The sequence below is a fragment of the Brevundimonas sp. GW821-FHT12C05 genome, from assembly GCF_058807475.1.
Genome location: NZ_JBXAQS010000001.1, coordinates 1,222,441 through 1,663,470, shown reverse-complemented (window position 1 = coordinate 1,663,470; position 441,030 = coordinate 1,222,441). Strand labels below are relative to the sequence as shown.

Genomic DNA, 441,030 nt, shown 5'->3' with positions numbered 1-441,030 from the left:
TGCGGATGCTGTGCGGCCTGCTGACCCCGGACAGCGGCGAGGGGACGGTGCTGGGTTTCGACGTCATGCGGCAGTCGCGCGAGATCAAGACGCGGGTCGGCTACATGACCCAGAAATTCTCGCTCTACGAAGACCTGTCGATCGAGCAGAACCTGACCTTCACCGCCCGGATCCACGAGCTGAAGAACCGCCGGGCGACGGTGCAGGCGGCGCTGGAGCGGCTGGGCCTGGTCGAGCGGCGGGCGCAGCTGGCCGGGACGCTGTCGGGCGGGTGGAAGCAGCGGCTGGCGCTGGCGGCGGCGACCCTGCACCAGCCGGACCTGCTGCTGCTGGACGAGCCGACGGCCGGGGTCGATCCGGAGGCGCGGCGCACCTTCTGGGACGAGATCCACGCCCTGGCGGCGGACGGCATGACGGTGCTGGTCTCGACCCACTACATGGACGAGGCCGAGCGCTGTCACGAGATCGCCTATATCGCGGGCGGCCAGACCCTGGCGCGGGGAACGGCGGACGAGGTGATCGCCGGCTCGGGCCTGATCACCTTCCATGCCGAGGGGCCGGGCGCGGATCGTTTGGCGTCTGAGCTGCGCGGCAAGCCGGGAGTGGAGATGGTCGCGCCGTTCGGCACGGTGCTTCACGTCTCGGGCCGCGACCGGGCGGCGCTGGAGGCGGCGATCGCGCCGCTGCGGAAGGCCCCGCTGACGTGGACCGAGACGCGCCCGACGCTGGAGGACGTCTTCATCCAGATGATCCACGACATCGAGGCCGGTAAGGCGCGGGAGGCGGCTTGATGTTCTCCCTGACCCGCACCTGGGCCGTGATGGCCAAGGAGTTCATCCAGCTGACGCGCGACCGGCTGACCTACGCCATGATCCTGGCCCTGCCGATCATGCAGCTGCTGCTGTTCGGCTATGCGATCAATGACGATCCGCGGAACCTGCCGACGGCGGTGCTGGTGCAGGACAACGGCGGCTTCTCGCGCTCAATCCTGACCGCGCTGGATAACAGCGGCTATTTCGAGATTACCCTGCAGGCGCGAAGCCAGGGGGAGCTGGACCGGGCGCTGGCGCGGGGCGAGGTGCAGTTCGCGGTGGTGATCCCGGCCGACTTCACCCGGCGCGTGGTGCGCGGCGAGCGGGCGCAGATCCTGGTCGAGGCCGACGCCGCCGATCCGTCGGCGACCAGCGGGGCGGTGGCGGCGATCGCCAGCCTGCCGCAGCAGGCGCTGGCGCGCGAGCTGACCGGGCCGCTGGCCAATCGGGCGCCGGGCGCCCAGCCGTTCGAGGTGGTCGTGCACCGCCGCTACAATCCCGAGGCCGTCACCGCCTTCAACATCGTGCCCGGCCTGCTGGGCGTGATCCTGTCGATGACCCTGGTGATGATGACCTCGCTGGGCATGGCGCGGGAGCGCGAGCGCGGCACGATGGAGAGCCTGCTGGCCACGCCGGTCCGACCGCTGGAGGTCATGGTGGGCAAGCTCAGCCCCTATGTCCTGGTCGGGCTGATCCAGGCGGCGGTGATCCTGGTCATGGCGCGGGTGTTGTTCGCCGTGCCGATGAGCGGCGGGTGGATCGCCCTGATCCTGGGGCTGAACCTGTTCATCGTCGGCTCGCTGGCGCTGGGTTTCCTGATCTCGACCCTGGCCAAGACCCAGCTGCAGGCGATGCAGATGAGCTTCTTCTACATGCTGCCGTCGATCCTGCTGTCGGGCTTCATGTTCCCGTTCCGGGGCATGCCGGGCTGGGCGCAGGCGATCGGCGAGGCGATCCCCGTCACCCATTTCCTGCGGGTGGTGCGAGGATCGCTGCTGAAGGGCGTTGGGATCGAAAATGCAGGCCCCAGCCTGCTGGCCCTGACGCTGTTCGTGATGGTGGTCGGGACGCTGGCGATGCTGCGCTACCGGACCACTCTGGATTGAAGTACCGGTTGTATTTTGAAAGAACGTCGCTACGGTAAATTCTTCCTGGGGAGGGATTGAAGATGCGCAAGTCGATCGCGATGACCGTCGCCGTGGCCGTTTTCCTCAGTTCTTGCGCAAGCGGGAGTTCCGGCGGCGCGCAGCAGGGGACCGAGCCGCCGGCCCTGCCGTTCGCGGAAGCCGAGCAGGCCTGGCGCGCCTACAACTGCTTGGTCGGACCGGGCCAGTCCGTGAGCACCTATGCGGACAACAACGACTTCGAGTGCGCGATGCGCCGGGCGATGGCGGGCTCGAACGAGCGGGTCACGGTCAACTTCTCGGCCACGGACCCGGCCCTGGTCACGCAAACCGCCGACGGCCGGAACATCAGAGGCCTGTTGCCCGCGCGGATGCAGCGCTGGGCGCAAGCGGTCAATCAGAGCAACGGCAAGGTCGTGGTCTGCCCCCACCGTCAGCCGGAAGATTGGAGTTTGCTGCTCGGTCTCGCGACGTGGGTGGCGCGGGTAGTCATCCGGCAGTTGATGCCGCAGGGCGAAGCCTTCTACATGCCGGCCGCCACGCGCGATCTGACCCTGACCTACACCATCGTCAGCGCGGGGCAGGGCGCGCGTCTGACCAAGGCCGAGTTCGACCGACGCCCGGTCACGGTGACATCAGGCTGCAGCGTCGTCCCCGCCGCCTGACATGCGTTTACTCGCAATCCTTCTGTCGGTGTTGGTCTGGATGGCGACACCGCCGCCGGCGGCCGCGCAGACCGAGGCGGTCGATTATTGCGAGACGCCGTCCCCGCGGCGGTTCTGCCGACAGTTGTACGACCGGCTGGCTCCCACCGTGACGATGCAGTCCCAAGTCTTCTCTTCGGTCATCCAGAACGAGCCGTCCACATTGCTGCCGTTCTCGGAATTGGGAGACGGCTTGCAGAAGGCGGCGTTGCCGACGGGGCGGCTGGCGATTCATCGCCGCCGCGTCGGTTCGCCCGCGAACGACTATGTGATCTGGTGCACCGCCTCGGTCCTGTCGGACGACTACATCCTGACGGCGGGGCACTGCATACCCGGGGCGTCCGACGAGGAGTACGTCACGCGGGCCCAGCTGCGGATGGGCTATGTCGACGATCAGAACCCCAATGATCCCGAGGGCACGGCCGTCTATCCCGTGCTGGGCGATCCGGCCGGCTGCCGGCCGGGAGACCCCGCGGAGGCGGTGTGTCCGGTGGCGGGCAATCATGTCCTGGCGGAGCATGTGGACTTCGCCGTCGTCCGGATCGGACGCGGGCCCGACGGACGAAGCGCGGCGCAGGCCTTCGGCAAGATGAACCTGGCCCCGGTCAGGCTCGAGCCGCGAGCCATCGTGTTCGTGCCCCAGCATCCGTGGACCCTGACGCTTCGCGGGGACATGGCTCCGTTGGGAGACCGGGAGAACGCGACCCAGGTCCAGCATCGCGTCACGACCTACAACATGAGTTCGGGATCGCCGATCATCGCCTACGATCATGCCGCCCTCGTCGGCGTCCACTATGGCTCTGGCGGAACCTGCCAACGGGTGGAGGGGCTGACCGTGGACATCGGCTGCACCAACACCTTCACGACGATCGAGGCCATCGCGGAACGGAGCCCCATCGTCCGGGGGCTGAGGGAGCAGGCGGCGGTCGCGCCGGTCGCGACCGCGCCTGGAGCAGCGCCTGCCGCGGCGCAGCCCCGGCGGACCGTGGAGACCTATGCGGCGTTGGTTCAGCGGGCCCGGAACGGAGACGCTCGCGCGAACTGGATACTGGGCGTCAAGGCCGAGTACGCCGGCAATTCCGCCGAACTTCGCCTGCTGGGCGTAGAGACCTACGCGGGGGAGCCGCAGCGGTCCGTGGATCTCGCCGACGCCCTGGCTCACTACCGCCGCGCCGCCCTTGTGGGCTATCCGCCCGCCGTGGTGGATCTGGGGTCGTTCTACCTTACCGGCGCGGGCGGACTTCAGATGGATCAGGAGCGTGGCGTCGGTCTGTTCGAAGAGGCGGCGGGGCAGGGCGACGGCCGCGCGCTCAACTGGCTGGCGCACCTTTATCGCACGGGGTCGGGCGTTCCCCAGGACATGACGCGGTCCCTTGCCTACCTGAGGGAAGCGGCCGCGCGGGAAGATCCGCGCGGCCTCTACGAACTCGGCCTGCTCATGCTGTTCGGCGGAGAGGCGGTCGCCGTGGACCAGGCCGAGGCGGTGCGGCTGCTCCAGAAGTCCGCGGACCGCCACTACGCCAAGGCGCAGTTCCTGCTCGCCGATCAGTATTTCGCCGGCGAGGCGGGGCTTCGGAAGGATCTGTCCCGGGCGCGGGCGCTATATCTCGCCGCCTTCGCGGGCGGCGAGACCGCCGCGGGCGCGCGGCTGGAACAGATCGAGCAGATGCAGCGGAACTAGAGCTGGGCTCCCGGCGCGCCCTCAGCCCGCGCTGAGGGCGACGTCGACGTTGCCGCGGGTGGCGTTCGAGTACGGGCAGACCTGGTGGGCCTTCTGGATCAGGTCGTCGATGACGGCCTGGTCTAGACCGTGGTCGGTGACCTTGATGGCGATGTCCAGGTTGAAGCCTTCGCCGCGGGTGTTCGGACCGATGCCGACCGAGGTGCTGATCTTGGTGTCGGGACCCACCGGCGTGCCGGCCTTGCCGCTGACCAGACGCAGGGCGCCCATGTAGCAGGCGGCGTAGCCGGCCGCGAATAGCTGCTCCGGATTGGTCCCGGCGCCGCCCTTGCCGCCCATCTCGGCGGGGAGGGACAGCAGGACGTCGATCTTGCCGTCGTCGGTGGTCGAGCGGCCCTCGTCGCGGCCGCCTCCGGTCGAGGTGGCGTGGGCGGTGTAGAGGACTTGCATGTCAGGTCTCCATCGTTGGGGCCGTCGCGAGCGGCGCTTTGTTATCGCGATAACGACTAGGTAGGCACGGCGAAGCGGAGAGTCCAGCGAGAAAGATGCTGCGAAATCATTTTTCTCGATAACTAAATACCGACGCGTCATTCCGGGCGGCGGCGCCTCGTGCGGACCTAGGCCGCCAGCCCGGCCTTCTTCAGCGTCTTGTAGGCCTTGATGACGCGCTGGAGCTTGGCCTCCGCGCCGCGGTCGCCCTGGTTCAGGTCGGGGTGGAAGCGCTTGAGCAGCTCGTGATAGCGCGCCTTGACCGCCTTCTTGTCGGTGCGGACGTCGAGATCGAGGTCGGACAGGGCGGCGCGTTCCAGCTTGCCCAGGCGCAGGTCGTCCTGGCCCTCGGGCCCGGCCTGTTCCTTCATGCGGCGGCCGAACAGGCCGAAGCTGTCGCGCCAGGAGCCGGCGCCCTGATTGTTGGACGTGCCCATCTTGGCGGCGAAGGCGGCGGCCTCGCGGGTGAATTTGCCGGCCTGCATCTCCCAGGTCGGGCGGCCGCCGGTCATGGCCTCGTTCTCCTGGGCGGCGCGGACCTCGCCCTCGCTCATCCCGGCGTAGAAGTTCCAGCCCTTGTTGTACTCGCCCGCGTGGCGCTGACAGAAGTCGTAGAAATCGTTCAGCCGCTCGCGCGACTTCGGCGCCCGGGCCGTGGCGGCCTGGCGGCAGTCCGGCCAGTTGCAGGGCTTCTCGCCGGGCTTCAGATGCAGGACATCAGCCTCCGCAGCCTCCTCTTCGGGCTTGGGCGGCTTGATGCGCATGTCCTTGAAGCGCGGCGTGTATTGAAAGGCAGACGACATCGCCCGAAGTGTAGGGCTGAATTAGACCGCAACAAGGACTTGACGATGCCCGAAGGGCCGATCGCGACGATTATCCGCCAGAAACTGACCGCTGGGCTGGCTCCGGAGCATCTGGAGATCGAGGACGACAGCTGGCGACACGCCGGTCATCATCACGAAGGCGGCATGGACGCGCAGCCCGGCGGCGAGAGCCACTTCAATCTGACGGTGGTCTCGACGGCCTTCGAGGGGCAGGGACGGGTGCAGCGTCAGCGGGCGGTGAACGGCCTGTTGCGCGACGAGCTGGCCGGTCCAGTCCATGCGCTTTCGATCAAGGCCCTGACGCCGGCGGAGGCCGTACAGGGTTAAAATCAGCGAACAGAGTTTGTCATAGAAGCGTCAGCGTTCACTTCGTCTTAGGGGGTTCCCCGTAGCGTCCGCGCCGGGTTGTGCAATCGTATCGCGGGGCTGGAATGGTTGAATCGGACGGCATCGGGAAGCCCGTCGGCAGCGATCCGGACTCCGGGGAAGCCGCGCAGGCCCTGCGCGCCATCCTTCAAACCCAGTATCTGCGCTATCTGATCATCGCCAGCTGGGCGGTCGGCCTGCTGGCCACGGTCGGCTGGACCGCGGCCACCCTCTGGTTCGTCGGCACCCTGGCCGCGGGCGCTCTGCGCGGCGCGGTCGAAAAGCGCATCAGCCAACGCGTCGGCGCCGGTTGGGGGCTGGTTTTCCCGGCCGTCGCCACCGCCACGACCGCCGCCTGGGCCGCCGCGCCGCTGCTGGCGTGGTTCTCGGGCGCCACCTTCGGTCCTTCCCTGGGCATGACCCTGCTGGTCGCCGGCTATGTGCTGGTGTTCGCGCAGCTTCGCAGCTCGCCGCGTCAGGCCATCGTGATTTCCTCGCCCTACGGCGCCGCCGCGCTGATCATCGCCGGCAGCCTGTGGGGCACGCCCGAGTTCTGGCAATTCCTGGCCGTGATTCCGTTCACCGCCGCCGGCCTGTTCGTGCTGGTCACCATGACCATGCTGCGCGAGGAGCGGATCCGCGCCTTCCAGGAACATCAGGCCCACCTGATCGAGGAGCTGGAATCGGCCCGCGACAAGGCCAACGCCGCCAATGACGCCAAGTCCAACTTCCTGGGCGTGATCTCGCACGAGCTGCGCACCCCGATGAACGGCGTGCTGGGCGCGGCCCAGCTGCTGGCGGCGACGCGACTGGAACCGACGCAGCGGGAGTATCTGTCGATCATCCGCAACTCGGGCGACAACCTGCTGAGCCTGCTGAACGACATCCTCGACATGACCAAGATCGAGGCCGGCAAGATGACCTTCGAGGTCGTCGACGTGAACGTCGAGGATCTGGACAAGCGCGTCACCGGCCCGTTCCAGGCCCAGGCGGAAGCCAAGGGGCTGGACTTCGTCGCCCTGCGCGAGGGCGAGGTGCCGGCCGTGGTGCGCGGCGATCCGCTGCGCGTCTGCCAGGTGATCCACAATCTGCTGTCCAACGCCGTGAAGTTCACCGACGCCGGGAAGATCACCTATACGGTGCGCGGCGAACGGCTGAGCGATCAGGCCGTGCGCTTCGACTTCATGATCCGCGACTCCGGCTCGGGCATCGCGCCGGAAGACCTGGAGCGCCTGTTCCAACCCTTCACCCAGGTCGACGCCTCGTCCACGCGCCGCTTTGGCGGCACCGGACTGGGCCTGACCATCTCGCGGCGCATGGCCAACATCATGGGCGGCGACATCACCGTGGAATCGACCCCGGGGGAGGGCTCGACCTTCATCTTCAGCGTCGAGGCCGAAGTGGTCCGCTGGATCGAGGAAGAGGCGGCCGAGGCCATCGTCGCCGAGATCGAGGGCGGCCAGGCCCTGAACGTGCTGATCGTCGAGGACCATCCGGTGAACCGCATGATCCTGGAGGCCTGGATGTCGTCGGCGGGCCATACCTCGGCGACCGCCGAGAACGGCCAGATCGCCATCGAGGCGGCGGGCGAGCAGCGCTTCGACCTGGTCATCATGGACGTGAACATGCCGGTGATGGACGGTCTGACCGCCACCCGCGCCATCCGCGCCGGGAACGGCCCGAACTGCGACACGCCGGTGGTGGTGCTGTCGGCCTCGGCCCGCACCGAGGATCACCAGGCGGGTCTGGACGCGGGCGCCGACGCCTATCTGAACAAGCCGATCGACTTCGCCGCCCTGGCCCTGGTGATGAACCGCGTCAGCGCGGGGCGTGCGGGCGTGCGGGCGCTGTCGACCGTGCAAGAGGCCCAGGCCGCGTAAGGCGGCTGCGTAACAGCACTGAAACACTGGCGTTCAAAAGCCGCCCGCCCGCTGAACCTGGGGTGAGCACGGCTGTTCAGACCCGGCTCAAGGGCTGGGGTCCAGATTGCGGGCAAGTCGAAATCCTTCGGCCGCAACTGGAGACACGACCATGAAAAAGGTTCTCACCGCCGCTATCGCCGCCACCCTGGCTCTGGGCTCGGTCGGCATGGCCTCCGCCGCCGAAGCGCAATCGCGCGGCCAGGATCGCTACGAACAGCGCCAGGACCGCCGCGACGACCGTCGCGATGACCGGGCCGACCGCCGCGACAATCGCGCCGAGGCCCGTCAGGACCAGCGCGCCTACGGCCGCTGGCAGCAGTCGCAGCGCCGCTACAGCGCGGGCCGCTACACCCCGCCGCGCGGCTATCAGACCCGCGCCTGGGCCTATGGCCAGCGGATGCCCGCCAACTATCGCGGCAGCGCCTATGTGGTCCGCGACTACAACCGCTACGGCCTGCGCCAGCCGCCTTCGGGCTATCAGTACGTCCGTAGCGGCAATGACGTGGTCCTGACCGCCGTCGCGACGGGCCTGATCACCGCCGTCATCGCGGGCCTGTTCAACTAAGGTCCCGACGATCTGAGCTGACTGAAACGCCCCGGGAGGAGACCTCCGGGGCGTTTTCACGTCTGGACCTAGAGCAGTTGCACGTCCGGAACGTTGGCCGAGAGCCGGAGCAACAGCCCCCTAAGGACGGTGAGTTCCTCCGGCGTGAATCCCTCCCGGACGCGGGCGTCGTGGGTCATCGCCGCCTGACGCAGCCGGTTGAACAGATCGCGGCCGGAGGGGGTGAGCGACACCTGATGCACCCGGCGGTTCGCAGGCAGGCGGGTGCGTTCGATCAGGCCGTCCCGCTCCATGTTGTTCAGATGGTGGGTGAGGGTGGGGCCCTGGATCCCGACGGCCGCGGCGACTTCAGTCTGGGTCCTGTGCGGCCCCTGCACCAGCGCCAGGAGGATCAGCCAGACCGGGGTGGAGCCGCCGGCGGCGGCCAAGGCGTCCTCGAACGCGCGTCCGCAGCCCTTGGCGGCCTTGGCCAGAACGAGACCGATCGGAGAGTCTTCAGGCGACATGAAATTACTTGTAGACATCGAATGATTAGATATCTATCGATTAGATATCGAAGACAGAGAGCCACATCCGGCGGAGCCGGGCAAGCCTCAGACACGGAGACGGTCCCATGTTCGACTTTCAACCCCATCCCCACCTCGGCCTGATCCTGATGGGCGGCGTGTTCGCCTGGGCTGGAATCCAGCACTTCTTCCACTTCCGCCAGCTGACGGGATGGCTGGTCAGCCGGCGCTGGCCGTTCCCGGCGATCCTGCTGACGCTGGGGTCGCTGCTTCAGATCGCGGGGGGCGGCCTGCTGATCGCCGGGATGCTGATCCCGTTCGCGGCGACGGCGCTGATCGTGTTCACCGTCGTGGCCAACGTCACCCTGCTGGACTTCTGGCGTCAGCCCGCGGAGACGCGCCAGACCTCGCAGAACGCCTTCACCGGCAACATCGCGCTGATCGGCGGGCTGCTTCTGGCCGCCTGCGGCGGCTGAAAATCGCGGGGGAGGGTTCCAATCGCCGGGTCAGGCGTTAGACCCGGCCCATGACCAACCTCGTCGCTCCCCTGAACGAGGCGGTGGCCGCGGGCCAGAAGGCCGCCGCGGTCGACGCCGCCATGATCGCCAAGCTGACCGACATGGCCGGCGACTTCGCGATCAACCTGTCCATCGCCATCCTGATCTTCATCGTCACCATCTTCGCCTCGCGCTGGGCGTCGAGCATGACGCGCAGGGGATTGGGGCGGGTGCGCGGCTTCCGCCAGGACCCGACGGTGCTCAGCTTCGCCGTGCAGGTGGTGCGGGTCATCGTCTTCCTGATCGGCTTCATCGCCGTGCTGCAGCGGCTGGGCGTACAGACGACCTCGATCATCGCCGTGCTGGGCGCCGCCTCGCTGGCGGTCGGCCTGGCGCTGCAGGGGACGCTGTCCAATGTGGCGGCGGGCGTCATGCTGCTGATCCTGCGGCCCTATCGCGTCGGCGACCTGATCGACGTGGGCGGACGGGTCGGCACGGTGCAGCGGCTGGACCTGTTCCTGACCCAGATGTCGGACGCCAACAACGTCAAGATCGTGGTGCCCAACTCCAAGGTCTTCGGCGACACCATCCTGAACCTGTCCGGCCAGCGCACGCGGCGGATGGAGCTGAAGATCGGCGTCGGCTACGGCGACAACCTGAACACCGCCCGCGAGGCGCTGGTCGGGGCGGCGGCGTCGCATGAGCATGTGCTGGCCGATCCCGCGCCCTGGGCGGGGGTGACGGCCCTGCGGGACAGTTCGGTGGAGATGACGCTGCAGGCGTGGACCAAGTCGGGCGACTACTGGCAGGCCAAGGCCGACGTGCTGCAGGCCGCGAAAGAGGCGCTGGACGCCGCCGACATCGAGATTCCCTTCCCCCATCAGGTGGCTGTGCCGTATGGCGAGGAGGACGAACCCGAAGCGCCGCCCGCGCCGAGGGTCCGCAGGGGCAAGAGCAGCGATCCGGCGCCGGGCCAGCCGGCCACGGACCACGGCAGCGAGGGGTAGGGCGTGCGTTACGACTTCGGTTCGGACAACACCGCCGGCATGGCGCCCGCGGCCCTGCGGGGGCTGATCGCGGCCAATGAGGGCTATGCCCGCGCCTATGGAGCGGACGACGTCACCGCCCGCGCCGCGGACCAGATCCGGCAAAGGCTGGATGCGGACGCCGAGGTGCGTTTCGTCTTCTCGGGCACGGCGGCCAATTCCATCGCCCTGTCGATGCTGGCCTGGCCCCATGAGGCCGTGCTGGCCCACCATGCGGCCCACATCTGCACTGACGAGACCGGCGCGCCGGGCTTCTTCGGCCAGGGCGTGGGCCTGGTCGGCCTGCCGGGCTTTTCCGGCAAGATCGAGCTGGCGGCGCTGCAGGCGGCGCTGGACGAGCCCGAGGTCAGCCATCGTCAGCCCCCGGCGGCGCTGAGCCTGACCCAGTCGACCGAATACGGCACGGTCTACACCGAGGAAGAACTGCGCCACCTGATCGAGCCGGTGAAGGCCAAGGGCTATGGCGTGCATATGGACGGAGCGCGGCTGGCCAATGCGGCGGCGGCCGGTTTCGACCTCACCCAGATCGCCCGGCTGGGCGTGGACATCCTGGTGTTCGGCGGGGCCAAGGCGGGCGCCAACTGCACCGAGGCCATCGTCATGTTCGACAAATCGCTGGCGCGGCGGATCGACAACCGGCTGAAGCAGGCGGGACAGACCGCCTCCAAGGGCCGTTTCCTGGCCGGACCCTTCCTCGGCCTGCTGGAGAGCCAGGCCTGGGAGGACGGCGGCGCCCACGCCAATCTGATGGCCCAACGGCTGGCCGCCGGGATCACGAACGGCACCAGCTTCGTCCTGGCCCATCCGGTCGAGGCCAACGCGGTGTTCGTGCGCATGGCGCCGTGGGCCCATCAGCGGCTGAACGACCTGGGCTGGGCCTGCTACCGCTTCGACGACGGCTCGGTGCGCTTCGTCTGCTCCTGGGCGACGCGGGAAGAGGTGGTCGACGAGTTGCTCGAGGCCATGCGCGGGCTCTGACGCCAGACTGCTGACAGGAACGGTTCCGGCGGGCTGGCAGTTACGCTGGCGCCGCCCCATGTTCGGGGTTCACGGCGGGGGAGCCCAGTCCGCATGAACGTGCATTCGCCGATCCGGCCGAACCTTGACGACGATGTCGACCTGTTCCTGACGGTTCGGGCGGCGATGCCCGAATTGGCGCGGGGCTTGTCGGCGGAGGACCTGTCCGCCCAGTCGATGGCCGACTGCAGCCCCGGCAAATGGCACCTGGCGCACACCAGCTGGTTCTTCGAGGCGATGATCCTGTCGCAGGCGCCCGGCTACCGACCGGTCGACGACCGCTGGCAGATCCTGTTCAACAGCTACTATGAGGCGCTGGGCGAGCGCGTGGCGCGGCCCGAGCGCGGGCTGATGACCCGCCCGTCGCTGGACGAGGTGATGGCCTATCGGCGCGAGATCGACCGCCGGATGGTCGACTGGCTGGGGCGCAAGGAGGCCGACGCGCGGTCCCGCTATCTGTTCACCCTGGGCCTGCATCACGACCAGCAGCATCAGGAGCTGTTCCTGATGGATATCCTGAACCTGCTGTCCCACTCGCCCCTGGCGCCCGCGGCCTATGGCAAGGAGCCGCGCTCCGGTCCGGTCGAACCGGCGCGGGGCGGGGAGACGGTCTTCGCCGGCGGCCTGGTCGAGATTGGTCACGACGATGACGATGATTTCGCCTTCGACAACGAGGGGCCGCGGCACCGCGTCTGGCTGGAGCCCTATGCGCTGGCCAACGATCTTGTGACCAACGGCGACTGGATCCGCTTCATCGCGGACGGCGGCTATGCGCGGCCCGAACTGTGGCTGGCGGACGGCTGGGCCACGGTGAAGGCCGAGGGCTGGACGGCGCCGCTGTACTGGTCGCCGGGCGAGGACGGCTGGTCGGTCATGGGACTGACGGGCCGCAAGGCGGTCGACCCGGCCGCGCCTGTCCGCCATGTCAGCCTGTACGAGGCCGACGCTTTCGCCCGCTGGTCGGGCCGCCGCCTGCCGACCGAGGCGGAGTGGGAACATGCGGTGGAGACCCGACCGGACCTGCTGTCCAACGCCTTCGGCGAAGTGTGGCAGTGGACGGCGTCCGCCTATTCTCCCTATCCGGGCTTCACGCCCACGGAGGGGACGGCGTCCGAGTACAACGGCAAGTTCATGATCAACCAGGCGGTGCTGCGGGGCTCCAGCTTCGCCACGCCCGAGGGGCATGCCCGGGTCACCTACCGGAACTTCTTCTATCCGCATCAGCGCTGGGCCTTCGCGGGCCTGCGGCTGGCGTCGGATGCGCGCAACGATGGACCGCGGATGTCGGATGATGAGAGCGCGGCCTTCCGCGACGACCTGATCGCGGGCCTGTCGTCCTCGCCCAAGCGGACCTCGCCGAAATGGTTCTACGATGGGGCCGGATCGGACCTGTTCGAAGAGATCACCCGGCTGCCGGAATATTATCCGACGCGGCAGGAGGCGGGCCTGCTGCGCGCCGTCGCCCCGGATTGGGCGCCCCGGTTCGGCGAAGGCGCGGTGCTGGTCGAGTTCGGCTCGGGCGCCAGCGAGAAGACCCGCATCGTGCTGGACGCGGCGCCGGACCTGGCCGCCTATGTGCCCATCGATATCAGCCCGGACGCGCTGGACGCCGCCGCCGACCGCATCCGCGAGGCCTATCCGAAGCTGGAGGTCATTCCGGTGGTCGGCGACTTTCTGGCCCTGGGCGAGCTTCCGGCGGGGGTGGGGCGGGGACGCAAGGTCGGCTTTTTCCCCGGATCGACCATCGGTAATCTGACGCCGGATGAGGCCGTGGCCTTCCTGAAGGGTGCGCGGCGCCTGCTGGGGGACGACGCCCTGTTCGTGCTGGGCGTGGATCTGGTCAAGGATCCGGCGGCCTTGATCGCCGCCTATGACGACGCGCAGGGGGTGACCGCCGCCTTCAACCGCAACCTGCTGGTCCGCGCCAACCGCGAACTGGGGGCGGATTTCGACATCGACGCCTTCGCCCACCGCGCGGTCTGGAACGCCGAGGCTTCGCGCATGGAAATGCACCTGCAGGCGACCCGGCACATGGCCGTCCACATCGGCGGGCGGCGCATCGTCTTCGCCCGCGGCGAGACCATCCACACCGAGAACTCACGCAAATTCACGGAACGCTCGGTGCGTGACGTCGCCGCCGCCTCGGGCTGGCATGTGGCTGAATTCCGTGAAGGTCCCGCGCCGTCGGTGGCGCTGGCCCTGCTGGAAGCCTGAATCGGACGTCCGAACGACAAAGGGCGGCGCGTTCGGCGCCGCCCTTCTGAAAGACCTGTCGGGAAGAGGTCTATTCCGCGCCGGATTCCGGCTTGGAAGTGCGGGATCCGTGGGAGGCTTCGCCGCCCTTGCGGCCGGCCTGGGCGGCGAGGCTGCGGTCCTGAGAGAAGCTGCGTTTTTCGCTGGGCACGCTGGCGCCGCCTTTGCGGGCGATCTCGCGCTGGCGTTCCGGGTCCATCGAGGCGAAGCCCCGCTTGGACACGCCGGAGGCTCGGGTGGGCTGACCTTGAGCCATCTGGAGTTCCTTTCGTGGCGACGGTGGCGGTTGCGAAAAGAACCCCCTGACTCCCGTCCGGTTCCGGCGCTTCGGTCACGGAAATGCGAACGAATCACAGGGGCTTGGTGATCAGGCCTTCTCCCCCGTCAGGCGAATCGGCGCGTCTGGCGTCGCCGGGCTGCTGCTGGGGCGCTTCTTCGGGGAGGGCGCCGGGGTCGATATCCGGCTCCGGCGTGTCGGGCGGAAGAATCTCCGGTTCCCCGTCCGGCGAGCGGTCGGGGGTCTCGGGCGGGGTGGCGCCGGGATCGATGTCCGGGCCCTCGGGCTCCACATGGGTCATGGCGGTTCCTTTCGTCTGATCCAACGCCGCCGCGCGGGGGCTGTTTCATCACGATGCGCGCGCGGAACCGTCCTCGGGGGCGGCGGATTGAAAAGGCCTGATGTCCTCCCGGAAACCGGAGCCCGCCCATGACCGAGACCTATGCCGACGATATCGACGACCCGGAGACGCCGTCGTCGCGCCTCGACCGCGAAGCCGCCGAGATCCTGCAGCGGGACGAGATGCGCCGGCTGGGCGTTCGGCCGCTGCGGCAGGCCCTGAAGGAAGATGCGCGGCTGGTCAGCGACTGGGGCAGGGCCCGCGCCGGCCGCCTGCGTCACACGGTCGAGGACGAGCCGATCCGCTATTCGCTCTATGCGCTGGGTATCGGCCTGCTGATCGGCCTGCTGGCGGCGCGCTAGATCAGGACGGACCCGAGGCGGGCCGCGCGATGGGCGCGCGCCTCAGGGCCTCGTCCGAGACGAAGGGATTGCTCCGTCGCTCAGCCCCGAAGGTCGAGCTGGAGCCGTGCCCCGGGACGAAAGTCACATCGTCGCCCAGCGGCCAGAGCTTGGTCACGATGGCGTCCAGCAGGGCGCCGTGGTCGCTGCGCGGGAAGTCGGTGCGGCCGATGGAGCCCTGGAACAGCACATCGCCGACCTGGGCGAAGCGGGCCTCGCGGTTGAAGAAGATCACATGGCCGGGGGTGTGCCCGGGGCAGTGGTAGACCTCCCACGTCGTCTCCCCGAGGGTCAGGATGTCGCCGTCGTCCAGCCATCGGGTCGGGGTGAAGCTGCGCGCATCGGGAATGCCGTACATCAGCCCGTTGGCCGGGATCTGGTCGATCCAGAACTGGTCGGCCTCATGCGGGCCGATGATGTCCAGCCCGGTCTTCTCCTGCATCTCGGCCGCGCCGCCGGCGTGGTCGAGGTGGCCGTGGGTGATCCAGATAGCCTCCAGCGTCAGGCCGTTCTGCTTCACGGCGGCCAGCAGGCCGTCGACGGAGGCGCCCGGATCGATGATCGCGGCCTTCTTCGTCTTGCGGCACCAGACGATGGTGCAGTTCTGCTGCAGCGGGGTGACGGGAACGACGCCGACGCCGATCGGGGAGGGGGACTGGCTCATCCGGCACAGATAGCGGCGTCGGGCCTCGACCGAAACCGCCTCGGCTCACGTTGACCTTTGGGGCGGTCATCGACATAAGGGCGGGCTTCAAAGGCGCCGCCTCCAAAGGGCGGCCCTTCTGCTTTATCCCACACCGCGCGCGCCGGCCTCATTGGCGCCGCCACAGAGCGTCAGAACCCCGACCATGCAAGTCGTCGAAAAGTCCTCCGAAGGCCTGAGCCGCGTCATCGCGGTGACCATTCCCGTCGCCGAGCTGAACGAAAAGCTGGACGCGCGCCTGAAGGAAGTCGCGCCGCAGATGAAGCTGAAGGGCTTCCGTCCGGGCAAGGTGCCGATGTCGCACGTCAAGAAGACCTTCGGCCGCGACCTGATGGGCGAAATCATCAATGACCAGCTGAATAGCTCCAGCCAGAAGGCCCTGGACGACGCCAAGGTGCGTCCGGCCGCTCCGGCCGAGATGAAGCTGACCTCGGACATGGACAAGGTCATCGCCGGTCAGGAAGACCTAGCTTACGAAATGGCCCTGGAAGTCATGCCGGACTTCACCCCGGTCGACCCCAAGACCCTGAAACTGGCCCGCCCGACCTATGAGGCGTCGGACGCCGATCTGGACGAGGCCCTGACGGAGCTGGCCGGCCAGGCCAAGTCCTACGAGGACAAGAAGGGCAAGACGGTCAAGGCCGCCGACGGCGACCAGCTGACCATCGACTTCCTGGGCAAGCTGGACGGCGAGCCTTTCGAAGGCGGCGCCGCCGAGGACGCTGACCTGGTGATCGGTTCGAACCGTTTCATCCCGGGCTTCGAAGAGCAGCTGAAGGGCGCCAAGGTCGGCGAAGAAAAGACCATCGAGGTCACCTTCCCCGAGGATTACCAGGCCGCCCATCTGGCCGGTAAGCTGGCCACCTTCGACGTCACCGTGAAGGCCATCAAGGCCGAGGCCGAAGCCAAGGTGGACGAAGATTTCGCCAAGCGCATCGGCCTGGAGTCGCTGGACAAGCTCAAGGAGCTGCTGCGCAACAACCTGAACCAGCAGTACACGGCGGCCGCTCGCTTCAAGCTGAAGCGCGCCCTGCTGGACGAGCTGGACAAGGCCCACAGCTTCCCGCTGCCGCCGAAGATGGTGGAAGCCGAGTTCGAGGGCATCTGGCAGCAGGTCGAGGCCGACAAGGCCGCCGGCCGCCTGCCGGAAGAGGACGCCAAGAAGTCCGACAAGAAGCTGAAGGAAGAGTACCAGAAGATCGCCGAGCGCCGCGTGCGCCTGGGTCTGGTCCTCGCCGAGATCGGCCGCGCCAACAACGTCCAAGTCTCGGACCAGGAACTGAACAACGCCATCATGAACGAGGCCCGCAACTATCCGGGCCAGGAGCGTCAGGTGCTGGACTTCTACCGCCAGAACCCGAACGCCGCCGCCCAGATGCGCGCCCCGATCTACGAGGAGAAGGTCTGCGACCTGATCTTCGGAACCGCCGACGTGACCGACACCCCGATCACCAAGGAAGATCTGCTCAAGGAAGAAGACGAGATCTGATCTCTCGTCGGATTTCCGGCGATTTCGCCCTTCGCGCCCGGACGGTTCCGCCGTTCGGGCGTCGTCGTTTCAGGCCTTGACCCGACCCCGCGATTCTCGGGCAGGTTGGCTGGATATGTGTCTGGGTTGAAAAACGGCGGCCCCCTTGCCGCCATCTTGATCTCCTAGCGCTTGCAAAATCAGTCGGGAGGGGACGCCCCATGTCATTCGCAGCAATCGCACTGGCCGCTGGCCTTCTGGCGCAGGATCCTGTCGCCCAGGCGCAGTCGGCGCAGAATCCCACGACGTTGTCGGATGTGGTCGTCGAGCAGCGCCGCCTTCGCGCCGTCGTGCAGGATTTCGTCGGTGAGCTGGCTGCGCCGGCGGGCAATCGCGGCCCCGCGCGCTGGAACGGGCCGGTCTGCGTCGGCGTCGTCAACCTGCAGGGCGAGATCGCCCAATATCTGGCCGACCGCACGTCGGACGTCGCCCGGGAGCTTGGCATCGAAGCCGGAGAGCCGGGCTGCCGCCCCAACATCCTGATCATCGCCGCGTCCGATGGCCGCGCCGTTGCGAACGGGATCGTGGACGAGCGTCGCGCGGTCTTCCGGCCCGGCGGCTCGGGCATGACGCGCTCGATGCGGGCGCTGGACACCTTCCGCACCTCCGAGGCGCCGATCCGCTGGTGGCATGTCAGCGCCCCGGTCGATTCCGAAAGCGGGCAACTGGCCACGCGCCTGCCGGGTCGTGACGCGCCGACGACGAACATCTCGCGCGGGTCGCGTCTTCGCACCGATATCCGCGATGACCTGCTGCGCGCGATCATCGTCGTGGACATGAGCAAGGCCGCCGGCCTGACGTTGAGCCAGCTTGCCGACTACTGCGCCTTGGTGGCACTGTCCCAGGTGGATCCCGAGGCCGATGTGCTGGCCTTTGACACCGTCCTGAACGTGTTCACCGATTCCACGACGCCCGGCCTGACGTCCTGGGACATGGATTACCTGAACGCCCTGTACCGGGTCGAGCAGAACAGCCTGGGCGCCAACGCCCGCGGCGCCGAGATCGTCGACCTGATGATGAAGGGCGCGCGCGAGGGAGCGGAGGAGGACGCCGCGGCGGCTCAACGGGAGTAACGACCGGAGCCGCGCCTTGCATAGGAGGCCCGGCGACGCGATATGCTGGACCTAGCGTCGGCCTCCGGTGAGTCGCCACGCCCCAGCATCCCGAGAAGGCACGAATGCGCGATCCGATCGAACTGATGAACATGAACCTCGTCCCGATGGTGGTCGAGCAATCCAGCCGGGGCGAGCGGGCCTTCGACATCTTCTCGCGTCTGCTGCGCGAACGGATCATCTTCCTGACCGGTCCCTTCGAGGACGGCATGGCCTCGCTGATCTGCGCCCAGCTGCTGTTCCTGGAATCGGAGAACCCGAAGAAGGAAATCAGCATGTACATCAACAGCCCCGGCGGACAGGTGTCGTCGGCGCTCGCGATCTACGACACCATGCAGTACATCCGCTCGCCGGTTTCGACGGTGTGCATGGGCATGGCGGCCTCGGCCGGCTCGCTGATCCTGACCGCCGGCGCGGCCGGCCAGCGCGTGGCCCTGCCGAACGCGCGGGTCATGGTGCACCAGCCTTCGGGCGGCTTCCGTGGTCAGGCCTCGGACATCGAGCTGCACGCGGCCGACATCCGCTACACCAAGAAGCGCCTCAACGAGATCTACGTCGAGCACACCGGCCGGACCTATGAGGAGGTCGAGAAGACCCTGGACCGCGACCACTTCATGTCGGCCGAGGAAGCCAAGGCCTGGGGCATCGTGGACCACGTCTACGACCGCCGCGAACAGGCCGACGCCGACGGCGTGAAGACGCCCTGATCCGGCGCCATCGCCGCAAGAGCACCCCTTGAAGAGGCGCACTGGAAACGGTGCGCCTTTTTCTTTTGTGCTATCAGGCCGCCATGCAGACTCGTGACAACAGCGGGACCGTCCAGGTCGACGGCGACATCTATCACTGGGAGCTGCGGCGCCAGCCGCGGCCGCTGAACGGCGGCGTCTGGGAAGGCATCGCCGTGACCCTGCGGCTGCAGGACTTCAAGCGTGAAGCCATCGTGCAGTTTCCGCCGCCGCTGCGCCCGAACGGCCGTCCCGACACCGAAAAGCAGTTCGTGAACACCGACTACGTCCGCAACGCCGTGACGGCGGTGATCGAGGCGGGCTGGGAGCCCACCTCGCGCGGCAAGGCCATGGTCTTCGACGTGGACGGCGAGGGGCGCTGAAGCCCTAGGGGCGACCGGTGAAGACCCGGAAGCCCTTCTCCTCGGCGATGGCGATCATCTCCGTGTCGCCGGAGGTGTCGCCGTAGGCGGCGGTCAGGCGCAGGTCGTCGCCATAGGCCTCGCGCAGGCGGCGCACCTTTTCCTCGCCCCGGCAGTTGGGGGTGTCGAAGGCGCCGGTGATGCGATCCTGAGCATCGAAGGTCAGATGAGTGCCCAGGAGGGCGTCCGCGCCCAGCCGGCGGGCGAAGGGGGCGACCGTGGTCTCGGGGCTGGCGGTCACGATGACGCGATGCGCGCCGCGCGCGCCCCAGTCGTTCCAGGTCTTGAGCGCGTCGGGTCGCATGAAGCCCGTCCAGACCCGTTCGGCGAAGCGTTCGGCGTCGGCTTCCAGCGTGGCGCGGGGGACGCCCTTGAGGAACTCCCTGACCGAGGCGGCCTTGATCCGTCCCCGGTCACGATCGCGGGCGTAGGTCGCCACGGCGGGCGCCATCTTCACCAGACCCAGCGCCCACGCGCCCGGACCGGCGCGCCAGCGCAGGAAGGCGGTGAAGCTGTCACGGATCGTCAGGGTGCCGTCAAAATCGAACGCGACGACGGGCACGCCTTTTGCAACGGTGTGGCGAAATCCCTTAAGGGTTCCCATGTCAGACATTCGCCGTGATCCCCATCAACAGTGAACGTCCCAAAACCGGCAATGGCCACGCTTTCGCGGGGTTGTGGCGGGCGCGGGGATGGGTGATTGTCAATTTTTGAAGACCTTTGCGCCCAATGTTCGGGAATCAAACGCGGAGGAAGCGCGTTCCGCCTCATATCGGGGTGAACCGCGGGAGTGAGAAGGGTCTATGACCAAGGCAGCCGGCACCGACGCCAAAAGTACGCTCTACTGCTCGTTCTGCGGCAAGAGCCAGCACGAGGTGCGCAAGCTCATCGCCGGCCCGACCGTGTTCATCTGTGATGAATGCGTCGAGCTGTGCATGGACATCATCCGTGAAGAGCACAAAATCTCGTTCTCGAAGGCCAAGGACGGCGTCCCGAGCCCGAAGGAGATCCGTGAGGTCCTGGACGACTATGTGATCGGTCAGAGCCACGCCAAGAAGGTGCTCTCGGTCGCGGTCCACAACCACTACAAGCGCCTGAACCACGCGACGAAGAACAACGACGTCGAGCTGGCCAAGTCGAACATCATGCTGATCGGGCCGACCGGCTCGGGCAAGACGCTGCTGGCCCAGACGCTGGCGCGCATCATCGACGTGCCGTTCACCATGGCCGACGCCACCACCCTGACCGAAGCCGGTTATGTGGGTGAAGACGTCGAGAACATCATCCTGAAGCTGCTCCAGGCCTCCGACTACAACGTCGAGCGGGCCCAGCGCGGCATCGTCTACATCGACGAAATCGACAAGATCAGCCGCAAGTCGGACAACCCGTCGATCACCCGCGACGTGTCGGGCGAAGGCGTGCAGCAGGCCCTGCTGAAGATCATGGAAGGCACCGTCGCCTCCGTGCCTCCGCAAGGCGGCCGCAAGCATCCGCAGCAGGAATTCCTGCAGGTCGACACCGCCAACATCCTGTTCATCGTGGGCGGCGCCTTCGCCGGCCTGGAGAAGGTGATCGCGGCGCGCGGCGAAGGGGCCTCGATCGGCTTCGGCGCCAAGGTCAAGGAAATCGACGAGCGCCGCACCGGCGACATCCTCAAGGGCGTCGAGCCGGACGATCTGATGCGTTTCGGCCTGATCCCCGAGTTCATCGGCCGTCTGCCCGTTCTGGCGACGCTGGAGGACCTGGACGAACCGGCGCTGGTCACCATCCTGACCGAGCCGAAGAACGCCCTGGTCAAGCAGTACAAGCGCCTGTTCGAGATGGAGAACGTGGACCTGACGTTCACCGACGACGCCCTGAACGCCGTCGCCAAGAAGGCCATCACCCGCAAGACCGGCGCGCGCGGCCTGCGCTCGATCCTGGAAGGGATCCTGCTCGAGACCATGTTCGAGCTGCCGACCTTCGAGGGCGTCGAGGAAGTCGTCGTCAACGCCGAGGTCATCGAGGGCAAGGCCCAGCCGCTGCTGATCTACGCCGAGACCAAGGGCAAGAAGAGCGCCCAGCCCGACAGCGCCGCCTAACAAGGCGGCCTTCGGAGCCGAAGACCAGAGGGGCCGCTCGCCGGATTTCGGCGGGCGGCCCTTTTCGTCAGGGCCGGGCGGACGAAAACATTCGTGATCCATACGAAACGGTTGCGGACCGGCCACAGTCGCTCGCGGTCGATCTTGCGGCCCTCAGGCCCGTCGGCGCGGGCGGATTACCTGTTAGGCCTCGACATCGCACGATCCATGCAGCTTGGCCGGGAATGAACGGTCCCCAGTCGCCTGCAGTGGTCACGCTTGAATGGCGCGTCCGCAAAACCACATACTGTCCCGAAGGCCGCCGAATGGCGGGCCGAGTCGAAACGGCGGGGCACAGCGTCCCGACCGCCGGCGCGGCGGGCTCGAGATCAACAAGGGCCCCGGAGTAGCATCATGACCGAGACCAAGACCCTTCCCGTCCTGCCGCTGAGAGACATCGTCGTCTTCCCGCACATGGTCGTGCCCCTGTTCGTGGGACGCGAGAAATCCGTGCGTGCGCTGGATGAGATCATGAAGGGTGAAAAGCAAATCCTGCTGGCCACCCAGAAGAACAGTGTCGACGACGATCCGTCGGCCGACGCCATCTATCCGATCGGCGTGCTCGCCAACGTTCTGCAGCTGCTGAAGCTGCCCGACGGCACCGTGAAGGTGCTGGTCGAGGGCAAGGGCCGGGCGCGCCTGACGCGCTTCACCGACCGCACCGAATATTTCGAGGCCGAAGCCGTGGAGATCGCCGACGAAGCCGGCGAGCCCTCGCAGTCCGAGGCCCTGCTGCGCGCGGTGATCGAGCAGTTCGAAAACTATGTGAAGCTGAACAAGAAGGTCCCGCCCGAGGCCCTCAGCTCCATCCCCCAAATCACCGACCCGTCCAAGCTGGCGGACTCGGTGGCGGCCCACCTGTCGGTCAAGATCGGCGACAAGCAGGGCCTGCTGGAGACCGTCGCCGTGCCGCAACGGCTGGAGAAGGTCTACGGCCTGATGGAGGGCGAAATCTCCGTCCTGCAGGTCGAGAAGAAGATCCGCTCGCGCGTGAAGCGCCAGATGGAGAAGACCCAGCGCGAGTACTATCTGAACGAGCAGATGAAGGCGATCCAGCGCGAGCTGGGCGAGACCGACGACCAGCGCGACGAAATCCTCGAGCTGGAGAAGCGGATCCGCAAGACCCGCCTGTCCAAGGAAGCGCGGACCAAGGCCGAGGCCGAGGTCAAGAAGCTGCGCAACATGAGCCCGATGTCGGCGGAATCGACGGTGGTGCGGAACTACCTCGACTGGCTGCTGTCGATCCCGTGGGGCAAGGCCAAGCAGAAGCCGATCGACCTGCAGAAGGCCGAGGACATCCTGGAGGAGGATCACTACGGCCTGGAGAAGGTCAAGGAACGGATCATCGAGTATCTGGCCGTCCAGGCGCGCACCGGCTCGCTGCGCGGCCCGATCCTGTGCCTGGTCGGTCCTCCCGGCGTCGGCAAGACCTCGCTGGCCAAGTCGATCGCCAAGGCGACCGGCCGTGAGTACATCCGCATGTCGCTGGGCGGCGTGCGCGACGAGGCCGAGATCCGCGGTCACCGCCGGACTTACATCGGTTCGATGCCGGGCAAGATCATCCAGTCGATGAAGAAGGTGAAGACGACCAACGCCTTCATCCTGCTGGACGAGATCGACAAGCTGGGCGCTGACTGGCGCGGGGACCCGTCCTCGGCCCTGCTGGAAGTGCTGGATCCGGCGCAGAACAATGCGTTCGGCGACCACTATCTCGAGGTCGATTACGACCTGTCCAACGTCATGTTCGTGACCACCGCCAACAGCCTGAACATGCCGCAGCCGCTGATGGACCGGATGGAGATCATCCGGGTCAGCGGCTACACCGAGGACGAGAAGGTCGAGATCGCCAAGCGTCACGTCCTGCCCAAGGTTACGGAAGAGGCAGGCCTCAAGCCGGCCGAGTTCATCGTGCCCGACAGCACGATCCGCGACCTGATCCGCTATTACACGCGGGAAGCCGGGGTGCGTTCGCTGGAACGCGCGCTGGGCGGATTGGCCCGCAAGGCCGTGCGCGAGATGGCCAAGGCGAATTTGCTGACGATCACCGTGGATGACGCCAAGCTGGCCGAGTACGCGGGCGTTCGGAAGTTCCGCTACGGCGAGACGGACGAGGAGGATCAGGTCGGCATCGTCACCGGCCTGGCCTGGACCGAGTTCGGCGGCGACATCCTGACCATCGAGGCGATCAAGATGCCGGGCCGCGGCCGCATGACCGTGACCGGCAACCTCAAGGAGGTGATGAAGGAGTCCATCTCCGCCGCCGCCTCCTATGTCCGGGCGCGCTCGCTGGCCTTCGGCGTCAAGCCGCCGGTGTTCGAGAAGACCGACATCCACGTGCACGTGCCGGACGGCGCGACGCCCAAGGACGGTCCCTCGGCGGGCGTGGCGATGACTGTCGCCATGGTCTCGGTCCTGACCGGCATCCCGATCCGCAAGGACATCGCCATGACCGGCGAGATCACCCTGCGCGGCCGAGTCACCGCCATCGGCGGCCTGAAGGAGAAGCTGCTGGCGGCCCTCCGCTCGGGCATCAAGACGGTGCTGATCCCGGAAGAGAACGAGAAGGACCTCGCCGACGTACCCGACAATGTGAAGGGCGCGCTGGAGATCGTCCCGATCAAAACGGCGGACGAGGCGCTGAAGTGGGCCCTGACCGGCACGCTGACGCCGGTGGAGTGGGACGAAAACACCGAACCGCTCCCGCCCGCGCAGCCGCCGGCTGACGGGGCCGCGGTGGTGGCGCACTGACGCCGCCGACAAGACGACAGGGACGCCGCCCGGATTTTCCGGGCGGCGTTTCTTTTTCTGGCTGACGAGCGGGGGAATACGATGAGCGACTACGGACAGATCAGGATCGACCTCACCGGAGTGACCGCCAACAGCGACACGACCCTGAGTTTCCAGATCCACGGCAGTCAGTTCACGTTCAACGGTACGCAGACCCTCTCGTTCGCGGGTATTCTGGGCGTGACCGGTGCTGTCATTAGCCCGATGAACGTCCAGCTGAACCTGTCCTCGGGAACCACCCTGGGCGGGGTCATAACCCTGTATGGCGTGACAGGCGGAGTCAGCGTCGCGCTGACGACCAACGCGGCCGACTTCTCGACCGCTTCAGCCAAGGCGTTCGATGTCCAGTGGAGCACGAACAGCGGCGGAGTCCAGGAAGGCAGCCTGATCAGTGGAATGCTGACGCTGGGCGATTTCGGGCCGGAGTAGGCCGGCGCCCGAATGCCCAGACGGAGTCCGATTCAGCCGGGCCGCTTCTGACAGGGATGCGGGTCTCCAAGGGGCAGGCGGTGTGACGCCCCCCACCAATGGGGCAGGCGCCGTACCGTGACGGCGTCGCCGACTTCGCAGCCCCGAGCAATGGAGACACGTACGGTGACAAGTCGGTCGGAGGTCTGGACGGCCATGACGCGATAGGAGCCGCCGTCCCGTTCACGCATGCCGAAGCCGGTTACCGTGCCATGGACGGTTTCGCCCGGCCCGGTCGGGATCAGGAAGGTTGCGAGACAGGCTGTGATCAGCATCGCGATCATGCCTCCAACCGCTAGACCGAGCCATTCCCGCTGAAGAAACAGCCACAGTCGGGCGTGAGCCAGAACCGTCACCCCACCTGCGCCCGGTGCCTGAGCATCGCATCGGCCAGCACGCAGGCGGCCATGGCCTCGACGACCGGGACGCCGCGCAGGGCGACGCAGGGGTCGTGGCGGCCCTTGGTGCGCAGGTCGGTCTCGGTCCCGTCGCGGGTGACGGTCTGGCGCAGGGTCAGGATGGAGGAGGTAGGCTTGAAGGCGACGCGCGCCGTCAGCGGCTGGCCGGTGGAGATGCCGCCCAGGACACCCCCCGCGCGGTTGCTGAGGAAGATCGGCCGGCCGTCCTCGCCCAGACGCATCTGGTCGGCGTTCTCCTCGCCCGAGAGTTCGGCGGCCTCGAAGCCGGCGCCGATCTCGACGCCCTTGACGGCGTTGATCGACATCAGGGCGGCGGCCAGTTCGGCGTCCAGCTTGCCGTAGATCGGGGCGCCCCAGCCGGCGGGGACGCCGGTGACTTCCAGCGCGACCACGGCGCCGATGGACGAGCCCGCCTTGCGCACGCCGTCCAGATAGTCCTCCCACGCGGGCACGACGGCGGCGGAGGCGGCGAACAGGGCGTTGTCATAGACGGCGCTGAAATCGACGGCCTCGGGCGCGATCCGGTGCGGTCCCAGCTGGACCACGCCGGCACGGATCTGGATGTCATCCCCCAGCACCTTGCGAGCGACGGCCCCGGCGGCGACGCGCATGGCGGTCTCGCGGGCCGAGGACCGGCCGCCGCCGCGATGGTCGCGGACACCATATTTGGCCTGGTAGGCGTAGTCGGCGTGGCCCGGGCGGTAGGCGCGGGCGATCTCGCCGTAGTCCTTGGACCGCTGATCCTCGTTGTCGATCAGGATCGAGATGGGGGTGCCGGTCGTGACCGGACCGGCGCCGTCATCGAACACGCCGGACAGGATGCGGGCCGTGTCGCTTTCCTGCCTTTGGGTGACGAAGCGGCTGCCGCCGGGTTTGCGCCGGTCCAACCACGGCTGGAGATCGGCCTCGGTCAGCGGGATGTTGGGCGGGCAGCCGTCCACGACGCAGCCGATCGCCGGCCCGTGGCTCTCGCCCCAGGTGGTCATGCGAAACAGATGGCCGAAGGTGTTGTGCGACATGCTCTAGGGCTTAGGCCGCCATGCGGTCCGGCGTCCAGACGCGGGTGAAGCGGATCAGCAGGTCTTCGGCCGCCGAGGGGGCGTCTTCGGACGGCGTCAGGGTCACGAACAGATGACCCTGCGGCCGTGATCCGCGCGCCGGCAGACCCAGCCCTTTCAGGCGCAGGCGCAGCGGTTTCTGGCCCGCCACGATCCAGGCCGAGCGCGGCCCGGCGTGGGTGTCGATCTCCAACCGCCCGCCGTCCTCGACCAGACGCAGGGGGATGGGCCAGCTCATATAGAGGTCGTCGCCGATCACGCTCAGCCCATCCGCCGCGCGGATCAGCACCGGAAGATACAGGTCCGCGCCGTCGGCCGCGCCGCCCTTGAGCCGCAGATGCTCGCCCGAGCGCATCCCGGCGGGGGCCTGGACGCGCAGGATCCGATCGCCGGCGTGGACGGTGATGGGGCCGCCGCTCAGGGCGTCCCGCGGGGTGATGGCGATGATGGTCTGGGCGTGCGCCGGAGCCTTGGGTGCGGCGAGCGCGGGTTGGACGGCCTGGGCCTGGACCAGCCGCCAGGCGGCGATGATCCGGCGGAAGCGCGCTTCGTCGCCGCCGGCCTGATCCGGGCGGGCGGCCTTCACCGCCGCGCGGAAGGCGGCGGTCAGCGCCGGTCCCTCGGCCGGGCCGGTCAGGCCGAGCAGGGCCCAGGCTTCGCTGAGCGAGGAGACCTCGGAGGAGGGGCGAGCGCGCATGAAACCACCAAGCCATCAACGTGGTGAAGACCGGCTTAACCGTGACGGCTCTCCCGTTCGGACACGCGAGGGGCTATCTGGAGATCATGACCGCGCCCGTGATCCCACCCAGCCCGACCCGCGAAGAGTATGCGGATCAGTACGCCGCCGCGCTCGCCGCCAACGGGGACGAGACCATCTTCCAGCGGAGCGAGCCCGTCGGCTTGTTCGTCGAATGGTTGGAGGACGCCAAGCGGTATGAGCCGAACGACGCCAACGCCATGGCGCTGGCCACCGTCGACGCCTCGGGCGATCCCGACGCGCGGATGGTGCTGCTGAAGGACGTCGATGGACGGGGCTTCACCTTCTATTCCAACCGCGAGAGCGCCAAGGGCGAGGCGCTGGCGGCGCATCCGGCGGCGGGTCTGCTGTTCCACTGGAAGTCGCTGCGGCGCCAAGTGCGGGTGCGGGGGCGTATCGAGCCGGTCAGCGCAGCGGAAGCGGACGCCTATTTCGCCAGCCGGGCGCGCGAGAGCCGCATCGGGGCCTGGGCTTCGGACCAGTCGCGGCCGCTGGAGAGCCGCGATGCGCTGGAGCGGGCCGTGGCCCGCGAGACGGCGCGCTTCGAGGGGCAGGAGGTGCCCCGGCCCGAACGCTGGACCGGCTGGCGGGTGATCCCGAAGACGGTGGAGTTCTGGCGCGATCGACCATTCCGCCTGCACGACCGCCTGCTGTTCACGCGGGACGGGGAGGGCTGGCGGACGTCCCGCCTGCAACCCTGACGGTTAGGCGCCGTAGCGCGCCATGAAGGTGTTGATGACGTGGGCGACGACCTGGGCGTTGGTCCGGCACACCCGGACCTCGTCGCCGGTGACCAGCGGCACGAAGAAGACCGGGTGTTCGATCATCCCCATCAGCTCGCCCGCCGCCCACGACGGTTTCTCGATGTCCTTCAGCCCGCCGCGGGCCAGGTGATCCTTGAGGATGCCGATCAGGGTGGCGCCGAACTCGGTGCGGCCCTTTTCGAAGAAGCGGGTCGCCGTGGCCTGGAAGCGCGGACGTTCCGCCATGACCAATCGGAAGATGGAGCGCACGAAGCCGTCGCCCATGAAGCCGGCGTAGGCTTCGGCGAAACTGGTCAGCTGGGTGCGGGCGTCGCCGTCGCAGGCGCGGACGCTGGCCATCTGGTAGGCGAACTGGGCTGCGGCGTCGTCGATGACCGCCGAGAACAGCTCCGACTTGCCGGCGAACAGGGCGTAGAGGGTGGCGGTGGAGACCCCGGCCTCGCGGGCGATGGGTTCAATGCGGGTCCCGGCGTAGCCCACGGATATGAAGGCCGCGCGCGCATGGCGGATGATGGCCTGTCGCTTGGGATCTTGGAAATGCGTGTCGCCGGAAGGAGGTGGCATGTCGGAATTCATCGCTTGGTGAGCGACAAAGTGACGCGTCCGAGGGCGGACGGCAAGGGCCCTGTCAGGGACCGTCAGGTCCGGACGAGCGCCGCCAGAAGCGGGTGGGCCAGGACCGGGGCGGCCAGACGGACCACAACCTGTGGATCTTCAAGGCGAACCGCTGCGGTTGCGTCGGCCACGATGAAGTCGGCGTTGACCCGCGACGGCTCGGTCAGCCGTTCATGGCCGGGACGGACGGTGCCCAGATACTGGGTGATCACCGATTCCGCCGTCCGCCCACGTTCGGCCTGATCGCGCAGCAGGCGGCGGATGAAGCGGATGTCGGCCGGGGTGTCGACGAAGACGCGGATATCGAACAGGTCGACCAGGCCCGGCGTGCACAGCACATGGGTCCCCTCCACGATCACCACCTGGGCGGCGGGCACCGGCTCGCCGCCCGGCTCGCGGCCATGGTGGATGAAGGAATAGATCGGGGCCGTGATCGTGCGCCCGGCCTTCAGCTCGGACAGGTCGCGGATCATCAGCTCGTGGTCGCGGGCGGCGACGTCGTCGAAGTCGAAGGTGTTCGGGTCGAAGTCCGGCAGGCCGGCGGCGTCGCGATAGTAGGAGTCCTCGCGCAGCAGCACCGCCGCGCCGTCGGGCAGGGCGGCGACCACGGCTTCGGCGAGTGTGCTCTTGCCCGAGCCGGAACCGCCGGTGATCGCGATGAGGATGGCCATGGGCGGCCTTCTAGGGCGGGGAAACGGCGGCGGCTAGCCCGGGGCTTTTGGCGCCTGCCTTGACCCTGCGTCACGTTGCTTATCCCCGGACGCGCCGATAGCGTGGCTGCAAGCGTCCCGGATAGCGGATGCAGAGCGTGAGGGATCGTATGCTTGGTTTGATGCAGGACTGGCCGCTGACGGTCGACAAGATCATTGATCACGCCAACAATTGGCACGGTCATCGGGAGGTCGTGACCCGGTCGGTCGAGGGGCCAATCGTCCGCACCACCTATGCGGAGATCCACGCCCGTGCGCGCCGCGTGACCAGCGTGCTGCAGAACTGGGACGTCAAGGTCGGCGACCGCGTCGCCACCCTGGCCTGGAACACCGGCCGCCATATGGAGGTCTGGTACGGCATCATGGGCATGGGGGCGGTCTGCCACACCCTGAATCCGCGCCTGTTCCCCGAGCAGCTCGCCTACATCATCAATCACGCCGAGGATAAGATCATCTTCGTCGACCTGACCTTCATCCCCCTGCTGGAGGCCGTGCTACCGCACTGCCCGAGCGTGGAGCGGGTGGTGGTGCTGACCGACGAAATGACCATGCCGGCCACCAAGCTGCCGGGCGCGGAATGCTACGAGGCCTTGCTGTCGGGCGCGTCCGAGAATGTCGTCTGGGGGGACTTCCAGGAAAACACCGCCTGCGGCCTTTGCTACACCTCGGGCACGACTGGCAATCCGAAGGGGGTGCTGTACTCGCACCGCTCGAACTTCATCCACACGCTGCTGGGCATGCAGTCGACCGTGCTGGGGGCGTCGCCGAGCGAGGTCATCCTGCCGGTGGTGCCGATGTTCCACGCCAACGCCTGGGGCATCGCCTTCGCCGGTCCGGCGGGCGGCACCAAGCTGGTCATGCCGGGCGCGCGCATGGACGGGGCCGCCATCTATGAGCTGATCGAGAGCGAGGGCGTGACCTTCTCGGCGGCCGTGCCGACGGTCTGGCAGGGGCTGCTGACCCACCTGCGCGAGAACAATCTGAAGATCCCGACGGTCAAGAAGGTGCTGATCGGCGGCTCGGCCGTGCCGGAAAGCCTGATCCGCGCCTTCCACGACGAGTTCGACATCGAGGTGCTGCAGGGCTGGGGCATGACCGAGACCTCGCCCATCGGCACCCTGTCGAACATGACGCCGGAACTGGCCGCCCTGCCATACGACGAGCAGATGAAGTGGCGGGTCAAACAGGGGCAGCCGCCGCTGGGCGTCGAGCTGAAGCTGAAGAACTACGCCGGTCAGGAAATGCCCCACGACGGGCACACCTACGGTCGTCTGATGATCAAGGGCCCGACCATCGCGGGCGCCTACTTCAAGGGCGAGGGCGGCGAGATCCTCGACAACGAGGGCTATTTCGATACCGGCGACGTCTCGACCATCGACGAGCAGGGCTTCATGCAGATCACTGACCGCGCCAAGGACGTGATCAAGTCCGGCGGCGAATGGATCAGCTCGATCGAGATCGAAAACATCGCCATGGGCCATCCCAAGGTCGAGCTGGCCGCCGTCATCGGCGCGGCCCACCCCAAGTGGGACGAGCGCCCGGTGCTGGTGATCAAGCTGCGGCCCGGCGAATCCGAGAACAAGCAGGAACACCTCGACTTCCTGCAGGGCAAGATCGCCAAATGGTGGATGCCGGACGATGTGGTCTTTGTGGACGACATCCCGCTGGGCGCCACCGGCAAGATCGACAAGAAGGTCGTGCGTGAACGGCTGAAGGACTATCGTCTCCCGACCACGGGAAGCTGAGGCCATGGCGCGAACCGCGATCAAGGGCAGGGGCGCGGTTCACGCCTTGACGGGTCTGGCGGCGGCGACGCCGTTGCTGGTGCTGCTGGCCATCGTCGTCGTGCGCGTGGGCCTTTTGCCGGTCGAGACCGGTTATGACGTCCTGACCTTGACCGTGGCGTGGGGCTTGTCGTTCGTCAGCGCCGCCGCCGGCGTGCTGGCCGTCATCCTGGCCCTGCGAAGCTTCCGCGCCCTGGGTCTCGTCGCCCTGGCGGGGCTGATCATGGGCGTGGGCTCGCTGGGCGTCTTCATCTGGCAAAAGGGGCGGCTGGCCGCCGGGCCGGTCGAGAACGTCAGCACCAACCTGACCGACATCCCCGGCTTTGGGGACAGGCGCGCGGATCGGCCCGCCGGGCTGCAGCCGGCGGTGGGTGTCGAGGCCTGCCCCGGTGCGCTCCCGGTCATGACCCAGGTCGCGCCGCAGAACGCCGCCTGGGCGCTGCAGGAGGCCGGGTTCAATCTGGGCCGCGTCGGCGTCGCCCGCGCCGACGGGAGCCGCCGGACCGTCTGGTACGGCTTCGGCTATGACGCCGTGATCCGTATCCGCCCCGGCCGTACCGATATCCGGGTAGCCGCCCGGGAGGGCCGCCCGCACGGCGGCGAAGCCTGCCGGCTGGCGACCGAGCTCAGCGCCGCCCTGCGCAGCACCGGCTGACCGGTCCAGCCGGCAAGCCGTGGCGACGGCGCCACGTTCGAGGGGGCGGCAGCATTTCCCCCCGTTGCCACCGGCCCGGCCGCTCGCTACGCCGGAACAGGGATATGCCAGGGGGACTGACGTGACGGATGTTATCGCTGAAAGCGCGCCTGAAGAGGTGGGCGAGGCCCTGACCTTCTCGACGACGCTGGAGCCCGGAAGGTTCCTCGGGTTGAGCCTGAAGAACGGCCTGCTGAACGTCATCACGCTGACCCTCTACCGGTTCTGGGGCAAGACGGAGGTCCGCCACCGGGTCTGGAAGGGCGTCCGCCTGAACGGCGAGGCGTTCGAGTACACCGGCCGCGGGGTTGAGCTGTTCATCGGCTTCCTGCTGGCCGCGTTGGTGCTGGGCGTGCCCTTCCTGGCCGTCGTGTTCGCGGTGCAGTTCGGGCACTACTGGATGAGCCTGCTGCTGTTCCCGATGTACATCGCCCTGCCGTGGCTGTGGGGCTTCGGGGTGTTCACCGCCTTCCGCTACATGGCCAGCCGCACGACCTGGCGGGGCATCCGCTTCCGGCTGAAGGGCTCGGCGGTCAATTATGGCTGGCTGTTCCTGGGCATCGGCCTGCTTGACGTCATCACCCTGGGCTGGTTCCGCCCCACCGGCGAGCGGATGCTGGCCGAGCGCATCTGGGACGAGATCCGCTTCGGCGATCGCCGCATTCGGTTCCGCATGGGCCGCTCGCAGCGGGAAGGCATCTACGGTCCGTTCGCCATCGGCTGGATCGGCAGCGTCGTCGGCTACATCGTGGTGATGTTCTTCTTCGTGGCGATCGTCATGTCGACCGGCGCTTTCCAGCCCGGGGCCGACGGTCAGGTCTCCGACCCGGGCATCATGTTCACCCTGGGCATCTACGGCGCCATGCTGGCCGCGTCGCCGTTCGTCCTGCTGATCTGGGCCCCCTATCACGCCGCCCTGCTGCGCTCGATCGCCGCCGGGGTGAGCGTGGACAACGCCACCTTCCGCCTGGATGTCCATGCCCTGTCGCTGTGGTGGCTGACGGTCAGCAATCTGTTCCTGCTGCTGATCACCCTCGGCTTCCTGATGCCCTGGGCGCAGGCGCGCACGGCCCAGTATCTGATCAAGCGGCTGAAATCCGACGGTACGGCCCGACTGAATCTGGCCCAACAGACCGAGCGTGGTCCCGGCACGGGCGAGGGTCTGGCCGACGCCTTCGGCTTCTCGGCGATCTGAAGGTGGACGCCCGCTTCTACGACGGCCTGACGGCCCAGTCCCATGTGGCGCAAGTCGAACTGGACGGAGACCTGTTGCGCATCCGGGCCGACGGGCGGGAGTTCGTGTGGCGGCTGAAAGATGTGGAGGTCGTCGTCGAGGCCGATCAGGCCCGGGTCTCCACCCGGCGCGAGCGGGACGCCCGTCTGGTCCTGCCGGTCGGAGAGTGGACGCCGCTCGCCGGTGATCGCCTGACCGAAAAGGTCCGGGCGCGCCGCCAGCGGGAATGGTGGCTGATCGGCGGGTTGACCGCGACGGCGGCGGGCGTGGTCCTGTTCGTCACCGTGGGCGTGCCTGCGTTGTCCGGCCCCATCGCCCGCGCCACGCCCGTGTCGATGGAAGAGCGCATGGGCGACAACATCAACGGCCAACTGTCGCACGTCTTCCCGACGTGCAAGGATTCCGCCGGCCAGCGCGTGCTGGCGCAACTGGGTGATCGCATCGCCGCCGAGGCGGACACGCCGTTCGATATCCGGGTTCGCGCCGTGGACGCGCCCATGGTCAACGCCCTGGCCATGCCGGGCGGACGCATCCTGATCACCGATGACCTGATCCGTCAGGCGGAGACGCCGGACGAGCTTTCGGCCGTCATCGCCCACGAGGTCGCCCACGTGGAGAAGCGCCACGTGATGCAGGCCGTCTGGCGCAATTTCGGCATCGGCATGCTGCTGGATCTGGTGGTCGGCGGCGGCACGGGCGCGGGCCAGCAGGCCGTCATCCTGGCGGGGCAGGCTTCAGAGCTAAGCTACAGCCGTTCCGCCGAGGCCGAGGCCGACGCCCGCGGGCAGGCCTTGCTCCAGGCCGACGGCCTCTCGTCGGAGGGCATGGCGCCCTTCTTCGAGCGGCTGGCGGGCAAGGGCGAGTCCAGCGAGCTGGACCAGGCCGCCGAATTCATGGCCACCCATCCCGATTCCGTACGGCGCGCCCGCGCGGCGCGCGCCGCCGCCCGGCCGGGCCGGAGCGCCTTGAGCCCCGAGGAGTGGCGTCTGGTGAAGGCGGCCTGCGCGGCCGAGGAATCAGGCAATCCGGTAAATCGCCTGAAGCGTCGGCTCGGGCTCGGCGACGACGCGCCCGTCGCGGACCAGCGCGTTGAGGTGCGCCCACACTGACAGGGAGGCCGCCGGCCATAGCCGGCTGTCCACAGCGGCGTAGAGCACCGGCACCATCTCCGCGATGGTCCGGTCGCCCGCCCGCAGTCGCGCCAGGACCTGCGCCTCACGCTCCAGCCGATGGGCGCGATAGGCGGCCAGGAACGGGGCGGGCTCCGTCACCGGCGCGCCGTGGGTCGGCCACAGAGTGTCGAACTCCCGCGCGATCACCGCATCCAGGCTGGCCATGTAGTCGGTCATGTCCCCGTCGGGCGGGGCGACCACGGTGGTCGACCAGCCCATGACGTGATCACCGCTGAACAGGGCGTTCTCCTCGGCCAGGACGAACGCCATGTGATTGGAGGCGTGCCCGGGCGTGGCCATGGCTTCCAGCGTCCAGCCGTCGCCCGCGATCCTCTCGCCGCCGGTCAGGATCACATCCGGGGCGAAGGTCTCGTCGTCATCTTCATCCAGCGCGGATGAAGCGTGGATCGTGCGCAGCGGGGGGCGGGCGGCCAGCACCGGCGCCCCGCCGACAGCCTCGGCGAAGGGGCGGGCCAGGGGGGCATGATCCCGGTGGGTGTGGGTGACCAGTACGTGGCTGACCGTCTGGCCGTTCACCGCCGACAGCAGGGCCGTGAGGTGGGCGTCGTCCAGCGGGCCCGGATCGATCACCGCAACGCCGGCGCCGGGCGCATCACGGCCGACGATATAGGTGCCGGTGCCCGTGAAGGTGAACGGTCCGGGATTGGCGGCCACCACCCGCCGGATCAGCGGCGAGACCCGGTCGCTGCGACCGTACTCGAAGGAAAAGTCCCGAACGAAGGGGATCAAGCGGGCCTCCCGGCGTGGCCCGGGGTTTGCGTTAGGGTTCTGTAAACCTTCCGCGGAGTCCCCGATATGGCCGTTTCCATAGCTTTGGCTGTTTCAAATCGGCTTCTGCCCATCGCCGGAGCCTTCCTCTGTCTCATGGCGGCGCAGTTGGCGGTCGCCTCGTGCACGCCGGAGCCGGCGCCCTATGCGTCGCGCATTGCGGTCGTCCGCTAAAGCGGCAGGCGGCTGAGGTCGTAGCCGGCGGCCGCGGCGGCCTCGCGCAGGGCGTCGGGATCGGCGCCCTCCTGTCGCTGGGCGATGGCCCAGGCGACAGTGGAGCGCATGCCGGAGCGGCAGAACATCAGGGTGCGCACGCCGCGGTCTGAATCGGCCTTCAGACGATCCGCCACGGCCGCGACGGCTTGCTCATCGGGCATGCCGCGCACCGGCGCGTGGAGATAGCTCAGCCCCGCCGCGAGGGCCGCCGCTTCGATCTCGGCTGACGAAGGCTGACCGGCTTCCTCATCGTCGGGACGGTTGTTGATGATCGAGCCGAAGCCCTGCGCCGTGAGCGCGGAGAGGTCTTCCGGGAGCAGCTGCGACGCGGTGCTGACGTGAGGCGACAGAGGTTTGGGGGCAGTCATGGTCATTGCCTCCGGACGCGGACAGCGCCGCTGTGACCGACGACCAGCAGATAGCTGCCCATGGCCGCGCGCCGCACCCGAACAGTCTCGCCGGCGCGGTTGTTGATGCGGACGCGGTCCGTGTCGACCTGGGTCCAGGTGTTGCCGTCGGCCAGCACGAAGGTCCAGCGTCCGTCGCCCGCCTGGGTGGCGCGGGTCAGGGTCGTCTCGATCGCATCGATACGGTCCTGGGGCCTCGGGGGCAGCAGGACGTCGGCGGGGGCGTCGGTCGAACCGAAGGCTTGGCGTCGCGCCGCCGTCGCCTGGGTCCGGTCCACCAACAGGATCTCCCCGCTGCGCAGAGCGGTTTCCAGCTCCAGCGCGGTCCGGTCAAAGCAGCTGAGCCGCTCGCTCGCGACAGACATCGTCCGGCAGCTGGACAGGTTGGCGATCGCCGGCGACCCGACGGGCGCCGCCTCTTGAGCATTCGTCGGAGTCGCTATCGCGAAAGCGAGGACGACGAGCGGGGCGCTCAAGACTCTGACGACCATAGGATCCCTCCACTGTGAACAATGCGGCGTCGTTCTTGTCGCAGGCCGCGTCTGTTTGGGCCAGCCATAGTTGCTTTAACAGACCAGCCATCGTCGCTGTAACGGATCGTGTCTAGAATGCGACACCCCGCTGACGTCGGCATTACAGCAGTGTAATTTTCTAGCGCAGCAGGCGAGTCGGTGCCTAACTCGGCAGGATTGGGGCGGCATTCGTTTGCCGCAGGGTCAATATTTACGCAGCCAACGATGCCCTCACCAAGCTGGTGACTGGCATTAAGAGGGGAGATTCACTTGAAATTCCAACACAACCGCCGCCGCCTGCTGGCGACGACGATCATCGCAGGGGCCTCGGCGCTCGCTTTCGCTGCGCCGGCCATGGCGCAGGATGCCGAGCCGACCTCCATCGATGACGTCGTGGTCACCGGCTCGCGCATCGTTCGACAGGACTATGTAGCCAACAGCCCGATCTCGACCGTGACGGCCGAGCAGATCCAGGCCCGCGGCGACGTGAACGTCGAGCAGATCCTGAACCAACTGCCGCAGGTCGTGCCCGGCCTGTCCGCCAACTCCAACAACCCGTCCAACGGTTCGGCCACGGTCGACCTGCGCGGCATCGGGCCGAGCCGGACGCTGGTGCTGGTCAACGGCCACCGCTTCGTCCCCTACGACAAGAGCAACGCGGTCGACCTGAACAGCATTCCCGCCGCTCTGATCGAGCGCGTGGAAGTGGTCACCGGCGGCGCCTCGGCCACCTACGGCTCCGACGCCCTGGCCGGCGTGGTGAACTTCATCTTCAAGCGGAACTATGAAGGGTTCGGCTTCAACACCCAGTACGGCATCTCGGGCTACGGCGACGGCGAGCAGTTCGACGCCTCGATGACGTTCGGCGCCAACGTGGCCGACGGCCGCGGCAACGTCACCGGCTTCGTCGGCTATGCGGATCGCGATGGCTTCCTGCCGAACGAAGATCGACCCTGGTCGCAAGTCAGCAACGCCGGCGGTTCCGGCACCGGCATCTACGGTGGTCTGAACAACCTGGGCACCAACCCCTATACGGCCGCAGGCTGTCCGACGGCCAACCCGTGCCGTCGTTCGTTCCGCACCCCGGGCGTGCCCGGTCCGTTCAACAACACCCTCGGCGGAACCGGCGATCGCTATGACTTCGCCCCGGTCAACCTGCTGCAGTCGCCGTCGGAGCGCTTCAACCTCGCGCTGATGGGTCACTACAAGGTTCTCGACAACGTCGAGGCGTTCGCGGAAGTCTTCTACACCGACACCCGCAACAACTCGCAGCTGGCGCCGACCCCGGCGACCGGCATCGAGATTCCCGTCAGCAACTTCTTCGTTCAGAACTCTCCGGCGCTGCTGGCCTACGCCAACACCCGCCCCAACCCGGCCCTGCCGCTGAACTTCGACCGCCGGATGGCCGAGGTCGGCGCCCGCGTCCAGCTGAACAACACCGACGTCTATCAGATCAACACCGGGATCCGGGCCGACCTGAGCGACAACTGGCAGCTGGAAGCCATGTACAGCTATGGCCGCACCGAGCTGACCACCTCCATCCAGAACGACGTCTCGCGCTCGCGCCTGAACGCCGCCCTGGCCGGCGGCGGCACGGCGACCCAGTGCGCCCCGGCCGTCCGACTGCTGTTCCCGACCTGCGTGCCGATCAATCTGTTCGGCGCCGGTACGATCACGCCGCAAGCCGCCGCGTTCGTGCGCCTGAACTTCACGGACCGCAGCATCTTCGAGCGCAACAACGTTCAGCTCAACCTGACCGGAACGCTGCTTGAACTGCCGGCGGGCCCCCTCGGCTTCGCCGCGGGCGTCGAGTATCGCGAAGACAGCCTGGGCTTCACTCCGGATGACGCCAAGAACGCCGGCGACATCTACGGCTTCAACGCCGAACGCGCCGTCCAGGGCAGCTCGTCCTCGAAGGAAGCCTATTTCGAAGCCGCCATCCCGCTGCTTCGTGACGCGCCCTTCGCCAAGTCGCTGGAACTGGAAGTGGGCGCCCGCTATTCGGACTACAGCACCGTTGGCGGCGTCTGGTCGTACAAGTTCGGCGGTTCCTGGGAGCCGGTCGACAGCCTGCGCCTGCGCGCCCTCTATCAGCGCGCCAGCCGGGCCCCGAACGTGTTCGAACTGTTCCAGGCCAACGACCAGGGCTTCCCGGCCGTTCTGGACCCCTGCACCACCGTCAACCCGAGCACGGGCGCCGCGCGCACCCTCAGCACGGGCGTGCGGAACTTCTGTACCGCTCAGCTGGGCTTCGATCCGGTCGCCAGCGGCTTCGTCGCGCTGAACACCCAGACGGAGTCCTTCTTCTACGGCAACCCCGGTCTGTCGGAAGAGAAGTCGGATACGGTGACCCTGGGCGCCGTCTGGCAACCGACCTCCATTCAGGGTCTGTCGGTGTCGCTGGACTACTACCAGATCAAGGTCGAGGACTATATCGGCACGATCTTCGGCGGCGTTTCGGGCGTTGTCTCGCAGTGCTTCGCGGCGGGCGCGGCGGCTTCGGCCACCACTCCGACCGCGGTCTCGGCGGTCGCCGAGTGCAACAACGCGGGCATCGGCCTGCCGCTCATCTATCGTGACCCGGCCGGCAACCTGAAGGCGCGTGCGCCTCTGGGCAACGTGTCGGCGCTGGAAACCAGCGGCGTCGACTTCTCGACGCGTTACGGCTGGACCGTGCCGTGGGGCGGCGGGATGTGGGGCGACAAGCTCGACGTCGCGTTCAACCTGACCTGGCTGGACAAGTATGAGCTGGACGGCATCGACTACGCCGGGACGGCTGGCGCCTACAACATCAGCGCCACCCTGCCGGAATGGAAGGCCAACCTCTCGCTGGGCTACGATGTCGGTCCGGTGCGTCTGGCCTATTCGGGCACGTTCATCGATGCTCTGGACAACCAGGGCAACATCCCGGCGATCGGTGACCCGTCGGGTTACTCGACCGTTGACTCGTACTGGTACCACGACATCAGCGCGACCTGGCAGGCCACGGACAGCATCGAGATGTTCGGCGGTATCCGGAACCTGCTGGATGAAGATCCGCCCGTCTTCGACAACGCGAACGACGGCAACACCGATCCGAACACGTATGACGTGAACGGCCGGTACTTCTTCGTCGGCGCTCGCCTGAAGTACTAAGACCTGAAGAAACGTGCGTAAGATCGGGCGGCGGGGCTTCGGCTCCGCCGCCTTTTTCTTTGAGCCGCGCATGCCGTAGAAAAACCACCGGGGCGCTTCAGGCGTTGCCGTAACACTCCGGCCCACGCGGTCGCCATTCAGATGCCTGTCTCCATGATCGCCAGCGTTCTCGCCGCCCTGTTCCTGATCCAGACCCCGCCCGCGCCTCAGGACGGTCCTGTCGTCACGGCTCCGCGCCCCGTCGAGGCCAATGACGGTCCCATCGTCACCGCCGCGCCGGCGGGGGGCGAGACGATCGACTCCCTGCGGTTCCGGGAGGCCGTGGCCTATGGCAACGACCTGCCGCGCGGTGCGCCGCAGAGTGACTATCCGCTGGTCGCCTGGTGCGAGGCCCTGGTGAACGGACACGTGGCTCTGGGCGAAACGCTGACTGACCGCGATCCGCTGGATCTGGACATTATCCGCCTGGGCAGGTTGGAGGCCTCCGACTTCCATTCGGCGCTGCAGGTCGCCGAGCCGCGCCAGACGGCCGCCACCCGCGCCGCCGCGCGCGCCGCCGCCGCCGAGGCCGCCGCCAAATGGACGCCGCTCATGGAACAGAGCGAAGCCGCGCGCAGCCAGGCCTTCGGGCTGTTCTTCGGCCTGCCGGGGCGTTGCGAACACGCCGCCCGCCGCATCCGCGAGAACATCACCACGCCGCCGGCCACGCCGCGCGACGTCGGGCTGGAGTAGACTCTAGCGGGGGGACCGGTTCCCGCGATCCCGGGGCAGATGAAGGCGAACCTCGGTGACTCCGGGCACGCCTTCGCGGTCCGCCGCTTTCAGCAGGCCGTCGATCCCCTCGGCGCCGAGGTCGCACAAGACCGCACGCCGGTCGCCCACACGCAGGCCAAGACGCGTCCCGCGCGGCTCCAACCTGGTGATCTCGGCCCATGCAAATGCGCGGGGCGGGAGGAGCAGCCGAGCCTGTTCGATCCCCTTGCGGTCCCAGCGGACCCGCTCGCGAGCCCCGGCGGCGAAGAGATAGAGGCCTGTCGCGATGAGGGCGGCCACCAGGCCAAGCCAGGGCCAGAGCTGGCCGGGCCGCTCGTGGGCGCGGGACAGGAACCCCAGTCCGCCGAAGATCAGGCCTGCCGCGAGGGCGAACAGGCCGAAGCCCACCTGAATGCCGGTATTGCGGACCGTCTGCCGGGCGCGAGGCGGAACCAGTCGGTCCGCGAGCAGCATCGCACCGAGGACGAGCGCTGCCATCAGGCCGAGGACGGCGGCGATCACCAGCGGCGCCGCCAGCCAGCGCATCATGCCGCCGCCGTCCGCGCCACGGCGTTGGGATCGTAGTTGAGGATGGGCGAGAGCCAGCGCTCGGCGGTCGCCACGTCCCAGCCCTTGCGGCGGGCGTAGTCCTCGATCTGGTCGCGGTCGATCTTGCCGACGCCGAAATAGTGGCTTTCCGCATGACCGAAATAGAGGCCGGAGACCGAAGCGGGCGGCGTCATGGCAAAGCTCTCGGTCAGTTGCATTCCCGCATTGGATTCTGCCTGCAAGAGGCTGAACAACGTCGCCTTTTCGGTGTGGTCCGGTTGGGCCGGGTAACCGGGGGCGGGGCGGATGCCCTGATAGGTTTCGGCGATCAGGTCGTCGACACTGGTCTGTTCGTCGGGGACGTAACCCCACAGCTGGGTGCGGACCTCCTTGTGCAGCCGCTCGGCGAAGGCCTCGGCCAGGCGGTCGGCCAGGGCCGTGGCCATGATGGCCGAATAGTCGTCGCCCTTCGCCTTGAACTCGGCGGCCTTCTCCAGCTCGCCATGGCCGGCGGTGACCGCGAAGGCGCCCAGGAAGTCCTCGCCGTCCTTGGCCACGAAGTCGGACAGGCACAGGTTCGGCTTGCCGTTGGTCTTGGCGATCTGCTGGCGCAGGCCGTGGAAGCGGGCGGCCTCGACGGTGCGGCTGTCATCGGCCCAGACCACGATGTCGTCGCCGCGCGCGTTGGCGGGCCAGAAGCCGACCACGCCCTTGGCCGTGAACCACTTCTCCCGGACGATGCGCTTCAGCATCGCCTGGGCGTCCTTGAACAGGTCCTTGGCCGCCTCGCCGACGATCTCGTCCTCGAGGATCAGCGGGTAGCGGCCGATCAGCTCCCAGCTGGCGAAGAAGGGGGTCCAGTCGATGTGGTCGGCCAGGTCCTGCAGGTCCCAGCCGTCGAAGGCGCGCACGCCGAGGAAGGACGGACGCGAGGGCAGGGGCGTCGCCGCCTGCGGCTTGAAGCGGTTGGCGCGGGCGACGGGCAGGGCGGCGCGCGCCTTGACCTCCTGACCCCGGGCGAACTGCTCGCGGATACGAATGTATTCGTCGCGGGTGGCGGCCTCGTTCTTCGCCTTCTCGGTCGGCGACAGCAGGCCCGCGACCACGCCGACAGCGCGCGAGGCGTCGATAACGTAGGTGGTCGAGCCCCGGTGATAGGCGGGCTCGATCTTCACCGCCGTATGGGTCCGGCTGGTGGTGGCCCCGCCGATCAGCAGCGGGATCGACATGCCGCGCCGCTCCATCTCCGAGGCGACGAAGACCATCTCGTCCAGCGAGGGGGTGATCAGGCCCGACAGGCCGACGATATCGCAGTTGTTGGCCACCGCCTCGTCGAGGATGCGGTCGGCCGGAACCATGACGCCCAGGTCGATGACCTCGTAGTTGTTACACTGCAGGACCACGCCGACGATGTTCTTGCCGATGTCGTGGACGTCGCCCTTGACCGTCGCCATCAGGATGCGGCCCGCCTGCCGGCGGGGCTGGCCGGCCTTTTCGGCCTCCATGAAGGGTTCCAGCCAGGCCACCGCCTGCTTCATCACGCGGGCGGACTTCACCACCTGCGGCAGGAACATCTTGCCCGATCCGAACAGGTCGCCGACCACGTTCATCCCGTCCATCAGCGGACCTTCGATGACGTGCAGCGGGCGTTCGACGCCCAGGCGCGCCTCCTCGGTGTCGGCCTCGATGAACTCGGTGATGCCGTGGACCAGGGCGTGGGCGATACGCTGGCCGACGGGCTGTTCGCGCCATTTCAGATCGACGACGCGGGCCGCGCCCTTCTCACCCTTGTAGTTGGGCGCCATGTCCACCAGCCGCTCGGTGTTGGACACATTGGTCCGCTGCGGCCGGTTCAGGATCACGTCCTCGACGGCTTCGCGCAGGACCGGGTCGATGTCGTCATAGACCGGCAGGTCGCCCGCGTTGACGATGCCCATGTCCATGCCCGCCGCGATGGCGTGGTACAGGAAGACCGAGTGGATCGCCCGGCGCACCGGCTCGTTGCCGCGGAAGCTGAACGAGACGTTCGACACCCCGCCGGACACCCGCGCATAGGGCAGCGAAGCCTTGATGACCTTCGTCGCCTCGATGAAGTCGACGGCGTAGTTGTCGTGCTCCTCGATCCCCGTCGCCACGGCGAAAATGTTGGGGTCGAAGATGATGTCCTCGGGCGGGAAGCCGACCTCGTCCACCAGGATCCGGTAGGCGCGGGTGCAGATCTCGATCTTGCGCGCGGCGGTGTCGGCCTGACCCACCTCGTCGAAGGCCATGACCACGACGGCGGCGCCGTATCGCAGGCATTTGACGGCGTGCTCGCGGAAGGCCTGCTCGCCCTCCTTCATCGAGATGGAATTGACGATCGGCTTGCCCTGGACGCACTTCAGGCCCGCCTCGATCACCTCCCATTTGGAGCTGTCGATCATTACCGGAACGCGGGCGATGTCGGGCTCGGCCGCGATCAGGTTGAGGAAGGTGCGCATGGCGACGGCGCCGTCCAGCAGGCCCTCGTCCATGTTGATGTCGATGATGGCGGCGCCCGCCTCGACCTGCTGGCGCGCCACGTCCAGCGCCGCGCCATAGTCGCCCTCGACCACCAGCTTGCGGAATTTGGCCGAGCCGGTGACGTTGGTCCGCTCGCCGACGTTGATGAAGACGGGACGCATCAGGCTTTACCGGGAACGAGCGGAGGCAGGGTGTGGACGTCGACCCGCCGGATCTTGAGGCGTAGCCAGTGCCAGAGCGAGTACTGGCCGTCGCGTAGCCAGGTGCGCAGACCGCGCGAGTCCAGGCGATAGAGGTGGTAGATTACGCCGGTGCGCCGGTCGCGAGCCTCGCGCACCCGTCCGTCCCGAACTGCATCCAGCGTCGCCAGAAGCTGGTTCAGGTCGGCCACCGCCGGATCGATCTGGTCGGTCCAGATGTCGCCGAGCGAATATTCCAGCTCACCGCCTTCGAGCGACAAGGCCACGGCGCGATGCGCCTTGGTCAACGCCTTGATGCGAAGCTCGAAGGCGTCGCCATCGCGCTCGAACTCATGCGCCACCGTCTCGGGAAGAGAGCGCGCGAAGGCCTCGACCGCGTCCACGAAGGCGCTGATCTCATGCGGCGCATTGGCGTTCAGGCGCAGGGCGGTCATCAGGACGCCAGTTCGAACGGTTCCAGCCCGCTCAGCCGCATGGCCACCGGCCGTTCCGGGACGACCCGCGTCGGCACGCCCGCGACCTCCTTGGCCACATGCTGGATATGCTCCGGCGTCGTGCCGCAGCAGCCGCCGACGATGTTGACCAATCCGGACCGCGCCCATTCCTCGATGAAGTGGGCGGTCTCGTGCGGCTGCTCGTCGTACTGGCCCATGGCGTTGGGCAGGCCGGCGTTGGGGTAGGCGGCGACCAGGGTGTCGGCGACGCGGCTCAGCTCGGCGATGAAGGGCCGCATAAGCTCGCCGCCCAGGGCGCAGTTGAAGCCGATGGCGAAGGGCTTGGCGTGGCGCACGCTGTTCCAGAACCCCTCGGCCGTCTGGCCCGACAGGGTGCGGCCCGAACGGTCGGTGATGGTGCCCGAAATCCAGATCGGCAGCGGCTCCAGACCCTCGTCCTCCAGATCCTTGATCGCCTTGATGCAGGCCTTGCAGTTCAGCGTGTCGGTGATGGTCTCGATCAGATAGAGGTCGACCCCGCCCTCGTGCAGCGCCTTCACCTGATGGCGGTAGGCCTCATAGACCTGGTCGAAGGTCACCAGCCGGGCGCCGGGATCGTTCACGTCCGACGACATCGACAGCATCTTGTTCAGCGGCCCGATGGCGCCGGCGACGAAGCGTGGCTTGTGCGGCTCCTTCTGCGTCCAGCGGTCGGCCGAGGCGCGGGCCAGCTTGGCCCCCTCGAGGTTGATGTCCCACACCGCCTCGGCGTCCAGGTGGTAGTCCTCCTGCGCGATGACCGTGGCCGAGAAGGTGTTGGTCTCGCTGATATCGGCGCCGGCGGCGTAATACTGGTCGTGCAGGTCGGTGATGACGTCCGGGCGGGTGATGCACAGGATGTCGTTGTTGCCCTTCATCTGGCCCGGATGGCCGATGAAGCGGTCGCCGAGGAAGTCGGCCTCGTCCAGCCCGCGGCGCTGGATCATCACGCCCCAGCTGCCGTCCAGCACCAGGATGCGGTCCTTCGCGGCGGCGTGCAGGGCGGCGATGCGTTCGGCGCGAGTCATGCCTGGCGATTCCCGTAGGCGACGAGCGGGCGAGTGGCGGTCAGCGGCAGCAGGCGGCCCAGAGTCTCGGTGATCCAGCGGCAGCCGGTGCAGGACAGGGAAAACAGGTTGGTCACGCGTCGGCTTTCTGTTCGCGCACGCCCAGCACCCGACAGATGGCGTAGACCAGATCGGCGCGGTTCAGGGTGTAGAAGTGGAAGTCCTGGAAGCCCTCTTCCTGCAGTCGGGCGCAGGTTTCGGCGGCGACGGAGGTCGCGATCAGCTTGCGGGTCTCGGGGTCGTCGTCCAGCCCGTCGAAATGGGCCGCCAGCCAGTCCGGGATCGACGTCCCGCACGATCCGCACATGCGCTGAAGACCGGCGAAATTGGACACCGGCATGATGCCGGGGATCAGCGGGATGGTCACGCCCGCCGCCCGCACCCGGTCGCGGAAGCGCAGGAAGGCGTCCATGTCGAAGAAGAACTGGCTGACCGCGCGGGTGGCCCCGGCGTCGATCTTGGCCTTCAGCACCTCGATGTCGTGCTCGATGGAGGGGCTTTCCGGATGGCGCTCCGGATAGGCGCCGACGGTGATGTCGAAGCCGCCGATGCGGCTGATCGCGCGGGTCAGTTCGGTCGCGTTGGCGTAACCGTCGGCGCGCGGTTGATAGACACCGCCGATGCCTGAGCCGCCCGGCGGGTCGCCGCGCAGGGCCACGATATGCTTCACGCCCGCAGTCTTATAGACCTCGATCACCGCATCGACCTCATCGCGGCTGGCGTCGACGCAGGTCAGGTGGGCGGCGGGCCGCAGGTCGGTCTCAGTCAGAATCCGCTCGACGGTGCGGTGGGTTCGCTCACGGGTCGAACCGCCGGCGCCGTAGGTGACCGAGACGAAGGCCGGGTTCAGCGGGGCCAGCCGCTGGATCGCCTTCCAAAGATTGGCCTCGGCCTCGTCGCTCTTGGGCGGGAAGAACTCGAACGAAACGCTCGGGCGCGATGAATCCTGACCGGCGCGGGCGACGGGCCCCAGCGGCGACAGCAACAGGGCGCGGGCCTCGGCCAGGCTGACGGGACTGCTCATGCCGCGTTCGCCCGAGCCAGGGCCGGGCGTTCGCCGGTCCAGATGGAGACGGTCAGGCCGTCGGTGTCCGGGGGCAGGGCGACGGAGGCGCTGGTCCGCAGGCCCGCGCCGGCCAGCCAGCGGTGCATCTCCTCGTCCGCGAAGCCGAGGCGCCGGTGCTGGTGCTCGTCCCGCAGATGCTCCAGCCGGTGGGGGGCGAAGTCGACGATCAGCAGGCGGCCGCCCGGCGCGACCAGCCGCGCGGCCTCGGCCACGGCGGCGGCGGGATCGGCCAGGTAGTGCAGGACCTGGTGCACCAACACCAGATCGGCGCTTTGCTCGGGCAGGCGGGTGGCGAAGATGTCGCCATGGCGCAGCTCGACCTTGTCCAGCCCGGCCTTGGCGACGTTGGCGCGGGCGATGTTGAGCATGTTGTGGCTGAGGTCCAGGCCGACCGACATGCGGGCGTTCTTGCCCAGCAGGGTCAGCATGCGGCCCGAGCCGGTGCCCAGGTCCACGACCCGGTCGAACGGACCCTCGCCGGCGGCCTGCAGGATCGCCGCCTCGACGGCGCTTTCGCAGACATAGAGCGAGCGAATGCGGTCCCACTGCGGGGCGACGCGTTCGAAATAGGCGCTGGCGGCGGCTTCACGGTCGCGGCGGACGTCTTCCAGCCGGCTGTCGTCGTCGGCCCCGGCGGTTTCGTCCAGCAGGTCCAGCACGGTGTCGATCAGGCGACGCGCCAGCGGATCGGAAGACAGGCGGTAGAAGACCCGCGCCCCGTCCGGGAACCGCTCGATCAGGCCGGCGTCGGCCATCAGTTTCAGGTGGCGGGACACGCGCGGTTGGCTCTGCTCCAGGATGCGCGAGAGCTCCATGACCGAGAGCTCTTCTCCAGCCAGCAGGGACAGGACGCGCAGCCGGGTCGGCTCGCCCGCGGCGCGCAGGGTTTCAACGGTCTGATCGGCGCTCAACGACATGTCCTTATATAAGGATATCCTTATATGCTTTGGCAAGGAAAAACCGCTGGCCAGACGCGGCGCGTGGGCACACTCTGGCGTGGTCGATAACCCTCGTATCCGGAAGTTTTTTCGATGCGTCTTCGTCCGACCCTGATCGCGGCGCCCGCCGCCGCCCTGCTTCTTCTGGCGCCCGCCGCCTTCGCCCAGACCCCGCCGCCCGGCGCGCCTCAAGGGGCGCCTCAGGGCGCTCCCCAGGCCGGGCCGCAAGGCGGTCCTCCGGGAGGGGGCATGGGCCGCGGCGGCGGCATGGGCGCCCTGCCGCATTCCCGCGCTGAGGTTGAGCCGTGGGCCGACCGGGTGTTCGGGCGTCTGGACGCCAACGCCGACGGCGCGGTCACCGGCAATGAGTTGACGATCCTGACCCAGGAGCCGGTGGCCTCGATGGGCGGCGGTCGTCTGCGCGCCTTGGTTTCGCAATCGGACGCCAACCGCGACGCCCGCGTCACCCGCGAGGAGCTCGGGGCCGGGGCGCTGCGCGCGTTCGACCGGATGGATGCGAACGGCGACGGCCAACTGTCCGAGGAGGAGCGCCCGCAGGCGCCCGCGCCCCAGCGGCCGATGAGCATTCCAATGCCGGCGCCGGCCAACCCGATGCCCATGCCGATGCCCGACGGGTCGGGCGGCTGATCAGACCGGCTCGCCGGTCTCGGACTCCGGCAGGGCGCCCAAGCGGCGTTTGTTGACGTGCCCCTCCGGTCGGGTCTCGGCCGCATCCGGGAACTCGCCGCGGAAATAGTAGCGCTGCCACGCCTGCTTCATGGCCGCCGGGTCTCCGTCGGCCATGCGGGTGTTGAAGTCGGTGCGGACCTCCTTCCACATCTCGTACTGGCGTGACAGGTCGCCGTCGGTCGATAGCGGCGCCCCCACCGGCTCGAAGGCCTCCACGTGGTGATGCTGGATCGGCTGGATGAAGCAGAAGGGCTCGTCCTTCTCGAACCGCACCCGGCCGGGTGCGGTGAAGCGCCAGTTCATCGTGAACGGGTAGGGGAGCCAGTCGGTCTCGACCAGGCCCTCCAGCGGCGCCAGGCCGTGCTTGAACCGGTTCGGACTGCCGGACGCTCGCAGCGCCCAGCCCGGAGGCGTGCGGAACAGCCAACCCACATGGAATGTGATTACCCCGTGGGTGAAGTGGGACACCACCAGGTGATCCAGTTGCGTTCCCTCGACCAGCGGACGGAACCGGATCGAGTCCGCGTCCAGCCCGCCGTTCCATTCGGCCTCGAAGCCGAACGGACACAGCAACTCCCAGCCCGTCGTGTTGGCCATGGTCAGCGGCAGGCAGCGATAGGGATGGCGTGCGGCGAAGCTGTCCATCCAGTCGCGTTCGGGCCGCCCCGGCACGAGTTGGGGCGGGTTCGGCTTGGTCGGGAAGCACTCCAGACGCAGGGGCGCGATCGGGGCCGCGGGTTCAATCAGAGGCTGGCTCAAGCCGGGTCTCACATCGGATGGCGAAGCGATCATCTGATCGTAGAACGCGGCGGCCCGCCAGCCCTATCAACGCCTCACGCGGTCAGAACATCCAGTCGCGGTTGAACGGCATGTCCGACGGCCCATCAACGACCATTCCGTGCCCGTTCGGCTCGTGCGCCATCGGCGCATGATCCTCAAGCAGGACGTCCATCAACCCGGGACCCGCCCCTCCGTCGTCCGGCTGGATCAGGGGCGTATTGATGTTCGCCTTGTCGAAGGGCAGGGGCGGCAGAACCTCGGGATCGCCTCCCAGGATGAAGGCGTCGTCACCGGGCAGGGTGAGCGGCAGGTCCGTCGCGAACTTTCCGCCCGCGGACTCCACCGGCTGGACCAGCGGCTCTTCGCCGATCTTCCCATCGTCCACGAAGGCGCCCCAGCCGTTCGGACCATACTGGATCCGCAGGTCGATCGTCTTGCCGTCCGAGAAGCGGATCATCTCGACGTTCACCAGCCGGTCGCCGCCATCCACCCCCTTCAACAGGAACAGGCCGTCATCCAGGATGATCAGCCTTGCGCCTTCCCGCGTGCCGCTGACCACCACGGTGTCCAGCCCATCGCCGCCGTCGATCACATCGTGACCCGCCCCGCCGGTGATGGTGTCGTCCCCGTCGCCGGCCGAAATGGTGTCGTCGCCGTCTCCGGCGAGAATCCGGTCGATCCCTGAGGTGCCGCTCAGGGCGTCGGCGCCGGCCGTGCCATTGACCGTATTGGGGAGCCGATCACCGTTGATATCGTAGAGGCCGTCGGAAAACCGCAACTGTTCCACGCCCTGCAGGCGGTCGGCCTGGTTGGGGGGCGAATTGTCCGTCACGATGGTGACGCCGTCGGAGCCCGTCGTGATGGTGTAGTTGGACCGCGGTCCTTCGTACACGGCCTGATCAACCCCCTCGCCGCCGTCCAGCCGATCCTCGCCGAAGCCTCCGATGAGGATGTCGTCGCCGTCGCCGCCGACCAGAATGTCATTGCTGAAGTCACCGTCGAGGCGATCGTTGCCGCCGTAACCCATCAGCAGGTTGGAGTCTTGCCGAGTTCCGGTGAGCACATCATCGAACGCACTGCCGTAGATGCTCTCGATCCATTCGAGAGTGTCCATGCCCTGGCCGGTGTTCTGCGGTCCGACAATCCGGAGATCGATGGTGACGCCGCGGGTGGCGGAGCGATAGTCGGCGATGTCGCCGCCTGCGAGGTACTGGCCGTTGACATAGGTCGGATAACTCTCGCCGCCGTGGCCGCCGTCGAGGCGGTCGTCTCCCTCGCCCCCGGCCAGAATATCGAGGCCATATCCGCCTTGAAGGCTATCGTCGCCGGCGCCGCCGTTCAGGACGTCGTCGCCGTTCCAGGACTGTATGACATCGTCCCCGGCCGTGCCGTTGAACACGTCGTTCCCGCTCGTGCCGTTGAACATCTGTCCGGGCGTGGCCAGTGGATTGTAGCCGAAATTGGCGGCGGAGAAGTCGGTCCGGACGGTGCTGACGAAGGTGATCAGCGTGATCCAGCCGTGCGCGTTTCCGCTCGCGTCGCGGTCCACCTGCAGCAGGACGTCGCCGCCCGCCTGAACCAGACGGGCGAACCCGATCTGGAAGGGGTTGTAGCCGTTCCACTGGATGAGGGAGGCGGTCAGCAGCGGCTCCCAGCTCAGGATGTCGCCGCCCGCTCCGGCGGTGAAGTCGGTGAAGCGGATCGTCGGGCTCGGGTTCTCGAGCCGGCCCATGTAGACCGTGTCCACCCCAGCGCCGGTCGCGATGGTCAGGTCGCCGTAGAGGAAGCCCTGCAGGTAGATGCGATCATTGCCCGCGCCGCCGTCCAGCAGGGCAGAGAACCCCGGGTCGCCGAGGATGCTGAGTTCGTCCGCGCCGTCTCCGCCGAACAGTTGAACACGATCCGTGGAGCCGTTCCAACGCGTGACCGAGATGTTGTCGTCGCCATCCCCGCCCATCAGGATGTCGTTGCCGCCGCCCTCGCCAGGGTTGCCGAGATCGCTCAGCTGGTCGTTTCCCGCACCGCCATTGACGACGTCGTCCCCCATGCCGCCGTTCAGGATGTCGTTGCCCGCCCCGCCGTCCAGCCGGTCGTTGCTGTTGCGGCCCTGCATGAAATCATCACCGTCGAGGCCCGACATGATGTCTTCGCCGTTGGTCCCGATCAGTTGGTCGACGCTGGCGGTGCCCATGAAGGTCTGGCCGGGGACGCCGGCGCCGTTCGGGTCAAAGCCGCTGAAATTCCAGGCGGTGAGGCTGGAGGCCAGGGTGGAGCGGAAGGTGAGGAGGGTGTAGGCGGCCTGTGCGCCGGCCGCGCCGTCCAGATCGATCAACAGCACAGTGTCGGCGCCGACCTGCATCAGCTTGAAATAGCCCGTAGAGAAGGGGTTGCTGCCGTTCCAGCCGGTGAAGAAGTTGAAGATCTTAAAGGTCGGACTGTCCCAGATGATCCGATCGCCGCCGACGCCGCCGGTGAAATCGGTCACGACCATCTGACCGCGCCCGGTCGGGTTAAGGCCGGAGAAATCGAGGATGTCGGCCCCGGAGCCGGTGATGATCTCCAGGCTTCCGGCGAGGTCCGAGATTCGGAACACGTCGGATCCGGCGCCGCCATCCAGCACGCCGGTGCTGGCGTTGGCGACATAGTATTCGATCAGATCGTTCCCGTCGCCGCCCTCGGCCCTCAGGACGTTGACCGGCGAAGTCCGGGGCCGCCAGAAGTGAAGGGTGTCGTTTCCACCCATGCCGCGCAGGGTGTCGTTGCCGCCGGCATCATCGTTGATGATGTCCGGCTCGCTACCCCCGGTCAGCGTCTCTGAGCCGGCGGTCCCGGTGATCGTCGGCATCTGTTTCCCCCGGGGCCCTGCAGGCCCGAACCCGACCGGGGCCGCGACGCGCGCCAACAGTCCCCCAACTGGCGGTGGAGGTTAATTAGAGGCTAACAGACAAGCAAGCGCTTGATCCCGCCGCGCCGGGCACGCGCCGGTCAGGGCGGGTTTTACCGCCCGAACTTCTGGAACTTGATCCGGTGCGGGATCAGGCTTTCGACGCCCAGGCGACGCTTCTTGTCTTCCTCATAGGCCTCGAAATTCCCTTCGAACCATTCGACGTGGCTGTCGCCCTCGAAGGCCAGGATGTGGGTGGCCAGGCGGTCCAGGAACCAACGGTCGTGGGAAATGACCACGGCGCAGCCGGCGAAGCCTTCCAGGGCTTCCTCGAGGTTCTGCAGGGTCTCGATGTCCAGGTCGTTGGTCGGTTCGTCGAGCAGGATCAGGTTTCCGCCCGAAGCCAGGGTCTTGGCCAGGTGGACGCGGTTGCGCTCACCGCCCGACAGCTGGCCGACCTTCTTCTGCTGGTCGCCGCCCTTGAAGTTGAAGCTGCCGACGTAGGCGCGGGAGTTAATCTCGCGCTTGCCGACCATCATGATATCGGTGCCGCCCGAGATGGCCTGCCAGATGGTTTCGTCGGGCTTCAGGTCGTCGCGCGACTGGTCGACATAGGCCAGCTTGACCGTCTCGCCGACCTTGATCGTGCCGCCGTCGGGCTGTTCCTGGCCGGTGATCAGCTTGAACATGGTCGACTTGCCGGCGCCGTTGGGGCCGATGACGCCGACGATGCCGTTGGGCGGCAGCTTGAAGGTCAGGTTGTCGAACAGCACCTTGTCGCCATACGACTTCTGCAGGCCCTCGACCTCCAGAACGACGTTGCCGAGGCGCGGGCCGGGCGGGATCTGGATGACGGCGTGGGTCTGCGCGCCGCGCATGCTCTCCTGCTCGTCCACCATTCGCTCATAGGCGGCCAGACGGGCCTTGGACTTGGCCTGACGGGCCTTGGCGCCCGAGCGGACCCATTCCAGTTCGCGGGTGAGGGCGCGCTGGCGGGCTTCGGATTCCGACTGCTCCTGCACGACGCGCTTGGTCTTGGCTTCCAGCCACGAGGAGTAGTTGCCCTCGTGCGGGTGACCCTTGCCGCGGTCCAGCTCCAGCGTCCATTTGGTGACGAGGTCCAGGAAGTAGCGGTCGTGGGTCACCAGGATGACGCAGCCCGGGAAGTTCTCCAGGTGATGCTGCAGCCAGGCGACGCTTTCGGCGTCCAGGTGGTTGGTCGGTTCGTCGAGCAGCAGCATGTCGGGCTTGCTGAGCAGCAGGCGGGCCAGGGCCACGCGGCGCTTCTCACCGCCCGACAGGTTGGTGACCTCCCAGTCGTCCGGCGGACAGCGCAGGGCGTCCATGGCCATTTCGATGCGGCTGTCGATGTCCCAGACATCGCCGGCGTCGATCTTCTCCTGGAGGGCGGTCATCTCCTCCATGAGTTCGTCGGTGTATTCCTCGGCCATCTCCACGGCGATGGCGTTGAAGCGGTTGACCCACTGCTTTTCTTCGCACCAGGCCTCGACGTTCTCGCGGACGTTCAGGGTCGGATCGAGTTGCGGCTCCTGCTCCAGGTAGCCGCGCTTGATGCCGTCGGCGGCCTTGGCCTCGCCGGAGAATTCCTTGTCCAGCCCGGCCATGATCTTCAGCAGGGTGGACTTACCCGAGCCGTTGACCCCGACCACGCCGATCTTGGCGTCGTTGTAGAAGCTCAGCCAGATGTTCTCGAAGATCTTCTTGCCGCCGGGAAAGGCCTTGGTCAGGCCCTGCATCTGGAAAATATATTGCTGCGCCATGAGGTGCGGTGCGCCCTGTCGTCTGATCGGATGGGGAGGTTGGCGCGGGATGTAGCCGCCGCGCCGCTTCAGGGCAAATGACTAGCGGACGGGCAGGGCGGTTTGATGACCACGCCGTGCATCCATTTGACGGTCTGGCGGCCTCTTCTCGCTGCGCTCCGGTGTCGGGGCGAAGGGAGCATCCATGTCATCGCGCCTCGCCTGCACGGCCTTCGTCGCCGCGATCCTGCTTGTCCTGCCGGCCGCGGCCGGAGCCCAGGATCGCGCCGCCTTCCCCGCCGCCATGGACGCCTTCGCGCGCCGGGCGCTGGAGCGGACCGAGGCCGTGCCCGGCATGGCCGTGGCGGTCGTGGACCGGCAGGGCGCGATCTACACCGGGGGCTTCGGCGTCGCGGATGTCGCGACCGGCGCGCCGGTGGATGCGGAGACGCGATTCTACATCGCCTCGGCGACCAAATCCTTCACCGCCCTGGCCGTCGCGGCGATGGCGGAACGGGGCGAGGTCGATCTGGAGGCCCCGCTGGCCGCCTGGTCGCCGGACTCGGGCGTGCCCGCCGACATCGCCGGGCGGATCACCCTGACCGATCTGCTCAGCCATCGGTCGGGGGTCGAGAACGGCCCGATCGCCTTCCGCACGGCCTATTCAGGCGACTGGACGCCGGAGCTGCTGTGGCGGCTGACCGCCGAGACCCGGCCGCGCGAGGGCGGGGCCTACGGGACGTTTGCCTACACCAACTCCGGCTACAACCTGGCCACGGTCCTGATCGGGCGCCGCTGGGGCGGCGACTGGCGCACGCTTGTACAGGGCGAGGTCCTGACGCCGCTGGGCATGAGCGACACCACGGCCTTCATCGATGAGGCGCGGGCGGAGGGCCACACCGTCGCCGCGGGCCATTTCGGCCGCCTCGCCGGACAACCCGAGCGGTCGTATCTGCAGAAGACCGACCCCACGATGCAGTCGGCCGGCGGGCTGATCTCCACGGCGCACGACATGGCGATCTGGCTTGAGGCGCAGGTGACGGACGGAACGGTCGGCGGACGCCGCGTCCTGCCCGCGGGCCTCATCGCGTCCACCCATGCGTCCAGGGTCGCGCAGGAGACGACCTTCGGTCCCTATGTCCGCACCGGCTACGGCCTCGGCTGGCAGGTCGGGCGGTACGGCGATGACGTCGTGATCCACCACTTCGGCAATTTCTCGGGCTCGCGGGCCCACGTCTCCTTCATGCCGGAGCGTCATCTGGGCGTGGCCGTGATGGTCAATGAGGACGCCTTCGCCGGCGAACTGGCCGATCTGGTCGCCAACTACGCCTATGACTGGTTCGCGAACCTGCCGGACGTGGACGCGGTCTATGACGCGAAGCTGGCCGAGCTGGCCGTCCGCCGGGATCGGCGGCGCGAGGGGATCGCCGCCAACCTGGCCGCCCGCGCGCAGCGGCCTCGGACCCTCAGCCTTCCGAACGCCGCCTATGTCGGGGACTACGTCAGCCCGGCGTACGGGACCTTGAGCGTGAGCGAGGACGGCGACCGCCTGCGGCTGGCCATCGGCGTGCAGTCGGCGGTGGCCGAGAACTTCACCGATCCGGAAAGCCTGCGGGTCGAACTGACGCCCTATACCGGCCAGGGGGTCACCTTCCGGCTTGGCGCCGACGGACGCCCTGTGTCGCTGGATTACGACGGCGAGATCTACACGCGGCGCTGACCGGGGGCCTACGGCCTGACCGGCGACACGGCCGTCAGGGCGCGACACGACCGACGCCGCGACGGATGACGACCCCGCCGACAACCAGGGCCAAGCCGGCGCCCATCAAAAACATCGAGAAGGCGCCGCCGCCGATCTCGCTGTTGTTCGCCGCGCTGATGGATCTCGCTGCAGATGCAGCGTCCGTCGCAGTGGTCGCCGTGGCGAAGGCCACCTGTTTGCATTGAGCGATCAAATCCGCATCGGCCCCGCGTTCCGCCATTGAGGCCTCGCAGGCCTGTCTGAGGCCTGGATCGGCGGCCGGCGGACCACCCGTGAAGTGTATCCACCCGCCGACAGCGATCAGAACGACGCCAAGAGCGATGAGAATGAGCGGATTTTTCTTCAAGAGAACCCCCAGTTGCGGCGACTTTGAACGAAGGCCGCCACGGTCGGATCGGTTCCCTGAAAGACGCTACGTCCGTGCCGGCAAGAGGGCCATCAGGGCGCGGGTGAAGCCGACCGGGGCGACGGTCAGGTGATCCTCTTCCGCCAGAATCGTCGACTGGACCCGAAGGCCTGGATAGGCGCGGGACTTCAGGATCCGTTCCATGGTCCGCACGTCCCCGACCATGTCGGAGTCGGTCGTATGGCGCGGGCCGGGGCCGGGGGTCTCATAGGCGCCGATGTACATGAAGACCTCGGCCGGGAGGTCGCGGTGTGTGCGGGCGTATTGGGCCTCCATCGACATGATGTGCCGCTGGTCGAACCAGAAGGACGGGCTGCCCAGCACATAGCCTTGGAACAGCGCCGGGTCGGTGAACAGGATCTGGGCGCCGAGCAGGGCGCCGTAGGAATGGCCCAGCAGGATCCGGCGCGCGGGATCGGCGCGGAACCGGCTCTCGATGAAGGGCAGGGCCTGCGTCTTCAAATAGGTCTGGTAGGCCGGGCCGCCGCCATGGACGGCCGCACTGGCGCGCCGAGGTCCGTTCGGGGTCGGCGTATAGTCGCGGTTCCGGCTGACCGCGCCGTTGTCGCCGCGTGCATAGGACAGGCCGACCAGGATGAACTCCTCGATCACCGGACCGTCCAGGTTCACCCGCCGCGCGATCTGGCGAATGATGGGGAAGGCGTAGTCCGCGTCGGTGACGTACAGCACCGGATAGCGGCGCTGCGGGCTGGTCTCGTAGCTCGCGGGCAGGCTGACGAAGACCTCGTAGTCGCGGCCCGAGACGGGATCGGGCACGGTCCAGACCTGGGTGCCCTTCAGCACATAGGGCGCGCCTTCCGTCTGGGCGGGCTCCCTTGCAGACTGAGCGCCGGCCCTGTCCGAGCAGGCCATGACGGCGGTCGCCGCAAGTAGAATTATCGCCAGACCCAACGCCCTCATACCCGACTCCCTGACAGCTTTACTGCGAGGCAGCCTAGGGCGGAATGTGGCCGCGAGGGGGCGGCGGCCGCCCCCTCGCGCCGTCGGTCGATCAGGCGTTGGCGCCGCCGTCGACCAGGATGCCGGAACCGGTGACGTAGCTCGCGCCCGGACCGGCGAGGAAGGCGACGGCCGAGGCGACCTCGTCGGAACGGCCGTAGCGGGGGATGGCCAGACCGGGCAGGATGGCGTCCGCAAGGGGACCGTCGGCAGGGTTCATGTCGGTGTCGGTCGGGCCGGGCCGGACGAGGTTGACCGTGATCTGACGCGGGCCGAGTTCGCGGGCCAGGCCGCGGGTGAAGGATTCCAGCGCGGATTTGCTGGCCGAATAGACAGTCAGGCCGCCGAACGGCACCTGCAGGCCGACGTTACTGCCGATGGTGATGATCCGGCCGCCGTCGGGCAGGTGACGCAACGCCGCCTGGGTGGTCAGCAGCACGCCGCGGACATTGACGTTCAGGAGGGCGTCGATGTCTTCAAGCGGCTGGTCGGCGAAGGCGCCCATCCGGGCGATGCCGGCGTTGTTCACGAGGATGTCGAGGCCTCCGAGGCCCGAAACGGCGCCGTCGACGGCGGCCGCTGCGCCGGCGGTGGAACCGGCGTCGGCCTTAATGGCGACGGCCTTGCGGCCGGTGGCGCGAATCTCGGCGGCCAGCGCCTCGGCGAGGTCGGCGGACTTCTCATAGGTGATGGCGACATCGGCGCCGTCGGCGGCCAGCTGGCGGGCGATGGCGGCGCCGATGCCGCGGCTGGCGCCGGTGACGAGGGCGCGTTTTCCGGCGAGGGGGAGAGAGGCGGTCATGTTCTGATTTCCATTCTGTAACGACTACTACAGATCGCCAGATGGAAAGCTTGCCTGCCGTCGTCAAGGGATTATGTATCGCTCGTTAGAAAAAGAGGTCCGAAAGACGCCATGGCCGGCCGTCCCCGCAGTTTCGATCGTGATGAAGCCCTGTCCCGCGCCCTTCAGGTGTTCTGGGCCAAGGGCTATGCGGACGCGTCCATGACCGATCTGACCGAGGCCATGGGGATCAACGCCCCCAGCCTCTACGCCGCCTTCGGCAGCAAGGAGGAACTCTTCCGGGAGGCGGTGCGGCTCTACACCGCCACCCAAGGTGCGGCCCTGTGGGCGTCGATGACCGAGGCCGCGACGGCGCGAGAGGCCGTCGGGGGTCTGTTGCTGGCCACGGCGCTGGCCAACGGAGAGTGCGACCACCCGAAGGGCTGTCTGCTGGCGATCTCGAGCGCCAACCTCGACGCCCTGCCGAAGGGCGCCTGCGACGATGTCGCGGCGATCCGAAAGGATGCGTTCGCGGCGATGCAGGATCGGCTGCGCGCCGGTCAGGCGGCGGGTGAGATCGCGCCGGACGCCGATCTGACCGCCATGGCCGCCTTCTTCGCCACGGTCCAGCAGGGCATGACCTTCCGGGCCCGCGAGGGGGCGACGGCGGATGAACTGGCCGGAACCGCCCGCGCCGCCATGCTGGCCTGGGACGGGCTGGCGGGACTGTCGGCCTAGGCCGGGTCCGACAGGCGCATGCGCCCGTTGAGGTCCTTGAGCTTGGCGATCTGCTGCACCGTCACGGGGACCTGGTCCAGTGCGAACACGAAGCGCCAGACGTAGGAGAAGACGGCGTAGACGTCGCCCGCCCGAATGCCTCCGGCGTCACCCTGGCTCAGTCGCCACAGCGCCGCGCCGATCAGAACGATGACGCAGACTTCCATCAGGCCGAAAGCCCGGGCCTCGGAGTCCGACAAACGGACGCGCCACACGCCCAAGGCCTGGAAATGGCGCCGCACCGTGCTGGCGCGCCCGCGGCTCAGCAAGCCGACCTCCCGCTCCAGTCGGTCGTTCAGTCCCCGGTTCAGCGTGACGGCGCGTCGGCCCAGCGCGACGTTGATCAGGATCAGCGGCGCGATCAGCACCAGGCAGGCGCCGCCCACCACGGGATCGAGCGAGGCCAGCACCACCAGGGCGGTGGCCAGCCCGACCAGCGCGGTCAGTCCGCCCGGCACGTCCTTCTCGAGGAAGTCGACATATTCCCTGGTCAGGATGGCGCGGGCCGCCACCACGGACGGCTCGATCCCGCCGGCATGGGCGCGTTCGACGAAGCCGCCGGCGAGGTCGGCATAGACCCGGGTGAAGATCCGGGTGTCGTACATCTTGGCCGCGACCTCGAGGCCCATCATCAGCAGATGCCATACCCCCAACGCCAGCACGGGCCGCAGGTCCTGGGCCAGCACGCCGTTGATCGCGAAGGCGGTCACCAGCGGATAGAGCTGCCCCGCCAGGTGCGCCACGATCGTCAGGCCATAGGCTGAGGCCAGGCGCAGGCGATGGGTGCGGATGACGGCGCGCAGCATGATCCGTCCGACAGGCCTCCTAGGCGTAGTTGAAGCTGATCGAGATGCGCTCGGACTTGGCGGCGTTCGACGGCACTTCGTGACGCAGCCAGCTTTCCCACATCAACACCGTCCCGGCCTTCGGAGCCAGGTAGACGAAGGGTTGTTCGGCCTCCGACGCATCGGGACGCACGCCGGGGCGGGCCATCATCATCGGCAGGCGCGGATCTTCGAGTTTCAGCGCCGAGGCGCCGTCCGGAACCTCGACGTAAACGGTGCCCGACAGGAAGGCGTGGGGGTGGATATGGCCTGTATGCCCGCCGCCGGGCTTGAGGATGTTGACCCACAGATTGTCCAGGCGCGGCTTGCGCGCCAGGTCGAAATTCAAAGCCTTGGCATAGGCTTGTGCGTGTTTGTCGAGATGTCGCTTCAGCTCGCCGAACTCCGGTAGCCGCACCGGCAGGTCGGTCAGGGAGCCGTAGGAGGTGTAGCCGCGATAGCCGTGCTCCTTGCACCACTGACGCCCGGCCATGTCCTCGGCGGCCAGCATCCGGCAGGCGTCGGCCAGTTCGGCGTTGAACGCCGCGAAGCCGGCGGAGTCGGCCAATGAGGCCTCATAGACCTGGGTGACGAAGAGGGGGCGCAGGGACATGGGAGGTGGATAGCCCGTCTCCCCTCGCGGGAGAAGGAGGGCGGCTGGAAACCTGGCCCGCCCTGGACGTTCGATGGAGCCGAGGAGCTCTACATGCATCAGTTCAACGGCGGCTGCCTTTGTGGTCAGGTGCGGATCGTCGCGACGGGGCGACCGTATCGCGTCGGTCTGTGCCACTGTCTGGATTGCCGCAAGTCCTCTGGCTCGTTGTTCCAGGTGACGGCGATCTTTCCGGAAACGGCGGTGACGGTCGCGGGCGAGACAGGTTCGCATGCCGGACGGCATTTCTGCCCGCGTTGCGGCGCGTCGGTGTTCGCGCGCAGCGGGGACGAGATCGAGGTCAACCTCGGCGCGCTCGACGCGCCAGACCAGCTGGCGCCGACCTACGAGAACTGGACTGTGCGTCGCGAGGGCTGGCTGCCGCCGTTTCCGCTGGCGAAACACTATGTGAGGGATCGGGAAGGCGAGGGGCGGTTGGAGCCCTAGGCGCTCACCACTCCAGCCCCGCTTCCCCCCTCAGTATAGCCTCCGCCTCCGCCGTATGCTTGGCCCCGTCGCGGGGGTGCAGCACCAGCGCCGGCAGCAGGCGCAGCGGCGCCTTGCCCGTCTTGATGGCTTGCACCAGCACCCGCTTGGCCGGCTCGTCGGCGAAGGCGTGGATCGGGCGGATCGCGAACGATCCCGCCGTCTCGCCCAGACCCGCCAGCAGGTCGGCCAGCCGGTCGGCGCGGTGGATGACCACGATCTTGCCGCCCTCGCGCACCGACTTCAGCAGGAACCGCGCCCAAGCGCCCAGTCCGTCGTCGGCCATCCAGGCGCCCGACTTTCCCGGAGCCGGCGCGCGCAGGGCTCCCGGGTCGTCGAAGAAGGGCGGGTTGGACACCGCGCGATCGAAGACCGGCAGATCCAGGGCGCGGAACCCCCTGGCCACATCGCCCTCGAAGACCACGGCGTCCGCGCGGTTCAGCTCGGCGTTGCGTCGGGCCAGCGCCGCCATGGCCGGATCCCGCTCCAGCCCGGTCAGGGCCACGCCCGGACGCCGCGCCGCGATTTGCATCAGCACGGCGCCCGCGCCGCAGCCGGCCTCGACCACCCGCTCGCCCGGCGCGGCGTCGCAGGCGGCGGCCAGCAGGGCGGCGTCCATCCCGGCGCGATAGCCCTTGGCGGGCTGGAGGAACCGCACGCGACCGCCGAGAAGGGCGTTCTCGACGATTTCCGATGGCGATTCAGTGGCGGATGCGACGGTCACGCGGCTTGACCCCTGTTGACCCGATCACCATTGTGCGCCGCATCGCCGCCGGGCAAGGCGGCGGCTGGATTTTCAGGCGCGATCCTCCTCCCGCGCCGCTCCCGAAGAGTATTCCGTTGGACGCTGTCACCGTCGCCGAGTCCCGTCGCAAGGGAGAGGTCGAGCCCTTGATCCGGCTCGCCCGCGACGACATGGCGGTGGTCGACGCCCTGATCGTCGCGCGGATGCAGTCCGACGTTCCGGTCATCCCGATGCTGGCCGACCACATCGTGGCGGCGGGCGGCAAGCGCCTGCGTCCGCTGCTGACGGTGGCCGCCGCGCGCGCCGTCGGCGCCCCGAACGGCATGGAGGCCGCCGTCCGCCTGGCCGCCTCGGTCGAGTTCATCCATACCGCCACCCTGCTGCACGACGACATCGTCGACGCCTCGGACCTGCGCCGGGGCAAGGTGGCCGCCCACCTGATCTGGGGCGCCCCGTCCAGCGTGCTGGTCGGCGACTTCCTGTTCGCGCGAGCCTTCGAGCTGATGGTCGAGACCGGTCAGATGCGGGCCCTCGGCATCCTGGCGCGGGCGTCCAGCGTCATTTCCGAGGGCGAGGTGCTGCAGCTGACCCGCGCCCACGACCTGGGTCTGGACCAGGAGACCTATCTGCAGATCATCTCGGCCAAGACCGCCGAGCTATTCGCCGCAGCGGCGGAATCGGGCGCGGTCGGCGCCGGCGCCGACGAGACGGCGGTGGAGGCCCTGCGCGCCTATGGCCTGAACCTGGGCCTGGCTTTCCAGCTGGCCGACGATGCGCTCGACTACGGCGGTCAGGCCGCGGATCTGGGCAAGAACACCGGCGACGACTTCCGCGAGGGCAAGGTCACCCTGCCGCTGCTGCTGGCCGCCGCCCGCACCAAGGGTCACGACGACGGCTTCTGGGAGCGCACCATCAACAAGGGCGACCGCCGCGAGGACGACTTCAAGCGCGCCCGCGAACTGGTCGTCGGCGCCGGGGCGGTCGGGGCGACCCTGGACGTGGCCTGGGACTACGCCGACCTGGCCAAGGCCGCGCTGGCGCCGTTGGCCGACAGCGAGTGGAAGACCGCGCTGGAGCTGCTGGCTGATTTCGCCGTCAGCCGGGTCGCGTAAGGCTTGTTCCGCACGGCTACGGACTATTTCACCCCGCCACGGCTGTGCTAGAGCGCTGCAACCGGTCGGGGTGAGTCTTCGTTACAAGGCTTGCGCCGCCGTCGCCGTCGTCATACGGCAAGGATTGAGACAACAGCCGCCATGGCGGCATCAGAAGGCAGAGACACCATGTCCGACACCCTGGAACGCGTCCGTAAGATCGTTATCGACCACCTGGACGCCGATCCGGACAAGGTCACTGAAAAGGCCAGCTTCATCGACGACCTGGGCGCCGACTCGCTCGACAACGTCGAACTGGTCATGGCCTTCGAGGAAGAGTTCGACATCGAGATCCCGGATGACGCCGCCGAGCACATCCAGACCGTTGGCGACGCCGTGAAGTTCATCGACGAGAAGCTGGCGGGCTAAGGCTCACCAGCCGTTTCGTACGGCATCAAAAAGCCGCCGCGACGCTGAAGGGCGTCACGGCGGCTTTTCTGCGTCTGGGGCTGACCGGGACGGCCGACCCGACGGCGTTCGCGTGTCGCGGCGAACGCCGTCGGGCCCCCATTCGTCCTCAGGCGACCGGGAAGGTCGGCGGCGCCAGGGTCAGGTTGGTGTCGCTCACCGGCTGCTCGCTGAAGAACTTGACCAGCAGGGGCGTCACCTCCGGGTGGGCCTCGAAGACGTTGTGGCCGGCGTTCTCGACCACCACCCGCGTCTTGTTCTGGAACTGGGCGATGACCTCGGCCTGTTCCTCCAGCGGGGTGCGGCCGTCGAGGGTGCCCGCCACCAGGAGGGCCGGGGTCTCGATCCGGATGGCGCTGCGGAAGTCCTCGCCCAGATCGACGCCGGGGATCGCCCCCAGCAGATGCGGCATGGGGATGTTGAAGGCGTCCCCGAGCACGGCCGTCTTCGCCTCTTCGGTGATCAGAGCGAGGCGAGCGGGTGAAATACCCGACGCCAGGTCCATCGCCTCCGGCATGCCGGAGATGCTGAAGTAGCGATGGGGCGGCGGGAACAACGGCGCCAGGACGTCGGTCTTTCCGGCGTCGAGCGCCAGGTAGATTTTCGGCAGCATGATCAGCTGCGGCGGATTGGCGACCAGGGCGGAGGCCATGAGCTGGACTCCGAAGCCGCCCATCCGGACATCGACCGTGCCGTTTTCGGCGGGCATGGTCACCGTCGCCGGATCGGCCTCAAGCCGCTCATGCACGCGGCGCATCAGCGCCGGCATGTTCGGGATCGCCGCGCGGACGGCGGGATCCGTCCCCATCAGGCGATCGACGCGGTCCAGGAACATATCGATGTGCGCGGGCCGTTTGACGGTCTGGTCCTGACCTTCAAGGCTGGCCAGGGCGACGCGGCCGATCGAGTTCGGGTGCCGTTTCAGGACCGAAAGGGCCAGGTGGGTGCCGTAGCTGATGCCCCACAGATTGACCTTCTCCGCACCCAGGTGAATGCGCAGGTCCTCGATGTCGTCAGCGTTCTGTTCGGTGTTGTAGCCGGTCATGGCGATGCCGGCGCGGGTCCAGTCGATCCAGGCCTTCTGCATTTCCTCGCGGTACCAGGCGGTCATGCCGGCGCGGGTCAAGGCGGGGTAGGGCGTGGTGTTGGCCCGGTCGGGAATGCTGGACGACAGGCCGGTGCCGCGCTGGTCGAAGGCGATGACGTCGGCCACCGCTCTCAGGGCCATGAAGATCGGGAACCGCGGGCCCATCGCGGTGCGCACGCCCGATCCGCCGGGGCCGCCGGCCAGATAGACGATGGGCGCGCCCGGGTTCGGCGAGGTCGAGGGGAAGCGCACATAGCCCAGGCGGATGCGGCGCGAACCGGGAATGCGCCGATCCTCGGGGACCTCGAAGTAGCCGCGGACGGCGTCGGTCTCTTCGCCGTTCCCGGCCTTGTAGCGGAAGGGCCCGGCGGGCTCCTGCGCATGGGCTTTCCAGGGAAGCGCCAGGGCGGGCACGGCGAGGCCTGCGGCGGCGAGGACGGAGCGGCGGTTCAGGGATGTGTAGGTCATGGCGACGGTTGAAGCAGGGTTTTCGACCGGGTGGGGGCCGCTTCGGCGAATGGCGCATCTGCATCGGCGAACGGCAGCGCTCTCTGGCGAATGGCGATAGTGTCCGCGCCATGTGGCGGATTCTTCTTCTTTCGATTCTTCTGGCCTCGGTCTCGACGGCCCTTCGGGCCCAGGAACGGCCCCCCGAACTGACGTGGCAGGCGTGCCGAGGCGCGCCCGGCGCCGCCGCGCCGATCCTTGATGACTGTCGCCCGGTCGAGGGCGTGATCGACCCGCAGGGACGGGAGTTGTGGCTTCGCGCGACCGTGCAGCGTCCGACCGGTGACGATCCGGCGGCCCTGTATGTCGTCGGCGTCGCGTCGTCGGAGGTCTGGCTCAACGGTCAGAAACTGGGCGCCAACGGACAGCCCGGCGCGTCGCCCGCGTCGGAGGCGATCGGACGATATGAGGCGGCCTTCCCCATCCCGGAGCGGATGTGGACCCCGGCGGACAATGTCGTGGTGGTCCGCATGTCGTCGTTCCACGGGGTGGTGCGTCTGGATGGTCCCGTTGCGGCGATCCTGGTCGCCCCCTGGCCCTGGCCGTCGCGCACGATCCCGGTGGCCATCGCCTTCCTGGCGGCGGGGGCCCTGTTCGCCGCCGCCTTCGGCTTCGGCGTCATTTACAGCCAGCGCCGAACCGGTTCGAGCCTGGCGCTGGCGGCCATGGCCGGCGTCGCGGGCGTGCAGGCGATCCTGGAGAGCCTGCGGAGCCTGATTCCCTATGCCTATCCCATCCACGGCTTGCGGTTGGTCGGCATCTGGGGGCTGACCGCCGTCTTCGCGGTGCTGCTGGCAGCGTACGTGGTGTCGCGCTTTCAGCCGCGGGCGCGGCGTCCGGTGGTCGCCGTCGCGGTGGCGGCGGTGGCGGCGACATGGTTCGCCCCCGGCTTTGACGCCAAGACCTTGCTGGCGCTGACGATCGGGGTGGTGTTGTCCGCCGGGGTGACCGCGTTCGCCGTCTATCGCCGCACGCCGGGCGCGCGCCTGACGCTGGTCTATCTCGGCGTCTTCATGGCCATCGGCGCATTGTTCCCGGGCTGGGTCGTCGATCTGTCCTACTTCCTGTTCGCCGTCGGTCTGGTGCTGACCCTGCTGATGACCGAGGTCGTGCGGCTGGGCCGCGACGATCAGGAGCGCGAGGTCGCCCTGACCCGCGCCGCCGCCCGTCCGAACTGTCTGACGGTGGCGTCATCACGCGGTGTCGAACGGGTGCCGCTGGAGGACATCGTGGCCGTCGTGGGGGCGGACGACTATGTGGAATTGAGGCTGACGGGCGGGCGGCAATTGCTGCACGCCGCCCGTCTCGACCGGCTGGAAGAGGAATTGCCGGCCAGCTTCCTGCGGGTCCACCGTTCGGTGATCGCCAACCTGGCCCACGTCCGTGGCTTCGAGCGGGACGGCGGCCGGAGCCGGCTGCTGATGGACGAGAGCGCGCCCCTGCCCATCAGCCGCAACCGCCTTCCAACCGTCCGCGACGCTCTCGACGAACCGGCGCCCCTCTAGATCCGCCGGATCAACGTCGCTCCGGTCCTTGCCTGACGGGTCGTCACAAATCGAAGCCAAGCCTGATTTGAGCCTCGCGTCGAACCCGGCTTCATCGGAGCGATATTGCGGAGTTGAAGGCATGGCGTTGTTCTCGGGGCTTTCGGCCTTTCCCATCACACCGATGACTCCGGAAGGCCGCGTCGTCGTCCCCGATCTTCAGCGGCTCGTGCGCCGTATCGAGGCGGGTGGAGCCGATTCCGTCGGCCTGCTGGGCAGCACGGGGACCTATATGTTCCTCGGCCGTGATGAGCGGCGTCGGGCCGTGGCGGCGGCCGTCGCGGCGGCCGCGTCGATCCCCGTCATGGTCGGGGTGGGCGCGCTGCGGACGGACGACGCGGAAGCTCTTGCGCGGGACGCGGCCGCCGAAGGGGCGGCGGGCCTCCTGCTGGCGCCGGTCAGCTACAACCCGCTCACGGAAGGTGAGGTCTTCCAACACTTCGTCGCCGTGGCGTCGGTCAGCAATCTGCCGCTCTGCATCTACAGCAATCCGGGAACGACGAACTTCACCTTCAGTCCCGAGTTCGTCGCGAGACTGGCGGTGATTCCCGCGGTGGCCGCCATCAAACTCCCCCTTCCTTCGTCCCGCGACATGGCGTCGGACCTGGCGGCTTTCCGCCAGGCGGCGCCGGGCCTGTCCGTGGGCTACAGCGGCGACTGGGGCTGCAAGGAGGCGCTGCTGGCGGGGGCGGATTGTTGGTACAGCGTGGCCGCGGGTCTGTTTCCGGAGCCCATCGCGGCCCTGGCGGCGGCGGCGATGAAGGGAGATCGCGCGGCCGCGGATCGCCGTGACGCCGATTTCGCCGGCCTGTGGGATCTGTTCCGCGCGCACGGCGGCCTGCGGGTGATGTACGCCGCCGCGAACATGCTGGGGCTCACGGAGGCGCAGCCGCCGCGACCGCTCCTCCCGCTGGCGGAGGACGTGAAAAGACGACTGACCTTGGCCCTGCCGACCTGAGGGCCGCCCCGGCGCGATCCGGACCTGCCTGGCCGGAGTCGCCCATTTCCTGCTCCGCCTAGCCGTGTGCCCCTCCGCTCACTATTCTCTCCGCTCGATTCACTGTGAAGGAACGCAGGAATGCGTCGTGTCGTCGTTACCGGCCTTGGCCTCCTGACCCCGCTCGGCTGGGGTGTCGAGCACACCTGGAAGGGGATCGTGGAAGGCCGGTCCGGCATCGGACCGATCACCAGCTTCGACACCGAAGGCTGGGGCTGCACCATCGCGGGCGAGATTCCGTCGGTGGACGGGCGTGGCGGCGGCGTGGCGGGCGAGCCCGGCGTCTTCGACCATGAGAAGATCATGTCGCCCAAGGACCGCAAGCGGGTGGACGACTTCATCGTCTACGCCATCGCCGCGGCCGACGAGGCGCTGGCCGACGCGAACTGGAAGCCGGAAACCGACGAGCAGAAGGAGCGGACCGGGGTGATGGTCGGCTCGGGCATCGGCGGCCTGGGGCCCATCGCGGACACCGCCATCATCCTGAAGGAGCAGGGCCCGCGCCGGGTCAGCCCCTTCTTCATCCCCATGTCGCTGATCAATCTGACCTCGGGCCAGATCTCGATCCGGCACGGGCTCAAGGGGCCGAACCATTCGGTCGTGACCGCCTGCGCCACCGGCGCCCACGCCATCGGCGACGCGGCCCGGATGATCGCGCTGGACGACGCCGACGTCATGGTGGCGGGCGGGGCGGAAAGCTCCATCGTGCCGATCGGCATCGCCGGCTTCCTGGCCTGCAAGGCCCTGTGCACCGCCTTCAACGACACGCCCGAGAAGGCGAGCCGTCCCTATGACAAGGACCACGCCGGCTTCATCATGGGCGAGGGCGCCGGGATCATGGTGCTGGAGGAGTACGAGCACGCCAAGGCGCGTGGCGCGAAGATCTACGCCGAGGTCGTGGGCTACGGCATGAGCGGCGACGCCTATCACATCACCGCCCCCTCCGAGGACGGCGAGGGCGGCCTGCGGGCCATGAAGGCGGCGCTGAAGCGGGCGGGTCTGCAGCCGTCGGACCTGGACTATGTCAACGCCCACGGCACCTCGACCATGGCCGACTGGATCGAACTGCACGCCATCGAAAACCTGGTCGGCGACCATGCGAAGAACCTGGCGGTGTCCTCGACCAAGTCGATGACGGGCCACCTGCTGGGCGCCGCCGGCGCCATCGAGAGCATCTTCTCGGTGCTGGCGATCCGCGACCAGATCGCCCCGCCGACCATCAACCTGGACAATCCCGAAGAAGAGACGGCCATCGATCTGGTGCCGCACAAGGGCAAGCCGATGAAGATCGATGTGGCCATGTCCAACAGCTTCGGCTTCGGCGGCACCAACGCCTCGGTCATCTTCAAGAAGGTGTCCTGAGTGTTCCGTCGGGGGGTGGAGAAGGGATCACCGGGCCGCAAGACGGCCTTCCTGGCCGCCTCGGCGACCTTCAGCCTGTTCCTGATCGCGGCCCTCGTAGCGGCGTGGAGCGTCTTCTACGCCCCGGGGCCGACGGCGCGGGAAGGGGACGCCACCATTGTTTCCCTGCCCAGCGGGGCCGGGGTCAGCGCCATCGCCGCCAATCTGAAGGCGGCGGGGGTGATCCGCTCGACCGACATGTTCAAGGCCGCCGCCAGCCTGACCGGCGCCGACCGCCGCCTGCGCGCGGGCGAGTACGAGGTGCCGTCCAGGGCCTCGCTGCGCTCGGTTCTGACCCTGCTGGTCTCGGGCAAGGTGGTGCGCCACTACGTGACCCTGCCCGAGGGCTGGAGCTCGGCCCAGGCGGTCGACATCCTGGCGCGTCAGCCGATCCTCGACGGCGCCGTGGACGCCGTGCCCGAGGAGGGCAGCCTGTGGCCCGACACCTATGAGGTCTCGCGCGGCGAGACCCGGGCCTCGGTGATCGCGCGCATGCAGCGGGCGCACGACGACAACATGGCCCGGCTGTGGGCCACGCGCGGTCCCAACAGCGTAGTCCGCACGCCGGAAGAGGCGCTGATCCTGGCCTCCATCGTCGAAAAGGAGACCGGCGTCGCCGCCGAACGGCCCCGCGTCGCGGCGGTGTTCTCGAACCGCCTGCGCGCCGGGATGCGGCTGGAGAGCGACCCGACCATCGTCTACGGCATCACCAAGGGGCGTCCGCTGGGGCGCGGCCTGCGCCGGTCCGAGATCGACCAGCACACCGACTGGAACACCTACCAGATCGACGGCCTGCCTCCGACGCCGATCGCCAATCCGGGGCGCGAGGCCCTCGCGGCGGTGCTGAACCCGCCGCAGAGCAGCGACCTGTTCTTCGTCGCCGACGGGACCGGCGGCCACGCCTTCGCCCGGACCTATGACGAGCATCTGGCCAATGTCGCGCGCTGGCGCGCCGTCGAGCGCCGGCGCGCGGGCCTGCCGCCCGAACCGCCGGCCCCCGTGCTGCCGCAAGCCACGCCCAATGGCCTGCCTCCCGGCGTCGAGGTCCCGCCCGGCGCCCAGGTGATCCGCGTGCCGCAGCAGCCCGCTCCCAGCCAGGGCGGGGCGCGATGAGCAAGCTCTCGGGCATGACCGGCTTCGGCCGCGCCGACGGCGCGGACGGCGACTGGAACTGGTCGGTCGAGGCCCGCTCGGTCAACGGCCGCAACCTCGAGGTCCGCTTCCGCGGCCCGCCGGGCTTCGACAATCTCGAACGTCTGGCCAAGGCCTCGGGTCAGGCGCGCCTCAGCCGTGGTCAGGTCACCCTGGGCGTCCAGGCCAAGCGGGCCGAGGCCGGCGCCGCGGCGCTGAAGGTCAATGAAGACATCCTCGCCCGCTACCTCCAGCTGGCCAACCAACTGGCCGAGGACGGCGCCACGCCCCCTTCGGCCGACGGCCTGCTCAGTCTGCGCGGCGTTTTGGAAGCCCCTGAGGAGGCCGACGACGCCGAGGCCCGCGCGGCTGTCGAGGCGAAGATCGCCGCCTCGATCGACGCCGCCCTGGATGCGTTGAAGCTGTCGCGTGAGCGCGAGGGCGAACAGCTCGCTCCCATCATCACCGCCTTCATCGACCGCATCGAGACCCTCGTCGCCGAGGCCGAGACCGAAGCGGGCGCGCAAGTGGTGGCCATCCGCGAGCGCTTCACCCGCCGCATCACCGAACTGGCCCCCGACGCCCCCGGGTTGGAGGACCGCATCTTCCTGGAAGCCGCCGCCCTGGCGACCAAGGCGGACGTACGCGAGGAGCTGGACCGGCTGACCGCCCACGTCGCTTCGGCCCGCACCCTGTTGCAGCAACCCCCCGCCGGGCGGAAACTCGACTTCCTGATGCAGGAATTCATGAGGGAGGCGAACACCCTCTGCTCGAAATCGGCTACCACGCCGCTCACCGGAATCGGCCTCGAGCTGAAGGCGGTGATCGAACAGCTCCGCGAACAGGTCCAGAATGTCGAATGAACGCACGCCCCGCCGGGGCGTCCTCCTGATCGTCGCCAGCCCCTCGGGCGCCGGCAAGACGTCGCTCTGTCGCCGCCTGATGGCGGACCACAAGGGTCTGGAGCTGTCGGTCTCGATGACCACGCGCGGCATCCGTCCGGGCGAGGTCGCGGACCGCGACTATCACTTCGTCGACGACGCCGAGTTCCAGCGTCTGATCGACGCCGACGCTTTCCTGGAATGGGCCGACGTCCACGGCGCCCGCTACGGCAGCCCGCGCGCGCCCATCGACCGCGCCCTGGCTGAGGGCCGCGACGTGCTGTTCGATATCGACTGGCAGGGCGCCCGCGACATCGCCGAGAAATGCCCGGGCGACGCCGTCCGCGTCTTCATCCTGCCGCCCAGCCTGGAAGAGCTCCGCCGCCGTCTGGTGACCCGCTCGCAGGACGCCGAGGAGGTCATCGAGCGCCGCATCCAGAACGCCAAGGGCGAGATCGAGCACTGCAGCGACTTCGACTACGTCTTCGTCAATGATGACTTCGACCGCTCCTATGCGGAGCTGGCGCACATCTACCACGCCGAACGCAGCAAGCGCGGCCGCAACATCTGGGTCGAGGCCTACAAGGACGCCCTGCTGAACGAGGCGGTCTGAGCCTCAACCCATCCGCTCATTGAGCGCCGCCCAATAGGTGCGGCCGACGGGGAGGCGGGCGCCGCCCTGCAGTTCGACGCCTCGGCCCGCCTTGCCCGAGCGGTGGATGGCGACGATCCGCGCCGGGTTGATGGCGTGGCTGCGGTGGATGCGCAGCAGATGCTCCGGCGCCAGTCGGACCAGGGCGGACAGGTTGGCCGTGGACAGCAACTCCCGCCCATCGGCCAGGATGACGACGCCATAGTCGTCGTCGGCCCGGACATGCAGCAGGTCTTGAGCCTTGATCAGATGGCGCGAGGCGCCGTCGGGGATCGACAGGATTTCGTCTGACGTCGAGCGTGGTGTGGCCGCCGGCGTGCGAAGGTCGCGGACGGTCGTGAAGGCCAGTCCGCCGAACAGGGCCAGGCACAACAGATAGTAGCCCCTGTCCAGGAAGGTCGGGCTCCACGACAGGGCAAGGCCGAGGACGCAGGCGAGCTGCGCGGCGCGGGCGTGTTTCACCCCGGACAGGGCGCCGACGGTGGTGCTGACCAGGGCGACGGCGACGCCCGCCCGCAAGGCCCAGAGAGCCTTGGCGTCCCACCATGGCGGCCCGAACAAGGCGAGGAGCAGGGCGACGGCCAGGACCGCCGTCAGGGCCCGCCGCAGCCGCCGGTCCGGCGCGAAGACCAGGGAGAGACGCCCCAGGGCGAAGGCCGCCAGCGCCGCCAGTCCGGCCACGGCGGCGAGCCGCGCCAGTTGCCAGGGGTAGAGATAGGTCAGGGCCAGCTTGGAGGCCTCGACCCCGGCCTGGGCCACGACCGCGCCGCTCAGCAGGGTCAGCGTCGCCGCGCCCGGCGTTCGGCCCAGCAGCCACAGGGCCGCGGCGCCGAGGAAGGCCAGCCCCAGCAGGCCGGTCAGCAGCAGGGTGGGCAGGTAGTGCCGCAGCGTGCCGCGCAGGGGATCGCTGTACGGCCCGATCGTCAACGCATGGATCGGCCGCCGGACCGGAGCCCACAGATGGTGCGCCGACATCCGCACCTCGACCTGGTTCGGGCCGGGGCGGACGCGGTCCTGCGGCACGGGGATCAGGGCGCTGAAGCGACCTGGGACCTCATGGGCGCGGTCCGAACCGATGCGGCCATTGGAGCCGATCCTGGCGCCGTTCCACCAGACCTCGGCGCTGGCGACGGCGGCGATGTGGATCGCCAGCGGCGCCGCCAGGGCGCGCCGGTCGGCGACGAAGGTCGTCGTCAGGGTGGTCACGGGCGCGTCCAGCGACACGTTCGACAGGTCCGCCGGACGGCAGGCCCCCGGGGTGGCGCACACGCTCCAGGCCTGGGTCGGCGCGGGCCCGGGAGGAGCGGGCGAGAGCATGGCGCGGGCCTGCGGTCCCGCCAGGGCGATCAGCCCCGCGATGGCGACGGCCAGGACGATCCATCGGCCGGGGCTGCGTTCACCGACGCCCATGGTCGTTCACCGAAACGCCGTTGGCACGGCCGAGGCTGCGTTTGAAGTCCGCGATGTCAGGGCGCGAGGGGGCGAACGCATGACCGCTCCGTGCCGCCACGGACCGGCTTGGGCAAGTGAGGAGTTATTCATGATCGAGACAGGGTTTCCAGCGCCGAGTCGGCGGGCGCTTCTGGGCGGAGCCGTCGCCGTCGGCGCGGCGAGCCTGATTCCACGGCGGGCCCTCGCCCATGGCGACGACGCGGCCCTGTCGGCGGCGGTCGAGGGCATGGTGCGCGACCACGGCTATCAGGGCGTGGTGATGCTGGGGCGCGGCGGCCGGGTCCGCTTCGCCCGCGCCATGGGGATGGCGCGGATCGAGCCTGCGATCCCGATGCGGGTGGAGACGCCGCTGGGGATCGCGTCGATCTCCAAGCGGCTGACCGCGGTGGCGGTGATGCGGCTGGTGGAGCAGGGGGTGTTGTCGCTCGACGCGCCGATCACGACCTGGCTGACCGACTATCCGGCCGAACCGGGCGCGCGGATCACCCTGCGGCGGCTGCTGTCGAACAGCAGCGGCGTCCCGAACCCGTTCCGGACGGTGATACAGGCCGAACCGGCGCTTCTGGCCGAGCCCTGGATCAGCACGGCGGAGGCGGTCCGTCGCTTCGCAACCGGCGACCTGGCGTTCGAGCCGGGAGCGCGATTCGACTATGCGCTGTCCAACTGGATCCTGGTGCTGGGCGTCATCGAGGCGGTGACCGGAAAGCCGTATCCCGAGGCGATGCGGACGCTGGTGCTGGAGCCGCTGCGGATGACCCGGACCACCCTGGTCGCGCCGCCGGACCAGACCTCGTACCGGACGGTGTCGCCGCCGGTCGAATGGACCAATCCGAGGCCGCCCTTCCTGGCCGCCGCCGGAGGCTATTACAGCACCGCCAACGACCTGCTGCATTTCGCCCATCGCGTCTACGACACTGACTTTTTGAGCCGGACGTCGCGCGCGGCCCTGACGACGGTCGAAGTGGCGTCGGACAGCTATGCGCTCGGCGGGCGGATGCGGACGGTGGCGATCGGCGGAACAGACAGGATCGCGGCCTGGGAGACGGGCAACACCAACGGCTACCGCTCGGTGCTGGGGCATCGGCTCGACGGCGGGGGGACGGTGGTCCTGCTGAACAACACCGCGATCTCGCAGCGGACCATGGACGAACTGGCCGAGGCGGTGCTGCGGGCCTCTTGAACCGGAAAGACCGGTCCCCACATCGAAACTGCTGTTTCAACAATCGAAAGGAGGTGTCGAATGTCTCATTGTCTCACGCCGTGCTCGGCCCGGACGAACGCGACTTCCGCCCTCTCGGGGGCTCGCGCCTGATCCAGCCGACAGGCTGAACAATGGAAGGGCCGCTCCGCCAGGGGCGGCCCTTTTTTGCTGTTCGGTTGGCCCGCACCGCGGGCGCGATGGAAAGTTTCATTGTCCGAATGTAAAAGGTGCTTGACGCCGTCGCGGCTTGAGACGTAAAGTTTGCTTGTCACAAAGACATAGGAGCTTGTCATGACCGGACGCGCCGACCCTTCGGTCGAGACCTTCTTCGCCCTCTGATCCCGACCGGTCGCTGACCGGTCTTCGCCGGAGCCGCATTCGCGGTTTCGGATCCAGCCTTCCTCAAAAGGATATCGACCATGACCCTCCAGGCCGTTCTGGGGCGCGCCGCCTCGCGCCTTGAATCCACCGCCGCCGGCATCGCCCTGAGCCTGGCCGCCTGCGCCGTCCTGTTCGCCGGCCAGGCCCACGCCACCGAGGCGCAGGCCGCCGCTCCGGCTCCTGTCGCCCGCGCCGCCGGCGACGGTCCGCCCCTCTGGGTCATCCGTGACGCGGACTCGACCATCTATCTGTACGGCACGATCCACATGCTGAAGCCGGGCACGGCCTGGGGCTCGGACAAGGTCGACGCTGCTTTCAACAGCGCTTCGGACCTCTGGCTCGAGATCGTCGACCCCAATGACCAGAGCGAACTGGGGCCGTTGATCCGACAGTATGGCGTCCAGCCCGGCCAGCCGCTGTCCAACTGGCTGACGCCGGAGGAGAAGACGTCGCTTGACGCCGCCGCGCGCTCCGTCGGCATGGAGCCCGCGCAGATCGACCCGTTCCGCCCGTGGTTCGCCGCCCTGATGATCGCCACCGGTCCCCTGACCACGGCGGGCTTCGATCCCGCTCTCGGCGTCGAGCTGAATCTGCGCGCCCGGGCCGTGGCGGCGGGCAAGCCGGTCCACGGCTTTGAGACGGTGGGCCAGCAGATTCGCGGCCTCGCGCTGATGAGCGATGACGGTCAGAAGGTTTATCTGCGCCACTATCTGAAGACCTGGAACGCCGCCGCCGACGATCTGGATCGCGTCGTCGCCGGCTGGGTCGCAGGGGACGAGACCGCCCTGGAGGCGTTCGCGCGGGAGAACGGCCGCGCGATTTCGGAAGAGACGCACCAGATCTTCCTGGCCCGTCGCAACGCCGACTGGGCCGGTCAGATCGAGACCCTGCTTCAGGGTTCGGGCGTCAGCTTCGTGGCCGTGGGGGCGGCGCACCTGGCCGGTGACGACAGCGTGCAGGAGATGCTGGCCGCGCGCGGTGTGACCGTCACGCGCGAATAGGACCGGGCAAAGGCAGGGGCCGCTCCGCAAGGGGCGGCTCTTCGCTGTGCGGAGCCTACGAGCGCTTGCGCCGCATCAGCGTAGTCCCGCTGTCGTCCGGCGCGGCGGGCTGGGCCTGTCCCGAGGCGGCTCGGGCCAATCTGAGAAAGCCGTCCAGGTCGATGACCTCGGCGCGATCCTCGGGGCTGATGCCGGCGGCCTCGCACAGGTCGGCGCCGCCCAGCGGTTTCAGGCTGGAGCGCAGCATCTTGCGGCGCTGGCCGAAGGCGGCGGCGGTGACCCGTTCCAGCGCCTTGAGCAGGGCGGCGTCGGGGCGGTCGGCCTTGGGAACCAGATGCACCACGGCGCTGGCGACCTTGGGCGGCGGGGTGAAGGCGGCGGCGGGCAGATGCATCACCAGTTTCGCCTCGGCCACCGCCTGCGAGATCACCGCCAGCCGGCCATAGGCGTCATCGCCCGGCTTGGCCACCACCCGCTCGGCGACCTCCTTCTGGAACATCAGGGTCAGGGACAGCGGCGTCCACGGCCCGGTCAGCCATTTGATCAGCAGCGGCGTGCCGACGTTGTAGGGCAGGTTGGAGACCAGGTGGGCGGGGCCGTCGACGAGCTCGGCCTCCTTCACCTTCAGCGCATCGGCCTCGACGATCGTCAGGCGGCCGGCGCCGTCTTCCAGCTCGGACAGCAGGGGGATGAAGCGCGGGTCCTTCTCAACCAGGACCACTTGGCCGGCGTCGCTTTCCAGCAGCGCGCGGGTCAGGCCGCCGGGGCCGGGCCCGACCTCGATCACCGCGCGGCCCTCGAACGGTCCGGCCAGCCGCACGATCTTGCGCGTCACATTGAGGTCGAGCAGGAAATGCTGGCCGAAGCTCTTCTTCGCCGCGAGGCCGTGTGCGTCGAGGTGTTCGCGAAGGGAAAGGTCGGTGGTCACGGCCCCTGCTTAGCCCGTCGCGCGCGCCGCCGCCATCACCCCGGCGAGCCGGATGGCGGCGATCAGGCTGTCGGCGCGGGCGACGCCCTTGCCGGCGATCTCGAACCCGGTCCCGTGATCGGGAGAGGTGCGGACCACCGGCAGGCCCAGCGTCGCATTGACCCCGCCCCAGAAGTCCAGCGTCTTGACCGGGATCAGGGCCTGATCGTGATACATGCAGATGGCGGCGTCGTAGGTGGCGCGGGCCTCGTCATGGAACATGGTGTCGGCGGGCAGGGGGCCGGCCACGTCCATACCCTCGTCGCGCAGGATCCGGATCGCCGGGGCGATGACCTCGATCTCCTGCAGGCCCAGGGCGCCGCCCTCGCCGGCGTGCGGGTTCAGGGCGGCGACGGCTAGACGCGGACGGACGATGCCGAAGTCGCGCTTCATCGACTCATGGACCACCCGGGCGGTGCGCAGGATGCGTTCGGCGGTGACCAGTTCGGGCGCCTCGGCCAGGGGGACGTGGATCGTCACCAGGCAGACGCGCAGGTCGGCGGCCGTCAGCATCATGACCGGACCGCGCGTGCCGCTGTAGGGCGCGTCGGCGGTCAGTTCGGCGATGAACTCGGTGTGGCCCGGGAAGCGGAAGCCGGCGGCGTAGAGCGGCGCCTTGGCGATGGGGGCGGTGACCACGCCCGAGGCCTCGCCGGACAGGGCCATGTTCACGGCCTGCTCGATCCAGTCGGCGACCGGACCGGCGTTGGCGGGTTCGGGCCGGCCGGGGCTGACCGGGGCGGGCAGGGGTTGGTCCAGCACGGGGATGGCGCGCGCGAAGACGGCGGCGGCCTCGCTGATGTGCGGAATGGACTGGACCGGCTGTCCCTGCGCCCGCAGCAGGGCGGCGTCGCCGATGACGGCGAAGACCGGCCCCGTCTCGCGCAGGGCGGTCCAGGCGCGTGCGATGATCTCGGGCCCCACGCCCGCCGGTTCTCCCATCGAGAGAGCCAGCGGCGCGGGAACCGGGGTCACTGCTTATACTCGATCAGGGCGTCGCTGCGCAGGTCGCGCATGTAGCGGCGGCCCAGGGTGGCGATGTTTTGGCGGAAGATCTGGTTTTCGACAGCGCGGGCGTCGGGCGCCTCGCTGCCGCCTACGCGACGACCGCAGACGGCCAGCAGGTGAACGCCCAGCGGGGTGCGCACCGGCGAACTGATCGTGCCGATCTCGGCCGAACGGGCGACCTGCTGGAACTGCGGCGCCAGGTTCTGGACATCGGATTCGCCGAGGTCGGAGCCCAGCAGGCCCTGTTCCGAGCTCGCGCGGGCCTGGATGTTGTCGCAAGTCAGCTGGCCGCGGATGGCCTCGAGCCGTTGCGTCGCGGCGGCCACCTCGGCCTCCGAGGCCGTTTCGGGCAGCTCGATCATGATCTGCTTCATGGCGACCAGGCTGGCCGAGGCGCCGTCGCGCTTGTCACGCATGTAGATGATGTAGACGCCGCCTTCGACCGGGATGGGTCGCGACAGCTGTCCGGGGGCCAGCTGGTCGAGCGCCTGCTGCAGGGCGGGCTGGACGGTGCCCTCGACGACCCAGCCGGCGTCGCCGCCGCGGGTGGCTGACGGGGCGGCCGAAAACTGCTGGGCCACGTTCTGGAAGGGTGCGCCCTGAACCATCTGGGTCACCAGTTGGTTGGCGCCGTTGAGCGCGGCTTGCTGGCCGCCGACGCGGCTGGCCTCGATATAGATCTCGCCGATCAGATACTGCTTCTTGGAGGCGGCCTCGTTGACCTGCCGCAGGGCGGCGTCGACGGCGGCGCGGCTGGCGCGGGCGCGGCTCTGGAAACGACCGCCGACCAGCCGGGACCAGCCGATCTGGGTGCGAAGCTGCTCACGGAAGGTGGAGGGGTTGATGCCGCCCTGGGCCAGGTACTGAATGTAGTTGTCGGGCGTCGTGCCGACTTCCCGCGCCATGTCCGCGATCTCGGAATCCACGTCCGAGTCGGGGACCGTCAGATCCTTGTACTTGGCGAGCTCCTGGTTTTGCAGGCGTTCGTCGATCAGGACGCTTATGGCCTGCTGCCGGATCGCCGGAAGATTTTCGGCGGTCGGCTGGACCTGGGTCATGGCGATCAGCAGCAGCATGCGCTGGCGCAGGTCGAAGCCGGTGATGACGCTGTCATTGACCGTGGCCAGAATACCATCGGCGAGCTGGAACTGCGGCGCGGCGGCCGGAGCGGCCGTCGGAGCCTGCTCGGCGGCGGGATTCAGCGTGCCCGCGGCGGCGGGAACCTGTCCCGGAGCGGTCTGGGCCACGGCCGAACCGGCCAGCAGGGCGGCCATAGCCACGCCCGTCAAATAACGCTGCAAACGCATGTCAGTCCTGGTTCCTCAAGCGGCGCCGTCCGGTTCGACCGCGGGAATTGCACGCTTCGCGCAGCCCGAGTCGCGCGTCGGTCAGCGCCCGTCGCCCTGTCCATAACCTGTACCGCCGAAAGTGGCGAGGTTTAGGCGGATATAGATGCCCTCGGACGGCCCGCTGGGGCGAACACTCGTGTTGTCCCGGCGCCATCCGATCTCAAAACGGAAGCAATCGTCGTCGAACAGCAGGCCGACTTCGGAGCGGGTGATGATGTCGCGCTCAAGATCGGCCACGCCCGCGGCGGCTATGCCCCAGTTGCCGTAGATGAACTGCTGTCCCGCGACCTGAACGAATTCGTAGTTCCGGTTCTCGGGTCCGGCGAGCGGGTTGGAGCGGTCGACGACGTAGCTCAGCGTTCCCTGGTTGCGCAGTCCCCAGCGCCCGTCGACGGCCAGTTCGGCGCGGCGGATGTCGCCCGAGGAATCGACGGTGGCGTGGCCCCAGCCGCGAATGCGGTCCGAGGGCGAGAAGCTGCCCTGCACGACCCAGTCCGAGGTATCGGCCGACAGGCCGGTGGGATCATAGAGTCGGGTCGGGGCGTCCGGCACCGGAACCAGGAAGCCGGTCTGCTCGCCGTCCCGGAAGCTGCGTCCGACGAACAGGCTGGCCTGACGGCTGTCGCCCCAGCGCAAGGTGGCCTTGGCGCCCGTGGTCAGGCGCAGGCCGCCTTCCACCAGGTCGTAGCCGGGGAAGCGGTCGATCCGGAACAGCGAGCTTTCATCCAGCTCCACCGTCCCGCTGTCCTCGTTGGGGATGCGGACATCGAGGTCGGGATCGGTCGACATCGACAGCTGGGCCATCGGCTCGAGGATCAGGTCGGCGCCCGGACTGATGCGGCGGATCAGCGGATAGGAGACATCCAGCCCCACGGTGGCGCGGGTGCGGCTGATGGTGTCGCTCTCGATCCCCAGCGCCGGCGGCAGGTCGCTGACCGAATAGACATCGGCGCGCACATCGATGAAGGGCTCCCAACGCAGGCCCATCGGCGAAATCAGGGTCCGGCGCCATTCGGCCTGACCGGAGATCCGGCGACTGTCCACGCCGGGATACCCGGTGGTCGGGCCGGCCGGGATGACGCCGGGGCGCAGGACCGGGCTGCCGATATAGTCGTCACGCGACAGGGACACGGCCGAACCGCGCAGACGCAGACGCCCGCCCAGCACCGGCCCGTTGGGCTCCCACCGGGCCTCGATCAGCGGCGCCACATAGGGAAGGTCGCCGTCGCTCTCGAACACGTTGAGCGCCGGCGTGATCGGGCTGAATTCCTTCACCCGCAGGCTCTGGATCGAGAAGGCGGCGATCGACAGATAGGACCGCTCGGTCTGATGCTCGGCGTAGATCTGCGAGATCAGACGGCGCTCGTCGCCGTAGTAGAGACCATTGTCCTGATAGGGCGAGCGGACGTCGTAGCGGTCGAACAGGGTCTTGTCCGAGGTGCGCTCGGCCGTGAAGCCCCAACGCCAGGGGCCCGCCGGGTCGAATGCGCCGTAGCCCAAGAAATAGCTGCGGCTGGTCAGGTCGCCGAAGCGGACATCGTTCTCGACGATCCCGTCGCCGTCGAGGTCGAAGTTGCCGAAATTGCGCTCGTAGGTATAGCCGCCGCGCAGCACGAGCATGCCGTCCGCGAAGCGGCGGCGCCATTGCAGGTTCACGAACGGCGCGACGTCGGTGTTGAACTGGGGGCTGATCAGCCAGTCTTCGGACGGCGAGATGACCTGCAGATAGGGAACCTCGACGCTGACGCCCCGGCCTTCGTCATAGCTGGGAATCGGGACCAGGAAGCCAGAGGCGCGATCGACCGTGGGGTCGGGGTGCGAAAAGACGGGCAGGTAGAAGACCGGCACTCCGCCGATCCGGAACACGGCATTGCGATACAGGATGGCGCGCAGGCCTTCGTCCTGGACGACCTTTTCGGCCTGGATCGAAATGCTGGGCTGTTTGGTGTTCCCCTCGGCGTCGCAGATCGGGCAGGGGGTGAAGATGGCGTAGTTGAGCTCGTTGACGTTCTGGCTGCGCCGCACCGCCGTGGCCGCCATCAGGCTGGCTCCGTTGCGGAAGCGGCTGGCGAAATCGACGGCGACGCCGGCGCGCAGGTCCGAATCCATCTGCAGCTGGCTGGCGTAGACCACGTTGCCGGCGGGGTCGGTGAACTCGACGCGGTCGCGTGCGCCGGCGACGCCGAGCTTCAGATCGTAGCTGAGCTCGCCCGCCCGCACGGTGGTGTTACGGAACCGGGCCAGGACCCGCTGTTCGCCGCCGGTGGCGGTGATGACGTCGCCGGTCCGCGTGGTCGAATCGGCCTCGAGGTAGATGGCGTCAGGAACCAGGCCGTCGGGGCCGGGTTGCTGGACCGGCTGCGGGGCGGGGGCCTGCTGGGCGAAGGCCGCGCCGCCCGAGGCGGCCAGCGCTACCGCGCCCGCCCCGGCGAGGAGCCGGCGGCGCAGGACTGCGGTACGGGGCCAGCGGCGGTCACGCTGCATGCAAGCTCACTTCAGAAAAGGCCGGGCAGGGGGGCGACGGATCGCTTAGCCGTCCTCGGTATAGAACAGCAAGGTGAAGGCGGCGAGCGCCGTGAGCAAAGGCGGCAGCCAGGCGGCCAGCCACGGCGGGATGACCTCGGCCGAACCGAACGCCGAAGCGGCCTGGTTGATGAAGAAGAAGCCGAAGCCCAGCACGACGGCGGCGGCGCTCATCCGAGCCAGATCGCCCAGCCGCATCAGCCTCAGCGAGAAGGCGGCGGCGAGAATCGACATGGCCGCGAACATCAGCGGCGTCGCCAGAAGCTGTTGCAGGCGCAGGTCATAGGCGGTCGCCGAGAAGCCCGCGTTCTTGACCCGGGCGATCTGGGCGGGAAGGGACCAGAAGGGCGTCGACTGCGGGCGGGCGAAGCGCTCGAACGCCTCTTCGTCGGCCAGGCTGGAAGGCAGGTCGAGGGTGGCGTAGCGCACGGCGCGCTGGCCGATCTGCGCCCCGACCGCATCGATCAGGCGCCAGCGTCCGGCGCTGAGCGAGGCGGAGGCGGCGTCGATTCGTTCGGAGAAGCTGCGCAGGCCCTCGCCGTCGTTGGTGTAGATGAAGAAGGTCACGCCCAGCAGGCGGCCGCCCGCGCGGTCCTGCCGGTCGGCGCGGATGACCATCTGGCGGCTGTCGTCGCCTTCGCGAATCCAGACGGCTTCGGGCGCGCTCGATCCGGCGACGGATCCGGACAGGCGGCCGCGTTCGCGCTGGAACAGGCCGTCGGCGGCCGAGGCCGCGGGGCCGAGCGCCGTCACCGTCAGGACGCCGAACAGGAAGGCCGCGCCCGCCGCGGGCAGGACGAAGCGCCAGGCGGACACCCCGGCCGCCCGCATGGCGATCAGCTCGCTGCGCCGGTTCAGGCCGACGAAGGCCGCCAGGGTGCCGAACAGGAAGACGAAGGGCAGCAGCTGGATGATCACCTGCGGCGACTTCAGCAGCATCAGTCCGAGGATGCGCAGGCCTGACAGATCCACATCGGACCCGACGCCGCGCGAGATCTCGACGAAATCGATCAGCATGATCAGGGCCGCGATGACCCCCAGTGCGATGGCCAGGGCGCGGGCCTGCTGGACCAGGATGTAGCGTTCGATGCGGCCGAGGCGCAGCCAGGGCGCGCGCAGGGAGGTGCGACTGGTCATGCGAACCTCGCCTTCAGCCGGTCCAGCATCGGCCAGCGGCGCCGACGGCGCGGCTTGAGCGCGCGGAACAGGACGCGAAGGGCGATGGCGGTGGCGAGGATGGGCAGAAGATACTGCAGAATGTTGAGCCAGCCGTTCCAGGCGCTGGCGGCGACGATGCCGTAGCCGATGATGCGGACGATCAGGAAGGCCGCGGCGGCCTTGGCGATGCGCAGGCCGTAGCCGGTGCGGCTGAACGAACCGCCCATCAGCGCGGCCAACGCCATGGCCATGGCGGCCAGCGCATACAGCGGGGCGGACAGGCGGGAATGCCCTTCGGCGGCCAGCTGTCCCGCGGAGCCGACCCGTTCGAGATCACGTGGAGACGGATTGAAGAGTTGCGGCAGATAGAGGTCGGAGGCCTTGTACCGGACGGTCTCGTTCACATCGATGTATTGCGCCAGCGGCAGGTCCTGACGGCCGAACGACAGATATTCCAGCACCCCCCGCGACGAGAAGCGCTGCCACGACCCGTTCAGCAGGGTCAGGTAGGGCTGGCCGTCGATGCGGCTGAAGCGGGCCTCGGCCGCGTCCCAGGTCGTGGTCTTGTCGCCGTCCTGGACATAGACGAACAGGTTCTTGAGCAATCCGTTCTGCTCGATCTGCTGCACATAGACGGTCAGGCCCTTGGGCCCCTGGACGAAGCGGCCTTCCTCGACCAGCAGGGCGGCCAGGTCGGTGCGGACGGCGAAGGTCTCGTTGCGCGCCTGCCGTTGCGCCCAGGGCTGGGCCACCGTGGTGATGAACAAGGTCAGCAGGGCGGCGATGACCGCCAGCCGCACCGCCGGTCGGATCGCCTGCCAGCGCGTCACGCCCGACGCGAAGACGGCGGTCAGCTCCTGTTCGCGTTGCAGGCGGGTAAGGGCCGTCAGGGCGCCGACGAACAGGCCGATGGGAATGATGACGGCCAGCAGCTGGGGCAGCGCCAGCAAGGTCAGCTTGACCATCACCCAGACGCTCTGGCCGCGTTCGACGATGAACTCCAGCTGGTCGAGGCTCTGGCTAAGAATGCCGATTCCGGCCAGCGCGGCGCACGCAGCCAACACGGGGCGGCCGATCTGCCGGAAAAGGTAGCCTTGGATCAACGTCATAAGGGAACGGAAATCGCCCGTTGCAGCCGGCGGCGAGGGAGAGCATCTAATACACACCCGTTTGCGCCGGTGAAACCGCGCGAACAATCCCACTCGCACAAGACCGGGGCGTACATCCCGGCGGGAGCAGTAAATGAAGATCGAATTCGTCGCCTCGGCCGACTCCGCCGAGGTTTTGGCCGTTCTCGTCCATGACGGGCGCGCGTTCGCGGGCAATGGCCAAGCTGTGGATAACGCCACATCCGGCGCCCTGACGAAGGCCATGAAGGCCAGCCGCTTCACCGGCGGATCGAACAGCACCCTGATCGTCGCCGCCCCCGCGGGCGTGAGCGCCGGGACCATCGTCCTGACGGGCGCGGGCGATGCCGCCAAGTTCGATGACCTCGCGCTGGAAGCCGCCGCCGGCGCCGCCTACCACGCGGTGAAGCTGTCGGGCGCGGCCTCGATCACCATCGACGTCAGCCACCTGTCGGCCGATCAGGCCGCCCGCGCCGCCTTCGCCGCCCGTCTGGCCAGCTATCGGTTCCTGAAATACCGCACCACGCTGAAGCCCGAGAAGACGCCGTCGATCGAGACCATCAAGATCGTCACCGCCGACAAGAAGGCCGCAAAAGCCGCCTACGAGACCTATTCGGCCGTGGCCGACGCGGTCGAGTTCTCGCGCGATCTCGTCGCCGAGCCGGCCAACGTCCTGTACCCGGAAGAATACGCCAAGCGCGTCAAGGCGCTGGAGAAGCTGGGCCTCGAGGTCGAGATCCTCGGCGAGAAGGAACTCGAGAAGCTGGGCTTCCGCACCCTGCTGGCCGTGGGCCAGGGCAGCGTGCGTGACAGCCAGGTCGTCATCATGAAGTGGAACGGCGGCAAGAAGAGCGAACAGCCGATCGCCTTCGTCGGCAAGGGCGTCTGCTTCGACACCGGCGGCATTTCGCTCAAGCCGGCCGACGGCATGGAAGACATGAAGTGGGACATGGGCGGCTCGGCCGCCGTGGTCGGCCTCATGCACGCGCTGGCCGGCCGCAAGGCCAAGGTCAACGCCGTCGGCGTCATCGGCCTGGTCGAGAACATGCCTGACGGCAACGCCCAGCGTCCGGGCGACGTGGTCGTGTCGCTGTCGGGTCAGACGGTCGAGGTGCTGAACACCGACGCCGAGGGCCGCCTCGTTCTGGCGGACTGCCTCTGGTACACCCAGGAGCGCTTCAAGCCGAAATTCATGCTGGACCTGGCCACCCTGACGGGCGCGATGATCGTGGCCCTGGGCCTGGAGTACGCGGGCGTCTTCTCCAATTCGGATGAGCTGGCCGACAACTTCCTGGCGGCCGGTCCCAAGGTCGGCGAGAACGCCTGGCGGATGCCGATCCCGGCCTTCTACGAGCGTCACATCGACACTCCGATCGCCGATGTGAAGAACACCGGCAATGGCCGCGCCGGCGGCTCGATCACCGCCGCCCTGTTCCTGCAGCGCTTCACCAACGGCACGCCCTGGGCGCACATCGACATCGCCCCGACCGCCTGGGTCAAGGACAGCCGCAACCCGACCGTGCCGGACGGCGCCGTGGGCTGGGGCGTGCGCACGCTCGACCGGATGGTGAAGGACTCCTACGAGTCCTGATCCTCGCCGTGACCCTTCCCTGGCGACGGGGAGGGGGCGCTGGGCGCTGAATTCTCTTCAAACTCGATGACCCCGTCCGCTGTCACTGGATAAGCGGGCGGGGTTTCGTCATTCTGGCCGACATGACCACGGGTCCCGAAATCTGGTTCTACCACCTCGAGCGGTCGAGCCTGGGGCAGGTGCTGCCCGGGCTGCTGGAGAAGACGCGCGAGCGGGGCTGGAAGGCCGTCGTGCGCGCATCCAGCCCCGGCTTGCTGGACGACATGGACGATCACCTGTGGACCTATCGGGACGACAGCTTCCTGGCCCACGGCCGAGCGTCCGAGCCGAACGCGGACCGGCAGCCGGTGATCCTGACCGAATCGCTGGAGAACCCCAACGCCGCTCAGGCGCTGTTCATCCTGGACGGCGCAGAGCTTGGCGATACGAAGGGCCTGGAACGATGCTTCATCATCTTCGACGGACGCGACGAGGCGTCGCTGACCGGCGCGCGGGGGCGATGGAAGGCGTTGAAGGACGCCGGGGCCAACCTGGCCTATTGGAAACAGTCGCCAGAGGGGCGCTGGGAAAAGGCGGCCTGATCGCCTTCACCGTGCTGGCGGCCTGTGGCTCGACGCCCCCCGGCGACGTTCCGGCGGCGCGCGCGGTCGAGGCGGCGCAGCTGAACCAGCCGGTCGGCAGCCGCAATCCGCAGAACCCCACCGCCGACCTGTGCCGTGCCGGCGATCTGCAGTATCTTGTCGGCAAGCCGAAGACGGACATTCCCGTCCCGGTGGACGTGGTGAACCGGCGCGTGACCTGCACCACCTGTCCGGTGACCGAGGACTTCTCGCCTTACCGCCTGAACATCTTCTTCAACGAGCGGACCCAGATCGTCGAACAGGTCCGTTGCGGCTGAACCGAATTTCCAAGGGAGAGACGCCGATGAGAATCCTGATGCTGAGCCTGGCCGCCGCCGGACTGCTGTCCGCCTGCGCGCCGACCAGCGGGAGCGACCCCGCGACCCCGCCGATGGACGGTCCGCGCGCCTGCAAGGCCGACCAGTACCAGCGCCTGGTGGGCACCAACCGGTCGCAGCTGCCGGCGGCTCCGGCGGGCGAGACCTGGCGCGTGACCTGCACCACCTGTCCGATGACCATGGACTACAACCCGAGCCGCCTGAACATCACGTTCGATCAGGCCAGCGGCGTGATCCGCGAGGTCAAATGCGGCTGATCGCGGCGGCCGCAGCCGTCACCCTGCTGGCCGGAGCCTGCGCTCCGGTCACGCCGCCCACCGGACCCGGCGCCCCGCAGCGCTGCGACGCCGCCAATGCGCGCTCGCTGATCGGCAGCCACGTCGGCGCGGTGGACTTCGCGGCGGGCGCCAATGTGCGGATCGTCTGCACCACATGTCCGACCACGCGCGATCTCCGCCCCGACCGGCTGAACATCCGGTTCGATCAGGAGACGGGGATCATCAAGAGCGTCGACTGCGGCTAGCCGGCTCTCCCGCCCGGCTTGGCGAAGCCTGTTCGACCCGTCAGGATGCGTGGAACGGGGAGACGACCATGAAGCGCATTCTGCTGGCCGGCGCGACGCTGGGCGCGATGATGTTCGGCCCGGCGGCGGTGGCCGACGCGACCGCGGACAGGGCGGCGCGCGACGCCATCGAACGGCCGCAGGTCTGCGGACCGGCGACCTCGGCCCTGTCCGGCACGCCGGTGGCCGACATGGTCATGGTCGACGGCTTCGGGACCGGCGGTTTCACCATCGAGACGGCCAACCCCGAGGCCCAGGCCTGGTTCAATCATGGCGTCCGCCTGCGCTGGGCGTTCGAACACAAGGAATCGGCGCGGGCCTTCAGGAAGGCGCGGCTGCTGGATCCCGCCTGCGCCATGTGCGCCTGGGGCGAGGCCTGGGCGCTGGGCCCCAACCTGAACGGCGGCGGCAATGACGACGAGAGCCAGGCGGCGGCGCTGAAGGCCGCGCGCGACGCCCGCCGCATGGCCCGCCGCGCCACCCCCATGCAGCGCCAGATGATCGACGCCCTGGTGCAGCGTTACTCGGGCGCCAAGGCCACCCGCGAGCGCCGCTTCGCCCAGGCGATGGACCGCATCGCCCGGCGCAATCCGCAGGACGTCACCGTCGCGGCCATCACCGCCGACGCCTGGATGCTGAAGGCCGACCGCTGGTGGGACGACGACGGCAAGGCCGCCGATCCGGCCATCACCCGCGCCCTGGGCATCCTGGAGCAGACGCTGGCCTTCGCGCCCGACGATCCCGGCGCCATCCACCTCTATATCCATCTGACCGAGTGGTCGGACGATCCGCACAAGGCCATTCCTTACGGCGAGCGCTTGGCCGCCCTGGCGCCGGGCGCCAGCCATCTGGTGCACATGCCGTCGCACACCTTCTACCGGGTGGGTCGCTACCGCGACGCCATGATGTCGAACGTCAACGCCGTGGCGCTGGACCGGCGCTATGACGGGCTGGCGCGACCGCCGGGCGGCGTGCCGGGCATGCCGCTGCACGGGCACAACATCCACTTCGGCATGGGCGGCGCCCTGATGGCGGGCGGGGGCGAGCAGGGGCTGCTTCTGGCCGACTGGTTCCTGGCCACCTATCCGGACATCGAGGCGACCAATGTCTGGCGTCAGATCGTGGCCAACAACGCCTACGCCATCTACGGCCGCTTCGGGACGGCGGAGCAGGTGGCGGCGCTCAAGGAGCCGGGCGCCGACCACCCGATGCTGCGCGTCAGCTGGCGCTACGCCCGAGGCGAGGCGGCGGCGCGCGCCGGTGACGCCGCGGCCGTTCGCGCCGAGGCCGAGGCGATCAAGGCGATCCGCGAGGCCGAGGGCTTCCAGGCCGGCCCGATGGCCAAGCGGCGCAACGATTTCACCGAACTGTCCCAGCGGGTGCTGGAAGGCCGGGCCGCCATGCTTGAGGGCAATGCCGACGCCGCCGTGGCGGCCTTCACCCGCGCCGCCCAGATCCAGGGCCAGGACAATGAAGGCGGCGATCCGCCCGCCATCTGGTATCCGACCCGCCGCAGCCTGGCCGCCGCCCTGCTGGCCGACGGCGACGCCGCGGGAGCCAAGGCCAAGGTGCTGGAGCTGCTCGAGGACTGGCCGAACGACCCCTACAGCTATTTCGTGTTGTCGCGGGCCGAGGCCGCGCTGGGCGACACGGCGGCCGCCGCCGAGGCCCTCCGCCGCGCGCAGGTCGAATGGATCGGCGGCGCCATGGACCTGAAGCTGGCCTGAGGTCTAGCGGTTCTTGGCGTCCCGGATCGCCGCTTCCAGGGCGGCCGGCTGGATGCTGGACACCGCGCGCCCGTTGATGATGAAGGTCGGCGTGCCCTCAAGACCCAGGGCCGAGGCGGCCGTGTGGGTGTCGGTCAGGTGCCGGGTCATCTCGGGGCTGGCGATGGCGGCGTGGGCGGCCTCAAGGGTGACGCCGTTGGCGACCATGATGGCGTCCACCGCCTCGGAGGTCAGGTCGCCTTCGGACATCAGGGCGCGGAACACCGGCAGGTATTTGCCCTGGTCATGGGCGGCCTGGGCGGCGCGGGCGGCGTAGTGCGACGGGCCGGCCGGATCGCCGCGGTCCAGGATCGGCCAGTCCTTGAACACGAAGCGCACGTCCGGATGGGCCTGCATCATGCGCAGGACCTCCGGCGCGGTCTGTTTGCAGCCCGGGCAGCGGAAGTCGAAGAACTCGATCACCGTCACCTTGGCGTCGACCGGACCGAACGCGGGATCACGGGCGTCGACGGTCAGCAGGGACGGGCTGGCGGCGGCGCGGCGCGTGATGCTGTCGGCCAGCTGGGTGTCGGATTTGGTCTGCAGGGCGGCGCTCATCTCCTGCAGCATCTCGGGATGCTTCAGCAGATAGCCGCGGATGCGGGCGTCGGAGGCGCCGCCGCCGAAATAGGGGAAGGCCGTCAGCGCCAGGGCCACGACCGAGACCGCCAGGGCCGCTTTTCCGGCGGACAGGCCGCCCAGGAATGGGCGCGGCGCGGGGGTTTCGGCCAGGGGCTCGGGCGTATCGGTCATGCGGTCTTCCGTCAGAAAAGGATCAGCCGGCGGCGGGAACGACGACCGGGCGATTGCGGCTGTTGCGGCGGTCGACGTCATCGACGTCGTCCTGGGTGGCGCCCGAGGCGAAGACGATGTCCATCGCCCGGGTCCATTCGTTGCTGCCCGGCGTCAGCATGTCCCGCGCGCGCAGGGCGAACTGGGTCGCCTGCGTCTTGGCGCCGAGGGCGAAATACATCTCGGCCGAGGCCAGGCGGGCCTCGCCCTCCTTGCCCTGGCTGGCATAGGCCTGGGACAGCAGGCGCCAACCCATGGAGTTGTCGTTCTCCAGCGCGGTGGCGCGCTTCAGCTGGTCGACGGCGAGGTCGATCTGGGCCGGGTCCCGCGTCTCCAGCATGGCGTGAGCCAGGTTGATGCGGAGCAGGGGGGCGTCGGGCTTCAGATCGACGGAGCGCTGGTGGGCGCCGATGGCCTCGGCCGGGCGGCCTTCCTCGAACAGGATCTGGCCCTTCAGTTCCCAGAAATAGGGGTTCTGGGGCTGTTCGGTCAGCAGGACGTCGACCGCGGTCAAAGCTTTCTCGGTCTGGCCGTCGCGGTACCAGGCGATGGCGCGGGCGTAGCGGCCCGGCAGACTTTCGTCGGTTTCGGGATAGGCGCGCAGGGTCGTGTTGGGCGCATCCATGAAGGCGTGGATCTTGGCCAGGATCAGGGCGTGCTGGGCCACGCGCTCAGGACTGTCCTGATGCCCGTAGTGAGGCTGTTCGGCGACCAGTCGGCGCAGGTTCTCGATCCGGTCGGACGACAGGGGGTGGCTGCGGAAATAGGGATAGCGGCGGGCGTCGGAGAAGACTTCCTGCGACCGGAAATTCTCAAAGAAGGTCAGCAGGCCTCGACCCGACTCGCCGGCCCGTTCCAGCGCGCGGGCGCCGGTGTTGTCGGCCTCGCCTTCCTGGTGGGTCATGTAGCGCAGGGCGCTGAGGGTGCCGAAATACTGGCTGTTGCCCAGCAGGACCGCGCCTGCATCCGGCGCGCCGGCGGCGATGGCCAGGGCGCCGAGGGCCATGGTCATCAGCATGGGCTGCATGCCCGCGTTCTGGGCGCCGTCACGCAGGGTGTGGCGGTTCTTCACGTGCCCGGCTTCGTGCGCGATCACGCCCAGCAACTCATTGGCGTTGCGGGTGCGCAGGATCAGGCCGGTGTTGACGCCGATGATCCGTCCGCGCGTGGCGAAGGCGTTCAGGTCGTTCTCGTTGATCAGCAGGATCTCGACCTCGTCCGGCTCCAGCCCCATGGCCGTGAACACGGGGGCGGACCAGTCGTGGATGATCGCCTCGATCTCGGTGTCGCGGATGGCGCTCTGGGCCGCGGCGGGCGAGGCCGCCGTCAGCATGAAGCCGACGGCGGTCGCAGCGCCGATCAGGCGGGCGGCGTTTCGGGACAGCCAGGACATGGCGAACTCCTCAAGACCCGGACGCCCCCGTCCGTTGTGATGCTCACAATCTAATCGCGGCCTTTCAGCGGCGCCACCATCCACGCTTGGGCTTTTCGGGCGGCGCGGCGATCTGGGCGGGATCTTCCGCGATCAGAGCGGCCACATCGACCTCGGGCTTGGGCGGTTCGACGCGTTCGACGACCGGGGCCGGAACCGGCTCCGGCGCGGCGACCGGCTCGGGCGTGGCGACCGGCGCGTCCGGCTCGACGTCCAGAACGGCGGGCTCGCCTTCCGGCTCGGCCTCGTTCGGCTCGACGGTCGAGACCGGCGCGACGTCCGAATGCTCGGTGGCCGAGGCGGACACTTTGCGGCGCACGCGGCGGCGCTTGGGCTCTTCTGGGATGGCGACCGGCGCGGCCTCGGCCTCGATCTCGGCGTCCGGGATGATCACGGCCGACGGGGTGTCGGGCGAGCCGTCGGCGGGCATGCCTTCATTGGTGGCGCGGGTTTCGACCTTCACCTCGTGGGTCAGGCCGGCCTCGGAACCACGATCCCGGCCGCGACCGCGACCGCGGCGACGACGCGAACGTCCGCCGCGTTCGCCGCCGATTTCGCCCTCGGGACGCTCACCGACCACTTCGTCGACGTCGGAGGCCTCGGTTTCAGCGCCCGAATCCTCGCTGCGCGGCGCGCGTTCGGGGTTGATCGGGTCGAACCAGACATAGGGGTCGTCCAGCGACGGGGTGCGGCCGCGGACCCAGAAGAATGAGTCGCGCTCGGCGGCGGCGCCGCCTTCCTCGCGCATCCGGCGACCGCCGCGGCGGCCACGGCGGCGGCGGCGTCCGCCTTCGCCATCGTCCTCATCATCGGCCAGGGCGACCGGCGCGCCGTCTTCGGCGTCAGCGGCGGCGGGGGCGTCGGTCTCGTCACGGCGACCGCCGCGGCGACGGCGGCCACGGCCACGACCGCGCTCGCCGTCATGACGCTCGGCGCGCTCGCGCGGCTCGTCGTCGTCGCTGTCCTCGCGGTCCAGGTCCTCGGCGTCGTCATCGTCCTCGATGATCTCGTCGTCGTCCTCGTCCTCATCGGCATAGGCGCTGTCGTCGAAGTCGTCGTCCAGGTCGATGAACGGCTCGGCGCCTTCCGGCGGCGAGAAGTCCTCGTTGGTCTCGGTCCGCTCGATCGTGCTTTCGCCCTGGCCGAGGGTGTCGTCGATCAGGATGACCACGTTCAGGCCGCGCTGGATCAGCAGGCTCTGCAGATAGTCTCGCTTGTGATTCAGGATGTAGAGGGCGACCGCGGTGCAGACGCGCAGGTTCACCGCGCCCGCACCGTTCTTGCCGGCCTCGATGTCGACGGCGCGCAGGGTGACCAGCGCGGCGCTCTCGGCCGAGCGGATGCGGCCGGCGCCCTGGCAGTGCGGGCAGACTTCAGTGGCGCCTTCGATCACGCCCAGGCGGCGGCGCTGGCGACTGATCTCCATCAGGCCGAAGCCCGAGATGCGGCCCATCTGGATACGGGCGCGGTCCTTGGCCAGCGCGTCCTTCAGAACCTTCTCGACGGCGCGGTTGTTCTTGGACTCCTCCATATCGATGAAGTCGATGACGATCAGGCCGGCGAGGTCACGCAGGCGCAGCTGGCGGGCGGCCTCGGCGGCGGCCTCCATGTTCGTCTTGAAGGCGGTGGCCTCGACGTTGCGCTCCTTGGTGGCGCGACCTGAGTTGACGTCGATGGCGACCAGCGCCTCGGTCTGGTTGATCACCAGATAGCCGCCCGACTTCAGCGGCACGGTCGGCTGGTGGATCTGGGTCAGCATCTCCTCGATGCCGTTCGAGGCGAACAGCGGACGCGAGCCCTGGTACAGGTGCACCTTCTTGGCCTGCGAGGGCATCAGCACCCGCATGAAGTCACGGGCTTCCTTGAAGCCCTGCACGCCCTCGACCTGGATGCCGTCGAAGTCCTTGTCGAACATGTCGCGCACGGCGCGGCGGACGAGGTTTTCTTCCTCGTAGATCAGGGCCGGGGCGTTGGAGGCCAGCGTTGTCTCGCGGATCGTCTCCCAGAGGCGCAGTAGGTACTCATAATCGCGCTTGATCTCGGCCTTGGTGCGCTTGGCGCCGGCGGTGCGGATGATCAAGCCCATGCCCTGCGGCACGTGCAGGGCGGCCGCGGCGGCCTTCAGGCGCTTGCGGTCCGACGCCTGGGTGATCTTGCGGCTGATGCCGCCGCCCTTGCCGGTGTTGGGCATGAGCACGCAGTAGCGGCCGGCCAGCGACAGCCAGGTGGTCAGGGCCGCGCCCTTGCCGCCGCGCTCGTCCTTGACGACCTGCACCAGCAGGATCTGACGGCGCTTGATGACGTCCTGGATCTTGTAGCGGCGCATCAGGCGACGCTTCAGGCGCTCCTCGTCGGCCAGACCGCCCTCGTGGTCGCCGTCGTCGCTGTCGCGGCCCAGGTCGTCGTGGTCGTCATCGTCCGAGTGGGCCTCGGCCATGATGGCTTCACGGTCGGCGACCGGGATCTGGTAGTAGTCGGGGTGGATCTCGTTGAAGGCCAGGAAGCCGTGGCGGTTGCCGCCGTACTCGACGAACGCCGCCTGCAGGCTGGGCTCTACGCGGGTGACCTTGGCGAGATAGATATTGCCCCGAAGCTGACGCTTCGAGCGGGATTCAAAGTCGAATTCCTCGACTTGGCGGCCCTCGACGATCGCGACGCGCGTTTCTTCCGCGTGCGCCGCGTCGATCAACATGGTCTTTGACATCAGTAGTCTCTCTCTGGCGCGCTCGGGCCGGTCCGGTCAGCGCGTGGCTGAGGGACGCGGCGGCTCGCCGAATGGGTAGGGGGAGGGGGGCGCAGGCAGGCGCAGCCTCGTCGCCACGGCGAACGCCGCGGGCGAAGTCGGTCGATGCTGACCGGAGGTTGAGGCTGGCGTATGCGCCCATGGGTCGGTTCGGTCCTGGACCCTTCCGCGCCTGTTTATAAGGCGGCGATGCGGATCCGGTTCGTCGGGTCGTCGGCGCCTTGTGGCCGGGCGACCCTCGGATTCAGTGAAAGCAGCGCTGTGAGGAGGGCGCATCCCGGTTCCGTCAAACGGGGGGACGCGATCATTTCGCCAGCGCACAGAGCATAGTCACTGGAAATGTGAATTAAAAGCGGACTTCGCCTTAACCCGTTGGCGACGACGTTCGTGCATGATCACGGCAACCATAATGGTGGGTTGTTCGTCGCAATGGGCGCTTTCGCGCGTATCAGGCTGTCGCAGTGGGGCGTTCGCGAGTGGACGATGACGGCGCTCGCCTTCGTCGTCTTCTGCGCCGCCGTGCTGGTCGCCGGGCGCGGCCTGGCCTCGGGCGCGGTGGGTGAAGTGATGCGCGTCCGCTTCGGCGGCGACGCCGAACGCACCCGCGTCGTCGTGGATCTGGACCGCACCTCACGCGGCGAGGTGATCCGGCCGGGCGCCGACGGGCGGGTGATCGTGGCCCTGTCGGGCGTGGCGCCGCAGCGCGGCCTGTCCGGGACCGGCGTGGGTTTGGTGCGCGGCTATCGCGTGGCGGGCTCGGGCGCCTCCTCGCGCGTCGAGCTGGACCTGGCGGTCAGCGCCGAGATCGAACGCCGCTTCCTGCTGCCGCCGGGCGACGGGGTGCAGCACTATCGCTACGTCATCGACCTGAAGGCCACCGGTCGGGCCCCGACCGCGCCGCGCCGCTCCGCTCCCGCCGCGCCGCGTCCGGCCGAGCGCCCCCTGATCTTCATCGACGCCGGGCACGGCGGCCGCGATCCCGGCGCGCGCGGCGCGCATGCCGAGGAAGCTGACGTCACCCTGGCCGCCGCCCTGGCTCTGAAGCAGGAGCTGGAGCGCTCGGGCCGCTATCGGGTGCGCATGACCCGCGACACCGATGTCTATGTGGGCCTGACCCGCCGGGTGGCCATCGCCCGTCAGGCGGGGGCGGACCTCTTCATCTCCCTGCACGCCGACGCCCTGGCCGATCCGGCCACGCGCGGGGCCAGCGTCTACACCCTGTCGGAACAGGGCGCGGGCCGGGCCGTGCGCGAGATCACCCGCGACGAGAACTGGCACCGCAGCCTGAACCTGCCGGGCCGCGACGCCTCGGTGGACCGCATCCTGCTGGACATGACCCAGCGCGCCACCCAGAACCGCTCGGCCGTCCTGGCCCGCACCCTGCTGACCGAGATCGAGAACGCGGACCGTCCTCTGCTGCGCCGCAGCCACCGCGACGCCGGCCTGGCCGTGCTGCTGGCCCCCGACGTGCCCGCCGTCCTGCTGGAGATGGGCTACATCACCAATCCCGAGGATGAGCGGCTGCTGACCGACGTCCGGGCGCGCCGCCGCCTGATGCGCGCCGTGGCGGCGGGCATCGACGCCTATTTCGCCGCCCCGACCGGCGCGCTGCAGGTCGCCTCGACCAGCGAGTCAGGCCAGCCGTAACGCGCTTCCATGGGCGCTGACCCTAGCCGACCTCCCGTGCGATCACGTCGAGCAGACGCGTGGCGCGCGCCCGTCGGCTTTCCCCCTCCGTCGGCCTGACGGCGATGTCGGGCCGAACGCCGGCGGCTTCATCGCCGCCGTCCGCTCTCAGGCGAACGCAGGTGGGGAAGCTGAACGTCAGGTGGGTGGCGGGCAGCGTGATCTTTCCGTCAGGCCCCATCGCGCCGCATCCGGCGCCGACGGTTTCGACCCCGACCAGACGGGCGGCGCCGTTGTTCTGGAGGGTCGCGGCGAACATCTCGGCCGAAGAGCCCGTCTTGCCGTCCATAAGGACATAGAGAGGACCGGACCAGGCGCCCCAGCTGTCCTGCACCTCGATCGACCACGACAACCGTCGCGCGATGCGCGGTTGAGGAATGAGGGTCGGATCGAGACTGTCCACGGGACCGCCCGCGGTTCCGATCTGAACCAGATCGCTGCAGGCTCCGCGGGGAGCCCAATCGTGCTGCTCGCGCCAGACCCATGACAGGTCACAGCCTGTGGAAGGGGCCGTGTTCACACCCCCCAGCTGCGCGCGGACCTGCGACAGAAGCTGCGCCCCTGCGGCGTCGGGATTCAGGCTCAGGCCGTAATCGACCTGTTCCAGCTGCTCCGCCAGATAGCTTTCGGCCGCCGGCCCCTTCTTGATGAGCAGGGGCGACGACCGGATGACCCGGTCGGTGAACAGGCGCGTCGCCATGTCGCCGGAGTCGTCGCCGCCGCCGTTGCCGCCGATATCGACGAGAACGGCGTCCACGCGTCGATCCTTGAACCCCCGCAGCAGCACGGCGAGTTCACGGTACCAGGCCTCGGCCACGGCCCGTTCCAGGGCGTTCTGGTTGACGTCTCCGCCGTCGTCCACGCCTTCGGCCGTCCAGCTCTGGCGGCACAGGGACGGGAAGCTGGTCATCGAGAAGCTCGGAATCCGGACGACGCCGATCCGACGCGCGCCCACGGTCATGATCCCGGAACGGAACGGGCGGCTTTCTCCATCCGTCTCCGGCGTGAAGCCGGAAAGCGTCTCGATGGGCAGGGAGTACTGGGGCTGGGCGCCGCCGTACCCCAGGGCCAGGCAGGCGTCGCTGGCCTTGTCGCTCGCCTTCAGGTCCGGCCGCTCGGGCTCCGGGCTCTCTCCCGAGGCCGGTTCCAGGGCGCGCCCCACGAAATGGGCGTCCTGGAAGGCGGCCTGAAACGCCAGCAGCGCCGCGCGGGCTTGCGCGTCGGTTTCCGCCTGCTGCAGGGCCGCGATCGTCCGACGGTCCAGCGCGGGCAGGTCTCGGCCGCCCTGGGGCGAGGCGAACCACGAGAGGTTGGCGTAGTGCGCCTCCAGCTCGGTCTTGAGCGCCCGGTAGTCGGCCATCCACGGTTCCCGATCGACCGGCGCCGGGGCCGCTGCACCGAGCAGGAGGAGGGCTGCTGAACCGCAAAGCAGGGACAGACGGAAGGGCATGGGAGGCCTCTGGGATGAACAAACGTCCCCGATCTAGCGGGCCCGCCCCCAGGTCGTATTGAACGCCTAGGGACGAATTGAACGCAGGGACGGAAGCGCTTTCGTGCGCCTGAAAGCGCCGGGCGTCAGACCGTAGGCGGCCTTGAACATCCGCGTCAGGTGCGCCTGGTCGCAGAAGCCGCAGTCCAGGGCGATGGCGCTGATTCCGGCTTCGTCCGCCGCCAGCATCCGCGCGGCGTCCTCGAGCCGGCAGCGACGCGCCAGGTCGGCGAGCGACAGGCGGTAGTGGGTCCTGACCGCCGGCTCGATGTCCTCCGGTCTGCACCCGACGGCGCGAGCCACGTCGTCGACGGTGAAGGCCTGGCGCGAATGGGTTCGAACGTAGTCGTGCACAGCCGCCAGCCAGCGGGGCGCCCGATCCTGCGCGACGGTGGATCGCGCGAAAATCGTGACGGCCTCAAGGGCCAGGGCTTCGAGAGCCAGCGCGCTGAAGCGGTCGTCGCGGCGCAGTTCGGCCGCCATTCGCCGACCCAGGGTCGAGAAATGCTCGCCGGCCCGGAACGAGGCCGCGGAGAGGTCGAACGCCTCGCCCAGGAAGTCCAGGCAATCCGCGGTCGGCGTGATCTGGGCCTGACGGGCGCCTGCGTCGGCGAAGGCCTGGGCGTGTTCCTCGTGCGCGGGGCAGAAGAGCATGTGGCCCGCTTCGTGGTTGGAGCCGCGACCCTGAATGTGTTCATGATACCGGCCGCCGACGATCAGGCTGAGGCTGGCGTGTTTGTGGGCATGCCGTTCTATGCGGCTATGCGGCTGATAATCGACCAGCTTCACTACGCTGAACCAGGCCATGGGTCCCCGAAACGTGTTTGATCGATCCCGCGACAGTCCGCCTAACTCCGCCCGATCCGGGTAGGCGTCAAGCGGGCGCGATCAATGCGCTCCAACTCGCGCGCCGTTCGCCAATCCCCTATCTAGATCCCATGCGCTTGCGTGTCGTGGATCTGGAAACCTCCGGCGGAGACCGGACCGCCGAAATCATCGAGGTCGGCGTCGTCGACGTCGTGCCGGACGGGGACGGCTGGAAGGCCCTGCCGCCTGTGACCCGGCTGTTCCGGCCGCGCGGCGAGATCTCGGTGCACGCCATGGCGGTGCATCACATCACCCCCGACGACTTCGGCCCGGACGACCCGCACTGCGACGAGTACGCCCTGCGCGCGATGTTTGCCGAACCGGCGGACGTCATGGTGGCCCATGCGGCCAATTTCGAGCGCGGTTTCATCGCCGACACGGCCCACGGCGGCCTGCCGTGGATCTGCACCGTGCGCTCGGCCAAGGCGGTCTGGCCCCAGGCGCCGGGCCATTCTAACCAGGTGCTGCGCTATTGGCGGCAGCTGAAGCTGGATCCGGCGCTGGCCAATCCGGCCCACCGGGCGGGGCCGGACGCCTGGGTGACGGCGCATCTGCTGATCGATCTGCTGAAGGAGGCGACGGTCGAACAGATGATCCAGTGGACGCGAGAACCCCGTCGGCTGGACAAGATTCCGTTCGGCAAGCATCGCGGCAGCCGCTGGACCGACGCTCCCGCCGACTATCTGCGCTGGATGGCCGGGCAGTCCGATATGGACGCCGATGTCGTGGCCGCCGCGCGACAGGAACTGGAGCGTCGCACCACGGCGGCGACGGGTGCTCTGGCGAACGTGACCGACGCGGGCTAAAGCGGTTTCATGCCGCAGTCGCGCTTTCCGAACATCAAGGGCGTCAAGATCGCCGAACGCTGGTTCGTCCTGGCGGGGGTGGCCCTTCTGGGCGCCATCACCCTCGCGGGCCTGATCGTCACGGTCTACGCCGCCTGGCTGTTCCACGACCTGCCCGACGCGTCCGAACTGGCGGACTACCGTCCCGCCACGGCGACCCGGGTCTATGCGGGCGACGGCACCCTGATCGGCGAGTTCTCGGACGAGCGGCGCATCTATGTGCCTTATGAGCAGATCCCTCTGCCGGTGATCCAGGCCTTCCTGTCGGCCGAGGACAGCCGCTTCTTTGAGCACGGCGGCATCGATGTGTCGGGCTTGGGCCGGGCGATGTTCAAGAACGTCTTCAACGCGGCCACCGGGCGGCGTCTGGAGGGTGGTTCGACCATCACCCAGCAGGTCGCCAAGAACGTCCTGCTGACCAACGAATCCAGCCTGAACCGCAAGGTGAAGGAGGCGATCCTGGCCAACCGCCTCGAGGCGACCCTGTCCAAGCAGCAGATCCTCGAACTGTACCTGAACGAGATCTTCCTCGGCTATCGCTCGTACGGCGTGGCCGCGGCCGCCTACAACTATTTCGGCAAGTCGCTGGATCAGCTCACGCCGGACGAGGCGGCCTTCCTGGCCTCCCTGCCCAAGGGGCCGAACAACTACCATCCCAAGCGCCACCCCGGCGCGGCCAAGGGCCGCCGCGACTGGGTGCTGGGCGAGATGGGCGACAACGGCTTCCTGACGCCGGAGCAGGTGACGGCCGCCCGCGCCCGTCCGCTGGTCGCCCAGGACGCGCCGCGCCGGGCCCAGTACGCCGACGCCGACTTCTTCGTCGAGGAGGCGCGCCGTCAGGCCATCCGCCGCTTCGGCGCCGAGGAGGTCAACCGCGGCGGCTATTATCTGCGCACCACTCTGGATCCCAAGCTGCAGTCGGCGGCGCGCGACGCCCTGATGAAGGGGTTGGAGAACTACGACCGCCGCCACGGCTGGCGCGGCGCCTGGGGCACGACCGATTTCGCCGAAGGCTGGCAGCGCACGGCCCTGGCCGGCACCCGTCCGCCCGAGCGTCGGGAATGGGAAGCCGCCGCCGTCGAGAACGTGGCCGGCAACAGCGTGCGCATCCGCAGCGCCAAGGACGATCGCACCGGCTATCTGCTGACCGGCGACGCGGCCTGGGCCAACGCCAACCGCCCGCTGAAGCGCGGTGACCTGATCTTCGTCGAACGCCAAGGCGGGCAGTACGCCCTCAAGCAGGTCCCCCGCGTGAACGGAGCCCTGGTGGCCATCGAGCCGCAGTCGGGCCGCGTGCTGGCCATGGTCGGCGGCTATTCCTACGCCCTGTCCAGCTTCAACCGGGCGACCCAGGCCAAGCGCCAGCCGGGTTCGGCCTTCAAGCCCTTCGTCTATGCGACGGCGCTGGAGGGCGACTACACCCCGGTCTCGATCGTGCTGGACGCGCCGATCAGCTTCGCGGGCGGCCCCAACGGCACCCGCTGGAGCCCCGAGAACTATAGCCGGCAGTATTATGGCCCGCAGTCGCTGCGCCGGGGGCTGGAGCTGTCGCGCAACGTCATGACCGTGCGCCTGGCGCAGGACATCGGCATGACGAACGTCGTCGCGCTGGCCGAGAAGATGGGCGTGGCCGACGACCTTCAGCCCAACCTGTCGGTGTCGCTGGGGGCAGGGGAGACCACGCCCTACAACCTGACCGCCGCCTACGCCGCCTTCGTCAACGGCGGGCGTCGGGTCAATCCCTACCTGATCGAGCTGGTCCAGAACCGGGACGGCGAGACCATCTTCCGCGCCGACGACCGCCGCTGCCGTGAATGCGGACGGGCGTTCAGCGGGCAGGAATCGCCGCGGCTGGAGGCGCGGGGCGAACAGGTCATCGACCCGATCACGGCCTATCAGATGAGCTCCATGCTCGAAGGCGTGGTCCAGCGCGGCACCGCCGCCGGCGCCCGCGGCCTGGGCCGCTGGGTCGGCGGCAAGACCGGCACCACCAATGAGTACCGCTCGGCCTGGTTCGTCGGCTTCTCGTCGGACATCGTGGTCGGCGTCTTCATCGGCTTCGACGACAACCGGCCGCTGGGCTCGGGCGAGACAGGCGCGACCGGTCCGGTGCCGGTGTTCACCGACTTCATGCAGGTGGCCCTGCGCGAGCGTCCGGCCCGGCCCTTCGTACGGCCCAAGAACGCCATCTTCCGCACCGTCAACGGCATCGAGGAAGCCTTCCGTCCCGGCACGGAGCGCCGCCGCGAGGAGGAACAGGCTCCGGCTCAGGAAATCCCGCTCGGTCCGCAGAACTACAACGAGGTGCTGCGCCGCGAGCAGGAGGAGGCCGCCGGCCTGCCGGCGCCCACGACACCCCAGACCACCACCCCGCCGCCGCCCAAGAAGGAACCGGCGCAGGATCTGGATGGGCTGTACTGAGGCAGCAGGCGGCCTGCGCCGCCTAATCCCCACTGCCTCTCTTCCCCTTTCCCCCGGCGCGCTCTATGTCCGCGCCTCACTTTTGTATCGCAGGAGATTGCGATGAGACCGGATGTCGAGGCCATGAAGGCCGACATCGAGCAGAGCATCGCTCTGCTCAGGAGGCGTCTTTGACTGGGATGTCGCGCTTCGAAAGCTCGATGAGCTGAACGCCCGCGTCGAGGATCCGACGCTGTGGGACAATCCCGAACAGGCCCAGGCCGTCAGCCGTGATCGCTCGCGCCTGGAAGCCCAGATCAACACCGTCCGCGAGATGGAGCAGGGCCTCGAGGACGGGGTCATGCTGGCCGACATGGCCGACGAGGAAGGCGACGAGGCCGCCCTGGACGGCGCGCGCGCCGATCTGAAGGCGATCAAGGACCGCGCCGCCCGCGCCGAGCTGGAGGCCCTGCTGTCCGGCGAGGCCGACGGCAACGACGCCTATCTGGAAGTGAACTCCGGCGCCGGCGGCACCGAGTCCAACGACTGGGCCGGCATGCTGCTGCGCATGTACAGCCGCTGGGCCCGCGCCCACGGCTACGAAGTCGAGATCGAGGCCGAGGAATCGGGCGAACAGGCCGGCATCAAATCGGCCACCATCCTGATCACCGGGCCGAACGCCTACGGCTGGCTGAAGTCGGAATCGGGCGTGCACCGTCTGGTCCGCATCAGCCCCTATGACGCCGCCGCCAAGCGCCACACCAGCTTCGCCTCGATCGGGGTGTCGCCGGTGGTGGACGACGCCATCGAGATCGACATCAATCCGTCGGACGTGCGCACCGACACCTACCGCGCCTCGGGCGCGGGCGGTCAGCACATCAACAAGACCGACTCCGCCGTCCGCCTGACCCACATCCCGACCAATACGGTCGTCGCCTGTCAGGCCGGTCGCTCGCAGCACCAGAACCGTGAACAGGCCTGGAAGATGCTGCGCGCCCGCCTGTACGAGCTGGAGCTGCAGAAGCGCGAGGCCGCGGCCCAGGCGCTGGCCGACGCCAAGACCGACATCGGCTGGGGCCACCAGATCCGCTCGTACGTGCTGCAGCCGTACCAGATGGTGAAGGACCTGCGGACCAACGTCGAAACCTCGGACACGCAGGGGGTGCTGGACGGGGACCTCGACGACTTCATGGGGGCCGCGCTGGCGGCTCGCGTGGGCGAGACGCGGGGTTCGACGGTCGAATAACAAAAGGCCCCGGAGCGATCCGGGGCCTTTCTTCTTATCGAGCCTTCAGGCGTTTCAGGCGGCCGGCGGCTTCATGTCGATGATGTGCGGCGCCGGCTCGATCGGGCGCGGGGCCGGAGCCGGGGCGGTGGCCTGCGGGGCTTCGCGGCGGCCTTGCAGGACGCGGCCCTGGAAGTAGGCGCCGATGTCGATCGACAGCTGTTCGGCCGTGATGTCGCCGTCCACATAGGCGGTGGCGATCAGCTTGACCTGCTTGCCCGAGACGGCGCCGACGACGCGGCCGCGCACCTCGACATAGTCGGCGGCGACATTGCCTTCGACCGCGCCGGTCTCGCCGACGATCAGACGGCCGACCTTCACGTCGCCCTTCACCTGGCCGTCGATCTGCAGGTCGCCGGCCCCGCCGACATTGCCTTCGAACTGCAGGTCCGACGACAGGGTCGACAGGCCGCGCGACGCGACGGCCGGAGCGGCGGCGCGCGGCGCGGCGGTCGCGGCGGCCGAACCGCCCGGTGCGGGCAGATCGGGCAACGGCGGAATGGAGGAGCCGCTGTCAGAACGCGACTGGGGCTGCGGGGCGGGGGATTTAGTCTTGTTGAACAAGTTGGTCTCCGGCTCTCATGAAGCGGGCTGGGTTTTGCGGGCGGCCGTTCATCCACACCTCATAGTGCAGGTGAACGCCGGTGGAGCGTCCTGTCGTTCCCATGGCGCCGATGCGTTGGCCGAGCGGGATACGCTGGCCCGCTTGCACGGCCATGGAGTTCAGATGGGCGAAACGGGTCTTGAAACCGCGACCGTGGTCTATCTCAACGACGTTGCCATACCCTGAACGGATGCCGACAAAAGACACGATTCCGGGAGCGGTGGCGTAGACGGGGCTGTTCAGGGGGGCGGCGAAATCCTGACCCTGGTGCAGGGCAGGGCGGCCGTTGAACGGATCGAAGCGGACGCCGTAGCCCGAGGTGGTCCGCGCGCCGGTCGGACGGCGGAGCGGCAGGCCCTGGGCCGCGTCGGCCAGCTGGCGCATGTCGGACAGGTTGTCGGCGGCCTTGCGGATGCGGACGGCGAAGGCCTCGTCCACGTCCAGCACGGCGCCCAGCGCGCGGGGATCGCTTGCGTCGACCAGCGGTCCGCCCAAGGCGGCGTTGTGCGGGGCGTAGGCGGCGGGATTCAGGCCGGCGAGGCGGAAGGCCAGGCGCAGGCGCTCGGCGCGGGTGCTGGCCACGCTCTCGGCGCGGGCGATCAGCCGTTCCTGGTCCATGCGCACGGCGATCATGCGCTGGACGGGGGTGTTGCGGTCGGCGTTCAGGGCCGGGGCGGGTGCGAGGGCGGCCGGGGCCCCCTCGACGCCGCGGAACATGGTCATGACCCGGGTCAGGGCGGCATGACGGCGTTCGACCATCTCGGCCATTTCGTCGAGCGAGCCCGTGGTGGCGGTCATGCGCACCACGGCGCTGTCCAGACGGGCCTGCAGGTCGGCGTTCAGTCGCTGGGCCTCGGCGCGGCTGCGGGCCACGGTGCGGTCGGCGTTGCTCTGGCGGACCATGTCGAGGGCGAAGCCGCCCGAGGCGACCAGGAACCAGCCGCCGATCAGGACGGCGCCGGCAGCGGCCATGATCTGGCGGCCGGGCGTCAGCGCCCAGGCTTTCACGTCGTCGCCGTCGCGGAGATAGAGGTAGCGCGTCGGGAACCAGCGCCCGATGAGCGACCGTCTGACGTCCGTCTCGTGCTCGGCCATACTCAAACGCCCCCACGCCCGGCTGGGTATGAGCCACGACTGGGGGGCGACGGCAAGTCTCTTTACGTCTCGTTAACCACGCCGATGCGTCTTCAGGCGAAGAACGACGGTAATCGCGGCTGCTTTTCGCCTGTGAGGCGTATCCGCGACCTTGGAACGTCCGCCCGAATCTGGGTTTCAGGCCGTTTGATCCGTGGTCAGAGCGACTTTACGGCGGTGAGAACTTCGGCGGCGTGGCCCTTGACCGAAACCTTGCGCCAGACCCGGCGGACGACGCCCTCGCCGTCGATCAGGAAGGTGGCGCGCTCGATGCCCATGTATTCGCGGCCATAGAGCTTCTTCTGGGCCCAGACGCCCCAGCCGAGGGTGACGTCCTCGGGCTCGTCGGAGGCCAGGACGACCTTGAGATCGTACTTGGCCTGGAAACGGGCCAGCTTCTTCACCGGATCACGCGAGACGCCGACGACCACGGCGTTCGCGGCCTCGAAGTCACCGATCAGGGCCGAGAAGTCCTGGCCCTCGGTGGTGCAGCCGGGGGTGTCGGCCTTGGGGTAGAAGTACAGGACCACGGCCTTGCCCTTCAGCCCGGCCAGCGAGACCCGGCCCCCGTCGGCGGTCGCCATGTCAAAGGCCGGGGCCTTCATGCCTTCGGTGATGTCGGTCATCAGACGGGCCTCACCAGGACGATCTTCTTCTTGCCCGCCGCCAGCTTCAGCACGCCGTCGGCATTGATGTCCGAGGCCTCGATCAGGCGGGCGCCGTCGGCGATGGCTTCGTCGTTCAGGCGCAGGCCGCCGCCCTGGGCCAGGCGCCGGGCCTCGCCGTTGGAGGCGGTCAGGCCGGCCTTGGTGGTGACCGCGGCCAGCATGGCGCCGATGACCTCGTCCCGGGCGATCTCGACCGTCGGCAGATCAGCGGACAGCTGACCCTTCTCAAAGGCGCTCTCGGCGGCGGCGCGGGCCGTGGCGGCGGCTTCGGCGCCGTGGAGCATGGTGGTGGCGGCGTCGGCCAGGGCTTTCTTGGCGTCGTTGATCTGGGCGCCCTCGAGGGCTTCGAGCGCGGCGATCTCGTCCAGCGAAAGGTCGGTGAACAGGCGCAGGAACTTGCCCACGTCGGCGTCGTCGGCGTTGCGCCAGAACTGCCAGTAGTCATAGGGGCTCAGTTGGTCGGCGTTCAGCCAGATGGCGCCCTGGGCGGTCTTGCCCATCTTGCCTCCCGAGGCGGTGGTCAGCAGCGGCGTGGTCAGGCCGAAGGCGGCCTTCTGGTCCACGCGGCGGACCAGGTCGACGCCCGAGGTGATGTTCCCCCACTGGTCCGAGCCGCCCATCTGGAGCGTGACGTTGCGGGCGCGGTTCAGCTCCAGGAAGTCCACCGACTGCATCAGCATGTAGTTGAACTCGAGGAAGGTCATCGGCTGCTCGCGTTCGAGGCGCAGCTTGACCGAGTCGAACGCCAGCATCCGGTTCACGGTGAAGTGGGTCCCGAAGTCGCGCAGGAACTGGATGTAGCCGAACTGGGACAGCCATTCGTCATTGTTGACCATGACCGCGTCGGTCGGGCCGTCGCCGAAGGTCAGGAATTTGGCGAAGACCTGCTGGATGCCGTCGATGTTGGCCTGGATGTCGGCGTCGGTCAGTTGCGGGCGCGAGGCGTCCTTGCCGGTCGGATCGCCGACCTTGGTCGTGCCGCCGCCCATGAGAACGACGGGCTTGTGCCCGGCCTGCTGAAGCCGGCGCAGCATCATGATCTGGATCAGGCTGCCGACGTGCAGCGAGGGGGCGGTGGCGTCGAAGCCGATGTAGGCCGTCACCACGCCGCTCGACGCCGCCTCGTCCAGTTCGACGGGGTGGGTGATCTGGTGGATGTAGCCGCGCGCCTGAAGCGTGCGCAGGAAGTTGGACTTGAAGGACTGATCGCTCATGGAGGCTCCGTTAGCAGGGAAGCCGGCGAGCGTCTCGGGAGGATTGCGCGCCGGGGAGGGCGGCGCAGGGGTTCGCTGGCCGCTCGTCAGATCGAGGGGCGGTAATACAGGCCGGTGCGGGTGGCGCGGGCGAACATGGGGCCAGCTAAGGCGAAGGTGCTGCGCGGGTCAAGCGTTTGACCTCGGGACGGCGCGGGCTATCGAGGAGGGATGCACGTCGTCCTCCAGCCCCACCCGTCCAGCCCCACCACCGCCATCGACCGGGTCGAGGTCGAGGTCGAGCGCGGTTCGGACGAGCTGACGCTCCGATACCGCGTCTTCGGCGATCTGGATCGGGTCCTGCTGCCGAGGGCGGACGAACCGGGGTCCGTCCGCACAGACGAGCTCTGGCGGCACACCTGCTTCGAAGCCTTCCTGCAGGCTGTCGGCGAGGAGGCTTATCTGGAGTTCAACCTGGCGACCTCGCTGCGATGGGCGACCTACGCCTTCGACGGCTACCGCGAAGGCATGAGGGACGCCGCCGTCGAGCCGTACTCGCTCATGGTCTATCCCCCGTCTCAGAGCCTGGAGTTGACCGCGAGCTTCTTCATGGAACCAGGCCTGCCGGCGCCGGACTGGCGGCTGGGCCTGACCGCCGTGATCGAGGAGGTCGACGGGACGATCAGCTATTGGGCTCTGGCCCACCCATCGGATAAGCCGGACTTCCATCATCCCGACTCGTTCGCGCTGGTCCTGCCGGCGCCGGAGCTGCCATGAAGTTCGGTCTCGATCGCCTGCTGTCCGATCCCGCCCTCAGTTCAGCCCTGAAGGGGCGGCGGGTGGCGCTGGTGGCCCATCCGGCGTCGACGACGCAGGACCTGACCCATGCGGTGGACGCGCTGGCGGCGCATCCGGACATCCAGCTGACGGCCGCCTTCGGCCCGCAGCACGGGATGAAGGGCGACCTGCAGGACAATATGATGGAGAGCCCGGACTATACCGATCCGGTGCACGGCATCCCCGTCTTCAGTCTGTACGGCGAGGTCCGCCGCCCGCACGGCCAGTGGATGAGCACCTTCGACGTGGTGCTGATCGACCTGCAGGACGTGGGCTGCCGCATCTACACGTTCGTGACGACCCTGCTCTACATGCTGGAAGCCGCCGCCGAGCACGGCAAGGAGGTCTGGGTGCTGGACCGGCCCAACCCCGCCGGGCGGCCCGTGGAGGGCACGATCCTGCGCGAGGGCTGGGAGAGCTTCGTCGGCGCCGGGCCGATGCCGATGCGGCATGGCCTGACCCTGGGCGAGATGGGCCTGTGGTTCATCGATCACTTCAAGCTGGATGTGGCCTACCGCGTCATCGAGATGGAGGGCTGGGCGCCTGCTGAGGGCCCCGGTTACGGCTGGCCGCTGAGCGAGCGCAGCTGGATCAACCCGAGCCCGAACGCGCCCAACGTCTCCATGACCCGGGCCTACGCCGGGACGGTGATGCTGGAGGGGGCGACCCTGTCCGAGGGGCGGGGCACGACACGGCCGCTTGAGCTGTTCGGGGCGCCCGACATCGACGCCCGCGCGGTGATCGCCGAGATGAAGGCCTTCGCCCCGCAGTGGCTGAAGGGCTGCGTGCTGCGCGACATGTGGTTCGAGCCGACCTTCCACAAGCACGTGGGCAAGCTGTGCTCGGGCGTGCAGATCCACGTCGACGACCCGGCCTACGACCATGAGGCGTTTCAGCCGTGGCGGGTGCAGGCCCTGGGCTTCAAGGCGATCCGGCGGCTGTATCCGGACTACGACCTGTGGCGCGACTTCCCGTACGAATACGCCTTCGGCAAGCTGCCGATCGACGTGATCAACGGCGGGCCGGAGCTGCGCGAATGGGTCGATGACCCGGCCTCGACGCCGGACGATCTGGACGCCCTGACCCGGCTCGACGAACAGGCTTGGCTGGAAACGCGCCGGCCCTTCCTGCTGTACCGGTGACCGCGTCCCGGGACCGCCTGATCGGGGTCGCCTGCGGCCTCGGGGCCGGGGCCATGTGGGGCCTCGTCTTCCTGGCGCCCAAGGTCGCGCCGGACGCCTCGCCCATGCTGATGAGCGCGGGGCGGTATCTGGCCTATGGCCTTATCGCGGCCCTGCTGCTGACCCCGCGCTGGCGCAAGGTGACGGCCCTGCTGGACGCCAAGGCGTGGTGGGCGCTGGCCTGGCTGAGCCTGGCGGGCAACATCGTCTACTACCTGTTCCTGGTGGTCAGCGTGCATTTCGCCGGGGTCGCCGCCTCGGCCCTGATCGTGGGCATGGTGCCGGTGGTGGTGGCGGTCTGGGGGCTGCGCGATCCCGATGCGCCGCCGCTGCGCAAGGTCGGGCCGCCGATCCTGCTGGCGGCCGTGGCCGTGGCCCTGATCGGTTGGGAGAGCCTGTCGCGCGAGGGACAGGGACGGGACGCGACGTCGGTGCTGATCGGGCTGGGCTGCGGTTTGGCGGCCCTGCTGAGTTGGTCGGCCTATGCGGTCGGCAACAGCCGCTGGATGGCGCGCCTGCCGCAGGTCAGGGCGCATGACTGGTCGCTGCTGACCGGGGTGGTGACCGGCGCCTTCGCCCTGCTGTTGGCCGTGCCGGCCCTGCTGGGCGCGGGCGGGGCGACGGCGGAGCAGTGGACGCGGCTGGCGGCGGTCAGCGTCGGGGTGGCGGTGCTGGCCTCGATCGTCGGCAACGCCTTCTGGAACCAGGCCAGCCGCCTGCTGCCGCTGTCGATGCTGGGCCAGATGATCGTGTTCGAGACCCTGTTCGCCTTCCTGTACGGCTATCTGTGGGAAGGGCGCGGGCCGACCGCCATCGAACTGGTCGCCATGGCGCTGATGATCGTCAGCGTGGTCTGGTGCCTGCGCGCGCACCGGACGTCGGCCGTGACGGTCGCGGAAGGCGATCACTGAGATCGGAGTTTGCGCGCATTATTTTTTTGAGTGCACAAAAGTGCACTTTTTCTCGTCCTGCGGGGCGGCAGCGAGCGGGCTCAACCGCAAGCAAGCGCCGGGACGGGGATGTCAAAGACCAGACTCCAGTCTGGCATGGCGATGCGTCAAAAACGGACGTCGCCGGCCCCGACCAGGAGAAACCTAGAACCGCCGGGCGACGCCGATGCCGAACTCGATGTCCGGGCTGTCGTCGTTGAGGCCGAAGTTCAGGCCGAAATCCAGCTGGGCGTCGGCCAGGAAGGGCGGGGACCAGACGGCGGTCAGGTCGAGGGTGGACTGGGTCGTGGGGGACAGCGGATCCTCGTCGCGGCTGGCCCACAACTCCACGCCCAAGGCCCACGGGCCGACCGATCGTCCGACCCCGACCGCCATGGCGTAGGCGGCATGCCGACCGTCGCCGTCGCTGTTGGAGACCATGTCGATCTCGGGCGACAGGCTCAGGCTCCAGTCGTCGTTCAGGGGCAGGGAGACCGGCAGGATGACGCCGCCTTCAATCCCGTCGGCCCGGAACGCGCTCGATCCGGTGGGGGCGGTGAGGTAGGCGGCCACGGCGACCGAAACGCCCGAGCCGTCCGGATTGGCCAGCGAATGGGCGACGCCGAAGCTGATGTCGCTGACGCCCCGCTCGGTCTCGGAGACGCCGCTGGCCCGGTCGAGGACGGATTGGCTGTTGTAGGCCGTCACGCCGAACTGGATCTCGGTCGTGGGCGTGACGCCGCGCCGGATGAGGATGTCGCCGGCGGCCCAACCGGTGGTGCGGGAGCTGGTGTCGGTCTGGCGGCTGAAGTCGGCCAGGCCGAGCTCCAGTTGCCAGCGGCCTTCATCCAGGATGCAGGTCGGCGTGCCCTTGCCGGGGCGGGCCGCGCAGAAGTCGCGGGCGTCCTCGCGGGCCAGGGCGGGCGCCGCGGGGAGGGCCAGCGACAGGAGGGCGGGGACGAGGATCAGGCGGGCGAACATGTCGGCAGGATGCACGCAAAGGATTGCCAAGCCCTGACGGGCCGATGGAACAGGGCGAGGCGGGGACCGAGGCCGCAACTTCGCCTTTGTCTTCGTCTGCAGTCCGACCCACAGGGGAGGGATTCCATGCTCGCAATCATTCTGTCGGCCATGCTGGCGTTTCAGGAGCCGGCCGCGCTGAGCCCCGAGGCGCGGGCGCTGATCGCGCCGGTGGCGGAGGCGATCGCCGCCGAGGAGGCCCGGCAGGCGGCCTTGCCGCCGGCGGTCAACGACCGCGAACGCCTGGAGCGGATGGGCGTGCTGGATCAGGTCGGGCGCCGCGCCGTGACCCCCATCGACATCACCCTCCTGCCGGTGAGCGAGCGCGAGGCGGCCTTCTCAGCCATGTGGGCGCCGCTGATGGCCACGGACAAGAAGCTGCTGGCCGAGTTGTTGGCCATGGTTCCGGCCGAAGGCTGGTTCTTGAAGAGCGTCTATGGCGAACAAGCCTCGAGCGCGGCCTTCCTGATCATCCAACATTCCGACATCGAGAATTGGCGGCGGTTCGTGCCGGTCCTGGAGCCGCTGGTCGCGCGCGGCGAGGTCGACGGCCAGTCCTATGGGCTGATGTACGACCGTCTGGCGGACAATGAGGGGCGACCGCAGCGCTACGGCACCCAGGTGACCTGCAAGGGCGGCAAATGGGTTGTCGATCGGGACAATCTGGAAGACCCGGAAAACGCAGACGCCCGCCGCCGGGCGATGGGGTTCCGCTGGACGCTGGCCGAATACGAACAGATGTTCGCCAACCATCCTCCCTGCGGGGAGCAGCCCTAGGCCAGCAGCTTCTCGACGGCCTGTTCGGCGCGGCGAAGACGGGTTTCGGGCTTCACGGCCTCGGCGATCCAGCGGTCGTATTCGCGCTGGTGCGACGGCGGCAGGGCGTCATAGGCGGCGCGGGCCGCCGGAGCGCGGTCCAGCGCTTCCGACAGCTCCGCTGGGGTCGTCACGCCGGCTTCTCTTCCAGGCGCTTGTCCAGATAGGCACCGACGCGGCGTTCAACGGCGCCGATGTGGTCCTGCCAGAAGTGGGTCGCGCCCTCTTCCAGTTCGTAGTCGATGATGATGCCCTTCTGGGTGCGCAGCTTGTTGACCACGCGCTCGACCTCGACCGGCGGGACGATGGTGTCGGCGGTGCCGTGCAGGAACAGGCCCGAGGCCGGGCAGGGCGCCAGGAAGCTGAAGTCGTACATGTTCGACGGCGGCGAGACCGAGATGAAGCCGTCCGTTTCCGGGCGGCGCATCAGCAGCTGCATGCCGATGTAGGCGCCGAACTGATAGCCGGCGACCCAGGTCTGGGTGGCGGCGGGATTGTTGGCCTGCAGCCAGTCCAGGGCAGTGGCCGCGTCGGCCAGCTCGCCGATGCCCGAGTCGAACTCACCCTGCGACTTGCCGACGCCGCGGCTGTTGTAGCGCAGCGTCGCGAAGCCGCGCTTCACGAACAGCTGGTACAGGGTCACCGCCACCGGGTTGTTCATATGCCCGCCCGCCTTGGGGTGCGGGTGCAGGATCAGGGCGATGGGAGCGTTCGGACGCTTGCCCGGCGAATAGCGGCCTTCGATGCGGCCAGACGCGCCGGGCAGGATGACTTCAGGCATGGGCGGAGCGAATTCCCGTGTTCAAACATCATTTCGCAGCTGCGTAATACTTGACCACAGGGGTAGGACTTTCTAAGTCCGCTCTGCGTGCTGACGCTTTTGCGAAGGCGCGGGTTCTAGCACAGGACCCTCGTAAAGCGCGCAAATTTTGAAGGTGCGCGATGCGACTGTCGACCAAGGGACGTTACGCCGTGATGGCGATGGCCGATCTGGCCCGGAACGGACGCGCCGTGAGCGGTGAGACGCGGGCTGTTTCTCTGGCTGAGATCGCCACCCGTCAGGAGATCTCGCTCAGCTATCTGGAGCAGCTGTTCGCGCGCCTGCGCAAGAGCGGGCTGGTGCAGAGCGTGCGCGGTCCGGGCGGCGGCTACCGCTTGGCGCGGGGCCCCGAGGTGACCATGGTCGCCGAGATCGTGCTGGCCGTGGACGAGCCGATCCGCGCCACGCGCTGCTCGGGCCTGGGCACGCCGCGTGGCTGCATGATGGGCGGCGAACGCTGCATCACCCATAACCTCTGGGAAGACCTGGGCGCCGAGATCCACGCCTATCTGGCGGCGGTGTCGCTGGAGGACGTGGTCCTGAACCGCACCGGCGCGCGCCGCCGGTCGCTGGCGGCGGGCATGGAGGCGGCGGCGTGAGCGTCTACCTGGACTACAACGCCTCGGGCCTGGTGCGACCGGAAGTGCAGGAGGCCATGGCCAAGGCCCTGGCCGACAACGGCAATCCGTCGGCGGTGCACGCCGCCGGACGCCGGGCGCGGGCGCGGATCGAGACGGCCCGGGCCCAGGTGGCCGATCTGGTCGGGGCCGATCCGACGGCGGTGATCTTCTCGTCGGGCGGGACGGAATCCAATGCGCAGGCCATCGTCAGCGCCCTGGCGGGCGGCTGCGAGCGGCTGATCGTCGGCGCGACCGAACATCCCTGCGTGGCCGAGGCGGCCATGGTCAGCGGCGCGCCGGTCGAGGTGCTGCCGGTCGATGCGGACGGCGTGGTCGACCTGGCCTGGCTGGCGCAGGCGCTGGCGCGGCCGGGCAAGGCGGTGGTGGCCATCCATCATGCGAACAATGAAAGCGGCGTGATCCAGCCGATCGCCGAGGCGGCCAAGCTGGTGCGGGCCGCGGGCGGCTGGCTGCACGTCGACGCCATCCAGTCGGCGGGCAAGGTGCCGGTCGACATGCGCGCGCTGGACGCGGACACCCTGACCCTGTCGGCGCACAAGCTGGGCGGACCGCAGGGCGTCGGCGCCCTGGTGCTGAAGCCGGGCCGCGAGGGCGTGCGCATCCTGCACGGCGCCGGGCAGGAGCGCGGCCTGCGCGCGGGCACCGAGAACGTGCCGGGCCTGACCGGCTTCGGCGTCTCGGCCGACTGCGCCGCGCGCGATCTGGACAGCGCCATGGCCCACATTGGCTGGCGCGACGCCGCCGAGGCGCGGGCGAAAGCCGCCGGCGCGACTATCATCGGCGGCGCCGTCCCGCGCCTGCCCAACACCCTGTTCATGGCCGTCGAGGGCTGGGACAGCCCGCAGCAGCTGATCACCCTGGATCTGGCGGGCGTGATGATCTCGGCCGGCAGCGCCTGTTCGTCGGGCAAGACCAAGCCGTCCAAGGCTATCTCGGCCATGGGGCTGCACGACCTCGCCACCGGCGGGGTGCGCATCTCGGGCGGCTGGGGCACGACTGAACAAGACTGGATCCGTTTCGCCGACGCCTGGATCGCGGCGTACGAAAAACATGTCGCCCGCATCAGTGAGCGGGCGAGGGAAGTCGCGTAAATCATGGCCGCCGTTCAGGAAACCATCGACGCCGTCGCCGCTCTCGAGAAGTACGAGCACGGCTTCAGCTCGGACATCGAGCAGGAGTTCGCGCCCAAGGGGCTGAACGCCGACATCGTGCGCTTCATTTCCGAAAAGAAGGGCGAGCCGGAGTGGATGCTGGAATGGCGCCTGGCTGCCTTCGAGCGCTGGCAGGCGATGGAAGAGCCGACCTGGGCGTCGGTGAAGTACACGCCGGTCGACTATCAAGACCTGTATTATTACGCCGCGCCCAAGACCAAGGAGGGGCCCAAGAGCCTGGACGAGGTCGATCCGGAACTGCTGGCCGTCTACGCCAAGCTGGGCATCCCGCTGAAGGAGCAGGAGGTGCTGGCGGGGGTGCAGGGCGCGCCGCGGGTGGCGGTGGACGCCGTGTTCGACAGCGTCAGCGTGGTCACCACCTTCAAGGCCGAATTGGCCAAGGTCGGTGTGATTTTCATGCCGATTTCCGAAGCCTTGCGCGAACATCCTGAGCTGGTGCGTCAGTACCTGGGCTCGGTCGTGCCGGTGTCGGACAACTATTTCGCGGCGCTGAACAGCGCGGTCTTTTCGGACGGGTCCTTCGTCTACATCCCGCCGGGCGTGCGCTGCCCGATGGAGCTGTCGACCTATTTCCGCATCAACGCCAGCCAGACCGGCCAGTTCGAACGCACCCTGATCATCGCCGACAAGGGCAGCTATGTTTCGTATCTGGAAGGCTGCACGGCCCCGATGCGCGACGAGAACCAGCTGCACGCGGCGGTGGTCGAGATCGTGGCGCTGGACGACGCCGAGGTGAAGTACTCGACCGTCCAGAACTGGTACCCCGGCGACGCCGAGGGCAAGGGCGGCATCTACAACTTCGTCACCAAGCGCGCGGACTGCCGGGGCGATCGGTCGAAGGTGTCGTGGACGCAGGTGGAGACCGGTTCGGCCGTCACCTGGAAATACCCGTCCTGCATCCTGAAGGGCGAGGAGAGCTCGGGCGAGTTCTACTCCATCGCCATCACCAACGGACATCAGCAGGCCGACACCGGCACCAAGATGATCCATCTGGGCAAGAATTCGAAGTCGCGGATCATCGCCAAGGCGGTGTCGGCGGGCAAGTCGGACTCGACCTATCGCGGCCTGGTCTCGGTGCATCCGAAGGCGACGGGTGTGCGCAACTTCACCCAGTGCGACAGCCTGCTGATCGGCAAGGACTGCGGCTCGCACACCGTGCCCTATATCGAGGCCCGCAACGGCTCGGCCCAGCTGGAGCACGAGGCGACGACGACGCGCCTGAGCGACGACCAGTTGTTCTACGCCCAGCAGCGCGGGCTGTCGCAGGAGGAGGCGGTGGCCCTGCTGGTCAACGGCTTCGTGCGCGACGTGCTGCAGCAACTGCCGATGGAGTTCGCCGTCGAGGCGCAGAAGCTGGTGGCGATCAGTCTGGAAGGGAGCGTGGGGTGAGCATCGCCGACGCCTCCCTGTACGGCGAACCGGTCGCTCGCGCCGAGGCCGAGGCGCGGCTGGCGCTTGCCGCCGACTGGCGTCTGCCGACCGCGACCGAGCAGGCCGCCTTCGCGGCGCATCGGAAGCTTTCGGAAATCGCGGACTCCCTGATCGCTGCCGCCGATGTGGGCGAAGAGTCGTGGATCCTGATGGACCGCGTCTGGTTCGGCTTCCCGGACGATCCGCAGTTCGCCTTCTTCGCTTTCCGTCCTGACGGCTCGACCATCTGCGCCGCCAATCTCGACGACCCGTCTCCTTCATGGCGTCTGCCTGACGGCGTGCCGTTCGAGCCTTTCAAAGGGAGCGTGGGGTGAGGTTCCTGCCGATCCTCGCCTTGACCTGGCTGGCGGCTTGCACGCCCGCCGTGAAGGAAGAACCGCGCCCGGCCGATGCGTTCACCGGCGAACTCGTGATGCTGGGCGATGTGCCGACGCTCGGGTCGGAGATGCGGATTCGTCTGTACCGGGATCCCGGCAGCGAGGTCGCCAACCGTTACTTCATCTCGGCCGGTTGCCGGGATTCAGGTTTTCTGGACAAGGCTGATGGCCGGTACTGGAGCGGAACCGCTCCGGCCAAGAATGGCGAGATGGCGGAGTATCTCGCGGGAATACCACTGGACGCCCATTGCCCGCCGGAAGACCCGCAGCGCTATGTCCGCCTCATGGAGATCATGCGTGAGGGCGCCGCGCTGACCTTCGACGCCGATCAAACCACGGCGACCTTCACAGCTCCCACTAAGGGGTCAGCCGCATTCCAGCGCTCACCCGTACACATCGAATGACCATGCTCACCATCTCCAACCTCCACGTCTCCGTCGGCGACAAGCCGATCCTCAAGGGGCTGACGCTCGACGTTCCGGCGGGCGAGGTGCACGCCATCATGGGGCCGAACGGGGCGGGCAAGTCGACGCTGGGCTACGCCCTGTCGGGCCGGCCGGGCTATGAGGCGACCGAGGGCGCCGTGGCGTGGAACGGCGACGACCTGTTGACGCTGGACCCCGCCGAGCGGGCGGCCAAGGGCGTCTTCCTGTCGTTCCAGTATCCGCTGGAGATCCCCGGCGTGCCGGCGATGACCTTCATCCGCACGGCGCTGAACGCCCAGAAGCGCGCGCGCGGCGAGGACGAGGTCACGGCGCCCGCCTTCCTGAAGCTGGTCAAGGCGGCGTCGGCGGCGCTGAAGATGGATTTCGACATGCTCAAGCGGCCGCTGAACGTCGGCTTCTCGGGCGGCGAGAAGAAGCGGATGGAGATCCTGCAGATGGCCCTGCTGGAGCCGTCGCTGCTGATCCTGGACGAGACGGATTCGGGCCTGGACATCGACGCCCTGCGCATCGTCGCCGACGGGGTCAACGCCATGCGCTCGCCGGACCGGTCGATGCTGGTGATCACCCACTACCAGCGGCTGCTGGACTACATCAAACCCGACCGGGTGCATGTGCTGGTTGGCGGCCGCATCGTCGCCTCGGGCGGCCCGGAGCTGGCGCACGCGCTCGAGGCCGAAGGCTACGACCAGTACATGGTGCAGGCGGCGTGAACGCCCCCGTGCGCATCGACCTGAAGACTGTCGAGACGATCCCGTCGCGGCGCACCGAGGCGTGGAAATATTCCGATCTGCGCCGCTGGCTGCGCGACGAGCCGCCGCTGTCGCCCGCCTTGCCCGAAGGCGAGCCGAGCGACGGGCCGTTCAAGGGGCTGACCACCAATGAGGTCCTGATCGCCAACGGCCGCCTGAACTGGTGGTCGGAAGACGACATGGAGCCGGGCATCGAGGTCAGCCACCACGCCGGTCCCGACGCGCCACGCATGGCCGACGAGATGCCGATGGGCGCGCTGGCCGCGGCCAAGGCGCTGGAAGGCGTCTACATCATCTCGTTCAAGGCCGGCGCGCCTCGCACCCTGGCGCTGCGCGTGCTCAGCGATGCGGTCAGGACCGGTCATCACGCCCGCATCGGGGTGGTGGTCGAGGCCGGCGCCCACGCCACCCTGCTGGAATCCCACGAAGGCTGGGGCGAGGCCTATCTGTCCAACACCCTGCTGGAGATCACGGTCGAGGAGGGCGCGACGCTGGAGCGGGTCGTCCTGGTCGACGAGCCGCACGACGCGATCTCGGTGGCGTCGGTCGAGGTGCGGCTGTCGAAGCGGGCGGCCTATCACCAGACCATCGCCGCCTCGGGCGCGAAGCTGCAGCGTCTGGAGACCCGCATCGCCCACGCGGGCGAGGGCGCGACCGTGCGCATGGACGGCCTCTACGCCCTGTCCGGCGACCGCCATACGGACCTGACCAGCGTGGTCGATCATCAGGGCCCAGACGGGCTGACCAGCCAGCTGACCAAGGGGGTGGTGCGCGACACCGCGCGCGGGGTCTTCCAGGGCAAGATCATCGTCGAGCGCGGGGCCGACGGCACCGACGCCCGCATGGGCCACCACGCCCTGATCCTGGGCGAGCGTGGGGAGATCGACGCCAAGCCCGAACTGATCATCTACGCCGACGACGTGCAGTGCGCGCACGGCAACACGGTCGGCAACCTGGACGAGTCGGCCCTGTTCTACATGCAGCAGCGGGGCATCCCGGCCGAGGAGGCGCGGGCGCTGCTGACCCAGGCCTTCCTGATCGAGGTCGTGGACCGCATCGCGCACGAGGGCGCGAGAGAGGTGACGAGGACGTGGCTGGGAGAGCGACTGTGATCGCCAACCCCTCCACCGCTTCGCGGTCCCCCTCCCCCGATGGGGGAGGAACCAGGACCTTCGACGCCTACGCCGCGAGGGCGCAGTTCCCGATCCTGTCGCGGACGGTGAACGGCAAGCCGCTGGTCTATCTGGACTCGGCCGCCTCGGCGCAGAAGCCGCGGGCGGTGATCGACGCCCTGACGGCGGCGATGGAGGGCAGCTACGCCAACGTCCACCGCGGGCTGCACACCCTGGCCAATGAGACGACCGAGGCGTTCGAGGCCGCGCGCGAGAGCGTGGCGCGGTTCCTGAACGCCGAGAGCCCGGATAACATCGTCTGGACCAAGGGCGGCACCGAGGCGATCAACCTGGTGGCCAACGGGATCGGCCTGTCGATCCAGCCGGGCGACGAGATCATCGTCAGCCAGATGGAGCACCACTCCAACATCGTGCCGTGGCACCTGCTGCGCGAGCGGCGCGGGGCGGTGCTGAAGTGGATCCCGCTGCTGGACGACGGGTCGCTGGACATGGCGGCCTACGCCGACCTGCTGGGGCCGAAGACGAAGGTCGTCGCCGTCACCCACATGTCGAATGTGCTGGGCACCATCAATCCGGTGGCCGAGATCACCCGTATGGCCCACGCCGTGGGCGCCAAGGTGCTGATCGACGGCTGCCAGGGCGCGGTGCATGGCCTGCCGGACGTGCAGGCCATCGGCTGCGACTTCTACGCCTTCACCGGCCACAAGCTGTACGGCCCGACCGGCATCGGCGCCCTGTACGGGACCTCCGAGGCGCTGGAGGCCCTGCCGCCCTATCAGGGCGGGGGCGAGATGATCGAGACGGTCGAGATGGACCGGGTGACCTACGCCAAGCCGCCGCATCGGTTCGAGGCGGGGACGCCGCCGATCCTGGAAGCCATCGGCCTGGGCGCGGCGATCGAGTGGCTCGGCCAATACGACAAGGCGGCGATCGACGCCCACGAGCGGGCGCTCTACGCCCATGCGCGGGCGCGGCTGGACGGCGTGAACTGGCTGAAGGTGATCGGCGAGGCGGAAGGAAAGGGGGCCATCCTGACCTTCACCGTCGAGGGCGCCCACGCCCACGACATCGCCCAGGTGATGGACCGCTACGGCGTCGCCGTGCGCGCGGGCCTGCACTGCGCCGAGCCGCTGGCGAAAAGGTTCGGCCTGACGTCGAGCGCCCGGGCCAGCTTCGCCCTATATAATACGACCGAGGACGCCGACGCCTTCGCCGACGCCCTGATCAAGGCCCGTGAGTTCTTCGCATGACGTCCGACGCCGCACACAAGCCCGACGAGGCCGCGTTCGCCCAAGCCTGGGACGCGCCGCAGAAGGCCGCCCTGGAGCAGGGCGAGATCGACCGCCTGACCGACGACATCATCGAGGCGCTGAAGACGGTGTTCGACCCGGAAATCCCGGTCGACATCTATGAACTGGGCCTGATCTACAAGGTCGACCTGTCCGACGACCGCGACGTGGCGATCGAAATGACCCTGACCGCCCCGGGCTGCCCGGTGGCGGGCGAGATGCCGGGCTGGGTCGAAACCGCGGTGGCGAAGGTCGACGGCGTCCGCTCGGCCAAGGCCGAGCTGGTGTTCGACCCGCCGTGGGATTCCTCCAAGATGAGCGACGAGGCCAAACTCGCGCTCAACATGTTCTGAGGCCCGGATGAGCGAGCTTTCGACCACCACCCGCCCGCGCCGGCCCCGTCCCAAGGCGATCAGCCTGACGGACGCCGCCGCCGCGCGCGTGAAGGCCCTCGTCGCCTCGGCGGAAGGCGCGGCCGTGGGCCTGCGCGTCGGCATCAAGAACGGCGGCTGCGCGGGTCAGGAATACACCTTCGCCTTCGCCGACAGCATCCAGCCGCTGGACGAGGTGGTCGAGGACAAGGGCGCCACCGTGCTGATCGACGGCAAGGCGGTGCTGTATCTGATCGGGTCCGAGCTGGACTTCGAGACCTCGAAGCTGGCCTCCAAATTCGTGTTCCGGAATCCGAACCAGACGGATGCTTGTGGTTGCGGCGAGAGCGTCACCATCGTTCCGGTAAAGGCCGACTGAGATGATCCGCCTTGAAGGGGTGACCCGGCGCTATCGCAGCGCGGCGGGGGAGCGCGTGGCGCTGGACAGCGCGGACCTGCACGTCGCCAAGGGCGAGGTGTTCGGCGTGGTCGGCCGTTCGGGCGCCGGCAAGTCGACCCTGATCCGCACCATCAACCGGCTGGAGACGCCGGACGCCGGCAAGGTGTTCGTGGACGGGCAGGAGATCACCGCCCTGAACCCGGCCGAACTGCGCGCCGCGCGGCGCCGGATCGGCATGATCTTCCAGCATTTCAACCTGCTGAACGCCAAGACGATCGCCGAGAACGTGGCCTTCCCGCTGCGGCTGGAAGGCCGGCCCGAGGCCGAGGTGAAGGCGCGGACGGCGGAGTTGCTGGAGCGGCTGGGCCTGGCCGAGCACGCGAACAAGCATCCGGCCCAGCTGTCGGGCGGCCAGAAGCAGCGCGTCGGCATCGCCCGCGCCCTGGCCTGCGGTCCCGGCGTCCTGCTGTGCGACGAGGCGACCAGCGCCCTGGATCCCGAGACGACCGAGGAGATCCTGACCCTGCTGGACGGGCTGAACCGGGATCTTGGCCTGACCATCGTGCTGATCACCCACCAGATGGAGGTGGTGCGCCGGGTCTGCGACCGGGTGGCGGTGCTGAAGGACGGCAGGATCGTGGAGCAGGGCGCGACGGCCGACGTCTTCCTGCATCCCCAACATCCGGTGACCCGCGCCATGCTGGCCGAGGGCGAGGAGGCGTTCGACGCCTCGGTCGTGCCAGCGGGCGCGCGTCTGGCCAAGCTGACCTTCCGCGGCGCGTCGACCTATGAGCCTGAGCTGAGCCGGGTCGCGCGGTCGGTGGGCGTGGACTATTCGATCCTGTCGGGCCGCATCAGCCGCATCCGGGGCGAGCCCTACGGCCAGCTGGTCGTGGCCTTCACCGGTGGCGACGCCGAGGCGGCGGTGGCGCAACTGACGGCGCGCGGCGTTTCGGTGGAGGCCGCCTGATGTTCGACAACGTCGACTGGACCGAGATCGCCCGCGCCACCGTGGACACCCTGCTGATGCTGGGCGGGTCGCTGGTGCTGACGGTGATCCTGGGCGTGCCGCTGGGCGTGCTGCTGTACCTGTCGGGCAAGGGGCGGCTGGCGGCCAATCCGGTGCTGAACGCCGTGCTGTCCTTCGTGGTCAATGTGCTGCGCTCGGTGCCCTTCATCATCCTGCTGATCGTCATGCTGCCGGTGACGGTGCTGCTGGTCGGCACCTCCCTGGGCGTGGCCGGGGCCATTCCGCCGCTGGTCGTGGGCGCGGCGCCCTTCTATGCGCGGCTGGTCGAGACGGCGCTGCGCGAGGTCGACAAGGGCGTGGTCGAGGCGACCCAGGCGATGGGCGGTTCGACCTTCCAGATCGTCACCCGCGCCCTGCTGCCCGAAGCCCTGCCAGGCGTCATCGCCGGCGCCACCGTGACGGCCATCGCCCTGGTCAGCTACACCGCCATGGCGGGGGTGGTCGGAGCCGGCGGCCTGGGCGACCTGGCCGTGCGTTTCGGCTATCAGCGGTTCCAGACGGATGTCATGGTCGTGACCGTCGTCCTGCTGCTGGTGCTGGTGCAAATCCTTCAGATGATCGGCGACCGCGTGGTCGCCGCCGTCTCTCACCGCTGATCGCTCCCCCCGAAAGGCCAAGCCATGATCCGTCGTTCGCTCCTGCTTTCCGCCGCCGCCCTGCTGACGCTCGCTGCCTGCGGCGCGGGCGGGGAGAAGAAGGGCGCCGAGGGCGGCCCGCTGCTGGTCGGCGCGACCGCCGTGCCGCACGCCGAGATCCTGGAGGTCGTGAAGCCGATCCTGGCCGCCGAGGGCGTGCCGATCGAGATCAAGGTCTTCAACGACTACGTCCAGCCGAACGTGCAGCTGGCCGAGCGCCGGCTGGACGTGAACTACTTCCAGACCAAGCCCTATCTGGATGAGTTCAACGCCGCGCGCGGGACCAGCCTGATCACCGTCGCCGGCGTCCACGTCGAGCCGCTGGGCCTGTATTCGCGCAAGCACGCCGCGCTGGCCGCCCTGCCGAACGGGGCGCAGGTGATCCTGCCCAACGACGCCTCCAACACCGGACGCTCGCTGCTGCTGCTGCAGTCGGCGGGCCTGATCACCCTGCGCGACGGCCAGAACCCGCTGCAGACGGTGCGCGACATCACCGGCAATCCGAAGGGCCTGGTCTTCCGCGAGGTCGAGGCGGCGACCATCCCGCGCATCCTGCCGCAGGTCGACGCGGCGGTGATCAACACCAACTATGCGCTGGATGCGGGCCTGAAGCCGCGCGCCGACGCCCTGGTGCTGGAGGGGGCGAACAGCCCCTATGTGAACTATCTGGTGGCGCGCCCCGACAACCAGAACGACCCGCGCGTGCAGGCCCTGGCCCGCGCCCTGCGCAGCCAGGCGGTCAAGGACTTCATCGCGCAGAAGTACGAAGGCGCGGTGATCCCGGCGGCCTAAGAGTTCGAAGACTTGGGATTGGCAGTTTCAGTTCTGGTTGCGCCTTCAAAAGTCTCGAGCATATCGGATATGCAGGTGAATAGATTTTCGGTGCGACTGTTCAAGGCAGCAGAGAGAGGGCTCTGATCGGCATCGTATCGAGGTGCTAGATCCTCACCGCCACCAACGAGGCTGACGCCAAATGGAGTTAGGTTGAAGCAGCCAGCGCCCACGAATTCCTTGTGGGCAATGCGATCTCGTAGCGAGATATTTCCTTCAACACCCATCACAAAGCGGAAGGCGTCCTCGTAGCGTCGGCGCACCTCAAGAAGTGCCTGTGAGACGGCGACCTCGCGTACTCCTGCGAGACCTCGGTCCATGCGCCGGAAAGAATGAGAGCCGCGTCCGAAGTATGCCGAAAGCGCGTATGTCAGGTAATCCAGGCATCGTCGGTAGGCGATGACGTAGGATTGGTACTCGATATCTAGTTTTTGCGTTCCACCAAGTCCGATTGTTGAGTTTTTAAGTGCGGATCGGAAGTCAATCTGAGACAGTCCGGCGCGTATTTCGGCTTCGATTTGCCCAAGATTGTTGTGGTGGTAGGTGACCGCCCCAAGAGCTCCCCGAACATTTCCGAGAACACCATTCACGAGCTGGTGGTACCGCCACTCACTTTTCGGATCGGAGCGCCAGATTGTAATGAAAGTGGGTTCTGGGTTGGTGATGTACGCATGGAATGCCGTGAAGGGCTTTGTCAGGCCGTCACCGATATCGTGATGAGCAGCTCGCTTGATGACTTCAATGCTGCGCTGAACTTCTTCACTGAAGAATGCTCTCTCCATCTCAGCGAAGACGGTGGGATCAATCTCATCATCCATTGGCTAGTTAGGCGCGAAATCTACGCGGTACGCAAGAACAGCAGTTTCACGTCCCTCGCTCTGAAACCTGAGCCTTCTTCACCTCGTCCGGCGTCGGCACCTGAACGGCGGGGGTGACGGGATTGCCCGTGGCCTCGGCGATCAGTTCGGCCGTGCGGCCTTCGACGGCGGCTTCCAGCCGGGCCAGGAACTCGTCCTTGGGCAGGCCGGTGGGGATCGGATCGAGGAACTCCAGCGTGGCCGTGCCCGGGTTCTTCTGGAACGCCTCCTGCGGCCAGAACAGACCCAGGTTGGTGGCCACGGGCACGACCGGCATGTCGAAGTCGCGGTACATGTGCCAGACGCCCGAGCGGTAGCGGTACTTCTCGCCCACCTTGGCCAGGTTGCCCTCGGGATAGATCAGGATCTTGCGGCCCTCGGCGTGGGCGTCGGCGGCGCGGTGCTTGAGCGCGTCGCGGGCGGCGCGGCCGCCGCAGTTGTTGACCACGATGGCCCCCAGCTTGCGCAGCACCGTGCCGAGCAGCGGGAATTTCTCCAGGTGGTCGCCGGTGACGAAGGCCAGGTCCTGGAAGCGGTCGTAGGTGGCGAAGCCGTCGCCCCAGCTCTGGTGTTTGGAGGCGATGATGAAGGCGCCCTGCGGCAGTCGGTCCTCGCCGCGATACTGGATGCGGATGCCGGCCAGCACGCGCATGGCCTGCACCATCCGCTTCACATAGCGGCGGATGATCCAGCCGGTGGCCCCGCGGCCGGGCGCCAGGGCCGCGATACAGGCGGCCAGGGTATAGACGATGGACAGCGACCAGTAGGCGATCGCGAAGGCGAAGCTGCGCATGGGGGGGACTATGACCTGTTCTGGCGTCAGGCCAACCGTTCAGGCGGCGACGTCGAGGGCTTCGGCCGAGGTGACCCGGTTCCGGCCCGCCCGCTTGGAGGCGTAGAGGGCCGCGTCGGCGCGTTCCAGCAGGGTCGAACCCGTCTCGCCCGGACGCCGCACCGCGAAGCCGGCCGAGATGGTCACCGCGCCCAGTTCGTCGTTGGTGGAGCGGCGGCGCAGCGAGCGGGAGGCGATCTCCTTGCGGATGGCTTCCAGCGCGACCTCGACCTGTTTGGCGTTCTCGCGCGGGAAGATGATGGCGAACTCCTCGCCGCCGTAGCGGGCGGCGATGCGCGGCGGCTGGCCATAGCGGCCGATGACGCTGGCGACGTAGCGCAGGACTTGGTCGCCGGTCTGGTGACCCCAGGTGTCGTTGAAGCGCTTGAAGTGATCGACATCGAGGACGGCCAGAACCATCGGCTCGCCGTTGGCTTCGACCTGCTCGCAGGCGGCGGCCAGATGCTCGTCGAAGGCCTTGCGGTTTGCCAGGTTGGTCAGGGCGTCCGTCATCGCGTCGCGGCGGACCTGTTCCAGGTGTTCGCGCAGGCGGGCGACTTCCTTGGTGGAGGCGTCGAGCTTCTTCTCCAGCGTTTCGTTCTCGCGCTGGACCCGGCGGGTGGCGGTGCTCAGGCCGCCGACGATGGTTTTCAGGGCCTCGCCGTCGCCGGCGGCGTCGATGCTGCTGGCGGCCTTGTCCAGGGTCTGGCCGTAGGCGGCCTGGGACTTGTGGGCCCGGGAGATGGCGTCGGCGACGCTGGACAGTTCGCGGTCCAGCACCCGGCCGGCGTCGCGAATCTCTTCGGTCAGGCGCCCGCGCGGCAGGTATTCGGCCGCCAGCATGTCGGCGGTGGCCTCGGTGAAGGGCTCTTCAGCAGCCAGGATGCGCTGGATCTCGCGGCCCAGGGCGCCGTCGGGGTCGCCCAGATAGTGGAGCCAGAGCTCGAAATTGAGCGGGGTGGGCCAGACGCCCACGCTTTCCATCTCATCGATCACCCGACGCGACAGATTATAGGCTTCCGGTCCCCGGAGCGTGGTCTCGACCGACAAGGTCATGCGGAATTCTTCCCCATGCATCCGCCCCTGACGAACGAATACAGCGGAAGGACGCTAGAACGCTGATCGGTAACACCGGGTTAAGCGTAACCGTAAGAGTCCCAGAAAAACCGTCAGTTTTTGATCGTCACCGGGCGACGCAGGAAGGCCGGGATGTCGGCCTCGCCGAACGGGCGGCCGTTGCCGGCGCGCGCGTCGTCCGCGGGGGCGGCTTCGCGGCGGTCGGTGTTGCGGTCCCGGTCACGATCGCGGCCACGGCCCCGCTCGCGGCGCGGTTCGCGAGGTTCGCGCGGCTCGGGAGCGGGCGCGGCTTCGACCACGGGCGCGACGGCCTCGGGCGCGGCTTCGGCGACCGGAGCCGCCTCGACCGGAGCCTCCACGACGGGCTTGGCGCCCCGACGGCTGCGGCTGCGGCGGGCGGGGGCGGCCTCCTCGGCGGCGGGGGCTTCGACTTCGGCGACGGCGGGCTGTTCGACCGCGGCGTCGACCGGCGTGTCCTCGGAGCGGGCGCGGGCAGGGCGTTCGCCGCGGGTGCGGCCGCGCTTGTCGCCGCGGCCCCCGTCACGACCGCTGTCACGGCGCGGCTGGTCCTTGATGGCGGCGAAGTCGATGCCGTCCAGCGTCAGCTCCTGCGGGTCCATCTTGATCAGCTTGAGCACCTTATCCAGCGACTTGTCGTCGGCGGGGGTGACGATCATGAAGGCCTGGCCCAGCTTGCCGGCGCGGCCGGTGCGGCCGATGCGGTGCACATAGTCGTCGGCGTGGTGCGAGACGTCGTAGTTGAAGACGTGGCTGACGTCCGGGATGTCCAGGCCGCGCGCGGCGACGTCGGAGGCCACCAGGATCTTCAGCGCGCCCGAGCGGAAGTCCGCCAGGGTCTTCATGCGCAGGGACTGGTCCAGGTCGCCATGGATCGGCGCGGCGTCGAAGCCGTGCAGCTTGAGCGACTTGGCGACGATGTCGACTTCCGACTTGCGGTTACAGAAGACGATGCCGTTGCGGACGTCCTCGCGGCCGACCAGGGCGCGCAGGGCGGTGCGCTTGGCCTTGGGGTCCGAGGTCGGGATGCGGACGATGTACTGGGTGATGGTGTCGGCGGTCATGGCCGGACGCGAGGCCTCGATCCGGGTCGGATCCTTGAGGAATTGCGTCGTCAGCCGGGTGATTTCCGGCGGCATGGTGGCCGAGAAGAACAGGGTCTGGCGCTTGGGCGGCGTCAGTTTGAAGATCTTCTCGATGTCCGGGATGAAGCCCATGTCGAGCATGCGGTCGGCTTCGTCGACGACCATGATCTCGACGCCGGTCAGCAGCATCTTGCCGCGTTCGAACAGGTCGATCAGGCGGCCCGGGGTGGCGATCAGCACGTCCACGCCCTTGTTCAGGGCGGCGACCTGGTCGCCCATGGAGACGCCGCCGATCAGCAGCACCCAGTTCAGCTTGGTGCCCTTGGCGTATTTGGCGAAGCTTTCGGCGACCTGGTCGGCCAGTTCGCGGGTCGGGGCCAGCACCAGGGCGCGCGGCATGCGGGCGCGGGCGCGGCCGGATTGGAGCCGGTCGATCAGGGGCAGGGTGAAGGCGGCGGTCTTGCCGGTGCCGGTCTGGGCGATGCCCAGGACGTCGCGGCCGGCGAGGGCCACCGGAATGGCGGCGGCCTGAATGGGGGTGGCGGTCGTATAGCCGGTATCGGCGACCGCTTGCAGGGTCGTGGGCGAGAGGCCCAGTTGCGAGAATTCTGTCATGGGTCCTTGGGACTGTGGAAGGACGTCCCGCGCATCGGGCCGTCGTGCGATGTCTCGGAACCGCCCTGTGCCGTGGGCGAGCGGGCGGCGCGAATTCGCCAGTCCTGTCCCGTAACGTGGGCCGCATATAGAAGCCCCTGCGCGATAGTCAACTATTCGTGTGACGGCGTTCCGGGGTTGGCAGAACCTAACACGATGTTAATGTCCGCATCGGGAAGGGTCTATGTGAGGGTATTTGCATGCTGCGTGCGCTAGCCGTGGCGACCGTTGCGGTCGCCTGTCTCGCCGCCGGTCCGGGTCGGGCCGATATGAATTCCGCCTTCGGCAACACCGTCATGTCCCGGTATCCGGACGGCGGCTGGGTCAAACACTGGTTCAATCCGGACGGCAGCTACGCCGCCCAGTTCTCGGACGGGCGCCGACTGGCCGCGCGCTGGAGCGTGCAGGGCGAGCGGATCTGCCTGACTCATATGCGCCCCAACATGCTGATCCCGCGCTTCTGCACGGCGCTGATCGAGGCCGATGTCGGCGACACCTGGCAATCGCGCGACCCGCTGGGCCGCCGCGTGCAGAACGTGCTGATCGCCGGACGGCAATAGGCACGCCCGGGCCGCCGCCTGGGGGCAAAGACAAACGGCCGCTCCGAAGGGAGCGGCCGTTTTGCTTTATCTGGCGAGCGGCAGGCGAGGGTCAGACATCCCGGCGGACGCTGAACGGGTATGATCCCGTCGACCGACACCACTGGCGCTCCAATCGTAAACTCGCCCGCCTGTCATCGTCATGTTGCGATTGACTCGCAAGATCGGTGCGTGTGAACCTCTTTGCTTGCAATCGATGGGAGAGGCCACTGCGCTTCAATGACCTCTACGCTGCCTATGAATCGGAGCTGCGGACCGCGTTGCTCGAGTTGGAGAGCAACACGATAGAATCGGGCTTCTACAACGGCCTTGATGCTTCCGAAGCCGGTGCCCTGAACCACACGCCGGACAACCGTTATACGTGGTGGGACAGCCCAGATAGCGATTGTGTTTTCATAAATTCCCGAGGACTAGAGACCGCACCGGACGGCGCTGTCGCGTTCTCCGAAGACGATATCGTCGTGTACGGCGATGACGCGACAGGCTGGTCCTACAATGTGCCAATGCTGCTGCTGGACGATGTCATCTCCGTCGGCCAAAGGCGCCCCCCCGGCACGACGATCACTTTTCCAACGGGCGAACCGGGTGGCGGCGTTGTCGATCCCTGTTTGGCGCCGTCGCGGCGGCGCCACTGGAACACTGACGCGGCGGCGGCCGACGCTCTCGATAAGATGCTGGATAAGGCAGAAGAGGAGGACGGACACCGGGATCTCGCCGCGCGTGAGTACGGCATGGTCCTTTGCGAGTTTTCAACAGGCGTCATTTCTCCCGGCCCGGTCGTCTATCTCGGCGAAACTTTCCTGGATGAGAATGGGGTGCCCCGGACCCGTCTCGACGAGAATGGCGTCCCACAGACAATCCATCCCACCGTCGATGTCGATTTCGACGGCTGTCCAAATGGATCAACGATAATCGGCATGATCCATTCCCATCCCGGTGGGCAGGTGCCGTCCGGGGCGGATCGAACCTGGCTCCCCAGCATCGATTTCGCCCGGAATGCCGACGGGTTCGCACGGATCTATATTGCGACCCAAGCGCCGGGCGGCGGCGCGCGCATCAACGTCTACACTGAAGAGAATGCCGACGCGGGCGTCCAGTCGGGCACCGTCGGGCCCGAAGTTAATCCGAATGGTGTCCCATGCACGAACTGATCGCCGCCGTGTTTCTCACCGCGATGCTGGGAACGGCCGCTCCGGCATCGTCCCAAGCTTCGGCCGAAGCCGTTTCGGCGGCGCAGACGGCGGAATTCGCGGGGCGTAAACCTTCGGTGTACTGGATGGTCAGCCAGGGCGATGAGATCGAGACCGTCTCGGTCTATTTCGAGCCGTTCCGCCTGCCGTCTGCGTGGGACGGATCAACGGCGCCGCTATGGGTCGCCCGGCGGGCGGCCTGGCCGCAAGGGGCGGAGGGTGTCGTGAGCTGGACGGACAGTCGATCCTGTCCTGCGCTGGAAGGCGTCTTGTGGACCTTGAACAATCTGCCGCCGCCAGAGTTGGAAATTCGCGGTCTGGAGCGCCCCACACCGTCTGCAGGCGTGCCGCCGACGCTGATGTCATCCGGTCCTACCGAGGTGACGGTCGGCGGAGGGGCGCGGCAGTTCTCGCGCCACCCCGGCAGCATCCAATGGACGGCGGTCGCGGGTTCCGCCGGTGCTTGGGGGGAAGCGGCGAAAGCCGCTTTGCGTGAGTGCTGGCGGGACAACCCGCCCCGCCGCTGAGCGCACCTGATTGGGCGCATGCGGCAGCTAGCGTTCCGTGATGACCGTCGAGTTCCCCCGTGAGGGACAAACACAAACGGCCGCTCCGAAGGGAGCGGCCGTTTTGTTGTCATCGGTATCGATGGAGGGAAGGGCGGTGCGCCATCCCTTCAGAAGAAGGAATGGCGCGAGTGACGGGGCTCGAACCCGCGACCTCCGGCGTGACAGGCCGGCACTCTAACCAACTGAGCTACACCCGCGTTTCCCGGCCGAAGCGCTGGTGCGCCGCGGCGAGGGGCGTCGTTTAGGCGGGCTCGCCGGGCGCGTCAAGCGCGTCGGATAAGGAAAATCCGGATCAGCGGTTGGCGACCCCCGGACCCGCCACCGCGGCGGCTTCCGGCGGCGCCGCGGGGCCCGCCACGCCGCCGTCCGCGGGCAGCTGGGCGGCCACGGCGGGCGGCGGCGGTTCATAGTGGACGCCGACGCCGGGCCCCACCGGCAGGTCGAAGGCGACCCAGGCGGCGACCATGGCCAGGCCGGCGACCAGGAAGGCTCCGGCGTAGGGCAGCATGGTCGACATCAGCGATCCCAGGCCGAATTTCGGGTCCCAGCGCTGGGCGAAGGTCAGAATCAGCGGGAAGTAGCTCATCAGCGGCGTGGCGATGTTGGTGACGGAATCACCCATGCGGTAGGCGGCCGTGGTCATCTCCGGGCTGATGCCCAGCAGCATGAACATGGGCACCACGATGGGCGCCAGGGCGGACCATTTGGCCGAGGCCGAGCCGATGAACAGGTCGAAGAAGCAGGACACCAACACGACGCTGATGAGCAGCAGCGGGGCGGGCAGGTCGATCTGCTGCAGGCCGGCCGCGGCGTTGATGGCCAGAATCGGTCCCAGGCCCGACCAGTTGAACATGGCCACGAAGTGGGCGGCGAAGAAGGCCAGCACGAGGTAGGGCGCCAGCTGGGAGATGCCCTCGCGCATCATGCGCACCAGGTCGCGATGGCTGGTCACGGTGCGCGAGCCGACGCCGAAGGCCGCGCCGGTGACGAAGAAGGTGACGGCGAAGAAGGCGGCCAGCGACTTGTAGAGCGGGTTGAAGCGCTGGGCGGCCTCGGCGTCCGGATCGACGAAGGGCGAGCCGGGCAGGAGGGTGATCAGGGTCCACAGGCCGATCATGCCCAGCACCGTCAGGCCGGCGAAGCGCAGGCCGCGCTTTTCGTCGGCGGTCAGCGGCGTCTTCTCGTCCGCCGCGGGCGCGGCGACGCCGGCGGCGGGCTTCCACGCCCCCAGGCGCGGCTCGATAACCCGGTCGGTCAGGAACCAGACGATGGGGGTGAAGACGGCGACGACGCCGATGATGAAGAACCAGTTGCCCGCGATGTTCACCGAATAGGACGGATCGATCAGATGGGCGGCCGGTTCGGTGATGCCCAGGATCAGGGCGTCGCTGGCGCCGGGGAACAGATTGCCGGCATAGCCGCCCGACACGGCCGCGAAGCCGGCGGCGAGACCCGCCAGCGGGTGACGGCCCGCCGCGGCGAAGATGACGGCGGCCAGGGGGATGACCACGACATAGGAGGCGTCCGAGGCGTGGTGCGAGACCATGCCGGTGATCACCACGATGGGGGTCAGGATGGATTTGGGGGCGTTCAGCAGGGCGCTGCGGATGGCGGTGGAGAACAGTCCGCTGCGCTCAGCGACCGAGGCGCCGTAGATAATGGTGATGACGATGCCCAGCGGCGGGAATTCCGCCAGGGTGCGCGGCATGCCGATGATCAGCCGCTCCAGATTCTCGGGCGCGAGCAGGCTGACCGCCTTCAGGGTGTCGCCGGTGACCGGATTGACCGCCGCCCAGCCCAGGCCCGAGCCGACCAGGCTGAGCGCGACCAGCCCGCCGATGAGCCAGAGGAACAGGAAGACCGGGTCGGGCAGGCGATTGCCTACCCGTTCGACGGCGTTCAGGACCCGTGCGCCAATGGCCATCCGCGTATCTCCCCCGGATTGTTTCGCGAACCTTCCATAGGCGTGAAGCGGCGGTTCGGGACAAGACGCGGGCCCTGCGACATGTCGCCCGGAAAACTGCGAACCATTCGCAAGAAAAACCTTTCACCATATGGGTTTGAACCCCGGCAGTTCCGGGGCTAGAAAGCGCCGAATCCGCCCCTCCCTCTGTGGCGGACGAGGTCCCTCCGGATGAATGCATTCCTTCTCGAATATCTGCCGATCGTGATCTTTCTCGGGATCGCGGCGGTGCTTGGGCTCGGCTTCATGCTGGCCGCCTGGGTGCTGGCCCCCAAGAATCCCGACTCGGAAAAGCTGTCCGCCTATGAGTGCGGGTTCAACGCGTTCGACGACGCGCGCATGAAGTTCGACGTGCGCTTCTATCTGGTGTCGATCCTCTTCATCATCTTCGACCTGGAAGTGGCCTTCCTGTTCCCGTGGGCGGTGTCGATGTTCGATCTGTCGCACGCGGGCATGATCTTCGCCTTCTGGTCGATGATGGTCTTCCTCGGCGTGCTGACCGTCGGCTTCATCTACGAATGGAAGAAGGGCGCGCTCGAATGGGAGTGACGACCAACAACGTGCCGCTGATCGGCATGGGCAACTCCGGCGCGTCGCCGGTGGGGCCGGGCGCTTCGTCGCCCGTGGCCTTCGGCATGGGGGCGCGCTCGACCGTCGAGGGCTACGACCCGGCGATCCACGACAAATTCTTCGAGGCCGTGAACGCCGAGCTGGGCGAGCGGGGCTTCATCACGACCTCGCTGGACGACGTCATCAACTGGGCGCGCACCGGCTCGCTGATGTGGATGACCTTCGGCCTGGCCTGCTGCGCCGTGGAAATGATGCAGGCCTCGATGCCGCGCTTCGACATGGAGCGGTTCGGCATGGCCCCGCGCGCCAGCCCGCGCCAGTCTGACCTGATGATCGTGGCCGGCACCCTGACCAACAAGATGGCTCCGGCCCTGCGTAAGGTCTACGACCAGATGCCGGACCCGCGCTATGTGCTGTCGATGGGCAGCTGCGCCAACGGCGGCGGCTATTATCACTATAGCTACAGCGTCGTTCGCGGTTGTGACCGGGTGGTCCCGGTCGACGCCTATGTGCCCGGGTGCCCGCCGACGGCGGAGGCGCTGCTGTACGGGCTGCTGCAGCTGCAGAAGAAGATCCGCCGCACGGGGACCATCGACCGATGACCTCTCTGGTGAAGCAACAGGAACTCGAGACCGCCCTGACGCCGCTGGGCGCCGAGATGGTGGCCGAGCTGGGCGTGCAGGCGCAGGTGGCCTTCGGCGAACTGACGCTGATCGCGGACCGCGAGAAGATCGTCGACGTGCTGACGGTGCTGAGGGACCGCTTCGGCTTCCAGCAGCTGCTGGACCTGTGCGGCGTGGACTTCCCGGACCGGGAAGAGCGGTTCGAGGTGGTCTATCACCTGCTGTCGCTGACCCGGAACGCGCGCATTCGCGTGAAGGTGACGACGGACGAGGTCCAGCCGGTGCCGAGCGCCGTGTCGGTCTTCCCCTGCGCCGACTGGTTCGAGCGCGAGGCGTTCGACATGTACGGCATGCTGTTCGAGGGCCATCCGGACCTGCGCCGCCTGCTGACCGACTACGGCTTCCAGGGACATCCGCTGCGCAAGGACTTCCCGATGACCGGCTATGTCGAGGTCCGGTACGACGAGGAGCAGAAGCGGGTGGTCTACGAACCCGTCAAACTGACCCAGGAGTTCCGCAACTTCGATTTCCTGTCGCCGTGGGAAGGCGCTGAGTATCCCGCCCCGGTCCTGCCGGGCGACGAGAAGGTGAAGGGCTGATGGCTGATTCCAACACCATCCCGGCCCCCGTCGGAACCGACGTGTTCGACGACCTGCCGCACGACGGCCGGACCGACCACGCCAAGGCGATGGACGACCGCAAGTTCACCATCAACTTCGGCCCGCAGCACCCGGCCGCGCACGGCGTGCTGCGCCTGGTGCTGGAGCTGGACGGCGAGCTGGTCACCCGCGTCGATCCGCATATCGGCCTGCTGCACCGCGGCACCGAGAAGCTGATGGAAGCGCGGACCTATCTGCAGAACGTGCCGTACCTGGATCGCCTCGACTACGTCGCGCCGATGAACCAGGAGCACGCCTTCTGCCTGGCGATCGAGAAGCTGCTCGGCGTCGAGGTTCCGTACCGCGCCCAGCTGATCCGCGTTCTGTACTCGGAAATCGGCCGCATCCTGAGCCACCTGCTGAACGTGACGACCCAGGCCATGGACGTCGGCGCCCTGACGCCGCCGCTCTGGGGCTTCGAGGAACGCGAGAAGCTGATGGTGTTCTACGAGCGCGCCTGCGGCGCTCGCCTGCACGCCAACTATTTCCGTCCGGGCGGCGTCCACCAGGACCTGCCGATGGACCTGATCGACGACATCGGCCGCTGGTGCCAGACCTTCCCGGCGGCGCTGAAGGACATCGAAAGCCTCGTCACCGAGAACCGCATCTTCAAGCAGCGCAACGTCGACATCGGCGTGGTGTCCAAGCAGGAGGCCCTGGACTGGGGCTTCACCGGCGTGATGATCCGCGGCTCGGACATCCCGTGGGATCTGCGCAAGTCGCAGCCGTATGAATGCTACGCCGAGCTCGAGTTCGACATCGCCGTCGGCAAGAACGGCGACTGCTGGGACCGCTACCTGTGCCGCATCGAAGAGATGAAGCAGTCGGTGCGGATCATGGAGCAGTGCATCCACAAGCTGCGCAACTGCCCCGGCGAGCCGGTGATGATCGAGGACAACAAGATCGTCCCGCCGAAACGCGGTGAGATGAAGCGCTCGATGGAAGCGCTGATCCACCACTTCAAGCTCTACACCGAAGGCTTCCGGACGCCCGAGGGCGAGGTCTACGCCTCGGTCGAGGCGCCCAAGGGCGAGTTCGGCATCTATCTGGTGTCGGACGGCACCAACAAACCGTATCGCGTGAAGATCTCGGCGCCGGGCTTCCGCTCGCTGCAGGCGATGGACTGGATGAACCGCGGCCACATGCTGGCCGACGTGTCCGCCATCCTGGGCTCGCTCGACATCGTTTTCGGAGAAGTGGACCGATGAGCGTTCGTCGTCTCGCCAAGGAACAGCCGGCCTCGTTCGCCTTCTCGAAGGCGACCAAGACCAAGTGCGACTGGTGGATCGCCAAATATCCCGAGAACCGTCGCCAGTCGGCGGTGATCCCGATCCTGTGGCTGGTCCAGAAGCAGGAGGGTTGGGTCTCGGAGCCCGCCATCCGCGCCATCGCCGAACTGCTGGGCATGCCCTTCATCCGGGTGCTGGAGGTCGCGACCTTCTACACCATGTTCATGCTGGAGCCGGTCGGCTCGGCGGCCCTGATCCAGGTGTGCGGCACCACGCCCTGCATGCTGCGCGGCGCCGGCGACCTGATGGACGTCTGCAAGAAGAAGATCGGACCCAAGCAGACCCTGAGCGCCGACGGCCGCTTCACCTGGGAAGAGGTCGAATGCCTGGGCGCCTGCGCCAACGCCCCGATGGCGATGATCAACGACTATTATTTCGAGGATCTGACCGCCGAGAACATGGCGCAGATCATCGACGACTTCGCCGCCGGCAAAAAGCCCAAGCCGGGCAGCCGCGTCGGCCGCGCCAGCTCGGAGCCGGAAGGCGGGGCCCTGACCCTGACCGACGCCAAGCTGTATGACGGCTCGGCCGCCAAGCCGATCAAGAAGCTGCCCAACAGCGATCCGGTGACGGCATGAGCCAGAAGCCGACTCTCAGCCCCCAAGTCGCCTCGGGCCTGTTCATCGCCGCGGGTGCGATGTGGTGCCTGGCCGCCTGGATGGGAAAAGAGGCGGCGTTCTACGGCGTCGGCGCGATGTTCGTGCTTCTCGGGATCGCCAACCTGATGCGGGCGCGCAAGGGCAGGGCGTCATGAGCCTGCCCGATATCGAAACCGAAGAAGGCCGCGCCGCCTACCGCAAGGAACTGATGGCCGTGGGCCGTCCGTACCGGTTGGGCGGGCTGGCGCTGGTCGTGGTCGGCGCCGGCTATGTCCTGGGCACCCGGTACGGCGGCTTGCCCGCCGACCAGACGCTGACGGTGGTCGCGTTCGGCGCGGTGGCCGCCGGTTGGGTGCTGTTTCTGGCCGGCCGGTTCATGCGCACTCAGCATCACAAGCGCCGTCTCAGGGAGGGTCTGTGATGGCTGAGCAGGATCCCAAGAAGCTGGGGCAGATCTATTTCTGGGTCGGCGTCAGCGATGTCGTGATCGGGGCGGGGCTGGCTTTGGCGAGCCTGACCGGTCTGTTCGGCCCGGGAATGGACGTGCTGGCGATCGTCGGCGGAGTGATGGCGCTGGTCGGCGTCGGCTTCATCGTCTTCGGGCGAAACCAATTGAGCAACGCCGACAGCCGGCGTGGAGATCTGAACTGACCATGGTCGGAATCCTCGAAGACAAGGATCGCATCTTCACCAACCTCTATGGTCTCCAGGATTGGGGCCTCGAGGGCGCGAAGAAACGCGGCGCGTGGAACGCGACGAAGGACATGCTCGACCTGGGTCGGGACTGGATCATCACCAACGTCAAGAACTCGGGCCTGCGCGGACGCGGCGGCGCCGGCTTCTCGACCGGCCTGAAGTGGTCCTTCATGCCCAAGGAGGTGAAGGACCGTCCTCACTACCTGGTGGTCAACGCCGACGAATCCGAGCCCGGGACCGCCAAGGACCGGGAGATCATGCGCCACGATCCGCAGCTGCTGATCGAAGGCTGCCTGATCGCCAGCTTCGCGATGCAGGCGCACGCCTGCTACATCTACCTGCGCGGCGAATACGTGCTGGAGCGCGAGCGCATGGAGGCGGCGGTCAAGCAGGCCTATGAGGCCAAGCTGATCGGCAAGAACAACGTCCACGGCTGGGACTTCGACGTCTACATCCACCACGGCGCCGGCGCTTACATCTGCGGTGAAGAGACCGCCCTGCTGGAGAGCCTGGAAGGCAAGAAGGGCCAGCCGCGCCTGAAGCCGCCGTTCCCGGCCGGCGCGGGCCTGTACGGCTGTCCGACCACGGTGAACAACGTCGAGTCGATCGCCGTCGTCGGCACCATCCTGCGCCGCGGCGCCGAGTGGTTCGCGGGCTTCGGCCGGCCGAACAACACGGGCACCAAGCTGATGACCATCAGCGGCCACGTGAACCGGCCGTGCAATGTCGAAGAGGCGATGTCGATCCCGCTGAAGCAACTGCTCGAAGAGCATTGCGGCGGCGTGCGCGGCGGCTGGGACAACCTCAAGGCCGTGATCCCGGGCGGTTCGTCCGTGCCGCTGATCACCCGCGAGATGTCGGAAACCGCGCTGATGGACTTCGACAGCCTGCGCGACATGCGCTCGGGTCTGGGCACCGCGGCGGTCATCGTCATGGACAATTCGACCGACCTGGTGAAGGCGATCGCCCGCATCAGCTATTTCTACAAGCACGAGAGCTGTGGCCAGTGCACGCCGTGCCGTGAGGGCACCGGCTGGATGTGGCGCGTGCTGGAGCGGATGGCGATCGGCGAGGCCGACCCGTCCGAGATCGACCTGCTGCTGGACGTGGCCGGTCAGGTCGAAGGCCACACCATCTGCGCCCTGGGCGACGCCGCGGCGTGGCCGGTGCAGGGACTGATCCGGCATTTCCGGCACGAGATCGAAGACCGTATCGCCACCTACCGCAGCCGCCGCGCGAACTTCGCCGGTCATGCGATCGCAGCCGAGTAGAGGGAGCCGATCATGAGACTGATGATGCTGTCCGCCGCCGCCGCGGCCATGATGCTGACGGCCTGCAACCCGAGTCCGCAGACGCCCGCGGCTCCCGAAGCGGCGGCCGCGCCCGCCGCGCCCGCCGCTGCGGCCCCGGCGCCGGCCCAGAACGCTGCGGCGGCCCTGCCGAAGGCCGGCGACAGCTACTGGCCCGCGCGCAAGGCCCTGCTGGCCGCCGGATTCGCGCCGATCGACGCGACGGAGCCCGTGGACGGGTTGAACCAGGACTTCATGGTCTGCGCCGAGGCCATGGAGGCCCAGCGGGACATGGCCGAATGTCCCAGCCCGCGCATCGCGCTGGTCGAAGTCGAAAGCTGCGCCGGCACCGGCGAGGGCAACTGCCTGACCCGCTGGCGCGCGCCGGACGGCCGCACGCTGACCATCTACACGGTCGACAGCCCCCAGCCGGGCGTCGTCAGTGCGCTGGAATGGTCGGCCGCCGGCGGACCGGCGGGGCAGGGCTGATCCACCGAATGCGCACGTCCGTCCCCCTTTTCCTGGCCCTGTTCGCCCTCGCCGCCTGCGGCGAGCGGACGGATGCGCCCGCGCCGACGCCGGCGGAGAAGGTCTCGGCCGTGAACCCGGCGTCGGACGCCGAGGCCAGCGTGCCTGCCGTGCTGACCGCCGCTGACCTGCGCCGGGTGTGCCAGGCGGGTCTGGCGGCGATCCACGGACAGGATTTGTCGGCCATCGAGATCGACGGACTGGAAGGCCAGGTCGTCAACGCCTCGTGGCGCGCGCCGGTCGATGGCGGACGCCGTCGGGCGCAATGTCGGGTCGACGGCGACATCGTCACCTGGAAGCCGGTCGATGCGAACAATCCCGAACAGAACCGCTGGATGAACCAGTCCGGCGACCCGGCGGTGCGCTTCGTCCTTGACGGCGACGCCATCACCATCAACACGACGCTCCCGGATGGGAGCACCGCCACGGAACAGTATTCCGTCGCTGCTGAGCAAGAGGCCCGCTGATGCCCGTCGCCAAGGTCAACGGCGTAGAAACCGAGTTCGAGCCCGGGATGACCGTGCTCCAGGTCGCCGAAAAGGCCGGCCATGAGATTCCGCGTTTCTGCTACCACGAGCGCCTGTCCATCGCCGGCAACTGCCGCATGTGCCTGGTCGAGGTGAAGCCTGGACCGCCGAAGCCGCAGGCCTCGTGCGCGCTGCCGGCCGCCGAGGGCCAGGAGATCTTCACCGACACGCCGATGGTCAAGAAGGCCCGCGAAGGGGTGATGGAGTTCCTGCTCATCAACCACCCGCTGGACTGCCCGATCTGCGACCAGGGCGGCGAATGCGACCTGCAGGACCAGGCCGTCGGCTACGGCCGGGACGGCTCGCGCTACGCCGAGAACAAGCGCGCGGTCGAAGAAAAGAACATGGGTCCGACGGTGAAGACCTTCATGACGCGGTGCATCCAGTGCACCCGTTGTGTCCGCTTCATCACCGAGGTCGCCGGCGTGCCGGACATCGGCATGATCTCGCGCGGCGAAGACGCCGAGATCACCACCTATCTGGAAAAGAACATTGACAGCGAGCTGTCGGGCAACGTCAACGACCTGTGCCCGGTGGGCGCCCTGACGCACCGTCCGTGGCAGTACCACTACCGCCCGTGGGAGCTGAAGAAGACCGAGACCATCGACGTCATGGACGCGCTGGGCTCGAACATCCGCGCCGACTTCAAGGGCTCGGAAGTCATGCGGGTGCTGCCGCGCGTGAACGAAGGCATCAACGAGGAATGGCTGTCGGACGTCAGCCGCTATGCCGTCGACGGCCTGCAGCGCCAGCGCCTGGACCGCCCCTATGTGCGTGAGAACGGCAAGCTGCGCGCCGCCTCCTGGGAAGAGGCCCTGGGCGTCGTGGCCGCCAAGCTGAACGCCGCGTCGGCGGACCGCATCGGCGTGGTCGCCGGCGACCTGCAGGACGCGGAATCGATGAAGGCGGCGCTGGACCTGTTCCGCGCGCTGGGCTCGGCCAACACCGACTGCCGCCAGGACGGGGCCGCTCTTGGAGCGGGACCGCGCGAGGGCTGGCTGTTCAACACCGGCCTGCAAGGCATTGAAAACGCGGACGCCGTCCTGATCGTGGGGGCCAACCCGCGCACCGAGGCGCCGCTGCTGAACGCCCGCCTGCGCAAGGGCTGGCTGGCCGGCAAGACCGAGATCGGCCTGATCGGCGAACAGGCCGCTCTGACCTTCGACTACAGCTGGCTGGGAGCCGGCTCCAAGACCCTGGCCAAACTGCCCAAGGCGGCGGTGGACTTCCTGACCAAGGCCGAGCGTCCGGCGATCATCGTCGGCTTGGGCGCGCTGACCGGCGCCAACGGCCCGGCCGTGCTGAACGCCCTGGGCGCGCTGGCCAAGAAGGTCGGCGTCGTCACGGAAGGCTGGAACGGCTTCAACGTCCTGCACACCGCCGCCTCGCGCGTCGCCGGCCTGGACATGGGCTTCGTCCCGGGCGAGGGCGGCAAGACCGTCGCCGAGATGGTCAAGCCGGGCGCGCTGGACGTGCTGTTCCTGCTGGGCGCCGATGAGATCGAACTGGGCGGCTCGGACGCCTTCCGCGTCTATCTGGGGTCGCACGGCGACCGGGGAGCCCATGGCGCGGACGTGATCCTGCCGGGCGCCGCCTATACCGAGAAGTCGGGCCTGTACGTGAACACCGAAGGCCGGGTGCAGATGGCCGAGCGCGTCGTCTTCCCCAAGGGACAGGCCAAGGAAGACTGGGCCGTCCTGCGCGCCCTGTCGGCCCTGGTCGGCCAGACCCTGCCGTACGACACGCTGGACGCCCTGCGCGGCAAGCTGATGGCCGATCATCCGACCTTCGGCCGGATCGACTACCTGCCGACGCCGGCGTCGTTCGACGTGGCGGCCCTTGGCAAGAAGGGCGACCTGGGCGACGTGGCCTTCGCCTCGACGGTGCGCGACCCCTACCTGAACAACCCGATCACGCGCGCCAGCGTGACGATGGCCGAGCTGTCCGCCCAGCGGATCGCCCCGGTCGCGATGGCGGCGGAGTAACCGATGACCGACGTCGTTTCCCCCAAGTCCAAGCCGAACGTCCTGGCGGTGCTCTTCCTGACCGTCGTCGGTCTGGCCGTGGCCGCGGGCCTCGTCGCCCTGGCCATCTGGGCCTGGGGCCTGATCCCGCCGGCCTTCTGGGCCGGTCCGGTGGGCTGGACCCTGATCACCGCAGGCGGAATCCTGCTGGTCACCGTCGGGATCCTGATCTCGCTGGCCTTCCTGCTGCTGGCCGACCGCAAGATCTGGGCGGGCGTGCAGATGCGAAAAGGCCCGAACGTGGTGGGCCCGTTCGGCCTGCTGCAGTCGTTCGCCGACTTCTTCAAATTCGTGCTGAAGGAAATCGTCGTTCCGGCGGGCGCCGACAAGGTCGTCTTCCTGCTGGCGCCGCTGCTGACCTTCATCCTGGCCTTCATCGCCTGGGCGGCCATTCCGTTCGCGCCGGGCTGGGTCATCTCCGACCTGAACGTCGGCATCCTGTACATCTTCGCGATCAGCTCGCTGGGCGTGTACGGCATCATCATGGGCGGCTGGGCTTCGAACTCGAAGTATCCGTTCCTCGGCTCGCTGCGATCCGCGGCGCAGATGGTGTCCTATGAGGTCTCCATCGGCCTGGTGATCATCAACGTCATCCTGCTGGCCGGGACGATGAACCTGACCTCGATCGTCACCCAGCAGCAGGGCATGATCTGGAACTGGTTCGCCTTCGGCGGCGGGGCAGGGACCTGGCCGACGATCCTGGTGATGTTCCCGATGGCGATCATCTTCTTCGTGTCGGCCCTGGCCGAGACCAACCGTCCGCCGTTCGACCTGCCCGAGGCGGAGTCGGAGCTGGTGGCCGGCTATCAGGTCGAATACTCCTCGACCCCGTATCTGCTGTTCATGATCGGCGAGTACGCCAACATCGTCTTCATGTGCGCCATGATCAGCCTGCTGTTCTTCGGCGGCTGGAACCCGGGCGTGCCGCAGTACTGGCTGGACTCCCTGCCGGGCTGGCTGGAGCAGGCGATCTACCTGGTCACCTTCCTGGCCAAGATCGTCTTCTGGTTCTGCATGATCGCGCTGGTGAAGGCCTTCGTGCCCCGCTACCGCTACGACCAGCTGATGCGCCTGGGCTGGAAGATCTTCCTGCCGACCTCGCTGGTCTGCGTGGTCGCCGTCGCCGCCTGGCGCGTGTTCGCGGTGGGGTCATGATCCGCACGCTCGCCCTTTCCGGCCTGATGCTGGCGGCCCTGGCCGCCGGCGGCTGCACCTCGGTCTTCAAGCCGATCGAGCCTGAGCCCGTCGGCTCGACGATCGATCGGCTGGACCGCGCCGAGACCGCCCGGCAGAGCTCCAGACCGGTCCATTCGGAATGCGTGGTGGAAACCCAGGCCCGGAGCCCTGAGGCCCGGGACCGGATCCGCGAGATCTGCGGGACGAGGAGGGAGCCGTGATCCGTCCGTCGCTCATCCTTCTGGCCGCCGCCGCCCTGACCGCCTGCGCGGGCCAGCCCTACGAACCCCTGCCGGTGTCGCCCTATCAGTGGCAGCAGCGCCAGGAACGCATCCAGCGTGAGGAGGCCGAGCGCCTCCAGCGTTGCGAGGCGATGGATAAACAGAGCGAGCGTTACGCCCGCGAGTGCCCGCGTACCGGAGGCGCGCAATAATGCTGAACCGTCTCGTCCAGGCCGCGAAAGGCGCTCTGCTGCTCGACGCCGTCGGCGCCATCGGCCTTTCGCTGAAGTACATGGCCCGGCCCAAGGCCACCGTGAACTATCCGTTCGAGCGCAACCCGCAGTCGCCGCGCTTCCGCGGCGAGCACGCCCTGCGCCGCTATGCGAACGGCGAGGAACGCTGCATCGCCTGCAAGCTGTGCGAAGCCATCTGCCCGGCCCAGGCCATCACCATCGAGGCTGAACCGCGCGCCGACGGCAGCCGCCGCACGACCCGCTACGACATCGACATGGTCAAATGCATCTACTGCGGCCTGTGCCAGGAGGCCTGCCCGGTGGACGCCATCGTGGAGGGCCCCAACTCGGAGTTCACCACCGAGACCCGCGAAGAACTGCTCTATGACAAGGATCGCCTGCTGGCGAACGGCGACCGCTGGGAACGGCTGATCGCCAAGAATCTGGAACTCGACGCGCCTTATCGTTAAGGCGCAATCGCTGAACGGGGAGGACGATTCCACCAGGGATCGCCGCCCATAACCGAAAGGGGCTGAGGCCTCCGATGTTGCAAGGCATTGCCTTCTATCTGCTGTCGACGGTGGCCGTCGTGGCCGGCCTTCTGGTCGTCACGGCGAAGAACCCCGTGCACAGCGTCCTGTGGCTGATCCTGGCCTTCTTCTCGTCGGCGGGGCTGTTCGTCCTGCTGGGCGCGGAGTTCCTGGCCATGCTGCTGGTGGTCGTCTACGTCGGCGCCGTCGCGGTGCTGTTCCTGTTCGTCGTCATGATGCTGGACGTCGACTTCCTGCGGCTGCGCGAAGGCTTCGCGCAGTACCTGCCGCTGGCGGTGATCGTGGCGGGCGTGCTGCTGGCCGAGATGGTCATGATCTCGCTGACCGTGGTGAACCGCGGCGCCGCGGCGAACGCGGCCTCGCCGGCCGTGGCGACGGCGGACGCCTCGAACGTCGAGACGATCGGCCGGGTGCTCTATACAGACTACGTCTACTTCTTCCAGGCTGCGGGCATCGTGCTGCTGATCGCCATGATCGGCGCCATCGTCCTGACCCTGCGCCACAAGCCCCACATCAAGCGCCAGAAGGTCGCCGACCAGGTCGGTCGCGACGCCAAGACGGCCATGGAAGTGAAGTCGGTCACCACCGGCGCGGGCGTCACCCCCGAGGATCTGGTCTGATGGTCGTCACCCTGCAGCACTACCTGGCGGTCGCCGCCATCCTGTTCACCATCGGGGTGTTCGGCATCTTCGTGAACCGCAAGAACGTCATCATCATCCTGATGTCGATCGAGCTGATCCTGCTGGCCGTGAACATCAATTTCGTCGCCTTCTCGAGCTACCTCAACGACGTGTCGGGGCAGATCATGGCCATGTTCGTGCTGACCGTGGCCGCCGCAGAGGCGGCCGTGGGCCTGGCCATCCTGGTGACCTTCTTCCGTAACCGCGGCGACATCGCCGTGGACGACGCCTCGGTCATGAAGGGCTGATCGTGAATATCCAGCTCCTCGTCACTCTCGGGATCTTCGCCCCGCTTCTGGGCGCGACCATCGTCGGCCTGTCGGGCCGCCGACTGGGCAACGTCGTCTCGCAGGCCATCACCACGGGCCTGCTGTTCTTCTCGTGCGTCATCGCCTGGATCGTGTTCAGCCAGTGGACGTGGGGGCACCTCGAGCCCTTCACCCTGACGCTGGCGCCGTTCATCCACGTCGGCGACTTCGTCTCCAACTGGTCGATCCGCATCGACGCCCTGTCGGCCACCATGCTGGTGGTCGTGACCAGCGTCTCGTCGCTGGTGCACCTGTACTCCTGGGGCTACATGGCCGAGGACCCGGACAAGCCGCGGTTCTTCGCCTACCTGTCGCTGTTCACCTTCGCCATGCTGGCGCTGGTCACCGCCGCCGACTTCATGCAGCTGTTCTTCGGCTGGGAAGGGGTGGGCCTGGCGTCCTATCTGCTGATCGGCTTCTGGTACAAGAAGCCCACCGCCAGCGCCGCCGCCATCAAGGCCTTCGTGGTCAACCGCGTCGGCGACTTCGGCTTCGCCCTTGGCATCTTCACCGTCTTCTGGATGTTCGGCACGATCCAGTTCGCCGAGTTCTTCCCGATGATCGCCTCCAAGGCGGGCACGGGCTGGGAGTTCCTGGGCCACACCTGGTCGGGGCTCGATCTGGCGGCCTTCCTGCTGTTCATCGGCGCCATGGGCAAGTCGGCCCAGTTCTTCCTGCACACCTGGCTTCCGGACGCCATGGAGGGCCCGACCCCGGTGTCGGCGCTGATCCACGCGGCGACCATGGTCACCGCCGGCGTCTACATGGTCTGTCTGCTGTCGCCGCTGTTCGAGTACGCGCCGACCGCCTCGGCCGTCGTCGCCACCATCGGCGCGGTCACGGCCCTGTTCGCCGCGACCGTCGGCCTGGCCCAGAACGACATCAAGCGGGTCATCGCCTATTCGACCTGTTCGCAGCTCGGCTACATGTTCTTCGCCGCGGGCGTGGGCGCCTATGAGGCGGCCATGTTCCACCTGTTCACCCACGCCTTCTTCAAGGCGCTGCTGTTCCTGGGCGCCGGCTCGGTGATCCACGGCATGCACCACGAGCAGGACATGCGGAAGATGGGCGGCCTGTGGAAGCTGCTGCCCGTGACCTATGCGGTCATGACCATCGGCACCATCGCCATCACCGGCCTGGGCATCCCCGGCATCGGCGGCCTGGCCGGCTTCTATTCCAAGGACGCGATCATCGAGAGCGCCTTCGCCGCCGCGGCGTCGGGCCACTCGCCGATCGGCCTGTTCGCCTTCTTCGTCGGCATCTTCGCCGCCGGCCTGACCGCCTACTATTCGTGGCGCCTGGTGTTCATGACCTTCCACAACAAGCCGGTGTGGAAGGACGAGCACCACGATGATCATGCGCACGCGCATGACGATCACGCCTCGCACGCCCAGCTGGAGACCCACTCCGAGCCGGATGCCGACGATCACCACGACGATCACGCGCACCACGGCCCGCTGAAGCCGCACGAGAGCCCGTGGATCATGCTGGTTCCGCTGCTGGCCCTGTCGGTCGGCGCCGTGGCCGCCGGCTTCGTCTTCGCGCCCTATTTCATCGGGCACCACGAGGGCGAATTCTGGAAGGCCGCCATCTTCTCGGGACCACACAACCACGTCCTGCACGAGTCGCACTCGGTCCCGACCTGGGTGAAGTGGTCGCCGCTGGTGATGACGCTGATCGGCACCTTCGCCGCCTTCTGGCTCTATGTCCTCAAGGAGGGCATGGCGCGCCGGATGGCCGATCGTGGCGGCGTGGTCCACGCCTTCCTGTACAACAAGTGGTACTTCGACGAGCTGTACCAGTTCGTGTTCGTCAAGGGCGCCAAGGCGCTGGGCGACTTCTTCTGGAAGATCGGCGACGTGAAGATCATCGACGGGGGAGGGCCCAACGGCTTCGCCTGGCTGTCGCGTAAGTTCGCCGGCGGGCTCGCCCGCTTCCAGTCCGGCTATGTCTACTTCTATGCGTTCGTGATGCTCATCGGTCTCTGCCTGTTCCTGGCCTTCGCCATCTCCGCGTGGGGAGCCTGATCATGCCTCAGATCCCCTACATCCTGAGCGTCGTCACCTTCCTGCCGTTGGTCGGCGCGGGCCTGCTGTTGCTGACCCGCCTGCTGAGCAAGGGCTCGGTCGACAGCGCCGCGCGCTGGATCGCCCTGGTCACCACCCTGGTGACGCTGGCCGTTTCGGTCGTGCTGGTCGCCAATTTCGACCAGTCCAGCGCCGCCTATCAGTTCGTCGAACGCTACGTCTGGTTCGCGGGCGCGCAGTATCACCTGGGCGTGGACGGGATCTCGATCCTGTTCGTCCTGCTGACCGCCTTCCTGATGCCGATCTGCATCCTGGCCAGCTGGAACTCCATCAAGGACCGCGTCAGCGACTACATGATCGCCTTCCTGGTGCTGGAGACGCTGGTCATCGGCGTGTTCACGTCGCTGGACCTGTTCCTGTTCTACATCTTCTTCGAAGGCACCCTGGTTCCGATGTTCATCATCATCGGGGTGTGGGGCGGGGCGAACCGCATCTACGCGGCGTACAAATTCTTCCTGTACACCCTGCTGGGGTCCGTCCTGATGTTCCTGGCCATGCTGTGGATGGCGCACACCGCCGGCACCACCAGCATCCCGGCGCTCAAGGAATTCGCCTTCTCGCCGACCGCGCAGCCGATCCTGTGGCTGGCCTTCTTCGCCTCGTTCGCGGTGAAGATGCCGATGTGGCCGGTGCACACCTGGCTGCCCGACGCCCACGTGCAGGCGCCGACGGCGGGCTCGGTCATCCTGGCCGGCATCCTGCTGAAGCTCGGCGGTTACGGCTTCATCCTGTTCAACCTGCCGATGTTCCCGGACGCGTCGAAGATGTTCGCGCCGCTGGTGTTCACCCTGTCGGCCATCGCCATCGTCTACACCTCGCTGGTCGCCTTCCGTCAGACCGACATCAAGAAGCTGATCGCCTATTCGTCGGTCGCGCACATGGGCTTCGTGACCATGGGCATCTTCGCCGGCAACGATCAGGGCGTGCAGGGCGCGGTCTTCCAGATGCTGAGCCACGGCCTGATCTCGGGCGCGCTCTTCCTCTGCGTCGGCGTGGTCTATGACCGGATGCACACCCGCGAGATCGCCTTCTACGGCGGCCTGACCAGCCGGATGCCGTGGTTCGCCGCCATCTTCCTGATGTTCACCATGGCCAACGTCGGCCTGCCGGGAACCTCGGGCTTCATCGGCGAGATTCTGACCATGACCGGCGTCTACCAGGTGTCGACCTGGACGGCCTTCTTCGCCGCCTCGGGCGTGATCTTCTCGGCGGTCTACGCCCTGACGCTGTACCGCAACGTCATGTTCGGCGAGATCACCAATCCGAAGCTCAAGGACATCCTGGATATCGACAAGCGCGAGCTGTTGATCTTCACGCCGCTGATCGTCGGCACCCTGCTGCTGGGCGTTCAGCCCGGGCTGGTGCTGGACTACACCAACGCCTCGGTCGGGGCCCTGACGTCCGCCTATCAACTCGCGATCGGTGGCTGAGACCATGATGCCTGATCTGATTTCCGCCCTTCACCTTTCGGCTCCCGAGATCACGCTCGCCGTCGGCGGCCTCGTGCTGCTGATGGTCGGCGCCTTCTCGGGCGAGCGCAGCGCCGGCCTGGTGTCCTGGCTGTCGGTGCTGCTGCTGATCGCCGCCACCGCCGTCACCGTGACGGGGCCGCTGGGCCAGGCCTTCAACGGCGCCTATGTGGCCGATCCGCTGGCCGTCTACGGCAAGGCCGTGATCTTCCTGTCCAGCGCCGCCGCCATCGTGCTGGGCAACGGCTGGATGCACCGGTCCAAGATCGCGCGCTTCGAGTTCCCGGTCCTCATCGTGCTGGCCTCCGCCGGCATGGGCATGATGGCCTCGTCGGGCGACCTGATCTCGCTCTACGTGGGCATCGAACTGCATTCGCTGGCCCTCTATGTGCTGGCCGCCTTCCACCGCGACGACCTGAAGGCGTCCGAGGCGGGCCTGAAGTATTTCGTCCTGGGCGCCCTGTCGTCGGGCCTGCTGCTGTACGGCGCCAGCCTGATCTACGGCTTCACCGGCTCGATGCGGTTCGAGGACATCGCCGCCTACGCCGCGGCCAATCCGTCGACCGGTCTGATCTTCGGCCTGGTGTTCCTGATCTCGGGCCTGGCCTTCAAGGTCTCCGCCGCGCCGTTCCACATGTGGACGCCCGACGTCTACGAGGGCGCCCCGACCCCGGTCGTGTCCCTGTTCGCCACGGCCCCCAAGGTCGCGGCCATGATCCTGATCGCCCGCACCCTGGAAGGCGGCTTCGCCGGCTCGCATGACCAGTGGTCGCAGGTGCTGATCCTGATCTCCCTGATCAGCTTCGCGGTGGGCGCCTTCGGCGGCCTGGCGCAGAAGGATCTGCAGCGTCTGCTGGCCTATTCGTCGATCGCCAACATCGGCTACGCCCTGCTGGGCATCGCCGTGGGCACGACCCTGGGCATCCAGGCCATGCTGATGTTCATGACCCTGTACGTCATCGACCAGTTCGGCTTCTTCGCCATCCTGCTGTCGCTGAGCCGCGGCGGCCGTCCGATCCGCAAGATCGCCGACCTGGCGGGCCTGCGCAAAGAGCGTCCGCTGACCACCATCGCGCTGACGGTCCTGTCGCTGTCGGTGCTGGGCATGCCGCCGCTGTCGGGCTTCTGGGCCAAGTACTACGTCTTCGGCGCCGCCGCCGAGGCGGGCTACTGGATGGTCGGCGCCGCCGGTCTGGTGGCTTCGGTCGTGGCCGGCTTCTACTATCTGCGCATCATCAAGCTGATGTGGTTCGATCCGGCTCCGGAAGGCGCCGCGCCGACCGACGCCGCGCCGATCGAGGCCCGGACCATCGCCATGGCCTGCGCCGCCTTCAGCTTCCCCGTGGTCATCGTGGCCCTGCCGTGGCTGGTTCCGCTGGCCGCCCGCGCCGCGACGGGCTTCGGGGTCGGATAGGGGTGGCGACCGCCCCCGTCCTGCTGCTCGACCACACCGATTCCACCAATGCGGAGGCCCGTCGCCGGGCCGAGGCCGGCGAGGCCGGACCGCTGTGGATCACCGCGCGCCGTCAGACCGCCGGGCGCGGTCGGCGGGGGCGGGCGTGGGAAGCCAATACGGGCAATCTGTTCACGACCTTGCTGACCACGACGCGCAAGCCGCCCGCCGAGGCGGCGCAGGTCACCTTCATCGCCGCCCTGGCCGTCGCCGATCTGCTGGACCGCTATGCGCCGCCGTCGCTGGTGACGATCAAATGGCCCAATGACGTGATGCTGGCGGGCCAGAAGGCCTGCGGCATCCTCGTGGAATCCGGGGCGCACGCGAACGGAAGCCTGTGGCTGGCCGTGGGCATCGGGGTCAACCTGGCCGAGGCCCCGGCGGGGACCGAGCGCCCGGCGGCGGCCCTGTCGCACCATCTGTCCGCCGAACACATCGCTCCGCCCAAGGTGGAGAGCGCGGCCGAGCAACTGGCCGAGACCTTCGGCGTCTGGATCGACCGCTGGGAGACGTTGGGCTTCCAGCCGATCCTCGACGCCTGGGCGGCGCGGACGCCGGGTCTGGACGGGCCCGCCGTCGCCCGGCTGGGCCATGAGACCGTCGAGGGCCGCGCCGAGGGCGTGGAGCCGGACGGGGCGCTGCGGCTGAGACTGGCGGACGGGAGCCTGCGTCTTATCTCGGCGGGTGACGTGTTCTTCGGGGAGGGCGGCTGAATGTTGCTGGCGATCGAACAGGGCAACACCAACACGCTTTTCGCGGTGCATGACGGCGCGGACTGGATCGCCCAATGGCGCGCGGCGACGGACTCGCAGCGGACGGCGGATGAATACGCCGTCTGGCTGACCCAGCTGCTGTCCATGCGCGGGCTGAAACTGGCCGACCTGAGCGGCTGCATCATTTCCAGCGTGGTGCCGCAATCGATCTTCAACCTGCGCAACCTGTCGCGCCGCTATCTGTCGGTGGAGCCGATGGTGATCGGCGACAATGTCGAACTGGGGATCGCGGTGCGCATCCTGAAGCCCAGCGAGGCGGGCGCGGACCGCCTGGTCAACGCTCTGGGGGCGCATCTGAGTTATCCGGGCGACCTGATCGTCATCGACAGCGGCACGGCCACGACCTTCGACGTCATCGCGGCGGACGGCGCGTTCGAGGGCGGCGTGATCGCGCCCGGCGTGAACCTCAGCCTGCAGGCGCTGCATGAGGCGGCGGCCATGCTGCCCCGCATCGCCATCCAGAAGCCGGAGAAGGTGATCGGCAAGGACACCGTCACCAACATGCAATCCGGCGTCTTCTGGGGATACATCGCCCTGATCGAGGGCCTTGTGGCTCGCATCAAGGCCGAGTGGGGCAAGCCCATGACCGTCATCGGAACCGGGGGGGTCGTCTCCCTGTTCGAGGGCGCGACCGACAGCATCGACCGGTTCGATCCGGACCTGACCATCCGCGGCCTGCTCGAAATTTGGCGGCGGAACACCCATCTCAAGGACAAATGAAAAAACAAGCTGACGACGAGTTCGTCTTCCTGCCGTTGGGCGGGTCGGGCGAAATCGGCATGAACCTGAATCTGTACGGCTACGGCCCCGAGCGTGACCGGCAATGGCTGATCGTGGACGTGGGCGTGACCTTCGGCGACCTGTCGACGCCCGGCGTCGATGTGATCGTGCCCGATCCGGCCTTCCTGGAAGGCGAGAAGATCCGCGGCATCGTGCTGACCCACGCCCACGAGGACCACATCGGCGCCCTGGGCTGGCTGTGGACGCGGATGAAGGCGCCGCTCTATGCGACGCCGTTCACGGCCTATCTGATCCGCGAGAAGCTGCGCGAGGCGGGCATCCTGGATCAGGTTGAACTGATCGAGGTGCCGCTGGGCGGCTCGGTCAACCTGGGGCCGTTCGACGTCACCTTCGTCACCATGACCCACTCCATCGCCGAGCCGAACGGCCTGGCGATCAAGACGCCGCTGGGCACGGTGCTGCACACCGGCGACTGGAAGATCGACGACGATCCCATCATCGGCGGCGTCACCGACGCCAAGGCCATCAGCCAGCTGGGCGACGACGGCGTCCTGGCCATGGTCTGCGACTCGACCAACGTCTTCGTCGAGGGCTCGGCCGGGTCCGAGGGCGGGGTGCGCGACGCCCTGAGCGAACTGATCGGCGGGCTGAAGGGCCGGATCGCCGTCGGCTGCTTCGCGTCGAACGTCGCGCGCATGGACAGCGTGATCCGCGCCGCCGAGGCCGCGGGGCGCCGGGTGTCGCTGGCGGGGCGGTCGATGCACCGCATCACCGCGGCGGCCAAGCACGTGGGCATGCTGCACGACATCAAGCCGTTCCTGAGCGAGCAGGAGGCCCGCATCTGGCCGGCCGATGAGATCCTGTACCTGTGCACCGGCAGCCAGGGCGAGGTTCGCGCCGCCCTGTCGCGGGTGGCCGAGGGGACCCACCCCTATGTGAAGCTGAGCAACGGCGACCACTGCATCTTCTCGTCGCGGGTCATCCCGGGCAACGAGCTGTCGGTCGGGCGGCTCCAGGACAAGCTCGCGGACCGCGGGGTGCGCCTCTACACCGAGAAGGATCACCGCGGCATCCACGTCTCGGGCCACCCGTGCCGGGACGAACTGAAGCAGATGTACGCCTGGGCGCGGCCGAAGATCGCCGTGCCGACCCACGGCATGCGCCGCCACCTGGCCGAGCACGCCAATCTGGCCAAGGACATGGGCGTGCCGGAGACGGTGACGCCGCGCAACGGCGACATGGTGCGTCTGGCCCCCGGACCCGCCGCCATCATCGACGAGGTCCCCAGCGGCCGCCTGTACGTCGACGGCGGGCGTCTGGTCACCGAACAGGGCGAGGCCCTGCACGAGCGGCGTCACGCCTCGACCAACGGCGTGCTGATCGTCAGCTTCGCGATGGACAAGCGCGGCAAGATCGTCAGCGACATCGACGTCCGGGCCATCGGCTTGCCGGGCGACGACGAGGCGCCGCTGGGCGACGCCCTGGACGACCTGGCCGAACGGGTCGAGCAGACGGTCCTGAAGCTCAAGGGCCCGGCGCTCGAGGACGAGATGGTCATCGAACAGGCCATCTCGCGCGTCCTGAAGAAGGCCAGCCAGCAGATCTGGGATCGCCGTCCGATCGTCGAGACGATCATCCTGCGGCTCTAGGGGGTAAGCGCGCATGGCGGACGGCGCCGTCGGCATGGTCGACAGCCTGGACGGGCAGGGCGGAGGGCCCACGCCGGAAGCGTTGGCCTTCGCCCAGGCCTATATGGCCGAGGGCGCCATGGACCCGGCGTTGCTGGCCCTGCTCAGCGACCCGCAGGCGATGGCCGAGCGGGACCGGCTGAAGGCCGAGCAGCGCCAGCGGGACTGGGCCAATCTGGGCTACTACCGCGACGCCAACACGGCCTTGGCCGGGCGGGAGACGCAGGTCGTCTTCATGGGCGACTCCATCACCGAGATGTGGCGCATCGCCCAGCCGGACCTGTTTTCGGGCGGCGTGATCAATCGCGGCATTAGCGGCCAGACCAGTCCGCAGATGCTGGTCCGTTTCATGCCCGACGTGGTCGCGCTGAAGCCCAAGGCCGTGCATCTGATGTGCGGCACCAACGACATCGCGGGCAATACCGGCCCGACGACGCCGGAGGACTATCGGAACACCGTTGTCGCCATGGTCGATCTGGCCCGCGCGAACGGCATCGCGGTGATCCTGGCGGGGCCGCCGCCGATGAACGGCCTGCCGTGGTCCCCCGCCGTCCAGGGCCCGCAGGACCGGGTGGCTGAGCTGAACGCCTGGCTGAGCATCTTCGCGGCCGAGCGGGGTCTGGTCCACGCCGACTATGGCGCGGTGCTGTCGGACGGCGGAAACGGCATGCGGGGCGACTTCACGCGTGATGGCGTGCACCCGGGCGCGGGCGGCTATGCGGTCATGCGACCGGTCGCCGAGGCGGCCATCGCGGCGGCTCTGGAACGGGGCTGAACCGCGATCATCCGGCGTCTGTATGTCGCCGGGGCTTTGAAGCGGGCGGTGAGCTTCCTATAAGGAGCCGAATCCCCCGCCCAAGGTCTGCCCATGCCCGACGTTCCGTCCGAGTTCCGCTACAAACGCGTCCTGCTCAAGGTGTCGGGCGAGGTGCTGATGGGCGATCAGGGCTACGGCATCGACATGAAGACCGTGGCCGATGTGGCCGGGGCCATCGCCGATGTGGCCCGCGAGGGCGTCGAGATCTGCCTGGTCATCGGCGGCGGCAACATCTTCCGCGGCCTGTCCAAGGCGGCGGGCGACATGGACCGCGCCTCGGCCGACTACATGGGCATGCTGGCGACGGTGATGAACGCCCTGGCCATGCAGGCCGCACTGGAGAAGATCGGCGTCCAGACCCGGGTGCAGAGCGCCCTGACCATGAACGCCGTGGCCGAGCCCTATGTGCGCCGCCGTGCCCTGCGCCACCTCGAAAAGGGCCGGGTGGTGATCTTCGCCGCCGGCGTCGGCGCGCCCTTCTTCACGACCGACTCGGGCGCCGCCCTGCGCGCGGCTGAAATGGGCTGCGACGCCCTGCTGAAAGGCACCAGCGTGGACGGCGTCTACACCGCCGATCCCAAGAAGGACCCGACAGCCACCCGCTATGACACCCTGACCTATCACGACGTCCTGGCGCGCGACCTGAAGGTCATGGACGCCTCGGCCGTGGCTCTGATGCGTGACTCGGGCATTCCGATCGTGGTCTTCTCCATTCGGGAAGACGGTTCGTTCCGGAACGCCTTGACCGGGAAGGGTCATTTCACCGTCATCAGCGCCGACGGCAAGGCCGCCTGACACACCTATAAAAAGACGAGAGAAACGATCATGGCCAAGCCCGATCTGAAGACCTATCGCGATCGCATGGACAAGGCGGTCGCCGCCCTGAAGGAAGAGTTCAACGGCCTGCGCACGGGCCGCGCCCACGCCGGCCTGCTGGATCCGGTGCAGGTGGAAGCCTACGGCTCGACCTCGCCGCTGAACGCCGTGGCCGCCATCAGCGTCCCCGAGCCACGCCTGCTGTCGGTCAGCGTCTGGGACAAGGGCATGGTCGTCGCGGTCGAGAAGGCCATCCGATCCGCCGGTCTGGGCCTGAACCCGATCCTGGACGGCCAGATGCTTCGCATTCCGATCCCGCCGCTGACCGAGGAACGCCGCAAGGAGTTCGCGAAACTGGCCGGCAAATACGCCGAACAGCAGAAGATCGCCGTCCGCAACGTGCGCCGCGACGCCAACGACGACCTGAAGAAGGCCGAGAAGGCGGGCGACATCAGCCAGGACGAGCAGAAGAAGATGGAAGCCGAGGTCCAGAAGGACACGGACGCCGCCATCAAGCGCGTCGACGAGGCCTTGAAGGCCAAGGAAGTTGAGATCATGCAGGTCTGATGGCGCGATCTGCCATAGGATAGCCGACGCATGAGCGCCGAACCTCTCAGTCCACAGCCCCCAAGTCCTGCGTCTCTAGGGCCGCGCCATGTCGCGTTGATCATGGACGGCAACGGCCGCTGGGCCGAGGCGCGGGGCCTGCCGCGCGCCCTTGGGCACCGGGAGGGCGTGCAGGCGCTCAAGCGCACCATCCAGGCCGCGCCCGCGCTGGGCATCACCTGCCTGACGGTGTTCGGCTTCTCGACCGAGAACTGGCAGCGCCCGGCCGAGGAAGTCTCGGACCTCATGGGGCTGGTGCGCACCTACGTCGGCAGCGACCTGAAACGGCTGGAGCGGGAAGGGGTGCGGCTGCGCATCCTGGGCCGCCGACAGGGACTGCCCGCCGACATCGCCGAAATCGTCGACCGCGCCGAGGCGACGACGGCCCACAACACCAAATTCACCCTGCAGGTCGCCTTCAACTACGGCGGCCGTGCCGACATCGTCGACGCCGCGCAGCGCTACCTGGACCGGGTCAGGGCGGGCGAGGCGGTCGAACCGCTGGACGAGGCCGCGCTGGGGGGCGGCCTGTCGACCGCGGGCGGGCCTCCGGTGGACGTCATCGTGCGCACTTCCGGCGAGCAGCGGCTGTCGAACTTCCTGCTGTGGGAGGCCGCCTACGCCGAGCTGATCTTCCAGGACATCCTGTGGCCCGACTACGGCGAGGCCGCCCTGGCCGACGTGGTCGCGCAGTTCCGCAACCGTGATCGCCGTTTCGGCGGCCGTCCCGCCGCCCGCGTGGCCGGCTGATGGCGGTGCGGGCCGGCGATATCGGCATCAGGGCCGCCTCTGCGATCGTGCTGGCGCCGGCGGCGGTGCTGGCCATCTGGGCGGGCGGCTACTGGTTCCTGGGCCTGATGCTGGCCGCCTGTGTCCTGCTGTCGATCGAATGGGCGATGATGAGCGCCGCGGCCGCCTGGCGGCTGATGGCGGGGGCCGTGGGTTTCGGCCTGTTCGCGGCGGTGATCTCGGCCCACGTCGGCCAGCTGTCGCTTGCGCTGGTCATGCTGGTGTTCTGCGCCGCCGCCGCCGGGATGTTCGCCCGCAGCCGGGGGCAGGAGGCGTTGGATGCCGCCTATGGGGTGCTGTATCTCGGCTGGCCCGCCGTTCTGCTGATCTGGCTGCGCGGGGCTGACACCGAGACAGGACCGCATGTCGGCCTGTACTGGACCGTCTTCGCCTTCGCCGTGGCCTGGGCCTCGGACATCATGGCCTATCTGGCCGGATCGACCATCGGCGGCCCCAAGCTGTGGCCCCGTTTCTCGCCCAACAAGACTTGGTCCGGCTTTGTCGGGGGACTGGCCGCGGGGACCGTCGCCGGCGCCCTTTTGGGCGTCTACCTGGACATGGGCATCGGCCTGTGGGGCGGTCTTCTGGGGCTGGCGGCGGCGGTCGCCACCATGGCCGGAGACCTTTGGGAGTCCGCGCTCAAGCGCCGGTACGGGGTCAAGGACGCGGGCAATCTGATTCCCGGGCACGGCGGCCTGCTGGACCGGGTCGACGGCCTGATGTTCGCCGCCGTGGTGGTGGCGTGCGGGCGCCTGATCGCCGTGATGATGGGCGGAGGCGGAGCATGATCCGCCGCCGCGTCACGGTGCTGGGCTCCACCGGCTCGGTCGGCTGCTCGACCCTGGACCTGATGGAACAGGCCGAGGCGGGCGGGGCGGGGGCCTTCGAGGTCGAGGCCCTGACCGGCGGCGCCAACATCGCCCGTCTGGCCGAACAGGCCCGTCGCTGGAAGCCGAAGGTGGCGGTGACCGCCGACCCGGCCCGTCTGGACGACCTGCGCGACGCCCTGTCCGGCAGCGGCGTCGAGGCCGCCGCGGGCGAGGCGGCGATCACCGAAGCGGCCTCGCGGCCCGCCGACTGGGTCATGGCCTCGATCGTCGGCGCGGCGGGGCTGAAGTCGGCCTGGGCCGCCGCCTCGACCGGGGCGACGCTGGCCCTGGCCAACAAGGAGAGCCTGGTCTGCTGCGGCCCGGCCCTGATCGAGCGGGTGCGCCGGTCCGGCGGACGGCTGATCCCGGTCGATTCGGAACATTCGGCCATCTTCCAGGTGTTTCCGCACGATGCGCCTGAGCAGGTGTCGAAACTGACCTTGACGGCCTCGGGCGGCCCGTTCCGCACCACCCGCGCCGCCGACATGGCCGCGATTACGCCGGAACAGGCGGTGGCCCATCCCAATTGGAGCATGGGCGCCAAGATTTCCGTCGACAGCGCCAGCATGGCCAACAAGGGCCTGGAGATGATCGAGGCGGCCTATCTGTTCGACATGCCGGCCGAACGGATCGACGTGGTGGTGCATCCGGAATCGATCATTCACAGCTTGGTCGAATACATCGACGGCTCGACCCTGGCCCAGATGGGCCCGCCGGACATGAAGACGCCGATCGCCTGCGCCCTGGCCTGGCCTGACCGGATCGCCTGGCCGGCGCCGCGGCTGGACCTGGCCGCGCTGGGCCGGCTGACCTTCGAGGCGCCCGACGAGGCGCGTTTCCCGCTGCTGGGACTGGCGCGCCGGTCGCTGCAGGCGGGGGGCGCGGCCCCGATCGTGTTCAACGCCGCCAACGAGGTCGCGGCCCTGGCTTTCCTTGACCGCCGACTGGGCTTTCTCAATATTGCCGCAGTCGTCGCCGACACCTTGTCGCGCATAACGGCTTCGGGGGTGGATTCCGGTTCCCACAACGCTTGCGACGCGGCCCTGGCCGTGGATGCAGAGGCGCGACGGGTGGCGGAATCGATCGTTCGGGGTCTCGCGGCGGCGGCCTGAACGGCGGAGGACCCTTTTCGGCATGACGGGCTTTTTAGGCCAGGCGCTACTCTACATCGTGCCGTTCCTGGTGGTGCTGACGTTCATCGTCACCATCCATGAGCTGGGCCATTTCCTTGTCGCGCGCGCTTTCGGCGTGAAGATCGACCGGTTTTCGATCGGTTTCGGCAAGACGATCGTCAGCCGGACGGACAAGCGCGGCGTCGAATGGCGGATCGCCTGGCTGCCGCTGGGCGGCTACGTCAAATTCTCGGGCGATCTGGACGCGTCCAGCGTGCCGGATGAGGCCGGCCTGGCCGAGCTGAAGTCGCGCGTCATCGCCGAGCACGGCCCCGGCGCCGAGCGCGACTATTTCCATTTCAAGCCGGTCTGGCAGCGCGCCTTGATCGTGGCGGCGGGACCGGCGGCGAATTTCGCGCTGGCCCTGGTGCTGCTGACTCTGCTGTTCAGCGTGATTGGCGAGCGGATCGAGGCGCCGCGCGTGGCCCGGGTCGCCGAGGGCAGCCCGGCGGCCGCCGCGGGCTTTCAGCCGCGCGACCTGATTACCGCCATCAACGGCCGCCCGGTCAGCGAGACCGCCGTGGTGACACAGACCATCCTGCTGTCGGCGAATGATCCCCTGACCTTTACGGTTCAGCGCGGCGATCAGGTGCTGTCGCTGGTGGCCACGCCGGTGCGTCGGATTGTGGAGAACGAGGTCGCCGGGCGCACCAGGGTTGCGCAGGTGGGCTTGTACCTGGGCGCCCTTCAGCGGTCCGATTTCAGCTATCGCCGCCTGAATCCGATTGAGGCCGTGGGTAAGGGGGGCGACACCATGGTGTCGGTTGTCAGCACCACCTTCCGCTACATCGGCCGCATTTTCGTCGGCAAGGAGTCCGGGGATCTGCTGAACGGTCCGCTGGGCATCGCCAAGGCCGCCGGAGGCGTGACCAAGCAGGCCATCTCCTATGAAGCGCCTCCCGCCATCCTGATCCTGAACCTGGGGCTGACCGCCTTGCAGTTCGCTGCCATAGTTTCGATCGGAATGGGTATTGTTAATCTGCTGCCGATTCCCGTTCTGGATGGGGGCCATCTGGTGTTCTACGGCTATGAGGCTGTGGCGCGCAGGCCAGTCCCCGCTCGTGTTCAGGAGGTCGGCTACAGGGTCGGTCTTGCTTTGCTGGCGGGATTGATGTTGTTCGCAACCTGGAACGATCTCCAGAAACTGAGTTTGTTCAAATTCCTCGGCGGGCTCGCCTGATGAGCCAACGCCAGCCCCCGATGGTTCCCCGTATGATCCGAAAAGACGCGTCCGCCCTTCGTTTCGCTCGCGCCGCGAGTCCCAGCCTGCTGGTGCTGGCGATCGCCGCCGGCCTGGCCGGACCGGCGCTGGCCCAGAGTGCGCCGCCCGCCGCGCCGGCCATTCAGCCGGGCGCGCCGGTCGACGCCGCGCCCGCCGCTGCGCAGGAGGCTCCGGCCGCTCCGGATCGGGTGCAGATCTCCCGCATCCTGGTGCGCGGCAACCAGCGGATCGACCAGACGACGGTCCTGTCCTACCTGCCGATCCAGCCGGGCGACGTCGTCGACGCCGCCGTGCTGGACGTGGCGGTCCGGACCCTGACCCGCACCCAGCTGTTCGCCGATGTCCAACTGGGCGTCCAGCCGAACGGCGACCTGATCGTCGAGATCGTCGAGAACCCGATCATCAACCAGGTGGTGTTCGAGGGAAACAGCGCGCTCGGCCAGGAGAAGCTGACCGAGGAAGTGACCCTGAAGCCGCGCGGCATCTACACCCGCGCCCGCATCCAGGAAGACGTCGGCAAGATCGTTGAACTGTACCGCCTGTCGGGTCGCATTGGCGCGACCGTCACGCCCAAGATCGTCCAGCTTGAACAGAACCGCGTCGACGTGGTGTTCGAGATCAACGAAGGCCCGGAAACGGGCGTGCGCGCGATCACCTTCCTGGGCAACCAGGCCTTCTCGGACAATGACCTGCGCGAGGTCATGGTCACCAAGCAGTCGCAGTGGTGGCGCCTGTTCAGCAGCACCGACAACTATGATCCGAACCGTCTGGATTATGACCGTGAGCAGCTGCGGAAATTCTACACCAACCGCGGCTACTACGACTTCCGCGTCCTGTCGGCGGTCAGCGAGCTGACGCCGGACGACGCCAACTTCGGCATCACCATGACGGTGGACGAGGGCGACCGGTACAATTTCGGGACGGTCAACATCGTCACCGAGAACGACCGCCTGAATCCCGAATTCCTCAAGCTGCTGCTGCCGATCCACGAGGGCGACCTCTACGAGAGCGACAAGATCGAGACGGCCGTCGACGCCCTGACGTTCGCCGCCGGTTCGGCCGGCTACGCCTTCGTCGAGATCGAGCCCGAATACCGCGCCAATCCGGAGACCGACACGGTCGATGTGACCTTCAACATCAAGGAAGGCCAGCGCGTCTACGTCGACCGGATCAACGTGATCGGCAACACCCGGACCCTCGACAACGTCATTCGCCGCGAAATGATGCTTAGCGAAGGCGACGCCTTCAACCGCACCCTGCTGGAGCGGTCGCGCAACAACCTGCGCGCCCTGGGCTTCTTCAAGGACGTGACCGTCGAGGAAGCCCGCGGCTCGGCCCCGGACCGGTCGATCGTCAACGTCACCGTGCAGGAACAGCCCACCGGCGAACTGTCGGTCGGCGCCGGCTTCAGCTCGGTCGACTCGTTCGTGCTGAACCTGGGCATCACCGAGCGCAACTTCCGCGGTCGCGGCCAGAACGTGGTGGCCCGTCTGGAATGGGGCTCGCTGCGTCAGCAGATCGACTTCCGCTTCACCGAGCCGAAATTCCTCGGTCGTGACCTGCGCGCCGGCTTCGACGCCTTCCACTCGCGCTACGATCTCAGCGAATATTCGTCCTACGACTATCGCTCGACCGGCGGCGGCGTGCGCCTGTCCTATCCGCTGAACGGCTATACCCTGTTCAGCACCCGCTACTTCCTGAAGTCGGATGAGATCATCGTTCCGTCGGGCTATTGCAGCACCAGCGGCTCGGGCTCGAACGCCCTGTGCGATCAGGTCGGCTCGTTCCTGAACTCCTCGGCCGGCTACACCCTCCTCGTCGACCGCCGGAATGACCCGGTCCGGCCGACCCGCGGCTGGACGGGCACCCTGCGCCAGGACTTCGCCGGCATCGGCGGCGACGTGAACTATGTGAAGACCGAAGCTGAAGTGTCGGCCTACTGGGGCTTCTCGCCCAACTGGATCGTCACCGCCCAGGCTTCGACCGGCTATGTCGCCGGCTGGGGCGGCGATCCGATCCGGATCAACGACCGCTTCTTCAAGGGCGGCAACAGCTTCCGCGGCTTCGAAACCGCGGGCATCGGTCCGCGCGACCTGAACACCACCGACTCGCTGGGCGGCAATTTCTACGTCATCGGCACGCTGGAACTGACGGTCCCCAACTATCTTCCGGAAGAATACGGCATCCGGACCTCGCTGTTCACCGATGTGGGCACCCTGGGCGTGCTGGATGACCGTTACACGGTCACCTCGGCGGGGCTTCCCGACGCCAACATCGTGGACGAGCTCAAACTGCGTGCATCGGCCGGCGTCAGCATCCACTGGCGTTCGCCCATGGGTCCGATCCGCTTCGACCTCAGTAAGATTATCGGCCAGGAAGACTACGATAAAACCGAAACCTTCCGCTTCTCGACTTCCACCCAGTTCTAACCGCGGGACGCTGTCCCGCTCCAAAGGCCTGACCATGAAACTGTTCGCTATCGGCGCCTTCGCCGTCGCCACTCTCGCCGCCGGAACCGCCTCGGCCCAGGCCCAGGCCCCGCAAGCGGCCCCGCTCAACCATGGACCCGTTATCACCGGCGTGTGCATGTACAGCCCGCAAGCCCTGATCACGACCAGCACGGCCGGCCGTTCGCTGGCCGCCGGTCTGCAGCGCCTGGGCGAAGAAGTCCGTGGTGAACTGGCCCCGTACGCCGCCAGCCTGGAAACCGAAGCCACCGCCCTGCAACAGGGCGGCCAGACCGCCGATCCGGACGGCTCGCGCGCCCGCGCCTGGCAGACGCGTCTGCAGGAAGCCCAGCAGTTGGAAGAGACCCGCTCCAACGAACTGCGCTACACCGAGCGTCTGCAGACCCAGCTGATCGTCAACGCCTCCCGTCCGATCATCACCGCCCTCTATCAAGAGAAGGGCTGCAGCATCCTGATCGACGGCAGCTCGGTTCTGGCCGTGAACCCGCAGATGGATCTGACGGAAACCGCGATCCAGCGCCTGAACCAGGCCCTGCCGTCGCTGCCGCAGTTCTCGCGCAGCCCGGTTCCGGCCCAGCCGCAGCAGTAAGCCTGCGATCCGGAATGCCTGACCCGCGATTTTTCGAGAGCCTGCCGACGCTGGACGTCGTCGGGCTGGCCGAACGGATCGGGGCCGAAGTCTCGCGCGGCGGGGACCGAAAGGTCTCCGCCGTTGCGCCTTTGGGGACCGCCGATTCGACCGAGGTCGCCTTTCTCGGCGACCGTAAATTCGCTGAACAGCTGAAGGCCACCGCCGCCGGCTGCGTGATCGTTCCGGCCGCGGCGATCGACCTGGCGCCCGCCGGCGCCTCGGTTCTGGTGTCTTCGACGCCCCAGGCCGCCTGGGCCGCCGCCTCCCTGCTGTTCCACCGCCCGCATACGCTCGACAAGGCCGCCGATCCCGTCTTCGCCGTCGAGGACGAGACGGTCGTGCTGGAGCCCGGCGTGGTGCTGGGTCACGGCGCCCGCATCGGCCGCGGCACCCGCGTGGGCGCCAATACGGTGATCGGCCCGGGCGTGCAGATCGGTCGAGACTGCCACATCGGCTCCAACGTCACCGTCGGCTTCGCCCTGATTGGCGACCGGGTGAAGCTGTATTCCGGCGTCCGCATCGGCGAGCCGGGCTTCGGCGCGGCCGGATCGCGCGCCGGACCGGTCGACGTGCCCCAACTGGGCCGGGTCATCATTCAGGACGGGGTCACCGTGGGGGCGAACACCTGCATCGACCGCGGGGCCTATGAAGACACGGTCATCGGCGAGAACACCAAGATCGATAATCTGGTCATGATCGCGCACAACTGCATCATCGGCCGCAACTGCCTGATCGCCGCGCACACGGGCATTTCCGGGTCGGTGACGGTCGGCGACGGCGTCATGTTCGGCGGCAAGGCGGGCATCGGCGACCACCTGGCCATCGGTGACGGCGCCCGGGTCGCCGGCGGCGCCGGAGTGCTGGCGAACATCCCGGCGGGAGAGACCTGGTCGGGTTATCCGGCGAAACCCATTCGACAATTCTTGCGCGAAGCGATCTGGGTGTCCAAACAGGCGTCGAAGAAAAAGGACGACAGGGAGTAGAGCCATGGCCGACGAAACCGTCAGCATCGATTACGCCGAGGTGATGCGGCGGCTCCCCCACCGGTATCCCTTCCTGCTCGTCGACAAGGCCGAGGATTTCGTGCCCGCGACCTCGATCACCGGGATCAAGAACGTCACGCACAACGAGCCGTTCTTCCCGGGGCATTTCCCGATCGATCCGGTCATGCCGGGCGTGCTGATCGTCGAGGCCATGGCCCAGACGGGCGCCCTGCTGATGTCCAAGACCATGGACGTCGCGGTGGCGGACAAGGTCATCATGTTCATGTCGATCGACGGCGTGCGTTTCCGCAAGCCGGCCCGGCCGGGCGACCAACTGCGGATGGAGGTCAGGGTGACCCGCGCCCGCGGCGACGCCTACAAATTCCGGGGCGAGACCTTCATCGACGGCAAGCTGGCCGCCGAGGCCGAGTTCATGGCCATGGTCGTCACGGTCGACCAGCCGGCGACCTGATGGCCATTCATCCGACAGCCCAGGTCGATGCGTCGGCCCGATTGGCCGACGGCGTCGACATCGGCGCCTGGAGCATCATCGGCCCGGGCGTCACGCTGGCCGAGGGCGTGCGCGTCGCCAGCCATGTGGTGATCCAGCAGGACACCGCCGTCGGCGCCGGCACGACGATCCACCCGTTCTGCGTCATGGGCGGGGACCCCCAGCATGGCGGCTACAAGGGCGAGCCGGTGGCGCTGGAGATCGGCGAGAACAACACCATCCGCGAGCACTCGACCTTCAACCGGGGCACGCCGGGCGACCGCAAGCTGACCACCATCGGCTCGAACAACCTGTTCATGACCGGGGCTCACGTGGGGCACGACTGCATCGTGGGCAGCCATGTCACCTTCGCCAACAACGCCACCCTGGGTGGGCACGCCCGGGTCGGCGACAAGGTCTTCCTCGGCGGACTGGCGGCGGTGCACCAGTTCGGACGGATCGGCCAGGGCGCCATCGTCGGCGGCCTGTCGGCGGTGACCCGCGACGTCATCCCCTACGGTTCGGCCTGGGGCAACCACGTGCGCCTGCATGGGCTGAACCTGATCGGCCTGAAGCGGAAGGGCTACGGCAAGGACGCCATTCGCCGTCTGCTGGCCGCCTACCGCGACATCTTCGAGGGCGAAGGCCTGTTTTCCGAGCGTCTGGATCAGGCCGGGTCGACCTACGCCGATCTGCCGGAAATCCTGGAAATCATCGCCTTCATCCGCGAAGACACCCGTCGACCGGTCGCTCTTCCGGAACGCGGATGAGCGGCAAGCTAGCCCTGATCGCCGGAGGCGGGGCCTTGCCCGTCTCGGTGGCGGCGCGCTGCGAAGCCGAGGGCCGTCCGGTGTTCGTGATCCGGCTGGCCGGCTTCGCCGATCCGCATCTGGCCCACTATCCGGGCATAGACGCGGGCATGGCCGAGATCGGCAAGATCCTGTCAGCGATGAAGAAGGCCGACTGCAAGGCGGTCTGCCTGGCGGGGACGGTCAGCCGGCCCGACTTCAAGACACTGAAACCCGACTTCAAGGGCGCGACCGTCCTGCCGGGCATCATCGCCGCCGCCACCAAGGGCGATGACGCCTTGCTGCGCAAGATCCTGTCCGTGTTCGAGGCCGACGGTTACGCGGTCGAGGGCGCCGACGACATCCTGGGCGGGGAGACGCTTCCGGCCGGAGCGCTGGGCCGGGTTCAGCCGAGCGAGGAACAGCTGGTTGACCTCAGGAAGGCGCTCTACGTCGCTGAAAAATCGGGTGAACTGGACATCGGTCAGGGCGCGGTCGTTTGCGACGGCCTGGTGCTGGCCGTGGAGGCCCAGGAAGGCACCGACGCCATGCTGATGCGCGTCGCCAGCCTGCCCGCCGACCTGCGCGGCTCGGTCTCCGCCCGCAAGGGGGCCTTGGGCAAGGCGCCCAAGCCGATCCAGGACCTGCGCGTCGACATGCCGGTCATGGGCGCGCGCACCATCGAGATGGCCGCCGCCGCCGGTCTGGCGGGCGTGGGCGGGGTGGCGGGCAAGCTGATCGTCATCGACCGTCCGTCCCTGATCGAGGCCGCCGATCGGCTGGGCCTCTATGTCTGGGGCGAGAACCGATGAGCCGTCCGCTGAAGATCATGCTGGTCGCCGCCGAGGCGTCCGGGGACGCGCTCGGCGCCGGCCTGGCGCAGGCGCTGAAGACCCGGCTGGGCGCGGACGTGACCTTCGTCGGCGTGGGCGGGCCCAAGATGGCCGCCGAGGGCGTGGTCAGCCCGTTCGACATCGCCGAACTGTCCATTCTCGGCTGGGTCGAGGGCCTGAAGGCCTATGGCGTGGTCAAGCGCCGCGTGGCCGACACCGTGGCCCATGCCGTGGCCGAGAAGCCCGACGCCGTCGTGCTGATCGACAGTTGGGGTTTCACCATCCGTGTGGCCAAGGCGCTGAAAGAGGCGCTGCCGGGCGTGCCCCTGATCAAATACGTCGGGCCGCAGGTCTGGGCCTCGCGTCCGGGCCGGGCCAAGACCCTTGCGCAGTCGGTGGACCATCTGCTGGCGCTGTACGCCTTCGACGCGCCGTGGTTCGAGCGCGAGGGGCTGGCGACCACGGTCGTCGGCTCGCAGGCCCTGCATGTGGACATGAGCGCGGCCGATCCCGCCGCCTTCCGCGCCCGCCGGGGCATCGCGCCGGACGCCGATCTGCTGTTGGTCCTGCCGGGCAGCCGTCCGTCCGAGATCCGGTTGATGACCCCCGTCTATGAGGGCGCGGTGGGACGACTGAAGCGGGCCGATCCGGCGCTGGAAGTCGCCGTGGTCGCCGCCGGCACCGTCGCCGATGACGTGACCGGGCGGATCGCCGCCTGGCCCTTCCGTGTGCATCTGGTGTCCGAGGCGGAGAAGTACGACGCCATGAAGGCCGCCACGGTGGCGCTGGCGACCAGCGGCACGGTGTCGACCGAGCTGGCGCTGGCCGGTGCGCCGATGGTGATCGGCTATCGCTTCCAGCCGCTCAGCTACGCGATCATGAAGCCCTTCTTCACGGGCAAGTACGCGACCCTGTTCAATCACGCGGCGGACGAGGAGATCGCTCGCGAGCTGATCCAGAACGACGCCACGCCGGAGAAGGTCGCCGCCGAGGTGGGTCGGCTGCTGGCCGATCCGGAGGCGCGCCGCAAACAGGCCGAGCGGCAGACGGCGGCGCTGGACCTGATGGGCCGTAATGCGCCGGACCCGTCCAGCCTGGCGGCCGACGCGGTGTTGCGGGTCATCGCGGCCCGGGCGGGGCGCTGAGACCATGTCGGCCACGCCCCTGATCCTGATCCCGGGGCTGCTGAACGACGCGGACCTGTGGCGGGACCAGGTCGCCGCCCTGTCGCCGCGCTTCGACGTGCGGGTCGCGGACATCACCCGGGGCGAGACGATGGCGGCGCTGGTCGAGGCCGTCTTCGCGCTCGCCGACGGACCGGTCGCCGTCGCGGGCTTTTCAATGGGCGGCTATGTGGCCCAGGCCATGCTGATGCACAGTCCTGAGCGGATCGAACGGCTGGCCCTGCTGGACACCGGGATCCATCCGGATACGCCCGAGCGCGCCGCCGAGCGGGCGACCCAGACCCGGCTGGCGACGGCGTCCGGCCGGTTCGTCGGCATCGGGGACCGGCTGCTGAAGACCTATATGGCCCCGGACCACGTGGCGAACCCGGACATGGCCGAGCGGGTCAAGGCGATGACCCAGCGGCTGGGGGCCGAGGTCTTCATCCGCCAGAGCGCCATCGTTCGCGAGGACGGCGAGGCGGCGCTGCGAGCCTATCGCGGGCCGACGCTGGTGCTGTGCGGGGAGGTGGACCAGATCACCCCGCCGGCGGGCCACCGCGAGATCGCCGGGCTGGTCCCCGACGCCGAGCTGGTCGTCGCGCCCGGTTGCGGCCACCTGACGCCGATCGAGGCGCCGGAGCTGGTCAGCGGGGCGCTGGCGCACTGGATGGAGCGCTGAGCATGGCGCGCGCGCTCAGCCCCCGCCGGGCGGCCGAGGTGCGCGCGGCGGTGCAGATGGCGGTCGGGGCCGCCGCGGCCTTCTATCTGGCCACCGCGCTGGGCCTGCCGCATCCCTATTGGAGCGTAATCTCGGCCATCGTGGTCATCCAGACCAGCGTCGGCGGCGGCGTGGTGGCCGTGGCGCGCGATCGGGCCGTCGGCACTATCGTCGGGGCCCTGGTCGGCGGGGCGGTGGCCTTCGTGCGGCCCGAGGGCGTCAGCGCCATGGTCGGGGCGCTGGCCCTGTCGACGGCGGGCCTGGCCTTCTTCGCCGCCGGCCGGCCCTGGCTGAAGATCGCGCCGGTGACCGCCGCCATCGTCATCGCGGGCGGCGCGGGTCCCGAGGGCCCCGCCTCGCTGGCGCTGGACCGGGTGATGGAGATCCTGACCGGCAGCGGAGTCGGCGTCATCGCCATCCTGCTGCTGTTCCCCCGGCATGCGCGCCAGACCTTCCGGCTGCAGGCGCGGGAGGCGGCGGGCAAGGCCGCGGCCCTGCTGGCGCTGGTCATGCGCGGGGACGCCGCCGACGCGGGCGAACTGGCCCGCAGCCACGCGGACATGAAAAAGCGGCTGGATGCGCTGGGGCAGGCGGCGACCAATGTCATCGACCTGCCGGGCAGCCAGAAGGAGACCGCCGACCGCGCCGCGCTGGTGCGGGCCTTCTGGCGGGTGCGCAGCGACATCGTCATCCTGGGGCGCGGCTTCCAGGCCTCCGGGGCCCTGGACCGCCTGGAGCCGTGGCTTCTCGCCGCCACGGCCGCCGTGGTTCGTCTGGAGGCGCTGTCGCGGGGAGAGGCGGGCGAGCCGCTGGGCGACCCCGATCCGGTCCTGGCGCTGGGGGGCGGCGAGACCGACGGCGATCTGGCCCGGGGGGCGGCGGCGATCGGACTGGCCCACATGCATCGTGACCTGGACGATCTGGGCGAGCGCTTCCGGGATCTGCGTCTGGTCTAGAGCGAAATGGTCTAGGGCGTGCGCTGCCAGACCCGTTGCGCGCCATAGTCGATGGCGAAGCCCCGGTCGCCGAGCCAGTCGACGCCGATGATGGCCAGCGGCGCTTCAACCTCGCCGAGGCGCGCGAATACGGGTAGGTCGCCGATCCGCAGGACCCGGTCCTGCCACACCCACTCTCCGACCTGCACGGCCTGGACCGTCGCCAGCGACAAGGCCATCGGGCGGCCGTCGATGCCGCTGATCTCGCCGCCGTCGGAGAGGTGGTCGTCCGACAGTCCCAACCGCGCCGCGAAGGCCGGGTTCAGCACGGTATGCTGCGCTCCGGTGTCCAGCAGGCCCCAGCCGTCGACGCCGCCGATCCGCACCGGCAGCATGATCTTCCATGGGCGGATCCAGTTCACGTCGACCGGCCGCCAGTCGCCGCCGCCGGGACGGGCGCCGGTGGCCATGATTGTCACGCAGCCCGGCGCCTCGCCCCAGACCGCGAGCGCCTCTCCGAACAGATCAATGCCCGCCAGTCCGACGATCGCATGGCCCGGCAAATCGGGAGCGGTGATCGCCGGCGCGGTGAAGTTCGTCAGGGACAGCGGGCCCGCCGTCAGGGAGGGCACGCGATAAAGGTGAACGTCCGTCGGACCGCCCAGGCCTTCGGCGGTTTCGGTGGCCGTGTCTCGCGTCAGGCCCAGCCGCGCGGCGGTGGTCTCGTCCAGGGTCGTGCCGCTGGCGGCGGTGTCGAGGACGAAGTCGAACGGCCCTTGGTCCTTCACCTGCGCCCGGATGACCGGGCTGCCGCCTTCGCCCGCCTCCACGGTCAGGCAGCGCCCGGATTCCGCCAGAGCGGGAGAGGCGAAAAGACCCGTGGTCAGGGCGGCGGCGAGGAGCGGGAACGATCGCATGACCGAGGCAGATCACGGCGGCGCGGGCGGCGGCCAGTTACAAACTCTCCATCCGGCGTGTCCGCGGTTGGCGGAGATGCCGAGGAGGGTCATATTTCGGTTCGGCGGTCGGGCTTCTTCCGGCCTGTCCCCAGGGAGCCCGGATCATGACCCGCCAGAAGCCGCCCAAGAAGAGCGAGACCATCGAGGTGCGCGTGCCCTACGGCGCCAAGACCGCCTTCGCCGAGCGTTGCCGCGAGAACGGCCAGACAGTCAGCGAAGCCGTGCGGGCCTTCATGGAGCGCGAAATCGGCGGCGACGGGCGGCCGGGACGCGTCCGGACCCGCCTGTGGCACGCGTTCGCGGCGCTGGCGGCGGGACTGGCGCTGGGCTCCATCGCCGCGCCGTCGCTGGCTCAGAGCGCGCCCGCGTCGCGCGCCGCCTTCGAGCGGCTCGACCGCAACCACGACGGCGTGGTCAGCTATGACGAGTTCCGTCGTTAACGGGCCTAGTGCACCGGCTTGAACAAGCGTCCGCCGCGCAGGTTCAGCCAGGTCCAGGGCTTGAACAGGCCGGCGCCCGGCTTCCACGATGCGACCACGATCTCGGCCTTGCCGACGATGTTCTCGGCCGGCAGCAGGCCGACGCCGACATCGCCGGGCCAACGGCTGTCCAGCGAGTTGTCGCGGTTGTCGCCCATCATGAAATACTGACCCTCGGGCACGACATAGACGCCGGTGTCGTCGCCCGGCAGGCCCGAGCCCCGGTCATAGGTGAGGTATTGTCGCCCCTCCGGCGTGGTCTCGCGCACCCGCAGCACCTGTACGCCGAGATCGTCCTGGTCCTGGACCAGGTTCAGCGGCGTGCGGGGGATGGCCCGGCCATTCACGAACACGGTCCCGCCCATGACCTGCACCCGGTCGCCCGGCAGGCCGATGACGCGCTTGACCCAGGTCTGTTGCGGCGCGCTGGGGCGGCGGAAGACGACCACGTCGCCCCGCTCGGCCGTGCGTCCGAACAGGCGGCCGGCGGGCAGGGGCGGGTTGAACGGCAGGGAGGCCCGGCTCCAGCCGTAAGCGAATTTCGACACCACCACATAGTCGCCGACGACCAGGCCCGGCTCCATCGAGGACGAGGGGATGGTGAAGGGCTGATACAGGGTCGTCTGGATGGCGGTGGCCGCCAGCAGGCCTATCGCGACCACGCGCACGGTGTCGATCATTTCGCGGACAGGGCCCTGGGCGGGGCGGGAGGCGGTCTTGGCGTGTTGGGTCATGAGCTCAGCAAGCGGCGCCTCGCGGGCGGCTTCAACGGCGAAGGCGTCCGGACGCCGGGAAATCGTGTCCGGACAAAGAAAAACGCCGGGGCGCGGGGCCCCGGCGTTTTGTCCGGTCGGGCGTGGATCAGCCGCGGTTTTCGATCGGCACGTAATCGCGCTCGGTCGGGCCGGTGTACAGCTGGCGCGGACGGCCGATCTTCTGGCCCGGGTCGGCCATCATTTCCTGCCACTGGGCGATCCAGCCGACGGTGCGGGCCAGGGCGAACAGGACGGTGAACATCGAGGTCGGGAAGCCCATCGCCGACAGGGTGATGCCCGAATAGAAGTCCACGTTCGGGAACAGCTTGCGCGAGGTGAAGTACTCGTCCTGCAGGGCGACCTTCTCCAGCTCCTTGGCGACGACGAACAGCGGATCGTTCTGGCGGCCGGTGGCCTCCAGGACTTCGTAGGCCGACTGTTGCATGACCTTCGCGCGCGGATCGTAGTTCTTGTAGACCCGGTGGCCGAAGCCCATCAGCTTGTACTTGCGGTCCTTCACGCCCTGGATGAACTCCGGGATCTTGTCCGGGGTGCCGATCTCCTTGAGCATGTTCAGCGCCTCTTCGTTGGCGCCGCCGTGCGACGGGCCCCACAGGCAGGCGATGCCGGCGGCGATACAGGCGAAGGGATTGGCGCCCGACGAGCCGGCCAGGCGGACGGTCGAGGTCGAGGCGTTCTGCTCGTGGTCGGCGTGCAGGGTGAAGATGCGGTCCATGGCGCGGACCAGGCGCGGATCGACGTGATAGTCCTCGGCCGGAACGGCGAAGCACATGCGCAGGAAGTTCTCGGCGTACGACAGGTCGTTGCGCGGCGAGATGAAGGGCTGGCCGACATGGTACTTGTACGCGCGCGCCGCGATGGTCGGCATCTTGGCGATCAGGCGGATGGCCGAGATGTTGCGCTGCACCGGATCATGGATGTCCAGGCTGTCGTGGTAGAAGGCCGACAGGGCGCCGACGGTGCCGACCATGATCGCCATCGGGTGGGCGTCGCGGCGGAAGCCTTCGAAGAAGCGGTCGAACTGGGCGTGCAGCATGGTGTGCATGGTGATGTTGCGTTCGAAGGCCTCGTATTCCGCGGCCGTCGGCAGTTCGCCGTGCAGCAGCAGGTGGCAGACCTCGATGAAGTTCGACTGCGAGGCCAGCTGGTCGATCGGGTAGCCGCGGTGCAGCAGCACGCCGGCGTCGCCGTCGATGAAGGTCAGGGCCGACTCGCAGGCCGCGGTCGAGGTGAAGCCCGGGTCGTAGGTGAAGGCGTCCGTGCCCGCATAGAGCTTGCGGATGTCGATGACGTCAGGGCCGGTCGAACCCGACAGCACCGGCAGATCCACGGTCTTGCCAGCGTAGTTGAGGGTCGCCGTCCCGGCGGGTTTGGCTTGTTCGGTCATTTCAGCCCCTTGTCAGCGGCAGCCTCGCGCGGGGAGGCGGCGGGCCGCGTTTTGTTTGTAAACGTCACTTAGTCTGTTGCAGCGCATCATCCAAGCGCCCGAGGCTTTCTTCGCGTCCCAGAGCCCCCAACGTTTTCGCGATGTCCGGCGATGCGGCCCCGACGGCCAGGGCCGCGCGCGTGGCCGGGCCGATCTTTCCGAAGCCCACGGCCTCTTCCTCGGCGAAGGCCTTCAGCTCGGCCTCGAGGGCGAAAACGTCCCAGCTTGCGAACAGCTTCAGCCGGTCGCGCAGGCGGCCGATGCGCTCGCCGGACTCGCCGGACAGCAGGCCCCGGCCCTTTTCGTCGATGGCGAGGGGGCGGGTGCGCAGCACGAAGGCGGTCTGGTCGGCCAGTTCCAGCGTGGTCTTGGCCCGGTCCTTCACGAAGGGCATGGCGCGCAGCAGGCGGGCCTCGTCGTCGGGGCCGAGCGTGTGGCCCCGCGACAGGTGGACGTCGAGGGTCAGCTTGGCCAGCCGGTCGTCCTGGGCCAGCCGGATCCAGTGGCTGTTGACGTGGGCCAGCTTGTCGAAGTCCAGCCGCGCGGGCGCCTTGCCGACGCCGCCCAGGTCGAACCAGGCCCGCGCCTGATCGTCGGAGAACAGTTCGTCGTCGCCGTGCGCCCAGCCCAGGCGGGCCAGATAGTTGCGCATAGCCTCGGGCAGATAGCCCATCTCGGCGTACTCATGCACCGCCTGCGCCCCGTGCCGTTTGCTGAGCTTGGCGCCGTCCGGGCCGTGGATCAGGGGGATGTGGGCGAACGTCGGGCGGGTCCAGCCCAGCGCGTCATAGATCAATGATTGACGAGCGGCGTTGTTCAGGTGGTCGTCGCCGCGGATGACGTGGGTGACGCCCATGTCGTGATCATCGACCACCACGGCGAGGTTGTAGGTCGGGGCGCCGTCGGAACGCAGGATCACCAGGTCGTCCAGCGAGGCCGTGTCCCAGCGCACCGCGCCCTGCACGGCGTCGTCCACGATGACGGGCGCGTCCGCCGGGCGGCGGAAGCGGACGGTGTGCGGCTTCAGCAGATCGTCGACGGTCGGTTCGCGGTCGCGCCAGGGCGACTCGAAGGTGCGGCCCTCGGCCTTGGCCTGGTCGCGCAGGGCGCCGGTCTCTTCTGCGGTCAGGAAGTCCCGGTAGGCGTGGCCGGTCTCCAGCAGGACGTTGGCGACCTCGCGGTGGCGGTCGGCGCGCGCGAACTGGAACACCGGCTCCTCGTCGGCGAACAGCTCCAGCCAGGCCATGCCGTCGAAAATGGCCTTCACGGCCTCATCGGTCGAGCGCTCGCGGTCGGTGTCCTCGACGCGAACGAGAAACTTCCCGTTGTGTCGCCGTGCATACAAATAGTTGAAAAGCGCCGTCCGGGCGCCCCCTATGTGCAGGAAGCCGGTGGGCGAGGGGGCGAAGCGGGTGACCACTTCGGAAGTCGGGGCGGAAGAGGAGGTCATTTCAGGTCGGTCCGATCGGGCCGCCCTTATACCCCCGCCTGCCGCAAAGCCTAGCGCCCGGGTGAGGATCGGCGACTTCCTGGACGCCCAGATCAAGGCCCAGACCCTGCGCTGGCGGCTGTGGACGCCGGTGGCGTTCGGCGCCGGCTGCGCGACCTATTTCGCCTTCAAGGCCGAACCGCCGCTGTGGCCGCTGCTGGTTTTCGCCATCCTGGCTTCGCTGGGTTGGCTGGTAGGGCGACGGCTGCATGTGGCGCGGGCGGTCAGCCTGTGCCTGCTGATGCTGGCCTGTTTCGCCCTTGGGCTGACGGCGGCCAAGCTGCGCACCGATGCGGTGAGCGCGCCCATAGCGCCCGCCATGGACGGGCCGACGGTGATCGAGGGCTGGGTGGTCGATGTCGACAGTCCCGGCGCGGCGGGTCCACGCATCGTCGTCGCCCCGGTGCGCATCCGGGGACTGGAGCCGGATCAGACGCCCGTGCGCATCCGCGCCACCGTGAAGGGCGCGGCGCCCGAGCCCGGCGAGGCGGTGCGCCTGTTCGCCATCCTCAATCCGCCGCCCGCGCCCGCCAGTCCCGGCGCCTACGACTTCGGCCGCACGGCCTTCTTCCAGAGGATCGGCGGGGTGGCGTTCGCGCTCGGCGAGACACGGACGGCCGTTCTGTCCGAGGCGCCGTGGCGGCTGCGCCTGGTCATGCGGATCAACGCCATGCGCTTCGATCTGGCCCAGCGGATCGTGGCCCGGCAGGGCGAGCGGGCGGGCGGGGTGGCGGCGGCCATGACCACGGGCCACGAGGCCTGGCTGGACCCCGCCGAGGTGGATGTCATGCGCGATTCCGGGCTGGCGCACATCCTGTCGATCTCGGGTCTGCACATGGCGGTGGTCGGCGGCTTCGCCTTCTTCCTGGTGCGGCTGCTGATCGCGGCCTGGCCGTGGCTGGCGCTGCGCGTGCCGGGCAAGAAGGCGGCGGCCGTCGCGGGCCTGCTGGCGGTCGGGACCTATCTGGTGGTGTCGGGCGCGCCGCCCCCGGCCGAACGCGCCGCCGTGACCGCCTCCATCGCCTTCCTGGCGATCCTGCTGGACCGTCAGGCGATCACCATGCACGCGCTGGCGGTGGCGGCCCTGGTGGTCCTGCTGCTCCAGCCCGAGGCCATCGTCACGCCCGGCTTCCAGATGTCCTTCGCGGCGACGGCGGCGCTGGTGGCCCTGGTCGAGGCCTGGCCGCAAAGGCCGAGGGAGATCTCCACGCCCTGGCCGATCCTGATGGCGCAGCGGGCGGGCGCCTGGGTCGGGGCGGCGGTGTTGGCCAGTCTGGTGGCGGGGGCGGCGACGGGGCCATTCGCCATGCAGCATTTCAACCGCTCGGCCATGTACGGGCTGGCGGCCAATCTGGCGACGGCGCCGTTGTCGGACTTCCTGATCATGCCCGCCCTGGCGCTGGGAGCCCTGTTGGAGCCGATCGGGCTGGGCGCGCCCTTCCTGTGGCTGGCGGCGCGGGGCATCGACCTGATGCTGGCCATCGGCGAATGGGTCGCGGGCCTGCCAGGCGCGGTGCGGACCATCGCCAGCGCGCCGGACATCGTCCTGCCGATCGCCTTCCTCGGGGTGCTGTTCTGTTGCCTGTGGCGGGGCCCGCTTCGGTGGCTGGGCCTGCCGCTGGCCTGCGCGGTGCTGATCTGGCCGCGCGATCCGGCGCCGGACCTGTGGATCGGCGACGCCGGCACGCAGGCGGCCTTCATCCAGCAGGGACAGGCCGTGATCGTCCGGCCGGGCGTGCGTCAGTTCGCGGTGGATGTCTGGACCCGGCGGCGCGGGTTGGAGGCGGTGGATCGGCCGGTCGAGGGTTGGACCTGCGGCCGGTTCTCGTGCGCGCCGGAGACCAGGGGGCCTGTGGCGCTGTGGTGGGGCCGCCGAGCGCCGTCGGCGGAGCAACTGGACGCCCTGTGCCGGTCAGCGCCGGTGGTCAGCGTGCGGGGCGAACTGGCCGCGCTCCCGACGTCCTGCGACGGGCGGCTGGTGCTGGACGGGCTGGACTACGCCCGGGGCGGGGCGGTGGAGCTGAAACACGAAGGGCCCGCCGCAGCGAACCGCTGGCGAGCCCTGTGGGTGTCGGACGTCCGCGGCGACCGGCCGTGGAGCCGGTTCGGCGACGCCGAGGTTCAGTGATAGCGGCGGATCAGGCCGACCAGCTTGCCCTGCACGGCGACCTGGTCCGAGCCGTAGATTTTGGTTTCGTAGTTGCGGTTGGCGGGCTCCAGCGCGATGGAGGCGCCCTTCTTGCGCAGGCGTTTCAGAGTCGCCTGCTCGCCCTCGACCAGGGCCACGACGATCTCGCCGGACGAGGCGTTCTCGGTCGATTTGATGATCACCAGATCGCCGTTGAGGATGCCGGCCTCGATCATCGAGTCGCCCTCGATCTCGAGCAGATAGTGTTCGCCCGAGCCCAGCATGGCCTCCGGCACCGGATAGCGGGCGGTCTCGTGCTCGATGGCGTCGATGGGCGTGCCCGCCGCGATCTTGCCCATCAGCGACAGTTCGCGGGTGTCGTTGGCCGGTTCGGCGGCCTGGGGGCGTCCGCCGCCCTCGATCACGCCCGGCTTGAAGCCCGCATGGCCGCGCGGCGCGCCCTGCGTCGCCTGTTCCGGCAGTTTGGTGACCTCCAGCGCCCGGGCGCGGTGCGCCAGGCGGCGGATGAAGCCGCGCTCCTCCAGCGCCGTGATCAGGCGGTGGATGCCCGACTTGGACGCCAGATCCAGCGCCTCCTTCATTTCGTCGAAGGACGGAGACACGCCGGTCTCCTGAATCCGCTCGTGGATGAACATGAGCAGTTCGTGCTGTTTGCGGGTGAGCATGCAGACCTCGAGGCGAATCCGGTTTCCAGAACGCTAGCGGAACAAACCGCAAACGTCCAGAAACTGTTCCTGAGGTGTTCCGGTTAAGGCAGGGTTACCGGCGCGCCGTTGTTGCGAAGCTCGACCGGCGATGACACGACAGGGCGGAGCGGGAGGCGAAGATGCGACAGAGGCTGAACGACGCCTGGCGGTCGGTCGTGGACACCACGACAGGCGTGATCCGGTTCAATGGCCGGTCGCGCATCGTCGACGTCGTCTATTTCTGGATCGCCACGACCGTGGTTCAAGCGATCGCCCTGATCCTGATCGACCCTCTCGACTGGGATATACATTGGTGGGCCGGGGCGGCGGTCAGGATGTTGGTCATCTTGCCGGTTTTCGCCCTGTTCTGCCGCCGGCTGCACGATCAGGGCCTGTCAGGCTGGTTCGCGCTGATCGTCCTGCCGCTGCCGGCGATCAATCTGTATCAGTCCTACCGGGCGACCTTCGCGGTGCTGAACCCACGGTGGCTGGCCGAGCCCTCGCCCGTTGAGGGCCTCTTCCCGTGGATGATGGGGCTGGCGCTGATCTTACTGATCCTGCTGCTGCGGCCGGGTCAGAAGGGCGCGAACCGGTATGGACCCGATCCGCGCGAAGCGGCTCAGCCCAGCAGCGCCCGCGTCGCCGCCTCAACGTCGTCCTGACGCATCAGGCTTTCGCCGACGAGGATGGCCTGGGCGTGGGCGTCGGAGACCTGCTGCACATCGTCCGGAGTGAAGATGCCGCTTTCGGCCACCAGCAGGGCGCGGACCGGGCTGAGCATGGCCAGCCGTTCGGTGGTCTCCAGGTCGACCTCGAAGGTGCGCAGGGAGCGGTTGTTCACGCCCACCAGATCGCCGCCCAGCTTGCAGGCGCGGGCCATCTCGGCCTCGTCATGGGTCTCGATCAGGGCGTCCATGCCGAAGCGTTCGGCCTCCGACAGGAGCTCGGCGGCCAGCTTGTCGTCGATCATGGCCAGGATGATCAGGATGCAGTCGGCGCCCAGGGCCCGGCTCTCGGCCACCTGCCACGGATCGACCAGGAAGTCCTTGCGCAGGCAGGGCAGGGCGACCGCGTCGCGGGCGGCGGCCAGATAGGCGTCGTCCCCCTGGAAGCTGGGGCCGTCGGTCAGGACCGACAGGCAGGCGGCGCCGCCGCGCTCATAGGCCCGGGCGAGGGCCGGCGGATCGAAGTCGGGGCGGATCAGGCCCTTCGACGGGCTGGCCTTCTTGATCTCGGCGATCAGGGCCGGACGGGCGGTGTCGTCGAACCGGTTCTCCAGCGCGGCGCGGAAGCCGCGCGGGGCGGAGGCGAGGGCGGCGCGCGCCTCGACCGCGTCCTGCGACAAGGCGGCCTTGCGGGCGGCGACGTCCTCGCGCTTGTACGCGGCGATGCGGTCCAGCACGTCGGTCACGCCGGCTCCTCTTCCTCGATGGGGGTGTTGGTGACGGCGACCAGCTCGGCCAGCGCCTTCGACGCGCGGCCGTCGTCGATGACGGCGGCGGCCTGGGCCGCGCCCTCGGCCAGATCAGCGGCCTTGTCGGCCACCACCAGCCCGGCGGCGGCGTTCAGCAGCACCACGTCGCGATAGGCGCCCTTCGCCCCGTCCAGCAGGGCGGTCAGGGCGGCGGCGTTCGCCTCGGCGTCGCCGCCGCGGATGGCCGAGAGGTCGTGGCGGGCCAGTCCGGCGTCCTCGGGCGTGACGGTGAAGCGGCGCACGGCGCCGTCCTTCCATTCCGCCACCTCGGTCTCGCCGGTGACGGTCAGTTCATCCAGGCCCTGGCCGTGCACCGTCCAGGCCCGCACGGCGCCCAGGCGGCCCAGCACCTCGGCCAGGGGCTCCAGCAGGCGGGGGTCATAGACGCCCATCACCTGCCGCTTCGCCTGCGCCGGATTGGACAGCGGGCCCAGCAGGTTGAACACGGTGCGGAAGCCGATCTCAGCCCGCACCGGCCCGACGTGGCGCATGGCGCCGTGGTAGGAGGGGGCGAACAGGAAGGCGATCCCGGCCCGGTCCAGCGCGCGCAGCTGCTGCGCCTGCGTGGCCGCCAGGTTGACGCCCAGCACCGCCAGCACGTCGGAGGAGCCGGACCTGGAGCTCAGCGCCCGGTTGCCGTGCTTGGCGACCTTAAGGCCCGCGCCCGCCAGCACCAACGCCGCCGCCGTGGAGATGTTGAAGGTGTGCTGGCCGTCGCCGCCGGTGCCGCAGGTGTCGATGACGTCCCACGGATGGTCCAGCGTCAGGGCCGCCTCGCGCATGGCGGTGGCGAAGGCCGCGATCTCGCCCACCGTCTCGCCACGGATGCGCAGGGCGGTGACGGCGGCGGCGACCTGGGCCGGCGTCGGCTCGCCGCGCAGGCAGGCGGCGAAGAAGGCGTGCGCCTCGGCGTCCGACAACGTCTTGCCGTCGACCAGCTTGGCCAGCAGGGGCTTGAAGGTGTCGGCCACCTCAGACCATCGCCCGGCGCTTCACGCCCGCGAGGTCCAGGAAGTTGGCCAGCAGATCGTGGCCGTGCTCGGTGGCGATCGACTCCGGGTGGAACTGCACGCCGTGGATGGGGCGGGTCTTGTGGGCCAGGCCCATGATCTCGCCGTCGGCGGTCCAGGCGGTGACCTCCAGCACGTCCGGCAGGGTCTCGCGCTTCACCGCCAGCGAGTGGTAGCGCGTGGCCGTGAACGGCGAGGGCAGGCCGCGGAACACGCTCTTGCCCTCGTGCAGGATCGGCGAGGTCTTGCCGTGCATCAGGGCCTTGGCGCGGATCACGTCGCCGCCGAACGCCTGGCCCATGGCCTGATGGCCCAGGCAGACGCCGAAGATCGGCATGTCCAGCGGCGCGGTGTCGATCAGGGCCAGGCAGACGCCGGCCTCGTTGGGCGTGCACGGACCGGGCGACAGCAGCACCGCCTCGGGCTTCAGCGCCCAGGCCTGCGCCGCCGTCAGGTCGTCGTTGCGCACGACGCGCGTCTCCGCGCCCAACTCCGCGAGGTAGTGGACGAGGTTGTAGGTAAAGCTGTCGTAGTTATCGACGACGAGGATCATGACTTGGCTTCTAGGGACTACGGCCCGCCGCGCCAAGCGCCCAAGGCGCCTCAGGGGTCGGTAAGATTGCGTTAACTGTATTGGATCGAATTGGGACTCTTCGAACGGGGAGGCTCGAATGGCCGACGGCATCCAGAAGGCGCGTATCCTGCTGACCGCTCCGGCGGTCGCGCCGGTCAGTCCGTGGTCCGCGCTCGGCGCGGCGGCCCTGGCCGCGACGGCGGCGATGCTGATGGCCGGGGTGATGATCCTGGGGCCGGGCGTCCGCTTCCAGGAGCCGGCGGCGATCATGGGCGACCGCTAGGGTCGCCTGACGCTCCGCATCAACAGTTTCGCTGCGATCGCCGCACCATCCGGCCGGATCGTCTCGGCCACGGCAGTCGCGCGCGTCTGGGTCTCCGGTGCGAGCGCCCGCTCGAGCGCCTGGGTCAGGCTTTCGAAGGTCGGCGTTGATCCTTCATGCGCCACGCCCACCCCCAGGTCCTCGACCCGCGCGGCCCAGAACGGCTGATCCACGATCTGGGGCACGATGACCTGGGGCGCGCCGGCGCGGGTCGCCGTGGTGGTTGTGCCGGCGCCTCCATGGTGGATGGCGGCGGCGACCCGCCCGAACAGGGCCTGCTGGTTGACCTCGCCGACGAGGAAACAGTCGTCCCTGTCGTCGATCAGGGCGTTGTCGGCCCAGCCGCTGGCCAGGACGACGCGCCGGCCGTGCGCTCGCGCCGCCTCGATCGCCGTGACGGCGGCGGCCTTGGTGCTGGGCAGGTTGATGCTGCCGAATCCGACATAGACCGGCGGCGTGCCCGCATTCAGGAAGGTACTCAACTTGGGTGACAGAGGCCGTTCGTCGGGCAGAATCCAGGCCCCGGTTTGAACCGGGGCGCTCATGTCCGTCGGCTCCCACGGCCAGAGAATCGGGTCCGAGGCCAGTAGAGGGCGGTCGCCGAAGACGTGGTCGCGGACGTTGTCGACCGGCGCCAGGCCGACAGCGATACGCTGGGCGTTCACCGCCTCGCCGAACAGCTCGTCCATGGTCTGGGCGTTCAATGCCCACAGCTCGCGTGCGTTAGTCACCTCGGGCGGCAAGGGGCGGCCGGGACGGGGGAAGGGCCAGTGATGATCCGACGGCAAGGACAGCGGACAGAAGATCCCTGACCGATGGGGCAAGCCCCGCCGCTCGGCGACGCATTGGGCGGCGGCGGTCGAGGGGAACAGACCGGTCGAGACGATCGCATCGCATCCGGCCGCGACGGCGTCGAGCGCCTCATACTGGGCCGGGATCATGATGGCCGAGAGCGCGGGCAGGGGCTTGGGCTCGCGCCGCGCCGCCTCGATCCAGTCGCGCACCGACATGAAAGCCGGTGCGTGCTCGACGCCGGCGCGCTCGAGCAGATCGATCAAGTCCGCATCCGGCGGCGTCGACACGATCGCCTCGACGCCCAGACCCTTGAGAGCGACCGCCAAGGCCGCCAGGGGCTCGACGTCGCCGCGCGAGCCATAGGTCGATAAGAGAATACGCATGCCGGGCCCCCTCCTTTGCCGAAGGGAGCGCAATTTGCGCATATAAAGCCGTTCGCCAATTCTTGAACGAAACTGTTTCGTCCCCAACTCCAAAGCAAGCTGGGGAGGTCAGGATCGTTCGGCGATCCGAAACCCACCGCCCATCCACTCAGAATCTGAAGCCGTGCGGTCGCCAGACGCCCGATTTCGTCTGCTTCAGCCGTTGCCGAACGGATAGCGCCAGGCTTCGTCCGCCGCCCGCATGGGCGCACGCGCCTTGGCCCGGGTCTCGGCGTATTCCGCCGCCGGATCGCTGTCGGCGACGACGCCGGCGCCCGCCTGCACATGGATCTGGCCGTCGGCGAACAGGGCGGTGCGCAGGACGATGCAGATGTCCGCCTCGCCGCCCGCCGAGATATAGCCGACCCCGCCGCCGTAGCCGACGCCGCGCTTCAGCTCTTCCAGCTCGTCGATGATCTCCATCGCCCGCACCTTGGGCGCGCCCGACAGGGTGCCGGCGGGCAGGGCCGCCAGCAGGGTGTCGACCGCGTCCAGTTTCGGATCGGCCACGCCCTGCACGTCCGAGACGATGTGCATGACCGAACTGTAGCGCTCGACCTTGAAGCTTTCGGTGACCTCGACCGTGCCCGGCGCGGACACCCGGCCCACGTCGTTGCGGCCCAGGTCCAGCAGCATCAGGTGCTCGGCGCGCTCCTTGGGATCGGCCAGCAGCTCGGCCTCCAGCGCCCGGTCGGCCTCGGGCGTCTCGCCGCGCGGACGGGTTCCGGCCAGCGGGCGGATGGTCACCCGGCCGTCCTTGAGCCGGACCAGGATCTCCGGGCTGGACCCGGCCAGCTGGAAATCGCCGAAGTCGAGGAAGAACAGATAGGGCGACGGGTTCTGGCGGCGCAGGGCGCGATAGAAAGCCAGCGGGTCCGTCTCCCACGGCGCCGAGAAGCGGTGGCTCAAGACGACCTGGAAGATGTCGCCGGCGGCGATGTAGTCCTTGGCGCGGGCGACCATCACGTCGAAGGCGGCCTCGTCGACCGGTGAGACGAAGGCGGGCCCGGCGGCCTCCACCGGCGCGGGCAGGGCCGGCAGGGGCGTGCGCAGGTCGGCCTCGAACCGGTCCAGCCGCTCGGCGGCGGCGTCCCAGGCGGCGCGAGCGTCCTGCCCGCTGTCCGGATAGGCCGCCGAGACCAGAACGATCTCGTGCTTCACGGAATCGAAGATGCCGACGATGGCCGGACGGGTCAGTACCGCGTCGGGCAGATCCAGCGGGTCCGGATTGGGCGCGCCCAGCGGCTCCAGCAGGCGGACCATGTCATAGCCGAACACCCCGAACAGCCCCGCGGCCATGGGCGGCAGGTCCTCGGGAAGTTCAAAGCGCGAGGCGGCCATCAGGGCGCGCAGCGAGGCCAGCGGATCCTCGCCATCGGGGGCGTAGCGGTCAGCCGCGATGTCCGCGCCACGGGCGGTCTCCGGCCGGCGGTCGCGGCAGCGCCAGACGACGTCGGGCTCGCGCGTGATGATCGAATAACGGCCGTTGACGGCGCCGCCCTCGACCGACTCCAGCAGGAAGGCGTGGGGGCGGCCCCGCCCGACCTTCAGAAAGGCCGAGACGGGGGTCTCCAGATCATCGACCAGCCGGCGGACGACCACCTGCGGCCGGCCCGAGGACCAGCCGTCGCGGAAGTCGGAGAAGGCGGCGGCGGAGAGGTCCGCCGCCGTCATTGCGCCGGGGCGGGAGCCGGACCGCGCGGAGCGGCGGCGCCGGCGGCTCCAGCGGCCGGGGTCGCCGGGGCGACTTCCGACAGACCCAGGGCGAGGCGGGCCTGCGGTTCGCTGAAGGTGGCGTTCACGCGGGCCGCGGCGGCCTTGATGGCGGTCTCGCCGACGGCGTTCAGGTTGTCCCCGCCCATGCGGGCCCGGAACTGGTCTGCGGGGCCGGCGGCGAGGGTCGGGTTGGGCGCCGTGATCGCGTCCGTGCGGCCGATGACGAAGCTGTTGGCGGCCTGTTGCTGGGCGAACACCTGGCCGCGCGGCGTGGAGAACAGGCCTTGGATGACGCCTTCGCCCGCGGACTGGTCCTGGGCGCCGACGTTGGCGGCGGTCTGCAGCGCGGCGCCGGCCGACCGGGCGACGGCGGCCACGTCCTCACCGCCGCGGATGCGGCCGGCCAGGGCGTTGGCGCGGGTGGTGAGCAGGCGGTTGTTCTCGCGGGCGATCCAGTTGGCGGCCAGTTCGGAGCGGAAGCGGGGGTTGCTCAGCGAGGGCAGGGCCGGGGGCACGATCTCATTGATCCGGACGACGAAATATTCGCCCTGACCGGCTTCCATGACTTCGCTCTCGCCGTTGCGGCCGAGCTTCCACATCGCTTCCAGCAGTTGCGGCGGAGCGCGGAAGTTCGGCTGCACCAGGCTGCGGCCGTCCTGAGTCACTTGCGGGACGGCGAGGATGCGGGCGCCGATCTCGGTGACGGCGGCCTCAAGCGTCTTGCCGTCCTTGCGCGCCTTGTCATAGGCCTCGACACGCCGATAGACGGCGGCGCGGCGGTCTTCCTGACGCAGTTCCTCGATGATCTGGGCGCGGACATCCGCGAGCGTCGAGGGGCGGCCCGGCTTGACGCCGGTCAGCTTGGCCACGACGAAGCCGACGCGGGCCTGAACAGGGTCGGAGATCTGATCGGGGGTCATGCCGAAGACCGCCGCGGCCACGGCCGGATCGGTCAAGGCGGTGCGCGGGCGATCGGTGAAGGCCGAGGGTTGCAGGTTGTTGGCCTGACCGACGGCTTCCGGCGTCTGGCCGGCGCGCAGGGCGGCGGCGATGCGGTCGGCCACGGCCTTGTTCGGCGCGGTCAGGGTCACGAAGGTGCGGGTTTCCGGTTGCGACAGGGCGTCGCGGCGGAAGTTGAAGCGTTCCTCGATGCGGGCGTCGGTGATCTCGCCCTGACCGTCGGTCGGGCTGTCGAACAGCACCACCGAGGCGCTGCGGAATTCAGGCAGACGCAGCTGGGCGGCGTTCTGCTGGATGAAGGTGTTGAGCTGGGCGTCGGTCGGCGCGGCGGCCGTGCCGGCCATGGCCTGGGTCACGGCGAACCAGCGACCGTCGCGGGTTTCCAGCGCCTGGTTGGCCAGGATGGCGCCGTAGATGCGCGGCAGGCGGACGCCGGCGCCGATGGCCGAGCCGTAGTGACGCGTCACGATCTCGTCGCGCATCTCGTGCTCGAAGCGCTCGGGCGTGGCGTTGTTGCGCTGCAGGGCGGCGACGTAGGCGGCCTGGTCGAAGCGGCCCGTGACCGAATCGAAGAAGGCGGGGACCTGGCGAATCTGACGCAGGACCAGTTCCTTGCCCGGGCGGATGCCGACTTTCTCGGCCCACGACATGAAGCCGAGGCGCTCGGACTGCTGGGCCAGATAGGCCGGGAGCTGTCCGCCGCCGATCAGTTCCTCGAACGTCAGGGCGCGACCGGCCTGTTCCTGGGCCTGATTGCGAATGCGGTCCAGGTCGACGCGGAACTCCTGCGCGTCGATGCTGCGATCGCCGGCCGAGATCACATGCTTGGGACCGAAGCTGGCCAGCAGGTCCGGCATCTGCGAACCGCCGGTGACCAGCAGGCCCAGACCCAGCAGGACGAGCAGGCCGATGGCCCACTTGGACTTGGCGAATTTGCGGAACGCGGTGAGCATGGTCGGTCCTGACGGAAGGGCGGCGAGAATGGCCACCTCGGCCTATAGGGCGTGAGGGGCCAGCACGGCAAGACGATGGCGACGCTTCGTCCGTTCGCGCATCTTGGCTTGGCCGCCGTCCCCGCCTAGAGAGACGGCCATGAAACAATCCGTGAAGCTGATCGCCGGAAACTGGAAAATGAACGGGCTGGGCGCGAGCCTCGCCGAGGCGGAGGCCCTGCGCGGTGCGCTGGAGGCCGAACCGGCGGCCTGCCGGGTCGCCCTGTGCCCGCCCGCCACCCTGGTCGAGCGCATGGCCGCCGCCTGTGCGGGCGGCCCCGTCGAGGTCGGCGGGCAGGACTGCCGCGCCGAGGCCTCGGGCGCCTACACCGGCGACATTTCCGCCGCCATGCTGAAGGACGCCGGCGCGAGCCTGGTCATTCTCGGCCACTCCGAACGCCGCCAGGGCCATGGCGAGTCCGACGCCCTGGTGCTGGCCAAGGCGGAGGCGGCGCTGGCCGCGGGCCTGTCGCCCATCGTCTGTGTCGGCGAGACCCTGCAGCAGCGTGAGGCGGGGCAGGCGGTCGAGGTCGTGCGCGACCAGGTGATCCATTCCCTGCCGCTGGCGTTGGCTGGTCAGGCGTTCGCGGTGGCCTATGAGCCCGTCTGGGCCATCGGCACCGGCCTGACCCCGACGCTGGAACAGATCGAGGAGGTCCACCGGGCCGTCCGCGCCGCGATGATCGAACGCCTGGGCCTGGCCGCCGCCACGCCGCCGATCCTGTACGGCGGCTCGGTCAAGCCGGACAACGCCCGCGACATCCTGTCGACGCCCGAGGTCGGCGGCGCCCTGGTCGGCGGCGCTTCACTGAAGGCCGCGGACTTCCTGGGCATCATCCGCGCGGCCTGACCGTCACTTCCCTCGCGCCGTCGTTGCCCACCGCACACAACGATGATAGACGCCGCCGCTTGATCGGCGCGGGTTTGCGCCACACATATCGGCTGCCATGCTCCAGATCATTCTCCTCGTCGTCATGATCCTTATCTCGCTCGCGCTCGCGGGCGTGGTCCTGCTGCAGCGCTCCGAAGGCGGCGCGCTGGGCATGGGCGGAGGTCCCTCGGGCTTCATGACCGCGCGCGGAGCGGGCAATCTGCTGACCAAGACCACCTGGGTCCTGGCCGCCCTGTTCTTCGCCTGCGCCCTGTCGCTGACGATCCTGGGCAATGTCGAGCGGTCGAACCGGTCGATCGTGGACGCCGACGCCGTCGGCGAACTGGCGGCTCCGCCGCCGTCGGCCACGCCGGACGCCGCCGCCGCCGATCCGGCCGCCCCGGCCCAACCGGCCGCTCCGTCGATGCAGGACCTCGAGTCGAGCCTGTCCGGCGCTTCGGCCGCTCCGGCCCCGGCTCCCGCCCCGGCCCAGCCGGCGCCCGCTCAATAAGGATGGGCGGGGACCTTCTCCCCGCCTTCCTCTCCCGCCCTCAAAGTCTTCGCAGTCCAGGGTCGCGTTTCGCGCGCCCCTTCGTCCACATGTTTGCGCGGTCGCCACGGATCCGGCGGGCCGAATCAGCGGTAAGGTGATCTCCCATGGCCCGTTACGTGTTCATCACTGGCGGCGTGGTTTCCTCATTGGGAAAAGGCCTCGCTTCCGCCGCTCTCGGCGCGCTCTTGCAAGCGCGCGGCTACAAGGTTCGCCTTCGTAAGCTCGACCCCTATCTGAACGTCGATCCGGGCACGATGAGCCCGTATCAGCACGGCGAGGTCTTCGTGACCGACGACGGGGCCGAGACCGACCTCGACCTGGGCCACTACGAGCGCTTCACCGGCGTTTCGGCGGCCAGGTCCGACAACATCACCACGGGCCGCATCTACTCGACCATCCTCGAGAAGGAGCGGCGCGGCGACTATCTGGGCGCGACGGTGCAGGTGATCCCGCACGTCACCGACCAGATCAAATCCTTCTGTCTGACGCCGGCCGTGACCGACGACGGCGACGACGTCGACTTCGTGCTGGTCGAGATCGGCGGCACCGTCGGCGACATCGAGGGCCTGCCGTTCTTCGAGGCCATCCGCCAGCTGGGCCAGGACCTGCCGCGCGGCCAGTCCTGCTTCGTCCACCTGACGCTGCTGCCGTTCATCAAGACCGCCGGCGAGATGAAGACCAAGCCGACGCAGCACTCGGTCAAGGAGCTGCGCTCGATCGGCATCCAGCCCGACATCTTGCTGTGCCGCTGCGAATTCCCGATCCCGCCCGAGGAAAAGCGCAAGATCGGCCTGTTCTGCAACGTGCGCGAAAGCGGCGTCATCCAGGCGATGGACTCGGCCGACATCTACGCCGTGCCGCTGGACTATCACCGCGAGGGACTGGACGCGGAAGTCCTGGCCCACTTCGGCATCACCGACGCCCCGGCGCCCGATCTGTCGCGCTGGCAGGAGATCGCCCGTCGTCGCCTGCAGCCCGATGGCGAGGTCACCGTGGCGGTGGTCGGCAAGTACACGGTCCTGAAGGACGCCTACAAATCCCTCATCGAGGCGCTGCACCACGGCGGCGTGGCCAACAACGTCAAGGTCAACATCGACTGGGTCGAAGCCGACACCTTCGAGGGCGACCCCGAGGCCTGCGAGGCCCGGCTGCAGGGCGCGCACGCGGTGCTGGTGCCCGGCGGCTTCGGCGAGCGCGGCTCGGAAGGCAAGATCGAGGCGGCCCGCTTCGCGCGGGTGCGCAACATCCCCTATTTCGGCATCTGCTTCGGCATGCAGATGGCGGTGATCGAGGCGGCGCGGAACCTCGCCGGCTATCCCAAGGCGTCGTCCACCGAGTTCGGCCCCACGGCCGAGCCGGTCGTCGGCCTGATGACCGAATGGACCCAGGGCAACCAGCGCGTCCTGCGTCAGCAGGGCGGCGATCTGGGCGGCACCATGCGCCTGGGCGCCTATGACTCCGTGCTCAAGGCGGGGTCCCGGATCGCGGAGATGTACGGCACGACCACCATCAGCGAACGGCATCGCCACCGCTATGAGGTCAACATCAACTATCGCGAGGCGATCGAGCAGAAGGCCGGGCTGGTCTTCGCCGGCCTTTCGCCTGACGGCGTCCTGCCCGAGACGGTCGAGCGCACGGACCACCCGTGGTTCATCGGCGTCCAGTATCACCCGGAGCTGAAGAGCCGGCCGTTCGCGCCGCACCCTCTGTTCGCCGGCTTCATCGCCGCCGCCGTGGTGCAGAGCCGACTGGTTTAGGCTTGAGGCGGGGCCGGGTTCGACGGCGCCCCGGCCGTCAGAACCATGTTCAGCCTCTCGAACGGCTGACGCGTGTGGCAGCGGACGCAGGTCTGCATGCCGGGCTGCGCGCGGCTATCGACGAAGAAGTGACCTTTGATCCTGCAGCGTAGCGACTTGAACATGTTCAATCCCGGGCTGGGACAGACAATGTGTCACCCGATGTTGGGTTGCAGAAAAAATATAGATTTCTAATACTTAATTTTCAACTTTCGGTCGCGCCTGAAGCGCCAGTAACGCGAAACTGGCAAGCCAGTGTTCGCCCATGTAGTCGCCGGTGACGTGGGGCAGGGCGGCGTCCAGATGGATTTCGGCGGCCCTATGCGCGATGGCGGCGCGGATGTCGCCATCGGGCAGGGCCGAGGCGATCTCGCGCCAGCACCAGGCCCGGCTCAGGTTCAAACCGTCCAGATGGGCGATCTTGCCGTCCGACCGGTCGCTGACGCCGACGGGGATGAACAGGGTCGCGGGCTTCTGCGATCCGACCCGAGGCAGGAAGGCGTTGAACCAGTCCCGGAAGGCGTCGGGCTCCATCACCCGCCGCATCAGGGCCGCCTCCATGAGGGCGGGCGACAGGAATTCGTCCTGAGACGGCTCCCACGCCTGACAGTCGCGGTCGCCCGCATGCCAGGCCAGCGCCTTCTCGCGGCACAGGGTCGCCAGCGCCGGATCGTTGGCCTCGGCCCAGTCCAGCGTCAACCGCAGGGCGAAGGCGGTGTTGTAGTGGGTGCCGACCCGCACCGGATAGCCGGCCAGCGGCAGGAAGGCGTGGAAGCGGTCGGCGAAGGCTTGCGCTAGCGGGCGCAGGATGGCGGCGCGGCGGCGTCCGTCCTCGCTGTCGTGCCGGTCCATCTCCGCGGCCAGCATCAACAACCAGCCCCAGCCATAGGGCCGCTCGAAGCCCCGGCTGGACGGCTGGGCCAGATAGGCGACCTCGGCCGCGATGTTGTCCGGGGTGAACAGCTCGTTCGCCAGCGCCCAGATGCGGGGCGCTTCGGGATTGTTCGGATACAGCCGCAGCAGGGTGAACAGGGTCCACCAGCCGTGCACGCACGAGTGCCAGTCGAAGCTGCCGAAGAAGATCGGGTGCAGGTCGCGCGGCCCCTTCACGTCCCGCTTGCCGGTCATCACGTGATCCAGCTTGTTCGGATATTCGCGGGTGACGTGCCCCAGCGCGGCGGAGGCGAAGCGGGAGGCGGTGGCGGCGTCGAGGACGTAGGTCATCTCAGAACCGGAAGGCGAGCGCATACATCAGTCCGATATTGACGATCAGCATGATCAGGGCGGTGGGGAGCTGGGCCCGGATCACCCCGTTCAGGGCGGCGTTGCGGTCAGGCAACTCCAGCAGGTTGGCGGGCACCACGTTGAAATTGGCCGCCATGGGCGTCATCAGCGTCCCGCAGAAGCCGGCCAGCATGCCGATCGCGCAGACGATGGCCGGATTGCCGCCGAACTGGTGGACCACGATGGGCAGGCCGATGGCGGCGGTCATCACCGGGAAGGCGGCGAAGGCGTTGCCCATGACCACGGTGAACAGGGCCATGCCCAGGCAGTAGGCAACGACCGCCAGCAGGGGCGTGGTCAGGGGAACGGTCTGGCTGACCAACTGGCCGACCACCCCGCCCACGTCGGCGGCGAGAAAGACCGCGCCCAGCGAGGCCAGCATCTGCGGCAGGAGAGTGGCCCAGCCGATCGAGTCCATCAGGCGGCGGCCCTCCTGCACCGGCGCCAGGACCGGAGGACGGAACCAGGCCATGGCCGCGAACAGGGCGATGACGCAGCCGAGGCCCAGGGCGATCAGGGTCGTCTGGGTCGAGGAGATCAGCCAGGCCCCGGCGCCCGTATACTTCGCCAGCAGCGTGCCGCCGACGGCGACCAGCGGGATGATCAGGGCCGGAACGAACAGGGCGTTTCCGCGTCGGGCCGCGCCCTCGCGCCGCTCCTCGAGCGTGGTGGTCGTGGGCTGGCCGACCCCCATTTTTCCGATCGCGCCCACGATGACCAACGCCACCACCAACAGGCCGTTGCCCAACCCGCCCAGCAGGTCGCCGAACAGCAGGGAGATCGCGATCAGACCCCAGAACAGGGTGTTTCGAATGCGGGTCGGGTGCGTCCGGTCCGTGGCCGTGAAGACGGCGAAGGCCAGGAACATCAGGCCGACCAGGATGTAGGCGTGCTGCAGGGTGATCATCGGCCCGCCTCCACGTCGGTGGCGGGGGTGGCGAGGTCGCGCTTCAGCGCCCGGTCGAACAGCCACAGCCTGACGCCGTGCACGATGAAGGCGGCGATGGCCGTGGGGATGGCCCACAGGGAGACATGCAGGGCCTCGACCTTGATCCCCGCCTGTTCGAGGAAGCCGACCATCAGGACGATTGAGCCGATGGCGATGAAGATGTCCTCGCCGAAGAACAGGCCGATGTTGTCGGTCGCGGCGGACATGCCGCGGATGCGGAAGCGGACCTTGTCGGGCAGGGGGCCGTGCTCGGCCTCCGCCGCGCCTTCGGCCATCGGGGCGACCAGCGGCCGCACCATCTGCGGATGGCCGCCGAGCGAGGTCAGGCCCAGCGCCGATGTCGCCTGACGGACCAGCAGATAGACCAGCAGCAGCCGTCCGGCGGTGGCGGCCCGCACCTGGGCGATCAACTGGCGCGCCCGTTCCTGCAGCCCGGCGCGCTCCAGCACCCCGATCACCGGCAGGATCAGCCAGGTGATGTGGAAATAACGGTTGTCGTTGAAAGCCTCGCCCAGACGGGCCAGCGTCGCCACGCCGGCGTCGAACAGGGCCCGGAGTTCCACCCCGGGCGTCACCGCCGCCAGCACGCCGGTGACGACGGCGGCGATCAGTATGACCAGCAGCGGGTTGATCCGGGCGATGAAGCCCGCGACCACGACCGCAATCCCCAGCAGCACCAGCATCCGCCGTCCCCCTTTCGTCCCCGGGCGGACAGTCGCGCGGTTCGGGGCTGGGCGAAAGAGCCTGAATGGCTTCCGTTACAGGCAGGCTTCCGCGATGGCCGTGACGTGACGCAGGTCGGTGCCGCAGCAGCCTCCGAAGACCGTCAAATTCGGGAATCGCAGACGCAGGTCGCGATGCAGGGCGGCCAGTTCGTCCGGATCGCCCGTGTCGAGCTCGGTCATGGCGTCCAGTTCCGCATGGCTGCAGCGCGAGGCGTTGGCGCGCAGGCCGCGCACGCGCGACGTCCATCCGGCGCCCTCCTCAAGGGCGGTGGTGAAGTGATCCGGGTGCGCGCAGTTGATCATGTAGTAGGCCGGACCCGTCTGGGTGGCTTCATCCACGGCGGCGACGGCGTCGGCCAGCCGGTCGCCGGTGGGAAGCCGTCCGTCCGTCTCGACGGTGAAACTGATCGCCACGGGGGCGCCGGCGGCCCGCGAGGCCCGCGTCACGCCGATGGCTTCGGGGACGTTGGTCATCGTGATCGCGGTGAACATGTCAGCGCCGGCTCCGGCCAGGGTCGCGATCTGATGGGCGTGATAGGTCTGGGCCTCGTCCACGCCCATAATGCGGCCCGGGTCATAGCCGTCCCCGCGCGGGCCGATGCAGCCGCTGACGACGATGGGGATCTTCGCTGGATCGTAAGCGTCCCGTAGCCGGACCAGCAGGGCGATGGCGTCGCGGTTCAGCGTATCGAGCTGGTCCTGCGACAGCCCGAGCGGTTCGGCCCAGTCGGGACTGGCGCGCCAGGTGGCGCTCTCGAGAATGAACCCGTTCCCTGTCCGCGCGGCCAGATCCAGGAAGCCGCGAAAGTAGTCGGTCAGGGCCTCGCGGCCCTGGGCGGTCCTGAGCAGGGTGATCGACGCGAAATAGGGAAGGTCGATCCCCCGGTTGAAGAGGATGTCCGTCTCGAGCCCGCCGTCCGTGAGAAAGGATCTGTCGAGTTGCGGCAGTGTCGCGAAGGTCATGGGCGTGATCCCGGAAATCAGGCCGTCGGAGAACATCCGACGAAATCTGCCACCGGTCCGAGAACGTTGCTACCCGAAATTCGAATCTCAGGCCGCGCCGAATCCGCCGCCGCCCGGCGTCTCGATCACGAACACGTCCCCAACCGCCATCTCGACCTCTGCGGTGGCGTCCAGCGCCTGCACGGTCCCGTCAGCCCGCTCGATCCGGTTCACGCCGACCGCGCCCGGCGCGGCGCCGTCCACGCCGAAGGGCGGCGTGCGTCGGTGGTTGGACAGGATGGCGGCGGTCAGGGGCTCCAGGAAGCGCACGCGGCGGATAGCCCCGTCGCCGCCCCGGTTCGCGCCCGCGCCGCCCGAGCCATGACGGATCGAGAATTCTTCCAGCAGGACAGGGAAACGGGTCTCCAGCACCTCGGGGTCGGTCAGGCGGCTGTTGGTCATGTGGGTCTGCACCGCCGCCGCGCCGTCGAAGCCGGGCCCGGCGCCCGAGCCGCCGGCGATGGTCTCGTAGTACTGCCGCGTGGCGTCGCCGAAGGTGAAGTTGTTCATCGTCCCCTGGCTGGCCGCCAAGACGCCGAGCGCGCCGTACAGCGCATCCACGACGGCCTGGCTGGTCTCGACGTTCCCGGCCACGACGGCGGCGGGATAGCGCGGGTTCAGCATCGATCCCTGCGGCACGATCAGCTCGATCGGCTTCAGGCAACCCTCGTTCAGCGGGATGGCGTCGTCGACCAGGGTCCGGAAGACATAGAGGGTCGCCGCCCGGGTGATCGACAGGGGGGCGTTGAAGTTGTTGGGCCGCTGGGCGCTGGTTCCGGTGAAGTCCACGACCGCGCTGCGGGCCGTCGTATCCACGTCAATCCGTACACGGATGATCGCCCCGTCATCCATCTCCAGATCGAACGATCCGGGCTTCAGGGCGGCGATGGCGCGGCGCACGGCCTCCTCGGCGTTGTCCTGGATGTGGCCCATGTAGGCGGCGACGACCTCGCGTCCGAACTCGCTGACCATGCGGGTCAACTCGTCGGCGCCGCGCGCGCAGGAGGCGACCTGGGCCTTCAGGTCGGCCATGTTCTGATCCACGTTTCGTGACGGATGAGGACCGGAGGCGAACAGGGCGCGGGTCTCGGCGTCCCGCAGCGTTCCGGCGTCGACCAGCAGGAAGTCGTCGATCAGCACGCCCTCGTCCTCGACGGTCCTGGAGGTCGGCGGCATGGATCCAGGGGTGATGCCGCCCACATCCGCGTGGTGCCCGCGCGCGGCGACGAAGAAGGCGGGCGTCTCGTCCGCCTCCAGGAAGACCGGCATGATGACGGTGATGTCCGGCAGGTGCGTGCCGCCGTTGTAGGGGGCGTTCAGCATATAAACGTCGCCGCGCTTCATGCCGCGCCCGTCCCGGGCGTCGCCGCGCGAGGTGACCACGGTGCGGATGCTCTCACCCATCGAGCCCAGATGCACCGGGATGTGCGGAGCGTTGGCGATCAGGGCGCCGCCGGCGTCGAAGACGGCGCAGGAGAAGTCCAACCGCTCCTTGATGTTCACCGAATAGGCTGTGGCCCGCAGCGCCTCGCCCATCTGTTCGGCGGCGGCCATGAAACGGCTGTTGAACACCTCCAGCAGGATCGGATCGGCGTGGGCGCCGATGGCCGTGCGGGCGGGCAGGGGGACGATCCGCGCCAGGATCAGGTTCAACCCCGCATCGGCGGCGGCGCGCCAGCCCGGTTCGACCACGGTGGTGCCGGTGTCCTCCAGGATCACCGCGGGGCCGTCGACGGCGGCGCCGGGTCCGAAGTCCTCGCGGCGATAGACGGGCGCGGCGTGGTCCCGGCCCGCCATCCACACCGAGGTGTGGGTCACGGCCTCGGGCGTGCGGTCGCTCGGATCGCCGCCGGTCGCCGCCGTCTGACCGGACGCGCCGGTGGCCTCGGCCTCCAGCGTTTCGACGACCAGCGCCTTGCCCTCGGCGAAGAAACCGAAGCGGCGGCGATGCAAGGCCTCGAACGCGGACCTCATGTCGTCGGCGGGGCCGAAGGGCACGGTCAGGGGCGTGTCGGAGCCTGCGAACTTGATCTCGGCCCGCGCCGTCACCGTGATCCGCTCATCAGCGAAGCCCTGCGCCGCCAGTTCGGCCCGCGCCTGGTCCGCCAGCGCCGCGATCCGCGCCGCCATCTCGGCGTCCGCGGCGGTCTCCAGCGGAATGGCCGCCGTCGCCTGGCGGATCGCCCGCACCTCGGCCAGGCCCATGCCGTAGGCCGACAGAACGCCCGCGAACGGGTGCAACATCACCGTCGTCATGCCCAGGGCGTCCGCGACCAGACAGGCGTGCTGCCCGCCCGCGCCGCCGAAGCAGTTCAGGACGTAGCGGGTGACGTCGTAGCCGCGCTGGATCGATATCGACTTGATCGCCTCGGCCATGTTCTGGACGGCGATGGTGACGAAGCCTTCGGCCAGCGCTTCCGGTGTCGTGGCGCGGCCCGTCGCCGCCTCGACCTCGACCGCCAGTTCCGCGAAGCCCGCGCGCACGGCGTCGGCGTCCAGCGGCTGATCGGCGCCCGGGCCGAATACGGCGGGGAAGAACTCCGGCTTCAGCTTACCCAGCAGGACATTGCAGTCGGTGACCGTCAGCGGCCCGCCCCGGCGATAGGCGCGCGGGCCCGGCACGGCGCCCGCCGATTCCGGTCCGACCCGCAGACGCGCGCCGTCGAAGCGGCAGATCGAACCGCCGCCCGCCGCCACCGTGTGGATGCTCAACATGGGCGCGCGCAGCCGCACCCCGGCGACCACGGCGTCGGACGTGCGCTCGTACTCGCCCGCGAAATGGGACACGTCCGTCGAGGTGCCGCCCATGTCGAAGCCGATGACGCGGTCGAAGCCCGCGACCTTTGCAGTTTCCGCCATGCCGACCACGCCGCCGGCCGGGCCGGACAGGATGGCGTCCTTGCCCCGGAAGGCGCCCGCCGCCGTCAGCCCGCCATTGGACTGCATGAACAGCAGGGGCGTGGCTTCGCCCAATGCGCCGCCGACCTTATCCACATAGGCGCGCAGGATGGGCGACAGATAGGCGTCGGCCACGGTGGTGTCGCCGCGCCCGATCAGCTTGATCAGGGCCCCGACCTCGTGACTGACCGAGATCTGCTCAAAGCCCAGCTCGCGGGCGATTTCGGCCACCTGGCGCTCGTGTTCGGTGAAGCGCCAGCCGTGCACCAGGGCGATGGCGACCGCGCGGAAGCCGGCGTCGCGCGCGGCCTTCAGTCCCCGTCTTGTCCCCTCGATATCCACAGACCTATCCACAGCCCCGTCGGCGCGGACGCGCTCGTCGATCTCCACCACGCGGTCGTAGAGCTGGTCGTTCAGGCGGATGTGGCGGGCGAACAGCTCGGGGCGGCTCTGCCAGCCGATGCGCAGGGCGTCGCCGAAGCCCTTGGTGATCGCCAGCAAGGTCGGCTCGCCCTTGCGCTCCAGCAAGGCGTTGGTCGCCACGGTGGTGCCCATCCGCACTGCCTCGACCAGGCCGGCGGGCAGGGGATCCGGTCCGGCTCCCAGCATCCGGCGCACGCCCTCCACGGCGGCGTCGGCGTACTGCTCGGGATTGACCGACAGCAGCTTGCGGGTCGTCAGCGTCCCGTCCGGGGCGCGGGCCACCACGTCGGTGAAGGTGCCGCCCCGGTCGATCCAGAAACGCCAGCCGCTCGGGGCCTGATCCATTCCGCTGCTCCGACTCATCTTATCGCCATTGTGCTCAGAGGCCGAGCGGGCCGAACAGCCAGGTCATCCAGATCCCGGCCGCAAGGAAGACGCCGAAGGCCAGCCGGTCGTCTCCGGCCAGGGGCTTTTTCACGAGCGCGCGCGCGAGCACGAGGCTGAGCCCCGCCGCCGCCGCCCACAGCAGCACGGTCGGCAGGCCGATCCAGCCGACCCAGGCTCCGCCCGCCGCCAGCAGGAAGGGATCGCCGCCGCCCAGGCCGTCCCGCCCCCTCAGACGGCGATAGGCGAAGGCCAGCAGCCAGAGGGCGGCGAAGCCCGCCGCGGCGCCGATCGCGGCGTTCAGCAGCCCTGTCCCCCCCGGAAGCAGGGCGGCGCCCAGGCCGGCGGCGGCCAGAGGCAGGGTCAGCTCGTCCGGCAACCAGAAATGCTCGGCGTCGACGACGGCGATCAGCAGCAGCATCCATCCCAGAATCGCCGTCAGCAGGGTGGCGGACACCGAAGCCTGCGAGAGCCCGGCCCAGGCGCCGATGGCGGCGGTCGCCAGGGCGAAGGCGGACAGTCTCAGTGGCCAACGTGCGCCGGAATGCGGCCTCGATCCGGGCAGGCGCACGCTGATCCAGGCCAAAACGAGACCGATCACGGACCCCGCGGCGGCGAAAACGACTGTGACAGTGACGACGTCCACGATCCCTCCGACCAGCCCCGCGACCGTTGCGATAGGCGGCTCGTCCAAGCGCCGCAAGGCCGGCGGGGTCGGACGCATTGTGACGGTTACGCCGTATCATGACGGTGTTTCATCAAGCTGCGACGACATCTTCACGCAAGGGCGACCGAACCGTCACGGTTCGGCGGCCCCGCTGTCATATCCGGCTCCTAACCACGGACAGGGCAGGCGGGGGCGATGCTTCGTCAGATCGGGCGCATGGGCGCGCGGTCTCACCTGCCGTGAGTTCCTCTGGACCAGACACGGTGAAAACGATGACCGGCTTCAAACTGACCACCCTGCTGGCCCTCTCGGCCAGCGCCCTGACCCTCGCCGCCTGCGGTTCGGCTGAAGTGGCTTCGCCCGGCGAAGGCGATTTCGGCGGCGGCAACGGCGGCGGTGGCGGCGTGACGCCTCCGGCCCCCGGCACCCCGGCCGCTGACTGCCCGACCGGCTTCGCCAACGTCGGCGTCGTCGCCGCGGGCACGCTGCGCGCCTGCCAACTGCCCAGCACCATCACCGGCAACCTGACGGTGCCGCTGCGCGCCGGCACGATCTATTCGATCTCGGGCCGTACGGAAGTCGGCAATGACCGCGGCGCCGATCCGGCCGCTCCGGTCGCCGGCACCCAGCAGGGCATCCTGACCATCGAAGCCGGCGTGCGCATCTTCGGTTCGGGCGGCTCGGACTATCTGCTGGTCAACCGCGGCTCGCAGATCTTCGCTGAAGGCACCGCCACCAACCCGATCATCTTCACCAGCCGCGCCAACGTCGACGGCACGACCACCGAGAACTCGCAAGGGCAGTGGGGCGGCGTCGTGATCGCCGGCCGCGCCCCGACGGCGGTCTGCCCGGTCGGCGTCACCGCGCCGAACATCGCCTGCGTCGGTCAGGTCGAAGGCACCAGCGCCAACTACGGCGGCAACAGCCCGACCGATAACTCGGGCCGTCTGCGCTACGTCCAGATCCGCTACTCGGGCTTCGAAATCTCGCCCAACAACGAGCTGCAGGCCCTGACCCTGGCCGGCGTCGGCTCGGGCACGACCATCGACCACGTTCAGGCCTACAACAGCTCGGACGACGGCATCGAAATCTTCGGCGGCACGGTCAACCTCAGCCACATCGTGATCAACGGCGCCGACGACGACGGCCTGGACACCGACACCGGCTGGCGCGGCGGCGCCCAGTTCGGCATCGTGACCCAGCGCGCCACGGCCGTGACCAACGGCAGCCGCGGCTTCGAATGGTCGGCCGCCCCGTCGGGCACCGCCTTCTACGCCCAGCCCAAGGTCTCGAACTGGACCATCGTCGGCCGTAACGCCGCCGTGGCCGCGGACGCGATCCTGACGCTGAACACCGGCACCCAGCCGACGATCATCAACTCGGTGATCACCAACCCGTCGACCTCGGCCGCGGCCTGCCTGGACATCGACGACGCCCAGACGGTCACCAACGCTCCGGTGTTCCGTTCGGTCTTCTTCGCCTGCAACCGTCCGTACGAGAACGACTCGAACATCAACGCGGCCGCCACCGAAGCGGTGTTCATCAGCGCCACGAACGTCGGCAACACCGCCGCCGGCGTCTCGTCGATGACGGCTCCGGCCGGCGCCACCCTGACGGCCCAGAGCCTGACCTTCATCAACGGCGCCAACGAGACCGCCGTGACCCCGGCCAACGCCCCGGCGATCTACAGCTTCTTCACCGCGGTGACCTATGTCGGCGCCGTGCGGAACGCGGCGGACACTTGGTACCAGGGCTGGACCTGCGGCCTGCAGGCCGCCAGCGCCGCGGCCCCCAGCCTGACCTGCTGACGACGGATGGACGGGCGGCGGTTTCTCGCCGCCGCCCGGCTACCGAACCCTTCCGTTGATCCCTTCGAGGCGCAGACCATGAAGACCGTGAAAATGTCCCTTGGCGGGCTTCTGCTCGCCACCACCGCCCTGGTCGCGCCGGGCGTCGCCCTGGCCCAGACCGCCCCGACGACCCAGACGCCGGCCGCGCAGGCCGAGCCGCCGATCGAGACGGAGACGGACCTCGGCGAGGTCGTCGTCCTGGGCCGCTATATCCCGCAGCCGAACCGCGAAAGCCCCGAGGTCGCCGCCTTCGTGACCGCCGAGGATCTGCAGCGCACCGGCGACGCCGACGCCGCCCAGGCCCTGTCGCGCGTCACCGGCCTGTCGATCGTCGAGGGCCGCTTCATCTATGTGCGCGGGCTCGGCGAGCGTTATTCGTCGGCCCTGCTGAACGGTTCGCCGCTGCCCAGCCCCGAGCCGCTGCAACGCGTCGTCCCGCTCGACCTGTTCCCGTCGGAAGTGCTGGCGGGCCTGACCGTTCAGAAGACCTATTCGGTGTCCTTCCCCGGCGAGTTCGGCGGCGGCGTGGTCGACCTGCACACCATCGACACTCCGGCCCAGCCGTTCTTCAGCATGCAGGCCTCGATCGGCGGCAACACGGAGACGACGAACAAGGAGGCGCTGATCTACTACGGCTCGCGCACCGACTTCACGAGCTTCGACGACGGCACCCGCGATGTCCCGGGCGCGCTCCAGCTCGGCTTCGGCAGCGGCAAGCGCATCTCGGCGGCCAACTTCACCGCCACCGAACTGCGCCACATGGGCCAGTCGCTGGTCAACGCGCCGCTGCGCCTGCTGCAGCGTGAGACCACGCCAGCCAACTTCGGCCTGCGCTTCACCGGCGGCACGAACATGGAAACCGGCATGGGGACGCTGGGCGGCGTCTTCGTGGCCTCGTACGACAACAAGTGGACCGGCCGTCGCGGCGTGCGCCAGACGGGCCGCATCGACAGCGGCGCCCTGGTGACCGCCAACGATTTCGACTTCCAGTCGAACCAGAACGACCTGACGCTGAACTTCCTCGGCGCCCTGAGCCTGACCAGCGACACCAACACGCTGAAGTGGACCAACCTCTACGTCCGCAACGTCACCAAGGAAGCCCGTTCGGAAGCCGGCTTCGACGACGGCTCGGGCGGCCAGCGCCGCACCGACAACACCGAATGGTTCGTGCGCCAGCTGTTCTCGACCCAACTGGCCGGCGAGCACACCTTCGGCGCCGCCGGCGAGTGGGAGTTCGACTGGCGGGCGGCCTACGCCAAGACCTCGCGCGACGCGCCGTACGAGAGCCGCTTCGGCTACGGCCAGAACGTGGCCGGCGAGTGGATCCACGACATCGAGACCAACGCCATCTCGTTCAGCGAACTGGACGACGACATCGTCTCGGGCGGCGCGGATGTCAGCTACACCCTGCCGCTGTCCGACGCCCGCGAAGCCGTCTTCTCCTTCGGCGTGGCCTACTCGGACAACAACCGGGAATCCGAGCAGCGCACCCTGCGCTTCATCGCTCCGAACGGCCTGACCCAGGACCAGCTGGAGTCGCGCGTCGACTTCCTGTTCGCCGACATCAACATCGGGCCGTATCTGCAGATCGAGGAAATCACCGGGACCAACGGCGCCGCCGCCTTCGACGGCCAGCTGACGGTCAAGGCCGCCTACGCCCAGGTGGCGGCGGAGATCATCCCGCTGGTCAATCTGAACATCGGCGTCCGCGCCGAGCAGGGCGAGCAGACCGTGACCCCGCGCGACCTGTTCGGCGGCACGACGGGCTTCCTGCCGACCCGGATCGAGGAAGAGTACATCCTGCCGGCGGGGACCATCACCTGGAACTTCGCCGAAGACATGCAACTCCGCTTCGGCGCGTCCAAGACCATCGGCCGCCCGCAGTTCCGTGAACTGGCTCCGCAGCAGTACACGGACGTCGAGAGCGACCGGACCTTCATCGGCAACCCCTATCTGGTCGACACCGAGATCCTGAACGTCGACGCGCGCTGGGAGTGGTACTTCGCCCGCGATCAGTATGTGACGGCCGGCATCTTCTACAAGGACCTGGACAAGCCCATCGAGTCGAGCGTCGTCGACCAGGGCTCGTCGATCTCGCAGACCTTCCTCAACGCGCCGAACGCGACCATCCAGGGCGCCGAGGTCGAGGTGAAGAAGTATTTCGAGTTCGGTTCGGAAATGGACTTCATCGCCAACAAGCGGTGGCTGATCCAGGCCAACTACACCTACTCGAAGTCGGAAGTGAACGTCGGTTCGGGTGACACCGTCATCACCCAGAACAGCCTGGGCGTCGCTCAGCCGGCCTCGTTCTACGTGGTCGACGGCAGCCGTCTGCAAGGTCAGTCCGAGCACGTCGCCAACCTGCAACTGGGCTGGGAAGACGATACCGCCCGGTCGCAGGCGACCCTGATCGCCAACTTCGTCTCGGAGCGCACCTCGGCGCGCGGCCGCCCGGGCGAACCCGACCTGATCCAGGAGCCGGGCGTCCAGCTGGACTTCGTCTTCCGCAAGGACTTCGACTACGCGGGCCGCGAGTACGGCGTGGCGGTCGAGCTGCGGAACCTGCTGGGCGAGGAGTTCCTTGAATACCAGGAGCTCGGAAACCGGGTCGTCATCAACGGCTACGAACTGGGCACGAGCGGCTCGGTCAGCCTGACCGCCCGCTTCTGATCCTGCTGAAATGGAAAGGCCGGCTCCATCCGGGGCCGGCCTTTTCTGTGCAGGCTGTGTGGAGATTTTGTCCGGAAACGGCCGGGTTGTCATAACAAGTTCGCGCCGCCGTCATGAGGGCGTGAAGCCCGAACCCGGACGATTGAGCTAGGACAGTTCCGGGCCGTCGGGGGCCATGACGGGCGTCCTCTCGTGATCGCTGTTCTTCGCAACTGGACCACCTCGGCCCGCGCGTTCGCGCAGGATGTCGCGGTGCGTCCGGTCCGGCTCCGGCCTCTCGTCGAAGGCCTGCTGGCCGCCGTCCTGCTGGTGCAGGCCGGGCGTCTGGTCTGGCTGTTCGTCGAGCCGCCGCCAGCCGCCTCGGCGGAGGCGCCGGCGGCGAACCGTCCCGCGGACACCTCCGTCTTCCAGCGCTTCGACGCCTTCTTCCGCACCGGCGGCCAGTCCAGCATGGCGGAAGACACCGCCGCGGGCAGCAACCAGATGCGCCTGTTCGGCGTCCGCGCCGACGGCGCCGGGGGCGGCTCCGCGATCATCGGCCTGGCCGACGGTCGCCAGCTCTCGGTCGGCGCCGGCGAGGAGGTCGAGCCCGGCCTGATCCTGCAGTCGGTCGCCGCCGACCATGTCGTCCTGTCGCGCAACGGCGCGCTCAGCCGCCTGATCTTCGCCGAGACCCCGGTCGGCGCCGCCGCGCCGCCCCCGCCGCCCGAGACGCCGCAGGTGGTCGCCCCGCCGGCCGCCGCTCCGGCGTCCGCTCCGGCCGCCGCCGTGGTCGATCCCGCTCAACTGATGGCCCAGGCCTCGCTGCGTCCCCGGATGCGGGGACTGGCCGTGAACGGCTTCACCGTCTCCGCTGGCGGCGACGGCAGCGCCCTGCGCGCCGCCGGGTTGCAGTCGGGCGACGTGATCCTGGCTGTGAACGGCATCGAACTGAACAGCGCGGGCCGGATCGCCGATCTGCGCCGCGCCCTCGCCAACAGTCCTTCCGCCGAGATCCGCTTTGAGCGCGGCGGGCAGGAACGCACGACCACCATAAGGACCGCCCGGTGAACCGCATGAGCCGAAACGCCGTCTGCGCCGTGCTGGCCGGGCTGATGATCGCCCAGGGCCCGCTGGCCGCCGCGCCCGCCATGGCGCAGGCGAGCCAACGCCAGACCTTGAACGTGCAGGGCGCCGACATCCGCGCCTTCATCCAGGACGTGGCCCGTATGACGGGCCGCACCTTCATCGTCGATCCCGCCGTCAGCGGCACGGTGACCGTGACCAGCGAACGCGCCCTGTCGCGGACGGAGCTGTTCGAGGTCTTCCTGTCGACCCTGCGCGCGAACGGCCTGGTGGTGTCCCAGACGGGCTCGGGCGCCTATCGCATCAGCCCGGCTCAGGGCGCGGCGCAGGGACCGGCGACCGTGGGCGCCGAGCGCTTCACGACCGAGGTCTTCCAGCTTCGCCACATCGACGCCGCCTCGGCCGCCGAGACCATCCGCCCGCTGGTCGGCGCGCAGGGGCAGGTGCTGGCCAATCCGGGCGCCAACAGCGTCGTCGTGGCCGATTTCGTCGACAACCTGGGCCGCATCCGCGCCCTGATCCGCAGCATCGACGTGGACCGCGCCAGCTTCGAGGTCATCACGCTGGAGAACTCGTCGGCGCGCGAGATCGCCGCCGTGCTGCAGTCGGTGCTGGCGCCTCCGGGCGGCCAGCCGGGGCAGGGGATGGTCTCGGTCACCCCGGTCGACAGCTCCAACTCCCTCGTCCTGCGCGGCGATCCCTCCGCCGTGGCCCGGGTGCGCCCGCTGGTCGAGGACCTGGACCGCCGCGCCCAGTCGGCCGACGACATCAAGGTCATCTTCCTGGAGCACGCCAACGCCGAGCAGCTTCTGCCCGTGCTGCAGCAGATCGTCGGCCAGCCGATCACCCCGGCCCAGGCCAACGCCGCGCCCGCCGTCGGCGCCGACGGCGCGCCCGCCGCCTCCACGGCCGCGCCGATGGCGCCCGCCGCTCCGGGCCAGCGCGCCACCATCGCCCGCTTCCCCGGCGCCAACGCCCTGGTCATCTCGGCCTCCGCCGACACCCAGCGCACCCTGGCCGAGGTCATCCGCCAGCTCGACCAGCGCCGCCAGCAAGTGCTGATCGAGGCCGTGGTGGTCGAGCTCAGCGACACCGCCGTGCGCGAACTGGGCGTCCAGTGGTTGATCGCTGGACAGGACGGCAATCCGATCGGCCTGACCAACTACAGCGACAGCGCCACGCCCCTGCTGCCCATCGTGGGCGGCGCGGCGGCCAGCCGGCTGGACCCCGCCGACCCGATGCGCTCGCGGCTCCAGAACCTCGCGCTCAACTCTCTGCTGGGCGCCAACGGCTTCGTCGGCGGCGGCGGCGGCACCATCGGCGACGGCCTGTTCGGCTTCATCATCAACGCGGCCAAGTCGGACGACGGCTCCAACCTGCTGCAGACCCCGTCGCTGATGACCCTCGACAACGAGGAGGCCACCATCCTGGTCGGTCAGGAAGTGCCGATCACCACGGGCGAGGCCCTGCTGGACGGCAACTCCAACCCCTTCCGCACGACCCAGCGGCAGGACATCGGCGTCAAGCTGGTGGTCCGGCCCCAGATCAACGCGGGCGGCTCCATCACCCTGCACCTGCGCCAGGAGGTCTCCAGCATCAACGGCGTCCTGACCAGCTCGGCCAGCGACCTGGTGCTGAACAAGCGCGAGCTGGAAACCACCCTGGTGGTCGACGACGGCGACATCGCCGTGGCCGGCGGCCTGCTGGACCAGAACGACCGCCTGTCGGTCGACAAGATCCCCGGCCTCGGCGACCTGCCGGGCATCGGCGGTCTGTTCCGCTCGACCAGCCGCCAGCGCGGACGCACCAATCTGATGGTCTTCCTGCGCCCGACCATCATCCGCTCGCCCGCCGACGCCCAGCGCCTGAGCGCCGACCGCTGGGGCTATATGCGCAACCAGCAACTGCTCAACGATCCGACCCGCGAGCCCAGCCTGGACGAGATGCTGCGCGACTATATGCGGACCCAGCCGCCGGTCGCCCCCGGTCCTGAACTGGTCCCCGGCGAGGTGGTGATCTCGCCCCTGCCGCCCGCGGCCCCGCAGGAGTGACCGGGCGGTGATCACCCTCGTCAATCCGACGCTGCCCTACGGCTTCGCCAAGCGGCATGGCGTCATCCTGCTGGACGCCGGCGAGATCGCCGTGATCGGCCTGCGCGAGGGGGCCGATCCCTCGGCCCTGATCGAGACGCGCCGCGTGCTGGGCCGTCCCTTGCGCGTCGAGCCGCTGGGCCAGGCCGCCTTCGATCGTCAGTTGTCGCAAGTGTATGCGGGCGATCACCTGAACGCCGCCGACGGCGACGACCTGGACATGCCCGCGGGCCTCGAGGGGCTGATCGACGACATTCCCGCCGCCGCCGACCTGCTGGACACCGCCGACGACGCCCCGGTCATCCGCCTGATCAACGGCGTCATCGCCGAGGCCGTGCGCACAGGCGCATCCGACATCCACCTGGAGCCGTTCGAGAGCGCCCTGATCGTGCGCATGCGCGTCGACGGCGTGCTGCGCGAGGCCCTGACGCTCAGCCCGCGCATCACCCCGCTGCTGGTCTCGCGCATCAAGGTCATGGCCCGGCTCGACATCGCCGAGAAGCGGGTGCCGCAAGACGGACGCATCCCCCTGGCGCTGGGCGGCAAGACCCTGGACGTCCGCGTCTCGACCCTGCCGTCGCGGGCGGGCGAGCGGGTGGTGCTGCGCATCCTCGACAAGGACCAGGCCGGGCTGACGCTCGACCGCCTCGGCATGTCGCCGGACGCCTTCGGCGCCTTCCGCGGCGCGCTGAAGGAGCCCAATGGCATCATCCTGGTCACCGGGCCGACGGGTTCGGGCAAGACCACCTCGCTGTACGCGGGCCTCAGCCTGCTGAACGATGCGACGCGCAACATCCTGACGGTCGAGGATCCGGTCGAATACGCCATCGACGGCATCGGCCAGACCCAGGTGAACACCAAGGTCGGCATGACCTTCGCCGCCGGCCTGCGCGCCATCCTGCGCCAGGACCCGGACGTGGTCATGGTTGGCGAAATCCGCGACGTGGAGACGGCGGGCATCGCTGTCCAGGCCGCCCTGACCGGCCACCTCGTCCTCTCGACCGTGCACACCAATGACGCCGTGGGCGCCGTCACCCGCCTGCGCGACATGGGCGTCGAGCCCTTCCTGCTGGCCTCGACCCTGCGCCTGATCGTGGCCCAGCGCCTCGTGCGCCGCCTGTGCGGCGAGTGCCGCGTGGCCGAGCCCGCCGACAAGGCGACGGCGAAACTGGCGGGCGTGAAGAAGGGCGACACCGTCTGGCGTCCGCACGGCTGCGCCCACTGCCAGAACACTGGCTACGTCGGCCGCGTCGGTCTGTACGAAGTCATTCGCGTCGATGACCGCATCCGCCGCCTGATCGCCGCCGAGACTGGAGAGGACGCCATCGTCGCCGCCGCCTTCGAGATCGGCGGAACCCTGTCGCAGCGCGCGCGGGAGCTGGTTCTGGAGGGCGTCACCTCGGTCGAGGAGGCCGTGCGCGTCACCCGTCAGGAAACCGGCGAGGCGCACGATCCGGCGCCCTCCGAGGCCGCGGCCTGATGGCGGCCTTCGACTATGTCGCGGTGGACGCGGGCGGCCGGACCGTCTCGGGCGCTGTGACGGCGTCCGACGAAACCACGGCGCGCGCCCTGTTGGGCAAGCGTCGCCTGATGCCGCTTCAGGTCCTGCCGGCCCGCACCGGCGCCGCCCGCACGGCCGCGCCCTCGGCGAGAGGCGGCAAGCTGGACGCCCGCACCCTGGCCCTGACCACGCGACAGCTGGCCACGCTGGTCTCCGTCGCCCCCATCGAGGAGGCGCTGCGCACCATCGCGCTGCAGGCCGATCGGCCCGCCGTCCGCCGCGTGCTGGAAGGCGTCCACGCCGGGGTCATGGAAGGCCGCCGCCTGTCCGACGCCATGAGCTTGCAGGGGCAGGCCTTCCCGCCGCTGTACCGCGCCATGGTCTCGGCGGGCGAGGCGTCGGGCGCGCTGCAGCCCATTCTCGAACGCCTCGCCGACGGGCTGGAGCGCGACCAGCAGGTGCAGGGCAAGGTGATCACCGCGCTCGTCTATCCCGCGGTGCTGGCGGTCGTGGCGCTGGGCGTCATCACCGCCCTCATGGCCTTCGTGGTGCCCAAGGTGGTCGACCAGTTCGACAGCATGCACCAGACCCTGCCGCTACTGACCCGGCTGGTCATCGGCGTGTCGCACCTGATGCGCGACTGGGGCTGGCTGGTTCTGCTGCTGCTCGCCGCCGGAGCGGCCCTCGGGGCCGCGGCCCTGCGCAATCCGGCCGTGCGCCTGCGCGCCGACACCCTGATCCTCAAGCTGCCGCTGATCGGCCGCCTGACCCGCGACCTGCACGGGGCGAAGATGGCGCGCACCCTGTCGACCATGATCGCGGCGGGCCTGCCGGTGCTGGAAGGCCTGACCATCACGGCGCGCACCGTGTCGAACCGCCGCCTGCGCCTGGCCACCGAGACCATGGCCGAGGCGGTGCGGGAAGGGGGCGGCCTGTCCGCCGCCATGCGCCGGGCCGACGTCTTCCCGCCGATCCTCGTCTACATGACCGCCTCGGGCGAAAGCAGCGGCCGGCTGGAGCCCATGATGGAGCGCGCCGCCGACTATCTGGAGCGCGAGTTCTCCACCTTCACCGCCGTGATGCTGAGCCTGCTGGAGCCGGCGATCATCGTGGTCATGGGCGGGGTCGTGGCCCTGATCGTCCTGTCGATCCTTCTGCCGATCCTGCAGATCAACACCCTCGCGATGGGTTGAGGAAAGTTAGCGTCATGACTGAATCTGAAAAGAAAACGGCTCAACGCCGCAAGCGCGCTGGTTTCACGCTGGTCGAGCTGATGGTGGTCATCGTGATCATCGGCCTGCTGGCGACCGTGGTCGCGATCAACGTCCTGCCCAGCCAGGACAAGGCCATGGTCGGCAAGGCCAAGGCGGACATCGCGACGCTGGAACAGGCCATCGAGACCTACCGCCTCGACAACCTGGCCTTCCCGGACTCGTTGCAGGCCCTGGCGACCGCGCCCGCCGGCCTGGCCAATCCGGAACGCTACCGCGAGGGCGGCTACGTCCGCCGCCTGCCCAAGGATCCGTGGGGCAACGACTACCAGTTCCGTCGTCCCAGCCAGCATGGCGGCCAGTTCGATGTCTGGTCGTTCGGCGCCGACGGTCGCGAAGGGGGCGAGGGCAATGACGCCGACCTCGGCAACTGGGCTTCTTAGGCGCGCTAACGCTCACGACGCGGTCGTTCGCTTCTTGAGCGCGAGACGCCCTCAAGCAGCGTCGCGCCGCGCGCGACGCGATAGGGCAAAGGAGACGCGAAGCGGCTTTACGCTCGTCGAACTGCTGATGGTCGTCGCCATCATTGGTCTGGCGGCGGGGGCCGTGGTGCTGTCCGTTCCGAACCCTCGGCCCGCTGTTGCGGCCGAAGCCGAGCGCTTCGCCGCGCGGCTGGTCCGCGCGCGCGAGGAGGCCATTTTCGGCAATCGTCCGGTGGCCGTCGAGGCGACGGCGCGCGGCTACGCCTTCTCGACCTTCGACGGCGCCGAGTGGACGCCGCTGACCGACGGTCCGTTCGGACCTGAGACCTGGACCGAAGGGTCGACCGTGTCGCCGTCCGAGGCTCCCGTACGCGTGGTCTTCGATCCCTCCGGCGTGGCTGATCCGGCGACCCTGACCCTGGCCCGCGACGGGCGCAGCCGCCGGATCGTCGTGGACGGGGCGGGCGAGGTGCGCGTCGATGGCTGAACGCGGCGGCTTCACCCTGATCGAGATGCTGGTGGCGCTGGCGGTGTTCAGCCTGGCCGCCATGGCCCTGCTCAATCTGTCGGGCGAGAGCACTCGCTCGGCCCGGCGGGTCGAGGTGCGGACGCTCGGCGGCATGGTGGCCGAGAATGTCGCCGTCGAGGCCGCCGTCTCGCCCGCGCTCGGCGAGGGGGAGAGCTCCGGCCAGTCCGATCTGGGCGGCCGCCGCTGGGTGTGGAGCCGGGCCGTGACCGCGACCGCCGATCCGGACCTGCTGCGCATCGATGTCCGCGTCCGCGACGAGGAGGGGCAGGCCGCCGACCGCACCCTGTTCCGCAGGCGGGCCCCGTGAACCGCTCCGGCTTCACCCTGGTCGAGGTGCTGATCTCGCTGCTGATCTTCGCCATGCTGGCGGCGGCGGGGGCGGCGGTGCTGGGCGTCACCATCGACAACCGTTTCGCCGTGAAGGCCCAGAGCGACCGCGTCGGCGACCTGCAGCGGATGCGCAGCCTGCTGCGCGCCGACCTGGGTCAGGCGACGGCCCGTCGCGCGCGTGGTCCCAGCGGCCGTCCCGCGCCCCAGGCCATGACCGGGCCGATGACCCCGGCCGATCCCGTCCTGACCCTGACGCGTTCGGGCTGGAGCAATCCCGGCGAGCAGGCGCGGCCCTCGCTGCAGCGGGTCGAATACCGGCTGGTGGACAACCGCCTCGAACGCCGCGTCGCGGGTCAGCTGGACGGCGCCCGGCCCGGCCCGCCCCAGGTGCTGTACCGGGGCGTGCGCGACGTGACCGTGGCCTTCCTCAGGGACGGGGAGGCGGCCCCCGCCTTCACCTCCACCCTCGACCGTCCGCTGCCTGATGCGGTGCGCATCACCATGACGCTGGACGGCTACGGACCGATCGAGCAGCTGTTCCTTGTCGGAGGCGGTCGATGAAGCGCCGCGCCGACCGCGAGGGCATGGCCCTGCTGACCGTCCTGCTGCTGGTGGCGGTGATGTCGGTCGTGGCCGTGGCCCTGCTGGACGACGTGCGCTTCTCGGTGCGCCGCGCCACGAACGCTGAAATCGGCGGCCAGGCGCAGTGGCTGGCCTCGGGCGCCGAGCTGCTGGCGCGCAACCGCATCAAGCGGCTGATCCAGATCAATCCGGCCCGCACGCCGCTGCAGCCCGAGTGGAACGGCCGCCGCCTCGACTTCCCGGTCGACAACGGCGCCATCAGCGTCACCGTCACGGACGGCCAGGCCTGCTTCAATCTGAACAGCGTGGTGCTGGGCGTGGGCGAGGATCTGGTCGCCCGGCCGCTGGGCGCGGCGCAGTTCCGGGCGCTGGGGCGGGCCGTGGGCGTGCCCGACAGCCGCATGCGCGCCATCGCCGACGCCCTGACCGACTGGCTGGACGCCGACAACCAGGCCTTGCCGCTGGGCGCCGAGGACGGCGCCTATGCGGGTCTCGCGACGCCCTACCGCACCGCCGGGGTCATGCTGGCCGAGGTCAGCGAGCTGCGGGCCGTCAAAGGGGCGGACGCCGACGCCTACCGCCGCCTGCGCCCCTATGTCTGCGCCCTGCCGACCAGCCAGCTGTCGCCGCTGAACGTCAACACCCTGACGCCCGAACAGGCGCCGCTGATCACCATGCTGACCGCCGGCGTGGTGGGGCCCGAACGCGCCCGCGCCCTGATCGCCCAGCGCCCGCGCGACGGCTGGGCCAACGGCGAGGCTTTCTGGGCCGCGCTGCCCGGCTTCTCGCCCGACGACGAGACCCGGGCCCAGGCCACGGTCCTGACCCGCTTCTTCCGCCTGCGGGTGGACGTCGACTATGCCGGCGTCCGCGCCGTTCGCACCGCCCTGCTGGAGGCCCGTCCCGACGGCGCCGTCCGCACCGTCATCCAGCGCTGGACCCCCGAAGAATGAAGCCGACACGTCTGATCCTGATCCCCGCGCTGGCGGGCGACCCCGCGCCCTACCTGATCATCGGGGCGGGCGGCTATGTCCTGGAGCGTGGTCAGCTGGCCATGGACGCGGTCGAGCGGCCCGAGCCGATGCGCACCGTCGCCGTCGCCCCGGGCGCCGATGTGCTGGTCCGCTGGCTGGACCTGCCGCCAGGCAGCGCCGCCCAGCAGCGGACGGCGGCCCTGTGGGCGCTGAAGGACGATCTGGCCGCCGCGCCGGACCGCCTGTCGGCCGCGCTCGGACCGGTCCCCGCTGCGGGCGAGCCGCGACTGGTCGCCGTGGTCGGCCTGTCCCTGCTGGACGCCTGGACCGACTACCTGGCCGGGCTGGGCGTGCGCGCCGACGTGCTGGTCCCCGACGTCCTGACCCTGACCGAGCCGTCCGACGACAGCCTGACCGCCGTCGCCTTCGGATCCTCCATCGCCCTGCGGGGCCGCCGCTTCGCCGCCTCGGTCCAGCCCGATCTGGTCGATCTGGTCGCGCGGGATCGCGTGGTCGAGCCGGTGGACGATGCAGCCTCGGTCGAGCGGGCGCTGGTGCAGGCCGCGCTCAACCCGCCGATCGACCTGACGCCGGCCCGGGTCCGCGAGAAGGCCGAGAGCCGCCGGGGCTGGACCCGGGCCGCCGCCCTGGCCGCCGCGGTCGTCGTCTCGCCCCTGGTGCTGATGGTCGCCGGGGCCGGCCGCGACGAGATGGCCGCCGCCCGCGCTGACGAGACCGCCCGCGCCGAGATCGCCCGCGTCGATCCGGAACTGGCCCGCACGCCGGACCCCGTCGCCGCCCTGCGCGGCCGGGTCCGCGCCGCGCCCCCGCCGGGCGGGGTCATGGCCGCCACCGCCGCCCTGTTCACGGCCGTCGAAGGCGTGCCGGACGCCGAGCTGGACATGCTGGTGGTCGATCCCGAGGACGGGATGAAGGCCAGCGTCACCCATCCCGACTATGGCGATGTGAAGCGGATCGACAGCGCCATGCGCGCCTCGGGTCTGACGGTCACCGAGACCGGAACCGAGGACGCCGCCGGGCGCGTGGTCAGCGACATCACGATCGGAGCCGCCCGATGACCGCTCTTCTCGCCCGCGCCCACGGCTGGTGGGACGGCCGCACGGTGCGCGAACGCCGCCTGCTGACGGTCATGGCCGTGCTGGTCGCCGCCGTCCTGATCTGGCTGCTGGTGGTGCGCCCGGTGCAGGCCTGGCGGGCCGGGGCCGCCGACCGTCGCTTCGAGGCCGAGCAGACCCTGGCCGAGGTCCGAAGCGGCCTTCGCATCGTCGCACCGTCAGCCGCCCCCGCGCCCGCGACGACCGAAGGTCTCGAGCCGCTGGTGCGCCGCACCGCCGAGACGGCGGGCCTGACCGTGGTCACCACCATGGCGCCCGGCGGCGGTCTGGGCATCCAGATGTCGCAGGCGCCGGGCCGCGAGACCTTCGCCTGGCTGGCGGCGCTGGAGGCCGATCACGCGATCAAGGTCTGCAGCCTCGGCGTCATGGAAAACGCCGACGCCACCCTGAACATCGACGGGGCGCTGGGGCAGGGGGGCTGCACGGCGGGAGCCTGAGGCGACGCCTCAGCGCGCGATGCGGACGATGGCGCCTTCGGCCGGATCGGAGGCGCCGTCCGCCAGGGCGCGGACCACGCCGGCCGCCGCGTCCAGCCCCTGATGCTCGACGATGCGGATCCACGGCGAGGCCGGATCGACGACCCGTTCGAAGAAGGTCTTCTGGTCGGCCAGGAAGCGCTCGTAAAAGGCGTGCAGCGTGCCGCGCTCGCGGTGCTGGTCCAGGCAGGTGGCGGCGAAGAAGAAGACCGGCTTCGGCCCCGTCAGCTCGGGATCGGCGCTGGTGAAGGAATCGCTCTGTGTCGAGCCGACGAGGCAGTCGTAGACCAGCCGATCACCGAAATGGGCGTGCACCCGGCGCCGCAGCGCCGCATCGCCCGCCAGATCCAGATACAGGGTCGGCGCATCGGCCGGCAGGGTTTCGACTTCATCGTAGCCGTGCACGGCGTCATAGCTGCCCAGGCCTTCGACGAAGGCCCGGTTGCGCGCGCCGGTCAGGGCGATGACCTCGATGTCGTCCTGTTCCAGACACCAGGCCGAGCCGTAGGCGGTCTTGCTGGACGCGCTCGACACCACGATCCGTTTGGCGCCGAAGAAGCCGTTGTCGCGCAGGAAATCGACCGCCGTATAGGAGGTGACGAACAGGGGGCGGAACAGGGCCTCGCTGTTCTCCAGCTCGGGCGCATAATGGCGGTCCGCCGCGCACAGGACATAGCGATTATAGATGTCCGGCACCGCCTTGCGCCACGGCGAGGCGTCGGCGAAGCCGCCGCGCGAGATCTTCTCGGCCTGCACCACCAGCGCATCGGCCATGGGGAAGTAGCCGAACACCCGCGCCCCGACCTCGATCCCTTCGGCCCGCGACGCCGTCACGTCGGCGAAGCCCCAGACGGGCATCAGGCCGTAGTCGTCCCGGCCCGTCGGAAAGACCTTCCAGTAGCCGATGGCGTCGCCATAGGCGGCGTAGGTGATGTTGTTGGTGGTCAGCGAGAAACGGTCCGGCGCCAGCACCACCTCGCCCTCGGCCAGCGGGCCGTGATCCGGGATCGCCGCCTTCAGCGTGTCGCCGAGGTCGGCCTTGCGGGTCATCAGGCGTTGGTTCGCGTCGGACACGGCGTCTCTCCTGTCTGGCTTTGCGTCAGCCTATCAGGAACGCCGGTTGACGCAGGAGAAGGATCGGGGCGGCCCGTCGCGCGCGCCGCCCCATCCGTTCGTCAGGCCGACACGCGCCCGAACAGGTCCGCCAGGGCGGTCAGGCGCGCCTTGCCGGCCCCGGTCGCCTTTTCCGCCGCTTCGCGCAGGGGCGCGACCAGCCGGCCGGAGGCCCGCTTGTCGACAGATCCCGCGCGCCAGCCCGTGATCGCCGCGCCGGCGCGGGTGGCCAGCTCGGCCTCGATCCCGTTGCCGCGCGTCAGCTGGTCCAGATAGGACTGGGCCACGTCGGGCGTGTCGGTCCAGGTGATGCGGGTCTGCAGTTGCGGGTTGATTTCCTCGGCCATGATGGCCTCGGCCGCCGCGATTTCGGCCGCCGACAGCTGCTCGCTCGGGACCAGACGCAGAACGTCCAGACCGCGCGCGATCTCGCTGGAATAGATGCGGCCGTTCAGCCAGTAGGCCGACCACGAACCGCCGACATACAGGCGCTCGGCGTTGATCGGGCCGCGGTCGAAGTAGGCGATCTCGGTGGGCTTGGCCGGATCGGTGAAGTCCATGATCGAGACGCCGCCCTGGTACCAGGCCTGCACCATCAGATCGCGGCCGGGGACCGGGATGATGTTGCCGTTGTGGGCCACGCAGTTCTCGGTCCTGTTCTGGGCCGAGGGCAGCTTGTGGAAGCTCTTGCCGGTCAGGGTGCGGTTCTCGATCGTGGCGATCATGTTGGCGCCCCAGGTCGCCGGATCCTCGGCCCGGCAACGCGCGCCGATCCCGCCGCCCCACTCGTCGGTGAAGACCACCTTGTCGCCGGCGTTGTTGAAGGTCGCTGAGTGCCAGTAGGCCATGTCCGGATCGAAGATGTCCGACACCCGCGTCGGGTGCTCGGGATCGGCGATGTCCAGCAGGATGCCGTTGCCGCTGCAGGCGCCGCCCGCCAGGCCGATCTCCGGATAGACGGTGATGTCGTGGCACTGGTTGGTCTGGGCGGTGTTCTGGCTGGCGACGCCGGCCCGGCCGCCGCGCCACAGGCCCGCCACGCGGCCCGTCGTCCCGTCGGCGAAGATGCGCGGCCGGTTGACGACGGCGGCGTCCTGCGGATGGGTCAGGTCGACCTTGATTACGTCGATCGAGAACAGGGCCGTTTCGGGGTTCGTGTCAGGCTGCCCGTCGGTGCACATCGCCAGTTCGCCGGTCTTGCGAACGCCCGAGGTGCCCTGGCCGTAGACGTACAGCACATTGGCGTCGGTCGGGTGCGGCACCAGGGTATGGGTGTGCGACCCGCGGCAGGTCTGGACGGCGGCGATCTGGCGCGGCGCGTTCAGGTCGCTGATGTCGAAGATGCGCACGCCGCGGAAACGCTCGGGGCTGATTTCGTCCGTCGTGGTCGCGGGACCGCAGTCCAGGCGGCCGCGGCCTTCCTCGACCGACATGAACAGCAGGTTGCCGTGCACCGAGACGTCGCCCTGGCCGCCCGGGCAGACCACCGACATCACCAGTCGCGGTTCCCCGCCGGTGGAGATGTCATAGGCGTTGAACCCGTTGAAGTTGCCGACGAACAGCTTGCCGTTCGACACGGCCAGATCGGTGTTCGCCATGCCCAGCACGCTGAAATTGGGATTGGCGTGGGCCCGGGCCATCAGGGCCTCGCCCTCCGCTTGGCTGGTCGGCGGCGAGAAGCCGATGTCCGGGTCGACGAACCCCGGCGGCTTGCCGATCGTATGCTCCAGAACCATTCCGGACGCCGCCTGGCCGGCGTTGTTCAGACCCGCCGACAGGGCGGTGCGGGCGTCGGCGGTGATCGTCTGGGTCTGGCCAGGGCCAGAGGCCTGCTGCGCCGACACGGCGGTCGCGCTCAGCAGGATGCCGAGAACGGCGGCGGAGGAAAGCAGGGTGCTGCGAACATTCATGGCCGGTCTTTCCAGATGGAAGCGAGGGTTCGAGGTTCAGAAATCGGAGAGCAGGGACTGCATGCGCAGAATCTCGGTCGACTGATCGGCGACGACCGAGGTGGTGAAATCGGACAGCATCGTGTCCTGAGCGGCGTTCGGATGTTCGAGCAGGTCCGAGACCATGTCGAGCGCGCCCTGATGGTGCTGGATCATGCCGGTCAGGAACAGGCGGTCGAAATCGACGCCCTGCGCCGCCGCGAGCCGCTCCATCTGCGCGGGCGAAAGCATGCCCGTCATCAGCGGCGTCTCGGACGCGGGCATGGCGTGACCCATGTGGGCGGAGTGGTCCATGCCGCCGTGTCCGGCGTGCATGTCCGGCATGTCGGTCGATTGCCCCCGCTCGGTCAGCCAGTCGCGCATCAGGGCCATTTCGGCCTCCTGCGACAGGGCGATGCGGCGACCCAGAAGTTTCACGGTCGGGTTCGAGCCGCGGGTTTCGAGCAGGCCGACCATCTCCACCGCCTGGGCGTGGTGGACGATCATGTGCTGCATGAAGCGGACGTCGTCTTCGGTGAAGGTGGTGCGGGCCAGCTCCAGCGCCTCGCTCGCGCTGATCACCCGGGACGGCGCGCCGGGCGCGCCGGGCTGGAAGATGGGCACGGTCTGCGGCGCCCAGGACAGGGCGACGGCGATCAGTCCGGCAACAAGCAACACGCCCACCTCTCCCCCGGTCGCCCCTCCGACCGAAGGCCAGACTAGGGGCCGTGGTCGAGCCGACGCAAGCGGCAAAGGCCAGTCTTCCATGACAAAGCATCCATCATCGGATGATCCGTCGCCGGATCGACCGGCTTCAGTCGGGTTCTGAAGGGCGCGCCGCCGCCTTTCTCTCGGGCGTTGGTACGCAGGGGCGCCATTCTGGGACGGGTAGGCGTGGCGTCGTCCCGACCGTTCGAATTAACAGTCATTTTTGGGGATGCTCCAGGTTGAGCCCTCCATTAACTCCGGGGTCGGTCGCGTCTTGGGCGCTCCGGGAGGAGCGTCGCGAGAGGCGGGGCGCGGGCCCGGGGGGATTATGACTGCCGAATGCGCTTACCTCACGGTCGCTGACGACCTGGCCTCGACCAACGAACCGGCCGCGCCGGAGCGTTATCTGTCGGCCTGGGCGGAACGTCATGCGGCTCCCCTGGCGCTTCTCTCGCTCGACCAGAAGCTGATCTGGGCGAACGGTCCCGCGGCGGCCGTGTTCGCGACGGGCCAGCCCCTTGTGGTCCGGGACGGCGTCCTGACCGCCGCCGACAAGATGCAGGCCCAGGCCCTGCGCAGCTTCCTGGAGGGGCTGGGCGACGCCAGCGACGCCTGGATCATCAAGTCCGAAGACGGGGCGCCGACGATCGTGCAAGCCCACATTCTTCATGCCGCGGACGGCACGCACGCCATCGCGATCAATCTGTTCTCGACCGAGCTGACCCAACGCTACGTCTGGACCAATTTCGGCGAGGCCTTCAGGCTCACCCGCGCCGAGGTCGAGGTCGCCAAACGCATCCTCGAGGGGTCGGCGGCCGATCAGGCCGCCGAGGATCTGGGCGTCTCCGTCGAGACCGTGCGGACCCATATCCGCAGCCTGTACGGCAAGTTGTCGATCAACAGCCGCGAGCGTCTCTTCGCCGTGATCTCGCCCTTCCGCATCGGCTGACGGATCGCGCATCGTCCGGGCCGCGCGGCTGAATGAGTATGCAACTCTGGAATTAGTTTGCCAGAGAATACTATAAAGGGTTGTATTCTGTCCGAAGGCCGAAAGGCGTGATATCCGGGGCGGAATTCCAATGACAGCGCGACCGATTGAAGGCTCAGGGTCAAACCTGCTGACGCTCGACAATGCCGGCCCGATCCAGATGGGGTTCTGGGTTCCCAACCGGGTCTGGGCGACGGCGAAATTCCTCGTGCCGCTGCGCGACCATATCGCGGCCAGGAAGGCGGCGGGCACGCTCACGCCCATGGTCTCCGCGGTCCAGGGCCTCAAGGACTGGGTCAACGGCCACAGCGTCTATCGGATGTGGGTCAACTCGATGATCGAGGAGGCGAACGCCTTCGTCCTGACCCTTGATCCCGCCACCCGGGAAGCCATCAAGGACAAGGACGGCGACGTCCTGTGGATCGCGAACTTCGACAGCTTCTTCGACATCCTCAACGAGATCATCACCACCTCGCCGTCCTTCAACACGACGGCCCAGGTCGGCACGCCGATGAACGGGCTGATGGCCATCTCGATGGCCACCGAGGCCGGTCTGGCCCTGTTCCACGACACGACCTTCAATCAGCAGTTCAAGACGGTTCTGGATGCCTGGAACGCCTTCCTGAAAAGCCCGGCGTCCCTCGACAAGCTGGACATCTCCGATCCGGAGAAGCCGGGCTCGTGGATTTCGAAGGCCGCGTGGCAGGCCGGGGTGTGGAACCAGATGCAGTGCGAGCCCACCCAGCCCGGCTACGGTTTCGAGTCCTGGAACGCCTTCTTCATCCGCAAATTCGTCGACGGCGCCCGACCCTTCCAGGGCGACCCTGCTCTGCAGATCAACATCGGGTGCGAGACCACGCCCTGGCAGTATGTGAACGACGTCGCGCTCGAGACCCAGTTCTGGGTCAAGGACGTCAACTACTCGCTGACCGACCTGTTCGCCGGTCAGACCGAATGGGCCTCGCTCTTCGAGGGCGGCCAACTGTACCAGGGCTTCCTGTCGGCGACCCACTATCACCGCTGGAACTGCCCGCTGGACGGCAAGCTGGTCCGCTCGTGGGTGCAGCCGGGCACCTATTTCGCGCAACGTCCGTGGCAGGGCGAGGGCGGCGGCACCTGGGAGGGGACGGAGTCCCAGCCCTATCTCGGCCACGTCGCGGCGCGGGCGATCTTCATCTTCGAACACCCGACCTGCGGCTATGTCGCCCTGATCTGCATCGGCATGGTCGAGGTCTCGACCTGCGTCATCGATCCCCAATTCCTGGTCAGCCCCGGCGATCCGCCGATCACGGTGACGCGCGGCGTCGAGATCGGCCATTTCGAGTTCGGCGGCTCCACCCACATGATGGTGTTCCAGAAGGACCGGGTGGCGCTGGAAAGCTGGGCGGTCAACGCCGTGCAGCACCAGAACGACCCCAATCCCACTCCCCTGGGCAGCGTCATCGCCACCGCGGTGCTGTAGGGGGAGGGGCAGGGCCGCTCAGCGCATCTTCAGGCCATTCCGGACAGGCAAGTGTTCGAGGCGTGGTCTTGGGTATGGGTAGGCGCCGCGAAGCTCCAGGCCGTGGTCGGTCCCGCGCCCCGCACCATCTCGGTCCGCTGGCCCAGGTCGTTGTAGGCGTAGGTCGCCAACACCCCCGCCCCCGACTTGGCCCCGTTCTCGCGGATCGCGGTCACCGCGCCGTACAGATCGCGGTCTTACCGGGCGTAGACGGCGTCCGGCCAGCTGATCCGGGTCTGGCGGCTGGCGGCGTCGTACAGGTAGCACATCGCGCCTAGCGGCCCGTCGTTCGCGTAGGCTGTTGAGCTCCAGGGGGCGTAGACACTAAGTTGAGGTCAATCGATCAACTAACTTATCTGGCTCGAATAAAGGATGAATATATACGCAATTAGTCTTTCAAAAAACTGACGGGAACGATCCACCGCGAGACCTCCACGTCATCATCGTCAGGAAGATTGCCAGAATTATGTATAAATTTTACGATATGCCCTTCTAATATTATCTGTTTTGCCGGGCACATGAAGTTGAAAACTGTCAAAGTATCCCCTTTTCTAGCTACTGGCCATACAATAAAGGAATCTTTTGAGTAAGATGAGCAAAAAATGGCAGATTCTGCGCCATTGATAATATCGTTTCGCACGATATCCCAATGTTGCTTGTAATCATCCGCAGACCATAGCTCAATATCTGGATATACAATCTCTGTATATTCTCCAATATGAATAATGGCTTTGGAAAAGCCCTCTATTTCAGAGTCTTCGTCTAGAAATTCTATTCCAAATTTTCTCATAATTATCGACGAATTCTTTCTGTTAGGTCTCTGTTGTAGGTTCCAACTCGTTCCAGCCGGCCATCGCCAGTAACCCTGAACATTTTCCAGTAACCGCCATTGTGAGAGTCAACATCTCTCGATATGGCCATGCGGCCTCTTCTGAAAACAGCTTGACCGTGGGGGCGGCCCAGACTCCTGTCTGGCCGATATCCTAATCCTCTAGCTACATCGGCTGGATTACAATCATTGTGCACCCACACACCGCTTTCACCCACGAAGTAGGTGTGAAAATCTGCAACCTCAATGTTGTAGGTGACGCCGACACGGCCTGTGTTTTCGACCGATACGATCGTAATCGAACCGTCGGCTCGGCGCAGTGTTTGGCCGACTTCCAGGGATTCAGTATTGGTGAAGATGCCATCCACGGATCCCCAAGGATGATCCGCCGTGGTTTCGAATATTTCCTCGCTCCCACTTTCGCCGCCGCTGACCGCGCGTACCGCAACCCGCCAAATCGTTCGAGGATGGCCCGGCGTGAGCCCGGTAATCGGTTTGTAGCCCTGTTCACCCGTATCCTCGTCTCTGGCGAGGACGAGATCTCCTACCTTGAGCTCTTCGATCGGACGCAATCCCTCATCCGTCAGAACCAAGGTTCCTGCTGCAAAGCAGCATGCAGGCATGGGGACGGTGAACCGACCAGATAAGCGGTTCCCGAACATGTCGGTGATTTGCCACTCATAGGTTCTAGGTCTCCACGTTCTTGGCAGCCCGAGGTTGTCCGCGACGACGGCGGCGCCAACGACGACTACGTCATCGAGCACGGACACCCCTTGAACCAGCGTGGATCCAGGTCCGTAACCGAACATCCCGGGATTGACTCCAGAGGTAGTAGGACGGCGGCGGCCCCGGCTGTCTACGCAGGGAAGATTATCACCGTCGTTTGCCTGGCAGTCGTCCAGACCCCACGGATCCACCAGGTTCACCGGATCTCCGCTGACATAGGCGTACACGTTCGCCCCGGCCGCGTACCCGATCGGGTCCGTTTGCAGGAACCGGCCCAGCTGCGGCGCATAGGCCCGGGCCCGGTAGTGGTAGAGCCCCGGCGCGAGGACGGCCTGTCCGGTGTACTGGAACCGGTCTGAAGCCGTCGCGACACCGTATTCGTCGTAGACATTGACCCCGGCCATCCCCCCCCAGGCGTCCGTCAAGCCGACCACCGAGCCGCGCTCGTCCGCCAGCTGCTGATAGGGAACGCCGGGCGCGAACACACTGGCCACCGGCATGTCCAGATCCGGTCCCGGGATGTGGCGAACGAGCAGGGCTCCCGAGCTGTTGTACTCGCCCACCAACTGTTGGCCGGCGTACTGGAAGCGTACGCCCGAACTTGACGTGCTGTAGAGTCTATCAGCGGGATCGTAGGCGAAGGTGTATCCGCTGCCGCCGATCGTGGCCGACGTCAGACGGTTCGACGCGTCGTAACCGTAGCTCGATCCTTGCGCCGTCGCGATGTTGTGGTTGGCGTCATAGGTGACGCCGGTTCCGCCGACGCTCGTCAGCCGGTTCAGGCCGTCGTTGTCGTATCCGACCACCCCCGATCCCGGCACATAGTTGTAGGACGCGTTGCTGACCGTCCGGTTCTGGATCTGCCCGGCGGGGTTCCACGTATAGCCGAAGGTCACGTCGTTGGCCGTACCGGCCACGTCGTGGCTCAGGCTCGTCATCCGGCCATGGGCGTCATAGCCCCAGGTGGTGGTCGTCCCGTTGCCGCGCACCAGGGTGCTCGGCTGTCCGAGGGCGGTGTAGGTATAGGTCGCCAGCACGCCGGCGCCGCTGGAAGCGCCATTCTCGCGGATCGCGGTCAGGGCGCCGGCCACATCGTAGTCATACTGGGCGAAGTAACCGTCCGGCCAGGTGATCCGGGTCATGTTGCCCGCCGCATCGTACTGATAGTGCATGAGCCCCAGGGGGCTGCCTTCGGACACGATGCGCGAGAGGGCGTCATAGCCCTGGATGACGTCCTGACTTGCGTTGGAGTACGTGAGCACCCGCCCCAGATTGTCGTATTTGATCGAAACGTCCGCTGTCCCGGACGGTGCGTCGACGAACGTCGGCCGGTTCAGGGCGTCATAGGTGGTCGTTGTGGTCTGGCCGGCGCGATCGCGCTGGCTGATGACATTGCTGGCTGTGTCGTAGGCGACCTCGGCATAGTCGGTCGTCGACGTGGACCCGGCGCTGCCCGGCGCCGGGTATCGGAGGCGGATCGGACGGTCCAGGCCGTCGTACGCCATGACCGAGACGTTGCCGTTGGCGTCGGTGACCGACGCAGGCTGGCCGTTCAGTGTATAGGTCATCGTCTCGGTGGCGGCGGCCGGAGTTCCATATCCCTGGGTCACCGTCGAGGGGCGGCCCACTGAATCGTAGGTCGTATAGGTGATCCGGTCCGTCGGTCCTTCGGCGTAGCAGGCGTTGTCGATCGTCGCGTACGACATCGTCATTCGCACGGCGTCGCACATCATGCGACCGGCGGCGTCATAGGTGAAGCCGCGCCGGGAAACAGGCGTCACGCCGCTGGTGATCTGTTCGAAGAACAGGACCCGACCGTGGGCGTCGTAGCTCGTATCGATGCGCTGGGTCTGGGTGAAGTTGTTCCAGGCAATATCGGACTGGCCCGCGACGACGCCGCTCTGCGTCCGGGTGACGAGGCCGCGCCCGTCATAGGTCAGCCGTCGGGCCCTGTTCTGCGACGGACCTGCGCCGTCGGGGTCCGGTCCGATGACGCCAACCAGCTGTCGGGCGTCGTCATAGCGAATGCGCGTAGTGTCGTTCGCGCCCACCAAGGGACCATCCAAGGTCTCGATATCGCCGGTCGCTGTGTAGGTCACCGTGGACGTCGCCATCGTCGGATTGGCGCCTGACCCCTGACTGATGGCTGTGGCGTTCAGATTGTTGGCGACGCCGGCGCTGCCATAGGTCACCGCGGTGAGGACTTCGCTCACAGTCCCGTCGCAGGACGCCAACATGGAGCACGCGGACTCCTCGACAGGCAGGATGACGCTGCTCGGCGCGGCGGCGATCACGCCGGAGCTGTTCTTGTAGTAGGCGGTCTGCGCGGCGTAGGTCACGCGGGTCTGGGGCCGGGCTGCGCCGGTGATCGGTGCGGGCGACGTAACGGTCAGCAGGCCGCCGTGGACGGGATCGTAGGTGTAGTTGGTCACGCCGCCCCGGCCGTCGGTCGTGGTGAGCGGCAGGTTGCAAGTCACCAGATTGGCGCAGGTCGCGTCGTAGGTCGCCGACACCGTGATCGGCCACGGCATGTGGCCGGGCTTGGAGATCGCCATCGCACTCAGCACATTGCCGCGGCCGTCATAGGTGTAGTGGACCTGATTGCCTTCCGGGTATTGAACCGCCCAGAGTCGTCCGCCCGAATAGTCGAAATTCCACTGGCGATACTGGGCGTCGCGAAGCAGGGTGACCTGTCCGACAGACAAGTTGACCGTCGCGAAATTGCTCTGGCCCAGCGGTCCGGTCGCCGTGCTTTCCAGCGCAGAGCCGGTGTTGTTGAAGGCGTAGTTCCAGGTCCCGGCCGCTCCGGTGATCTGCGCCACCCGCCCGCCGCTATAGACGATGGTCGTGCCGTAGGTGGTCGCGCCCAGGGCGCGGACGGCGGTCAACGCGCCGGTGATCGACACTTGGTAACTCTTCGTGCGACCGGACTGGTCGGTGACCGTCTCGGTCGACGCGCCGAAGGCGTCCATGACCGAGCTGTAGGTGGCGCTGGGCCAGGTGCGCGAGAAGGTGCAGCTGGGCGAAGCCAGGCTGCAGTAGTCGACGGCCTGGTTGTAGCCGGTGACCTTCTGAACCTTCCACCAGGTGGTCGTGTCGTTGACGTTGTTGCCGACGTAGTCGAAATGCAGGGCGTAGCCGGCGTTGTTGCTGATGGTGTGCAGCCGCGAATAGTCCACGGGGAAACAGCCGAAGACGCAGAACTGCCCGGTCTCGACGACGTAGTGATAGGTCTCGGTCAGGCCGTTCGGAGCCCGCACCTCGCTCACCCAGTAGCCGCCATTCCATATGCCTGGCTGCTCGGTGAAGGTATAGGCCACGCCACCGGCCGTGGTGTAGACCGCCGTGCCCGCGCCCGCGCCCGTGCCGAAGGTCAGGGTGGAGCCGGTGTTGTCCCGGGCGACGTACGCTCCGCTGACGAGATCGAACTTCTCTGTGCTCCCGCCGACCGAGACGTCGCAGGTGCTGGGGCAACTGATCGTACTCTGCAGCCCGTCGCTCCAGCCCGCGCCGAAATTGGTCCGCCCATAGGACAGCTGACCCGGTCCGGATCCGATCGCGACATCGGTGTCGCCGTAGACATAGGTGCCCGAGATCAGATCCACGCCGCGGGGATCGACATTGACGTACTGCGGCGGCGTCGGCCGGCTCTGGGCCGCCGCCACAGCGGGGAAGAGAGCAAGACCGATCGGCAGCGCTGTCGATGCGAGCAAGGCCGCAACCCGCGTTTTCCGGATCATTCCACCCACCTCCCCAATGTCTATCAGGGGTTGATTGACCAAGGTGAGAGGGCCGCTGTCAATCCCGGCCAACAAGCGTGGCAGTTTGTCGCAATTTGGCCTTCCTTTTCGCGCCGGTGCTGGATTCCCGGGCGATTGGCTTGGCTGAAAGAGGGCGAAAAAGTGGTTGTGACGCGCCAAACATTTTCTGAGGCGCGAGATAGCCCGGTGACAACATCGCCGAACGCACTACCATGGATTTCATGCATGTCCGGCCGAGGCGAGGGGGCCCCCGATGATGACCTGGCGAAATCTATCCGCGGCCTGTCTCGCCTCCGCGGTCCTGGCTGCGGCTCCGGCAGCCCAGGCGAAACAGGACTACGGCTACGATCAACTCGGACGTCTCGTGCGGGTGACCCACGCCAACGGCATCACCACCTTCTACGTCTACGACTCCGCCGGAAATCGCACGCTGCGGTCGCGCGGCACGTCGACGACTCCCCCGCAGCCGCCGTCGCCGCCGCCCCAGGCCGTCCACGACACGGCTCTGGTCCGGCCCTTCATGACCGTGAACATTGGGGTCCTCGCCAATGATACCGGATCTGGATTGACCGTCGTCTCCGTCTCCGCCGTTTCGGACGGAAGCGCGTCCGTCGGCGGCGGCGGCGCCAGCGTCAGCTATACCGCGCCAGGTTATGTGGGGCCTCAGTCCGTGACCTACACTGTGCAGGACAGCCAGGGACGGACCGCCAACGGCGTCATCGAGATCGACGTCTACGAGCTCGAGGAACCCTGCAACGCGCCGCCTGGCCAGATGTGCGGGATCGATCCGCTGGGGTGATCGATACGTTCGGACAGCCGGAGCATCCGAACCAAGGGCAGACGACAGGGCCGGCGCCCCAAGCCTCTCGCATCTGCGGACAATCGCGGACCAGAGAATGGCGGACAGGGTGGGATTCGAACCCACGGTAGGCTCACACCTACGGCGGTTTTCAAGACCGCTGCCTTAAACCACTCGGCCACCTGTCCGTGTCCCGCGAGCGGAGACGCCGCATACCCTCAAACGTCCCGTTAACCAAAGCGGAAATGTCTGCGGGGCATGAAGGGCGTCTCAAGGATCGGGGCGATGACGGCAAGATTTCTCAAGGGCGCCTGTATCGTAGCGCTGCTGCCGCTAATGGCGGCCTGCGCCACGGCGGCCCGACCCGGCGGCGGCGCGCGCATTCCGGTGGTCACCGATCCGGCGCCGATCGTGTCGGGGACCATGCGGCCCTATCAGGTCCGCGGCCGCTGGTACCGCCCGGCCGAGCAGCCCGACTATGACGAGACCGGCATGGCCTCCTGGTACGGCGACCAGTTCAACGGTCGCCCGACCGCGACCGGCGAGCGGTTCGACATGTACGCCCTGAGCGCCGCTCACAAGACCCTGCCGCTGCCCGGCCTGGTCGAGGTCACCAACCTGGCCAACGGGCGCAGCGTCGTGGTCCGGGTCAACGACCGGGGCCCCTTCGTCGACGGCCGCATCATCGACCTGTCGCGCGGCGCCGCCGACGCCCTGGGCATGCTGCAGCGGGGCGTCGGCGAGGTCAGGGTGCGCTACCTCGGGCCGGCGCCGCGTCTCGGCTCCGCCCAGCCGCTGCAGTACGCCGCCACGGTCGCGCCGGCCCCCGCGCCTCCGCGACCCGAACCCGCCGTTGAGAATGGGCGCTACTGGATCCAGGCCGGGGCCTTCGCGGATCGCCGCGCCGCCCGCCGGGTCGCCGACCGCCTGGGCGACCGGGCCACGGTCGATGTGGCGGGGCAGGGCGATTCGCCCCTGTACCGGGTCCTCATCGGTCCCTGGCCCGATCCGAACGCCGCCGAGACCGCCCGCCAGGCCGTGGTCGCGCGCGGCTACGCCGACGCCCTGTTGATATCGGCGCGGTAAGGCTTGCGCCCCAAGCCGGCGCCGCCATTGTGCGCCGGTGACCCACGGCAGATTCATTACATTCGAAGGCGGCGAGGGCGCCGGCAAGTCGACGCAGGTCGCCCGGCTGGTCGACCGGCTGCGCGAGCGCGACATCGACGTCCTGCGCACGCGCGAGCCCGGCGGCTCCCAGGGCGCCGAGGAGATCCGCAACATCGCCCTGAACGGCGACGCGGGCCGCTGGTCGCCCCTGACCGAGACCATGCTGATGTTCGCCGCCCGCAGCGACCATCTGGAGAAGACCATCCGTCCGGCATTGGACGCGGGACGCTGGGTGGTCTGCGACCGCTTCGCCGATTCCAGCCGCGCCTATCAGGGCGCCGGCGGCGGAACGCCGGCCGAATTCATCGAGACCCTGGACGCCGCCATCGTCGGCGCGACCCAGCCGGACCTGACCCTGATCTTCGACCTGCCGGTCGAGGTCGGACTGGAGCGGGCCTTCGGCCGCGGCCTGTTCGAGACCCGGTTCGAGTCCAAGGGGCTGGAGTTCCACGAGCGGCTGCGCCGGCGCTTCCTGGAGATCGCGCAGGAGAAGTCGGATCGCTGCGTGATCATCGACGCCGTCGGCGATGAAGAGGCCGTGGCCGCCCGGGTCTGGGCCGCCGTCGAGGGCCGGCTGCTGTGAGCGAGCACCCGCGGGACCGTTTCGATCTGATCCCGGACGCCGCCGCCGAGGCCGCCTTCATCGACGCCCAGGCTCGCGGCCGCCTGCACCACGCCTGGCTGCTGTGCGGGGTCGAGGGCTCGGGCAAGGCCACCTTCGCCTACCGCGCCGCCCGCCGCCTGCTGGGCGCCGCGCCCGATCCGTCGCGCGGCCCGCTGGGCGCCGACCCCTACGACCCGGTGTCGCGCCAGATCGCGGCCCAGTCCCATCCCGACCTGCTGGTGCTGGAACGCGCCGTCGAGGGCGGCAAGGTCAAGAAATCCATCTCGGTCGATCAGGCCCGCGACCTGCCCGAGTTCTTCTCCAAGAGCCCGTCCCAGGCCCACTACCGCGTCGCCATCATCGACGCCGCCGACGACCTGAACCTGAACGCGGCCAATGCCCTGCTGAAGGTTCTGGAAGAGCCGCCTGAGCGCGGCGTGCTGTTCCTCGTCACCCATGCGCCCGGCCGCCTGCTGGCCACCATCCGCTCGCGCTGCCGGCGGCTGGCCTTCCCGGTCTGGCCGCAGCACGCGCTGGAGGAACTGGTGCGCAACCGCGTCGGCGCGCCGTCCGCCGAGGCCGCGCGCATCGCCGCCATGGCCGGGGGTTCTCCCGGTCAGGCCCTGGCCCTCGCCTCCGGTGCGACGCTGGAGGCCGACCAGATCGCTCAGGCCTGGGTCGCCGCCGACCAGATCGATCGCGCCGAGGCCCTGTCCCTGGCCGACAAGTTCCGCGGCGCCGAGGGGCAGGAGCGGTTCGAGACCCTGATGGACCGCCTCATCGCCGCCGTGAAGGTCCGCGCGCTGGAGGAGGGGGCGTCCGGCGCCAAATGGGCCGAGTTGTGGACCCGCCTGTCCGAGCTTCCCGACCGCACCGCCGCCATCAACCTGGATCGCGGCGACGTGCTGGCCGGAGCCTTGGCCGACCTGCAACGCACCAAGGCCGCGCGCGGATGATCATCGACAGCCACGTCAACCTGCACGCCCCCCAGTTCGACGAGGATCGCGACGCGGTCATCGCCCGCGCCCGCGAGGCCGGGGTAGGGCTGATGGTCGAGATCTCCGACAAGCTGTCCACATTCGAGGCCACCCACGGCCTGGCCATGGCCCACGACGACATCTGGTGCACCGTGGGCGCCCATCCGCACGAGGCCAAGGATCATGCCGACCTGACCGCCGCGCGCCTGGCCGAACTCGCCGGTCGTCCGCGCGTGATCGGCATCGGCGAGTGCGGGCTGGACTTCCACTATGACCTCAGCCCGCGCGACATCCAGGCCGCCGTCTTCCGCCAGCATATCGAGGCCTCGCGCCTGACCGGCCTGCCGCTGGTGGTCCATACCCGCGAGGCCGACGACGTCATGGCCGCCATCCTCGAGGAGGAACAGGCCCGGGCGCCGTTCAAATTCCTCATGCACTGCTACACCAGTGGGCCGGAACTGGCGGAAAAGGCGGCGGAACTCGGGGCCTGGTTCTCGGTCTCCGGCATCGCCACCTTCCGGGCGGCCCAGGAGGTGCGCGACATCATCGCCGTGATGCCCGCCGACCGGATCATCGTCGAGACCGACTGTCCTTACCTAGCCCCCATTCCGCACCGGGGCCGCCGCAACGAGCCGGCCTATGTCGGTCATGTGCTGGACAAGCTGGCCGAGATTCGGGGCTGGTCCCGCGACGAGGCCGAGGCGCGCACCACGGACGCCTTCTTCGCCCTGTTCGACCGCATTCCGAGACCCGAGGGGGCATGATGGGCGCGCTGGAGGTCGTCATCCTGGGCAGCGGCTCCTCCGGGGGCGTGCCGCGCGGCGACGGCGACTGGGGCGCCTGCGATCCGGCCGAACCGAAGAACTATCGCACCCGCTGCTCGGCCCTGATCCGCCGTCACGGGCCGGACGGGATCACCAGCGTCCTGATCGACACCTCGCCCGACCTGCGCGCCCAGATGCTGGCGGCCGAGGTCAAACACATCGACGCCGTCCTCTACACCCACGACCACGCCGACCAGACCCACGGCATCGACGACCTGCGGGTCTTCGCCATGCGCGCCCGGCGGCGCATCCCGGCCTTCATGGACGCCGCGACCCGGTCCGCGCTCGAGAGCCGGTTCCAATATATCTTTGAATCTGTCGAGGGTTATCCGGCGATCCTCGATTCGTATGACATCCCGAGACACGGTGAGTCATGGTCCCTGCCGGGCGCGGGCGGCGCGGTCCCGGTCGTCACCTTCGACCAGGCCCACGGCCCCATCCGCTCGGTCGGCTACCGCTGTGGCCCCGTCGCCTATTCCAGCGACGTGTCCGATCTGGACGAGGCGGCGCTGGAGGCGGTGGCCGGCTGCGACCTGTGGATCGTCGACGCCCTGCGCTGGACCGCCCATCCGACCCATTCCCACGTCGACAAGACGCTGGACTGGATCGCCCGGTCAGGCGTCAAGCGCGCGGTACTGACGAATCTACATATCGACTTGGATTACAATGTCTTGTCGGCCAGTGTTCCGGCCAACGTCGAGGTCGCCTTCGACGGCTGGAGCACGCGCCTGTCTCTCTGATCTGGAGTCCGCGACGATGAAACGGCTTCTTCCGGCCCTCTGCGGCGCCCTGGCGCTGGCCCTGTCTTCCGCGGCTCACGCCCAGACGTTCACGCCCACCGAGGGCGACTTCCGCGCCACGGGTTTCGCCGTCGCCGGCCGGACCCTGCCCGAACTGAAGATCCACTACCGCACCCTGGGGACGCCCCGGCGCGGCGCGGACGGCCGGGTCCAGAACGCGGTGTTGCTGCTGCATGGCACCGGCGGTACGGGCGGCCAGTTCCTGTCGCCGTCGTTCGCGGGCGAACTGTTCGGCCCGGGGCAGCCGCTCGACGTGACCCGCTACTACGTCATCATGCCGGACAACCTCGGCCACGGCGCCTCGTCCAAGCCGTCCGACGGCCTGCGCGCCCGTTTCCCGGAGTACGGCTACGCCGACATGGTCGAGGCCCAGCGCCGCCTGTTGGTCGACGGGCTCGGCGTCGATCACCTGCGGCTGATCCTTGGGACGTCCATGGGCTGCATGCACGCCTTCGTCTGGGGCGAGGTCCATCCCGACTTCGCTGACGCCCTGATGCCGCTGGCCTGCCAGCCCACCGCCATCGTCGGCCGCAACCGCCTGTGGCGCGCCATGCTGCAGGACGCCATCCGCGCCGATCCCGCCTGGCAGGGCGGCGACTACCAGAGCCAGCCCGTGCAAGGTCTGCGTACGGCCGTCGATCTGCTCGTCCTGGCGGGCGGCGCGCCCCTTCCGCTGCAGGATCAGCTCTCGACCCGGGCCGCCGCCGATGAATGGCTGCAGGGCCAGATAACCCGCCGCCTCGCGCCGCTGGACGCCAACGACCTCTGGTACCAGGTCAACGCCTCGTGGGACTACGATCCGTCCGCGAACCTGGAGGCCGTCACCGTCCCGGTGACCTGGATCAACTCGGCGGACGATTTCATCAACCCGCCCGAACTGGGGCTATCGGAACGGTTCGCGCCGCGCCTGCGCCACGGCGTCTACCGCCTGATCCCCAACAGCCCCGAGGGCAAGGGCCACGGGACGCACACCTGGGCCCGCTTCTGGAAGCAAGACCTGATCGCCCTTCTGGCCCGCTCGGAACGCCCTTAGGCGGGCTCGTGGGCGTGGGCATGCTCATGAGAGTCCGCATGCCCGTGCCCGTCGTTGGCCGCGGCCTGGGTTTCGGGCTCTGACGACGGCGCGCCTTCGTCCAGGAAGTAGACTCGGCCGGTGGCCATGTCCTTCACCGCCGCCACGATCTTGATCGCGCCCGAATGCGCCGCGTCGGCCAGGGCGGTGTCGGCGGTCAGCAGCCGGGCCACCACGCGGCGGGCGTTCTCCTCGACCGCCAGCCGCGCCTGATCCGGCCCGCCGATCTTCCTCGCGGACAAGACCGCCGGCAGGATCGGCACGATCATCTCCTCCAGTGACGGATCCAGCTCGGCGCGCCCGTCGACCACGGCCTCGGCCGCCGCCACCGCGCCGCAGCCCGTGTGGCCCATGACCACCACCAGCGGGCAGTGCAGGTGTTTGACCGCGTAGACGATGGAGGCCAGCCCGCGCCGGTCCACGGTGTTGCCCGCCACCCGGATGATGAACAGCCGGCCCAGGCCCTGGTTGAACAGGATGGTCGGCGGCGTGCGGCTGTCGGCGCAGCCTACGATGGTGGCGATCGGATGCTGGCCGCCCTGCAGCGCATCCAGGTCATGGGCGGTGACGTGGCCCAGCCGGGTGTCGCCGCTCAGGAAGGCGGCGTTGCCGGCCTTCAGCAGGTCCAGCGCCTCGGCGGGCGTCGGCGGGCGCTCAGGCTCGGGCTCGGGATGCGGCGCGTGGGTGTCCTCCACGACAGCGGCGGGCGCTTCGATCGCCGGCGTCTCGACCACGGACGCCTCGACGACGGGCTCCGCCTCGGGCGTAACCCGCGCAGGCGTCTTCTTGCGACCGAACCACAGAAAGCCCATCGCCCATTCCCCCGAACCGCGACCACCCCGTTAACCTTTCTGGAGAACGTGGGTCTCTGTCGTCAATCGGCTTACGGTGAAGCTTTGATGAAGTTTCAGGCCCCCAGCAGCCGGGCGGCCTGCGGGGCGAAATAGCTCAGCACTCCCGCCGCGCCCGCGCGCTTGAAGGCGTGCAGGCTTTCCAGGATGGCCCGGTCCTCGTCCAGCCAGCCGTTGGCCATGGAGGCGCGCATCATCGAATATTCGCCGGACACCTGGTAGGCGAAGGTCGGCAGGTGGAAGGTCTCGGACACGCGCCGAACGATGTCGAGGTACAGCATGCCCGGCTTGACCATCACCGCGTCCGCGCCCTCGGCGATGTCCATCGCCACCTCGCGCAGGGCCTCTTCGGTGTTGGCGTAGTCCATCTGGTAGGTTTTCTTGTCGCCACGCAGCTGCTTGGCCGAGCCGACCGCGTCGCGGTACGGGCCGTAGAAGGCCGAGGCGTATTTCGCCGCGTAGCTCAGGATCAGGGTGTCCTGGTAGCCGTTGGCCTCCAGCGCTTCGCGGATCGCCTGCACCCGGCCGTCCATCATGTCCGAGGGGGCGACGATGTCGGCCCCGGCGTGGGCGTGGATGAAGGCCTGTTCGGCCAGCCGCTCCAGCGTGGCGTCGTTGACGATCCGGTCGCCCTCGACCACGCCGTCGTGGCCGTGGTCGGTGTAGCAGTCCAGCGCCACGTCGGTCATGACGCCGATCTCGGGCGCGGCGTCCTTGATGGCCTTGATGCAGTCGGGGATCAGACCGTCCGGATCGGTCGCGCCGGTCCCGACGCCGTCCTTGATCGCCCCGTCGACATTAGGAAACAGGGCCACCAGCGGAATGCCCAGGTCGCGGGCCTCCTTCGCCGCCTCGGCCGCCGCCTTGGGCGACAGGCGCGACACGCCCGGCATCGACGCCACCGGAACCCGGTCCTCCTTGCCGTCATGCACGATCAGCGGCCAGACCAGGTCGGCCGGCGTCAGCGTCGTCTCGGCCACCAGTCGGCGCACCCACGGGCTGGAGCGCAGACGACGCGGGCGGGCGTAGGGAAAGGCGGCGGGCGGGAAGGGCTGGGTCATGGCGGCGATGTAGGCCAGCGGCGACCGCTCTGCAAAGCGACAGCTCCGCGCGGCTGTCGACGCCCGGCGCTCGGGCCGCTAGACACGCGCCGAACCGGCCCGCCAGAGGCCGACGGGTTTCGGGAGCTTGTGACCCAATGGACTTCGCCCTTACCGACGACCAGCGCGCCATCCAGGACGCCGCCCGCGCCTTCGCCGAGGCCGAGCTGGCCCCGCACAGCGCCGAGTGGGACGAGACCAAGACCTTCCCCGTCGACGTCATGCGCCACGCGGCCGAAATGGGCTTCTGCGGCATCTACACCGGCGAGGAGCACGGCGGCATGGCCCTGGGCCGGGTCGAGGCGGCGCTGATCTTCGAGGAGCTGTCGCGCGGCGACGTCTCCACCGCCGCCTTCATCTCGATCCACAACATGGCGACCTGGATGATCGACAGCTTCGGCTCGGCCGACCTGCGCGCCCGCTATGTGCCCTCGCTGGTCACGATGGAGAAGATCGCCAGCTACTGCCTGACCGAACCGGGCTCCGGCTCTGACGCCGCCGCCATGCGCACCACGGCCGTCCGCGACGGCGACCACTATGTCCTGAACGGCTCCAAGGCCTTCATCTCAGGCGCCGGGACCTCGGATGTCTATGTCGTCATGGCCCGCACGGGCGAGCCGGGCGCCAAGGGCATCTCGGCCTTCGTGGTCGACCTCGGCACGCCGGGTCTGTCGTTCGGCGCCCAGGAGAAGAAGATGGGCTGGAACTCCCAGCCCACCGCCATCGTCAGCTTCGACGACTGCCGCATCCCGGCGGCCAATCTGCTGGGCAAGGAAGGCGACGGCTTCCGCTACGCCATGATGGGTCTGGACGGCGGCCGCCTGAATATCGCCGCCTGTTCGCTGGGCGGCGCTCGCCTGGCCCTCGAGACGGCGCAGGACTACGTCTCGACCCGCAAGCAGTTCGGCAAGGCCCTGGCCGAGTTCCAGAACACCCAGTTCAAGCTGGCCGACATGGCCACCCAGCTGGACGCCTGCCGCCTGATGGTGCTGCGCGGCGCCTGGGCGGTCGATACCGGCCACCCGGAGAAGACCAAGTGGTGCGCCATGGCCAAGCGGTTCACCACCGACGCCTGTTTCCAGATCGCCGACGAGGCCCTGCAGCTGCACGGCGGCTACGGCTATCTGAAGGACTATCCGCTGGAGCGCATCGTCCGCGACCTGCGCGTCCACCGCATCCTTGAAGGCACCAACGAGATCATGCGGGTGATCACGGCGCGGGAAATGATGCGGCAATAGCCAAGGTGACGGCTCGCCCCACCCGTGCCAACGTGGCGGCGGGAGGACTGTCATCATGAAACTGCTCGCCGCCTTCATCGCCGCCGGTTTTCTGGCCGCGCCCGGCCTAGCTCTCGCCCAGGACCTGGGAGAGATCGTCGTCACGGGCTCACGCATTCAGCGGGGGTATAGCGAGGACGCCCCGCCGCAGATCGTGCCCGCGGTGACGGTCACCCGTCGCGCCGACAACCTGATCGTTTCGGTCTGGGTGGTGAATGACACCCGCGAGGCCGCCGGCCGTCGCACGGAACTGATCCAGACGCTGCGCAACATGGCTCGCGCCGCAAGCAGTCAGGGCGACATCGCCCTGAGCATAGAGGATGAGGGCCAGTTGGTGCCTTTCACCGAAGGCATGATCTCGACCCTGACGCTGGGTGTGGACGGCGGGCGGGCGGACACCAGCACCACCAGCCTGATCCTCAAGACCCCGATCTTGCCGGGCGACACGCTGGACACCGCTTCGGGGCGTATCGAGCGTTTCGTGTCCAGGATCGACAAGGCCGGACGCACCCTCGTCAACATTCGGGGCGGTTGGCAGTTGTCCATCGTCAATCCGGCCCAGTATCGCCCGTCGGTGCTCGAGGCTGTCGCCATGGACGCCAACCGGACGTCCGCCCTCTTCGGGCCCGGCTATGCGGTGGATGTGCAGGGCATGGCCAACGCCCTGACATGGGTCCAGTCCGGCCCGCTCGAGCTGGCGATGTTCGTGCCCTATACGATGTCGATTACGCCCCGGCGTTGAGGCTGGACCGGTGGTGCGGCTGGCCCTAGATCAGCCCCATGACCACCGAACCCGAAATCCTCACCCGCGTCGATTCCGGCGTCGGGATCATCACCCTGAACCGGCCCAAGGCCCTGCATGCGCTGAACCGGGCCATGTGCGACGCCATGATCGCGGCGCTGCTGGCGTGGCGCGAGGATGAGGCGGTCAAATCGGTGCTGATCGATCACTCGGGCGAGCGCGGCTTCTGCGCCGGCGGCGACATCCGCATGATCGCCGAAAGCGGGGCAGGGGACGCCTCTGAGGCCAGGGCCTTCTTCAAGGCCGAATACCAGCTGAACCACCTGCTGTTCGACTACCCCAAGCCGGTGACGGCCATCGTGGACGGCATCGTCATGGGCGGCGGCGTCGGCATCTCCGAGCCCGCCACGGTCCGTATCGCCACCGAGCGCACCACCTACGCCATGCCCGAGACCGGCATCGGCCTGTTCCCCGACGTGGGCGGCGGCTGGTTCCTGCCGCGGCTGCCGGGCCAGACGGGCGTCTGGCTGGCCCTGACCGGGGCGCGGCTCAAGGCGGCGGACACCGTCTTCCTGGGCATCCACACCCACTATCTGCCGACCGACGCCCTGGAGGCCTTCCGCGCCATCCTGTCCGTCGATCCGGCCTATCCGATCGATGTCGCCGACGGGCTGGAGGACGATGCGGGCGAGGCGCCGATCGAGGCCCATCTGGAGGCCATCGACCGCCTGTTCGCCTTCGATAAGGTCGAGCAGATCTTCGCCGCGCTCGAGGCCGATGGTTCCGACTGGGCCCTGGCCCAGCTGGCGATCCTGAAGACCAAGTCGCCCCAGTCGCTCAAGGTCAGCCTGCGCCAGCTGCGCACCGGCGCGGCGCTGGAGACCTTCGCCGACAACATGGCGATGGAATACGCCCTGGGCGGCCGCGTGGTCCGCACCCATGATTTCCAGGAAGGCGTCCGCGCCGTCATCGTCGACAAGGACAATGCGCCCAAATGGTCGCCCGCCGACCTGTCGGGCGTCACCGACGCCGCACTGGACGCCCTGTTCGCTCCGTTGCCGGACGAAGAGGCGTGGACGCCGCTCCCCTGATCGAGGGAACCCCTTGCATCGGGCCCGGTGAGGCGTAGCTTCCGCTGCGCAAAACAGGGGTCACCATGCTGAGAACCGCCGTCCTCGCCACCGTCTGCGCCATGGCCCTGTCGGGCTGCGTCATCATCGCCAGCGACGGCGGTGAGGAGACGGTGGTTCACGCCACCCCCGCCGCGACGACCGTGTCGCCGGAGGCGCGCTACGCCGACGCCCTGTCCGACACCCGCCGCCTGCCCGAGGAAGTGGCGCGCGATCCGCTGCGCAAGCCGGCCGACATGCTCGCCCTGATGAACCTGCGGCCGGGCCACGCCATCGCCGACATCCGCCCGGAAGAGGGCTATTTCACCCGCCTGTTCGCGCCCGTCGTCGGCGCCGGCGGTCATGTCTACGCCTTCGTGCCCAATCAGACGGCGACCCGCGAGAACGCCTTCGCCGACACCTTGGCCTCGACCTACGCCAACACCACCCGCGTCACCGGCGCGCTCGAGACCATGACGTTCGACCAGCCGCTGGACGTCGTCTTCATGGGCGAGGAGTACCACGACTTCACCATCCCCCGCTTCGGCGTGGACGTGGCGGCGATGAACCGCCGGGTGTTCGAGGTGCTCAAGCCGGGCGGCCTCTACGTCATCCTCGACCACCAGGCCGCCGACGGGGCCGGCATTTCGGTCTCGGGCAGCCTGCACCGGATCGAGGCCGCCGAACTGCGCCGTCAGGTCGAGGCCGCCGGCTTCGTCTTCGACGGCGAGAGCAGCGCCGTCCGCGTGCCCGGCGACGACCACAGCCTGACCGTCTTCGATCCCACCATCCGCGGCCGCACCGACCGCTTCGTCTACCGCTTCAGAAAGCCCGGCTGAGACCGGGCGCCCACAGGAGGATAGTCCATGCGTCGCTCCCTGATCCCGGCGCTCGCCGCCGCCCTGTTGCTGACCGGCGCCGTCACGGCGCAGGCCGGTTCCACGCCGGTCGTCGCCGTCGCGCAAACGCCCGACTACGCCGCCGTTCTCGCCTCGCCGGTCCGCACGGATGAAGACCGCGCCCGCGACACGGCCCGCCACACGGCCGAGACCCTGGCCTTCACCGGCGTCCGGCCGGGCTGGAAGGTCGCCGACATGATCATCGGCGGCGGCTATTTCACCCGCGTCTTCTCCGCCGCGGTCGGACCGACGGGCCATGTCACGGCCTGGCAGCCGGATGAGTTCATCGGCTTCCAGGCTTCCTATGGCGAGGCCGTCACCGCCGCCGACGCCCTGCCGAACGTGGACGGCGTCCACTCGGCGATCGGCGCGCCGGTCTTCCCCTCCGGGCTGGACCTGATCTTCACGGCCCAGAACTATCACGACCTGCACCTGCGCCCGTTCGCGACGGACACGGCGGCCAAGGTCAATGCGGCGGCCTTCGCGGCGCTCAAGCCGGGCGGCGTCTATGTCATCATCGACCACGATGCGGTCGCCGGCTCGGACCTGACCGTGCCCCACACCCTGCACCGCATCGACCGCGCGACCCTGATCGCCGAGGTCGAGGCCGCAGGCTTCGTGCTGGACGGGTCGAGCGACATCCTGGCCAATCCCGCCGACCCCCGCACCGCCAACGTCTTCGACCCGGCGATCCGTGGCCACACCAGCCAGTTCCTGCTGCGGTTCAAGAAGCCGGGGTGATCACACCACACTCGTGACTGGCCTTCTCCCTCCGCCCCGGCTAACCCGTCGGCAAAATCAAAGGGAGACGCGCCATGACCACCACCATCGCCTTCATCGGTCTGGGCAACATGGGCGGCGGCATGGCCGCCAATCAGGCCAAGGCGGGGCACAAGGTGCTGGCCTTCGACCTGTCGCAGGCCGCGCTGGACCGCGCCGCCGCTGCAGGCTGCACCCCGGTCGCCAGCGTCACTGAGGCCGTGAAGGCCGCCGATATCGTCATCACCATGCTGCCCGCCGGGCCGCATGTCCTGAAGGTCTATTCCGAGCAGATCATCGGCGCCGCCCCGTCCTCGGCCCTGCTGCTGGACTGCTCGACCATCGACGTGGACACCGCCCGCAAGGTCGCCGGCCTGGCCAAGGAGGCGGGCTACGCCTTCGCCGACGCCCCCGTCTCGGGCGGCACCATGGCGGCGGACGCCGGAACCCTGGCCTTCATGGTCGGCTGCGACGAGTCCGACTTCGCCCGTATCGAGGCGGCGCTGGAGCCGATGAGCCGCGCCACGTTCCGCGCCGGCGACCACGGGGCGGGGCAGGCGGCCAAGATCTGCAACAACATGATCCTCGGCATCACCATGCTGGGCACCTGCGAGGCCATCGGCCTGGCCGAGAAGCTGGGGCTGGACCCGGTGAAGATGTTCGACATCGTCGCCAAGTCCTCGGGCCAGAGCTGGTCGACCACCACCTACTATCCCTGGCCCGGTCCGGTCCCGACGGCCCCGTCCAACCGCAACTATGAGGGCGGGTTCGCCGCCGCCATGATGCTGAAGGACCTCAAGCTGGCCCAGGACGCGGCCGCCAAGTCCGGCGCCTCGACCCCGCTGGGCGCCCAGACCGAGGCCCTGTTCCAGATGTTCAACGGCCTCGGCTACGGCGACAAAGACTTCTCCGCCATCCTGCAACTGCTGCGCGGCAAGCTGGACGAACTGCCGAAATAGCCTCGGGGGCCGTCGTCTCCGGGCCGGAGGTCCACAATTTTAGGTTGACGGTTTCAGATCGACGACTCTACCTTGAGGGGTGAACAGTTGATCGGAGCGTCTTGTGGACCTCGACCTGTGCCAGCGGGCTCTGCGCCTGAATCCCGACCTCTGGGTCGCCACTCAGATCGTCTCGAAGGCGAACGAGCGCGGGGCCTATCCCATCAAGTCGCTTGATGATCTCTGCGCCGCCGTCCTGAAGTCGGCGAGGGGCGGGGTCCGTTTCGAAGGAATGACCCTCACGGCGGCGGATGCGCGTGCATTCTTCCCCAAGGTCTTCTTCCCGATCGAAGGCGAGGACGAACTCCTCAAGGCCGTCTACGCCGCCCTGGTCTGGGCCCGGGAGGTGCATCTGTCCGAAGATCGGATCCGCGCCCACAAGGCCAGCCTGTAGAACGGGAGCGAGATCATCATGCCGACCCCGCCGCCTCCAAAGCCTACACCTACGACCGCCGGACGATGGCAGAACGTCCTGGTCTTTTCGACCGCGCCTCCGACCGCTCACGTGGTCTTGCGAGGACTGACCGGGGGATCGTTCCGTTGGCGCGCGTTCGGCGCGGGCATACCCTTCTATCTCGAGGGCGTATCCAGTTCAGCGGGCGCCGGCGTGCAGTCTGTCGATGTCTGGATAGGGTGGACTGGCGGGTTCTGTTCGGTTGATGTGCTGACGACGTCGGGCGCCGGCGTGCAGGCCTGGTTCTACGCCTGGCCGGGGCGTCCCCCCGGAATGCCGTCGCCCCCCTAGGCCGGCTGCTGCTGGGTCGCGCAATGGATGCCGCCGCCGGACCGGCCCAGGGCGTCGATGTCCAACTGGACGACGTCGCGACCGGGGTGGAGGGAGGCCAGGACTTCCCGGGCCTCCGCATCGGCCCGCCGGTCGCCGAACTGCGGCGCGATCACCGCCCCGTTGCAGACGTAATAGTTCACGTAGCTCGAGACGAAATCGTCGCCGCGTCCACGGATGTCGACGGGGTCGGGCAGGCGGACGAGGTCCAGCTTGCGCCCGTTCGCGTCGGTCGCCTGTTCGAGCACGCCGAGGGTCTGGTGGGCCGCGACGGACCATGGATCGTCGGGATCGATCTCATCGTCGATCTGGATCAGCACGCGGCCGGGCCCCACGAACCGGGCGAGGGAATCGATGTGGTAGTCGGTGATGTCCGCCCCGATGACGCCCGGCGCCCAGATCGTCTTGGTTCCGCCCAGGGCCCGGCCGAGGCGGTCCGCGATCTGGTCCGCCGTCAGGCCCGGGTTGCGGTTGGGGTTCACCCAGCAGCTGGCGTGGGCCAGCAGGGTTCCGGCGCCGTCATGCTCGATCCCGCCCTGTTCGCCGATCACCCCGCTGTCGATCAGCGGCAGTCCCAGGCGCTCGGCCACGCGCGCGGCGATGCGGGCGTCGTTCCCATGGGCCTGCTTGCCGCCCCAGCCGTTGAACTGGATCAGGGCCACGGCCAGGTTTCCGGCGGCGTCCTTCACGAACGTCGGCCCGCTGTCGCGGCACCACAGGTCGTCGGTGGGAATGTCCCAGATTTCGACCCTGTCGCTGAACCGGCGCCGGTCCAGCCCGCGCGCGCCGGGCGCGGCCAGCATGGCCACGGGCTCGTGTTCGCTGACGGCGTTGGCGATGTCGACGATGCTCGACTGGACGGCGGCCAGGTCGCGCGCGCCATAGACGTCGACGCTCACCGGCCACTGCATGAGTGTTCGTGTGTGAGGCGCGCTCTCCAGCGGCATGTGATGGCCTTCGGCGGCCGCGGTCTGCGTCGGCGCGCAGCCGCCCGCGCCCATGGCGACCAGTCCGGTCTGGATCATTCGGCGGCGGTTCATGCTCAAGGGTCCTGACGGAGCGGGGCTCCCGTTCAGGCCGCCCGACGGGCGCCGTTGTCAACCTGGGCCATGGGGCAAGTCTGTTCGCCGAAGCGCCGTTGCGCGCAAGAACGAAACTGAGAACCGTTATCAATTAGCGAGTTGCGACGATTTAGCCGCCGCCGCTGATAGACTTTCGCGGACTCGAGGCGCAAAAACCGCCCGATCCGAAGAGACCACGCGAGTGACAGGGTTGTTCGACTACAAGGCCGCATTCCAGACCGCTGTTGAGCAGGTGAAGAGCGAGGGGCGCTACCGCGTCTTCGCCGACCTGAAGCGCGTGCGCGGTCAGTTCCCCCTGGCCAAGCGTCGCCGCGCGGACGGGTCCGAGCAGGACGTCGTCGTCTGGTGCTCGAACGACTACCTCGGCATGGGCCAGCATCCGGTCGTCCTCAAAGCCATGCAGGCCGAGATCGACCAGGTCGGCGCCGGCGCCGGCGGCACCCGCAACATCTCCGGCACCACCCGTTCGGCGGTGGATCTGGAGGCCGAGCTGGCCAGCTGGCACCAGAAGGAAGCGGCGCTTCTCTTCACCTCGGGCTACGTCGCCAACGAGGCGACCCTGACCACGCTCCAGCGCATCCTGCCGGGTCTGATCACCTTCTCCGATTCGCTGAACCACGCCTCGATGATCGCGGGCATCCGCAACGGCGGCGGCGAGCGGCACATCTTCGCCCACAACGACCTGGAGCATCTGGAGGCCCTGCTGGCCGCCGCTCCGGCGCATGCGCCCAAGCTGATCGCCTTCGAGAGCGTCTATTCGATGGACGGCGACATCGCCGACCTGGCCGGCACCATCGCCCTGGCGAAGAAGTACAACGCCCTGACCTACCTCGACGAAGTCCACGCGGTCGGCCTGTACGGCGCGACCGGCGCGGGCGTGGCCGAGCGGGACGGCGTGCTGGACGGCATCGACATCGTCGAATGCACCCTGGGCAAGGCCATCGGCGTCATGGGCGGCTACATCGCCGCCGACGCCGTGATCGTGGACGCGGTCCGCAGCTGGGCCTCGGGCTTCATCTTCACCACCAGCCTGCCGCCCGCCCTGACCGCCGGCGCGCTCGCCTCGGTCCGCCACCTCAAGGCCCATCCGGAACTGCGCGACGCCCATCAGGAGCGCGCAGCGACCCTGAAGGCCCGGCTCAAGGCCGCCGGCATCCCGGTGATGGAGAGCGTCAGCCACATCGTCCCGGTCTTTGTCGGCGATCCGGTCCACACCAAGATGATCTCGGACATGCTGCTGGAGCAGTACGGGGTCTACGTCCAGCCGATCAACTATCCGACCGTCCCCAAGGGCACCGAGCGCCTGCGCTTCACCCCGTCGCCGAACCACACCGACGCGATGATGGACGATCTGGTCAAGGCGATGGACGCCCTGTGGACCCACTGCAACGTGGTGCGCCTGCCCGCTGTGGCCTGACCTTTCTGACCCGGGGAGGGAGGTGACATGACTTCCGACGACCCCGGCGAGGTCATCTTCGAACTGACCCGCAACGGCGCCTATCTGAAATGCTCGGCCATCCACGTCGCCACCGGCCGCGAGGTCTCGGCCATGGGTCCGGTGCATGAGCCGGAGGGGCTGAAACGCGTGGCGCTCGCCAAGCTGAAGCGGGCGCTGGCCCAGGGCTGATCCCGCTCGCCACCGGATCGATCCCTCCTGACAGACTGCTGCCACTTCCTGACATTCGACTGCGTTACAACAACGTCGAAACCGAGGAGGAGCTTGCCATGACCCTGACCGCATCCTGCCACTGCGGCGCTATCAAGATCGAAGTCCCGGGCCTTCCGGCCGAGGTCAAGGAATGCAACTGCACCTACTGCCACCGCACGGGGGCGGTCTGGGGCTACTACGCGCCCGAGGACCTGCGGATCACGGCCGCCGGGGAGCCCGCCCGCGACTACGCGCCCAGCGGCATGAACCATCACCACTTCTGCGGCCAGTGCGGCGGCAACACCCACGGCTTCAGCCCCGACTGGGCGTCCATGTACAACAACGACGGCACGTTGAAGCCGGGGATGACGCAGGGCGTTCCCGAGCGTCAGAACGCGGCGATCAACCTGCGCATGGTCGACGACCTGGACCTGTCCACGCTGGCGATCATCAAGGTCGACGGCCGCAACAGCTGGTAGGCGTTCGCGGCGCCTGTTCCCGAAGCGGGACACTAGATGTTGTGGTCGGCGGCGCCGGGGCCTAGATAGGTCGGCATCCAGACCACCACTCTAGTATTCGGGGACGCGAGTGACCGCCTTCACCCACGCTGACTATTTCTCGAAGTCCCTCGCGGACGCCGATCCGGATATCTTCAAGGGCATCCGGGGCGAGCTGGGCCGTCAGCAGGAGCAGATCGAGCTCATCGCGTCCGAGAACATCGTCTCCCAGGCGGTGCTCGAGGCGCAGGGCTCGGTCCTGACCAATAAATACGCCGAGGGCTATCCGGGCCGCCGCTACTATGGCGGCTGCGAGTTCGTCGACATCACCGAGAACCTGGCCCGCGAGCGCGCCAAGGCGCTGTTCGGCGCCGCCTTCGCCAACGTCCAGCCGCACTCGGGCGCCCAGGCCAACCAGGCGGTCTTCTTCACCCTGCTGCAGCCGGGCGACACCTTCCTGGGCATGGACCTGGCCTGCGGCGGCCACCTGACCCACGGCTCGCCCGCCAACCAGTCGGGCAAGTGGTTCCGCCCGGTGACCTACAAGGTCAACGAGGACGATCACCTGATCGACTATGACCACGTCGCCGAAATGGCCCAGAAGGAGAAGCCCAAGCTGATCCTCGCCGGCGCCTCGGCCTACAGCCGCCACATCGACTTCAAGCGCTTCCGCGAGATCGCGGATTCGGTCGGCGCCTATCTGATGGTCGACATGGCCCACTATGCGGGCCTGATCGCCGGCGGCGTCTATCCGGACCCGATCCCGCACGCCCACGTGGTCACCACCACCACGCACAAGACCCTGCGCGGTCCGCGCGGCGGCATGATCCTGTCCAATGACATCGAGCTGGGCAAGAAGATCAACTCGGCGGTCTTCCCCGGCCTGCAGGGCGGCCCGCTGGAGCACGTCATCGCCGCCAAGGCCGTGGCCTTCGGCGAGGCGCTGAAGCCCGAGTTCAAGCTCTACGCCCAGCAGGTCGTGAAGAACGCCCAGGCCCTGTCGGCCGTGCTGATCGACCGCGGCCTGGCCATCGTCTCGGGCGGCACCGACAGCCACCTGGCGCTGGTTGACCTGCGACCCAAGGGCGTCACCGGCAAGGCCACCGAGCACCAGCTCGAGATGGCGCTGATGACCTGCAACAAGAACGGCGTGCCGTTCGACACCGCGCCCTTCACCGTCACCTCGGGCGTCCGCCTGGGCACCCCGGCGGGCACCACGCGCGGCTTCGGCGAGGCCGAGTTCCAGCAGATCGGCCACTGGATCGCCGACGTCGTCTCCTCGATGAACGGCGGGGACGAGGCCGATCCGGCCGTGGTCGCGGCCGTCGCCGCCCAGGTGCGCGAGCTCACGCACCGCTTCCCGATCTACGGATAAGCGCGCGATGAAGTGCCCCTTCTGCGGAAACCCGGACACCCAGGTGAAGGACAGCCGCCCGTCGGATGACGGCGCGGCCATCCGCCGCCGGCGGTCCTGCCCGCAGTGCAACGGGCGCTTCACCACCTTCGAGCGGGTCCAGCTGCGCGAACTGATGATCCTCAAGCGCAACGGCCGCCGCACGCCCTTCGACCGCGACAAGCTGGAACGCTCGCTGGGCATCGCCCTGCGCAAGCGTCCGGTCCAGCCGGAACAGATCGAGCAGCTGGTCAGCCGCATCACCCGACAGCTGGAAAGCCTGGGCGAGACCGAGATCCCGTCCTCGACCGTCGGGGACTTCATCATGAAGGCGCTCAAGGGCGTCGATGAGGTCGCCTACGTCCGCTACGCCTCGGTCTACAAGGACTTCCGCCACACCGGCGATTTCGCCCGCTTCCTCGGCGACGAGGGTCTGGACGACGAGTCCGGCTCGCGCTGATGCGCCCCGCGTCCACGAAGATGACGGTCACCCTGAAGCTGGCGACCTCCCTCGACGGGCGGATCGCGACGGCGTCCGGCGAGTCCAAATGGATCACCGGCGAGGCCGCGCGGCTGCAGGGCCACCGCCTGCGCGCCGCCCATGACGCCATCCTCGTCGGGGTCGAGACCGTCCTGGCCGACGACCCCGAGCTGACGGCCCGCCTGCCGGGCCGCCCGGTGGACCAGCCCCTGCGCGTGGTCCTCGACAGCCGCCTGCGCACGCCCGCGACCGCGAAGGTCGCCGAGGGCGGGGACACCCTGATCCTGACGGCGTCCGAACCCTCCGCCATCGGTTCCGCCGCGGTCGAACAGGTCGAGACCCTGGACGGCCGTCCGGCCCCCGCCGCCGTCCTGGCCGCCGTTCGCCGCAAGGGCGCGGCCTCGGTCCTGATCGAGGGCGGCGGGCAGGTCGCGGCCGCCTTCCTGCGCGCCGGACTGGTCGACCGCATCGAGTGGTTCCGCGCGCCCGTCCTGCTGGGCGGCGACGGACGGCCCTGCGTCGCGGCCCTGGCGCTTGCAAAGCTGGCCGACGCCCCCAAGTTCCGGCGACTGTCCGTCGAACCCGTCGGCGACGACCTGTGGGAACGCTATGACGTCCTTCGCTGAGCTCGCGCCGGTCCATTCGGACGCTTCGGACGCATCGGACGGCGTTTTTTCAGGTCCGATCCGCACTGTTCGCACCCTGTTTTTGTCGCCCAAGGCCGCCTGAATGTTCACCGGAATCGTTACCGACATCGGCCGCGTCCGTAAGGTCGAGCAGACCGCCCGCGACCGCCGCTACGAGATCGAGACTGTCTGGGACACCGCCGGCATCGACCTGGGCGCCTCGATCAGCCACGCGGGCTGCTGCCTGACGGTGACCGAAAAGGGCCCCGGCTGGTTCGCGGTCGAGGTCTCGGGCGAGACCCTGTCCAAGACCAATCTGGGCGACTGGACCGAGGGCCACCGGGTCAATCTGGAGCGCGCGGCGAAACTGGGCGACGAGATGGGCGGCCATGTCGTCTCGGGCCACGTCGACGGACTGGGCACGGTCGTCTCGATCACGCCGGACGGCGGCTCGCACCGCATCGAGATCGAGGCTCCGGCGCCGCTGCACCGCTTCATCGCCTCCAAGGGCTCGATCACCGTCGACGGCGTCTCCCTGACCGTGAACGCGGTCGAGGGGCGCGTTTTCGTACTTAATCTTATACCCCACACCTGGGACGTGACGACGCTCGGCCAACTGAAAATCGGCGACGACGTGAATCTCGAGATCGACATGCTGGCGCGATACCTCGCGCGGTGGCAGGAGACGGCGTGATGCAACTGGCCGCGAACATGAACGACAGCCCTATCAGCCCGATCGAGGACATCCTCGAGGACGCCCGCAACGGGCGGCCCTACATCCTCGTCGACGCCGAGGATCGCGAGAACGAGGGCGACATCATCATTCCGGCCCAGTTCGCCACGCCGGACCAGATCAACTTCATGATCAAACAGGCCCGCGGCCTGGTCTGCCTGGCCATGACCGCCGACCGCGCCCGCCAGTTGCGCCTGCCGCCGATGGCCGCCGACAACCGCGAGAGCATGACCACGGCCTTCACCGTCTCGATCGAGGCCAAGGACGGGGTCACCACGGGCATCTCCGCCGCCGACCGCTCGCGCACCATCCATGTGGCGACTGACCCGTCCAAGGGCGTGGACGACATCGTCTCGCCGGGCCACATCTTCCCGCTGGTCGCTCGCGACGGCGGCGTCCTGGTCCGCGCTGGCCACACCGAGGCGGCCGTCGACATCAGCCGCATGGCCGGCCTGAACCCGTCGGGCGTCATCTGCGAGATCATTAAGGACGACGGCGAGATGGCCCGGATGCCGGACCTGATCGCCTTCGCCCAGCTGCACGGGCTCAAGATCGGCACCATCGCCGACCTGATCGCCTACCGCCGCCGCACCGAGCGCTTCGTCGAGCGGATCATGGACACGCCGTTCGAGAGCGTCCACGGCGGCCCGTTCCGGCTGATGCTCTACAAGAACACCATCGAGGGCAACGAGCACGTCGCCCTGGTCCACGGCCGGATCGAGCCGGGTAAGCCGACCCTCGTGCGCATGCACCAGGTCGATTTCGCCGCCGACCTGCTGGGCCACGTCGAGGCCCGCCAGTGCTACATTCCGCAGGCGCTCAAGGCGATCAGCGACCATGACGGCGCCGGCGTCACCGTCTTCCTGCGCGACCCCGACCTGCACGGCCTGGCTGAACGCCTCGCCGGCGTCGAAAAGCCCAAGGCGGTCGACCGCTCGCTTCGCAACTACGGCGTCGGCGCGCAGATCCTGCTGGACCTGGGCGTGCGCGACATGATCGTGATGAGCTCGACGCGCCCCAATCCCACCGCGCTGGAAGGCTACGGCCTGCGTATCGTCGGCTGGCGCGACATGGACGGAGAAGACCAATCGTAAGCGATCCCATCCGCGTCCTCATCGTCGAGGCGCGCTTCTATGACGACCTGGCCGACGCCCTGCTGGACGGGGCGAAGGACGCCCTGCGCGAACAGGGGGTCCAGTTCGACGTGATCTCCGTTCCGGGCGCGCTGGAAGTGCCGACCGCGATCGCCCTGGCCGTCGAGGCCGGGCGTTATCCGACCGCGCCGCGCTACGACGGCTTCGTCGCCCTGGGCACGGTGATCCGCGGCGAGACCTACCATTTCGAGATCGTCTCGGATCAGTCGGCCGCCGGCATCACCCAACTGGGTCTGACCGGCGTGGTGATCGGCAACGGCATCCTGACGACCGAGGACGAGGACCAGGCTTGGGCCCGCGCCCGCCGCAGCGAGGGCGACAAGGGCGGCGGCGCCGCGCGCGCCGCGCTCGACCTCATTGCCTTGCGCAAGCGGCTGCGCGTAGGACTGGGCGCGTGACCGAACCCAACAGCCTCAAGTCCGTCCTCGAGCAACTCGCCGAGGCCGAGAAGTCCCGCGCCGAACCGGCCCTGACCTCGCGTCAGCGCCGGGCCCGCACCGTCGCCCGCCTCGCCGCCGTCCAGGCGCTCTACCAGATGGAGCTGGCCGGGGAGGGGGTGGACACCGTCATCACCGAGTTCTCGAACCACCGCTTCGACGCCGACATCGAGGGCGAACCCCTCGCCGAGGCCGATGAGGCCTATTTCGCCGCCATCGTGCGCGGCGTCGTCGGCCACCAGCGCGCCATCGACGAGTCGGTGAAGGCCCGCCTGGCGTCCAACTGGCGCCTGGAGCGTCTGGACTCGACCCTGCGCGCCCTGCTGCGCGCCGGCGCCTGGGAGCTGCGCGAAAGCCGCGACGTGCCCAAGGAGATCGTCATCGACGAGTACGTCGAACTGGCCAAAGCCTTCTTCGACGACGCCGAGGCCAAGTTCGTCAACGCGGCGCTGGACGGCGTCGCCCGGGACGTGCGCGGCTGATCCCATGCCGGCAATCGACGTCGCCGGTGAGTTCGAGACGATCCGGCGGCTGTTCGCGCCGCTGGCCCATCCCGAATGGGGCAGGGGCCTGCTGGACGACGTCGCCGTGGTTCCGTCCCGGCCCGGCTTCGACCTTGTCCTGACCAAGGACACCATCGTCGAGGGCGTCCACTTCCTGCCCACCGATCCGCTCGACACGGTGGCGCAGAAGCTGCTGCGGGTGAACCTGTCCGACCTCGCCGCCAAGGGCGCCGAGCCCTTCGGCTACCTGCTGTCCTGCGGCTGGTCCGAGCGCTGCGGCTGGCCCGAGCGGCAGGCCTTCGCCAAGGGGCTGGCCGCCGATCAGAAGGCCTTCGGCGTCGCCCTGCTGGGCGGCGATACGGTGGTCACGCCCGGTCCCGCGACCTTCTCGGCCACCCTGATGGGCTGGTCGCCCAAGGGGAAGACGGTCAGCCGCGCCGGCGCCCGCCCGGGAGATCTGGTCTTCGTCACCGGCTTCATCGGCGACGGCTGGCTGGGCCTGCAGGCGGCGCGCGAGAAGCTGGGCCTGGCGCCCGAGCGCATCGCCGCCCTTGTGGAGCACTACCGCCGCCCGGTGCCCCGCCTGATCTTCGCCGACGCCGTCCGCGACATGGCCACGGCCTCGGTGGACGTCTCTGACGGTCTGATCGCCGACCTGGGCCACATCGCCGGGGCCAGCCGCGTCGGCCTGGACATTGATCTGGAGGTCACGCCCTTGTCGCCCGCCGGACAGGCCTGGTTCGCCGGACGGGTGGACGAGCAGGCGGCGCTGGAGACCCTGGCCACCGGCGGCGACGACTATGAGATCGCCTTCACCGCCGCCGCCAAGGACGAGCCCGCCCTGCGCCGCGAGGCCGAGCGCCGCCACATCTGGCTGACCTGTCTGGGCCGGGTGGTCGAAGGGAAGGGCGTCACCGCCCGCTTCGCCGGCAAGCCGGTCCAGATCGCGGCGACGGGCTTCACCCACGGCTGACAACGAAATCTCAAGGCGTCTGGGGCAGGGTGTGCCCATGCGCCGTCGTGACCTCCTCTCTGCCGCCGCCGTCCTGCCCGCCGCGGCTGTCGCCTCGACGGCCGCCGCCGGCGACGCGCCCCGCTCGTCCAGCGGCGCGACGGTCAACATCTCGGGCGTCGGCCTGCCGGTCATCGCCGAGGGCCGGCTGCGCAACTACGTCTTCGTCTCCATGCGCCTTCACCTCGGCGGTTCGGCCACCGTGGAATCGATGCGCGGCAAGGAAGCCTATCTGCGCGACGCCCTGGTCCGCGCCGGGCATCGCACGCCCTTCATCGTGCCCAACGACTGGACCCGCATCGACACCGACGCCATGTCGGCCAGCCTGATGCGCTCGGCCGCCGCCATCGTCGGCCGGGGCTCGATCTCGCGCGTCGAGATCATCAGCCAGGCCCCGCGCTGGCGCGCCGGCCTGCGGGCAGGCTGAACGCCGTTCACCCTACCCTGTTGCGTCACACCGACGCATTTGGCAGGCTCTTCGGACTTCCCCAGGGGTCGCCCTTGACGCGACCGTTGCGCACGGGGGGACCGGAAGGCGGAGAGAGGCGAAAACGCCCGCCGCGCCAAGGGTCCGGGCGCCCTACACACAGGGTTTGGAAACGCCATGTCTAACTATCTGTGGCTTGTCATAGCCGCAGGCGGCCTGGGGATTCTCTACGGAGCGATCCAGACGGCCGCCTTGATGAAAGCTCCCACCGGCAACGACCGCATGCGCGAGATCGCGGCCGCCATCCAGGAGGGGGCCTCCGCCTATCTGCGCCGCCAGTACATGACTATCGGCATGGTCGGCGTGGTCATCCTCATCGCCGCCTGGCTGCTGATCGGCCAATGGGCCGCCCTCGGCTTCCTGATCGGCGCCGTGCTTTCGGGCGCAGCCGGGTTCGCCGGCATGCTGATCTCGGTCCGGGCCAACGTCCGCACCGCGCAGGCGGCCTCCGAGAGCCTGTCCAAGGGGCTGGACCTCGCGTTCCGCTCGGGCGCGATCACCGGCATGTTCGTGGCTGGCGGCGCCCTGCTGGGCGTGGCGGGCTACTACGCCTTCATGACCGCGGGCCTGGGGCTGGAGAGCACCAGCCGCGAGGTCATCGACGGCCTGGTCGCGCTGGGCTTCGGCGCCTCGCTGATCTCGATCTTCGCCCGTTTGGGCGGCGGGATCTTCACCAAGGGCGCCGACGTCGGCGGCGACATGGTGGGCAAGGTCGAGGCCGGCATCCCCGAGGATGACCCCCGCAACGCCGCCACCATCGCGGACAACGTGGGCGACAACGTCGGCGACTGCGCCGGCATGGCCGCCGACCTGTTCGAGACCTACGCCGTCTCCACCGTGGCGACGATGGTGCTGGCCGCCATCTTCTTCCGCGGCACGGACTACGTCGGGGCGATGATGCTGCTGCCGCTGGCCATCTGCGCCATCTGCATCGTCACCTCGATCATCGGCAGCTTCTTCGTCCGTCTGGGCAAGAGCCAGAACATCATGGGCGCCCTTTATCAGGGCCTGATCGTCACCGGCATCCTGTCGGCGGGCGCGGTTTGGTGGATCATCGACACCGTCGCCCCGGCCACGGTCACCACCTCCGGCGGGCTGGTCATCACCTCGATGCAGCTGTTCTGGTCGGGCCTCGTCGGCCTGGTCGTCACCGCGGCCATCGTGGTCATCACCGAATACTACACCGGCTCGAACTTCCGCCCGGTGCGCTCGGTGGCCAACGCCTCGGTCTCGGGCCATGGCACCAACGTGATCCAGGGCCTGGCCGTGTCGCTGGAATCGACGGCGCTTCCGGCGCTGGCGATCATCGTCGGCATCGTGGTCAGCTTCCAGCTGGCGGGCCTGTTCGGCATCGCCATCGCCACCACGACCATGCTGGGCGTGGCGGGGATGATCGTGGCGCTGGACGCCTTCGGTCCGGTCACCGACAACGCCGGCGGCATCGCCGAGATGGCGGGTCTTCCGCCGGAAGTACGTCACTCGACCGACGCCCTGGACGCGGTGGGCAACACCACCAAGGCCGTGACCAAGGGCTACGCCATCGGTTCGGCCGGCCTGGGCGCCCTGGTGCTGTTCGCCGCCTATACCGAGGACCTGAAATACTTCGCCGAGACCGCCCTGCCGGGCAGCTTCTTCGAAGGCCTCGGAACGGTCGCCTTCGACCTGACCAACCCCTACGTCGTGGTCGGCCTGCTGTTCGGGGGGCTGCTGCCCTTCCTGTTCGGCGGCATGTCGATGACCGCCGTGGGCCGCGCGGCCGAATCGGTTGTGGCCGAGGTGCGCCGTCAGTTCCGCGAGAACCCGGGCATCATGACCGGCGAGGTGAAGCCGGAGTACGGCAAGGCCGTCGACATCCTGACCAGCGCGGCGATCAAGGAGATGATCGTGCCGTCGCTGCTGCCGGTGCTGTCGCCGATCGTGCTGTTCACCGTGGTGTTGTTCATCCAGCCGGAGAAGGCCAACGCCTTCGCCGCCCTGGGCGCCATGCTGATGGGCGTGATCGTGACCGGCCTGTTTGTGGCCATCTCGATGACCTCGGGCGGCGGCGCGTGGGACAACGCCAAGAAGGTCATTGAAGAGGGCTTCACCGACAAGAACGGCGTCGTCCACGGCAAGGGGTCGGAGGCTCACAAGGCCGCCGTCACCGGCGACACGGTGGGCGATCCCTACAAGGACACCTCCGGTCCGGCGGTGAACCCGATGATCAAGATCACCAACATCGTCGCCCTGCTTCTGCTGGCGGTGCTGGCAAGCGGCAAGATCGGCTGATCGGCCTGGGGTTGGCGTCGGCGACGGCGTCGACCCTTTGCCGTCGGCAACCACGATCCTGGCGTCACAATGAGAAACGCCCCGGAGAGCGATCTCCGGGGCGTTTCGATATCCGGTAGAGGTCCGACCCTAGTCCGGACGGCGCTGGCCGGGCTGGTCTTCCTCGGTGCGGGGCAGCTGGCCGCGGGCGACGTTGCCCAGCAGCTGTTCCAGGATGGTCAGTTGGCGACCGCGGGTCGGGGTCTCGCGACTGTTCATCGAGATGCGCTCGCCGTCGTCCAGGCCCAGGGTGCGCACGCCGGCGACCTGGCCGCCTTCGTTGAAGGTGATCTCGGTCACGCTGCGCTGGGTCACCTGCGGGCGGTTGTAGGTGTATTTCTCGGTGACCTGGCTGATGTAGTACCAGATCGTGTCGCTCTCGAAGGCCGAGGTCGTCGACGGCGAGCCCAGCTTGGTCAGCACCGTCTGGCGCGTGTCGGTGCCGGCGACGATGTCGGTGGGCTTGGCGTCGATGGCCTGGAAGCCGTTCTGGCCCACGACGGGGGCGCAGGCGCTGGTCAGCGCAGCGGCCGACAGGACGGCGATCAGGAGTTTCGTACGGAGCATTTGCGGCGCCTGCGACAGAACAAGGTCTTTGACCTAACCGGACCCGAGCCTTAGTTCAACGGCGCGGCGGAAAAGGGGCCGTGAAACATGCTTCAGAATCTCTTGCGAACCTTCCGCCGCGAACGTTTCGGCGACGGGCTTTATGAAATCGCCGTCCGTCAGGCCCGCGACCCGCGCTTCTACACCGCGCTGGGCGTCGCGGACCGCATCGACGCGCGGTTCGAACTGTACACCCTGCACGTCCTGCTGCTGACCATGCGGCTGAAGGACGAGGGGACCGAGCGCGGCGGCGACGCCGGCCAGCAGCTGTTCGACACCTATGTGTCGGCTCTGGATCACACCCTGCGGGAGCTGGGCGTCGGCGACATCTCGGTCGGCAAGAAGATGAGAAAGCTGGGCGAGTCGCTCTACGGCCGCATGACCGCCTATGAGACGCCCCTGCGGGACGGCGACGCCGAGACCCTGGCGACCAGCCTGGCGCGCAATGTGCTGGAGAGCGAGACGCCCGCGGACGGAGCGCTCCTGGCGGCCTATGCCCTGTCCAGCCGCACCCAGCTGGCGGCCCAGCCATTCAACGACGTTCTGAAAGCCCCCGCGTGGGCGGAGGTGAAGGCATGACCGCCCCCCAACTGCCCTATAGCGAGCCCGTCCGTCTGCATCAGATCGGGTCCGGCGTGAAACGCACCCTGACGCCCGACGCCGCCGCTCGCGCCCGAATCGCCCGGGCCCTGGACCTGGCGTCGCTGGATGCGGTCGAGGCCGAGGTGAACCTGGTCCCGACCGCCTCGGGCTGGACCCTGTCCGGCCGCGTCCGCGCCGATCTGGCCCAGACCTGCGGCATCACCCTGGAGCCGCTGCCGCTGAAGATCGACGAGGCCTTCTCGGTCCAGCTGGCCGAGCCGGTGGACGAGGAGTCCGACGAGATCATCATCACGCTGGAAGACGAATCGCCCGACGTGGTCGAGGACGGCCAGATCGATCTGGGCCAGTACGTCGTGGAGCAACTGGCCCTGCATCTGGACCCGTTCCCCCGCAAGCCCGGCGCGGAGTTCGTCCAGCCGCCGGAACCCACGGAAATCTCGCCTTTCGCGGTCCTGAAGCAACTTCGGCCCTCCGACGAAGGTTGACGCCGGGTCCACCTGGTTGCATCCCCCTTGTGCGGCGTTATCGTCGCCGCCTGACCAGCGCCGTTTACGTCGGCGCGACGGAGTCGAACCGGCTTGCCATCCCCCATTCTGATCTCGCTTGACGCCATGGGCGGGGATCACGGCCCGCCGGTCGTGGTCGGCGGCATATGCGACTACCGCACGCGGCACGGCGGCGAGGGCGTGCGCTTCCTCCTGAACGGGGACGAGGCCGCGATCCGCGCCGAAATGGTCCGCTGCGGCCTGGGCGACGACGTCTGTGACGTGCGCCACACCGACAAGGTCGTCGCCATGGACGAGAAGCCCGCCACGGCCATGCGCCGCGGCAAGGGCTCCAGCCTGTGGAACGCCATCGAGGCGGTGAAGACCGGAGAGGCCGCCGCGATCGTCTCGGCCGGCAACACCGGCGCCCTCATGGCCATCTCCAAGCTGATCCTGCGCATGTCCGCGCCGGGCCTTGAACGTCCCGCCATCGTCGCCAGCTGGCCGACCTTCCGGGGCGTCACCGCCGTGCTGGACGTGGGCGCCAACGTCGAGAGCGACGCGGCCCAGCTGGTCGAGTTCGCCATCATGGGCGAGGCCTTCATGACCGCCGTGCACGGGGTGACCAGCCCCACGGTCGGCATCCTGAACGTCGGGTCCGAGGACATGAAGGGCCACGAGGAGGTGCGCGAGGCCGCGCGCCTGCTGCGCGAGGGCGGCTTCGGTCTGGCCTATCACGGCTTCGTCGAGGGCGACGATATCGCCAAGGGCACGGTGGACGTGGTCGTCACCGACGGCTTCACCGGCAACATCGCCCTGAAGACCGCCGAGGGCGTGGCCAAATTCATCGGCGCCCTGACCCGCGAGGCCCTGACCTCCAGCCTGATGGCCAAGGCAGGGGCGGCGCTGGCCTATCCGGCGTTGAAGAAGATGAGCGCCAAGATCGATCCCAACGCCATCAACGGCGGCCCGCTGCTGGGCCTAAACGGCATTGTGGTGAAGAGCCACGGCGGCGCGACCGCGGGCGGTTTCGGCGCCGCGATCCGCATCGCTGTCGATCTGGCGCGCAGTGATTATATGACCAAGGTCGGGGCCAGCCTGCAGAAGCTGACCGCCGTGCTGGAACAGCCGCCCGCGCAGCCTTCGGATGCGGCCATGGAGACTACCAAGTGAGCGTCATGCGAAGCGCCGTGACCGGCGTCGGTTCGTATCTTCCGGAACAGATCGTCACCAACGCCGATCTGGCCGCCATCGTCGACACCTCGGACGAGTGGATCCAGGAGCGGACCGGCATCAAGCAGCGTCACAAGGCGCGCGATGACGAACCGACCAGCGATCTGGCGGTCGAGGCCGCCCGGCGCGCCCTGATCGACGCGGGCAGGACGGCGGCGGACGTGGACCTGATCGTGGTGGCGACGACCACCCCGGACATGACCTTCCCGGCCACGGCCTCGATCGTGCAGCGCAAGCTGGGCGCGCCGGTGGGCATCGCCTTCGACGTCCAGGCCGTCTGCTCGGGCTTCGTCTATGCGCTCAGCGTCGCCGACGGCTTCGTGGCGCGTGGCCTGGCGAAATGCGCCCTGGTGATCGGCGCCGAGGAGATGACCCGGCTGCTGGACTGGAATGACCGGTCCACCTGCGTGCTGTTCGGCGACGGCGCCGGCGCCGTGGTGGTCGAGCCGCGCGAAGGGCAGGGGACCAAGGCCGATCAGGGCCTGCTGGGCTTCGCCCTGCGCTGCGACGGCTCAAAGACCGACCTGCTCTATGTCGACGGCGGCCCGGCCACGACCGGCTCGGTCGGCCATCTGCGCATGGCCGGCAACCAGGTCTTCCGCCATGCGGTGATCAATATCGCCGAGGCTATCACCGCCGCCTGCGAAGCCTCAGGCATCGAGGTGCCCGAGGTCGACTGGTTCGTGCCCCATCAGGCCAACCAGCGCATCATCCGCGGCGTCGGCGACCGGTTGGGACTGGACGAGGAGAAGGTCATCTCGACCGTCGCCACCCACGCCAACACCTCGGCCGCATCCATCCCCCTGGCGCTGGACGCCGCCATCAAGGACGGGCGCATCAAGCGCGGCGATCTGGTGGTCATGGAGGCCATGGGCGGGGGGCTGACCTGGGGCGCCTGCGCGATTCGTCTGTAGAGCGATTTCGCCTTTTCATTTCAGGGCGCTTGCCCTTTTATGGGTCCCACTGACGATTGAGGGGAGTGACCGGTGACGCAGACCCTGACGCGGGCCGATCTTTGCGAAGCTGTCCACGAGGAAGTGGGCCTCTCGCGGCAGGAGTGCTCCCAAATGGTCGAGCGCACCCTCGAACTGATCGTCGAGTCGCTGGAGCGCGGCGAGACCGTCAAGCTGTCGGGCTTCGGCGTCTTCCAGGTCCGCGAGAAGCGCGCCCGCATGGGCCGCAATCCCAAGACCGGCGAACCGGCCGCGATCAACCCGCGCCGGGTCATCAGCTTCCGCGCCTCGCAGATCATGAAGGGCCGGGTGCACGACGCCGTCGTGACCGCCTGATCTGATCCATGGCCAAGAGCCCTCAAGCGTTTCGGACGATCTCGGAGGCCGCCGACGAGGTCGGCGCGCCCCAGCACGTCCTGCGTTTCTGGGAGACCAAATTCACCTTCGTCGCGCCGCTGAAGCGCGCGGGCGGCCGCCGGTTCTACCGGCCGCAGGACATCGTGCTGCTGAAGGCGGTCAAGCGGCTGCTGCACGACGAGGGCCTGACCATCAAGGGCGTTCAGCGCCTGTTCCGCGAGCAGGGCCTCAAGCGCATCGCCGCCTGGGGCGACCCCGAAGGCCTGGTGGCGTTCGAGCCCGAGGGCGCGACGCCGGAGCCCGCGCCCGCTCCGGCGCCCGCCGCCGTATCCTCGGTCCGGCTGCGTCAGGTTCTGGCCGAACTGGAGGGCGCGCGGGCCCGGCTGGAAGCCACCCTGTCGCGATCGGCCTGAAGACCTCTTTTTTGGGTTTGCGCGCGGCGCGACCCCGTCTATAGGGAGCGCCTCTCGGAGCGTGGCGCAGCCTGGTAGCGCACTTGACTGGGGGTCAAGGGGTCGCAGGTTCGAATCCTGTCGCTCCGACCATTTTCGAAAGAAAATCGGTTGGTTGAAGGGGTCGTCTTCGGACGGCCCCTTTGCAATTCAGCGCCGTGCTCAGTCCTTGCCGCTCTCGGCCCATTTGAACAGCGGATAGAGCGGCACGCCCCAGCCGATGCCGCCGACGGCGAAGAACAGCAGGTCCAGCAGCATGTTCGGCCCGAACAGGCCGCGCAGGGCGATGACGCCCCAGATCCAGACCACGAGAAAGGCCAGCAGGCCGATCATGGCGATGAAGCGCCGGGTTCGGCCGCCCATCAGCGCTTGCTGCGGAACAGGAAGAAGGCGGCCAGGGCGACGGCCGAGGCGATCATCGACCACAGGACCCAACCCCACTGATCCATGGTCGAGACGGCGAAGACGCGGACGGCCAGGAAGGCGCCCGCGATCGCGCCGACGCCCGAGACCAGTCCGGTCGCGAACAGACCGCGGCGGCCGGTGAGCAGGTCGGCCAGCCAGGCCAGCACGAAGGCGCCGAGAACGGCGGTGACGATGTCGGCGTACTGCAAACGGCCTCTCCAGCATGCGGCGACAGGGCGCCGAAAAGCGACTCGATCTCGCCCTCATGCGCGGGCATACCGCACAGGTCCGGGCGCGGCGAGTTGCGCGCGAGCGGCAGTGTAACGGGCGGAACGGCAGGCGTCGAATGAAGCGTTTGGGCGGTGGCGATCAAAGCCGGTCGGTGGCGATCTGGCTGTGGGCGGTGGCGGCGTTGGTCTTCGCCATGGTCGTGGTGGGCGGCGTGACCCGCCTGACCGGCTCGGGCCTGTCGATCACCGAGTGGAAGCCGATCATGGGCGCGATGCCGCCGATGAACCACGCCGACTGGATGGACGCCTTCGAGAAGTACAAGGCCATCCCGCAATACCAGCAGATCAACGCCGGCATGAGCCTGGCCGAGTTCCAGGGCATCTTCTTCTGGGAATGGTTCCACCGCCTGCTGGGCCGTCTGATCGGCGTGGCCTTCGCCCTGCCGTTCGCGGTCCTGCTGCTGATGCGCAAGGTGCAGCGCCGGCTGATCGCCCGCTGCGTGGTCCTGCTGGGGCTGGGCGGGCTGCAGGGGCTGATCGGCTGGTGGATGGTGACCAGCGGTCTGAGCGAGCGGGTCGACGTGGCCCCCGAGCGTCTGGCGACCCACCTGGGTCTCGCGCTCATCATCTTCATGGGCCTGATCTGGACCGGGCTGGAGGCCTGGAACGGCGAGGAGCGCTCGCGCTCTCCCGGAGGCTGGAGCCGCGGCGCCGCCATCCTGCTGGGCGCGGTCTTCATCCAGTGCCTGCTGGGCGGGCTGGTGGCCGGGGCCAAGGCGGGCTTCGTCTACACCGACTGGCCGCTGATGAACGGCGCGGTCTTCCCGCCGGTCGAATGGGGCAAGGGCGCGTTGGCCTTCCTGCACGACCAGGCGCTGGTTCAGTTCAATCACCGCATCTGGGCCTACGGCCTGCTGATCGGCGGCACGATCTATGCGGTGCAGGCGTGGCGCTGGCGGCTGGCCGAGGGGCTGGGCGTGGGCGCCTTCGCGGTGGCCGCCGCCCTGTGGCTGCAGGCCCTGTTGGGCGTGGTCACCCTGATGAACGCCGTGCCCCTGTGGCTCGGCGCCCTGCATCAGGCGGGGGCGGCGCTGGTGCTGGCGACGGCGACCGTGAACCTGTGGCTGGTCCGCCGGTCGCAGCCGCGCCTGTTCGTGTCGGGGCCGCGGTCGCGCGGGCTGTTCTAGGTCGTCAGCCCCGCACCGTGTCCCAGGGTCCCGTGATCGCCAGGGTCACGCCCGGGTACTGGATGTTGACGAACAACACCTCGCCGTCCGGCGAGAAGACGCAGCCGCAGAGCTCTGAGTTGCCCTGGAAGACGTTGCGGCCCAGCGTGTAGAGCTTGCCGTCCGGCGTCACGCCCTTGAGGTGGTTGCGGATCGCCGGGGAATAGTTGTCCTCGCACACGATCAGATGGCCCCAGGGCGCGACCGTCAGGTTGTCGGCCATGTTCATGGCCTTCTCGTCCAGGCTCTCGACGAACAGCTGGATGCGGCCGGGACGGGCGCGTTCGCCGGCCTGCCCCTCGGCGGGCGAGGGGACGTAGCGCAGGATCTGGCCGCGCTCGATCGGACCGCCCGAGGTGGCGGTCAGGTACAGCTCATTGTCGCCCCAGTGGATGCCTTCGCCGCGCGCCACCAGCGCCGCGCCGGCGGCGTGGCCGCGCTTGCGCAGGTCGTCGTTGGGGCTTTCGACATCGTCCAGATCGATCCAGTCGACCTCTTTCCAGTCGCCGACGCTCCAGAAGCGCGCGCCGTCGTGGTTGGCGGTGTCGGCGCCCGGCGCACCGCGCACGACCATGGCCTGCAGGCGCCCGCCGTCGACCAGCTTGCCCGGCGTGGTCGGGATGAAGCGGTAGAAGAGGCCGTCGCCCTGATCCTCGGTCTGGTAGAGGATGCCGGTGCGCGGATCGACGCAGACCGCCTCGTGGTCGAAGCGGCCCATGGCCTTCAGCGGCACGGCCTGGACCAGGCCTTCGGCGTCGGCGGGCACCTCGAAGATGTAGCCGTGCTCCTTCATGACGTCGGCGTTGGACGGCTTCTCCTCGGTCTCCTCGCAGGTCAGCCAGCTGCCCCAGGGGGTCATGCCGCCGCAGCAGTTGGTCGAGGTGCCGGCCAGGCTCATGAACTGACGCACGGTCTCGCCGGTCTTGAGGTCATAGACGACCGTGGTGGTGCCGCCGGGCAGGACCTGGCCGTTCTTGTAGGTGTCATAGGCCTTGGAGGCGTCGACCCGGCCCAGCCGCTCCTGCCGATAGCCGCCGGGGCCCCAGTTGCGGTGCGACCGCGACGAGCCCTTGAGCTCGTGGTTGCGGACCAGCGCCACCTGCGTGCCGCCGAGGGCGAAACAACCCATGCCGTCGAACTGGCCGGGCACCAGCAGGCCGTCGTCCATGGTCTCGCCGCCCTGGGAGACGACGGTGTAGGAAAAACCCTCGGGCAGGTCGAACAGGCCGTTCGGATCGGGCCGCAGCGGACCATAGCCCTGGACCTCGTTGACATAGGTCTCGGCGGCCGCCGCCTGGGCCGAGGCCTGACGGGCCAGGCCGGTGAAGGCGAGGGCGGCGGCGCCCGTGGTCAGGACGCCGCGACGGTCGATACGCATGGGGCCGGCACTCCGGTGGCTGGAACTGCCGCGCTTATGCCGGGCGTCGGTCAGGGTTCTGTGACAGCGAGCGCGGCGGATCGTCCCGGCGTTCGCCGGGGCGATAAACGGCGGTGAAAGTCGCGCATCTGTGCGGTATTTTAATACCGTTTAAGTTTTTCCATTATTTTACAACACGGTAGGGCAATCTGGGTGCGTAAACCGGCATTGACCGCGACCCGGGCTTCCTCTATCAGCGCGCCTTCCGTTCACCGGTCCCGCCGGAGAACACCCGTTTCGCCCGTCTCCCAAGGACTCCTCGTTATGCTGAAGAGCACTACGGCTTCGCTGAAGCCGGCCGAGGTCACGAAGAAATGGATCCACATCGACGCTGAAGGCGTCGTGGTGGGCCGTCTCGCGACCTTCATCGCCAACCGTCTGCGCGGCAAGCACCGCGGCGACTACACCCCGCACGTCGATTGCGGCGACTATGTCATCGTGACCAACGTCGACAAGGTCGTCTTCACCGGCAAGAAGAACACCGACAAGATCTACTACCGCCACACCGGTCACCCGGGCGGCGTCAAGTCGACGACCCCGGAGAAGGTTCTGGGCGGCCGCTTCCCCGAGCGCGTGCTCGAGAAGGCCGTCGAGCGCATGCTGCCGAAGGAAAGCCCGCTGGCCCGCAAGCAGATGACGCACCTGCGTCTGTTCGCCGGCGCCGCGCACAGCCACGAAGCCCAGTCGCCCGAGACGATCGACTTCGCGTCGGCCTCTCCCAAGAACACCCGGAGCGTCTGAGCATGACCGACGTCACCAACGACACCGCCACCGGCTTCGACGCCCTGAAGGGCCTCGGCACTCCGGGCGTGGGCGAAGAGCACCCCGTCTACGTCCAGAAGCTGGACGCCCAGGGCCGCGCCTACTCGACCGGCAAGCGCAAGAACGCGATCGCCCGCGTCTGGGTGAAGCCCGGCACCGGCAAGTTCACCATCAACGGCAAGGACCAGGAGCAGTACTTCGCTCGTCCCGTGCTGCGCATGATGATCGCCCAGCCGCTGGTCGTCACCGAGCGTGAAACCCAGTTCGACGTGGTCTGCACCGTTGAAGGTTCGGGCCTGTCGGGCCAGGCCGGCGCCATCCGCCACGGCCTGTCGCACGCCCTGACGCACTACGAGCCGGAACTGCGCAAGGTTCTGAAGCCGCACGGCTTCCTGACCCGCGACAGCCGCGTCGTCGAGCGTAAGAAGTACGGCCGCGCCAAGGCTCGCCGTTCGTTCCAGTTCTCGAAGCGCTAAGCCGTTTCATTACGGTCTGGATCAGGGCGCTTCGGGAAACCGGAGCGCCCTTTTTCTTTGGAACGTCGATTCACGAGAACGTGAATCTGGGGAGCGGAGCCGTGAGACTTTGACCAATGCGGTCTCTCGTCGTCCCATGCCGTCTCATGTTGCTTCGTGAGAGCACCTCGGAATCAGCGGGCCCAAATCGATTTGCATCGCTAATGAGGCATGCGCCCCTTGACGGACAATCGGGTTTTCACCCCCAATACCCGAAGGGATTGCACATCTGATTCGCTAATGCGGAGATGTGCCCCGTGCCTAAAAAATCTCAAAACGAACCACGCACACGACGGTCAATGATCGCTGGTCGAGCGATGGATCGCGCCCCGAAGCAGCGCGAGTTCTGGGAGGTCAAGGGTGCACTGGTGCACCCTTACCGGACCGCGTTGCCGTCGGAACTATCGCTCAACGATGGCGACAGGTCATCGACGAGGAGCGCCATGTCGGTTGAGGAACAAGCAAGCGAATTCACCGCTACCGATGAGATCGCTTTCGATTTGAAGCGACTTACGATGCAGGCGAGGGGCAAGGGGTTGAAACAAGTCCCCCTTCTGGCGGGAGTGCTGCTTCTGGCAATGCTGATCGCACTCGCCATGTTGGGATTGATGGTGCATGTGGCCGATCGCCACTCGCCGGCTGCCTATAGTCAGATTGAGAGAGTTATCTCGCGCCTATGACCCACACCATCTTCATCGACGGCGAAGCCGGCACCACGGGTCTGGAGATCCGCGAGCGGCTGGAGGCGCGTCCGGACCTGGAGCTGATCCTGCTGGGCGACCGCCGCCGGGACGTCGAGGCGCGGCGCGAGGCGCTGAACGGCGCCGACGCGGTGATCCTGTGCCTGCCGGACGACGCCGCCATCGAAGCGGTGTCGATGATCGAGAACCCCAAGGTGCGGGTCATCGACGCCTCGACCGCCTACCGGGTCGATCCCGACTGGACCTACGGCTTCGCCGAAATGGCGCCGGGCCAGCGCGAGGCCATCGCCGCCTCGACGCGGGTGTCGAACCCGGGCTGCTATCCGACCGGCCTGATCGGCCTGGTGCGCCCGCTGGTGTCGGCGGGGATCGTGCCGGCGGGCTGGCCGGTGACGGTCAATGCGGTCAGCGGCTATTCCGGCGGCGGCAAGGCCATGATCGCCGAGTTCGAAGGCGGCGGGGCCGAGGCCTACCGCGCCTACGGCCTGACGCTGAAGCACAAGCATGTGCCGGAGATGACCAAACACACCGGGCTGGAGCGCAAGGTGCTGTTCGCGCCCGCCGTCGGGTCGTACCGGCAGGGGATGCTGGTCGAGGTTCCGCTGCACCTGTCGGCCCTGCCGGGCTCGCCCTCGGTCGAGGTGGTGCACGGGGCGCTGGTGGAAGCCTATGCGGGGCAGCGCTTCGTCGAGGTCGCTTCGCTGGAAGAGACCGAGGCCATGACCGGGATCGACCCCGAGGGCCTGAACGGCACCAACCGCATGCGCCTGCATGTGTTCGGGGATCGGGGCGGGGAGCAGGCGCGGCTGGTGGCCCTGCTGGACAATCTCGGCAAGGGGGCGTCCGGCGCGGCGGTGCAGAACCTGAACCTGATGCTGGGGCTGGACGAGGCCGCCGGCCTGAGCTGACGACGGCGGAGGGGTTGCATCTCCGTCGGGATACCCGACGTATCTCAGATATGACCCAGACCCGCAGAGCCCTGTTCCTGACCGCCGGCGCGGCGGCGCTGAGCGCGTGCGCGCCGGAAGTCGCCGATGCGTCGGAGGCCCAGTACGCCAACTCGCCCTTCCGGCGGATCACCGACGCCCAGTGGCGGGCGCGGTTGCCGGCGCTGAGCTATCAGGTGCTGCGCCATGAGGGCACCGAACGGCCGGGGACCAGTCCGCTGAACGAGGAGCACCGGCGCGGGACTTTCGTCTGCCGGGGCTGCGAACTGCCGCTGTTCCGCTCGGAATGGAAGTTCGACAGCGGCACCGGCTGGCCCAGCTTCACCCGGGTGATGGCCGCCAATGTGGGGATCAAGCGCGACTTCGCCCTGGGCATCCCGCGCACCGAATACCACTGCGCCCGCTGCCTGGGGCATCAGGGCCATGTGTTCGACGACGGCCCGGCGCCGACCGGCAAGCGCTACTGCAACAACGGCGTGTCGCTGATCTTCCAGCCAGCCTAATTCTGCGGGGCGGCGTCGACCGCCTCGACCACCTGGCGGATGAAGGCGCGGCGGGCGGCGCTGTGGGCCCGGCCCGTGGCCTGCGGCCAGGCCGACAGCAGGACGATGACCAGACGGCGCTCGGGATCGACGCGGATGGTCTGGCCGAAGATGCCGTAGGCGGCGAAGATCCCGTCGTCCTGGGTCCACCACTGGAAGCCGTAGCCTTCGCCGGGATCGCCGGTCTCGGCCTGCTTGACCACGGCCTGGGCGAACCAGTCGTCGGGAACGATGCGTTCGCCGCCCAGCACGCCGCCGTCCATCGCCATCAGGCCGATGCGGCCCCAGTCGCGCAGGGTGGCCGAGACGCAGCAGCCGCCCATCTCGCGCCCGCCCTGGTCCAGCGCCCAGAAGGCGTCCGCCTCCATGCCCGCGCGCGACCAGATCCGCTCGGAGAGGAGTTCAGCCAGTGGTCGGCGCTCGGCGGCGGCGACCAGGGTTCCGATCAGATTGGTCTCGCCGGTGGAGTAGTTCCAATGCGTGCCCGGCGCGTGGGCGCGGGGCAGGCGGGCCATGTAGGTGACGACCGGATCGCGACCGTCGAACGCCGGCTCCTGAAGGAAGCGGGCGACGTCGGAGTTCGGGTCGGAATAGTCCTCGTCCCAGGCCACGCCCGAAGTCATGGTCAGCAGCTGTCGCACGGTCACGCCGTCGTAGCCGCCGCCCGCCAGACCCGGCAGGTAGCGGGTGACGGGATCCTCCAGCGAGCCGATGGCGCCGCTCTTCAGCGCCGTCCCGACCAGGGTCGAGGTCAGGCTCTTGGTCATGGAGAAGGAGACCCAGTGGTTCTCCGGTCCGATGCCGAGGCCGTACTGCTCCAGCCGGATGCGGCCATCCTGGATGACCAGCACCCCGGCGACCTTCTCGGCCTCCATGTAGGCCGTCGGGTCGAGCGTGATCGGCGTTCCCGGGGGTAGGGCGCGCACGGGCGTGTCGCCGCGCCGGACGGGCGCATGCGGCATGATGGTGTCCATGGCGCGGAAGGCCCGCTCGCGGTCCGCGGGCGCCCAGAACAGCACCCCGGCGGGGTTGGTCTCGGGCGTCGGCTGTTGGGCCGAGGCGGGCAGGGCGCCGGTCAGCAGGACGGCGGCGGCGAGGCAGGCTGCGAGACGGTTCATGCGCCAGCTTAGCAGGGCGGGCGCCGCTGCGTCAGCCCGCCCGCCGCACCCTGATCGCCGACTCCGCCGTCACGCCGAAGATCACCGCGGCGATGATGACCGCCAGTCCGTAGTCGGGGCCGGGGAAGAGCACGGGCAGCACAGCGATCACCGTCACGATGGCCGGGAAGAGGGCGGCCCAGACGGCCGTGCCGGGACTGTCCGGATGGATCATCGGCGGGCGTGGCGGCTGACCCGTCATCTTCGCCAGACGCGGGCTCAGCAGCACGAAGCCGCCGGCGCAGATCACCGCCATCAGGACGTTGCGCAACTGGATCGGCTGGGGCTCGGTCAGGCTGGTGGTGATCAGGACGAGCAGCAGGCTCAGGCCGGTGGAGACGGCGAGCAGCAGATTGGGTTCGAAACGCTTCAAGACTTCACTTTCACATAGGCCCCGGGGGCCGGTTCGACCGGCGTCAGCGGGCCCGTCTTCGGATCGCGGGCGGGGACCTGGGCGCCGGACCGCTCATGCAGCCACGCCGCCCAGTGGTTCCACCAGCTTCCGGGGTGTTCCTCGGCCTGCGCCTGCCATTCGGCCAGGGTCGCGGGCAGGGCGGCGTTGATCCAGTGCTGGTACTTGTTGGCCGAAGGCGGATTGACCACCCCGGCGATATGGCCCGACCCCGCCAGCGTCAGGGTCACGTCGGCGTTGGGGAAGGCCCGGGCCGAGCGGTAGACCGAGTTCATCGGCGCGATGTGGTCCTCGCGGCTGGCCTGGAAATAGAGCGGGATGGTCACCTTCGACAGGTCGATGACCTGGCCGCCAATGCTGAAATCGCCCTGGGTCAGGGCGTTGCGGCCGTACATGGAGCGCAGATAGTCCATGTGCAGGGCCTTGGGCATGCGTGTCTGGTCGGCGTTCCAGAACAGCAGGTCGAAGGCGGCCGGCGCCTTGCCCATCAGGTAGTTGCTGACGAAGAACGACCAGATCAGGTCGTTGGCGCGCAGCGCGTTGAAGGTCTCGGCCATGGCCGCGCCGGGCAGGACCCCGCCGGCGGCGTCCATCTGCTGCTCGATCTCGTTCAGCCAGTGGTCGTCGGTGAACAGCAGCAGGTCGCCCGCCTCGGCGAAGTCGTGCTGGGCCGCGAAGAAGGTGTTGGCCGAGACGCGCGCATCCTTGTTGGCCGCCATATGGGCCAGGGCCGCGCCCATCAGGGTGCCGCCGATGCAGTAGCCGACCGTGTTGACCGACTTGGCGCCCGATTGCTCCAGCACCTTCTCGACCGCGCGATAGACGCCCTTCTGCAGATAGTCGTCGAAGCCGTAGCCGGCCTTGTCCTGGTCCGGATTGACCCAGGAGCAGACGAAGACGGTGAACCCCTGGGCCGACAGCCAGCGGATCATCGAGTTCTCGGGCTGCAGGTCCAGGATGTAGAATTTGTTGATCCAGGGCGGGAAGATCAGCAGCGGGATCTCGTGCTGGGTCTTGGTCGCCGGGTCGTACTGCAGCAGTTCGAACAGGTCGTCGCGCCAGACCACCTGGCCGGGGGCGGTGGCGACGTTCACCCCGACCTCGAACTTGCCGTAGTCGGCCTGGCTGATCTTCAGCTTGCCCTGGCCGCGCTCCAGGTCGGCGGCGAAATTCTGCATCCCCTTCACCAGCGACTCGCCGTTGCTCTCGGCCAGGGCCTTCAGGGCGGCGGGGTTGGAGGCCAGGAAGTTGGACGGCGAGAAGGCGTCCGTCAGCAGCTTGGTGAAGAACTCGGCTCGGCGCTTGGTGCGCGGATCGACGTCCTCGACCGAGGACACCAGCCCGTTCATCCAGTCGGCGGTGACCAGATAGGACTGGCGCATGACGTCGAACATCGGGTTCTCGGACCAGGCCGGGTCCTTGAAACGCTTGTCCTTCGAGGGGGCGGCGGCGGGCTCCTCGCCCGCGGCCCGTCGGGCCGAAGAGGCCCACAGGTCCATGTAGCGGTTGAACAGGTCGGCCTGGGCGCTGAACAGCCGGTCGGGGCGCGAGGCCAGGCTGGACATCACCGAGGTCATGGCCGGGCCGACATTGAACGGATCGGGCGACAGGGCGGCGGGCCGGTCCGCCTGGCTGAGCGCGGCCTCGGCGATGGCCGTCTGGGCCGTCATGGCGGCCTTGGCCAGGTTCAGCGACAGGGTCTCCAGCATCTCGCGCTGCTCGGCGCCGAAGGGGGCGGCGGGCCCCGATTCGGGCGCGGCGGCCTCGGGCCGGGGCTGGGATTGGGGCGCGGGTTCCGGCTCAGGCGCGGCGGTCGCGGCCTTGGCGGCGCGGGGGCGGGGCGGTTTGGCCGAGGTCGGGCGACCGGCGCGGCGCGGCGCCTTCACGGCCCCGGCGACGGGGGGCTCGGGCGGCGGGACGGTCGGGCGTCTGGCCATGCGGCGGTTCCTGCTGCGCGTCATTATTGGACGTAAAGGACTCGCGCCGCCCTTCCGCCTGTCACGATCATGGCGTAGACCGCCAATGAAATGAACGCGCCGATCCGGAAAATTGCTGCGCTGTGCGTCGTCCTGACAGGGACGGGCGTGCTTTCGGCCTGCGCCGGAGCCTTCTCGCCCCACACCGACACGGCCTCGCCCGTCGCCCCGCAGGTGCAGGCGCTGGTGGAAGCCAACCGCCGCTATCCCGGCTGGGAGGACTTCCCCAAGGCGACGTCCGCGCCCGAACCCGCCCAGATCGCCGCCCAGGTGAACACCCTGCGGGTCAGCGCCGGGGCGCTGGCGGGCGAGACCTCGCGAATCGACTGGCAGACCCCCGGCGACGCTGTGGCCTTCACCGAAGCCGTTCGGGCCCGCATCGCCGCCACTCCGATCGCACCCGCTTCGGCCGAAACCCAGGCCGAGATCGACGCCCGCCTGCGCGCCGCCCGCGAACGCGGACGCGCCCCGCCGCCGGTCGACCGCCGCTAATCCCTTTCAGAATCGCCCGGGCGACAGAATCCGGGGATCATCGCCTCACGGAGAACGCCCATGGCCGCTTCGGCCCCTTACGCCTCTACCCTGGCCGCCGACGCCGCGCGCGTGACCGAGCTGGCCGCCATCGCCTCCTACGCCCAGATCGGCCGCGGCGACGAGAAGGCCGCCGACCAGCTGGCCGTGGACGCCATGCGCACGGCGCTGAACGCCCTGGATATCGACGGCAAGATCGTCATCGGCGAAGGCGAGCGCGATGAAGCCCCGATGCTCTACATCGGCGAGAAGGTCGGCACCGGCAAAGGCCCGGCGATCGACATCGCCCTGGACCCGCTGGAAGGCACCACCCTGACGGCCAAGGCCATGGCCAACGCCCTGTGCGTGCTGTCGATGTCGCCCGGCGGCGGCATGCTGCACGCGCCCGACACCTATATGGACAAGATCGCGGTCGGCCCGGGCTATCCGGCCGGCACGGTCGACCTGGACAACAGCCCGCAGGACAATGTCCGCAATCTGGCCAAGGCCAAGGGCGTGGCGCCGTCGGAAATCACCGTCTGCGTCATGGACCGTCCGCGCCACGCCGAGCTCATCGCGGCGCTGCGCGAGGTCGGCGCCAAGGTCGTGCTGATCACCGACGGCGACGTGGCCGGCGTGATCCACACGGCCGAGCCGGAAACCGGCATCGACATGTACCTGGGCTCGGGCGGCGCGCCGGAAGGCGTGCTGGCGGCCTCGGCGTTGAAATGCGTCGGCGGCTTCTTCCAGGGCCGCCTGATCTTCCGCAACGACGACGAGCGCGAGCGCGCCCGCCGCACCGGCGTGACCGATTTCGACCGCAAATACGATCTGCACGAGCTGGTCTCCAAGGACGCCATCTTCGCCGCCACCGGCGTGACCAAGGGCGCCATGCTGGACGGCGTCCACTTCCGCGACGGCTTCGTCACCACCCACACGCTGGTGATGGATTCCTCGACCCGCACCGTGCAGCGCATCCGCACCACGCGTCCGGTCGCCTGATGGCGGACGGCGGGAGCGCTCCGGCCTTTCTGGGCGTCTCCCGCTCGCTCTCCGGCCGCGTCTGGCGGCAAAGGCCCGCCGAGCCCGGCGTCATCCGCGCCCATATGCAGGTGCTGGGGCTGGACGAGCCGCTGGCCCGGGCGCTGGCGGCGCGGGGCGTGCGCGCCGACCAGGGGCAGGACTTCCTGACCCCGACGCTGAAGGCCCTGTTCCCGGACCCCTCCAGCTTCACCGACATGGACGCGGCGGCGACGGCCATCGTCGACGCCCTGCAGGCCGGATCGTCGGTGCACGTCTTCGCCGACTATGATGTGGACGGCGCCTCCAGCGCCGCCCTGCTGGTGCGCTGGTTCCGGGCCATGGGCGCCGACCTGCCCATTTACGTCCCGGACCGCATCACCGAGGGCTATGGCCCCAGCGCGAAGGCGTTTGACACCCTGAAGGCCTCGGGCGCCGATCTGGTCGTCACCGTCGACTGCGGCGCGGCGGCCAATGAGGCGGTGGCCCATGCGGCCGCGATCGGCCTGAAGGTCGTGGTCATCGACCACCACATGATGCGCGAGCAGCCGCCGCAATGCCTGGCCGTCGTCAATCCGAACCGGCCCGGCTGCAACTCGGGGCAGGGCAACCTGGCCGCCGCCGGGGTGGTCTTCGTCCTGCTGGCCGCCCTGAACCGCGAGGCGCGGGGCCGGGGGCTGTTCGAGGGGCGCGACCAGCCGGACATCCGCCAGTGGCTGGATCTGGCCGCCATGGGCGCCATCTGCGACGTGACCGGCCTGACCGGCTTCAACCGGGCCCTGACGAGTCTCGGACTAGGCGTGATGTCCAGCTGGAGCAATCCTGGGCTGAAGGCCCTGCTGGCGGCCGCCGGCGCCGAAGAAGGTCCGGCCAAGGTCAATCACGCCGGCTTCATCCTGGGGCCGCGCATCAATGCGGGCGGCCGGATCGGCAAGTCCGACCTGGGTGCGCGCCTGCTGTCCACCGACGATCCCGAGGAGGCCAGGGCGCTGGCGCAGGAGCTGGACGCCCTGAACATCGCCCGCCGCGAGGTCGAGAAACAGGTCACCGATCAGGCCATGCGCCGGGTCGAGGCCACGGGCGCCCACGCCGACGGCTCGGCGGTGGTGGTCATCGAGGGCGACGACTGGCACCCGGGCGTGGTCGGCATCGTGGCCGGGCGGCTGCGCGAGCGCTGGCGCAAGCCCGTGGTGGTCATCGGCGTCGACGCCGTGAACGGGCTGGGCAAGGGCTCGGGCCGGTCGCAGCCGGGCATGAACCTGGGCAAGGCCGTGCAGGCCGCCTGGGAAGCCGGCGTCCTGCTCGCCGGCGGCGGTCACGCCATGGCGGCGGGCCTGACGGTCAAGGCGGACCGCATCGGCGAGCTGCGCGACTTCCTCAATAACCGCATGGCCGGCGAACAGGCGGCGGCCGAGGCGCTGGACGGGGTGGAGATCGACGCCCTGATCGAGCCGGTGGCGGCCACCCGCGCCCTGTTCGAACAGTTCGACGCCCTGGCCCCCTTCGGCCCGGCCAATCCCGAGCCCCTGTTCGCCATGGAGCATGTCTCGGTGCGCGAACCCGTGGCCATGAACGGCGGCCATGTGCGCTGCCGGCTGGTCGGGGCCGACGGGGCCTCGGTGAAGGCCATCGCCTGGCGCTGCGCCGACCTGCCGACCGGCAAGGCCCTGCTGGCGGGGCAGGGGGGATTGAGCGTCACGGGGCGATTGAAGGCGGATGACTGGAACGGTCGTCGCGGCGTTCAATTCGAGATCGAGGACATCGCCGATCCGCGCATGGCGTGAGCGGAACGGTGATCTGAATTTTTCTGCGAAAAGGCGTTGCAGCCTGAGGAGTCGGCGGCTATATCGCCGCTTCCCCGCGCAGCGGTCCCTTCGTCTATCGGTTAGGACGTCAGGTTTTCAACCTGAAAAGAGGGGTTCGACTCCCCTAGGGACTGCCACGCGGGGCATTCCTCCTCATCCTGAAATCGTCAGTCCCGCGCGAGCCTTTCGGCGCGCGCCGCCTTGGCGTTGAGCGTCGCGGCGCACGCGGCCTCGGCGCCAATCCGTGTGGGCGTACGGATCGATTTGCTGGCTATCGACGGGGTCAGGCCCGGAACCCTGGATAAGCCGCTGCAGGTGAGATTCTGCCGGACGCGCCATGCCCCCGGCCACGGGTCAGGGCGACCGTGCGGTCCGGCAAGCAGGCAGGCGCGGGGTCTTCCCCTTGATCGGAAAGCCCTATCGTCCCACCGACTTGTCGCGCGGGTTGGAACGTCCATGCTCAGGGCGATCTGGCAACGGTTGAACGAATTCGACAGCACAACCGACGAAAATGGGTGTTTTTCGCTTTTCAGGTGTTCAAAGAACCGTGTTAAATAAGCCGTGCCCGTACAGATCCCGGGCAGGGGGAAAGTTGTGTCTGACTACGAGGGTGGGGAAACGGCGACCGCGGTGCGGATCGCCGGACGGGTCAAGTGGTTCGACCCCGGCAAGGGCTACGGGTTCATCGTACCCGACGACCCGGGCATGACCGACCTCAAGGACGTGCTTCTGCACATCTCCAGCCTGCGCGACAGCGGACACGAGACCGCCGCCGAGGGCGCACCCATTTCCTGCGACTGCGTGCGCCGCCCCAAGGGCTGGCAGGTGATCGAGATCGTCGATCTGGGCGAGGGCGATCCCGCCCTGGCCGTCCAGCCGCCGCGCCGCCCGACGGGCTATGAAGGCCTGCGCCAATCCAGCGAGGCGGCGCCGCCCGTCGCGGGCGGTCCGCTCGAGCCGGCGGTGGTGAAATGGTTCAACCGCACCAAGGGCTACGGATTCGTGGTGCGCGACGGCCAACCCGGAGATATCTTCGTCCATGTCGAAACGCTTCGGCGCTGCGGGCTGGACGATCTTCTGCCCGGAGAGTCTGTTTCGGTGCGGTTCGCCGATGGCCCCAAGGGGCTGGTGGTCGCTGAAATCAGGATGGGCGGGTAGGACATCCGCTCCCTATGCAAAGGGCGGATGCGAATGATTCATCGTCGTGGAATTCTGGCGCTTGTCGCCGGCGTGATGCTGCTGGCCGGCTGCGCCCTCGGGACGCCCAAGGGGCCGGACGGCCAGCCGATGGAGCCGCTGACCATCACCACCTCGAGCGGCGTCCACAAATTCATGGTCGAGATCGCTGACGATGACGCCGAGCGCCAGCGCGGCCTGATGGAGCGCCCGCCGCTCGCCGACGACCGCGGCATGCTGTTCCAGTTCCCCGATGTCGCCGAGCGCGGCTTCTGGATGCACAACACGCCCAGCCCGCTGGACATCATCTACATCGACCCGCACGGCCGTATCGTTTCGATCGCCAAGAACGCGGCGCCCAACAACGACCGGGTCCTGCCATCGAACGGACCGGCCATGGGGGTGCTGGAACTGCGCGCCGGCCGATCGGACGAGATCGGCGCCAAGCCGGGCGACAAGGTCACTCATCCCTTCTTTGCCGAATAAGCGGGCCTGACGCGTTGCGGTGCGGCGGGGAGTGTGTCAAATCCCGCCGCCGGAGTGTAGCGCAGCCTGGTAGCGCATCTGGTTTGGGACCAGAGGGTCGGAGGTTCGAATCCTCTCACTCCGACCATCGACCCCTTCGGGTCTAGAAGACGCCCACGGCGGCGTCGGCCCAGATCAGCAGAACAACGCCCAGGATGACGGCGGCTGAGATCAGCCGGCCGGTCAGGCTGCGGAACTTCCACGCCGCCAATTCGTACAGCGCGCCCGCGCCGATCAGCAGGACGCCGGCGAAGGTGAAGTCCTCGGCCCCCCAGGCGACCTCGTGGGTGAACTGCATCGCCACGGCGGGCAGCAGCAGCAGGGCCGCGATCCCGCCCCACATCGCCACGCGCCACAGCGGAAACCGTTGTCCGCCGTCGGTGTTCGTCATGCCCGTCATTTCGGCCTCGCCGTGAAAGTGATGACCCTTCATGCGCCGCTCGCCGCGCGGAGGCATGTGGAGATTTCAAGGATTTTCCAAGCAAGGCCGGCGGCGGGCGGCCGCGAAGCGCGCGGTTTGGCGCTTGAGCGACGGCGAATGCGTTGTATTACGGCGGCAACCGTTCGAGAGACCGCCATGGCCATCGCCCGCATCTACCGCCCCGCCAAGACCGCCATGCAATCCGGCAAGGCCAAGTCGAGAGACTGGCGGCTGGAATTCGAGCCGGCCTCGGCGCGGACGATCGACCCGCTGATGGGCTGGACCTCGTCGTCGGACATGAACGGCCAGGTCCGCCTGACCTTCGATTCGAAGGAAGAGGCCGTCGCCTACGCCGAACGCCACGGCATCGCCTTCCGCCTGCACGAACCGCAGGAGCCGCCGGTGATCCTCAAGGCCTACGCCGACAATTTCGCCACCTACCGCAAGCAGTCCTGGACGCACTGACCGCCAGAGGCGGCCAGCGTTTCTTGAGTGGCTTTTCGCGCCTGTCGCTTATCGGCTATTTCGTGCGATCTGGCGCAGTCTGCGTTCCACCCCTCGGGCGCCCATAGCTCAACCGGATAGAGCACCCGCCTTCTAAGCGGGATGTTGCAGGTTCGAGTCCTGCTGGGCGCGCCATTCCTCAAAGCGGATATCGCGGGTGTGGTGACAGACCAACTTCGCGGTGTTCCCGGCTGGACAAGGCCTCGACGCTCCCGTCATGGTAGTCTCGGCGATGGGGGATACGATGAAGAGCTTGAAGGCTTGGAGTTGGGTGCCGATTGTTGCGGCGGTCGCCCTGGTCATCGGTATTCTCAGCTGGCTGGTGGTGGGATCGCTGATAGGGCGAAAGACCGCTTTTGGATGGCTGATCGTGACCTTCCTGGTGGTCGTGGCGGCGACGCTGGCGGATTGGTTCACCCGCGACAGCAAGGGTGAAGTCAGAGGCTGGGCGCGTCTGAGGAATCCCAACTGGCTCGCCCGGTTGGGCATGTCGGTTTTCTTCGGTCTTGGGGCAGGTCTGTTCGTGCAGCAGTTCATCGCACCGACGGATTTTGACCTGATCCGGAGCGATATCGGCGCCGTTAAGGTCCGGCAGGACGAGACCAATCGAAAGTTGGACGAAGTTGTTCTCAATACCAACCCAAAACCTTGGCGCGCCTTCGACAGCATCACCGGCTACTGGGGCGAACAACAACGCGATTGCCAGGTCGTCTATCGGTTCGAGCGTCGAGATCACGGCCTGGTCGTAACTCTGGTTCGGAAAGAGCCGAACATGAGTGACTATAATATGGTGGCCAGCATCGCTCCGAATGGTGGAGGTGATGTATTGAATGCCACTCTGCGGACATCGACAGCGCCTGACGAGGAGCATGGTCAGGCTCTGGTCTTCACCTACACGGAGGACGGAGCCGTGAAGCGCCTGGATTGGCTGAATGAGGATCGATCCAGTGCCGGGCCGACAAGGCTGGAAGCCTGCGGAGCACCCAAATGAAGCCCTGGACCGTGATGGTGTTGGCGCTGGCGCTCACGGCCCCAGGGTTGGTCATCACCTTGCCGACACTCGCGGTCGCGCAGGCCAAGGATGCGCGGACACTCAGTCCTGCCGAGGTGCGTGAACTGCGTGCTCAGCTTGGCGATGCCCGAAGCCAGCTCGGCAGAACTCGCGTTCAGCGTGATGTGGCTCTGAACAGCATCGCCATAGAACGCCGCAGCGCCGTGACCGCCCGTGCAGATTTGCGCCGTGTGGCGCAGATATTCGGATTCCCGGACGGTACGCCCACCGCAGACATCGCCGCGCAGTTGCAGCGCTGGGCCGAACAGGATCAGGAGAACCGGGAAGAACTGGTCCGTCTCGGTGTGATCGTGGAGCGGATCGAGAGCGGCGAGGTCAGGGACGCCGCCGAACACTATCTCAGTGAAGCACAGACCGAATTTGAGGACGGTCGTCTAGAAGACGCTGATCGGACGCTAGCTCAGTTGGAAACGCTGCGCAGGTCAGCGCAGACCGAAGCCAAACAGCTTTGGCGCGCCTCCGTCCTGATGCGTTCCGGCTTGGCCCGTCAACAGGGGAACTTCGAACGGGCCGACGCAATTCCCCTTGAAGCTGAGCGCATTTCTGACCGGGAGGCGCGACGAGATCGTTTTACTTTCCGCTCTGACAGGGCCCTTACGGCTTCTCTCAAAGGAGAGTGGTTGGGCGATAGTGCGGCGTTGGAGCAGGCCATTCGTCTGTATTCTGAATGTCTGTCCCTTCTTGATCGCGTCGAAGATGCTGACGATTGGGCCGCCACCCAGAACAGGCTGGGCTATGTCCTGGTGACGCTGGGAGAGCGCGAGAGCGGGACGGAACGACTGACGATGGCCGTCCAAGCCTTTGAGGCTGCGCTTCCAATATACACGCGCGCGGCCAGCCCGCAGCAATGGGCCATGATCCAGAACAACCTGGGGCAGGCGTATTGGAGAATCGGTCAACGCGAGGGCGGAACGGCGCACCTGGACGCGGCTATCGCGGCCTACGAAGCGGCACTGGAGGAAAACACCCGAGAGCGGAACCCGACGAGCTGGGCCGCGATCCAGGATAATCTGGGCAATGTGTACATGGCTCTTGCCGCGTCCGAGAGCGGGACTGCACGAATAGACCAGGCGATCACGGCCTATCACGCGGCTCTTGAGATACGAACCCGCGCACAAGATCCGCTGCAATGGGCCAAGACCCAAAACAACCTGGGCAATGCATACTGGAGCTTGGGGCTGATCGGGAGTGGAACGGCAGATCTTCAAAGAGCTGTCGCCGCGTACCGGGCTTCACTTGAAGTGAATACCCGTGAACGGCTTCCGCTGCAGTGGGCCATGACTCAAGCCAACCTCGGTAATGCGCTGGAAGCGCTGGGAAGGCGCGGAAGCGACACGACATCACTGGAGCAAGCAATCTCGGCCTATCAGGCGGCGCTAGTGGAATTGACCCGTGAACGGTTCCCTCGGCATTGGGCCATGGCCATGAACAACCTCGGTACGGCGCTTCAGTCGCTTGGAGAGCTCGAGCGCGGGACAGCGCGACTGGAGCAGGCGGTCGCCGCCTACGAGGCCTCCTTGCAGGAGCATGCCCGCAGGCGGGATGCGCCGGAGTGGGCCAGGACCCAAGTGAATTTGTCCGCCTCACTTGAGATCATTGCGGAGAGAAGCGAAGGGCGTGAAGCTCTCGCTCGACTGCAAGCCAGCCGCGATGATCTCCTGAACGCTGTGCGAATTCTCGAGGGCGCCGGATGGATTGGCCAAGTCGATTTTGCTCGACGGCTCCTCGCTCGAATTGACAGCTCAACCCGGTCCTGACGCGGAGCCGGCGCGCGCGCCGATTTCAGACGGCGCGGCCTCAGTAGATCAGCTTTTTCCTCCTCGTCCGTTCGGCGGCACGGCGACGCAGGGCGCGCCGGCGGGAAGAACGGCTGCGGCGGCAAAAGGGCCGTGGCCGCGTTCATGGTCTAGAGGGCGGCATTCCAGGCCTTCAGTCCGACGTCCAGATCGGCGATCAGGTCGGCCGGGTCCTCCAGCCCGACATGCAGGCGCAGCAGCTGGCCCGCCAGCGTCGGCGGCGTGGCGCGCATCGACAGCTGGCCGGTCTCATGAGTGATCAGGCTTTCGAACCCGCCCCAGGAATAACCGAGACCGAACAGGCTAAGAGCCGACATCAGGGCGTGGGCGGCGGTCTCTGTTCCGCCCTTCATCACCACGCCGAACAGGGAGGCGGCGCCGGCGTAGTCGCGGCTCCACAGGGCATGGGCGGCCGAGCCGGGCAGGGCGGGCCAGAGCACGTCGGCGACCTCGGGCCGGGCCAGGAGCCAGTCGGCCACGATGCGCGCCGAGCGGGCCTGTTCGGCATAGCGCAGGGGCAGGGTGCGCAGGCCCCTCAACGCCAGCCAGGCGTCGTCGGAGGTGACCCGCCAGCCGTTGTCCTCGAGCGTCTCGAAGATGGGCTTGCCGACGGCGTCGGTCTTCACGGCGATGGAGCCCATCAGCAGGTCCGAGTGGCCGCCGGCGTATTTGGTCAGGGCCTGGACACTGACGTCGACGCCGTGGGCCAGCGGCTTGAAGGCCAGCCCGGCGCCCCAGGTGTTGTCCATGATGGTCAGGACGCCCCGCGCCCGGCAGGCGGCGGCGAGCGCCGGGACATCGGCCATGTCGAAGGTCAGGGAGCCTGGCGATTCGATCAGCAGCACCCGGGTGCGATCGGTCAGGGCGGACAGGATCTGGTCCGTGGAGGCGTCGGCGGCGTGGAAGGCGCTGTCGATCCCGCGCGACCTCAGGTGGCGGTGCAGGAAGCGGCGGCTGGGGCCGTACAGGGCGTCCGTGGTCACGACCTGGTCGCCGGGCCTCAGCAAGGCGGTCAGAGGCACGGTGACGGCGGCCAGCCCAGAGGGAACCAGCCAGACGTCCGACGCGCCTTCCAGCTCGGCCAGGGCGGCGCGCAGTTCGCGGCCGGCGGCCAGGTCCTCGATGCCGTAGGTGGGGCCCAGGGCGCCGTCGCGCATGGCCGCGGGCGAATCGTTGAGCAGGGTCGAGGCGCGCTCGATCGGCGGCGACACCGGTCGGCGTCCGGACGCAGGGCCCGGCGTGCGGCGCGTGGCGCCCGCGATCAGGCGCGTACGGTCGGAACGGTCGGTCATCGGCGGCTCGCGGGGTTGCGGTTCAGGCCTCAAAGGCCTCTAAACGCACCGGGGCGCAAGTCTGACAGGCACTGACGAGGCGCGGGATGCGAGCAGGCAGGACAGGGGTACGGAACGCGGCGCTGGCGCTCCTGCTGACGCTGGCGGTCGCCGCCTGCGGTCAGGGCGCGCCCAGGGACGAGACGCCGGAAGAGGCCGCCGCCCATCCGCCGACCGCAGCCCCGGCCTTCAACAGCCCGACCCTGCAGGCGATCAAGCGGCGCGGCCGCCTGAACTGCGGCGTGCACGAGGGGCTGGTCGGCTTCGCCTACACCGACAATCGCGGCCAGTGGCGTGGCTTCGACGCCGACTTCTGCCGCGCCCTGGCGGCGGCGGTGCTGGGCGACGCGGAGGCCGTGCGCTTCGTGCCCCTGACCACCAGCCAGCGGTTCGAGGCCCTGCGCAGCGGCCGTGTCGACGTGCTGTGGCGCACCACCTCCTGGACCCTGTCGCGCGAGGCGCAGGAGGGGGTGCGGTTCGCCGGGATCAACTATTACGACGGCCAGGGCTTCCTGGTGCGGCGCTCGCTGACCCTGGCCAGCGCGACCGAGCTGAACGGCGCCCGGGTCTGCGTGCAGCGGGCCTCGACCAGCGAACTGAACGTCGCCGACTGGTTCCGCGCTCGCGGCATCGAGTACCGGCCCGTGGTCACCGCCAATGAGGAAGAGGCGCGCGAGGCCTATGCGCGTGAGGACTGCGACGCCTTCAGCGCCGACATCTCGGCCCTGGCCGCGGCCCGCACCCTGTTGCCCAATCCCGAGCAGCACGCCATCCTGCCCGACGTCATCTCCAAGGAGCCGCTTGGCCCGGCGGTGAAGCGTGGCGACGAGGCCTGGACCTCGGTGGTGCGCTGGACCCTGAACGGGCTGATCCTGGCCGAGGAACTGGGCGTGACCCGCCAGAACGCGGCGGCCATGGCCGACGACTCGCGCGATCCGCGCATCCGCCGCCTGCTGGGCGCGGAGGGCGACTTCGGTCCCATGCTGGGGCTGTCGAAGTCGTGGATGAAGGATGCGCTTGTGGCTGAAGGCAACTACGGAGAAATCTTCGCCCGCAATGTGGGCTCGGATTCTTCGCTCGACCTCGCCCGCGGGCTCAATGCACAATGGAACCAGCGGCCCGCCGGCTTGATCTACGGTCTGCCGATCCGATAACGACGCGGCTCTAAAGCCGGGGGAAACTCTTCATGGAAACGACCAAAAAGGGCGGGATCGCTCTTCACTGGCTGATGCTGGCCGGCTTTGCGATCGGTCTGGCGGGCGGCCTGTGGGCCAATTTCACGCTCCAGCCCGCGGCGGACTGGTGGCCCGTCGTGGTCGCCGGGACCATCGGCCAGATCTTCCTGAAGCTGCTCTTCATGATGGTCATCCCTCTGCTCTTCTCGGCCCTGGTGATCGGGGTGGCGGAGATGGGCGACCTGAAGTCGCTGGGGCGCGCGGGGATCAAGACCCTGCTGCTGACCATCATCGTCTCGGGCATCGCGGTCGTGATCGGCCTGGGCATGGTGAACTACTTCCGTCCAGGTGACGGCGTTCCGGCTGATCTGGCGAAGCAACTGCTGATGCAGGGCGCGCAGGGGGCCAGCGAGATCGTCGAGAAGGCCCAGGGCGGCGTCCAGTTCGATCAGTTCTTCCTCGATCTGATCCCGTCCAACGTCGTCACGGCGGCGGCCGAGAACCAAATCCTGCCGGTGATGATCTTCGCCCTGTTCTTCGGGATCGGGCTGGTGATGGCCAAATCGCCCCAGACCGACAACCTGCAGCGGACCGTCGAGGGCCTGCTGGAGGTCACGATGAAGCTGATCAACCTCTTCATCAAACTGGCTCCCATCGCCATCGCCTGTCTGATGTTCAAGCTGGCGGCGGTGTTCGGCTGGGATCTGCTGGTCCGTCTGGCCGCCTATGTCGGCGTGGCCGTGGGCGCGATGGCGATCCACATGTTCGTGGTCTACCCGCTGGTCGTCTGGATCGGCGGCGGCATGAATCCGCTGAAATTCTTTCGCGGCATCCGCGAGCCGATGGTGGTCGCCTTCTCGACCGCCTCGTCGAACGCCTCCCTGCCGGTGTCGCTGCGCGCCGCCGAGGAGCAGCTGGGCCTGCCGCGCAAGATCGCCCGCTTCGTCCTGACCGTCGGCGCCACCGCCAACCAGAACGGCACCGCCCTGTTCGAGGGGGTGACGGTCCTGTTCCTGGCCCAATTCTTCGGCGTCGAGCTGTCGTTGACCCAGCAGATCGTCGTCATGCTGGTCTGCATCCTGGGCGGTGTCGGCACCGCGGGGGTGCCGGCTGGCTCGCTGCCGGTGGTCGCCATGATCCTGGCCATGGTCCATGTGCCGGTGGAGGGGATCGGCCTGATCCTCGGCGTCGACCGCTTCCTCGACATGTGCCGCACCACGCTGAACGTCACCGGCGACCTGGTGCTGGCCACGGTGGTGTCGCGCGGCGAGACCGACGAGGTGGTCCCCGAAGACGCGCCTGAGCCCGTGGCTCCGGGCGCCTAGGGCCCCGTGACGACGGGGCCGCCTTCGGGCGCGCCCCATTCGCTCCAGCTGCCGTCGTAGAGGCGCGCCGAGCGGCCCAGCTCGGTCAGGCCCAGCGTCAGGATGGCGGCGGTGACGCCCGAGCCGCAGGTGGTGACGACCGGACGATCGATGTCCACGCCCGCCTCACGGAAAGCCGCCGCCAGCGCGTCGCCGCGCTTCATGGTTCCGTCCGGGTTCAGCAGCGCGCCATAGGGCAGGTTCAGCGCGCCGGGCATGTGGCCGGGTCGCACGCCGGGCCGGGGCTCGGGCGCCTCGCCCCGGAAGCGGGCGGCGCCCCGCGCATCGACCACCTGGGTCCCGTCGTTCAGGGCGGCCCGCACATCCTCCAGCGCGGCGACGGCGGCGGCTTCGAAATCCGGGCTGAATACGGCGAAGTCCGGCCGGGGCGGCAGGCCGTCATCAACCGGCAGGTCCAGGGCCCGCCAGGCGGGCAGGCCGCCATCCAGCACCCGCACGTCGCGCGCGCCCATGACCTTCAGCATCCACCAGACGCGCGCCGCCGAGAACAGGCCCGCCGTGTCGTAGACGACGATGCTGTTCCGGTCCGACAGGCCCAGCACGCCCGCCGAGGCCGCGAAGGCCGCAGGCGCGGGCAGGGTGTGGGGCAGGGGACTGTCTGGGTCGGACACCGCATCCAGATCCAGGAAGACCGCGCCCGGAATGTGCGCCTGCGCGAAGTCCGCGCGGGCGTCCCGGCCGTCCAGGTGCCAGCTGGCGTCCACGATGCGCAGGTTCGGATCGTCCAGCCGGGCGGCGAGGTCGGTCGCGGAGATCAGTGGAGATGACGTCATGGGCCCGATATGCGCCCGAGGTCAGCCCTTCGCCAGCACCAGCTGGACCACGTCGGTCCGGCGCGAGCGGAAGCCGGCCTCGCAATAGGCCAGGTAGAAGCGCCACAGGCGGCGGAAACGTTCATCGAACCCGGCCATGCGGCTGACCTCGCTCCAGGCCGCCTGGAAGCGCTCGTCCCACAGCTTGAGGGTCTCGGCGTAGTCCAGGCCGAAGCGTTCGATCGCCTGCCAGCCCAGCCCCGCCTGCTCGATCACCGGCTTCAGACTGGCTTCGGAGGGCAGCATGCCGCCGGGGAAGACGTATTTCTGGATGAAGTCCGTCCGCTTGGCGTAGCCGCCGAACAGGGCGTCGTCGATGGTGATGATCTGTAGGCCCGCCCGTCCGCCGGGCGTCAGCACCTCATGGATCTTGCCGAAATAGGTGGGCCAGTATTCCTGTCCCACGGCCTCGAACATTTCGATGGAGGCGACGCGGTCGAACTGCCCGCGCACGTCGCGATAGTCGATCAGCTGGATATCGGCCCGCTCCGACAGGCCGGCGTCGAACAGCCGCTTTTTGGCGAAGTCATACTGCTGCTGCGAGATGGTGATGCCCGTGACGCTGGCCCCGATCTCACGCGCGGCGAACTCGGCGAAGCCGCCCCAGCCGCAGCCGATCTCCAGCACGCTCTGGCCGGATCGCAGGTCCATCAGCCGGGCCAGGGCGGCGTATTTCTCGCGCTGCGCCGCCTCCAGCGCCATGTCAGGCGCCGTGAACCGGGCCGACGAATAGGTCATCGAGGGGTCCAGCCACTCGGCGTAGAAGGCGTTGCCCAGGTCGTAGTGGGCGTGGATGTTCTTGCGCGACCCCGAACGGCTGTTGCGGTTCATCCGGTGCGACATCCAGTTGATCGCCTTGGTCACCGGGTGGCCGTCGAACAGGCGGCGGATATTGTCGTAGTTTTGGGCCAGCACCTCCAGCAGGGGCGCCAGGTGGGGCGTCTCCCACTCGGCGGCCATATAGCCCTCGGCGAAACCGATATCCCCGCTCGCCAGAACCCGGCGGGCGAAGCGGTAGTCGCGAATGTCGAGAACGGCGGCGGGGCCGGGCTGTTCGCCTTCCAGCCGGTGCGTCTCACCGTTGGGCAGCAGGACCGTCAGCCGTCCGAAGGTCCAGTTGGCGCTCAGAAGGCGCAGAAACAGCGCGAACCCGCGCGGGGTGCGGGCGGTGATCTGATGCAGATCGGCAGTGACCGATGTCATACGACAATGTTGGGTAGCCGATGGCGGCCCGTCAATGCTCGTGATGGTCATAGCGCCGCCGGGGGCGTCTGAGGTTGCGCCATGCATTGGTCTTCCTTCCCTTGAGGTGATCGGATTCAAGACCTTGAATTACGATGAGACTCCCTGGCCGGATGCAGGTCGAAACGCGGTTTGCCGACGATCGGTCCGGAGGGTTCGGCTCGGTGGTCACGCGGGCGCGAGGCGTGATAGGTTGCGATCCTTCCGGTCAGACGCCACCTGAACGCCTCATAGGTGCGGCAAGGGCCGCGCGTCACCAAATCGCAGTTTCGGGAATCCGCCGTGTCCAAGCCCAACGCCGTCATCGACATCAAGGGCGTCGCCCGTCCCGTCAGCATCGGCGGCAATCAGCGTATCGTCTTCATCGCCGGCCCGTGCCAGCTGGAAAGCCGCGACCACGCCCTGGAGATGGCCCATGCGCTCAAGGAGATCGGCGAGCGCCTGAACGTCGGCATCATCTACAAGACCAGCTTCGACAAGGCGAACCGCACCAGCGCCACCGCCGCGCGCGGCTTCGGCCTGGAGGGCTCGCTGCCGATCTTCGCGGAAATCCGTGAGAGCGTCGGCCTGCCGGTCCTGACCGATGTCCACACCGAGGAGCACTGCCGCATCGCCGCCGAGGTCGTCGACGTGCTGCAGATCCCGGCCTTCCTCAGCCGCCAGACTGACCTGCTGCTGGCCGCCGCCGCCACCGGCAAGGTGATCAACATCAAGAAGGGCCAATTCCTGGCCCCGTGGGACATGAAGAACGTCATCGCCAAGGTCGTCGGCGCGGGCAATCCGAACGTCATGGCCTGCGAGCGCGGCGCCAGCTTCGGCTACAACACCCTGGTCAGCGACATGCGCGCCCTGCCGATCCTGCGCGACATCGGCTGCCCGGTCGTCTTCGACGCCACTCACAGCGTCCAGCAGCCGGGCGGGCAGGGCACCTCCTCGGGCGGCCAGCGCGAGTTCGTGCCGGTCCTGGCGCGCGCGGCCGTGGCCGTGGGCGTGGACGCCGTCTTCATGGAAACCCACCAGGATCCGGACAACGCCCCCTCGGACGGCCCGAACATGGTGCCGCTGAACGAGTTCGAAGCCCTGGCCGCCGACCTGATCGCCTACGACGACCTGTCGAAGGCGCGGATGGCGAAGGCCGCGTGAATCCGATAGTTCGGTCGCATGGCTGAACGCACGCTCGATCTCGGGGAACTGCACGCGCTCCTGGAGCGCGTGCGCGGGCTGAAGGTCGCCTGCGTCGGCGACCTGATGCTGGACCGCTACGTCTACGGCGAGGTCAGTCGCATCTCGCCCGAGGCGCCCATTCCGGTGCTCAAGACCAAACGGCGCATCGCCATGCCGGGCGGAGTGGGCAATGTCGCCCGCAACGTCGCCGCGCTGGGCGGGGTCGCCCGCCTCGGCGCCGTGGCCGGGCAGGACGCCGCCGGCGACGAGCTGGCCCAGTTGATCGCGGCGGAAGAGGGCATCGAGGACGCGATCGAGCGCCGCGCTGGAGCCGCAACCATCGTCAAGACGCGCTTCGTCGCCGCCGGCCAGCAGCTGCTGCGGTTGGACGAGGAGGCTGCCCCGTTGATGGCGACAGAAAGCGAAGCCTTTACAGATGCATTTGTCTATCTGTTGTCGGATTATGCCAAGGGTGCGGTGAGCGATCGGCTGATCGCCCAGGCCCTGTCGGCGGCGCGTGACAGCGGCGCGCCGGTGATCGTGGACCCCAAGGGCCGCGACTTCGCCCGTTACGGCGCGGTTGACCTGATCAAGCCCAACGCCAGCGAACTGGCCGGCGCCACCGGCCTGCCGGTCGATACCGACGCCGAGGTCGAGGCGGCGTTGAAGGCCCTGCTGGACGCCACCACGGCCAAGGCCATCGTCGTCACCCGCGCCGGCAAGGGCATGAGCCTGATGCGGCGCGGCGGCGCGGCGAAGCATTTCCCCGGCCGGGCGCGCGAGGTGTTCGATGTCTCGGGCGCCGGCGACACCGGCCTGGCGGCGCTGGGTCTCGCCCTGGGCGCTGGCGCGTCGCTGGAGACGGCGGTCGAGTTCGCGATCCTCGCCTCGGGCGTGGTGGTCGGCAAGGCGGGCACCGCCGTGGTCAGCCCGGCCGAGCTGATCGACGCCGAGATGAGCCAGCACGCCTCGGGCGCCCATGCCAAGGTCATGCCGCTGGAGGAACTGGCGCATGTGGTCGAGGGCTGGAAGCGCCAGGGTCTGCGGGTCGGCTTCACCAACGGCTGTTTCGACATCCTGCACCGCGGCCACGTCGCCTATCTGGCGCAGGCCCGGTCGTGGTGTGATCGGCTGGTGGTGGCGCTGAACACCGACGCCTCGGTGCGCGCGCTCAAGGGCGAGGGGCGGCCGATCAACGATCTGGACAGCCGCGCCGTGGTCATCGGCGGTCTGCAGTCCGTGGACCGCGTCACCAGCTTCGACGAGTCGACCCCGCTGGCCCTGATCGAGCGCCTGCGTCCCGATGTTCTGATCAAGGGCGCGGACTACACCAGGGAAGGGGTGGTCGGCGGCGATCTGGTCGAGAGCTGGGGCGGCGAGGTCAAGCTGGCCACCTTCGAGGACGGCTATTCCACCACCCGCACGATTGAAAAGATGAAGGCTGACTGATGGCGCGTCGGATGATCGTGGTGACCGGCGGCGCGGGCTTCATCGGCTCCAACATCGTCGCGCGCCTGTGCGCCGACGACCGCCGCGACATCGTCGTCTGCGACCGCATGGAAGAGGCGGCGCTGGGCAAGTGGAAGAACCTGGCCAAGCACGGGATCGCCGACTTCTGGCAGCCCGAGGAGTTGTTCGAGCAGCTGGAGCGCCATGCCGAGGCGGTCGAGGCCGTGGTCCACATGGGCGCCATTTCCTCGACGACCGAGGCCGACGCCGACCTGATCATGCGCACCAACTTCACCCTGTCCCGCGATCTGTGGGACTGGTGCACCCTGCGCGACGCGCGTCTGATCTACGCCTCCTCGGCGGCCACCTACGGCGACGGCGAGGGCGGGTTCGAGGACAACGACAGCCTTGAAGGTCTGTCTTCACTCAGGCCGCTAAATGCCTACGGCTACTCGAAAATGCTGTTCGACCAATATGCGGCGCGGCAGTCGGATCGGGGGCAGTCGCCGAGCCAGTGGGCAGGGCTGAAATTCTTCAACGTCTATGGCCCGAACGAGTACCACAAGGGCGGCATGAAATCGGTTGTGGCCCAGATCTGGCCCAAGGTGCAGGCCGGAGAGCCGGTCACCCTGTTCCGCTCGCATAACCCCAACTACGCCGACGGCGGCCAGCTGCGCGACTTCGTCTTCGTGGACGACGTGGTCGACATCATCGACTGGCTGCTGGAGACGCCCCACGTCTCGGGCGTGTTCAACGCCGGTTCGGGCCAGGCGCGGTCCTTCCTCGATCTGGCCAACGCCACCTTCGCGGCGGCGGGCAAGACGCCGACGGTCGAATACGTCGACACCCCGCTGTCGATCCGCGACAAGTACCAGTACTTCACCGAGGCCCGGATGGAGCGCGTCCGCGCCGCCGGCTACAGCGGCCAGTCGACGCCGCTGGAGGAGGGGGTCCGCCGCTATGTTCAGGACTTCCTGATGCAGCCGGACGCCTACCGGTGAGCCGCCGCGGGCTGACAGTGCGCCAGTGTGTCGGCTATCTCGGCATCGGCTTCGTCATCCTCATCGTGATCGCCCTCGTCGTCTTCCGGGGCGATATCCTGAAGGCGGGGCTGGACCCCAAGGTGCCGTTCCAGACCTATACGCCGCCGCCCGCGCCCGACTATCGCACGCCCTCCGCCTGGGCCTTGCTGGAGGCGCGCGCGCCGGAATCCGGACCCGCGGCGGTCTTCTTCGTCCATTCCACCACCTATGACGGCGGCCGAGACTGGAACGGTCCGATCGGCGAGCCGCGTGGCGAGCGCTGGCTGAAGGAGGTGGTCCTGCCCAACTACGCCGGGCCGTTCGCGCGCGCCGGGGCCGTCAGCGCGCCGCGCTACCGGCAGGGCAGCCTCTACACCCGTCTGACCCTGCGCGAGGACGCCCGCGAGGCCCGGGCCTTCGCCTATGTCGACGTGGAGGCGGCGTTCGAGGCCTGGCTGGCGCATCATCCGACGGGGCCGCTGGTGCTGGCCGGGACCGAGCAGGGCGGCGAACTGGTCGAACGGCTGGTGCGCGAGCGCGTGGCCGGGGACGCCGCGCTGCGTTCGCGTGTCGTCGCCGTCTATCTGATGGATGTGATCGCCGCTGCGGACGACCTGTCGCCGGCCGTGCCCGCTTGCGCGCGCCGGGATCAGGTCGGATGCATCGTCGGCTGGTCGCCTGTCGGAGAGAACAACGACGGCGCGGCCCGTCGCCGCCTAAACCGGGCCCTGGTCTGGGATGCGCGCGGCCGCCTGGTCACGCTCGAAGGTCGCCCGGCCTTGTGCGTGAACCCGATCACGGGCTCGACCGACCTCGCGCCCGTAGCCGCCCGGGCCCAGCGCGGCGTGACCAACGCCACCGGGCTGGAATGGGGCGCCCGCCCGGCTCTGATGGCGCGCGAAGTGGCCGCCCAGTGCCGCGAGGGCCTGCTGCGCCATACCGAGCCCAAGCTGGAGTCTCTCAAGTTGACCGGAAGCTGGGCGGACCGCAGAAAGTCCCGTCCGTACAATCTCTTCTACGGCGATGTTGAGGCGGATGTTCTGACGCGGCTGGCCGTCTGGCAGATGGCCCAGCGGGCGAGCTAGTCCAGCCCGGACCGGTCGTTGCGCCAGTCGAACAGGGCCTCCAGCACCTTCACCGCCTCGCCGCGCGGCGACAACAGATCCGGGTCGCGCCCCAACACCAGACGCGCGTCGTCCGCCGCCGCCAGCATGAGCGAACGATGCCGGATCGGATCGGCGAAGCGATAGGCCGGAAAGCCGCTCTGCCTGAGCCCCAGCGGATCGCCGCCGCCGCGCAGCCGGAAATCCTCCTCGGCGATCTCGAACCCGTCTTCGGTGCGACGCAGGGTCTCCAGCCGGGTCTTGGCGGTCTCTCCGAGACCGTCGTCCCCGCCGCCATAGAGCAGCAGGCAGGTCGAGGCCTTGGAGCCGCGCCCGACCCGACCCCGAAGCTGGTGCAGCTGGGCCAGGCCGAAGCGGTCGGCGTGTTCGATGACCATGATCGAGGCGTTGGGCACGTCGACCCCGACCTCGACCACCGTGGTCGCGACCAGCAGGGGCGTGCGCCCGTCGGCGAAGTCGGCCATCACCGCCTCGCGCTCCGCTCCCGGCATCTGGCCGTGGGCCAGGCCCACCTCGACCTGCAGGATGCGGCGCAGGTCGGCGGCGCGGGCCTCGGCGGCGGCCAGGTCGCTGGCCTCGCTCTCGGCCACCAGCGGACAGATCCAGTAGGCCTGCGCCCCCGAATCCAGCGCCGCCTTCAGTCGCTTGGCCACCTCGCCGATCCGGGCCAGCGGCAGGACGGCGGTCGTCACCGGCGTGCGGCCCGGCGGCTTTTCGGTCAGGCGCGACACGTCCAGTTCGCCGTACTGGGTCAGCTCCAGGGTGCGCGGGATCGGCGTGGCCGACATGGTCAGCAGGTGGACGCCGCCGGTGCGCGGATCGCCCTTGGCCTGAAGCCGCTGGCGCTCGTTCACCCCGAACCGGTGCTGCTCGTCGATCACCGCCAGCGCCAGCCGGTCGAAGCGCACGGCGTCCTGGAACAGGGCGTGGGTGCCGATGGCCACCTTCGCCTCGCCCGAGGCCAGCGCGGCCAGGCGCGGGCGGCGCTCGGCGGCGGTGTCGCGCCCGGTCAGCAGCACCGTCGGGACGCCGGCGGCCTCCAGCATCGGAGCCAGCCGCTGGTAGTGCTGGCGGGCCAGGATCTCGGTCGGCGCCATCAGCGCGGCCTGGAAGCCGGACGCGGCCGCATCGGTCAGCGCCAGCGCCGCCACCGCCGTCTTGCCCGAGCCCACGTCCCCCTGCAGCAGCCGGCCCATCTGCTCGCCCGAGGCCAAGTCGTGGCGGATCTCGGCCACCGCCTGGGTCTGCGCGCCCGTCAGGGTGAAGGGCAGGGCGGCCAGCAGCCGTTCCGACGCCTCGCCCGGCGCAATGACGGGCGCGGGCGTGATCTGCCGCGCCCGCCGGCGCCGGGCCAGGGCCAGCTGGTGCGCGAACAGCTCGTCATAGGCCAGCCGTTCGCGGACCGGGGCGCCCGGATCCAGGTCCGCTTCGCCGGTGGGGGCGTGCAGTCGTCCGATCGCCTCGCGCCAGCCGACCCAGCGCCGCTTGGCCAGCCAGGCCGGGTCCTGCCACTCCGGCAGCTCCGGCGCCGAGGCCATCGCCGCCTGCACCAGCTTGCGCACCACGCGCGAGGTCAGGCCCTGCGTCGCCGGATAGACCGGCTCGACCGCGGCGATCTCGCCGGCCTCTTCCGGCTTGAACACGTCCGGATGGACGATCTGGACCTCGTTGTTGAACCGCTCGACCTTGCCCGAGACCAGCCGGGTCTCGCCGCGCGGCAGCAGCCGGTCGATGTGCTGGCCCGAGCCGCCGAACCAGATCAGGTGGACGAAGCCGGTCGCGTCGATGGCGCGCACCTTGATGGGCACGCCGGGCTTGCCGGGCAGGATCAGCCGGTCGACCGTGACCTCGAAGATCCCCACCTGTCCCTCGACCGCGTCGATCGCCGTCATCGGGCGGCGCACCACCACCCCTGACGGCGGCAGGAACAGCAGGTCGCGCACCAGCGGCCCGGCCAGTTTCTGGACAAGCGGCAGCACCTTGGGGCCGACGCCCTTCAGGCCATCGACCCCGGCGAACAGGGGAAAGAGAATCTGCGGCCGCATGGTCCCAAGCATAGCTGGCGAAACCGCCTCTGGAACGCTATCTCCCACCTCCTGTTTGAAGATATGGACCGGGCAAGGAATCTTGTGGCCGATACGAACGCGCGTCTGACTGAAGCCCAACGGACCCGGCTGGGCCGCATCGCCTTCCGCGCGTGGCGGCGCGGCTTCCGCGAGGCCGACCTGGTGCTGGGCCCGTTCGCCGACCAGGTGGGGCCGACGCTGACCGAGGCCGAGCTGGATTTGTTCGAGGCCCTGCTGCTCGAGGACGACGACCACGCCCTCTACGCCTGGATCATCCAGACCGCGCCCACGCCTGAAAAATATGACGGAAGCCTGATGACGAAGATCCGCGCCTTCATGGCCGCGCATGTCGCCGCCGAAGTCGCCAAGGGCGCCGGCTGATGGACGCTGTGATCCCAAAACGCAGCGATCAGGAACTGGGCGGCGCCCCCGAGGGCCTCGACGCCCTGACGGTGGCCGAACGCCTGCGCGCCGACGGCGGCGTCGGCCTGTTCGTGGCCCGCGACTATGCCCGCATGGGCGAGTTCGTTCAGGCCTTCCGCTTCTTCGCCGGCGATATCGAGGTGGTCGAGTTCCCCGCCTGGGACTGCCTGCCTTATGACCGGCTCAGCCCGACCTCCTCGGTTTCGGCTGAGCGCATGGCCGCCCTGACCAAGCTGGCCGGTCGCGCGGCCGGCGACAGCCGTCCGACCCTGGTGGTCACCACCGTCGGCGGCGTCACCCAGCGCACTCCGCCGCGCGAGATCACCTGCGGCGCGGGCTTTGAGGCCACCGTCGGCCTGGATCTCGATACGGCGGCGCTGGAGCGCTATTTCGCGGCCAACGGCTACCTGCGCGCCTCCACCGTGTCCGAACGAGGCGAGTTCGCCGTGCGCGGCGGCGTGGTCGACGTCTATCCGCCGGGCTTCGAGGAGCCGGTGCGCCTGGACATGTTCGGCTCCGAGCTGGAATCGATCCGCACCTTCGATCCGGCCACCCAGCGTTCGACCGGCCAGATGCGCCACGTCTCGCTGGCCCCGGTGTCCGAGGCCCTGCTGACGCCGGAAGCCATCTCGCGCTTCCGCACCGGCTATCTGAACCTGTTCGGCGCCGGCGGCGACGATCCCCTCTATGTGGCGGTCAGCGAGGGCGCGCGGCGTCAGGGCATGGAGCACTGGCTGCCCCTGTTCTACGAGCGGCTGGAGACGCTGTTCGACTATCTGCCGGACGACGCGCCGGTCTTCCTCGACAACCAGGCCGAGGCCGCGCGGGCCGAACGCTGGACCTTGACCGCCGACGCTTGGGAAGCGCGTCGCGACGCCTCGCGCAGCAAGGGCGGAGCCGCCAATCGGGCCCTGCCGCCCGAGCGCCTCTATCTGCCGGACGTCGACTGGAACAGCGCGCTGGCGGGCCGCACCGTGCGCCGCCTGTCGCCCTTCGCCGGCGGCGGCGAGGATGCGGGCGGCCGTCTGGGCCGCAGCTTCGCGGCCGAGCGCTCACAGGACAGCGTCAACCTGTTCGAGGCCGTCGCCCGCCACGCCCAGGCCCTGAAGGACGGCGGCAAGCGCGTCCTCTTCGCGTCCTGGACCGAGGGCTCGTCCGAACGCCTGGCCTCCATGCTGGCCGATCACGGGCTGGAGCATGTCGTCGCTGTGCGCGACTGGGCCGACGTCCAAAAAGCGCCGGACGGCCTCTACCTGCGGGGCGTCTTGCCGGTCGAACACGGCTTCGAGACAGACGCCATCGCCGTCATCTCCGAGACCGACATCCTGGGCGACCGTCTGGCGCGGCCGCGCAAGAAGCGGCGGGCCTCCAACTTCCTGGCCGAGGCGTCGGCCCTGACCACCGGCGACCTCGTCGTCCACCTCGACCACGGCATCGGCCGCTACGAGGGGCTGAAGACGCTGGAGATCCAGGACGCCCCGCACGACTGCCTGGAGCTGATGTACGCGGGCGAGAGCAAGCTCTACCTGCCGGTCGAGAACATCGACCTTCTGACTCGCTACGGTTCGGACACCGACGGCGCCCAGCTGGACCGGCTGGGCGGCGCGGGCTGGCAGGCGCGCAAGGCCAAGGCCAAGCAACGCCTGCGTGACATGGCCGAAGGGCTCATCGCCCTGGCGGCCAAGCGCGCCCTGCGCACCTCCGAGGCCATCACCCCGCCGCAGGGCCTGTTCGACGAGTTCTGCGCCCGCTTCCCGTACGAGGAGACGGACGACCAGCTCAACGCCATCGGCGACGTGCTGGAGGACCTGGGCAAGGGCACGCCGATGGATCGCCTGATCTGCGGCGATGTCGGCTTCGGCAAGACCGAGGTGGCCCTGCGCGCCGCCTTCGTGGTGGCCATGAGCGGCCAGCAGGTCGCGGTGGTCTGCCCCACGACCCTGCTGGCGCGCCAGCACTTCAAGACCTTCTCGGAGCGGTTCGCCGGCTGGCCGATCACCGTACGCCACCTGTCGCGCATGGTCACCGCCAAGGACGCCGCCGAGGCCCGCGCGGGCCTCAAGGACGGCACGTTCGAGATCGTTGTCGGCACCCATGCGGTGCTCAGCGAACAGGTCGGGTTCAAGGACCTGGGCCTGGTGATCGTCGACGAGGAGCAGCACTTCGGCGTCAAGCACAAGGAGAAGCTCAAGTCCCTGCGCGCCGACGTCCACCTGCTCACCCTGACCGCCACGCCGATCCCGCGCACCCTGCAGATGGCCCTGTCGGGCATCCGCGAGATGTCGATCATCGCCACCCCGCCCGTGGACCGCCTGGCCGTGCGCACCTACGTCACCCCGTGGGATCCGGTGCTGGTCCGCGAGGCCCTGCTGCGCGAGAAATACCGCGGCGGTCAGGCCTATTATGTCGTGCCGCGTCTCAACGACCTGCCGGACATCGAGAAATTCCTGCGCGAGCAGGTGCCCGAGATCAAGTTCGTGGTCGGCCACGGCCAGATGTCGCCGACCCAGCTGGAGGAGGTGATGAGCGCCTTCTACGACGGCACCTACGACCTGCTGCTGTCGACCACGATCGTTGAGTCCGGACTTGATGTTCCGACCGCCAACACATTGATCGTGCACAGGGCCGACATGTTCGGCCTGGCCCAGCTGCACCAGATTCGCGGGCGCATCGGCCGGGCCAAGGCGCGCGCCTTCGCCTATCTGACCACGGACGCCAAGAAGCCGCTGTCCCTGTCGTCGGAGCGCCGTCTGCAGGTGCTGCAGTCGCTGGACAACCTCGGCGCCGGCTTCCAGCTGGCCAGCCACGACCTGGACCAGCGCGGCGGCGGCAATCTATTGGGCGACGAACAGTCGGGCCACATCCGCGAGGTCGGGGTGGAGCTGTATCAGCAGATGCTGGAAGACGCCGTCGCCTCCCTGCGCGAGGCGGGCGAAGAGGTGGTCGACCGTGGGTGGTCCCCGGCCATCAACGTCGGTGCGGCTGTTTTGATTCCAGAGGATTACGTCCCGGACCTCAATGTTCGCTTGAGCCTGTATCGTCGTCTGTCGGACGCCGAAAACACCGAGGGCCGTGAGGCCCTGGCCGCTGAACTGATCGACCGCTTCGGCCCGCTGCCGGATGAGGCGAAACAGCTGCTGCGCATCGTCGGCATCAAGGCGAACTGCAAGATCGCCCATGTCGAACGCATCGATGTGGGACCCAAGGGCGCCGTCCTGACCCTGCGCAACAACACCTTCCCGAACCCCATGGGTCTGGTCGGCCTGATCCAGAAGAATCACGCCTTCTGGAAGATCCGGCCTGACCAGAAGATCGTCGTGAAGGGCGATTGGGACACGGCCGAGGACCGGCTGAAGGTCGCCGAGCGCATCACCGCCGATCTGGCGCGGGTCGCGAGCGCGGCGTGACCGTGCGGGTGCGTGAGGCGACGGACGCGGACTGGCCGGCGATCTGGCCGATCGTCCAGGCCGTGACGCGCGCGGGCGAGACCTACACCTATCCGCGCGACCTGAGCGAGGCCGGCGGCAAGGCGATCTGGATGCAGGCGCCGCCGGGTGTGACGCTGGTGGCGCTGGACGATGACGGCCGCATCCTGGGAACGGCCAAGACTGGGCCGAACCAGATGGGGCCCGGCGCGCACGTGGCGACGGCCAGTTTCATGACCGCGCCCGAGGCCCGGGGACGGGGCGTCGGCCGCGCGCTCGGCGAGGCGGTGATCGCGCATGCGAGCCGCGAGGGATTCCGCGCCATGCAGTTCAACGCCGTCGTCGAGGCGAACCACGGCGCGGTCCGCCTGTGGCGGGCGCTCGGGTTCGAAATCCTCGTCACCATCCCCGAAGCGTTCGATCATCCGACGGAAGGCCTGGTCGGCCTGCACGTCATGCACCGGCGGCTCTGACCGCCGGTCAGTCCGGTCGGTCGATGCGGTACAGGACGTGCGGGCGCAGCGGATGGCCGACGGGAACCGTGTCGTCCTCAAAGGCGGCGTCGGTGATCTCGGTCATGCCCGACTTCACCATGGCGCGGCGGGACGGCGTGTTGACGGCCGAGGTGTAGCCGATCACCGCGGTCGCGCCGAGCACCGTCCAGGCGTGGTCGAAGCAGGCCTTCGAGATTTCCCCCGCATAGCCCTGGCCCCAGACGGCGCGGTCCAGGATCCAGCCGATCTCCAACGGCCAGGCCTGCAGGGCGGCGGGCTCGGGCCGGGACAGGCCCGCGCCGCCGATCAGGACGCCGTCCGCCTTGCGCTCGACGGCCATGAAGCCGAAGCCGTCGCGCGCCAGGTCGGCGATCACCTGATCGATCACGGCGTCGCTCTCCGCCCGGTCCAGAACGGCCGGAAAATAGTAGCGCCGGACCTCCGGATCGGCGTTGATCGCCGCGAAGGGCGCGCGGTCCCGGTCCTCCCAGGGGCGCAGGAGGGTACGTTCGGTCTCGAGGTGCATCGGGGTCAGCCGCACCCGTCCGCGCTGTCCGGCGCGCCCTCGGGCGGACGGCTCTTGAAGTGGCCGGCCCACCAGTCGGTCCAGCGGCCTTCCAGCGCGGCGAAGGCGGCGGCGTCGAGGCCGTAGGTGGTCAGGGTCACGCTGGTCCAGCCCTTGGCCCAACGGTCATTGGGCGCGCGGGTGTGGGCGATCAGCAGGCCGTCGCCCCATTCCCTGACCGTCAGCCCGGCCTGGTGCCGTCCCAGGTGCCAGACCTCGCCGCTCAGCGCCGCGTCGGGTCCGACCGGCCCGGCCCACGGCTCGCCGGCGGCGGGGATGTCGTCCACGCCCAGCGCCGGGAAGCCGTTCAGCGCGCCATCGGTCACGGGCTCGCCCGACAGATAGATCGTGCGGCGCGGCTGGCCGATGTGGCGGGCCAGCAGGAAGGCCAGTTGCTGGGTGAAGGAGATCCAGCCCTCGGTCATGTCCTCGTAGACGGCGTTCCAGTCGCCCTCGGTTACGGGCGCGCTGCGCACCACGCGGATGATCGTCTGGTCGCCCTGCGCCACGACCTCATAGCGGTCGGGCATGCCGCCGAAGTGCAGCACCTGGTTCGCGTCGTCGGGGTTGGCGTGGTCGAAGAAGATCCAGTCGACCTCGGCCCCCAGGCTGTCGGTGTCCCAGCCGAACCACTGCATCAGCTGATCGCGGTCGCGCAGGGCCGCCCAGACGGCGTCGGCGGGCGCGGGCACGGTGACTTCGACCAGAACGCGGTCTTCCATGGGCTGTTCGGTCATGGCGGTCAGTTCCTTGTGAGGGCGGGTTTGACGACGGCCGGATGGGCCGCGGCGGTCAGGCGGTAACGGCGGCCCGCAGGGGCCGCATACTGGCGGGCGAGCCCGGCCACGGCGTCGGCGACGTCGCGGGAGAAGGCGTCGAAATCGGCGGGGGTGGCGAAGCTCATGTCCGCCTCGACCGTCAGGGTCAGCAGGCGCGACCCTTCCGCGTCGGCCGCCTCGCGCATCCGGGCCACGTCGCGGACCATGGCCGAGGCCGTGTTGATCAGGTGGCCGGCGGCGTGGCGGTCCTGCGCCTCGATCGCGTCCGGGTCGGGCAGGGTCTGCAGCAGGGCGGGGTCCAGCACATAGTTCTCGGCGGCGACGAACAGCCGTTCGGTGAAGCCGCGCTTCTTGCGCTCGCCCGCCAGCCGGATCAGGCCCGCATCCTCCAGCGCCTTCAGGTGGTAGCCGATCTTCTGGCGCGGCATGTCCAGCCGCTCCGCCAGCCCAGCGGCCGAGGCGGGCTCGACCAGCGACGCCAGGATCCGTCGACGGATCGGCGCCAGCGCCAGATGGGCGGCGTCCAGGTCGTCGAGCAGGGAGGAAGGCCGGGGCGTCATGCCCCGAACCTGCATTAGACAAATAAAGTTGTCAATTACCGCTGGGAGACGCCGACGTCGGCCGAGGCGCGCTCCAGCACCACGGCGGGGGATTCGCCGGGCATGACCTCGGCCACCCCGACCTCGAACTCGACCACGAAGGGCGAGCGGTCGGGACCGGCGTCGAAGGCGGTGCAACTGATCACCGCCGCGATGCGGTCGGCGGCGATGCGGGCGGCCGGGCCCCGGGTGGCGGGCAGGGCCAGGGCGAAGACGTCGGGCGACAGGCGCGCGGCGGTGTCCTCGGTGCGGATCAGGCGCGACACCATGGCCCCGATCTGGGGCAGGGCGCGGTCCAGCCAGCCGCCCTCGCGAGCGCTGACCACGGCTTCGGTCTCGGCCACCCGCAGGACGGCGACGGACAGGGGGCGGCGGCGCATGCGCGCGCCCTCGGCCACCCGCGCCAGATGGCTGGCGAACAGTTCGCGGGTGAACAGGCCGGTCGAGGGATCGGTCAGGCCCGAGCCGCGCGCGCTCTCCAGCGCCCGGCGGATGGCGACATGGCGGCGGTGCGCCCGCGCCAGGGCCACGATGCGGCTGGCCGTCTCCTCCTCGGGCGTATCGGCGGCGGCCACGTCGGCGAAGCCCCGATTGTACAGCTCGGCCAGGTTGATCTCGCCGGCGCCGCGCAGATAGAGGACCGCGGGCACGTGATAGAGGCGGGTGTTGCGCTTCATGCCTGAGGCGATGGACAGGGCCGGGGCGTGGTCCTCGGCGCCCCACAGCACGGCGGCGTCGAACGGGCGCTCATGCAGATAGTCGAAGGCGGTATAGGGCGTCGGCGCGGCCACGACGTCGCAACCCAGCGCGGTCAGGGCGTTGGACAGGGCCAGGAAATACCGGTCCGGCTTGCCCGCGGCCAGCACGCGCAGGGGCGTGGCCTCGACCTCAGCCAGGGCCAGCGGCTCGCCGCGCGCGGCGAAGGTGGCTTCGCGCAGGCTGACCTCTTCCTCGGCGATGGCGGTGCGCACCAGGTTTTCCAGCCGCAGGGCCGCCTGGGCCGCATGCGGCGCGTGCGACATGGAGATGTCGGACAGGCCCGGCTCCCAGTCGGCGGTGGCCGCGCCGATGGCCATCACCGGCAGGCGCCGCGGCGAGACGGTCTGGCGCATGGCCCGGACGCCTTCCTGGGCGTCGGCCAGCGAGGCGTCCAGGATGACGGCCTCCAGCGGCCAGTCGATCAGCACCTGCACGGCGCCGGCCAGCGAGCGGGCGGTGACGGTGCGCCAGCCGAGGGCGTCCAGCCCCTGACACAGGGGGCCGACCAGGCCGTCGTCGGGTGCGACGACCAGAATGCGCGGATCAGATGCCAACGGATGGACTCTCCGGACCGCCTCCAACCCCCGGGACGATCTCATTGGCGGGGACCATAGCGACGACCCGCGTCGGGAAGCAACGGGCGACGCTGAGGATTCTCCCCGCGCCCGTTCGCCCCGTTCACATGTGGCCGAATTGCGGTAAACGTCGTCCCTTGGGCGGCTACAGGTACGGGTTTGCAGGCGAAATCTGAAATGGACGCGGCGGTGCGTTGGGCGACGCCGATGCTGTGGGGGCGGCTCGCGGTCCGGGCCTTCACCCGCAGCTGGGGCCGCGACGTCATGCTCTACACGGGCGGGGTGTCCTTCTTCGCCCTGCTGGCCGTCTTCCCCGCCATCGCCATCCTCATCGGCTTCTACAAGGTCGTGCTGTCGATCGGTCAGGTCAGCGAGCAGGCCGCGGCCCTGGCCGACGTCATGCCCCACGCGGCCCGCGCCATCTTCCAGCAGGAGATCGAGCGGCTGGCCAGCGCCTCGGCCCGCACCGTCTCGGCCCAGAGCTTCTTCGCCCTGGTCATCGGCGGATACGCCGCCCACCGCGGCTTCAAGGCCCTGCTGGCGGGGCTCAACCTGATCCACGACGAGACCGAGCCGCACGGCTTCTTCAAATTCAACCTGCTGGCCTTCTTCGTGGCCCTGTTCGCCTTCGCCCTGTTCACCGTCGTGTCCGGCGCGGTCGTGACCTCGCGCCTGCTGGAGCATACCGGACCGGGCGCGCCGCCGGTCGGCGGGGCCGCCGGCCTGTCGCTTGATGGATTGTGGCCCGCCGTCGGTCTCGCGATCGGCCTGACCATGCTCTACCGCTACGCCATGTCGCACCGGACCCCGGTGGCCTGGGCGCCGTCGATCGCGGGCGGGCTGGTGGCGACGGTGATGTCGACCATCTCGTCCTGGCTGTGCGCCATCTATGTCGAGCAGATCGCACCGCTGGGCGCGACCTACGGTTCGGTCGGCGCCGTCGTGGTGCTGCTGATCTGGCTGTCCTGGAACGTCAACGCCATCTTCTACGGCGGCGCCTTCACGACCGAGATGGAAATCGCCGCCCGCTCCATGGGCGCGCCGGACCTGGAGCCGGAGGACGAGACCTCCGAGACCGTGGTCAGTCTGTCGGAGCGCCGGGCGTCTCGACCGCGATAGTCAGGACGCCGTCCGCCTCCTCGATCGACACCACCCGCCCGCCGAGGTCCCGCATCAGGAAGGGCACGTCGATGCGCGCCATCGGATCGGTGGCCAGCAGGGTGAGCAGGGTCCCGGGCTCCGCCGCGTGGATCGCCTTCTGAAGCTTCAGGCTGGGGGTCGGGCAGCGGTGGCCCCGCGCGTCGACGATGGTCATGCGCTGATCCGGTCCCGCAGCAGGCCCAGCGCCACGCGCACGCTCTCCAGCCGCACCGCCTCGCGCCCGATGTCGCCGAAGCGGCGCTCGACATGGATCACGCCCGCCGGCCCGGCGGCGGCGAAATGCACCAGACCGACCGGCTTGTCGTCCGATCCGCCGCCCGGCCCGGCGATGCCGGTGACCGCCACCGAAACCTGCGCCCGTGACCGCGCCACGGCGCCGGCGGCCATGGACCGGGCGACCGGCTCGGACACCGCGCCATGGGCCTCGATCAGGGCGGCGGGCACGGCGACGAGATCGCTCTTGGCCTCATTGCTGTAGGTCACGAAGCCCCGATCCACGACCGCCGACGATCCGGCGATCGCCGTCAGCGCCCCGGCGACCAGGCCGCCCGTGCAGCTCTCGGCCGTGGCGACCATCAGCGCTTTGGCGGCGGCCTCGGTAATCACCTGTTGAGCAAGGGCGGCGATATCGTCGGGGAACATCAGGGCTTTCCGAAGCGGCGGCGAGTCGGGCTAGGGTCACCCGGCGTCATACGGGCGACAGCATACGGGGCGGGCATGAGCGACACCACCATCGACACGGCCACGCCGCCCGCCGACCGGTTGACGCCCCTGCTGTTCGCCGTGGCCATCTTCACCTCGGCCTCGCTGGTCTTCGTGGTCCAGCCCATGGTGACCAAGCTGGTGCTGCCCATGCTGGGCGGATCGCCGTCGGTGTGGAACACCGCCATGGTCTTCTTCCAGGCGGCGCTGCTGGTCGGCTACGGCTACGCCCACGCCGTGCAGAGGATCGGCTCGATCAAGCTGCAGGTGACCGTCCATCTGGTGCTGCTGACCTGCTCGGCCCTCTTCCTGCCCCTGCACATCAACGGCTGGCTGGGCGATCCCGACCCGTCGGCGCCGATCGGTTGGCTGCTGGGCACCTTGGCCCTGTCGGTCGGCGCCCCCTTCGCCATCCTTTCGGCCACCGCGCCCCTGCTTCAGGCCTGGTTCGCCCGGGTCCGCGCCGGCCATGCGGACGGCAAGAACCCCTATGTCCTGTACGCCGCCTCCAACCTCGGCAGCTTCCTGGCGCTGCTGTCCTATCCGGTCCTGATCGAGCCGCTGTCGACCCTGTCCGGCCAGCGCCTCGGCTGGAGCGGCGGCTACGCCGTCTTCATGATTCTGATCGCGCTGCTGGCCTTCGTGGTCTGGAGCCGCCGGGTCGACCGCGAAGCCGAGCCCGCGCCGCTGGAGAAGAGCGCGCCGATCCCGTGGCGCGAGAAGGGCATACTGGTCCTGCTGGCCGCGGCGCCGTCCAGCCTGATGCTGGGCGTCACCGCCCACCTGTCCACGGACGTGGCCTCGGCGCCCTTCCTGTGGGTCATACCGCTGGCGCTCTACCTGCTGACCTTCGTCATCGCCTTCCAGAACAAGCCGTGGATCCCGCTGCCCGTCACCCTGATCATCCAGGGCGCGATCGGGGCGGTCTGCGTGCTGCTGGTCGCCTTCCGCTCGGCCAACTGGGGCCTGGCGTTCGGCATCAACATCGTCGCCTTCTTCTTCGCCGCCCTGATGTGCCACCAGCTGTTGGCCAAGCGTCGGCCCGCGCCGGACCGGCTGACCGAGTTCTACCTGCTGATGTCGCTGGGCGGCGTGGTGGGCGGCGCCTTCACGGCCCTGCTGGCCCCCGTCATTTTCAACATGGTCTGGGAGTACCCGCTGGTCCTGGTGCTGGTCGGCCTGGCCCGTCCGTGGGGCAAGGGCGGGCTCACCGGCCAGGTCCTGGGCGCCCTGGTCGCCGCGGCCGCGGTGGCCGCCGCGCCGGTCCTGCTCTCGCTGTGGCTGGATTCCAACGACGACGCGCGTCGGGCCTTCTACCAGTTCTTCCCGCTCGGCATGGGTCAGCTGGCCATGTTCATGCTGATCCCGGCGGCGATCTGCGCCTTCCTGGTCCGCGACCGCGCGCCCGTCTACACCGTCATCCTGGTGATGATCGCCCTGTCGTCGCAGTGGATCGCGCGCGGCTACGACTGGACCTTCTCGGAGCGCAGCTTCTTCGGCGTCATGCGGGTGGCCAATGTGCAGGACCCCCGGCTGGGCGGCGACGTCCATGTGCTGATGCACGGCACCACCCTGCACGGGGCGCAGGCGCGGCATGGGCATAACGAGTGCGCGCCGACCCTCTACTACAACGTCGCCACCCCCATCGGTCAGTCCGCCCTGATGGTGCAGCAGCGCGGGCCGGCCCGCATCGGCGTGGTGGGGCAGGGCTCGGGCGCCATGGCGGCCTACAAGCGCCCGGTCGACCGCATGACCTTCTTCGAGATCGATCCGGCGGTCGACCGGCTGTCCCGCGATCCGAAGTGGTTCACCTACATCTCGAAATGCGCCGAGGGCCCGATCGACACCGTGCTGGGCGATGCGCGCCTGACGCTGAACCATCAGCCCGCGGGCAGCTACGACCTGCTGATCATCGACGCCTTCTCGTCGGACGCGGTGCCGACCCACCTGCTGACCGCCGAGGCGATCCAGGGGTATCTGCGCCTTCTGAAGCCGAACGGCGTGGTGCTGCTGCACCTGTCGAACCGCAACCTCGAGATCACCCTGCCGGCGATCGCCGCGGCCCAGCGGCTGGGCGTGCCGAGCCTGCACCAGATCTACTACGAGGGGGATCAGTCGCCCGACATGTCGGAAGCCTCCACCGAGGCCCTGATCCTGTCGCCGACCGCGCAGGGGTTGGCTGACTTCAGCCGCGACCCGCGCTGGACGACGCCGGGCCAGACCTCGGTACGACCGTGGACGGACGACTACGTCAACCTGTTCGGGGCGCTGTGGCGCAGCCGCTTCCCGCCGCCGGAGCGTCCGCTTTAGGCAGACGGTAGTTCCAGCGTCGCCACGGCCTGGGCGGCCAGGCCTTCGCCGCGGCCGGTGAAGCCCAGGCCCTCGGTCGTTGTCGCCTTCACGCTGACGGCGTCCAGCGGCAGGTCGAGGATTTCGGCCAGCCGCTCGCGCATGGCCTGCCGATGCGGCTTCACCTTGGGCCGCTCGCAGATCAGGGTCACGTCCACGTTCGACAGTCGTCCGCCGCGCGCCCGGACCAGCTCGGCCGCATGCTTCAGGAACAGGTCCGACGACGCGCCCTTCCACTGTGGATCGGTGGGCGGGAAATGGTCGCCGATGTCGCCTTCGCCCAGCGCGCCCAGGATGGCGTCGGTCAGGGCGTGCAGGCCCGCGTCGGCGTCCGAATGGCCGATCAGGGTCTGGTCGTGCGGCACTTCCAGCCCACACAGCCAGACCGACGATCCCGGGCCCCAGCGGTGGACGTCATAGCCCTGGCCGACGCGGACGGTGCGGGGGATCAGGGCCTCGGCCATGGCGAAATCCTCGGGGAAGGTCAGTTTCATCAGGCGGGCGTCGCCCTCGACGATGCGGACGCGGCCGCCGGCGCGTTCGACCACGGTCGCCTCGTCCGTGGCCGTCTCGTTCTCGGGCCAGGCGGCGAAGGCGTCGGTCAGGGTCCTCAGGCGGAAGGCCTGCGGGGTCTGGGCGCGCCACAGGGCCTCGCGCTCCACCGCGCCGGACACGACGCCTTCCACGGCGCGGCGCAGGCTGTCGGCGACGGGCAGGGCGGGCAAGGCGCCGTCGGCCTCATCCAGCGCCTGGACGCATCGGGCGATGACCGCCGCGGACAGGAAGGGGCGGGCGGCGTCATGGACCAGCACCGGACGGGCGTCGGCTCCGCCCAGCGCCGCCAGTCCGGCCCGCACCGAGTCGGTCCGCGCGGCGCCGCCGACCACCGCGCGCCAGCCGGTCAGGCCCGCCAGCGCCTCGGCGGCCTCGGCCTCCGAACCGGGCGAAACCACCACCACCAGGTCCTCGGCGCCCGCCTTCAGCAGGGCTTCGACCGACCAGCGGACCACGGGCTTTCCGCCCAGCGGACGCCACTGCTTGGCGCCTCCCGCGCGCGATCCGGAGCCGGCGGCGACGACGACGGCGGCGAAGGCGGGGAGGGGCGAGGTCATGTCCGGCCTTCTAATGGCCGCCGTCATGCTTGACGAGAGCGCATTGAACGGCGGTAAGGAGCCGATGACCGCAGGCCTACAGATCGGCGACGTATGGGTGCCCGGGCGGGTGCTGACCGCCCCCATGACCGGGATCACCGATCTTCCTTTCCGCGTGCTCGCCTCACGGCTGGGCGCCGCCTATGTCGCGACCGAGATGGTCGCCGCCGCCGAGCTGGCCCGCGCCCGGCCCGACGTGGTCCGCCGCGCGGCGGTGGGCGAGGGCCTACCCCTGACGGTGATCCAGCTGGTCGGCCGCGATCCCGTCGCCATGGCCGAAGGCGCGCGCATGGCCGAGAAGGCCGGGGCTGACATCGTCGATCTGAATTTCGGCTGCCCGGCCAAGGAGGTCACCGGGGCCGTCTGCGGCTCGGCCCTCATGCGTACGCCGGATCTGGCCTGTCGCCTGATCGAGGCGGCGGTGAACGCCACCGCACGCCCCGTGACGGTCAAGATGCGCCTCGGTTGGGACGACGCCAGCCGCAACGCCGCCGAGATCGCGCGCCGCGCCGAAGAGATCGGCGTGAAGGCCGTCACCGTCCATGGCCGGACGCGCCAGCAGTTCTACACCGGCAAGGCCGACTGGACCGCCGTGGCCGAGGTGAAGGCCGCCGTCTCCATTCCGGTGATCGTCAACGGCGACATCCTGACCGCCGAGGATGCGCGCAACGCTCTGGCGCAGTCGGGCGCCGACGCCCTGATGCTGGGGCGGGGCGTCTATGGCCGTCCGTGGCTGGCCGCCCATCTGGAGCGGGCGCTGGCCGATGGAACCGTGCTGGAGGAGCCGGACCGGGCGGAACGGCTGGCCATCGTCACCGAACATCTGCGGGCCTCCGCGGCCTTCTACGGCCTGCCGCTCGGGCTGAAGATGTTCCGCAAGCATCTGGGCTGGTACGTCGAACAGGCGCCCTGGCCCGCCGATCCGCTGGACCGGCGCGCGGCCAAGAGCCGGCTGTGCCGTCTCGACAGTCCGGCCGAGGTCGAGGCGGCCTTGACCGAACTATGGTCTCCGGTGACGCATTCCGGCAACTCGGCTGTTGATATTGCGCCACAGCTGGTTGAAGCTGGCGCGGCATGACGGACACACCCGCCGCCGACGTCGATCCCGCACCGACCGCGCCTCGCGGTCCGGCGCGCTGGTTCGCCGGCTGGTCGGAGACACGCCGGCGCAATGTCTTCCTCATCGCCTTCGCCCTCGCCCTGATCACCAATATCGCGGCCATCTGGCTGGTCGCCGTGGCGCCGGGCCTTGGCGGCGAGGGCGCGCGCGCCTCGGTCAGCCAGACGATGCTGCTGATCCTGATCGCCAACCTGCTGCTGATCGGCGGGCTCGCCGCGACCGTCGCCCGTCGCGCCTTCGGCCTGGTTCGCCGCCGTCGGGGCGACGCGGGCGCGCGCCTTCACCTGCGCTTCGTGATCCTGTTCTCGTCTGTGGCCCTGGTGCCCGCGGTCCTGATCGCGCTGGTCTTCGGGGTTCTGGTCAACCGCGGCGTGGATCAGTGGTTCAGCGACAATGTCCAGGCCGCCGTCGACAACGGCGCCGCCATCGGCCTGGCCTACACCAGCGACGTGTCGACCGAGATCGACTCCGACATCACCGTCATCGGCGAGCAGCTGGAGGGCATTCGCCCGCTGTTCGACAACCGGATCCAGTTTTCGGACGCCCTCAGTCAGGTCGGCCAGCTGTTCGGCTATCCGGCCGTCTATCTCCTGGACGAGAACGGCGAGGTGCTGGCCAGCGGCGAAGGGCCCAACGCTCCGCCCTATGTCGCTCCGTCCCGGGAGGCGCTGGAGGAGGCGCAGACCCAGGAACAGCCGTCCGTGCAACAGCTCACGGAGGGACCGGACGCCATTCGCGGCCTGCGCGCCTTCCCGGCCTATGGCGACGCCTACCTCTACCTCGTCCGGCCCCTGCAGCCGGGCCTGATCGGACAGGTCGCCTCGGCGCGCGAGTCCATCGTCGCCTACAAGGAAGCCGAGGCCAGCCGGGCGCGCATCCAGGCCGTCTTCGCCCTCAGCTATGTCGAAACCGCGCTTCTTGTGCTGGTCGGCGCCGTCTGGCTGGGCATGTCGGCGGCCAACTCCATCTCCGCACCGATCGGTCGTCTGGTCGTGGCGGCGGACGCCGTGGCGGGCGGCGACCTGTCGGCCCGCGTGGACGCCAACGACGGCCCCGGCGAGATCAAGACCCTGTCGGCCGCCTTCAACCGCATGACCGGCGACCTTGAGGCCCAGCAGGCGGCGCTCAGGACCGCCAGCGAGGAGGCCACGGGCCGCTCCCGCTTCATCGAGACCGTGCTGTCCGGCGTCTCCGCCGGCGTCATCGGCGTCGACCGCCAGCGCCGCGTCTCGGCCATCAACGACAGCGCCGTCGAACTGCTGGGCATTTCGGAGGACGACATCATCGGCCGCCCGCTGGGCGACGTCTCGCCCGAACTCAGCGAACTGGCCGGCCGCGCCGAGGCCCATATCGAGGAAGAGATCGACGTCGGCGGCGAGGCCGAGACCCGCCGCCTGCGCGTCCGTATCGAGGGCGGGGTCGGCGGCGAGATGGTGCTGACCTTCGACGACATCACCCGTCTGGTCACCGCCCAGCGCAACGCCGCCTGGCGCGACGTGGCCCGCCGCATCGCCCACGAAATCAAGAATCCCCTGACCCCGATCCAGCTCTCGGCCGAGCGCCTGCGCCGCCGTTACCGGTCGCGCGTCGAGGACGACGTCGAGGTCTTCGACCGCTGCACCGAGACCATCATCCGCCAGGTCGGCGACATCGGCCGAATGGTCGACGAGTTCTCGTCCTTCGCCCGCATGCCCGCGCCCCGCTTCACCGCCGAGAAGCCGGATGAGCTTCTGCGCGAGGCCGTGTTCGCCCAGCGGGTGGCCGCGCCCGACATCGGCGTGGACCTGATCGAACCCCTGCCCAAGGTCACCTTCCACGCCGACCGCCAGATGGTCGGCCAGGCCCTGACCAACATCCTCAAGAACGCGGGCGAGGCGGTGGCGGCCCGCCGCGAGGCCCAGCCGCGTCCGGGCGACGACGCGACGCCCGGCATCTCGGCCCGGCTCACGGTCGAGGACGGTGTCGCCACCTTCGTCATCGAGGACGACGGCCCCGGCCTGCCGGCCAAGGACCGCGACCGCCTGACCGAACCCTATGTGACCACGCGCGAGAAAGGCACGGGCCTCGGCCTGGCCATCGTCAAGCGCATCTGCGAGGAGCACGGCGGCGAGCTGAAGCTGGCCGACGCCGAGACCCTGTCCGGCGCGCGCGTGTGCCTGATCTTCCCCCTCAAATCCCCAGTGAAGGCTCCGGCCGGGTCCAAGGACGCGAAAGCGTCCGGCGGCGCCGTCCCGGCGGCCCATTAAGCGAGGCGATATGCGTTCCACCGGAGCCGATATCCTGGTCGTCGACGACGAGGCCGACATTCGCGAACTGGTCTCGGGCCTGCTCGAGGACGAAGGCCACGCCGTGCGCGTCGCCTCGAATTCCGACGAGGCCCTGGCCGCCATCCGCGCGCGCCGCCCCTCGCTGGCCCTGCTCGACATCTGGATGCAGGGCGGCGGCCTCGACGGCCTCGAACTGCTGGACCTGATCAAGGAACTGGATCCGGACCTGCCGGTCGTCATGATCTCGGGCCACGGCAATATCGAAACCGCCGTCAGCGCGCTTCAGCGCGGGGCCTATGACTTCATCGAGAAGCCGTTCAAGTCCGACCGCCTGGTGGTCGTGGTCCAGCGCGCGCTGGAGGCCTCGCAGCTGAAGCGCGAGAACCGCCGCCTGCGCGCCCAGGTCGCCGCCCCGACCGGCCTGATCGGCAAGTCGGCCGCCGCCCAGACCCTGCGCTCGACCATCGCCAAGGTCGCCCCGGCCAACAGCCGCGTGCTGATCTCGGGCCCGCCCGGCTCGGGCAAGGAGCTGGTCGCGCGCCAGATCCACGAGGCCAGCGCCCGCGCCCGCGGCGAGTTCGTGGCCATCGCCGCCGCCGGCATGACCCCCGAACGCCTCGACCTGGAGCTGTTCGGCGAAGAGGGCCACGACGGCCGTCCGCGCAAGATCGGCGTCTTCGAGCGCGCCCATAACGGCACCCTCTATCTGGACGACGTCGGCGACATGCCGCGCGAGAGCCAGAGCCGCGTCCTGCGCGTGCTGGTCGAGCAGCGCTTCCGCCGCGTCGGCGGCGAGCAGGACGTGCAGGTCGATGTGCGCGTCGTCACCTCCACCTCGCGCGATCTCAAGACCGAGATCGCCGAGGGGCGCTTCCGCGAGGACCTGTTCCACCGCCTGAACGTGGTGCCGATCCGCGTGCCCGCCCTGTCCGAGCGGCGCGAGGATATCCAGGAGCTGGTCGACTACTTCATCGAAAGCCTGGCCACCTCGCAGGGGCTGCCGCGCCGCCGGCTGGGCGACGACGCCATCGCCGTGCTGCAGGTCCATCCGTGGCCCGGCAACGTCCGCCAGCTGCGCAACAACGTCGAGCGGCTGCTGATCCTCGCCACCGGCGACATCAACGACCCGATCGGCGCCGACGCCCTGCCGTCCGAGGCGACCAACGCCAACTCGACCGGCACCCTCGGCGCCGAACGCATCATCGCCCTGCCGCTGCGCGAGGCCCGCGAGGTGTTCGAGCGCGAATACCTGGCCGCCCAGATCATGCGTTTCGGCGGCAATATCTCGCGCACCGCCGCCTTCATCGGCATGGAGCGGTCCGCGCTGCACAGAAAGCTCAAGTCGCTGGGCGTCTCGCCGTCCCGGGGCGGCGAGGAAGAGGAAGAAGGACCCGTCGAGGAATGAGCCGCGTCGCCTACGTCAACGGCCAGTACGTCCCGCACAACCGCGCCACCGTCCATGTCGAGGACCGGGGCTTCCAGTTCGCCGACGGCGTCTATGAGGTCTGGTCGGTCTTCGACGGCCGCATGGCCGATTTCGACGGCCACATGACCCGCCTGCACCGCAGCTTGAACGAGCTCCGCATCGACATCCCGATGTCGCGCGAAAGCCTGACCCAGGTGCTCAAGGAAACCATCCGCCGCAACCGGGTCCGCAACGGCATCGTCTATCTGCAGGTCACCCGCGGCACGGCGCGCCGCGACCACCCGTTCCCGCCCGAGGGCACGCCGCCCAGCGTGGTGGTGACCTCCAAATCCATTAGCCCGATGAAGTCCGACGCCACCGCCGCCAAGGGCGTGGCCGTGGTCACCACGCCGGACATCCGCTGGGGCCGCTGCGACATCAAGACGGTCGGCCTGTTGGCCAATGTGCTGGCCAAGCAGCACGCCCGCGACCGCGGCGCCTACGAATGCTGGATGGTCGATGACATGGGCCTGGTGACCGAGGGCTCTTCGACCAACGCCTGGATCATCGACGAGCACGGCAAGCTGCGCACGCGCGACACCCAGGCCAACATCCTCAAGGGCTGCACCCGCACGACCCTGCTCGACATCCTCAAGGAAGAGGGCATCGAGCTGGAGGAACGCGCCTTCACCGTGGAAGAGGCCCAGCGCGCGAAGGAGGCCTTCTTCACCGCCGCCGGCGCCTTCGTCATGCCCGCCGTCTCCATCGACGGGGTGAAGATCGGCAACGGCAAGCCCGGTCCGGTCGCGACCCGCCTGCGCGAGCTTTACATCGAACGCGGGACCCGCGACGCGATCTAGGGTTTCAGCCGAACGGAATCCACGACCTGCGGGATTGTGTGGTTGCGGTCGTCTTGCTCGGCTGTCTAAGGTGGCCGGACCGGCATCGACCGGTCCCGCGCCGCTCCCCGGCCGGAGAACAACAAGACCAGGGATAACCTGCCATGTCTCAAGACAAGCGTCAGAACCTTCAGGACACCTTCCTCAACTCGGTCCGCAAGACCAAGACGCCGCTGACCATCTTCCTGGTCAACGGGGTCAAGCTGCAGGGCATCGTGACCTGGTTCGACAACTTCTGTGTGCTGCTGCGCCGGGACGGCCAGTCCCAGCTCGTCTACAAGCACGCCATCTCGACCATCATGCCCTCCGCGCCCGTCCAGCTGTACGAGCCGGACGCCGACGAGGACTGAGGCCCGCTTCGCCCTTCATCGTCATCGCCCCCTTCGAACCTGATCCGAGGGGCGGAGAACGTGCGCGGGCGTGCGGGGGATGGTCCGAGGGATGTCGACTTCCTATCTAGAGGCCTGCACCACAGCCTCCGATCCCCGGGTCACGCGCCCCGGGGATGACGCCATTGAGAGAACCCTTCTTCTGACCACCAAGCATATCGACCATTCCGTCCCCCTGATCCGGGCGGTCGTCATCCACCCCGACGGACGTTCGGAAAGCTCCCGTCTCGCCGAGGAACGCCTTGAGGAAGCCGTGGGTCTGGCCCGCGCGCTGGATCTGGACGTGCGCGCCGAAGAGATCGTGCGCGTGCGCAAGGTCACGCCCGCCACCCTGTTCGGCTCCGGCAAGGTCGACGAACTGGCCGCCCTGGTCCGCGCCGCCGAAGCCGAGGCCGTGGTTGTCGACGACGACCTGTCGCCGGTGCAGCAGCGCAATCTGGAAAAGGCCTGGGAGTGCAAGGTCATCGACCGGACCGGCCTGATCCTCGAGATCTTCGGCCGTCGCGCGCGGACCAAGGAAGGCCGGCTGCAGGTTGAGCTGGCCCGGCTGGACTATGAGCGCTCGCGCCTGGTCCGCACCTGGACCCACCTGGAGCGCCAGCGTGGCGGCACAGGGAGCACGGGTGGTCCCGGCGAAACCCAGATCGAGCTCGACCGCCGCCTGATCGCCGACCGCATCGTCAAGCTGAAGGCCGAGCTGGAAGAGGTGCGCCGCACCCGCGGCCTGCACCGCAAGGCCCGCCAGAAGGTCCCGTTCCCCACGGTGGCGCTGGTCGGCTACACCAACGCCGGCAAGTCGACCCTGTTCAACCGGCTGACGGGGTCGGAGGTCTTCGCCAAGGACCTGCTGTTCGCCACCCTGGACACCACCCAGCGCACCATCCGTCTGCCGCAGGGCCGCCCGGCTATTGTGGCCGACACCGTCGGCTTCATCTCCGACCTGCCGCACGAACTGGTCGAGAGCTTCCGCGCCACCCTGGAAGAGGTGGGCGAGGCCGACCTGATCCTGCACGTCCGCGACATCGCCTCGGCCGACAGCGAAGCCCAGGCCAAGGACGTCGAGGCGGTGCTCAAACAGATCCCCATGGTCGAGGGCGCGAACGGCGAACCCAAGCCGCGGCGCATCCTCGAGGTCTGGAACAAGATCGACCTGCTCGACGCCGAGACTCGCGAGGCCGTGCTCGGCCAGGCCGAACGCCTGCGCGCCCAGGGCCAGGCCGTGGCCGTCTCCGCCTGGACCGGGGAGGGGATCGATCCCCTGCGCGAGACCATCGCGTCCCTGATCGACGACGACCCCGAGAGCGCGCTGGTGCTGGCTCCGCATCAGGGCGAGGCCCTGGCCTGGCTCTATGAGAACGGCCGGGTCACGGGACGCGAGACCGACGACGAGGGCCGCACCCACGTCACCGTGCGCCTGCATCCGGCGGCGCTGGGCCGGTTCGAGCGTCAGTTCGCGCGCGACTGACCGGACTCAGCGGGCAAGCCCTGTTCAAGGCCTGCAACTCGTGGTCATCCTGAATGACGCGGAGGAGGCGAGTACATGCGATTCAGGGTGACGCACAGGGACGGAACGGACGCCGGCTGGGGCGAGTTCGACGAAGGCGGGCCTGGCCTCGACGATCTCATCCGGTTGGGCAATGGACTCGCCTACAAGGTCATGTCCGTCGAAGCCGATTGGGAAAACCCGGATGGGAATCGCATCGGTCTCGCCCCTCAACCGGTCGGTCGGGTGCACGTCCTGTCCTGAAGCGCGCCGGCCCCGGCTAACGGTTTCGTCCGCGGCGCCGCTTGCGTCCGTTTTCGCCGCATGGCCGTGCCATACTGCGGTTCTGGGTGATTCAGGCGGCGGAACCGGACGGACAGTGCGATTCTCGACTCGTGACATAACAGGGACTTACGGGCAGGTTTCGCACTGTTCGCACCCTGTTTTTTCCGTCGTTCGAAAAGTGCGCCGATGCACCTGATCGAGACCACCCTGCTGCTTCTCCTGGCCGTGGTGGTGTCGGGCTCGGTCGCCCGCATCACCCGCATCGCCCTGCCTCTGGTCCAGATCGCCCTGGGGGCGGGCGTCGTGCTGGTCACCGGCGAGGCGGTGGATCTTGAGCCGGACATCTTCTTCCTGCTCTTCCTGCCGCCGCTGCTGTTCCTCGACGGCTGGCGCATTCCCAACGAGGCCCTGATCCGTGACCGGGCGGTGATCCTGGAACTGGCCCTGGGGCTGGTGGTCTTCACCGTCGTCGGTCTCGGCTTCCTGCTCTGGTGGATGATCCCCGAGATGCCGCTCGCCGTGGCCTTCGCCCTGGCGGCCATCCTGTCGCCGACCGATCCCATCGCGGTTCAGGCCATCGCCGCCCGCGCTCCGATCCCCAAGCGGCTGATGCATATCCTTGAGGGAGAGTCGCTGCTCAACGACGCCACCGGCCTGACCTGCATGCGGCTGGCTATCGTCGCGGCCTCGACCGGGACCTTTGTCCTGGGCCACGCGGTGGCCAGCTTCGCCTGGCTGGCGCTGGCGGGCGTCGCCACGGGGGTCGGCGTCACCCTGTTGATCAGCGCCGCCAAGGCCTGGGTCAGCCGCCGGTGGGGTGAGGATGTCGGCGCCCAGATCCTGATCAGCCTGCTGATCCCCTTCGCCGCCTATCTGGTCGCCGAGAAGGTGCACGCCTCCGGCATCCTCGCCGCCGTCGCGGCGGGCGTGACCATGAGCTTCACCGAGCGGGGCGGGGCCAAGGGGCAGGCGCTGGCCGTCACCCGCATCCGTCGCGGCGCCGTCTGGGACACGGTCCAGTTCGTCGCCAACGGCATCATCTTCGTCATCCTGGGCGAGCAGATGCCGTCCATCCTGTCGCGCGCCGCCGAGGTCGTGGCGGGTACGTCCCGGCCCGAGATCTGGTGGCTGGCGATCTATGTCTTCGCCACCTTCGCCGCGCTGGCGACCCTGCGCTTCATCTGGGTGTGGACCTCCCTGCGCCTGACCCTGTTCCGCAGACGGCAGAAGGGCCCGCCGCCCAAGGTCGGCCTGCGCCTGACCGCCGTCATGTCACTGGCGGGCGTGCGCGGGGCCATCACCCTGGCGGGCATCCTGACCGTGCCCTTCACCCTCGACGACGGCTCGCCCATGCCGTCGCGGACCATGGCCATCTTCCTGGCCGCGGCGGTGATCATCGTGTCCCTGCTGGTCGCCACCTTCGCCCTGCCCAAGCTGTTGAAGGGCGTCGAGCTTCCGCCCGAACCCTCGCACCAGCGGGAAGAGGATCACGGTCGGGTCGCGGCGGCGACCGCCGCCCTGCGCGCCATCGAGGACGCCTCCCACACCCTGGCTGAGGGGCGACCCAATCCGGACCTCTACTCCGACATCGCCAGCCGCCTGATGGAGATCTATCGTCGCCGCATCGAAAGCCGCACCCGCACCGACGAGGATGACCTTGAGGCGGCCCGCCAGGCCGACGTCGTCGAACGTCAGCTGCGTCTGGTGGGGCTCGCCGCCGAACGCAACGAAGTCGGCCGGCTGGAGCGGTTGAAGCTGATCGACGAGACCTCGGCGAGGCGGCTGATGCGGGAGATCGACCTGCAGGAGCTGCGGTACAACTGACATGCGCCCCGGCGGGGCGGCCTCAGGGCTTGAACAGGTGTGTAAGGACGATGGTGCTGGTCGGCGTTCCCGCGTTCGTACGCGTCCGCAGCTCGGTGATGACCCAGCTGGCCCGCCTGTAGAACCCGGGCTGGACGGCGATGACGAAGGATTCCGGATGGTCGCCGAAGGGGCGCCAGTCGGTGCTGCCCCTGTCGGGAATGGCGCTCCAGGCGATCTGCCTCCACCCTTCGAACGTCGGGAAGAGATCGTCGTAACGGGTATGGCTCGAGGTCCCGCCGCGCCCCATGAGCCGGGACAGGTCGGCCTCCAGCTTCGCCGGATCGTGCCGCCCGACCGCCGTGAGCGAGCAGCGATGCTGACGGCGACCGCTGGGGCCGGGGCTCTCTTCGATCATGAGGACAAGCTTGATCCGCTCCGAGTCCAGCATCCAGGCTTGGCCTTCCGGCGACACATTGAGGGCGGCGGCCTCCGCGTCGGTCAACTCCACCCACAGTCCCCCGCTGTCCGGGTTCGGCGCAGGCCTGCGTAGACGGTTGGGGTCCCAGCAATAGGTGATGAAGTCGGGGACGACATCATAGGGAGCCAAGGGTTCGAGGGACCGCGTGACGACGACCTCTTCCAGCGAGCTGACGCCTGGAGCCGTCGCGGGGGGATCCTGGGCCAGCAGGCCCAGAACGAGGATCAGGTTCAGCATGGAGGCTCCGCAACCAGCGCGAAAGCCGACGGTAGCGATCGCCCTATGGACGATCAACGTTATCCTGCCGATCGAGGCCGGCGCCGTCTTAGGCTTCGAACCGCTTCAACGGCGTGTCGGCGCGCAGATAGAGTGGGTGTTTCGGGCTGCCGTCGCCGTTGGTCCCGAAGCACCACAGCGCGACCCCGTCTTCCCGCAGCGCAGCGATCAGGGCCTTGCCGGCCGGGGCCAGCGCCTTGTTCAGCTTGCCGTGACACAGGACGACCAGACCGGCTCCGGCGGCGGCCTTGCGGATGGCCGGCAGGTTGTCGGGCGACGAGGCCTCGACGCCGGGCGCCAGCAGCATCTTCGGGTCGGTGGCGCGGTAGTCGCCGACGTTGGCCTTGACCATGGCCTCGAACCCCTCGCGGCGGCTGAAGGTCCATTCCCGGGCGCAGGTCGGGTCGTTGATGCTGGCGTCGGCCGTTGACGGGTTCATGCCGATGAACAGGATGTAGCGCTCGGGGAAGGTCGGCCCCAGCCAGCGCCGCATCAGCTGGCGATAGCGCCCGTCCGCACTGAAGGTCGCGTCGCCGTTGACGCCCGGCATCAGCGCCAGTCGGACCTTGCCGCCCGGATCGTGCAGATCCGCGCTCATGCCCGCTCGGCCGCCTTGGCCGCGTTCCACAGGCCGTCCATCTCGGCGAGGTCGGACTGCGCGGGCGTCTTGCCCGCCTTCGCCAACTCAGCCTCGATGAAGCCGAAGCGCCGCACGAACTTGGCGTTGCAGCCGCGCAGCGCGTCCTCCGGCTCGACGCCCAGCTTGCGGGCCAGGTTGGCGACGACGAACAAGAGGTCGCCGACCTCGCCCTTGGCCTTGTCCAGGTCCCCCGCGGCGATCTCGGCGCGGAGCTCGGCGACCTCTTCATCCAGCTTGTCGAAGACCTCATCCGTCGAGGGCCAGTCGAAGCCGACGCGGGCGGCGCGCTTGGTCAGCTTGGCGGCGCGGGCCAGGGCGGGCAGGCCTACGGGCACATCGTCCAGCACGCCGTGCTGCGCCTTGGCCTTGCGTTCCTCGGCCTTGATGTCCTCCCAACGCATCTTGACCTCGCCGGCCGAGCCCAGGGCGGCGGCGTCGCCGAAGACATGCGGATGGCGCCGCTCCAGCTTGTCGGAGATGGCGTTGGCCACATCGTCGAAGACGAACAGACCCTGCTCCTCGGCCATGCGGGCGTGGAAGACGACCTGGAACAGCAGGTCGCCCAGCTCGGACTTCAGGTCGTCCATGTCGCCGCGCTCGATGGCGTCAGCGACCTCATAGGCCTCCTCCAGCGTATAGGGGGCGATGGTCTCGAAGGTCTGCTCCACGTCCCACGGACAGCCGCCCACGGGGGCGCGGAGTTGGGCCATGATGGCGTTCAGGCGGTCGATAGGCGTCATGCAGCGTCGCGGGCCTCAAGCGCCAGGCGGATCTCGTCGTGCCGGGCGGGCGTCAGCGGATAGTTCCTCAGCACCAGCGCCGCCGCCGCCAGCAGCAGGCCGGGCAGCAGGATGAAGAGGATCTGCAGGGTCAGCAGCGACATCTCGCTGTTGCCCCCCGCCGGCGCGATGGCCTTGAAGCCCACCCACTGCAGGATCAGGTAGGGGATCAGGGCGACCACATGGCCGATCTTGGTCGTGGCCGACAGGATGGAGAACATCAGGCCGGTGCGGTCCACTCCGGTCTCCAGCCGGACCTCGTCGCCCACGTCAGCCATCATGGCCCGCAGCAGGAACAGGCCCGCCGCATAGGGCAGGCCGGCCAGGAACATGACCGCCGCCGTCAGGGCGAAGTTCCCGCCGGGCACCAGGGTCGCGCCGATATAGAGGCCCGCAAAGGCCAGGCTGGCGATGGCCAGGGCCTTGTCCTTGCCCACCCGCGTGGCCAGCCAGGCCCAGAAGGGCGCGCCCACCAGTCCGGCGACGAAGTACAGCAGCATGAACAGCGAGGCCTCGGTATGCCCGTAGCCCTTGATCTGGCCGAAGAAGAAGAACAGCAGCGAGCCGGTGATGCCGGGCGCAACGCCCAGCAGCACGTCCGCGAACAGCAGCTTCCTGACCGCCTTGCGCTTGAACAGGGCGAGATAGGCCTTTGGACCGCCATGCGGCGCGGCGCCGGCGTTGACCGGCTCGGGCACCACGAACAGGGTCAGGCCGATGGTGACGGGCAGGGCGATCAGGATGGCCCAGCCCATGATGCGCACGCCGTCGGCATAGGTGCCGATGCCCAGCTTGATGACCACGGTCGGCAGGATCAGGATCAGGATGACCCCGATGATGTTGAACACCTGCCACCAGCCGTAGACGCGGCTGCGCTGATCGTATTCCGGCGCCAGCACCGAGGCCCAGCCCAGCTGGCCCAGGGTGGCGATCGAGAAGCCGAGGTAGAGCACCAGCAGCCAGGCGAAGAGATAGGCCGCCCCCGCGCCCGGCTGAACCAGCACGAACATCATCAGGGCCGACAGCATAAGGACGGGGGTCGAGGCCACCATCCACGGGCGGTAGCGGCCGAACCGGGTCTTGGTCCGGTCCATGGCCCAGCCGATGAAGGGATCGAAGGTGATGTCGATCAGGCGCACGGCCATGAACACCGTCGCCACGACGCCCAGCTCCAGGCCGACGAAGGTGGCGTAGAACTCCGGCAGGGTGACCGGCAAGGCCACGCCGAAGGCCGCCAGCGGCAGGCAGACGGTCGAGAAGGCGGCGAGCACGGCGTTGGAGCGGCGAGCCGGGGCGGGCGGAGCGGCGTCGGTCATGGACTGGTCCGGTGCGACGGTCCCGAGTCGCCCGTCCACGCCACCATGCCGCCTTTGCCGTCCGCGCGCGAGGGTCGCGAAGGGCCTTGCCGCCGACATCATGTCCGGGCCACCATCCCTCCATGATCCGGGGCGCCCTCCTGTCGAGACTTGCGGCCAGCGCGGCCCTGCTGGCGGGCCTGTGCCTGGCCGGCGCCGCCTCGGCCCAAGGGCGTGGGGAGGGGCGCGGCGGCTGCGAGGCCGATCCGGTCGAGTGGGGCGGCCCGGCCTTCGCCAACGCCGTTTCGTTCCAGCGCATGGAATGGGCGCCCTTCAGCGCGACCGAGTTCGGCTGGGAAACCTATCTGCCGCTGATCCAGAAGGAGATCGGCACGGACTGCGCGCCCGCCTCGTCGCGCTTCGCCCGGGCGCTGGCCGAGTTCCAGTACAGCCATGGCCTGCCGCCGACCGGCTGGTTCGACGCCGCCACCTTCGCGGTCTTCCGCGGCGTCTGGCAGGAACGGCGGCCCTTCATCATGGCCCGGGTGAACCAGCAACCCTGTCCCGATCCGCCGCCGCTGTACCAGCTCGGCTATCTGGTCGAGTCCGAGGAGCATGCCGACCGCCTGACCCGGCTGCTGCGCCGCGATGTGCTGGACGCCTATCGCGCGCTGGTCGCCGCCGCCCGCGCTGAGGTGCCTGAGGTCGCCAACGATCCAGAGCTGCTGCAGATCTTCTCCGGCTTCCGCGATCCCGAGGCCGACGCCGCCCGCTGCGCCCAGCAGGGCAATTGCGACGGCCTGCGCCGCGCCGCCTGCTCGCCGCACAGGACGGGGACGGCGGTGGATCTCTACGTGGGCCAGATCGCCGGGCTTGGGGTGGACAACACCTCGTCGGTCAGCCGCCTGCACATGACGCGCGGCCCGACCTACCGCTGGCTGGTCCAGAACGCGGGCCGGTTCGGCTTCGTCCCCTATGTCTATGAACCCTGGCACTGGGAGTGGGTCAGCCCGACCGGCGGCTACGTCGGCGCGCCCCCGCCGCCCTGATGCGTCCGCTGACGCCGGGCGAGACCGAGCTGGCCCGTGAGGCCTTCGGCGAGAGCCTGGAGTACGAGACCATCCGCTTCCTGCCGGCTCCGTGGCCGTTCGACCGCGCCTTCGTGCCGGGGCGCTGGTTCGGGCTGGACTGGATCGTCTGGCCCGCAAGGTCGCTGCCGGATGACCTGTCGGCCGCGCCGCTGGGGCGGCAGTCGACCTTCATCCATGAACTGACCCACGTCTGGCAGGCGCAGCAGGGTATGAACCTGCTGACCGGCAAGCTGAGGGCCGGGGACAGCCTGGCCAGCTACGCCTATCCGCTGGCCGCCGACTGCGACTGGGACCGCCTGAACATCGAGCAGCAGGCGATGGTGGTGGAGCATCGTTTCCGGCTGTCGCGCGGAATGACTGTCCCCGCGGACAAGGCGTTCTACGACCGGGTGTGTCCGATCAACCGAACCTAATTCATCGGGCCGGCGACGATCTCCAGCTTGTTGCCGTCCGGATCCAGCAGCACGGCGCCGTAGTAGTCCGGAGCGATGTCGGGGTGGGCGCCGGCCGGGCGGACGACGGTCGCGCCGAGCGCCACGGCGGCCTCGAAGGCCTCGTGCACGGCGGCGCGGCCGGGGGCCGAGAAGGCGATGTGGCTGCCCAGGCCGGCGATGCGATCGCCTGACACCGGATAGACGAAGAACTGGCGCACCAGCCCGCCCGGGCCGAAAGCGAGTTCGGATTGCGACGCGGCGGCCTCGCCATGGCCAAGCGGGGAGAAGAAGGCGGCGTAGAAGCGGCGAGCCGCCTCGAGATCGCGGACACCGACGGACAGATGGTCGAACATTGGGGGCTCCTCGCAGCCTGATGTCAGAGGACGTGGGAAACCGAAGCCGTCTTCGCAACATTCCTGAGCCAGGCTCTTGCGTCCCGACGATGGGCTGCTCAAATGGGCACTGAGGCTGTTACATATAAACCTTCAGGAGATGCCCGATGGCTCGTGTTCTCGTTCTCTATCATTCCACCTACGGCCACATCGAAGCCATGGCCGAGGCGGTCGCCGAGGGCGCGCGCTCGGTCGAGGGTGCGACCGTCGATATCAAGCGCGTGCCGGAACTGGTGCCAGAAGAGCTGGCCAGGCAGAGCGGCTACAAGCTGGACCAGGGCGCGCCGATCGCGACCGCGGCGGACCTTGAGAACTATGACGCCGTCATCGTCGGCGCCGGCACCCGCTACGGCACCGCCGCTTCGCAGATGCGCAATTTCTGGGACCAGACCGGCGGCGTCTGGATGAAGGGCGCATTGGTCGGCAAGGTCGGTTCGGCCTTCACCTCCACCGCGACCCAGCATGGCGGGCAGGAAACGACCCTGATCGGCCTGATCCAGACCCTGCTGCACCATGGCATGCTGGTCGCGGGCCTGCCCTACGCCTGGAGCGGCCAGCAGACCATGGATGAGATCACCGGCGGTTCGCCCTATGGCGCGACCACCATCACCGGCGGGACCGGCGCGCGCATGCCCAGCGACAACGAGCTGGACGGCGCCCGCTGGCAGGGCCGCTATGTCGCCGAGACGGCGAAGAAGCTGTTCGGCTGATCATGCGACAACCGGCGATCTTCTTCGGCCACGGGTCCCCGATGAACGCGCTGGGCGGTCCGTTCGCGGACGCTTGGCGCGCGCTCGGCGAGGCTGTGGGCAAGCCGAAGGGCGTGGTCATGGTCTCGGCCCACTGGGAAACCGGCGGGCTGGGCGTGACGGCGCAGGCGCATCCGGAAACCATCCATGATTTCGGTGGTTTCCCGGCTGAACTGCATGCGATGCAATATCCCGCGCCTGGGTCGCCGGAGCTGGCCGCGCGGGTGTCCGAACTGACGGGCGCCGTCCAGACGGAACAGTGGGGCCTGGACCATGGGACCTGGTCGGTGCTGGCCCACGTCTGGCCCGAGGCCGATGTGCCGGTCGTCCAGCTGTCGCTGAACCGCCAGCTGGATGCGCGCGGTCACTATGAGCTGGCCAAGCGCTTGGCGCCGCTGCGGGACGAGGGGATCGTCATCGCCGGCTCGGGCGATTTCGTGCACAACCTGCGCGCCTGGAAGCGCGCGGGCGGCGAGCCCTATGACTGGGCGGTGCATTTCAACGAGGCGGTGAAGTCCGCCTTCCTGCGTGGCGACGACGACGCCCTGGTGGACTGGGTCGGCCTGGCCGAGGACGCCCAGCTGAGCGTGCCGACCGACGAGCACTATCTGCCGTTGCTCTACGTCGCCGCCCAGCGGGCGCCGGGCGACGACGTGAGCTTCTTCAATGACGTCATCGAGGGCGGATCGATCTCGATGACGGGCGTCAGGATCGGCTGATCAGCCGTCCTTCTTCATGGCGCTGTCGACCGACCACGGGCCGGGGCCTGCGGCGACGAAATACAGGAAGACGAAGCAGTACAGGGCGATGGTCTCGCCGCCGTTGACGATCGGGAACGTGCCCATCTTGGCGTGGACCATCCAATAGCCGACGGCGCAGAAGCCCGAGGCCAGGAAGGCGACTGGCCGGGTGAACAGGCCGATCAGGAACAGGGCGCCCAGCACCAGTTCCAGCGGCCCCGACAGGCCGGCGAGGCTGAGGCCTGGAGGCGGCACGCCGTCGACGGCCGGGAAGCCCAGCACCTTGGCCGTGCCGTGGCTGATGAACAGAAGACCCGTGACGATCCGCAGCACGCTGAGCAGCTGCGGCTGGTAGGCGGAGAACTTGTTGAACATGGAACCCTCCCTCTCTCGTTTCAGAGAACGATACTCTGCGCCGAGTCGGGCGGCGCACAAGTCGGGCCTCCGGCGGCCGATCAGGCCGCCTTGTCCAGCTCCACCATCTGTTGGATCGCGACGTAGTCGGTCTTGCCCGTGCCCAGGACCGGCACCTCGCCGACGCGCATGATCTTCTTGGGCACGGCCAGTTCAGGGGCGCCGTGCTCGCGGGCCCATTCGGCCAGGCGGGCGACGTCGGCGTCCTTGCGGTCGGTGACCAGCACCAGCTTTTCGCCCTTGCGGCTGTCGGGGATGGAGACCACCGCGTGGCGGTTCTCCGGCCAGACGGCGCCGGCCAGGCCCTCGACGGCGGTCAGGGAGACCATCTCGCCGCCGATCTTGGCGAAGCGCTTCACCCGGCCGAGGATCTCGATATAGCCCTCGTCGTCGATGGCCACGATGTCGCCGGTGTCGTGCCAGCCGTCCTTGAGCGGCTCGATGGCGCGCGGGTCCTCGGTGGACAGATAGCCTTCCATCACGTTGGGGCCGCGCAGGTACAGGCGGCCGCCCTCGGCGATGCCCGGCACCTCTTCCAGCTTCCAGTCCATGCCGGGCAGGATCTGGCCGACCGAGCCGGGACGGTTGCGGTCCGGATGGTTCACGGCCACCACAGGCGCCGCTTCCGTGGCGCCGTAGCCTTCCAGCAACTTCAGGCCGTGGAAGCGGGTATTGAACAGATGGTGGGTCTCGTCGCGCACCCGCTCGGCGCCGGCGACCACGAACTCGAGGGTGCTGAAGTCGTCCGGTCCCGCGACGCGGGCGTACTGGTTCAGGAAGGTGTCGGTCGCGAAGAGGATCGACGCCTTCACCTGCGGCAGCAACTCCACGATCTGCTTGGCGTGCAGGGGGGAGGGATACTGGAAGGCCTTCATGCCCTGCAGGAGAGGCAGCAGCACGCCGCCGGTCAGGCCGAAGCAGTGGAAGGTCGGCAGCGGGTTGAACATCACCCACTCCGGCTTCAGGTGGATGTGCTGGGCGACCTGGCGGCAGTTGGCGACCAGGTTCCACTGGCTGAGCACCACGCCCTTGGGCGCGCCGAAGCTGCCCGAGGTGAACAGCACCACGCCCGGCGACGACGGGTCGGCCTTCACGGCGAAGCGCTTGGGCATCATGCCGGCCATCAGGCCGTACAGCTTGTCCTGCAGGCCGATGGAGGCGCGCACGTCGTCCAGCCAGACGATCTCGGCCACGGTCTCGATATCGGCGATCAGCTCTTCCAGCTTGGCCTGCTGGATGAAGCGGCGGGCGGTCAGGACCTTCTTCACGCCCGCGGCGGCCAGCGCCGCCTTGATGTTCCGCTCGCCGGCCGTGAAGTTGATCATCACCGGCACGCGGCCGTGGGCGTGCAGCCCGTAGAAGGTCACCACCACGCCCATGCTGGACGGCAGCAGGATGCCGACACGCTCTTCCGGCTCGGTCACCGCGGCGATCTTGCGGCCCAGGACGAAGGCGGCGCGGATCAGGCCGGTGTAGGTCAGGGGCTTGCGATCCTGGTCCTCCAGAATCTCCTTGTCGCCATAGGTCTCACGCGCGGCGATGAGGGCGTCGAATATGGTTTCTTCGCCGACCTTGGCTTCCAGCGGTACGCGCAAAACTCATCCTCCGTCGGCGCGTTGTCCCGCGCCCGTGCTTTAGAGCGGGGAAACTAGTGCGCGGCGTTCACCTTGAAAAGATGCGTTACCTTGCGTGAGGTTCCACCGCGCCTTGCCTTCGCCGCAGGGAAAGACGACATACCGCCTTCAAGCCTCCGGAGCCCGAGCCCGCCTTGGTCACCCTGATCGACACGTTGAAGAAGACGCCGTCCGAACTGCGTCACCCGGAAAAGCAGAACCGCCCGGAGACCGCGGTGCTGAAAAAGCCGGACTGGCTGCGCGTCAAGGCGCCCGGATCGGGCCAGTACAACGCCACCAAGGAGATCGTCCGCTCCAAGGGGCTGGTCACCGTCTGCGAAGAGGCCGGCTGTCCGAACATCGGCGAGTGCTGGAGCCAGAAGCACGCCACCCTGATGATCATGGGCGACACCTGCACGCGGGCCTGCGCCTTCTGCAACGTCAAGACGGGGTTGCCCCAGCCGCTGGATCCGGAAGAACCCGCCAAGGTCGGCCTCGCCGTTCAGCAACTGGGCCTGAACCACGTCGTGATCACCTCGGTGGACCGCGATGACGTCTCCGACGGCGGCGCCGCCCACTTCGCCGAGGTGGTGCGCCAGATCCGCCTTCAGGCGCCGAACACGACCATCGAGATTCTGACGCCCGACTTCCTGCGCAAGGACGGCGCGGCCGAGGTGATGATCGACGCCACGCCCGACGTCTTCAATCACAACCTCGAGACCGTTCCGCGCCTCTATCTGAAGATTCGGCCCGGCGCCCGCTACTTCCACAGCCTGCGCCTGCTGCAGATGGTCAAGGAGCGCGACCCCAACCAGTTCACCAAGTCCGGCATCATGGTCGGCTTGGGCGAGACCAAGGAAGAGGTCATGCAGGTGATGGACGACATGCGCTCCGCCGGCGTCGATTTCATCACCATCGGCCAATATCTGCAGCCGACCCGCAAGCACGCGGCCATCGAGCGCTTCGTGACCCCGGAGGAGTTCAAGGCCTATGAGGCGATCGCCCGGGCCAAGGGCTTCCTGATGGTGTCGGCCAGCCCGCTGACCCGCAGCTCGCACCACGCCGGCGACGACTTCGCGCGGCTGAGGGCGGCGCGTCTGGCGCAGTCCGGACGCTGAGCCGCGCTTGGCCGTCCACCGCGTTACGAAAATCCTGCCTTATCAACCGGATCAGCTGGCCGAGCTGGTGGCGGACGTGAACGCCTATCCCCAGTTCGTGAAGTGGGTGACGGGCATGCGGACCTGGAACCGGCGCGAGGAGCGTCCGGGCGTCTGTGTCGAGGACGCAGAGGCCTCGGTCGGCTTCTCCTTCCTGACCGAGCGGTTCTCGACCTGGGTGCGGCATGATCGGAACCGGCCGATGGTCGAGGTCGGCCTGCTGCGTGGGCCGTTCCGGCACCTGAAGAACCGCTGGGAGTTCTTTCCCGATCCCAAGGGAACGCGGGTGGAATTCATGATCGACTTCGCCTTCCGATCGCCGCTGCTGAACGGGATGTTGCAGGCCAATTTCGATCGGGCCGTCTCTGCCCTGATGTCCAGCTTCGAGGCCGAGGCGGCGCGGCGCTACGGGCCGAAAGCATGAGCTTCGATTTCGACGCGACGGTGGTGGGCGCCGGCGCGGTCGGGCTGGCTTGTGGCCGGGCGCTGGCGAAGCGCGGGCTGACGGTGCTGGTGCTGGAGGCGGCGCCGCACATCGGCCAGGGCGTCTCCTCGCGCAACAGCGAGGTCATCCACGGCGGCCTCTACTATCCAACCGGTTCACTGAAGGCGCGGTTCTGCGTCGAGGGGCGGCGCCGGCTCTATGATTTCCTCGACAGCCACAAGGTCGACTACCGCAAATGCGGCAAGCTGGTCGTTGCGACCGAAGAAGCCGAGGTCGAGCGGATCGAGGCCATCTTCGACCAGGCCACGGCCAATGGCGTCGAGGGGCTGGAGCATCTGACCGGGGCGCAGGCGCGGGCCCTGGAGCCAGGTCTGAACGCCCACGCGGCCATCCTGTCGCCCGAGAGCGGCCTGTTCGCCAGCCACGACTACATGCTGGCCCTGCAGGGCGAGATCGAGGACGCGGGCGGTTCCGTCGTCGTCTCCACCCCGTTCGAGCGCGCCGAACCCTTGGCCGACGGCGGCTTCAAGATCACGGCGGGCGGGGAGGGCGGCGCCGTTCTGACGACCCGGCTGCTGGTCACCGCGCCGGGCCTGCAGGCGCAGGATGTCGCTGCACGGATCGAGGACTATCCGGCCGACCGCATCCCCCAAGGACATCTGGGCAAGGGCGTCTACTTCCGTCTGACCGGTAAGGCGCCGTTCGAGCGGCTGATCTATCCGCCGCCGATCCCGGGCGCGCTGGGCACCCATTACCGCAAGGACCTGGGCGGGCAGGGCGTGTTCGGCCCGGACCTCGTCTATGTGGAGACTGAGGACTATTCGGTCGATCCGGCCAAGGCTGCGGAGTTCGAGCGCTACATCCGCCGCTTCTGGCCCGGCCTGCCGGAGGGCGCGCTGACCCCCGACTACGCCGGGATCCGGCCCAAGCTGCACGGCCCGGGTGAGCCGCAGCCGGATTTCCAGCTACGGGACCGCTCCGATCACGGGCTGGACGGGCTGGTGGCCCTGTTCGGCATCGAGAGCCCCGGCCTGACCAGCTCCCTTGCCATCGGCGAACGGGTCGCCGACATGTTGGCGCATGACTGACCTGACGATCCGGGACGCGACCCCGACCGACATTCCCGCCCTGCACGCCCTTGTCGAAAGCGCCTATCGCGGCGAGGCGTCGCGCGCGGGCTGGACCACGGAAGCGGATCTGCTGGAGGGCCAGCGGACCGACGTGGAGGAGTTGGTCTCCATCCTGGCCGATCCGGAGCAGGGTCTGTTGACCGCATGGCGCGGCGGCGACCTGATCGGCAGCATCCTGATCGCCAGACGCAGCGAGGGTGTCGGCTATTTCGGCATGCTGTCCGTCAATCCCACGAGCCAGGGCGGCGGCCTGGGGCGAACGCTCGTCGGCGCGGCCGAGGCGGCCCTGGCTGACCGATTCGGCGCCCGGCGGGTGTCCATCTGGGTCTTTCCCCAGCGTGAAACCCTGATCGCCTGGTACGAACGGCTGGGCTATGCGGCCACCGGCGAAACCCAGCCGTTTCCTTATGACGACGAGCGTTTCGGCCTGCCGCTGCGGGACGATCTGAGCTTCATCGTCATGGAAAAGGCGATCGGTTAGGTCTGTCGCCGCAACTGCCTTGAAATCGCCGGCGGGTTCATGCATAAGCCCGCGCTCGCTGGCGGCTCGTTCGGGCCGCCGCTGTTGTTTTCGCGCCCTTACCGGCGCCCGACCAGAAGATTGAGACGGAAATGGCCGTTCCGAAGCGCAAAGTATCGCCCTCGCGTCGCAACATGCGCCGCGCTCACGACTCGCTGGGCACCAACGCCTACGTCGAGGACAAGGACACGGGCGAGCTGAAGCGCCCGCACCACATCGACCTGAAGACCGGCACCTATCGCGGTCGCCAGGTTCTGACCCCGAAGGAAGACTAGTCTTCTGAAGGCTCCGGCTTCGGCCGGGACGAAAGATTTTAACGGCGCGCGATAACCTCGCGCGCCGTTTTCGTGCGTTTATGGCGGCGGACCCATCTGGAGCATTCCCATGATCCGCCGTCTTCTGCTGACCTCCGCCGTCCTCGCCGCCGCATCGGTCGCCGCCTGTAACGCGCCGGAGCCCGCCACGCCTGCCGAGCCCGCCTCGGCCCCCGCGCCGACGCCCCCGGCCGACCTCTCGAACGCTCTGACCGCGAACGGCTTCGGCCCGCTGCGAATCGGCATGACCCGCGCCGAGGTCGAGGCCGCCTTCGGCGCCGACGCCAATCCGGGCGCCGTCGGCGGCCATGATCCCGCGTCGTGCGACATCTTCCATCCCGTCCGCGCGCCCGAAGGCCTGCAGGTCATGGTCGAGAACGGGGTGCTGACCAGCGTCTGGCTGCTTCGCGCCTCGACCGCGACCACGGACCGCGGCTTCAAGACCGGCGACAGCGCCGCCGCCGTTAAGGCCGCCTACGGCGCCGCAGCCGAGATCGTTCCGCACAAGTATGTGGCGGCCCCGGCGGAATACGTCACCGTCTGGTCCGGCGCGGACCACACCAGCGCCGCCGCGCGCGGGATCAAGTACGAGATCGGGCCGGACGGCAACGTGCAGTCCATCGCCGGCGGCGGACCTTCGATCGGTTACGTCGAGGGCTGCGCCTAACCGGCAGCGACGTCGGTTGTGTCGGATTCCTTGCCGTGCCGGGGCAGGGCGGGCTAAACGCGGCGTCTGATCGCCTCGCACAGCAGAGTCCTCCCATGACTGACATCGCCGAAATCGTCGCCCGCCAGATCCTCGACAGCCGGGGCAATCCGACGGTGGAGGTGGATGTGATCCTGGACGACGGCTCGTTCGGTCGCGCCGCCGTGCCCTCGGGCGCCTCGACCGGGGCGCACGAAGCCGTCGAACTGCGCGACGGCGACAAGGACCTGTGGGGCGGCAAGGGCGTTCAGAAGGCCGTCGACGCCGTCAACGGCGAGATCTTCGACGCCCTGTCCGGCATGGACGCCGAGGATCAGCGCCGCATCGACGAGTCGCTGATCGGTCTGGACGGCACGGCCAACAAGGGCCGTCTGGGCGCCAACGCCATCCTCGGTGTGTCCCTGGCCTGCGCCAAGGCCAGCGCCGTCAGCTCGAACCTGCCGCTGTACCGCTACCTGGGCGGCGTCTCGGCCCGCGTGCTGCCGACCCCGATGATGAACATCATCAACGGCGGCGCCCACGCCGACAATCCGATCGACATCCAGGAGTTCATGATCCTGCCGACCGGCGCGGAGACCTTCTCGGAAGGCCTGCGCATGGGCGCCGAGATCTTCCACTCGCTGAAGAAGGCCCTGAAGGACGCGGGCCACAACACCAACGTCGGCGACGAGGGCGGCTTCGCCCCCAACCTGCTGTCGGCTGAAGCCGCGCTGGAATTCATCACCAAGGCCGGTCAGGCCGCCGGCTACCTGGCGGGCGAGGACTTCCACCTGGGTCTCGACGTCGCCGCCACCGAGTTCTTCAAGGACGGCAAGTATGTGATGGCCGGCGAGGGCAAGACCTTCGACGCCGACGGCATGGTCGGCTACCTGGCCGATCTGTGCGAACGCTTCCCCATCGTGTCGATCGAAGACGGTTGCGCCGAGGATGACTTCGACGGCTGGCGTCTGCTGACCGAGCGCCTGGGCGACCGCGTCCAGATCGTCGGCGACGACCTGTTCGTGACCAACCCGGCCCGTCTGGCCGCCGGCATCGGCGAAGGCCTGGCCAACTCGATCCTGATCAAGGTCAACCAGATCGGCACCCTGTCGGAGACGCTGGATGCGGTCGATATGGCTCACCGCGCCGGCTACACGGCCGTGATGAGCCACCGCTCGGGCGAGACCGAGGACTCAACCATCGCCGACCTGGCGGTCGCCACCAACTGCGGTCAGATCAAGACGGGCTCCTTGGCCCGCTCGGACCGTACGGCCAAGTACAACCAGCTGCTGCGCATCGAGGAGCTGCTCGGCGACCAGGGCATGTACTATGGCGACGGCATGCTGCTGAAATAGGCGACCTCGGAGGGCCCCCATGACGATGTTGCCGGATCGCCGATCAGCGCTTCTGGGGGTTCTGGGGGCTTTCGCCGCGACCGCGGTCAAGGCGGACGTGCAGCCGCTGCGCCGGTCCTATGTCTTCGACCGAAGCGCGGCCAGCACCGGCTGGCGGCCCTTCGAGTTCTGGCAGGAAGATCGCATCTTCGTCTCGGTGAAGGCCAACGGCGCCCAGGCCGAGGCCATGCTGGACAGTGGAGTGACGGGTCTGGTCGTCGATCGGGCCCTGGCCGCTCAGCTGGGACTGCAGCGCGACGCCCGGTTCCTGGCGCACGGCCTCAGCGGGCAGAGCGAGGGCGACTTCTCCAACGGCCCAGTCGCCATCGACCTGGGCGGCCTGGTCGTTCGCACCAACCACATCGCCATCATGGATATGGCGCCTTTCGCAGCTTTGCTGGAGCGGCCGCTACAGATCGTGCTCGGCCGCGATCTGTTCGACCAGGTGATGGTCGATCTGGATTTTGAGGGCCGTCAGCTGGCCTTTCACGACCCCCGCCGCGCTCCGGACCCCGCCGGGCTGCGCGCAATTCCTGTGCGTGAAGTGCTCAACATCCGCACCATTCAGGTGCAGATCGAAGGCGCGCCGCCGGTGGTGGCGGCCTTCGACCTCGGAGCGGGCAATGCCCTGTCGCTGTCGCCCCGATATGTGGCGGAGCATCCTTCGCTGAGCGGGCGCGCCACAGCCGCGACGCTGAGCTACGGCGTGGAGGGCTGGCGTGAAGCGCGGTTGACCACGATCCGCGACCTGGAGATCGGCGGCTTCTCCATGACGGAGGTCCCGGCCTCCATCGCCAGCGAGTGGAGCTACGACGCGCGAGGCGGCCCGCCGGCCAATCTGGGGATCGACGCCATTCAGCGTTTCCGGGTGACGACCGACTTCGCTCGCGGTCAGCTATGGCTAGGACCGCGCGAGAACCTGCCGCCGTTCCTCAAGAATCGCGCGGGGCTCAGCCTGGCGCCGCGTGAGGGCGGGCTGGAAATCCTCCTGATCGCGCCCGAGGGCCCGGCGGCCGCGCTGGGATTGAACAAGGGCGACCGCATCGTTGCGATCGACGGTCGGGCGGTGGCGGACTTTCCAAAGGGAAGGCCGTTGAACTGGAACTCGGCTCCCGCCGGATCCTCGGTGCGGATAACCCTCGCTGACGGCGCCGAACATACTCTTGTGCTGGCCGACTACTTTTAAGGCCAAGCTACGGTTCGTTAGGGCTTTTCGGTCATGGATCGTCAATCACGAGTCCACGCTCAGAAGGAGCGTCCGAGTGCCCGATCGTATGAAGCCTTACGTCCCCTCTTGCGTCCTTCTGCTGCTGATCGCCTACCTGGGCGTCCAGGCCCTGACGGGTGAACGGGGATTGCTGAGCGGCGGGGAACGGGACGCGCTTCTGCAGCGGCGTGAGAGCCAGCTGGCTGATATTCTTGAACAAAAACAAGATCTGGAAGTGCGCGTGCGCTATCTCCGGACTGACAGCCTGTCGCGCGATCTGCTGGAAGAGCGGGCGCGCGCTGTGCTGGGTTTCGCCGACCCTCGCGACTATGTGATCCGGGTCGCGCACCCCGTCGAACAGGGCGCCGCGCCGCGCCGTTCGTGAACTTTAGTTACAGCTTGGCCGGGGCGCTTTGCGTTTCGGGAACGAAGGCTGCTAAAGCCCCTTTCCGTAACGACAAGAGACCCTGCAGAGTGGGGTCCAACCGGGAGATGACGGATGGCGAAAGCCCCCGCCGCCAAGACTGATTCAAAGAAGATTCCCAATACGCCGACGGCCTCCAAGGAGGACCTGCTGCGATTCTACCGCGAGATGGTGCTGATCCGCCGTTTCGAGGAGCGCGCGGGCCAGCTGTACGGCATGGGCCTGATCGGCGGCTTCTGCCACCTGTACATCGGCCAGGAGGCCGTGGCGGTGGGCGTTCAGGAGAGCGTCAAGCAGGGCCACGACAAGATCATCACCGGCTACCGTGACCACGGTCACATGCTGGCCGCGGGCATGGACCCGAAAGAGGTGATGGCCGAACTGACCGGCCGCATCGGCGGCTCGTCCAAGGGCAAGGGCGGCTCGATGCACATGTTCGACGTGCCGACCGGCTTCTACGGCGGTCACGGCATCGTCGGCGCCCAGGTGGCGCTGGGCACCGGCCTGGCCTTCGCGGGCAAGTACCGCGGCGATGACTCGGTGGCCTTCGTCTACTTCGGCGACGGCGCCTCGAACCAGGGTCAGGTCTACGAGAGCTTCAACATGGCGCAGCTGTGGAAGCTGCCGGCCATCTACATCATCGAGAACAACCAGTACGCCATGGGCACGAGCATCGAACGCTCGTCGTCCACGACCGAGCTCTACATGCGCGGCGCCAGCTTCGGCATCCCGGGCGAGCAGGTCGACGGCATGGACGTGCTTGCGGTCCGCGACGCCACGGCCCGGGCCGTGAAGCGCGCCCGCGAAGGCGGCGGTCCCTACATCCTGGAAGTGAAGACCTACCGCTATCGCGGTCACTCCATGTCGGATCCGGCCAAATACCGGTCCAAGGAAGAGGTCGACGAGGTCAAGAAGACCCGCGACCCGATCGACCACATCAAGGTTCTGCTGGCGGAGGCCAAGGCCACCGAGGACGAGCTCAAGACCATCGACAACGAGATCAAGGCCATCGTCGCCGAGGCCGTTCAATTCGCCCAGGAGAGCCCGGAACCCGATCCGTCCGAGCTCTATACCGACGTCTACGTGGAGGCCTGACCTGTGACGGACATTCTGATGCCGGCGCTGTCCCCCACGATGGAAGAGGGCACGCTGACCAAATGGCACATCAAGGCCGGGGACGTCGTGTCCGCGGGCCAGGTGATCGCCGAGATCGAAACCGACAAGGCCACGATGGAAGTCGAAGCCGTCGATGAAGGTGAAGTGCTGGAAATCCTCGTTCCCGAAGGTTCGGAGAACGTGAAGGTGAACACGCCGATCGCCCGCCTGGCGGGCGAGGACGGCGCGGCCGCTCCGGCGCCGAAGGCTGACGCGCCCAAGGCTGAAGCCGCCCCGGCGGCCTCGTCCGGCGAGGAAGAGAAGGCTCCGGCCGCGGTCAGCGCGACCCCGGCGGTCGAGCTGAAGGATCCGGAAATCCCGGCCGACGCCAAGCTGGTGAAGACGACCATCCGCGACGCCCTGCGCGACGCGATGGCCGAGGAAATGCGTCGTGACGACCGCGTCTTCCTGATCGGCGAGGAAGTCGCCCAGTACCAGGGCGCCTACAAGGTCAGCCGCGAGCTGCTGCAGGAGTTCGGCGACCGCCGCGTGGTCGACACCCCGATCACCGAGCACGGCTTCGCCGGCCTGGGCGTCGGCGCCGCCATGGCGGGCCTGAAGCCGATCGTCGAGTTCATGACGTTCAACTTCGCCATGCAGGCGATCGACCACATCATCAACTCGGCCGCCAAGACCCTGTACATGTCGGGCGGCCAGATCCGGGCGCCCATCGTGTTCCGCGGCCCGAACGGCGCCGCCAGCCGCGTCGGCGCCCAGCACAGCCAGGACTATTCGGCCTGGTACGCCCAGATCCCGGGCCTGAAGGTGGTGGCGCCTTATGACGCCGCTGACGCCAAGGGCCTGATGAAGGCGGCGATCCGCGATCCCAACCCCGTCGTCTTCCTCGAGCACGAGATGATGTACGGGCTGGAATTCGACGTGCCGGAGATCGAGGACTGGGTCGTGCCGATCGGCAAGGCCAAGGTCCGCCGCGAAGGCACGGACGTCACCATCACGGCGCACAGCCGCATGGTCGGCTTCGCCCTGCAGGCCGCCGAACAGCTGGCCGGCGAAGGCATCAGCGTCGAGGTGATCGACCTGCGCACCCTGCGTCCGCTGGATCACGAGACCATCGTCGAGAGCGTCAAGAAGACCAGCCGTCTGGTCTCGGCCGAGGAAGGCTGGGGTCCGATGGGTGTCGGCGCCGAGGTCGTGGCCCGGGTCATCGAGCACGCCTTCGACTATCTGGATGCGCCGCCGCTGCGGGTGCACCAGGAGGACGTGCCGCTGCCCTACGCCGCCAACCTGGAAGCCCTGTCGCTGCCGGGCGTGGACAAGATCATCAAGGCCGTGAAGCAGGTGATGGCATGAGCGAACACGAAGAGTTCCTGCTGACGGTTCCGGACAGCATCGCCGCCGATCCGGAAGCCATCGAGGTCATCCGCATGTGGTGGTCGAAGAACGAGCCGGTGATGTCGGTGAAGCCCGCTTTCAACAATCCGGCCCAGTTCGGTCAGATGCTGGCCATCGCCGCGCGCCACATGGCCTATGGCTATGCCGTGCGCCACGGCCACAATGAGAAGGAGGCGTACAACCGCATCCTTCAGGGGCTGAGCGAAGCGATCAAGGCCGACAACGTCGTGACGATCGCGGAGCCGACCGCGCCCTCCGGGAGCGTGCAATGACCGACATCCTGATGCCCGCCCTGTCTCCGACGATGGAGGAGGGCGTTCTGACCAAGTGGCACGTCAAGGCGGGCGACGTGGTCAAGGCCGGCGACGTGATCGCCGAGATCGAGACCGACAAGGCCACGATGGAGGTCGAGGCCGTCGACGAGGGCGAGATCACCGAGATCCTGGTGGCCGAAGGGACCGAGGGCGTGAAGGTCAATACGCCGATCGCCCGCCTGAAGGACGAGGGCGGCGCGGCCGCTGCGGCCCCCAAGGCTGACGCGCCCAAGGCCGCCGAGACTCCCAAGGCCGAAGCCGCCAAGGCCGAGCCTGAGAAGACCGCCGCACCGACCGCTGAAGCGCCGAAGGCCGCCCCGGCGAAGACCGCCGACGGCGGACGCCTGTTCGCCTCGCCGCTGGCGCGCCGCCTGGCGGCCCAAGCTGGGGTCGATCTTTCGGCGATCAAGGGCACCGGCCCGCACGGCCGCATCGTCAAGCGCGATATCGACGCCGCCGGCAAGGGCGGCGCCAAGCCGGCTCCGGCCGCCGCCGCTTCGGGGATCGCCTCGCGTCCCGTGCAGTCGCTGGCCCAGATGGGCATCCCCGACGGCAGCTATGACCTGATCCCGCTGGACGGCATGAAGAAGGCCATCGCCCGGCGCATGGTCGAGGCGGTCCAGCAGGTGCCGCACTTCCCGCTGTTCATCGATGTCGAGATCGACGCCCTGTTGGCCGCCCGCGCCAAGGTCAACGCCTTGCTCGAGAAGAGCGGCGTGAAGGTCTCGGTCAACGACTTCGTCATCAAGGCCGCCGCCATGGCCCTGAAGGCCGTGCCGGAAGCCAACGCCAGCTACACGCCCGAAGGCATCGCCATGCACCACAACGCCGACGTGGCGATGGCGGTGGCGATCGACGGCGGCCTGATCACCCCGATCATCCGCAAGGCCGAGCTGAAGTCCCTGTCGCAGATCGCCACCGAGTCCAAGGACCTGGCCAAGCGCGCCCGCGACCGCAAGCTGAAGCCGGAAGAGTTCCAGGGCGGCACCTTCTCGGTGTCCAACCTGGGCATGTTCGGAATCAAGCAATTCAGCTCGATCATCAACGAGCCGCAGGGCGCGATCATGAGCGTCGGCGCGGGCGAGCAACGCCCCGTCGTCAAGAACGGCCAGCTGGCCGTCGCCACCGTCATGACCGTGACGATGACCTGCGACCACCGCGTCGTCGACGGCGCGACGGGCGCCCGCTTCCTGCAGGCGTTCAAGCCGCTGATCGAAGATCCCGTGACGATGCTGGCGTAAGCGAAAGGGCAGGGCATGACCTCGGTCTATGACTTCACCGCCACCGGCATCGACGGGACCGAAGTCCCGCTGTCCCGGTTCGAGGGGAAGGCCCTGCTGATCGTCAACGTCGCCTCGCGCTGCGGCTTCACGCCCCAGTACGAGGGGCTGGAGGCGTTGCATCGCGAGTTGGCCGACCAGCCGTTCGAGGTGCTGGGCTTCCCCTGCAACCAGTTCGGAGCGCAGGAGCCGGGCAAGGCGGACGAGATCGCCAGCTTCTGCTCCACCACCTACGGCGTCGACTTCCCCATGTTCGACAAGGTCGAGGTCAACGGTCCCCGGCGGCATCCGCTCTATGACTGGCTGACCAGCCAGAAGAAGGGGTTCCTGGGCAGCCGCGACGTGAAGTGGAACTTCACCAAATTCCTGACCGACCGGGAGGGCAGGGTGGTCGCCCGCTACGCGCCCCAGGTCGAACCCAAGGCCATCAAGGCCGATATCGAGAAGCTGATCTGACATGGCCGCTGAATTCGACCTCATCATCATCGGTTCGGGCCCGGGCGGCTATGTCGCCGCCATTCGCGCCTCGCAACTGGGCCAGAAGGTCGCCATCGTGGAGCGCGAGGCGCTGGGCGGCATCTGCCTGAACTGGGGCTGTATCCCGACCAAGGCCCTGCTCAAGTCGGGCGAGAAGTTCGAGAGCCTGTCGCATCTGAAGGACTACGGTCTGTCGGCGACCGGCGCGTCGTTCGACTTCGACGCCATCATCCAGCGCTCGCGCGGGGTGGCGTCGACGATGAACAAGGGCGTCGCCTTCCTGATGAAGAAGCACAAGGTCGAGGTGATCGAGGGCGACGCCAAGCTGGAGAAGGCTACCGGAACGCCCAAGGTCGTCGTGGCCCTGAAGGCCGGCGGCAGCCGTTCGGTCGAGGCCAAGGCGGTCATGCTGGCCGTCGGCGCTCGCGCCCGCGCCCTGCCGCAGATCGGCCTGGAAGCCGACGGCGACAAGATCTGGGCATATCGCGAGGCCCTGGCGCCGAAAAAGCTGCCCAAGACCTTCGTTGTCATCGGTTCGGGCGCGATCGGTCTGGAATTCGCCAGCTTCTACCGGGCCTTGGGCGCGGAAGTTACCGTGGTGGAAGCGGTCGATCGCATCATGCCGGTCGAGGATGAAGAGGTCTCCAAGGCCGCCCAGAAGGCGTTCGAGAAGCGCGGCATCAAATTCCGCGTCGGCGCCAAGGTAACCAAGGTGTCCAAGACCGCCGCGGGCGTGAAGGTGGATATCGAGGTCGGCGGCAAGGCCGAGGCCCTCGAAGCCGAAGTCTGCATCTCGGCGGTGGGCATCACCGCCAACACCGACGGCATCGGCCTGGAGGCGTTGGGCGTCGAGCTGGACCGCGGCCACATCAAGATCGACAGCCACTGCCAGACCAATGTGAAGGGGCTGTTCGCCATCGGCGATTGCGCCGGCGCGCCCTGGCTGGCGCACAAGGCCTCGCACGAGGGCATCCACGCCGCCGAGTTCATCGCCGGCTTCAAGACCCCCAACGTCGTCTCGCCGATCGCCGGCTGTACCTACACCCAGCCGCAGGTCGCCTCGGTCGGGATCACCGAACAGGCCGCCAAGGCCGAGAAGCGCGAGGTCAAGGTCGGCCGCTTCCCGTTCCGGGTGAACGGCAAGGCCGTGGCCGCCGGCGAGACCGAGGGATTCGTGAAGACCATCTTCGACGCCAAGACCGGCGCCCTGATCGGGGCCCATATGATCGGCCACGAGGTCACCGAGATGATCCAGGGCTACGTCACCGCCATGACCATGGAAGCGACGGAAGAGGACATGTTCGGCATCGTCTATCCGCACCCGACCATGTCGGAGGCCATGCACGAGGCCCAGCTCGACGCCTACGGGCGCGTGCTGCACCTGTAGGATGACTTCCGGCGCCGGAAGCCTTCATGCCTGGGCCGAGGTGGCGGCGCGCGGGCTGGAGTTTGTGGGCGTCGGCGTCATGCTGCTGGGACTCTTGGCCGCCACGATACGCATGGCGTCGCGACTGAGAGGCGGCGGCCTGGATGCGGTGTATGCCGAGTATCGCGCGAACCTGGGGCGGGCGATCCTGCTGGGGCTCGAGCTTCTCGTCGCGGCCGATATCATCTCGACGGTGACGTCCGAGTTGACGTTCGAGAGCGTCGGCCTGCTGGCCGCCATCGTCGTCATCCGCACCTTCCTGAGCTTCGCCCTGGAGACGGAGATCGAAGGTCGGTGGCCGTGGCGCCGGGCGGACAAGCCGCGCTGAGCGCGGTTAGCGCTTCTTCCCCAACTCCGCCGCGATGTCCTTGGTCATGCGGCCGACCTTGCGGTGGGCGGCCGTGATCTGATCGCGGGTCACGCCCCAGCGCTTCATCCAGTATTCGACGGCCTGCCGCTCGGACAGGTCCAGCCGGTCCTTGTCGATAAAGCCGCGCTTGTCCTTCAGACCCGCCATGTTCGCACCTCTCGTGAGCGGACAGGCCTACGCCGATGCGGGCGTTCAGTGAAGCTCCGTGCTCGATCCCGGCAGGCCCAGCCTGGCCAGCTTGTCGGGATTGCGGGTGATGTAGACGGCGACGATCCGGCCGTCCTCGATCTCCAAGGCCGTGGTCTGCAGCGTGCCGTCGCGTTCGTAGCTGATGTAGCCGGGCAGGCCGTCGATGCGGGTCCAGCGCACGAGGATCGCCGGCAGGGTCAGCTTGCGGTGCAGGCCGTCGAACAGGCGCACGATCCGGTCCAGGCCGATGATCGGTCGCAGCCAGGCGTTGGCCTTGCCGCCGCCGTCGGAGGTCAGGATGACGCTGTCAGCCAACAGGGCGCGCAGGCTCGACACGTCGCCGTTGTTGGTGGCGTGGAAGAAGGCCTTGGCGATCCGCTCGCCTTCTTCCGGCGCCACCGGGTAGCGGGGGCGGGCGTCCTGGACGTGTTTCCGGGCGCGAACGGCGAGCTGGCGCACGGCCGCCGGGTCGCGGCCCAGGGCGGCGGCGATCTCATCCATGGGCGCCGAGAAGACGTCGTGCAGCAGGAAGGCCGCCCGCTCGAGCGGCGACAACCGCTCCAGCGCCATCATCAGCGTCAGGGTCAGTTCGTCCTCGGCCGGGGTTTCCTCCTCCGGCTCGAACACCGGCTCGGGCAGCCAGTTGCCGACATAGGCCTCGCGGCGGGCGCGGGCGGACTTCATGACGTCGAGGGACAGGCGCGTGACGGTGCGCACCAGAAAGGCCGTCGGCTGGCGCACCTCGTTCAGGTCCACGGCCTGCCAGCGGATCCACGCCTCCTGCACCACATCCTCGGCTTCCGCGAAGGAGCCGAGCATGCGGTAGGCGATGCGGACCAGACGGGTCCGGTTCGCCTCGAAGACGGCGGTGCTTTGATCCCCGGTCATGCGCCCATTCGCGCCCGCCGCCGGCCTCAAGGCAAGCCCTCGGCGGTCATGGCCGCCCGCACCGCCGGACGGGCGCGAAGCCGGCCGCGCAACGCGGTGAGCCGGTCGGGCGTCTCCACCCCGAACCGCTCGGCCCAGAGCAGCATGACGAACAGATAGAAGTCCGCCACCGACGGCGTGTCTCCGAACAGGAAGTCGTCCGTCAGGGAGGCCTCCAGCGGCGCCATCAGCCTCTGTACGGAGGCCGCAGCCGCCGCCTTCTCCGCCGGGGTTCCCGCGTGCCACATCGGCTTGAAGGCCCGGTGGATCTCAGTTGTGATGTAGGTCAGGGCCTCCAGCACCCGCGTCCGACCCAGCGGACCGGGGTGGGTCAGGGCAGGGGACTGGCTGGCGATCCAGTCCAGCAGGGCGACATTCTCGGTGATCATCTCGCCGTCGTCGAGGATCAGGGCCGGGACATAGCCCTTGGCGCTGACGGTATGGAAATCCACGCCGGTCTCAGTGCGATGAGTGCGCAGATCGACCCGTTCCAGATCGAAGACAAACCCGGCTTCGCGCAGGGCGATGTGGTCCGCGAGGCTGCAGGCGAGGGGGGAGTAGTAGAGTTTCATGATGGGGCCCCTCAGTCCGCGCTGATCGACTGGCGTAGCCAGTCCTGGAGCGTGTCCTTGCCCAGCAGCGGGTTCGGTCCCGGCGTCAGGGTGTCGTCCCGCAGGGCGGCGCCGAAATACAGGGTGGTCGGGTCAGCGACGACCGGGCGCCGATCCTCCACCGTGCTCAGGTATTCCTCGGCGAAGTCGGTCAGGCGGATGGCTTCGGGTCCCGCGATCTCGACCGTGCCGTTGACCGGCGCGGCCAGGGCTAGGTCCACCAGCGCGGCCGCCACGTCGTCGGCCGAGACCGGCTGGATCAGGGCGGCGGGCAGATGCACCTCATCGCCCACGGCGCCGGACTGGATGATGCCGGTGATGAAGGGGAAGAACTGGGTCGAGCGCAGGATGGTCCAGGGCGTCGCTGACGCCCGGATCAGCTCCTCCTGCACCAGCTTGGCGCGGAAATAGCCGCTGGCCTGCAGCCGCTCGGTCCCGACGACGGACAGGGCGATGTGGTGGCTGACCCCCGCGGCGGCTTCGGCCGCCAAGAGGTTGGTTCCCGCGGTGCGGAAGAAGTCCATAGCCGCCTCGTCCGTGAACGACGGCGAATTGGCTACGTCGACCACGACTTGGGCGCCCGTGAGCGCCTCGGCCAGGCCTTCGCCGGTGAGGGTGTTGACGCCGGTGTTGGGGGAGGCGGCCAGCGCCTCATGGCCATGCCGGCGCAGCCCCTCCACGACCCGCGAGCCGATCAGGCCGGTGCCTCCGATGACGACGATCTTCATCCTGCTTCTCCCTGCTGCGCCGGCCGTGTGGCCGGGCTCATGCCAGCAAGGACGAAGCGCGGATGCGGAAGGTGACATGGGCGCCGGGAAATTCGTCGCGGCGGTCAGCGGGCCTTTGTTTTCTTTCGGCTATTCAGTTCGATGGCCGCCCGGATCAGGGCCTTGAAGGCCGCAGGGTCGAGCGCCGCGCCCTCGGGAAGGTCGATGGCGCGGCGGGTCCCGCCGTCCAGGCCGGCGTTGAACAGGCCGGACGGGTCGGGCAGGGCGGCGCCCTTGGCGAAGGTCAGCTTCACCGCGGCCTTGTAGGTCTCGCCGGTGCACAGAATGCCCGCGTGCTCCCACACCGGCACGCCGCGCCATTTCCACGTCTCGACCACCTCGGGATCGGCTTCGTGGATCAGGGCGCGGACACGGGCCAGGGTCTGGCCGCGCCAGTCGTTCAGCGCCGCGATCCGGTCGTCGATCAGGGCGGAGGCGGAGGGCCCGACGTCGTCGGACACGGTGGAGGTCATCGTCATGGTCGTCGCGCCTTTCACATCTTTTCGCCGGGCAACCGGCTGGCCTGCTTCACCCAATCGATGAACTGGGCCTCGTCGAGCGTGTCGGCCTCATGGATATCGAGGTAACGCACCAGCTTCTGTTTGGACGGCCCGGGCGGCGGCGGTTCCAGCTCGGCTCCCCTGAAGAAACTGATCTTCACGTAGCCGGTGAAGCCGTGCATCCCGAGGAACCAGTGGCCGTCCTCGACGCCATAGAGCGGCGAGTTCCACTTCACGGCCTTGCGCACGCCGGGGACCGCCTCGACGATCAGGGCGTCGAGGCGGCGGGCGAGGGGGCTCTTCCAGCCGGGAATGGCGTCGATCCAGGCCTGGACGGGGGCGTCGCCGTGGCCCTTGGCGATCTGGGGATTGTCGCCGGACAGCAGGACGGGCTTTCCGGTCACTCCGCGCCTCGCGCCAGCAGCTGATCCAGATTGTCGAGGAACTGCCGCCAGCCTTGGCTGGCGCCGCCGAAGGCCTGCGGCTGATCGGGCCGGAAGCCGGCCTGCTCCATGCGAAGGTGCGTTCCGTCCGCCGTCGGGGTCAGGGTGAAGGTCACCACGCTGGCCAGGTTGTACGCCGGGTCCTCGTGGTTGAAGTCCCAAGTATAGACCAGGGTGCGGTTGGGCTCGACGGTCAGGACCTCGCCGTCCAGCACGCCGCCCCATTCGCCGCGCAGGTTGAATTTGCGGCCCACGACGGGCTCGAAATCGGTCTTCATCAGCCATTCCTCCATCAGGTGCCGCTGCGTCAGGGCGCGCCACAGTTTTTCGGGTGGGAAGGCGAACTCGCGCTCGACGATGACGGAGCGGGTTTCGGTCGGGGTCATTGATCCATCCTTGTGAGCAGGTTTTCGAGGTGGTCGAAGCGGCTTTCCCAGAAGCCGTTCATTCGGCTGGTCCAGTCAGCCAGCGGCGCCAGGGCCTCCAGCTGAGCGCTGTAGTGGGTCTGGCGGCCCTCTGGCCGGTCGCGCACCAGCCCGGCCTGCTTCAGCAGACCCAGGTGTTTGGACACGGCGGGTTGGGACACGCCGGCGCGCGCGGTCAGGGCCGCGACCGTCTGTTCTCCGTCGCGGCACAGCCGCTCAAAGATGGCGCGCCGCGTCGGATCGGCGAGGGTTCGGAACAGGGCGTCGTGAGCTTCGGGCAAAACACATAACTCATTGGTTATGAGTCACTCATAACTGGATGGATATGAGTTTGTCAAACGGCGGAAGAGGCCAAAGTCCGCTTCTGGCGCTTCGGCGACTTTGGGGCGTCCGTTTTCTGGCGTTGATCAATGTCAGCTCAACGCGCGTTTCCGATCGGTCCAGCCAAGTTCACCTTTGTGCGCGGCTCACCTACGAATGGCTCGCTCTCGAGCCCGGCGGGGCAGTGCGAGCGCGTTTGTCGTTGTCTCGGGGTGTCGCTGAATTCAATTCATGCGACTCGCACCGCTGCTAGGGGAAAAGCACGAGAGAAAATGATCAGCGGTCTGCCAATTGGTTTCGCGAAATCCGAGCTCCGAGTGTGTCGCCCACCAATGAGGAGCGCTCGGAATCGGCACTGAGCAATGACGTCGAACCGGTCGGTTCGGTCGAGGCTGGGCCGCGACGACGCTTCGACATAAGGTTGTAGGGAATCACGACGGACGGCTTGAGAACTGTGGGCCAATTCAACTCGGTCTTCGACAGCGGTCTGACGACCTGGAATTTGCCAGAAGGCGAGAGCGCGCGCCAAGCGATCGCCCCGCTCCGGGGCTACGTCTATCAGCTTGAGGCGAGCCTAGATCGCTGGCTACGGCTACCGGACGACAGCGAGCTGCTTCTGGAGGTCGCCGAGGACTATGCGGAGATCGCGCGTGATCCCGCATCGCGTGAGTCAGTGCTGAAGGCTACGCAGGTCAAGGACACCCGCGAATCCGGCGCTGTTACTTTGAACTCTTCCGACGTCTTGGACGCGATCCGGAACTTCTGGAAACTTAGGGAGGCCAATCCCGGACGACCGGTGCAGATGACCTTCCTGACCACCTCCGAGATCGGCCGGGAACGCAAGGCGCCGCTTCGGGGTGGTAAGGGGCTGGAGCTCTGGCGGCGGGCCGCCCGCGCCGGTGACTGTTCGGATATTCGTGCCGCCCTAGCCACCCGCTTATCTGACGGCGTGCTCGGCGAGTTTCTCAGAAGCAGCGACGACGCGGCCCTTAGAGAACTCCTGTTGCGTCCGGTGACCTGGACTTGCGGCGAGCCGGATCTGACGGCTTTGCACGCCGACAACCGGGCGCGGGTGATCACCCTGGCGCATACAATGCGGATCACGCCGGACTTTGCCGAACGGGGACTGGATGGCCTATTGGTCCATGTCTTGAAGACGGCCCTCGGTTCGCGCCGGCTTAGACAAGGCGATCTGATCGAGATCGTACACAAGGCAGGCACCGTCTCGGTGCCGGCTCACCAAGCCTTGGGGCGGATGGAGCCTGTCCAGGCAGCTGGACTGGATCTGTCGGGAGCCGGTCTGTGGCGGCGGGTGCGATCGGCGACGGCACCACTCGCGCCCCGCGCCCAGACCGTGACCGGCCTCTTGGAGCGTCTGTCGCGGGATGGTGCGATCTGGCTTCACGGCGCGACGGGGATGGGCAAATCGACCTTGGCAGACCTGCTCGCCCGCCGAATGACGGGTACCTGGTTCGTGCTCGACCTACGCAATGCGTTGGCCGAGCTCGCCGTGGAGCGGATCGCCGCCGCCCGCCGGCTTGTCGCGAGCGTTCCCGACCTTGTCGGAGTGATCCTCGACGATGTGACCCCGGCCCAAGCGGCTCACCTGGAAGCGCCCCTCGCCGAACTGCGGGCGGCCCTAGATCGCCGCGACGCCTTCTGCGTTGTAACTAGCTATAATCTTCCGGGCGTCCGGCTAGGGCGGGCCCTTCGCTTGGGACCTGATGGGGTCGCTTCGGTTCCGTCTCTGACGCCTTCCGAGATCGCCGATCTGATCGCGGCCCTTGGTGGCGATCCGGCGGTCTGGTCCGGCTTCGTCTGGGCCATCTGCGGCGCCGGCCATCCTCAGTTAGTCGACGTCATGGCCTCTGGCTTGGCGGCCCGGGATTGGCCCGTCGAGGAGATGGAGCGCTGGAAGAGCGAGGGCCTGCAAAGCGACGACGTTGAGGCCGAGCGGGAGACCGCGCGCCGGCGACTGCTCGACGAGATGGAGGAAGCGGATTGTCGATTGCTGGCCCGAACTACGCGGGTCATGGGCTGGTTCGATCGCGAGCTAGCGGTCGCTCTGGGCGACCTCGAGATCGTCGTGCCCGCGGCCGGCCAGGCTCTTGATCGATTGACCGGTCACTGGGTGGAGTCGCTCCCCCTCGGCCAGCTTCGCGCTTCGCCCCTAGTGGCCGATCTGGCGGTCAAATGGCTAAGCAAGGCTGAGCTCAAGGCTCTAGATAGGCATATCGCCGTCCACATCCTCAAACGCAGCGAGGGGGCGCCAAGCATCATCGACACCGCCTTCGCCCATGCCCTCCTGGCTGAAGAGGCGGGGGTGCTGGTCCATATCGCCCGGCTGATCTTGACGACCTCCAACGAACACCGGCCGGTGCTGGCCTCGCAGATGTCGACCTTCCGGACCTCGGCAAAGGCGATCGAAGCGTTGCTCAAGGATCAGCCCTACGCTGGCCTTTTTTTGGTCTTGGCCCAGCATCGGCTCGGAACTGCGTTGGCGGGCGCCGACGAGGTAGCCGTCTCCGCCGCGCAAGTGATTGACCAGTGGCGCCTGCTACCTGACGAAGCCACCCGCGCTCGGTTGGCAGCCATGGTCCATGTGATGGTCCTAATGGACCAGTTCGCCTTCGGAAGAATCCCTGATTGGTTCGACATCGTCCAGGCTCTCGACAGCTTGGATCCACAAGACGACGAGTTAGAGTTGCTGGGTTCGGCCCGGGTCGGCCCCTATGGCGAGTCCATGGTCGAGTTCCTCTTCGTCGCCCATGCCATCCAGCTTCCGGGCTTGGCGGCGCTGGCCAGACTGTTCGACGACCTAGGGAGGCTGTCGCCCCACGCCCGCGACCGCTGGATCGGCGCTCTTGAGGGCCATGTGGCCTGGCGCGGAATGCTCGTTGACAATGCTTGGGTAAAGGCAAGCGAGGCCGAGGAATTCTCAGCGCAGGAGGCCGCCGACGCCCTCGGTGTTTTGGCGCTTAATGCCGCCGGCTGGCCGCACTCAAAGCTCGCCGCTCGCTGTTTTCGCGCTCAAGCAGTGATCCTAGACGAATACCTCTCTGACCGCCCAGGCGCCTTGGCGGTCCTGGACGCTGCAGATCGAATCCTTCCTGACAGTCTTGATCTCAAGCGCGAGCGGGCCAAGATCGCCTGGCGGGCCCGAGACTACCAAGTCGCCTTCGACCAGTTGACCGCCTTGACCGATCGTCTGGTTGAGGCGGACCCGTTCGACACGGCTTTCGCCCTGCGTGAGGCCGCCGCCAGCGCGGGGGAACTCGACCGTTGGTCGGAAGCTCTGTCGTTGTTCGAGCGGGCCCGGGAAGCGGTCCTGACCGGGACACTACGGACCGAGACGGCCTTCAGCGTCGGCCTGGCCGTAGACGCAGTGGCGGCGCGCTTCTTGAACGGCGATAGGGCGGGCGCGATCCGCGCTATGGTTCCGGTCCTAGAGACCTTGGTCCAGTTGGACCCGGCTGCTGATCTGAAGACTTACTATGTCCATCACATCGCCCGGCATGTGGTGATGTGGATCCTGGCGCAGTTGGAGGGAAAGATCCTGATCGACGGGGAGCCTGCGATCTATGTTCCCGGTGCCGCGAGCAATCCGTCTCCTAACAAGCTGATCTTGGAACGACCACTGCCGGACCTCGCTACGGGATGGATGCTGATGGCCCGGCTCGGGCTGAGGCTGGGCTTGCCCAAAGCGGAAATTTTCTCTTGGAAGGGCCTTGTGGAGATGCGGCGCGTCGGGGCGCTCGAAGCTCTGTTCCAGGCCGATCTCGTCGACCACGCCATCCTGGAAGGCGATGAGACAGCCTTTATCGACGCCTTGGTGGTCGCCGCCGCCGGCCGACAGATGATGGTTGAGGCCCAGAACGCCGGACGATCTCTGGATCTGGTGAACCTGCGGCGTGACGGGATCCCTCCGCTGGATCTGAATGTTGAAAACCGAGGCAGTTTGCGCCGTTATGTGCGGCTAACGATCCTGGTGTTTGCTGCGGCCCAGCTATTCCAGGGGCGGGGACCGCGGCTCGCTGACTTGGCGGCGGATCTCCAGGCTCGGCTCGGAATTTGTCTAGTGCCGGAATGGGCTGGCAGCGCGCCCTTGGCCGACGACCTGACGGATCTGTTCACCGGCCTGCGGCGCATCGAGGCTGGCGAAACTTTGGATGTGCAGGAAGTCTATCTCCTTCATCTCCGGTTCTGGGAGAACACGCGCCGACTGGATCACGCCGACGCCCTATGGCCAACCTTCAGTCGCCGGGTTCAGGCGGACTGGCTCCAGATAGTCGAAACCCGGACTGTCCTGTTGCAGACCCCGATGTCCACCGTTCCACCGCTCCGCCGAGCCCTGAAGACTGTGACGGGGCGCGCGGGGGTTGCCCAGGTGCTCCTGAGCGCCCTCGACACCGTCCGCATTCGCCTGTCGTCGGAGTTTTTAGCGCTCTTGCGAGAGGATGCGGAGCCTGAGCAGGGCTAACTTCGGACTATTTTGAGCTGGCTCATTCTCGCAGTCAGGCCGGGGATGAGCGTGTTTAGGTGGTCTCCCAAGTGGACCGGGAGGGCTGAATGTCTGCTCTTGGCGCAAGCGGACATTGGGCGGGTAGGGGCCTTAGAATATCTGGATCATGTCGCGTTGCGCACGATTAGAGACCCGCGGTCGGAGATAATCCCGCTCGATGAGATCGACGTTAGTGCCGAGCGCTGCCGCAAGTTGCCGTTGGATGCGGGATTGATCGATCAAATGGCTCCAATGCCTTGCTCTCGAAGTAAGGGCTCCAGCTGCTTAGCGCCTAAGATATATTATGCGAAATGATTCCGTGTTCGACTCTGACGCTGGGCCTAAGTTGGAGTTCTTCCATCTGGTATTCTGCGGCAGACCTTCAGGACCGTCTTGCTCTCGCCAGGTCGAGGCAAGCCCGCCGCTCACGCAGTCGACTTGTCTCATGCGCTTCGTCGCGCATGTATCGATCAGCGCCCCTGATATCGCGTCGCGGAAGGCGACGCCCTTGGCGGGTGCCGGCTCGAACTCGGGATGCGCGACGAATTCCTCAACGGTCGCCCCGACGGGAGGTCGGTCATCGCGCCGGCCAGCTCGACGTCAACCTTTCCGCCTCGGACTCCGCGAGGGTCACGAAACACATTCGCAGCTCATAGTCATCGCCGCGGGCGAAGTCGTGCTCCCTGCCCTTCGCGTCTTCCCGCCGTCGCCACCTCTTTTGTCGCGCCGGGCGGCAAGTCCGTTCCTCGGGCTGGGCATCCACCAGGGGTTGATCTAGGTTAGCCCTTGGCGAGCAAGAATATTTAACGGGAGGCGGAATGGGGTGGCTGCCATTTACTATCGTTGTTCTAGCAGGATCAGTCGAGCCGTCACCCACGCATAGTCCTGTAACGATCGGACATTATCAGGATCCTGGCGTTCCTGTGCAGTTGGAAGACATCGTTGTCCATGGTCTCCGGCGAGGGGCCGCGCGCGTACCGCCGGAGTTCGAACTGGACAGCGCCGACATCGACGCTCTGCGCGCGTGGGATATCGGCGAAGCGCTGCAGCGGCTGACCGAGATCTACGGCGCTGGAGAAGCGCCGCTGGTCATCATCAACGGCAAGCGGATGCCGAACTCGGAGGTCTTCTCCGGCTTCCCGCCGGAAGCTCTGGTCCGTGTTGAGGTCCTGCCCCCTGAAGCCACCGCCATCTACGGCGCCGAGCCCGGCCAGAGAGTTGTCAATCTGGTCTTGCAGCGGCGCTTCTCGACCTATGATGGCCGCATAGCGGGTGCGGCGCCGACCCAGGGCGGAACATATGCCGCATCGGCCGATTTGCGCCAATCGTCGATCACGGATGAGAACACGCATCAGCTGGGCGCGCGTGTATCCCATGAAGCCGCATTGCGCGCCGAAGACCGTCGACACGACGATGATGAAGCGGCCGGCGCTGGAGCGGTTACTCTGCGTCCCTCAGTCGACGCCTTTTCGGCCGAAGCAAACCTCACGCGTTCGCTGGGCGACTGGTCAGGGGTGTTCAGCTTGAGCGGCCAGACGTCGGAACGCCGTTCGACTTCACTCTTCGGCCAAACGATCGTCGAGGGCCGCCAGAATATGGAAAGCCTAAGGGGAACGGCCGGCCTAACGGGCTCTGTGGCGGGCTGGTCGGTGCAGGCCAATCTGAATGGTCAGATGTTACGCTCTCGCGAAGAAGGCATCATTGATACCCGCGCCGAGAACCAGTCCCTGAATTTCATGGGGGCGGCCAACCGGACCTTGATCAACCTGCCGACAGGCCCGCTCATCGCCAACCTGGGCGCCAGTCTGTCGGAAAACCGGTCCGTCGTGGACAGAGATCAGGGGCGCACCACCGCGACCTTCAATGCCCGCGACGTCAGGGGCGCGCTCACCGTCCCTCTGTCGCAGGCGAACGGCGATGGTTGGATGGGGGCCCTGGGCAGCTTGCTGCTGACCGTGGGGACCAGCCGCCGAGATTCGAGCGCCGGGGGCGGAAGTGAGTGGAATGGAGCGCTCACTTGGAACCCGGTCAGAAACATAAGGCTGAATGGGACCTGGGTCACATCCACCGATAGCGTTCCGGACGCTCTGCGATTTGAGCCGCTTTATTACGGAGCTCCCAGAGTGGTGTTCGATTTTCGCACCGGGCAAGGTGTCGAAATCGTTCCGCTCCTCGGCGGGAGCCCGGACCTTCGACCACCGCGTTCCGAACGAATGTCTGTCGCAGCCAGCGTGGGGCCCTTTACGCGCTGGGGATTGTCGGGAAATCTTGGCTACCAGCGCATGGCGTTGACCGACGGCGTCAGCCCGTTGCCCGGCATTACAGAAGACGTAGAGGCGACGTTCCCGGATCGGTTCCAGCGTGACGCCGACGGCCGCCTGGTCACCGTTGATTTTCGTCCGATCAATCTGGGCTCCAGTTTGACCGAAAATCTGAACCTGGGCCTGAACTTCAATCTTCCACGTCCGGTCGGACCTGCGGCGAATGAAGCCACGATCATGCGGATGTCGCTCAACTACAATCGTCGTTTGCGCAGTACGGTCGCGCTTCTGGAGGGGCAGTCTGAGCTGGATCGCTTAAGCGGTGATGGTGGAGGAATCTCCAGCCAAGACATCAGGATCCTGCTCGACGCCAGGCGAGGCAGGTGGGGCGTCAACGCTTCCGCACGATGGCAGGATGGATTTCGCACCAGACGTAACAGGGGGCGCGACTCTGCAGGGGATCTCGTCACCGAGCCGTTGACCGCCGTCGACCTGAAAGTCAGTTTCCAGATGACGTCTTCTGCCGAGCGCGCCGGCGGTGGGGAAGCTGAAGCAGGCCGTGGCGCATCTGCGCTGCAGTTGGCCCTGGAGGTCGACAATCTATTCGATGAGCGGCCCTCAACCCATTTGGGTGATGGCTCGCCCACCCCCGGATTTGGTCGCAATATTCAGGATCCGTTCGGACGAACGATCCGCTTGGTCTTGCACCGTCGCTTTTGAGAAAACCGGATAGTCATGCGGCTAGAGCAGCGGGTCTCGGCCCGGAACCCGCGTGCTTGACAGGGAGCGAACCGAGGGAAAAAGGTGTGATGAACGATGTTCGGGGGGGGGCATGCGCAAGCAATCTGTGCGGAACGCGGCTCCGGATAGCCTGGAAACGGTCTATCGATTGCATGCTGACGGTTTGGCTGCGATCACCCGGAAGGTTCGAGATGACGAGGCGGATCTAGCCCAAGAAGCTTGTCTTCGGCTGGTTGAGACGGCGCGGCGAGAGCCCGTCGCCGCGCCGGTCAATTTGCTTTTCCGCATTGCGCGAAATCTTGTGATTGATCGTATGCGCGGCCGGGCGCGGGCCGCCCTGTTGTTTAGGGAGCCGGGGGATCGAGATGATCAACACCCCTCCCCTTCTCCCGATCCCGAGAGGATTCTTCTGGCCAACGAACGTTTGGGGCTGGCCCTGGAGGTCATCGAGCGCATGCCGGACAGGCGTCGCGAGGCGTTCTTGCTTCACCGGATCGACGGCCTGAGCTACCGGCGGATCGCTCAGCGCATGGGCATCAGCGTCAAGGGTGTCGAGAAGCATATTTCCTCGGCGATGCTGGATCTGACCCGAGGAATGCGAGTTCGAGGATTTGAAGACTAGGGCGAACGCCGGCTCGTTCGTCTACAAGTGCGATCTTCCATGTTATCTCGCCGTCTATGGCCCCGTTTCAATGATCGCAGACAAGAATATTGAGCAAGAGGCCGCCCAATGGTTCGCTGCCCAGCGCAGGGGAGCCATGTCGCTGGACGAGCGGCAGACTTTTGACGCCTGGCGCACAGACCCAGAACATCAGGCCGCGCTCAATCGCATGCACGAGGTTTGGGGCGAAGTCTCGATGGTGTCCGAGATGGGAGTCAGGCCAAGGCGACGTGAAGCGCGACATAATCGAGCAGCCATAGCCGCGGCGCTGGTCCTGGGCGTGGTGATCAGTGTGAGCGGCGGCGCTTGGTGGAGTTTGGACCGCCAAACGGATCAGACCGATATCGGCGAACAGCGCAGCCAAGAGTTGGGCGACGGCAGCGTGGTCGCCCTGAATGTCATGACCCGAGCGCGTTACGACATCAACGATCGCGCGCGCCTCGTCTATCTGAACGATGGAGAGGCGACGTTCCTGGTTCACAAGGATCCCGCTCGTCCGTTCCTGGTTCGGGCGGCGGGTTTTGATATCAGAGCCGTGGGTACGGTCTTCAACGTCCGCAACCGCGGTCACAGCCTTGATGTCGCGGTCAAGGAAGGCGTTGTCGAGGTTCGCCGGTCGGGCCAAAGCCAGTCGGTGACCTTGCGAGCGGGCCAGAGATTCCAAATCAATGACACCCGCCTGGCGGCAGTTGCCCGGTGGAAGGTTACGGACATTGATCCCGTCGCCGTCGATGAGTGGCGCGACAGGGTTTTGACGTTTGAAAACGTCGCCGTCAGTCAGGTCGTGGAGGAGTTCAATCGCTTCTACGACCGTCCGGTCGTTGTCGATCCGGCCATGGCCCGACGTCGCGTGACCGTCAGGTTGGTGATGGAGGACCGGTCGGTGACTGTGAAACGACTGGCGGATTTGCTGAATGCCGACGTCAGCGCCGGCGGCCGGGCGGATACTCTGCGCGCCGGGACCTGACGAGCCACGCGGAAATTTCGCCCCTGCCGGGTAGGGGGTTCGGTCCCACCAGCGTCTACTCCCAAAACAATAATCTCTTGGGAGGGAGATGCCGATGGTCTTGCCGTCTTCGTGCGTTCGTCTTTCGCGCCTGCGTGTCCTGGCCGGAGCGGGTTTGGCCGCCCTCGTCCTGGCGGCGGCGGTTCCGACTGGCGCAGTGGCTCAATCGGCGGTTGCGTCTTTTGATGTTCCCTCTTTGCCGCTTTCGCAGGGGTTGCTGGAGTTAGGACGACAAGCCGAAATATCCATCGCTGCGGATCAATCCCTTACCGCCGGTTTGCGCGGCCGCGCTGTGACCGGCGACATGCCCGTGGGCGTGGCGCTGGATCGTTTGTTGGCCGGCACCGGACTTCGGGCGGAGTTCACCAACCCGACCACGGTGCGCGTCGTGCGGGTGAGACAGGACACCGCCGCACCCAGTTCGCAGCCCGATCTGGACGCTGCCCCGGTCAACCTCGATGAAATCATCGTCACGGCTCAGAAGCGTGAGCAGTCCATCCAGGATGTGCCGATCGCCGTAACGGCCCTGAACGCCGAGGCGTTGACCGCCTATCGCATCGAGGGCGGATCTGAACTGCTGCGCGCGGTGCCGAACGTCAGCTTCTCGAAAGCCAACTTCAGCATGTACAATTTCTCGATCCGCGGGATCGGGACAAAAGCCATTTCCGCATCGTCGGATCCGGCTGTGGCGGTCAGCTTCAACAACACGCCGCTCATCCGAAACCGCCTGTTCGAGCAGGAGTATCTCGACGTCAACCGCGTGGAGGTGCTGCGCGGCCCCCAGGGGACCCTCTACGGCCGCAACGCCACCGCCGGCGTCGTCAACATGTTCCCCAACCTGCCGGAGCCCGGGTTCGAGGCGCTGTATAAGGCCGAGCTGGGCAACTATGGCGCGATACGCGGTCAGGGCATGATCAACATTCCCCTGAGCGACACCTTCTGGGTCCGGGCCGCCGGCTCCTTCACCCAGAGAGACGGATTTGACTACAACAGTTTCAACGACACCCAGGTCAATGGCCGTGATCTTTGGACAACCCGCCTTTCGGCGGCCTGGGAGCCTAGCGAACGCTTTCGCGCCAGCCTGATCTGGGAGCATTTCCGCGAAGACGACAACCGGTCACGCACCGGCAAGCAGCTATGTACGCGTGATCCTGGGCCGTCACAGGTGGGCGCATTCACCCTCACCAATACCTACCTGAGGGGACGGCTGAGCCAGGGGTGCCTGCCCGGCTCACTGTACGACGAGGCCGCGTACGGCACGCCGAACGGCATCAGCATGGCTCAGATGGAAGTCGCCTCACAGATCGGCTTGGGCACGCGAGTTCCGGGTCCGGGAGCGGTAACCTATACGGCGGTTAATTTCGGAACAGACCCTTACCTCGGCGTTGTTCAATCCAGAGACCTGCGAGAAATAGCCACCAGCTATGACCCAAGATTCATCGCTACGAATGACGTCTACCAGTTAAATTTCGAGATTGATCTTACTGACAGCCTGAAATTTGTATCGCAAACTGCGTATTCCAAAGATGATTTTTGGTCTACTCAAGATTACTCCAGATATCCGTCCAATGAGATATTCAATGACAGCAGTGTAGAGCTGTATGACATTGTGTCCAGGCAGAGAATTGGAAATTCGCCCATAACGCCTGGCGGCGTATTCAACGATCCGCAGCTCGGACCGTCGCGGCGAATGTTGACGGTCGATCTGAGCAAATCAGACAACCGACAATTCTTCCAGGAATTCAGATTGCAGTCTGATTTCGACGGGCGGTTCAACTTCAACGTCGGAGCGAACTACCTCGATTTCAAATCGAAAGATGACTACTACGTATTCAGCAACATGTTTACGATGATTGCTCAATATTTCTATAATGCTCAAATAAGAGATGGTGTTAGATACACCAACAATTGCACCGAAGCGACATCCGCCGTGGAAGAATGTGTCTACGTTGACATGTCTTCTTTAGATAATCTCGCCGGAGACGGTCACAACTATTTCCGCAGCAAAAACGAAGTCTCCACAAGGTCGTGGGGCGTTTTTGGCGAAGCCTATCTTGATCTCACAGATACGTTTAGCGTAACGGCGGGGCTTCGTTACACAGACGACGAAAAGACGGCCACTCCATATCCGAGTCAGCTTCTGCTCGGCTCGACCACCGCCGGCTTTGGCGCCAGCACCGGGGGGAGCCTGGTGCGTGGCTTCCGACCCGATCCGGACATTGTTCAGAACTGGCAGGCGGTGACGGGCCGCTTTGTTCTGGACTGGAAGCCGTCGGACAATGTGATGGCCTACGCCTCTTACGCGCGAGGCTACAAGGGCGGAGGCGCCAACCCGCCGCGTGCCGATCTGAATCCGAGGCTCGTTCAGTATCAACCGCTGCCGACCACCTTCGAACCTGAGTATGTGGATGCGTTCGAACTTGGATTTAAGTCCAATTTGTTCGACGAACGGATGCGATTGAATCTTACGGCCTTCTACTACGACTACACGGACTATCAGGTTTCCCAGATTGTTGATCGCATCTCCCTGAACGAGAACATCGATGCGACGAGCATGGGCCTTGAACTGGAGATGGCCTATCGCGTGACGCCGGATTTCCGCGTCGACGCCAACTTTGGGTACCTGAAAACCCGGATTGACGACGGCGAGAGCTCCATCGACGTCATGAATCGAACCCAGGGCAACGACGACTGGATGATTGTCCGGCCGTGGCTGCAAATTCCGTCAAGCTGTATCGCGCCGACCCGGTACGTCGAGACCATCCTTCGGGCCAATCGGCCGGATACGACAACGGCGTTGCAGGTCCTTTGCGGTGGATCGTCTCGCTTTGGGTCCTTCGATCCCGCGTTCCCGGGACGGGCTTGGTGGCGGACGTATGGCTTTACATACAACCCCTTGGTGGATGCCCCCAATGGCGGGCGAGGCTTCGGGGCTGATCTGAGCGGCAATGAACTGCCGAACTCGCCACGCTGGACGGCGAGCGTTGGTGCTCAATATACATGGCGAATCCGTGGCTTTGAGGTCGTTGCCAGAGGCGATTACTATCGCCAAGCCAAGAGCTACTTCCGTATGTACAATACGGAGTACGACAGGCTGAAGTCATGGGACAATGTCAACTTGTCTCTGTCCATGGAAAATCCGGACCGTGGCTTGACGATCAGCGCCTATGTGAAGAACGCGTTCGACAACGCCCCGATCGTGGATGCCTTCACCAACAGCGACGACACGATGCTGTCCACCAATGTTTTCACGCTGGATCCGAGATTGATCGGCATCTCAATCGCGAAGACGTTTTGAAAATTTCATCCATCACATGATCGAAATGGGAAAGGAGTTAGATAAATCTGACGGTAAACTGATCTAAAATTACAGCAAATCATAAAGCATACAAAGGAAATGACCATGAAGAAGATCGTAGCAGCAGTGGCTTCGGCGGCTCTTATGTCCATTATTGGTGTGTCTTCGGCCAATGCACAGCAGTTTGCAAATGCTGGGCAATATACGGCAACGGGATCGCTTAATTTGTATCAAACTATCCCTGGCGTCGTGTGTACGGCGACTTTTGATATCGAAGTTTACTCTTCCGGCGCGGCCGCCATCACGGGCGGTACGTTCTCGCCCGGAATTTCGTTCTGCGGCAACCCCATCGCCCCGAGCGGCTTCCCCTGGCCCCTTCAAGCCATCAACGCCACCACCAACACGTTCGAGATCCAGAATCTCTATGTGTTTGCAGTGAATGGCGAATGCAGCGGAAATCTATCCGCGTCGGCTGCTGACCCGGATCCCTACGTGTCCAGTCTGTCGCCGAACACCATCACCTTCCCGGTCGGAGCGAAGGCGCCAGGCATCGTCTACGCTACAGGCGCGAGCGTTCCCTGCGCCGTGGATGGGCCTCTCTCGGTGACTCCGAAGTCGGGCACGACCGGGCCGTTCGACGTCGTCCCCTAGAGCCAACTCGGTTTGAGTTGGACATAGCCCAACTCGGCTGGGGTTTTGGCTCTAGCGAGTCCTCCCAGCGTTTCCGATTCAACCTAGCCGGGCGTTCTGCGCCCGGCTTTTTTCTTGCCGCGCCACTAGGAACCACAGAATCTATAAGAAACAATCACTTGGAGGCTGGCGATCCAGGAGTGCTCCTAGCAGGTGCGTCAGCGCCCAGGTTCCTGAGCCTTCAACCCGCGCCCAAACCTTCCTCAAGTCCGCTCCTGAATCCTGAGGCCGGAATCCGTCCACGCGCCCCACCGCGCGGCCGCCACGTCGTCCGTGACGTCGATCGCCCGCAGCATGAACAATCGGGGGTGGTCCGTCGCCCTTGGCGCCCCGCCAAAACTCGGCAATATGTTCGCGTATCGGGGGAGTATCATGAGCAAGCTTGTTTCGACATTGAGCGGCGGCGCGGTTGCGGCGTTCGCAACGGTGCACGCCACCGCCGCCGCCGCCCAGTCCGCGCTGGGTGATCCCCGCGGATCGGGCCCGATCGTCGGCGCTGTGCAGTGGCTGCAAGGCACCCTGCTCGGCACTGTGGCCACCGTCATCGCCGTAATCGCCGTGGCCTGCGTGGGCCTGCTGATGCTGACCGGCCGGATCAACTGGCGTCATGGCGCCGTGGTGATCGTCGGCTGCTTTATCCTGTTCGGGGCCGCCAGCATTGTCGCCGGCATCCGCGCGTCGGCCTCGGTCATCGGCTGACCCGTGGATGATCTTGAACGCACGCCGTTGTTCACGGCGCTGACTCGCCCCCAGATGTTCGCCGGCGTCACCTACAACTATTTCGTGATCAACGCCGTCATCGCGGCGGAATTGTTCCTGGTGTTCCGCTCTCTCTGGGTGCTGGTCGTCGCGCTCGGCATTCACGTCATCGGGGTGCTGCTCAGTCTGCGCGAGCCCCGCTTCGTCGACCTCTGGCTGGTTCGGGTGAGCCAGTGTCCCCGGGTGCGTAATCACAGGCTCTGGCGATGCAACTCCTACCGTCCCTGAGCCGGGATTCGCGGGTCGTCGAGCGGGAAGTTCCGGCGGGGACTCACCTGCCCTATGCCCGCCATGTCGATGACCACACGCTGGAGACCCGGGATGGCCAGCTCCTGCAGATCATCGCCCTGCGCGGGCTGCTGTTCGAAACCGCGGACACCGGAGAGCTCAACTATCGCAAGATGTTGAGGGACGCGATGTTGCGGGCGGTGGGCAGTTCGCGCTTCGCCCTCTACCACCACGTCATCCGGCGGCGCGTCTCGATGGACCTGGAGGCCGTCTATCCCGACGCCTTCTCCCAGACGCTCGGCGATCGCTGGGCGGATCGGCTCGGCGCGAAACAGCTCTACGTCAACGACCTCTACCTCACGCTTGTGCGCCGGCCGCTCAAGGGGCGCCTCGGGTTCGCGGATCGGCTGAGGGACCTCTTCACCGGCGCCGGCGCCCTGGGCGCGGCGGACCATGCGCGTGAACTCGAACAGCTGGACGCCGCCCGCGAGGCGATGATGGCCGCGTTGGGCGACTACGAGCCCAGGCTGCTGGGCGTCTATGACACGGCCGAGGGCCCGTGCTCGGAGGCCCTGGAGTTTCTTTCCACCCTCTACAACGGCGAACAGCGTGCGGTTCGCCTCCCCTACCAGGACATCGGCGCCTATCTGCCCTATCGAAGGGTCAGCTTCGGCCAGACGGCCGTGGAGCTCTCGGAGGCCGGCCATGTGCCGCGCCGCTTTTCGGCCCTGGTGTCGATCAAGGACTACCCGGCCCACAGCGCGCCGGGCATGTTCGACAACCTGCTGCGCCTTCCCGCCGATCTGACCGTGACCCAGTCGTTCGCCTTCGTCGAACGCCAGCAGGCCCTTGAGAGGATGAACCTGGCCCTGCGCCGCATGCGGGCGGCGGACGACGAGGCCCTGTCCCTTCGCGGCGAGCTGGCCCAGGCCAAGGATGACGTCGCCGCGGGCCGGGCGAGCTATGGCGAACATCACATGACGGTCGCCGTCCACGGCGCCAGCCTGGAGGCGGTCGACGCGGGCGTCGCCGAGGTGACGGCGACCCTGGCGGACATGGGCATCGTGGCGGTCCGCGAGGAGATCGCGCTGGAGCCCGCCTTCTGGGCGCAGTTCCCCGCCAACTTCAAATATATCGCCCGGCGCGGGCTGGTCTCGTCCGGCAACTACGCGGGCCTGGCCAGCGGCCACAACTTCCCGGTCGGCGCCCGGTCAGGCGTGCACTGGGGCGAGGCCATCACCCTGCTGGAGACGACCGCCGCGGGCCCCTATTTCTTCAATTTCCATCAGGGCGACCTGGGCAATTTCACCGTGATCGGACCCTCCGGCTCCGGCAAGACGGTTGTCCTGAACTTCCTTCTCGCCCAGGCCCGACGGCTGGCGCCGCGGATCATCTTTTTCGACAAGGACCGCGGCGCCGAACTGTTCATCCGCGCCATCGGCGGCCAGTACAGCGTGCTCCGGCCCGGCGAGCCGTCCGGCCTCAACCCGCTGCAGATCGACGACACGGCGGCCAACCGCGCCTTCCTCATCGACTGGCTGGCGCGCCTGGCCGGCACGGCCGACCTGGCCGACCTCGAACGGCTGCGGGACGCGGTCGCCGCCAATTTCGAGCAGCCGCCCGAACACCGGCGTCTGCGCCACCTCGTCGAACTGTTCCGAGGCGCTCAGCGCCCTCGGGCCGGCGATCTCTGGTCGCGCCTCAGGCCCTGGTGGGGCGAGGGCGAGCAGGCCTGGCTGTTCGATAATCCCGTAGACCTGACGGACATCTCCGCCCGCACGGTCGGCTTCGACATGACCGTTCTGCTCGACGACCCCACGCTGCGCACCCCGGCCATGATGTACCTGTTCCACCGGGTGGAAGAGCGCCTTGACGGCACGCCGGCGATCATCGTGGTCGACGAGGGCTGGAAGGCCCTCGACGACGAGGTCTTCGTCCGCCGCATCAAGGACTGGGAAAAGACCATCCGTAAGCGCAACGGCATCGTCGGATTCGCCACCCAGAGCGCCCAGGACGCGCTGGAAAGCCGGATCGCCAGCGCCATCGTCGAACAGGCCGCGACCCAGATCTTCATGATCAATCCCAAGGCTCGGGCCGAGGATTATATCGACGGGTTCGGTCTGACGGCGCATGAGCTGGACCTCATCCGTGTACTGCCCGACAGCTCGCACTGCTTCCTGATCAAGCGCGGCGGTGAAAGCGTCGTGGCCCGGCTGGATCTGACGGGTGAGACCGACCTTCTGACCATCCTGTCAGGTCGCGAGCGCACCGTCCGCCTGCTCGACGAGATTCGCGCCGACCGAGGGGATGATCCGGCGGACTGGATGGCCCCATTGCTGGAGCGCGCCTGACCATGGCCGCTTGCCCTGCCCTCGCCTCCGGCGACGCCTTCCTCGGCAGTCTCCTCGGCCATATCGACTGTCAGGCGCGCGGCCTTGGCGCGGCCGGCTATCAGGCGCTGTCGGACCCGGGCTCGGGCCTGGCCGTTGTTCTCACCGGCCTGCTGACTCTCTTCGTGGCGCTGATCGGTCTGCGTATGGCCCTCGGCCGGCCGCCGACCCGCGCGGGCCTGGTCATGGCCGTCGTTCGCATCGGCGTCGTGCTGGCGCTGGCGACGAGCTGGTCCGCCTATCGCACCCTCGTTTATGACGTCGTGATCGATGGTCCGGCGGAACTGACCCAGGCCATCGCCGCTCCGGTCGGACTTCCCGGCGCCCAGGGCGATCTCGTGGCCCGCCTGCAGCGTGTCGATGCGGCCATTGTTCGCCTCACCGACCTCGGCACCGGCCGGGAGCCGAACGCCGCCCTGCCCGCGAGCGAACCGGGCGGCGCGCCGCGCCGGTTTCCGGTCAGTGACGATCCGGCCTTTGGCTGGGCGCGGGTGATCTTCCTGGGGGGGATCATCTCCGCCGTCTCCATCGTCCGCCTCACCGCGGGAACCCTCCTGGCGCTCACCCCGCTGTTCGCGGGCCTTCTGCTGTTGCCTCCGGCGCGCGCCCTTGTCGCGGGCTGGGCCAGAACCCTGGCTTTCTGCGTTCTCGGCTCGGTGATCACCGCCGTCATTCTGGGCGTCGAGCTCGCCTTGCTCGAGCCCTGGCTGGCCCAGGTCCTGCAGCTCCGGTCGAGCGGCGCCCTGGCCGCCTCCGCCCCCGTGGAGCTGCTCGTGCTGTGCGGGGCTTTCAGCCTGTGCCTGTTCGGCAGCCTGTTCATTCTGCTCTGGCTCGCTTTCACCGTGCACCTGCCGGCCTGGCCGGCTGTGCGGATGCCGGACACGACGTCCGACGTTTTTCACGGGCCGCACCGCGCGCCCGATGTCCCACCCGCCGCCGCTGCTTCGCCGACTGCAACTCCGCGGGGCGCCGAGCGACCGGCCCCGCGCGCGGCCGCTATCGCCGACAGCTTGATGGCCGCGCAGCGACGGGAGGCCGGTCCCGCGCGGGCGGACGCCGCCGCGCCGCCGCCGCGCGGCGACCGATCAACGGAAACCTCGGCGGTCGCTCCAGCGGGCGCTGGCGTCCGCCGGGCCAAACCCAGACAATCGCTCGCCGCCGCCTATCGGGATAGCCGCTCATGAAGAAGCCCAGTCGAGAGGCCCTGACCGCCTACTACCGGGAAGCCGGCAGCTGGGCCGCCGATCAGTCCGCCCAGCTTCGCAAGTCCCGACGCACCGCCTGGATCGTCGCCGGCGCCGCCGCGACCGTCGCCGTGGTCGAAGGCCTGGCCCTGCTCGCGCTGACGCCCCTGAAGACGGTGGAGCCCTATACCCTCCTCGTCGACCGCACGACGGGCTACGTCGAGGCTCTCGCGCCGCTGGCCGCCGACCAGATCACGCCGGACCAGGCCCTGATTCAGTCGATGCTGGCCCAGTATGTGCTCGCGCGCGAGGGGTATGACCGCGCCACCCTCCAGACGGACTATCGCCGGGTGGGCCTGTGGTCGGCCGAGCAGGCGCGCGCGGACTACCTCGCCCTCATGCAGCCCTCCAACCTGGACAGCCCGCTGACGCGCTATCCGGACGCCACGGTGATCCAGACCCGAGTCAAGAGCGTCTCTCCGCTCGATGGACAATCCGCCCTGGTGCGCTTCGAGACCGTGCGCCGGGACTCCGGCGGGACCGCGCAGCCGCCGATGCCGTGGGTCACGGTCGTCCGGTATCGTTTCTCCGGAGAGCCGATGGCGGTCGAGGACCGCTACCTCAATCCCTTGGGTTTCCAGGTGATCTCCTATCGCCGGGACGCCGAGGCACCGGAGCCCGCGCTTTCCGCGGAGTCGGCGCCCATCGAGGCCGCTCCGCTGGACGCCGGTTCCGCCGCGGAAGACGCCCCCCAATGATGCGCTCCGCCCTCCCGCCGTCAGTCCATCTCCTGATCGCCCTGATCGTCCCGATGCTGGCTGTCGCTGCACCGGCCTCAGCGCAGACCGCCGTCCGCCCGCCGGTCCCGGCGACCGCGGCCGAGCCCGCCGATCCCCGCTTGCCGGTCATCCCCTACGACCCGTCCCGGGTCGTGCCGTTGCGCGCCGCCCTGAACCACCAGGTCACCGTCGTCTTCGCCCCCGGTGAAGGCGTCGATACCGTGGCCATCGGCGACAGCGACGGCTGGGAAGCGACCCTGAACCAGAGAGGCGACGCCCTGGTCCTCAAGCCGCTTCGCGCCGGCGGTCCCACCAATATGACGATCCTCACGGACGCGCGCGTCTATACCTTCCTGCTCACGACGACGGGCGCGCCGATGCCGGATACGCCATTCGTCATCCGCTTCCAGTATCCGGACGACGCGGGTGCGCCGCCTCCGGCGCCGCCTGGCCGCTGGCGGATCGGCGGCGCCAGCGCCGTCCGTCCGGCGGCTGTCCGCGATGATGGCCGCCGCACCTATCTCGAATGGCGCCCCGACCAAGCCATTCCCGCCATCTTCAGCGTCGACGACCGGGGCCGCGAGACCCTGCTCGACGTCCAGGTTCGGGACGGCGCCTCCGTGCTCCATGCCGTCCCCGGCAAGCTTCTGTTCCGGCTCGACGGGCAGACCGCTCGGGCTGACCGTCGGCTGGACAGGTCCCGCCGATGACGCCGCGCGAGCCCCAACGGCCCGACGCGGTCCCCGATGACATGCGCCCGATCGTAGCCCGGTCCGGGGGGCAGCTGCCGCTGGCGCTGCTGTTCGGCGGCGTGGCTCTGGGCGGCGTCGTGCTGTTTCTCGCACTCGACGATCAGAGGCGCGCCGCCAGCGCGCCCGCCGCGCCGCTCGGCGCCGCCGGCGTCTCCTCTTCAGCCGCCCTGCCGCCCCTGCCCCCGCTTTTCATCCCCGGACCCCCGCCGCCGGCCCCCGCGCCGCCCAGTCTCGTGCCGGCGCCGCCCGCGCCTACGCCCGCGCCCCCGCCCCCGCCGCCCCCAGCTCCGCCGCCAGCCCCCGGGCCGCGCGAGGGGGTCTACACGCCACGACCGCCGCCCCCGCCGCCGATGACCTATGCGCCGCAGCCCGCCTACGCCCCGCAGCCGGCCTTCGCCCCGGCGCAGTCGCGCGGCGGCGGGGCGGCCCTGGTCATTGACGGCGGCCGCCCCGCCGGCGCCCGCGATCCGGCCCAACCGGAGGCCGGCGCCCCTGGTTCGGCGAGTCGGCTGTCGCGCCGCGGCTCCACCCTCGCCCAGGGCACGCTCGTGCCCGCCGTGCTGGAGACGGCGCTGGATTCCACGCGCCCCGGCCTGGTGCGGGCGATCGTCTCGAATGACGTGACCGGGTTTGATGGACGCACGGTCCTGATCCCGCGTGGATCCCGGCTGTTCGGCGAGTACCAGGCCGACCTCGCTCCGGGGCAGAACAGGGCCTTCGTCATGTGGACCCGACTGGTCCGTCCCGATGGGGTCACCGTGTCTCTGGCCTCCCCCGCCGCCGACGCTCAAGGCCGGGCGGGCATCCCGGGCCGTGTCGACAACCATTTCTTCGAACGCTTCGCCTCGGCGCTGGTGCAGACCACCCTCAACGTCGGCGGCGCCGCCATCGGCCGCTCCATCGGGGATAGTCCCGTCGTGGTGGCCTTGCCCGGCTCCAGCACGGGCGGGACCAGCTCGACCGCGTCGCGGGACATCCGCCCAACCCTGCATGTGCCGCCGGGTCAGCGGGTCTCGGTCTTCATCGCTCAGGACCTGGAACTGCCGCCGGCGCGGTCGCGATGACGGGACCCGCCGCCGGCGTTTATCTGTCGAGCTATCTCGCGCCCCTGGCGCCGCTGCTCGCCCGCCCGGATGTCACGGACATCTACGTGAACCGGCCCGGCGAGATCTGGGCGGAAACTCTCGGCGGACGCCTGGAGCAGCACTGGGCCGCCAGCCTGACCGATGCGGTCCTGGATCGGCTGGCCCGCCAGATCGCCGCGATCTCCCACCAGGGCGTCAATCGCGAGCATCCGATCCTGTCCGCCAGCCTGCCGGGCGGCGAGCGGATCCAGATCGTGATCCCACCCGCCGCGCGCGCCGGCGTGGCCTTGGCCATCCGCCGCAACGTCAGCGCCGATCTCGGCCTGGCCGACTACGCCGCCGCCGGCGCCTTCGACGCCGTCGCCAGCGGCCAGACATCCCGGGACGCCGAGATCAACGCGCGGCTGAAGATGCATCTGGAGGCGGGGGACCATGCCGGCCTGCTGTCGGACGCCGTGAAAAGCCGCCGGAACATCCTGATCTCCGGCGGCACCTCGACCGGCAAGACGACCTTCCTCAACGCCCTCATCCGGGAGATTCCGGAAGACGAACGGCTGATCTTCATCGAGGACACCCCCGAGCTGCAGATGAGCCATGCCAACGCGGTCGGCCTTATCGCCTCGCGCAGCGCGCTGGGCGAGGCGTCGGTCACGGCCGAGGACCTGCTCAACGCCTCCCTGCGCATGCGGCCTGACCGCATTCTGCTGGGCGAGCTTCGCGGTCCGGAAGCCTTCACCTTCCTGCGCGCGGTCAACACCGGCCACCCGGGCTCCATGACCACGGTCCACGCGGATACGCCCGAGCGCGCCATCGAACAGCTCGCGCTGCTCGTCCTTCAGGGCGGCGCCCGGCTCAGGCGTGAGGATATCCTGTACTATGTGCGCTCGACCGTGGACGTCTACGTTCAGCTGGCTCGTGTGAACGGGCGGCGGCACGTCTCCGAAATCCGCCTCGCGGACGGCACGGCGACGGTCGACGCGAGCCCCGCTCTTTACGCCTAGCCCGATCGCCCCGAGCGATCCTGCAGGCGGGCCGCGAGACTTGAGGTGTCCCAGCGCGCGCCGCCCAGGGCCTGCACTTCGGAATAGAATTGATCGACCAAGGCCGTGAGCGCCAGATGGCTGCCGTTGGCGCGGGCTTCGTCCAGGACCAGGCCCAGATCCTTGCGCATCCAGTCGACGGCGAAGCCGAACTCGAACTCGCCTTTGGCCATGGTCTTCCAGCGGTTGTCCATCTGCCAGGACTGGGCCGCGCCCTTGGACACGGCGTCATAGACGGCGTCGGTGTCCAGGCCCGCGCGCTCGGCGAAATGGACGGCCTCGGCCAGACCCTGGACGACGCCGGCGATGCAGATCTGGTTGACCATCTTGGTCAGCTGGCCCGCGCCGGACGGCCCCATGTGCTTGATCGCCTTCGAATAGGCCATCAGCGCCGGCTCGACGCGCGACAGCGCCCCGGAGTCACCGCCGGCCATGACGCTGAGCTGGCCGTTCTCGGCGCCGGCCTGGCCGCCGGACACGGGGGCGTCGATGAAGAAGGCCCCCTGCCCCGCCGCAAGATCCGACATCTCGCGGGCCACCTTGGCCGAAGTCGTGGTGTGGTCGACGATGACCGCGCCTCTGGCCAGATGCGGCAGGGCCTCGGTCACCACCTGCCGCACGTCGTCGTCATTGCCGACGCACAGCACGAACAGTTCGGCGCCCGCTGCGGCTTCGGCCACCGTGGCGGCGAAGGTCCCGCCGTGGGCGTCCGCCCAGATCCGCGCCTTGTCGGGTGAGCGGTTGTAGCCGGCCACCGTGTGCCCCGCGGCGACCAGATGGCGCGCCATCGGCCCGCCCATGACGCCCAGGCCTGCGAAACCGGTCTTCATTCGTCTGCTCCAAGGGATCCGTAGCGGCCGCGCCAGAACGTCAGGGCGTCGCCGTCCGAGGCGGAAAAGGCCTCGACCCGGCCGATGACGACCATGTGGTCGCCCATCTGGATGCGGTCATGCACGGTGCATTCGAACCGGGCCAGCGCCTCCGGCAGGCATGGCGGACCGTCCGGGCGGCGCTCGAACTCGCCGGGTTCCAGCAGGGCGACGCCCCGGGCGAAGCGCGCGGCTGTCTCCCGGTCGGTGGCGGGCAGGACGTGGACGGCGAATCGCTCGGCGGCGGCGAACACCGGCCAGCGTTCCGAACGCTCATCGATGCACCACAACAGCAGGCGCGGCTCCAGCGACACCGAGGTGAACGAGTTGATGGTCAGGCCCAGCGGTCCCTGCGGGCTGTCGGCGGTGACCACGCAGACGCCGGTGGCGAACGCGCCCAGCGCCCGGCGATAGGCCAGGGTTTCGTCGGTCGGGTGTTCCGGAGGCGGTTCAAGCGTCACGCCCCCGACCTAGGGGGCCGCGCCCGGCAAAACAAGCGCCGTCTGGGCAAGGCGCCGTATGGGAAACGTCGCCTTAACCCTGTTGCTTCAAACCTCGATCAGTTTCGCCGGTTGAGGCCCGTATTCCATGTCCATGAGCGATCGTCCGATCCTCATCAAGAAGATCAAGAAGGGTGGCCACGGCGGCCACCACGGCGGCGCGTGGAAAGTCGCCTACGCCGACTTCGTGACCGCGATGATGGCCTTCTTCCTGCTGATGTGGCTGATCAACACGACCGATCCCGAGCAGAAGCGCGGCATCGCCGAGTACTTCGCCCCCGCCAGCGTGTCGGCGACGACCTCGGGCTCGGGCGGCATTCTGGGCGGAACGTCGCTGGGCGATGACGGGGCCAAATCGTCGGGCTCCAACTCGGTCATCACCCAGCTGGCGCCGGAAGCGCCGCAGGATCAGGCCGAGCAGGCCGGCCAGAGCTCGGACCTGACCGGGGCCAGCGAGGCGCAGCTGCGCGAGGAGATCGCCCGCCGCGAGGCCGCCGACTTCGCCTCGGCCGCCGAATCCCTGCGTCAGGCCATGCAGTCGATGCCGGAACTGGCGGAGCTGTCGAAACAGCTGATCATCGACCAGACGCCGGAGGGCCTGCGTATCCAGCTGGTCGACCAGGAAGGCCGCTCGATGTTCGAGCAGAACTCCTCGCGCCCGAACGCCCGCGCTCAGGTCCTGCTGCGCGCCATCGCCCGGGTCATCAACCAGTTGCCCAATCGCATCTCGATCACCGGCCACACCTCGGCCGCGCCGGGGTCCAACCGGGCGACCGGTCCGAACGACTGGACCCTGTCGGCCGAGCGGGCCAACGCCTCGCGGCTGGTGTTGCAGGCGGCGGGCGTCGATCCGGATCGGGTCTACCAGGTCTCGGGCAAGGCGGGTTCGGATCCGCTCTACCCCGACGATCCGACCTTGGCGGGCAATCGCCGGATCGCCATCGTGCTGCTGCGCGAGGCGCCGGTCCTGCCCACGGACACCAGCCTGTGACCGCCCGCCCGTCACGACCGGTTCGGGTGACGGGCGAACGGGCTTGCGCTGCGCTGCAACACGGGGCCAAATCCCGTTATGGACAGGTCGCCCGAATTCGGACCGGATTGGATGCGGACCTAGACGCGTGACCCGGTTCGTTCCCCAGCGCCAGCTTCGCTTCTACATGACCTCGGTCGCGCCGTGCCCCTATCTGCCGGGCCAGACCGAGCGGAAGGTGTTCGCCAACCTGCCGTTCAGCGAGGGCGCTCACGTCAATGACGAGCTGACCCAGGCCGGTTTCCGCCGCAGCCAGAACATCGCCTACCGTCCCGCCTGCGAGACCTGTGACGCCTGTGTCTCCGTACGCGTGCCGGTGGCCGAGTTCGCCTTCTCGCGCTCGCAGCGTCGGGTGCTGAAACGTAATGAGACCCTGTCGCGCGACCTCGTCGAGGCCGAGGCGACGGCTGAACAGTTCGACCTGCTGCGCCGCTATCTCGCCGCCCGCCATGCCGAGGGCGGCATGAACGGCATGGGCTGGGCCGACTATGTGGCCATGGTCGAGGACACGGCCGTGCGCACCCATGTCATCGAATACCGGACGCCCTCCTCCGACGGCGGGCCGGGCGATCTGGTAGGGGTCTGCCTGACCGACCTGCTCTCCGACGGTCTGTCGATGGTCTACAGCTTCTTCGATCCGACGCTGGAGGACCGCAGTCCGGGCCGGTTCGCCATCCTGGATCACATCCGGCAGGCGGCGTCCGTAAGGCTGCCGTACGTCTACCTCGGCTACTGGGTCCGCGGATCGCAGAAGATGGACTACAAGGCCGGCTTCCGGCCGATGGAACAGCTGACCCGGCTGGGCTGGGAACGGCTGACCGACGAGGCCGTCAAACCTTCCGCAGGCGAACCGGGGAACGATCGCCCCGCCTGATGACGCCCTTGGCCTCCAGATCCAGCTGGACGCATTTCGCCCACCAGCCCGCCGTGGCGCCGCCGGGGAAGAGATCCTGCGGCAGGTCGCCCTTGATTGCGGAAAGGATCTCCGCCGGCGTCGCGCCGGGCTCGCTTGCGGGCACGACCTTCAAATAGGCGGTCCGCATCGCCTCATACTTGTCGGCGTCGACAGACTGGACCGAGCCGGGGCTGGTGAAATTCTCGACCTCGATCTTCCTCTTCGCCATCGACGGCTCCAGTTCAGGTGATGGGGACCGAGGTGCTTGCGGAGAAGGATGAGCCATAGGCCTCCTCATCCGCCCAGGGGCCGGGATCGCGCCCTCCTCCGAACCGGATCAGAGCGTCGATGCGTTTCTGGATCGGCGGGTGGCTGGCGAACATGCCCTCCAGCCCGACGCCGTCCGGCTGGTTGTCCAGGAAGAGCTGCTGCAACTCGTCCGGCCCTTTCAGGCTGGAGCGGCCCTCGACCTTGCGCAGGGCCGAGATCATGGCGTCAGGGTTCTTGGTCAACTCGACCGCGCCGGCGTCGGCCACATATTCGCGGGTCCGCGACAACATCATGCGGATGACGATGGCCAGGACGAAGCCCACCACGGCGAAGGCGATGCCGATCAGGATCAGCGGCATGGCGTTCTTGTTGTCCTCCCGCCGCCGTCCGCCGCCCGAATAGAGCAAGGCCCGGAAGACCAGTTCGGCCAGCACGCTGATGATCCCCGCGAAGATCGAGGCGATCACCATGGTCCGCACGTCCTTGTTGATGACGTGGGTCAGCTCGTGAGCCAGCACGGCCTCCAGCTCGTCGCGGGTCAGGCTCTGCACCAGTCCGCGCGTGACGGTGATGCTGTACTGCCCCTCGTGCAGGCCGGTGGCGAAGGCGTTCAGGCTGTCGTTGTCGATGACCCGCAGCGTGGGCGTGCGCAGGCCGCGCGAGATCGCCAGATTCTCAAGCAGATTATAGAGTTCCGGCTCAGTCCTGCGTTCGACCTTTCGCGCGCCGGTCAGCATGTCGACCATGGTCTGGCTGCCGAAATAGGCAATGGCGAACCAGACGGCGGCGACGACGAGGGCGAGCGGAATGGTCGCCCCCAGCCAGGAGGCGGCCAGGGCCATGTCGTCGCCCAGCGCCTTGCCGGAGCCCGGCAGGACACCCAGCCCCATGAGGATGAGCTGGATGCCGTAGATGATGCCGATCAGCAGGATGGGGAAGGTCACCAGCAGGATGACCGACCGCGTATTGTTCGCCCAGATGTGGGTCTGGAGCCCGACGGCGCCCATGATCGGTTCTTAGAACTTCACCTGCGGCGGGGCGGCGTTCATGGCGGCGCGGTCGCCCTCGCCCACGTCGAAGAAGGGCTTGTCCGAAGCGAAGCCGAACAGGCCGGCGAACAGGACGGTCGGGAACTGGCGGCGCACGGCGTTGAACTCGCTGACCGCGTTGTTGAAGAAGCGACGGGCGGCCGCCAGCTTGTTCTCGATGTCCGACAGTTCAGCCGACAGCTGCTGGAAGTTGGTGTTGGCCTTGAGGTCCGGATAGGCCTCGGACACGGCGAACAGGCGGCCCAGGGCGCCGGTCAGCATGTTCTCGGCCTGCACCTTGTCGTTGACCGAGGTGGCTCCGGCGGCGGCGGCGCGCGCCTGGGTCACGGCGTCCAGGGTGCCGCGCTCGTGGGTGGCGTAGCCTTTGACGGTCTCGACCAGGTTCGGGATCAGGTCCTGACGCTGCTTCAATTGCACGTCGATATCGGCGAACGACTGGTCCGCGCGCTGATCCAGGGCGACCAGCTTGTTGTAGCCGCCGACGACGACGAACAGCAGCACCAGAACGACGACGCCGATGATGATCCAGGTGATCATTGCATTCTCCAACCGGGCCAGGTCTCCGGCCCCTTCCAGACAGTATGAGGCCGAGGCCGAGGGCCGAATAGTGAAATCGGCGTCATCGGCTCACGCCTTCGTCGCATCCGCCGCGGCGAGGGCCTTGGCGACATAGCCGGGCACGGCGTCCGCATGGGCCGGGACGTGCCAGGTCGCGACCGCCTGCCCCGCGGCACGGGCCGCGAACCGGGCGACATCGGTCGAGGCGGAACGGGCGGCGGCGTGGGAGGCCAGCGACAGACGGCGGACCTCGGCCAGGTCCAGCGCCTGACGCCCTTCGGCCCAGGCGCGGATCGCTTCGAGGGCCGCCCTGGGGCGCCGATCATCGGGATGTTCGCGCTCGAACAGGGCGAGCACGGAATCGGCCTGGCGGGCGGCCTCGAGGGCCAGGGCGCGATGGGCGGGGGTCTCCCGCTGGACCGGCGCCCCGATCGTCACCGGAACTTGCGCATGCCCCGCGGCCCCTGACGGCCCGCCTGGGCGCGCTTGCCCAGCCAGTCCTTCCAGTCGGGCCAGTTGCGGCGGCGGCCGCCGCCGTCGGCCCATTCCGGTCCCTGTTCGGCGTTGAAGGTGGTGACGTCCACAAGGCCGCCCTGCTTGAAGCTTTGCAGCTTCACCCCCTTGCCGCGGCCCATCTCGGGCAGTTCGGCGACGGGGAAGATCAGGGCCTTGATGTTCTCGCCGATGGTGGCGACGTGGTCGCCGGTGACGCGCAGGGCCGCCAGCAGGTCGCCGTTCAGCACCTGCTTGCCGCCGCGCTTCTGGGCCAGCAGTTCGTCCTCGGGGGCCACGAAGCCGTAGCCGGCCTTGGACGCGATCAGCAGCTTGCCGCCCGGCTGGTGGGCCAGCAGGTTGATGATCTCGGCTTTCTCATCCAGTTCGATCATCAGGCGCAGCGGCTCGCCATGGCCGCGCCCTGACGCCAGCTTGTCGGCGCCGACCGTGAAGATGCGGCCGTCCGAGGCGGCGACCAGCAGCTTGTCGGTCGTGTACGACGGCACCAGGAAGGCGAGGCTGTCGCCCTCCTTGAACTTCAGCTCCGACGGATCATCCACCTTGCCCTTGGCGGCGCGGATCCAGCCGCGTTCCGACAGGATGACGGTGATCGCCTCGCGCGGAATGAAGGCCTCGACCGGCGCGAAGGCCGAGCTGTCGACGGCTTCGGCGATGGTGGTGCGGCGCGGTGAGATCAGCGCCTTGCGCACGGCCTCCAGGTCCTTGCCGACCTGCTTCCACTGCTTCGCCGGCGAAGACGACAGCGACTGCAGGTTGGCAAGTTCGTCCGCCAGTTCCTTGTATTCATTCTCGATCGCCATTTCCTCGATCCGCGCCAGCTGGCGCAGGCGGGTGTCGAGGATGTAGTCGGCCTGCATCTCGGACAGGCCGAAGCGCGCGATCAGGACGGCCTTGGGTTGCTCCTCCTCGCGGACGATGCGGATGACCTCGTCGAGGTTGAGGAAGACGATCCTCAGGCCTTCCAACAGGTGTAGTCGCTTCTCGACGCGCTCGATGCGCCATTGGGCGCGGCGGACCAGCACTTCGCGGCGGTGATCCAGGAAGGCCTGCAGGCAGGCTTTCAGACCCATCACGCGCGGGGTGTTGGTGGCGTCCAGCACGTTCATGTTGATCGGGAAGCGAACCTCCAAATCGGAAAGCTTGAACAGGCTTTCCATAAGAACTTCAGGCTCTACTGTCCGGGACTTCGGCTCGATGATGAGGCGAATGTCCTCCGCCGACTCGTCGCGCACATCGGCCAGCAGCGGGGCCTTCTTGTTCTCGATCAGGTCGGCGAGGTCGGCGATCAGCTTGGACTTCTGCACCTGATAGGGCATCTCGGTGACGACGATGCGCCAGACGCCGCGGCCCAGATCCTCGGTCTCCCAGCGGGCGCGCAGGCGAACGCCGCCTCGCCCGGTCTCATAGGCGTCCAGGATGGAGGCGTGGCCTTCGACCGCCACGCCGCCGGTCGGGAAGTCGGGCCCGGGCACGATCTGCACCAGTTCCTCGGTCGTCGCGTCCGGCCGCTCCAGCAGCAGGTGGCAGGCGTCGATCAGTTCGCCGACGTTGTGCGGCGGGATCGAGGTGGCCATGCCGACGGCGATGCCCGACGAGCCGTTGGCCAGCAGGTTGGGGAAGCCGGCGGGCAGGACGACCGGCTCTTCGTCCTGGTCGTCGTAGGTGGGGCGGAAGTCGACCGAGTCCTGGTCGATGCCCTCCATCAGCAGCACGGCGGCGGCGGTCAGCTTGCACTCGGTGTAGCGCATGGCCGCGGCGTTATCGCCGTCGATGTTGCCGAAATTGCCCTGGCCGTCGACCAGCGGATAGCGCTGGGCGAAGTCCTGGGCCAGGCGCACCAGGGCGTCATAGATCGAGGCGTCGCCGTGCGGGTGATAGGTGCCCATCACCTCGCCGACGACCTTGGCGCACTTCCGCGCCGCCGCCTGCGGGTTCAGGCGCATCTGGTGCATGGCGTACATGATGCGCCGGTGCACCGGCTTGAAGCCGTCGCGAACGTCCGGGAGGGCCCGGTTGGTGATGGTCGACAGGGCGTAGGCGAGATAGCGCTTGGACAGCGCCTCGCTCATCGGCTCATCGACGATGCGACCGCCTTCCGGCGGCGGGGTGTGAACGGTCATGGGGTCCGAATCGGCAATCTGAACCCATAAGTCTAGCGCAGCCGTGGGCTGGCGGGCGGGATCAGACGGCCTATCTGGGGATCAAAGGGAGTTTCACTGTGCAGACCGCCCTCACCCGCCGCCTGAACCTGCGCCGTCCGATCATCCAGGCGCCCATGGCCGGGACCTCGACGCCGGAGATGGCGGCCGCGGTGTCCAACGCCGGAGGGCTGGGCTCGATCGCGCTGGGCTCCATCGACGCCGACGAGGCGCGGCGGCAGATCGGGGCTGTGCGGGCGCTCACCGACGGTGCGTTCAACGTCAATCTGTTCTGCCACGATCCTGCGCCGGCGGATGAGGCGCGCAACGCCGCCTGGATCGATAGCCTGCGGCCGCTGTTCGCGGATTTCGGCGCTGTTCCGCCTGCCGGCCTCCGGAACATCTACCGTAGCTTCCGCGTCGACGACGCCATGCTGGCCATGCTGCTGGAGGAGCGGCCCGCGGTGGTCAGCTTCCACTTCGGCCTGCCGGACGGCGCGCGCATCGCCGCGCTGAAGGCCGCCGGTGCGGTGCTGCTGGCCACCGCCACCTCGCCGGAGGAGGGCCGCCGGGCCGCCGCGGCGGGCATCGACATGGTGGTGGCACAGGGCGTCGAGGCCGGCGGCCATCGCGGCGTCTTCGATCCGTCGGATGATCCCCGCCATGCCGCCCTGCCGCTGACCCGCCTGCTGGCGACGCAGCTCGCCGTTCCTGTCATCGCCGCGGGCGGGATCATGGACGGCGCGGGCGTCGCGGCGGCCTTGGCGCTCGGCGCGGCGGGGGCTCAGCTGGGCACCGCCTTCGTCGCCTGTCCGGAAAGCGCGGCCGGGCCTGCCTATCGCGCGGCGTTGGCGGGGCCGGATGCGGAACGTACCCAGGTCAGCGCAGTCATCTCCGGCCGGCCGGCGCGCGGGCTGGAGAACGCCTTCATGCGCCGGGCCGACGAAAGCGCGGTCGCGCCCTATCCGTTCGCCTATGACATCGGCAAGGCGCTGAACGCCGCCGCCACGGCGGCAGGCGACACAGGCTATATGCCCAACTGGGCGGGTCAGGGCGCGCCGATGAGCCGTTCGATGCCTGCCGGCGAGTTGCTGCAGATCCTGGCTACAGAACTCGAGGCGGCGATCGCGGGTCTCGGCCGCTAGAGCCGCCCCGCCTCGCGCAGCTTGTCGATCATCCACACCCGCGCGGGCGGCAGGGGCCGGTCCATGGGGTGGAAAACGAACTGTTCGAGGAAATGGCCGGTCAGATCGAAGCCGGCCCCGATATCGCCTTCGCCCAGTCCGGCTTGGGCTCCCAGCATGAAGGGCGGCAGTTTCAGCAGCTTGTCGGCGTAGGGCGCGCCCGCCTCGCGGCTGACGGCGCGGCCGGTGCGTGGGCTGACCCAGATCAGGTCGTCCATGCCGCCGGTCACGGCGCAGCGGCTGAGGTCGAGGCCAAAGCCCAGATCCTCAAGCAGCCCCGCCTCGAAGCGCACGAAGATCGCCGGCCAGACGTCGGGGATGGCGAAGGCCGACATCAGGGCCTCGAAGGCGAGGAAGGCGCCGGGGTGCGGCTCGCGTTCCGGCAGCGCGCCTTGCGCCACCGCAGCGGCGGCGGCCAGGCCCGTCAATGCCAGCGGGTCGTCGAACAGGGCGCTGGGTCCCTCGCCCACCGGCTCCAGCCGCGCCGAGCCCAGATGATCCGAGGTCCGGGCGCGCAGCTCCGCGACGACCCGGGCGCCCGGCTGCAGGAAGGGCTTCATCCGCCGCGAGGCTCCGCCGGCGACATAGGCGGCGCGCCGCCCCTGCCCCTCGGTCAGCAGGTCGACCACCACCCCGGTGTCGCCATGGGCGCGGGCGGAGAGGACGAAGGCGTCTTCGGTGGAGTCCATGCCCCACCTAGCCCGGAGAACGTCTGGGGAACAAGCGCCGTCAGTCGGTGGCTCGAACCGCCTCGACCACGGCGCGCGCGCGATCGTTCGGCACGGTGAAGCTGAGGACGTACTGCTCGATCTTCCAGCCGTCGTCGGTCAGGCGCAACACGCCCGAGCCGTGCGTCACGCCATAGCTGTCGTTGTCCAGCACCTCGTCGAACCAGGCGACGCAGCGGCAGTCGATGGGGGCGATGGTGATGACGCGACTCCGCGGCGTGTAAGTCCAGCCCTGACCTCGGGCGAAGTAGGGCTCCACATAGGCGCGGAACTCCGGCAGCGACCAGCGTTCGGTCGCATCGGTGCCGATGAAGCGGGCGTCCGGGGTGAACAGGTCGAAATAGACGGCCGTATCCGCCGCGGTCGAGGCGACGTTCAGCCGGTCCAGCACATGCCCGATCTCGGCTTCCGCGGACGGCGCCGGCGAGGGGGCGGCTTGCGGCGGCGCGGCGACGAGCATCAGGGCGGCGATCAAGGGCGTCATGGCGGGCTCCGTGCGGGTTCCCATTGGTAGGTCGGATTTTTAATTTAACCGAATGGTTGACAACGATCCCACTGAGGAGCATTTAACCTATCAGTTAGATACGAAGCGCCCCGATGGAAACCGATCCCCTCTCCGCCAAGTTCGCCGCCCTGGCCGACCCGACCCGTCGGGCCATCCTGGCGCGGCTGACCGAGGGCGAAGCCAGCGTCAACCAACTGGCCGAGCCGTTCGACATGAGCCTTCCGGCGGTGTCGAAACACCTGAAGGTGCTGGAGAAGGCCGGGCTGATCAGTCGGGGCAAGGAGGCGCAATGGCGCCCTGCCCGCCTCGAACCCATGGCGCTGAAGAGCGTCGCAGACTGGCTGGAACATTACCGCCGGTACTGGGACGCCAGCTTCAACCGCCTCGATGCCTACCTGAAGAAAATCCAGAAAGGAGACCCCACCAATGGCCCAAGAAACTGACATCAATCCCTGCAACACCGACGGCGTGGCGCACGAACACTCGCTGACCCTGCGCCGGACCATCGATGCGACGCCCGAGCAGATCTGGAAGGCGTGGATGACCCCGGAAATCCTGCAGCAGTGGTTCGTGCCACGCCCATGGACCCTGTCGGACGTCCAGATCGATCCGCGTCCCGGCGGCGTGTTCAACTTCGTCATGCACGGCCCCGACGGCGAGACCATGCCCAACAGCGGCATCTTCCTGCACGTCGAGCCGGGCAAGCGCTGGATCACGACCGACGCCCTGACGCCGGACTGGAAACCGGCCGGCCAGCCGTTCATGGTGGCCACCGTCGAGCTGACGCCGACGGCGGACGGCAAGACGGAATACGTGGCCACGGCCCGTCACTGGAACGCCGAGACCATGAAGCAGCATGAGGCCATGGGCTTCCATGAAGGCTGGGGGACCTGCGCCGACCAGCTGGCCGAACTGCTGAAGACCCACTGATTCGCCTCGCCGAGCGCCCCGCATGACCCTCGCTGAAGACCTCGTCCAACGCCCGACCCTTAACATGCAGCGTGTCTTCGACGCGCCGCGGCCCCTGGTCTGGCGGGCGTGGACCAATCCCGAGGCGATGGTCATGTGGCTGGGGCCGGTCGAATGGCCGGCGGTCAGCGTCAAGCAGGACCTGCGAGTCGGCGGCGAATGGCGCGCCTGCCTGCGCTCGCCCGACACCGGCCAGGATCTTTGGCAGGGCGGGGTCTATCGCGAGATCGTCCCGCCCGAGCGGCTGGTCTTCACCTTCAAATGGGACGAGTCCCACGAGGACGGTCCGCCGGTGGAGACGCTGGTGACCCTGGTCCTGACCGAAACCGAAGACGGCCAGACGCGTATGGATTTCACCCATGAGGGACTGAAGTCCGAACAGAGCCTGACCGGTCACAAGTACGGCTGGAACAGCACCGCGGACCGGCTGGAGGGCTGGCTGGCCGCCAACAAGACCTGAAGGGTCCACAAAACCGAGGAGACGACCATGCAGATCGTGACCAGCCTCAGCTTCCGGGGCCAATGCAAGGAAGCGTTCGAATTCTACGCCAAGGTCCTAGGCGGCGAGATCACCGCCGCCTTCCCCTACGGCGAAGGCCCGCCCGACATGCCCGTCGGCCCGCAGTACAAGGATTGGCTGATGCACGCCTGGCTGCAGGTGGGCGATCAGGCGATCATGGGCGCGGACATGGACGTCGACTGGGCGCCCAATATCGACAAGCCCAAGAACGGCTTCGACGTCACCTTGCACACCCAGGACGGGGCTGAGGCCCGTCGTTGGTTCGACGCCCTGTCCGAAGGCGGCAATGTGATCATGGACTTTTCCGAGACCTTCTGGTCGCCGGGCTACGGCAACTTCATCGACAAGTTCGGCGTGCCGTGGATGGTCAACACCATTCCGTCGCCTGACTGGAAGCCCGCCCAGGGCTGATGACTTTGGGGGCGGCCGTACAGCGCCGCCCCCTCCCCCATTTTCGGAGATTCCCATGAAGGCCACCCCCATGGTCTGGACCGGTCGCGTGCTGACCGGACTGTTCGCCCTGTTCATCCTCGGCGCCTCGGTCTTCCCCAAGCTCAGCGGCATGCCGGTGGCCGAGGAGACCATGGCCCAGCTGGGCTGGCCGCACGGCTATGCCTTCGCTATCGGCCTGGTCGAGCTGGCCTGCCTGGTCCTGTATCTGATCCCGCGCACCAGCGTGCTGGGGGCGGTGCTGTTCATGGGGCTGCTGGGCGGAGCCATGGCGACGCAGATCCGCGCCGGCGCCCCGCTCTTCAGCCATCAGCTGTTCAGCCTCTATCTGGGCCTGGTCATGTGGGGCGGGCTGTGGCTGCGCGACGCCTCCCTGCGCGCCCTCTTCCCCTTCCGCCGCGCCGCCTGAGGAGAGCCCGATGCCCGTCGCTGCGACCATTCCCGAAGCCCTGACCCGCCTCAACATCGTGCGCACCTTCGACGCGCCCCGCGCCCTGGTGTGGAAGATGTGGACCGACCCGGCCCACGTGGCCGTCTGGTGGGCGCCTGAACACTTCACCACGCCGGTGGTGAAGATGGACGTCCGGCCCGGCGGCGCGATCCACATGGTCATGCGGGCGCCGGATGGAGCCGACTATCCATTCGATGGCCGCTTCATCTCACTCGACGAACCTGAGCGGCTGGTGATGCGGACCTGGGTGAATGACGCCGGCGGCGGCCCCTGGTTCGAGGTCGAACAGACCGTTCGCTTCGAGGAAGACGGCGACCGGACGCGGATGCGGTTCGACGCCGTCGTGCTGGAGGCGAAGGCCGATGCGATCGGTCCGCTGAGCGGCATGGAGGCCGGTTGGACCCAGAGCCTGAACAAGCTGGAACGCCACATCCGCGCGCTCGGAGAGGTCTGAGATGCAGAAGCTTCCCCCTCCCGCGTCTCCGGACGCCTACGTCGACGGCATGGGCGGCTGGCAGCGGGATCTGGTGACCCGCCTGCGCGCGGCGGTCCTGTCGGCCGGCGGCCTGGACGAGGTGATCAAATGGGGCCACCTCGTCTACGTTTCGAACGGTCCGGCCTTGCTGATCCGGGCCGAGGGCCAGCGGGTGCTGCTGGGCTATTGGCGGGGGCAGCGGCTGCAGGACATCGAGCCCCGTCTGAAGTCCGGCGGACAGTTCGAGATGGCCAGTATCGGTTTCACCGAGGGCGAGACCATCGATCCGGCGGTCGTCGTTCGCCTGACCCGGACGGCGATCGCCCTCAACGCCGAATTTGGCGACCCCACCAAGGCAGCGAAGAAGACCGTCTGACCCGACGGGCGTTTAACCCTGCCCCCACAGGAGACCGACCATGCGCAAGATCAGACTGGCCAGCTTCATCTCCCTGGACGGCGTGATGCAGGCGCCGGGCGGCCCCGAGGAGGATCCCTCCAGCCGCTTCGCCTTCGGCGGCTGGGTCTGGCCCTATTTCGACGAGATGGCGGGCGGACTGATGGATGAGGCCATGGGGCAGGACTACGACCTGCTCCTGGGCCGCCGGACCTATGAGATCTTCGCCGCCTACTGGCCGTCCAAGGACGACGCGATCGGGCGCACCTTCAACGCGGTGAACAAATACGTCGCCGCCGGGCCCGGAACGCCGCTGGACTGGGCCCACAGCCACCGGCTGGAGGGCGATCTCGCCGCCGCCGTTCGCACCCTGAAGACGACCGAAGGACGCGACCTGCTGATCCAGGGGTCCAGCGAGGTGGCGCATACCCTGCTCGCCGCCGGGCTGATCGACGAAGTGACCACCCTCACCTTCCCGGTGATGCTGGGCGAGGGAAAACGTCTGTTCGATACGAACGCTCATCCGAACGCCTGGGCGCTGCGGCGGTCCCAAGCCTCCCCGACCGGGGTGGTCGTCAGCACCTACCACAAGGCGGGAGAAGTCCGCACCGGCAGCTTCGGCGACGAAACGCCTACCGCGGCGGAGCTGGAGCGCAGGCAGCGCTGGGCCAGGGAAGGCTAGCGCGCCACGCTGGTGGGGAAGCCGCGGCCGAGCGCCTCGGCCATGCCCTGCTGGGACAACAGGAAGACCGCATCACGCTGGTGATAGTTGTTCGACAGCACGATCACCGTCACGTCCGCGTCCGGCTGGTAGGTGACCAGGTTGCGGAAGCCGGACCAGCTTCCGGTGTGGAAGATCTGGTTGTCGGTGAAGTCGGGCCGGACCTGACGGCCCAATTCCTTGTCATAGACGCCATAGCCCCACAGGCGGCGCGGCTTGCCCCGTTCGTCCGGCGTGCCGTCCGGCGCATGGTCGGCGATCATCTGGGCGTAGCTGTGCGGCGACAGGACGTGACCGCGGTGCAGGGCTCGTTGCCAGACCAGCAGGTCGTCCAGGGTCGAGTACAGGGCCCCCGCGCCGAAGATGATGCTGACGTTGGCGTCCGGCTGGGGCGTCAGGCCGCCGGCCAGGTTGGCGTAGCCCATGACCACGTCCGAGGCGCCGTCGTCATAGCCGGTGTCGGCCATGCCCAGCGGCTTGAAGAAGGCCGTCCGCAGATAGGCGTGCAGGCCCATGCCGCTGACTTTCTCGACCACGGCGCCCAACAGATTGTAGCCGGCGTTGTCGTAGCTGACCTTTGTTCCGGGTGGGAACTGAAGTCCATAACGCATTGAATCAGAAGTGAGCTCTTCTGGCGTCGCGGGCGTGACGCGACGCAGGCCCCAGCCTGGGCGGGCCATCAGGTCGGGAATGCCAGAGGTGTGCGACAGCAGGTGATGAAGCCGGATCGGCGCCCAGGCGGCGGGGCACGGCTGGATGTATTTGCAGACCGGGTCCCAGACCGAGAGCTTGCCCTCGTCCTGCAGGCGCAGGATGGCGGCGGCGGTGAACTGCTTGCTGACCGAGGCCAGGCGGAAGCGGGAGTTCAGCGCCAGCGGCCGGCCGGTGCTGCGGTCGGCCCAGCCGTGGACCTGGCGGTACAGGACCCGATCGCCCTTGGCGACCAGCACCCCGCCCGTGAACTGGCCCGAGGCGCTCCAGCGGTCCATCTGGGCCTTGAGGTCCGGCAGGGTCTCGACCACCTCGAGCGGCGGGCGCGGCGGCAGGGGATCAGGCGTCACGCGCACGGTCGGCCTGTGGACCGTGCCCCAGGCGATCAGCCCGGCGGCGGCGATGACGAGAACGACCAGCAGGCCGAAGGTCAGCCGGGGATGGTTTCCGGCGCGACGGGGAACATGAAACACGGAACGCGAACTCTTAGACGTCGTAATCCAGCCCGAACTGGGCGTAGAGGGCGCGGCTGTCCTGCCACTTCGGATCGACCTTGACCGTCAGGAAGAGGTGAACCTGGCGGTCCAGCAACTCGGTCAGCTCCTCACGCGATTTCTGGCCGATCCATTTCAGGGTCTGGCCGCCCTTGCCCAGTACGATCGGGCGTTGGCTCTCGCGCTCGACATAGATGGTCTGTTCGATGCGGACCGAGCCGTCGGCGCGATCCTCGAACGAGGTGGTCTCCACCGCCGCCGAATAGGGCAGTTCCTCGTGGACGCGCAGATAGACCTTCTCGCGCGTGATCTCGGCGGCCAGAACGCGCATCGGCACGTCGGCGGACTGGTCTTCCGGATAGAGCCAGGGACCGGCGGGCATGGCGTCGGCCAGGCGCTGGCCCAGATCGTCGACGCCGTCGCCGCTGAGGGCCGAGATCATGAAGACCTCGCTGTAGACGCCCGTCTCGAACAGCGCGTGCGACAGCGCCAGGAGGGTGTCGCGGCGCATGCCGTCGATCTTGTTCAGCGCCAGGATGACCTGTTTGCCGGCCGCCTTCAGCGCGGCGATGATGGTCTCGGTGTCCTCGGCCGAGCGGCGGTCGGCGGCCTGGCCTTCCTTGCCCTCGGCGGCGATGTGCGAGGCGGCGTCGATCAGATGCACGACGATGTCGGCGTCATCCGCTCCGCCCCAGGCCGAGGCGACCATGGCGCGGTCCAGACGACGACGCGGGCTGAAGATGCCGGGGGTGTCGACCAGCACGATCTGGGCGTCGCCGTAGATGGCGATGCCGCGCACGGGGAAGCGGGTGGTCTGCACCTTCTGGGTGACGATCGAGACCTTCGTCCCGGTCAGCCGGTTGACCAGCGTGGACTTGCCCGCGTTGGGAGCGCCGATGATGGCGGCGAAGCCGGCACGCTGGTTTTGAGGTTCGGTCAAATCACGCCTTCACGTTGAAGAAGGGCCGTTGCGGCCGCTTTCTCCGCGTCCTGACGTGATCGCCCCTGCGCGGTCAAGGGCGGATATCCGGCTACGCTTGCTTCAACGGTGAATGTCGGGGCGTGATCCGAGCCGGTTCGCTCCACGATCCGGTAGGTCGGAAGCGCCCGTCCCTGCCCCAGCGCCCACTCCTGCAGGGCCGATTTCGGATTGGTCAGCGCCTTTTTCGGATTGGCCGCGAACTCCGGCGCCCAGGCCGTGTCGAAGACCTTGCGAGCCGCCTCGATGCCGCCGTCCAGCCAGACCGCGGCCAGGATCGCCTCCATGGCGTCGCCCAGAACGCCCTCCCGGCGCCGGCCGCCCTGCTTGGCCTCGCCGGGCGACAGGCGCATGGCCGGCCCGACCTCAAGCCGGTCGGCGACGCGGGCGCAGGCGGCCTTGTCGACCAGGGCGTGCAGGCGCGCGGACATGTCGCCCTCGTCGGCCTCAGGGAAGTCGCGCATCAGCGTGTCGGCGACCAGCAGGCCCAGCACGCGATCACCCAGGAACTCGAGCCGCTGGTTGTCGAGGAACGGTCGTCCGCGCGCGTCGCGCTCGGCCCCCTCCCCCACGCTGGCATGGGTCAGGGCCTGCTCAAGCAGGGCCCTTTCCCGGAAATCGTGGCCGAGGTTGCGCGTCAGCGCCTGGATGGCCTCGGCCCGACGATCCGCCATCAGTCGAGAATGTTGAACCAGCGGCTCAGGCGAACCTTGGTGAACCAGCTGACCGGATTCCACAGCGAGGCGCCCTCGTTCCACGAGAACAGGATGATCTCGGCCTTGCCGATCAGGTTCTCGGCCGGGACCAGGCCGACACCGTTCTGCGACTGGTCGACACGGCTATCGATCGAGTTGTCGCGGTTGTCGCCCATCATGAAGTAGTGGCCCGACGGAACCTCGAACACCGGGGTGTCGTCCAGGTCGTTGCCCGGACCGAAGTCCTGGATGCGGAAGGTCTTGGAGCCGTCCGGGAAGGTCTCGTCCGCCTGGACGATCGGCATGCCGTACATGTTGGTCACGTCGGCGTCCGACACGACCACGTCGCGCACGGGCGCGCCGTTGATGTGCAGCACGTTGTTGATCATCTGGATCCGGTCGCCCGGCAGGCCGATCAGGCGCTTGATGTAGTCGGTCTTGTTGTCGCGCGGCAGCTTGAAGACGACGATGTCGCCCCGTTGGGGCGCATGGCTGACCACTGGCAGGGAGACACGGCCGTTGAAGATCGGCGGGCTGAACGGGATCGAGTGCTTGGAATAGCCGTACGACCACTTGGACACGACGATGTAGTCGCCCTGGTAGAGGTTGGGCTCCATCGAGGCCGACGGGATGGTGAAGGGCTGGAACAGCAGGACGCGCAGGACCAGCGCGATCAGCAGGGCGAAGAAGATCGTCTTGAGGACTTCCCAGCCCTCGTTGGCGCTGCCGCCCGAGGTCTTCTTGCTCTTCTTGGTGCGGGCGTAGACCGGAGTGGCGTCGACATCCTCGAACGGGGCGTCGCCGGCATCGCTCCAGACCGGGCGCTTCTCGGGCTGAGCGGCGGCGACAGCCGCGCCGGCCGCAGCGGCGACCGCGGCGGCCTCCACGGGTGTCGGATGGGGGTCGGCGGCGGGCTCGTCGTGCGCGGCCTCTACGGGCGCGGCGTGATCGTCGTGAGCGGCTTCGGCCGGAGCGTGGTGTTCGGCCTCGGCGGCGGGAGCGTGATCGTCGTGGGCGGGCGCCGGGTGCGCGTCATGATCGGCATCGACGGCGGCGGCAGGCTCGTCATGAGCGGCGGGCGCGTGGTCATCGTGCGCGGCGGCCGGCTCTTCGTGCCCGTGCGCCTCGGCTTCAGGCGCATCATGGGCGGCGGCCGGCGCGTGATCGTCATGGCCGTGCGCGGGCGCGGCAGGCTCGTCGTGGCCGTGACCGGCGTCCGGCCCATGGCCGTGGTCGTCGTGCGGCTTGTTCTCGTCGCTCATGACTCTATCCCCCAGCCGCTGTGCGCGGTCTTTCAGCGGCGAAATCGGTATAACGTGATTAAGCGACGGGCAAGGCTTCGATCACCACGAAGGCGAGCGCGTACGGATGCTCGTCGCTGAGGGTGAGATGTATACGGACTTCATGTCCCGCGGGTGTCATGCGGGCCAGACGTTCCGCCGCCGGACCGGTCAGCGCCATGGTCGGCTGACCCGACCGCAGATTCACCACCCCCATGTCTCGCCAGTAGACATCGGCCCGCATGCCCGTGCCGAGGGCCTTTGCGCAGGCCTCCTTGGCCGCGAACCGCTTGGCGTAGCTCCAGGCGGGGTCCGGCTTGCGGTCCGAGCGGGTGCGCTCCAGTTCGGTGAAACAGCGCATCTTGAAGCGGTCGCCGAAGCGATCCAGCGAGGTCTGGATGCGCCGGATATCCGACAGGTCCGCGCCGACGCCCAGGATCATAATTTTGCGTCCATGGCGGCGCGCATGCGCTGGATGGCCGTCGCCAGCCCGACGAAGACCGCCTCGCCGATCAGGAAATGGCCGATGTTCAGTTCGCGCACCTCGGGGATGGCCAGCATGTCGGCGGCGGTGTCGTAGTCCAGGCCATGGCCCGCATGGACCTCCAGCCCGAGGTCGGCGGCCCGCGTCGCGGCGGCCTGCAGCCGCTCAAACTCGATCGCCCGGTCGTCGCCGGACAGGTGGCAGTAGCGGCCGGTGTGGAACTCGACCACCTGGGCGCCGACCGCGTGGGCGGCTTCGACCTGTTCGAGGGCGGGTTCGATGAAGAGGGAGACGCGGATTCCGGCGTCCGAGAGCGCCTTGGCGACAGGGGCGATGCGGCCCTCATGGCCGGCCACGGCCAGGCCGCCCTCGGTCGTCACCTCCTCGCGCCGCTCGGGCACCAGGCAGGCGGCGTGGGGCCGGTGGCGCAGGGCGATAGCCAGCATCTCGTCGGTGACGGCCATCTCGAAATTCAATGGCTTGCCGGCGACGGCGCAGAGATCGCTCAGAGCGTCGATGTCGGCGTCGGTGATGTGGCGGCGATCCTCGCGCAGGTGGGCGGTGATGCCGTCGGCCCCGGCCGCCAGGGCCTCCCGGGCCGCGCGGACCGGATCGGGGTGCGCGCCGCCGCGGGCGTTCCGCACGGTGGCGACGTGGTCGATGTTAACGCCCAGCCTGACGAAACCGGCCATCGGCGCGTCTCCTACTTCGACAGCCGGCGGCTGCCCGGATCCTCGACCGGGATCGCGGCCAGTTCGGGCGGCAAGGCATCGGCGGGGTATGCGGGCACGTCCAGCGTCGCCAGGGCGATCAGGGGCACGCCGACGTCGGCGCGCCCGCCCGAGCGGTCGACGATGCAGGCTGCGGCGATCACCTCGCCTCCGGCGGCGTTGATGGCGGCGATGCACTCGCGCGAGCTCAGGCCCGTGGTGACGATGTCCTCGACCATCACGACCTTCTGGCCGGGATCGACATGGAAGCCGCGACGCAGCTTGAACTCGCCGTCCACGCGCTCGACGTACATCGAGGGGACCTTGAGCCAGCGGGCGGTCTCATAGCCGGGGATGATGCCGCCCACCGCCGGAGAGATGGCCACGTCGACCGGGCCGACGGCGGCCACGATCTTCTCGGCCAGCGCCTTGCACAGCCGCCCGCAGCGCTCGGCGTCCATGAACACCAGGTTCTTTTGCAGGAAGGTCGGGCTGTGCAGGCCCGACGACAGGACGAAATGGCCTTCGCGCAGGGCGCCGGCGTCACGGAATTCGTTGAGTACGTCTTCGGAGGTCATGCCTGTCCCCTACCCCGTCACGGCCTCGCTTTGAAGGGCGGGTTGTTGCGGATCGGGCGCGTTTTCCTCTCCCGGGCGCAGACCGCGCGCCAGAAGCTCGGCCCAGACCGTTTCGGCGTCCTCGGCGAAGCTGATCAGCTCCAGGTCCTTGGGCGTGACCATGCCGTGCTCCACCAGGGCGCCGAAGCCGACGACCGACGTCCAGTAGGCCTTGTCGACCAGCACGATGGGAATGGCCCGCTCCTTGCCGGTCTGGCGCAGGGTCAGGATCTCGAACAGCTCGTCGAAGGTGCCGAAGCCGCCGGGAAAGACCACCAGCGCATTGGCCCGCATGGCGAAATGCATCTTGCGCATGGCGAAGTAGTGGAAGCGGAAGGTCAGCTCCGGCGTCGACCAGGCGTTGGGCTGCTGCTCGTGCGGCAGGGTGATGTTGAAGCCGATGGACGGGGCGCCCGCGTCGGCCGCGCCGCGGTTGGCGGCCTCCATCAGGCCCGGACCGCCGCCGGTGGCGATGACGTTGTCGCGTGGCTGGCCCACCGTGCCGCGCAGGGCCCCGCCCCGCTCCGAGGCGATGCGGCCGAACAGGCGCGCCTGCTCGTACCAGTGGCCCCGCCGACCGGCGTCGCCCTCGCGCACCCGGGCGCTGCCGAAGACGACGATGGTGGAGCGCACGCCCCAGGCCTTCAGCGCCTCCTCGGTCTTCTCGTATTCCATGAGGAAGCGAACGCCCCGCATGCCGTCGCTGAGCAGGAAGTCCTGGTCCAGCGCCGCCAGACGGTAGGAGGGGGAGCCCGTCTGGGCCGCGTTCAGGGGGCGTTCGTCCTTCACCCCCGGGCGCGCTCGACCGTGTCGACCGACGGATTGGCGCGCAGGGCGGCCATGATCATGGTGGCGTGGCGCGCGTCCTCGACCTCGACGTCGATGTCCACGTCGAAGAAGTCCTGCTGACGGTGGCTCATGGACAGGTTGATGATGTTGCCGCCCGCCTCGCCGATGATGGTCGTGACCTGGCCCAGCACGCCCGGCGCATTCTTGATCGTGGCGCGCAGACGGGCGGCGGCGACCGCGCCCTGTTCGGCCTGCGGCGTCCACTGCAGGTCCTGCCAGACCGAATCGTCGTCGGCGAACTCGGCCAGCTTCTGGCAGTCGATGGTGTGGACGGTCAGGCCAGCCTCGGGCTCGAGAATGCCGACGATGCGGTCGCCGGGCACGGGCGAGCAGCAGTGGCCGAAGTGGACGCTGACGCCGGGAGTAAGACCTCCGCCGCGCACGAACAGTCGGGCCTGGTCGTCGGCGATGCGCTTGCGGTCCGGCCCGGCCTTGAGGCGGCCCTTGAGCGCGGGGAACAGCGTCTCGCCGACCTTGGCGGCCGACAGCCGGCCCCGGCCGATGGCCTCGAACAGATCCTCGTCGGTCTCGACGGCCAGGGTTTCCAGCGCGGGTTTCAGCGACACCTCTTCCAAGGCCTTGCCGGCGCGGGCCAGGGTCTGTTCCAGGGTGGCGCGGCCCAGCTTCTGGAACTCGCCGCGCTCGGAGGTGCGGATGTGGCGGCGAATCGCCGACCGCGCCCGCCCGGTGACGGTCAGGGAGCGCCAGTCGGCGGGGATTTCGCGCTTGGCCCCGCGGATGATCTCGACCACATCGCCGTTCTGCAGCTGGGTGCGCATCGGCTTCAACTCGCCGTTGACCTTCACCCCGACGGCGGAGTCGCCCACCCCGGTGTGGACGGCGTAGGCGAAGTCCAGCGGCATGCCGCCGCGCGGCAGGGTGATCAGGGCGCCCTTGGGGGTGAAGACGAAGACCTGGTCCAGGTACATCTCGAGCTTGGCGTGCTCGACCCAGTCTTCGCCGCCCTCGCCGTGCTCGATGACCTGCACGAGGTGGCGCAGGTTCTGCAGCGGATCGCGCCCGCCGTCCTTCTCCATGGCCTCCTTGTCGAAGCCATAGGACTTGTTCTTGTAGGACCAGTGCGCCGCCACCCCGTCCTCAGCCACACGATCCATGGCCTCGGTGCGGATCTGCATCTCGATGCGCAGGCCGGACGGGCCGACGACCGTGGTGTGCAGCGAGCGGTAGTTGTTCGACTTGGGTGTCGAGATGAAGTCCTTGAACCGCTCGGGCACCATCGGCCAGGCGCGATGGATGACGCCCAGCGCGCGGTAGCAGTCGTCTTCGGCCTCGACGATGACCCGGAAGCCGTAGATGTCGGACAGGGACGAGAAGCCGACCGACTTGCGCTGCAGCTTGCGCCAGATGGAGTACGGCGTCTTCTGACGGCCGGCGACGCGGGCCCTGACCCCAGCCTCCTGCAGCACCCGCTCGACCTCGCTGGACACCCCGCCGATGGCGCGGCCGTGTTCCAGCTTCAACGCCTCCAGGCGGCGCTCGATGGCGGTCTTGGCGGTGGGGTTCAGATAGGTGAAGGCCAGCTCTTCCAGCTCGGACGCGATCGAGTGGATGCCGATCGAACGGCCCAGCGGCGCATAGACTTCCAGCGTCTCGCGGCTGATGCGCTCGCGCTTCTCGGGCTTCACATACTGGAGCGTCCGCATGTTGTGCAGGCGGTCGGCCAGCTTGACCAGCAGGACGCGGACGTCGCGGCTGATGGCCAGGATGAATTTGCGCAGGTTCTCGGCCTGGCGCGTGTGCTCGGCCTGCAGTTCCAGCCGCGACAGCTTGGTCACGCCTTCGACCAGGACGGCGATCTCCTCGCCGAACATGCGGGCGATGTCGTCGCGGGTGGCCGAGGTGTCCTCGACCACATCGTGCAGCAGGGCGGTGACGATGGTGGCGGTGTCGAGCCGGTAGTCGGTCAGGATGCCGGCGACCTGGATCGGGTGGGCGAAATAGGGATCGCCCGAGGCTCGCAGCTGCGAGCCGTGCATCTTCATCGCGTAGACGTAGGCGCGATTGAGCAGGTTCTCGTCGGCGGTCGGGTCGTAGGCCCGGACCGCTTCGACCAGCTCGAACTGGCGCAGCACCTTGCTGCGCGGCGGCTCCAGATCCTTGACCGGAGCCGCGCTGTCGGCGGGATCGTTCAGATTGGCAGCTTCAGGGGTCGGCGCGGACTGCCGCGCCGGCAGGATGGTGATACCGTTGGCGGGTTCGGCCGTCAGTACCGCTCCTCCTGCCCGCCGTCACGGTCGCTTTGCAGCGCGCGGATCAGCTCGGCCTCGGCCATGTTCATGTGCTGCGGTTCGGCCAGCAGGGCGACGACTTCGGCCTCGTCCTCGGCTTCGGTGCGCTCATCGACGCGTTGCAGCGTGACGATGATGTTCTCCAGCAGCTCGGCTGGCACGACGGTGTCGTCGGCCAGTTCGCGCAGGGCGACGACCGGGTTCTTGTCGTTGTCGCGGTCGATCGTCAGGGCGGCGCCGTTGGCGATGTTGCGGGCGCGGTGACCGGCCAGCAGAACCAGACCAAAGCGGTTCGGCACCTTCTCAATGCAATCTTCGACAGTGACGCGGGCCATGAAATTCCTCGGGCGGCAGGGAGAACCGCACAAAATAGAGCGTCCAGCCCAATTGTGCAACGCCACATGACCCGTAAACAGGGCTCTAGCCGCCTGTCGTCGCCATCAGCCCGCCCAGGACGATCCCGACGACGGGGACGATAAAGGCCCAGTAGCGGGTCGGGACGAAGAAGAAACTGCCCGCCGTGGGCTTGAGCAGGACGCGCTGCCCCGTCTTCTCATCCAGCAGCACCCGGCCCTCGCGGCCGTCCAGAGCGCGGGCCGTGAAGAAGATCGCCGCGCCCGCCAGCAGGCCCGTCAGGGCGAAGCCGATCGCGGGTCCCCACGGATCCGGAGCGCCTGTCGCCGTCACGCCGACGATGCTCAGGCCGAAGGCGACGATGACATACAGCGGGACCAGCAGGCCCCAGCCCGACCAGATGATCATGGCGTCCCTTTCGAATGTCCGCGGCCACAGTCGTCCGGGCCACGCGTCCAGGTCAACCTGTGCCGACTACGTGGCCGGCGCCGCGTCCAGACCAATGGACGCCGTCTGCGCCAGCCGGGCGGCGGTCTCGCCGCCTGGGTGCCGCCAGTCCGGAGCGATCTCGGCCAAGGGGCCCATGACGAACAGGCGCTGATGCGCGCGAGGGTGTGGCAGGATCAGGCCGTCCAGATCACCGCTCAGCCGGCCATAGGCGATCAGGTCCAGGTCCAGGGTCCGGCGGGCGTTGGCGGTCAGGCGGCGGCGTCCGAACGCGTCCTCGATCCGCCCCAGCGCAGCCATCAGCGCGTGCGGCTCCAGTTCGGTGCGGACCAGCACCACGCCGTTCAGGAAGGGCGGATCGGTCGGGTCCGGCCAGGCCTGAGATCTCCACCACGACGACCGGGCGACGATGTCGACGCCCTCGCACCGGAACCGCGCCAGCGCCGCCTCCAGCGCCTCGCGGCAATCGGCCCAGGCCCCCTTGTCATTGCAGCCCAGCGCGACGATGACGGCGGAGTCCGGATCGGGCTCGCCGTCTATTTCGACGGAGGGTTGGACGCCCATTTCTGCGGAGACCTTTTCCATGACGCCCAATCCGACGGATCGCACTGCCTTGTTCATCGACGGGGCCAATCTGTACGCCGCCGCGAAGGCGCTGAACACCGACCTCGATTTCCGCAAGCTGGTGGAGATGTATCGCGCCAGGGGCGATCTGGTTCGCGCCCTCTATTACACCGCCGTCGTCGAGGGCGAGGAGTTCTCCCCCATCAAGCCGCTGGTGGACTGGCTGGACTACAACGGCTTCACCGTGGTGACCAAGCCGGTCAAGCGCTTCACCGACGCCCAGGGCCACACCCGCACCAAGGGCAATATGGACATCGAGATCGCCGTCGACATGCTCGAGCTGGCGCCCCGGCTGGACCACATCGTGCTGTTCTCCGGCGACGGCGACTTCCGTCGCCTGGTGCAGGCCGTCCAGGCCAAGGGGGTGAAGGTCACCGTGGTCTCGACCGTGAAGACCCAGCCGCCCCAGATCGCCGACGACCTGCGCCGCCAGGCCGACCTGTTCGTCGACCTCAACGACCTGCTGGCCGAGATCGGACGGCCGCGCGTCAACGGCGGTCCGCCGCTGCGGGACGACCGCGCCTAGGCCCTGCCCCGCCGACCGGGTGTGGCTCCCGCGCAACGCGAATCACGCCACGAAGAACCGTGGTCCGCGGCCCGGGAACAGCGCCCTCCTCGCGACGTTCCACGGACAGCTTTGGAGGCTGTCATGGGCAGGAGAAACGGGGTGTTCACCCCGCGCGAACGTAGAACGGCGCTGATCGCGCTACTGGCCGCCGTCGCGGTCGCGGCCGGGGGAATGGCGATCCAGCCGTTGATCAAGCCGTCGCTGGGACCGGGCGGAGCCGACGCCTACCTCTCGGCGCCGACGCCGGGGGTGCTGGACGCGACGCCGCTGGCCGGCTGATCAAGCGTCGAGGTCAGCTCGCGCGAGAGGGGCTGCGCCCGACTACGGTCGCTCGCACCCGAGAACGGGTCTGATCGTCTCGAGCCGCCCGAGATAACGATTGTTCGCCCCGCCGTAGTCCCGGAGGCCGGGAATGCCATCGGCCGTCGCGGCTCCATACAAATCGGCAGTCTTGTTCGGATCATAGTAGATCGCGGCCAGGGCGCTCGCGCTGTAGATATACACCACCCAGCGCTGGTCTGGATTGCCGAGAACGGTCATCGGTCCCATTCCGATTCCGGTGTCTATGCCTCCATAAGGCGGGCCGAAAGTCTGCGTTTCAGCGCCGGAGTGAGCCGCCAGGACATTTGTCGTGACCGGGCCGGAAACGAAGGTTTGGCCCCGTTCGAACGACCGACAGCGCCTCGGCACGGCCAGACGAAACACAACGCCGGCGACGCACTGATAATCCGGAGTTGAACAATCTTCGACGTGGTTATTCCAAGGCGATGAACGTTCCTTCATCGCACCCAGATCAAGAACGACTCCGCCGTAGACGGCTACGTTCGGATCAGTTTCTCTTTCTTGCGCGGACTTATGCTCCGCTCCATTAGCGCCCAAGTGGATTGACGCAAGTAAACCGAGAATCAGGGAATTCATCTGGGCGCGCTTCCCGCTAGATCAATGTTGGGGTTGAATGGGAGGCGAGCAATCTCTGAGAATCCCCAACCTCTTGCTGTAGCTCGCGCCTCCAACTCGGTGCGTTGGGTGGAATTGGCGTATGCAGTCTCTAAAGCCAACCCGCTTAAACTAGGATTCTGCGCTCGATAGTTGTCCCATGTTTGACTTGCATCCAAACGCCCTGCTCCGACAGCGTGCCCGATCTCATGAAACAGAACTGAGTTAATGGCCACATCGCGTGGAAACGCAGCAGTGCGAGTTACTAGCTCGGATGGATATATCTCTAAGCGGCCGGAGGCTGGATCGAACTCTGCAGCAAAGGCATGGCTGCCTCCCTTGAACACGATATCCGTGTTCCTCAACATCGTGATGAAATCCCTCGCCTTCATGTCTTGCGTGCCCGGTCCGTCCACGAAGGCGTCGCCGTTCTCCAGCGCGCGATAGGCGGTCACCATCAGGCTATCGACCGCCTTTTCATAGACCTCCTTGTGATCGGGATTGTTGAAGTCCAGCCCCTCCGTCGAAATGGCCGATTGCACGAGATCGAACGCTTGGTTGGCGCGCGCGAGCGTGCCGCTTACATACTGATCAAACTGCCTCTGTGTTTCAGGCGTCCATGGCTTGAAACTTCGCAAATTGATCCAGGTCTGTTGGTCGCGGCGCGTCGCCTGGACCAAGACATCCGGCAACGTCGTTACGGGATCACCAGCGCTCTGCGACATCGCCGCGACGGCCTCCGGCGAGAGCGTGATCCGGACCGCCGGGTCTGCCGGGTCTGATGTCTCCGGGATCGTGACGTTGTTAGCATCCATTGACGGCGGCGGGTCGGAGACCCCGCTATACGGCACGCCCGTCGTCGATACGCCTACTGTCAGGTTCATGATCTACCTCCGATTGGGAGGTTAGCTGATTCCTGCGGCCCATAGTTGTGGGTATGTGAGGCTTGGAGCCGCCCCTACCCCCGCTCCTTCATCAGCCGCGCCTTGTCGCGCTGCCAGTCGCGGTCAGCGCTGGCCTGGCGCTTGTCGTGCAGCTTCTTGCCCTTGGCGAGCGCGATCTCGATCTTCGCCTTGCCGGCCTCGTTCAGATAGAGCCGGACCGGGATGATGGTCTGGCCGTCGCGCTGGACCGCGCCGATGAATTTGTCGATCTGCTTGCGGTGCAGCAGCAGCTTCCGGTGCCGACGCGGTTCGTGATTGAAGCGGTTGGCCTGTTTGTAGGGCGGGATGTCGGCGTTCACGAGCACGATCTCGCGCCCCTCCACCGCCGCATAGGATTCGGCGATGTTGGCCCGGCCGTCTCTCAAGGCTTTGATCTCGGTTCCGAGCAGGGCGATGCCCGCCTCGGTGTAGTCCTCGAGGAAATAGTCGAACTTGGCCCGGCGGTTCTCGGCCAGCACCTTCATTTTCGGCTTGTCAGAAGCCATCAACCCAATCCTGCATCCGCCATCGCGCGATCAATCGCGGGCTTCACGGCGTCGGCGGTCGGAGCGAGCGGGAGGCGGACCTCCTCGGTGCAGAACTGCAGACGCGACAGGGCGTATTTGGTGGGCGACGGCGAATTGTCGAGGAACAGGCCCTTGTGCAGGCCGATCAACCGGTCCTGCCACTCGCGCGCGGCGGCGTAGTCCCCGGCCTGGGCCGCCTCGTGCAGGGCGACCATGCCCTCGGGCGCGACGTTGGAGGTGACCGAGATCACCCCGACCCCGCCGTGGGCGTGGTAGCCGAGGTAGCTGGGGTCGTCGCCCGAGATCAGGTCGAACTGGCCGCCGATGTTGGCGCGCATCCAGCTGACGCGGGCCAGATCGCCGGTGGCGTCCTTGATGCCGACGATGTTCGGATGCGCCGCCAGCCGGGCGACCGTCTCATTGGCCAGGTCCACGCCCGTCCGGCCCGGCACGTTGTAGAGCAGGATCGGCAGCTGGACGGCCTCGGCGATGGCCTCGAAGTGGGCGGCCAGACCGGCTTGCGACGGACGATTGTAATAGGGCGTGACCACCAGCGCCCCGTCGGCGCCGACGGTCTTGGCGTGGCGGACCAGCTCAATGGCCTTGTCGGTGGACGACGATCCGGCGCCGGCGATGACGCGCACGCGCCCGGCGGCGACCTGAACGCACAGCTCGACGACGCGTTGATGCTCCTCCGGATGCAGGGAAGCGCTCTCTCCGGTCGTACCCATCGGCACGACGCCGTGAACTCCGGCGGCGATCTGGCGTTCGAGCAACCGCGTGAAGGCGGCTTCGTCCACCTTTCCGTCACGAAGTGGTGTGATCAGGGCGGTGATCACGCCCTTGAACAAGGGGGCGGTCATTGAAACGATGGTCCTGCGTGGAATTGGGCGACACTCGCCCGGAAGCGAAGCGCCGGAGGGTAGGTTGCCGGTTCACGGACCGCAACCACGACGAATGGGGATAGGACACGGAATGATCGGAACCAGCCTCGCGGCCGCCCTGGCCCTTCTCGCCCCCGCGCCCGAGAGCCTCCTGCCGCAGGAAGTCCCCTACTACGCCTCCGCCCCCGCCGGTCCGGTCAGCAACCAGCCGCGCACCCTGAGCGACCAGGACACCGCCCTCTTCCGCCAGGGTCTGGCCGCGGCCCGCGCCCGCGACCTGACCGGCGCCCGCTCCGCCATGGCCCAGATCGGCGATCCGGCCGCGCGCAAGCTGGTCGAGTGGGCCCTTCTGGACACCGCCGCCGACCAGATGTCATGGGGCGAGCTGGCCGATGCGCCGGCCCGTTTCGCCGGCTGGCCCCGCGCCGACAGCCGCCGCCAGGCGGTCGAGCGCGCCCTGGACCGTTCCTACGCCGGTCCTGACGCCGCCCTGGCCCTGTTCGAGCGCGACGCCCCGACCACGGTGCAGGGCGCCATCGCCCTGGCCGACGCCCTGGAGCAGCGCGGACGCCGCGACGAAGCGCGCCGTCTGATCCAGGACTGGTGGCGGACCCGCAGCTTCGAGGCGGACCAGCAATCACGCATCCTGACCCGCTGGGGGTCGGCCCTGACGCGGGACGACCATGAGACGCGGCTGAACATGCTGCTGCTGGGGCCGCACGGCCCGGCGACACGCGCCATGGTGCCGCTGGTCTCGCCCGAGCGGCAGGCCGTGGCCAACGCCGTGCTCGCGCTGCGCACCGCCTACAGCCCCGACGCCATCGTGGCCGGCCTGTCGCCGTCGCAGGCCATCGAGCCCGCCGTGGTGCTGGAGCGGGTGCGCATCCTGCGCTCGCAGAGCCGCCAGTCGGAGGCCTTCCCCCTGCTGCGCTACCTGCCCGCCGCGCCATCCTCGACCGACGCCCAAAGCACCCTGTGGAGCGAGCGCCGCAACTACTTCCTGGACGCCCTGCAGGCCCGCAACTGGCAGGCCGCCTATGACGCCTTCAACGGGCACGGCTTCCCGTCGGGCGACCGCAAGGTGGACGCCGAGTTCTTCGCCGGCTGGGTCGCGCTGGTGAAGCTGAACGATCCGGCGCGCGCGACGCAGCATTTCGAGACCCTGCGCCAGTCTTCCACCACCCCGATCACCCAGGGCCGCGCCCTCTACTGGCTGGGCCGCGCCGCCGAGGCGCAGGGCAGCGTTCCGGCCGCCGTGAACTACTATCAGGCCGGATCGCGCCACTATCAGACCTTCTACGGCCAGCTGGCCGCCGAGAAGGCCGGACAGACCTCGATCACCCTGCCCGCTGATCCCGAGCCGTCCAACGCCGATCGCGCCGCCTTCGAGCGCAACGAGGTCGTGCGCGCGTGGCGCGTGCTGGGCGAGACCGGCGAGGCCAGCCTGTTCCGCGTCTTCGCCTACCAGCTGGACGACGACGTCCCGACGGTCGAGCAGTTGGCCCTGATGATGGATACGTCGCGCGGCTACGGCGAGGGGTTCACCGCCATGATGATCGGCCGCGCCGCCAGCCAGCGTGGCTATCTGCTGCCCGAGCGTCAGTACCCCATCCGCATGCCGCCGAGCGTGCCGGGCGCCGCGCCGCTGGAGTTCACCCTGGCCATCACGCGTCAGGAATCCAGCTTCGACCCGCGCGCCCGCTCGCACGCCAACGCCCGGGGCATGATGCAATTCCTGCCCGCCACCGGCCGTGGCGTGGCTCGGCAGTTGGGCATGCCCTTCTCGGACGAGCGTCTCTACGATCCCGACTTCAACATGACGCTGGGCAGTTTCCACCTCGGCGACCTGATGAACAATTTCGGCGGCTCGATGCTGCTGACGACGGTGGCCTACAACGCCGGTCCGGCCCGTCCGCCGCAGTGGGTGGCCCGTTGCGGCGATCCGCGCGCCGGGACCGTGGACCCGATCGACTTCATCGAGTGCGCCCCCTTCACCGAGACGCGCAACTACATGATGCGGGTCATGGAGAACATGTCGATCTACAAGGCCCGGCTGAACGGCGGGACCGCGCCCCTGACCCTGTCGCAGGACATCCGCCGCGGCGTGCCGCGCGGACCCCAGCCCTATGCGACGGTGTCGGGCGAGGAGCCGCTGCGCACGCCGGAGCCTGATCCGGGCGAGTAACGCAGGCCGGACAGCAGCGGGCCGTCCGGGCTCTCGATCCAGCGGGCGGACAGGCCGAAGACGCGCGCCATGATCTCGGGCGTCAGGGCGTCCAACGGCGCGCCGTCGGCGACGACCCGTCCCTCGTTCAGCACCACCACCCGGTCGGCGTAGCGCGCGGCCAGCGTCAGGTCGTGCAGGCTGACCAGCACCGCCTGCCCCGCCCTCGCCCGCGCCTTCAGCCGCTCCAGCACCAGCAACTGCGCGTCCGGATCCAGCCCTGCCACCGGCTCATCGGCCAGCAGCGCCCGCGCGCCCGTGGCCAGCGCCCGCGCCAACAGCACCCGCGCCCGTTCGCCGCCCGACATCTCGGCCACGCCCCGGTCCGCCAGATGCCCGGCCTCGACCTCGTCCAGCGCGGCCTGGGCGGCGGCCAGGGCTTCGCCTCCCGCCAGGAAGGGCGCCCCCAGCGCCGCGATCTCCACGGCGGGTAGGTTCCAGGCGATGCGGCGTTCCTGCGGCAGGTAGGCGACCCGCGCCGCCCGCTCGCGCGCCGACAGTCCGGTGACGGCCTGCCCGTCCAGCCGGGCCTCGCCGCCGCTCAGCGGCAACAGGCCCGCCAGAGCCCGGATAGCGCTGGACTTGCCCGCGCCGTTGGGGCCGACGACGGCGACCAGTTCGCCCGCCGACACCGCTAGGTCGACAGCCTTCAGCACCTCGCGGCCGCCCAGACGCGCCGTGGCGCCGATCAGTTGCAGGGCGCTCACAGCCGCCACTCCTTCGCCGCGCGCCAGGCGATCAGGGCGAACAGAGGCGCGCCGACCAGGGCGGTGAACACCCCCAGCTTCAGCTCCTGGTCCGTCGGCGTGATCCGCGCCAGCAGGTCGGCGCCGACCAGCATCAGTCCGCCCGCCAGCGCCGCCGGCGCCAGCAGCCGGGCCGGGTCTCCCCGCACCGCCGCCCGCACCAGATGCGGCGCCGCAAGGCCGACGAAGCCGATCACGCCGGACACCGCCACCGCCGCTCCGGTCGCCAGCGCCGCCGCCAGCAGGGCCAGCAGGCGTAGGCGGGCCATCGGCAGGCCCGAGGTCCGGGCCGTCTCTTCGCCCAGGCTCAGCATCTTCAGGCCCGGCGCGGCCAGGGCGGCCAGACCGGCGGACAGCAGGACGGCGGGGGTGACCCACAGCACGTCGATCCAGCTGCGGTTCTGCACCGAGCCGAGCAGCCAGCTCATCACCTCGGCCGAGGCGATGGGCGACGGCGACAGGTTGAAGATCAGGGCGGTCAGCGCGCCGGCGAAGCTGGACACCGCCACCCCGAACAGGATCAGGGCCTCGGGCGCCCGCACCCGGGCCGAGAACAGGACCAGCAGGCCGCCCGCGACGCCAGCGCCCGCCAGCGCCGAGACCTCGACCGCCCCGGGCACGCTCGCCGCGCCCAGCACGATGGCGCTCGCCGCGCCCAGCGCCGCCACGGCGGACACGCCCAGCACCCCAGGATCGGCCAGCGGATTGCGCAGCAGGCCCTGCATGACCGCTCCGGCCAGGCCGAGGGCGGCGCCGACCATCAGGGCGGTCACGGCGCGCGGCGCTCGCACGGCCCACAGCACCTCGCCGGGCCCTGAGGCCGGGTCGCGGAAGGCCTCGCCGAACTGGGCCGGGGTCAGCGGGCTCTCGCCGAAGAGCACGGCCAGGGCCAGAGCCGCGCCGATGGCCAGCGACAGCAGAAGGATCAGGCGTGTGCTCACGATCCATCCTCCGCCAGCATCGCAGCGGCGTCGGCGGCGAACCAGGCCGGACAGGTCAGGGCGGCGGCGGGCAGGTTCGCGGCCACCCGGTTCTGCGCCGCCTTGCGCACGACCGGATGCCGCCCCGGTCCGCGCCAGTCGCCGCGCGCCTGGTCGAAGAAGCCGAGTACGAAGCGGACCGGCGGAAACAGGGCGATGCGCTCGACACTGACCGGGTTGAAGTAGGGTTTGTCGGCGGCGTTGCGGAAGCCGGCGGCGGCGAAGATCGCATCGACCAGCGTCTCCTTGCCCGCCGTGAAGCCGCCGGGCGTCAGGTACAGCGCCGTGGGCCGAGCGGCGGTCTTCGGCGCGGCCTGGGCCAGCCGCGCGTCCATGCGACGGATCAGGTCCTCGCCCCGGGGGCCGGCGTCCAGGGCTTGCGCCACACTGCGAATGTTGGCGCGTATACCGTTGAAATCCGTGGCGTCGTTTATGATCGCCGTCGGCGTGCCGCGGGCTTCCAGCCGGGCCAGCAGCCGGGGCTCCCCGCCCCAGTAACGGACAACGACATCCGGCTGGAAGGTGACGGCGGCCTCCAGTGTCGGGCGGACACGCGCCCTGCCCTGGGCCGCCTCGCGCAGCCAGGCGTCGGGATCGTCGGCGCGCGGCGACAGCGCCAGTTCGGCGTCAGGCCGCAGGGCCAGCACATATTGGTCGGCGCACTGGTCCAGCGACAGAATCCGCGTCGGTCGGGCTTGCGCGGTCCCGGCTCCAAGGATCAGCAGCCCCCCGGCGGCGACGGCCGCCAGCCGCCTCAAGGCTTGAGCAGGCCTGTGAACAGCCCCTCCAGCAAGGTCGTCACCAGCTTGTCGCGCTCGACCCAGTCGAAATAGGGCTTGGAGATCATCAGCGAGACGGCCCCGTGCCCGCCGGCCCAGACGGCCTGGGCCGTGGTCTTGGCGTCGTAGCGCAGCCGCCCGGCGGCCTCCAGTTCCTCGATCACCCCCTCGAAGGTGCGGAACAGCTCCACTCCCATCTCGCGCGCCGCCGACTGGGCGCCCTCCCGCAGCTCGATCGGGCGGGTCATGTAGACCAGCCGGTAGGCGTTAGGATTGGCGAAGCCGAAATCGACATAGGCGCGCATCATCTCGCGCATCCGCTGTTCGGGCGAACGCGTCTCGGCGATGATGACCTGGTTGGCCTCCATCAGGGCTTCGAAGGCCTGCCGGCAGATCTCCTGCAGGATCTCGCCCTTCTCGGAGAAATGCATGTAGAGGGCGGTCGAGGACAGGCCGACCTCGTCGGCGATCTTGCGGATCGTGGCGCCTTCGTAGCCGTGCTCGACGAAGATGCGTTCGGCGGCGGCCAGGATTTCGGCGCGTCGCTCGTGGCCCTCGCCCTTGGGCTTGCGGGCGGATCGGGAACTGACGGGGATGGCGGTCACACGCGGCTCCGAATGTCTGTCCCCTGAATAGCGGCAATCGGGCGGCAGCGCCAAGCGGTTGCGAGGGGCGATGTTCCTGCGTTAACCATTCCGTGTGCACTCGAAAGTAGACAGCGAAAACGGGAATCCGGACATCATTCCGTCCGCCGCGCTGCCCCCTGCCCAGAGCGCCGCTCGCAGGGGGTTATCGTCGGAGCAGTGGGTCATGCTCCTGGCTGTCTTCGCGGGGGCGGCCTGGCTGGTCGGGCGCGATCCGGCCGCCGCGCTTGTCGGGCTGGAGGTGCTGGCGGGCGCCGCCTTCCTGTTCGTGGCCGGGTGGCGGTGCCTGCTGATCCTCGCCAGTCGCCCGCCGGTCGTCGCGGAGACGCCCCCGGACCTGTGGCCGCGCTATACTGTTCTCGCCGCCCTGTACGACGAAGCCGAGGTGGTGGATCAGCTGATCGGCCGCCTGGCGGCGATCGACTATCCGCCGGACCGGCTGCAAGGAATGCTGGTGCTGGAGGCCCACGACGACGCGACCTTGGCCGCCGCGCTGGCGTCGCCTCGGCCCGACTGGCTGGAGATCTTCATCGCACCGCCTGGGCGTCCGGGCACCAAGCCACGCGCGCTGAATTGCGCCCTGCTCCACGCCACGGGAGACCTGCTGACCGTCTATGACGCCGAGGACGAGCCCGATCCCGGTCAGCTGAAGGAGGCCGCGGGCCGATTTCTGAACGACGCCGGGGGGCGGTTGGCCTGCCTCCAGGCGCCGTTGCGCATCCGCGCGCGAGCCGGTTCGGCCACGCCCTTCCTCGACCGCCAGTTTGCGGCGGAATACGCCAGCCTGTTCGAGATCACCCTGCCCGGTCTGACCCGCCTGGGTTTGCCCTTCCCCTTGGGCGGGACCAGCAACCACTTCCGCGTTGATGTCCTGCGCGCCGTCGGCGGTTGGGACTCCTGGAACGTGACCGAGGACGCGGATCTTGGCTTCCGTCTGTGGCGTCGGGGCTGGCGGATCGGGGTCATCGCCCGGCCCACGTGGGAAAGCCCGCCGGGCTTCCTGCACGACTGGCTGCCCCAGCGCACCCGTTGGCTGAAGGGCTATATGCAGACCTGGGGCGTGCACACTCGCAGCCTGGGCGCCTTGGGGCCCCGTGGCCTGTTCGCCCTGGTCATGACGCTGGGGGTCGGCCTCGCCTCGGCGGCGCTCTATGGGCCGACCCTGTGCTGGGTGCTGGCCGCGGTGCTGGTATCGACGGTGTCGGGCCTTTCGCCTGAGACGCCTCGACTGGCCCTGAGCGTGCTGGTGCTGGGCGCGGTCTCGGCCTGGCTGTCGTGCGCGCTGGGCGCCCGCCGGGCGGGCATCCCCTATTCGCCGCGGGACATGATCGCCGCGCCCGCCTACTGGAGTCTGCTCAGCCTGGCCTTCACCCAGGCCCTGTGGCGGTTGGCGTTCGAGCCCTTCGCCTGGAACAAGACGCGGCATCGGCGCGACATCCCGGCGGCTTCGACGGACGCCGCGCTGGACGAGGCGGGGTCGCACCGCCTATCAGCGACCCATGCCGCCACGCCTGAACCCGTCGCCTGAAACGCTCTTCACCCGAGGCTGGGAAGACTACGCCCTGCTGGACAGCGGCCATGGCCGCAAGCTGGAGCGCTATGGGCGCTTCACCGTCGTGCGGCCCGAGCCCCAGTGTTTCTGGGCTCCGCACGATCCCGCCGCCTTCGACAAGGCTGACGCCGTGTTCGATCCGCAGGCCCAGGACGATGACGACGACGGCCGCTGGCGCTTCTCCGGCCGCCCGGTCGAGACCTTCCCGCTGGCCTGGCGCGACGTGCGCTTCACCGGCCGCTTCACCCCCTTCCGCCACCTGGCCTTCTTCCCGGAGCAGGCGGCGAACTGGGAGTGGCTGGATGCGCGAGTGCGCACCTTGAAGCGTCCCAAGGTCCTCAACCTGTTCGGCTACACCGGCGTGGCCAGCCTGGCCTGTTCGGCGGCGGGCGCCGAGGTGACGCACGTCGACGCCTCCAAGAAGTCCGTCGCCTACGCTCGCGAGAACGCTGAGCAATCAGGGCTGGCCGACCGGCCGATCCGCTGGATCGTCGAGGACTGCCGCAAATATGTGGCCCGCGAGGTCCGGCGCGGGGTGAAGTACGACGGCATCATCCTGGACCCGCCGAAGTACGGGCGCGGGCCGACGGGCGAGGTCTGGCGGCTGTTCGAGGACCTGCCCGGCCTGCTGAAGGACTGCGCCGCCCTGCTGTCGGACGACGCCTCCTTCCTGCTGCTCAACGCCTATGCGGCGCGCATCTCGGGTCTGTCGCTGGCCCACCTGATGGCGGAAGCCACGGCGGATCGCGGCGGCGTCATCGACTGGGGCGAGCTGGCCCTGGCTGAGCATGGGTCGGACGGCCGGGCCATCGGCCTGAGCTTCTTCGCCCGATGGAGCAAGGATGCGGGGAGCGGGCAATGACCGACCGCCTGATCACCTCCCTGACCAATGATACGGTCAAGAACGTCCGCGCGCTGAACATGCGCAAGGAGCGTGAGAGCACGGGCCGCTTCCTGGCCGAGGGGCTGAAATTCATCGGCGAGGCGCTGGACCAGGGCCGCACGCCCAAGCTGCTGCTGGTCGGGATGGAGGCGCGCGAGCATCCGCTGCTGGATCGCGCCAAGGCCGAGACCCGCGCCGCCGGCGGCGAGGTGGTCATCGTCACCCATCCGATCCTCGAGAAGATCAGCCGTCGCGATAACCCGCAGACCGTCCTGGGGGTGTTCGAGCAGGTCTATACGCCCTTGTCGGCGATCAATCCCAAGAGCGCCCCCTGTTGGGTGGCGCTGGAGCAGGTGCGCGATCCGGGCAATCTGGGCACCATCATCCGCACCGCCGACGCGGCGGGCTGCGGCGGGGTGATCCTGATCGACGACTGCGTCGACCCCTATTCCACCGAGGCGGTGCGGGCGACCATGGGTTCGGTCTTCGCCGTGGCCATCGCCCGGGCAAGCTCGGCCGAGTTCATCGCCTGGCGCCAGACCTGGCCGGGCAGCGTGATCGGCACCCGGCTGGACGCGACGCACGGCTATCGCGACGCGGCCATCCAGCATCCGGCCCTGGTCCTTATGGGCAATGAGCAGGCTGGGCTGACCGACACCCTTGCGGCGGCCTGCGACGTCAACGTCAAGATTCCCATGCGCGGCCGGGCCGACAGCCTGAACCTGGCCATCGCCACGGGCGTGATGGTCTATGCGGTGACCGACGCGGCCTGACGGTCCGCGCCTGTCCGGAGTTTAACTTGCCGGACGGAGGCATGCGGCACAGCTTCGCCGCCATGCGCATCCTGCTGATCCTCGCCGCCCTGCTCCCCTTCGCCGGCCCCGTCCATGCCCAGACGCCTGACCTGTCGCCCGACGCCTACCGGGCCGACGCCCTGTCGATCGAGGGGCTGATCAACGGTCATTACGCCTATCTGGACCGCTTTCCCGGCGGCGCCCTGCCGATGAGCGACGTCCTGCGGGCCGAGGCGTCGGCGGTGCATGACCGGTCGTCCCTGTTGCTCTACGCCGAGCATGCGATCACGGCGCTGGCGGACCATCATGCGATCACCGGCAGTTCCTTCCGCGACAGTCGGGCGCTCGTCCCCAGCTACGCCGATCTGTGGATCGAGAAGCAGGGCCCGGTCTGGCGCATCACCGCCGTGCGCGAAGGCTCTCCGGCCGAGGCGGCGGGGGTGCGCGCGGGGCAGGCGCTGGATGCGGTAGGCGGCGTGGAGACCGGCGAAGCGGTGCGCGCCTTCTGGGCCGAGCTGGGGCTGGAGCCCGGCGGCGATCGGGACGGCTACGCGGCCCGGGTGCTGGCGGCGGGCCGGCGGGACCGGGAACGGGACCTGACGATCTCGGGCCAACGGCTGACCCTGCCCAACCTCTATGCGGCGGCCGCTGCGGATCGGCCGCCCCTGACGGTCAGCGAGGCCGGCGGCCGGCGGGTGATCCGGTTCAACGACTCGCTGGGGAACAGCGACACCATCGCGGCCTTCGACGCCGCCATGGCCGGCGCACGGCCCGGGCAGCCGGTCCTGATCGATCTCACCGACACCGCCAGCGGCGGCAACACCTCGGTCGCCCGGGCGGTGATGGGCTGGTTCGTGACCGAGGCCCGGTCCTACCAGATCCACAACCTGCCCTCGGAGGAGCGGGAGACCGGCGTGCCGCGGCAGTGGATCGAGCAGGTCCTGCCTCGCTCCGGCAAGCATCACGACGGCCCGGTCACGGTCCGCGTCGGACGCTGGACCGGCAGCATGGGCGAAGGCCTGGCGATCGGCTTCGACGCCCTGGGCGTCCGGGTCGAGGGCGGCCCGATGGCGGGCCTGCTGGGCGCCGTCTACGACCTGCGGCTGGAGAACTCCGGGCTGACGATCAAGATCCCGGCGGAGCGGCTCTACGCCGTCAATGGGACGCCGCGCGAAGCCTTCGAGCCGCGTCGCCGCTAGAAGCTGCGCCCATCGACGCGCTGGGCGGTCCAGCTGAAGGGTTCCAGGTCGGTCAGGGTGCGGATGTTGATCGCCACCATGGGATCGCCCTTGGGCGTCTTGCCCTCGGCGAACGGCTGGACCCCGCAGGTGTCGCAGAAGCGGTGCTGGATGTTGTGGGTGTTGAAGGTGTGGGTGCTCAACGCTCCCTCGCCCGCCTTCAGGCGGAAGGCGTCGGGGCTGACGAAGGTCAGGACCAGCCCCTTGGGGTAGCAGTGCGAGCAGTTGCACTCGATCAGGCCCTGCAGGTCGGTGTCGACCTCATAGGCCACGGCGCCGCAGTGGCAGGAACCCTGGTGGGTCTTAGGTTCACTCATCACGCATCCTCCAGATAGCTGACGCCCGGGGCCGACTTCAGGGCGCCGCGCAGGGCGCCGTCGAGGCGGTAGCGGCCGGGCAGTTTCATCTCGACCTCGCGACGGCCGTCCAGGGCGGCGACCAGGAAGACCTCCCCGCCCTTGCCGCCCGCAGCGACGGCGCGCTCCAACCGGGTGCGCAGAGCCTCGGGATCGGCGCCGCGGGCCGAGACGTGGATGCGCAGGCCCAGCTGACCGTCATCGATCAACGTATCCAGCCGGCTGGCGTCGTCGCCGAAGAAGCGCACCTCGCCGTCGGCGCATTTGGCGCGAACCTTGACCATGACCGAGGCGCCGGTCTCCAGCACCTCGCGGCATTTGCGCAGCTGTTCCGGCGGGAACAGGCATTCGAACTCGCCCGTCGGGTCCGAGAAGGTGACGAAGGCGAATTTCTCGCCCGTTCGGGCGCTGGCTCGTTCCTGACGGCGACGCACCACGCCGGCCATCATGAAGGCCTCGTAGCCGCTCTCGGCCAGGGCGGTGGCCTCGGCGACGAAGGTGACGCGCTTGCGCTTCAGGGCCGGCGCCATGTCCTCCAGCGGGTGGCCGGACAGGTAGAAACCGACGGCGGCCAGTTCCTGGTCCAGCTTCTCGGGTCCGACCCAGGGCTCGACGGGCGTCAGGCGCGGACGGCCCGCGGCGACCTGATCGCCGCCGAACAGCGAGACCTGCGACGAAGCGCGCTCGGCGGCCACGCTCTGGCAGTAGGCGATCAGCTTGTCAGCCTGTTCGACCAGCTGGCGGCGGTTGGTGTGGAAGCCGTCGAAGGCGCCGGCGCGGGCCAGGTTCTCCAGCGCGCGCTTGTTGACGAATTTCGGATCGACCCGTTCGAGGAAGTCGAAGATGTCGGTGAAGCGGCCGCCGGTCTCGCGCACCTCGACCAGATGCTTCATCGCCTCCAGGCCGACGTTGCGGATGGCGCCCAGGGCGTAGAGGACGGACCCCTGCCCTTCGCTCCATTCGACATCGAAGTCGGCCGAGGAGCGGTTCACGTCCGGGGCCTTCACAGGCACTTCGAAGCGGCGACAATCTTGATAGAAAACAGCAAGCTTGTCGGTATTGCTGAGATCGAGAGACATAGACGCGGCCATGAATTCGACTGGATGGTTGGCCTTCAGCCAGCCCGTCTGGAAGGAGATCAGCGCATAGGCGGCGGCGTGCGACTTGTTGAAGCCGTAGCCCGCGAACTTGGCCACCAGATCGAAGATGCCGCCCGACTGCTGCTCCGAGACGCCCTTGCCGGACGCGCCCTCGATGAAGCGGGCGCGCTGGAAATCCATCTCCTCCTTCTTCTTCTTGCCCATGGCGCGGCGCAGAAGGTCGGCTTCGCCGAGGGAGTAACCGGCCAGGATCTGGGCGATCTTCATCACCTGTTCCTGGTAGATGATGACGCCGTAGGTCTCCGACAGGGTCTCCTGCAGCGAGGCGTGCAGGTAGTCGACTTCCTGGCGGCCGAACTTCCGGTCGATATAGGTGTCGATCATCTCCATCGGGCCCGGCCGATAGAGGGAGATCAGGGCGGTGATCTCCTCGATCGAACCGCAGCGCATCTTGCGCAGGGTGTCGCGCATGCCCTGGGATTCCAGCTGGAACACCCCGACGGTCTGGCCCGAGGCCATCAGCTCATAGGTCGGCTTGTCGTCCAGCGGCAGCTGGTTCCATTCGGGCGCGGCGCCGCGGCGCTTCAGATAGCCGTGGGCGCGGTCCAGAACCGTCAGGGTCTTCAGGCCGAGGAAGTCGAACTTCACCAGACCGGCCGGCTCGACCCACTTCATGTTGAACTGGGTGGCCGGGATGTCCGAGCGCGGGTCCTGGTACAGCGGCACCAGCTCGGTCAGGGGGCGGTCGCCGATGACGATGCCGGCGGCGTGGGTCGAGGCGTTGCGGTACAGCCCCTCCAGCTCCAGCGCCGTGTCCAGCAGGGTGCGCACGGCAGGCTCGCTGTCGCGGGCCTCCTTCAGGCGCGGTTCCAGCTCGATGGCCTGGGCCAGGGTGACCGGATTGGCCGGGTTGGCCGGCACCATCTTGGCTAGGCGGTCGACCTGGCCCAACGGCATCTGCAGCACCCGGCCGACGTCGCGCAGCACGGCGCGGGCCTGGAGGGTGCCGAAGGTGATGATCTGGGCGACGCGGTCCTTGCCGTAGTGCTCCTGGACGTAGGTGATGACCTCCTCGCGCCGCTCCTGACAGAAGTCGATGTCGAAGTCGGGCATGGAGACGCGTTCCGGATTGAGGAAGCGCTCGAACAGCAGGCCGAACCGCAGGGGGTCCAGATCGGTGATGGTCAGGGCCCAGGCGACCAGCGAACCGGCGCCGGAACCCCGGCCCGGACCCACGGGAATGCCGTGGGTCTTGGCCCATTTGATGAAGTCCGCCACGATCAGGAAGTAGCCGGGGAAGCCCATCTGGGTGATGATCCCGACCTCCCACTCCAGCCGCTTCCAGTACTCCTCCTCCGGCGCCGCCGGGGTGACCTCGGTGAGGCGCTGCTTCAGCCCTTCGCGGGCCTGGTGGAGCAGTTCGTCGGGCTCGGAGCGGCCCGCGCCGGTGTCGAAGCGGGGCAGGATCGGCGCCCGGGTGGTGACCAGGAAGGCGCAGCGGCGGGCGATGTCCAGGGTGCTGTCGCAGGCCTCGGGCAGGTCGGCGAACAGCTCGCGCATGGCGGCGGCGGTCTTGAACCAGTGCTCGCCGGTGATGCGGCGGCGGTCCTCCTGACCGGTGAAGGCGCCGTCGGCGATGCACAGCAGGGCGTCATGGCTCTTGGCCTGCGAGGCCTTGGCGTAGTGGACGTCGTTGGTGGCGACCAGCGGCACGTCGTTCTCATAGGCCCAGGCCACCAGCCCGCGCTCGCCCTGCGCCTCGCTCGCGAGGCCGTGACGTTGCAACTCGACGTACATGCGGTCGCCGAAGGTGGCCAACATCTCGTTGAGGGCGGCGTTCCCCTCCCCCGCCTTGCCTTGGACGAACAGGGGATCGACGGGGCCGTCGGGGCCGCCGGTCAGCAGAAGCAGGCCGTCGGAATGCTCGACCACGGTGTTCCACGGCACGCCGGGGTCATCCATCGACCCGGCGTCGAGGAAGGCCGAGGACGACAGCTGGCACAGGTTCAGCCAGCCGGTCTCGTTCTGGACGATCAGGACCACGGTCGGGACCTTGGCCCAGCGCTCATTGACCTGGCCGCCGATGCCCGTGACCGGCAGGGCGCAGGCGACGATAGGCTGGACGCCCGCGTCCTTGGCTGCCTGACTGAACTCCAGAGCGCCGAACAGGTTGACGCGGTCGGCCACGGCCACGGCGGGCATGGCCGCGTCGGCGGCCATCTTGGGGACCTTGCCCGCCTTGATCGCGCCTTCCAGCAGCGAATAGGCCGATCGGACCCGCAGGTGGACGAAGCCCTGGCTGTTCAACGCCTCGCTCACCGCGTCTTCGCTCCGCTCTTCAGACAGGTCGTCATCCTGAACCGAGTCTCACATCCCGCTCGTCGGAAACACCGGAAAGCGACCGAAGCCGAAGCCTCGCCGGGGAGCATTTGTGGACAGGTCTAAAGTCGATGGAACGCCCGGTTCGCGATCGAAAAAAACCGAGTGCACATTCGTGGACAAATTGCGGTCAAGTCCTTGAAAACACTCAAACCGTAGAGTGCACTTTGTACACTCAGGCGGTCGGCATGATCAGCGCGACCTGCCAGACCATCCAGACGAAGCCGGCGCATGAGGCCAGCGACAACGATTCCCGAACCCAACGCGCCATGACGGCCTCCCGGATTGATGTTCCGGATATGTTCTATGTTCTCGTTGCGTTCCCGTCAAGCCCGACGCCATCTGTCAGCCTGGAGGATGGAAACCGAGCAGCGTCAGCGTCGAGGCCAGGGCGGCCGAGTTGGGGGACTGGGTCTTGCGCAGCAGGCTTCCGCGGAAGAACTCGACCGTCCGGGGGCTCAGCGACAGGGTCTGGGCGATCTGTTTGGTGGTGCGGCCGGCGACGATCAGCTCCGCCACCTGGCGTTCCCGTCGGGTCAGGGTCATCAGTTCCTGCCGGGGCGCCGTCTTCAGCACTTCCAGGCCCCGATTCACGGCCGCGATCAGGACGTCGGGATTGGTCGGCTTCTGGATGACGTTGTCGACCCCCAGACGCATGGCGTCGACCGTGGTCGTCACATCCACGAAGGCGCTGATCAGCACGACGGCGTGGCGGCCCAAAGCGCAGAAGGCGGCGACCAGATCCAGGCCCTCGACGCCCGGCAGCTTCAGGTCCACCACGATACAGGTCGGATCGGCGTCCGACGCCCACATTAGGGCGTCCAGGGGGTCGGAGAAGCCGACCGGGTCGTAGCCCGTCTCCCTGAACAGGAGCAGAAGGGTCTGCAGGATCGCGGGGTCGTCATCGATGACCAGGATTTCCCTGGTGACCGCCGCGTCCGCTTGGCGCGACCTGTTGGCGGCAGGGGAACCGACGGGCTCGCCGCGACCAGGTTTGCCGCCGGGAAACAAAGTATCGGGAATCCTGTCGTACCTTCTACTGGCTGCCCGAAAAGGGAGGCTGGGGTCGCTGCTCGTCGACCGCCTCGCAGACTAGAGGCCCGTGTCCGCTGCCGTAACCTCGTAGTCTCACGCAATTGCTCGCTGACGGGGGGGTCTGTATCGCCCGACTGTTCGGAGTCGGACCGGAAGACGTCGGAAATCCTGCTGAATGTCCGCCCTTGAACGACTGATGTACAGGTGGCGGATTCGTCGAGACGCCGAGGGCGAGCGTCTGCTGGACCTGAAGATCGACGCGACGCGGCTGTTCAGCCTGACCGGAACGACCGCCGCGTCGGAGACCTGGGGCGTGCATCTGGTCGAGGGGGCGACGCCCTGCATCGACGCCATGCTCCTGGTGCTGGACTGTTGTCACAGGCCCGGCGAGCACTGGGTGATCGAGCGCCGTTCCATCATCGCCCGGGAGTTCGAAGGGCCGACCGCCGCGCGCGTGCGGTTGATGCCGGTGGAGGGACAGTGGCTCGACCGGGAACTGGCGCGCGCCACCCCCGATCACGTGCGGCTGCGGGGCCTGCTCAGTTGGTCCGCCTTCCGGCAGGCCGAGACGGCCTTCTCCTGCCAGGGGGAGTTGGCGTGGCGCGCGGAGTCTGAATTCCCGGACCTGCGCCTGAACTGAGGCCCCGGCCCGATTGCGCGGGTGATTGACGCCGAACGGCTGTAGACTTCCCTCGCGACGCCGCCAGTCATCCGCCTTTCGGCGGCAGGCCTCGCAGGAGAGCGGCCATGGCCAAGGGTCAAGCACGCAGCAACAAGGAAGTCCGCAAACCCAAGGCCGAGAAGCCCAAGCCGGCGATCTCGGTCGGGACCTCGCCGTTCACCCAGCCGCCGGGGAAGAAGTAGCCGGTCGGGCCAGCCGCGCCTCGCATTCGGCGACCCCCGCGGCGACGGAGAGCGCGGCGTAGAGGTCCCTCGCCTCAATCCACGCCGCCGTCGCCGCCGGACGCCGCAGGTCGTCCAGGGCCAAAGCCTTGAGCCGGGTCGTATTGGCCAGATCCAGGGAGCCGTCTTGCCCGTTCGCCCGGTAGAGGGCGGCGGCCTGTTCCGCGTGGGCGTGGGCCTGATCGGCCTGACCGGCCTGGCGATCAATGTCTGACAGGTGGCGCAGGGCGTGGGCCTGCAGGAGGGGCAGCGAAGACTCCCGGCCGAGGGCGGCGGCCCGCGCATAGCCGTCGCGGGCGTCGGCGCGACGGCCTTCGGTCTCGGCGAGGCGGGCGGCGGTGAGTAGGGCCTGGATCGCTTCGGTCATGGACGGCTCCGCGAAACGGCAGCCTAGCACGGCTGCGAAGTCTCAGTACTCGTGGCTCTCCGCCGGGCGCTCTTCCAGGTGCCCGTCCTTGATGGCGAAGACGCGGTCCATGTGGCCGGCCAGCTCCATATTGTGGGTGGCGATCAGGGCGGCGACGCCCGTCTGTTTGACGACGTCGTGCAGGGCCTCGAACACCGTCTGGCTGGTGGCGGGATCGAGGTTGCCGGTCGGTTCGTCGGCCAGCAGCAGACGCGGACGGTTGGCCAGGGCGCGGGCCACGGCGACGCGCTGGCGCTCGCCGCCTGACAGCTGGGACGGCTGATGGGTCAGGCGCTCGGACAGGCCCAGGGCGACCAGCAGTTCTTCGGCTCGGGCGCGGGCGACGGGCAGCTTGTGCCCGGCGATGCGCAGCGGCAGGGCGACATTGTCGCGGGCGTCGAACTCAGGCAGCAGGTGGTGGAACTGATAGACGAAGCCGATCCGCTCCAGCCGGATACGGGTGCGGGCATGGTCGTTGAGGTCGGCGACGGCCTCTCCGTCGATGCGGACCTCGCCCTCGGTCGGGTGCTCCAGCAGACCGGCGGCGTGCAGCAGGCTGGACTTGCCCGAGCCCGACGGGCCGATCAGGCCGACGATCTCGCCCGGCATGATGTCCAGATCCACGCCGCGCAGGACGGTCAGGCCGCCGGTGGCGGTGTCATACGTGCGGGTCAGGCCGCGCACCGAAAGGACGGGGGCTGCGGCCTTACTCATAGCGAAGCGCCTCGACCGGATCGAGCTTGGCGGCCTGCCAGGACGGGATCAGACCCGCCACGCAGCTCATAAAGAAGGACCAGACGGTGACCCAGAAGACGTCGACCGGATCGACCAGGGCGGGCACGGCGTCCAGCATGTAGACGTCGGCGTTGAACAACTGGGTCTGGAACACCCATTCCAGGAAATGCTGGATGGCGCCGATGTTCAGGCAGAACAGCAGGCCCAGCAGCAGGCCGGTCAGGGTGCCCGCCACGCCGATCATGGCGCCGGCGACGAAGAAGATCCGCAGCATGGACGACTGGCTGGCGCCCACGGTGCGCAGGATGGCGATGTCGCGCGTCTTGTTCTTCACCAGCATGACGATGCCGGAGATGATGTTCAGCGCGGCGATGGCGACGACGAGGCCCAGGATGATGCTCATGGCCACCCGCTCGACCTTCAGCGCGCCCCAAAAGGCGGCCAAGCGGTCGCGCCAGTCGGTGACCATGGCGCGGGGGCCGGCCGCGCGCTGCACCGGCATGCGCAGGGTCTCGACCCGGTCGGGCTGGTCGATCTTGAGCTCAATGACGTCCCAGCGGCCTTCCTTGCCGTAGAAGATCTGAGCCTGTTCCAGCGGCATGAAGATGAAGGCCTGGTCGAAGTCGGCGGTGCCCGAGCTGAACACGCCGCCGACGCGATAGGTCTTCTCCAGCCCGCCCAGGCTGCCGAATGCGCTCGAGGCGCCGGTCGGGGAATAGAGGGTGATGGGGTCGCCGATCCGCAGGCCCAGCCCCTCGGCCAGGGCCTTGCCGATCAGGACATTGTCGCCGCCGTAGGCGCCGACGCCGAAGGTCCGCTTGGCGCGGTCGTCAAGGCTGGAGTTGACGTATTCCATCGACGCCAGATCGGCGCGGGAGATGCCGCGGACGATGGCGCCCGTGGTCGCCCCGCTGGCGCGGACGATGCTCTGGTCGTTGGTCATCGGGGTGACGTAGGTGACGCCCGGGGTGGCCTTGAGCCGGGCCACCGCGGCGTCGCGGTCGGGCGACTGCAAGATGTCGCCGGTGACGTACATATGGCCGTTGAACGACAGCATCCGGTCCAGCAGCTCGGCGCGGAAACCGGCCATGATGCTCATGACCACGATCAGGGCCAGGACCGCCAGGGAGATGGCCACGTAGGAGATGATCGCGATCAGGGCGATGCCGCCCTCCTTGCGCTTGGCCCGCAGGTAGCGCAGCGCCAGCCCGATCTCCCAGGCGGAGAAGGGACCGGCGGGCTTCGTCGGCTTCACGGCCGGCGCGGCGTTCGTCATCCCAGGAGCCTCGAGATCGCTTCATCCAGCGGCAGGGTCAGTTTCTCGCCCGTGGCGCGGCGCTTCAACTCGACCACGCCGTCGGCCAGACCCTTGGGCCCGATGGTCAGCTGCCACGGCACGCCGATCAGGTCAGCGGTGGCGAACTTGCCGCCCGGACGCTCGTCGGTGTCGTCGTAGAGCACCTCCTTGCCGGCGCTCTCAAGTCGGGTGACGGCCTCCTCGCAGGCGACCGAGACCCCCTCGTCGCTGGCGCGCAGGTTGATGACCACCACGTCGAACGGGGCGACCGCGTCCGGCCAGATGATGCCGCCCGCGTCGTGGCTGGCCTCGATGATGGCGCCCAGCAGGCGCGAAACGCCGACGCCGTAGCTGCCCATGTGGACCTCGGTGTCCTGGCCGTCGGGCCCGGCGACCTTGGCCTTCATCGGGCCCGAATATTTGGTGCCGAAGTAGAAGATGTGGCCGACCTCGATGCCGCGCGCCGACAGGCGGTCGCCCTCGGCGGTCTGGGCCTCGAAGGCGGCGGCGTCGTGCATTTCCTCGGTCGCGGCGTAGAGGGCCGTGCGCGCGTCGAAGACGCCTTCCAGCTGTTCGACGCTGAGGTTGTGGCCCGGCGCTTCCATCTCGACCAGTTTGCGGTCGCAGAAGACCTCGCTCTCGCCCGTCTCGGCCAGGACGATGAACTCATGGCTCAGGTCGCCGCCGATGGGGCCGGTGTCGGCGCGCATGGGAACGGCCTTCAGGCCCATGCGGGCGAAGGTGTTCAGATAGGCGGCGAACATGCGCTTGTAGGCGATGCGGGCCGAGGCTTCGTCCAGATCGAAGGAATAGGCGTCCTTCATCAGGAATTCGCGCCCGCGCATCACGCCGAAGCGCGGACGGCGCTCATCGCGGAACTTCCACTGGATGTGGAAGAGGTTCAGCGGCAGCGCCTTGTAGCTCTTCACGAAGCTGCGGAAGATGTCGGTGACCATCTCCTCGTTGGTCGGTCCGTACAGCAGTTCGCGCTCGTGCCGGTCGGTGATGCGCAGCATCTCCGGGCCGTAGGCGTCGTAGCGGCCCGACTCGCGCCACAGGTCGGCCAGCTGGAGCGTCGGCATCAGCAGTTCGACGGCCCCTGCCCGCTCCTGCTCCTCGCGCACGATCTGCTCGATCTTGCGCAGCACCCGCAGGCCCAGCGGCAGCCAGGCGTAGATGCCCGCCGCTTCCTGCTTGATCAGGCCGGCGCGCAGCATCAGCTGGTGGGAGACGATCTGGGCGTCCGAAGGCGCCTCTTTCAGCGTGGGCAGGAAGTAGCGCGACAGGCGCATGGAGAGAATCCGGCAAGACGAGCGTGGGACAGGAGCTTTAGCCGGGTCAGAGGGGCGAAAGCTAGGCGGTCCGCGCCTAACGTGTCATCCAGCCTCAAGGATGCGGCAGGCCGATGCCGTAGCGCGCCGCCAGATACGGGATGATGGCCTCGTCCTGCAGGAAGCGGCGGCCGGTGGCGGCGCTGGTGGACGCGTCTGGCCAATCGAAGGTCTCGTCCAGCACCAGCAGCGGGCAGGATTGGTGATCCTCCCCGACCTCGGCGATCACGGCCGGTCGCGGGCGCGGATGATCGAGGTAGGTCACCAGGAGCTGCTCGCGCAGGGCCGGATAGAAGGACAGCACGCCCTCGACGATTGCGCCCGCCGGGCAGTACCAGGGCCCCCCGGCGTCGTCATGCCAGCCGGGGTTCAGCAGGTAGAGGCGGTCGGTCATCGCGCCCTAGACCGGCGGGGCGAGGTTCGGCAGGGGCATCCAGCCGATGAAGACCAGCAGCAGGATGACCAGCCAGACGATGGCCGCCACCCAGGTGGTGGTGATGAATTTCTTCTTCAGGTGCGGATTGGCGGGCGCCCCCCACTGGCTGCCGTCGGTCGGCTTCTCCTGGGCCTGCTGGTTCATGCCGATCGGCAAGACGGCGAACAGCACGGTCCACCAGCAGACGAAGTAGATGGCGACGATGGTGAAGGGTCCGATAGGCATCAGTGGGCTCCGTCCTTCGAGGTTTCCATCAGTTCGACCAGCACGCCGCCCATGTCCTTGGGATGGACGAAGATGATCGGGGTGCCGTGGGCGCCGATGCGCGGCTCGCCCGTGCCGAGGATGGTCGCGCCCTTGGCCCGGAGGGCGTCGCGGGCGGCGAGGATGTCCTCGACCTCGAAACAGACGTGGTGCTGGCCGCCCTTGGGATTTTTGGCCAGAAAGCCGTGAATGGGGCTGTCGTCGCCCAGCGGCTCGATCAGCTCGATCTGGCTGTTGGGCAGATCCACGAAACAGACGCGGACGCCCTGGGCGGGCAGGTCGAACGGCTCGTGGGCCTTCGTGGCGCCGAGCAGGTCGCGATACAGGGCGACGCTGGCCTCGATGGAGGGCGTGGCGACGCCGACGTGGTTCAGTCTACCGATCATCGGGCTGCTTTAGCGGGTGTCTGCGCCTGCTCAAAGAGAAAGGGCGTCGCAGCCTTCGCCGCGACGCCCTCCTTCTCGGTCTCCGTCCGATCCTATTGCTGCAGCGGGAACGGGTCCGTCGGCGTGGGCCGCGTCGGGACCGGCATGCGCGGCAGCGGCGCGTCGCTGTTGGCGGCGTTCAGCAGGAAGGTCGCCAGGATGACGGCGGCCTGACGCAGGTCTTCGGCCCGCATGTGGTCATAGCTGTCGATCGAGGTGTGGTGCAGGCGCGCGCCGTAGTCGAGCGGATCCTGGATGAACTGGAAGCCCGGGACGCCGACGGTCTGCATGTAGACGTGGTCGGTCGAGCCCGAGGTGCGCATCGACACCGTGGTGGCGCCCATGGCGTTGAACGGGCGCAGCCACTCCTGGAAGATCGGGGCGGCGGCGACATTGCCCTCGGCGTTGATGCCGCGGATCTTGCCCGAGCCGTTGTCCAGGTTGAAGTAGGCGACCAGATCGCCGTGGCCGGCGCGCGGCTGGATCGGCCAGCGCTGACGCCAGGTGCGGTTGTTGGGCAGGGCGTCCAGCTGGGCGTCGCCCAGCGGGGCGCGGGTGGCGACGTATTTGTCGACATAGGCCAGCGAGCCCCACAGCCCCTGCTCTTCCCCGCTCCACAGGGCGAAGCGGATGGTGCGCTTGGGACGGACGTTCATGGCCCGCAGAATGCGCGCGGCCTCCATGACCACGGCGCTGCCGGCGGCGTTGTCGACGGCGCCGTCCGAGGCGGCCCAGCTGTCCAGGTGGGCGCCGGCCATCACATACTCGCCCGAACGGCCCGTGCCGGGAATGTCGGCCAGGATGTTGTAGGCGTTGGTGTCTTCCTCATGGAAGCGGACCTCGCTCATCAGTTCGAGACGCGGCTTGGCGTCCTCCGTCAGAGCCAGGCGGGCCAGGCGGCGATAGTCTTCGGCCGCCAGCTCCATGCCCGGCGTCTTGCGCTGGTCGTCCATGCGGAAGCCCGAGCCGTTGCCGTGCAGCAGGCCGCCGTCACGGGCGGACATGCGCACCCAGGCCAGCGCGCCCTCTTCCTGCAGGAAGGCGTCCAGCTGACGGGCGAAATCGGGGCCGCGCAGGCTCTCGATCGACGGCGCCGCGATGTTGGGGATGTTGTAGGTGTCGGCGTTCTCCAGATCCTCGTCCGTCAGGCGGCGGAAGGCCGGATCGGTCGGCTCGGACCCGGCGGTGGGGCGCGAGACCAGCACGATCTTGCCCGCCAGCTTGCCGCGCCATTTGGCGAAGTCGGCCGGGGTGCTCATGGGCGCGACGACCACGTCGCCGCTGATCACGCCGTTGGTGCCGGGCGTCCAGGCGATCGGAATGGCGCGCAGGTCGAGCGGACGCGGCGCGGTCATGCGGGCGCTGGAACGGACGACCGACCAGCCGCGGCCGAAGTCGAACGGATCGGCGCGGACATTGGTCAGGCCCCAGTCGCGGAACTGTTGGGCGGTCCAGGTCTCGGCCTGGCGCATCTGCGGCGAATTGGTCATCCGCCCGCCGATGCGGTCGGTCAGGTAGGCGGCGGTCTGCATGACCTGGCTGTGGTTCAGCCCCTGGTCGATGACGCCGTTGATGGCGACCAGATCCGGCGCCTGGGCGGCGGCGGGCGTGGCGAGCGGAACGGCCGTCAACGCCAGGGCGGTGGCGGACAACAAGGCGGCAAGACGCATGGAAACTCCCCTGAATCACTGAACGGCGGCGATAGGACCCCAAGCGCGACCGTAGTGCAAAGGAAGAACGTCGCTCGCGTGTCAGTCCGTCGCATCGTCCTCATCGACCGCCTCGGCGACCAGCCGGCGCCAGACCGGATCGGTGTCGTCGACGAGATCGCAGTCCTCCAGCAGGGCCACCGCGGCGCCGCCGTCGGGCAGGATCAGGCCCAGAACGTCCATCTCGTCGCCGTCGGGTCCGATGTGGCTTTCGGCCTGGACGGCGACCGCCGCCTGTTCGCCGTCGGCCTCCCACCAGATCAGCGGTTGGGGCAGGTCCATGTCGATGATGCGCGGGTCCTCGGTGTCGCCCAGGGCGAACACAGCCTTCTTGGCCTGCACGTCATCCAGGGTCGCGACCCGGCCCGTGAAGGCGACAAGGCGCGTCCAGTCGTCGGCGTCATAGCCGCCGCCGTCCTCGCCGAAATCGATCTGGTCGTCACTCATGTCGTCATGTCCCGCGCGTCTTGCGCCGACATAGGGAAAAGACGGCGCCGACCCAAGGGCGCATCGTCAGCGAGGGTCTGAAGAGTCCGGATCGGCGGCGCCGGCGCCCATCCCGCCCCCGCCCATTCCACCGCCGCCCATGCCGCCGCCCATTCCGCCGCCGCCCGCACCGCCGCCTCGGTCGCCCTTGCCGCCGCCCGCGCCTGCCGGGCGCGTCGGACCCTGCCGGGGAAAGTCGAGGCCCGCGGGCACGGGCTCGAGGTCCAGGGCATGCCGGATGAAGTCTCGCAGCGATACGACCAGATCATGGGTCTGGACCGGACGGCCCTCCACCAGTTCGAGCGCCGCGAGCCGGGCGAGGCGGACGTGCTCCTCGGTTCCCAGCAGAATGATGTCGGACAGGGCCGCCTCGACGGAGTCGCGAATGCGGCGGGCCCGGTCGGAGCCGGTCGTATCGCCCTCCGCGCCCTGCCGGCGAAGGTCACGCAGATGAGTGGGATCGACGGCCAGGTCGCCGGTGAAGGACCCGCCCAGCACCTTGTAGGCGGCGATCAGGGTTTTCAGACGCTCGTTGATCTGGCGATTCATCCGCTCGCGACGCTGCTGGAGCGTCATCATCATCAGCAGTCGGATGCCGACGCCGATGAGGGCGACCAGGACCAGGCCCCCGAGCGTGGCCAGAATGCTCTCCCACGAACTGAAGTCGATCCCGCGCATCCGTCCCTCTCCAGCCCGCACGCGGACGCGCGCCGGGACGAAACGCATGGATCCCCGGGACGGCGCCGCAAAGAAAAAGGGCCGGCGACCGAAGCCGCCGACCCCTCAACTGTATCAACTCCACCCGAAGGTGGAATGGATCGGCTTAGTTACCGCCCATCATCGAGGCGACTTCGGCCGCGAAGTCCGGGCCTTCGACCTTCTCGACGCCTTCACCCAGCGCCAGGCGGACGAAGCCGGCCAGGTGCAGGCCGGGGGCGCCCAGTTCCTTGCCCGCGTCGGCGACCAGCTGCTCGATGGTCACGTCGGGGTTCATGACGAACGGCTGCTTGGTCAGCACCACGTCCTTCTGGAACTTGTTGATCTGGCCTTCCACGATCTTGGCGATCATGGCTTCCGGACGGCCTTCTTCCTTGGCCTTCTCGGTCAGGACCTGACGTTCCTTCTCGATCGCGGCCGGGTCCAGATCGTCGGTGTTCAGCGACAGCGGGGCGGTCGCGGCTACGTGCATGGCGATCTTGCGGCCCAGTTCGCGCAGGGCGGCCTTGTCGCCGCCGCCGTGCAGGGCGACCAGCACGCCGATGCGGCCCAGGTTCGGAGCCACGGCGTTGTGGACGTAGGAGGCGACGACGCCTTCATCGACCGACAGGCGAGCGGCGCGACGCAGCTGCATGTTCTCGCCGATGGTCGCGATCATGTTGGTGACCTCGGCCTCGACGGTGTTGCCGTTTTCCAGCTCGGCGCCGTGCAGGGCCTCGACGCTGTGGTGCTCCAGGCCCTTCAGGGCGAAGGCCTTGGCGGCGTTCTGGAACAGCTCGTTGCGGGCGACGAAGTCCGTTTCCGAGTTGAACTCGATCGCGGCGCCGATTTCGCCCTTGCCGTCTTCCTTCGACGCGACGGCCACCAGGCCCTCGGCGGCGACGCGGTCGGCCTTCTTGGCGGCCTTGGACAGGCCCTTGGCGCGCAGCCAGTCGATCGCGGCGTTGATGTCGCCGTCGGTTTCCTGGAGCGCCTTCTTGCAGTCCATCATGCCGACGCCGGACTTGGCGCGCAGTTCCATGACGAGGGCGGCGGTGATCTCGGCCATTGTATAGCTCCTTGGGGTATTCGAATGCGGTAACGGCCGGGAGTTACCCCGGCCGTATGTCAGTTAGACGTACGGCCTTCATACGAAGGCCGGTGCGATCCTCAGACCGCGGCCTTGTCGGTTTCGACGGCGTCGAGCGCTTCGGTCGTCGCTTCCTGGGCGGCTTCGTCAGCGACGGCCGGTTCGGCGGCGGCTTCCAGCTCGGCGGCGACGGCTTCCGTGCCGGCCGGGGCGGCCTCAGCGGCGACCGGGGCCGAGGCCTCGCGCAGCATCGGCTCTTCCGGGTTCACGGCGGCGCCCAGGTCCACGCCCGAGGCCGACTGGCCGGCGGCCAGGCCGTCCAGGACGGCGTCGGCGACCAGGTCGCAGTAGGTCTGGATGGCGCGGGCGGCGTCGTCGTTGCCCGGGACCGGATAGGTGATGCCGTCCGGATCCGAGTTGGTGTCCAGGATGGCGACGATCGGGATGTTCAGCTTGCGGGCTTCCTGGATCGCGATCGCTTCCTTGTTGGTGTCGATCACGAACATGATGTCGGGGATGCCGCCCATGTCCTTGATGCCGCCCAGCGAGGCGTCCAGCTTGTCACGCTCGCGCTGCAGGCTCAGCAGCTCGCGCTTGACGCGGCCTTCGCCGCCGGATTCCAGCAGGGAGTCCAGCTCGCGCAGACGGGCGATCGAACCCGAAACGGTCTTCCAGTTAGTCAGCGTGCCGCCGAGCCAACGGTTGTTCATGTAGTACTGGGCGCAACGCTTGGCGGCTTCGGCCACCGGGTCCGACGCCTGGCGCTTGGTGCCGACGAACAGGACGCGACCGCCCTTGGCGGCGACGTTGCGGATTTCGACCAGCGCCTGGTGCAGCAGCGGCATGGTCTGCGACAGGTCGATGATGTGGATGTTCGAGCGGGCGCCGAAGATGTAGCGGTCCATCTTCGGGTTCCAGCGGTGCGTCTGGTGACCGAAGTGAGCGCCGGCTTCGAGCAGCGAACGCATGGAGAATTCAGGCAGAGCCATGATCGGGTGTTCCTTTTTCCGATAGACGTTGCGTGGGCGCTTTAAAGATCCGGACGGACCCTCGGAATGGAGCGGTCGGGGATGTCTCCCCCGGCTGCGCCACGCCCACGTGCGAAGTGCGCGCGGCTTCTAGGCGGAACGGCCTGAAATAGCAAGCCTGGGCGCCGCTTTCGTCCCCGCTGTTCTGATCTTAGCCGGGATGGCGTTCCAGCCGGATGTCGCGGACGGCGGTCCAGGTTCCGTCCGGCGTCCGGCCCAGCCGGACGATCCCCGATCCGCCCCGCCCCTCCTGTCGGGCGCGATAGGCGGCGTCGACGCCGAACTCGCCGTCGAAGACCACGTCGTCGATGTAATAGGGCCGGCGCCCAGGCTCCTGCAGGAACAGGTGCACATGGGCGGGCATGGTCATGTCCGGATAGGGCGCGGGCTTGATGGTGTCGAAGGCGTACTGTCCCTGGGCGTCGGACCGCACCCAGCCGCGCAGGCGGCCGTGCCGTCGGCTCCAGGTCGTCTCCTGCGTCCCATTGGCATAGAGGCCGGCGGCGTTGGTGTGGTGGGCGTAGATGACCACGCCTTCGACGGGGGTGACTCCATCGACGGCCAGGACCCGGCCGGTCAGCCGCATCCGTTCGCCGGGTTCGTCCGGGCCGGCCAACCGAAGGCTTGACGGCAGGCCGGACGGCTCGCGTTCAGCGACGGCCTCGCACCCTTCGCAGGCGTAGAGGTTGGGACGAGCCTGCGTCTCTCCGGCTTGCGGCCGCTCCGTCCGGGCATCGGCGGACCGGCTTCCGCAGGCGCAGACGGCGAGCGCGCCGCCGAACAGGCTGAGACCGAACGCGCGTCTGTCCATGGTTCTATCTCCACCGCTCCGGCGGCGACGATACGCCCGAACCGCGATCCGGGAAAACGGCGTTTCGCCGCATCAGGTCCCACGCGGCTCGCCCCGGTTGGACGGATGCTGAAAGGCCGCCTGGGCCGGTTCCTCGGCCTAGCCGTCATCCTCGACGGGAGAGTATTCGAGGCCATTTCCGACCTGATCGATGGTCAGGAGCGGGCCCGCCGGCAGGGTGGACCAAACGGCCGGCGGATCCTTGTCCACGTCGATCGTCGACCTGACCGTGCTGACGCGCCGCGTCAGGAAGTTGACGCTGCGGTCCAGGGTGGCGCCGGTGTTGCGGCTCACCTCGTGGTAGTCGTGTCCGATCAGACGCAGGGCGCCGTCGCGCCAGCGGAAGCGCGAGACTGAATTCCACATGGTCCAACCGCCTGCGGTCGGGAAGAAATGCAGCGGGATCGACAGCGTCCCGTTCTGGATCTCGGGGGGGCTTTCCAGCACGTCTTCCAGCACCGGTTCGAGCCGCCGCGGGATGAAGGTGTGGTTCCGCACCACCAGATCATAACCGCCGTCCCGGGCCAGGGCCACGATCAGGAGGCGGGGATTGGAATCCAACGGGTCCTGTCCGAAGCCGTCGTGCCGAACCAGGTTCGCCGGGATGTGCTGCTTCAGGACGAGGACTACGTCCGCGACGCCGTCGCCGTTCAGGTCGCCCGCGGCGCGATGTTCGATCCGCCAACCCTCCGGCGCCAAGGCGGCCGGATCACTGAAGCGGGACGGCAGGGGCGGATAGACGGCGGGCGGAATGCCGAGGGGGTTGTCATCGCCGACGGGCACGACCGCGCCCGCCAAGACTTGCGGCGCTGTCGGCGAGGCGGGAGCCTGAGGGGCGGACGATGGCGCCGGCGCGCGCGGAGCGTCGGGCGCATCGGTCGATTGCCCGCAGGCCGCAAGGAGCAGGCAGGCGATTGTCGCAAGACTCGATTTCATAAGGGGCCCCTTTCGGCCACCCTGCAGCACTTCCGGGCCGCCGTCACGTCCCGCGCGGCTTGACCCGATTGGTCGGCGCGGCGGCGGACGGGTCTTCCGGCCAGGGGTGGCGCGGATAGCGGCCGCGCATGTCGGCGCGCACATCCTTCCACGATCCGGTCCAGAAGCCCGGCAGGTCCTTGGTCATCTGGATCGGGCGGCGGGCGGGCGACAGCAGGGCCAGGGTCAGGGGCGCGCCGCGACCGACGGTCGGATGGGTCTTCACCCCGAACAGTTCCTGCACCCGGATGTCGACGCGCGGACCGCCCTCGGCGGCGTAGTCGATGGACGCCGAGCCCAGAGGCGTCTCCAGCCGCTCGGGCGCGAGCTCGTTCAACGCGCGCTGCCGGTCCCAGGGGATCAGGGTGCGCAGGCCGTCGGCCAGGGCGCCGTCCGGGATGGCCGCCAGCGACTGGACGCTCTCCAAAAGAGGCCAGAGCCAGGTCTCCCGCTGCGCATGCAGCCCTTCGTCCGACACGTCGGGCCAGCCGTCGTCGAAGGTGCGCAAGAAGGCGAGACGGGCGCGCAGGGCCGAGGCGCGCTCGCCCCAGCGGATCGTCTTGAGCCCGTCGGCCTCGGCCTCGGTCTTCAGGGCGGCGGTGACGGCCTTGCGGTCGGGCGCGCCCATCAGCTTCTCATCGACCACGATGGCCCCGATCCGACGGATGCGCTTCAGCACCATCCGGCCGGAGGGTTCGCGGGTCAGCCGGTCCTCGACCTCGAGACGATGTTCCAGCGCGGCGGGATCGACCGGGGCGGCCAGGCGGATGCGGTCGCGGGCGTCTCCGCCTCCGAGTTCGGCCACCGCCAGCCAGGGCTCGCGGGCCATGACGTCGGTGGGCTCCAGGAAGGCGCCGCGGCCCGAGGCCAACAGGAACTCGCCCGGCTTGCCCCGCGCCTTGGCCACCCGTTCGGGGAAGGCCTCGGCCAGCAGGGCGCCGGGATCGGCGTCGCCACCGCCCTTTCGATTCTGGCCTCCTCCCGCCGCCCTGGCCCAGCGCTCGGTCAGTTTCATGGCGTCGCGGGCGCGGGGCGAGCGGTCGCGCTCCAGCCCTTTCAGCCGCTCGGACAGATCGACGCCATTGCCGCCTAGGCCCGGTTCGCTGAGCACGGCGGCGATGCGCGCGCCCAGATCGGCGTCGCCCTCATCACTCGCCACGGCGACCATGTGCGCCAGCCGGGGCGACAGGGGGATTCGGGTCAGGCGGCGTCCGTGGTCGGTCAGACCGCCGTCGGCGTCGAGCGCGTCCAGCCGCTGAAGCACCTTGCGCGCCTCGGCGAAAGCGCCGGCGGGCGGCGGGTCCAGCAGGGCCAGCCCGTCCGGCGAGCGCGCGCCCCAGCGGGCCAGATCCAGCGCGAAGGCGGTCAGGTCGGCCTCGAGGATTTCAGGCCGCTGGTGCGCCACCAGTCCCCGCGTCTGTTCCTCGTCCCACAGGCGGTAGCAGACGCCCGGCTCGACCCGGCCCGCGCGGCCCCGGCGCTGTTCGGCGGAGGAGCGGCTGACCTTCACGGTCGCCAGCCGGGTCAGGCCGCTGGACGGTTCGAATCGGGGCACGCGGGACAGGCCGCCGTCGATGACCACGCGCACGCCCTCGATGGTCAGGCTGGTCTCGGCGACCGAGGTGGCCAGCACGATCTTGCGGCGTCCGGGAGCGGCGGGCTCGATGGCTCGGTCCTGCTCGCCCTTGTCCAGGGCGCCGTACAGGGGGACGACATCGGCATTGGCGGGCAGGCGGTCGCCTAGGGCCCGGGCGACGCGGTGGATCTCGCCCTGCCCCGGCAGGAAGACGAGGATGGAGCCGGTCTCGTCGGCGAGCGCCTGCCGCACGGCGCGGGCGACGGCGTCCTCGAACCGTTCGGCGGCGTTGCGACCCAGATAGCGGGTCTCGACCGGGAACATCCGGCCCTCGGCCTCGATCACCGTTGCACCGTCCAGGAGGCGGGACACTCCGGCGATGTCCAGCGTCGCCGACATGACCAGCAGCCGCAGGTCATCGCGCAGCAGACCCTGCGCCTCTCGCGCCAACGCCAGGCCGAGATCGGCGTCCAGGCTGCGTTCGTGGAATTCGTCGAACAGCACCGCGCCGACGCCGTCCAGCGCCGGGTCGTCCAGAATCATGCGGGTGAAGACGCCCTCGGTGATCACCTCGATCCGGGTCTTCGGGCCGATCCGGCTTTGCAGACGGGTGCGATAGCCGACGATTCCGCCCGCCTGTTCGCCCAGCGAAGACGCCATGCGGTCGGCTGCGGCGCGTGCGGCGAGGCGTCGCGGCTCCAGCACCAGCACCCGCCGCTCGTCCAGCCAGGGCTGATCCAGCAGGGCCAGAGGCACGACGGTCGTCTTGCCGGCGCCCGGCGGGGCGGCCAGCACGGCGACGTTGCTCCGCGCCAGCGCGGCCTTCAGCGGTTCGAGAACGGCATGGATGGGGAGCGTCGTCATGCGGCTCAGTAGCGCAATGCGCGAGGACCGCGCCAAGAAAGCTGCGGTCTAGCGGCAATGGGGTGGGTCATCAAAGCGTCGCGACAGGTTCACGCTTCGGAAACCGCGTTGCCACTGGCCCTTCACCCCGCTAGCGTCCGCGCCAAAGCAGCGAGAGGGCTGCTAAATAAGTCGGAGGGGTAATCTTATGTGGCGCGTTAAATCGCTCGACGCGATTCTGGCCACGGCCGAGAAGAAGTCGCTTCATCGGTCGCTCGGCCCGGTTCAACTGACCCTGTTGGGGGTCGGCGCGATCATCGGCACCGGGATCTTCGTACTCACCGCGGCCGCCTCGCAAAAGGCCGGCCCGGGCATGATGTACAGCTTCATCATCGCCGGCGCCGTCTGCGCCGTCGCCGCGCTCTGCTATTCGGAACTGGCCGCGATGGCTCCGGTTTCGGGCTCGGCCTACACCTATACCTATGCCGTTATGGGCGAACTTCTGGCCTGGACGGTCGGTTGGGCGCTGATCCTGGAATACGCGGTGGCCGCATCCGCCGTGTCGGTCGGGTGGTCCGGCTATGTGCTGGGGCTGATCGAGAACGCGCTCCACTTCGACTGGCCTGACAAATTGCAGGCCGGGCCGGTCTGGACGCTGAACGGCTTCATCCCGTCGCCCGACTTCTCGGCGGGCATCATCAACGTGCCGGCGATCATCGTCGCCCTGGCCGTGACCCTGCTGCTCATGATCGGCACGACGGAAAGCGCCCGCGTCAACGCCATCCTGGTGGCGATCAAGGTCGCCGCCCTGACCGCCTTCATCGTGCTGACCCTGCCGGTCATCAAGTCCGGCAATTTCCAGCCCTTCGCGCCGAACGGCTGGTTCGGGCCGGAAGGCACGACGGGCATGGGCATCGTCGGCGCCGCGGCGTCGATCTTCTTCGCCTACGTCGGCTTCGACGCGGTCTCGACCGCCGCCGAAGAGACCAAGAACCCGCAACGCAACGTGCCCATCGGCCTGATCGGCTCGCTGGCCATCTGCACCATCTTCTACCTGCTGGTCGCGGCCGGCGCGGTCGGCGCCATCGGCGCGCAACCGGTGCTCGGCGCTGACGGCCACGCCGTCCAGCCGGGTTCGCCCGCCTTTACCGCCGCCTGCGCCCTGGCCGAGAACGCCAACCAGCTGGTCTGCTCGAACGAGGCCCTGGCCCACGTCCTGCGCGAGATCAACTTCCCGGCGGTCGGCAACGCCCTGGGCATCGCCGCCATGCTGGCCCTGCCCTCGGTCATCCTGATGATGATCTACGGCCAGACCCGCATCTTCTTCGTGATGGCCCGCGACGGCCTGCTGCCAGAGAGCTTCGCCAAGGTTCACCCGAAGTGGAAGACGCCCTACATCGTCACCCTGTTCACCGGTATCGCGGTCGCCATCGCCGGCGCCCTGTTCCCGGTCGGCCAGCTGGCGGACATCTCGAACTCGGGCACCCTGTTCGCCTTCTTCATGGTGTCTCTGGCGGTGCTGATCCTGCGCGTGAAGGAGCCGAACCGTCACCGTCCGTTCAAGACGCCGCTGGTGTGGATCATCGCTCCGATCTCGGCCGCCGGCTGCGCCTTCCTGTTCTGGAACCTGCCGCACGACGCCAAGATGGTGCTGCCGATCTGGGGCGGCATCGGCCTGGTGATCTACTTCCTGTACGGCATCCGCAAGAGCCACATGCGCAAGGGCCATACCGAGGTCCACGAGCAGGACGCGGACATTCCGCCGCCGCCAGGCACGACCTGATCGCCGGCTGAAAACGACAAGACGAAGGCCCGGGAGCGATCCCGGGCCTTTTCCTTTGCGGCGGTCTCGCCTAGAGGCTTCAGCCTACCTATGCGGATGTGGCGGAACTGGTAGACGCACCAGATTTAGGTTCTGGCGCCGTGAGGCGTGGAGGTTCGAGTCCTCTCATCCGCACCATTCCTTTTTTGGCCTATCGCTTGCGACGCGGTCGCGCGCCGCTTGAGGCCAAAGTGGCCCGCTTAGATTGGCGGGCCTTTTTATTGGGCATTGAGTTCTTGCTTTGTTCTCATTTCGCGGTATCGTCCCAGCATGGTCGAGATTGCGAAGGGGCGAGGTGCGAGGTCGAACGCGACCGGGCGCTACGAGCCGGAGACGGTCGAGGCCTTCGATGACGGATGGACCGATCAGGACGCGGAGGCGGCGCCGTTGCGCACGACCCTGACGCCCGAGGCGGCCCGGACGATCATCGCGAAGAACACCAGTCCGGACGTCGGTTTCGACCGGTCCATCAACCCCTACAAGGGCTGCGAACATGGCTGTATCTACTGCTACGCCCGTCCGTCCCATGCCTGGATGGGCCTATCCCCGGGCCTGGATTTCGAGAGCCGGCTCTTCTTCAAGCCCGGCGCAGCGGACCTGTTGGAACAGGAGCTCTGCAAGCCGCGATACGTCTGCAGGCGCATCCACGTAGGCGGCAATACCGACCCCTACCAACCCGTCGAGCGCGAGTTGAGGTCGACGCGGTCGATCCTGGAGGTCCTGCAGCGGTTCAACCATCCGTTCAGCATCATCACCAAGTCGGTGCTGATCGCGCGCGACGTGGACATTCTGGGGCCGATGGGACGCGACGGGCTGGCGTCGGCCTTCGTCTCGATCACCACCCTGGACCGCAAGCTGGCGCGCGCCATGGAGCCCCGCGCCTCGACCCCGGCCAAACGGCTGGAGGCCGTTTCGCGGCTCGCCGACGCGGGCGTGCCGGTGGGCGTCGGCTTCGCGCCGGTGATTCCCGGCCTTAATGACCATGAGCTTGAATCCGTCCTGGAAGCGGCGGCCAAGGCCGGGGCGACCAGCGCCATGTATGTGACCCTGCGTCTGCCGCTGGAGATCAAGGATCTGTTCCGCGAATGGCTGGCCGACGCCCGGCCGGACCGCGCGGCGCGGGTCATGTCGCTGGTCCGACAGACCCGGGGCGGTCGGGACTATGACCCCGACTGGTCGCAGCGCATGAAGGGCTCAGGCCCGGTGGCCGAGCTGATCGGGGCCCGCTTCCGCGCGGCGATCAAGCGCTATGGCCTGGACGGCCCGCGTCCGATTCTGGACGAGAGCCGCTTCCGCGTCCCCGCCAGCGCCCGCAAACAGGGGGACCTGTTCGACGCGGCCTGATTGAAGGGGCGCCGAACGACGGTCCGCCTCAGCCGAACACGAATCCTTCCACCTGCCCGCGATGGGTGGACGATACGGGCGCCCGCGTTCCGTTCTTCAGAACCACCTCCAGCCGGCGTCCGCTGCGCGCGAGGCGAACCACCGCATCGGCGGCGACCCACCACGAGCGGTGCACCTGCAGCCCCGGATAGTCCTTCAACTCTCCCAGCGCATCGCGCATCCGCATCAGGATCAGGGCCTCGCCGTTGCGCGTGGTGACGCGCAGATAGTGGTCCTCCATGCGGATGCAGACCAGGTCGCCGGCGACGCCGGCCGGCAGGCGCGAGAGGAAGCGCACGCCGGGTGGGGCGATCGCCTTCACCGGCTCGGACCGACGGCTCGCGGCCAGCCGCAACAGGCTGATCCCGCCGACGATCAGCGCCGTCACCAGGCAGACGGAGACATAGGCGGCCAGCAGGGCGAGAGGCTCGCCCGCGAAGGGAGCCTCGGCCGCGACCGGGCGTCCGAACAGGGGCGCGATGACGGCGGCCAGAACCCAGTCCAGCCCTTCGACCAGGGCCCATAGCGGAAGGGCCGCCACGGCGCAGGCTGCGCCCAGGATGACCAGCGCCGAAACCCCGTGCGCCCGCGCCTGTCGCCGGACCAGCCGGACCGCCAAAGGAAAGGCGAGGCCGAGCGCACCGAGCAGGACGGTCCAGTAAGCCAGCCGAAGGGCGAACGGCAGGCCGCCGCTGTCGAACGGCTCCAGCAGCGTCAGGATCAGGACGGGGGCGGCGAGGAAGGCGAGAATCCGCGCAAGCGTCCGCCGGTCATCGGCCGCCCAGAAGGCCACGATGTCCAGCTCCCGTCCCGGCAATCCGCCCTCCCCTCCGTGGCCCGCCGATCCGGGTTAGCGCCGTGCAGGGCGCCGGACAAGGCGAAGGGACGGCGCTTTCACGAAGCGTGAATGCGTCGGCGGCGGTTTCACGACGCGGCGGGCCGTCTTCACGAAACCGCTGTTGTCCCGTGGCGAGGCCCGCACCCAAAGGCCGAACCGGAACCGAGACGCCCGGCGCGATGACCGGGGCGGGTTTCAGGAGATCGCCATGCCTTGCGTACACCGCCTTGCCGCCGCCGCCCTGGTCGCGGCGTTCACCCTGTCCCCAGCCCTCGCCCTCGCCCACGCCTCCGACGAGGACCGGCTGGTGCTCGGCGCCGGCGCCCTGGCCTACCGCTCCCCGTTCGAGGGGGAAGGCGTCTCGGTCTTCCCGATCCCGATCCTCGTGGCCCGGCGCGGCGTCTTCTACGTCGACGGCCTGGAGGCGGGCGCGACCTGGAGGTTTGGGCCCGACAGCGATCATGGCTTCTCGGTCGACGCCTTCGTCGCCGCGCGCGCCCTGCCGGGCGAGAATCGCGAACAGGTGACCGCCGACGCCGGCGTCCGCGCATCCTGGGCCGGATCCGCGGGGACCGTCTCCATCGACTACCGCCGGGACATCACCGGCGAGTTCGAGGGCGGCGAGGCGACCGCGCGCTACGAGGTCTCCGTTCCGGTCGGTGCGGTGACGGTGACACCAGCCGTGCAGGTCGCCTGGCAGGACCGGGCCACCGCCAACCACATGTACGGCGTCAGCGCCGAGCAGCACCGTGACATGATCGAGGACGCCGTCACGACGCCGCTTCCGGTGTTCGAGGTTCGGGAGGGCGGGCTGAACATCGGCGCCGACCTGACGATGCTGTGGCCGGTGACCGACCGCATCGTCGTCATCGCCTATGTCGGCGGCGCCTATCTGGGCGAATCCGCGCGCGAGAACCCCGGCCTGCGCGACGACTTCGAGGTCCAGACGCTGATCGGCTTCGGCTACAGCTTCTGATGAGCGGGATCGTTCGGGGATCGCTGAAGTGGAGCGTCCGCGCGCTGGCGGGCGGCCTGCTCCTGCTGACGGCGGGGGCGTCCGTGGCCTATTTCCTCGGCCCGGACGCCTATGACGGCTTCTTCGGCGAGCGGGATCCGGAACGGCGCCGGCTGGCGGCGACCCTGCTGCACGCCGGCGCGGCGGCGGTCGCCCTGCTGGCGGGCGCGCTCCAGTTCAGCCTGGTCGGGCGGATTCGCCCCCTGTTCCACCGGCTTCTGGGCGGCGTCTATGTCATCGCCGTCGTCCTGTCGGCGACCGGCGCCGCCCTGCTCCTGCCCTTCGCCCTGGGCGGGCCGGTGGGCGTCGCGGGGTTCCTGCTGCTGACCCTGTTCTGGCTGTCGTGCACGGCGATGGGCGTGCTGGCCGCGGTCGGCGGGAACAGGGCCGAGCACCGGGCCTGGATGATGCGAAGCTACGCCCTGACCCTGGCCGGGGTCAGCCTGCGGCTTCAGTTGCTGGTCCTGACCGGCGTGGCCGACATCCCGTTCGACGTCGCCTATGTCTTCACCGCCTGGAGCTCATGGGCGCCCAATCTGGTGGTCTGCGAGATCCTGATCCTGGGAGCCGCGACGCGCGCTAGCGCCGGAACACCGCCACCAGCTCCACATGCGCCGACCACAGGAACTGGTCCACCGGGGTGACCGTCTCCAGCCCGAAGCCGGCGTCGATCAGCACGCGGGCGTCGCGGGCGAAGGTGACCGGGTTGCACGAGACGTAGACCACGGTCGTCGCCTTGGTCTGGGCGATCTGCTGGGTCTGTTCCAGCGCCCCGGCGCGCGGCGGGTCCAGCACGATGGCGTCGCAGCCGCGCAGGTCATAGGGGGCCATGGGGCGGCGGAACAGGTCGCGGGCCTGGGCCTCGATCGGCTTGACGCCCTTGGCGGTCTTGAACCCGGCCTTGAGGGCGGCGATGCCGGGCGCGGAGCCGTCGGCGGCCAGCACGGGAGCGACCCGGGCCAACGGGAAGGTGAAGGTCCCGGCCCCGCAGAACAGGTCGGCGATCTTCCTGGCCCCCTTCACGGCGGCGACGGCGCGCTCGACCATGGCGGCCTCGGCGGGCGGCGCGGCCTGCAGGAAGCCGCCGGCGGGCACGGGCACGGTGGCGGGACCGAACTGGACATGGGGCTGGCGCGCCATGACCAGGGTCTCGCCCGCCAGGCTCAGCCGGGCCAGATCGGCCGCGTTCGACGCCGCGATGGCCCGCATCTGGGCGTCGCGCGACAGGCCGCCTGAGCGGCGCTCGACCCCCGTCACGTCCACATCCAGGCCGTCCAGCGTCAGGGTGACGTGCAGGGTCGGCGCGGACTTGGGATGCTCGAGGAAGGCGTCGGCGACCCGGGCCAGGGCCGGCAGGGCCGCGACCAGACGCGGATCGGCCACCGGACAGGCGGCGATTTCGACCAGCCGCCAGCTCTTGCGCGCCTTGAAGCCGAGAATGGCCTTGCCGTCCGCCCCGCGCCGGGCGTGCAGAGCCAGCCGGCGGCGCGTGCCGGGGGCGATGGCGACGGTCGGCTCGACCGCGATATCGATCCGCTCGCGGGCCAGGGCCAGCCGGACCTGTTCGCGCTTCCAGTCCAGATAGGGCTCCGCCGCCCAGTGCTGCAGCGAACAGCCGCCGCAATCGCCGTACTGCGGCGAGACCGGCGCGATCCGGTCGGAGCTGGGGGTGACGATCTCGACTTCTTCCAGCCGCCCCTCGCGGACCACGCCGCGCACGGTCTCGCCCGGCAGGGTCAGGGGGGCGAAAACGGGGCCGGCCGCCGTCTCGGCGATCCCGTCCCCCTGCCCGCCCACGCGCGCGATAATCAGCGTTTCCGTCATCGGACGCTTCTAGAGGGAACGGCTCCCGAGCGAAACATGAACGAAGATGAACGCCGCGATCAAAGGCCGTTCAGCTTCGAACCTTCATAACGGATGCAACAGACAACGAGCCGAGCCGTTCGGCTGTCGGGTTTGAATTGCTAATCAGGATGAAGCCGATGTTCGCATCTTTCACCAGCAAGGCCGCGACCGCCGCCGTTATCGCAGCGACCGCCGGCTTGCTGCTGGCCCCCGCCACGGCGTCGGCCCAGACCTACAGCTACCAGGGCGCCGACCGCTACGGCTCCTACAACAGCTACGGCCAGCAGTACGGCGACCGCTACAACGACAGCTACTACGGCCAGTCGGACCGCTATTCGTCGCGCTACGACAGTCCTGAATACTGCCGCAGCGACCGCAACCAGCGCCGCGGCGCGGGCGCCACCATCGGGGCCGGCGTCGGCGCGGTGGCCGGTTCGCAACTGGCCGCGCGAGGCCGCCGCACCGAGGGTAGCATCTTGGGCGGCGTGCTCGGGGCCGTCGTCGGCGGCGCGATCGGCAACGACTCCGCGCGTGACTGCGACCGGTACCAGGACGCCCGCGGATATTCGTACGGCGACGACGGCTACGGCCGCTACGACAGCCGCTACAACGACAACCGCTATGACAGCCGCTACGACGACCGTCGCTATGACGACCGGTACGACGACCGCTACCGCTACGACGACCGGTCGGACTACCGCAGCGACCGTTACGGCTGCCGCACCGTGTCGACCCAGAGCCGCGATTGGAACGGCCGTCTGGTGACCCGGTACGAAGAGGTCTGCAACGGTTACTGACGAGATCGCGTCGCCGGTTAATTATCAGCCCCCCTGTCGATCGGCGATGTGACGGAGGCCCCCGGTGGAGAAATCCATCGGGGGCTTTTCCATTCTGGAGGGCCGCGGACCGTCGGCCCTTCGGGACCTCCCGACCCGACGCGGCCTGGCGCTTTGCGCACGCTTGCGCTCAAGCAGCGAGCCGCCGCGCGGTGAGCGATAGCGCCCCGAATCGCCTCGCTAGAGGCGTTTCGCCCAAAGAAGATACTCGACGTTGCCGTCGCCGCCGGTGATCGGGCTTTCGGCGCTGGCCTGAACGGACCATCCCCTGGTCTTCAGCCAAGCGGAGACGCGCTCAAGAGCGGCCTGACGGGCCTCCGCATCCTTGACGACGCCGCCCCGGCCGATGTCGGCGCGGCTGTCCATTTCGAACTGGGGCTTCACCAGGGTGACCAGATCGGCGTCCGGCGCGGCCAGGGCCAGGGCGACAGGCAGAACCTTGGCCAGACCGATGAAGCTGGCGTCGCAGACGATCAGGCCGGGCGCATGGGGGATCAGATCCGGCGTCAGGTCGCGGGCGTCTGTCTTCTCCTGATTGATCACGCGCGGATCGGCGGCGAGGCGCGGATGAAGTTGTCCCTGCCCGACGTCAATGGCGTAGACCCGCGCCGCGCCGCGCTCCAGGCAGACTTCGGTGAAGCCGCCGGTGGAGGCGCCCACATCCAGCACCGTCCGTCCCTCGACGGCCACCGGCCACACGGTCAGGGCGTGATCCAGCTTCAGCGCGGCCCGGCCGACGAATCGGTGGGCCTCGACGAAGGTGATCACGGCGTCCTCCGGCGCCGTCTGCGAGGCGGCCCGGGCGGGCTTGCCGTCGATGGTGACGCCGCCGGCTTCGATGGCCGCCTTCGCCCTGGCCCGGCTTTCGGCCAGGCCGCGGGCGACGAGGAGCTGGTCGAGCCTGACCTTGCTCATCCCACTCCGTCCAGGCGCGCCAGGGCGGCGGCCTGCTTGGCCCGACCGGCCTCGGCCTCGGCCAGCTTCTCGCGCTGTTCCTCGACGACTTCGGGCGCGGCGCGGGCGATGAAGTTGGGGTTGCCCAGCTTCTTGTTCACATGCCCGATGTCGCTTTCGAAGGCCGCAATCTCCTTGGTCAGGCGGGCGCGCTCGGCGTCCAGATCCACCAGTCCCTTGAGGGGCATGAAGGCGGAGGCGCCGCCGACCAGCAGCGTGATCGATCCCGGCGGCTGTTCGCTGACCTGTTCGATGGCCTCAAGGCGGGCCAGCGATTTGATCAACTCGCCGTGCTTGTCGAACAGCGCCTTGATGTCGGCGGTCGGGTTGTAGAGCGCCAGCGTCAGCTTGGCCCCCGGCGGCACGCCGATCTCGGCGCGGCTGGAGCGGATCTCCGAGACGGTACGGATCAGCCAGCTGATGTCGGCGCTGGCGTCCATGTCGAGATAGCTGTCGGGCAAGACTGGCCAGGCGGCGCCGATCAGGGTCGGTTCGCTGCGCGGCGCGCCTTCCTCGGCCAGCTTGTCCCACAGCTCTTCGGTGATGAAGGGCGTGACCGGGTGCATCAGCTTCAGGGTCTGGTCCAGGGTCCAGGCGGTCATGGCGCGGGTCTCGGCCTTGGCGGCTTCGTCCGAACCCTGGAAGACCGGCTTGGCCAGTTCCAGATACCAGTCGCAGAAGACATTCCAGACGAAGCGATACAGCGCCGAGGCGGCGTCGTCGAAACGGCCGGCCTCGATGGCGCTGGAGATCTGACGCTCGGCCTTGGTCAGCTCGTCCCGGACCCAGAGGTTGATGGTCTGCTCGACGTTGGCCGGATCGAAGCCCGCGACGCGACGCGCCTCGTTCATCTGGGCGAAGCGAGCGGCGTTCCACAACTTGGTGCCGAAGTTGCGATATCCTTCAATGCGTTGCTTCGACAGCTTGATGTCGCGTGTGCCCGACAGGATGGCCATGGTGAAGCGCAGCGGGTCGGCGCCCAGCTCGTCGATGATGCCGAGGGGGTCGATGACGTTCCCCTTGGACTTGCTCATCTTCTGGCCCTTCTCGTCGCGGACCAGGCCATTGATGATGACCCGCTTGAACGGAACCTCATCCATGAAGTGAAGTCCCATCATCATCATCCGGGCGACCCAGAAGAAAATGATATCCGCGGCGGTGACGAGGTCGCTGGTCGGATAGAAGCGCTCGAGGTCCTCGGTCTTCTCGGGCCAGCCCATGGTCGAGAACGGCCACAGGGCCGAGGAGAACCAGGTGTCCAGGACATCCTCGTCCTGCGTCAGCGGCTTGCCGCGCGCCTGGGCGATGGCGTCGTCCTCGGTTTCGGCGACGTAGATGTTTCCATCAGCGTCGTACCAGGCCGGGATGCGATGGCCCCACCAGAGCTGGCGCGAGATGCACCACGGCTCGATGTTGCGCAGCCATTCGAAGTAGATCTTGGAGTAGCTGGCCGGTTCGAAGACGGTGTCGCCCTGCTCCACCGCCTTGATGGCCGGCTGGGCGAGCGTGTGGGCGTCGACGTACCACTGGTCCGTCAGCCACGGCTCGATGACGACGCCCGAGCGGTCGCCGTGCGGGACCATGTGCCTGGTCTTCTCGATCTCCTTCAGCCAGCCGGCCTCTTCCGCCAGGGCGACGATGGCCTTGCGCGCGGCGAAGCGGTCCATGCCCTCGTATTCGGCGGGCACGTCCGGGGTGTCGGCGGCGGTGACGCGGGCATAGGCGTCCAGGATGTTGAGCGACGGCAGGCCGGCGCGCTTGCCGACCTGGAAGTCGTTGAAGTCGTGTGCCGGGGTGATCTTCACCGCGCCCGAGCCCTTGGTCGGGTCGGCGTACTCATCGGCGACGATGGGGATGCGGCGGCCGACGATAGGCAGGGTCACGAACTTGCCGACCAGACCGGCGTAGCGCTCGTCCTTCGGGTGCACGGCGACGCCGGTGTCGCCCAGCATGGTCTCGGGCCGGGTCGTGGCGACGACGATGTAGTCGCGGGTCTCGTACTCCGTCGCCTTGCCGTCCTCGTCGAAGGCGACGGGGTGCTCATAGGTGACGGGCTTTCCGTCTTCATCGGGGGCCAGCGGATAGGCAAAATGCCAGTAGGCGCCGTCGACCTCTTTCTGCTCGACCTCGAGGTCGGAGATGGCGGTCTGGAAGTGCGGGTCCCAGTTCACCAGCCGCTTGTCGCGGTAGACCAGCCCGTCCTTGTGCAGCTGGACGAAGACCTTGCGGACGGCGGCGTTCAGGCCCTCGTCGAGGGTGAAGCGCTCGCGCGACCAGTCGCAGGACGAGCCCAGGCGGCGCAGCTGGCCGACGATGGTCCCGCCGGACTCGGCCTTCCATTCCCAGACCTTGTCGACGAAGGCCTCGCGGCCCATGTCGCGCCGCCCGATGTTGCCGGCGGCGGCCAGCTGGCGCTCGACCACCATCTGGGTGGCGATGCCCGCGTGGTCCGTGCCGGGCAGCCACAGGACGGCCTTGCCCTGCATCCGGTGATAGCGGGCCAGAATGTCTTGCAGGGTGTTGTTCAGCGCGTGGCCGATGTGCAGCGAGCCCGTCACGTTCGGCGGCGGGATGACGATCGAATAGGCGTCGGCCGCGCCGTCGGTGGCCGTCGCGGCGCGGGGCGCGAACAGGCCGCTGTCCTCCCACATCGCATACAGGCGGGGTTCGGCGGATTTCGGATCGAAGGTCTTGTCGAGCATGGGGGTGGTCATTCTTTTGCCCTACCGCGACACGCGCGGCGTGTCGCTATTCAAGGGCGGAGCGGAAACGGAAAAGGGCGGCTCCGCCGGGAGCCGCCCTGTCGTGATCTAGTAAAGATCGGTGCGCAGGTGAAGCTAGCCGGCCGAGCGGGCGATGCGTTCGACTTCCTTGCGTACCTGTTCCTCGACGATGGCCGGCAGGTTGGCGTCGAGCCAGTCCTTGAGCAGCGGGCGCAGCATTTCGGCGACCATGGCCTCGACGGTCGAGCCGCTGGCGAAGGTCAGGTCCGGGCCCGAGGCGGCCGGAGCGGCGGCCGGCTTCTGGAAGCTGGCGGCCAGGCCGGCGAAGGCCGAGGCGGCGCTGGCGGCGGCGCTGTCGCCGACGAGGGAGTCGTAGTTGTTGGTCGGCACGGACGATTGCTCCGGCGTGTGAACTTCGGCGGGCGGGGCGAAGACCGACTCGCTGACCGGCTCGGCCGGGAAGGGTTCGGGCTCGGCGGGCGAAAGATCCAGGTCGCCGATGCTCTCGGCGGCCGGGGCTTCGTAGGTGTCGGTCAGCTCCAGAACGTCCTCGTCCGACGCCTCGGGCTCTTGCACCGACGGGGTCTCGTCCATCAAGGCGGGCGACGGCGCGGGTTCCGGCTCCGGCTCGGGGGCCGGCTCAGGTTCCGGCGCGGCGGCGACCGGCGCGGTTTCAGCCGGCGCGTCGTCCTCGGAGATGATCCGGCGGATCGACGCCAGGATTTCCTCCATCGTCGGTTCCTGGGCGGTCTGGTCGGTCATGGCGAAATCCCGGACGCCCACTCAGGCGGGCGGACTGATCGAAATGGCTGGGCCTGCGGAGCGGTTCCCCCCTCCGCACGGCTGTCGTCGCATCTACGCCCGTCGGAATCAACGGGCGTTTTTCCCCTGCGGCGCGAGCTCGTCAGGATCAGTTGCGCGGCGCGGTCCGAACGACCTCGGACTTCAGCTGGGCGTCGATCGGCGCGTCCTCGGCGTCCGTGGCCGGAACGATCGCCGGTGCGGCCAGACGGTCGAGGCTTTCGATCGCCGCGTCCCACGGCAGGGCGCCGCGGTTGCGCACGCGCTGATAGTTGGCGGCGGGATCGTAGACCGTGATGGTCGGATCCAGGTCCTGGCCTTCCAGACGGCCCATGGCGGCCAGCAGATTGGCCTGGGCCACGTATTCGTTGCGGCGCGAGCTGGCCAGGGTGACCTCGGCGTTGCGCAGCTCCAGCTCTTGGTTCAGCACGTCCAGGGTGGTGCGCAGGCCGACCTGGGCCTCCTGACGCACGCCCTCGGCGGCCACCGTGGCGGCGCGGACGGCTTCCTGACCGGCGGTCAGGGTGGCGCGGGCCGAGATCGACTGGGCGTAGGCCGAGCTGACCGATTGCAGGGTGCTGCGGCCCTCGCCCTCGACAGCGATCTGTGCGGCGTTGGCGCGTTCCAGCGCCTGGGCGACGCGCGAAGAGTTCAGGCCGCCGGTGAACAGCGGCACGGACAGGGTCGCGCCGGCGGTCAGGCGGGTGTTGTCGGCGATATCGCCGAAGCGGTCGAAGTCGCTGTTCGCGCCGCCATAGCTGGCGGTGGCGCGCAGCGACGGCAGGTATTCGGCCTTGGCGGCGGCGACATTGGCCTCGGCGGCGCGCAGCGAATAGGTGGCCGCGCGGATGCCCGGATTGTCGACCAGGGCCACGTTCAAGGCGCTGTCGAAATCGGTCGGAACCCCCGGCAGGACCGGCATGGGAGCCAGATCGCCCGGCGACTGGCCGACGACGGCGGCGTAGGCGGCGCGCGACACCGACAGCTGGGCGCGGGCGTTGGCCAGATCGGCTTCCGACTGGGCCAGACGGGCTTCGGACTGGGCCACGTCGGTGCGGGTGATCTCACCGACCTCGAAGCGGGCGCTGGCTTCTTCCAGCTGGCGCTGGAGGACGTTCAGATTGGCTTCGCGGATGGCGAGGATATCGGTGTCGCGGATCACGTCGGCGTAGGACTGAATGACCAGCGCCAGGACGTTCTGCTCGATGTCGCGCAGGTTTTCGCGACCGGCCAGGATGTTGGCCTCGGCGGCGGTGATGCCGTGACCGATACGGCCGGCGCTCCACAGGGTCTGGCCGACGCCGATGCTGGCCGAGGCGCTGTCGCTGTCCGGATTGACCAGGGGGCCGTCGCCGTAGTCGCGGGTATAGTTGGCGCCGATGGTCACATCGAGGGTCGGGCGCAGGCCGGCCCGGGCCTGGACGATCGATTCGTCGAGCGCGCGCTGGTTGGCCCGCTGGGCCAGCAGCTGCGGATTGGTGCGATAGGCCAGTGCAATCGCTTCCTGCAGGGTCTCGGCCCAGGCGGGAGCGCCCATGCCGGTGATCACAGCGATGACGGCGACCGAGGCGAGCGCACGCGAACGTTTCAGCATGATGGTTCCTGCCTGGCGCGGGGGATGCGCGCCCTTCGTATCCCAAGGCCTGATGCGGGACGGTTTAGTCCCGCGCCAGTTAAGTTTTTTTCACGCGCAAAACCCAGCCCCTCCGTCGGAGGGAGAGGATCTAGAGCGCGAAGGTGGGTTCGGGCGTCAATTCCGCAAGCACCGGCGGCGCCGCATCGAACAATTCCCGTCGCGATATGCCCTGTTCGCCACGCATGTAGAGCACGGCCTTGCCGCCCGGTCCCGTGCGCTCGACCACGGCCAGACGACCGCCGACGGACAGGGCCTTCAGCCAGGCCTCGGGACGACCGGGCACGGCGGCCTCGGAAATGATGACGTCGTAGCCCTCGCCCGCCGGGGCCGACAGGGGCGCGACGACGGCGGCGACACCCTCGTCGGCCAGAGCCGCGCCGACGACGTCGAACACGGCGGCGTCCGATTCCTGGGCCGTGGCGTTCAGACCCATCCGCGCCAACACGGCGGCGGCGTAAGGACCGGCGACGCTCAGGGCGCGCTCGCCCTCCTTGGCGCCAAGGGCCATCAGCAGCTTGGACAGGTCCCGCGCCAGCATCAGGCGACGGCCGCCCGCGATTTCAGGCTCGATTTCGGCATAGGCGGAGAAGGCGCGGTCCGCCGGCACGAAGCGCTCGCGCGGCACGGCCTGGAGCGCCGCCTGCAGGGCGCGGTCGGTGACATCGTTCACCCGGACCTGGCTGTCGACCATGACCTTGCGTGCGGCGGCGAAATCCATCTTGGGGGAATCCTGCTGAAATCTGGCGCGCTTATAGGTCTGTGCGTTGCGGCGGACAATCCGATCTGATAGCGAACCCGCCTCGCGATGGATGGCTTGGTCACCAAGGCTCAACGGCCTGATGGCGGAGTGGTTACGCAGCGGACTGCAAATCCGTGTACGCCGGTTCGATTCCGGCTCAGGCCTCCATCGCGAGTTTTTCAGTTTTCCGACGCCGTCCCGCGCCACGTCCGCGCGGCGCAGGCCGCGTGCCGCTGACCGCGTGGTTCATCCGCAGCCGAGTCGGAAGCGGGCCTGTCGAATGGCTTTGCGGGGATTCTAGACGGGCGCCGTCACCCAGCCGATGGCCGTAGCCGCGCCCACGGCGGCCGCGACGATGGCGACGACGATGCCGACACGCGCATTGCGATGCACGAAGACGAAGATTCCGCCCAACATTGTTCAACTCCCCCGGACCCCGCTACAGCGACACAGCTCCGGCGGTTCATCAAGGTGTACAAAGCGTTAATCGCGATTTGGTGATCGTTTTACGTGTGTCGCGCGAAATGATGCAGGGCGATTCCCCCCGCGACGGCGACATTGAGCGAATCAAAGCCGCCCGACATCCGGATCCCGATCGGCTCGCAGCGCGCGATCACCCCCTCGTCCAGCCCCGGCCCCTCCGGCCCCAGCACGATCGCGACCCGGCCGCCGACCGGGGCGGCGTCCAGCGTCATCGTCGCGGCGGGGGTCATGGCCAGCACGCGGAAGCCGGCGGCCTTCAGCGCCTCGACCGTCGAGGCGGGATCCAGCTCCGTGGCCATGGGCGTGCGCAGGACCGCCCCGACCGAGACCCGGATGGCCTTGCGGTAGAAGGGATCGCAACAGCGGGCGTCGAGCAGCACCGCATCGGCGCCGAAGGCCGCGGCGTTGCGGAAAATGCCACCCATGTTGTCGTGGTTGCCGATGCCTGAGGCCAGTACGACCAATGCGTCCGATCCCATGGCGCCCAGCAGATCGTCCAGCGGCGCCGCGGACGGCTTCTCGCCGAGAGCCAGGATGCCCCGGTGAAGAGGAAAGCCCGCGATGGCGTCCAGAACCCCCTGCCCGGCCGCATAGACCGGCACGCCATCCGCCAGGCCGGCCAGGGCGTCGGCCAGCCCCCCGACCCTGCTTTCGGCCAGCAGCACCGCGCGGGGGCGGCACAGGGCATGGACCGAGGTCAGGACGCGCAGCACCACCTCCCCCTCCGCCACGAACAGGCCCTGACGCCCTGTCAGGTCCCGTTCGCGGATGTCGCAGAAGCCCGCGATGCGGGGGTCTTCAGGGTTCTCGATGCGGATGATTTCCAAGTTCCGACTTTTCCCGTTGCGTAGATGAGATTCCCGCTGCTATAGCGCCCGCCTTCCCGAGCGATACCTCTTCCGCGGTAGCTCAGTGGTAGAGCAGCCGACTGTTAATCGGCTGGTCGTAGGTTCGAATCCTACCCGCGGAGCCATCGCCCCCTGTTTCCCCCATCCTGGGGGTTGAACGGGACCCCTGCCCCCTAGCGTCATCCGTCGTTCTTTCGACGCAACGCAAGGCAAAGGGCCGCTCGCGGCGTCCACGATCCGAGAGCCGCCAAGCGGCGTCATCCCGGATCCTCCCCATGATCTCGTCCAGCCTGGCAGCCCGCCCGCAAATTCTGCGGCCAAGGGAGGCGCCTGCGGTCATCGAACTGCGCCCCCGGATCCGGACGGCGATCCTGCTGCCCTCCGGAAGCCGATTCTCGGCCGGCGCGCCGAACTCCATGGAAACCGTGGTGCGGACCCTGGCGGGGCCGTTGAGCGACCAGGAGGTGCGAATCTTCTGCTGCGCGGGCGCGGACGATCATGAGACGCCGGAAGTCGAAACCCTGCCGTCGTCGGGTCGGGAACGCCTGAGGGTGCTGCTGGCTGGGCTCCGCGCCTTCAAGCCGGACGTCATCGAGCATCATCAGCAGGTCAAGCAGGCCACCCAGGTGTCGAGAGCCATGCCCGAGGCGGCGCACCTGCTCTATCGCCACAACGCCCTGAAGACGGGCCGCCACTGGATCGACACCTGGCGCTATAACGCCCGATACGGGCGGATGGACGGACTGGTCTTCGTCAGCGTGTCGGAGCGCGACCTCTTCGCCCGGGACTATCCCGATCTGGCGCAGAAGGCCTGGGCGGTTCCCAATCCGATCGACACGACCCCGTGGCTGGCGCCGCCCGAACATCGCGAGCCCGTCATCGCCTTCGCGGCGCGGGCGATGGCCGAGAAGGGCCTGGCGGAGGTCTGCGCCGCCTTGCCCACGGTGCTGGACCGGCATCCGGCATGGCGCGCGGTCCTGATGCTCAACGACTGGGACCAGCACGGACGCTGGGCCCAGCCGCATGTGGCGCCCCTGGAGCGATACGGCGCGCGCGTGACCGTGCTTCGGTCGGCCCCCTTGCCGGAGGTGCGCGAGCAGATGAAATCGGCGGCTATCGCCCTGACGCCCTCGCTCTGGGCCGAGCCGTTCGGTCTGACCGCCGTCGAGGCGCACGCGGCGGGAGCGGCGCTTATCTCCTCGGGACGAGGCGGCCTGCGCGAGGCCAGCGGCCCCTATGCGGTCTACCTGGACGAGATTACGCCGCAGACCCTCGCCGCCGCGATCGACCGGATGATCCGGCATCCGCGGGCGCGGATCGCGATGGCGCAGGCCGCCCAACAGTATGTGATGGAGGCCCACAGTCCCGAAGGCCGGGCCCTCGAACTGCTGCGCGTCCGGCAGGCCGTGCGGCTCCAGCGGCGCGCCCGGGCGGCGCAAGAAAAAAGCCCGACGCGGACGCCGGGCTGGAAAGTTCGGTGATGGTGGGTGTCCTCGAAGAAGAGAAGACAATCCCTCCGTGGGACTGAATTGGTTAACCGCAAGTAAATCATGTCGCGGGGACGGCGTCCGGCAGCCAGGTCCATTGTCGGGCGCCGCGCGGGCCGGTCCAGCCGACGCGCCATCCCGCCCCGGCCCGTTCGACCTGCAGGTCATGACCGGCCGCGCCGGGGCCCGGCCAGACAAAGCTCTGGCCGCCGACCGTGACCACGCTATCGGGGGCGAGCGCGTCCAGCAGCACGCTCCAGCGCCCGCCCTGGCCGGATTCGACCTCCAGGGCGTCCCTGCCGGCGGAGACGTCCACGGCCTGGCCCGCCGTTCCCGTACGGCCTGAGGCCAGCAGGGACTGGCCGTCGCTGTCGATCGCACCCAGCGCCGGGGCGGCGTCCAGCCGCCGGGCCGGGCCGCCGGATCGCAAGACCGCGATGGGCCCCCGACCGCCGGCGATGATCAGGAGCCGGTCGGGCGAGCCCGCCGCATCCTGGCCGACCTGGGTTTCGGGACGCAGCAGCAGGACGCCCGAAGGCGCGGCCATGCGAATCTCGAATCGCCCGTCGGGATCCGCCGCCGCCGCATAGGCCGCGCCCTCGTCATTGCGCAGCACGACTCGCGCGCCCGGCTCGGCCTGGCCGGAGAAGATCAGGCTGGCCTGGGCCCGGCGCACGGCCAGGATCTGGGGCGGCTGGGTCCAGCCCGTGGCGTTTCCGGCGGCGTCGCGGTCGGCCCGCTCCGGCTCGGGCATGCAGCCCGCGAGGGCGGCGAAGGCCGCGGCGGCCGCGGCGACACAGATGGCCCGTTTCATCCCGTCTCTCCGGCGGTTAAGTAGGCCCACCGGATAGCGCGGCGAGGCCGCCGCTGTCTCCCTATCATCGAGGCTCCATGACCATCACCATCCAGCCGTTCGACGGCAAGTCCGTCTGCCTGTTCTGCGGCTCCTCCGACCTGTCCGATCCGGCCTATACCGTCGCGGCGCGCCAGTTCGGCGAGCAGACGGCCCAGGCGGGCTGGAGGCTGGTCTACGGCGGCGGCGGGGTGGGCCTGATGGGCGCCTCGGCCCGGGCCGCCCACGAGGCCGGCGGCCGGGTGCTGGGCGTCATGCCGGGCTTCCTGCGCAGCCGCGAGCGCCTGTTCGACGAGGTCGAGACCCTGGTCGTGACCTCGATGCACGAACGCAAGACCATCATGTACGACCAGTCGGACGCCTTCGTGGTCGCCCCGGGCGGCGTCGGCACGCTGGAAGAGGTCATCGAGGTGCTGTCGTGGAAGCGGCTGGACCTGCACCACAAACCGGTGATCTTCCTGAACCTGAACGGCTTTTGGGACACCCTGCTGGCCGCGATCGAGCACGGCATCACCGAGAAGATGACGCCCGAGACGTTCCGCGAAGGCTACAGCGTGGTCGATACGGTCGAGGAAGCGATCGCCCTGATGCAGGCGGCGGACGATATGCCTCACTTGCAACATGATCGGCGTTAAGTAATCGTCGATCAGATCGCGCGCCGCTGCGTTTCGTTTGGCAACGCGCCCTTGACAGTTTTGAATAACAACGCACACTGAAGCGGCGGGCTCGACTGCGAGACCCGACCCCATTCGGAGACCTCCCCATGCGCGCCTTCATCGTCGCCGCGGCCCTGTTCGCCGCCGCCCCCGCCTTCGCCCAAGCCCCCGCCACCAGCGCCGTCCTGGCCGACGCCGCCCGCGCCCCGGCCGGCCGCACCATCATCGACGGCGCCAACTGGCGTTGCGAAGGCGCGACCTGCACCGCCACCGGCGGCGCCAACCAGCCGGCCGCCCGCGCCTGCCGCCGCGTCGCCGCCCGCTTCGGCGCCGTCTCGGCCTTCACCTACAAGGGCACGGCCCTGACGAGCGAAGAGATCGCCGCCTGCAACGCCTGATCGGCGCGCACGGCTGAAAAGAAGAAGGCCGCCCTGTGAGGGGCGGCCTTTTTGCTGTCCGGCACAGGAAAGCCGGCCGGCTCAGGCCGTTTCGCCCTTCAGCCGCTGCACGATGCGCTCGCGGCCGATCATCGGGGCGATGGTCGCCATGTCCGGACCGTGCGGCTGGCCGGTCAGGATCAGGCGCAGCGGCATGAACAGGGCCTTGCCCTTGGCGCCTGTCGCCTCCTTCACCGCATTGGTCCAGGTCGGCCACAGGGTCTCGTCGACCGCCTCGGGCAGCACGGCCAGGGCGGCGGAGGCGAAGGCGGGGTCCTCGATCACCGGCGTGACCGGGCCGCGCACGATAGCCGCCATTTCAACGACATCGGCGAACTTCTGAAGGTTCGGCCGCACGGCGTTCCAGAAGGCCTCGCCCAGATCGGCGTCCAGCGCGGCCAGGCGCGGCTGGGCCACGGCGTAGTCCATGGCGTGCAGGGCCTGGGCGTTCAGGCGGTCCAGATCGGCGGTGTCGTAGCGCGCGGGCGAGCGGCCCATCTTGGAGAAGGCGAAGCTGTCGCCCAGCGCCTGAACCGAGGCGCCGACTTCCAGCGGGTCCGAGGTGCCGATACGGCCCAGGTGGCTGGTGATGGCGATCGGCTCATAGCCGAGGTCGCGCATCTCGCTGATCGACAGCGAGCCCAGACGCTTGGACAGGGCCGCGCCGTCGGCGCCGACCAGCAGGGGCATGTGGGCGAACTCAGGAACCGGACCGCCCAGCGCCTCGAAGATCTCGATCTGGGCGCCGGTGTTGGTGACGTGGTCCTCGCCGCGGATCACATGCGTGATGGCCATGTCGATGTCGTCGACGACGGACGGCAGGGTGTAGAGGAACAGGCCGTCCTCGCGGATCAGCACCGGGTCCGACATCGAGGCGGTGTCGACCTCGGCGTGGCCGCGGGCCAGGTCTTCCCAGGCGACGCGCTTGCCTTCCAGCTTGAAGCGCCAGTGCGGACGGCGGCCCTCGGCCTCATAGGCGGCCTTCTCGGCGTCGGTCAGGTCCAGGGCGGCGCGGTCGTAGATGGGCGGCAGGCCCCGCGACAGCTGCACCTTGCGACGGCGGTCCAGCTCTTCGGAGGTTTCATAGCAGGCGTAGAGGCGGCCCGAGGCCTTCAGGCGGCCGGCGGCCTCCTCATAGCGGTCGAACCGCTTGGACTGGTTGTGACGCTCATCCCAGAGCATGCCCAGCCAGGTCAGGTCGTCCTCGATGCCCTGTTCGAACTCGGGCGTGGAGCGGGCCAGGTCGGTATCGTCGATGCGCAGCACGAAGCCGCCGCCCTGCCCTTTGGCGAACATCCAGTTCACCAGGGCGGTGCGCACGTTCCCGACGTGCAGCTTACCCGTCGGAGACGGGGCGAAACGGACCTTGACGGACATTGAGACGACCTTGAAACGCGAGGCGCGGTAGGTCGCGCCCGCAGCCCCTCAAGTCAAGGCCGACGGCCCGACGGGCCGTCGGAATCAGTCGTCGCGGTGAACCCGCTCGCGGCGTTCGTGTCGCTCCTGGGCCTCCACCGACAGCGTCGCCGTCGGGCGGGCCTCGAGACGGCCGAGGCTGATCGGTTCGCCGGTTTCCTCGCAGAAGCCGTACGACCCGTCCTCGATCCGGCGCAGGGCCTCGTCGATCTTGGAGATCAGCTTGCGCTGACGATCCCGCGTGCGCAGTTCCAGCGCACGATCAGATTCGGAAGACGCCCGGTCGACGAGATCCGGATGGTTCTCCGTCTCGGCCTTCAGATTGGTCACGGTACCCTTCGACTCGCGAAGGATATCGTCCTTCCAGTCCATGAGCTTGCCCTTGAAATAGGCGAGCTGCCGTTCATTCATGAACGGCTCATCGTCAGACGGCCTATAGGCGGCCGGCTCGATCACAGACGCCAATGCGTTCATCGCACTCACGCTCTAAGCAGCGCCCCCCTGTGGCGCACCGCTGCGTATAGGGATGACGAAGAGTCGCGGCAACAACGCTCTCAAGGGCGTGACCCGTGAAGGTTCATCGATCACCGGGACCGTGACATTTCTTCATCACCTGACACGCGTGACGGGTGATTTTGGGGACGATTATGCCGTTTTACGCTGCGTTGCGGCGAAGATCGGCCTTCGCCAGTTCAACCGCGGCGCGCAGATCGATCTGATCCAGCAGGCTGGTCAGGGCCGGATCGGCGTCTTCGGGGCGGTCTTCGCGAAGGGTTCGGGTCAGGCGCTCCAGCGCGCCCTCCCCGGCTTCGCCCGACAGCAGGGCCAGTTTCAGTTCGTCCAGCCGGTCCAGAAGGCCGCTTCCCCGCCGAACGGCCCGACGGCGGCGTTCGGTGGCGTCCTCGACCCCCTGCAGGGCCATGAGGGCGTTCATGCCGGCGACGCCCGAGACGGAAGCGGCGGTCGCCGGGGCGCTGGCCGGGGCGGCGGACGAACCGCCGGACACCGAAAAGCCGCTCGCGGCCTTGGCGGGACGCGAACCCTGGGAAGCCGAGGGGCCGGTGGCGCCGGTGACCTTCATGCGGTGCGACTCCAGAACATGACGGACCATCAGGCGACGCAGGTCACCGTTTGGTTAACGGCCCGGCAGAAATTGCCGTCGGCGCCGGGTTCTTGGCGTGATCGATTGTTGATTTCGCTGATGTTTTCATCTGGCACGCCGCTGGCATCACGGGACGTACAACTGTTCGCGGACCTCCGACCGATGCAGAAACTGCTCGCCTCCCTCCTGACCGCCGCCGCCCTGGCCGGATTCGCCGCGCCGGCGATGGCCCAGTCGCGGATCAAGGACATCGCCGCCATCGAGGGCGTGCGGTCCAACCAGCTGGTCGGCTACGGGCTGGTGGTCGGCCTGGCCGGCACCGGCGACTCGCTGCGCAACTGCCCCTTCACCCGCCAGTCGCTGGAAGGGATGAGCGAGCGTCTCGGCAACAACATCCGCGGTTCGACGGCCAACACCAAGAACATGGCTGCGGTCATGGTCACCGCCGACCTGCCCGCCTTCTCCACCCCCGGCGCGCGCATCGATGTGAACGTCTCGTCCATGTGCGACGCCAAGAGCCTGCTGGGCGGGGCGCTGATCGTCACCGGCCTGCAGGGCGCCGACGGTCAGGTCTATGCGGTGGCCCAGGGCTCGATCCAGACCGGCTCGGTCTCGGCCTCGGGCGCCTCGGGCTCGTCGGTCACACGCGGCGTGCCGACCGCCGGCCGCATCGCCTCGGGCGCCACGGTCGAGCGCGAGACCGGCTTCGAACTGGCCAATATGAACGAGGTGCGGCTGACGCTGCGCAATCCGGACTTCACCACGGCCCAGCGCGTCGCCGCCGCGATCAACCAGTCCTATCCGAACACGGCCCTGGCCGAGAACGGTTCCGTGGTCGCCCTGCGCGCACCGACCGGCTTCGGCATGGCCGGCTTCATCAGCCGGGTCGAGAACCTGCCGGTCCAGGTCGACGCCCCGGCCAAGGTCATCATCGACGAGGTCAACGGCGTCATCGTCATGGGCGAGGCCGTGCGGGTCTCCACCGTGGCCATCGCCCAGGGCAATCTGACGGTCTCGGTGCAGGAGAACCCGCAAGTCAGCCAGCCCGAGCCCTTCAGCCGCGGCGGCCAGACCGTGGTCGTGCCCCAGTCGGACGTCTCGGTCGAGGAAGAGCGCGGCGTGCAGATGCGCATGCTGGGCGGCGGGACCTCGCTCTCCAGCCTGGTCAACGGCCTGAACGCCCTGGGCGTCAGCCCGCGCGACATGATCAGCATCCTGCAGGCCATCAAGGCCGCGGGCGCGCTGCAAGCCGACATCGAGGTGATGTGAGCATGACCGATCTGACCGTCTCCTCCGCCCTGCCCGCGGCCGCCGCGGCGGCGCCGCAGGTCACCCGGAAGATGCGCGAGACCGCCGAACAGTTCGAGGCGTCCTTCCTGTCGCAGATGCTCAAACCGATGTTCGAGGGCCTGAAGACCGACGGGATCGGCGGCGGCGGCGAGGCCGAGGGCCAATGGCGCAGCTTCATGATCGACGCCATGGCCCAACAGACCGTCAAGGCGGGCGGCATCGGCCTGGCCGATCAGGTCGTCGCGCAGATGCTGAAGATGCAGGAGCAGGGACAATGACTGAATCTCAAGTCGTGAACGCCACCGCCCGGGTGCAGCGGATGACCGACCTGACCGAGCGCCTGACTGCCTGCCTGGTCGAGGAATCCAAGGCCTTCGAGGCGCGCCGCCCGCAAGACGCCGCGGCGACCGTCGCCGCCACCCAGGAACTGGCCAATGTCTATCGCCGCGAATCGGCCCAGCTGAAGGCCAACCCGGCCGCGATCGCCGCCGCGCCTGTCCCGCTCCGCGCGGCCCTGATCAAGGCGACCCAGCTGTTCGAGTCGGTGCTGTCGCGCCACGCCCGCGCCGTCGAGGCCGCCCGCGTCATCTCCGAAGGCCTGGTCAAGACGATCGCCGCCGAGGTCGCCAGCCAGCGCGGCTCCCCCTCCGCCTACGGCGCATCGGGACAGGCGAACACGGGCGACGGTCGCGCCGTGGCGCTGAACCGGACGGCGTGATCCAGACGTTCGTGCAAACGCGGCTTTAACGTCAGCGACAGTAAGCATCTGGAATGACGATTAAATCGCGCCTTCTCGGCATGGCGTTCGCCTCCTCCGACGTCCTCTTCGAGCTGGACGGAGACAAGGTCACCTTCGCCATCGGCGTGGGACCGGTCGCGGGCGTCGATCCGGCCGCCGCATGGACCGGCCAGGGCCTGAGCGCCCTGCTCGGCAAATCCTGCCTTGATCGCGTGGCCGTCGCCATGGCCGCCCTGAAGCCGGGCGTACGCTCGGCGCCGATCGAGGTCGAGGTCATCGCCGGCGAGGGGCAGGTCCGCCGCGCCGTCCTGCGCGCCTTCCTGCTGCCCGATCTCGCCCCCTTCGTTTCCTGCGCCATGGCCTGGCAGGGGGCGGCCTATCAGGCCGTCGCACCCAAGACCGAACCGGTGCTGGACGCGCGGGGCCTGCTGAAGCGGCTGGGCGCCCTGCTGGCCGTCGGCGGCACCGGCCCCGAGCTGTCCGTCGACTTCCTTGAGATCCCCGGGCTCGGCGCGCTGGACGAGCCGCATCGCAGGGCCGGCGCGCGGATCGAGGCGCGGCTGCAGCTGGCCTCCGTCGGCGGGATCAGCGCGGCCCGCCTGGCCCCCGACCGCTTCGCCCTGATGCGCGACTCCGCCGACATCGTCGACCTGGCCGAAGAGATCCGCGCCATGGGTCTGGCCGAGGGGGTGAACCTGTCGCCGGTCGCCACCCGGGCCGAGATCGGTCGGGCCGAGGCCGCCGTCGCCGTACGCACCCTGCGTTTCGCTCTGGAAGACTGCCTGAAGGACGGCGCGGCCGCCGGCGACCGGTTCAGCGCCCGCCTGCAACGCACGGTGCAGGATGCCGACCGGTTCCGCGCCATCGTGCGCAGCCGTGACTTCAGCCTCGTCTGGCAGCCCATCGTCGCGCTGGACAGCCGCGCGGTGCACCATTTCGAGGCCCTGAGCCGCTTCGGCGGCGCGGCCTCCGCCCCGACCGGCCCGATCGCCATGGCCGAGGAACTGGGCCTGATCGACGATTTCGACCTGGCGGTGGCCGAGAAGGCCCTGACCCAGCTGCGCCGTCCCGGCTTTGGCCTGGTCAAGGCGGCGATCAACGTCTCGGGCGCTTCGCTGGCCGACGGCCGCTATGTCGAGGGGCTGCTGCGCATGACCGCCGCCGCCCCGGACATCCGCAAGCGGCTGATGGTCGAGATCACGGAGACGGCCGACGTGGTCGATCTGGACGGCGCCAACCATCGCCTGGCCGCGTTGCGCGCGGCGGGCGTCAAGGTCTGCCTGGACGACTACGGCGTCGGCGCGGCCTCCCTGACCTATCTGCGCAAGCTCTCGATCGACATCCTGAAACTGGACGGCGGCTTCGTGCGCGAGATCGAAACCGATCCCAAGGTCCGCACCCTGGCCACCCACCTGGTCGGCCTCTGCCGCGACCTGAAGATCGCCACCGTGGCCGAGATGGTCGAGACCGAGGGGCAGGCCGCGGCGATGACGTCGCTCGGCGTCGACTTCGGTCAGGGCTGGCTGTTCGGCCGTCCGACCGAGACCCCGGTCGTCGCCGCGCCCGTGGGCGCCGCCCGCCGTAAGGGCGAGATCGCCGGCTGGGGCTAAAGCGCCACGGTCCTCTCGACGCCGACGGCGTCCAGGAAGTCCGGGTCATGGCTGACCACGACCAGGGCACCGTCATAGCCGCGCAGGGCCGCTTCCACCGCCGCGACCGAATCGAGATCCAGGTGATTGGTCGGCTCGTCGAGGATCAACAGTTGCGCCGGGCGGACGCCGCCCGTGACGCAGGCCAGCGCCGCCCTCAGTCGTTCACCCCCTGACAGCGTTCCCGCCGTCCGCTGCGCCGCCGTGTTGCGGAACAGGAAGCGCGCCAGCGCCGCATGGGCGTCGTTCGGCGTCGCATCCGGATTGATGCGGCGGTAGGCCTCCACCAGGGTCTCGTCCGGCCGCAGCAGCAGCGCCGCCTGATCCAGCAGGGCCGCGGTCACCGGTCGCGCGATCCGGCCCGAGGTCGGCTCCAGCACTCCGGCGATCAGCTTCAGCAGGGTCGACTTGCCCGCGCCGTTCGCGCCGGTCACGGCTACCCGTTCGGGCCCGGTCAGCTTCAGCGACACGGGTCCCACGATCCGCCGCCCGCCGGGCGCGTCCCAGGCGACGGCGTCCAGTTCGAGCACCGTCCGGCCCGGGGCCAACCCTGTCGGCGGCATGGGAATATCCAGCGCCCGCACCCGCTCCACCTTCTCGCGCGCGGCGGCCAGGTCCGCCTCCGCCGCCTCGGCCCGGCGTTCGGCCAGCTTGTTCTCGCGCGCGCCGGAATTCTCCGCCCGCTCGGCCATGGCGCCCAGCAGGATCTTCGGCTCGGACTTCCGCATCGCGAAGGCGCGTCCGGCCCGATCACGGCGGGCCTTCTTCTCGACCGCCTTCTGCCCTTCGCGGGCGACCCGGGCCGCCTCGCGCCCGGCCGTGTCCAGATCCCGCTCGGCCGCGGCGCGCTCGGCGTCCTTGCGTTCGGCATAGAGATCATAGCCGCCGCCGTAGACCGCGACGCCGAGGCTCGACAGCTCGACGATGCGGTCCATCCGGCGCAGCAGGGCCCGATCATGGCTCACCGCCAGAACCCCGCCGGGCCAGCGGGCCAGCACCTCGGCGATGCGTTCGCGGCCGTCGCGGTCCAGATGGTTGGTCGGCTCGTCCAGCAGCAACAGGTCCGGCGGATCCATCAGCAGGGCGGCCAGTCGCAGACGGGTCTGTTCCCCGCCGCTCAGCGAAGCCGTCTCGCGCGACAGGTCCAGCGCCTCCAGCCCGACCTCGGCCAGGACTTCGCCGATACGGCTTTCCAGCGTCCAGTCGGCGGCGTCCAGGTCTTCCGCCGTCCCCTCGCCCGCGAGGATGCGCGTCAGCACGGCCAGCGCGGCGGCGGCGCCGAGCGTCCCCGCCGCCGTCTCGCCGGACGCCGGCTCGCCGCGCTGTTCCAGCCACGCGACGGTCCCGGCGCGGCTGATCGCGCCTTCGGCAGGGGCGGACAGGCCGGCGATCAGGCGCAGAAGCGTGGTCTTGCCCGAGCCGTTGCGGCCGACAAGTCCTGTGCGCTCCCGCCCGAAGACGAGGCTCAGATCAGAAAATAGGGTGGAACCGTCAGGCGTTCGGGCCGCGACGCGATCGAGCGTCACGAGTGCGGATGCGGACGGGTTTCGGCTTGGGAGCGAGGGCATAGGCGAGCACGAGCAGCAGAGGAGCGGAAAGGGCGAAACCGATTTCCAGCGTGCTGATCATGATCGTCGGGCCTCCAGTGAACTCACTCGAAGCGAAGAGGATGGGCGCCCGAAGCCCTGCACGCAACCCCTTTCGGCTCTGGCGGCGCTGACGAGACCGTGAAAGGTTGGGTGTCTGGAGGATTTTCCATGCGTCTTTTCGCCCGCCTCGCGGTCGTTGCGGCCCTGCTCTCGGTCAGCGCCTGCGCTCATGGGACGCCGCCTGAGGCGCCTCCAGTCGTGGCCGACTATGCACCGCTGGCCGGCCAGCCCACCGGCCCCCACGCCCGTCTCTACGCCGACTGCATCGCGCAGGCCGCGGGCTCGGGCGCCTACCGGCAGGTGATCGACGGCGGCGAGGAACTGTTGCTGTTCACCTGCACCGGTCCGCTCGCCCAGCGCTTCTATGAGGCGCTGGGACCGCATAGCGCGGCCATGGGCACGGGTTTCACCCAGGACGGCCGCAGCGCCCGCTCGACCGCACGGGTCCAGAAGAACCTGATCGGAGTCGACTATTGCTCGGTCGACGCGTCCGGCGGCGATCCGCGCTGCGTCCTGACGTTCAACGCGGGTGACTTCCTGATCGCCGACTGACGCGGGGTCGCACGGTCTGGCGGGGCCTGCCCGCCCGGCCTAGATCAACACCATGACCCATGCCGACACCGCCGAAGCCTTCGCCGCCCGCCGCAAGGCCGCGACGGACCGCATCCGCGCCGAGACCGGCATCGACGAGGCCATGATCGACCGGCTGGTGGAGACCTTCTATGGCAAGGTCCGCGATGACGCCCTGATCGGTCCGGTCTTCGCCGCGCGAGTCGAGGACTGGGGCCCGCATCTGGCGCAGATGAAGCTGTTCTGGTCGTCGGTGGCGCTGTCGACGGGGGTCTATCAGGGCCGGCCGATGCCGAAACACCTTCCCCTGCCGATCGACGCCACCCATTTCGACCGCTGGCTTGAGCTGTTCGACGCGACCACCCAGGAAATCTGCCCGCCCGTCGCCGCCGCCCACTTCATGGAGCGCGCCCGCCGCATCGCCGAAAGCCTTGAACTCAGTCTGGCTCATGCCGCCAACACCCTGTTGAGGCCGGGCGAGCGGTATCTGCGCAAGGCGGAGGCATGGTCGCCGTCCGAATAGGCGTCCTGCTGCCAACTGCTGTCAGCAGTCTGGCGCCAGATGCTGACAGTTCCTATAATGTTCTTGCTGATTTCAGCGAAACATCCCCCATATAGCGCTGTCGCGCCGGACCCTGCCCGGCCCTCTCCGCGTTCCCGGATTCCATGACCGAAAAGCACAACTTCATCCGCGTGCGCGGCGCACGCGAACATAATCTCAAGGGCGTCGACCTCGACATTCCGCGCGAGAAGCTGGTGGTCATGACCGGGCTGTCGGGCTCGGGCAAAAGCTCGCTGGCGTTCGACACCATCTACGCCGAGGGCCAGCGCCGCTATGTCGAGAGCCTGAGCGCCTACGCCCGCCAGTTCCTGGAGCTGATGGGCAAGCCCGACGTCGACCTGATCGAGGGTCTGTCGCCGGCCATCTCGATCGAACAGAAGACGACGTCCAAGAACCCGCGCTCGACGGTCGGCACGGTGACCGAAATCCACGACTACATGCGCCTGCTGTGGGCGCGGGTCGGGGTGCCCTATTCACCCGCCACCGGCCTGCCGATCGAAAGCCAGACCATCTCCATGATGGTCGACAAGCTGACCGCCCTGGCCGACGGCGAGCGCATCCTGCTGCTCGCCCCCGTCGTGCGCGGCCGCAAGGGCGAGTACAAGAAGGAGATGGCCGAGTGGCAGCGCTCGGGGTTCCAGCGCGTGAAGATCGACGGCGAGTTCTACGCCATCGAGGACGCCCCGGCGCTGGACAAGAAGTTCAAGCACGACATCGACATCGTCGTGGACCGCATCGTCACCAAACAGGGGCTCGAGGGCCGCTACGCCGACAGCCTGCAGACCGCGCTGGGTCTGGCCGAAGGCATCGCCGTGGCCGAATGGGCCAACACCATGGAAGGCGAGACCGGCCCGCGCCGCATCACCTTCTCCGAGAAGTTCGCCTGCCCGGTCTCGGGCTTCACCATCAGCGAGATCGAGCCGCGGCTGTTCTCGTTCAACAACCCCTTCGGCGCCTGTCCGGTCTGTGACGGCCTGGGGGTCAAGCTGGCCTTCGACGCCGACATGGTGGTGCCGGACAAGGACAAGACCCTGCACGGCGGCGCGGTCGCCCCGTGGTCACGCGGTCCCTCGCCGCTCTACACCCAGACGCTGCAGTCGCTGGCGCAGCACTACGGCTTCTCGATGGACAAGCCGTGGCGCGACCTGCCGGGCAAGGCCCAGACGGTGATCCTGCACGGCTCGGGCGGCGAGAAGATCAAGTTCGTCTATGACGACAACGCCCGCAAATATGAGACCTCCAAGGCCTTCGAAGGTGTCCTGCCCAACCTCGAACGCCGCTGGCGCGAGACGGACTCGGCCTGGGTGCGCGAGGAGC

The 441,030-nt window shown here is 68.4% G+C and carries 443 protein-coding genes, 9 tRNA genes and 1 pseudogene (2 of these 453 cut by a window edge); 274 read left to right on the top strand and 179 right to left on the bottom strand.

Going from position 1 to position 441,030, the window contains the following annotated elements; all coding sequences use genetic code 11:
* The 4 genes from AC1RRF_RS07950 to AC1RRF_RS07935 all read left to right on the top strand — a co-directional run.
* Positions 1 to 791, top strand: the 3' portion of a protein-coding gene (locus tag AC1RRF_RS07950) for an ABC transporter ATP-binding protein (protein ID WP_492833888.1). It extends 142 nt beyond the left edge of the window; only the last 791 of its 933 coding nucleotides appear in the window; its start codon lies off the left edge, out of view; the stop codon is at positions 789 to 791.
* Positions 791 to 1,918 (top strand): ABC transporter permease, encoded by a 1,128-nt coding sequence (locus AC1RRF_RS07945; RefSeq protein ID WP_492833887.1) that lies wholly within the window; start codon positions 791 to 793, stop codon positions 1,916 to 1,918. The genes AC1RRF_RS07950 and AC1RRF_RS07945 overlap by 1 nt, the downstream gene beginning before the upstream one ends.
* 62 nt (positions 1,919 to 1,980) lie before the next feature.
* Positions 1,981 to 2,601 (top strand): hypothetical protein, encoded by a 621-nt coding sequence (locus tag AC1RRF_RS07940; protein ID WP_492833886.1) that lies wholly within the window; start codon positions 1,981 to 1,983, stop codon positions 2,599 to 2,601.
* 1 nt (position 2,602) lies between these two features.
* The gene (locus tag AC1RRF_RS07935) at positions 2,603 to 4,321 is read left to right on the top strand and encodes a trypsin-like peptidase domain-containing protein (protein WP_492833885.1); all 1,719 of its coding nucleotides are present in this window, start codon (positions 2,603 to 2,605) and stop codon (positions 4,319 to 4,321) included.
* 21 nt (positions 4,322 to 4,342) lie between these two features.
* On the opposite strand, the gene AC1RRF_RS07930 is transcribed toward AC1RRF_RS07935, so the two are convergent.
* Together AC1RRF_RS07930 and AC1RRF_RS07925 are read right to left on the bottom strand one after the other, a co-directional pair.
* Positions 4,343 to 4,771 carry an organic hydroperoxide resistance protein gene (locus AC1RRF_RS07930; protein ID WP_492833884.1) on the bottom strand — a complete coding sequence of 143 codons (429 nt, stop codon included), beginning with the start codon at positions 4,769 to 4,771 and terminating at the stop codon, positions 4,343 to 4,345.
* 167 nt (positions 4,772 to 4,938) lie between these two features.
* On the bottom strand, positions 4,939 to 5,613 hold the full coding sequence (locus AC1RRF_RS07925) for a J domain-containing protein (protein WP_492833883.1): 675 nt from the start codon (positions 5,611 to 5,613) through the stop codon (positions 4,939 to 4,941).
* Positions 5,614 to 5,658: 45 nt separating this feature from the next.
* Here AC1RRF_RS07925 and AC1RRF_RS07920 point away from each other — a divergent pair, with 45 nt between their 5' ends.
* The 3 genes from AC1RRF_RS07920 to AC1RRF_RS07910 all read left to right on the top strand — a co-directional run bounded on the left by AC1RRF_RS07920 (position 5,659) and on the right by AC1RRF_RS07910 (position 8,487).
* On the top strand, positions 5,659 to 5,961 hold the full coding sequence (locus AC1RRF_RS07920; protein WP_492833882.1) for a BolA family protein: 303 nt from the start codon (positions 5,659 to 5,661) through the stop codon (positions 5,959 to 5,961).
* Between the two features lie 104 nt (positions 5,962 to 6,065).
* Positions 6,066 to 7,880: an ATP-binding protein gene (locus AC1RRF_RS07915; protein WP_492833881.1), complete on the top strand. Its 1,815-nt coding sequence runs from the start codon at positions 6,066 to 6,068 to the stop codon at positions 7,878 to 7,880.
* Positions 7,881 to 8,031: 151 nt separating this feature from the next.
* Positions 8,032 to 8,487, top strand: coding sequence for an RcnB family protein (locus AC1RRF_RS07910; RefSeq protein ID WP_492833880.1), 456 nt, complete (start codon positions 8,032 to 8,034; stop codon positions 8,485 to 8,487).
* Positions 8,488 to 8,555: 68 nt separating this feature from the next.
* Here the strand turns inward: AC1RRF_RS07910 and AC1RRF_RS07905 are convergent, their stop codons facing one another.
* A complete protein-coding gene (locus tag AC1RRF_RS07905) occupies positions 8,556 to 8,993 on the bottom strand; it encodes a MarR family winged helix-turn-helix transcriptional regulator (RefSeq protein ID WP_492833879.1) in 438 nt (145 codons plus the stop codon).
* 107 nt (positions 8,994 to 9,100) lie between these two features.
* Between AC1RRF_RS07905 and AC1RRF_RS07900 the strand changes: the two genes are divergently transcribed.
* The 4 genes from AC1RRF_RS07900 (at position 9,101) to egtB (ending at position 13,767) form a co-directional block, all read left to right on the top strand.
* Positions 9,101 to 9,469, top strand: coding sequence for a DoxX family protein (locus AC1RRF_RS07900; protein ID WP_492833878.1), 369 nt, complete (start codon positions 9,101 to 9,103; stop codon positions 9,467 to 9,469).
* Between the two features lie 50 nt (positions 9,470 to 9,519).
* Positions 9,520 to 10,497, top strand: coding sequence for a mechanosensitive ion channel family protein (locus AC1RRF_RS07895; RefSeq protein WP_492833877.1), 978 nt, complete (start codon positions 9,520 to 9,522; stop codon positions 10,495 to 10,497).
* 3 nt (positions 10,498 to 10,500) lie between these two features.
* On the top strand, positions 10,501 to 11,514 hold the full coding sequence (locus tag AC1RRF_RS07890; RefSeq protein ID WP_492833876.1) for a threonine aldolase family protein: 1,014 nt from the start codon (positions 10,501 to 10,503) through the stop codon (positions 11,512 to 11,514).
* Positions 11,515 to 11,607: 93 nt separating this feature from the next.
* Entirely contained in the window at positions 11,608 to 13,767 is a 2,160-nt protein-coding gene (gene egtB / locus AC1RRF_RS07885) for an ergothioneine biosynthesis protein EgtB (RefSeq protein ID WP_492833875.1), read from the top strand.
* 70 nt (positions 13,768 to 13,837) lie between these two features.
* On the opposite strand, the gene AC1RRF_RS07880 is transcribed toward egtB, so the two are convergent.
* Entirely contained in the window at positions 13,838 to 14,062 is a 225-nt protein-coding gene (locus tag AC1RRF_RS07880) for a con-10 family general stress protein (protein WP_492833874.1), read from the bottom strand.
* 94 nt (positions 14,063 to 14,156) lie between these two features.
* Entirely contained in the window at positions 14,157 to 14,384 is a 228-nt protein-coding gene (locus AC1RRF_RS07875) for a hypothetical protein (protein WP_492833873.1), read from the bottom strand.
* 128 nt (positions 14,385 to 14,512) lie between these two features.
* On the opposite strand from AC1RRF_RS07875, the gene AC1RRF_RS07870 reads away from it, so the two are divergent.
* Positions 14,513 to 14,785, top strand: a complete 273-nt coding sequence (locus AC1RRF_RS07870; RefSeq protein WP_291834460.1) for a hypothetical protein — start codon at positions 14,513 to 14,515, stop codon at positions 14,783 to 14,785.
* A 1-nt stretch (position 14,786) separates the two neighbouring features.
* On the opposite strand, the gene AC1RRF_RS07865 is transcribed toward AC1RRF_RS07870, so the two are convergent.
* Positions 14,787 to 15,488, bottom strand: coding sequence for an MBL fold metallo-hydrolase (locus AC1RRF_RS07865; RefSeq protein ID WP_492833872.1), 702 nt, complete (start codon positions 15,486 to 15,488; stop codon positions 14,787 to 14,789).
* A gap of 184 nt (positions 15,489 to 15,672) precedes the next feature.
* Here AC1RRF_RS07865 and tig point away from each other — a divergent pair, with 184 nt between their 5' ends.
* From tig to AC1RRF_RS07845, 4 genes are all read left to right on the top strand, one after another.
* A complete protein-coding gene (tig, locus tag AC1RRF_RS07860) occupies positions 15,673 to 17,016 on the top strand; it encodes a trigger factor (RefSeq protein ID WP_492833871.1) in 1,344 nt (447 codons plus the stop codon).
* 200 nt (positions 17,017 to 17,216) lie between these two features.
* Positions 17,217 to 18,128 (top strand): hypothetical protein, encoded by a 912-nt coding sequence (locus AC1RRF_RS07855; RefSeq protein WP_492833870.1) that lies wholly within the window; start codon positions 17,217 to 17,219, stop codon positions 18,126 to 18,128.
* A 104-nt stretch (positions 18,129 to 18,232) separates the two neighbouring features.
* On the top strand, positions 18,233 to 18,874 hold the full coding sequence (locus AC1RRF_RS07850; protein ID WP_492833869.1) for an ATP-dependent Clp protease proteolytic subunit: 642 nt from the start codon (positions 18,233 to 18,235) through the stop codon (positions 18,872 to 18,874).
* Positions 18,875 to 18,957: 83 nt separating this feature from the next.
* Entirely contained in the window at positions 18,958 to 19,275 is a 318-nt protein-coding gene (locus tag AC1RRF_RS07845; RefSeq protein WP_492833868.1) for a hypothetical protein, read from the top strand.
* A gap of 4 nt (positions 19,276 to 19,279) precedes the next feature.
* On the opposite strand, the gene AC1RRF_RS07840 is transcribed toward AC1RRF_RS07845, so the two are convergent.
* Entirely contained in the window at positions 19,280 to 19,876 is a 597-nt protein-coding gene (locus tag AC1RRF_RS07840) for an HAD-IB family hydrolase (protein ID WP_492833867.1), read from the bottom strand.
* 241 nt (positions 19,877 to 20,117) lie between these two features.
* Between AC1RRF_RS07840 and clpX the strand changes: the two genes are divergently transcribed.
* The 3 genes from clpX (at position 20,118) to AC1RRF_RS07825 (ending at position 24,650) form a co-directional block, all read left to right on the top strand.
* The gene (gene clpX, locus AC1RRF_RS07835; RefSeq protein ID WP_492312868.1) at positions 20,118 to 21,395 is read left to right on the top strand and encodes an ATP-dependent Clp protease ATP-binding subunit ClpX; all 1,278 of its coding nucleotides are present in this window, start codon (positions 20,118 to 20,120) and stop codon (positions 21,393 to 21,395) included.
* 393 nt (positions 21,396 to 21,788) lie between these two features.
* Complete coding sequence (gene lon / locus AC1RRF_RS07830) at positions 21,789 to 24,182, top strand: endopeptidase La (RefSeq protein ID WP_492833866.1); 2,394 nt, start codon at positions 21,789 to 21,791, stop codon at positions 24,180 to 24,182.
* 81 nt (positions 24,183 to 24,263) lie between these two features.
* Positions 24,264 to 24,650, top strand: a complete 387-nt coding sequence (locus tag AC1RRF_RS07825; RefSeq protein WP_492833865.1) for a hypothetical protein — start codon at positions 24,264 to 24,266, stop codon at positions 24,648 to 24,650.
* Positions 24,651 to 24,682: 32 nt separating this feature from the next.
* On the opposite strand, the gene AC1RRF_RS07820 is transcribed toward AC1RRF_RS07825, so the two are convergent.
* The 3 genes from AC1RRF_RS07820 to AC1RRF_RS07810 form a co-directional block, all read right to left on the bottom strand.
* A complete protein-coding gene (locus AC1RRF_RS07820; protein ID WP_492833864.1) occupies positions 24,683 to 24,973 on the bottom strand; it encodes a hypothetical protein in 291 nt (96 codons plus the stop codon).
* Between the two features lie 68 nt (positions 24,974 to 25,041).
* A complete protein-coding gene (aroC, locus tag AC1RRF_RS07815; protein WP_492833863.1) occupies positions 25,042 to 26,127 on the bottom strand; it encodes a chorismate synthase in 1,086 nt (361 codons plus the stop codon).
* 10 nt (positions 26,128 to 26,137) lie between these two features.
* Positions 26,138 to 26,863 carry a DnaJ C-terminal domain-containing protein gene (locus AC1RRF_RS07810; protein ID WP_492833862.1) on the bottom strand — a complete coding sequence of 242 codons (726 nt, stop codon included), beginning with the start codon at positions 26,861 to 26,863 and terminating at the stop codon, positions 26,138 to 26,140.
* Between the two features lie 86 nt (positions 26,864 to 26,949).
* On the opposite strand from AC1RRF_RS07810, the gene pdxH reads away from it, so the two are divergent.
* A complete protein-coding gene (gene pdxH, locus AC1RRF_RS07805) occupies positions 26,950 to 27,624 on the top strand; it encodes a pyridoxamine 5'-phosphate oxidase (protein ID WP_492833861.1) in 675 nt (224 codons plus the stop codon).
* Between the two features lie 3 nt (positions 27,625 to 27,627).
* Here pdxH and AC1RRF_RS07800 read toward each other — a convergent pair whose 3' ends face one another.
* Together AC1RRF_RS07800 and udk are read right to left on the bottom strand one after the other, a co-directional pair.
* The gene (locus tag AC1RRF_RS07800; protein ID WP_492833860.1) at positions 27,628 to 28,251 is read right to left on the bottom strand and encodes a TetR/AcrR family transcriptional regulator; all 624 of its coding nucleotides are present in this window, start codon (positions 28,249 to 28,251) and stop codon (positions 27,628 to 27,630) included.
* A gap of 74 nt (positions 28,252 to 28,325) precedes the next feature.
* Positions 28,326 to 28,973, bottom strand: coding sequence for a uridine kinase (gene udk, locus AC1RRF_RS07795; protein WP_492833859.1), 648 nt, complete (start codon positions 28,971 to 28,973; stop codon positions 28,326 to 28,328).
* Between the two features lie 149 nt (positions 28,974 to 29,122).
* On the opposite strand from udk, the gene AC1RRF_RS07790 reads away from it, so the two are divergent.
* The 4 genes from AC1RRF_RS07790 (at position 29,123) to AC1RRF_RS07775 (ending at position 33,833) form a co-directional block, all read left to right on the top strand.
* Positions 29,123 to 30,757 (top strand): long-chain-fatty-acid--CoA ligase, encoded by a 1,635-nt coding sequence (locus tag AC1RRF_RS07790; protein WP_492834153.1) that lies wholly within the window; start codon positions 29,123 to 29,125, stop codon positions 30,755 to 30,757.
* Positions 30,758 to 30,761: 4 nt separating this feature from the next.
* Positions 30,762 to 31,451 (top strand): DUF1499 domain-containing protein, encoded by a 690-nt coding sequence (locus tag AC1RRF_RS07785; RefSeq protein WP_492833858.1) that lies wholly within the window; start codon positions 30,762 to 30,764, stop codon positions 31,449 to 31,451.
* A 121-nt stretch (positions 31,452 to 31,572) separates the two neighbouring features.
* Positions 31,573 to 32,685, top strand: coding sequence for a YjgN family protein (locus AC1RRF_RS07780; RefSeq protein ID WP_492833857.1), 1,113 nt, complete (start codon positions 31,573 to 31,575; stop codon positions 32,683 to 32,685).
* Between the two features lie 2 nt (positions 32,686 to 32,687).
* Positions 32,688 to 33,833 (top strand): M48 family metallopeptidase, encoded by a 1,146-nt coding sequence (locus AC1RRF_RS07775; protein ID WP_492833856.1) that lies wholly within the window; start codon positions 32,688 to 32,690, stop codon positions 33,831 to 33,833.
* Here the strand turns inward: AC1RRF_RS07775 and AC1RRF_RS07770 are convergent.
* The 3 genes from AC1RRF_RS07770 to AC1RRF_RS07760 all read right to left on the bottom strand — a co-directional run bounded on the left by AC1RRF_RS07770 (position 33,741) and on the right by AC1RRF_RS07760 (position 35,673).
* Positions 33,741 to 34,646 carry an MBL fold metallo-hydrolase gene (locus tag AC1RRF_RS07770; protein WP_492833855.1) on the bottom strand — a complete coding sequence of 302 codons (906 nt, stop codon included), beginning with the start codon at positions 34,644 to 34,646 and terminating at the stop codon, positions 33,741 to 33,743. The two genes, AC1RRF_RS07775 and AC1RRF_RS07770, sit on opposite strands and share 93 nt — an antisense overlap.
* Before the next feature lie 209 nt (positions 34,647 to 34,855).
* Entirely contained in the window at positions 34,856 to 35,269 is a 414-nt protein-coding gene (locus tag AC1RRF_RS07765; RefSeq protein WP_492833854.1) for a protein tyrosine phosphatase family protein, read from the bottom strand.
* A gap of 2 nt (positions 35,270 to 35,271) precedes the next feature.
* Positions 35,272 to 35,673: a hypothetical protein gene (locus AC1RRF_RS07760; RefSeq protein ID WP_492833853.1), complete on the bottom strand. Its 402-nt coding sequence runs from the start codon at positions 35,671 to 35,673 to the stop codon at positions 35,272 to 35,274.
* 417 nt (positions 35,674 to 36,090) lie between these two features.
* On the opposite strand from AC1RRF_RS07760, the gene AC1RRF_RS07755 reads away from it, so the two are divergent.
* Both AC1RRF_RS07755 and AC1RRF_RS07750 read left to right on the top strand, forming a co-directional pair.
* A complete protein-coding gene (locus AC1RRF_RS07755) occupies positions 36,091 to 38,955 on the top strand; it encodes a TonB-dependent receptor plug domain-containing protein (RefSeq protein WP_492833852.1) in 2,865 nt (954 codons plus the stop codon).
* Between the two features lie 153 nt (positions 38,956 to 39,108).
* A complete protein-coding gene (locus AC1RRF_RS07750; protein ID WP_492833851.1) occupies positions 39,109 to 39,687 on the top strand; it encodes a hypothetical protein in 579 nt (192 codons plus the stop codon).
* A gap of 3 nt (positions 39,688 to 39,690) precedes the next feature.
* Here AC1RRF_RS07750 and AC1RRF_RS07745 read toward each other — a convergent pair whose 3' ends face one another.
* The 6 genes from AC1RRF_RS07745 to AC1RRF_RS07720 all read right to left on the bottom strand — a co-directional run bounded on the left by AC1RRF_RS07745 (position 39,691) and on the right by AC1RRF_RS07720 (position 46,482).
* Positions 39,691 to 40,257: a hypothetical protein gene (locus AC1RRF_RS07745; RefSeq protein WP_492833850.1), complete on the bottom strand. Its 567-nt coding sequence runs from the start codon at positions 40,255 to 40,257 to the stop codon at positions 39,691 to 39,693.
* Positions 40,254 to 42,920: a methionine synthase gene (gene metH / locus AC1RRF_RS07740; protein ID WP_492833849.1), complete on the bottom strand. Its 2,667-nt coding sequence runs from the start codon at positions 42,918 to 42,920 to the stop codon at positions 40,254 to 40,256. The genes AC1RRF_RS07745 and metH overlap by 4 nt, the downstream gene beginning before the upstream one ends.
* Positions 42,920 to 43,393 carry a hypothetical protein gene (locus AC1RRF_RS07735; RefSeq protein WP_492833848.1) on the bottom strand — a complete coding sequence of 158 codons (474 nt, stop codon included), beginning with the start codon at positions 43,391 to 43,393 and terminating at the stop codon, positions 42,920 to 42,922. Before AC1RRF_RS07735 ends, metH begins: the two co-directional genes overlap by 1 nt.
* Complete coding sequence (locus tag AC1RRF_RS07730; RefSeq protein WP_492833847.1) at positions 43,393 to 44,460, bottom strand: homocysteine S-methyltransferase family protein; 1,068 nt, start codon at positions 44,458 to 44,460, stop codon at positions 43,393 to 43,395. Before AC1RRF_RS07730 ends, AC1RRF_RS07735 begins: the two co-directional genes overlap by 1 nt.
* 112 nt (positions 44,461 to 44,572) lie before the next feature.
* Complete coding sequence (gene metF, locus AC1RRF_RS07725; protein ID WP_492833846.1) at positions 44,573 to 45,523, bottom strand: methylenetetrahydrofolate reductase [NAD(P)H]; 951 nt, start codon at positions 45,521 to 45,523, stop codon at positions 44,573 to 44,575.
* Positions 45,520 to 46,482: an ArsR/SmtB family transcription factor gene (locus AC1RRF_RS07720; protein WP_492833845.1), complete on the bottom strand. Its 963-nt coding sequence runs from the start codon at positions 46,480 to 46,482 to the stop codon at positions 45,520 to 45,522. The genes metF and AC1RRF_RS07720 overlap by 4 nt, the downstream gene beginning before the upstream one ends.
* Before the next feature lie 114 nt (positions 46,483 to 46,596).
* Here AC1RRF_RS07720 and AC1RRF_RS07715 point away from each other — a divergent pair, with 114 nt between their 5' ends.
* A complete protein-coding gene (locus AC1RRF_RS07715; RefSeq protein ID WP_492833844.1) occupies positions 46,597 to 47,151 on the top strand; it encodes an EF-hand domain-containing protein in 555 nt (184 codons plus the stop codon).
* Here AC1RRF_RS07715 and AC1RRF_RS07710 read toward each other — a convergent pair whose 3' ends face one another.
* The 3 genes from AC1RRF_RS07710 to ettA all read right to left on the bottom strand — a co-directional run bounded on the left by AC1RRF_RS07710 (position 47,152) and on the right by ettA (position 52,638).
* Complete coding sequence (locus AC1RRF_RS07710) at positions 47,152 to 47,910, bottom strand: DUF6065 family protein (protein WP_492834152.1); 759 nt, start codon at positions 47,908 to 47,910, stop codon at positions 47,152 to 47,154.
* A gap of 124 nt (positions 47,911 to 48,034) precedes the next feature.
* Positions 48,035 to 50,818, bottom strand: coding sequence for a calcium-binding protein (locus AC1RRF_RS07705; RefSeq protein WP_492833843.1), 2,784 nt, complete (start codon positions 50,816 to 50,818; stop codon positions 48,035 to 48,037).
* A 152-nt stretch (positions 50,819 to 50,970) separates the two neighbouring features.
* Positions 50,971 to 52,638, bottom strand: a complete 1,668-nt coding sequence (ettA, locus tag AC1RRF_RS07700) for an energy-dependent translational throttle protein EttA (RefSeq protein ID WP_492833842.1) — start codon at positions 52,636 to 52,638, stop codon at positions 50,971 to 50,973.
* 184 nt (positions 52,639 to 52,822) lie between these two features.
* Here ettA and AC1RRF_RS07695 point away from each other — a divergent pair, with 184 nt between their 5' ends.
* Entirely contained in the window at positions 52,823 to 54,337 is a 1,515-nt protein-coding gene (locus tag AC1RRF_RS07695; RefSeq protein ID WP_492833841.1) for a serine hydrolase, read from the top strand.
* Positions 54,338 to 54,371: 34 nt separating this feature from the next.
* Here the strand turns inward: AC1RRF_RS07695 and AC1RRF_RS07690 are convergent, their stop codons facing one another.
* From AC1RRF_RS07690 to AC1RRF_RS07680, 3 genes are all read right to left on the bottom strand, one after another.
* Positions 54,372 to 54,725, bottom strand: coding sequence for a hypothetical protein (locus AC1RRF_RS07690; protein ID WP_492833840.1), 354 nt, complete (start codon positions 54,723 to 54,725; stop codon positions 54,372 to 54,374).
* A 66-nt stretch (positions 54,726 to 54,791) separates the two neighbouring features.
* The gene (locus AC1RRF_RS07685; protein WP_492833839.1) at positions 54,792 to 55,706 is read right to left on the bottom strand and encodes an alpha/beta hydrolase; all 915 of its coding nucleotides are present in this window, start codon (positions 55,704 to 55,706) and stop codon (positions 54,792 to 54,794) included.
* A gap of 91 nt (positions 55,707 to 55,797) precedes the next feature.
* Positions 55,798 to 56,547 (bottom strand): SDR family oxidoreductase, encoded by a 750-nt coding sequence (locus AC1RRF_RS07680; RefSeq protein ID WP_492833838.1) that lies wholly within the window; start codon positions 56,545 to 56,547, stop codon positions 55,798 to 55,800.
* A gap of 111 nt (positions 56,548 to 56,658) precedes the next feature.
* Here AC1RRF_RS07680 and AC1RRF_RS07675 point away from each other — a divergent pair, with 111 nt between their 5' ends.
* On the top strand, positions 56,659 to 57,264 hold the full coding sequence (locus tag AC1RRF_RS07675; RefSeq protein WP_492833837.1) for a TetR/AcrR family transcriptional regulator: 606 nt from the start codon (positions 56,659 to 56,661) through the stop codon (positions 57,262 to 57,264).
* Here AC1RRF_RS07675 and AC1RRF_RS07670 read toward each other — a convergent pair.
* The gene (locus AC1RRF_RS07670; RefSeq protein ID WP_492833836.1) at positions 57,261 to 58,109 is read right to left on the bottom strand and encodes an ABC transporter six-transmembrane domain-containing protein; all 849 of its coding nucleotides are present in this window, start codon (positions 58,107 to 58,109) and stop codon (positions 57,261 to 57,263) included. The two genes, AC1RRF_RS07675 and AC1RRF_RS07670, sit on opposite strands and share 4 nt — an antisense overlap.
* Positions 58,110 to 58,128: 19 nt before the next feature.
* On the bottom strand, positions 58,129 to 58,740 hold the full coding sequence (locus tag AC1RRF_RS07665) for a TIGR02466 family protein (protein ID WP_492833835.1): 612 nt from the start codon (positions 58,738 to 58,740) through the stop codon (positions 58,129 to 58,131).
* A gap of 93 nt (positions 58,741 to 58,833) precedes the next feature.
* On the opposite strand from AC1RRF_RS07665, the gene AC1RRF_RS07660 reads away from it, so the two are divergent.
* Positions 58,834 to 59,226 (top strand): GFA family protein, encoded by a 393-nt coding sequence (locus tag AC1RRF_RS07660; protein ID WP_492833834.1) that lies wholly within the window; start codon positions 58,834 to 58,836, stop codon positions 59,224 to 59,226.
* A gap of 4 nt (positions 59,227 to 59,230) precedes the next feature.
* Here AC1RRF_RS07660 and AC1RRF_RS07655 read toward each other — a convergent pair whose 3' ends face one another.
* Entirely contained in the window at positions 59,231 to 59,989 is a 759-nt protein-coding gene (locus AC1RRF_RS07655; protein WP_492833833.1) for a tRNA1(Val) (adenine(37)-N6)-methyltransferase, read from the bottom strand.
* 116 nt (positions 59,990 to 60,105) lie between these two features.
* Between AC1RRF_RS07655 and AC1RRF_RS07650 the strand changes: the two genes are divergently transcribed.
* The gene (locus tag AC1RRF_RS07650; RefSeq protein WP_492833832.1) at positions 60,106 to 61,122 is read left to right on the top strand and encodes a polyprenyl synthetase family protein; all 1,017 of its coding nucleotides are present in this window, start codon (positions 60,106 to 60,108) and stop codon (positions 61,120 to 61,122) included.
* A gap of 168 nt (positions 61,123 to 61,290) precedes the next feature.
* Positions 61,291 to 61,530, top strand: coding sequence for an acyl carrier protein (locus tag AC1RRF_RS07645; protein ID WP_092312098.1), 240 nt, complete (start codon positions 61,291 to 61,293; stop codon positions 61,528 to 61,530).
* A gap of 148 nt (positions 61,531 to 61,678) precedes the next feature.
* Here the strand turns inward: AC1RRF_RS07645 and AC1RRF_RS07640 are convergent, their stop codons facing one another.
* Entirely contained in the window at positions 61,679 to 63,124 is a 1,446-nt protein-coding gene (locus tag AC1RRF_RS07640) for an alpha/beta fold hydrolase (RefSeq protein WP_492833831.1), read from the bottom strand.
* A 110-nt stretch (positions 63,125 to 63,234) separates the two neighbouring features.
* Between AC1RRF_RS07640 and AC1RRF_RS07635 the strand changes: the two genes are divergently transcribed.
* The 6 genes from AC1RRF_RS07635 (at position 63,235) to gmk (ending at position 69,730) form a co-directional block, all read left to right on the top strand.
* Positions 63,235 to 64,668, top strand: coding sequence for a LytR/AlgR family response regulator transcription factor (locus AC1RRF_RS07635; protein ID WP_492833830.1), 1,434 nt, complete (start codon positions 63,235 to 63,237; stop codon positions 64,666 to 64,668).
* Between the two features lie 28 nt (positions 64,669 to 64,696).
* On the top strand, positions 64,697 to 65,665 hold the full coding sequence (locus tag AC1RRF_RS07630; protein WP_492833829.1) for a dihydrodipicolinate synthase family protein: 969 nt from the start codon (positions 64,697 to 64,699) through the stop codon (positions 65,663 to 65,665).
* Between the two features lie 120 nt (positions 65,666 to 65,785).
* On the top strand, positions 65,786 to 67,066 hold the full coding sequence (gene fabF, locus AC1RRF_RS07625; RefSeq protein ID WP_492833828.1) for a beta-ketoacyl-ACP synthase II: 1,281 nt from the start codon (positions 65,786 to 65,788) through the stop codon (positions 67,064 to 67,066).
* Positions 67,067 to 68,218, top strand: coding sequence for an endolytic transglycosylase MltG (gene mltG, locus AC1RRF_RS07620; protein ID WP_492833827.1), 1,152 nt, complete (start codon positions 67,067 to 67,069; stop codon positions 68,216 to 68,218).
* The gene (locus AC1RRF_RS07615) at positions 68,215 to 69,099 is read left to right on the top strand and encodes a YicC/YloC family endoribonuclease (protein ID WP_492833826.1); all 885 of its coding nucleotides are present in this window, start codon (positions 68,215 to 68,217) and stop codon (positions 69,097 to 69,099) included. Before mltG ends, AC1RRF_RS07615 begins: the two co-directional genes overlap by 4 nt.
* On the top strand, positions 69,089 to 69,730 hold the full coding sequence (gene gmk / locus AC1RRF_RS07610; protein WP_492833825.1) for a guanylate kinase: 642 nt from the start codon (positions 69,089 to 69,091) through the stop codon (positions 69,728 to 69,730). The genes AC1RRF_RS07615 and gmk overlap by 11 nt, the downstream gene beginning before the upstream one ends.
* A 3-nt stretch (positions 69,731 to 69,733) precedes the next feature.
* On the opposite strand, the gene AC1RRF_RS07605 is transcribed toward gmk, so the two are convergent.
* On the bottom strand, positions 69,734 to 71,179 hold the full coding sequence (locus AC1RRF_RS07605) for a LytTR family DNA-binding domain-containing protein (RefSeq protein ID WP_492833824.1): 1,446 nt from the start codon (positions 71,177 to 71,179) through the stop codon (positions 69,734 to 69,736).
* Between the two features lie 130 nt (positions 71,180 to 71,309).
* Between AC1RRF_RS07605 and AC1RRF_RS07600 the strand changes: the two genes are divergently transcribed.
* Positions 71,310 to 72,401: a serine hydrolase domain-containing protein gene (locus AC1RRF_RS07600; protein WP_492833823.1), complete on the top strand. Its 1,092-nt coding sequence runs from the start codon at positions 71,310 to 71,312 to the stop codon at positions 72,399 to 72,401.
* A gap of 440 nt (positions 72,402 to 72,841) precedes the next feature.
* Entirely contained in the window at positions 72,842 to 73,804 is a 963-nt protein-coding gene (locus AC1RRF_RS07595; protein WP_492833822.1) for a TraB/GumN family protein, read from the top strand.
* A gap of 55 nt (positions 73,805 to 73,859) precedes the next feature.
* Here the strand turns inward: AC1RRF_RS07595 and rsmA are convergent, their stop codons facing one another.
* From rsmA to AC1RRF_RS07565, 6 genes are all read right to left on the bottom strand, one after another.
* Entirely contained in the window at positions 73,860 to 74,732 is an 873-nt protein-coding gene (gene rsmA, locus AC1RRF_RS07590) for a 16S rRNA (adenine(1518)-N(6)/adenine(1519)-N(6))-dimethyltransferase RsmA (RefSeq protein WP_492833821.1), read from the bottom strand.
* A gap of 9 nt (positions 74,733 to 74,741) precedes the next feature.
* Positions 74,742 to 75,746, bottom strand: a complete 1,005-nt coding sequence (pdxA, locus tag AC1RRF_RS07585) for a 4-hydroxythreonine-4-phosphate dehydrogenase PdxA (protein WP_492833820.1) — start codon at positions 75,744 to 75,746, stop codon at positions 74,742 to 74,744.
* Positions 75,743 to 77,086 carry a peptidylprolyl isomerase gene (locus AC1RRF_RS07580; RefSeq protein WP_492833819.1) on the bottom strand — a complete coding sequence of 448 codons (1,344 nt, stop codon included), beginning with the start codon at positions 77,084 to 77,086 and terminating at the stop codon, positions 75,743 to 75,745. Before AC1RRF_RS07580 ends, pdxA begins: the two co-directional genes overlap by 4 nt.
* An 81-nt stretch (positions 77,087 to 77,167) precedes the next feature.
* Entirely contained in the window at positions 77,168 to 79,612 is a 2,445-nt protein-coding gene (locus AC1RRF_RS07575) for an LPS-assembly protein LptD (RefSeq protein WP_492833818.1), read from the bottom strand.
* 45 nt (positions 79,613 to 79,657) lie between these two features.
* The gene (lptG, locus tag AC1RRF_RS07570; protein WP_492833817.1) at positions 79,658 to 80,788 is read right to left on the bottom strand and encodes an LPS export ABC transporter permease LptG; all 1,131 of its coding nucleotides are present in this window, start codon (positions 80,786 to 80,788) and stop codon (positions 79,658 to 79,660) included.
* A complete protein-coding gene (locus AC1RRF_RS07565; protein WP_492833816.1) occupies positions 80,785 to 81,918 on the bottom strand; it encodes an LptF/LptG family permease in 1,134 nt (377 codons plus the stop codon). Before AC1RRF_RS07565 ends, lptG begins: the two co-directional genes overlap by 4 nt.
* Positions 81,919 to 82,051: 133 nt before the next feature.
* Here AC1RRF_RS07565 and AC1RRF_RS07560 point away from each other — a divergent pair, with 133 nt between their 5' ends.
* The 6 genes from AC1RRF_RS07560 to AC1RRF_RS07535 all read left to right on the top strand — a co-directional run bounded on the left by AC1RRF_RS07560 (position 82,052) and on the right by AC1RRF_RS07535 (position 86,774).
* The gene (locus AC1RRF_RS07560) at positions 82,052 to 83,527 is read left to right on the top strand and encodes a leucyl aminopeptidase (protein WP_492833815.1); all 1,476 of its coding nucleotides are present in this window, start codon (positions 82,052 to 82,054) and stop codon (positions 83,525 to 83,527) included.
* A gap of 122 nt (positions 83,528 to 83,649) precedes the next feature.
* Positions 83,650 to 84,108 carry a DNA polymerase III subunit chi gene (locus AC1RRF_RS07555; protein WP_492833814.1) on the top strand — a complete coding sequence of 153 codons (459 nt, stop codon included), beginning with the start codon at positions 83,650 to 83,652 and terminating at the stop codon, positions 84,106 to 84,108.
* Entirely contained in the window at positions 84,066 to 84,425 is a 360-nt protein-coding gene (locus AC1RRF_RS07550) for a hypothetical protein (RefSeq protein WP_492833813.1), read from the top strand. The genes AC1RRF_RS07555 and AC1RRF_RS07550 overlap by 43 nt, the downstream gene beginning before the upstream one ends.
* A 26-nt stretch (positions 84,426 to 84,451) precedes the next feature.
* A complete protein-coding gene (locus AC1RRF_RS07545) occupies positions 84,452 to 84,742 on the top strand; it encodes an I78 family peptidase inhibitor (RefSeq protein WP_492833812.1) in 291 nt (96 codons plus the stop codon).
* On the top strand, positions 84,733 to 85,008 hold the full coding sequence (locus AC1RRF_RS07540; RefSeq protein ID WP_492833811.1) for a peptidase inhibitor I78: 276 nt from the start codon (positions 84,733 to 84,735) through the stop codon (positions 85,006 to 85,008). Before AC1RRF_RS07545 ends, AC1RRF_RS07540 begins: the two co-directional genes overlap by 10 nt.
* Before the next feature lie 68 nt (positions 85,009 to 85,076).
* The gene (locus AC1RRF_RS07535; protein WP_492833810.1) at positions 85,077 to 86,774 is read left to right on the top strand and encodes a hypothetical protein; all 1,698 of its coding nucleotides are present in this window, start codon (positions 85,077 to 85,079) and stop codon (positions 86,772 to 86,774) included.
* Positions 86,775 to 86,777: 3 nt separating this feature from the next.
* Here AC1RRF_RS07535 and AC1RRF_RS07530 read toward each other — a convergent pair whose 3' ends face one another.
* The 3 genes from AC1RRF_RS07530 to AC1RRF_RS07520 all read right to left on the bottom strand — a co-directional run bounded on the left by AC1RRF_RS07530 (position 86,778) and on the right by AC1RRF_RS07520 (position 91,741).
* Positions 86,778 to 87,566, bottom strand: a complete 789-nt coding sequence (locus AC1RRF_RS07530; protein WP_492833809.1) for a DsbA family protein — start codon at positions 87,564 to 87,566, stop codon at positions 86,778 to 86,780.
* Positions 87,567 to 87,588: 22 nt separating this feature from the next.
* On the bottom strand, positions 87,589 to 88,998 hold the full coding sequence (locus AC1RRF_RS07525; protein WP_492833808.1) for a M48 family metalloprotease: 1,410 nt from the start codon (positions 88,996 to 88,998) through the stop codon (positions 87,589 to 87,591).
* A 64-nt stretch (positions 88,999 to 89,062) separates the two neighbouring features.
* Positions 89,063 to 91,741, bottom strand: coding sequence for an Rne/Rng family ribonuclease (locus AC1RRF_RS07520; RefSeq protein ID WP_492833807.1), 2,679 nt, complete (start codon positions 91,739 to 91,741; stop codon positions 89,063 to 89,065).
* Between the two features lie 522 nt (positions 91,742 to 92,263).
* On the opposite strand from AC1RRF_RS07520, the gene AC1RRF_RS07515 reads away from it, so the two are divergent.
* The gene (locus AC1RRF_RS07515; RefSeq protein WP_492833806.1) at positions 92,264 to 93,427 is read left to right on the top strand and encodes an N-acetylmuramoyl-L-alanine amidase family protein; all 1,164 of its coding nucleotides are present in this window, start codon (positions 92,264 to 92,266) and stop codon (positions 93,425 to 93,427) included.
* A 22-nt stretch (positions 93,428 to 93,449) separates the two neighbouring features.
* Here AC1RRF_RS07515 and AC1RRF_RS07510 read toward each other — a convergent pair whose 3' ends face one another.
* A complete protein-coding gene (locus AC1RRF_RS07510; protein WP_492833805.1) occupies positions 93,450 to 94,826 on the bottom strand; it encodes a S41 family peptidase in 1,377 nt (458 codons plus the stop codon).
* Positions 94,827 to 94,982: 156 nt separating this feature from the next.
* Positions 94,983 to 95,762: a helix-turn-helix domain-containing protein gene (locus tag AC1RRF_RS07505; protein WP_492833804.1), complete on the bottom strand. Its 780-nt coding sequence runs from the start codon at positions 95,760 to 95,762 to the stop codon at positions 94,983 to 94,985.
* A gap of 131 nt (positions 95,763 to 95,893) precedes the next feature.
* Between AC1RRF_RS07505 and AC1RRF_RS07500 the strand changes: the two genes are divergently transcribed.
* The 3 genes from AC1RRF_RS07500 to prfB all read left to right on the top strand — a co-directional run bounded on the left by AC1RRF_RS07500 (position 95,894) and on the right by prfB (position 100,313).
* On the top strand, positions 95,894 to 96,628 hold the full coding sequence (locus tag AC1RRF_RS07500) for an exonuclease domain-containing protein (RefSeq protein WP_492833803.1): 735 nt from the start codon (positions 95,894 to 95,896) through the stop codon (positions 96,626 to 96,628).
* A gap of 9 nt (positions 96,629 to 96,637) precedes the next feature.
* A complete protein-coding gene (locus AC1RRF_RS07495) occupies positions 96,638 to 99,088 on the top strand; it encodes a penicillin-binding protein 1A (protein WP_492833802.1) in 2,451 nt (816 codons plus the stop codon).
* Between the two features lie 102 nt (positions 99,089 to 99,190).
* Positions 99,191 to 100,313, top strand: a protein-coding gene (gene prfB / locus AC1RRF_RS07490) for a peptide chain release factor 2 (protein WP_492833801.1) whose coding sequence is annotated in 2 segments (ribosomal slippage) — positions 99,191 to 99,259 and positions 99,261 to 100,313 — 1,122 coding nt in all. Because the reading frame shifts where the segments join, the coding sequence is not laid out codon by codon here.
* 54 nt (positions 100,314 to 100,367) lie between these two features.
* Here prfB and AC1RRF_RS07485 read toward each other — a convergent pair.
* From AC1RRF_RS07485 to tyrS, 4 genes are all read right to left on the bottom strand, one after another.
* Positions 100,368 to 100,916, bottom strand: coding sequence for a bactofilin family protein (locus AC1RRF_RS07485; RefSeq protein WP_492833800.1), 549 nt, complete (start codon positions 100,914 to 100,916; stop codon positions 100,368 to 100,370).
* On the bottom strand, positions 100,900 to 102,051 hold the full coding sequence (locus AC1RRF_RS07480; protein ID WP_492833799.1) for a M23 family metallopeptidase: 1,152 nt from the start codon (positions 102,049 to 102,051) through the stop codon (positions 100,900 to 100,902). The genes AC1RRF_RS07485 and AC1RRF_RS07480 overlap by 17 nt, the downstream gene beginning before the upstream one ends.
* Positions 102,052 to 102,248: 197 nt before the next feature.
* A complete protein-coding gene (locus AC1RRF_RS07475; RefSeq protein WP_492833798.1) occupies positions 102,249 to 102,716 on the bottom strand; it encodes a peroxiredoxin in 468 nt (155 codons plus the stop codon).
* Positions 102,716 to 103,972 (bottom strand): tyrosine--tRNA ligase, encoded by a 1,257-nt coding sequence (tyrS, locus tag AC1RRF_RS07470; RefSeq protein ID WP_492833797.1) that lies wholly within the window; start codon positions 103,970 to 103,972, stop codon positions 102,716 to 102,718. Before tyrS ends, AC1RRF_RS07475 begins: the two co-directional genes overlap by 1 nt.
* Positions 103,973 to 104,182: 210 nt before the next feature.
* Here tyrS and AC1RRF_RS07465 point away from each other — a divergent pair, with 210 nt between their 5' ends.
* Genes AC1RRF_RS07465 through AC1RRF_RS07455 form a run of 3 tightly spaced genes read left to right on the top strand, consistent with a single transcriptional unit; the run spans position 104,183 to position 106,880 of the window.
* A complete protein-coding gene (locus AC1RRF_RS07465; RefSeq protein ID WP_492833796.1) occupies positions 104,183 to 104,728 on the top strand; it encodes a DOMON-like domain-containing protein in 546 nt (181 codons plus the stop codon).
* The gene (locus AC1RRF_RS07460) at positions 104,725 to 105,930 is read left to right on the top strand and encodes an exo-beta-N-acetylmuramidase NamZ family protein (protein ID WP_492833795.1); all 1,206 of its coding nucleotides are present in this window, start codon (positions 104,725 to 104,727) and stop codon (positions 105,928 to 105,930) included. The genes AC1RRF_RS07465 and AC1RRF_RS07460 overlap by 4 nt, the downstream gene beginning before the upstream one ends.
* The gene (locus AC1RRF_RS07455) at positions 105,927 to 106,880 is read left to right on the top strand and encodes a DMT family transporter (protein ID WP_492833794.1); all 954 of its coding nucleotides are present in this window, start codon (positions 105,927 to 105,929) and stop codon (positions 106,878 to 106,880) included. Before AC1RRF_RS07460 ends, AC1RRF_RS07455 begins: the two co-directional genes overlap by 4 nt.
* Positions 106,881 to 107,063: 183 nt before the next feature.
* On the opposite strand, the gene AC1RRF_RS07450 is transcribed toward AC1RRF_RS07455, so the two are convergent.
* The gene (locus AC1RRF_RS07450) at positions 107,064 to 107,894 is read right to left on the bottom strand and encodes a transporter (RefSeq protein ID WP_492833793.1); all 831 of its coding nucleotides are present in this window, start codon (positions 107,892 to 107,894) and stop codon (positions 107,064 to 107,066) included.
* 111 nt (positions 107,895 to 108,005) lie between these two features.
* Here AC1RRF_RS07450 and AC1RRF_RS07445 point away from each other — a divergent pair, with 111 nt between their 5' ends.
* On the top strand, positions 108,006 to 108,695 hold the full coding sequence (locus AC1RRF_RS07445; RefSeq protein WP_492833792.1) for a DUF6624 domain-containing protein: 690 nt from the start codon (positions 108,006 to 108,008) through the stop codon (positions 108,693 to 108,695).
* Here the strand turns inward: AC1RRF_RS07445 and AC1RRF_RS07440 are convergent.
* Complete coding sequence (locus AC1RRF_RS07440; RefSeq protein WP_492833791.1) at positions 108,692 to 108,868, bottom strand: YdeI/OmpD-associated family protein; 177 nt, start codon at positions 108,866 to 108,868, stop codon at positions 108,692 to 108,694. The two genes, AC1RRF_RS07445 and AC1RRF_RS07440, sit on opposite strands and share 4 nt — an antisense overlap.
* Entirely contained in the window at positions 108,865 to 109,515 is a 651-nt protein-coding gene (locus AC1RRF_RS07435) for an alpha/beta hydrolase (RefSeq protein WP_291839330.1), read from the bottom strand. The genes AC1RRF_RS07440 and AC1RRF_RS07435 overlap by 4 nt, the downstream gene beginning before the upstream one ends.
* 161 nt (positions 109,516 to 109,676) lie before the next feature.
* On the opposite strand from AC1RRF_RS07435, the gene AC1RRF_RS07430 reads away from it, so the two are divergent.
* Genes AC1RRF_RS07430 through AC1RRF_RS07370 form a run of 13 tightly spaced genes read left to right on the top strand, consistent with a single transcriptional unit; the run spans position 109,677 to position 120,020 of the window.
* Positions 109,677 to 110,153, top strand: a complete 477-nt coding sequence (locus tag AC1RRF_RS07430; protein WP_492833790.1) for an Rrf2 family transcriptional regulator — start codon at positions 109,677 to 109,679, stop codon at positions 110,151 to 110,153.
* Positions 110,150 to 111,286, top strand: a complete 1,137-nt coding sequence (locus tag AC1RRF_RS07425) for a cysteine desulfurase family protein (protein ID WP_492833789.1) — start codon at positions 110,150 to 110,152, stop codon at positions 111,284 to 111,286. Before AC1RRF_RS07430 ends, AC1RRF_RS07425 begins: the two co-directional genes overlap by 4 nt.
* A 3-nt stretch (positions 111,287 to 111,289) precedes the next feature.
* A complete protein-coding gene (gene sufB / locus AC1RRF_RS07420; protein WP_492833788.1) occupies positions 111,290 to 112,756 on the top strand; it encodes a Fe-S cluster assembly protein SufB in 1,467 nt (488 codons plus the stop codon).
* A complete protein-coding gene (locus AC1RRF_RS07415; RefSeq protein ID WP_492833787.1) occupies positions 112,753 to 113,112 on the top strand; it encodes a hypothetical protein in 360 nt (119 codons plus the stop codon). Before sufB ends, AC1RRF_RS07415 begins: the two co-directional genes overlap by 4 nt.
* Positions 113,109 to 113,579 carry a hypothetical protein gene (locus AC1RRF_RS07410; RefSeq protein ID WP_492833786.1) on the top strand — a complete coding sequence of 157 codons (471 nt, stop codon included), beginning with the start codon at positions 113,109 to 113,111 and terminating at the stop codon, positions 113,577 to 113,579. Before AC1RRF_RS07415 ends, AC1RRF_RS07410 begins: the two co-directional genes overlap by 4 nt.
* A 2-nt stretch (positions 113,580 to 113,581) precedes the next feature.
* Positions 113,582 to 114,331 (top strand): Fe-S cluster assembly ATPase SufC, encoded by a 750-nt coding sequence (sufC, locus tag AC1RRF_RS07405; RefSeq protein WP_492834151.1) that lies wholly within the window; start codon positions 113,582 to 113,584, stop codon positions 114,329 to 114,331.
* On the top strand, positions 114,328 to 115,482 hold the full coding sequence (gene sufD / locus AC1RRF_RS07400) for a Fe-S cluster assembly protein SufD (protein WP_492833785.1): 1,155 nt from the start codon (positions 114,328 to 114,330) through the stop codon (positions 115,480 to 115,482). The genes sufC and sufD overlap by 4 nt, the downstream gene beginning before the upstream one ends.
* Complete coding sequence (locus AC1RRF_RS07395) at positions 115,482 to 116,753, top strand: aminotransferase class V-fold PLP-dependent enzyme (RefSeq protein ID WP_492834150.1); 1,272 nt, start codon at positions 115,482 to 115,484, stop codon at positions 116,751 to 116,753. The genes sufD and AC1RRF_RS07395 overlap by 1 nt, the downstream gene beginning before the upstream one ends.
* On the top strand, positions 116,750 to 117,145 hold the full coding sequence (locus AC1RRF_RS07390; RefSeq protein ID WP_492833784.1) for an SUF system Fe-S cluster assembly protein: 396 nt from the start codon (positions 116,750 to 116,752) through the stop codon (positions 117,143 to 117,145). The genes AC1RRF_RS07395 and AC1RRF_RS07390 overlap by 4 nt, the downstream gene beginning before the upstream one ends.
* Positions 117,146 to 117,152: 7 nt before the next feature.
* Positions 117,153 to 117,542, top strand: a complete 390-nt coding sequence (locus tag AC1RRF_RS07385) for a HesB/IscA family protein (RefSeq protein ID WP_492833783.1) — start codon at positions 117,153 to 117,155, stop codon at positions 117,540 to 117,542.
* Between the two features lies 1 nt (position 117,543).
* Positions 117,544 to 118,533 (top strand): methionine ABC transporter ATP-binding protein, encoded by a 990-nt coding sequence (locus AC1RRF_RS07380; protein WP_492833782.1) that lies wholly within the window; start codon positions 117,544 to 117,546, stop codon positions 118,531 to 118,533.
* The gene (locus AC1RRF_RS07375; protein WP_492833781.1) at positions 118,533 to 119,189 is read left to right on the top strand and encodes a methionine ABC transporter permease; all 657 of its coding nucleotides are present in this window, start codon (positions 118,533 to 118,535) and stop codon (positions 119,187 to 119,189) included. The genes AC1RRF_RS07380 and AC1RRF_RS07375 overlap by 1 nt, the downstream gene beginning before the upstream one ends.
* 24 nt (positions 119,190 to 119,213) lie before the next feature.
* Positions 119,214 to 120,020 carry a MetQ/NlpA family ABC transporter substrate-binding protein gene (locus AC1RRF_RS07370; RefSeq protein WP_492833780.1) on the top strand — a complete coding sequence of 269 codons (807 nt, stop codon included), beginning with the start codon at positions 119,214 to 119,216 and terminating at the stop codon, positions 120,018 to 120,020.
* On the opposite strand, the gene AC1RRF_RS07365 is transcribed toward AC1RRF_RS07370, so the two are convergent.
* The 4 genes from AC1RRF_RS07365 to AC1RRF_RS07350 form a co-directional block, all read right to left on the bottom strand.
* Positions 120,017 to 120,877, bottom strand: coding sequence for a hypothetical protein (locus AC1RRF_RS07365; protein WP_492833779.1), 861 nt, complete (start codon positions 120,875 to 120,877; stop codon positions 120,017 to 120,019). The two genes, AC1RRF_RS07370 and AC1RRF_RS07365, sit on opposite strands and share 4 nt — an antisense overlap.
* Positions 120,878 to 120,923: 46 nt before the next feature.
* Entirely contained in the window at positions 120,924 to 121,709 is a 786-nt protein-coding gene (locus tag AC1RRF_RS07360) for a lysophospholipid acyltransferase family protein (RefSeq protein WP_492833778.1), read from the bottom strand.
* Positions 121,710 to 121,748: 39 nt separating this feature from the next.
* Complete coding sequence (locus tag AC1RRF_RS07355; RefSeq protein ID WP_492833777.1) at positions 121,749 to 122,804, bottom strand: GGDEF domain-containing protein; 1,056 nt, start codon at positions 122,802 to 122,804, stop codon at positions 121,749 to 121,751.
* Positions 122,805 to 122,917: 113 nt separating this feature from the next.
* Complete coding sequence (locus AC1RRF_RS07350; protein ID WP_492833776.1) at positions 122,918 to 124,543, bottom strand: DEAD/DEAH box helicase; 1,626 nt, start codon at positions 124,541 to 124,543, stop codon at positions 122,918 to 122,920.
* A gap of 239 nt (positions 124,544 to 124,782) precedes the next feature.
* Between AC1RRF_RS07350 and AC1RRF_RS07345 the strand changes: the two genes are divergently transcribed.
* From AC1RRF_RS07345 to AC1RRF_RS07335, 3 genes are all read left to right on the top strand, one after another.
* Complete coding sequence (locus tag AC1RRF_RS07345) at positions 124,783 to 125,142, top strand: hypothetical protein (RefSeq protein ID WP_492833775.1); 360 nt, start codon at positions 124,783 to 124,785, stop codon at positions 125,140 to 125,142.
* 212 nt (positions 125,143 to 125,354) lie between these two features.
* Positions 125,355 to 126,332: a hypothetical protein gene (locus tag AC1RRF_RS07340; protein ID WP_492833774.1), complete on the top strand. Its 978-nt coding sequence runs from the start codon at positions 125,355 to 125,357 to the stop codon at positions 126,330 to 126,332.
* Positions 126,320 to 126,898 (top strand): hypothetical protein, encoded by a 579-nt coding sequence (locus tag AC1RRF_RS07335; protein ID WP_492833773.1) that lies wholly within the window; start codon positions 126,320 to 126,322, stop codon positions 126,896 to 126,898. The genes AC1RRF_RS07340 and AC1RRF_RS07335 overlap by 13 nt, the downstream gene beginning before the upstream one ends.
* Before the next feature lie 162 nt (positions 126,899 to 127,060).
* On the opposite strand, the gene AC1RRF_RS07330 is transcribed toward AC1RRF_RS07335, so the two are convergent.
* Both AC1RRF_RS07330 and AC1RRF_RS07325 read right to left on the bottom strand, forming a co-directional pair.
* Positions 127,061 to 127,137: transfer RNA gene (locus tag AC1RRF_RS07330), tRNA-Asp, on the bottom strand.
* 95 nt (positions 127,138 to 127,232) lie between these two features.
* On the bottom strand, positions 127,233 to 128,864 hold the full coding sequence (locus AC1RRF_RS07325) for an AbgT family transporter (RefSeq protein ID WP_492833772.1): 1,632 nt from the start codon (positions 128,862 to 128,864) through the stop codon (positions 127,233 to 127,235).
* Positions 128,865 to 129,074: 210 nt separating this feature from the next.
* Between AC1RRF_RS07325 and AC1RRF_RS07320 the strand changes: the two genes are divergently transcribed.
* From AC1RRF_RS07320 to AC1RRF_RS07125, 40 genes are all read left to right on the top strand, one after another.
* On the top strand, positions 129,075 to 129,452 hold the full coding sequence (locus tag AC1RRF_RS07320) for an NADH-quinone oxidoreductase subunit A (RefSeq protein WP_492312942.1): 378 nt from the start codon (positions 129,075 to 129,077) through the stop codon (positions 129,450 to 129,452).
* The gene (locus tag AC1RRF_RS07315; RefSeq protein WP_492312943.1) at positions 129,422 to 130,075 is read left to right on the top strand and encodes a NuoB/complex I 20 kDa subunit family protein; all 654 of its coding nucleotides are present in this window, start codon (positions 129,422 to 129,424) and stop codon (positions 130,073 to 130,075) included. Before AC1RRF_RS07320 ends, AC1RRF_RS07315 begins: the two co-directional genes overlap by 31 nt.
* The gene (locus AC1RRF_RS07310) at positions 130,072 to 130,695 is read left to right on the top strand and encodes an NADH-quinone oxidoreductase subunit C (RefSeq protein WP_492833771.1); all 624 of its coding nucleotides are present in this window, start codon (positions 130,072 to 130,074) and stop codon (positions 130,693 to 130,695) included. The genes AC1RRF_RS07315 and AC1RRF_RS07310 overlap by 4 nt, the downstream gene beginning before the upstream one ends.
* An 89-nt stretch (positions 130,696 to 130,784) precedes the next feature.
* Entirely contained in the window at positions 130,785 to 131,963 is a 1,179-nt protein-coding gene (locus AC1RRF_RS07305; protein ID WP_492834149.1) for an NADH-quinone oxidoreductase subunit D, read from the top strand.
* Positions 131,960 to 132,622 carry an NADH-quinone oxidoreductase subunit NuoE gene (gene nuoE / locus AC1RRF_RS07300; protein ID WP_492312945.1) on the top strand — a complete coding sequence of 221 codons (663 nt, stop codon included), beginning with the start codon at positions 131,960 to 131,962 and terminating at the stop codon, positions 132,620 to 132,622. The genes AC1RRF_RS07305 and nuoE overlap by 4 nt, the downstream gene beginning before the upstream one ends.
* Complete coding sequence (locus tag AC1RRF_RS07295; protein WP_492833770.1) at positions 132,619 to 132,798, top strand: hypothetical protein; 180 nt, start codon at positions 132,619 to 132,621, stop codon at positions 132,796 to 132,798. Before nuoE ends, AC1RRF_RS07295 begins: the two co-directional genes overlap by 4 nt.
* Positions 132,795 to 133,064, top strand: coding sequence for a hypothetical protein (locus tag AC1RRF_RS07290; RefSeq protein WP_492833769.1), 270 nt, complete (start codon positions 132,795 to 132,797; stop codon positions 133,062 to 133,064). The genes AC1RRF_RS07295 and AC1RRF_RS07290 overlap by 4 nt, the downstream gene beginning before the upstream one ends.
* Entirely contained in the window at positions 133,064 to 133,294 is a 231-nt protein-coding gene (locus tag AC1RRF_RS07285) for a hypothetical protein (RefSeq protein ID WP_492833768.1), read from the top strand. The genes AC1RRF_RS07290 and AC1RRF_RS07285 overlap by 1 nt, the downstream gene beginning before the upstream one ends.
* 2 nt (positions 133,295 to 133,296) lie before the next feature.
* Positions 133,297 to 134,610 carry an NADH-quinone oxidoreductase subunit NuoF gene (nuoF, locus tag AC1RRF_RS07280; protein WP_492833767.1) on the top strand — a complete coding sequence of 438 codons (1,314 nt, stop codon included), beginning with the start codon at positions 133,297 to 133,299 and terminating at the stop codon, positions 134,608 to 134,610.
* A 12-nt stretch (positions 134,611 to 134,622) separates the two neighbouring features.
* Positions 134,623 to 135,117, top strand: a complete 495-nt coding sequence (locus AC1RRF_RS07275; RefSeq protein WP_492833766.1) for a hypothetical protein — start codon at positions 134,623 to 134,625, stop codon at positions 135,115 to 135,117.
* Positions 135,118 to 135,125: 8 nt separating this feature from the next.
* Entirely contained in the window at positions 135,126 to 135,623 is a 498-nt protein-coding gene (locus tag AC1RRF_RS07270; protein WP_492833765.1) for a hypothetical protein, read from the top strand.
* Entirely contained in the window at positions 135,623 to 137,668 is a 2,046-nt protein-coding gene (gene nuoG / locus AC1RRF_RS07265; RefSeq protein WP_492833764.1) for an NADH-quinone oxidoreductase subunit NuoG, read from the top strand. Before AC1RRF_RS07270 ends, nuoG begins: the two co-directional genes overlap by 1 nt.
* Before the next feature lie 3 nt (positions 137,669 to 137,671).
* Positions 137,672 to 138,862: an NADH-quinone oxidoreductase subunit NuoH gene (nuoH, locus tag AC1RRF_RS07260; protein ID WP_492833763.1), complete on the top strand. Its 1,191-nt coding sequence runs from the start codon at positions 137,672 to 137,674 to the stop codon at positions 138,860 to 138,862.
* On the top strand, positions 138,859 to 139,104 hold the full coding sequence (locus AC1RRF_RS07255; protein WP_492833762.1) for a hypothetical protein: 246 nt from the start codon (positions 138,859 to 138,861) through the stop codon (positions 139,102 to 139,104). The genes nuoH and AC1RRF_RS07255 overlap by 4 nt, the downstream gene beginning before the upstream one ends.
* Positions 139,101 to 139,316, top strand: a complete 216-nt coding sequence (locus AC1RRF_RS07250) for a hypothetical protein (RefSeq protein WP_492833761.1) — start codon at positions 139,101 to 139,103, stop codon at positions 139,314 to 139,316. Before AC1RRF_RS07255 ends, AC1RRF_RS07250 begins: the two co-directional genes overlap by 4 nt.
* A complete protein-coding gene (gene nuoI / locus AC1RRF_RS07245) occupies positions 139,316 to 139,807 on the top strand; it encodes an NADH-quinone oxidoreductase subunit NuoI (protein ID WP_492833760.1) in 492 nt (163 codons plus the stop codon). Before AC1RRF_RS07250 ends, nuoI begins: the two co-directional genes overlap by 1 nt.
* 74 nt (positions 139,808 to 139,881) lie before the next feature.
* Positions 139,882 to 140,508: an NADH-quinone oxidoreductase subunit J gene (locus tag AC1RRF_RS07240; RefSeq protein WP_492833759.1), complete on the top strand. Its 627-nt coding sequence runs from the start codon at positions 139,882 to 139,884 to the stop codon at positions 140,506 to 140,508.
* Positions 140,508 to 140,816 (top strand): NADH-quinone oxidoreductase subunit NuoK, encoded by a 309-nt coding sequence (gene nuoK / locus AC1RRF_RS07235; protein ID WP_291839400.1) that lies wholly within the window; start codon positions 140,508 to 140,510, stop codon positions 140,814 to 140,816. The genes AC1RRF_RS07240 and nuoK overlap by 1 nt, the downstream gene beginning before the upstream one ends.
* Before the next feature lie 8 nt (positions 140,817 to 140,824).
* Positions 140,825 to 142,903, top strand: a complete 2,079-nt coding sequence (gene nuoL / locus AC1RRF_RS07230; protein WP_492834148.1) for an NADH-quinone oxidoreductase subunit L — start codon at positions 140,825 to 140,827, stop codon at positions 142,901 to 142,903.
* A gap of 2 nt (positions 142,904 to 142,905) precedes the next feature.
* The gene (locus tag AC1RRF_RS07225) at positions 142,906 to 144,393 is read left to right on the top strand and encodes an NADH-quinone oxidoreductase subunit M (RefSeq protein ID WP_492833758.1); all 1,488 of its coding nucleotides are present in this window, start codon (positions 142,906 to 142,908) and stop codon (positions 144,391 to 144,393) included.
* A gap of 7 nt (positions 144,394 to 144,400) precedes the next feature.
* The gene (nuoN, locus tag AC1RRF_RS07220; protein WP_492833757.1) at positions 144,401 to 145,846 is read left to right on the top strand and encodes an NADH-quinone oxidoreductase subunit NuoN; all 1,446 of its coding nucleotides are present in this window, start codon (positions 144,401 to 144,403) and stop codon (positions 145,844 to 145,846) included.
* A gap of 2 nt (positions 145,847 to 145,848) precedes the next feature.
* Positions 145,849 to 146,598, top strand: coding sequence for a biotin--[acetyl-CoA-carboxylase] ligase (locus AC1RRF_RS07215; protein ID WP_492833756.1), 750 nt, complete (start codon positions 145,849 to 145,851; stop codon positions 146,596 to 146,598).
* On the top strand, positions 146,599 to 147,378 hold the full coding sequence (locus tag AC1RRF_RS07210) for a type III pantothenate kinase (RefSeq protein ID WP_492833755.1): 780 nt from the start codon (positions 146,599 to 146,601) through the stop codon (positions 147,376 to 147,378).
* Positions 147,375 to 149,048, top strand: a complete 1,674-nt coding sequence (locus tag AC1RRF_RS07205; protein WP_492833754.1) for a ribonuclease J — start codon at positions 147,375 to 147,377, stop codon at positions 149,046 to 149,048. The genes AC1RRF_RS07210 and AC1RRF_RS07205 overlap by 4 nt, the downstream gene beginning before the upstream one ends.
* 13 nt (positions 149,049 to 149,061) lie before the next feature.
* Entirely contained in the window at positions 149,062 to 149,862 is an 801-nt protein-coding gene (locus AC1RRF_RS07200; protein WP_492833753.1) for a GDSL-type esterase/lipase family protein, read from the top strand.
* A 93-nt stretch (positions 149,863 to 149,955) separates the two neighbouring features.
* Positions 149,956 to 150,699 (top strand): UMP kinase, encoded by a 744-nt coding sequence (pyrH, locus tag AC1RRF_RS07195; protein ID WP_492833752.1) that lies wholly within the window; start codon positions 149,956 to 149,958, stop codon positions 150,697 to 150,699.
* Positions 150,700 to 150,729: 30 nt separating this feature from the next.
* On the top strand, positions 150,730 to 151,287 hold the full coding sequence (gene frr, locus AC1RRF_RS07190; RefSeq protein ID WP_291840570.1) for a ribosome recycling factor: 558 nt from the start codon (positions 150,730 to 150,732) through the stop codon (positions 151,285 to 151,287).
* 30 nt (positions 151,288 to 151,317) lie between these two features.
* Positions 151,318 to 152,076: a polyprenyl diphosphate synthase gene (uppS, locus tag AC1RRF_RS07185; protein ID WP_492833751.1), complete on the top strand. Its 759-nt coding sequence runs from the start codon at positions 151,318 to 151,320 to the stop codon at positions 152,074 to 152,076.
* Positions 152,076 to 152,903 (top strand): phosphatidate cytidylyltransferase, encoded by an 828-nt coding sequence (locus AC1RRF_RS07180; RefSeq protein WP_492833750.1) that lies wholly within the window; start codon positions 152,076 to 152,078, stop codon positions 152,901 to 152,903. Before uppS ends, AC1RRF_RS07180 begins: the two co-directional genes overlap by 1 nt.
* Complete coding sequence (gene dxr / locus AC1RRF_RS07175) at positions 152,900 to 154,096, top strand: 1-deoxy-D-xylulose-5-phosphate reductoisomerase (protein ID WP_492833749.1); 1,197 nt, start codon at positions 152,900 to 152,902, stop codon at positions 154,094 to 154,096. Before AC1RRF_RS07180 ends, dxr begins: the two co-directional genes overlap by 4 nt.
* A 58-nt stretch (positions 154,097 to 154,154) precedes the next feature.
* Positions 154,155 to 155,336: a M50 family metallopeptidase gene (locus AC1RRF_RS07170; protein WP_492833748.1), complete on the top strand. Its 1,182-nt coding sequence runs from the start codon at positions 154,155 to 154,157 to the stop codon at positions 155,334 to 155,336.
* A gap of 32 nt (positions 155,337 to 155,368) precedes the next feature.
* The gene (bamA, locus tag AC1RRF_RS07165) at positions 155,369 to 157,807 is read left to right on the top strand and encodes an outer membrane protein assembly factor BamA (protein ID WP_492833747.1); all 2,439 of its coding nucleotides are present in this window, start codon (positions 155,369 to 155,371) and stop codon (positions 157,805 to 157,807) included.
* A gap of 34 nt (positions 157,808 to 157,841) precedes the next feature.
* Complete coding sequence (locus AC1RRF_RS07160) at positions 157,842 to 158,435, top strand: OmpH/Skp family outer membrane protein (RefSeq protein ID WP_492833746.1); 594 nt, start codon at positions 157,842 to 157,844, stop codon at positions 158,433 to 158,435.
* Positions 158,436 to 158,449: 14 nt separating this feature from the next.
* Complete coding sequence (lpxD, locus tag AC1RRF_RS07155; RefSeq protein ID WP_492833745.1) at positions 158,450 to 159,460, top strand: UDP-3-O-(3-hydroxymyristoyl)glucosamine N-acyltransferase; 1,011 nt, start codon at positions 158,450 to 158,452, stop codon at positions 159,458 to 159,460.
* A gap of 4 nt (positions 159,461 to 159,464) precedes the next feature.
* Complete coding sequence (fabZ, locus tag AC1RRF_RS07150; protein WP_492833744.1) at positions 159,465 to 159,932, top strand: 3-hydroxyacyl-ACP dehydratase FabZ; 468 nt, start codon at positions 159,465 to 159,467, stop codon at positions 159,930 to 159,932.
* Positions 159,932 to 160,720, top strand: a complete 789-nt coding sequence (lpxA, locus tag AC1RRF_RS07145; RefSeq protein ID WP_492833743.1) for an acyl-ACP--UDP-N-acetylglucosamine O-acyltransferase — start codon at positions 159,932 to 159,934, stop codon at positions 160,718 to 160,720. Before fabZ ends, lpxA begins: the two co-directional genes overlap by 1 nt.
* Positions 160,717 to 161,550: a UDP-2,3-diacylglucosamine diphosphatase gene (lpxI, locus tag AC1RRF_RS07140; protein ID WP_492833742.1), complete on the top strand. Its 834-nt coding sequence runs from the start codon at positions 160,717 to 160,719 to the stop codon at positions 161,548 to 161,550. Before lpxA ends, lpxI begins: the two co-directional genes overlap by 4 nt.
* Positions 161,547 to 162,716, top strand: coding sequence for a lipid-A-disaccharide synthase (gene lpxB, locus AC1RRF_RS07135; RefSeq protein WP_492833741.1), 1,170 nt, complete (start codon positions 161,547 to 161,549; stop codon positions 162,714 to 162,716). Before lpxI ends, lpxB begins: the two co-directional genes overlap by 4 nt.
* A 4-nt stretch (positions 162,717 to 162,720) precedes the next feature.
* Complete coding sequence (locus AC1RRF_RS07130; protein ID WP_492833740.1) at positions 162,721 to 163,416, top strand: alpha/beta fold hydrolase; 696 nt, start codon at positions 162,721 to 162,723, stop codon at positions 163,414 to 163,416.
* A 2-nt stretch (positions 163,417 to 163,418) separates the two neighbouring features.
* On the top strand, positions 163,419 to 164,411 hold the full coding sequence (locus AC1RRF_RS07125) for an FUSC family protein (protein WP_492833739.1): 993 nt from the start codon (positions 163,419 to 163,421) through the stop codon (positions 164,409 to 164,411).
* Positions 164,412 to 164,422: 11 nt separating this feature from the next.
* On the opposite strand, the gene AC1RRF_RS07120 is transcribed toward AC1RRF_RS07125, so the two are convergent.
* Positions 164,423 to 165,307, bottom strand: a complete 885-nt coding sequence (locus tag AC1RRF_RS07120) for a retroviral-like aspartic protease family protein (RefSeq protein WP_492833738.1) — start codon at positions 165,305 to 165,307, stop codon at positions 164,423 to 164,425.
* A 146-nt stretch (positions 165,308 to 165,453) separates the two neighbouring features.
* Here AC1RRF_RS07120 and AC1RRF_RS07115 point away from each other — a divergent pair, with 146 nt between their 5' ends.
* On the top strand, positions 165,454 to 165,789 hold the full coding sequence (locus AC1RRF_RS07115) for an EF-hand domain-containing protein (protein WP_492833737.1): 336 nt from the start codon (positions 165,454 to 165,456) through the stop codon (positions 165,787 to 165,789).
* Positions 165,790 to 165,794: 5 nt separating this feature from the next.
* Here the strand turns inward: AC1RRF_RS07115 and lepB (AC1RRF_RS07110) are convergent, their stop codons facing one another.
* The 3 genes from lepB (AC1RRF_RS07110) to gltX (AC1RRF_RS07100) all read right to left on the bottom strand — a co-directional run bounded on the left by lepB (AC1RRF_RS07110) (position 165,795) and on the right by gltX (AC1RRF_RS07100) (position 169,480).
* Complete coding sequence (lepB, locus tag AC1RRF_RS07110) at positions 165,795 to 166,562, bottom strand: signal peptidase I (protein ID WP_492833736.1); 768 nt, start codon at positions 166,560 to 166,562, stop codon at positions 165,795 to 165,797.
* Positions 166,563 to 166,689: 127 nt separating this feature from the next.
* Positions 166,690 to 167,991: a citrate synthase gene (gene gltA, locus AC1RRF_RS07105; protein ID WP_492833735.1), complete on the bottom strand. Its 1,302-nt coding sequence runs from the start codon at positions 167,989 to 167,991 to the stop codon at positions 166,690 to 166,692.
* A gap of 64 nt (positions 167,992 to 168,055) precedes the next feature.
* Positions 168,056 to 169,480 (bottom strand): glutamate--tRNA ligase, encoded by a 1,425-nt coding sequence (gene gltX / locus AC1RRF_RS07100; protein ID WP_492833734.1) that lies wholly within the window; start codon positions 169,478 to 169,480, stop codon positions 168,056 to 168,058.
* 61 nt (positions 169,481 to 169,541) lie between these two features.
* Between gltX (AC1RRF_RS07100) and AC1RRF_RS07095 the strand changes: the two genes are divergently transcribed.
* On the top strand, positions 169,542 to 171,647 hold the full coding sequence (locus AC1RRF_RS07095) for a ComEC/Rec2 family competence protein (RefSeq protein ID WP_492833733.1): 2,106 nt from the start codon (positions 169,542 to 169,544) through the stop codon (positions 171,645 to 171,647).
* Here AC1RRF_RS07095 and lexA read toward each other — a convergent pair.
* Positions 171,641 to 172,333, bottom strand: a complete 693-nt coding sequence (gene lexA, locus AC1RRF_RS07090; protein ID WP_291839955.1) for a transcriptional repressor LexA — start codon at positions 172,331 to 172,333, stop codon at positions 171,641 to 171,643. The genes AC1RRF_RS07095 and lexA overlap by 7 nt on opposite strands.
* Positions 172,334 to 172,494: 161 nt before the next feature.
* On the opposite strand from lexA, the gene AC1RRF_RS07085 reads away from it, so the two are divergent.
* Positions 172,495 to 173,016: a DUF805 domain-containing protein gene (locus AC1RRF_RS07085; RefSeq protein ID WP_492833732.1), complete on the top strand. Its 522-nt coding sequence runs from the start codon at positions 172,495 to 172,497 to the stop codon at positions 173,014 to 173,016.
* On the opposite strand, the gene trpC is transcribed toward AC1RRF_RS07085, so the two are convergent.
* Genes trpC through AC1RRF_RS07070 form a run of 3 tightly spaced genes read right to left on the bottom strand, consistent with a single transcriptional unit; the run spans position 172,974 to position 175,391 of the window.
* On the bottom strand, positions 172,974 to 173,765 hold the full coding sequence (trpC, locus tag AC1RRF_RS07080; RefSeq protein ID WP_492833731.1) for an indole-3-glycerol phosphate synthase TrpC: 792 nt from the start codon (positions 173,763 to 173,765) through the stop codon (positions 172,974 to 172,976). The genes AC1RRF_RS07085 and trpC overlap by 43 nt on opposite strands.
* Positions 173,762 to 174,799, bottom strand: coding sequence for an anthranilate phosphoribosyltransferase (gene trpD / locus AC1RRF_RS07075; RefSeq protein WP_492833730.1), 1,038 nt, complete (start codon positions 174,797 to 174,799; stop codon positions 173,762 to 173,764). Before trpD ends, trpC begins: the two co-directional genes overlap by 4 nt.
* Position 174,800: 1 nt before the next feature.
* Positions 174,801 to 175,391 (bottom strand): anthranilate synthase component II, encoded by a 591-nt coding sequence (locus tag AC1RRF_RS07070; protein WP_492833729.1) that lies wholly within the window; start codon positions 175,389 to 175,391, stop codon positions 174,801 to 174,803.
* Positions 175,392 to 175,509: 118 nt separating this feature from the next.
* On the opposite strand from AC1RRF_RS07070, the gene AC1RRF_RS07065 reads away from it, so the two are divergent.
* Positions 175,510 to 175,695, top strand: a complete 186-nt coding sequence (locus AC1RRF_RS07065; protein ID WP_492833728.1) for a hypothetical protein — start codon at positions 175,510 to 175,512, stop codon at positions 175,693 to 175,695.
* Here the strand turns inward: AC1RRF_RS07065 and AC1RRF_RS07060 are convergent.
* From AC1RRF_RS07060 to AC1RRF_RS07050, 3 genes are all read right to left on the bottom strand, one after another.
* On the bottom strand, positions 175,692 to 176,912 hold the full coding sequence (locus AC1RRF_RS07060) for a glycosyltransferase (RefSeq protein ID WP_492833727.1): 1,221 nt from the start codon (positions 176,910 to 176,912) through the stop codon (positions 175,692 to 175,694). The genes AC1RRF_RS07065 and AC1RRF_RS07060 overlap by 4 nt on opposite strands.
* A gap of 195 nt (positions 176,913 to 177,107) precedes the next feature.
* Entirely contained in the window at positions 177,108 to 178,625 is a 1,518-nt protein-coding gene (gene trpE / locus AC1RRF_RS07055) for an anthranilate synthase component I (protein ID WP_492833726.1), read from the bottom strand.
* Complete coding sequence (locus tag AC1RRF_RS07050) at positions 178,622 to 180,580, bottom strand: peptidylprolyl isomerase (protein WP_492833725.1); 1,959 nt, start codon at positions 180,578 to 180,580, stop codon at positions 178,622 to 178,624. The genes trpE and AC1RRF_RS07050 overlap by 4 nt, the downstream gene beginning before the upstream one ends.
* Positions 180,581 to 180,719: 139 nt before the next feature.
* On the opposite strand from AC1RRF_RS07050, the gene tpiA reads away from it, so the two are divergent.
* The 3 genes from tpiA (at position 180,720) to pyrG (ending at position 183,800) form a co-directional block, all read left to right on the top strand.
* Positions 180,720 to 181,469 (top strand): triose-phosphate isomerase, encoded by a 750-nt coding sequence (tpiA, locus tag AC1RRF_RS07045; RefSeq protein ID WP_492833724.1) that lies wholly within the window; start codon positions 180,720 to 180,722, stop codon positions 181,467 to 181,469.
* Between the two features lie 97 nt (positions 181,470 to 181,566).
* The gene (gene secG / locus AC1RRF_RS07040) at positions 181,567 to 182,001 is read left to right on the top strand and encodes a preprotein translocase subunit SecG (RefSeq protein ID WP_492833723.1); all 435 of its coding nucleotides are present in this window, start codon (positions 181,567 to 181,569) and stop codon (positions 181,999 to 182,001) included.
* Between the two features lie 146 nt (positions 182,002 to 182,147).
* On the top strand, positions 182,148 to 183,800 hold the full coding sequence (gene pyrG / locus AC1RRF_RS07035) for a CTP synthase (protein ID WP_492833722.1): 1,653 nt from the start codon (positions 182,148 to 182,150) through the stop codon (positions 183,798 to 183,800).
* 237 nt (positions 183,801 to 184,037) lie between these two features.
* Here the strand turns inward: pyrG and AC1RRF_RS07030 are convergent, their stop codons facing one another.
* The 6 genes from AC1RRF_RS07030 to AC1RRF_RS07005 form a co-directional block, all read right to left on the bottom strand.
* Positions 184,038 to 185,063 (bottom strand): DUF2891 domain-containing protein, encoded by a 1,026-nt coding sequence (locus tag AC1RRF_RS07030; protein WP_492833721.1) that lies wholly within the window; start codon positions 185,061 to 185,063, stop codon positions 184,038 to 184,040.
* A 1-nt stretch (position 185,064) separates the two neighbouring features.
* Positions 185,065 to 186,030 carry a DUF979 domain-containing protein gene (locus AC1RRF_RS07025; protein WP_492833720.1) on the bottom strand — a complete coding sequence of 322 codons (966 nt, stop codon included), beginning with the start codon at positions 186,028 to 186,030 and terminating at the stop codon, positions 185,065 to 185,067.
* Entirely contained in the window at positions 186,027 to 186,755 is a 729-nt protein-coding gene (locus AC1RRF_RS07020) for a DUF969 domain-containing protein (RefSeq protein WP_492833719.1), read from the bottom strand. Before AC1RRF_RS07020 ends, AC1RRF_RS07025 begins: the two co-directional genes overlap by 4 nt.
* A gap of 75 nt (positions 186,756 to 186,830) precedes the next feature.
* Positions 186,831 to 187,760: a homocysteine S-methyltransferase family protein gene (locus AC1RRF_RS07015; RefSeq protein ID WP_492833718.1), complete on the bottom strand. Its 930-nt coding sequence runs from the start codon at positions 187,758 to 187,760 to the stop codon at positions 186,831 to 186,833.
* Positions 187,761 to 187,847: 87 nt separating this feature from the next.
* Positions 187,848 to 191,465, bottom strand: coding sequence for a hydantoinase B/oxoprolinase family protein (locus AC1RRF_RS07010; protein WP_492833717.1), 3,618 nt, complete (start codon positions 191,463 to 191,465; stop codon positions 187,848 to 187,850).
* A 34-nt stretch (positions 191,466 to 191,499) separates the two neighbouring features.
* Positions 191,500 to 192,150, bottom strand: a complete 651-nt coding sequence (locus AC1RRF_RS07005; protein ID WP_492833716.1) for a prepilin peptidase — start codon at positions 192,148 to 192,150, stop codon at positions 191,500 to 191,502.
* A gap of 293 nt (positions 192,151 to 192,443) precedes the next feature.
* On the opposite strand from AC1RRF_RS07005, the gene AC1RRF_RS07000 reads away from it, so the two are divergent.
* From AC1RRF_RS07000 to AC1RRF_RS06940, 13 genes are all read left to right on the top strand, one after another.
* Positions 192,444 to 193,979 carry a beta-helix domain-containing protein gene (locus tag AC1RRF_RS07000; protein WP_492833715.1) on the top strand — a complete coding sequence of 512 codons (1,536 nt, stop codon included), beginning with the start codon at positions 192,444 to 192,446 and terminating at the stop codon, positions 193,977 to 193,979.
* 78 nt (positions 193,980 to 194,057) lie between these two features.
* Positions 194,058 to 196,691 carry a TonB-dependent receptor domain-containing protein gene (locus AC1RRF_RS06995; RefSeq protein WP_492833714.1) on the top strand — a complete coding sequence of 878 codons (2,634 nt, stop codon included), beginning with the start codon at positions 194,058 to 194,060 and terminating at the stop codon, positions 196,689 to 196,691.
* A 192-nt stretch (positions 196,692 to 196,883) separates the two neighbouring features.
* Positions 196,884 to 197,741 (top strand): type II secretion system protein N, encoded by an 858-nt coding sequence (locus tag AC1RRF_RS06990; RefSeq protein WP_492833713.1) that lies wholly within the window; start codon positions 196,884 to 196,886, stop codon positions 197,739 to 197,741.
* A 5-nt stretch (positions 197,742 to 197,746) separates the two neighbouring features.
* Positions 197,747 to 199,807, top strand: a complete 2,061-nt coding sequence (gene gspD, locus AC1RRF_RS06985) for a type II secretion system secretin GspD (RefSeq protein WP_492833712.1) — start codon at positions 197,747 to 197,749, stop codon at positions 199,805 to 199,807.
* A gap of 7 nt (positions 199,808 to 199,814) precedes the next feature.
* The gene (gspE, locus tag AC1RRF_RS06980) at positions 199,815 to 201,326 is read left to right on the top strand and encodes a type II secretion system ATPase GspE (protein ID WP_492833711.1); all 1,512 of its coding nucleotides are present in this window, start codon (positions 199,815 to 199,817) and stop codon (positions 201,324 to 201,326) included.
* The gene (gene gspF, locus AC1RRF_RS06975) at positions 201,326 to 202,540 is read left to right on the top strand and encodes a type II secretion system inner membrane protein GspF (RefSeq protein ID WP_492833710.1); all 1,215 of its coding nucleotides are present in this window, start codon (positions 201,326 to 201,328) and stop codon (positions 202,538 to 202,540) included. The genes gspE and gspF overlap by 1 nt, the downstream gene beginning before the upstream one ends.
* A gap of 14 nt (positions 202,541 to 202,554) precedes the next feature.
* On the top strand, positions 202,555 to 203,001 hold the full coding sequence (gspG, locus tag AC1RRF_RS06970) for a type II secretion system major pseudopilin GspG (RefSeq protein ID WP_492833709.1): 447 nt from the start codon (positions 202,555 to 202,557) through the stop codon (positions 202,999 to 203,001).
* Complete coding sequence (locus AC1RRF_RS06965) at positions 202,910 to 203,527, top strand: GspH/FimT family pseudopilin (RefSeq protein ID WP_492833708.1); 618 nt, start codon at positions 202,910 to 202,912, stop codon at positions 203,525 to 203,527. The genes gspG and AC1RRF_RS06965 overlap by 92 nt, the downstream gene beginning before the upstream one ends.
* On the top strand, positions 203,520 to 203,876 hold the full coding sequence (gspI, locus tag AC1RRF_RS06960) for a type II secretion system minor pseudopilin GspI (protein WP_492833707.1): 357 nt from the start codon (positions 203,520 to 203,522) through the stop codon (positions 203,874 to 203,876). Before AC1RRF_RS06965 ends, gspI begins: the two co-directional genes overlap by 8 nt.
* A complete protein-coding gene (gene gspJ, locus AC1RRF_RS06955; RefSeq protein WP_492833706.1) occupies positions 203,873 to 204,460 on the top strand; it encodes a type II secretion system minor pseudopilin GspJ in 588 nt (195 codons plus the stop codon). The genes gspI and gspJ overlap by 4 nt, the downstream gene beginning before the upstream one ends.
* The gene (gene gspK, locus AC1RRF_RS06950) at positions 204,457 to 205,434 is read left to right on the top strand and encodes a type II secretion system minor pseudopilin GspK (protein WP_492833705.1); all 978 of its coding nucleotides are present in this window, start codon (positions 204,457 to 204,459) and stop codon (positions 205,432 to 205,434) included. The genes gspJ and gspK overlap by 4 nt, the downstream gene beginning before the upstream one ends.
* Positions 205,431 to 206,534 carry a type II secretion system protein GspL gene (gene gspL, locus AC1RRF_RS06945; protein WP_492833704.1) on the top strand — a complete coding sequence of 368 codons (1,104 nt, stop codon included), beginning with the start codon at positions 205,431 to 205,433 and terminating at the stop codon, positions 206,532 to 206,534. Before gspK ends, gspL begins: the two co-directional genes overlap by 4 nt.
* Positions 206,531 to 207,028, top strand: coding sequence for a type II secretion system protein M (locus tag AC1RRF_RS06940; protein ID WP_492833703.1), 498 nt, complete (start codon positions 206,531 to 206,533; stop codon positions 207,026 to 207,028). Before gspL ends, AC1RRF_RS06940 begins: the two co-directional genes overlap by 4 nt.
* Positions 207,029 to 207,037: 9 nt before the next feature.
* On the opposite strand, the gene AC1RRF_RS06935 is transcribed toward AC1RRF_RS06940, so the two are convergent.
* From AC1RRF_RS06935 to AC1RRF_RS06925, 3 genes are all read right to left on the bottom strand, one after another.
* A complete protein-coding gene (locus AC1RRF_RS06935) occupies positions 207,038 to 208,141 on the bottom strand; it encodes a DUF2855 family protein (RefSeq protein WP_492833702.1) in 1,104 nt (367 codons plus the stop codon).
* A 101-nt stretch (positions 208,142 to 208,242) separates the two neighbouring features.
* Positions 208,243 to 210,090 (bottom strand): LVIVD repeat-containing protein, encoded by a 1,848-nt coding sequence (locus AC1RRF_RS06930; RefSeq protein WP_492833701.1) that lies wholly within the window; start codon positions 210,088 to 210,090, stop codon positions 208,243 to 208,245.
* A gap of 36 nt (positions 210,091 to 210,126) precedes the next feature.
* Complete coding sequence (locus AC1RRF_RS06925) at positions 210,127 to 210,786, bottom strand: DUF305 domain-containing protein (RefSeq protein ID WP_492833700.1); 660 nt, start codon at positions 210,784 to 210,786, stop codon at positions 210,127 to 210,129.
* A gap of 358 nt (positions 210,787 to 211,144) precedes the next feature.
* Between AC1RRF_RS06925 and AC1RRF_RS06920 the strand changes: the two genes are divergently transcribed.
* Entirely contained in the window at positions 211,145 to 211,765 is a 621-nt protein-coding gene (locus AC1RRF_RS06920) for a helix-turn-helix transcriptional regulator (RefSeq protein WP_492833699.1), read from the top strand.
* 130 nt (positions 211,766 to 211,895) lie between these two features.
* On the top strand, positions 211,896 to 213,266 hold the full coding sequence (locus AC1RRF_RS06915; protein ID WP_492833698.1) for a phophatidylserine decarboxylase associated domain-containing protein: 1,371 nt from the start codon (positions 211,896 to 211,898) through the stop codon (positions 213,264 to 213,266).
* Positions 213,267 to 213,295: 29 nt separating this feature from the next.
* Here the strand turns inward: AC1RRF_RS06915 and AC1RRF_RS06910 are convergent, their stop codons facing one another.
* The 3 genes from AC1RRF_RS06910 to AC1RRF_RS06900 form a co-directional block, all read right to left on the bottom strand.
* Complete coding sequence (locus tag AC1RRF_RS06910; RefSeq protein WP_492833697.1) at positions 213,296 to 213,481, bottom strand: hypothetical protein; 186 nt, start codon at positions 213,479 to 213,481, stop codon at positions 213,296 to 213,298.
* Between the two features lie 212 nt (positions 213,482 to 213,693).
* Positions 213,694 to 214,095 (bottom strand): hypothetical protein, encoded by a 402-nt coding sequence (locus AC1RRF_RS06905; RefSeq protein WP_492833696.1) that lies wholly within the window; start codon positions 214,093 to 214,095, stop codon positions 213,694 to 213,696.
* A gap of 2 nt (positions 214,096 to 214,097) precedes the next feature.
* The gene (locus AC1RRF_RS06900; protein WP_492833695.1) at positions 214,098 to 218,600 is read right to left on the bottom strand and encodes a polymorphic toxin-type HINT domain-containing protein; all 4,503 of its coding nucleotides are present in this window, start codon (positions 218,598 to 218,600) and stop codon (positions 214,098 to 214,100) included.
* A gap of 274 nt (positions 218,601 to 218,874) precedes the next feature.
* Between AC1RRF_RS06900 and AC1RRF_RS06895 the strand changes: the two genes are divergently transcribed.
* Positions 218,875 to 219,420: an RHS repeat domain-containing protein gene (locus AC1RRF_RS06895; protein ID WP_492833694.1), complete on the top strand. Its 546-nt coding sequence runs from the start codon at positions 218,875 to 218,877 to the stop codon at positions 219,418 to 219,420.
* A 98-nt stretch (positions 219,421 to 219,518) separates the two neighbouring features.
* On the opposite strand, the gene AC1RRF_RS06890 is transcribed toward AC1RRF_RS06895, so the two are convergent.
* Positions 219,519 to 219,608, bottom strand: a tRNA-Ser gene (locus AC1RRF_RS06890).
* Positions 219,609 to 219,705: 97 nt separating this feature from the next.
* Here AC1RRF_RS06890 and AC1RRF_RS06885 point away from each other — a divergent pair.
* Genes AC1RRF_RS06885 through AC1RRF_RS06860 form a run of 6 tightly spaced genes read left to right on the top strand, consistent with a single transcriptional unit; the run spans position 219,706 to position 224,825 of the window.
* Positions 219,706 to 220,506, top strand: coding sequence for a septal ring lytic transglycosylase RlpA family protein (locus AC1RRF_RS06885; RefSeq protein ID WP_492833693.1), 801 nt, complete (start codon positions 219,706 to 219,708; stop codon positions 220,504 to 220,506).
* A gap of 37 nt (positions 220,507 to 220,543) precedes the next feature.
* On the top strand, positions 220,544 to 221,170 hold the full coding sequence (gene tmk, locus AC1RRF_RS06880; protein WP_492833692.1) for a dTMP kinase: 627 nt from the start codon (positions 220,544 to 220,546) through the stop codon (positions 221,168 to 221,170).
* On the top strand, positions 221,167 to 222,147 hold the full coding sequence (locus AC1RRF_RS06875) for a DNA polymerase III subunit delta' (RefSeq protein ID WP_492833691.1): 981 nt from the start codon (positions 221,167 to 221,169) through the stop codon (positions 222,145 to 222,147). Before tmk ends, AC1RRF_RS06875 begins: the two co-directional genes overlap by 4 nt.
* Complete coding sequence (locus tag AC1RRF_RS06870; RefSeq protein ID WP_492833690.1) at positions 222,144 to 222,932, top strand: TatD family hydrolase; 789 nt, start codon at positions 222,144 to 222,146, stop codon at positions 222,930 to 222,932. The genes AC1RRF_RS06875 and AC1RRF_RS06870 overlap by 4 nt, the downstream gene beginning before the upstream one ends.
* Positions 222,929 to 223,732, top strand: coding sequence for an MBL fold metallo-hydrolase (locus AC1RRF_RS06865; RefSeq protein WP_492833689.1), 804 nt, complete (start codon positions 222,929 to 222,931; stop codon positions 223,730 to 223,732). The genes AC1RRF_RS06870 and AC1RRF_RS06865 overlap by 4 nt, the downstream gene beginning before the upstream one ends.
* Positions 223,733 to 223,748: 16 nt before the next feature.
* The gene (locus AC1RRF_RS06860; RefSeq protein ID WP_492833688.1) at positions 223,749 to 224,825 is read left to right on the top strand and encodes an alpha/beta fold hydrolase; all 1,077 of its coding nucleotides are present in this window, start codon (positions 223,749 to 223,751) and stop codon (positions 224,823 to 224,825) included.
* On the opposite strand, the gene AC1RRF_RS06855 is transcribed toward AC1RRF_RS06860, so the two are convergent.
* Positions 224,822 to 225,676, bottom strand: a complete 855-nt coding sequence (locus AC1RRF_RS06855) for a carbonic anhydrase (protein WP_492833687.1) — start codon at positions 225,674 to 225,676, stop codon at positions 224,822 to 224,824. The genes AC1RRF_RS06860 and AC1RRF_RS06855 overlap by 4 nt on opposite strands.
* Before the next feature lie 95 nt (positions 225,677 to 225,771).
* A complete protein-coding gene (gene hemB / locus AC1RRF_RS06850) occupies positions 225,772 to 226,776 on the bottom strand; it encodes a porphobilinogen synthase (protein ID WP_492833686.1) in 1,005 nt (334 codons plus the stop codon).
* 137 nt (positions 226,777 to 226,913) lie between these two features.
* Here hemB and AC1RRF_RS06845 point away from each other — a divergent pair, with 137 nt between their 5' ends.
* The 7 genes from AC1RRF_RS06845 (at position 226,914) to AC1RRF_RS06815 (ending at position 232,993) form a co-directional block, all read left to right on the top strand.
* Positions 226,914 to 228,053 carry an isobutyryl-CoA dehydrogenase gene (locus AC1RRF_RS06845; RefSeq protein WP_492313016.1) on the top strand — a complete coding sequence of 380 codons (1,140 nt, stop codon included), beginning with the start codon at positions 226,914 to 226,916 and terminating at the stop codon, positions 228,051 to 228,053.
* A 55-nt stretch (positions 228,054 to 228,108) separates the two neighbouring features.
* Positions 228,109 to 228,834, top strand: a complete 726-nt coding sequence (locus AC1RRF_RS06840) for a hypothetical protein (protein ID WP_492833685.1) — start codon at positions 228,109 to 228,111, stop codon at positions 228,832 to 228,834.
* Between the two features lie 38 nt (positions 228,835 to 228,872).
* Entirely contained in the window at positions 228,873 to 229,925 is a 1,053-nt protein-coding gene (locus AC1RRF_RS06835; protein WP_492833684.1) for an enoyl-CoA hydratase/isomerase family protein, read from the top strand.
* Positions 229,926 to 229,990: 65 nt separating this feature from the next.
* Entirely contained in the window at positions 229,991 to 230,782 is a 792-nt protein-coding gene (locus tag AC1RRF_RS06830) for a class I SAM-dependent methyltransferase (RefSeq protein WP_492833683.1), read from the top strand.
* Between the two features lie 27 nt (positions 230,783 to 230,809).
* Positions 230,810 to 231,583 carry a class I SAM-dependent methyltransferase gene (locus AC1RRF_RS06825; protein WP_492833682.1) on the top strand — a complete coding sequence of 258 codons (774 nt, stop codon included), beginning with the start codon at positions 230,810 to 230,812 and terminating at the stop codon, positions 231,581 to 231,583.
* 56 nt (positions 231,584 to 231,639) lie between these two features.
* Positions 231,640 to 232,560, top strand: a complete 921-nt coding sequence (mmsB, locus tag AC1RRF_RS06820) for a 3-hydroxyisobutyrate dehydrogenase (RefSeq protein WP_492834147.1) — start codon at positions 231,640 to 231,642, stop codon at positions 232,558 to 232,560.
* A gap of 103 nt (positions 232,561 to 232,663) precedes the next feature.
* Complete coding sequence (locus tag AC1RRF_RS06815; protein ID WP_492833681.1) at positions 232,664 to 232,993, top strand: hypothetical protein; 330 nt, start codon at positions 232,664 to 232,666, stop codon at positions 232,991 to 232,993.
* 347 nt (positions 232,994 to 233,340) lie between these two features.
* On the opposite strand, the gene AC1RRF_RS06810 is transcribed toward AC1RRF_RS06815, so the two are convergent.
* Positions 233,341 to 234,423 (bottom strand): agmatine deiminase family protein, encoded by a 1,083-nt coding sequence (locus tag AC1RRF_RS06810; protein WP_492833680.1) that lies wholly within the window; start codon positions 234,421 to 234,423, stop codon positions 233,341 to 233,343.
* 232 nt (positions 234,424 to 234,655) lie between these two features.
* Here AC1RRF_RS06810 and hemA point away from each other — a divergent pair, with 232 nt between their 5' ends.
* The 13 genes from hemA (at position 234,656) to AC1RRF_RS06745 (ending at position 245,704) form a co-directional block, all read left to right on the top strand.
* Positions 234,656 to 235,882, top strand: a complete 1,227-nt coding sequence (gene hemA, locus AC1RRF_RS06805) for a 5-aminolevulinate synthase (protein ID WP_492834146.1) — start codon at positions 234,656 to 234,658, stop codon at positions 235,880 to 235,882.
* A gap of 27 nt (positions 235,883 to 235,909) precedes the next feature.
* On the top strand, positions 235,910 to 236,092 hold the full coding sequence (locus tag AC1RRF_RS06800) for a DUF6898 family protein (protein ID WP_291835669.1): 183 nt from the start codon (positions 235,910 to 235,912) through the stop codon (positions 236,090 to 236,092).
* Positions 236,093 to 236,190: 98 nt separating this feature from the next.
* Positions 236,191 to 236,592 (top strand): GFA family protein, encoded by a 402-nt coding sequence (locus tag AC1RRF_RS06795; RefSeq protein ID WP_492833679.1) that lies wholly within the window; start codon positions 236,191 to 236,193, stop codon positions 236,590 to 236,592.
* Positions 236,593 to 236,701: 109 nt separating this feature from the next.
* Positions 236,702 to 237,985 (top strand): serine hydroxymethyltransferase, encoded by a 1,284-nt coding sequence (gene glyA / locus AC1RRF_RS06790; RefSeq protein ID WP_492833678.1) that lies wholly within the window; start codon positions 236,702 to 236,704, stop codon positions 237,983 to 237,985.
* 7 nt (positions 237,986 to 237,992) lie between these two features.
* Positions 237,993 to 238,463: a transcriptional regulator NrdR gene (gene nrdR / locus AC1RRF_RS06785; RefSeq protein ID WP_291835677.1), complete on the top strand. Its 471-nt coding sequence runs from the start codon at positions 237,993 to 237,995 to the stop codon at positions 238,461 to 238,463.
* The gene (locus AC1RRF_RS06780) at positions 238,463 to 239,110 is read left to right on the top strand and encodes a RibD family protein (protein WP_492833677.1); all 648 of its coding nucleotides are present in this window, start codon (positions 238,463 to 238,465) and stop codon (positions 239,108 to 239,110) included. The genes nrdR and AC1RRF_RS06780 overlap by 1 nt, the downstream gene beginning before the upstream one ends.
* Positions 239,111 to 239,213: 103 nt before the next feature.
* A complete protein-coding gene (locus tag AC1RRF_RS06775; RefSeq protein WP_492833676.1) occupies positions 239,214 to 239,804 on the top strand; it encodes a riboflavin synthase in 591 nt (196 codons plus the stop codon).
* A complete protein-coding gene (gene ribB, locus AC1RRF_RS06770; RefSeq protein WP_492833675.1) occupies positions 239,804 to 240,937 on the top strand; it encodes a 3,4-dihydroxy-2-butanone-4-phosphate synthase in 1,134 nt (377 codons plus the stop codon). Before AC1RRF_RS06775 ends, ribB begins: the two co-directional genes overlap by 1 nt.
* Positions 240,931 to 241,395 (top strand): 6,7-dimethyl-8-ribityllumazine synthase, encoded by a 465-nt coding sequence (ribH, locus tag AC1RRF_RS06765; protein ID WP_492834145.1) that lies wholly within the window; start codon positions 240,931 to 240,933, stop codon positions 241,393 to 241,395. The genes ribB and ribH overlap by 7 nt, the downstream gene beginning before the upstream one ends.
* Positions 241,392 to 241,916, top strand: coding sequence for a transcription antitermination factor NusB (gene nusB / locus AC1RRF_RS06760; protein WP_492833674.1), 525 nt, complete (start codon positions 241,392 to 241,394; stop codon positions 241,914 to 241,916). Before ribH ends, nusB begins: the two co-directional genes overlap by 4 nt.
* A gap of 4 nt (positions 241,917 to 241,920) precedes the next feature.
* Positions 241,921 to 242,910, top strand: coding sequence for a thiamine-phosphate kinase (thiL, locus tag AC1RRF_RS06755; RefSeq protein WP_492833673.1), 990 nt, complete (start codon positions 241,921 to 241,923; stop codon positions 242,908 to 242,910).
* A 37-nt stretch (positions 242,911 to 242,947) separates the two neighbouring features.
* Complete coding sequence (locus AC1RRF_RS06750; RefSeq protein WP_492833672.1) at positions 242,948 to 243,376, top strand: hypothetical protein; 429 nt, start codon at positions 242,948 to 242,950, stop codon at positions 243,374 to 243,376.
* A gap of 177 nt (positions 243,377 to 243,553) precedes the next feature.
* On the top strand, positions 243,554 to 245,704 hold the full coding sequence (locus AC1RRF_RS06745; RefSeq protein WP_492833671.1) for a sodium-translocating pyrophosphatase: 2,151 nt from the start codon (positions 243,554 to 243,556) through the stop codon (positions 245,702 to 245,704).
* A gap of 129 nt (positions 245,705 to 245,833) precedes the next feature.
* Here the strand turns inward: AC1RRF_RS06745 and AC1RRF_RS06740 are convergent, their stop codons facing one another.
* Positions 245,834 to 246,310, bottom strand: a complete 477-nt coding sequence (locus tag AC1RRF_RS06740; RefSeq protein ID WP_492833670.1) for an outer membrane protein assembly factor BamE — start codon at positions 246,308 to 246,310, stop codon at positions 245,834 to 245,836.
* An 87-nt stretch (positions 246,311 to 246,397) separates the two neighbouring features.
* On the opposite strand from AC1RRF_RS06740, the gene AC1RRF_RS06735 reads away from it, so the two are divergent.
* From AC1RRF_RS06735 to AC1RRF_RS06705, 7 genes are all read left to right on the top strand, one after another.
* Complete coding sequence (locus tag AC1RRF_RS06735; protein ID WP_492833669.1) at positions 246,398 to 246,928, top strand: ubiquinol-cytochrome C chaperone family protein; 531 nt, start codon at positions 246,398 to 246,400, stop codon at positions 246,926 to 246,928.
* Complete coding sequence (locus AC1RRF_RS06730) at positions 246,925 to 247,437, top strand: YceD family protein (RefSeq protein WP_492833668.1); 513 nt, start codon at positions 246,925 to 246,927, stop codon at positions 247,435 to 247,437. The genes AC1RRF_RS06735 and AC1RRF_RS06730 overlap by 4 nt, the downstream gene beginning before the upstream one ends.
* 93 nt (positions 247,438 to 247,530) lie before the next feature.
* Entirely contained in the window at positions 247,531 to 248,610 is a 1,080-nt protein-coding gene (plsX, locus tag AC1RRF_RS06725) for a phosphate acyltransferase PlsX (RefSeq protein ID WP_492833667.1), read from the top strand.
* Positions 248,607 to 249,584 (top strand): beta-ketoacyl-ACP synthase III, encoded by a 978-nt coding sequence (locus AC1RRF_RS06720; protein WP_492833666.1) that lies wholly within the window; start codon positions 248,607 to 248,609, stop codon positions 249,582 to 249,584. Before plsX ends, AC1RRF_RS06720 begins: the two co-directional genes overlap by 4 nt.
* A gap of 72 nt (positions 249,585 to 249,656) precedes the next feature.
* Positions 249,657 to 249,959 (top strand): integration host factor subunit alpha, encoded by a 303-nt coding sequence (locus AC1RRF_RS06715; RefSeq protein ID WP_291837746.1) that lies wholly within the window; start codon positions 249,657 to 249,659, stop codon positions 249,957 to 249,959.
* 8 nt (positions 249,960 to 249,967) lie between these two features.
* Complete coding sequence (locus tag AC1RRF_RS06710; RefSeq protein ID WP_492833665.1) at positions 249,968 to 250,393, top strand: MerR family transcriptional regulator; 426 nt, start codon at positions 249,968 to 249,970, stop codon at positions 250,391 to 250,393.
* 55 nt (positions 250,394 to 250,448) lie between these two features.
* Positions 250,449 to 250,525: transfer RNA gene (locus AC1RRF_RS06705), tRNA-Pro, on the top strand.
* 69 nt (positions 250,526 to 250,594) lie between these two features.
* Here AC1RRF_RS06705 and AC1RRF_RS06700 read toward each other — a convergent pair.
* Positions 250,595 to 250,795, bottom strand: a complete 201-nt coding sequence (locus tag AC1RRF_RS06700) for a DUF2842 domain-containing protein (protein ID WP_492833664.1) — start codon at positions 250,793 to 250,795, stop codon at positions 250,595 to 250,597.
* Positions 250,795 to 251,046 (bottom strand): transglycosylase, encoded by a 252-nt coding sequence (locus AC1RRF_RS06695; RefSeq protein ID WP_291837753.1) that lies wholly within the window; start codon positions 251,044 to 251,046, stop codon positions 250,795 to 250,797. The genes AC1RRF_RS06700 and AC1RRF_RS06695 overlap by 1 nt, the downstream gene beginning before the upstream one ends.
* 137 nt (positions 251,047 to 251,183) lie before the next feature.
* Here AC1RRF_RS06695 and AC1RRF_RS06690 point away from each other — a divergent pair, with 137 nt between their 5' ends.
* The gene (locus AC1RRF_RS06690; RefSeq protein ID WP_492833663.1) at positions 251,184 to 252,254 is read left to right on the top strand and encodes a COX15/CtaA family protein; all 1,071 of its coding nucleotides are present in this window, start codon (positions 251,184 to 251,186) and stop codon (positions 252,252 to 252,254) included.
* A gap of 4 nt (positions 252,255 to 252,258) precedes the next feature.
* Here the strand turns inward: AC1RRF_RS06690 and AC1RRF_RS06685 are convergent, their stop codons facing one another.
* Positions 252,259 to 253,671, bottom strand: coding sequence for an alkaline phosphatase PhoX (locus AC1RRF_RS06685; protein WP_492833662.1), 1,413 nt, complete (start codon positions 253,669 to 253,671; stop codon positions 252,259 to 252,261).
* Between the two features lie 303 nt (positions 253,672 to 253,974).
* Between AC1RRF_RS06685 and rplM the strand changes: the two genes are divergently transcribed.
* The 5 genes from rplM (at position 253,975) to msrB (ending at position 257,138) form a co-directional block, all read left to right on the top strand.
* Complete coding sequence (gene rplM, locus AC1RRF_RS06680; protein WP_291840623.1) at positions 253,975 to 254,451, top strand: 50S ribosomal protein L13; 477 nt, start codon at positions 253,975 to 253,977, stop codon at positions 254,449 to 254,451.
* A gap of 2 nt (positions 254,452 to 254,453) precedes the next feature.
* Positions 254,454 to 254,948: a 30S ribosomal protein S9 gene (gene rpsI / locus AC1RRF_RS06675; RefSeq protein ID WP_291840627.1), complete on the top strand. Its 495-nt coding sequence runs from the start codon at positions 254,454 to 254,456 to the stop codon at positions 254,946 to 254,948.
* A 356-nt stretch (positions 254,949 to 255,304) separates the two neighbouring features.
* On the top strand, positions 255,305 to 255,667 hold the full coding sequence (locus AC1RRF_RS06670; protein WP_492833661.1) for a hypothetical protein: 363 nt from the start codon (positions 255,305 to 255,307) through the stop codon (positions 255,665 to 255,667).
* On the top strand, positions 255,664 to 256,596 hold the full coding sequence (gene argC / locus AC1RRF_RS06665; RefSeq protein WP_492833660.1) for an N-acetyl-gamma-glutamyl-phosphate reductase: 933 nt from the start codon (positions 255,664 to 255,666) through the stop codon (positions 256,594 to 256,596). The genes AC1RRF_RS06670 and argC overlap by 4 nt, the downstream gene beginning before the upstream one ends.
* A gap of 50 nt (positions 256,597 to 256,646) precedes the next feature.
* Positions 256,647 to 257,138 carry a peptide-methionine (R)-S-oxide reductase MsrB gene (gene msrB / locus AC1RRF_RS06660; protein WP_492833659.1) on the top strand — a complete coding sequence of 164 codons (492 nt, stop codon included), beginning with the start codon at positions 256,647 to 256,649 and terminating at the stop codon, positions 257,136 to 257,138.
* Here the strand turns inward: msrB and AC1RRF_RS06655 are convergent.
* The 3 genes from AC1RRF_RS06655 to phaC are packed head-to-tail and all read right to left on the bottom strand — an operon-like array spanning position 257,135 to position 260,683.
* On the bottom strand, positions 257,135 to 258,295 hold the full coding sequence (locus tag AC1RRF_RS06655) for a serine hydrolase domain-containing protein (RefSeq protein WP_492833658.1): 1,161 nt from the start codon (positions 258,293 to 258,295) through the stop codon (positions 257,135 to 257,137). The two genes, msrB and AC1RRF_RS06655, sit on opposite strands and share 4 nt — an antisense overlap.
* 31 nt (positions 258,296 to 258,326) lie before the next feature.
* The gene (locus AC1RRF_RS06650) at positions 258,327 to 258,707 is read right to left on the bottom strand and encodes a hypothetical protein (RefSeq protein ID WP_492833657.1); all 381 of its coding nucleotides are present in this window, start codon (positions 258,705 to 258,707) and stop codon (positions 258,327 to 258,329) included.
* Positions 258,704 to 260,683: a class I poly(R)-hydroxyalkanoic acid synthase gene (phaC, locus tag AC1RRF_RS06645; RefSeq protein ID WP_492833656.1), complete on the bottom strand. Its 1,980-nt coding sequence runs from the start codon at positions 260,681 to 260,683 to the stop codon at positions 258,704 to 258,706. The genes AC1RRF_RS06650 and phaC overlap by 4 nt, the downstream gene beginning before the upstream one ends.
* A gap of 90 nt (positions 260,684 to 260,773) precedes the next feature.
* Here phaC and AC1RRF_RS06640 point away from each other — a divergent pair, with 90 nt between their 5' ends.
* The 7 genes from AC1RRF_RS06640 to AC1RRF_RS06610 all read left to right on the top strand — a co-directional run bounded on the left by AC1RRF_RS06640 (position 260,774) and on the right by AC1RRF_RS06610 (position 265,846).
* Positions 260,774 to 261,214 (top strand): hypothetical protein, encoded by a 441-nt coding sequence (locus tag AC1RRF_RS06640; RefSeq protein WP_492833655.1) that lies wholly within the window; start codon positions 260,774 to 260,776, stop codon positions 261,212 to 261,214.
* 60 nt (positions 261,215 to 261,274) lie between these two features.
* On the top strand, positions 261,275 to 262,234 hold the full coding sequence (gene glpX / locus AC1RRF_RS06635) for a class II fructose-bisphosphatase (RefSeq protein WP_492833654.1): 960 nt from the start codon (positions 261,275 to 261,277) through the stop codon (positions 262,232 to 262,234).
* Entirely contained in the window at positions 262,234 to 264,036 is a 1,803-nt protein-coding gene (recJ, locus tag AC1RRF_RS06630) for a single-stranded-DNA-specific exonuclease RecJ (RefSeq protein WP_492833653.1), read from the top strand. Before glpX ends, recJ begins: the two co-directional genes overlap by 1 nt.
* Before the next feature lie 83 nt (positions 264,037 to 264,119).
* Positions 264,120 to 264,194: transfer RNA gene (locus tag AC1RRF_RS06625), tRNA-Glu, on the top strand.
* 457 nt (positions 264,195 to 264,651) lie between these two features.
* Positions 264,652 to 265,215 carry a cold-shock protein gene (locus AC1RRF_RS06620; RefSeq protein ID WP_492833652.1) on the top strand — a complete coding sequence of 188 codons (564 nt, stop codon included), beginning with the start codon at positions 264,652 to 264,654 and terminating at the stop codon, positions 265,213 to 265,215.
* A 33-nt stretch (positions 265,216 to 265,248) separates the two neighbouring features.
* Complete coding sequence (locus AC1RRF_RS06615; RefSeq protein ID WP_492833651.1) at positions 265,249 to 265,719, top strand: DUF192 domain-containing protein; 471 nt, start codon at positions 265,249 to 265,251, stop codon at positions 265,717 to 265,719.
* Positions 265,720 to 265,769: 50 nt separating this feature from the next.
* A tRNA-Pro gene (locus tag AC1RRF_RS06610) sits at positions 265,770 to 265,846 on the top strand.
* Positions 265,847 to 265,861: 15 nt separating this feature from the next.
* Here AC1RRF_RS06610 and AC1RRF_RS06605 read toward each other — a convergent pair.
* Positions 265,862 to 266,191 carry a hypothetical protein gene (locus tag AC1RRF_RS06605; protein ID WP_492833650.1) on the bottom strand — a complete coding sequence of 110 codons (330 nt, stop codon included), beginning with the start codon at positions 266,189 to 266,191 and terminating at the stop codon, positions 265,862 to 265,864.
* Between the two features lie 144 nt (positions 266,192 to 266,335).
* Here AC1RRF_RS06605 and AC1RRF_RS06600 point away from each other — a divergent pair, with 144 nt between their 5' ends.
* From AC1RRF_RS06600 to AC1RRF_RS06585, 4 genes are all read left to right on the top strand, one after another.
* Positions 266,336 to 266,644, top strand: a complete 309-nt coding sequence (locus AC1RRF_RS06600) for an ETC complex I subunit (RefSeq protein ID WP_291832445.1) — start codon at positions 266,336 to 266,338, stop codon at positions 266,642 to 266,644.
* Positions 266,645 to 266,741: 97 nt separating this feature from the next.
* A tRNA-Arg gene (locus tag AC1RRF_RS06595) sits at positions 266,742 to 266,818 on the top strand.
* 109 nt (positions 266,819 to 266,927) lie between these two features.
* Positions 266,928 to 267,674, top strand: coding sequence for a hypothetical protein (locus tag AC1RRF_RS06590; protein WP_492833649.1), 747 nt, complete (start codon positions 266,928 to 266,930; stop codon positions 267,672 to 267,674).
* Positions 267,671 to 269,512, top strand: coding sequence for a tetratricopeptide repeat protein (locus AC1RRF_RS06585; protein ID WP_492833648.1), 1,842 nt, complete (start codon positions 267,671 to 267,673; stop codon positions 269,510 to 269,512). Before AC1RRF_RS06590 ends, AC1RRF_RS06585 begins: the two co-directional genes overlap by 4 nt.
* Positions 269,513 to 269,661: 149 nt before the next feature.
* On the opposite strand, the gene metC is transcribed toward AC1RRF_RS06585, so the two are convergent.
* Positions 269,662 to 270,843: a cystathionine beta-lyase gene (gene metC / locus AC1RRF_RS06580; protein ID WP_492833647.1), complete on the bottom strand. Its 1,182-nt coding sequence runs from the start codon at positions 270,841 to 270,843 to the stop codon at positions 269,662 to 269,664.
* 86 nt (positions 270,844 to 270,929) lie between these two features.
* Between metC and AC1RRF_RS06575 the strand changes: the two genes are divergently transcribed.
* Together AC1RRF_RS06575 and AC1RRF_RS06570 are read left to right on the top strand one after the other, a co-directional pair.
* Positions 270,930 to 272,036 carry an amino acid ABC transporter substrate-binding protein gene (locus AC1RRF_RS06575; protein ID WP_492833646.1) on the top strand — a complete coding sequence of 369 codons (1,107 nt, stop codon included), beginning with the start codon at positions 270,930 to 270,932 and terminating at the stop codon, positions 272,034 to 272,036.
* A 32-nt stretch (positions 272,037 to 272,068) separates the two neighbouring features.
* Positions 272,069 to 273,382 carry a dicarboxylate/amino acid:cation symporter gene (locus AC1RRF_RS06570; protein ID WP_492833645.1) on the top strand — a complete coding sequence of 438 codons (1,314 nt, stop codon included), beginning with the start codon at positions 272,069 to 272,071 and terminating at the stop codon, positions 273,380 to 273,382.
* Here the strand turns inward: AC1RRF_RS06570 and sseA are convergent.
* The gene (gene sseA / locus AC1RRF_RS06565; protein WP_492833644.1) at positions 273,379 to 274,215 is read right to left on the bottom strand and encodes a 3-mercaptopyruvate sulfurtransferase; all 837 of its coding nucleotides are present in this window, start codon (positions 274,213 to 274,215) and stop codon (positions 273,379 to 273,381) included. The two genes, AC1RRF_RS06570 and sseA, sit on opposite strands and share 4 nt — an antisense overlap.
* A gap of 21 nt (positions 274,216 to 274,236) precedes the next feature.
* A complete protein-coding gene (locus tag AC1RRF_RS06560; RefSeq protein ID WP_492833643.1) occupies positions 274,237 to 275,457 on the bottom strand; it encodes a class I SAM-dependent methyltransferase in 1,221 nt (406 codons plus the stop codon).
* Positions 275,458 to 275,778: 321 nt separating this feature from the next.
* Between AC1RRF_RS06560 and kdsA the strand changes: the two genes are divergently transcribed.
* From kdsA to AC1RRF_RS06540, 4 genes are read left to right on the top strand one after another with little or no spacing between them, the layout of a single operon-like run.
* Positions 275,779 to 276,639 carry a 3-deoxy-8-phosphooctulonate synthase gene (gene kdsA / locus AC1RRF_RS06555; protein WP_492833642.1) on the top strand — a complete coding sequence of 287 codons (861 nt, stop codon included), beginning with the start codon at positions 275,779 to 275,781 and terminating at the stop codon, positions 276,637 to 276,639.
* An 18-nt stretch (positions 276,640 to 276,657) separates the two neighbouring features.
* Positions 276,658 to 278,109 carry a D-glycero-beta-D-manno-heptose 1-phosphate adenylyltransferase gene (rfaE2, locus tag AC1RRF_RS06550; protein WP_492833641.1) on the top strand — a complete coding sequence of 484 codons (1,452 nt, stop codon included), beginning with the start codon at positions 276,658 to 276,660 and terminating at the stop codon, positions 278,107 to 278,109.
* Positions 278,109 to 279,110, top strand: coding sequence for an ADP-glyceromanno-heptose 6-epimerase (gene rfaD, locus AC1RRF_RS06545; RefSeq protein ID WP_492833640.1), 1,002 nt, complete (start codon positions 278,109 to 278,111; stop codon positions 279,108 to 279,110). The genes rfaE2 and rfaD overlap by 1 nt, the downstream gene beginning before the upstream one ends.
* Entirely contained in the window at positions 279,107 to 280,216 is a 1,110-nt protein-coding gene (locus AC1RRF_RS06540; protein ID WP_492833639.1) for a DUF3089 domain-containing protein, read from the top strand. The genes rfaD and AC1RRF_RS06540 overlap by 4 nt, the downstream gene beginning before the upstream one ends.
* Here the strand turns inward: AC1RRF_RS06540 and recG are convergent.
* Positions 280,213 to 282,300, bottom strand: coding sequence for an ATP-dependent DNA helicase RecG (gene recG / locus AC1RRF_RS06535; RefSeq protein ID WP_492833638.1), 2,088 nt, complete (start codon positions 282,298 to 282,300; stop codon positions 280,213 to 280,215). The genes AC1RRF_RS06540 and recG overlap by 4 nt on opposite strands.
* Positions 282,301 to 282,384: 84 nt before the next feature.
* Here recG and AC1RRF_RS06530 point away from each other — a divergent pair, with 84 nt between their 5' ends.
* The 3 genes from AC1RRF_RS06530 to AC1RRF_RS06520 are packed head-to-tail and all read left to right on the top strand — an operon-like array spanning position 282,385 to position 286,642.
* The gene (locus AC1RRF_RS06530) at positions 282,385 to 282,702 is read left to right on the top strand and encodes an FAD assembly factor SdhE (RefSeq protein ID WP_492833637.1); all 318 of its coding nucleotides are present in this window, start codon (positions 282,385 to 282,387) and stop codon (positions 282,700 to 282,702) included.
* Positions 282,702 to 286,151: a transcription-repair coupling factor gene (gene mfd / locus AC1RRF_RS06525; RefSeq protein WP_492833636.1), complete on the top strand. Its 3,450-nt coding sequence runs from the start codon at positions 282,702 to 282,704 to the stop codon at positions 286,149 to 286,151. Before AC1RRF_RS06530 ends, mfd begins: the two co-directional genes overlap by 1 nt.
* Complete coding sequence (locus AC1RRF_RS06520; protein WP_492833635.1) at positions 286,148 to 286,642, top strand: GNAT family N-acetyltransferase; 495 nt, start codon at positions 286,148 to 286,150, stop codon at positions 286,640 to 286,642. The genes mfd and AC1RRF_RS06520 overlap by 4 nt, the downstream gene beginning before the upstream one ends.
* Positions 286,643 to 286,649: 7 nt before the next feature.
* Here the strand turns inward: AC1RRF_RS06520 and AC1RRF_RS06515 are convergent, their stop codons facing one another.
* The 4 genes from AC1RRF_RS06515 to AC1RRF_RS06500 are packed head-to-tail and all read right to left on the bottom strand — an operon-like array spanning position 286,650 to position 289,919.
* Positions 286,650 to 287,189, bottom strand: coding sequence for a GNAT family N-acetyltransferase (locus tag AC1RRF_RS06515; RefSeq protein WP_492833634.1), 540 nt, complete (start codon positions 287,187 to 287,189; stop codon positions 286,650 to 286,652).
* A gap of 5 nt (positions 287,190 to 287,194) precedes the next feature.
* Entirely contained in the window at positions 287,195 to 287,965 is a 771-nt protein-coding gene (locus AC1RRF_RS06510) for an SRPBCC family protein (RefSeq protein ID WP_492833633.1), read from the bottom strand.
* A 5-nt stretch (positions 287,966 to 287,970) separates the two neighbouring features.
* A complete protein-coding gene (locus AC1RRF_RS06505) occupies positions 287,971 to 288,567 on the bottom strand; it encodes an ArsR/SmtB family transcription factor (protein ID WP_492833632.1) in 597 nt (198 codons plus the stop codon).
* Positions 288,568 to 288,602: 35 nt separating this feature from the next.
* Positions 288,603 to 289,919, bottom strand: a complete 1,317-nt coding sequence (locus tag AC1RRF_RS06500; protein ID WP_492833631.1) for a diguanylate cyclase domain-containing protein — start codon at positions 289,917 to 289,919, stop codon at positions 288,603 to 288,605.
* 198 nt (positions 289,920 to 290,117) lie between these two features.
* Here AC1RRF_RS06500 and AC1RRF_RS06495 point away from each other — a divergent pair, with 198 nt between their 5' ends.
* Positions 290,118 to 291,059 (top strand): YihY/virulence factor BrkB family protein, encoded by a 942-nt coding sequence (locus AC1RRF_RS06495; RefSeq protein ID WP_492833630.1) that lies wholly within the window; start codon positions 290,118 to 290,120, stop codon positions 291,057 to 291,059.
* Here AC1RRF_RS06495 and AC1RRF_RS06490 read toward each other — a convergent pair.
* On the bottom strand, positions 291,022 to 291,255 hold the full coding sequence (locus tag AC1RRF_RS06490) for a sulfurtransferase TusA family protein (protein ID WP_492833629.1): 234 nt from the start codon (positions 291,253 to 291,255) through the stop codon (positions 291,022 to 291,024). The two genes, AC1RRF_RS06495 and AC1RRF_RS06490, sit on opposite strands and share 38 nt — an antisense overlap.
* Positions 291,252 to 291,743: a CinA family protein gene (locus tag AC1RRF_RS06485; protein WP_492833628.1), complete on the bottom strand. Its 492-nt coding sequence runs from the start codon at positions 291,741 to 291,743 to the stop codon at positions 291,252 to 291,254. The genes AC1RRF_RS06490 and AC1RRF_RS06485 overlap by 4 nt, the downstream gene beginning before the upstream one ends.
* Before the next feature lie 75 nt (positions 291,744 to 291,818).
* On the opposite strand from AC1RRF_RS06485, the gene AC1RRF_RS06480 reads away from it, so the two are divergent.
* A complete protein-coding gene (locus AC1RRF_RS06480) occupies positions 291,819 to 294,113 on the top strand; it encodes a fused MFS/spermidine synthase (protein ID WP_492833627.1) in 2,295 nt (764 codons plus the stop codon).
* Here AC1RRF_RS06480 and AC1RRF_RS06475 read toward each other — a convergent pair.
* Complete coding sequence (locus AC1RRF_RS06475) at positions 294,110 to 295,264, bottom strand: bifunctional 2-C-methyl-D-erythritol 4-phosphate cytidylyltransferase/2-C-methyl-D-erythritol 2,4-cyclodiphosphate synthase (protein WP_492833626.1); 1,155 nt, start codon at positions 295,262 to 295,264, stop codon at positions 294,110 to 294,112. The genes AC1RRF_RS06480 and AC1RRF_RS06475 overlap by 4 nt on opposite strands.
* Positions 295,265 to 295,328: 64 nt before the next feature.
* Between AC1RRF_RS06475 and dusB the strand changes: the two genes are divergently transcribed.
* From dusB to AC1RRF_RS06435, 8 genes are all read left to right on the top strand, one after another.
* On the top strand, positions 295,329 to 296,381 hold the full coding sequence (gene dusB, locus AC1RRF_RS06470) for a tRNA dihydrouridine synthase DusB (protein WP_492834144.1): 1,053 nt from the start codon (positions 295,329 to 295,331) through the stop codon (positions 296,379 to 296,381).
* The gene (locus tag AC1RRF_RS06465; RefSeq protein ID WP_492833625.1) at positions 296,378 to 298,669 is read left to right on the top strand and encodes a sensor histidine kinase; all 2,292 of its coding nucleotides are present in this window, start codon (positions 296,378 to 296,380) and stop codon (positions 298,667 to 298,669) included. Before dusB ends, AC1RRF_RS06465 begins: the two co-directional genes overlap by 4 nt.
* Before the next feature lie 10 nt (positions 298,670 to 298,679).
* Positions 298,680 to 300,095, top strand: a complete 1,416-nt coding sequence (ntrX, locus tag AC1RRF_RS06460; protein WP_492833624.1) for a nitrogen assimilation response regulator NtrX — start codon at positions 298,680 to 298,682, stop codon at positions 300,093 to 300,095.
* Entirely contained in the window at positions 300,092 to 300,955 is an 864-nt protein-coding gene (locus AC1RRF_RS06455) for a D-amino-acid transaminase (protein WP_492833623.1), read from the top strand. The genes ntrX and AC1RRF_RS06455 overlap by 4 nt, the downstream gene beginning before the upstream one ends.
* Before the next feature lie 143 nt (positions 300,956 to 301,098).
* Positions 301,099 to 301,344, top strand: a complete 246-nt coding sequence (hfq, locus tag AC1RRF_RS06450) for an RNA chaperone Hfq (protein WP_131249128.1) — start codon at positions 301,099 to 301,101, stop codon at positions 301,342 to 301,344.
* Between the two features lie 181 nt (positions 301,345 to 301,525).
* Entirely contained in the window at positions 301,526 to 302,848 is a 1,323-nt protein-coding gene (gene hflX / locus AC1RRF_RS06445) for a GTPase HflX (RefSeq protein WP_492834143.1), read from the top strand.
* A 75-nt stretch (positions 302,849 to 302,923) separates the two neighbouring features.
* Positions 302,924 to 303,130, top strand: coding sequence for a hypothetical protein (locus AC1RRF_RS06440; RefSeq protein ID WP_492833622.1), 207 nt, complete (start codon positions 302,924 to 302,926; stop codon positions 303,128 to 303,130).
* 207 nt (positions 303,131 to 303,337) lie between these two features.
* Positions 303,338 to 304,975, top strand: coding sequence for a Na+/H+ antiporter (locus AC1RRF_RS06435; protein ID WP_492833621.1), 1,638 nt, complete (start codon positions 303,338 to 303,340; stop codon positions 304,973 to 304,975).
* A 22-nt stretch (positions 304,976 to 304,997) separates the two neighbouring features.
* On the opposite strand, the gene AC1RRF_RS06430 is transcribed toward AC1RRF_RS06435, so the two are convergent.
* From AC1RRF_RS06430 to AC1RRF_RS06415, 4 genes are all read right to left on the bottom strand, one after another.
* Positions 304,998 to 305,672: a hypothetical protein gene (locus tag AC1RRF_RS06430; RefSeq protein WP_492833620.1), complete on the bottom strand. Its 675-nt coding sequence runs from the start codon at positions 305,670 to 305,672 to the stop codon at positions 304,998 to 305,000.
* 88 nt (positions 305,673 to 305,760) lie between these two features.
* Entirely contained in the window at positions 305,761 to 306,309 is a 549-nt protein-coding gene (locus tag AC1RRF_RS06425) for a DUF1643 domain-containing protein (RefSeq protein ID WP_492833619.1), read from the bottom strand.
* Positions 306,306 to 307,091, bottom strand: a complete 786-nt coding sequence (mazG, locus tag AC1RRF_RS06420) for a nucleoside triphosphate pyrophosphohydrolase (RefSeq protein WP_492833618.1) — start codon at positions 307,089 to 307,091, stop codon at positions 306,306 to 306,308. Before mazG ends, AC1RRF_RS06425 begins: the two co-directional genes overlap by 4 nt.
* Positions 307,088 to 308,446 carry an MFS transporter gene (locus AC1RRF_RS06415; protein ID WP_492833617.1) on the bottom strand — a complete coding sequence of 453 codons (1,359 nt, stop codon included), beginning with the start codon at positions 308,444 to 308,446 and terminating at the stop codon, positions 307,088 to 307,090. Before AC1RRF_RS06415 ends, mazG begins: the two co-directional genes overlap by 4 nt.
* Before the next feature lie 122 nt (positions 308,447 to 308,568).
* On the opposite strand from AC1RRF_RS06415, the gene AC1RRF_RS06410 reads away from it, so the two are divergent.
* Both AC1RRF_RS06410 and AC1RRF_RS06405 read left to right on the top strand, forming a co-directional pair.
* The gene (locus AC1RRF_RS06410) at positions 308,569 to 309,474 is read left to right on the top strand and encodes a D-alanyl-D-alanine carboxypeptidase family protein (protein WP_492833616.1); all 906 of its coding nucleotides are present in this window, start codon (positions 308,569 to 308,571) and stop codon (positions 309,472 to 309,474) included.
* Positions 309,474 to 309,929 (top strand): hypothetical protein, encoded by a 456-nt coding sequence (locus AC1RRF_RS06405; protein WP_492833615.1) that lies wholly within the window; start codon positions 309,474 to 309,476, stop codon positions 309,927 to 309,929. Before AC1RRF_RS06410 ends, AC1RRF_RS06405 begins: the two co-directional genes overlap by 1 nt.
* Here AC1RRF_RS06405 and AC1RRF_RS06400 read toward each other — a convergent pair.
* Positions 309,926 to 310,303, bottom strand: coding sequence for a VOC family protein (locus tag AC1RRF_RS06400; protein ID WP_492833614.1), 378 nt, complete (start codon positions 310,301 to 310,303; stop codon positions 309,926 to 309,928). The genes AC1RRF_RS06405 and AC1RRF_RS06400 overlap by 4 nt on opposite strands.
* Before the next feature lie 146 nt (positions 310,304 to 310,449).
* On the opposite strand from AC1RRF_RS06400, the gene wrbA reads away from it, so the two are divergent.
* On the top strand, positions 310,450 to 311,052 hold the full coding sequence (wrbA, locus tag AC1RRF_RS06395) for an NAD(P)H:quinone oxidoreductase (protein ID WP_492833613.1): 603 nt from the start codon (positions 310,450 to 310,452) through the stop codon (positions 311,050 to 311,052).
* Positions 311,053 to 311,054: 2 nt separating this feature from the next.
* A complete protein-coding gene (gene ygiD, locus AC1RRF_RS06390) occupies positions 311,055 to 311,810 on the top strand; it encodes a 4,5-DOPA-extradiol-dioxygenase (protein WP_492833612.1) in 756 nt (251 codons plus the stop codon).
* Here ygiD and AC1RRF_RS06385 read toward each other — a convergent pair whose 3' ends face one another.
* Both AC1RRF_RS06385 and AC1RRF_RS06380 read right to left on the bottom strand, forming a co-directional pair.
* Entirely contained in the window at positions 311,811 to 312,206 is a 396-nt protein-coding gene (locus AC1RRF_RS06385; protein WP_492833611.1) for a DoxX family protein, read from the bottom strand.
* An 80-nt stretch (positions 312,207 to 312,286) separates the two neighbouring features.
* A complete protein-coding gene (locus AC1RRF_RS06380) occupies positions 312,287 to 313,840 on the bottom strand; it encodes an AMP-binding protein (protein WP_492833610.1) in 1,554 nt (517 codons plus the stop codon).
* 167 nt (positions 313,841 to 314,007) lie between these two features.
* On the opposite strand from AC1RRF_RS06380, the pseudogene lipA reads away from it, so the two are divergent.
* The 16 genes and pseudogenes from lipA to AC1RRF_RS06300 all read left to right on the top strand — a co-directional run.
* Positions 314,008 to 314,976, top strand: a pseudogene (gene lipA, locus AC1RRF_RS06375) (lipoyl synthase); the annotation flags it as partial.
* 7 nt (positions 314,977 to 314,983) lie between these two features.
* Positions 314,984 to 315,439, top strand: a complete 456-nt coding sequence (locus AC1RRF_RS06370) for a type II toxin-antitoxin system RatA family toxin (protein ID WP_492833609.1) — start codon at positions 314,984 to 314,986, stop codon at positions 315,437 to 315,439.
* Positions 315,436 to 316,548: an NAD(P)/FAD-dependent oxidoreductase gene (locus AC1RRF_RS06365; RefSeq protein WP_492833608.1), complete on the top strand. Its 1,113-nt coding sequence runs from the start codon at positions 315,436 to 315,438 to the stop codon at positions 316,546 to 316,548. Before AC1RRF_RS06370 ends, AC1RRF_RS06365 begins: the two co-directional genes overlap by 4 nt.
* Positions 316,541 to 317,071: a GNAT family N-acetyltransferase gene (locus AC1RRF_RS06360; protein WP_492833607.1), complete on the top strand. Its 531-nt coding sequence runs from the start codon at positions 316,541 to 316,543 to the stop codon at positions 317,069 to 317,071. Before AC1RRF_RS06365 ends, AC1RRF_RS06360 begins: the two co-directional genes overlap by 8 nt.
* Positions 317,072 to 317,202: 131 nt before the next feature.
* Positions 317,203 to 317,385, top strand: a complete 183-nt coding sequence (gene rpmF / locus AC1RRF_RS06355) for a 50S ribosomal protein L32 (protein ID WP_259551443.1) — start codon at positions 317,203 to 317,205, stop codon at positions 317,383 to 317,385.
* Positions 317,386 to 317,494: 109 nt separating this feature from the next.
* Positions 317,495 to 318,091 (top strand): hypothetical protein, encoded by a 597-nt coding sequence (locus AC1RRF_RS06350; protein WP_492833606.1) that lies wholly within the window; start codon positions 317,495 to 317,497, stop codon positions 318,089 to 318,091.
* A gap of 95 nt (positions 318,092 to 318,186) precedes the next feature.
* Entirely contained in the window at positions 318,187 to 319,464 is a 1,278-nt protein-coding gene (eno, locus tag AC1RRF_RS06345) for a phosphopyruvate hydratase (RefSeq protein ID WP_492313075.1), read from the top strand.
* 19 nt (positions 319,465 to 319,483) lie between these two features.
* Positions 319,484 to 320,689, top strand: a complete 1,206-nt coding sequence (locus AC1RRF_RS06340) for a pepsin/retropepsin-like aspartic protease family protein (protein WP_492833605.1) — start codon at positions 319,484 to 319,486, stop codon at positions 320,687 to 320,689.
* An 88-nt stretch (positions 320,690 to 320,777) separates the two neighbouring features.
* The gene (locus AC1RRF_RS06335) at positions 320,778 to 321,095 is read left to right on the top strand and encodes an FtsB family cell division protein (protein ID WP_492313600.1); all 318 of its coding nucleotides are present in this window, start codon (positions 320,778 to 320,780) and stop codon (positions 321,093 to 321,095) included.
* A 114-nt stretch (positions 321,096 to 321,209) separates the two neighbouring features.
* Positions 321,210 to 322,229, top strand: a complete 1,020-nt coding sequence (gene pdhA, locus AC1RRF_RS06330; RefSeq protein WP_492833604.1) for a pyruvate dehydrogenase (acetyl-transferring) E1 component subunit alpha — start codon at positions 321,210 to 321,212, stop codon at positions 322,227 to 322,229.
* Positions 322,230 to 322,232: 3 nt separating this feature from the next.
* Positions 322,233 to 323,600 carry a pyruvate dehydrogenase complex E1 component subunit beta gene (locus tag AC1RRF_RS06325; protein WP_492833603.1) on the top strand — a complete coding sequence of 456 codons (1,368 nt, stop codon included), beginning with the start codon at positions 322,233 to 322,235 and terminating at the stop codon, positions 323,598 to 323,600.
* Complete coding sequence (locus tag AC1RRF_RS06320) at positions 323,597 to 323,914, top strand: DUF5076 domain-containing protein (RefSeq protein WP_492833602.1); 318 nt, start codon at positions 323,597 to 323,599, stop codon at positions 323,912 to 323,914. Before AC1RRF_RS06325 ends, AC1RRF_RS06320 begins: the two co-directional genes overlap by 4 nt.
* Entirely contained in the window at positions 323,911 to 325,197 is a 1,287-nt protein-coding gene (locus AC1RRF_RS06315) for a pyruvate dehydrogenase complex dihydrolipoamide acetyltransferase (protein WP_492833601.1), read from the top strand. The genes AC1RRF_RS06320 and AC1RRF_RS06315 overlap by 4 nt, the downstream gene beginning before the upstream one ends.
* A 15-nt stretch (positions 325,198 to 325,212) precedes the next feature.
* Positions 325,213 to 325,692: a glutathione peroxidase gene (locus tag AC1RRF_RS06310; RefSeq protein ID WP_492833600.1), complete on the top strand. Its 480-nt coding sequence runs from the start codon at positions 325,213 to 325,215 to the stop codon at positions 325,690 to 325,692.
* A gap of 1 nt (position 325,693) precedes the next feature.
* Positions 325,694 to 327,100 carry a dihydrolipoyl dehydrogenase gene (gene lpdA, locus AC1RRF_RS06305; RefSeq protein ID WP_492833599.1) on the top strand — a complete coding sequence of 469 codons (1,407 nt, stop codon included), beginning with the start codon at positions 325,694 to 325,696 and terminating at the stop codon, positions 327,098 to 327,100.
* 1 nt (position 327,101) lies between these two features.
* Positions 327,102 to 327,467, top strand: a complete 366-nt coding sequence (locus AC1RRF_RS06300; protein WP_492833598.1) for a DUF1622 domain-containing protein — start codon at positions 327,102 to 327,104, stop codon at positions 327,465 to 327,467.
* A gap of 6 nt (positions 327,468 to 327,473) precedes the next feature.
* On the opposite strand, the gene AC1RRF_RS06295 is transcribed toward AC1RRF_RS06300, so the two are convergent.
* The 8 genes from AC1RRF_RS06295 to AC1RRF_RS06260 form a co-directional block, all read right to left on the bottom strand.
* Positions 327,474 to 327,656, bottom strand: coding sequence for a DUF3606 domain-containing protein (locus AC1RRF_RS06295; protein ID WP_047413801.1), 183 nt, complete (start codon positions 327,654 to 327,656; stop codon positions 327,474 to 327,476).
* Positions 327,657 to 327,701: 45 nt separating this feature from the next.
* Positions 327,702 to 328,586: a sigma-70 family RNA polymerase sigma factor gene (locus tag AC1RRF_RS06290; protein WP_492833597.1), complete on the bottom strand. Its 885-nt coding sequence runs from the start codon at positions 328,584 to 328,586 to the stop codon at positions 327,702 to 327,704.
* A 26-nt stretch (positions 328,587 to 328,612) separates the two neighbouring features.
* The gene (locus tag AC1RRF_RS06285) at positions 328,613 to 329,197 is read right to left on the bottom strand and encodes a glutathione S-transferase C-terminal domain-containing protein (protein WP_492833596.1); all 585 of its coding nucleotides are present in this window, start codon (positions 329,195 to 329,197) and stop codon (positions 328,613 to 328,615) included.
* An 11-nt stretch (positions 329,198 to 329,208) separates the two neighbouring features.
* On the bottom strand, positions 329,209 to 329,964 hold the full coding sequence (locus AC1RRF_RS06280) for an SDR family oxidoreductase (RefSeq protein ID WP_492833595.1): 756 nt from the start codon (positions 329,962 to 329,964) through the stop codon (positions 329,209 to 329,211).
* 104 nt (positions 329,965 to 330,068) lie between these two features.
* Positions 330,069 to 330,482 carry a DUF1801 domain-containing protein gene (locus AC1RRF_RS06275; RefSeq protein ID WP_492833594.1) on the bottom strand — a complete coding sequence of 138 codons (414 nt, stop codon included), beginning with the start codon at positions 330,480 to 330,482 and terminating at the stop codon, positions 330,069 to 330,071.
* A gap of 14 nt (positions 330,483 to 330,496) precedes the next feature.
* Positions 330,497 to 330,907 carry a DUF1801 domain-containing protein gene (locus tag AC1RRF_RS06270; RefSeq protein ID WP_492833593.1) on the bottom strand — a complete coding sequence of 137 codons (411 nt, stop codon included), beginning with the start codon at positions 330,905 to 330,907 and terminating at the stop codon, positions 330,497 to 330,499.
* Positions 330,904 to 331,332, bottom strand: a complete 429-nt coding sequence (locus AC1RRF_RS06265) for an SRPBCC family protein (protein WP_492833592.1) — start codon at positions 331,330 to 331,332, stop codon at positions 330,904 to 330,906. Before AC1RRF_RS06265 ends, AC1RRF_RS06270 begins: the two co-directional genes overlap by 4 nt.
* Positions 331,329 to 331,652, bottom strand: a complete 324-nt coding sequence (locus AC1RRF_RS06260; protein ID WP_492833591.1) for an ArsR/SmtB family transcription factor — start codon at positions 331,650 to 331,652, stop codon at positions 331,329 to 331,331. Before AC1RRF_RS06260 ends, AC1RRF_RS06265 begins: the two co-directional genes overlap by 4 nt.
* A gap of 494 nt (positions 331,653 to 332,146) precedes the next feature.
* Here AC1RRF_RS06260 and AC1RRF_RS06255 point away from each other — a divergent pair, with 494 nt between their 5' ends.
* The 14 genes from AC1RRF_RS06255 (at position 332,147) to virB11 (ending at position 353,028) form a co-directional block, all read left to right on the top strand.
* Positions 332,147 to 336,172 (top strand): hypothetical protein, encoded by a 4,026-nt coding sequence (locus AC1RRF_RS06255; protein ID WP_492833590.1) that lies wholly within the window; start codon positions 332,147 to 332,149, stop codon positions 336,170 to 336,172.
* Between the two features lie 944 nt (positions 336,173 to 337,116).
* A complete protein-coding gene (locus AC1RRF_RS06250; protein WP_492833589.1) occupies positions 337,117 to 339,174 on the top strand; it encodes a TonB-dependent receptor in 2,058 nt (685 codons plus the stop codon).
* A 112-nt stretch (positions 339,175 to 339,286) separates the two neighbouring features.
* Positions 339,287 to 339,817, top strand: a complete 531-nt coding sequence (locus tag AC1RRF_RS06245) for an RNA polymerase sigma factor (protein WP_492833588.1) — start codon at positions 339,287 to 339,289, stop codon at positions 339,815 to 339,817.
* A 70-nt stretch (positions 339,818 to 339,887) separates the two neighbouring features.
* Positions 339,888 to 340,823, top strand: a complete 936-nt coding sequence (locus AC1RRF_RS06240) for a FecR family protein (RefSeq protein ID WP_492833587.1) — start codon at positions 339,888 to 339,890, stop codon at positions 340,821 to 340,823.
* A 94-nt stretch (positions 340,824 to 340,917) separates the two neighbouring features.
* On the top strand, positions 340,918 to 344,160 hold the full coding sequence (locus tag AC1RRF_RS06235; RefSeq protein WP_492833586.1) for a TonB-dependent receptor: 3,243 nt from the start codon (positions 340,918 to 340,920) through the stop codon (positions 344,158 to 344,160).
* 105 nt (positions 344,161 to 344,265) lie between these two features.
* Positions 344,266 to 344,811: a PraA/PraB family alkane oxidation protein activator gene (locus AC1RRF_RS06230; protein ID WP_492833585.1), complete on the top strand. Its 546-nt coding sequence runs from the start codon at positions 344,266 to 344,268 to the stop codon at positions 344,809 to 344,811.
* Between the two features lie 411 nt (positions 344,812 to 345,222).
* Entirely contained in the window at positions 345,223 to 345,549 is a 327-nt protein-coding gene (locus AC1RRF_RS06225) for a TrbC/VirB2 family type IV secretion system protein (protein ID WP_492833584.1), read from the top strand.
* Between the two features lie 3 nt (positions 345,550 to 345,552).
* Positions 345,553 to 345,837, top strand: a complete 285-nt coding sequence (locus AC1RRF_RS06220; RefSeq protein ID WP_492833583.1) for a VirB3 family type IV secretion system protein — start codon at positions 345,553 to 345,555, stop codon at positions 345,835 to 345,837.
* Positions 345,816 to 348,188 carry a VirB4 family type IV secretion/conjugal transfer ATPase gene (locus AC1RRF_RS06215; RefSeq protein WP_492833582.1) on the top strand — a complete coding sequence of 791 codons (2,373 nt, stop codon included), beginning with the start codon at positions 345,816 to 345,818 and terminating at the stop codon, positions 348,186 to 348,188. Before AC1RRF_RS06220 ends, AC1RRF_RS06215 begins: the two co-directional genes overlap by 22 nt.
* A 2-nt stretch (positions 348,189 to 348,190) precedes the next feature.
* Positions 348,191 to 349,411 carry a type IV secretion system protein gene (locus AC1RRF_RS06210; RefSeq protein ID WP_492833581.1) on the top strand — a complete coding sequence of 407 codons (1,221 nt, stop codon included), beginning with the start codon at positions 348,191 to 348,193 and terminating at the stop codon, positions 349,409 to 349,411.
* The gene (locus AC1RRF_RS06205; RefSeq protein ID WP_492833580.1) at positions 349,408 to 350,169 is read left to right on the top strand and encodes a VirB8 family type IV secretion system protein; all 762 of its coding nucleotides are present in this window, start codon (positions 349,408 to 349,410) and stop codon (positions 350,167 to 350,169) included. The genes AC1RRF_RS06210 and AC1RRF_RS06205 overlap by 4 nt, the downstream gene beginning before the upstream one ends.
* Entirely contained in the window at positions 350,169 to 350,900 is a 732-nt protein-coding gene (locus AC1RRF_RS06200; RefSeq protein WP_492833579.1) for a TrbG/VirB9 family P-type conjugative transfer protein, read from the top strand. Before AC1RRF_RS06205 ends, AC1RRF_RS06200 begins: the two co-directional genes overlap by 1 nt.
* A gap of 41 nt (positions 350,901 to 350,941) precedes the next feature.
* Positions 350,942 to 352,006, top strand: a complete 1,065-nt coding sequence (locus AC1RRF_RS06195; protein ID WP_492833578.1) for a TrbI/VirB10 family protein — start codon at positions 350,942 to 350,944, stop codon at positions 352,004 to 352,006.
* Positions 352,003 to 353,028, top strand: a complete 1,026-nt coding sequence (virB11, locus tag AC1RRF_RS06190; RefSeq protein WP_492833577.1) for a P-type DNA transfer ATPase VirB11 — start codon at positions 352,003 to 352,005, stop codon at positions 353,026 to 353,028. The genes AC1RRF_RS06195 and virB11 overlap by 4 nt, the downstream gene beginning before the upstream one ends.
* Here the strand turns inward: virB11 and AC1RRF_RS06185 are convergent.
* Together AC1RRF_RS06185 and AC1RRF_RS06180 are read right to left on the bottom strand one after the other, a co-directional pair.
* Positions 353,025 to 353,897 (bottom strand): NAD(P)-dependent oxidoreductase, encoded by an 873-nt coding sequence (locus AC1RRF_RS06185; RefSeq protein ID WP_492833576.1) that lies wholly within the window; start codon positions 353,895 to 353,897, stop codon positions 353,025 to 353,027. The genes virB11 and AC1RRF_RS06185 overlap by 4 nt on opposite strands.
* A complete protein-coding gene (locus AC1RRF_RS06180) occupies positions 353,894 to 354,397 on the bottom strand; it encodes a flavin reductase family protein (protein WP_492833575.1) in 504 nt (167 codons plus the stop codon). The genes AC1RRF_RS06185 and AC1RRF_RS06180 overlap by 4 nt, the downstream gene beginning before the upstream one ends.
* Positions 354,398 to 354,524: 127 nt before the next feature.
* Between AC1RRF_RS06180 and AC1RRF_RS06175 the strand changes: the two genes are divergently transcribed.
* Both AC1RRF_RS06175 and AC1RRF_RS06170 read left to right on the top strand, forming a co-directional pair.
* Positions 354,525 to 355,427, top strand: a complete 903-nt coding sequence (locus AC1RRF_RS06175; protein ID WP_492833574.1) for a flagellar motor protein MotB — start codon at positions 354,525 to 354,527, stop codon at positions 355,425 to 355,427.
* 127 nt (positions 355,428 to 355,554) lie between these two features.
* The gene (locus AC1RRF_RS06170; protein WP_492833573.1) at positions 355,555 to 356,340 is read left to right on the top strand and encodes an arginyltransferase; all 786 of its coding nucleotides are present in this window, start codon (positions 355,555 to 355,557) and stop codon (positions 356,338 to 356,340) included.
* Here the strand turns inward: AC1RRF_RS06170 and AC1RRF_RS06165 are convergent.
* From AC1RRF_RS06165 to parC, 5 genes are all read right to left on the bottom strand, one after another.
* A complete protein-coding gene (locus AC1RRF_RS06165) occupies positions 356,297 to 356,590 on the bottom strand; it encodes a DUF6958 family protein (RefSeq protein ID WP_492833572.1) in 294 nt (97 codons plus the stop codon). The genes AC1RRF_RS06170 and AC1RRF_RS06165 overlap by 44 nt on opposite strands.
* A 13-nt stretch (positions 356,591 to 356,603) precedes the next feature.
* On the bottom strand, positions 356,604 to 357,638 hold the full coding sequence (locus AC1RRF_RS06160) for a M48 family metallopeptidase (protein WP_492833571.1): 1,035 nt from the start codon (positions 357,636 to 357,638) through the stop codon (positions 356,604 to 356,606).
* A gap of 9 nt (positions 357,639 to 357,647) precedes the next feature.
* A complete protein-coding gene (locus tag AC1RRF_RS06155) occupies positions 357,648 to 358,217 on the bottom strand; it encodes a LemA family protein (protein ID WP_492833570.1) in 570 nt (189 codons plus the stop codon).
* A 90-nt stretch (positions 358,218 to 358,307) separates the two neighbouring features.
* On the bottom strand, positions 358,308 to 358,676 hold the full coding sequence (locus AC1RRF_RS06150) for a putative immunity protein (RefSeq protein ID WP_492833569.1): 369 nt from the start codon (positions 358,674 to 358,676) through the stop codon (positions 358,308 to 358,310).
* A complete protein-coding gene (parC, locus tag AC1RRF_RS06145; RefSeq protein ID WP_492833568.1) occupies positions 358,673 to 360,874 on the bottom strand; it encodes a DNA topoisomerase IV subunit A in 2,202 nt (733 codons plus the stop codon). Before parC ends, AC1RRF_RS06150 begins: the two co-directional genes overlap by 4 nt.
* A 98-nt stretch (positions 360,875 to 360,972) precedes the next feature.
* Between parC and AC1RRF_RS06140 the strand changes: the two genes are divergently transcribed.
* Positions 360,973 to 362,037, top strand: a complete 1,065-nt coding sequence (locus AC1RRF_RS06140) for an NAD(P)H-dependent flavin oxidoreductase (protein ID WP_492833567.1) — start codon at positions 360,973 to 360,975, stop codon at positions 362,035 to 362,037.
* Here the strand turns inward: AC1RRF_RS06140 and recO are convergent.
* The gene (gene recO / locus AC1RRF_RS06135; RefSeq protein WP_492833566.1) at positions 362,034 to 362,765 is read right to left on the bottom strand and encodes a DNA repair protein RecO; all 732 of its coding nucleotides are present in this window, start codon (positions 362,763 to 362,765) and stop codon (positions 362,034 to 362,036) included. The genes AC1RRF_RS06140 and recO overlap by 4 nt on opposite strands.
* 40 nt (positions 362,766 to 362,805) lie before the next feature.
* Entirely contained in the window at positions 362,806 to 363,288 is a 483-nt protein-coding gene (locus AC1RRF_RS06130) for a nuclear transport factor 2 family protein (RefSeq protein ID WP_492833565.1), read from the bottom strand.
* Between the two features lie 113 nt (positions 363,289 to 363,401).
* On the opposite strand from AC1RRF_RS06130, the gene AC1RRF_RS06125 reads away from it, so the two are divergent.
* Genes AC1RRF_RS06125 through AC1RRF_RS06090 form a run of 8 tightly spaced genes read left to right on the top strand, consistent with a single transcriptional unit; the run spans position 363,402 to position 367,250 of the window.
* Positions 363,402 to 363,752: an ArsR/SmtB family transcription factor gene (locus AC1RRF_RS06125; RefSeq protein ID WP_492833564.1), complete on the top strand. Its 351-nt coding sequence runs from the start codon at positions 363,402 to 363,404 to the stop codon at positions 363,750 to 363,752.
* Positions 363,736 to 364,239 (top strand): SRPBCC family protein, encoded by a 504-nt coding sequence (locus AC1RRF_RS06120; protein WP_492833563.1) that lies wholly within the window; start codon positions 363,736 to 363,738, stop codon positions 364,237 to 364,239. The genes AC1RRF_RS06125 and AC1RRF_RS06120 overlap by 17 nt, the downstream gene beginning before the upstream one ends.
* Before the next feature lie 22 nt (positions 364,240 to 364,261).
* Positions 364,262 to 364,738: an SRPBCC family protein gene (locus tag AC1RRF_RS06115; protein WP_492833562.1), complete on the top strand. Its 477-nt coding sequence runs from the start codon at positions 364,262 to 364,264 to the stop codon at positions 364,736 to 364,738.
* 27 nt (positions 364,739 to 364,765) lie between these two features.
* A complete protein-coding gene (locus AC1RRF_RS06110; RefSeq protein WP_492833561.1) occupies positions 364,766 to 365,209 on the top strand; it encodes a VOC family protein in 444 nt (147 codons plus the stop codon).
* A 55-nt stretch (positions 365,210 to 365,264) separates the two neighbouring features.
* Positions 365,265 to 365,657, top strand: a complete 393-nt coding sequence (locus AC1RRF_RS06105; protein WP_492833560.1) for a DoxX family protein — start codon at positions 365,265 to 365,267, stop codon at positions 365,655 to 365,657.
* 10 nt (positions 365,658 to 365,667) lie between these two features.
* Positions 365,668 to 366,153: an SRPBCC family protein gene (locus AC1RRF_RS06100; RefSeq protein WP_492833559.1), complete on the top strand. Its 486-nt coding sequence runs from the start codon at positions 365,668 to 365,670 to the stop codon at positions 366,151 to 366,153.
* Between the two features lies 1 nt (position 366,154).
* On the top strand, positions 366,155 to 366,550 hold the full coding sequence (locus AC1RRF_RS06095) for a DUF1801 domain-containing protein (protein WP_492833558.1): 396 nt from the start codon (positions 366,155 to 366,157) through the stop codon (positions 366,548 to 366,550).
* A gap of 40 nt (positions 366,551 to 366,590) precedes the next feature.
* Positions 366,591 to 367,250, top strand: coding sequence for a dihydrofolate reductase family protein (locus tag AC1RRF_RS06090; protein ID WP_492833557.1), 660 nt, complete (start codon positions 366,591 to 366,593; stop codon positions 367,248 to 367,250).
* Here the strand turns inward: AC1RRF_RS06090 and AC1RRF_RS06085 are convergent.
* The 12 genes from AC1RRF_RS06085 to folK form a co-directional block, all read right to left on the bottom strand.
* Positions 367,247 to 368,473: a serine hydrolase domain-containing protein gene (locus tag AC1RRF_RS06085; RefSeq protein WP_492833556.1), complete on the bottom strand. Its 1,227-nt coding sequence runs from the start codon at positions 368,471 to 368,473 to the stop codon at positions 367,247 to 367,249. The genes AC1RRF_RS06090 and AC1RRF_RS06085 overlap by 4 nt on opposite strands.
* Positions 368,474 to 368,486: 13 nt before the next feature.
* Positions 368,487 to 369,434, bottom strand: a complete 948-nt coding sequence (gene era, locus AC1RRF_RS06080; RefSeq protein WP_492833555.1) for a GTPase Era — start codon at positions 369,432 to 369,434, stop codon at positions 368,487 to 368,489.
* Entirely contained in the window at positions 369,431 to 370,147 is a 717-nt protein-coding gene (rnc, locus tag AC1RRF_RS06075) for a ribonuclease III (protein WP_492833554.1), read from the bottom strand. The genes era and rnc overlap by 4 nt, the downstream gene beginning before the upstream one ends.
* Positions 370,147 to 371,055, bottom strand: coding sequence for a signal peptidase I (gene lepB, locus AC1RRF_RS06070; RefSeq protein WP_492834142.1), 909 nt, complete (start codon positions 371,053 to 371,055; stop codon positions 370,147 to 370,149). The genes rnc and lepB (AC1RRF_RS06070) overlap by 1 nt, the downstream gene beginning before the upstream one ends.
* Positions 371,056 to 371,488: 433 nt before the next feature.
* Positions 371,489 to 371,890: a holo-ACP synthase gene (gene acpS / locus AC1RRF_RS06065; protein ID WP_492833553.1), complete on the bottom strand. Its 402-nt coding sequence runs from the start codon at positions 371,888 to 371,890 to the stop codon at positions 371,489 to 371,491.
* Positions 371,887 to 372,624, bottom strand: a complete 738-nt coding sequence (locus tag AC1RRF_RS06060) for a pyridoxine 5'-phosphate synthase (protein WP_492833552.1) — start codon at positions 372,622 to 372,624, stop codon at positions 371,887 to 371,889. Before AC1RRF_RS06060 ends, acpS begins: the two co-directional genes overlap by 4 nt.
* Positions 372,625 to 372,635: 11 nt before the next feature.
* On the bottom strand, positions 372,636 to 373,220 hold the full coding sequence (pyrE, locus tag AC1RRF_RS06055) for an orotate phosphoribosyltransferase (protein WP_492313127.1): 585 nt from the start codon (positions 373,218 to 373,220) through the stop codon (positions 372,636 to 372,638).
* Between the two features lie 9 nt (positions 373,221 to 373,229).
* Positions 373,230 to 374,048, bottom strand: coding sequence for an LOG family protein (locus AC1RRF_RS06050; RefSeq protein WP_492833551.1), 819 nt, complete (start codon positions 374,046 to 374,048; stop codon positions 373,230 to 373,232).
* Positions 374,045 to 376,111, bottom strand: a complete 2,067-nt coding sequence (locus AC1RRF_RS06045; RefSeq protein WP_492313604.1) for a RelA/SpoT family protein — start codon at positions 376,109 to 376,111, stop codon at positions 374,045 to 374,047. The genes AC1RRF_RS06050 and AC1RRF_RS06045 overlap by 4 nt, the downstream gene beginning before the upstream one ends.
* A gap of 221 nt (positions 376,112 to 376,332) precedes the next feature.
* A complete protein-coding gene (gene rpoZ, locus AC1RRF_RS06040; protein WP_291833710.1) occupies positions 376,333 to 376,692 on the bottom strand; it encodes a DNA-directed RNA polymerase subunit omega in 360 nt (119 codons plus the stop codon).
* A gap of 85 nt (positions 376,693 to 376,777) precedes the next feature.
* A complete protein-coding gene (locus AC1RRF_RS06035) occupies positions 376,778 to 377,119 on the bottom strand; it encodes a hypothetical protein (RefSeq protein ID WP_492833550.1) in 342 nt (113 codons plus the stop codon).
* A 66-nt stretch (positions 377,120 to 377,185) separates the two neighbouring features.
* Complete coding sequence (gene folK, locus AC1RRF_RS06030; RefSeq protein WP_492833549.1) at positions 377,186 to 377,743, bottom strand: 2-amino-4-hydroxy-6-hydroxymethyldihydropteridine diphosphokinase; 558 nt, start codon at positions 377,741 to 377,743, stop codon at positions 377,186 to 377,188.
* Between folK and AC1RRF_RS06025 the strand changes: the two genes are divergently transcribed.
* Positions 377,742 to 378,308, top strand: a complete 567-nt coding sequence (locus AC1RRF_RS06025; protein WP_492833548.1) for a LabA-like NYN domain-containing protein — start codon at positions 377,742 to 377,744, stop codon at positions 378,306 to 378,308. The genes folK and AC1RRF_RS06025 overlap by 2 nt on opposite strands.
* A 123-nt stretch (positions 378,309 to 378,431) precedes the next feature.
* Positions 378,432 to 378,629: a hypothetical protein gene (locus AC1RRF_RS06020; RefSeq protein WP_492833547.1), complete on the top strand. Its 198-nt coding sequence runs from the start codon at positions 378,432 to 378,434 to the stop codon at positions 378,627 to 378,629.
* A gap of 42 nt (positions 378,630 to 378,671) precedes the next feature.
* Here the strand turns inward: AC1RRF_RS06020 and AC1RRF_RS06015 are convergent, their stop codons facing one another.
* From AC1RRF_RS06015 to dapA, 4 genes are all read right to left on the bottom strand, one after another.
* Positions 378,672 to 379,268: a hypothetical protein gene (locus AC1RRF_RS06015; protein ID WP_492833546.1), complete on the bottom strand. Its 597-nt coding sequence runs from the start codon at positions 379,266 to 379,268 to the stop codon at positions 378,672 to 378,674.
* Positions 379,265 to 380,170, bottom strand: coding sequence for a hypothetical protein (locus AC1RRF_RS06010; protein ID WP_492833545.1), 906 nt, complete (start codon positions 380,168 to 380,170; stop codon positions 379,265 to 379,267). Before AC1RRF_RS06010 ends, AC1RRF_RS06015 begins: the two co-directional genes overlap by 4 nt.
* 74 nt (positions 380,171 to 380,244) lie before the next feature.
* Entirely contained in the window at positions 380,245 to 380,715 is a 471-nt protein-coding gene (smpB, locus tag AC1RRF_RS06005; protein ID WP_291833694.1) for an SsrA-binding protein SmpB, read from the bottom strand.
* Positions 380,715 to 381,599: a 4-hydroxy-tetrahydrodipicolinate synthase gene (gene dapA / locus AC1RRF_RS06000; protein ID WP_492833544.1), complete on the bottom strand. Its 885-nt coding sequence runs from the start codon at positions 381,597 to 381,599 to the stop codon at positions 380,715 to 380,717. The genes smpB and dapA overlap by 1 nt, the downstream gene beginning before the upstream one ends.
* Before the next feature lie 112 nt (positions 381,600 to 381,711).
* Between dapA and AC1RRF_RS05995 the strand changes: the two genes are divergently transcribed.
* Entirely contained in the window at positions 381,712 to 383,805 is a 2,094-nt protein-coding gene (locus tag AC1RRF_RS05995; RefSeq protein ID WP_492833543.1) for a lytic transglycosylase domain-containing protein, read from the top strand.
* Here the strand turns inward: AC1RRF_RS05995 and AC1RRF_RS05990 are convergent.
* From AC1RRF_RS05990 to AC1RRF_RS05975, 4 genes are read right to left on the bottom strand one after another with little or no spacing between them, the layout of a single operon-like run.
* Positions 383,745 to 384,551 (bottom strand): ABC transporter ATP-binding protein, encoded by an 807-nt coding sequence (locus AC1RRF_RS05990; protein ID WP_492833542.1) that lies wholly within the window; start codon positions 384,549 to 384,551, stop codon positions 383,745 to 383,747. The genes AC1RRF_RS05995 and AC1RRF_RS05990 overlap by 61 nt on opposite strands.
* Positions 384,548 to 385,534 carry a FecCD family ABC transporter permease gene (locus AC1RRF_RS05985; protein ID WP_492834141.1) on the bottom strand — a complete coding sequence of 329 codons (987 nt, stop codon included), beginning with the start codon at positions 385,532 to 385,534 and terminating at the stop codon, positions 384,548 to 384,550. The genes AC1RRF_RS05990 and AC1RRF_RS05985 overlap by 4 nt, the downstream gene beginning before the upstream one ends.
* Entirely contained in the window at positions 385,528 to 386,328 is an 801-nt protein-coding gene (locus tag AC1RRF_RS05980; RefSeq protein WP_492833541.1) for an ABC transporter substrate-binding protein, read from the bottom strand. The genes AC1RRF_RS05985 and AC1RRF_RS05980 overlap by 7 nt, the downstream gene beginning before the upstream one ends.
* Positions 386,325 to 386,954, bottom strand: a complete 630-nt coding sequence (locus AC1RRF_RS05975) for a TetR/AcrR family transcriptional regulator (protein ID WP_492833540.1) — start codon at positions 386,952 to 386,954, stop codon at positions 386,325 to 386,327. Before AC1RRF_RS05975 ends, AC1RRF_RS05980 begins: the two co-directional genes overlap by 4 nt.
* Before the next feature lie 205 nt (positions 386,955 to 387,159).
* On the opposite strand from AC1RRF_RS05975, the gene AC1RRF_RS05970 reads away from it, so the two are divergent.
* Genes AC1RRF_RS05970 through AC1RRF_RS05955 form a run of 4 tightly spaced genes read left to right on the top strand, consistent with a single transcriptional unit; the run spans position 387,160 to position 391,421 of the window.
* The gene (locus tag AC1RRF_RS05970) at positions 387,160 to 388,521 is read left to right on the top strand and encodes a glycosyltransferase family 2 protein (protein ID WP_492833539.1); all 1,362 of its coding nucleotides are present in this window, start codon (positions 387,160 to 387,162) and stop codon (positions 388,519 to 388,521) included.
* Positions 388,493 to 389,407 carry a class I SAM-dependent methyltransferase gene (locus AC1RRF_RS05965; protein WP_492833538.1) on the top strand — a complete coding sequence of 305 codons (915 nt, stop codon included), beginning with the start codon at positions 388,493 to 388,495 and terminating at the stop codon, positions 389,405 to 389,407. Before AC1RRF_RS05970 ends, AC1RRF_RS05965 begins: the two co-directional genes overlap by 29 nt.
* Entirely contained in the window at positions 389,404 to 390,201 is a 798-nt protein-coding gene (locus tag AC1RRF_RS05960) for a TrmH family RNA methyltransferase (RefSeq protein WP_492833537.1), read from the top strand. Before AC1RRF_RS05965 ends, AC1RRF_RS05960 begins: the two co-directional genes overlap by 4 nt.
* Before the next feature lie 41 nt (positions 390,202 to 390,242).
* Positions 390,243 to 391,421 (top strand): S41 family peptidase, encoded by a 1,179-nt coding sequence (locus tag AC1RRF_RS05955; RefSeq protein ID WP_492833536.1) that lies wholly within the window; start codon positions 390,243 to 390,245, stop codon positions 391,419 to 391,421.
* On the opposite strand, the gene AC1RRF_RS05950 is transcribed toward AC1RRF_RS05955, so the two are convergent.
* The 4 genes from AC1RRF_RS05950 to AC1RRF_RS05935 all read right to left on the bottom strand — a co-directional run bounded on the left by AC1RRF_RS05950 (position 391,418) and on the right by AC1RRF_RS05935 (position 396,306).
* Entirely contained in the window at positions 391,418 to 391,777 is a 360-nt protein-coding gene (locus tag AC1RRF_RS05950) for a GFA family protein (RefSeq protein ID WP_492833535.1), read from the bottom strand. The two genes, AC1RRF_RS05955 and AC1RRF_RS05950, sit on opposite strands and share 4 nt — an antisense overlap.
* Positions 391,777 to 395,235 carry a DNA polymerase III subunit alpha gene (gene dnaE / locus AC1RRF_RS05945; protein ID WP_492833534.1) on the bottom strand — a complete coding sequence of 1,153 codons (3,459 nt, stop codon included), beginning with the start codon at positions 395,233 to 395,235 and terminating at the stop codon, positions 391,777 to 391,779. Before dnaE ends, AC1RRF_RS05950 begins: the two co-directional genes overlap by 1 nt.
* Before the next feature lie 235 nt (positions 395,236 to 395,470).
* Positions 395,471 to 395,566, bottom strand: coding sequence for a hypothetical protein (locus tag AC1RRF_RS05940; protein ID WP_492833533.1), 96 nt, complete (start codon positions 395,564 to 395,566; stop codon positions 395,471 to 395,473).
* 74 nt (positions 395,567 to 395,640) lie between these two features.
* The gene (locus AC1RRF_RS05935) at positions 395,641 to 396,306 is read right to left on the bottom strand and encodes a response regulator transcription factor (protein ID WP_492833532.1); all 666 of its coding nucleotides are present in this window, start codon (positions 396,304 to 396,306) and stop codon (positions 395,641 to 395,643) included.
* 199 nt (positions 396,307 to 396,505) lie between these two features.
* Between AC1RRF_RS05935 and AC1RRF_RS05930 the strand changes: the two genes are divergently transcribed.
* Positions 396,506 to 396,970, top strand: a complete 465-nt coding sequence (locus tag AC1RRF_RS05930; RefSeq protein ID WP_492833531.1) for a hypothetical protein — start codon at positions 396,506 to 396,508, stop codon at positions 396,968 to 396,970.
* A 107-nt stretch (positions 396,971 to 397,077) separates the two neighbouring features.
* Positions 397,078 to 397,194, top strand: a complete 117-nt coding sequence (locus tag AC1RRF_RS05925) for a hypothetical protein (protein WP_492833530.1) — start codon at positions 397,078 to 397,080, stop codon at positions 397,192 to 397,194.
* On the opposite strand, the gene AC1RRF_RS05920 is transcribed toward AC1RRF_RS05925, so the two are convergent.
* The 15 genes from AC1RRF_RS05920 to hrpB form a co-directional block, all read right to left on the bottom strand.
* Positions 397,169 to 397,600 (bottom strand): hypothetical protein, encoded by a 432-nt coding sequence (locus AC1RRF_RS05920; RefSeq protein WP_492833529.1) that lies wholly within the window; start codon positions 397,598 to 397,600, stop codon positions 397,169 to 397,171. The genes AC1RRF_RS05925 and AC1RRF_RS05920 overlap by 26 nt on opposite strands.
* 42 nt (positions 397,601 to 397,642) lie before the next feature.
* Positions 397,643 to 398,353, bottom strand: a complete 711-nt coding sequence (locus AC1RRF_RS05915) for an ABC transporter ATP-binding protein (RefSeq protein WP_492833528.1) — start codon at positions 398,351 to 398,353, stop codon at positions 397,643 to 397,645.
* Positions 398,346 to 399,650: a lipoprotein-releasing ABC transporter permease subunit gene (locus tag AC1RRF_RS05910; protein ID WP_492833527.1), complete on the bottom strand. Its 1,305-nt coding sequence runs from the start codon at positions 399,648 to 399,650 to the stop codon at positions 398,346 to 398,348. The genes AC1RRF_RS05915 and AC1RRF_RS05910 overlap by 8 nt, the downstream gene beginning before the upstream one ends.
* Positions 399,647 to 400,963: a proline--tRNA ligase gene (proS, locus tag AC1RRF_RS05905; RefSeq protein WP_492833526.1), complete on the bottom strand. Its 1,317-nt coding sequence runs from the start codon at positions 400,961 to 400,963 to the stop codon at positions 399,647 to 399,649. Before proS ends, AC1RRF_RS05910 begins: the two co-directional genes overlap by 4 nt.
* Before the next feature lie 94 nt (positions 400,964 to 401,057).
* Positions 401,058 to 401,396, bottom strand: a complete 339-nt coding sequence (locus tag AC1RRF_RS05900; protein WP_492833525.1) for a DUF3088 family protein — start codon at positions 401,394 to 401,396, stop codon at positions 401,058 to 401,060.
* 6 nt (positions 401,397 to 401,402) lie between these two features.
* On the bottom strand, positions 401,403 to 401,663 hold the full coding sequence (locus AC1RRF_RS05895; protein WP_492313146.1) for a DUF1467 family protein: 261 nt from the start codon (positions 401,661 to 401,663) through the stop codon (positions 401,403 to 401,405).
* Positions 401,663 to 402,088 carry a methylmalonyl-CoA epimerase gene (mce, locus tag AC1RRF_RS05890; RefSeq protein ID WP_492833524.1) on the bottom strand — a complete coding sequence of 142 codons (426 nt, stop codon included), beginning with the start codon at positions 402,086 to 402,088 and terminating at the stop codon, positions 401,663 to 401,665. Before mce ends, AC1RRF_RS05895 begins: the two co-directional genes overlap by 1 nt.
* A 92-nt stretch (positions 402,089 to 402,180) precedes the next feature.
* Positions 402,181 to 403,797, bottom strand: a complete 1,617-nt coding sequence (locus AC1RRF_RS05885; protein ID WP_492833523.1) for a M20/M25/M40 family metallo-hydrolase — start codon at positions 403,795 to 403,797, stop codon at positions 402,181 to 402,183.
* Between the two features lie 81 nt (positions 403,798 to 403,878).
* Positions 403,879 to 404,283 carry a hypothetical protein gene (locus tag AC1RRF_RS05880; RefSeq protein ID WP_492833522.1) on the bottom strand — a complete coding sequence of 135 codons (405 nt, stop codon included), beginning with the start codon at positions 404,281 to 404,283 and terminating at the stop codon, positions 403,879 to 403,881.
* Between the two features lie 66 nt (positions 404,284 to 404,349).
* Positions 404,350 to 405,000 carry a hypothetical protein gene (locus tag AC1RRF_RS05875; RefSeq protein WP_492833521.1) on the bottom strand — a complete coding sequence of 217 codons (651 nt, stop codon included), beginning with the start codon at positions 404,998 to 405,000 and terminating at the stop codon, positions 404,350 to 404,352.
* Between the two features lie 145 nt (positions 405,001 to 405,145).
* The gene (gene tsf / locus AC1RRF_RS05870) at positions 405,146 to 406,087 is read right to left on the bottom strand and encodes a translation elongation factor Ts (RefSeq protein WP_291840888.1); all 942 of its coding nucleotides are present in this window, start codon (positions 406,085 to 406,087) and stop codon (positions 405,146 to 405,148) included.
* Positions 406,088 to 406,188: 101 nt separating this feature from the next.
* Positions 406,189 to 407,097 carry a 30S ribosomal protein S2 gene (rpsB, locus tag AC1RRF_RS05865; protein ID WP_492833520.1) on the bottom strand — a complete coding sequence of 303 codons (909 nt, stop codon included), beginning with the start codon at positions 407,095 to 407,097 and terminating at the stop codon, positions 406,189 to 406,191.
* Between the two features lie 190 nt (positions 407,098 to 407,287).
* A complete protein-coding gene (locus AC1RRF_RS05860) occupies positions 407,288 to 407,947 on the bottom strand; it encodes a dioxygenase family protein (RefSeq protein ID WP_492833519.1) in 660 nt (219 codons plus the stop codon).
* Between the two features lie 138 nt (positions 407,948 to 408,085).
* Positions 408,086 to 408,769, bottom strand: a complete 684-nt coding sequence (locus AC1RRF_RS05855) for a hypothetical protein (RefSeq protein ID WP_492833518.1) — start codon at positions 408,767 to 408,769, stop codon at positions 408,086 to 408,088.
* 196 nt (positions 408,770 to 408,965) lie between these two features.
* A complete protein-coding gene (gene hrpB, locus AC1RRF_RS05850) occupies positions 408,966 to 411,401 on the bottom strand; it encodes an ATP-dependent helicase HrpB (protein WP_492833517.1) in 2,436 nt (811 codons plus the stop codon).
* Positions 411,402 to 411,588: 187 nt separating this feature from the next.
* Between hrpB and AC1RRF_RS05845 the strand changes: the two genes are divergently transcribed.
* The 3 genes from AC1RRF_RS05845 (at position 411,589) to AC1RRF_RS05835 (ending at position 414,546) form a co-directional block, all read left to right on the top strand.
* On the top strand, positions 411,589 to 413,163 hold the full coding sequence (locus tag AC1RRF_RS05845; RefSeq protein WP_492833516.1) for an amino acid permease: 1,575 nt from the start codon (positions 411,589 to 411,591) through the stop codon (positions 413,161 to 413,163).
* 92 nt (positions 413,164 to 413,255) lie between these two features.
* A tRNA-Leu gene (locus tag AC1RRF_RS05840) sits at positions 413,256 to 413,340 on the top strand.
* Positions 413,341 to 413,472: 132 nt separating this feature from the next.
* On the top strand, positions 413,473 to 414,546 hold the full coding sequence (locus tag AC1RRF_RS05835) for a PA0069 family radical SAM protein (RefSeq protein WP_492833515.1): 1,074 nt from the start codon (positions 413,473 to 413,475) through the stop codon (positions 414,544 to 414,546).
* 28 nt (positions 414,547 to 414,574) lie between these two features.
* Here AC1RRF_RS05835 and AC1RRF_RS05830 read toward each other — a convergent pair whose 3' ends face one another.
* Entirely contained in the window at positions 414,575 to 415,402 is an 828-nt protein-coding gene (locus AC1RRF_RS05830; protein WP_492833514.1) for a LytTR family DNA-binding domain-containing protein, read from the bottom strand.
* Between the two features lie 229 nt (positions 415,403 to 415,631).
* Between AC1RRF_RS05830 and AC1RRF_RS05825 the strand changes: the two genes are divergently transcribed.
* Positions 415,632 to 416,399 carry a MipA/OmpV family protein gene (locus AC1RRF_RS05825; protein WP_492833513.1) on the top strand — a complete coding sequence of 256 codons (768 nt, stop codon included), beginning with the start codon at positions 415,632 to 415,634 and terminating at the stop codon, positions 416,397 to 416,399.
* Entirely contained in the window at positions 416,399 to 417,082 is a 684-nt protein-coding gene (locus AC1RRF_RS05820) for a DUF2306 domain-containing protein (RefSeq protein WP_492833512.1), read from the top strand. Before AC1RRF_RS05825 ends, AC1RRF_RS05820 begins: the two co-directional genes overlap by 1 nt.
* Here AC1RRF_RS05820 and AC1RRF_RS05815 read toward each other — a convergent pair.
* The gene (locus AC1RRF_RS05815; RefSeq protein ID WP_492833511.1) at positions 417,018 to 418,262 is read right to left on the bottom strand and encodes a class I SAM-dependent RNA methyltransferase; all 1,245 of its coding nucleotides are present in this window, start codon (positions 418,260 to 418,262) and stop codon (positions 417,018 to 417,020) included. The two genes, AC1RRF_RS05820 and AC1RRF_RS05815, sit on opposite strands and share 65 nt — an antisense overlap.
* A 158-nt stretch (positions 418,263 to 418,420) precedes the next feature.
* On the opposite strand from AC1RRF_RS05815, the gene AC1RRF_RS05810 reads away from it, so the two are divergent.
* Positions 418,421 to 419,080 carry a glycine zipper 2TM domain-containing protein gene (locus AC1RRF_RS05810; protein WP_492833510.1) on the top strand — a complete coding sequence of 220 codons (660 nt, stop codon included), beginning with the start codon at positions 418,421 to 418,423 and terminating at the stop codon, positions 419,078 to 419,080.
* Between the two features lie 219 nt (positions 419,081 to 419,299).
* On the opposite strand, the gene AC1RRF_RS05805 is transcribed toward AC1RRF_RS05810, so the two are convergent.
* The 5 genes from AC1RRF_RS05805 to AC1RRF_RS05785 form a co-directional block, all read right to left on the bottom strand.
* A complete protein-coding gene (locus tag AC1RRF_RS05805) occupies positions 419,300 to 420,034 on the bottom strand; it encodes a TlyA family RNA methyltransferase (protein WP_492833509.1) in 735 nt (244 codons plus the stop codon).
* A complete protein-coding gene (locus tag AC1RRF_RS05800) occupies positions 420,031 to 422,775 on the bottom strand; it encodes a valine--tRNA ligase (RefSeq protein WP_492834140.1) in 2,745 nt (914 codons plus the stop codon). The genes AC1RRF_RS05805 and AC1RRF_RS05800 overlap by 4 nt, the downstream gene beginning before the upstream one ends.
* 135 nt (positions 422,776 to 422,910) lie before the next feature.
* On the bottom strand, positions 422,911 to 423,558 hold the full coding sequence (locus AC1RRF_RS05795; protein ID WP_492833508.1) for a DUF2497 domain-containing protein: 648 nt from the start codon (positions 423,556 to 423,558) through the stop codon (positions 422,911 to 422,913).
* 148 nt (positions 423,559 to 423,706) lie between these two features.
* The gene (locus AC1RRF_RS05790) at positions 423,707 to 425,191 is read right to left on the bottom strand and encodes a TolC family outer membrane protein (protein WP_492833507.1); all 1,485 of its coding nucleotides are present in this window, start codon (positions 425,189 to 425,191) and stop codon (positions 423,707 to 423,709) included.
* 130 nt (positions 425,192 to 425,321) lie between these two features.
* On the bottom strand, positions 425,322 to 425,951 hold the full coding sequence (locus AC1RRF_RS05785; RefSeq protein WP_492833506.1) for a protein-L-isoaspartate O-methyltransferase family protein: 630 nt from the start codon (positions 425,949 to 425,951) through the stop codon (positions 425,322 to 425,324).
* Positions 425,952 to 426,066: 115 nt separating this feature from the next.
* Here AC1RRF_RS05785 and AC1RRF_RS05780 point away from each other — a divergent pair.
* Positions 426,067 to 426,140, top strand: a tRNA-Cys gene (locus AC1RRF_RS05780).
* 338 nt (positions 426,141 to 426,478) lie between these two features.
* Here AC1RRF_RS05780 and AC1RRF_RS05775 read toward each other — a convergent pair.
* On the bottom strand, positions 426,479 to 427,282 hold the full coding sequence (locus AC1RRF_RS05775; protein ID WP_492833505.1) for a TrmH family RNA methyltransferase: 804 nt from the start codon (positions 427,280 to 427,282) through the stop codon (positions 426,479 to 426,481).
* Positions 427,283 to 427,353: 71 nt separating this feature from the next.
* On the opposite strand from AC1RRF_RS05775, the gene AC1RRF_RS05770 reads away from it, so the two are divergent.
* Both AC1RRF_RS05770 and AC1RRF_RS05765 read left to right on the top strand, forming a co-directional pair.
* A tRNA-Asn gene (locus AC1RRF_RS05770) sits at positions 427,354 to 427,428 on the top strand.
* Between the two features lie 150 nt (positions 427,429 to 427,578).
* Entirely contained in the window at positions 427,579 to 428,784 is a 1,206-nt protein-coding gene (locus AC1RRF_RS05765) for a glycosyltransferase family 4 protein (RefSeq protein WP_492833504.1), read from the top strand.
* A 67-nt stretch (positions 428,785 to 428,851) separates the two neighbouring features.
* On the opposite strand, the gene AC1RRF_RS05760 is transcribed toward AC1RRF_RS05765, so the two are convergent.
* Positions 428,852 to 429,604 carry a hypothetical protein gene (locus AC1RRF_RS05760; protein WP_492833503.1) on the bottom strand — a complete coding sequence of 251 codons (753 nt, stop codon included), beginning with the start codon at positions 429,602 to 429,604 and terminating at the stop codon, positions 428,852 to 428,854.
* A 77-nt stretch (positions 429,605 to 429,681) separates the two neighbouring features.
* Here AC1RRF_RS05760 and AC1RRF_RS05755 point away from each other — a divergent pair, with 77 nt between their 5' ends.
* Both AC1RRF_RS05755 and AC1RRF_RS05750 read left to right on the top strand, forming a co-directional pair.
* Positions 429,682 to 430,278 carry an LOG family protein gene (locus AC1RRF_RS05755; protein WP_492833502.1) on the top strand — a complete coding sequence of 199 codons (597 nt, stop codon included), beginning with the start codon at positions 429,682 to 429,684 and terminating at the stop codon, positions 430,276 to 430,278.
* A 128-nt stretch (positions 430,279 to 430,406) separates the two neighbouring features.
* On the top strand, positions 430,407 to 430,697 hold the full coding sequence (locus AC1RRF_RS05750) for a DUF8200 family protein (protein WP_492833501.1): 291 nt from the start codon (positions 430,407 to 430,409) through the stop codon (positions 430,695 to 430,697).
* An 81-nt stretch (positions 430,698 to 430,778) separates the two neighbouring features.
* On the opposite strand, the gene gltX (AC1RRF_RS05745) is transcribed toward AC1RRF_RS05750, so the two are convergent.
* From gltX (AC1RRF_RS05745) to AC1RRF_RS05735, 3 genes are all read right to left on the bottom strand, one after another.
* The gene (gltX, locus tag AC1RRF_RS05745; protein ID WP_492833500.1) at positions 430,779 to 432,113 is read right to left on the bottom strand and encodes a glutamate--tRNA ligase; all 1,335 of its coding nucleotides are present in this window, start codon (positions 432,111 to 432,113) and stop codon (positions 430,779 to 430,781) included.
* Positions 432,114 to 432,197: 84 nt separating this feature from the next.
* On the bottom strand, positions 432,198 to 432,626 hold the full coding sequence (gene dksA / locus AC1RRF_RS05740; protein WP_492833499.1) for an RNA polymerase-binding protein DksA: 429 nt from the start codon (positions 432,624 to 432,626) through the stop codon (positions 432,198 to 432,200).
* A gap of 181 nt (positions 432,627 to 432,807) precedes the next feature.
* Positions 432,808 to 433,263 (bottom strand): flagellar assembly protein FliX, encoded by a 456-nt coding sequence (locus AC1RRF_RS05735; protein WP_492833498.1) that lies wholly within the window; start codon positions 433,261 to 433,263, stop codon positions 432,808 to 432,810.
* Between the two features lie 153 nt (positions 433,264 to 433,416).
* On the opposite strand from AC1RRF_RS05735, the gene AC1RRF_RS05730 reads away from it, so the two are divergent.
* The 4 genes from AC1RRF_RS05730 to AC1RRF_RS05715 are packed head-to-tail and all read left to right on the top strand — an operon-like array spanning position 433,417 to position 436,893.
* Positions 433,417 to 434,523, top strand: a complete 1,107-nt coding sequence (locus AC1RRF_RS05730) for a flagellar basal body P-ring protein FlgI (protein ID WP_492833497.1) — start codon at positions 433,417 to 433,419, stop codon at positions 434,521 to 434,523.
* 2 nt (positions 434,524 to 434,525) lie between these two features.
* Positions 434,526 to 434,822 carry a rod-binding protein gene (locus AC1RRF_RS05725; RefSeq protein ID WP_492833496.1) on the top strand — a complete coding sequence of 99 codons (297 nt, stop codon included), beginning with the start codon at positions 434,526 to 434,528 and terminating at the stop codon, positions 434,820 to 434,822.
* Entirely contained in the window at positions 434,819 to 435,262 is a 444-nt protein-coding gene (locus AC1RRF_RS05720) for a flagellar basal-body protein FlbY (protein ID WP_492833495.1), read from the top strand. Before AC1RRF_RS05725 ends, AC1RRF_RS05720 begins: the two co-directional genes overlap by 4 nt.
* Positions 435,263 to 435,315: 53 nt before the next feature.
* Positions 435,316 to 436,893, top strand: a complete 1,578-nt coding sequence (locus tag AC1RRF_RS05715; protein WP_492833494.1) for an EAL domain-containing protein — start codon at positions 435,316 to 435,318, stop codon at positions 436,891 to 436,893.
* Here the strand turns inward: AC1RRF_RS05715 and AC1RRF_RS05710 are convergent.
* Positions 436,890 to 438,458 carry an ABC-F family ATP-binding cassette domain-containing protein gene (locus AC1RRF_RS05710; protein WP_492833493.1) on the bottom strand — a complete coding sequence of 523 codons (1,569 nt, stop codon included), beginning with the start codon at positions 438,456 to 438,458 and terminating at the stop codon, positions 436,890 to 436,892. The genes AC1RRF_RS05715 and AC1RRF_RS05710 overlap by 4 nt on opposite strands.
* Positions 438,424 to 438,561 carry a hypothetical protein gene (locus AC1RRF_RS05705; RefSeq protein ID WP_492313176.1) on the bottom strand — a complete coding sequence of 46 codons (138 nt, stop codon included), beginning with the start codon at positions 438,559 to 438,561 and terminating at the stop codon, positions 438,424 to 438,426. The genes AC1RRF_RS05710 and AC1RRF_RS05705 overlap by 35 nt, the downstream gene beginning before the upstream one ends.
* 128 nt (positions 438,562 to 438,689) lie before the next feature.
* On the opposite strand from AC1RRF_RS05705, the gene AC1RRF_RS05700 reads away from it, so the two are divergent.
* From AC1RRF_RS05700 to uvrA, 3 genes are all read left to right on the top strand, one after another.
* Positions 438,690 to 439,133: a hypothetical protein gene (locus tag AC1RRF_RS05700; protein ID WP_492833492.1), complete on the top strand. Its 444-nt coding sequence runs from the start codon at positions 438,690 to 438,692 to the stop codon at positions 439,131 to 439,133.
* Positions 439,134 to 439,185: 52 nt separating this feature from the next.
* Entirely contained in the window at positions 439,186 to 439,674 is a 489-nt protein-coding gene (locus tag AC1RRF_RS05695; protein ID WP_492833491.1) for a group III truncated hemoglobin, read from the top strand.
* A 143-nt stretch (positions 439,675 to 439,817) separates the two neighbouring features.
* Positions 439,818 to 441,030, top strand: partial view of an excinuclease ABC subunit UvrA gene (gene uvrA / locus AC1RRF_RS05690; protein ID WP_492833490.1) — the beginning only. It continues 1,727 nt past the right edge of the window; the window shows 1,213 of its 2,940 coding nt (coding positions 1-1,213); it begins with the start codon at positions 439,818 to 439,820; its stop codon lies beyond the right edge, outside the window.

What these genes read in the sequence shown, in the direction of transcription:
- AC1RRF_RS07115 (WP_492833737.1), top strand. Translation starts at nt 165,454, where the DNA reads ATGACCCGCCAGAAGCCGCCCAAGAAGAGCGAGACCATCGAGGTGCGC.
- AC1RRF_RS05795 (WP_492833508.1), bottom strand. Translation starts at nt 423,558, where the DNA reads ATGACCGACCAGACCGCCCAGGAACCGACGATGGAGGAAATCCTGGCG.
- AC1RRF_RS05915 (WP_492833528.1), bottom strand. Translation starts at nt 398,353, where the DNA reads ATGAGTAAGGCCGCAGCCCCCGTCCTTTCGGTGCGCGGCCTGACCCGC.
- AC1RRF_RS07615 (WP_492833826.1), top strand. Translation starts at nt 68,215, where the DNA reads ATGAGCAAGCTCTCGGGCATGACCGGCTTCGGCCGCGCCGACGGCGCG.
- AC1RRF_RS06125 (WP_492833564.1), top strand. Translation starts at nt 363,402, where the DNA reads ATGGAAACCGATCCCCTCTCCGCCAAGTTCGCCGCCCTGGCCGACCCG.
- AC1RRF_RS07370 (WP_492833780.1), top strand. Translation starts at nt 119,214, where the DNA reads ATGATCCGTCGTTCGCTCCTGCTTTCCGCCGCCGCCCTGCTGACGCTC.
- AC1RRF_RS07595 (WP_492833822.1), top strand. Translation starts at nt 72,842, where the DNA reads ATGACCCTCCAGGCCGTTCTGGGGCGCGCCGCCTCGCGCCTTGAATCC.
- AC1RRF_RS07905 (WP_492833879.1), bottom strand. Translation starts at nt 8,993, where the DNA reads ATGTCGCCTGAAGACTCTCCGATCGGTCTCGTTCTGGCCAAGGCCGCC.
- AC1RRF_RS07290 (WP_492833769.1), top strand. Translation starts at nt 132,795, where the DNA reads ATGAGCCTGCCCGATATCGAAACCGAAGAAGGCCGCGCCGCCTACCGC.
- AC1RRF_RS07790 (WP_492834153.1), top strand. Translation starts at nt 29,123, where the DNA reads ATGCTTGGTTTGATGCAGGACTGGCCGCTGACGGTCGACAAGATCATT.
- AC1RRF_RS07750 (WP_492833851.1), top strand. Translation starts at nt 39,109, where the DNA reads ATGATCGCCAGCGTTCTCGCCGCCCTGTTCCTGATCCAGACCCCGCCC.
- AC1RRF_RS05735 (WP_492833498.1), bottom strand. Translation starts at nt 433,263, where the DNA reads ATGGTCCGTCATGTTCTGGAGTCGCACCGCATGAAGGTCACCGGCGCC.
- AC1RRF_RS05835 (WP_492833515.1), top strand. Translation starts at nt 413,473, where the DNA reads ATGGTCGAGATTGCGAAGGGGCGAGGTGCGAGGTCGAACGCGACCGGG.
- AC1RRF_RS06710 (WP_492833665.1), top strand. Translation starts at nt 249,968, where the DNA reads ATGGCCAAGAGCCCTCAAGCGTTTCGGACGATCTCGGAGGCCGCCGAC.
- AC1RRF_RS07335 (WP_492833773.1), top strand. Translation starts at nt 126,320, where the DNA reads ATGCACGAACTGATCGCCGCCGTGTTTCTCACCGCGATGCTGGGAACG.
- AC1RRF_RS07940 (WP_492833886.1), top strand. Translation starts at nt 1,981, where the DNA reads ATGCGCAAGTCGATCGCGATGACCGTCGCCGTGGCCGTTTTCCTCAGT.
- AC1RRF_RS06995 (WP_492833714.1), top strand. Translation starts at nt 194,058, where the DNA reads ATGAAGACCGTGAAAATGTCCCTTGGCGGGCTTCTGCTCGCCACCACC.
- AC1RRF_RS05820 (WP_492833512.1), top strand. Translation starts at nt 416,399, where the DNA reads ATGAGCGGGATCGTTCGGGGATCGCTGAAGTGGAGCGTCCGCGCGCTG.
- AC1RRF_RS06285 (WP_492833596.1), bottom strand. Translation starts at nt 329,197, where the DNA reads ATGAAACTCTACTACTCCCCCCTCGCCTGCAGCCTCGCGGACCACATC.
- lpdA (WP_492833599.1), top strand. Translation starts at nt 325,694, where the DNA reads ATGGCCGCTGAATTCGACCTCATCATCATCGGTTCGGGCCCGGGCGGC.
- fabZ (WP_492833744.1), top strand. Translation starts at nt 159,465, where the DNA reads ATGGCCGACGAAACCGTCAGCATCGATTACGCCGAGGTGATGCGGCGG.
- AC1RRF_RS05970 (WP_492833539.1), top strand. Translation starts at nt 387,160, where the DNA reads ATGCTCCTGGCTGTCTTCGCGGGGGCGGCCTGGCTGGTCGGGCGCGAT.
- AC1RRF_RS06585 (WP_492833648.1), top strand. Translation starts at nt 267,671, where the DNA reads ATGAAGCCCTGGACCGTGATGGTGTTGGCGCTGGCGCTCACGGCCCCA.
- AC1RRF_RS05790 (WP_492833507.1), bottom strand. Translation starts at nt 425,191, where the DNA reads ATGCTGAAACGTTCGCGTGCGCTCGCCTCGGTCGCCGTCATCGCTGTG.
- AC1RRF_RS05730 (WP_492833497.1), top strand. Translation starts at nt 433,417, where the DNA reads ATGCAGAAACTGCTCGCCTCCCTCCTGACCGCCGCCGCCCTGGCCGGA.
- AC1RRF_RS06060 (WP_492833552.1), bottom strand. Translation starts at nt 372,624, where the DNA reads ATGGCCGGTTTCGTCAGGCTGGGCGTTAACATCGACCACGTCGCCACC.
- lptG (WP_492833817.1), bottom strand. Translation starts at nt 80,788, where the DNA reads ATGACCAGTCGCACCTCCCTGCGCGCGCCCTGGCTGCGCCTCGGCCGC.
- nuoH (WP_492833763.1), top strand. Translation starts at nt 137,672, where the DNA reads ATGACCGACGTCGTTTCCCCCAAGTCCAAGCCGAACGTCCTGGCGGTG.
- AC1RRF_RS07345 (WP_492833775.1), top strand. Translation starts at nt 124,783, where the DNA reads ATGCTGCGTGCGCTAGCCGTGGCGACCGTTGCGGTCGCCTGTCTCGCC.
- AC1RRF_RS07915 (WP_492833881.1), top strand. Translation starts at nt 6,066, where the DNA reads ATGGTTGAATCGGACGGCATCGGGAAGCCCGTCGGCAGCGATCCGGAC.
- AC1RRF_RS06400 (WP_492833614.1), bottom strand. Translation starts at nt 310,303, where the DNA reads ATGTTCGACCATCTGTCCGTCGGTGTCCGCGATCTCGAGGCGGCTCGC.
- glpX (WP_492833654.1), top strand. Translation starts at nt 261,275, where the DNA reads ATGGCCGCTTCGGCCCCTTACGCCTCTACCCTGGCCGCCGACGCCGCG.
- AC1RRF_RS06165 (WP_492833572.1), bottom strand. Translation starts at nt 356,590, where the DNA reads ATGGCGAAGAGGAAGATCGAGGTCGAGAATTTCACCAGCCCCGGCTCG.
- AC1RRF_RS06465 (WP_492833625.1), top strand. Translation starts at nt 296,378, where the DNA reads ATGACGGACACACCCGCCGCCGACGTCGATCCCGCACCGACCGCGCCT.
- AC1RRF_RS06655 (WP_492833658.1), bottom strand. Translation starts at nt 258,295, where the DNA reads ATGAACCGTCTCGCAGCCTGCCTCGCCGCCGCCGTCCTGCTGACCGGC.
- lpxA (WP_492833743.1), top strand. Translation starts at nt 159,932, where the DNA reads ATGGCCATTCATCCGACAGCCCAGGTCGATGCGTCGGCCCGATTGGCC.
- AC1RRF_RS07635 (WP_492833830.1), top strand. Translation starts at nt 63,235, where the DNA reads ATGTGGCGGATTCTTCTTCTTTCGATTCTTCTGGCCTCGGTCTCGACG.
- AC1RRF_RS05755 (WP_492833502.1), top strand. Translation starts at nt 429,682, where the DNA reads ATGACCATCACCATCCAGCCGTTCGACGGCAAGTCCGTCTGCCTGTTC.
- recG (WP_492833638.1), bottom strand. Translation starts at nt 282,300, where the DNA reads ATGCGGCCGCAGATTCTCTTTCCCCTGTTCGCCGGGGTCGATGGCCTG.
- AC1RRF_RS07460 (WP_492833795.1), top strand. Translation starts at nt 104,725, where the DNA reads ATGAAGTTCGGTCTCGATCGCCTGCTGTCCGATCCCGCCCTCAGTTCA.
- AC1RRF_RS06840 (WP_492833685.1), top strand. Translation starts at nt 228,109, where the DNA reads ATGAAACTGCTCGCCGCCTTCATCGCCGCCGGTTTTCTGGCCGCGCCC.
- AC1RRF_RS06335 (WP_492313600.1), top strand. Translation starts at nt 320,778, where the DNA reads ATGAAGCCTTACGTCCCCTCTTGCGTCCTTCTGCTGCTGATCGCCTAC.
- AC1RRF_RS06775 (WP_492833676.1), top strand. Translation starts at nt 239,214, where the DNA reads ATGTTCACCGGAATCGTTACCGACATCGGCCGCGTCCGTAAGGTCGAG.
- ribB (WP_492833675.1), top strand. Translation starts at nt 239,804, where the DNA reads ATGCAACTGGCCGCGAACATGAACGACAGCCCTATCAGCCCGATCGAG.
- AC1RRF_RS07535 (WP_492833810.1), top strand. Translation starts at nt 85,077, where the DNA reads ATGAAGCGCATTCTGCTGGCCGGCGCGACGCTGGGCGCGATGATGTTC.
- AC1RRF_RS05845 (WP_492833516.1), top strand. Translation starts at nt 411,589, where the DNA reads ATGTGGCGCGTTAAATCGCTCGACGCGATTCTGGCCACGGCCGAGAAG.
- AC1RRF_RS06025 (WP_492833548.1), top strand. Translation starts at nt 377,742, where the DNA reads ATGACGCCCAATCCGACGGATCGCACTGCCTTGTTCATCGACGGGGCC.
- AC1RRF_RS05695 (WP_492833491.1), top strand. Translation starts at nt 439,186, where the DNA reads ATGACCCATGCCGACACCGCCGAAGCCTTCGCCGCCCGCCGCAAGGCC.
- AC1RRF_RS07200 (WP_492833753.1), top strand. Translation starts at nt 149,062, where the DNA reads ATGGCGGACGGCGCCGTCGGCATGGTCGACAGCCTGGACGGGCAGGGC.
- AC1RRF_RS05965 (WP_492833538.1), top strand. Translation starts at nt 388,493, where the DNA reads ATGCCGCCACGCCTGAACCCGTCGCCTGAAACGCTCTTCACCCGAGGC.
- nuoE (WP_492312945.1), top strand. Translation starts at nt 131,960, where the DNA reads ATGAGCGTTCGTCGTCTCGCCAAGGAACAGCCGGCCTCGTTCGCCTTC.
- metF (WP_492833846.1), bottom strand. Translation starts at nt 45,523, where the DNA reads ATGAGCAGTCCCGTCAGCCTGGCCGAGGCCCGCGCCCTGTTGCTGTCG.
- AC1RRF_RS07670 (WP_492833836.1), bottom strand. Translation starts at nt 58,109, where the DNA reads ATGCTGCGCGCCGTCATCCGCACCCATCGCCTGCGCCTGGCCTCAGCC.
- AC1RRF_RS05720 (WP_492833495.1), top strand. Translation starts at nt 434,819, where the DNA reads ATGACTGAATCTCAAGTCGTGAACGCCACCGCCCGGGTGCAGCGGATG.
- AC1RRF_RS06515 (WP_492833634.1), bottom strand. Translation starts at nt 287,189, where the DNA reads ATGCACCTCGAGACCGAACGTACCCTCCTGCGCCCCTGGGAGGACCGG.
- AC1RRF_RS07720 (WP_492833845.1), bottom strand. Translation starts at nt 46,482, where the DNA reads ATGTCGTTGAGCGCCGATCAGACCGTTGAAACCCTGCGCGCCGCGGGC.
- AC1RRF_RS06045 (WP_492313604.1), bottom strand. Translation starts at nt 376,111, where the DNA reads ATGAAGATGCACGGCTCGCAGCTGCGAGCCTCGGGCGATCCCTATTTC.
- AC1RRF_RS07520 (WP_492833807.1), bottom strand. Translation starts at nt 91,741, where the DNA reads ATGTCAAAGACCATGTTGATCGACGCGGCGCACGCGGAAGAAACGCGC.
- AC1RRF_RS07845 (WP_492833868.1), top strand. Translation starts at nt 18,958, where the DNA reads ATGCAGACTCGTGACAACAGCGGGACCGTCCAGGTCGACGGCGACATC.
- recO (WP_492833566.1), bottom strand. Translation starts at nt 362,765, where the DNA reads ATGGACTCCACCGAAGACGCCTTCGTCCTCTCCGCCCGCGCCCATGGC.
- AC1RRF_RS06670 (WP_492833661.1), top strand. Translation starts at nt 255,305, where the DNA reads ATGGATCGCGCCCCGAAGCAGCGCGAGTTCTGGGAGGTCAAGGGTGCA.
- AC1RRF_RS07800 (WP_492833860.1), bottom strand. Translation starts at nt 28,251, where the DNA reads ATGCCACCTCCTTCCGGCGACACGCATTTCCAAGATCCCAAGCGACAG.
- AC1RRF_RS07765 (WP_492833854.1), bottom strand. Translation starts at nt 35,269, where the DNA reads ATGACTGCCCCCAAACCTCTGTCGCCTCACGTCAGCACCGCGTCGCAG.
- acpS (WP_492833553.1), bottom strand. Translation starts at nt 371,890, where the DNA reads ATGATCCTGGGCGTCGGCGCGGACCTGTCGGATATCCGGCGCATCCAG.
- AC1RRF_RS07565 (WP_492833816.1), bottom strand. Translation starts at nt 81,918, where the DNA reads ATGACGTTGATCCAAGGCTACCTTTTCCGGCAGATCGGCCGCCCCGTG.
- AC1RRF_RS07580 (WP_492833819.1), bottom strand. Translation starts at nt 77,086, where the DNA reads ATGCGTTTGCAGCGTTATTTGACGGGCGTGGCTATGGCCGCCCTGCTG.
- AC1RRF_RS07515 (WP_492833806.1), top strand. Translation starts at nt 92,264, where the DNA reads ATGACGGCGCTCGCCTTCGTCGTCTTCTGCGCCGCCGTGCTGGTCGCC.
- AC1RRF_RS05785 (WP_492833506.1), bottom strand. Translation starts at nt 425,951, where the DNA reads ATGGATTTCGCCGCCGCACGCAAGGTCATGGTCGACAGCCAGGTCCGG.
- AC1RRF_RS06215 (WP_492833582.1), top strand. Translation starts at nt 345,816, where the DNA reads ATGCAACTCCTACCGTCCCTGAGCCGGGATTCGCGGGTCGTCGAGCGG.
- AC1RRF_RS06905 (WP_492833696.1), bottom strand. Translation starts at nt 214,095, where the DNA reads ATGAGAAAATTTGGAATAGAATTTCTAGACGAAGACTCTGAAATAGAG.
- mce (WP_492833524.1), bottom strand. Translation starts at nt 402,088, where the DNA reads ATGATCGGTAGACTGAACCACGTCGGCGTCGCCACGCCCTCCATCGAG.
- AC1RRF_RS07240 (WP_492833759.1), top strand. Translation starts at nt 139,882, where the DNA reads ATGTTGCAAGGCATTGCCTTCTATCTGCTGTCGACGGTGGCCGTCGTG.
- AC1RRF_RS07575 (WP_492833818.1), bottom strand. Translation starts at nt 79,612, where the DNA reads ATGCAGCGTGACCGCCGCTGGCCCCGTACCGCAGTCCTGCGCCGCCGG.
- AC1RRF_RS07540 (WP_492833811.1), top strand. Translation starts at nt 84,733, where the DNA reads ATGCGGCTGATCGCGGCGGCCGCAGCCGTCACCCTGCTGGCCGGAGCC.
- AC1RRF_RS07850 (WP_492833869.1), top strand. Translation starts at nt 18,233, where the DNA reads ATGCGCGATCCGATCGAACTGATGAACATGAACCTCGTCCCGATGGTG.
- gltX (WP_492833734.1), bottom strand. Translation starts at nt 169,480, where the DNA reads ATGACCTCCTCTTCCGCCCCGACTTCCGAAGTGGTCACCCGCTTCGCC.
- AC1RRF_RS05760 (WP_492833503.1), bottom strand. Translation starts at nt 429,604, where the DNA reads ATGAAACGGGCCATCTGTGTCGCCGCGGCCGCCGCGGCCTTCGCCGCC.
- AC1RRF_RS06835 (WP_492833684.1), top strand. Translation starts at nt 228,873, where the DNA reads ATGACCACCGAACCCGAAATCCTCACCCGCGTCGATTCCGGCGTCGGG.
- AC1RRF_RS07125 (WP_492833739.1), top strand. Translation starts at nt 163,419, where the DNA reads ATGGCGCGCGCGCTCAGCCCCCGCCGGGCGGCCGAGGTGCGCGCGGCG.
- aroC (WP_492833863.1), bottom strand. Translation starts at nt 26,127, where the DNA reads ATGTCGCACAACACCTTCGGCCATCTGTTTCGCATGACCACCTGGGGC.
- hemB (WP_492833686.1), bottom strand. Translation starts at nt 226,776, where the DNA reads ATGACCCAGCCCTTCCCGCCCGCCGCCTTTCCCTACGCCCGCCCGCGT.
- AC1RRF_RS06915 (WP_492833698.1), top strand. Translation starts at nt 211,896, where the DNA reads ATGACAGCGCGACCGATTGAAGGCTCAGGGTCAAACCTGCTGACGCTC.
- AC1RRF_RS05725 (WP_492833496.1), top strand. Translation starts at nt 434,526, where the DNA reads ATGACCGATCTGACCGTCTCCTCCGCCCTGCCCGCGGCCGCCGCGGCG.
- AC1RRF_RS07810 (WP_492833862.1), bottom strand. Translation starts at nt 26,863, where the DNA reads ATGCGCGCTCGCCCCTCCTCCGAGGTCTCCTCGCTCAGCGAAGCCTGG.
- clpX (WP_492312868.1), top strand. Translation starts at nt 20,118, where the DNA reads ATGACCAAGGCAGCCGGCACCGACGCCAAAAGTACGCTCTACTGCTCG.
- AC1RRF_RS06505 (WP_492833632.1), bottom strand. Translation starts at nt 288,567, where the DNA reads ATGACGCCCCGGCCTTCCTCCCTGCTCGACGACCTGGACGCCGCCCAT.
- AC1RRF_RS07285 (WP_492833768.1), top strand. Translation starts at nt 133,064, where the DNA reads ATGGCTGAGCAGGATCCCAAGAAGCTGGGGCAGATCTATTTCTGGGTC.
- AC1RRF_RS07745 (WP_492833850.1), bottom strand. Translation starts at nt 40,257, where the DNA reads ATGATGCGCTGGCTGGCGGCGCCGCTGGTGATCGCCGCCGTCCTCGGC.
- AC1RRF_RS06210 (WP_492833581.1), top strand. Translation starts at nt 348,191, where the DNA reads ATGGCCGCTTGCCCTGCCCTCGCCTCCGGCGACGCCTTCCTCGGCAGT.
- AC1RRF_RS06930 (WP_492833701.1), bottom strand. Translation starts at nt 210,090, where the DNA reads ATGAATGTTCGCAGCACCCTGCTTTCCTCCGCCGCCGTTCTCGGCATC.
- AC1RRF_RS06115 (WP_492833562.1), top strand. Translation starts at nt 364,262, where the DNA reads ATGACCCTCGCTGAAGACCTCGTCCAACGCCCGACCCTTAACATGCAG.
- AC1RRF_RS07270 (WP_492833765.1), top strand. Translation starts at nt 135,126, where the DNA reads ATGCGCACGTCCGTCCCCCTTTTCCTGGCCCTGTTCGCCCTCGCCGCC.
- AC1RRF_RS07705 (WP_492833843.1), bottom strand. Translation starts at nt 50,818, where the DNA reads ATGCCGACGATCACCGGGACCGCCGGCTCAGAGACGCTGACCGGGGGT.
- AC1RRF_RS07600 (WP_492833823.1), top strand. Translation starts at nt 71,310, where the DNA reads ATGATCGAGACAGGGTTTCCAGCGCCGAGTCGGCGGGCGCTTCTGGGC.
- AC1RRF_RS07355 (WP_492833777.1), bottom strand. Translation starts at nt 122,804, where the DNA reads ATGACCTTGTCGGTCGAGACCACGCTCCGGGGACCGGAAGCCTATAAT.
- virB11 (WP_492833577.1), top strand. Translation starts at nt 352,003, where the DNA reads ATGACGGGACCCGCCGCCGGCGTTTATCTGTCGAGCTATCTCGCGCCC.
- AC1RRF_RS05895 (WP_492313146.1), bottom strand. Translation starts at nt 401,663, where the DNA reads ATGCCTATCGGACCCTTCACCATCGTCGCCATCTACTTCGTCTGCTGG.
- AC1RRF_RS07525 (WP_492833808.1), bottom strand. Translation starts at nt 88,998, where the DNA reads ATGTCCTGGCTGTCCCGAAACGCCGCCCGCCTGATCGGCGCTGCGACC.
- gspF (WP_492833710.1), top strand. Translation starts at nt 201,326, where the DNA reads ATGGCGGCCTTCGACTATGTCGCGGTGGACGCGGGCGGCCGGACCGTC.
- nrdR (WP_291835677.1), top strand. Translation starts at nt 237,993, where the DNA reads ATGAAGTGCCCCTTCTGCGGAAACCCGGACACCCAGGTGAAGGACAGC.
- AC1RRF_RS06735 (WP_492833669.1), top strand. Translation starts at nt 246,398, where the DNA reads ATGCTTCAGAATCTCTTGCGAACCTTCCGCCGCGAACGTTTCGGCGAC.
- AC1RRF_RS06110 (WP_492833561.1), top strand. Translation starts at nt 364,766, where the DNA reads ATGCAGATCGTGACCAGCCTCAGCTTCCGGGGCCAATGCAAGGAAGCG.
- lpxB (WP_492833741.1), top strand. Translation starts at nt 161,547, where the DNA reads ATGAGCCGTCCGCTGAAGATCATGCTGGTCGCCGCCGAGGCGTCCGGG.
- AC1RRF_RS06900 (WP_492833695.1), bottom strand. Translation starts at nt 218,600, where the DNA reads ATGATCCGGAAAACGCGGGTTGCGGCCTTGCTCGCATCGACAGCGCTG.
- AC1RRF_RS06690 (WP_492833663.1), top strand. Translation starts at nt 251,184, where the DNA reads ATGAAGCGTTTGGGCGGTGGCGATCAAAGCCGGTCGGTGGCGATCTGG.
- nuoG (WP_492833764.1), top strand. Translation starts at nt 135,623, where the DNA reads ATGCCCGTCGCCAAGGTCAACGGCGTAGAAACCGAGTTCGAGCCCGGG.
- AC1RRF_RS06590 (WP_492833649.1), top strand. Translation starts at nt 266,928, where the DNA reads ATGAAGAGCTTGAAGGCTTGGAGTTGGGTGCCGATTGTTGCGGCGGTC.
- lepB (WP_492833736.1), bottom strand. Translation starts at nt 166,562, where the DNA reads ATGACCCAACACGCCAAGACCGCCTCCCGCCCCGCCCAGGGCCCTGTC.
- msrB (WP_492833659.1), top strand. Translation starts at nt 256,647, where the DNA reads ATGACCCAGACCCGCAGAGCCCTGTTCCTGACCGCCGGCGCGGCGGCG.
- phaC (WP_492833656.1), bottom strand. Translation starts at nt 260,683, where the DNA reads ATGGCCAGACGCCCGACCGTCCCGCCGCCCGAGCCCCCCGTCGCCGGG.
- AC1RRF_RS06435 (WP_492833621.1), top strand. Translation starts at nt 303,338, where the DNA reads ATGCACCTGATCGAGACCACCCTGCTGCTTCTCCTGGCCGTGGTGGTG.
- AC1RRF_RS06365 (WP_492833608.1), top strand. Translation starts at nt 315,436, where the DNA reads ATGAGCTTCGATTTCGACGCGACGGTGGTGGGCGCCGGCGCGGTCGGG.
- AC1RRF_RS06290 (WP_492833597.1), bottom strand. Translation starts at nt 328,586, where the DNA reads ATGACCGGGGATCAAAGCACCGCCGTCTTCGAGGCGAACCGGACCCGT.
- AC1RRF_RS07605 (WP_492833824.1), bottom strand. Translation starts at nt 71,179, where the DNA reads ATGGGCGTCGGTGAACGCAGCCCCGGCCGATGGATCGTCCTGGCCGTC.
- metH (WP_492833849.1), bottom strand. Translation starts at nt 42,920, where the DNA reads ATGCGTCCCGTCTTCATCAACGTCGGCGAGCGGACCAACGTCACCGGC.
- AC1RRF_RS07445 (WP_492833792.1), top strand. Translation starts at nt 108,006, where the DNA reads ATGCTCGCAATCATTCTGTCGGCCATGCTGGCGTTTCAGGAGCCGGCC.
- AC1RRF_RS07825 (WP_492833865.1), top strand. Translation starts at nt 24,264, where the DNA reads ATGAGCGACTACGGACAGATCAGGATCGACCTCACCGGAGTGACCGCC.
- AC1RRF_RS06185 (WP_492833576.1), bottom strand. Translation starts at nt 353,897, where the DNA reads ATGAAGACCGGTTTCGCAGGCCTGGGCGTCATGGGCGGGCCGATGGCG.
- pdhA (WP_492833604.1), top strand. Translation starts at nt 321,210, where the DNA reads ATGGCGAAAGCCCCCGCCGCCAAGACTGATTCAAAGAAGATTCCCAAT.
- AC1RRF_RS06280 (WP_492833595.1), bottom strand. Translation starts at nt 329,964, where the DNA reads ATGAAGATCGTCGTCATCGGAGGCACCGGCCTGATCGGCTCGCGGGTC.
- AC1RRF_RS07545 (WP_492833812.1), top strand. Translation starts at nt 84,452, where the DNA reads ATGAGAATCCTGATGCTGAGCCTGGCCGCCGCCGGACTGCTGTCCGCC.
- AC1RRF_RS07205 (WP_492833754.1), top strand. Translation starts at nt 147,375, where the DNA reads ATGAAAAAACAAGCTGACGACGAGTTCGTCTTCCTGCCGTTGGGCGGG.
- AC1RRF_RS07000 (WP_492833715.1), top strand. Translation starts at nt 192,444, where the DNA reads ATGACCGGCTTCAAACTGACCACCCTGCTGGCCCTCTCGGCCAGCGCC.
- tig (WP_492833871.1), top strand. Translation starts at nt 15,673, where the DNA reads ATGCAAGTCGTCGAAAAGTCCTCCGAAGGCCTGAGCCGCGTCATCGCG.
- AC1RRF_RS05705 (WP_492313176.1), bottom strand. Translation starts at nt 438,561, where the DNA reads ATGATCAGCACGCTGGAAATCGGTTTCGCCCTTTCCGCTCCTCTGCTG.
- AC1RRF_RS07430 (WP_492833790.1), top strand. Translation starts at nt 109,677, where the DNA reads ATGCGACTGTCGACCAAGGGACGTTACGCCGTGATGGCGATGGCCGAT.
- AC1RRF_RS06235 (WP_492833586.1), top strand. Translation starts at nt 340,918, where the DNA reads ATGGTCTTGCCGTCTTCGTGCGTTCGTCTTTCGCGCCTGCGTGTCCTG.
- AC1RRF_RS06175 (WP_492833574.1), top strand. Translation starts at nt 354,525, where the DNA reads ATGTCCATGAGCGATCGTCCGATCCTCATCAAGAAGATCAAGAAGGGT.
- frr (WP_291840570.1), top strand. Translation starts at nt 150,730, where the DNA reads ATGGCCAAGCCCGATCTGAAGACCTATCGCGATCGCATGGACAAGGCG.
- AC1RRF_RS06105 (WP_492833560.1), top strand. Translation starts at nt 365,265, where the DNA reads ATGAAGGCCACCCCCATGGTCTGGACCGGTCGCGTGCTGACCGGACTG.
- AC1RRF_RS06510 (WP_492833633.1), bottom strand. Translation starts at nt 287,965, where the DNA reads ATGACCGAACAGCCCATGGAAGACCGCGTTCTGGTCGAAGTCACCGTG.
- pdxH (WP_492833861.1), top strand. Translation starts at nt 26,950, where the DNA reads ATGACCGCGCCCGTGATCCCACCCAGCCCGACCCGCGAAGAGTATGCG.
- AC1RRF_RS07130 (WP_492833740.1), top strand. Translation starts at nt 162,721, where the DNA reads ATGTCGGCCACGCCCCTGATCCTGATCCCGGGGCTGCTGAACGACGCG.
- AC1RRF_RS06700 (WP_492833664.1), bottom strand. Translation starts at nt 250,795, where the DNA reads ATGGGCGGCCGAACCCGGCGCTTCATCGCCATGATCGGCCTGCTGGCC.
- hrpB (WP_492833517.1), bottom strand. Translation starts at nt 411,401, where the DNA reads ATGACGACGCTCCCCATCCATGCCGTTCTCGAACCGCTGAAGGCCGCG.
- bamA (WP_492833747.1), top strand. Translation starts at nt 155,369, where the DNA reads ATGATCCGAAAAGACGCGTCCGCCCTTCGTTTCGCTCGCGCCGCGAGT.
- AC1RRF_RS05930 (WP_492833531.1), top strand. Translation starts at nt 396,506, where the DNA reads ATGTCCGCCCTTGAACGACTGATGTACAGGTGGCGGATTCGTCGAGAC.
- AC1RRF_RS07070 (WP_492833729.1), bottom strand. Translation starts at nt 175,391, where the DNA reads ATGATCCTCGTCGTCGATAACTACGACAGCTTTACCTACAACCTCGTC.
- proS (WP_492833526.1), bottom strand. Translation starts at nt 400,963, where the DNA reads ATGCGCCTGTCGCGCTACTTCCTGCCCACGCTGAAAGAGGCGCCTTCG.
- AC1RRF_RS07530 (WP_492833809.1), bottom strand. Translation starts at nt 87,566, where the DNA reads ATGACCGATACGCCCGAGCCCCTGGCCGAAACCCCCGCGCCGCGCCCA.
- pyrG (WP_492833722.1), top strand. Translation starts at nt 182,148, where the DNA reads ATGGCCCGTTACGTGTTCATCACTGGCGGCGTGGTTTCCTCATTGGGA.
- AC1RRF_RS07695 (WP_492833841.1), top strand. Translation starts at nt 52,823, where the DNA reads ATGTCATCGCGCCTCGCCTGCACGGCCTTCGTCGCCGCGATCCTGCTT.
- AC1RRF_RS07390 (WP_492833784.1), top strand. Translation starts at nt 116,750, where the DNA reads ATGACGTCCGACGCCGCACACAAGCCCGACGAGGCCGCGTTCGCCCAA.
- rplM (WP_291840623.1), top strand. Translation starts at nt 253,975, where the DNA reads ATGCTGAAGAGCACTACGGCTTCGCTGAAGCCGGCCGAGGTCACGAAG.
- fabF (WP_492833828.1), top strand. Translation starts at nt 65,786, where the DNA reads ATGCGTCGTGTCGTCGTTACCGGCCTTGGCCTCCTGACCCCGCTCGGC.
- AC1RRF_RS07325 (WP_492833772.1), bottom strand. Translation starts at nt 128,864, where the DNA reads ATGGCCATTGGCGCACGGGTCCTGAACGCCGTCGAACGGGTAGGCAAT.
- AC1RRF_RS06265 (WP_492833592.1), bottom strand. Translation starts at nt 331,332, where the DNA reads ATGACCCCGACCGAAACCCGCTCCGTCATCGTCGAGCGCGAGTTCGCC.
- AC1RRF_RS06205 (WP_492833580.1), top strand. Translation starts at nt 349,408, where the DNA reads ATGAAGAAGCCCAGTCGAGAGGCCCTGACCGCCTACTACCGGGAAGCC.
- folK (WP_492833549.1), bottom strand. Translation starts at nt 377,743, where the DNA reads ATGGAAAAGGTCTCCGCAGAAATGGGCGTCCAACCCTCCGTCGAAATA.
- AC1RRF_RS07375 (WP_492833781.1), top strand. Translation starts at nt 118,533, where the DNA reads ATGTTCGACAACGTCGACTGGACCGAGATCGCCCGCGCCACCGTGGAC.
- AC1RRF_RS07120 (WP_492833738.1), bottom strand. Translation starts at nt 165,307, where the DNA reads ATGCGATCGTTCCCGCTCCTCGCCGCCGCCCTGACCACGGGTCTTTTC.
- AC1RRF_RS07475 (WP_492833798.1), bottom strand. Translation starts at nt 102,716, where the DNA reads ATGACCGACATCACCGAAGGCATGAAGGCCCCGGCCTTTGACATGGCG.
- AC1RRF_RS06600 (WP_291832445.1), top strand. Translation starts at nt 266,336, where the DNA reads ATGGCCATCGCCCGCATCTACCGCCCCGCCAAGACCGCCATGCAATCC.
- nuoI (WP_492833760.1), top strand. Translation starts at nt 139,316, where the DNA reads ATGCTGAACCGTCTCGTCCAGGCCGCGAAAGGCGCTCTGCTGCTCGAC.
- AC1RRF_RS05900 (WP_492833525.1), bottom strand. Translation starts at nt 401,396, where the DNA reads ATGACCGACCGCCTCTACCTGCTGAACCCCGGCTGGCATGACGACGCC.
- uppS (WP_492833751.1), top strand. Translation starts at nt 151,318, where the DNA reads ATGAGCGCCGAACCTCTCAGTCCACAGCCCCCAAGTCCTGCGTCTCTA.
- gspI (WP_492833707.1), top strand. Translation starts at nt 203,520, where the DNA reads ATGGCTGAACGCGGCGGCTTCACCCTGATCGAGATGCTGGTGGCGCTG.
- AC1RRF_RS06870 (WP_492833690.1), top strand. Translation starts at nt 222,144, where the DNA reads ATGATCATCGACAGCCACGTCAACCTGCACGCCCCCCAGTTCGACGAG.
- AC1RRF_RS05810 (WP_492833510.1), top strand. Translation starts at nt 418,421, where the DNA reads ATGTTCGCATCTTTCACCAGCAAGGCCGCGACCGCCGCCGTTATCGCA.
- AC1RRF_RS07675 (WP_492833837.1), top strand. Translation starts at nt 56,659, where the DNA reads ATGGCCGGCCGTCCCCGCAGTTTCGATCGTGATGAAGCCCTGTCCCGC.
- AC1RRF_RS07685 (WP_492833839.1), bottom strand. Translation starts at nt 55,706, where the DNA reads ATGAGGGCGTTGGGTCTGGCGATAATTCTACTTGCGGCGACCGCCGTC.
- AC1RRF_RS06035 (WP_492833550.1), bottom strand. Translation starts at nt 377,119, where the DNA reads ATGATCATCTGGTCGGGCTGGGGCCTGCTGGTCCCGCTGTATGTCATC.
- AC1RRF_RS07880 (WP_492833874.1), bottom strand. Translation starts at nt 14,062, where the DNA reads ATGGCTCAAGGTCAGCCCACCCGAGCCTCCGGCGTGTCCAAGCGGGGC.
- AC1RRF_RS06640 (WP_492833655.1), top strand. Translation starts at nt 260,774, where the DNA reads ATGAACGCGCCGATCCGGAAAATTGCTGCGCTGTGCGTCGTCCTGACA.
- AC1RRF_RS06605 (WP_492833650.1), bottom strand. Translation starts at nt 266,191, where the DNA reads ATGAAGGGTCATCACTTTCACGGCGAGGCCGAAATGACGGGCATGACG.
- AC1RRF_RS07160 (WP_492833746.1), top strand. Translation starts at nt 157,842, where the DNA reads ATGAAACTGTTCGCTATCGGCGCCTTCGCCGTCGCCACTCTCGCCGCC.
- AC1RRF_RS07680 (WP_492833838.1), bottom strand. Translation starts at nt 56,547, where the DNA reads ATGACCGCCTCTCTCCCCCTCGCCGGAAAACGCGCCCTCGTCACCGGC.
- AC1RRF_RS07895 (WP_492833877.1), top strand. Translation starts at nt 9,520, where the DNA reads ATGACCAACCTCGTCGCTCCCCTGAACGAGGCGGTGGCCGCGGGCCAG.
- ygiD (WP_492833612.1), top strand. Translation starts at nt 311,055, where the DNA reads ATGCGACAACCGGCGATCTTCTTCGGCCACGGGTCCCCGATGAACGCG.
- AC1RRF_RS07875 (WP_492833873.1), bottom strand. Translation starts at nt 14,384, where the DNA reads ATGACCCATGTGGAGCCCGAGGGCCCGGACATCGATCCCGGCGCCACC.
- AC1RRF_RS07665 (WP_492833835.1), bottom strand. Translation starts at nt 58,740, where the DNA reads ATGTCCCTGCGCCCCCTCTTCGTCACCCAGGTCTATGAGGCCTCATTG.
- AC1RRF_RS07495 (WP_492833802.1), top strand. Translation starts at nt 96,638, where the DNA reads ATGCCGCAGTCGCGCTTTCCGAACATCAAGGGCGTCAAGATCGCCGAA.
- mazG (WP_492833618.1), bottom strand. Translation starts at nt 307,091, where the DNA reads ATGACGCCTATCGACCGCCTGAACGCCATCATGGCCCAACTCCGCGCC.
- AC1RRF_RS06155 (WP_492833570.1), bottom strand. Translation starts at nt 358,217, where the DNA reads ATGATCACCTGGATCATCATCGGCGTCGTCGTTCTGGTGCTGCTGTTC.
- AC1RRF_RS07760 (WP_492833853.1), bottom strand. Translation starts at nt 35,673, where the DNA reads ATGTCTGTCGCGAGCGAGCGGCTCAGCTGCTTTGACCGGACCGCGCTG.
- AC1RRF_RS07020 (WP_492833719.1), bottom strand. Translation starts at nt 186,755, where the DNA reads ATGCTGGTGCTGCTGGGGATTGCGGTCGTGGTCGCGGGCTTCATCGCC.
- AC1RRF_RS06195 (WP_492833578.1), top strand. Translation starts at nt 350,942, where the DNA reads ATGCGCCCGATCGTAGCCCGGTCCGGGGGGCAGCTGCCGCTGGCGCTG.
- AC1RRF_RS06310 (WP_492833600.1), top strand. Translation starts at nt 325,213, where the DNA reads ATGACCTCGGTCTATGACTTCACCGCCACCGGCATCGACGGGACCGAA.
- pyrE (WP_492313127.1), bottom strand. Translation starts at nt 373,220, where the DNA reads ATGACCTCCGAAGACGTACTCAACGAATTCCGTGACGCCGGCGCCCTG.
- AC1RRF_RS07560 (WP_492833815.1), top strand. Translation starts at nt 82,052, where the DNA reads ATGAAGATCGAATTCGTCGCCTCGGCCGACTCCGCCGAGGTTTTGGCC.
- AC1RRF_RS07900 (WP_492833878.1), top strand. Translation starts at nt 9,101, where the DNA reads ATGTTCGACTTTCAACCCCATCCCCACCTCGGCCTGATCCTGATGGGC.
- AC1RRF_RS05960 (WP_492833537.1), top strand. Translation starts at nt 389,404, where the DNA reads ATGACCGACCGCCTGATCACCTCCCTGACCAATGATACGGTCAAGAAC.
- recJ (WP_492833653.1), top strand. Translation starts at nt 262,234, where the DNA reads ATGGCGGACGGCGGGAGCGCTCCGGCCTTTCTGGGCGTCTCCCGCTCG.
- AC1RRF_RS06225 (WP_492833584.1), top strand. Translation starts at nt 345,223, where the DNA reads ATGAGCAAGCTTGTTTCGACATTGAGCGGCGGCGCGGTTGCGGCGTTC.
- egtB (WP_492833875.1), top strand. Translation starts at nt 11,608, where the DNA reads ATGAACGTGCATTCGCCGATCCGGCCGAACCTTGACGACGATGTCGAC.
- AC1RRF_RS06240 (WP_492833587.1), top strand. Translation starts at nt 339,888, where the DNA reads ATGATCGCAGACAAGAATATTGAGCAAGAGGCCGCCCAATGGTTCGCT.
- eno (WP_492313075.1), top strand. Translation starts at nt 318,187, where the DNA reads ATGACTGACATCGCCGAAATCGTCGCCCGCCAGATCCTCGACAGCCGG.
- AC1RRF_RS06015 (WP_492833546.1), bottom strand. Translation starts at nt 379,268, where the DNA reads ATGAATTCCCTGATTCTCGGTTTACTTGCGTCAATCCACTTGGGCGCT.
- AC1RRF_RS07945 (WP_492833887.1), top strand. Translation starts at nt 791, where the DNA reads ATGTTCTCCCTGACCCGCACCTGGGCCGTGATGGCCAAGGAGTTCATC.
- AC1RRF_RS06940 (WP_492833703.1), top strand. Translation starts at nt 206,531, where the DNA reads ATGACCGCTCTTCTCGCCCGCGCCCACGGCTGGTGGGACGGCCGCACG.
- tsf (WP_291840888.1), bottom strand. Translation starts at nt 406,087, where the DNA reads ATGGCCGAGATCACCGCCGCCCTCGTCATGGAACTGCGCGCCAAGTCC.
- AC1RRF_RS05940 (WP_492833533.1), bottom strand. Translation starts at nt 395,566, where the DNA reads ATGGCGCGTTGGGTTCGGGAATCGTTGTCGCTGGCCTCATGCGCCGGC.
- AC1RRF_RS07865 (WP_492833872.1), bottom strand. Translation starts at nt 15,488, where the DNA reads ATGAGCCAGTCCCCCTCCCCGATCGGCGTCGGCGTCGTTCCCGTCACC.
- AC1RRF_RS06780 (WP_492833677.1), top strand. Translation starts at nt 238,463, where the DNA reads ATGCGCCCCGCGTCCACGAAGATGACGGTCACCCTGAAGCTGGCGACC.
- AC1RRF_RS07180 (WP_492833750.1), top strand. Translation starts at nt 152,076, where the DNA reads ATGGCGGTGCGGGCCGGCGATATCGGCATCAGGGCCGCCTCTGCGATC.
- AC1RRF_RS05955 (WP_492833536.1), top strand. Translation starts at nt 390,243, where the DNA reads ATGCGGCACAGCTTCGCCGCCATGCGCATCCTGCTGATCCTCGCCGCC.
- AC1RRF_RS07715 (WP_492833844.1), top strand. Translation starts at nt 46,597, where the DNA reads ATGCGTCTTCGTCCGACCCTGATCGCGGCGCCCGCCGCCGCCCTGCTT.
- AC1RRF_RS06320 (WP_492833602.1), top strand. Translation starts at nt 323,597, where the DNA reads ATGAGCGAACACGAAGAGTTCCTGCTGACGGTTCCGGACAGCATCGCC.
- rpoZ (WP_291833710.1), bottom strand. Translation starts at nt 376,692, where the DNA reads ATGGCCCGCGTCACTGTCGAAGATTGCATTGAGAAGGTGCCGAACCGC.
- AC1RRF_RS07295 (WP_492833770.1), top strand. Translation starts at nt 132,619, where the DNA reads ATGAGCCAGAAGCCGACTCTCAGCCCCCAAGTCGCCTCGGGCCTGTTC.
- AC1RRF_RS06895 (WP_492833694.1), top strand. Translation starts at nt 218,875, where the DNA reads ATGATGACCTGGCGAAATCTATCCGCGGCCTGTCTCGCCTCCGCGGTC.
- dapA (WP_492833544.1), bottom strand. Translation starts at nt 381,599, where the DNA reads ATGACCGCCCCCTTGTTCAAGGGCGTGATCACCGCCCTGATCACACCA.
- AC1RRF_RS05800 (WP_492834140.1), bottom strand. Translation starts at nt 422,775, where the DNA reads ATGCTCGACAAGACCTTCGATCCGAAATCCGCCGAACCCCGCCTGTAT.
- AC1RRF_RS07310 (WP_492833771.1), top strand. Translation starts at nt 130,072, where the DNA reads ATGACCTCTCTGGTGAAGCAACAGGAACTCGAGACCGCCCTGACGCCG.
- AC1RRF_RS06575 (WP_492833646.1), top strand. Translation starts at nt 270,930, where the DNA reads ATGCGAGCAGGCAGGACAGGGGTACGGAACGCGGCGCTGGCGCTCCTG.
- hfq (WP_131249128.1), top strand. Translation starts at nt 301,099, where the DNA reads ATGTCTCAAGACAAGCGTCAGAACCTTCAGGACACCTTCCTCAACTCG.
- AC1RRF_RS05750 (WP_492833501.1), top strand. Translation starts at nt 430,407, where the DNA reads ATGCGCGCCTTCATCGTCGCCGCGGCCCTGTTCGCCGCCGCCCCCGCC.
- AC1RRF_RS05825 (WP_492833513.1), top strand. Translation starts at nt 415,632, where the DNA reads ATGCCTTGCGTACACCGCCTTGCCGCCGCCGCCCTGGTCGCGGCGTTC.
- AC1RRF_RS07500 (WP_492833803.1), top strand. Translation starts at nt 95,894, where the DNA reads ATGCGCTTGCGTGTCGTGGATCTGGAAACCTCCGGCGGAGACCGGACC.
- AC1RRF_RS05920 (WP_492833529.1), bottom strand. Translation starts at nt 397,600, where the DNA reads ATGACCGAAGCGATCCAGGCCCTACTCACCGCCGCCCGCCTCGCCGAG.
- AC1RRF_RS07435 (WP_291839330.1), bottom strand. Translation starts at nt 109,515, where the DNA reads ATGCCTGAAGTCATCCTGCCCGGCGCGTCTGGCCGCATCGAAGGCCGC.
- lon (WP_492833866.1), top strand. Translation starts at nt 21,789, where the DNA reads ATGACCGAGACCAAGACCCTTCCCGTCCTGCCGCTGAGAGACATCGTC.
- wrbA (WP_492833613.1), top strand. Translation starts at nt 310,450, where the DNA reads ATGGCTCGTGTTCTCGTTCTCTATCATTCCACCTACGGCCACATCGAA.
- AC1RRF_RS07305 (WP_492834149.1), top strand. Translation starts at nt 130,785, where the DNA reads ATGGACGACCGCAAGTTCACCATCAACTTCGGCCCGCAGCACCCGGCC.
- rnc (WP_492833554.1), bottom strand. Translation starts at nt 370,147, where the DNA reads ATGGCGGATCGTCGGGCCGAGGCCATCCAGGCGCTGACGCGCAACCTC.
- AC1RRF_RS07025 (WP_492833720.1), bottom strand. Translation starts at nt 186,030, where the DNA reads ATGATCACCCTGCAGCACGCCTACATCCTGGTCGGCCTGATGTTCCTG.
- AC1RRF_RS06830 (WP_492833683.1), top strand. Translation starts at nt 229,991, where the DNA reads ATGCTGAGAACCGCCGTCCTCGCCACCGTCTGCGCCATGGCCCTGTCG.
- AC1RRF_RS07365 (WP_492833779.1), bottom strand. Translation starts at nt 120,877, where the DNA reads ATGGATGATGAGATTGATCCCACCGTCTTCGCTGAGATGGAGAGAGCA.
- nuoN (WP_492833757.1), top strand. Translation starts at nt 144,401, where the DNA reads ATGCCTGATCTGATTTCCGCCCTTCACCTTTCGGCTCCCGAGATCACG.
- AC1RRF_RS05860 (WP_492833519.1), bottom strand. Translation starts at nt 407,947, where the DNA reads ATGGACAGACGCGCGTTCGGTCTCAGCCTGTTCGGCGGCGCGCTCGCC.
- AC1RRF_RS05910 (WP_492833527.1), bottom strand. Translation starts at nt 399,650, where the DNA reads ATGACGAACGCCGCGCCGGCCGTGAAGCCGACGAAGCCCGCCGGTCCC.
- AC1RRF_RS06440 (WP_492833622.1), top strand. Translation starts at nt 302,924, where the DNA reads ATGCGATTCAGGGTGACGCACAGGGACGGAACGGACGCCGGCTGGGGC.
- AC1RRF_RS06795 (WP_492833679.1), top strand. Translation starts at nt 236,191, where the DNA reads ATGACCCTGACCGCATCCTGCCACTGCGGCGCTATCAAGATCGAAGTC.
- AC1RRF_RS07315 (WP_492312943.1), top strand. Translation starts at nt 129,422, where the DNA reads ATGGAAGAAGGGCGCGCTCGAATGGGAGTGACGACCAACAACGTGCCG.
- gltA (WP_492833735.1), bottom strand. Translation starts at nt 167,991, where the DNA reads ATGACCGAACAAGCCAAACCCGCCGGGACGGCGACCCTCAACTACGCT.
- AC1RRF_RS05950 (WP_492833535.1), bottom strand. Translation starts at nt 391,777, where the DNA reads ATGAGTGAACCTAAGACCCACCAGGGTTCCTGCCACTGCGGCGCCGTG.
- AC1RRF_RS06800 (WP_291835669.1), top strand. Translation starts at nt 235,910, where the DNA reads ATGACTTCCGACGACCCCGGCGAGGTCATCTTCGAACTGACCCGCAAC.
- AC1RRF_RS06685 (WP_492833662.1), bottom strand. Translation starts at nt 253,671, where the DNA reads ATGCGTATCGACCGTCGCGGCGTCCTGACCACGGGCGCCGCCGCCCTC.
- AC1RRF_RS07855 (WP_492833870.1), top strand. Translation starts at nt 17,217, where the DNA reads ATGTCATTCGCAGCAATCGCACTGGCCGCTGGCCTTCTGGCGCAGGAT.
- rpsB (WP_492833520.1), bottom strand. Translation starts at nt 407,097, where the DNA reads ATGGCTCTGCCTGAATTCTCCATGCGTTCGCTGCTCGAAGCCGGCGCT.
- AC1RRF_RS06810 (WP_492833680.1), bottom strand. Translation starts at nt 234,423, where the DNA reads ATGAACCGCCGCCGAATGATCCAGACCGGACTGGTCGCCATGGGCGCG.
- AC1RRF_RS06885 (WP_492833693.1), top strand. Translation starts at nt 219,706, where the DNA reads ATGACGGCAAGATTTCTCAAGGGCGCCTGTATCGTAGCGCTGCTGCCG.
- AC1RRF_RS06020 (WP_492833547.1), top strand. Translation starts at nt 378,432, where the DNA reads ATGGGCAGGAGAAACGGGGTGTTCACCCCGCGCGAACGTAGAACGGCG.
- AC1RRF_RS07735 (WP_492833848.1), bottom strand. Translation starts at nt 43,393, where the DNA reads ATGACCGCCCTGCGCCTGAACGCCAATGCGCCGCATGAGATCAGCGCC.
- AC1RRF_RS07320 (WP_492312942.1), top strand. Translation starts at nt 129,075, where the DNA reads ATGAATGCATTCCTTCTCGAATATCTGCCGATCGTGATCTTTCTCGGG.
- gspL (WP_492833704.1), top strand. Translation starts at nt 205,431, where the DNA reads ATGAAGCCGACACGTCTGATCCTGATCCCCGCGCTGGCGGGCGACCCC.
- AC1RRF_RS06295 (WP_047413801.1), bottom strand. Translation starts at nt 327,656, where the DNA reads ATGGCGGGTCTGAAGGACAAGCGCGGCTTTATCGACAAGGACCGGCTG.
- AC1RRF_RS05995 (WP_492833543.1), top strand. Translation starts at nt 381,712, where the DNA reads ATGATCGGAACCAGCCTCGCGGCCGCCCTGGCCCTTCTCGCCCCCGCG.
- AC1RRF_RS06090 (WP_492833557.1), top strand. Translation starts at nt 366,591, where the DNA reads ATGCGCAAGATCAGACTGGCCAGCTTCATCTCCCTGGACGGCGTGATG.
- gltX (WP_492833500.1), bottom strand. Translation starts at nt 432,113, where the DNA reads ATGTCCGTCAAGGTCCGTTTCGCCCCGTCTCCGACGGGTAAGCTGCAC.
- AC1RRF_RS06475 (WP_492833626.1), bottom strand. Translation starts at nt 295,264, where the DNA reads ATGACCTCGCCCCTCCCCGCCTTCGCCGCCGTCGTCGTCGCCGCCGGC.
- AC1RRF_RS06750 (WP_492833672.1), top strand. Translation starts at nt 242,948, where the DNA reads ATGCGCCGTCGTGACCTCCTCTCTGCCGCCGCCGTCCTGCCCGCCGCG.
- AC1RRF_RS06845 (WP_492313016.1), top strand. Translation starts at nt 226,914, where the DNA reads ATGGACTTCGCCCTTACCGACGACCAGCGCGCCATCCAGGACGCCGCC.
- AC1RRF_RS05880 (WP_492833522.1), bottom strand. Translation starts at nt 404,283, where the DNA reads ATGAGTGACGACCAGATCGATTTCGGCGAGGACGGCGGCGGCTATGAC.
- AC1RRF_RS06485 (WP_492833628.1), bottom strand. Translation starts at nt 291,743, where the DNA reads ATGTTCCCCGACGATATCGCCGCCCTTGCTCAACAGGTGATTACCGAG.
- AC1RRF_RS06745 (WP_492833671.1), top strand. Translation starts at nt 243,554, where the DNA reads ATGTCTAACTATCTGTGGCTTGTCATAGCCGCAGGCGGCCTGGGGATT.
- AC1RRF_RS06385 (WP_492833611.1), bottom strand. Translation starts at nt 312,206, where the DNA reads ATGTTCAACAAGTTCTCCGCCTACCAGCCGCAGCTGCTCAGCGTGCTG.
- metC (WP_492833647.1), bottom strand. Translation starts at nt 270,843, where the DNA reads ATGACCGACCGTTCCGACCGTACGCGCCTGATCGCGGGCGCCACGCGC.
- trpE (WP_492833726.1), bottom strand. Translation starts at nt 178,625, where the DNA reads ATGACGGCGGCGGACCTCTCCGCCGCCGCCTTCTCCGACTTCCGCGAC.
- AC1RRF_RS06865 (WP_492833689.1), top strand. Translation starts at nt 222,929, where the DNA reads ATGATGGGCGCGCTGGAGGTCGTCATCCTGGGCAGCGGCTCCTCCGGG.
- AC1RRF_RS06855 (WP_492833687.1), bottom strand. Translation starts at nt 225,676, where the DNA reads ATGGGCTTTCTGTGGTTCGGTCGCAAGAAGACGCCTGCGCGGGTTACG.
- AC1RRF_RS07785 (WP_492833858.1), top strand. Translation starts at nt 30,762, where the DNA reads ATGGCGCGAACCGCGATCAAGGGCAGGGGCGCGGTTCACGCCTTGACG.
- AC1RRF_RS06560 (WP_492833643.1), bottom strand. Translation starts at nt 275,457, where the DNA reads ATGACATCGGTCACTGCCGATCTGCATCAGATCACCGCCCGCACCCCG.
- AC1RRF_RS05715 (WP_492833494.1), top strand. Translation starts at nt 435,316, where the DNA reads ATGACGATTAAATCGCGCCTTCTCGGCATGGCGTTCGCCTCCTCCGAC.
- AC1RRF_RS07465 (WP_492833796.1), top strand. Translation starts at nt 104,183, where the DNA reads ATGCACGTCGTCCTCCAGCCCCACCCGTCCAGCCCCACCACCGCCATC.
- AC1RRF_RS07510 (WP_492833805.1), bottom strand. Translation starts at nt 94,826, where the DNA reads ATGGCCGACTACCGGGCGCTCAAGACCGAGCTGGAGGCGCACTACGCC.
- AC1RRF_RS06245 (WP_492833588.1), top strand. Translation starts at nt 339,287, where the DNA reads ATGCGCAAGCAATCTGTGCGGAACGCGGCTCCGGATAGCCTGGAAACG.
- pyrH (WP_492833752.1), top strand. Translation starts at nt 149,956, where the DNA reads ATGCCCGACGTTCCGTCCGAGTTCCGCTACAAACGCGTCCTGCTCAAG.
- smpB (WP_291833694.1), bottom strand. Translation starts at nt 380,715, where the DNA reads ATGGCTTCTGACAAGCCGAAAATGAAGGTGCTGGCCGAGAACCGCCGG.
- AC1RRF_RS06740 (WP_492833670.1), bottom strand. Translation starts at nt 246,310, where the DNA reads ATGCTCCGTACGAAACTCCTGATCGCCGTCCTGTCGGCCGCTGCGCTG.
- AC1RRF_RS05700 (WP_492833492.1), top strand. Translation starts at nt 438,690, where the DNA reads ATGCGTCTTTTCGCCCGCCTCGCGGTCGTTGCGGCCCTGCTCTCGGTC.
- AC1RRF_RS07030 (WP_492833721.1), bottom strand. Translation starts at nt 185,063, where the DNA reads ATGACCTACGTCCTCGACGCCGCCACCGCCTCCCGCTTCGCCTCCGCC.
- AC1RRF_RS07065 (WP_492833728.1), top strand. Translation starts at nt 175,510, where the DNA reads ATGGCCGACGGCATCCAGAAGGCGCGTATCCTGCTGACCGCTCCGGCG.
- AC1RRF_RS06480 (WP_492833627.1), top strand. Translation starts at nt 291,819, where the DNA reads ATGAGCGACACCACCATCGACACGGCCACGCCGCCCGCCGACCGGTTG.
- AC1RRF_RS05805 (WP_492833509.1), bottom strand. Translation starts at nt 420,034, where the DNA reads ATGAGCAAGGTCAGGCTCGACCAGCTCCTCGTCGCCCGCGGCCTGGCC.
- AC1RRF_RS06430 (WP_492833620.1), bottom strand. Translation starts at nt 305,672, where the DNA reads ATGCTGAACCTGATCCTCGTTCTGGGCCTGCTGGCCCAGGATCCCCCC.
- gmk (WP_492833825.1), top strand. Translation starts at nt 69,089, where the DNA reads ATGTCGAATGAACGCACGCCCCGCCGGGGCGTCCTCCTGATCGTCGCC.
- AC1RRF_RS06095 (WP_492833558.1), top strand. Translation starts at nt 366,155, where the DNA reads ATGCAGAAGCTTCCCCCTCCCGCGTCTCCGGACGCCTACGTCGACGGC.
- nuoF (WP_492833767.1), top strand. Translation starts at nt 133,297, where the DNA reads ATGGTCGGAATCCTCGAAGACAAGGATCGCATCTTCACCAACCTCTAT.
- dxr (WP_492833749.1), top strand. Translation starts at nt 152,900, where the DNA reads ATGATCCGCCGCCGCGTCACGGTGCTGGGCTCCACCGGCTCGGTCGGC.
- dksA (WP_492833499.1), bottom strand. Translation starts at nt 432,626, where the DNA reads ATGAACGCATTGGCGTCTGTGATCGAGCCGGCCGCCTATAGGCCGTCT.
- AC1RRF_RS07925 (WP_492833883.1), bottom strand. Translation starts at nt 5,613, where the DNA reads ATGTCGTCTGCCTTTCAATACACGCCGCGCTTCAAGGACATGCGCATC.
- AC1RRF_RS06340 (WP_492833605.1), top strand. Translation starts at nt 319,484, where the DNA reads ATGACGATGTTGCCGGATCGCCGATCAGCGCTTCTGGGGGTTCTGGGG.
- AC1RRF_RS05875 (WP_492833521.1), bottom strand. Translation starts at nt 405,000, where the DNA reads ATGCGCGGGATCGACTTCAGTTCGTGGGAGAGCATTCTGGCCACGCTC.
- nuoK (WP_291839400.1), top strand. Translation starts at nt 140,508, where the DNA reads ATGGTCGTCACCCTGCAGCACTACCTGGCGGTCGCCGCCATCCTGTTC.
- AC1RRF_RS07480 (WP_492833799.1), bottom strand. Translation starts at nt 102,051, where the DNA reads ATGGCCGAGCACGAGACGGACGTCAGACGGTCGCTCATCGGGCGCTGG.
- thiL (WP_492833673.1), top strand. Translation starts at nt 241,921, where the DNA reads ATGCCGGCAATCGACGTCGCCGGTGAGTTCGAGACGATCCGGCGGCTG.
- AC1RRF_RS06230 (WP_492833585.1), top strand. Translation starts at nt 344,266, where the DNA reads ATGAAGAAGATCGTAGCAGCAGTGGCTTCGGCGGCTCTTATGTCCATT.
- AC1RRF_RS07935 (WP_492833885.1), top strand. Translation starts at nt 2,603, where the DNA reads ATGCGTTTACTCGCAATCCTTCTGTCGGTGTTGGTCTGGATGGCGACA.
- AC1RRF_RS06965 (WP_492833708.1), top strand. Translation starts at nt 202,910, where the DNA reads ATGGCGGCCAGTTCGATGTCTGGTCGTTCGGCGCCGACGGTCGCGAAG.
- parC (WP_492833568.1), bottom strand. Translation starts at nt 360,874, where the DNA reads ATGACCGTTCACACCCCGCCGCCGGAAGGCGGTCGCATCGTCGATGAG.
- AC1RRF_RS06120 (WP_492833563.1), top strand. Translation starts at nt 363,736, where the DNA reads ATGGCCCAAGAAACTGACATCAATCCCTGCAACACCGACGGCGTGGCG.
- AC1RRF_RS07385 (WP_492833783.1), top strand. Translation starts at nt 117,153, where the DNA reads ATGAGCGAGCTTTCGACCACCACCCGCCCGCGCCGGCCCCGTCCCAAG.
- AC1RRF_RS07085 (WP_492833732.1), top strand. Translation starts at nt 172,495, where the DNA reads ATGCGACAGAGGCTGAACGACGCCTGGCGGTCGGTCGTGGACACCACG.
- lpxD (WP_492833745.1), top strand. Translation starts at nt 158,450, where the DNA reads ATGCCTGACCCGCGATTTTTCGAGAGCCTGCCGACGCTGGACGTCGTC.
- AC1RRF_RS06160 (WP_492833571.1), bottom strand. Translation starts at nt 357,638, where the DNA reads ATGGGCGCCGTCGGGCTCCAGACCCACATCTGGGCGAACAATACGCGG.
- AC1RRF_RS06495 (WP_492833630.1), top strand. Translation starts at nt 290,118, where the DNA reads ATGGACGCGGCGGTGCGTTGGGCGACGCCGATGCTGTGGGGGCGGCTC.
- rfaD (WP_492833640.1), top strand. Translation starts at nt 278,109, where the DNA reads ATGGCGCGTCGGATGATCGTGGTGACCGGCGGCGCGGGCTTCATCGGC.
- AC1RRF_RS06615 (WP_492833651.1), top strand. Translation starts at nt 265,249, where the DNA reads ATGATTCATCGTCGTGGAATTCTGGCGCTTGTCGCCGGCGTGATGCTG.
- udk (WP_492833859.1), bottom strand. Translation starts at nt 28,973, where the DNA reads ATGGCCATCCTCATCGCGATCACCGGCGGTTCCGGCTCGGGCAAGAGC.
- AC1RRF_RS06275 (WP_492833594.1), bottom strand. Translation starts at nt 330,482, where the DNA reads ATGACGATGACCTCCACCGTGTCCGACGACGTCGGGCCCTCCGCCTCC.
- rpmF (WP_259551443.1), top strand. Translation starts at nt 317,203, where the DNA reads ATGGCCGTTCCGAAGCGCAAAGTATCGCCCTCGCGTCGCAACATGCGC.
- AC1RRF_RS07640 (WP_492833831.1), bottom strand. Translation starts at nt 63,124, where the DNA reads ATGACCTACACATCCCTGAACCGCCGCTCCGTCCTCGCCGCCGCAGGC.
- AC1RRF_RS07350 (WP_492833776.1), bottom strand. Translation starts at nt 124,543, where the DNA reads ATGACAGAATTCTCGCAACTGGGCCTCTCGCCCACGACCCTGCAAGCG.
- AC1RRF_RS07920 (WP_492833882.1), top strand. Translation starts at nt 5,659, where the DNA reads ATGCCCGAAGGGCCGATCGCGACGATTATCCGCCAGAAACTGACCGCT.
- AC1RRF_RS06100 (WP_492833559.1), top strand. Translation starts at nt 365,668, where the DNA reads ATGCCCGTCGCTGCGACCATTCCCGAAGCCCTGACCCGCCTCAACATC.
- AC1RRF_RS07060 (WP_492833727.1), bottom strand. Translation starts at nt 176,912, where the DNA reads ATGCGTATTCTCTTATCGACCTATGGCTCGCGCGGCGACGTCGAGCCC.
- mfd (WP_492833636.1), top strand. Translation starts at nt 282,702, where the DNA reads ATGGACGCTGTGATCCCAAAACGCAGCGATCAGGAACTGGGCGGCGCC.
- lpxI (WP_492833742.1), top strand. Translation starts at nt 160,717, where the DNA reads ATGAGCGGCAAGCTAGCCCTGATCGCCGGAGGCGGGGCCTTGCCCGTC.
- AC1RRF_RS07380 (WP_492833782.1), top strand. Translation starts at nt 117,544, where the DNA reads ATGATCCGCCTTGAAGGGGTGACCCGGCGCTATCGCAGCGCGGCGGGG.
- sufB (WP_492833788.1), top strand. Translation starts at nt 111,290, where the DNA reads ATGGCCGCCGTTCAGGAAACCATCGACGCCGTCGCCGCTCTCGAGAAG.
- AC1RRF_RS07660 (WP_492833834.1), top strand. Translation starts at nt 58,834, where the DNA reads ATGCATCAGTTCAACGGCGGCTGCCTTTGTGGTCAGGTGCGGATCGTC.
- ntrX (WP_492833624.1), top strand. Translation starts at nt 298,680, where the DNA reads ATGCGTTCCACCGGAGCCGATATCCTGGTCGTCGACGACGAGGCCGAC.
- AC1RRF_RS07010 (WP_492833717.1), bottom strand. Translation starts at nt 191,465, where the DNA reads ATGGATCAGGCCCCGAGCGGCTGGCGTTTCTGGATCGACCGGGGCGGC.
- AC1RRF_RS07555 (WP_492833814.1), top strand. Translation starts at nt 83,650, where the DNA reads ATGACCACGGGTCCCGAAATCTGGTTCTACCACCTCGAGCGGTCGAGC.
- AC1RRF_RS06010 (WP_492833545.1), bottom strand. Translation starts at nt 380,170, where the DNA reads ATGAACCTGACAGTAGGCGTATCGACGACGGGCGTGCCGTATAGCGGG.
- AC1RRF_RS07255 (WP_492833762.1), top strand. Translation starts at nt 138,859, where the DNA reads ATGATCCGCACGCTCGCCCTTTCCGGCCTGATGCTGGCGGCCCTGGCC.
- AC1RRF_RS05885 (WP_492833523.1), bottom strand. Translation starts at nt 403,797, where the DNA reads ATGCGTCTTGCCGCCTTGTTGTCCGCCACCGCCCTGGCGTTGACGGCC.
- AC1RRF_RS06130 (WP_492833565.1), bottom strand. Translation starts at nt 363,288, where the DNA reads ATGACGCCCTTGATCGCCGCCCTGATGCTCGTCGCCGCGCCGCCGCAA.
- rfaE2 (WP_492833641.1), top strand. Translation starts at nt 276,658, where the DNA reads ATGGCTGAACGCACGCTCGATCTCGGGGAACTGCACGCGCTCCTGGAG.
- AC1RRF_RS06300 (WP_492833598.1), top strand. Translation starts at nt 327,102, where the DNA reads ATGACTTCCGGCGCCGGAAGCCTTCATGCCTGGGCCGAGGTGGCGGCG.
- AC1RRF_RS06405 (WP_492833615.1), top strand. Translation starts at nt 309,474, where the DNA reads ATGCGTCCGCTGACGCCGGGCGAGACCGAGCTGGCCCGTGAGGCCTTC.
- AC1RRF_RS06490 (WP_492833629.1), bottom strand. Translation starts at nt 291,255, where the DNA reads ATGACCATCGTCGACGCGCGGGGCCACCGCTGCCCGACCCCCAGCCTG.
- AC1RRF_RS07210 (WP_492833755.1), top strand. Translation starts at nt 146,599, where the DNA reads ATGTTGCTGGCGATCGAACAGGGCAACACCAACACGCTTTTCGCGGTG.
- secG (WP_492833723.1), top strand. Translation starts at nt 181,567, where the DNA reads ATGCTCCAGATCATTCTCCTCGTCGTCATGATCCTTATCTCGCTCGCG.
- gspK (WP_492833705.1), top strand. Translation starts at nt 204,457, where the DNA reads ATGAAGCGCCGCGCCGACCGCGAGGGCATGGCCCTGCTGACCGTCCTG.
- AC1RRF_RS06360 (WP_492833607.1), top strand. Translation starts at nt 316,541, where the DNA reads ATGACTGACCTGACGATCCGGGACGCGACCCCGACCGACATTCCCGCC.
- AC1RRF_RS06350 (WP_492833606.1), top strand. Translation starts at nt 317,495, where the DNA reads ATGATCCGCCGTCTTCTGCTGACCTCCGCCGTCCTCGCCGCCGCATCG.
- AC1RRF_RS06315 (WP_492833601.1), top strand. Translation starts at nt 323,911, where the DNA reads ATGACCGACATCCTGATGCCCGCCCTGTCTCCGACGATGGAGGAGGGC.
- AC1RRF_RS07730 (WP_492833847.1), bottom strand. Translation starts at nt 44,460, where the DNA reads ATGACTCGCGCCGAACGCATCGCCGCCCTGCACGCCGCCGCGAAGGAC.
- AC1RRF_RS07015 (WP_492833718.1), bottom strand. Translation starts at nt 187,760, where the DNA reads ATGACCTTCGCGACACTGCCGCAACTCGACAGATCCTTTCTCACGGAC.
- AC1RRF_RS07505 (WP_492833804.1), bottom strand. Translation starts at nt 95,762, where the DNA reads ATGGCCTGGTTCAGCGTAGTGAAGCTGGTCGATTATCAGCCGCATAGC.
- dusB (WP_492834144.1), top strand. Translation starts at nt 295,329, where the DNA reads ATGACCGCAGGCCTACAGATCGGCGACGTATGGGTGCCCGGGCGGGTG.
- AC1RRF_RS07275 (WP_492833766.1), top strand. Translation starts at nt 134,623, where the DNA reads ATGAGACTGATGATGCTGTCCGCCGCCGCCGCGGCCATGATGCTGACG.
- AC1RRF_RS06455 (WP_492833623.1), top strand. Translation starts at nt 300,092, where the DNA reads ATGAGCCGCGTCGCCTACGTCAACGGCCAGTACGTCCCGCACAACCGC.
- AC1RRF_RS06415 (WP_492833617.1), bottom strand. Translation starts at nt 308,446, where the DNA reads ATGACCGACGCCGCTCCGCCCGCCCCGGCTCGCCGCTCCAACGCCGTG.
- AC1RRF_RS06860 (WP_492833688.1), top strand. Translation starts at nt 223,749, where the DNA reads ATGAAACGGCTTCTTCCGGCCCTCTGCGGCGCCCTGGCGCTGGCCCTG.
- AC1RRF_RS06425 (WP_492833619.1), bottom strand. Translation starts at nt 306,309, where the DNA reads ATGAGCGCGGATCTGCACGATCCGGGCGGCAAGGTCCGACTGGCGCTG.
- ettA (WP_492833842.1), bottom strand. Translation starts at nt 52,638, where the DNA reads ATGGCGCAGCAATATATTTTCCAGATGCAGGGCCTGACCAAGGCCTTT.
- sseA (WP_492833644.1), bottom strand. Translation starts at nt 274,215, where the DNA reads ATGACGTCATCTCCACTGATCTCCGCGACCGACCTCGCCGCCCGGCTG.
- tyrS (WP_492833797.1), bottom strand. Translation starts at nt 103,972, where the DNA reads ATGAGCGATCAGTCCTTCAAGTCCAACTTCCTGCGCACGCTTCAGGCG.
- AC1RRF_RS07225 (WP_492833758.1), top strand. Translation starts at nt 142,906, where the DNA reads ATGCCTCAGATCCCCTACATCCTGAGCGTCGTCACCTTCCTGCCGTTG.
- lexA (WP_291839955.1), bottom strand. Translation starts at nt 172,333, where the DNA reads ATGCTCACCCGCAAACAGCACGAACTGCTCATGTTCATCCACGAGCGG.
- AC1RRF_RS07360 (WP_492833778.1), bottom strand. Translation starts at nt 121,709, where the DNA reads ATGCGCAGCTTCGCCTTCGCGATCGCCTACTGGTCGCTGTCCATCGTC.
- gspG (WP_492833709.1), top strand. Translation starts at nt 202,555, where the DNA reads ATGACTGAATCTGAAAAGAAAACGGCTCAACGCCGCAAGCGCGCTGGT.
- AC1RRF_RS06730 (WP_492833668.1), top strand. Translation starts at nt 246,925, where the DNA reads ATGACCGCCCCCCAACTGCCCTATAGCGAGCCCGTCCGTCTGCATCAG.
- AC1RRF_RS07050 (WP_492833725.1), bottom strand. Translation starts at nt 180,580, where the DNA reads ATGCTCACCGCGTTCCGCAAATTCGCCAAGTCCAAGTGGGCCATCGGC.
- sufC (WP_492834151.1), top strand. Translation starts at nt 113,582, where the DNA reads ATGCTCACCATCTCCAACCTCCACGTCTCCGTCGGCGACAAGCCGATC.
- AC1RRF_RS06410 (WP_492833616.1), top strand. Translation starts at nt 308,569, where the DNA reads ATGATCCGGGGCGCCCTCCTGTCGAGACTTGCGGCCAGCGCGGCCCTG.
- AC1RRF_RS06570 (WP_492833645.1), top strand. Translation starts at nt 272,069, where the DNA reads ATGGAAACGACCAAAAAGGGCGGGATCGCTCTTCACTGGCTGATGCTG.
- AC1RRF_RS05925 (WP_492833530.1), top strand. Translation starts at nt 397,078, where the DNA reads ATGGCCAAGGGTCAAGCACGCAGCAACAAGGAAGTCCGCAAACCCAAG.
- AC1RRF_RS05815 (WP_492833511.1), bottom strand. Translation starts at nt 418,262, where the DNA reads ATGACGGAAACGCTGATTATCGCGCGCGTGGGCGGGCAGGGGGACGGG.
- rpsI (WP_291840627.1), top strand. Translation starts at nt 254,454, where the DNA reads ATGACCGACGTCACCAACGACACCGCCACCGGCTTCGACGCCCTGAAG.
- AC1RRF_RS07820 (WP_492833864.1), bottom strand. Translation starts at nt 24,973, where the DNA reads ATGATCGCGATGCTGATCACAGCCTGTCTCGCAACCTTCCTGATCCCG.
- AC1RRF_RS07930 (WP_492833884.1), bottom strand. Translation starts at nt 4,771, where the DNA reads ATGCAAGTCCTCTACACCGCCCACGCCACCTCGACCGGAGGCGGCCGC.
- AC1RRF_RS07645 (WP_092312098.1), top strand. Translation starts at nt 61,291, where the DNA reads ATGTCCGACACCCTGGAACGCGTCCGTAAGATCGTTATCGACCACCTG.
- AC1RRF_RS05765 (WP_492833504.1), top strand. Translation starts at nt 427,579, where the DNA reads ATGATCTCGTCCAGCCTGGCAGCCCGCCCGCAAATTCTGCGGCCAAGG.
- tpiA (WP_492833724.1), top strand. Translation starts at nt 180,720, where the DNA reads ATGAAACAATCCGTGAAGCTGATCGCCGGAAACTGGAAAATGAACGGG.
- AC1RRF_RS06825 (WP_492833682.1), top strand. Translation starts at nt 230,810, where the DNA reads ATGCGTCGCTCCCTGATCCCGGCGCTCGCCGCCGCCCTGTTGCTGACC.
- AC1RRF_RS07910 (WP_492833880.1), top strand. Translation starts at nt 8,032, where the DNA reads ATGAAAAAGGTTCTCACCGCCGCTATCGCCGCCACCCTGGCTCTGGGC.
- AC1RRF_RS06200 (WP_492833579.1), top strand. Translation starts at nt 350,169, where the DNA reads ATGCGCTCCGCCCTCCCGCCGTCAGTCCATCTCCTGATCGCCCTGATC.
- AC1RRF_RS06920 (WP_492833699.1), top strand. Translation starts at nt 211,145, where the DNA reads ATGACTGCCGAATGCGCTTACCTCACGGTCGCTGACGACCTGGCCTCG.
- AC1RRF_RS07870 (WP_291834460.1), top strand. Translation starts at nt 14,513, where the DNA reads ATGACCGAGACCTATGCCGACGATATCGACGACCCGGAGACGCCGTCG.
- gspD (WP_492833712.1), top strand. Translation starts at nt 197,747, where the DNA reads ATGAGCCGAAACGCCGTCTGCGCCGTGCTGGCCGGGCTGATGATCGCC.
- argC (WP_492833660.1), top strand. Translation starts at nt 255,664, where the DNA reads ATGACCCACACCATCTTCATCGACGGCGAAGCCGGCACCACGGGTCTG.